The sequence below is a fragment of the Pseudomonas sp. H3_E04 genome, assembly GCF_054668915.1.
This window is the reverse complement of the sequence record NZ_CP162797.1, coordinates 3,024,823-3,395,000: the sequence shown is the minus strand read 5'-3', so window position 1 is coordinate 3,395,000 and position 370,178 is coordinate 3,024,823. Positions and strand designations below refer to the sequence as shown.

The 370,178-nt window shown below is 59.6% G+C and carries 327 protein-coding genes, 3 tRNA genes, 2 rRNA genes, 1 other RNA gene, 5 pseudogenes and 1 riboswitch (2 of these 339 only partly in view); of the genes and pseudogenes, 175 read left to right on the top strand and 163 right to left on the bottom strand.

The features are described 5' to 3' along the window. The 5 genes from AB4N53_RS15265 to AB4N53_RS15245 form a co-directional block, all read left to right on the top strand. Positions 1-1,373, top strand: a 23S ribosomal RNA gene (locus tag AB4N53_RS15265) (it extends 1,521 nt beyond the left edge of the window). Between the two features lie 155 nt (positions 1,374-1,528). Then, a 5S ribosomal RNA gene (rrf, locus tag AB4N53_RS15260) occupies positions 1,529-1,644 on the top strand. A 148-nt stretch (positions 1,645-1,792) separates the two neighbouring features. Continuing rightward, a complete protein-coding gene (locus tag AB4N53_RS15255; RefSeq protein WP_460121467.1) occupies positions 1,793-2,452 on the top strand; it encodes a paraquat-inducible protein A in 660 nt (219 codons plus the stop codon). Further along, positions 2,439-3,062 (top strand): paraquat-inducible protein A, encoded by a 624-nt coding sequence (locus AB4N53_RS15250; RefSeq protein ID WP_071173597.1) that lies wholly within the window; start codon positions 2,439-2,441, stop codon positions 3,060-3,062. The genes AB4N53_RS15255 and AB4N53_RS15250 overlap by 14 nt, the downstream gene beginning before the upstream one ends. Continuing rightward, positions 3,055-5,358 carry a PqiB family protein gene (locus AB4N53_RS15245; RefSeq protein ID WP_460121465.1) on the top strand — a complete coding sequence of 768 codons (2,304 nt, stop codon included), beginning with the start codon at positions 3,055-3,057 and terminating at the stop codon, positions 5,356-5,358. Before AB4N53_RS15250 ends, AB4N53_RS15245 begins: the two co-directional genes overlap by 8 nt. A 177-nt stretch (positions 5,359-5,535) precedes the next feature. On the opposite strand, the gene mksF is transcribed toward AB4N53_RS15245, so the two are convergent. From mksF to mksB, 3 genes are read right to left on the bottom strand one after another with little or no spacing between them, the layout of a single operon-like run. Further along, complete coding sequence (gene mksF, locus AB4N53_RS15240) at positions 5,536-8,376, bottom strand: Mks condensin complex protein MksF (protein ID WP_130910078.1); 2,841 nt, start codon at positions 8,374-8,376, stop codon at positions 5,536-5,538. Further along, positions 8,373-9,074, bottom strand: coding sequence for an Mks condensin complex protein MksE (gene mksE / locus AB4N53_RS15235; protein WP_016773189.1), 702 nt, complete (start codon positions 9,072-9,074; stop codon positions 8,373-8,375). The genes mksF and mksE overlap by 4 nt, the downstream gene beginning before the upstream one ends. Next, positions 9,064-10,344 carry an Mks condensin complex protein MksB gene (gene mksB / locus AB4N53_RS15230; protein WP_160768349.1) on the bottom strand — a complete coding sequence of 427 codons (1,281 nt, stop codon included), beginning with the start codon at positions 10,342-10,344 and terminating at the stop codon, positions 9,064-9,066. The genes mksE and mksB overlap by 11 nt, the downstream gene beginning before the upstream one ends. A gap of 232 nt (positions 10,345-10,576) precedes the next feature. Here mksB and AB4N53_RS15225 point away from each other — a divergent pair, with 232 nt between their 5' ends. Continuing rightward, positions 10,577-11,323, top strand: a complete 747-nt coding sequence (locus AB4N53_RS15225) for an energy transducer TonB (RefSeq protein WP_460125161.1) — start codon at positions 10,577-10,579, stop codon at positions 11,321-11,323. Continuing rightward, positions 11,316-11,768, top strand: a complete 453-nt coding sequence (gene rimI, locus AB4N53_RS15220) for a ribosomal protein S18-alanine N-acetyltransferase (RefSeq protein WP_076564123.1) — start codon at positions 11,316-11,318, stop codon at positions 11,766-11,768. Before AB4N53_RS15225 ends, rimI begins: the two co-directional genes overlap by 8 nt. 119 nt (positions 11,769-11,887) lie before the next feature. Here the strand turns inward: rimI and AB4N53_RS15215 are convergent, their stop codons facing one another. Then, on the bottom strand, positions 11,888-12,292 hold the full coding sequence (locus tag AB4N53_RS15215) for a serine kinase/phosphatase (protein WP_460121462.1): 405 nt from the start codon (positions 12,290-12,292) through the stop codon (positions 11,888-11,890). Positions 12,293-12,432: 140 nt separating this feature from the next. Here AB4N53_RS15215 and can point away from each other — a divergent pair, with 140 nt between their 5' ends. Then, entirely contained in the window at positions 12,433-13,077 is a 645-nt protein-coding gene (gene can, locus AB4N53_RS15210) for a carbonate dehydratase (protein WP_039761245.1), read from the top strand. Between the two features lie 8 nt (positions 13,078-13,085). Here can and AB4N53_RS15205 read toward each other — a convergent pair whose 3' ends face one another. Continuing rightward, complete coding sequence (locus AB4N53_RS15205) at positions 13,086-13,610, bottom strand: SET domain-containing protein (protein ID WP_460121460.1); 525 nt, start codon at positions 13,608-13,610, stop codon at positions 13,086-13,088. 170 nt (positions 13,611-13,780) lie between these two features. Further along, positions 13,781-14,953, bottom strand: coding sequence for a hypothetical protein (locus tag AB4N53_RS15200; RefSeq protein ID WP_460121458.1), 1,173 nt, complete (start codon positions 14,951-14,953; stop codon positions 13,781-13,783). A 217-nt stretch (positions 14,954-15,170) separates the two neighbouring features. Between AB4N53_RS15200 and AB4N53_RS15195 the strand changes: the two genes are divergently transcribed. Further along, entirely contained in the window at positions 15,171-15,461 is a 291-nt protein-coding gene (locus tag AB4N53_RS15195; RefSeq protein WP_076564119.1) for a nucleotidyltransferase family protein, read from the top strand. Next, a complete protein-coding gene (locus tag AB4N53_RS15190; protein ID WP_129997694.1) occupies positions 15,458-15,802 on the top strand; it encodes a HepT-like ribonuclease domain-containing protein in 345 nt (114 codons plus the stop codon). The genes AB4N53_RS15195 and AB4N53_RS15190 overlap by 4 nt, the downstream gene beginning before the upstream one ends. Positions 15,803-15,838: 36 nt before the next feature. On the opposite strand, the gene AB4N53_RS15185 is transcribed toward AB4N53_RS15190, so the two are convergent. Next, a complete protein-coding gene (locus tag AB4N53_RS15185) occupies positions 15,839-17,257 on the bottom strand; it encodes a short-chain fatty acid transporter (RefSeq protein WP_460121455.1) in 1,419 nt (472 codons plus the stop codon). A gap of 343 nt (positions 17,258-17,600) precedes the next feature. Here AB4N53_RS15185 and AB4N53_RS15180 point away from each other — a divergent pair, with 343 nt between their 5' ends. The 4 genes and pseudogenes from AB4N53_RS15180 (at position 17,601) to AB4N53_RS15165 (ending at position 21,124) form a co-directional block, all read left to right on the top strand. Then, positions 17,601-18,914, top strand: coding sequence for an MFS transporter (locus AB4N53_RS15180; protein WP_460121453.1), 1,314 nt, complete (start codon positions 17,601-17,603; stop codon positions 18,912-18,914). 114 nt (positions 18,915-19,028) lie between these two features. Continuing rightward, positions 19,029-19,757: pseudogene (locus AB4N53_RS15175) on the top strand (PAS domain-containing protein); the annotation flags it as partial. After that, a complete protein-coding gene (locus tag AB4N53_RS15170) occupies positions 19,737-20,345 on the top strand; it encodes a methyl-accepting chemotaxis protein (protein ID WP_370695150.1) in 609 nt (202 codons plus the stop codon). The pseudogene AB4N53_RS15175 and the gene AB4N53_RS15170, both read left to right, overlap by 21 nt. Before the next feature lie 179 nt (positions 20,346-20,524). Further along, entirely contained in the window at positions 20,525-21,124 is a 600-nt protein-coding gene (locus AB4N53_RS15165; protein ID WP_460121451.1) for a flavin reductase family protein, read from the top strand. A gap of 54 nt (positions 21,125-21,178) precedes the next feature. Here AB4N53_RS15165 and ggt read toward each other — a convergent pair whose 3' ends face one another. The 5 genes from ggt to AB4N53_RS15140 form a co-directional block, all read right to left on the bottom strand. Continuing rightward, a complete protein-coding gene (gene ggt / locus AB4N53_RS15160; protein WP_460138951.1) occupies positions 21,179-23,011 on the bottom strand; it encodes a gamma-glutamyltransferase in 1,833 nt (610 codons plus the stop codon). A 216-nt stretch (positions 23,012-23,227) separates the two neighbouring features. Continuing rightward, positions 23,228-23,494, bottom strand: a complete 267-nt coding sequence (locus AB4N53_RS15155; protein ID WP_460121449.1) for a bacteriocin immunity protein — start codon at positions 23,492-23,494, stop codon at positions 23,228-23,230. Next, on the bottom strand, positions 23,491-23,757 hold the full coding sequence (locus AB4N53_RS15150; protein WP_460121447.1) for a bacteriocin immunity protein: 267 nt from the start codon (positions 23,755-23,757) through the stop codon (positions 23,491-23,493). The genes AB4N53_RS15155 and AB4N53_RS15150 overlap by 4 nt, the downstream gene beginning before the upstream one ends. A gap of 97 nt (positions 23,758-23,854) precedes the next feature. Then, positions 23,855-24,130 carry a bacteriocin immunity protein gene (locus tag AB4N53_RS15145; RefSeq protein ID WP_460121445.1) on the bottom strand — a complete coding sequence of 92 codons (276 nt, stop codon included), beginning with the start codon at positions 24,128-24,130 and terminating at the stop codon, positions 23,855-23,857. Between the two features lie 6 nt (positions 24,131-24,136). Continuing rightward, entirely contained in the window at positions 24,137-25,384 is a 1,248-nt protein-coding gene (locus AB4N53_RS15140; protein WP_460121443.1) for an S-type pyocin domain-containing protein, read from the bottom strand. Positions 25,385-25,844: 460 nt separating this feature from the next. On the opposite strand from AB4N53_RS15140, the gene AB4N53_RS15135 reads away from it, so the two are divergent. Further along, positions 25,845-26,159 carry a type II toxin-antitoxin system RelE/ParE family toxin gene (locus tag AB4N53_RS15135; RefSeq protein ID WP_460121441.1) on the top strand — a complete coding sequence of 105 codons (315 nt, stop codon included), beginning with the start codon at positions 25,845-25,847 and terminating at the stop codon, positions 26,157-26,159. A gap of 4 nt (positions 26,160-26,163) precedes the next feature. Beyond that, a complete protein-coding gene (locus AB4N53_RS15130; protein ID WP_206421567.1) occupies positions 26,164-26,502 on the top strand; it encodes a helix-turn-helix domain-containing transcriptional regulator in 339 nt (112 codons plus the stop codon). 187 nt (positions 26,503-26,689) lie between these two features. On the opposite strand, the gene AB4N53_RS15125 is transcribed toward AB4N53_RS15130, so the two are convergent. Both AB4N53_RS15125 and AB4N53_RS15120 read right to left on the bottom strand, forming a co-directional pair. Then, positions 26,690-26,766 (bottom strand) — tRNA-Met (locus tag AB4N53_RS15125). 114 nt (positions 26,767-26,880) lie between these two features. Then, entirely contained in the window at positions 26,881-28,938 is a 2,058-nt protein-coding gene (locus AB4N53_RS15120) for a methyl-accepting chemotaxis protein (RefSeq protein WP_460121438.1), read from the bottom strand. Between the two features lie 439 nt (positions 28,939-29,377). Here AB4N53_RS15120 and AB4N53_RS15115 point away from each other — a divergent pair, with 439 nt between their 5' ends. Further along, a complete protein-coding gene (locus tag AB4N53_RS15115; RefSeq protein ID WP_039761258.1) occupies positions 29,378-30,595 on the top strand; it encodes an MFS transporter in 1,218 nt (405 codons plus the stop codon). Between the two features lie 171 nt (positions 30,596-30,766). On the opposite strand, the gene ychF is transcribed toward AB4N53_RS15115, so the two are convergent. The 8 genes from ychF to AB4N53_RS15075 all read right to left on the bottom strand — a co-directional run bounded on the left by ychF (position 30,767) and on the right by AB4N53_RS15075 (position 37,686). Then, positions 30,767-31,867 carry a redox-regulated ATPase YchF gene (gene ychF, locus AB4N53_RS15110; RefSeq protein ID WP_103306068.1) on the bottom strand — a complete coding sequence of 367 codons (1,101 nt, stop codon included), beginning with the start codon at positions 31,865-31,867 and terminating at the stop codon, positions 30,767-30,769. Between the two features lie 22 nt (positions 31,868-31,889). Next, positions 31,890-32,474 (bottom strand): aminoacyl-tRNA hydrolase, encoded by a 585-nt coding sequence (pth, locus tag AB4N53_RS15105; protein WP_016773203.1) that lies wholly within the window; start codon positions 32,472-32,474, stop codon positions 31,890-31,892. A gap of 171 nt (positions 32,475-32,645) precedes the next feature. Beyond that, complete coding sequence (locus AB4N53_RS15100) at positions 32,646-33,245, bottom strand: 50S ribosomal protein L25/general stress protein Ctc (RefSeq protein WP_310868415.1); 600 nt, start codon at positions 33,243-33,245, stop codon at positions 32,646-32,648. Between the two features lie 141 nt (positions 33,246-33,386). After that, complete coding sequence (locus tag AB4N53_RS15095) at positions 33,387-34,328, bottom strand: ribose-phosphate pyrophosphokinase (RefSeq protein WP_003171603.1); 942 nt, start codon at positions 34,326-34,328, stop codon at positions 33,387-33,389. Positions 34,329-34,373: 45 nt separating this feature from the next. Beyond that, positions 34,374-34,448 (bottom strand) — tRNA-Gln (locus AB4N53_RS15090). Between the two features lie 37 nt (positions 34,449-34,485). Then, positions 34,486-35,337, bottom strand: coding sequence for a 4-(cytidine 5'-diphospho)-2-C-methyl-D-erythritol kinase (ispE, locus tag AB4N53_RS15085; RefSeq protein WP_460121435.1), 852 nt, complete (start codon positions 35,335-35,337; stop codon positions 34,486-34,488). A 3-nt stretch (positions 35,338-35,340) separates the two neighbouring features. Next, positions 35,341-35,958: a lipoprotein insertase outer membrane protein LolB gene (gene lolB / locus AB4N53_RS15080; RefSeq protein ID WP_042609700.1), complete on the bottom strand. Its 618-nt coding sequence runs from the start codon at positions 35,956-35,958 to the stop codon at positions 35,341-35,343. Positions 35,959-35,961: 3 nt separating this feature from the next. Then, positions 35,962-37,686, bottom strand: a complete 1,725-nt coding sequence (locus AB4N53_RS15075) for a tetratricopeptide repeat protein (RefSeq protein ID WP_460121433.1) — start codon at positions 37,684-37,686, stop codon at positions 35,962-35,964. A 182-nt stretch (positions 37,687-37,868) separates the two neighbouring features. Here AB4N53_RS15075 and hemA point away from each other — a divergent pair, with 182 nt between their 5' ends. The 6 genes from hemA (at position 37,869) to AB4N53_RS15045 (ending at position 43,228) form a co-directional block, all read left to right on the top strand. Continuing rightward, complete coding sequence (gene hemA / locus AB4N53_RS15070) at positions 37,869-39,155, top strand: glutamyl-tRNA reductase (RefSeq protein ID WP_016773209.1); 1,287 nt, start codon at positions 37,869-37,871, stop codon at positions 39,153-39,155. Continuing rightward, positions 39,152-40,234: a peptide chain release factor 1 gene (prfA, locus tag AB4N53_RS15065; protein WP_460121431.1), complete on the top strand. Its 1,083-nt coding sequence runs from the start codon at positions 39,152-39,154 to the stop codon at positions 40,232-40,234. Before hemA ends, prfA begins: the two co-directional genes overlap by 4 nt. After that, entirely contained in the window at positions 40,235-41,065 is an 831-nt protein-coding gene (gene prmC / locus AB4N53_RS15060) for a peptide chain release factor N(5)-glutamine methyltransferase (RefSeq protein WP_460121429.1), read from the top strand. Continuing rightward, positions 41,059-41,814, top strand: a complete 756-nt coding sequence (locus tag AB4N53_RS15055; RefSeq protein WP_460121427.1) for a molybdopterin-synthase adenylyltransferase MoeB — start codon at positions 41,059-41,061, stop codon at positions 41,812-41,814. Before prmC ends, AB4N53_RS15055 begins: the two co-directional genes overlap by 7 nt. Beyond that, entirely contained in the window at positions 41,807-42,598 is a 792-nt protein-coding gene (gene murI / locus AB4N53_RS15050; RefSeq protein ID WP_460121425.1) for a glutamate racemase, read from the top strand. Before AB4N53_RS15055 ends, murI begins: the two co-directional genes overlap by 8 nt. Before the next feature lie 111 nt (positions 42,599-42,709). After that, positions 42,710-43,228 carry an acyloxyacyl hydrolase gene (locus AB4N53_RS15045; RefSeq protein WP_122507863.1) on the top strand — a complete coding sequence of 173 codons (519 nt, stop codon included), beginning with the start codon at positions 42,710-42,712 and terminating at the stop codon, positions 43,226-43,228. 135 nt (positions 43,229-43,363) lie between these two features. Here the strand turns inward: AB4N53_RS15045 and AB4N53_RS15040 are convergent, their stop codons facing one another. The 12 genes from AB4N53_RS15040 to AB4N53_RS14985 form a co-directional block, all read right to left on the bottom strand. After that, the gene (locus AB4N53_RS15040) at positions 43,364-43,669 is read right to left on the bottom strand and encodes a YkgJ family cysteine cluster protein (RefSeq protein WP_024014290.1); all 306 of its coding nucleotides are present in this window, start codon (positions 43,667-43,669) and stop codon (positions 43,364-43,366) included. 52 nt (positions 43,670-43,721) lie between these two features. Next, the gene (locus AB4N53_RS15035) at positions 43,722-44,213 is read right to left on the bottom strand and encodes a DUF2878 domain-containing protein (RefSeq protein WP_460121423.1); all 492 of its coding nucleotides are present in this window, start codon (positions 44,211-44,213) and stop codon (positions 43,722-43,724) included. Continuing rightward, positions 44,206-45,471 carry a class I SAM-dependent methyltransferase gene (locus tag AB4N53_RS15030; RefSeq protein WP_460121421.1) on the bottom strand — a complete coding sequence of 422 codons (1,266 nt, stop codon included), beginning with the start codon at positions 45,469-45,471 and terminating at the stop codon, positions 44,206-44,208. The genes AB4N53_RS15035 and AB4N53_RS15030 overlap by 8 nt, the downstream gene beginning before the upstream one ends. After that, entirely contained in the window at positions 45,458-46,273 is an 816-nt protein-coding gene (locus AB4N53_RS15025) for a DUF1365 domain-containing protein (protein WP_460121419.1), read from the bottom strand. The genes AB4N53_RS15030 and AB4N53_RS15025 overlap by 14 nt, the downstream gene beginning before the upstream one ends. Further along, positions 46,270-47,517, bottom strand: coding sequence for an NAD(P)/FAD-dependent oxidoreductase (locus AB4N53_RS15020; protein WP_460121417.1), 1,248 nt, complete (start codon positions 47,515-47,517; stop codon positions 46,270-46,272). Before AB4N53_RS15020 ends, AB4N53_RS15025 begins: the two co-directional genes overlap by 4 nt. Next, complete coding sequence (locus tag AB4N53_RS15015) at positions 47,514-48,296, bottom strand: SDR family NAD(P)-dependent oxidoreductase (RefSeq protein ID WP_460121415.1); 783 nt, start codon at positions 48,294-48,296, stop codon at positions 47,514-47,516. Before AB4N53_RS15015 ends, AB4N53_RS15020 begins: the two co-directional genes overlap by 4 nt. Continuing rightward, a complete protein-coding gene (locus tag AB4N53_RS15010) occupies positions 48,293-48,715 on the bottom strand; it encodes a nuclear transport factor 2 family protein (protein WP_460121413.1) in 423 nt (140 codons plus the stop codon). The genes AB4N53_RS15015 and AB4N53_RS15010 overlap by 4 nt, the downstream gene beginning before the upstream one ends. Continuing rightward, on the bottom strand, positions 48,708-50,153 hold the full coding sequence (gene phrB / locus AB4N53_RS15005) for a deoxyribodipyrimidine photo-lyase (protein ID WP_460121411.1): 1,446 nt from the start codon (positions 50,151-50,153) through the stop codon (positions 48,708-48,710). Before phrB ends, AB4N53_RS15010 begins: the two co-directional genes overlap by 8 nt. A 16-nt stretch (positions 50,154-50,169) precedes the next feature. Beyond that, the gene (locus tag AB4N53_RS15000) at positions 50,170-51,111 is read right to left on the bottom strand and encodes a MerR family transcriptional regulator (protein ID WP_460121409.1); all 942 of its coding nucleotides are present in this window, start codon (positions 51,109-51,111) and stop codon (positions 50,170-50,172) included. Continuing rightward, positions 51,111-52,073, bottom strand: coding sequence for a YbgA family protein (locus tag AB4N53_RS14995; protein ID WP_460121407.1), 963 nt, complete (start codon positions 52,071-52,073; stop codon positions 51,111-51,113). The genes AB4N53_RS15000 and AB4N53_RS14995 overlap by 1 nt, the downstream gene beginning before the upstream one ends. Before the next feature lie 214 nt (positions 52,074-52,287). Beyond that, positions 52,288-52,503: a TIGR02450 family Trp-rich protein gene (locus tag AB4N53_RS14990; RefSeq protein ID WP_016773224.1), complete on the bottom strand. Its 216-nt coding sequence runs from the start codon at positions 52,501-52,503 to the stop codon at positions 52,288-52,290. Beyond that, positions 52,500-53,486, bottom strand: coding sequence for an NAD(P)/FAD-dependent oxidoreductase (locus tag AB4N53_RS14985; protein ID WP_460121405.1), 987 nt, complete (start codon positions 53,484-53,486; stop codon positions 52,500-52,502). Before AB4N53_RS14985 ends, AB4N53_RS14990 begins: the two co-directional genes overlap by 4 nt. A gap of 197 nt (positions 53,487-53,683) precedes the next feature. Here AB4N53_RS14985 and AB4N53_RS14980 point away from each other — a divergent pair, with 197 nt between their 5' ends. Continuing rightward, positions 53,684-54,586 carry a TIGR01777 family oxidoreductase gene (locus AB4N53_RS14980; RefSeq protein WP_460121403.1) on the top strand — a complete coding sequence of 301 codons (903 nt, stop codon included), beginning with the start codon at positions 53,684-53,686 and terminating at the stop codon, positions 54,584-54,586. Between the two features lie 13 nt (positions 54,587-54,599). Further along, positions 54,600-55,625 carry a ferrochelatase gene (gene hemH / locus AB4N53_RS14975; RefSeq protein ID WP_460121401.1) on the top strand — a complete coding sequence of 342 codons (1,026 nt, stop codon included), beginning with the start codon at positions 54,600-54,602 and terminating at the stop codon, positions 55,623-55,625. Positions 55,626-55,736: 111 nt separating this feature from the next. Here hemH and AB4N53_RS14970 read toward each other — a convergent pair whose 3' ends face one another. Next, positions 55,737-57,011 (bottom strand): uracil-xanthine permease family protein, encoded by a 1,275-nt coding sequence (locus AB4N53_RS14970; protein ID WP_460121398.1) that lies wholly within the window; start codon positions 57,009-57,011, stop codon positions 55,737-55,739. A gap of 2 nt (positions 57,012-57,013) precedes the next feature. After that, positions 57,014-57,652: a uracil phosphoribosyltransferase gene (upp, locus tag AB4N53_RS14965; RefSeq protein ID WP_024014279.1), complete on the bottom strand. Its 639-nt coding sequence runs from the start codon at positions 57,650-57,652 to the stop codon at positions 57,014-57,016. Positions 57,653-57,816: 164 nt separating this feature from the next. On the opposite strand from upp, the gene AB4N53_RS14960 reads away from it, so the two are divergent. From AB4N53_RS14960 to AB4N53_RS14950, 3 genes are all read left to right on the top strand, one after another. Next, positions 57,817-58,374, top strand: coding sequence for a hypoxanthine-guanine phosphoribosyltransferase (locus AB4N53_RS14960; protein ID WP_016773231.1), 558 nt, complete (start codon positions 57,817-57,819; stop codon positions 58,372-58,374). 180 nt (positions 58,375-58,554) lie between these two features. After that, positions 58,555-59,034 (top strand): hypothetical protein, encoded by a 480-nt coding sequence (locus AB4N53_RS14955; protein WP_460121396.1) that lies wholly within the window; start codon positions 58,555-58,557, stop codon positions 59,032-59,034. Positions 59,035-59,097: 63 nt separating this feature from the next. Then, complete coding sequence (locus AB4N53_RS14950; RefSeq protein ID WP_460121393.1) at positions 59,098-59,385, top strand: PA4642 family protein; 288 nt, start codon at positions 59,098-59,100, stop codon at positions 59,383-59,385. Positions 59,386-59,627: 242 nt separating this feature from the next. Here the strand turns inward: AB4N53_RS14950 and mqo are convergent, their stop codons facing one another. Both mqo and AB4N53_RS14940 read right to left on the bottom strand, forming a co-directional pair. Next, entirely contained in the window at positions 59,628-61,136 is a 1,509-nt protein-coding gene (gene mqo, locus AB4N53_RS14945) for a malate dehydrogenase (quinone) (protein ID WP_460121391.1), read from the bottom strand. 704 nt (positions 61,137-61,840) lie between these two features. Beyond that, a complete protein-coding gene (locus AB4N53_RS14940) occupies positions 61,841-62,074 on the bottom strand; it encodes a hypothetical protein (RefSeq protein WP_039761314.1) in 234 nt (77 codons plus the stop codon). 205 nt (positions 62,075-62,279) lie between these two features. Between AB4N53_RS14940 and AB4N53_RS14935 the strand changes: the two genes are divergently transcribed. Continuing rightward, on the top strand, positions 62,280-62,864 hold the full coding sequence (locus AB4N53_RS14935; protein ID WP_039761315.1) for a YajG family lipoprotein: 585 nt from the start codon (positions 62,280-62,282) through the stop codon (positions 62,862-62,864). A gap of 190 nt (positions 62,865-63,054) precedes the next feature. Here the strand turns inward: AB4N53_RS14935 and AB4N53_RS14930 are convergent, their stop codons facing one another. Then, complete coding sequence (locus tag AB4N53_RS14930; protein ID WP_095181665.1) at positions 63,055-63,261, bottom strand: hypothetical protein; 207 nt, start codon at positions 63,259-63,261, stop codon at positions 63,055-63,057. Positions 63,262-63,454: 193 nt separating this feature from the next. On the opposite strand from AB4N53_RS14930, the gene AB4N53_RS14925 reads away from it, so the two are divergent. Next, positions 63,455-63,733, top strand: coding sequence for a hypothetical protein (locus AB4N53_RS14925; RefSeq protein ID WP_016770663.1), 279 nt, complete (start codon positions 63,455-63,457; stop codon positions 63,731-63,733). A 97-nt stretch (positions 63,734-63,830) separates the two neighbouring features. On the opposite strand, the gene AB4N53_RS14920 is transcribed toward AB4N53_RS14925, so the two are convergent. Continuing rightward, positions 63,831-64,994 carry a 1-acyl-sn-glycerol-3-phosphate acyltransferase gene (locus AB4N53_RS14920; protein ID WP_460121388.1) on the bottom strand — a complete coding sequence of 388 codons (1,164 nt, stop codon included), beginning with the start codon at positions 64,992-64,994 and terminating at the stop codon, positions 63,831-63,833. 142 nt (positions 64,995-65,136) lie between these two features. Here AB4N53_RS14920 and AB4N53_RS14915 point away from each other — a divergent pair, with 142 nt between their 5' ends. Genes AB4N53_RS14915 through AB4N53_RS14905 form a run of 3 tightly spaced genes read left to right on the top strand, consistent with a single transcriptional unit; the run spans position 65,137 to position 66,248 of the window. Continuing rightward, a complete protein-coding gene (locus AB4N53_RS14915) occupies positions 65,137-65,319 on the top strand; it encodes a CPXCG motif-containing cysteine-rich protein (protein WP_042609727.1) in 183 nt (60 codons plus the stop codon). 9 nt (positions 65,320-65,328) lie between these two features. Further along, positions 65,329-65,589 carry a putative signal transducing protein gene (locus tag AB4N53_RS14910; RefSeq protein WP_042609728.1) on the top strand — a complete coding sequence of 87 codons (261 nt, stop codon included), beginning with the start codon at positions 65,329-65,331 and terminating at the stop codon, positions 65,587-65,589. A 35-nt stretch (positions 65,590-65,624) separates the two neighbouring features. Then, positions 65,625-66,248 (top strand): SOS response-associated peptidase, encoded by a 624-nt coding sequence (locus AB4N53_RS14905; protein WP_460121385.1) that lies wholly within the window; start codon positions 65,625-65,627, stop codon positions 66,246-66,248. A gap of 99 nt (positions 66,249-66,347) precedes the next feature. Here the strand turns inward: AB4N53_RS14905 and AB4N53_RS14900 are convergent, their stop codons facing one another. Continuing rightward, positions 66,348-67,052, bottom strand: a complete 705-nt coding sequence (locus AB4N53_RS14900; protein WP_460145138.1) for a methyl-accepting chemotaxis protein — start codon at positions 67,050-67,052, stop codon at positions 66,348-66,350. Between the two features lie 198 nt (positions 67,053-67,250). After that, a pseudogene (locus AB4N53_RS14895) lies at positions 67,251-67,310 on the bottom strand (hypothetical protein); the annotation flags it as partial. A gap of 1,430 nt (positions 67,311-68,740) precedes the next feature. Here AB4N53_RS14895 and AB4N53_RS14890 point away from each other — a divergent pair. Beyond that, a complete protein-coding gene (locus AB4N53_RS14890; RefSeq protein ID WP_039761327.1) occupies positions 68,741-69,559 on the top strand; it encodes a M48 family metallopeptidase in 819 nt (272 codons plus the stop codon). A 117-nt stretch (positions 69,560-69,676) separates the two neighbouring features. Here AB4N53_RS14890 and AB4N53_RS14885 read toward each other — a convergent pair whose 3' ends face one another. The 3 genes from AB4N53_RS14885 to AB4N53_RS14875 form a co-directional block, all read right to left on the bottom strand. Next, on the bottom strand, positions 69,677-70,261 hold the full coding sequence (locus AB4N53_RS14885; protein ID WP_041479980.1) for a TMEM165/GDT1 family protein: 585 nt from the start codon (positions 70,259-70,261) through the stop codon (positions 69,677-69,679). 88 nt (positions 70,262-70,349) lie between these two features. Beyond that, positions 70,350-70,474: riboswitch (yybP-ykoY riboswitch) on the bottom strand. Between the two features lie 39 nt (positions 70,475-70,513). Next, complete coding sequence (locus AB4N53_RS14880; protein WP_460121381.1) at positions 70,514-71,512, bottom strand: methyltransferase; 999 nt, start codon at positions 71,510-71,512, stop codon at positions 70,514-70,516. Between the two features lie 31 nt (positions 71,513-71,543). Further along, positions 71,544-72,509 (bottom strand): 2-hydroxyacid dehydrogenase, encoded by a 966-nt coding sequence (locus AB4N53_RS14875; RefSeq protein ID WP_460121379.1) that lies wholly within the window; start codon positions 72,507-72,509, stop codon positions 71,544-71,546. A 179-nt stretch (positions 72,510-72,688) separates the two neighbouring features. Between AB4N53_RS14875 and AB4N53_RS14870 the strand changes: the two genes are divergently transcribed. The 7 genes from AB4N53_RS14870 to AB4N53_RS14840 all read left to right on the top strand — a co-directional run bounded on the left by AB4N53_RS14870 (position 72,689) and on the right by AB4N53_RS14840 (position 83,493). After that, positions 72,689-73,318, top strand: a complete 630-nt coding sequence (locus AB4N53_RS14870; protein WP_460121377.1) for a LysE family translocator — start codon at positions 72,689-72,691, stop codon at positions 73,316-73,318. 266 nt (positions 73,319-73,584) lie between these two features. After that, on the top strand, positions 73,585-75,267 hold the full coding sequence (locus AB4N53_RS14865; protein ID WP_460121375.1) for a fatty acid--CoA ligase: 1,683 nt from the start codon (positions 73,585-73,587) through the stop codon (positions 75,265-75,267). A 337-nt stretch (positions 75,268-75,604) separates the two neighbouring features. Further along, the gene (locus AB4N53_RS14860; protein WP_129997661.1) at positions 75,605-77,494 is read left to right on the top strand and encodes a DUF1302 domain-containing protein; all 1,890 of its coding nucleotides are present in this window, start codon (positions 75,605-75,607) and stop codon (positions 77,492-77,494) included. Between the two features lie 27 nt (positions 77,495-77,521). Beyond that, positions 77,522-78,886 (top strand): DUF1329 domain-containing protein, encoded by a 1,365-nt coding sequence (locus tag AB4N53_RS14855; protein WP_024014265.1) that lies wholly within the window; start codon positions 77,522-77,524, stop codon positions 78,884-78,886. A gap of 312 nt (positions 78,887-79,198) precedes the next feature. After that, complete coding sequence (locus AB4N53_RS14850; RefSeq protein WP_460121373.1) at positions 79,199-81,934, top strand: LuxR C-terminal-related transcriptional regulator; 2,736 nt, start codon at positions 79,199-79,201, stop codon at positions 81,932-81,934. 59 nt (positions 81,935-81,993) lie between these two features. Further along, the gene (locus tag AB4N53_RS14845) at positions 81,994-82,638 is read left to right on the top strand and encodes an MBL fold metallo-hydrolase (protein WP_041479973.1); all 645 of its coding nucleotides are present in this window, start codon (positions 81,994-81,996) and stop codon (positions 82,636-82,638) included. A gap of 120 nt (positions 82,639-82,758) precedes the next feature. Next, on the top strand, positions 82,759-83,493 hold the full coding sequence (locus tag AB4N53_RS14840) for an OmpA family protein (RefSeq protein ID WP_460121371.1): 735 nt from the start codon (positions 82,759-82,761) through the stop codon (positions 83,491-83,493). A gap of 227 nt (positions 83,494-83,720) precedes the next feature. On the opposite strand, the gene AB4N53_RS14835 is transcribed toward AB4N53_RS14840, so the two are convergent. Then, a complete protein-coding gene (locus AB4N53_RS14835; protein WP_042609742.1) occupies positions 83,721-84,155 on the bottom strand; it encodes a Z-ring associated ZapG family protein in 435 nt (144 codons plus the stop codon). Between the two features lie 144 nt (positions 84,156-84,299). Between AB4N53_RS14835 and AB4N53_RS14830 the strand changes: the two genes are divergently transcribed. From AB4N53_RS14830 to zapE, 3 genes are all read left to right on the top strand, one after another. Further along, positions 84,300-84,929: an alpha/beta hydrolase gene (locus AB4N53_RS14830; RefSeq protein WP_460121368.1), complete on the top strand. Its 630-nt coding sequence runs from the start codon at positions 84,300-84,302 to the stop codon at positions 84,927-84,929. Positions 84,930-84,953: 24 nt separating this feature from the next. Beyond that, positions 84,954-86,309: a tryptophan--tRNA ligase gene (locus AB4N53_RS14825; RefSeq protein WP_460121366.1), complete on the top strand. Its 1,356-nt coding sequence runs from the start codon at positions 84,954-84,956 to the stop codon at positions 86,307-86,309. Positions 86,310-86,399: 90 nt separating this feature from the next. Further along, the gene (zapE, locus tag AB4N53_RS14820) at positions 86,400-87,494 is read left to right on the top strand and encodes a cell division protein ZapE (RefSeq protein WP_460121364.1); all 1,095 of its coding nucleotides are present in this window, start codon (positions 86,400-86,402) and stop codon (positions 87,492-87,494) included. A 198-nt stretch (positions 87,495-87,692) separates the two neighbouring features. Here the strand turns inward: zapE and AB4N53_RS14815 are convergent, their stop codons facing one another. Then, complete coding sequence (locus tag AB4N53_RS14815; protein WP_165839204.1) at positions 87,693-88,589, bottom strand: GlxA family transcriptional regulator; 897 nt, start codon at positions 88,587-88,589, stop codon at positions 87,693-87,695. A 250-nt stretch (positions 88,590-88,839) separates the two neighbouring features. Between AB4N53_RS14815 and AB4N53_RS14810 the strand changes: the two genes are divergently transcribed. Beyond that, the gene (locus tag AB4N53_RS14810) at positions 88,840-89,976 is read left to right on the top strand and encodes an acyl-CoA dehydrogenase family protein (RefSeq protein WP_024014254.1); all 1,137 of its coding nucleotides are present in this window, start codon (positions 88,840-88,842) and stop codon (positions 89,974-89,976) included. A 156-nt stretch (positions 89,977-90,132) separates the two neighbouring features. On the opposite strand, the gene AB4N53_RS14805 is transcribed toward AB4N53_RS14810, so the two are convergent. Beyond that, positions 90,133-91,173 (bottom strand): NADP(H)-dependent aldo-keto reductase, encoded by a 1,041-nt coding sequence (locus AB4N53_RS14805; protein WP_056790225.1) that lies wholly within the window; start codon positions 91,171-91,173, stop codon positions 90,133-90,135. Between the two features lie 244 nt (positions 91,174-91,417). Here AB4N53_RS14805 and rplM point away from each other — a divergent pair, with 244 nt between their 5' ends. From rplM to AB4N53_RS14770, 7 genes are all read left to right on the top strand, one after another. Then, positions 91,418-91,846: a 50S ribosomal protein L13 gene (gene rplM / locus AB4N53_RS14800; RefSeq protein WP_003228062.1), complete on the top strand. Its 429-nt coding sequence runs from the start codon at positions 91,418-91,420 to the stop codon at positions 91,844-91,846. A gap of 14 nt (positions 91,847-91,860) precedes the next feature. Then, positions 91,861-92,253, top strand: coding sequence for a 30S ribosomal protein S9 (gene rpsI / locus AB4N53_RS14795; RefSeq protein WP_003228056.1), 393 nt, complete (start codon positions 91,861-91,863; stop codon positions 92,251-92,253). A gap of 273 nt (positions 92,254-92,526) precedes the next feature. Next, entirely contained in the window at positions 92,527-93,120 is a 594-nt protein-coding gene (gene petA / locus AB4N53_RS14790) for a ubiquinol-cytochrome c reductase iron-sulfur subunit (protein ID WP_007917031.1), read from the top strand. Then, complete coding sequence (locus AB4N53_RS14785; protein WP_460121360.1) at positions 93,120-94,331, top strand: cytochrome b; 1,212 nt, start codon at positions 93,120-93,122, stop codon at positions 94,329-94,331. The genes petA and AB4N53_RS14785 overlap by 1 nt, the downstream gene beginning before the upstream one ends. Then, positions 94,331-95,113: a cytochrome c1 gene (locus tag AB4N53_RS14780; RefSeq protein ID WP_460121358.1), complete on the top strand. Its 783-nt coding sequence runs from the start codon at positions 94,331-94,333 to the stop codon at positions 95,111-95,113. The genes AB4N53_RS14785 and AB4N53_RS14780 overlap by 1 nt, the downstream gene beginning before the upstream one ends. 146 nt (positions 95,114-95,259) lie before the next feature. Then, positions 95,260-95,877: a glutathione S-transferase N-terminal domain-containing protein gene (locus tag AB4N53_RS14775; RefSeq protein WP_007961620.1), complete on the top strand. Its 618-nt coding sequence runs from the start codon at positions 95,260-95,262 to the stop codon at positions 95,875-95,877. A 16-nt stretch (positions 95,878-95,893) separates the two neighbouring features. Beyond that, positions 95,894-96,307 carry a ClpXP protease specificity-enhancing factor gene (locus AB4N53_RS14770; RefSeq protein ID WP_016773263.1) on the top strand — a complete coding sequence of 138 codons (414 nt, stop codon included), beginning with the start codon at positions 95,894-95,896 and terminating at the stop codon, positions 96,305-96,307. 164 nt (positions 96,308-96,471) lie between these two features. Here the strand turns inward: AB4N53_RS14770 and AB4N53_RS14765 are convergent, their stop codons facing one another. From AB4N53_RS14765 to AB4N53_RS14750, 4 genes are all read right to left on the bottom strand, one after another. Continuing rightward, entirely contained in the window at positions 96,472-97,050 is a 579-nt protein-coding gene (locus AB4N53_RS14765) for a BON domain-containing protein (RefSeq protein WP_024014250.1), read from the bottom strand. Next, complete coding sequence (locus AB4N53_RS14760; RefSeq protein ID WP_008082788.1) at positions 97,047-97,640, bottom strand: phosphoheptose isomerase; 594 nt, start codon at positions 97,638-97,640, stop codon at positions 97,047-97,049. Before AB4N53_RS14760 ends, AB4N53_RS14765 begins: the two co-directional genes overlap by 4 nt. A 101-nt stretch (positions 97,641-97,741) precedes the next feature. Beyond that, entirely contained in the window at positions 97,742-98,104 is a 363-nt protein-coding gene (locus AB4N53_RS14755) for a YraN family protein (protein WP_460121356.1), read from the bottom strand. Then, positions 98,104-99,915 carry a penicillin-binding protein activator gene (locus AB4N53_RS14750; protein WP_122752292.1) on the bottom strand — a complete coding sequence of 604 codons (1,812 nt, stop codon included), beginning with the start codon at positions 99,913-99,915 and terminating at the stop codon, positions 98,104-98,106. Before AB4N53_RS14750 ends, AB4N53_RS14755 begins: the two co-directional genes overlap by 1 nt. 177 nt (positions 99,916-100,092) lie before the next feature. Here AB4N53_RS14750 and rsmI point away from each other — a divergent pair, with 177 nt between their 5' ends. The 18 genes from rsmI (at position 100,093) to lpxC (ending at position 119,680) form a co-directional block, all read left to right on the top strand. Next, positions 100,093-100,998, top strand: coding sequence for a 16S rRNA (cytidine(1402)-2'-O)-methyltransferase (gene rsmI / locus AB4N53_RS14745; protein ID WP_016773267.1), 906 nt, complete (start codon positions 100,093-100,095; stop codon positions 100,996-100,998). Between the two features lie 72 nt (positions 100,999-101,070). After that, positions 101,071-101,424, top strand: an RNA gene (gene rnpB / locus AB4N53_RS14740) — RNase P RNA component class A. Between the two features lie 402 nt (positions 101,425-101,826). Further along, positions 101,827-102,282 carry a division/cell wall cluster transcriptional repressor MraZ gene (gene mraZ / locus AB4N53_RS14735; RefSeq protein ID WP_007917012.1) on the top strand — a complete coding sequence of 152 codons (456 nt, stop codon included), beginning with the start codon at positions 101,827-101,829 and terminating at the stop codon, positions 102,280-102,282. Continuing rightward, positions 102,279-103,226, top strand: coding sequence for a 16S rRNA (cytosine(1402)-N(4))-methyltransferase RsmH (gene rsmH / locus AB4N53_RS14730; protein ID WP_460121354.1), 948 nt, complete (start codon positions 102,279-102,281; stop codon positions 103,224-103,226). The genes mraZ and rsmH overlap by 4 nt, the downstream gene beginning before the upstream one ends. Next, positions 103,223-103,516 carry a cell division protein FtsL gene (gene ftsL, locus AB4N53_RS14725; RefSeq protein WP_016773269.1) on the top strand — a complete coding sequence of 98 codons (294 nt, stop codon included), beginning with the start codon at positions 103,223-103,225 and terminating at the stop codon, positions 103,514-103,516. The genes rsmH and ftsL overlap by 4 nt, the downstream gene beginning before the upstream one ends. Then, entirely contained in the window at positions 103,516-105,255 is a 1,740-nt protein-coding gene (locus tag AB4N53_RS14720; RefSeq protein WP_178084479.1) for a peptidoglycan D,D-transpeptidase FtsI family protein, read from the top strand. Before ftsL ends, AB4N53_RS14720 begins: the two co-directional genes overlap by 1 nt. Continuing rightward, positions 105,255-106,718, top strand: coding sequence for a UDP-N-acetylmuramoyl-L-alanyl-D-glutamate--2,6-diaminopimelate ligase (locus AB4N53_RS14715; RefSeq protein WP_460121352.1), 1,464 nt, complete (start codon positions 105,255-105,257; stop codon positions 106,716-106,718). The genes AB4N53_RS14720 and AB4N53_RS14715 overlap by 1 nt, the downstream gene beginning before the upstream one ends. Next, positions 106,711-108,078: a UDP-N-acetylmuramoyl-tripeptide--D-alanyl-D-alanine ligase gene (locus tag AB4N53_RS14710; protein ID WP_460121350.1), complete on the top strand. Its 1,368-nt coding sequence runs from the start codon at positions 106,711-106,713 to the stop codon at positions 108,076-108,078. The genes AB4N53_RS14715 and AB4N53_RS14710 overlap by 8 nt, the downstream gene beginning before the upstream one ends. After that, positions 108,078-109,160, top strand: a complete 1,083-nt coding sequence (gene mraY / locus AB4N53_RS14705) for a phospho-N-acetylmuramoyl-pentapeptide-transferase (RefSeq protein WP_016773275.1) — start codon at positions 108,078-108,080, stop codon at positions 109,158-109,160. The genes AB4N53_RS14710 and mraY overlap by 1 nt, the downstream gene beginning before the upstream one ends. Positions 109,161-109,165: 5 nt before the next feature. After that, positions 109,166-110,512: a UDP-N-acetylmuramoyl-L-alanine--D-glutamate ligase gene (gene murD / locus AB4N53_RS14700; protein WP_460121348.1), complete on the top strand. Its 1,347-nt coding sequence runs from the start codon at positions 109,166-109,168 to the stop codon at positions 110,510-110,512. Further along, entirely contained in the window at positions 110,509-111,726 is a 1,218-nt protein-coding gene (gene ftsW / locus AB4N53_RS14695) for a putative lipid II flippase FtsW (protein WP_016773276.1), read from the top strand. Before murD ends, ftsW begins: the two co-directional genes overlap by 4 nt. Beyond that, entirely contained in the window at positions 111,716-112,786 is a 1,071-nt protein-coding gene (murG, locus tag AB4N53_RS14690; RefSeq protein WP_460121346.1) for an undecaprenyldiphospho-muramoylpentapeptide beta-N-acetylglucosaminyltransferase, read from the top strand. Before ftsW ends, murG begins: the two co-directional genes overlap by 11 nt. After that, the gene (gene murC, locus AB4N53_RS14685; protein ID WP_042608371.1) at positions 112,779-114,239 is read left to right on the top strand and encodes a UDP-N-acetylmuramate--L-alanine ligase; all 1,461 of its coding nucleotides are present in this window, start codon (positions 112,779-112,781) and stop codon (positions 114,237-114,239) included. Before murG ends, murC begins: the two co-directional genes overlap by 8 nt. Next, positions 114,236-115,210 carry a D-alanine--D-alanine ligase gene (locus AB4N53_RS14680; protein ID WP_016773280.1) on the top strand — a complete coding sequence of 325 codons (975 nt, stop codon included), beginning with the start codon at positions 114,236-114,238 and terminating at the stop codon, positions 115,208-115,210. Before murC ends, AB4N53_RS14680 begins: the two co-directional genes overlap by 4 nt. A gap of 4 nt (positions 115,211-115,214) precedes the next feature. Then, entirely contained in the window at positions 115,215-116,081 is an 867-nt protein-coding gene (locus AB4N53_RS14675) for a cell division protein FtsQ/DivIB (RefSeq protein WP_460121344.1), read from the top strand. 15 nt (positions 116,082-116,096) lie between these two features. After that, positions 116,097-117,356, top strand: a complete 1,260-nt coding sequence (ftsA, locus tag AB4N53_RS14670; RefSeq protein ID WP_016773282.1) for a cell division protein FtsA — start codon at positions 116,097-116,099, stop codon at positions 117,354-117,356. A gap of 103 nt (positions 117,357-117,459) precedes the next feature. Next, positions 117,460-118,656, top strand: a complete 1,197-nt coding sequence (gene ftsZ, locus AB4N53_RS14665) for a cell division protein FtsZ (RefSeq protein ID WP_016773283.1) — start codon at positions 117,460-117,462, stop codon at positions 118,654-118,656. Between the two features lie 112 nt (positions 118,657-118,768). Continuing rightward, the gene (gene lpxC / locus AB4N53_RS14660) at positions 118,769-119,680 is read left to right on the top strand and encodes a UDP-3-O-acyl-N-acetylglucosamine deacetylase (protein ID WP_007916984.1); all 912 of its coding nucleotides are present in this window, start codon (positions 118,769-118,771) and stop codon (positions 119,678-119,680) included. A 148-nt stretch (positions 119,681-119,828) separates the two neighbouring features. On the opposite strand, the gene AB4N53_RS14655 is transcribed toward lpxC, so the two are convergent. From AB4N53_RS14655 to AB4N53_RS14625, 7 genes are all read right to left on the bottom strand, one after another. Beyond that, on the bottom strand, positions 119,829-121,337 hold the full coding sequence (locus AB4N53_RS14655; RefSeq protein ID WP_460121341.1) for a sensor domain-containing diguanylate cyclase: 1,509 nt from the start codon (positions 121,335-121,337) through the stop codon (positions 119,829-119,831). Positions 121,338-121,518: 181 nt separating this feature from the next. Next, positions 121,519-122,835, bottom strand: coding sequence for an OprD family porin (locus AB4N53_RS14650; protein WP_460121339.1), 1,317 nt, complete (start codon positions 122,833-122,835; stop codon positions 121,519-121,521). Positions 122,836-123,029: 194 nt separating this feature from the next. Continuing rightward, entirely contained in the window at positions 123,030-123,251 is a 222-nt protein-coding gene (locus AB4N53_RS14645; RefSeq protein WP_122693152.1) for a hypothetical protein, read from the bottom strand. Positions 123,252-123,550: 299 nt separating this feature from the next. Further along, positions 123,551-124,915, bottom strand: a complete 1,365-nt coding sequence (locus tag AB4N53_RS14640; protein WP_460121335.1) for a heavy metal sensor histidine kinase — start codon at positions 124,913-124,915, stop codon at positions 123,551-123,553. Continuing rightward, positions 124,905-125,582: a heavy metal response regulator transcription factor gene (locus AB4N53_RS14635; protein ID WP_016773287.1), complete on the bottom strand. Its 678-nt coding sequence runs from the start codon at positions 125,580-125,582 to the stop codon at positions 124,905-124,907. Before AB4N53_RS14635 ends, AB4N53_RS14640 begins: the two co-directional genes overlap by 11 nt. Before the next feature lie 7 nt (positions 125,583-125,589). After that, positions 125,590-128,703 (bottom strand): multidrug efflux RND transporter permease subunit, encoded by a 3,114-nt coding sequence (locus AB4N53_RS14630; RefSeq protein ID WP_150741848.1) that lies wholly within the window; start codon positions 128,701-128,703, stop codon positions 125,590-125,592. After that, positions 128,700-129,860 carry an efflux RND transporter periplasmic adaptor subunit gene (locus AB4N53_RS14625; RefSeq protein ID WP_460094758.1) on the bottom strand — a complete coding sequence of 387 codons (1,161 nt, stop codon included), beginning with the start codon at positions 129,858-129,860 and terminating at the stop codon, positions 128,700-128,702. Before AB4N53_RS14625 ends, AB4N53_RS14630 begins: the two co-directional genes overlap by 4 nt. 407 nt (positions 129,861-130,267) lie before the next feature. Here AB4N53_RS14625 and AB4N53_RS14620 point away from each other — a divergent pair, with 407 nt between their 5' ends. Next, positions 130,268-130,507: a hypothetical protein gene (locus AB4N53_RS14620; RefSeq protein WP_039761398.1), complete on the top strand. Its 240-nt coding sequence runs from the start codon at positions 130,268-130,270 to the stop codon at positions 130,505-130,507. 135 nt (positions 130,508-130,642) lie between these two features. On the opposite strand, the gene AB4N53_RS14615 is transcribed toward AB4N53_RS14620, so the two are convergent. The 5 genes from AB4N53_RS14615 to norR form a co-directional block, all read right to left on the bottom strand. Continuing rightward, a complete protein-coding gene (locus tag AB4N53_RS14615; protein ID WP_460121332.1) occupies positions 130,643-131,392 on the bottom strand; it encodes a YkgJ family cysteine cluster protein in 750 nt (249 codons plus the stop codon). A gap of 83 nt (positions 131,393-131,475) precedes the next feature. Further along, positions 131,476-131,802 carry a hypothetical protein gene (locus AB4N53_RS14610; protein ID WP_460121330.1) on the bottom strand — a complete coding sequence of 109 codons (327 nt, stop codon included), beginning with the start codon at positions 131,800-131,802 and terminating at the stop codon, positions 131,476-131,478. 156 nt (positions 131,803-131,958) lie between these two features. Then, positions 131,959-132,441, bottom strand: coding sequence for a GNAT family N-acetyltransferase (locus tag AB4N53_RS14605; RefSeq protein WP_460121328.1), 483 nt, complete (start codon positions 132,439-132,441; stop codon positions 131,959-131,961). 3 nt (positions 132,442-132,444) lie between these two features. Further along, complete coding sequence (locus AB4N53_RS14600) at positions 132,445-133,347, bottom strand: chemotaxis protein CheV (RefSeq protein WP_016773296.1); 903 nt, start codon at positions 133,345-133,347, stop codon at positions 132,445-132,447. Between the two features lie 96 nt (positions 133,348-133,443). Beyond that, a complete protein-coding gene (gene norR / locus AB4N53_RS14595; protein ID WP_460121326.1) occupies positions 133,444-135,006 on the bottom strand; it encodes a nitric oxide reductase transcriptional regulator NorR in 1,563 nt (520 codons plus the stop codon). A gap of 165 nt (positions 135,007-135,171) precedes the next feature. Between norR and hmpA the strand changes: the two genes are divergently transcribed. From hmpA to cyoE, 7 genes are all read left to right on the top strand, one after another. Then, positions 135,172-136,353, top strand: coding sequence for an NO-inducible flavohemoprotein (gene hmpA / locus AB4N53_RS14590; RefSeq protein ID WP_460121324.1), 1,182 nt, complete (start codon positions 135,172-135,174; stop codon positions 136,351-136,353). A 222-nt stretch (positions 136,354-136,575) separates the two neighbouring features. Then, on the top strand, positions 136,576-137,085 hold the full coding sequence (locus AB4N53_RS14585; protein WP_460121322.1) for a disulfide bond formation protein B: 510 nt from the start codon (positions 136,576-136,578) through the stop codon (positions 137,083-137,085). An 827-nt stretch (positions 137,086-137,912) separates the two neighbouring features. Continuing rightward, positions 137,913-138,854 (top strand): ubiquinol oxidase subunit II, encoded by a 942-nt coding sequence (gene cyoA / locus AB4N53_RS14580; RefSeq protein ID WP_024014231.1) that lies wholly within the window; start codon positions 137,913-137,915, stop codon positions 138,852-138,854. A gap of 3 nt (positions 138,855-138,857) precedes the next feature. Further along, positions 138,858-140,888 carry a cytochrome o ubiquinol oxidase subunit I gene (gene cyoB / locus AB4N53_RS14575; protein WP_041479948.1) on the top strand — a complete coding sequence of 677 codons (2,031 nt, stop codon included), beginning with the start codon at positions 138,858-138,860 and terminating at the stop codon, positions 140,886-140,888. A 3-nt stretch (positions 140,889-140,891) separates the two neighbouring features. Then, positions 140,892-141,515: a cytochrome o ubiquinol oxidase subunit III gene (gene cyoC, locus AB4N53_RS14570; protein WP_101161990.1), complete on the top strand. Its 624-nt coding sequence runs from the start codon at positions 140,892-140,894 to the stop codon at positions 141,513-141,515. Next, complete coding sequence (gene cyoD / locus AB4N53_RS14565) at positions 141,515-141,850, top strand: cytochrome o ubiquinol oxidase subunit IV (protein ID WP_011335842.1); 336 nt, start codon at positions 141,515-141,517, stop codon at positions 141,848-141,850. The genes cyoC and cyoD overlap by 1 nt, the downstream gene beginning before the upstream one ends. A 10-nt stretch (positions 141,851-141,860) precedes the next feature. Next, entirely contained in the window at positions 141,861-142,748 is an 888-nt protein-coding gene (gene cyoE / locus AB4N53_RS14560; RefSeq protein WP_016773305.1) for a heme o synthase, read from the top strand. Between the two features lie 145 nt (positions 142,749-142,893). Here cyoE and AB4N53_RS14555 read toward each other — a convergent pair whose 3' ends face one another. Next, positions 142,894-144,078: an AAA family ATPase gene (locus AB4N53_RS14555; RefSeq protein WP_460121318.1), complete on the bottom strand. Its 1,185-nt coding sequence runs from the start codon at positions 144,076-144,078 to the stop codon at positions 142,894-142,896. Positions 144,079-144,420: 342 nt separating this feature from the next. On the opposite strand from AB4N53_RS14555, the gene AB4N53_RS14550 reads away from it, so the two are divergent. After that, complete coding sequence (locus tag AB4N53_RS14550) at positions 144,421-144,912, top strand: RidA family protein (protein WP_341638846.1); 492 nt, start codon at positions 144,421-144,423, stop codon at positions 144,910-144,912. 73 nt (positions 144,913-144,985) lie between these two features. Here AB4N53_RS14550 and AB4N53_RS14545 read toward each other — a convergent pair whose 3' ends face one another. Both AB4N53_RS14545 and AB4N53_RS14540 read right to left on the bottom strand, forming a co-directional pair. Then, positions 144,986-145,687 (bottom strand): hypothetical protein, encoded by a 702-nt coding sequence (locus AB4N53_RS14545; protein ID WP_460121316.1) that lies wholly within the window; start codon positions 145,685-145,687, stop codon positions 144,986-144,988. A gap of 134 nt (positions 145,688-145,821) precedes the next feature. Further along, the gene (locus AB4N53_RS14540) at positions 145,822-146,751 is read right to left on the bottom strand and encodes a LysR family transcriptional regulator (RefSeq protein WP_460121314.1); all 930 of its coding nucleotides are present in this window, start codon (positions 146,749-146,751) and stop codon (positions 145,822-145,824) included. Between the two features lie 102 nt (positions 146,752-146,853). On the opposite strand from AB4N53_RS14540, the gene AB4N53_RS14535 reads away from it, so the two are divergent. Continuing rightward, the gene (locus AB4N53_RS14535) at positions 146,854-148,035 is read left to right on the top strand and encodes an acetylornithine/succinylornithine family transaminase (RefSeq protein WP_460121312.1); all 1,182 of its coding nucleotides are present in this window, start codon (positions 146,854-146,856) and stop codon (positions 148,033-148,035) included. Here AB4N53_RS14535 and AB4N53_RS14530 read toward each other — a convergent pair. The 4 genes from AB4N53_RS14530 to AB4N53_RS14515 form a co-directional block, all read right to left on the bottom strand. Beyond that, entirely contained in the window at positions 148,018-148,179 is a 162-nt protein-coding gene (locus AB4N53_RS14530; RefSeq protein ID WP_460145136.1) for a type II toxin-antitoxin system Phd/YefM family antitoxin, read from the bottom strand. The two genes, AB4N53_RS14535 and AB4N53_RS14530, sit on opposite strands and share 18 nt — an antisense overlap. Before the next feature lie 217 nt (positions 148,180-148,396). Beyond that, a complete protein-coding gene (locus AB4N53_RS14525) occupies positions 148,397-150,316 on the bottom strand; it encodes an alkaline phosphatase D family protein (protein ID WP_460121308.1) in 1,920 nt (639 codons plus the stop codon). Between the two features lie 71 nt (positions 150,317-150,387). After that, positions 150,388-151,140: a hypothetical protein gene (locus AB4N53_RS14520; RefSeq protein ID WP_460121306.1), complete on the bottom strand. Its 753-nt coding sequence runs from the start codon at positions 151,138-151,140 to the stop codon at positions 150,388-150,390. Positions 151,141-151,232: 92 nt separating this feature from the next. Continuing rightward, positions 151,233-151,529: a hypothetical protein gene (locus AB4N53_RS14515; RefSeq protein WP_460121304.1), complete on the bottom strand. Its 297-nt coding sequence runs from the start codon at positions 151,527-151,529 to the stop codon at positions 151,233-151,235. A 237-nt stretch (positions 151,530-151,766) separates the two neighbouring features. Between AB4N53_RS14515 and AB4N53_RS14510 the strand changes: the two genes are divergently transcribed. Further along, entirely contained in the window at positions 151,767-152,135 is a 369-nt protein-coding gene (locus tag AB4N53_RS14510) for a PH domain-containing protein (protein WP_039761415.1), read from the top strand. Positions 152,136-152,153: 18 nt separating this feature from the next. Here the strand turns inward: AB4N53_RS14510 and AB4N53_RS14505 are convergent, their stop codons facing one another. Next, a complete protein-coding gene (locus AB4N53_RS14505) occupies positions 152,154-152,483 on the bottom strand; it encodes a hypothetical protein (protein WP_460121301.1) in 330 nt (109 codons plus the stop codon). Positions 152,484-152,703: 220 nt separating this feature from the next. Between AB4N53_RS14505 and AB4N53_RS14500 the strand changes: the two genes are divergently transcribed. From AB4N53_RS14500 to AB4N53_RS14490, 3 genes and pseudogenes are all read left to right on the top strand, one after another. Beyond that, the gene (locus tag AB4N53_RS14500) at positions 152,704-152,922 is read left to right on the top strand and encodes a DUF6429 family protein (protein ID WP_460121299.1); all 219 of its coding nucleotides are present in this window, start codon (positions 152,704-152,706) and stop codon (positions 152,920-152,922) included. A gap of 200 nt (positions 152,923-153,122) precedes the next feature. Continuing rightward, positions 153,123-153,242: pseudogene (locus AB4N53_RS14495) on the top strand (PAAR domain-containing protein); the annotation flags it as partial. Positions 153,243-153,309: 67 nt separating this feature from the next. Then, positions 153,310-153,666, top strand: a complete 357-nt coding sequence (locus AB4N53_RS14490) for a DUF7079 family protein (protein ID WP_460121297.1) — start codon at positions 153,310-153,312, stop codon at positions 153,664-153,666. A 437-nt stretch (positions 153,667-154,103) separates the two neighbouring features. Here the strand turns inward: AB4N53_RS14490 and AB4N53_RS14485 are convergent, their stop codons facing one another. Further along, entirely contained in the window at positions 154,104-154,658 is a 555-nt protein-coding gene (locus AB4N53_RS14485) for a winged helix-turn-helix domain-containing protein (protein WP_460121295.1), read from the bottom strand. Between the two features lie 900 nt (positions 154,659-155,558). Here AB4N53_RS14485 and AB4N53_RS14480 point away from each other — a divergent pair. Beyond that, positions 155,559-155,828, top strand: a complete 270-nt coding sequence (locus AB4N53_RS14480; RefSeq protein WP_253481967.1) for a type 1 glutamine amidotransferase family protein — start codon at positions 155,559-155,561, stop codon at positions 155,826-155,828. 90 nt (positions 155,829-155,918) lie between these two features. Here AB4N53_RS14480 and AB4N53_RS14475 read toward each other — a convergent pair whose 3' ends face one another. Both AB4N53_RS14475 and AB4N53_RS14470 read right to left on the bottom strand, forming a co-directional pair. Continuing rightward, positions 155,919-156,365, bottom strand: coding sequence for a hypothetical protein (locus AB4N53_RS14475; protein ID WP_456025985.1), 447 nt, complete (start codon positions 156,363-156,365; stop codon positions 155,919-155,921). A gap of 770 nt (positions 156,366-157,135) precedes the next feature. Continuing rightward, positions 157,136-157,375 carry a DUF2188 domain-containing protein gene (locus tag AB4N53_RS14470; RefSeq protein WP_253481974.1) on the bottom strand — a complete coding sequence of 80 codons (240 nt, stop codon included), beginning with the start codon at positions 157,373-157,375 and terminating at the stop codon, positions 157,136-157,138. 370 nt (positions 157,376-157,745) lie between these two features. Between AB4N53_RS14470 and AB4N53_RS14465 the strand changes: the two genes are divergently transcribed. Together AB4N53_RS14465 and AB4N53_RS14460 are read left to right on the top strand one after the other, a co-directional pair. Next, positions 157,746-158,930, top strand: a complete 1,185-nt coding sequence (locus AB4N53_RS14465; protein ID WP_460121292.1) for a hypothetical protein — start codon at positions 157,746-157,748, stop codon at positions 158,928-158,930. After that, positions 158,927-159,418, top strand: a complete 492-nt coding sequence (locus AB4N53_RS14460) for a hypothetical protein (protein ID WP_253481980.1) — start codon at positions 158,927-158,929, stop codon at positions 159,416-159,418. Before AB4N53_RS14465 ends, AB4N53_RS14460 begins: the two co-directional genes overlap by 4 nt. Positions 159,419-159,491: 73 nt before the next feature. Here AB4N53_RS14460 and AB4N53_RS14455 read toward each other — a convergent pair whose 3' ends face one another. The 14 genes and pseudogenes from AB4N53_RS14455 to AB4N53_RS14390 all read right to left on the bottom strand — a co-directional run bounded on the left by AB4N53_RS14455 (position 159,492) and on the right by AB4N53_RS14390 (position 170,945). Next, entirely contained in the window at positions 159,492-160,142 is a 651-nt protein-coding gene (locus tag AB4N53_RS14455; RefSeq protein ID WP_460121289.1) for an HNH endonuclease, read from the bottom strand. Beyond that, complete coding sequence (locus tag AB4N53_RS14450) at positions 160,126-161,508, bottom strand: AAA family ATPase (protein ID WP_460121287.1); 1,383 nt, start codon at positions 161,506-161,508, stop codon at positions 160,126-160,128. The genes AB4N53_RS14455 and AB4N53_RS14450 overlap by 17 nt, the downstream gene beginning before the upstream one ends. A 392-nt stretch (positions 161,509-161,900) precedes the next feature. Continuing rightward, positions 161,901-162,263, bottom strand: a pseudogene (locus tag AB4N53_RS14445) (histone-like nucleoid-structuring protein, MvaT/MvaU family). Between the two features lie 66 nt (positions 162,264-162,329). Further along, positions 162,330-162,518, bottom strand: coding sequence for a hypothetical protein (locus tag AB4N53_RS14440; protein WP_253481988.1), 189 nt, complete (start codon positions 162,516-162,518; stop codon positions 162,330-162,332). Positions 162,519-162,583: 65 nt separating this feature from the next. Continuing rightward, positions 162,584-163,564: a chromosome segregation protein SMC gene (locus AB4N53_RS14435; protein ID WP_460121285.1), complete on the bottom strand. Its 981-nt coding sequence runs from the start codon at positions 163,562-163,564 to the stop codon at positions 162,584-162,586. A 90-nt stretch (positions 163,565-163,654) separates the two neighbouring features. Beyond that, positions 163,655-166,567 (bottom strand): DUF927 domain-containing protein, encoded by a 2,913-nt coding sequence (locus AB4N53_RS14430; RefSeq protein WP_460121283.1) that lies wholly within the window; start codon positions 166,565-166,567, stop codon positions 163,655-163,657. Further along, positions 166,564-166,836, bottom strand: a complete 273-nt coding sequence (locus tag AB4N53_RS14425; RefSeq protein WP_253481995.1) for a DUF3077 domain-containing protein — start codon at positions 166,834-166,836, stop codon at positions 166,564-166,566. Before AB4N53_RS14425 ends, AB4N53_RS14430 begins: the two co-directional genes overlap by 4 nt. Beyond that, positions 166,833-167,117, bottom strand: coding sequence for a hypothetical protein (locus tag AB4N53_RS14420; RefSeq protein WP_253481997.1), 285 nt, complete (start codon positions 167,115-167,117; stop codon positions 166,833-166,835). The genes AB4N53_RS14425 and AB4N53_RS14420 overlap by 4 nt, the downstream gene beginning before the upstream one ends. After that, complete coding sequence (locus AB4N53_RS14415; protein WP_253481999.1) at positions 167,117-167,275, bottom strand: hypothetical protein; 159 nt, start codon at positions 167,273-167,275, stop codon at positions 167,117-167,119. Before AB4N53_RS14415 ends, AB4N53_RS14420 begins: the two co-directional genes overlap by 1 nt. 376 nt (positions 167,276-167,651) lie before the next feature. Continuing rightward, on the bottom strand, positions 167,652-167,957 hold the full coding sequence (locus AB4N53_RS14410; protein WP_460121280.1) for a hypothetical protein: 306 nt from the start codon (positions 167,955-167,957) through the stop codon (positions 167,652-167,654). After that, positions 167,954-168,235 (bottom strand): helix-turn-helix transcriptional regulator, encoded by a 282-nt coding sequence (locus tag AB4N53_RS14405; RefSeq protein WP_085641060.1) that lies wholly within the window; start codon positions 168,233-168,235, stop codon positions 167,954-167,956. The genes AB4N53_RS14410 and AB4N53_RS14405 overlap by 4 nt, the downstream gene beginning before the upstream one ends. A gap of 100 nt (positions 168,236-168,335) precedes the next feature. Beyond that, complete coding sequence (locus AB4N53_RS14400) at positions 168,336-169,175, bottom strand: hypothetical protein (RefSeq protein WP_460121278.1); 840 nt, start codon at positions 169,173-169,175, stop codon at positions 168,336-168,338. A gap of 279 nt (positions 169,176-169,454) precedes the next feature. After that, positions 169,455-170,696: a tyrosine-type recombinase/integrase gene (locus tag AB4N53_RS14395; RefSeq protein ID WP_460121276.1), complete on the bottom strand. Its 1,242-nt coding sequence runs from the start codon at positions 170,694-170,696 to the stop codon at positions 169,455-169,457. Between the two features lie 164 nt (positions 170,697-170,860). Further along, positions 170,861-170,945: transfer RNA gene (locus tag AB4N53_RS14390), tRNA-Leu, on the bottom strand. 108 nt (positions 170,946-171,053) lie between these two features. Here AB4N53_RS14390 and queA point away from each other — a divergent pair. The 6 genes from queA to AB4N53_RS14360 all read left to right on the top strand — a co-directional run bounded on the left by queA (position 171,054) and on the right by AB4N53_RS14360 (position 177,158). Beyond that, complete coding sequence (gene queA / locus AB4N53_RS14385; protein WP_460121274.1) at positions 171,054-172,118, top strand: tRNA preQ1(34) S-adenosylmethionine ribosyltransferase-isomerase QueA; 1,065 nt, start codon at positions 171,054-171,056, stop codon at positions 172,116-172,118. Between the two features lie 14 nt (positions 172,119-172,132). Further along, positions 172,133-173,248 carry a tRNA guanosine(34) transglycosylase Tgt gene (gene tgt, locus AB4N53_RS14380; RefSeq protein ID WP_460125464.1) on the top strand — a complete coding sequence of 372 codons (1,116 nt, stop codon included), beginning with the start codon at positions 172,133-172,135 and terminating at the stop codon, positions 173,246-173,248. A gap of 43 nt (positions 173,249-173,291) precedes the next feature. Then, a complete protein-coding gene (gene yajC, locus AB4N53_RS14375; RefSeq protein WP_016773317.1) occupies positions 173,292-173,630 on the top strand; it encodes a preprotein translocase subunit YajC in 339 nt (112 codons plus the stop codon). A 65-nt stretch (positions 173,631-173,695) separates the two neighbouring features. Next, on the top strand, positions 173,696-175,564 hold the full coding sequence (secD, locus tag AB4N53_RS14370) for a protein translocase subunit SecD (protein ID WP_039761424.1): 1,869 nt from the start codon (positions 173,696-173,698) through the stop codon (positions 175,562-175,564). Between the two features lie 9 nt (positions 175,565-175,573). Next, positions 175,574-176,488: a protein translocase subunit SecF gene (secF, locus tag AB4N53_RS14365; RefSeq protein ID WP_110603668.1), complete on the top strand. Its 915-nt coding sequence runs from the start codon at positions 175,574-175,576 to the stop codon at positions 176,486-176,488. A gap of 121 nt (positions 176,489-176,609) precedes the next feature. Then, complete coding sequence (locus tag AB4N53_RS14360; RefSeq protein ID WP_039761427.1) at positions 176,610-177,158, top strand: glycine zipper 2TM domain-containing protein; 549 nt, start codon at positions 176,610-176,612, stop codon at positions 177,156-177,158. 240 nt (positions 177,159-177,398) lie between these two features. Here AB4N53_RS14360 and suhB read toward each other — a convergent pair whose 3' ends face one another. After that, positions 177,399-178,217 (bottom strand): type III secretion system regulator SuhB, encoded by an 819-nt coding sequence (suhB, locus tag AB4N53_RS14355; protein WP_016773320.1) that lies wholly within the window; start codon positions 178,215-178,217, stop codon positions 177,399-177,401. A 145-nt stretch (positions 178,218-178,362) separates the two neighbouring features. On the opposite strand from suhB, the gene trmJ reads away from it, so the two are divergent. From trmJ to AB4N53_RS14250, 21 genes are all read left to right on the top strand, one after another. After that, positions 178,363-179,133, top strand: coding sequence for a tRNA (cytosine(32)/uridine(32)-2'-O)-methyltransferase TrmJ (trmJ, locus tag AB4N53_RS14350; protein ID WP_073473313.1), 771 nt, complete (start codon positions 178,363-178,365; stop codon positions 179,131-179,133). A gap of 3 nt (positions 179,134-179,136) precedes the next feature. Beyond that, positions 179,137-179,913, top strand: a complete 777-nt coding sequence (gene cysE / locus AB4N53_RS14345; RefSeq protein ID WP_024014221.1) for a serine O-acetyltransferase — start codon at positions 179,137-179,139, stop codon at positions 179,911-179,913. 240 nt (positions 179,914-180,153) lie between these two features. Next, positions 180,154-180,645, top strand: coding sequence for a Fe-S cluster assembly transcriptional regulator IscR (gene iscR, locus AB4N53_RS14340; protein WP_016773323.1), 492 nt, complete (start codon positions 180,154-180,156; stop codon positions 180,643-180,645). 50 nt (positions 180,646-180,695) lie between these two features. Next, entirely contained in the window at positions 180,696-181,910 is a 1,215-nt protein-coding gene (locus AB4N53_RS14335; protein ID WP_016773324.1) for an IscS subfamily cysteine desulfurase, read from the top strand. Positions 181,911-182,010: 100 nt separating this feature from the next. Then, positions 182,011-182,397: a Fe-S cluster assembly scaffold IscU gene (gene iscU / locus AB4N53_RS14330; RefSeq protein WP_003227907.1), complete on the top strand. Its 387-nt coding sequence runs from the start codon at positions 182,011-182,013 to the stop codon at positions 182,395-182,397. A gap of 34 nt (positions 182,398-182,431) precedes the next feature. Next, a complete protein-coding gene (gene iscA, locus AB4N53_RS14325; protein ID WP_003227904.1) occupies positions 182,432-182,755 on the top strand; it encodes an iron-sulfur cluster assembly protein IscA in 324 nt (107 codons plus the stop codon). Between the two features lie 8 nt (positions 182,756-182,763). Further along, positions 182,764-183,285 (top strand): co-chaperone HscB, encoded by a 522-nt coding sequence (gene hscB / locus AB4N53_RS14320; RefSeq protein ID WP_460121271.1) that lies wholly within the window; start codon positions 182,764-182,766, stop codon positions 183,283-183,285. 51 nt (positions 183,286-183,336) lie between these two features. Then, positions 183,337-185,202: a Fe-S protein assembly chaperone HscA gene (gene hscA / locus AB4N53_RS14315; protein ID WP_460121269.1), complete on the top strand. Its 1,866-nt coding sequence runs from the start codon at positions 183,337-183,339 to the stop codon at positions 185,200-185,202. Continuing rightward, positions 185,202-185,543: an ISC system 2Fe-2S type ferredoxin gene (fdx, locus tag AB4N53_RS14310; protein ID WP_016773327.1), complete on the top strand. Its 342-nt coding sequence runs from the start codon at positions 185,202-185,204 to the stop codon at positions 185,541-185,543. Before hscA ends, fdx begins: the two co-directional genes overlap by 1 nt. 14 nt (positions 185,544-185,557) lie before the next feature. Continuing rightward, complete coding sequence (gene iscX / locus AB4N53_RS14305) at positions 185,558-185,758, top strand: Fe-S cluster assembly protein IscX (RefSeq protein ID WP_016773328.1); 201 nt, start codon at positions 185,558-185,560, stop codon at positions 185,756-185,758. An 87-nt stretch (positions 185,759-185,845) separates the two neighbouring features. Continuing rightward, on the top strand, positions 185,846-186,271 hold the full coding sequence (gene ndk / locus AB4N53_RS14300; protein WP_024014216.1) for a nucleoside-diphosphate kinase: 426 nt from the start codon (positions 185,846-185,848) through the stop codon (positions 186,269-186,271). A gap of 28 nt (positions 186,272-186,299) precedes the next feature. Continuing rightward, a complete protein-coding gene (rlmN, locus tag AB4N53_RS14295; protein WP_024014215.1) occupies positions 186,300-187,448 on the top strand; it encodes a dual-specificity RNA methyltransferase RlmN in 1,149 nt (382 codons plus the stop codon). A gap of 12 nt (positions 187,449-187,460) precedes the next feature. Beyond that, on the top strand, positions 187,461-188,219 hold the full coding sequence (pilW, locus tag AB4N53_RS14290; protein WP_016773330.1) for a type IV pilus biogenesis/stability protein PilW: 759 nt from the start codon (positions 187,461-187,463) through the stop codon (positions 188,217-188,219). After that, positions 188,219-189,238 (top strand): RodZ domain-containing protein, encoded by a 1,020-nt coding sequence (locus tag AB4N53_RS14285; RefSeq protein ID WP_460121266.1) that lies wholly within the window; start codon positions 188,219-188,221, stop codon positions 189,236-189,238. Before pilW ends, AB4N53_RS14285 begins: the two co-directional genes overlap by 1 nt. Before the next feature lie 3 nt (positions 189,239-189,241). Next, complete coding sequence (gene ispG, locus AB4N53_RS14280; protein ID WP_016773332.1) at positions 189,242-190,351, top strand: flavodoxin-dependent (E)-4-hydroxy-3-methylbut-2-enyl-diphosphate synthase; 1,110 nt, start codon at positions 189,242-189,244, stop codon at positions 190,349-190,351. Positions 190,352-190,373: 22 nt separating this feature from the next. Beyond that, the gene (gene hisS / locus AB4N53_RS14275) at positions 190,374-191,663 is read left to right on the top strand and encodes a histidine--tRNA ligase (RefSeq protein ID WP_056790156.1); all 1,290 of its coding nucleotides are present in this window, start codon (positions 190,374-190,376) and stop codon (positions 191,661-191,663) included. A 41-nt stretch (positions 191,664-191,704) separates the two neighbouring features. Continuing rightward, entirely contained in the window at positions 191,705-192,346 is a 642-nt protein-coding gene (locus tag AB4N53_RS14270; protein ID WP_016773334.1) for a tetratricopeptide repeat protein, read from the top strand. Continuing rightward, positions 192,339-193,490 (top strand): outer membrane protein assembly factor BamB, encoded by a 1,152-nt coding sequence (gene bamB / locus AB4N53_RS14265; RefSeq protein ID WP_039761439.1) that lies wholly within the window; start codon positions 192,339-192,341, stop codon positions 193,488-193,490. Before AB4N53_RS14270 ends, bamB begins: the two co-directional genes overlap by 8 nt. A gap of 135 nt (positions 193,491-193,625) precedes the next feature. Then, complete coding sequence (gene der, locus AB4N53_RS14260; protein ID WP_024014210.1) at positions 193,626-195,098, top strand: ribosome biogenesis GTPase Der; 1,473 nt, start codon at positions 193,626-193,628, stop codon at positions 195,096-195,098. Positions 195,099-195,249: 151 nt separating this feature from the next. Then, on the top strand, positions 195,250-196,398 hold the full coding sequence (locus tag AB4N53_RS14255; RefSeq protein ID WP_460121263.1) for a pyridoxal phosphate-dependent aminotransferase: 1,149 nt from the start codon (positions 195,250-195,252) through the stop codon (positions 196,396-196,398). Beyond that, positions 196,386-197,177 carry an amidohydrolase gene (locus tag AB4N53_RS14250; protein ID WP_460121260.1) on the top strand — a complete coding sequence of 264 codons (792 nt, stop codon included), beginning with the start codon at positions 196,386-196,388 and terminating at the stop codon, positions 197,175-197,177. Before AB4N53_RS14255 ends, AB4N53_RS14250 begins: the two co-directional genes overlap by 13 nt. Before the next feature lie 144 nt (positions 197,178-197,321). Here the strand turns inward: AB4N53_RS14250 and leuA are convergent, their stop codons facing one another. The 3 genes from leuA to xseA all read right to left on the bottom strand — a co-directional run bounded on the left by leuA (position 197,322) and on the right by xseA (position 201,670). After that, a complete protein-coding gene (gene leuA, locus AB4N53_RS14245) occupies positions 197,322-199,001 on the bottom strand; it encodes a 2-isopropylmalate synthase (RefSeq protein ID WP_042608332.1) in 1,680 nt (559 codons plus the stop codon). Between the two features lie 464 nt (positions 199,002-199,465). Next, complete coding sequence (locus AB4N53_RS14240; protein ID WP_460121258.1) at positions 199,466-200,287, bottom strand: peptidoglycan DD-metalloendopeptidase family protein; 822 nt, start codon at positions 200,285-200,287, stop codon at positions 199,466-199,468. Positions 200,288-200,290: 3 nt separating this feature from the next. Then, positions 200,291-201,670: an exodeoxyribonuclease VII large subunit gene (xseA, locus tag AB4N53_RS14235; RefSeq protein ID WP_460121256.1), complete on the bottom strand. Its 1,380-nt coding sequence runs from the start codon at positions 201,668-201,670 to the stop codon at positions 200,291-200,293. A 172-nt stretch (positions 201,671-201,842) separates the two neighbouring features. On the opposite strand from xseA, the gene AB4N53_RS14230 reads away from it, so the two are divergent. From AB4N53_RS14230 to guaA, 4 genes are all read left to right on the top strand, one after another. Beyond that, positions 201,843-202,610, top strand: coding sequence for a sulfite exporter TauE/SafE family protein (locus tag AB4N53_RS14230; RefSeq protein ID WP_460121254.1), 768 nt, complete (start codon positions 201,843-201,845; stop codon positions 202,608-202,610). A 163-nt stretch (positions 202,611-202,773) separates the two neighbouring features. Then, positions 202,774-203,322: a hypothetical protein gene (locus tag AB4N53_RS14225; protein WP_016773342.1), complete on the top strand. Its 549-nt coding sequence runs from the start codon at positions 202,774-202,776 to the stop codon at positions 203,320-203,322. 196 nt (positions 203,323-203,518) lie between these two features. Next, complete coding sequence (guaB, locus tag AB4N53_RS14220) at positions 203,519-204,988, top strand: IMP dehydrogenase (RefSeq protein ID WP_016773343.1); 1,470 nt, start codon at positions 203,519-203,521, stop codon at positions 204,986-204,988. Between the two features lie 80 nt (positions 204,989-205,068). Then, on the top strand, positions 205,069-206,646 hold the full coding sequence (gene guaA, locus AB4N53_RS14215) for a glutamine-hydrolyzing GMP synthase (RefSeq protein WP_016773344.1): 1,578 nt from the start codon (positions 205,069-205,071) through the stop codon (positions 206,644-206,646). Between the two features lie 163 nt (positions 206,647-206,809). On the opposite strand, the gene AB4N53_RS14210 is transcribed toward guaA, so the two are convergent. Both AB4N53_RS14210 and treR read right to left on the bottom strand, forming a co-directional pair. Beyond that, positions 206,810-208,927: a TerD family protein gene (locus tag AB4N53_RS14210; protein ID WP_460121252.1), complete on the bottom strand. Its 2,118-nt coding sequence runs from the start codon at positions 208,925-208,927 to the stop codon at positions 206,810-206,812. Between the two features lie 174 nt (positions 208,928-209,101). Beyond that, positions 209,102-209,806 carry a trehalose operon repressor gene (treR, locus tag AB4N53_RS14205; protein WP_460121250.1) on the bottom strand — a complete coding sequence of 235 codons (705 nt, stop codon included), beginning with the start codon at positions 209,804-209,806 and terminating at the stop codon, positions 209,102-209,104. Between the two features lie 235 nt (positions 209,807-210,041). Here treR and treP point away from each other — a divergent pair, with 235 nt between their 5' ends. The 7 genes from treP to tadA all read left to right on the top strand — a co-directional run bounded on the left by treP (position 210,042) and on the right by tadA (position 219,442). Then, positions 210,042-211,484 carry a PTS system trehalose-specific EIIBC component gene (gene treP, locus AB4N53_RS14200; RefSeq protein WP_460121248.1) on the top strand — a complete coding sequence of 481 codons (1,443 nt, stop codon included), beginning with the start codon at positions 210,042-210,044 and terminating at the stop codon, positions 211,482-211,484. Positions 211,485-211,603: 119 nt separating this feature from the next. Beyond that, positions 211,604-213,250, top strand: a complete 1,647-nt coding sequence (gene treC, locus AB4N53_RS14195; RefSeq protein WP_460121245.1) for an alpha,alpha-phosphotrehalase — start codon at positions 211,604-211,606, stop codon at positions 213,248-213,250. 104 nt (positions 213,251-213,354) lie between these two features. Continuing rightward, on the top strand, positions 213,355-214,578 hold the full coding sequence (locus tag AB4N53_RS14190; RefSeq protein WP_460121243.1) for a carbohydrate porin: 1,224 nt from the start codon (positions 213,355-213,357) through the stop codon (positions 214,576-214,578). Between the two features lie 50 nt (positions 214,579-214,628). Then, positions 214,629-217,157 (top strand): phosphoenolpyruvate--protein phosphotransferase, encoded by a 2,529-nt coding sequence (gene ptsP / locus AB4N53_RS14185; RefSeq protein ID WP_460121241.1) that lies wholly within the window; start codon positions 214,629-214,631, stop codon positions 217,155-217,157. Positions 217,158-217,159: 2 nt separating this feature from the next. Next, positions 217,160-217,456 carry a PTS transporter subunit EIIB gene (locus tag AB4N53_RS14180; protein WP_434766624.1) on the top strand — a complete coding sequence of 99 codons (297 nt, stop codon included), beginning with the start codon at positions 217,160-217,162 and terminating at the stop codon, positions 217,454-217,456. A 112-nt stretch (positions 217,457-217,568) separates the two neighbouring features. Continuing rightward, on the top strand, positions 217,569-218,945 hold the full coding sequence (locus AB4N53_RS14175) for a multicopper oxidase family protein (protein WP_460121239.1): 1,377 nt from the start codon (positions 217,569-217,571) through the stop codon (positions 218,943-218,945). Then, positions 218,945-219,442: a tRNA adenosine(34) deaminase TadA gene (gene tadA, locus AB4N53_RS14170; protein ID WP_460121237.1), complete on the top strand. Its 498-nt coding sequence runs from the start codon at positions 218,945-218,947 to the stop codon at positions 219,440-219,442. Before AB4N53_RS14175 ends, tadA begins: the two co-directional genes overlap by 1 nt. 336 nt (positions 219,443-219,778) lie before the next feature. On the opposite strand, the gene cmoB is transcribed toward tadA, so the two are convergent. The 8 genes from cmoB to AB4N53_RS14130 all read right to left on the bottom strand — a co-directional run bounded on the left by cmoB (position 219,779) and on the right by AB4N53_RS14130 (position 229,938). Then, entirely contained in the window at positions 219,779-220,735 is a 957-nt protein-coding gene (gene cmoB, locus AB4N53_RS14165) for a tRNA 5-methoxyuridine(34)/uridine 5-oxyacetic acid(34) synthase CmoB (RefSeq protein ID WP_460121235.1), read from the bottom strand. Further along, the gene (cmoA, locus tag AB4N53_RS14160) at positions 220,732-221,475 is read right to left on the bottom strand and encodes a carboxy-S-adenosyl-L-methionine synthase CmoA (protein ID WP_460121233.1); all 744 of its coding nucleotides are present in this window, start codon (positions 221,473-221,475) and stop codon (positions 220,732-220,734) included. Before cmoA ends, cmoB begins: the two co-directional genes overlap by 4 nt. A gap of 203 nt (positions 221,476-221,678) precedes the next feature. Then, complete coding sequence (locus AB4N53_RS14155; RefSeq protein WP_426783916.1) at positions 221,679-222,071, bottom strand: protease inhibitor I42 family protein; 393 nt, start codon at positions 222,069-222,071, stop codon at positions 221,679-221,681. A gap of 215 nt (positions 222,072-222,286) precedes the next feature. Further along, on the bottom strand, positions 222,287-224,701 hold the full coding sequence (lon, locus tag AB4N53_RS14150; protein WP_460121231.1) for an endopeptidase La: 2,415 nt from the start codon (positions 224,699-224,701) through the stop codon (positions 222,287-222,289). 342 nt (positions 224,702-225,043) lie between these two features. After that, a complete protein-coding gene (locus AB4N53_RS14145) occupies positions 225,044-225,496 on the bottom strand; it encodes a hypothetical protein (protein WP_460121229.1) in 453 nt (150 codons plus the stop codon). A gap of 316 nt (positions 225,497-225,812) precedes the next feature. Continuing rightward, positions 225,813-228,221 carry a glucose/quinate/shikimate family membrane-bound PQQ-dependent dehydrogenase gene (locus AB4N53_RS14140; RefSeq protein WP_460121227.1) on the bottom strand — a complete coding sequence of 803 codons (2,409 nt, stop codon included), beginning with the start codon at positions 228,219-228,221 and terminating at the stop codon, positions 225,813-225,815. Positions 228,222-228,443: 222 nt separating this feature from the next. After that, positions 228,444-229,805 (bottom strand): carbohydrate porin, encoded by a 1,362-nt coding sequence (locus AB4N53_RS14135; protein ID WP_460121225.1) that lies wholly within the window; start codon positions 229,803-229,805, stop codon positions 228,444-228,446. After that, complete coding sequence (locus AB4N53_RS14130) at positions 229,798-229,938, bottom strand: hypothetical protein (RefSeq protein ID WP_160292038.1); 141 nt, start codon at positions 229,936-229,938, stop codon at positions 229,798-229,800. The genes AB4N53_RS14135 and AB4N53_RS14130 overlap by 8 nt, the downstream gene beginning before the upstream one ends. Positions 229,939-230,107: 169 nt before the next feature. Between AB4N53_RS14130 and AB4N53_RS14125 the strand changes: the two genes are divergently transcribed. Together AB4N53_RS14125 and AB4N53_RS14120 are read left to right on the top strand one after the other, a co-directional pair. Further along, the gene (locus AB4N53_RS14125; protein ID WP_073473244.1) at positions 230,108-230,338 is read left to right on the top strand and encodes a VF530 family protein; all 231 of its coding nucleotides are present in this window, start codon (positions 230,108-230,110) and stop codon (positions 230,336-230,338) included. A gap of 1 nt (position 230,339) precedes the next feature. Further along, entirely contained in the window at positions 230,340-230,978 is a 639-nt protein-coding gene (locus tag AB4N53_RS14120; protein WP_460121222.1) for a Pr6Pr family membrane protein, read from the top strand. Positions 230,979-231,099: 121 nt separating this feature from the next. On the opposite strand, the gene AB4N53_RS14115 is transcribed toward AB4N53_RS14120, so the two are convergent. Continuing rightward, entirely contained in the window at positions 231,100-231,888 is a 789-nt protein-coding gene (locus AB4N53_RS14115) for a siderophore-interacting protein (RefSeq protein ID WP_460121220.1), read from the bottom strand. Further along, on the bottom strand, positions 231,885-232,460 hold the full coding sequence (locus tag AB4N53_RS14110) for a PadR family transcriptional regulator (RefSeq protein WP_460121218.1): 576 nt from the start codon (positions 232,458-232,460) through the stop codon (positions 231,885-231,887). The genes AB4N53_RS14115 and AB4N53_RS14110 overlap by 4 nt, the downstream gene beginning before the upstream one ends. 498 nt (positions 232,461-232,958) lie before the next feature. On the opposite strand from AB4N53_RS14110, the gene AB4N53_RS14105 reads away from it, so the two are divergent. The 6 genes from AB4N53_RS14105 (at position 232,959) to AB4N53_RS14080 (ending at position 239,878) form a co-directional block, all read left to right on the top strand. Then, positions 232,959-233,450 (top strand): CS1 type fimbrial major subunit, encoded by a 492-nt coding sequence (locus AB4N53_RS14105; protein WP_460121216.1) that lies wholly within the window; start codon positions 232,959-232,961, stop codon positions 233,448-233,450. Positions 233,451-233,562: 112 nt separating this feature from the next. Then, positions 233,563-236,085, top strand: a complete 2,523-nt coding sequence (locus AB4N53_RS14100; protein ID WP_460121214.1) for a CS1-pili formation C-terminal domain-containing protein — start codon at positions 233,563-233,565, stop codon at positions 236,083-236,085. Positions 236,086-236,089: 4 nt separating this feature from the next. Beyond that, complete coding sequence (locus AB4N53_RS14095) at positions 236,090-237,301, top strand: hypothetical protein (protein WP_460121212.1); 1,212 nt, start codon at positions 236,090-236,092, stop codon at positions 237,299-237,301. Between the two features lie 44 nt (positions 237,302-237,345). After that, positions 237,346-238,089 (top strand): molecular chaperone, encoded by a 744-nt coding sequence (locus AB4N53_RS14090; RefSeq protein WP_460121210.1) that lies wholly within the window; start codon positions 237,346-237,348, stop codon positions 238,087-238,089. Positions 238,090-238,122: 33 nt separating this feature from the next. Further along, complete coding sequence (locus AB4N53_RS14085) at positions 238,123-238,626, top strand: CS1 type fimbrial major subunit (RefSeq protein WP_460121208.1); 504 nt, start codon at positions 238,123-238,125, stop codon at positions 238,624-238,626. Between the two features lie 19 nt (positions 238,627-238,645). After that, complete coding sequence (locus AB4N53_RS14080; RefSeq protein ID WP_460121206.1) at positions 238,646-239,878, top strand: hypothetical protein; 1,233 nt, start codon at positions 238,646-238,648, stop codon at positions 239,876-239,878. A 56-nt stretch (positions 239,879-239,934) separates the two neighbouring features. Here the strand turns inward: AB4N53_RS14080 and AB4N53_RS14075 are convergent, their stop codons facing one another. Next, positions 239,935-245,055: a dermonecrotic toxin domain-containing protein gene (locus AB4N53_RS14075; protein ID WP_460121204.1), complete on the bottom strand. Its 5,121-nt coding sequence runs from the start codon at positions 245,053-245,055 to the stop codon at positions 239,935-239,937. Between the two features lie 192 nt (positions 245,056-245,247). After that, positions 245,248-248,385, bottom strand: coding sequence for a biosynthetic peptidoglycan transglycosylase (locus tag AB4N53_RS14070; protein ID WP_460121202.1), 3,138 nt, complete (start codon positions 248,383-248,385; stop codon positions 245,248-245,250). Positions 248,386-248,614: 229 nt separating this feature from the next. Between AB4N53_RS14070 and AB4N53_RS14065 the strand changes: the two genes are divergently transcribed. The 3 genes from AB4N53_RS14065 to AB4N53_RS14055 all read left to right on the top strand — a co-directional run bounded on the left by AB4N53_RS14065 (position 248,615) and on the right by AB4N53_RS14055 (position 257,956). Continuing rightward, positions 248,615-251,188, top strand: a complete 2,574-nt coding sequence (locus tag AB4N53_RS14065) for a hypothetical protein (protein WP_460145048.1) — start codon at positions 248,615-248,617, stop codon at positions 251,186-251,188. Positions 251,189-252,599: 1,411 nt separating this feature from the next. Further along, positions 252,600-254,021 (top strand): amino acid permease, encoded by a 1,422-nt coding sequence (locus AB4N53_RS14060; RefSeq protein ID WP_460121198.1) that lies wholly within the window; start codon positions 252,600-252,602, stop codon positions 254,019-254,021. Positions 254,022-254,362: 341 nt separating this feature from the next. Then, a complete protein-coding gene (locus AB4N53_RS14055) occupies positions 254,363-257,956 on the top strand; it encodes a hypothetical protein (protein WP_460121196.1) in 3,594 nt (1,197 codons plus the stop codon). Between the two features lie 49 nt (positions 257,957-258,005). Here the strand turns inward: AB4N53_RS14055 and AB4N53_RS14050 are convergent, their stop codons facing one another. Both AB4N53_RS14050 and AB4N53_RS14045 read right to left on the bottom strand, forming a co-directional pair. Continuing rightward, on the bottom strand, positions 258,006-259,625 hold the full coding sequence (locus tag AB4N53_RS14050; protein ID WP_460121194.1) for an FMN-binding glutamate synthase family protein: 1,620 nt from the start codon (positions 259,623-259,625) through the stop codon (positions 258,006-258,008). Between the two features lie 158 nt (positions 259,626-259,783). Continuing rightward, on the bottom strand, positions 259,784-260,584 hold the full coding sequence (locus tag AB4N53_RS14045) for a helix-turn-helix transcriptional regulator (protein WP_130902356.1): 801 nt from the start codon (positions 260,582-260,584) through the stop codon (positions 259,784-259,786). Between the two features lie 125 nt (positions 260,585-260,709). Between AB4N53_RS14045 and AB4N53_RS14040 the strand changes: the two genes are divergently transcribed. The 5 genes from AB4N53_RS14040 (at position 260,710) to AB4N53_RS14020 (ending at position 264,716) form a co-directional block, all read left to right on the top strand. Beyond that, positions 260,710-261,531 carry a carbon-nitrogen hydrolase family protein gene (locus AB4N53_RS14040; protein ID WP_460121192.1) on the top strand — a complete coding sequence of 274 codons (822 nt, stop codon included), beginning with the start codon at positions 260,710-260,712 and terminating at the stop codon, positions 261,529-261,531. Positions 261,532-261,751: 220 nt separating this feature from the next. Beyond that, the gene (locus AB4N53_RS14035; protein WP_460121190.1) at positions 261,752-263,077 is read left to right on the top strand and encodes an APC family permease; all 1,326 of its coding nucleotides are present in this window, start codon (positions 261,752-261,754) and stop codon (positions 263,075-263,077) included. A 67-nt stretch (positions 263,078-263,144) separates the two neighbouring features. Beyond that, positions 263,145-263,555 carry an NUDIX hydrolase gene (locus AB4N53_RS14030; RefSeq protein ID WP_460121188.1) on the top strand — a complete coding sequence of 137 codons (411 nt, stop codon included), beginning with the start codon at positions 263,145-263,147 and terminating at the stop codon, positions 263,553-263,555. Between the two features lie 23 nt (positions 263,556-263,578). After that, on the top strand, positions 263,579-264,217 hold the full coding sequence (locus AB4N53_RS14025) for a LysE family translocator (RefSeq protein WP_460121186.1): 639 nt from the start codon (positions 263,579-263,581) through the stop codon (positions 264,215-264,217). Position 264,218: 1 nt separating this feature from the next. After that, positions 264,219-264,716: an N-acetyltransferase family protein gene (locus tag AB4N53_RS14020; protein WP_460121184.1), complete on the top strand. Its 498-nt coding sequence runs from the start codon at positions 264,219-264,221 to the stop codon at positions 264,714-264,716. A 128-nt stretch (positions 264,717-264,844) separates the two neighbouring features. Here AB4N53_RS14020 and metR read toward each other — a convergent pair whose 3' ends face one another. Together metR and AB4N53_RS14010 are read right to left on the bottom strand one after the other, a co-directional pair. Further along, positions 264,845-265,762, bottom strand: coding sequence for a transcriptional regulator MetR (metR, locus tag AB4N53_RS14015; RefSeq protein WP_460121182.1), 918 nt, complete (start codon positions 265,760-265,762; stop codon positions 264,845-264,847). Between the two features lie 152 nt (positions 265,763-265,914). Next, positions 265,915-271,461 carry a dermonecrotic toxin domain-containing protein gene (locus AB4N53_RS14010; protein WP_460121180.1) on the bottom strand — a complete coding sequence of 1,849 codons (5,547 nt, stop codon included), beginning with the start codon at positions 271,459-271,461 and terminating at the stop codon, positions 265,915-265,917. A gap of 214 nt (positions 271,462-271,675) precedes the next feature. Between AB4N53_RS14010 and AB4N53_RS14005 the strand changes: the two genes are divergently transcribed. The 3 genes from AB4N53_RS14005 to AB4N53_RS13995 all read left to right on the top strand — a co-directional run bounded on the left by AB4N53_RS14005 (position 271,676) and on the right by AB4N53_RS13995 (position 274,416). Continuing rightward, the gene (locus AB4N53_RS14005; protein ID WP_460121178.1) at positions 271,676-272,710 is read left to right on the top strand and encodes an alpha/beta fold hydrolase; all 1,035 of its coding nucleotides are present in this window, start codon (positions 271,676-271,678) and stop codon (positions 272,708-272,710) included. Between the two features lie 105 nt (positions 272,711-272,815). Further along, positions 272,816-273,511 (top strand): hypothetical protein, encoded by a 696-nt coding sequence (locus AB4N53_RS14000; protein ID WP_460121177.1) that lies wholly within the window; start codon positions 272,816-272,818, stop codon positions 273,509-273,511. After that, on the top strand, positions 273,508-274,416 hold the full coding sequence (locus AB4N53_RS13995) for a hypothetical protein (RefSeq protein ID WP_460121175.1): 909 nt from the start codon (positions 273,508-273,510) through the stop codon (positions 274,414-274,416). The genes AB4N53_RS14000 and AB4N53_RS13995 overlap by 4 nt, the downstream gene beginning before the upstream one ends. Before the next feature lie 18 nt (positions 274,417-274,434). On the opposite strand, the gene AB4N53_RS13990 is transcribed toward AB4N53_RS13995, so the two are convergent. The 11 genes from AB4N53_RS13990 to AB4N53_RS13940 form a co-directional block, all read right to left on the bottom strand. Then, the gene (locus tag AB4N53_RS13990) at positions 274,435-274,764 is read right to left on the bottom strand and encodes a GlpM family protein (RefSeq protein WP_172834034.1); all 330 of its coding nucleotides are present in this window, start codon (positions 274,762-274,764) and stop codon (positions 274,435-274,437) included. Positions 274,765-274,772: 8 nt separating this feature from the next. Beyond that, on the bottom strand, positions 274,773-276,050 hold the full coding sequence (gene aauR, locus AB4N53_RS13985) for a two-component response regulator AauR (protein ID WP_231507471.1): 1,278 nt from the start codon (positions 276,048-276,050) through the stop codon (positions 274,773-274,775). 44 nt (positions 276,051-276,094) lie between these two features. Next, positions 276,095-277,996: a two-component sensor histidine kinase AauS gene (gene aauS / locus AB4N53_RS13980; protein ID WP_056790048.1), complete on the bottom strand. Its 1,902-nt coding sequence runs from the start codon at positions 277,994-277,996 to the stop codon at positions 276,095-276,097. A gap of 159 nt (positions 277,997-278,155) precedes the next feature. Continuing rightward, complete coding sequence (locus AB4N53_RS13975) at positions 278,156-278,890, bottom strand: amino acid ABC transporter ATP-binding protein (protein WP_016773390.1); 735 nt, start codon at positions 278,888-278,890, stop codon at positions 278,156-278,158. Then, positions 278,887-279,558: an amino acid ABC transporter permease gene (locus AB4N53_RS13970; RefSeq protein WP_016773391.1), complete on the bottom strand. Its 672-nt coding sequence runs from the start codon at positions 279,556-279,558 to the stop codon at positions 278,887-278,889. Before AB4N53_RS13970 ends, AB4N53_RS13975 begins: the two co-directional genes overlap by 4 nt. Beyond that, on the bottom strand, positions 279,558-280,304 hold the full coding sequence (locus AB4N53_RS13965) for an amino acid ABC transporter permease (RefSeq protein ID WP_056790046.1): 747 nt from the start codon (positions 280,302-280,304) through the stop codon (positions 279,558-279,560). The genes AB4N53_RS13970 and AB4N53_RS13965 overlap by 1 nt, the downstream gene beginning before the upstream one ends. Before the next feature lie 200 nt (positions 280,305-280,504). Beyond that, on the bottom strand, positions 280,505-281,419 hold the full coding sequence (locus tag AB4N53_RS13960) for a glutamate/aspartate ABC transporter substrate-binding protein (RefSeq protein WP_460121171.1): 915 nt from the start codon (positions 281,417-281,419) through the stop codon (positions 280,505-280,507). Between the two features lie 357 nt (positions 281,420-281,776). Beyond that, the gene (gene glpD, locus AB4N53_RS13955; protein WP_073473179.1) at positions 281,777-283,312 is read right to left on the bottom strand and encodes a glycerol-3-phosphate dehydrogenase; all 1,536 of its coding nucleotides are present in this window, start codon (positions 283,310-283,312) and stop codon (positions 281,777-281,779) included. Positions 283,313-283,556: 244 nt separating this feature from the next. Continuing rightward, positions 283,557-284,312, bottom strand: a complete 756-nt coding sequence (locus tag AB4N53_RS13950; protein ID WP_007953179.1) for a DeoR/GlpR family transcriptional regulator — start codon at positions 284,310-284,312, stop codon at positions 283,557-283,559. Positions 284,313-284,407: 95 nt separating this feature from the next. Beyond that, a complete protein-coding gene (glpK, locus tag AB4N53_RS13945) occupies positions 284,408-285,910 on the bottom strand; it encodes a glycerol kinase GlpK (protein WP_024014162.1) in 1,503 nt (500 codons plus the stop codon). Positions 285,911-285,987: 77 nt separating this feature from the next. Then, complete coding sequence (locus AB4N53_RS13940) at positions 285,988-286,839, bottom strand: MIP/aquaporin family protein (RefSeq protein ID WP_460121168.1); 852 nt, start codon at positions 286,837-286,839, stop codon at positions 285,988-285,990. 350 nt (positions 286,840-287,189) lie between these two features. Between AB4N53_RS13940 and ybaK the strand changes: the two genes are divergently transcribed. Then, positions 287,190-287,660, top strand: a complete 471-nt coding sequence (ybaK, locus tag AB4N53_RS13935; protein ID WP_460121166.1) for a Cys-tRNA(Pro) deacylase — start codon at positions 287,190-287,192, stop codon at positions 287,658-287,660. Positions 287,661-287,759: 99 nt separating this feature from the next. Continuing rightward, complete coding sequence (locus AB4N53_RS13930; RefSeq protein ID WP_460121164.1) at positions 287,760-288,542, top strand: PhzF family phenazine biosynthesis protein; 783 nt, start codon at positions 287,760-287,762, stop codon at positions 288,540-288,542. A gap of 120 nt (positions 288,543-288,662) precedes the next feature. Here the strand turns inward: AB4N53_RS13930 and AB4N53_RS13925 are convergent, their stop codons facing one another. Further along, positions 288,663-289,772, bottom strand: a complete 1,110-nt coding sequence (locus tag AB4N53_RS13925; protein WP_460121162.1) for an ABC transporter ATP-binding protein — start codon at positions 289,770-289,772, stop codon at positions 288,663-288,665. After that, positions 289,769-290,689 (bottom strand): ornithine carbamoyltransferase, encoded by a 921-nt coding sequence (gene argF / locus AB4N53_RS13920; protein WP_460121160.1) that lies wholly within the window; start codon positions 290,687-290,689, stop codon positions 289,769-289,771. Before argF ends, AB4N53_RS13925 begins: the two co-directional genes overlap by 4 nt. 405 nt (positions 290,690-291,094) lie before the next feature. Between argF and AB4N53_RS13915 the strand changes: the two genes are divergently transcribed. The 3 genes from AB4N53_RS13915 to grxD all read left to right on the top strand — a co-directional run bounded on the left by AB4N53_RS13915 (position 291,095) and on the right by grxD (position 294,065). Next, entirely contained in the window at positions 291,095-291,385 is a 291-nt protein-coding gene (locus AB4N53_RS13915) for a hypothetical protein (protein ID WP_041479870.1), read from the top strand. A gap of 135 nt (positions 291,386-291,520) precedes the next feature. Next, positions 291,521-293,626, top strand: a complete 2,106-nt coding sequence (locus tag AB4N53_RS13910; protein WP_460121158.1) for a molybdopterin oxidoreductase family protein — start codon at positions 291,521-291,523, stop codon at positions 293,624-293,626. Positions 293,627-293,723: 97 nt separating this feature from the next. Then, entirely contained in the window at positions 293,724-294,065 is a 342-nt protein-coding gene (gene grxD / locus AB4N53_RS13905; RefSeq protein ID WP_016773402.1) for a Grx4 family monothiol glutaredoxin, read from the top strand. Positions 294,066-294,266: 201 nt separating this feature from the next. On the opposite strand, the gene bfr is transcribed toward grxD, so the two are convergent. Then, entirely contained in the window at positions 294,267-294,740 is a 474-nt protein-coding gene (gene bfr, locus AB4N53_RS13900) for a bacterioferritin (protein WP_042607368.1), read from the bottom strand. A gap of 200 nt (positions 294,741-294,940) precedes the next feature. After that, entirely contained in the window at positions 294,941-295,159 is a 219-nt protein-coding gene (locus tag AB4N53_RS13895) for a bacterioferritin-associated ferredoxin (protein ID WP_003227725.1), read from the bottom strand. 312 nt (positions 295,160-295,471) lie between these two features. Between AB4N53_RS13895 and AB4N53_RS13890 the strand changes: the two genes are divergently transcribed. Further along, a complete protein-coding gene (locus AB4N53_RS13890; RefSeq protein WP_003227723.1) occupies positions 295,472-296,074 on the top strand; it encodes a peroxiredoxin in 603 nt (200 codons plus the stop codon). Between the two features lie 74 nt (positions 296,075-296,148). Here AB4N53_RS13890 and rnt read toward each other — a convergent pair whose 3' ends face one another. Then, entirely contained in the window at positions 296,149-296,826 is a 678-nt protein-coding gene (gene rnt, locus AB4N53_RS13885; protein ID WP_252868210.1) for a ribonuclease T, read from the bottom strand. Next, entirely contained in the window at positions 296,823-297,869 is a 1,047-nt protein-coding gene (gene pyrC, locus AB4N53_RS13880) for a dihydroorotase (protein ID WP_016773405.1), read from the bottom strand. Before pyrC ends, rnt begins: the two co-directional genes overlap by 4 nt. Positions 297,870-298,029: 160 nt before the next feature. Here pyrC and AB4N53_RS13875 point away from each other — a divergent pair, with 160 nt between their 5' ends. Continuing rightward, a complete protein-coding gene (locus AB4N53_RS13875) occupies positions 298,030-298,944 on the top strand; it encodes a flagellar protein MotY (protein ID WP_460121155.1) in 915 nt (304 codons plus the stop codon). A 129-nt stretch (positions 298,945-299,073) separates the two neighbouring features. Beyond that, positions 299,074-300,291, top strand: a complete 1,218-nt coding sequence (locus AB4N53_RS13870; protein WP_007953201.1) for an argininosuccinate synthase — start codon at positions 299,074-299,076, stop codon at positions 300,289-300,291. Between the two features lie 118 nt (positions 300,292-300,409). On the opposite strand, the gene AB4N53_RS13865 is transcribed toward AB4N53_RS13870, so the two are convergent. Further along, complete coding sequence (locus tag AB4N53_RS13865) at positions 300,410-301,123, bottom strand: hypothetical protein (RefSeq protein ID WP_460121153.1); 714 nt, start codon at positions 301,121-301,123, stop codon at positions 300,410-300,412. 429 nt (positions 301,124-301,552) lie between these two features. Between AB4N53_RS13865 and AB4N53_RS13860 the strand changes: the two genes are divergently transcribed. Beyond that, positions 301,553-302,179 carry a response regulator transcription factor gene (locus tag AB4N53_RS13860; protein ID WP_129997567.1) on the top strand — a complete coding sequence of 209 codons (627 nt, stop codon included), beginning with the start codon at positions 301,553-301,555 and terminating at the stop codon, positions 302,177-302,179. A gap of 88 nt (positions 302,180-302,267) precedes the next feature. On the opposite strand, the gene AB4N53_RS13855 is transcribed toward AB4N53_RS13860, so the two are convergent. From AB4N53_RS13855 to metG, 8 genes are all read right to left on the bottom strand, one after another. Then, positions 302,268-302,447 carry a PA3496 family putative envelope integrity protein gene (locus AB4N53_RS13855; RefSeq protein ID WP_460121150.1) on the bottom strand — a complete coding sequence of 60 codons (180 nt, stop codon included), beginning with the start codon at positions 302,445-302,447 and terminating at the stop codon, positions 302,268-302,270. A 107-nt stretch (positions 302,448-302,554) separates the two neighbouring features. After that, positions 302,555-303,193, bottom strand: a complete 639-nt coding sequence (gene nth / locus AB4N53_RS13850; RefSeq protein WP_016773410.1) for an endonuclease III — start codon at positions 303,191-303,193, stop codon at positions 302,555-302,557. After that, entirely contained in the window at positions 303,190-303,762 is a 573-nt protein-coding gene (locus AB4N53_RS13845) for an Rnf-Nqr domain containing protein (RefSeq protein ID WP_460121148.1), read from the bottom strand. The genes nth and AB4N53_RS13845 overlap by 4 nt, the downstream gene beginning before the upstream one ends. After that, positions 303,759-304,367, bottom strand: a complete 609-nt coding sequence (locus AB4N53_RS13840) for an RnfABCDGE type electron transport complex subunit G (RefSeq protein WP_460121146.1) — start codon at positions 304,365-304,367, stop codon at positions 303,759-303,761. The genes AB4N53_RS13845 and AB4N53_RS13840 overlap by 4 nt, the downstream gene beginning before the upstream one ends. Next, entirely contained in the window at positions 304,364-305,347 is a 984-nt protein-coding gene (locus AB4N53_RS13835) for an RnfABCDGE type electron transport complex subunit D (RefSeq protein WP_460121144.1), read from the bottom strand. Before AB4N53_RS13835 ends, AB4N53_RS13840 begins: the two co-directional genes overlap by 4 nt. Continuing rightward, the gene (gene rsxB, locus AB4N53_RS13830) at positions 305,334-306,338 is read right to left on the bottom strand and encodes an electron transport complex subunit RsxB (protein WP_460121142.1); all 1,005 of its coding nucleotides are present in this window, start codon (positions 306,336-306,338) and stop codon (positions 305,334-305,336) included. The genes AB4N53_RS13835 and rsxB overlap by 14 nt, the downstream gene beginning before the upstream one ends. Further along, complete coding sequence (locus AB4N53_RS13825; RefSeq protein WP_460121140.1) at positions 306,335-306,904, bottom strand: Rnf-Nqr domain containing protein; 570 nt, start codon at positions 306,902-306,904, stop codon at positions 306,335-306,337. Before AB4N53_RS13825 ends, rsxB begins: the two co-directional genes overlap by 4 nt. A gap of 114 nt (positions 306,905-307,018) precedes the next feature. After that, positions 307,019-309,070, bottom strand: coding sequence for a methionine--tRNA ligase (gene metG, locus AB4N53_RS13820; protein ID WP_460121137.1), 2,052 nt, complete (start codon positions 309,068-309,070; stop codon positions 307,019-307,021). Between the two features lie 238 nt (positions 309,071-309,308). Here metG and apbC point away from each other — a divergent pair, with 238 nt between their 5' ends. After that, positions 309,309-310,403, top strand: coding sequence for an iron-sulfur cluster carrier protein ApbC (gene apbC / locus AB4N53_RS13815; RefSeq protein ID WP_460121135.1), 1,095 nt, complete (start codon positions 309,309-309,311; stop codon positions 310,401-310,403). A gap of 19 nt (positions 310,404-310,422) precedes the next feature. On the opposite strand, the pseudogene AB4N53_RS13810 reads toward apbC, so the two are convergent. Continuing rightward, a pseudogene (locus AB4N53_RS13810) lies at positions 310,423-310,530 on the bottom strand (metal ABC transporter ATP-binding protein); the annotation flags it as partial. 5 nt (positions 310,531-310,535) lie between these two features. Further along, complete coding sequence (locus AB4N53_RS13805; RefSeq protein ID WP_460121132.1) at positions 310,536-311,294, bottom strand: SDR family oxidoreductase; 759 nt, start codon at positions 311,292-311,294, stop codon at positions 310,536-310,538. A gap of 163 nt (positions 311,295-311,457) precedes the next feature. Here AB4N53_RS13805 and AB4N53_RS13800 point away from each other — a divergent pair, with 163 nt between their 5' ends. From AB4N53_RS13800 to groL, 4 genes are all read left to right on the top strand, one after another. Further along, the gene (locus AB4N53_RS13800) at positions 311,458-312,183 is read left to right on the top strand and encodes a HugZ family pyridoxamine 5'-phosphate oxidase (protein ID WP_460121130.1); all 726 of its coding nucleotides are present in this window, start codon (positions 311,458-311,460) and stop codon (positions 312,181-312,183) included. A gap of 71 nt (positions 312,184-312,254) precedes the next feature. After that, entirely contained in the window at positions 312,255-312,731 is a 477-nt protein-coding gene (locus AB4N53_RS13795; RefSeq protein ID WP_016773418.1) for an FxsA family protein, read from the top strand. Positions 312,732-312,989: 258 nt separating this feature from the next. Continuing rightward, the gene (locus AB4N53_RS13790) at positions 312,990-313,283 is read left to right on the top strand and encodes a co-chaperone GroES (RefSeq protein WP_007916610.1); all 294 of its coding nucleotides are present in this window, start codon (positions 312,990-312,992) and stop codon (positions 313,281-313,283) included. A 50-nt stretch (positions 313,284-313,333) separates the two neighbouring features. Continuing rightward, positions 313,334-314,980: a chaperonin GroEL gene (gene groL, locus AB4N53_RS13785; protein ID WP_064365078.1), complete on the top strand. Its 1,647-nt coding sequence runs from the start codon at positions 313,334-313,336 to the stop codon at positions 314,978-314,980. A 189-nt stretch (positions 314,981-315,169) separates the two neighbouring features. Here groL and AB4N53_RS13780 read toward each other — a convergent pair whose 3' ends face one another. Next, positions 315,170-315,913, bottom strand: a complete 744-nt coding sequence (locus AB4N53_RS13780) for a phosphatase PAP2 family protein (protein WP_460121127.1) — start codon at positions 315,911-315,913, stop codon at positions 315,170-315,172. Between the two features lie 207 nt (positions 315,914-316,120). On the opposite strand from AB4N53_RS13780, the gene colR reads away from it, so the two are divergent. From colR to AB4N53_RS13755, 5 genes are all read left to right on the top strand, one after another. Next, positions 316,121-316,804, top strand: a complete 684-nt coding sequence (colR, locus tag AB4N53_RS13775; protein ID WP_016773421.1) for a two-component system response regulator ColR — start codon at positions 316,121-316,123, stop codon at positions 316,802-316,804. After that, the gene (locus AB4N53_RS13770; protein WP_460121123.1) at positions 316,794-318,077 is read left to right on the top strand and encodes a sensor histidine kinase; all 1,284 of its coding nucleotides are present in this window, start codon (positions 316,794-316,796) and stop codon (positions 318,075-318,077) included. Before colR ends, AB4N53_RS13770 begins: the two co-directional genes overlap by 11 nt. 149 nt (positions 318,078-318,226) lie before the next feature. Continuing rightward, positions 318,227-318,895 carry a class I SAM-dependent methyltransferase gene (locus tag AB4N53_RS13765; RefSeq protein WP_460121121.1) on the top strand — a complete coding sequence of 223 codons (669 nt, stop codon included), beginning with the start codon at positions 318,227-318,229 and terminating at the stop codon, positions 318,893-318,895. Between the two features lie 3 nt (positions 318,896-318,898). Beyond that, positions 318,899-319,615: a lipopolysaccharide kinase InaA family protein gene (locus AB4N53_RS13760; RefSeq protein WP_460121119.1), complete on the top strand. Its 717-nt coding sequence runs from the start codon at positions 318,899-318,901 to the stop codon at positions 319,613-319,615. A gap of 2 nt (positions 319,616-319,617) precedes the next feature. Further along, a complete protein-coding gene (locus AB4N53_RS13755; RefSeq protein ID WP_016773424.1) occupies positions 319,618-319,845 on the top strand; it encodes a hypothetical protein in 228 nt (75 codons plus the stop codon). A gap of 260 nt (positions 319,846-320,105) precedes the next feature. Here AB4N53_RS13755 and AB4N53_RS13750 read toward each other — a convergent pair whose 3' ends face one another. The 9 genes from AB4N53_RS13750 to AB4N53_RS13710 all read right to left on the bottom strand — a co-directional run bounded on the left by AB4N53_RS13750 (position 320,106) and on the right by AB4N53_RS13710 (position 333,696). Continuing rightward, positions 320,106-323,132: a multidrug efflux RND transporter permease subunit gene (locus AB4N53_RS13750; RefSeq protein WP_460121117.1), complete on the bottom strand. Its 3,027-nt coding sequence runs from the start codon at positions 323,130-323,132 to the stop codon at positions 320,106-320,108. Positions 323,133-323,145: 13 nt separating this feature from the next. After that, positions 323,146-324,294, bottom strand: coding sequence for an efflux RND transporter periplasmic adaptor subunit (locus AB4N53_RS13745; protein WP_460121114.1), 1,149 nt, complete (start codon positions 324,292-324,294; stop codon positions 323,146-323,148). Positions 324,295-324,460: 166 nt separating this feature from the next. Further along, the gene (locus AB4N53_RS13740) at positions 324,461-325,561 is read right to left on the bottom strand and encodes a DUF1513 domain-containing protein (RefSeq protein WP_460121111.1); all 1,101 of its coding nucleotides are present in this window, start codon (positions 325,559-325,561) and stop codon (positions 324,461-324,463) included. 14 nt (positions 325,562-325,575) lie between these two features. Then, positions 325,576-326,640, bottom strand: a complete 1,065-nt coding sequence (locus AB4N53_RS13735) for an imelysin family protein (RefSeq protein WP_024014143.1) — start codon at positions 326,638-326,640, stop codon at positions 325,576-325,578. A gap of 27 nt (positions 326,641-326,667) precedes the next feature. Continuing rightward, positions 326,668-328,095: a di-heme oxidoreductase family protein gene (locus AB4N53_RS13730; protein ID WP_460125461.1), complete on the bottom strand. Its 1,428-nt coding sequence runs from the start codon at positions 328,093-328,095 to the stop codon at positions 326,668-326,670. Between the two features lie 277 nt (positions 328,096-328,372). Further along, entirely contained in the window at positions 328,373-329,725 is a 1,353-nt protein-coding gene (locus AB4N53_RS13725; RefSeq protein WP_217865393.1) for an imelysin family protein, read from the bottom strand. Between the two features lie 218 nt (positions 329,726-329,943). Continuing rightward, on the bottom strand, positions 329,944-331,995 hold the full coding sequence (locus tag AB4N53_RS13720) for a putative bifunctional diguanylate cyclase/phosphodiesterase (protein WP_016773430.1): 2,052 nt from the start codon (positions 331,993-331,995) through the stop codon (positions 329,944-329,946). 327 nt (positions 331,996-332,322) lie between these two features. Continuing rightward, on the bottom strand, positions 332,323-332,919 hold the full coding sequence (locus tag AB4N53_RS13715; RefSeq protein ID WP_016773431.1) for a superoxide dismutase: 597 nt from the start codon (positions 332,917-332,919) through the stop codon (positions 332,323-332,325). 174 nt (positions 332,920-333,093) lie between these two features. After that, positions 333,094-333,696, bottom strand: a complete 603-nt coding sequence (locus AB4N53_RS13710) for a LysE/ArgO family amino acid transporter (RefSeq protein WP_016773432.1) — start codon at positions 333,694-333,696, stop codon at positions 333,094-333,096. A 96-nt stretch (positions 333,697-333,792) separates the two neighbouring features. Here AB4N53_RS13710 and AB4N53_RS13705 point away from each other — a divergent pair, with 96 nt between their 5' ends. The 4 genes from AB4N53_RS13705 (at position 333,793) to AB4N53_RS13690 (ending at position 337,717) form a co-directional block, all read left to right on the top strand. Continuing rightward, positions 333,793-334,680 (top strand): LysR family transcriptional regulator ArgP, encoded by an 888-nt coding sequence (locus tag AB4N53_RS13705; protein ID WP_460121106.1) that lies wholly within the window; start codon positions 333,793-333,795, stop codon positions 334,678-334,680. Positions 334,681-334,772: 92 nt separating this feature from the next. Next, positions 334,773-335,765 (top strand): NAD-dependent epimerase/dehydratase family protein, encoded by a 993-nt coding sequence (locus AB4N53_RS13700; RefSeq protein WP_460121103.1) that lies wholly within the window; start codon positions 334,773-334,775, stop codon positions 335,763-335,765. A gap of 116 nt (positions 335,766-335,881) precedes the next feature. Beyond that, positions 335,882-336,739, top strand: coding sequence for an ATPase (locus tag AB4N53_RS13695; protein ID WP_460121100.1), 858 nt, complete (start codon positions 335,882-335,884; stop codon positions 336,737-336,739). A 129-nt stretch (positions 336,740-336,868) separates the two neighbouring features. Next, positions 336,869-337,717: a cache domain-containing protein gene (locus AB4N53_RS13690; RefSeq protein ID WP_460121097.1), complete on the top strand. Its 849-nt coding sequence runs from the start codon at positions 336,869-336,871 to the stop codon at positions 337,715-337,717. 37 nt (positions 337,718-337,754) lie between these two features. On the opposite strand, the gene AB4N53_RS13685 is transcribed toward AB4N53_RS13690, so the two are convergent. Then, positions 337,755-339,272, bottom strand: a complete 1,518-nt coding sequence (locus tag AB4N53_RS13685) for an MDR family MFS transporter (protein ID WP_460121094.1) — start codon at positions 339,270-339,272, stop codon at positions 337,755-337,757. 77 nt (positions 339,273-339,349) lie between these two features. Further along, positions 339,350-340,543, bottom strand: a complete 1,194-nt coding sequence (pobA, locus tag AB4N53_RS13680; RefSeq protein WP_460121092.1) for a 4-hydroxybenzoate 3-monooxygenase — start codon at positions 340,541-340,543, stop codon at positions 339,350-339,352. A 175-nt stretch (positions 340,544-340,718) separates the two neighbouring features. Between pobA and AB4N53_RS13675 the strand changes: the two genes are divergently transcribed. Beyond that, positions 340,719-341,609, top strand: a complete 891-nt coding sequence (locus AB4N53_RS13675; protein ID WP_460064975.1) for a helix-turn-helix domain-containing protein — start codon at positions 340,719-340,721, stop codon at positions 341,607-341,609. Positions 341,610-341,655: 46 nt separating this feature from the next. Here AB4N53_RS13675 and AB4N53_RS13670 read toward each other — a convergent pair whose 3' ends face one another. Next, positions 341,656-341,832 (bottom strand): hypothetical protein, encoded by a 177-nt coding sequence (locus AB4N53_RS13670; protein WP_016773438.1) that lies wholly within the window; start codon positions 341,830-341,832, stop codon positions 341,656-341,658. A gap of 218 nt (positions 341,833-342,050) precedes the next feature. After that, the gene (locus tag AB4N53_RS13665; protein ID WP_460121090.1) at positions 342,051-342,956 is read right to left on the bottom strand and encodes a LysR family transcriptional regulator; all 906 of its coding nucleotides are present in this window, start codon (positions 342,954-342,956) and stop codon (positions 342,051-342,053) included. A gap of 113 nt (positions 342,957-343,069) precedes the next feature. On the opposite strand from AB4N53_RS13665, the gene AB4N53_RS13660 reads away from it, so the two are divergent. Further along, a complete protein-coding gene (locus AB4N53_RS13660; RefSeq protein WP_460121088.1) occupies positions 343,070-343,948 on the top strand; it encodes an MBL fold metallo-hydrolase in 879 nt (292 codons plus the stop codon). 45 nt (positions 343,949-343,993) lie between these two features. Next, complete coding sequence (locus tag AB4N53_RS13655; protein ID WP_460121086.1) at positions 343,994-344,608, top strand: NAD(P)-dependent oxidoreductase; 615 nt, start codon at positions 343,994-343,996, stop codon at positions 344,606-344,608. A 123-nt stretch (positions 344,609-344,731) separates the two neighbouring features. Here the strand turns inward: AB4N53_RS13655 and AB4N53_RS13650 are convergent, their stop codons facing one another. Further along, positions 344,732-345,613 (bottom strand): LysR substrate-binding domain-containing protein, encoded by an 882-nt coding sequence (locus AB4N53_RS13650; protein ID WP_460121084.1) that lies wholly within the window; start codon positions 345,611-345,613, stop codon positions 344,732-344,734. A gap of 227 nt (positions 345,614-345,840) precedes the next feature. On the opposite strand from AB4N53_RS13650, the gene AB4N53_RS13645 reads away from it, so the two are divergent. Both AB4N53_RS13645 and AB4N53_RS13640 read left to right on the top strand, forming a co-directional pair. Continuing rightward, positions 345,841-347,478 (top strand): 5-guanidino-2-oxopentanoate decarboxylase, encoded by a 1,638-nt coding sequence (locus AB4N53_RS13645; RefSeq protein WP_460121082.1) that lies wholly within the window; start codon positions 345,841-345,843, stop codon positions 347,476-347,478. Next, positions 347,478-348,926 carry an aldehyde dehydrogenase family protein gene (locus tag AB4N53_RS13640; protein WP_460125457.1) on the top strand — a complete coding sequence of 483 codons (1,449 nt, stop codon included), beginning with the start codon at positions 347,478-347,480 and terminating at the stop codon, positions 348,924-348,926. The genes AB4N53_RS13645 and AB4N53_RS13640 overlap by 1 nt, the downstream gene beginning before the upstream one ends. 778 nt (positions 348,927-349,704) lie before the next feature. On the opposite strand, the gene AB4N53_RS13635 is transcribed toward AB4N53_RS13640, so the two are convergent. Beyond that, positions 349,705-350,634 (bottom strand): AraC family transcriptional regulator, encoded by a 930-nt coding sequence (locus AB4N53_RS13635; RefSeq protein ID WP_042607330.1) that lies wholly within the window; start codon positions 350,632-350,634, stop codon positions 349,705-349,707. 368 nt (positions 350,635-351,002) lie between these two features. Between AB4N53_RS13635 and AB4N53_RS13630 the strand changes: the two genes are divergently transcribed. Both AB4N53_RS13630 and AB4N53_RS13625 read left to right on the top strand, forming a co-directional pair. Further along, complete coding sequence (locus AB4N53_RS13630; RefSeq protein ID WP_434766541.1) at positions 351,003-351,356, top strand: putative quinol monooxygenase; 354 nt, start codon at positions 351,003-351,005, stop codon at positions 351,354-351,356. A gap of 43 nt (positions 351,357-351,399) precedes the next feature. Further along, positions 351,400-351,642, top strand: coding sequence for a hypothetical protein (locus AB4N53_RS13625; protein WP_039758265.1), 243 nt, complete (start codon positions 351,400-351,402; stop codon positions 351,640-351,642). Here the strand turns inward: AB4N53_RS13625 and AB4N53_RS13620 are convergent, their stop codons facing one another. From AB4N53_RS13620 to AB4N53_RS13585, 8 genes are all read right to left on the bottom strand, one after another. Next, a complete protein-coding gene (locus AB4N53_RS13620) occupies positions 351,643-352,272 on the bottom strand; it encodes a flavin reductase family protein (protein WP_460121079.1) in 630 nt (209 codons plus the stop codon). Between the two features lie 210 nt (positions 352,273-352,482). Then, positions 352,483-353,802: an MFS transporter gene (locus AB4N53_RS13615; protein ID WP_024014128.1), complete on the bottom strand. Its 1,320-nt coding sequence runs from the start codon at positions 353,800-353,802 to the stop codon at positions 352,483-352,485. Between the two features lie 320 nt (positions 353,803-354,122). Beyond that, on the bottom strand, positions 354,123-355,454 hold the full coding sequence (locus AB4N53_RS13610) for a sigma-54-dependent transcriptional regulator (protein WP_460121077.1): 1,332 nt from the start codon (positions 355,452-355,454) through the stop codon (positions 354,123-354,125). Beyond that, positions 355,454-357,214 carry an ATP-binding protein gene (locus tag AB4N53_RS13605; RefSeq protein ID WP_460121075.1) on the bottom strand — a complete coding sequence of 587 codons (1,761 nt, stop codon included), beginning with the start codon at positions 357,212-357,214 and terminating at the stop codon, positions 355,454-355,456. Before AB4N53_RS13605 ends, AB4N53_RS13610 begins: the two co-directional genes overlap by 1 nt. Positions 357,215-357,298: 84 nt before the next feature. Continuing rightward, the gene (locus AB4N53_RS13600) at positions 357,299-359,941 is read right to left on the bottom strand and encodes an RHS repeat domain-containing protein (protein WP_460121073.1); all 2,643 of its coding nucleotides are present in this window, start codon (positions 359,939-359,941) and stop codon (positions 357,299-357,301) included. After that, positions 359,934-362,717 carry an RHS repeat domain-containing protein gene (locus AB4N53_RS13595; protein WP_460121071.1) on the bottom strand — a complete coding sequence of 928 codons (2,784 nt, stop codon included), beginning with the start codon at positions 362,715-362,717 and terminating at the stop codon, positions 359,934-359,936. The genes AB4N53_RS13600 and AB4N53_RS13595 overlap by 8 nt, the downstream gene beginning before the upstream one ends. Next, positions 362,714-367,186, bottom strand: a complete 4,473-nt coding sequence (locus AB4N53_RS13590) for a SpvB/TcaC N-terminal domain-containing protein (RefSeq protein ID WP_460121069.1) — start codon at positions 367,184-367,186, stop codon at positions 362,714-362,716. The genes AB4N53_RS13595 and AB4N53_RS13590 overlap by 4 nt, the downstream gene beginning before the upstream one ends. A 197-nt stretch (positions 367,187-367,383) precedes the next feature. Beyond that, positions 367,384-368,907, bottom strand: a complete 1,524-nt coding sequence (locus AB4N53_RS13585) for a fumarate hydratase (RefSeq protein WP_016773454.1) — start codon at positions 368,905-368,907, stop codon at positions 367,384-367,386. Between the two features lie 437 nt (positions 368,908-369,344). Here AB4N53_RS13585 and AB4N53_RS13580 point away from each other — a divergent pair, with 437 nt between their 5' ends. Continuing rightward, positions 369,345-370,178, top strand: the 5' portion of a protein-coding gene (locus tag AB4N53_RS13580) for a GGDEF domain-containing protein (protein ID WP_460121067.1). It continues 273 nt past the right edge of the window; the window shows 834 of its 1,107 coding nt (coding positions 1-834); the start codon lies at positions 369,345-369,347; its stop codon lies off the right edge, out of view.

Genomic DNA, 370,178 nt, shown 5'->3' with positions numbered 1-370,178 from the left:
ACCCTTTGGGTGACGAAGTGGTTGATGCCATGCTTCCAAGAAAAGCTTCTAAGCTTCAGGTAACCAGGAACCGTACCCCAAACCGACACAGGTGGTTGGGTAGAGAATACCAAGGCGCTTGAGAGAACTCGGGTGAAGGAACTAGGCAAAATGGCACCGTAACTTCGGGAGAAGGTGCGCCGGTGAGGGTGAAGGACTTGCTCCGTAAGCTCATGCCGGTCGAAGATACCAGGCCGCTGCGACTGTTTATTAAAAACACAGCACTCTGCAAACACGAAAGTGGACGTATAGGGTGTGACGCCTGCCCGGTGCCGGAAGGTTAATTGATGGGGTTAGCTAACGCGAAGCTCTTGATCGAAGCCCCGGTAAACGGCGGCCGTAACTATAACGGTCCTAAGGTAGCGAAATTCCTTGTCGGGTAAGTTCCGACCTGCACGAATGGCGTAACGATGGCGGCGCTGTCTCCACCCGAGACTCAGTGAAATTGAAATCGCTGTGAAGATGCAGTGTATCCGCGGCTAGACGGAAAGACCCCGTGAACCTTTACTATAGCTTTGCACTGGACTTTGAATTTGCTTGTGTAGGATAGGTGGGAGGCTTTGAAGCGTGGACGCCAGTTCGCGTGGAGCCATCCTTGAAATACCACCCTGGCAACTTTGAGGTTCTAACTCAGGTCCGTTATCCGGATCGAGGACAGTGTATGGTGGGTAGTTTGACTGGGGCGGTCTCCTCCTAAAGAGTAACGGAGGAGTACGAAGGTGCGCTCAGACCGGTCGGAAATCGGTCGTAGAGTATAAAGGCAAAAGCGCGCTTGACTGCGAGACAGACACGTCGAGCAGGTACGAAAGTAGGTCTTAGTGATCCGGTGGTTCTGTATGGAAGGGCCATCGCTCAACGGATAAAAGGTACTCCGGGGATAACAGGCTGATACCGCCCAAGAGTTCATATCGACGGCGGTGTTTGGCACCTCGATGTCGGCTCATCACATCCTGGGGCTGAAGCCGGTCCCAAGGGTATGGCTGTTCGCCATTTAAAGTGGTACGCGAGCTGGGTTTAGAACGTCGTGAGACAGTTCGGTCCCTATCTGCCGTGGACGTTTGAGATTTGAGAGGGGCTGCTCCTAGTACGAGAGGACCGGAGTGGACGAACCTCTGGTGTTCCGGTTGTCACGCCAGTGGCATTGCCGGGTAGCTATGTTCGGGAAAGATAACCGCTGAAAGCATCTAAGCGGGAAACTTGCCTCAAGATGAGATCTCACTGGAACCTTGAGTTCCCTGAAGGGCCGTCGAAGACTACGACGTTGATAGGTTGGGTGTGTAAGCGCTGTGAGGCGTTGAGCTAACCAATACTAATTGCCCGTGAGGCTTGACCATATAACACCCAAGCAATTTGCGAACTCGAAAGAGACCAGATTGCGGTGTGTGAAGACGAAACGAACCGAAAGTTCGAAGCGCACAAACACCGAAAGCTGTCACATACCCAATTTGCTGAAGCGAGGCCATCTGGTCACGAGTCAGTACCCGAATTTCTTGACGACCATAGAGCGTTGGAACCACCTGATCCCATCCCGAACTCAGCAGTGAAACGATGCATCGCCGATGGTAGTGTGGGGTTTCCCCATGTGAGAGTAGGTCATCGTCAAGATTAAATTCCGAAACCCCAATTGCGAAAGCAGTTGGGGTTTTGTTTTGCCTGCGAGAAAGTTTTTCAGAGCTTCGGCGAACAAAATTGCACAGTTATTTTCGAAGCAGAACACTAGAATAGCCCCATCTTTTTCGGAGCCAGAGTCTGTATGTCAGAATCGGTTGACGCCCCCGGGCTGTCAGATTTACCGCTGGAAGACTTGATAGCCTGTCACGAGTGCGACCTGCTGATGCGCAAGCCGACACTTGCCCATGGTGAGAAGGCTCTCTGCCCGCGCTGCGGCTACGAGTTATATGCGCACCGCCATAACGTGGTGCAGCGCAGCCTCGCCCTGGTGATCGCGGCGTTATTACTTTACGTACCGGCAAACTTTTTACCCATCATGCAACTCAATATCCTCGGGCAATCGTCGCAGGATACGGTCTGGAGTGGCGTGGTCGGCCTGTTCAACACCGACATGCAAGGAGTGTCGATCGTCGTCTTCCTCTGCAGTATGGCGATACCGTTGCTCAAGTTGCTGTGCCAGCTGTTTGTGTTACTGACGATTCGTTTCGATGTCGGCCGAAGCTACGGTTTGCTGCTCTATCGCATTTATCACCATCTCAGAGACTGGGGCATGCTCGAGGTCTACCTCATGGGCGTCTTGGTCGCGATCGTGAAGCTGGCGGATATGGCAGCCATCACCGTCGGCCTCGGGCTGGCATGTTTCATTGGCTTGTTGTTGCTACAAGTCTGGCTGGAAGTGGTGATGTCACCGCATCAGATCTGGCAGGCATTATCAGGAGAGGATGCCCATGCGGGCGATTGATGCGGGGATTCTGGTATGTACCGAATGCCACGAACTGAACAAGCAGGAAGCTGACGTCGACGAGCAGAGCTGCACCCGCTGCGGCGCGCAGGTTCACGCTCGCCGCCCCAACAGCCTGACCCGCACCTGGGCGCTGTTGATCACGGCAGCCATTATCTATATTCCGGCGAATGTCTTGCCGATCATGACCGTCAGTTCTCTGGGCCAGGGAGAGCCGAGCACCATCATGTCCGGCGTGATTGAGCTGGTGCAGCACGGCATGATTCCGATCGCGAGCGTGGTGTTCATCGCCAGCATTCTGGTGCCCACGTTCAAGCTGGTGGGCATCGCGCTTTTGCTGTTTTCCGTGCAGCGTCGGCAGCCATTGTCGGCCCGTCAGCGTATCTGGATGTACCGTTTCATCGAGTTCATTGGCCGTTGGTCGATGCTCGATATTTTTGTGATCGCCATTCTCGTGGCGGTCGTCAACTTCGGCCGGATAGCCAGTGTCGAAGCCAATCTGGGCGCCGTCGCCTTCGCCTCTGTGGTGATTCTGACGATGCTCGCCGCAGTTACTTTCGATCCCCGACTGATTTGGGATAACACGGAGTCGGACGACGACCATGACTGATTTGCCTGTAGCGAAAACCCGACCGGCTTCGAACTGGTCTGCCATTTGGGTGCTGCCTCTGATCGCGCTGATCATCGGCGGCTGGCTCGGCTGGCGTGCTTATTCCGAGACCGGCATCGAGATTCAGGTGCGCTTCGAAAGTGGCGAAGGTATCCAGGCCAACAAGACTGAAGTTGTCTACAAAGGCATGCCGGTCGGTAAGGTCAAGACGCTCAAGCTCGACGATGAAGGCAACTCCAAAGGAGTGATCGCCACCATCGAGATGAACAAGGACGTCGAGCAATATCTGAAGACCAGCACACGGTTCTGGCTGGTCAAACCGAGCGTGACCCTTGCCGGTATTACGGGTCTGGAAACGCTGGTCTCGGGTAACTACGTCGCCATCAGTCCCGGTGAAGGCGAGCCTGTGCGCAAGTTCAAGGCATTGGCTGAGGAGCCGCCGCTGTCCGACGCCAAGCCCGGCCTGCACCTGACCATCAAGGCTGATCGCCTCGGTTCGTTGAATCGTGGCAGCCCGGTGTTCTACAAGCAGATCAAAGTCGGTCAGGTCAAAAGCTACGTGCTTTCCGAGGATCAGAGCACCGTTGAGCTGAAGGTGTTCATCGAGCCGACCTACGCCAAACTGGTGCGCAAACACACACGTTTCTGGAACGCCAGCGGCATCAGCATCGACGCCAACCTGTCCGGTGTGAAAGTCCGCAGCGAGTCCTTGGCCAGCATCGTCGCTGGGGGCATCGCCTTCGCCACGCCGGAGAATCGCAAGGACAGCCCCGCGACCGATCCGAGCCTGCCGTTCCGTCTCTATGAAGACTTCGACGCCGCCGCCGCCGGGATTCGCGTGAAGGTCAAACTCAGCGATTTCGAGGGGCTGCAGGCCGGTCGAACGCCGGTGATGTACAAAGGCATTCAGGTCGGCAACCTGAAAGCGTTGAAGGTCGATCCGGACCTGAACAGCGCCACCGCCGAACTGACCCTTGATCCATTGGCCGAAGACTATCTGGTTGAGGGCACGCAGTTCTGGGTGGTCAAACCGTCGATTTCTCTCGCCGGTATTACCGGCCTGGAAGCGCTGGTTAAAGGTAACTACATTGCCGTGCGTCCGGGCGACAAAGGCGCTGCGCCAAAGCGTGAATTCGAAGCACGACCAAAAGCACCGCCGCTTGACCTGCGATCGCCGGGCCTGCATCTGGTGCTGTTCACCGATTCGCTGGGCTCGATCGATGTCGGCAGCCCGATTCTGTACAAGCAGGTCAAGGTTGGCTCGGTGCAGAGCTACCAGTTCTCCCGAACCAAGAAACAACTGGTCATCGGCGTGCACATCGAGAAGGAATACGAAAACCTGGTCAACGCCTCGACGCGCTTCTGGAACGTCAGTGGGATTACCCTCACGGGTGGCTTGACCGGTGGAATTCAGGTGAAGAGTGAATCCCTGCAAACCCTGATGGCCGGCGGTATCGCATTCGAAACGCCGCAAGCCAATGCGCCCCTGAAGAAACGCATTCCACGCTTCCGTCTGTTTGCCGATCACGACGAGGCCAACAGGAAAGGCGCAGTAGTGACTATCAAGGTCGATCGCGCTGACGGTTTGAGCAGCGGCACGCCGGTGCGTTTCAAGGGCCTGGATGTCGGCAAGATCGAGAGCGTGGATCTCACCGACGACATGCAGTCGGTAATTCTCACCGCTCGCATCACCGAAGTGCCGGAAAAGATTGCGCGGGTCGGCAGTCAGTTCTGGGTGGTCAAGCCGGAGCTGGGCCTGATCAAGACGCAGAACCTGGAAACGCTGGTCACCGGCAAATACATCGAAGTCCAGCCGGCAGCGAAAAATCTCGGGCCGCAAAAAAACTTCGTTGCGTTGGCCGAAGCACCGGAAGTCACCAGGCAGGAAGCCGGTCTGAGTCTGGTGTTGAGCGCTGCACGTCGCGGCTCGCTGAAGCCCGGCGTACCTGTGACCTATCGTGAAATCACCGTCGGCAAGGTGACCGGTTATGAGTTGGGGCAGACCGCTGACCGTGTATTGGTGCACATCCTGATCGAGCCGAAGTACGCGCCATTGGTGCGCAGCGGCAGCCGCTTCTGGAACACCAGCGGCGTGGGCTTCGATTACGGGTTGTTCAAAGGCGTGACGGTGCGCACCGAATCGCTGGAGACGCTGATTCAGGGCGGAATTGCCTTCGCCACACCGGATGGCGAGCGCATGGGCAATCCGGCGCGGGCCGAGCAGACGTTCCCGCTGTTCGACAAGTTTGAGGATGAATGGCTGACCTGGGCGCCGAAGATTCAGCTTGGTAAATAGCAGCGTCTGTTGAGACGCCTTCGCGAGCAGGCTCGCTCCCGCAGGGGAACGCATTCCAATTGTGGGAGCGAGCCTGCTCGCGAAGGGGCCAGCCAACTCAACACAAAATCCAGGCCATAAAAAAGGGCCGCGATCCCATCAGATCGCGGCCCTTTTTTTGCCTTCAGCTAAAGCCGATCAAACCGCATCCAGCTCCGGCTCATCGGCCTGCACATTCAGTGTGGCCTTGACCACATCATGCCGGCGGATGTACTTCCAGTCCGCTTCGTCGATGTAGATACCGGCCGGGCCGCTGCCGCCTTCCAGGTCGATCGCGACACTGGCGCAGACCTGCGGCTTTACACTCGCCAGAATTGGCACGAAGCCCAGTTGCAGGCTGGTTTCCAGCAACGCCGCCTGGTTCTTCTCATCGATGTCCGCTGCCTCGTCGAGGTAGTACGGCAGGCGCACGCGACCGGCCAGATCGCGATCCATCAAGTGCAGCAACAAGTACATGTTGGTCAGCGCCTTGATGGTCATGGTCGTACCGTTGGACGCGGCGCCGTCGATGTCGGTGTGGATTACCGGTTGGCCGTTGACCTTGGTGATCTCGAAGGCCAGTTCGAACAAGTCCTTGAGGCCGAGCTGGTTGTGGTTCGCCGCCACCAGCCGCGCCAGGTATTCCTTGGCCTCTTCGTTCTTGTTGTCCTGCTCGGCGCTCTGGCTGAGGTCGAACACCGACAGGGTTTCGCCTTCCTCATATTGCCCGGCGCTGTGGATGATCTGGTCGATGTGCTTGAGCGCTTCCTTGTTCGGCGCGAGGACGATGCGGAAGCTCTGCAGGTTGGAAACCTGACGCTTGTTGATCTCGCGGTTGAACAGCGCCAGTTGATGCTCGAGGCTGTCGTAATCGCTGCGGATATTGCGCAGGGTGCGGGCGATGTCGGTGACCGCCGCGCGCCGCGCCTTGCCCAAGGTCAGCGCTTCATCAGTGCGGTGCGCGTAAGCGTTGATCAGCAGCGACAAACGCCGCTCCATGTCGTCTTCGCTGTCGAACTTGGCCACGCCTTTGAGACGCACCTGCGCATACAACGCCTCGATCTGCCCATCGGCACGCAGCAGGCCCTGCCAGCTGTCCTGATAGTCGTTGAGCAGCGGCAGCAGGTTGTCCATCGAATCATCGACCGGATCCATGAACGGCGTGCCGAACGGCAGATCCGCCGGCAGCAACTGACGACGACGCAGCGCATCGTCGAGCGTGCGTTGCTTGGCTTCCATATCAGCGATCTGCCGGCCAACCAGTTGCAGCTTGGCCGACAGTTGCTGGACGCGCTCGGTGAAGGCATCGCTGGAGCGCTTGAGTTCGTCCTGCGCGGCTTCCATCTGCGCCAGTTGCTCGAGCTTGTCGCTTTCTTCGGCGCTCAGCGTCTGGGTGCGACGGAAATCTTCCAGCGCCTTCTGTGCGTCCAGCACCTGCTGGTATAGCTCCTCGGTCTGGGTCTTGCTCGCAGCGCGGTCGGCAGCCACGGCTTGCTGGGTTTTCAGTTGCTTGAGCTCTTTTTCCAGACGCTCTTTCTGATCACGCAGCGCGGCGCGGTCGGCCAGTGCTTGCAGGGCCGGCGGCTCGATGTGCGAGATGTCGATAGACAGGCCCGGCACTTCGAAACGCTCGCCCTTGAAGCCATCAAGAATCAGCTCGACCGATTTGACCCACTCGCCGTTCTCGTCGAGGGTGATGCCGTGCTCGCCCAGCGGCAAGCTGAACAGCGCGCTGTTGAACAGGCGCATCAGGCGTTCGACGTCCTGTTGCGAGAACTCTTCGCGCAGACGGGCGTAGCTGTTGTTATCAGCGTGATCGAGTTGCTGCTTCACCGATTTCAGGCGTTTTTCCAGATCGCGAAGGCGCTCTTCCAGATCTTCGGCGCTGAACTGACGCGACTGCGCCAAGGCACCGGCCAATTCATCGTGGGCATCCTTGGCGGCGAGCAATTGTTGCTCAAGCACTTTGACGTCATCGACCAGAGCGAAGCGGTTCTTCAGCACCGACAACTCGCCGAGCCAGCGCTGAATGCCGGAAATCTCCCGCTCCAGACGCATCAGTTCCTGAGTGCCGCCGCGCTGATCGTTTTGCAGATCGTCCTGCTCGCGACGGTAGTGCTCGGCCTGGATGGTCAGCTCTTCCTTGCGCGCAGTGGCGTAGTCCGACCAAGTGCCGAGCAGGGAATCAAGCAGCGGCGACAGGCGATGCAGCTTGCCGCGCAGCACATCGCGCTGTTTCACGCCGTTGGCCAGCGCTTCAACCAATGGGCCGGCGGCGACCAGCGAGTTGTAGTCCTGCTCCATGCGCCGCACATCGCGGAAGGCTTCTTCGCACGCGGCGATGTAATCGACGCTGCCCGAACGCAGGCTGTGTTCGAAGGCATCGAGGAACAGCTGCTTGAGCTTGGCCGCGGTGATTTCGCGCATGTGCAGCAGGTTGATGAACAGCGCGCGGAAGGTTTTCAGGCTCTGCTCGCTGGTGGAGCGCAGCGGGATCAGCGTCAGGTCGAGCGGGATCGACGTGTGGCCACCAACCAGCAAGCGGCGCAGTTCATCGGGCTTGAGTTCGTAAGCCTTCAGGCCTTCTTTTTCGAGATTGCTGAACAGTTCTTTCTGGCGCAGGCAGGTGTCGTTTTTCTGGTAGTGGGCCAGGTCGAGCTTGCCGGCGTAGGCGAAGAACTGGTGACCGAAACCACCGCCCGGGCCGCGACCGACCACGCCGATCACGTGGGGGCCATGGGGCAGGTTGACTTCGACGAGGATGTAACTGGTGTCGGAGGCGAAGTAGAAGCGCCGCGATTGTTCGAGGCTGTACTTGCCGAAACTCATGTCCGACATACGCGCCAGAATCGGGAACTGCAAGGCGTTGATCGACGCCGATTTACCGAGGTTGTTCGCGCCGTAAACCGACAATGGTTCTTCCAGCGGGAACAGACCGAGGCTGTAGCCGGCGGTGTTCAAAAGAGCAAAGCGGCGGATGCCGTAGCGTTCCTGGCTCATGCATCGGACTCCTGTTCTTCGGCAATGGCGCGGGCCAGTGCGTCTTCTTCGCTTTCTTCTTCAAACTCGCTCAAATCCAATGGATCGTCGGTTTCGAGGAATTTCGCTTCGGCTTCTTCGTCGATCAGCACCGGCGCCGGCAGCGGCAATACGCTGTGCACGCTGGCTGCCAGGTCGCGGTCCTGCTGCACCGACAGGCACACGTCGAGGAAGCGGTGCATCGGCGGCAGGAAGCGGTAGACACCGTTTTCTTCGCCGGCGAAACCGAGCTGGGTCATGCGGCGCATGATTTTTTCTTCGAGTTCTTCGACGGTCTGCACTTCGGCCTGAATGAACAGGTCGCGGTACTTGTCCAGCAGCGACGGCAGTTCTTCACGGCCGAGGCTGCCGCCATCGAGCACGGCAATCGGGTCGCGGCCCTGATCGGCCAGGTGCTCGACGAGGATGAAGGTGAACAGCGCCAGACGCTGGGCGGTTTTGTTTACTGCTGCGGCGGCCATGTCCGGCACGAAATAGTAGAAACCACGGGTGTCGCAGACCAGTTCAAAGCCCAGCGCCTTGAACAGCGTGCGGTACTGGTCCTGGAAATTCGACAGTTGCGCGTACAGCTCGGGATCGCGGCGGCTGACGTGGTAACCCTTGAACAACTCGCGGAAGATCGGCGCCAGTTGCGACAGTTCGGAAAGATCAAGATGCATTTGGGATGCTCGCAGAATCCTCGGCGGCGGTATCGCTGGCCGAGAGCAGGGCGAAGGAGCGCAGGCTGACCTGGTGCTCGTGAGTGTGATATTCGCGGCGTTCCAGACGCTCGCGCTTGAAGCGTTTTTCCCGCGACAGGCGCGAGAACCAGTAAAGCAATTCGTCGGTCGCGCCGTCCGGCTCCTGCTCCAGCAGCCAGGTCATCAGATCCGGCATTGGCAGCGACTCTTCGCAGCGATCGACCATCTCGCGCACAGTGCGCGGCGCCCGTGGAGCATCGCCAGCTTTCTGGGTCTTGTGCGCCTTGGGGAAGCGCGCCGGCTTTGGCTCGAAACGCGCCAGCGCATAAACGTAGGCTTCGACCTGACTGGCGCTACCGAGAAAGGTGCTTTGCGGGCGGGTGAACAGTGGCATCGCCGCTTGCGGCACGGCGTCGATACCTTTGCGGCGAATTGCCGCCAGCGCCAGTGCGGCGCCACGGGTCACGGCGTTGTGCCGACGCGCTTCTTCACGCAACGGCAGCAGCAGTTCGCGGGCATGACGCAGGGTCAACTGCGCGCTGGTCTGCATTTCCAGAATGCGCGCGTGGGTGCGCAGGAGCATGTCGTCATCGACCAGATGGCCGAGGCGCTGCTGTTCGCTGAGCATCTTCAGCAGCACCGTTTCGACCTTGCGCACGCCTTGTTCGAAGGCGCCGTCGGCGTTGACCAGATCGATCATCGGCTCGACGTATTCGTCCCACGTCGCCAGGACTTCGGCGTAACGCTGACGCAACGGAATCTGCCGGTCGCTGGTCTTCGCCCGTTCGGCGACGGCGACCAGTGCCTGTTCGTCGTTGTCGAGTTTCTTCAGTACGTCGCGCACGCGCATGTCGAGCAACCGCAACTGGCGCGCCAGATCGTTGCCGTCACGCACATCGAAAGCGTCCTGGATATAACCGGCCAGACGTTCGAGGTGACGCAGGTAGGCTTCGATTTCCAGGCACAGACCGAGGCGGTGTTCGCGGCGCAGGTAGGCGAGGAAGTCGTGGATCTGCGCGTTGAGCTCGAAGCGGTTCGGGCTTTTCGCCACCGGAACCAGAATATCGAGGCGAATCCACACGTCGAGCAGGCTGGTGATGTCCTGCGGCGTGCTGTCGAGTTGTTGGGCGGCCAGTTGCGTGCGCAGTTCGTTGAGGCTCAGGGTGCCTTGGTCGAAGTGCTCGCACAGTGGCTCCAGAAGTGCCCAGTGTTCAGCGAGGGCGCGCAAGACGCGCTTGGGTTCGATCATCGGAATGGCCGGCTGGTTGGCGATTAAAAGCGGCGATTGTACTGCATCACAGGCGCGGCGATTCACTCTCGGGACGGGCTGTCGCATTCTTTGGCCAAAGGGCAGCGGCGCGGGGTATCGATCAACAGCGAGCGATCTTGTGCGAAGGGCGGTAGAATCAGCGCACTTTCCGTTATCCACAAGTGGCCGACCTTTGCTTATCGAGTCCCGCCGCCGCGCCTATTTGAACGCCATGCAGGTGGTCAACTGGCTGCCGCGCACCGAACTGCCTTTCGCCGCACCGTCGCGGCCCGAGCTGCTGGAGATGCCCGAGCCTGAGCTTGAGGCTCCGGTTACTCCGGCGCCTCAGGCCGAAGCACCGGTGCAGCCTGCCGCACGCCCGGCCGAGCGGCCGAAAATCGAAGTGCCGCGCCCCTCGCTGGCCAGCACCCGCAATGGCGCAAAACCGGTGGAAGAAGTCGACGAGACGCCGGTGGTGGTCAAGCCTGCGCCAGTGCCGCCGCCGCGTTTCGCCCTGCAACTGCTGCGCGCCGGGCGTTGCCTGCTGCTGGTCGAGTTACCCACAGGCGAAGCGTTTCAAAGTCGCGATCCGGCCTACCTGCTGCTCAAGGACATGCTGCGCGCCGCCGGTCTGCCGGATGCGCCGCAAATCGTCGGCGAACCGGTGCGCTGGCCGTGGCTCAATCGCGGCACGCTGGATCAAGGCCCGGAAGCGGCGCGCGACTTCGTGCAGGGTTTCCTCTCGGTACAGATGGAAGCGGCGCCCTGCGCCTGTCTGTGGCTGATCGGCCTGCCGGCGGTGAAGTTTGCCGGGGAAGCGGACGCCGAAGCATTCAATCGTGAACTGCAGATCGAAGGTCTGGGCCTGGCCTGGGCGATTCCCGGTCTGGAACTGTTAATGGAAGAGCCACAGCGCAAGGCCGCTGTGTGGCAAGCCATGCGTCGGCTGATGGCGCGCTGGAAACAATCCGATGAGTGAGGCTGTAACCTTTCGCCCGATGACCGAGGCGGATCTGGACGCTGTGTTGAAGATCGAATACGCCGCGTACAGCCATCCGTGGACCCGGGGGATTTTTCTCGATGGCCTGGGCAAATACCAGATCTGGCTGATGTTCGAAGGCCAGCAGCAGGTTGGCCACGGCGTGGTGCAGATCATTCTTGATGAGGCGCACCTGCTCAATATCACGGTCAAACCGGAAAATCAGGGGCGTGGGTTGGGGCTGACGTTGCTCGAGCATTTGATGTCGCGGGCGTATGCGGCTGAGGCTCGGGAATGTTTTCTCGAAGTGCGCGACAGCAATACTGCTGCGTTCAGGTTGTATGAGCGGTATGGCTTCAACGAGATTGGCCGGCGTCGCGATTATTATCCGGCGGTGGGCGGGCGTGAGGATGCTGTGGTGATGGCCTGTACCCTTGTTGACTGAGGCCCTGTAGGAGCTGCCGAAGGCTGCGATCTTTGATCTTGCTTTGGATTTTACAAAAACAAAATCAAAAGATCGCAGCCTTCGGCAGCTCCTGCAGGGAGCGAATTTCAGTCAGCTGATCACCGCTTGCCATCCAGCGGATCCAGATCCGCCAGTTCCGCTTCATCCAGCCCGTCACCGCCGCCGATGTCGTTTTCACCGACCTCGCTCAAATCCCAATCCGCCGGATTGCCCTCACCGAGTTCATCGGCATCGCGCGCGCCGTCCTCGCGAATCAACGTTTCCGGGCTCAGGTCATCGTCGGTTGGCTGATGATCATCCACCGAAGCCCCGGTCATCCCCGCTTCACGCACCCGCTCAGCCGGCATCAACTGGTCGCGTTCGCGCTCGGGCAGCTCATCGCCGATTTTCGCACTGGGCTCTTCGTCGTCAAAATCCAGCTCGTGCACCGAGCCCATGCGGTCTTCGTTATCGTCGATGGGCTCCGGTTGCACCGCATCATATGGGCGTCGTGAATCAGTCATGGCAATTCCTCATACTGTGGGCCTTACTGAGTGGACTCACCGGGCGCGCGAGAATTCCAACGGAAACACTTTGCACTGGTGGCGTGACTTCGACGGGTGGTCGTCTATCAAACCTGCGCATCTTTCTTGAGGCCTTATCCATGCACGATCTACAAGACCTGATTGATAACAACGAGCGTTGGGCTGACGCGATCACCAAGGAAGACCCGGACTTCTTCGCCAAACTGGCGCGCCAGCAGACTCCGGAATACCTGTGGATCGGCTGCTCTGACGCACGCGTGCCGGCCAACGAAATCGTGGGCATGCTGCCGGGCGATCTGTTCGTGCACCGCAACGTCGCCAACGTTGTCCTGCACACCGATCTCAACTGCCTGTCGGTGATCCAGTACGCGGTGGATGTGCTCAAGGTCAAACACATCCTCGTCACTGGCCACTACGGCTGCGGCGGCGTGCGTGCGTCGATGCAGGATCGTCAGTTCGGCCTGATCGACGGCTGGCTGCGGTCGATTCGCGATCTGTACTACGAGAAACGCGAAGAGCTGGCCAAGCTGGCGACCGAAGAAGAGCAGGTCGACCGCATGTGCGAACTCAACGTGATCCAGCAAGTGGCCAACGTCGCGCACACCAGCATCATCCAGAACGCCTGGCATCGCGGACAGCCGCTGTCGATCCACGGCTGCATCTACGGGATCAAGGATGGCCGCTGGAAAAGTCTCAATACCACCATCAGTGGTTTCGAACAATTGCCGCCGCAATATCGTCTGCGCCCGGTCGGGGCGCCGTAACCTCGGCTTCAACCTCGCCCCGTGTGACGCCAGCGCTGTAAAAAGCGCTGGCCTTCTGGCGTGGGTGGTTCGTTGTAACCGGTGATCCAGCCACGGCAGCGCGGCGAGCCGCAATCACAGGCGAACTGGCGCAGCAGTTTATCTTCGGTCGATGCGTAGTCGATGCTCAGGCGTTCGCCGCTGTGGATATCTTTCAAGGCCCACAGCCACAACTCACTCATGTCGAGAAATACATTCGGATCGCAGGCGTGTTCAAGGACACCGCAAAAGCGCGGATCGTAAACGTGGATGCCGGTTTGCAGCTGACGTGTCTGCCGACTGCGGTAGGGCAGCAATTGCCCTGACACCCGGCACATTCGGCTGATACGCAGAAATTCCCGGCGCGCGACCACTCCCGTGGCCACGCCTCGTTCGTCGTGGATGATCTGGAAGTCGTCGCAGGATGGAAAGCCCAGCCGCACGGGAAGTCCGGCGAACGGATAGATGCCTTCTGTATCGCGCGGCAGGTGCCGGCCCATGGCTTGATTGTTCATAACGATCCTTGTTGGTGGTATTGCCTCCGGGTTGTCCCCACGCCCGCCAGGCGAGGCATGATTGGATCCAAGCGTCGCGCAATTGAAACTACCGGTCTACTGTCAAACCTGACAGGCGCGATCACCGTTATCCCGCGTCAGCATTGGCTGACACGGGGCTCCGGTAGCGATTACAGAGCGGGTGCGGGCACGGCGGCCGCAGGTAGTGGTGCTTTCAGCTGCTGCAGTTGTGTCTTGACCGGTGGTGTGGCGCACTTGGCAGCCGCTTCTGCGGCGCTGAGATCGCGGATCGAGGTGTAGAACAACTCGCAGGTTTTGACCTTTTGCGTCACCTGCCATGTTTGCGTGCAACTGTTCAGCGTGGCCTGCGCATCGCTGTCCGGTTTGCTGCCCATGCCGGCCTGCCAGCAAGCCGCGCTCAAATCCTGGCCCATGACTTTCAGGCCCGCCGCGTCAGCCTTGGCCTGGGCATCGTCGCCGGTATAGCTCTTCGGATCGGCGGCGTACCAGATGTAACTCGGATGATTCGAGCCGAGCACCGGCACATTCACCCCTTCGCTCGGACTGATGCTCGCCAGCCCCAATACGCCAACCGTCGGCCCATATTGCTCCTTGATCCAATTGCGCACCGGCGCCCCGAACGCAACCATCGGCAATGTCGTGCCGCTGGCGGTCTGGCTGAACTGCTTGACCAGCGTGGTCTGGTAATCCTTGAAGTAGTCGTAGACGTCCTCCAGATCCCCGCCGGCGTTGGACGGCGCGGCGATCGGGGCGATGTCGATGATGGTCTGGTAAGCCGGCGTCTGCCCGGCAGGGATGCCGTTATCGGTCAGCAAAGTCGCCCAGCGATCGGTGGTGTTCGAACGCAGATAGTCCTGCGCCTGGGTTAGCGAGTAATCGGGTGGGAAGTGCAGCAACTCGACGCTCTTGCGATTTTCCAGGGCCATGCCCAGCGGCAGGAACAGATACCAGCTATAGGCCCATTTGCCATCGGCATTGAGCTTGCTGGCGCCGGCATAAGCCAGATCCCCGGCGTCGAGCAGCGCGGACAATGACTTGTCATAGCCATCCGGCACACCGGTGATCTCGGCGTAGAGCTGATCGTTGTCGGTCTTCACCAGCACCTTGGCATCGGCGTACCCGTCGCGCTGTACGCTCTGGCTCAAGTAATGAGCGACGGTCTGCTCCAGCGTCCAGTTGCGAAAGCAGATCACGCTGCAATTGTTGGGGTAGGCGAAGAGGCGGGTGACGCGCTCTGTGCTGCCCAGTTTCACGTCGACATCGGCGTGAGCGGCGGCGCTTAGCGTCAGTGCAACGAGGGTAAGTCCTGCGAGTTTGAACATGCTCAGATCCTTTTCAGCGTGGGTTCCCCTCGATTTGGGGGCGCTTCATAGTGGATCAGCGGTGTTTGACAGAAAAGCGGTTGAGTATGGATTCTTGCCTGAATGCGGTATTACCCAAGCAGCGCACATATTGTTACGGCTGTGCCAACAAGCACGCTGCCAGGTGCGCGTCCGCACTGCTAGACTGCAGCGACATCGAATTTTCCAAGGGTGAGTCATGAAGCCTTCTACTGCTCTCGACATGCAAAGGTCCGCCGTCCGCGAAGTGATCAGGCGCTTTCGTGTGGCCAACCCGCGTGTATTTGGTTCAGCATTGCTGGGGACGGATCTGGACGGTAGCGATCTCGATCTGCTGGTTGACCCGCTGCCCGGCACGACGCTTTTTGATCTGGGCGGACTTCAGGTTGAGCTTGAAGACCTGCTGGGTGTTGCGGTCGAGGTGCTGACCCCCGGCGACCTGCCAGTGAAATTTCGTCAGCAGGTGCTTGATCAGGCGCGACCCGTATGAACGAGAACCGGCGAGATGATTATCTTGAACATATTCGTCAGGCCGCGAGCGATGCGCTTATCTTCGTCGAGGGCCTGAACAAAGATGAATTCGCTGAAGATAAGAGAACGCAACAAGCGGTGATCATGAGCCTGATCATCATTGGAGAGGCAGCGACCAAGATCATGGATCGTTACCCTGAGTTCACTGTTGAAAACGCGCAGGTGCCGTGGCGCAGCATGCGTGGGATGCGTAATCGAATTGCTCACGGTTATTTCGATATCAATCTGGACGTTGTCTGGGAAACCGTTCAGGTTGCGTTGCCTGCACTGTTGAAGTCCCTTCCGACCGCTCAAGGTTGAATACGCCTGTCCGCAGACAGGCGAATTAAAGTCTACCTACGGCATCACCGGCGGCGTATACGCCAATGTCGTCCCCAGCGCCCACAACAACAGCAGCACCAGTGGCGTGTGCACTAGCAGTTGCACGAACGAGAAACCGATCAGGTCCCGCGCCTTCAACCCAAGCACTCCAAGCAGCGGCAGCATATAGAACGGGTTGATCAGGTTCGGCAGGGCTTCGGCGGCGTTGTAGATCTGCACTGCCCAGCCGAGGTGGTATTGCAGGTCGTTGGCCACTTGCATCACGTAGGGCGCTTCGATGATCCATTTGCCGCCGCCGGACGGGATGAAGAAACCAAGGATCGCCGAATACACACCCATGAGCAGCGCGTAGGTGTCGTGGGAGGCGATGCTGACGAAGAAGGTCGAGATGTGATGCGCGAGGGTTTGCGCATCGGCGCCTTTGACCGTGGTCATCAGCGCGGCGATCGAACCGTACAACGGAAACTGGATCAACACGCCAGTGGTGGTCGGCACCGCACGGGCCACCGCATCGAGGAAGCTGCGCGGTCGCCAGTGCAACAGCGCGCCGAGCATGATGAACAGGAAGTTGTAGGTGTTCAGCCCGGAAATCGCAGTGATCGCCGGTTTGGTCGAGAACTCGTGAAACAGCCATCCTGCTGCCAGCAGCACCAATACGATGATCAGCAACGGGCTGTGTTCCAGCCATTCGCCTGGACGCGTGCGCGGTTGCAGCGGCGGCAGATTGAACGCCGGGTCGATGCCGCAGGCCTTGGCGTCGCGTGCCGAATTCGGCCCGGGCGCGGTGGCGTAGGCGATGATGATCGAAATCACGATCAGCGCCAGCAGCATCACCCCGGACTGCCAGAGAAAAATGGTCTCGGTGAACGGGATCACGCCAGTGATCGACAGGATCGACGGCGGCAGGCTGCCGGGGTTGGCCTGCAACTGTGCGGCTGACGATGACAAGCCCAGCGCCCACACCGCGCCCAAACCTAGATACGCAGCGGCACCGGCGGCGCGGTAATCCATCTTCAGATCAGTGCGGCGGGCGAGGGCGCGTACCAGCAGCCCGCCGAATACCAGCGACAGGCCCCAGTTGAGCAGCGATGCAACCATCGAAATCAATGCCACCCAGGCCACGGCGGAGCGGCCGTTTTTCGGGATCCGTGCCAGTTTGTCGATCAGTTTGACCGCAGGCGGAGAACTGGCGACGACATAGCCGCCGATCACCACAAAGGCCATCTGCATGGTGAAAGGGATCAGGCTCCAGAAGCCGTCGCCGAACGCCATCGCTGCAGCGGTGGGTTTGGCGCCCACGGCCAGAGTGGCCAGCGCAACGATGATCACGGCCAGCGCGGCGAATACCCAGGAGTCGGGAAACCAGCGTTCGGCAAAACTGGAACAGCGCAGGGCAAAGCGCGCGGAGCGGCTATCTTCGATATCAACGGCCACGGGAAGTACCTCGGATTTTTTATGGTTATTTTGATCCGTGGGAGCAGTCGCCCGGCTCGACAGCCACAGAGATCCCCTGTGGGAGCGAGCCTGCTCGCGAAGACGTCGGCACATTCAGCATCAGGTTGTCTGAACTGACGCTTTCGCGAGCAGGCTCGCTCCCACATGGGCGGCTGGTCGGTGTTGGCGTGGTCCCTTGGACAGGCACTAACAGTAAATCAAGCGCCGCCCTTTTGTTGAGCAAGTTTTCGCAAACCGAGACTATGGTCTGACGGGTTGTCGATCCGCGCTTTTGCGTAGACCATGAGCGCCTTGGTTTTTGCCGATGCCTGAGTTCTTTGTCATGACTGCCAACTCCCCAGCCCGACCGGCGCCGTTCAGCCGTGCCGACTACAAGACCCTCGGCCTTGCGGCGCTCGGCGGGGCGCTGGAAATCTACGATTTCATTATCTTCGTATTCTTCGCGCTAACCCTGAGTCAGCTGTTCTTCCCCCCGGAAATGCCCGAGTGGCTGCGTTTGCTGCAGAGTTTCGGCATCTTCGTCACCGGTTATCTGGCGCGGCCGCTGGGCGGGATTCTGATGGCGCATTTCGCCGACCGTCTGGGCCGCAAAAAGGTGTTCAGCCTGAGCATCCTGATGATGGCGCTGCCGTGCCTGCTGATCGGGATCATGCCGACCTACGCACAGATCGGCTATTTCGCCCCGTTATTGTTGTTGGCGCTGCGCATCCTGCAAGGTGCGGCGGTAGGCGGCGAAGTGCCGAGTGCCTGGGTGTTCGTCGCCGAGCATGCGCCTGTCGGCCATCGTGGTTACGCCCTCGGATTCTTGCAGGCCGGCCTGACCTTCGGTTACTTGATCGGCGCACTCACGGCGACCTTCCTGGCGCAGGTTTTCACGCCTGCCGAAATTCTCGATTACGCCTGGCGCTATCCGTTTCTGCTCGGTGGCGTGTTCGGCGTGGTGGGCGTTTATCTGCGCCGCTGGCTCAGCGAAACCCCAGTGTTCATGGCCATGGAAGCGCAACGCGAAGCGCGAGTCGAACTGCCGTTGCGCACGGTATTGCGCGAACATCGTCTGGCCATGCTCCCGGCCATGTTGCTCACCTGCGTACTCACCTCGGCAGTGGTGGTGTTCGTCGTCATCACCCCGACCATGATGCAGAAAACCTTCGGCATGACCGCCAGTCACACCTTCGGCCTCAGTGCGCTGGGCATCGTCTTCCTCAATATCGGCTGCGTGATCGCCGGTCTGCTGGTCGATCGCATCGGCGCCTGGCGCACGGTCATGCTCTACAGCCTGTTGCTGCCGCTGGGCATTGGCTTGCTGTATGGCTGCCTGATCATGGGCGGGCATTGGATCGGCATTGCTTATGCGGTCGCCGGTCTTGCTTGTGGGGTAGTGGGCGCGGTGCCTTCGGTGATGGTCGGGTTGTTCCCGGCGCGGATTCGCGTGTCGGGCATTTCCTTCACCTACAACATTGCCTACGCGGCGTGGGCGAGTATCACACCGCTGTTGCTGATTGGTCTGATGCCGTGGAGCCCGTGGGTCTGCGTGATCTTCTGTGCAGTGATGGGCGCGGTGGGGATTGTGACGGCGGCGTATTTCGGTGCGCGCATGCCACGTACCGGACCGTGTCAGGCTGCCGGCGCGGCCTGAGCCGCAAGCGTCGGGTTATTTTCGACTGACGGGGCTGGAGCTGGCTTCAGAAAAGCTGCGCAAGGCCGATGGCTAGGTTGTATCCGCTAACTACCCTGCCATCGGTGCTTTCCCATGTTCAATAAACGCTTGAAGCAAGAGCTGGCCGCTCTCCGCGAAGAACTCTCCAGCCTTGTACAAGTGAAGGAAAGCCTGGAAAGCGAAATGCTCGCGCTGACCCTTGAGCCCGATGGGCGGATTCGTTCGGTCAACCAGAATTTTCTCGATGAAATGATCTACAAGAGCCAGGATCTGATTGGCCGGGCAATCGAAGACATCGTCCCGGCCCACGTCAAATCCGACGAATTCCATCAGCGCTTCAAGAACTCGATGAGCCGTGGCGAGCATTTTGCCGGTGCCGTGCGCCTGTCGCGCGGCAATGGCGACGAGGCGTGGCTGCGTTCCATCGTGCAACCGGTGCGCTCGTCCGATGGCCGAATCAGACACATTTCCTTCTACGCCAGCGACCTGACCCGCACCATCGAAGCCTCCCGCGAGCATGAGAACCTGATCGGTGCGCTGGTGCGCTCCACCGCCGTGATCGAGTTCGACCTCAACGGCAATGTGCTCAGCGCCAATGATCGCTTCCTCAACGGCATGGGTTACAGCCTGGCGCAGATCAAAGGCAAACATCACCGCACGTTCTGCGCCCCGGAAGAATACAACAGCGCCGAGTACCAGAACTTCTGGCGGCGCTTGAACAGCGGTGAGTTCGTCGCTGGCCGCTTCAAACGTATCGACAGCCATGGTCGTACGGTGTGGCTGGAAGCGTCCTACAACCCAGTGGTGGATGCCAACGACAGACTGTACAAAGTGGTGAAGTTCGCCACGGTGATCACCGATCAGGTCAACCGCGAGCAGGCGGTTGCCGATGCAGCGAGCATCGCTTACAGCACCTCACAACAAACCGACAGCACCGCGCAACGTGGCACCACGGTCGTCACCGAAGCGGTCAACGTGATGCGTGATTTGTCGCGGCACATGCAGGCCGCTGGCGAAGGTATCGAGGCGCTGAACGAGCAGTCGCTGGTGATCGGCACGATCGTCAAAACCATCAGCGGCATTGCCGAACAGACCAACCTGCTGGCGCTCAACGCCGCGATCGAAGCCGCCCGGGCCGGCGAGCAGGGCCGTGGTTTTGCCGTGGTCGCGGACGAGGTCCGGCAACTGGCCTCGCGCACCAGCCAGGCGACGGACGAAATCGTCGGCGTGGTACGGCAAAACCAGGAAATGGCCCGCAATGCCGTGGCGCTGATGACCGACGGCAAGCTTCAGGCTGAACAGGGCCTGGCGCTGGCGGCGGAGGCAGGCACGGTGATTGTCGAGATTCAGGACGGTGCGCAGAAAGTGGTGGATGCGGTGGGGCAGTTTGCCAATCAGCTCTCTCACTGACCTGCACGCCGACCCCTGTAGGAGCTGACGAGTGAAACGAGGCTGCGATCTTTTGTTGGGAATTCAAGCATCAGAGCCAGGATCAGAAGATCGCAGCGTTCCGCAGCTCCTACAGTTTTCACCAACAGATCTTTCGGGGCTGGCGCTACAATCGGCTCCTTTTCCCCGGAGCAGATCCCATGAGCGCCTCCCACCGCCGTCCGGTGCCCCTGAACAAAGCCTATCGCCTGCTCAATCACGGGCCGACCGTGCTGGTCAGCGCCGCTCACGACGGCCAGCGCAACATCATGGCCGCCGCCTGGGCCATGCCGCTGGATTTCGAACCGCCGAAAGTCGCCGTCGTCCTCGACAAATCCACCTGGACTCGCCAGTTGCTCGAAGTCTCCGGCACTTTTGTGCTGAATGTGCCTTGCGTCAATCAGGCCGATATCGTGCAAACCGTCGGCAATACGTCCGGCCTGGAAATCACCCGCAAGCAGGGGCACGACAAATTTCAGGCGTACGGCCTGCACACCTTTGCCGGCGAACAGGTTGAAGCGCCGCTGCTCGAGGGTTGTGTCGCCTGGCTCGAATGCCGCCTGCTGCCGGAGCCGCGCAATCACGAGCAATACGACCTGTTCCTTGCCGAAGTCATCGCCGCCCGGGCCGATGAGCGTGTGTTCAGCGATGGGCGCTGGCATTTCGAAGGGCAGGATGGATTGCGTACCTTGCACCATGTCGCGGGCGGGCATTTCCTGAAGATTGGTGACGGAGTGGACGGCAAGACGTTGGCGGTCTGATTAATTCCTGGGAGAAGGCCTGCTGCTCGACAGGCCTTTTTTCAATGCAGTGTTTCAGTCCCCCAACGCTTCTCCCTCACGCCGAGGATCGGCACCCCCCGTCAAGGTCGCTTTGCCCTGCGCATCATTCACCCGCACGATCGCTTGGGTGCCGCTGGTCATGTCGATTTCGCTGAGCGTGTGGCCCTTGTCCTTGAGTGCCTGAATCAGCGCTGGGCTGAACTGTCCCTGTTCCAGTTCGGTGGGGCCATTGCGGCTGCCGAAGTTGGGCAGGTTGATCGCACTTTGTGCATCGAGGTTCCAGTCGAGCAGGCCGATGGTGGTTTTCGCCACGTATTCGATGATCTGCGAGCCGCCGGGCGAGCCGACCGTGGCGACAAATTCACCGGTGTTGCGATCAAAGATCAGCGTCGGCGCCATCGACGAGCGTGGGCGTTTGCCCGGTTCGACGCGGTTGGCGACTTTCTGCCCGTTCTCTTCGGGGATGAACGAAAAGTCGGTCATCTGGTTGTTCAGCAAGAAGCCCTGAACCATCAGGTGCGAGCCGAACGCGGCTTCGATGGTGGTGGTCATCGATACGGCGCCGCCGAGATCATCCACCGCCACCACTTGCGAGGTGGAGATGCGCAACGGCGAGCGGTCCGGTGCGTAGGCAACCTGTACGCCCGGCGGTGTGCCCGGTTTGGCGCTGCCCATGCTGCGCTCGCCGATCAGGCTGGCGCGGCTGGCCAGGTAGGCAGGATCAAGCAACCCTTTGACCGGCACCGGGACGAAGTCGGTGTCGGCCACGTATTGCGCGCGATCGGCATAGGCCAGACGTTCAGCCTCGGCGATCAGATGCACCGCTTGCGGCGCCGGTTCGATGCCGGCCGGCCTATTGCTGTTCACTGGTTTGAGCGGGGTCAGCGACAGGCGTGGGTCGCGAGTCTCCAGCGCCTGCAATGTGCCGAGAATCTGTGCCACGGCGATCCCGCCTGACGACGGTGGCGGCATGCCGCAGACCTGCCAACGCTTGTAGTAGGTACACAGCGGCGCGCGCTCCTTGGCCTGATAACGCTGCAAATCGTGCAGCGACAGGCTGCCGGGGTTGGCGTGCTGTTGAACCCTGGAGACGATCTCTTCGGCGATCGAACCTTTGTACAGCGCATCGGCACCTTCGCTGGCGATGCGTTTGAACACGGCGGCCAACTTCGGGTTTTGCAGGCGCGTGCCGACGGCTTTGACGCTGCCATCGTCATTCAGGAAGTACGCAGCCATGTCTGGCGACTGACGTATCAGTGGATCGGCAGTCAGCAGCGAATGCAGGCGCGGGGAAATTGCAAAGCCTTGCCCGGCCAGTTTGATCGCTGGCTCAAACAGCTTCGCCCAAGGCAAGCGACCGTGTTGTCGATGCGCCAGCTCCAGCGCGCGCAATACCCCGGGCGTACCGACCGAGCGGCCGCCGACCTGCGCTTGCGTAAAGGCCATCGGTTTACCATCAGCCTTCAGGAACAGCTTCTCGGTGGCCCCGGCCGGGGCCGTTTCGCGGCCATCATAGGTGCGCACCTGCTTGCCATCCCACAACACAATCATCGCCCCGCCACCGATCCCGGAAGACTGCGGCTCAACCAGCGTCAACACCGCCTGCATCGCAATCGCCGCATCAATCGCCGAACCACCCTGACGCAACATCTCCCGCCCGGCTTCGGCCGCGAGCGGATTGGCAGCAGCGGCCATGTGTTTGTTGGCGTGACGGGTTTGCAGATCAGTGCGGTAACCGGAAGCGGCTTCCGGTGCCAGCGGCAACGAAGAAGAGGGCGGGGCGTTGCATGCGGTGAGGGTCAGAGCGCTGACAAGCAGTGTCAGGGCTGGCAGGCGAAAGCGCTTCAAGGGCTGGGCTGGAAACACGCGGGCTCTCCGTCCGTGGGGTAGAAGTCTTGAGGGACTTTATCGGGCGGGCGGGCGGGGTGCAAACCGCGTGGGGATTACAGCCCTCCCGCTCAGCGGCCGCGCCAATCGATTGGCCGAAAACGATGCCCTTGTGGGAGCGAGCCTGCTCGCGAAAGCGGTAGCTCAGGCGGTGCGATCTTCTTGAGAGTGATGCAGGGTTAGTGAGTCAGAAACTTATTGCTTGAAGCCGGGTAGACCATGGGTACAGCGCCACTTTTTCACGACTTCGGTAATGCCCTCGGCTGTTTGTTGTTTCATATCCTCGGGCCAATAGATAAGGTCAGTGCCCGCTGGGTGCTCACACAGACGTACAAATTCAAATAACAGCGGATCGAGAATCTCGTCTGGGCTTGTGTTGGCTGCAAGAACAGATTGCACAAATTTCAAGAATTCTGCTTCGGTGTAGTCAGCTATGCTTTGCTTAGTGCGTTCACTTATCATTGCTTGAAGCCTGACAGCCCATGGTCACTACGCCATTTCTTCAATGAGTCAATGATCCCCTGTGCCGAGTCATCGGCGCCATCTTCAGGGTAAAAAATCAAATCGGATCCTTTTGGGTGTCCACAAATCAAATTGAAGTGAAGAACGAGCTTGCTTTCTTCTTTCTCGCTCCCCTCATTTCCGACAATGCGCTCAAGGAGGTTGATGAATTCTTGCTCGGTGTAATCTGACAAATCATCTTTAATAAGGAATTGCGTTGCCATTGCCTATCTCATGCACGAATCTTGGATATGTTGTGACGCAATAAATCGTAACAGCCAAAGTTAACTCAATGGCTCGAACTCTCAACGGCACGACTTATCAAGAGTCTTTGAACCCCGGCAATCCCTGTGCTGCTCGCCAGTCCCTGATACTTTGCATTACCCCCGCAGGCGAGTTATCAGCACCAGGCTCCGGGTAGTAGATCAAGTCCGATCCTGCTGGATGCTCGCTGATTGTCTCGAAGTGTGCCAACAGTAAATCAGCACGATCATCGTTTTCAGCCTCTTCATCCTCTTTCGCGAGCTCTTGTAGTAGCGCGACGAATTCGGCCTCTGTGTACTCAGAAATGCTGGCTTTTAATAAGGTGTCTTTCATATTTGCCTATTCACGCCGGTGTATATCTATATGGTTCCGAGGAGTATTTACTCGAAGGTTATCTAGGTCATATACGCCACCGCCGTTGGATATTTTTTCGAGATGGTGAATTTCATAAGACTTTCTACCGCCGACTCTATCGGCTTTACGCACTCGTGGCGCCTTACCCTTACGCATGCGACCAACATTCTGTTCAATCAACTCACCCCCCGATGCTGACTCTGCAACCGTTTTCCAAAAGGTTGCTCTGAATGAGTCGAAGTTTTTGAATTCTCGTCCTCGTAGAGAGTTGGCAACGTCTTTTGGAATCGGAACCCCCACGCCCGAATCAGCCCCCGCAAGCCATATCCCCGACACATCCTCCCCCACCCCCGTAACGATCCCCGGCGTCTGCCTCGCCGGCCTCGAATAAACCACATACAACGACTTCAGCCCGGTGTCCGCCGGGAACACCAGAATACAATCCTCGGCCGTTTCATCCTCGCCCGGCAGTCCCTCAATCTGGCTATCGGTGTTCTCCGGGATCGGGTGGACGAGGATCGGGTCGAGTGCCTCACCGTGGTCGGGATAAACCAGCGGAGGCATCGACCCCAACGGCCCGCGTTGCGGTGTCCAGAGAATGGTGATGCCGTTGAGCTTGGCCTCCATGGCGGTCTTGTCGGCGTTCCACTTGACGTTCACCGTGCGTACGGCGTCGTCGCCAGAGGCGCCGGAGTGGATGCCGTAGACCCGCAGATCGCCTTCGGCATCACGACGAAACTGGAAGCGCACGCGCGTGGTGGCGCGGCTCATGCGGCGTAGTTCTTCGTCGGTGTGAAGCGTGCCGTCGGCCATTTTGCTCGGCAGCATTCCCAGCACAAACACGCTGGCCGGCCCGCCGGCGCCACGGATGGCCCAGTTCAGGCGCTGTTGCAGAATCCCGCCGCCGGCCAGACGCCCCAAAGCCAGGTCGGCGCCTATTGCCGTCGCGACAGCGGTACTGGCGGATGGCATGAGCATGGCGCCGGCGACCATGATCTTGCCGAAGTTGCTGGCTGGCTCCTCGGCAGTGCCAGCGTCCGTGCGACACCAGTTGTCCGGCGTGCAGGACTTGGCAAATACCCTGTCTTCGCGTGGCTTGGGCGCAGGCCACTCATCCTTCTCGATGTACAACGGCTCCGGCGCTTTCGGTGGAAGCAAAGTAAACCAGGCCCTGCCACCGCTATACGGATTTAATAACCAGTCATCGTCGAGAAGGTATTTGTATTGAGGCATGCCAACTCCCTGCATGGCGCTGAATCGAGCCAGGGGAGCTTGTCGGTCGAAGGGCAATTCGGGGAGAAAGGGGCGAGTGCTTGAAGTGATGAAAAATACAGTTCTTACGTGAGCAAAGCCTGCTTCCTACAGGGCTATCTCAGTCCAGCGGTTTTGCGCCTGATTCAGGCAAAACCATTGTCGGTCGCGCCTGTAGTCTTTTCCGTTGAATCGCTGACTACGCCGGATTTCTCTTACAGATTATTCAGGTCGACAGCCTACGCGGCGTTGCCTGAGGATGGTTTCTGTACGGTTCCCAGGAGAGGCTTCAAAAGAAGGATGAGTCCGTTGGTTTTCTATTCTGATTTCAGTCGCACCCGGCATCACCCAGACTTGAGGTACGCGCCCGTTGACGCCCATCGACTCCGTCCGCTCGATCAACTTTATCAGCTGGTAGTTTGTCCCTTTAAAGGTACACTGCATGTATGAGGTGCAGCATGTTCACACCGACAATGGTGTCGATGTGTACCAGTGCTGGCTTGATTCGCTTCGAGATTCCAGAGCCAAAGCGCGTATCACCACAAGAGTGGATCGGGCCGCTCTGGGAGATTTCGGTGATCACGCACCGGTAGGCGATTCAGTCTATGAGTTGCGTATCGATTATGGCCCCGGGTACCGGGTGTATTACGTCATTTGCGGCACGTTTGTTTTACTTTTGCTGGGCGGTGGAACAAAACAAAGGCAGCAACACGACATCGATCAATCAAAAGAAATCTGGAAGGCGCTGAAGAGGTAGCTCAATGAAAAGCGTAAGCAATCACGAGGACAGTGTTCTCGAAATGCTGCGCACGGACGAGAATTTCGCTCTCGAATATCTCGTTGCAGCATTGGAAGAAATTGATGAAGAGGGCGGTGAGTCTGTGTTTCTCACCGCGGTGCGACGTGTGGTGGAAGCGAGAGGCGGTTTTGCCGCTGTCTCCAACGCAACCGGACTCAATAGAGGCAATCTTTACCGCCAATTTTCAGCAGATGGAAACCCAGGCCTTTCTACGCTACTGAAGGTACTGTCTGCTGTGGGGCTCGGTTTGTCGAAGGTGGTCGCTCACAGTCAGGATGATCAGGAACACACAGCAGCGTGATCCACCGTGGTAATAAGAAGCTCGGCTCGATGTCGGGCTTTCTGATTTTTTCCCTGCGGCATTTCTCTGATGGGGCACGTGGAATTGATCCGCTGACATTAAGCGGTAGGTTGCGAGTGAAGCAGAGCGCAACTTTTCCCAAGGCATAAAAAAACGGCCTACCTTTCGGTAAGCCGTTTTTAGTACTTGGTGGCTACACAGGGACTTGAACCCCGGACCCCAGCATTATGAATGCTATGCTCTAACCAACTGAGCTATGTAGCCAAGTGGCGCGCATTATTCCCCTGAAATGGCAAAGCGTCAAGCGTAAATCGAAAATATTTCTTCCTGTTTTCAACTGCTTATCCTCCAGCCCCGAAAATCGGGGGCGGGAGGGCGTCAGCGCAGTTGGAATCTGGCGGTATTGGCGCTCAGGGCTTCGCTACCCTGGCTCAAGGTGTCCGCCGCGAGGTTCACCGCGCGTGCGCCTTCAAGCAAACGCACCGCCGCTTGATCGACCTGCTGGATATTGCCGCTGACTTCGTCGGCGGTGCTGGCCTGTTCTTCCACAGCTGTGGCGATTTGCGCCAGGGTGTCGGTGACGCTCTGTACGGCGCTGGCGATTTCGCCCAGGCGTTCGCCGAGTCCGGTGACCGCCTCGGCATCCGATTGCGCCTGGCCGCAGGCGGCTTCCATCAGGCTCACCGCTTCGTTGACCGTGGCACGCAGGCTGTCGACGGTGCCGGCGATCTGCGCGGTGGACGATTGCGTGCGTTGCGAGAGGCTGCGCACCTCGTCGGCGACCACGGCAAAGCCGCGACCCTGTTCGCCGGCGCGGGCGGCTTCGATGGCGGCGTTGAGTGCGAGCAGGTTGGTCTGCTCGGCGACGCCGCGAATGGTGTCCACGACCAGTTGGATCTGCTGGCCTTGCTCGCTGACCCGGCCGAGCGCGGCGGCAGTGTCGTTCAGGCGCTGATTGAGCTGCTGAATGCTGGCCGTGGTGCGCTGGCTGTCGCGGCTGCTGTCGGCGGCGATGCGCCGGGTTTGCTGGGCGCTGCCGGAGGCCTGTTCGCAACTCTGCGCGACGCCTTGCGAGGTGGCGGCCAATTGCGTGGCGGCTGCGGCGATCTGGCTGATCTGCAACTGCTGCGCCTCGACTTCACTGAGGGCGCCGCTGGAGTGTTGGTTGAGGCTGCGCACCGCGTTGCTCAACTGCGAGGTCTCGTGGTCGACGCCGAGCATGCTGCTGCGCAATTGCACCACGGCGACGTTGAGCGCGGTGCTGATCGCTGCCAGCTCATCGCGCCCCACCACTGGCACTTGCAGGCTCAGGTTACCGTCGCGCAAGGCCTCAGCGAGCAAGGTGATGCCGCTGGCGCTACGGCGGATCGAGGCTTGCAGGCAGACGAACAGATACAGCGCGGCCAACAGCAGGCAACCGAAGATTGCGGCGACAAGGATGAACTGGCGGATCGCCGAGCTGTAATACGCATCGAGCCGCTGATCCAGCGCCACCAATGATTGCTGGCGCAGGGAAGCGAGGTCGGTGAGCAGCGCGTCGAGGCTGCGTTCGAAGTCTTCCGGCTTGAGGTTGATGCTGCCGCCGAACACACCGTCGTCGAGGACTTTCAGGCCGCTATCGAGGTGTTTCAGGCTGTCGTGATACTGGCCGGCCCAGGCTTGCAGCTCGGCTGGCAAACGCGCCTCCAGCAAGCCGGCGGTTTTCACCAGTTGCTCGCGAGCGTCGCCAATGCGGCTGCGCAGGTCGCGCAACTGCAAGCGGCTCTGCAGGGTGAACTGCCCGGAGACCACCGAAGCCTGGCCGACTGCGGCGAGACGGCCGACCCGCTCGATCAGGTCCGGCGCGTGTTGCGTGGAAATCTGCGTCAGCAAGTAGGTTTCCAGCCACGGCGCGAGGGTCAGGCGATTGTCCATGACGATCTGCTCGCGCAACGCTTGCAGCGCGCCTAGGGCATTGGTGAAACGGTCATAGCCGTCCGGCCACCAGCCGACGCTGCTGAGACTTTTCGAATCCAGACCATTGAGCGCGGTTTGCAGCGCCTGATAGCGCGCGAGGATTTCGTCCTCGGCGCCTTGCTGATTGAGGGCATTGCCCAGCTCCGTGGTGGCTTGCAGCACCGCCGGTTGCACACTGTCGAAGGCCGCCATTGCGGCGAGGGTGGCCGGTGTCGGCTGGCGATTGGTCTCGGTGGCGCGCCAGCGGGCGGCGCGGTCGCGTTGCGCGGCGAGCAGGTTGTCCAGCGCATCCAGCGCGAGCAATTGACGAACCCCGGCACGTTCGCCGGAGATCAGGTTGAGCTTCTCGCGATAGTCATGGCCGATCATCAACAGGCTGCCGGCCAACGGCAGAATGAACAGCAGAAACAACAATTGGAATTTACCCGCGAAGCCAAACCGCCCCAGCAATTTGATCCCCGGTGAAAGGAAAGCCTGCATGCCTCATGACTCCTCTGGACACCACGCACCATTGGCGTGCATCGCAGTCGTGCGACCTTGATGTTGTGCCCTGCTAAAAGGCCTCGAAAGTTCACCCACGCCCGCTCTGTAGGCCGGCTCTGTAGCGAAACTTCCCATTGTCGAGCGCCTTTGTAAGGCGATCGCGTTCAAGGGCAGAATCAAGGCAAGATTCAGACCATGGCGTTGAGCTATCACCTTCGCCACCAACGATCCCCTGTAGGAGCTGCCGAAGGCTGCGATCTTTTGACTTTGATGCTTAAAAGCAAGATCGAAAGATCGCAGTCTTCGGCAGCTCCTACGCAGGGTGAAGAGTCGTGAATAACTTAGTTAGCTGGCTAAGGGGATAGCGCTGGCGCACCGAAAAATGGCACATTGGCGCACCTGCCTGCGGGCACCCATCTGCTGTCCGGAAATTTCCATGGCTATCAGCAACGTTCAGACCGCCGCTGCCTCGGCGACCGCTGCTCCGCAAAGCAGCCCCTTGGTGATGCGCATCATCGGCGCGGTGGCGCTGGCGCATTTGATCAACGACCTGATCCAGTCGGTGCTCCCGTCGATCTACCCGATGCTCAAAGCCAACTATGGCCTGACGTTCACTCAGGTCGGCCTCATCACCCTGACCTTTCAGTTGACCGCGTCGCTGTTGCAGCCGTGGGTCGGTTATCACACTGATCGTCACCCGAAACCGTGGCTGTTGCCGGCGGGCACCGTGTGTACCTTGATTGGCATTCTGATGATGTCGGTGGTCGGCAGCTTCCCATTGATTCTGCTGGCGGCGGCGCTGATTGGTATCGGCTCGTCGACCTTTCACCCGGAAGCCTCGCGTGTTGCGCGACTGGCCTCGGGTGGGCGCTTTGGTCTGGCACAATCGACCTTCCAGGTCGGCGGCAATGCCGGTTCCGCGTTCGGCCCGCTGCTGGCGGCGGCGATCATCATTCCCTTCGGCCAGGGCAATGTGGCGTGGTTCGGTCTGTTCGCAGTGTTTGCACTGTTCGTGCTGTACCGCATCAGCCGCTGGTACGCCAATCACCTCAACCTGTTCAAGCTCAAGGCCGGCCAGGCGGCGACGCACGGCTTGTCAAAGGGCAGGGTGACCAGTGCGCTGGTGGTGCTGGGGCTGCTGGTGTTCTCCAAATATTTCTACATGGCCAGTTTCACCAGCTACTTCACCTTCTACCTGATCGAGAAGTTCGACCTGTCGGTGGCCAGCTCGCAGCTGCACTTGTTCCTTTTCCTGGGCGCGGTGGCGGCGGGGACGTTCTTCGGCGGGCCGATTGGCGACAAGATCGGGCGCAAGGCTGTGATCTGGTTTTCGATCCTCGGCGTAGCGCCTTTCACCCTGATCCTGCCGCATGTCGATCTGTTCTGGACCAGCATTCTCAGCGTGGTGATCGGCTTCATTCTCGCTTCGGCATTCTCGGCGATCGTGGTGTACGCGCAGGAACTGGTGCCGGGCAATGTCGGGATGATTGCCGGGATTTTCTTTGGCCTGATGTTTGGTTTCGGCGGAATTGGCGCGGCGCTGCTCGGACATCTGGCGGATGTGCACGGGATTGAGTACGTGTATTTCCTTTGCTCGTTCTTGCCGTTGTTTGGTGTGTTGGCGATCTTTTTGCCGCGTACCAAAAAGGCCTGAACAGACGAATCGAACTGTGGGAGCGAGCCTGCTCGCGAATGGGTGTGTCAGTTGACGAATGCTCAGCTGACACGACGCCTTCGCGAGCAAGCCCGCTCCCACAGGTACAGTGTCAGATCGCAGACAAAAAAAAGCCGCGTATCAAACGCGGCTTTTTCTTGGGCGTAACGCTTACACGTTGAAACGGAAGTGCATCACGTCGCCGTCCTTGACGATGTAATCCTTGCCTTCCAGGCGCCACTTGCCGGCTTCTTTGGTGCCGGCTTCGCCCTTGTACTGGATGAAGTCGTTGTAGGCGATCACTTCGGCGCGGATGAAGCCTTTTTCGAAGTCGGTGTGGATCACGCCAGCGGCCTGTGGTGCGGTGGCACCGACCTTGACGGTCCAGGCGCGGACTTCTTCGACACCAGCGGTGAAGTAGGTCTGCAGATGGAGCATTTCGTAGCCGGCGCGGATCACACGGTTCAGGCCAGGCTCTTCCAGGCCCAGGGCCTCGAGGAACATGTCTTTTTCTTCGCCATCATCGAGCTCGGCGATTTCCGCTTCGATCTTGTTGCACACCGGAACCACCATGGCGCCTTCTTCTTCGGCAATGGCCTTGACCACGTCCAGGTGCGGGTTGTTCTCGAAACCGTCTTCGGCAACGTTGGCGATGTACATGACCGGTTTGGTGGTCAGCAGGTGGAAGCCCTTGATCACGGCTTTCTCGTCCGCGCTCATGTTCTTCATCAGGCTGCGCGCCGGCTTGGCTTCGGTGAAGTGCGCGATCAGTTGCTCGAGCAGAGCCTTCTGAACGACGGCGTCCTTGTCACCGCCCTTGGCGTTGCGCGCGACTTTCTGCAGTTGCTTCTCGCAGCTGTCGAGGTCGGCGAAGATCAGCTCCAGGTCGATGATTTCGATGTCGCGTTTCGGGTCGACGCTGTTCGACACGTGGATCACGTTGTCGTCTTCGAAGCAGCGCACCACGTGAGCGATAGCGTCGGTTTCGCGGATGTTGGCGAGGAACTTGTTGCCCAGGCCTTCACCTTTCGAGGCGCCAGCGACGAGGCCGGCGATGTCGACGAATTCCATGGTGGTCGGCAGGATGCGCTTCGGATTGACGATAGCCGCCAGAGCTTCCAGACGCGGATCCGGCATCGGCACGATGCCGCTGTTCGGCTCAATGGTGCAGAAGGGGAAGTTCTCGGCCGCGATACCGGATTTGGTCAGGGCGTTGAACAGGGTGGACTTGCCGACGTTAGGCAGGCCGACGATGCCGCAATTGAATCCCATGGTGTTTCCCCTCGGGTAAAAGTCAGGCCTTCTGGCTGTGCAGGTTTTTCATCGCGCGGTTCCATTCCCCGGCGAGGATATCCGGCAGCACGCCGAGGGCAAAGTCGATGCTGGCATCGAGTTTTTCCTGTTCGGCGCGTGGCGCACGACCCAGGACGAAATTTGAAACCATACTGGCAACGCCCGGGTGGCCGATGCCAAGCCGCAGGCGGTAGAACGTATTCTGATTGCCCAGTTGCGCAATGATGTCGCGCAACCCGTTGTGACCGCCATGGCCGCCGCCCTGCTTGAGCTTGGCAACGCCCGGAGGCAGATCGAGTTCGTCATGCGCCACGAGGATTTCTTCAGGCTTGATGCGGAAGAAACCGGCGAGTGCCGCCACGGCCTGGCCGCTGCGGTTCATGTAGGTGGTGGGAATCAGCAGACGAACATCCTGACCCTGATGCGAATAGCGCCCGGTCAGGCCGAAATATTTGCGATCGGCCACGAGATTCACATTCTGTGCGTGGGCGATGCGCTCAACAAAAAGGGCCCCTGCGTTATGCCGGGTCTGTTCGTATTCAGCGCCTGGATTTCCCAGGCCAACGATCAGTTTGATGGCAGTCACGATAGGGGCCCTTCCTTGGAGTGGTGGATAACATCGCCGCGATCGGGGAAAGCGGCGAAAGTGGACGAAAAATGCTCATTTACCATGGATGTAAACTCCGCGTTCTCGCCCGCTTTCTCGCTACGTTCCAGTCCGCGATGTTACTTGCTCACTCCGGCATGGCAGAGTGAATTACTCTGCTGCGCCTTCTTCAGCTTCTGGAGCAACGCGTGGAGCGTGTACGTTTGCAACAGCTTTGTCGTCACCGTGAGCCAGTGCAACGAACTCAACGCCTTTAGGGGCTTTGAGGTCGGACAGGTGAACGATTGCGCCGATTTCCAGAGCCGACAGGTCGACTTCGATGAACTCAGGCAGATCTTTCGGCAGGCAAGTTACTTCGATTTCGTTCAGGACGTGCGAGATCTCGCCGCCTTTCTTGATCGGAGCTTCTTCACCAACAAAGTGCACAGGCACGATAGCGGTCAGTTTCTGGCCGGCTACGACGCGTACGAAGTCAGCGTGCATAACGTGACCCTTGGACGGGTGACGTTGCAGAGCTTTGATGATGACGTTCTGCTTTTTGCCGCCAACGTTCAGTTCGATAACGTGGCTGTAGGCAGCATCGTTTTCGAGCAGTTTGGCAACTTCTTTGGCCAGCATGCTGATGGATTCAGGGGCTTTTTCGCCACCGTAAACAACAGCTGGAACCAGAGCGGCGAGACGACGCAGGCGGCGGCTCGCACCTTTCCCCAGGTCGGAACGCACTTCAGCATTCAGAGTAAAATCGTTCATTTTGTATCTCCAAAATAGCCATGACCGAGTGGCGTTTGCGACCAGCGCCGAACACGGTATGGGCAAAAAAAGCCCCGCCCCGACAGGAATGCCGGGGCGGGGCGCTTTTCGTCAACGAGACATTTCGCGAAGGGCAGGCCCTTAACGGAACATCGCGCTGATCGATTCTTCATTGCTGATGCGGCGAACCGCTTCGGCAACAACCGGTGCGATATCCAGTTGACGGATACGTGCACAGGCTTGTGCTGCAGCGGACAGCGGGATGGTGTTAGTGACCACCAGCTCGTCCAGCACGGAATTTTCGATATTCTCGATGGCCCGGCCCGACAGCACAGGGTGTGTGCAGTAGGCAAAGACCTTGGCTGCGCCATGCTCTTTCAGGGCCTTGGCCGCATGGCACAGGGTGCCGGCGGTATCGACCATGTCATCGACGAGAATACAGGTACGCCCTTCGACATCACCGATGATATGCATCACTTCAGAGTGATTGGCTTTCTCACGGCGTTTGTCGATGATCCCGAGATCGACGCCCAGCGACTTGGCAACAGCCCGTGCACGCACGACGCCACCAATGTCCGGGGACACGATCATCAGGTTTTCGAAGCGCTGATCTTCAATGTCATCCACCAGAACCGGGGAGCCGTAGATGTTATCTACCGGAATATCGAAGAAGCCCTGAATCTGGTCAGCATGCAGATCAACCGTGAGAACACGGTCGATGCCGACTACGGTAAGCATGTCAGCGACGACTTTCGCGCTGATAGCCACACGTGCGGAGCGCGGACGGCGATCCTGACGGGCATAACCAAAATAAGGAATAACAGCAGTGATACGAGTAGCTGAGGAGCGGCGGAAGGCATCAGCCATCACTACCAGTTCCATCAGGTTATCGTTGGTCGGAGCGCAAGTCGGCTGAATAATGAAGACGTCTTTACCGCGAACGTTTTCATTGATCTCGGCTGTGATTTCGCCGTCGGAAAACTTGCCGACAGAGATGTCACCGAGAGGGATATGCAGCTGACGTACGACACGCCGAGCCAGATCGGGGTTGGCATTCCCCGTAAAGACCATCATCTTGGACACGCGCAGTACCTAGAGGCTGAGGGTAACCTGGATGAGTAGAGAAAATGGCAGGGGCGGCTGGATTCGAACCAACGCATGGCAGGATCAAAACCTGCTGCCTTACCGCTTGGCGACGCCCCTGTATCTGTTGCTTTCAAGTGCCGGGCACTTGATTCCTTTAGAGCAGACTCTGCAGCTTGCGATGCAACATCGAAACGTTGCTTCCTTTCGCTACAAACCCTGTAAGGGTCTCTGTCAGAAGGGCCGAGACTTTATCAGCTTCAGCTTTGCTTGGGAAGCCCCCAAACACACAACTTCCAGTTCCGGTGAGCTTTGCTTCGGTAAATTTACCTAACAAATCCAATGCGTTACGTACCTCTGGATAACGCCTTGCTACCACCGGCAAGCAGTCATTTCGACTGTTTCCCTCGGGAACGGGGCGCACTTTAATGGGCGGTGTGTTACGTGTCAACAAAGGATCGGAAAAAATTTCTGCCGTACTAACAGCGACTTGCGGCACGAGCACCAGATACCACGGTTCTTCGGGTTCGACCGGGGTCAGTTTCTCGCCGACGCCCTCGGCAAACGCCGCATGGCCACGGACGAACACCGATACGTCGGCGCCGAGTGACAAGCCCAGTTCCGCCAGACGATCTTCATCCCAGCCCAGTTGCCACAAATGGTTGAGACCGAGCAGGGTCGTGGCCGCATTCGAACTGCCGCCACCGATGCCGCCGCCCATGGGCAGCACTTTGTCGATCCAGATGTCGATACCGAGCGAGCAGCCGGATTGTTGCTGCAACATTTTCGCTGCGCGCACGATCAGGTTGCTGTCGTGAGGCACGCCGGCGAATTCGGTGTGCAACTGAATGGCGCCGTCATCGCGCACGGCGAAAGTGATCTCATCGCCGTAATCAAGGAACTGAAACAACGTCTGCAATTCGTGATAACCGTCTTCACGGCGACCAAGAATGTGCAGCATCAAATTGAGTTTGGCCGGCGAGGGCAGGGTCAGGCGTGCAGCGGTCATGCTTTATTGCCCCAACTTGCGCGGTTGCCAGGTTTTGATCACCAGTGTCACGTCAAGGTCGGTGCCGTGCAGCTTGATGCGCTCGGGCAGCCAGTACCCGTTCTGTTCAGTGTAGGCGGTGTATTCGACTTTCCAGCCGTCTTGCTCAAGGCTGGCCAGACGGCTGTCGGCGTCGAGGTTCAAGCGACTTTTGCTTTCCGGAGCCGGCAGGCCGCGAACCCACCAGGCCAGATTGGATACCGGCAATTTCCAGCCGAGCTGTTCTTCGAGCAGCGCTTCGGGAGATTGCGATTCGTAGCGGCCCTGGTTGGCGACTTCCAGCGACACCTTGCCCGGGCGCCCGGTCAAGCGTGCCGCGCCACGACCCAGCGGGCCGGACAGGCGGATGTCGTAGTAGTCCTGGCGCTGCAGCCAGAACAGCGTGCCGCTGCCTGAATCTTTCGGTGCGCGGATGCCGATCTTGCCGTCGATCTGCCAGCCGTCGAGGCCCGTCAGTTGCTGTTTGTTAGCTGCCCATTGAGCCGGGCTGCCGTGGCCCTCGACCGATTCGCGAGTGCCGAAACCCGAGCAACCGGCGAGCAGGGCGATGAAGCTGAAAACAATAACGTGGCGCAAAAACATGGGTTAAAGAGTCTCGGATCCGGTCAGGCGCTTGATGGTGCTGCGCAGAATGGTGCTGTCGGGCTGATCCTTGAGGAACTTGCCCCACACTTGTTTGGCTTCGCGTTGATTGCCCTTGGCCCAGAGGACTTCGCCAAGGTGCGCGGCGACTTCGTGGTCAGGGAAACGCTCGAGCGCCTGGCGCAGGTACTTCTCCGCGTCGTCCAGATTGCCCAGGCGATAGTTCACCCAGCCTAGGCTGTCGAGAACTGCCGGGTCTTCCGGATTGATCTGGTGAGCCTGCTCGATCAGGGTTTTCGCTTCGGCGTAACGGGTAGTGCGGTCGGACAGGGTGTAGCCCAGCGCATTCAGCGCCATGGCATTGTCCGGATCGCGCTTGATGATCAGACGCAGGTCTTTTTCCATCTGCGCCAGGTCATTGCGCTTCTCCGCGAGCATGGCGCGGGTGTAAAGCAGATTGAGATCGTCCGGATATTTCTGCAACGCTTGTTGCAGAACTTTCCAGGCCTTGTCGTCCTGTTTGTTGGCCGACAGGCTTTCCGATTCGATCAGGTACAGCTGAATCGCGTAATCGGGCTGCTCGTCGCGCTCGGCCGCCAGTTTGCTCTGCGCTTCGGCGGTCTTGCCATTGCTCATCAGGATATCGGCCTGACGCAGCTGTGCCGGCAGATAGTCATTGCCCGGGCCGACCTGTGCGTACTCGATGAGCGCGCCTTGCGGGTCGTTGCGTTCTTCGGCAATCCGGCCGAGGTTCAGGTGCGCCGAATCGACATGGCTTTCGCGGGCGATCAGGTCTTCCAGATAACCCTTGGCTTCATCCCACGCCTTGGCTTCCAGGCACACCAGCGCCAATGAGTAACGAAGTTCGTCATCTTCGGGGTATTGCTGAACCAGTGTGGAGAACTCGGCCTTGGCGTCGTCCATGCGGTCCTGCTCGACCAGCATGCGCGCGTAAGTCAGGCGCAGACGTTTGTCTTCCGGGTACTTCTTGATGTTTTTCTGCAGCAGCGGCAGTGCTTCGTCGCCACGGTTGAGCAACTGAAGCAGGCGCGCGCGCAGCAGGATCGGAGCGATTTCGCCATCTTCCGGCGGATTGTCTTCAAGCAGAGTCAGCGCACCTTGATTGTCGCCGTCCTGCTGCAACAGCAGGGCCTTGCCGAAAATCAGCTGATTGTTGTTCGGGTGGCGCTCAAGCAAACGGTCGAAACTTTTCATCAGACCGTTGCGGGTTTCCTGATCGGTGTCGGCGGCCGACAGCGCGAGGAAATCGAAATGGGTATCGCCCTTGCCCTGCAGGACCTTCTCCATGTAGACCATGGAGTCGTCGTAGCGCCCGGCGCGGGCCAGTTGCACGGCGGCGGCGCGTTGCGCTTCGAGATCGTCCGGAGCATTGCGGGCCCAGATCAGCGCGGTGTCGAGGGCCGGTTGATCGGCGCCCAGATACTCGGCGATGCGAAAAGCACGCTCGGAGACGCCCGGATCCTGGGTGTTGATCGCCTGGGTCACGTAGTTATCCAGGGCAATGTCGAAGCGATTGCGCTGGCCGGCGAGTTCGGCGCTCAGCAGGCTGAACACGGTTTCCTCGCTGAAGGAGCTGTAAACCTTGGGCTTTTCAGGCGCGGGCGTGGTGTCTTCGGCCGGCGGGGTGCCGTCCGGCGCAACGGGCGCCATGGTCTGGCAGCCGCTGAGGAAGACAAAAGCGAGAAGCAACGCGGAAGATCTATTCATATAGGAAGAGGACGACTAACCTGCGGTCGGATCATCATGACACAAGCCTTCGGCCAAACATAACCGAGACTCAATTGTGGCCATTATAGGGGCTGACAATTGGGACAATAGTCAGCGGTAGTTGTTCTGAATCTTTCGAAGTAGGACAATTGCCGGCTTCACGTCACCACCAGCGACCTTGAATGGCCTTCCTTGCACTCGGTATTAACCACAAGACTGCTTCAGTAGACGTCCGCGAGCGCGTGGCCTTTACCCCTGAGCAACTGGTGGAGGCCTTGCAGCAGCTCTGCCGACTGACCGACAGCCGCGAAGCCGCGATCCTCTCCACCTGCAATCGCAGTGAGCTTTATATAGAACAGGATCAGCTGTCGGCCGATGTCGTGCTGCGCTGGCTGGCCGATTATCACCATCTGAGCCTGGACGAGCTGCGGGCCAGTGCCTATGTGCATGAAGACGATGCGGCCGTTCGTCACATGATGCGCGTCGCCTCCGGGCTCGACTCGCTGGTGCTGGGCGAACCACAGATCCTGGGTCAGATGAAATCGGCCTACGCCGTGGCCCGCGAGGCCGGCACCATCGGCCCGTTGCTGGGGCGGCTGTTTCAGGCGACGTTCAATGCCGCCAAGCAAGTGCGTACCGATACCGCGATCGGCGAGAACCCGGTGTCGGTGGCGTTTGCCGCAGTGAGCCTGGCGAAACAGATTTTCAGTGATCTGCAACGCAGCCAGGCGCTGCTGATCGGCGCGGGTGAGACCATCACTCTGGTCGCGCGCCATTTGCATGAGCTTGGGGTCAAGCGCATCGTCGTTGCCAACCGTACGCTGGAGCGCGCCAGTCAACTGGCCGAACAGTTCGGCGCCCACGCGGTGCTGCTCTCGGACATTCCGGCGGAGCTGGTGCGCAGCGACATCGTCATCAGTTCGACCGCCAGCCAGTTGCCGATTCTTGGCAAGGGCGCGGTGGAAAGTGCACTGAAGCTGCGCAAGCACAAGCCGATCTTCATGGTCGACATTGCCGTACCGCGAGATATCGAGCCAGAAGTCGGCGAGTTGGACGACGTTTATCTTTATAGCGTCGACGATCTCCACGAGGTGGTCGCCGAGAACCTCAAGAGCCGTCAGGGCGCTGCACAAGCGGCGGAGGAGATGGTCTCGGTCGGCGCCGACGATTTCATGGTGCGCCTGCGCGAACTGGCGGCGGTCGATGTGCTCAAGGCCTATCGTCAACAGAGCGAACGCCTGCGTGACGAAGAATTGCAAAAGGCCCTGCGCCTGCTGGCCAATGGCGGCAACGCCGAAGACGTGCTCGGGCAACTGGCCCGTGGCCTGACCAACAAACTCTTGCATGCGCCCAGCGTGCAGTTGAAAAAGCTGTCTGCCGAAGGCCGCCTCGATGCGCTGGCCATGGCCCAGGAACTCTTTGCCCTTGAGGGCTCACCGGATAGTTTTTCGGATAAAAAACCGCAATGAAAGCGTCACTGCTCAACAAGCTGGACATTCTCCAGGACCGTTTCGAGGAACTGACCGCGCTGCTCGGCGACGGTGAAGTCATTGCCGATCAGGCCAAATTCCGCGCCTATTCCAAGGAGTACGCCGAACTCGAGCCGGTAGTGGCCGCCTATAAAAAGCTGCTCGGCGTACAAAGCGATCTTGAAGGCGCGCAGGCGCTGCTCAAGGACAACGACCCGGACATGCGCGAAATGGCCGTGGAAGAGGTTCGCGAAGCCAGGGAGTTGCTGGTCACCCTCGAATCCGATCTGCAACGCATGTTGCTGCCCAAGGATCCGAATGACGGGCGCAACGTCTTCCTCGAAATTCGCGCCGGCACCGGTGGCGACGAGGCGGCGATCTTCTCCGGTGATCTGTTCCGCATGTACTCGCGTTACGCCGAGCGTCGTGGCTGGCGTGTCGAGATCCTCTCGGAGAACGAAGGCGAACACGGTGGCTATAAAGAAGTCATCGCCCGGATCGAAGGCGACAACGTCTACGGCAAGCTGAAATTCGAGTCCGGGGCGCACCGCGTACAGCGTGTACCCGCCACCGAATCCCAGGGCCGGATCCACACGTCGGCCTGCACCGTGGCGGTGTTGCCCGAGCCGGACGAGCGCGAAGCCATCGAGATCAACCCGGCGGATCTGCGCGTCGATACTTACCGTTCCTCCGGCGCTGGTGGCCAGCACGTCAACACCACCGACTCGGCGATCCGCATTACCCACATCCCGACTGGCACTGTCGTCGAATGCCAGGAAGAACGTTCCCAGCACAAGAACCGCGCCCGGGCGATGGCGTGGCTGTCGGCCAAACTCAACGATCAGCAAAACGCAGCGGCAGCCAACGCGATTGCCAGTGAGCGCAAGTTGCTGGTCGGCTCCGGTGATCGTTCCGAGCGCATCCGCACCTACAACTACGCCCAGGGCCGGGTCACCGACCATCGCGTCAACCTCACCCTTTATTCGCTGGATGAGATTCTCGCCGGTGGCGTCGAAGCCGTGATCGAGCCGTTGCTGGCCGAATATCAGGCAGACCAACTCGCAGCGATAGGTGAATAAATGACCATCATCGCCAGCCTGTTGCGCGCCGCCGAGCTGCCGGACTCGCCGACAGCGCGTCTGGACGCGGAACTGCTTCTCGCCGCCGCACTGGGCAAGTCGCGCAGCTTCCTGCACACATGGCCCGAGCGCATCGTGCCGAGCGAGGCTGCGCTGACCTTTGCCGAATATCTGCAACGGCGACGCAGCGGTGAGCCGGTGGCCTACATTCTCGGCCAGCAGGGCTTCTGGAAACTCGATCTGGAAGTTGCGCCGCACACGCTGATCCCGCGTCCCGATACAGAACTTCTGGTAGAGGCCGCCCTTGAGCTGCTACCGGCAACCCCGGCCAAGGTCCTCGATCTGGGCACCGGCAGTGGCGCGATTGCTTTGGCTTTGGCCAGCGAGCGCCCGGCGTGGAAAGTCACCGCCGTCGATCGCGTGCTCGAAGCCGTGGCCCTGGCCGAACGCAATCGCCAGCGTCTGCACCTGAACAACGCTACGGTGCTGAGCAGCCATTGGTTCAGCGCCCTTGAAGGCCAGCGCTTCCATCTGATCATCAGCAACCCGCCGTACATTGCCGCCGCCGATCCGCATCTGGTCGAGGGCGATGTACGCTTCGAACCGGCCAGTGCGCTGGTCGCTGGGGAAGATGGTCTGGACGATTTGCGCCTGATTGTTGCGCAGGCTCCGGAGCATTTGGAGGCTGGTGGCTGGCTGATGCTCGAACACGGCTATGATCAGGCCGAAGCCGTGCGTGATCTGCTGCTCACTCGCGGCTTTGAGGAAGTCCACAGCCGCACCGACCTGGGCGGCCATCAACGCATCAGTCTGGGGCGCCTGCCGTGCTGAATGATCAGGAATTGCTGCGCTACAGCCGGCAGATTCTGCTGCAACACATCGACATCGACGGGCAACTGAAGCTCAAGGCCAGCCGCGTGCTGATCGTCGGCCTCGGCGGCCTCGGCGCGCCGGTGGCGTTATATCTGGCGGCGGCGGGCGTCGGCGAATTGCATCTGGCGGATTTCGACACGGTCGACCTGACCAACCTGCAACGGCAGATCATTCACGACACCGACAGCGTCGGCATGTCCAAGGTCGACTCGGCGCTCAAGCGTCTTGGCGCGATCAATCCCGAGATTCAACTGATCGCCCATCGCCAGGCGCTGGACGAAGATTCTCTCGCCGCAGCGGTGGAGGGTGTGGATCTGGTGCTTGACTGTTCCGATAATTTTTCTACCCGTGAGGCGGTCAACGCTGCGTGCGTCGCTGCGCGCAAGCCATTGGTCAGCGGCGCGGCGATTCGTCTGGAAGGCCAGTTGTCGGTGTTTGATTCGCGGCGCGCCGAGAGCCCTTGCTATCACTGCCTGTACGGTCACGGCAGCGAAGCCGAACTGACCTGCAGCGAGGCCGGCGTGGTCGGGCCACTGGTCGGTCTGGTTGGCAGTTTGCAGGCGCTGGAAGCGTTGAAGGTGCTTGTCGGCTTTGGTGAACCATTGGTGGGGCGACTGTTGTTGATCGACGCCTTGGGCTCGCGATTCCGTGAGCTTCGCGTCAAGCGCGATCCGGGCTGCAGCGTCTGTGGCGCCCGCCATGCGTGAAGCGCCGATCGGCGTGTTCGATTCCGGGGTCGGCGGCTTGTCGGTCCTCGGCGAAATCCAGCGCTTGCTGCCCAACGAATCGCTGCTTTATGTCGCCGATTGCGGGAACATTCCTTACGGCGAAAAAACCCCGGAATTCATCCGTCAGCGTTGCAGCGTGATAGCCGGTTTTTTCCGCGAGCAGGGCGCCAAGGCTTTGGTGCTGGCCTGCAACACTGCGACCGTGGCAGGTGTGGCCGATCTGCGTCGTGATTTCCCGCACTGGCCGATTGTCGGCATGGAGCCGGCGGTCAAACCGGCCGCAGCGGCCACACGAAGCGGCGTGGTTGGCGTTCTGGCCACGACCGGCACTTTGCAGAGCGCGAAGTTCGCCGCGTTGCTCGATCGTTTCGCGGCCGATGTAAAAGTCATCACTCAGCCCTGTCCGGGGCTGGTCGAGTTGATCGAAAAGGGTGATCTGCGCAGCGCACAGTTGCGTACTTTATTGCAGGGTTACGTCACGCCTCTAGTGGCCCATGGCTGCGATACGATCATCCTCGGATGCACCCATTACCCTTTTCTCAAACCACTGCTAAGGTCGATGATCGCCGACGATATCAGCCTGATCGATACCGGAGCTGCCGTGGCCCGGCAGCTGCAAAGGCTGCTTGCCGAGCGCGATATTCTGTCAAACGGACCAAGCGCGCCGGTGAAGTTCTGGACCAGCGCCGATCCACAATCCCTCAGAAAAATCCTACCGTTGCTGGGCCAAACTGCGTCGAATGTGCAAAACTTCGACTTGTAAAAAAAATGTGAAATAACTGAAAAAACGCTGAACTTCTGACCAAGCGCGGATTTCTATAGCGACAGCAGCAACTAAAAACCAAACGATCGTTCCGGAAAAGGAAGTTTCAAAGTGAAGCGACTATTCTGCTTGGCCGCGATTGCGGCCGCACTGATGGGGCAAAGCATTTCTGCACAAGCCGCTGGCGTTGAATTCGCCGTCGGCGGTACCAGCGATTCGACAATGACGTATCGCCTGGGCATGAATTTCGACTGGGACAAGAGCTGGCTGCAGAGCGACGTCGGTCGCCTGACCGGCTACTGGAGCGGCGCCTACACGTACTGGGAAGGTGACAAGACTTCCAGCAACAACAGCCTGTCGTTCTCGCCTGTATTCGTTTACGAGTTTGCCGGTCAGTCGGTCAAGCCATACGTAGAAGCGGGTATCGGCGCGGCGTTCTTCTCCAACACCGAATATGAAAGCAACAAGCTGGGCGGTTCCTTCCAGTTCGAAGACCGCATCGGTGTCGGCCTGCGCTTCAATGGTGGCCACGAAGTCGGCATCCGCGCCACGCACTACTCCAACGCCGGCCTGTCCAGCGACAACGATGGTGTAGAAAGCTACGCGCTGCATTACACAATGCCGCTGTAACACGCCGCTACGCGCAACCAACGTGGGAGCGAGCCTGCTCGCGAAAGCTGAGTGTCAGTCAATTCAAATGGTGGCTGACACACCGCCTTCGCGAGCAGGCTCGCTCCCACAGTTGTTTCTGCGTTGTCAAAGAAATCAGCGGTAGGCTGTCGCAATACCCCGGCGCTCTTCGATGCACTCCGGCGCGCCCATTTCAAATTCGCGGCAAATCAGCGGGCGTCGTTCATAGATCGTGCACATCATGCTGTCGCGATCCAGCGCCGCGCACCAGCCGTCGTCCAGACGCAGCATCACTTCACCGCCCCATTCATCGGTATCGATAAAGCGATCAGGCACGCCAGTGTCGGTGATCAGCATCACTTCGAGCTGGCAGCAGCACGCCGCGCAGGTCGAGCAGGTGACCGCCGGTTCGGCGATTTGTGTGTGAGGAATGGTTTTCATGGCGGCAGTGTAAGGCAGTGATCGCTGTGGGTGTGAAAGCGCTGACGGACGCTCACGGCGCCAGACGCCGCGCCATCAAGTGCAACAGCGGGAACAGCCCTGCCCAGAGCAGCCCGATGACGATCAGCGTCGAAAATTCGCCGTAAGGGAATTGCACGCCGGCCAGGCGTCCGCCACCGTAGTACGACAGTGCGCCACCCACCGCGCCCAGTCCGCTGGCCAGCCACCATGGCCGCGCGCTCCACGCCAGGCAATGGCGCAACGTGGTGGCGAGCAGCGCCCACAGCAGCATTAGCCACAACGGAATGAGCGGCGAGGCGTCTTCAAAGCGGAACACGCCGAGGTAACGCAAGACGCTGTCCACCGCCGTGCCGACAATCACCACGCACAGAATCAAACGACCTTCTGCCGCCCAACTGCTGATCCAGCGCAGATGAATCACCAGTGCCGCCAGCGTCAGCAACAGCCACAAACTGTTGCCGCCGAGCACGCAGGCCAGCCAGCCGAGCTGAAACAGCATGGCATTGGCGATTCGCTCACGCATCGAAGCGACCGAGCAGCGGCGCGGTCATCGCCGCCGGTTTGGCCAGCAGCAATTGCGCGGTGCCGATGGTGCGTTCGAGGAATCCGCCCTCGCAGTAGCACAGATAAAACTCCCACAATCGCAGGAAATAATCGTCGTAGCCCAGTTCGCTCAGGCGACCATGGGCGAGGCGAAAATTCTCGTGCCACAGGCGCAATGTCCTGGCGTAATGCAGGCCGAAATCTTCCATGTGCAGCAGGTTCATGTCGGTCTCGCGGCTGACCACATCAAGCATCTTGTGCACCGAGGGCAGGGCGCCGCCGGGGAAGATGTAGCGCTGGATAAAGTCGACGCTGCGCTTGGCCTGTTCGTAGCGTTGCTCGCGAATGGTGATTGCCTGGAGCAGCATCAGGCCGTTGCTCTTGAGCAACTGCGCGCATTGTTTGAAGTAGGTCGGCAGGAACCGATGGCCGACCGCTTCGATCATCTCGATCGACACCAGTTTGTCGTACTCGCCGCTGAGGTCGCGGTAATCCTTGAGCAGCAAGGTGACGCGGTCCTGCAAGCCCAATTGTTCGATGCGTTTGGCAGTGAACGCGAACTGCTCTTTCGACAGCGTCGTGGTGGTCACGCGGCAACCGTAATGCTGCGCTGCGTACAGGGCCATGCTGCCCCAACCGGTGCCGATTTCCAGCAGGTGGTCGCTGGGCTTGAGCGCAAGTTTCTGGCAGATGCGTTCGAGTTTGTTCAGTTGCGCCTGTTCCAGGGTGTCGCTCGGCGAAAGGAACTGGGCGGCGGAATACATCATGGTCGGGTCGAGAAACTGTTCGAACAGTTCATTGCCGAGGTCGTAGTGCGCGGCGATGTTTTTCTGCGAGCCCTTGCGCGTGTTGCGATTGAGCCAGTGCAAGCCTTGCACCAGGGGCCGGCCAAGACGCGCCAGGCCGCCCTCCATGGCATCGAGTACATCGAGATTGCTGACGAACACGCGCACTACAGCCGTCAGGTCCGGCGAACTCCAATAGCCGTGGATGAATGCTTCGCCAGCGCCGATCGAACCGCTGCTGGCGACCATGCCCCACAGGGCCGGGTCGAGTACATGGACTTCGCCGAGCAGAGCACTGCCCGGGGTGCCGAAGAGCATTTGTTCGCCATCCTCGACGACCATCAATTGTCCGTGTTTGAGTTGCGCCAACTGGCGTAACACGCCACGGCGCAGCAGCGAGCCGGTCAAACCGTTGGTGCTGAAGCGACCGAGCGGCAGGCTAGAGGATTTCATGGTGCGGCTCCTTCGGAGGCACAGTGGCGGTTTTAAAGCTGCCGTCGGCAGCCTGATGGGCGAAAATCGGCGCGCGCTTGAGCAGCAGTCGCAGCGCTTGCCAGTAGATCGCCAAAGCGGTTTTTGCGGTCATCCACGGAAAGCGCCGCAGGTAGCGGTGCAGGCTGCGACGATCGAGCGGTTCGCGGCGCAGATTGAGCGTGGCGTCGAACAATTTCTCGCTGCCCTGCCAATCGGCCATGTGCACGCCAAGGCTTTGCGCAGCGGGGCTGAAGCTCATGCGGTATTCGAGGTCGCGGGGCAGGAACGGCGAGACGTGAAAGGCCTTGGCCACGGCAAAGTGCTGATGAAAATCCACCAGGCTGGTTGGCGTCTGCGCCGGCAGCACATAGTGATAACGCTCGCGCCACGGCGTGTTGGTCACTTCACAAACAATCGCCGCCAGTTGCCCGTCGGCTTCATGGCAATAAAAGAAACTCACCGGATTGAACGACAGGCCCCAACTGCGCGGCTGGGTCAGCAGGCATACCGCGCCTTGTGGCTCATGACCGATGGCTGCACCGACCTGCTGGCGCACCGCGTCGATCAGGCGCATGCCCTTGCCGGTGAAGGCTTTCAGGTAATCGGTTTCGCGAAACGAGAACGGCGCAAAGCGGCTGCGGCCCGCCATTGGCGACAGGGCCAGCACTTCGTCCTGTTCGCTCAGGTCGAGATAGAGCAAACCGATGCGATAGCGGAATTCGTGGCGGCGCGGCGCAAAACGTCGGTGGCCGATGACGCCGCTGTACAGAGCGCTGTTCACAGGGTTTCACCGAACGCGGCGGCCACGCGCAAGCCGCTGACGACGCCATCTTCGTGAAAGCCGTTGGCCCAGTAGGCGCCGCAATAATGCGTGTGCTGCTCGCCATCGAGTTCGCCCCAACGGTTTTGCGCGGCTGCTGCTGCGAGGGTGTATTGCGGGTGGGCGTAGGTGTAGCGGGCCAGCACTTTATCGGGGCTGATGCCGGCAGTCTGGTTGAGGCTGACGCAAAACGTGGTGTCGCTTTCGATGCCCTGCAGAATGTTCATGTTGTAGGTGACCGCCGCGCGCGTGTGGCCGGCACCGCCGAGGCGATAATTCCAGCTGGCCCAGGCCAGTTTGCGCGTTGGCAGCAGGCGCGTGTCGGTGTGCAGTACTACATCGTTGTCGGCGTAGAGCAGAGCGCCGAGAATCGAGCGCTCGGTGTCGCTCGGGTTGGCCAGCAGCTGCAGAGCCTGATCGCTGTGACAGGCGAACACCACTTTGTCGAAATGTTCGAGGCCGGCCGGGCTGTGGATAACCACGCCATGCTGATTGCGCTCGACGCGGCTGACCGGGCAGCTCAGACGAATCCTGTCGCTGAATGAAGCGGTCAGCGGCGCGACGTAGGCACTGGAACCGCCCTCGATGACCTGCCACTGCGGCCGATCACTGACCGACAGCAGGCCATGATTCTTGAAGAAGCGCAGAAAGAACTGCAGCGGGAAATTGAGCATTTCTGCCATCGGCATCGACCAGATCGCCGCGCCCATCGGCACGATGTAATGCAAGATGAAACGCTCGCCGTAGCCGCCGGCCTTGAGGTAATCGTCGAGGGTGGTATCGGCGGCGATGCGCAGTTCCATCAGGTCGCGCTGGGCTTCTTTGTTGAAGCGCAGAATGTCGCGCAGCATGCCCCAGAACCCCGGCGACAACAGATTGCTGCGCTGGGCGAACAGGCTGTTGAGGTTGTTGCCGTTGTACTCGACGCCAGTGTCCGGGTCGGTTACCGAAAAGCTCATTTCAGTCGGCTTGAACGCCACGCCAAGCTGGTTGAGCAAGCGAATGAAGTTCGGGTAGGTCCAGTCGTTGAACACGATGAAACCGGTATCGATGGCGAACGATTGCCCAGCCACGCTGACCGGCACGGTGTGAGTATGGCCGCCGACCCAATCACTGGCTTCGAAGACAGTGATGTCGTGGCGACGGTTCAGCAGGTAAGCGCAGGTGAGCCCGGCGATACCGCTGCCAATCACGGCGATTTTCATATCGGGTCCCGCTGTGGTGGGTTCTTGCGCACCATGCGTTTGCCGATCGCCAGTTGCGCGCGGGCCGGCAGTTTCGATAGCGGCCACAGCGCGGCCATGAACAGCCCCGGGAAGGCAATTTCCAGCGGACGGTCCTTGAGTTTGGCGAAGATGTGCCGCGCCGCTTTATCCGCAGGCCAGCTCAGCGGCATCGGGAAATCGTTCCTCTCGGTCAGCGGCGTTTCGACAAAACCCGGGCTGATGATGGTGACTTCAATGCCTTCATCCGCCAGATCGATGCGCAGCGATTCGAACAGGTAACGCAGTCCGGCCTTCGATGCGCCATAGGCTTCGGCGCGAGGCAGCGGCAGGTAAGTCACTGAGCTGGCCATGCCGACCAGATGCGGCGCCGTGCCTTTGCGCAGCAGCGGCAGTGCGGCTTCGATGCAATAGCTGCTGGCGAGCAGATTGGTGCGCACCACGTGCTCGATGATCGACGAATCGAACTGGCGCGCGTCGACATATTCACAGGTGCCGGCGTTGAGAATCACGCTGTCCAGCGAACCCCAGGCCTCGGCGATCTGCTCACCGATTTCGCGCACGGTCTGACTGTTGGTCAGATCGCCGGGCACCACCAGCACCTGGCCCGGATAACGCTGGGACAAGACTTTCAGCGGCGCCACCGAGCGCGAGCTGACCGCCAGATGCGCGCCGCTTTTCAGAATGTCCTCACACAATGCTGCGCCGATGCCACTGCTGGCCCCGGTCAGCCAGTACCGCCGTGGAGGTGTACGACTCATCCCATTCTCCTTTTCAGCCAGGCAATCACCCGGCCCAATATTGGCAAGTGTTCATACAGCAGCGCCCCGGCATCGAAATAATCCCGATGGCGATAAACCTTGTCGCGCCAGAGCAGGTGCGAACAGCCACCGACCCTGATTTCCCGGCCATTGGCCAGGCGCGGATGGCGATAACTCATGACCCAGCGCAGGTAACCTTCACCTTCGCGGATCTGGTCGAAACCATGAAAGTCGAAGCGCAGATCGCTGACGTTGGCGTACAGCTCACTGAAGTAATCCTGCAGTTGTGCCAGGCCCTGAACTTCGTGCAGCGGATCGGTGAAATGAATATCGTCGCTGTACAGCTCGTCGAGGCGATGCAGGTTGTCTTTGTTCAACCCGGAAAATTCGCGGGCGAAGCTGCGCAGGAACTCACTCATCGCTGCCGCCCACTGGCTGGCGCGACGGCAGGTTCTTGAACGCCGTCAGCGCGCGCTCGCGTGAGGTGCTGAGGTTGACGATCGGCGCCGGATAATCCGCCACGCCGAACAGCCCTCCGGCGGCCGCCGGATTGTGCACTTCCTTCTTGTTGAGCCCGGCCAGTTCCGGCAACCAGTGCTTGATGAACACACCTTCGGCGTCGAATTTTTCCGACTGGCTCAGCGGGTTGAAAATGCGGAAGTAGGGCGCAGAGTCGGTGCCGGTCGATGAGCTCCACTGCCAGCCACCGTTGTTGGCCGCCAGATCGCCGTCGATCAGGTGGCGCATGAAAAAGCGTTCGCCCTCGCGCCAGTCGATCAGCAGGTTTTTGGTCAGGAACATCGCCACGACCATGCGCAGGCGATTGTGCATCCAGCCGGTTTCGAGCAATTGACGCATCGCCGCGTCGATGATCGGCAGTCCGGTGCGTGCCTCCTGCCAGGCCTTGAGTTCTTCCGGCGCATCGCGCCAGGCCAGCGCCTCGGTTTCCGGGCGAAAGGCGCGATGCCGGGAGACGCGTGGATAGCCGACCAGAATGTGTTTGTAGAACTCGCGCCACAGCAGCTCGTTGATCCAGGTGACCGCGCCGACCTTGCCGCTTTCGAATTCGCCCTGATTGCTTTGCAGCGCGGCGTGCAGGCACTGGCGTGGCGAGATCACCCCGGCGGCGAGGTACGCCGACAATTGGCTGGTGCCCGGTTTGGCCGGGAAGTCGCGTTCGCTGCGGTAGTAGTCAATCTGCGCATCGGTGAAGGTGTCGAGGCGGCGCCGCGCCTCTTGCTCGCCGGCCGGCCACAAGGCGCGCAGGGATTCGCTCGGTGTGGCGAAGCCCTTGACTGCTTCGGGAATGGCATCGCTTTCGATATCCAGCGTAGCCTGCTTGCCCGGTGTTTTGACCAGTGCTGGCATCGAGCGATGCAGGCGGTCGTAGCAGACCTTGCGGAACTGACTGAATACCTGGAAGTAGGTACCGTTCTTGGTCAAGACCGTGCCGGGTTTGAACAGCAACTGATCCAGATAGCTGTGAAACTCGATACCTTCGTCCCGCAACGTTTGAGCGACGGCTTCATCGCGGCGGCTTTCGTGAACGCCGTATTCCTCGTTGACGTGCACCGCCTCGATCTTCAAGTGCCGGCAGAGCTTGAGCAGTTCTGCCTGCGCCTGATCCCAGTGCGGCGCGCTGCGAATCAACAACGGGATGTTCAGCGCGCCGAGGCTTTTGCTCAGTTCGCGCAGGTTGCGCAGCCAGAAATCCACCTTGCACGGCGCATCGTCGTGCTCCAGCCACTGCTGCGGACTCAACAGATACACGGCCACGGTCGGGCCGCGCGCTGCGGCGGCCGCGAGGGCAGTGTTGTCATGTTGGCGCAAGTCGCTGCGCAGCCAGATCAGTTGCATGTGATTAAACCCATCATCAAATCAATCCGCGCTCGAGCAGCGCCTGGTGTGCGGCAAGCGGATCTTCAGCCAGTAACAGATCGGCAGTCTGGGCGGTGCGTGCGGACAGCTCGGTGTGGTGGATGTGCACCGTGGGGCCGGCAATCAAGGTCGGGCAATTGACGTTCGCTAACAGCTTGGGCAACTGCGCCAGTTGCATGGCTTTGCTCGAATACAGCAGCACGCCACGGGCTTGCAGATGCTCGACGGTCAGCGCCAGTTCACCGGCCGGCAGTGGCCAGTCGAACACTTGCACCGGGCAATCGGCACTGCTGATCAGCCATGCGCAAAGCCACAGATGTGGCTCCAGCGGCAGGTCGGAATGATTGATCAACAGCAGCGGCGCCGAATGCAGCTGACGGTTGTTATGGTAGATGCGTGCACCGAATTTGCTGCGCAACCAGGAGAAGAAAAACGTCCGCTCCATCTGCGCGCCAAACTGGCCCTGCCAGCGCTGTTCGAGTTCGGCCAACAGCGGCATCAGCAGTTGCTCGCACAGAGTCCGTGGCGGATACAGTGCGATGGCCTGATTGACGCTGTCATCCAGAGTGCGCTCATTGAGCGCGGTGACCGCCGAAAGCAAGGTCTGACGCAGACGCTGCCAATCGTTCTCCACGGTTTCCGTGAAGGCCTGCGGCGCGTCAAGCAGTGGCTTGACCTGACTGACCGCAACGCCGCGATTGAGCCATGTGAGGATGGCCATGATCCGCTGCACATGTTCGGCGCTATACAGTCGATGGCCCTTCGGTGTGCGCTGCGGCACCACCAATCCGTAGCGACGTTCCCACGCACGCAGGGTGATGGCGTTGACGCCGGTCTGCCGCGCGACTTCGCGAATCGGCAACCAGCCCTCGTCGAGGGCTTTCTTGAAGTCGGCGCCGAGGTCTTCCTGGGCGCTGCTATCGGTTTTATCGTTCATTAGATCGCGTTTCGCAGACTGAGGTTTTCCGGATGCGGCTGCAGATAAACCTGCTGCGCGATGTACGGATCCGGATGGAGTCGAAAGTGATGTTTGAGCAGCGTCAACGGCACCACCAGCGGCACGATGCCCTGGCGATACTGGCCGATGACCTGCTGCATTTCCTGTTTGTCTTCGGCACTCAGCGATTGTTTCAAATATCCGCTGAGGTGCAGCAGCACGTTGCAATGGGTGCCGCGGGTGGCGCATTTCTTCAGCGCGGCCATCAGTTCGCTGAAATAGCGCGGGCCGAGTTCGGCGGGATCGCTGTCGGCCATGTTGCCAAGCATCTTGCCGAGGTTTTTGTATTGCAGCGGGTTGTGCGCCATCAGCAGGTACTTGTAGCGCGAATGGAATTCGGTGAGGGCGCGGCGGCTCAGGCCCTCGGCGAGCACTTGCTGCCAGGCGCTGTAGGCCAGGACGCGGGTGATGAAGTTCTCCCGCAGCACCGGATCGTTGAGGCGCCCGGCCTCTTCCACCGGCAAATCCGGATGTTGTGCACAGAATGCCTGCGCATAGATGCCGCGTCCGCCACCGTTCACCGGGGCGCCGTTGGCGTGATAGACCTTGACCCGTTCCAATCCGCAGGAGGGCGACTGCTGCATGAAAATGTAACCGGAAAGATCCTGCAGCTCAGCGGCCATTTTCTCGCCGTACTCGGCCAGCGGCTTGGTGACGTTGATGGTCCGGTCGACGGTGCCGACTGCCTCGGGTTGCTCCGGGTCGCCGACCAGACGGATCGGTTCGCGGGGAATGCCCATGCCGATGGCGACTTCCGGACACAACGGGACGAAATCGAAATATTCGGCGAGGGTACGGCTGCACAGCCGCGATTCCTTGTGCCCACCGTTGTAGCGCACTTCTTCGCCCAACAGGCAGGCGCTGATGGCGATCTTCGGCTTGGACAGGGAAGCAGTAGACATGAGCACCTCGAATCTATACCTGTACAGAGAGTTATCTCTGTACAACTTTTCCTCAGCATAGATCGATGGATGTACAAGTCAAATGATTTGTATAAGATTTTTGTGCGGCGCTGAATCTGTGGGAGCGAGCCTGCTTGTGAAGACGATGGGGCAGTCGACGAATTCGAATCTGATACAGCGCTTTCGCGAGTGGGCTCGCTACCACAAGGGAAATCTATTTCCAGCCAAGTAACCAGAGCTTGCTGTCTTTGAGCACCTGCCAATCCAGTCGCTCGCTACGCTGGGTCAGCACCGCCTGCAATTCAACTTCCAGCACCGTACCTTCCTCGTCGCGGATCAGTTCGGTGACCAGAAAATGTTTTTCGCGATTTTGCGGGTGGGCTGCTGTCCACTTCGACAGCAGCAATTTGCGCGGATTGATGCGATTCATTGCAGGTGTTCGTGCAAGCGACGTGCAGCCTCCTGACCACTGAGCCAGGCGCCTTCGACGCGACCCGACAGGCACCAGTCGCCACAGGCGTACAGGCCCAGATCGACGTCCGCCAGTGTGGTCCATTCATGGCCTGTGGCGGGGCGGGCGTAGAGCCAGCGGTGGGCGAGGCTGAAGGTTGGCGCAGGCATGGCGCTGTGCAGCAGTTCGGCAAAGGCACCGTGCAGATGCTCGATCACCGCCTCCTTGGACAGGTCGATGTGTTGCCGGCTCCAGGCGCTGGTTGCATGCAGCACCCATGTGTCGAGAGTGCTGTCGCGCCCGGGTTTGCTGCGGTTGCGCGCCAGCCAGTCGAGCGGGCTGTCCTGCACGAAGCAGCCTTCGATCGGCGTATCCAGCGGGGTTTCGAAGGCGAGAGCGACGGCCCAGGTCGGCTCCATTTTCACCCCGGCAGCGACGCCGGCAAGTTTCGGCGCGGCGGCGAGCAACGCGGTGGCTTGCGGTGCTGGTGTGGCGATCACCACGTGGCTGAAAGGGCCGTGGGTGCCGCCGTCGGCGTCCTGCAGATGCCAGTGTTCTTCCCCGCGATAGACCTCGGTGATGCGGCAGGCGAACTGCACATCCAGACCATCGAGCAGGCCACGGGTGATGGCGCTCATACGCGGCGTGCCGACCCAGCGGGTCTGCTCGTCCGGCGACATGTTCAATTGGCCGCCCTGGAAGGTGTACAGCTGCGGCGTCCACTCGGCGGCCCAGCCCTGGCTTTGCCAGCGCTGCACCTCGGTGACGAAGCGTCGATCGCGCGCAGTGAAGTATTGAGCGCCCAGATCCAGCGAGCCGGCGTCGCTGCGCTTGCTCGACATGCGTCCGCCGCTGCCGCGGCTTTTATCGAACAGTTGAACGGTATGCCCGGTCTCTGTCAGAGCCTGGGCGGCGGAGAGCCCGGCGATGCCGGTGCCGATGATTGCGATAGGTACAGTCATAGGGGCCTCGTTTACCTTTCTGTACAGACTACGCCGTCGATGAAACCTGTACAATTCTGTTTTTTGGTATAACTTCTAGCGTTCTCGTTCTGACAGCTTGGCCTATTGTTAAACAATAGAGCCTGCCCGATAGAAAAGATCCCTGCCTATAAAAATAGACTAGTGATCCGGGTTAAACGCCACGCGAGGAAGATGTCATGCACATATTGCTGACCGGCGGTACTGGTTTGATCGGACGTCAGCTCTGCCGGCACTGGCTGGAGCAGGGCCATCGCCTGACGGTGTGGAGTCGCCGCGCGGAAAAAGTCGCGCAGATCTGCGGCGCGCAAGTGCGCGGGATAACCCGTCTGGAGGACCTCGGCGAAGAGCCTCTGGATGCGATCGTCAATCTTGCTGGCGCGCCGATTGCCGACCGCCCCTGGACCCATCGACGCAAGGCATTGCTGTGGAGCAGTCGCATCACCCTTACGGAAACGCTGCTGGCGTGGCTGGAAACTCGTGCGCAGAAACCAGAACTGCTGATTTCCGGCTCGGCGATCGGCTGGTACGGCGACGGTGGCGAGCGCGAGCTGACAGAGCAATCGCCGCCCGGCATCGACGACTTCGCCAGTCAGTTGTGCATCGCTTGGGAAGAAACCGCATTGCGCGCGGAAAACCTCGGCATCCGTGTGGTGCTGGTGCGAACCGGTCTGGTGCTGTCGGCCGAGGGCGGCTTTTTGTCGCGGCTGTTGCTGCCGTTCAAGCTCGGGCTGGGCGGGCCTTTGGGCAACGGTCGGCAGTGGATGCCGTGGATTCACATCGACGATCAAATCGCCCTGATTGATTTTCTTCTGCACCGTAATCAGGCCAGCGGTCCTTATAATGCCTGCGCGCCAAAACCTGTGCGCAACCGCGAATTTGCCAAGACCCTGGGCAGTGTATTGCACCGCCCGGCGTTCATGCCGATGCCGACCCTGGCGCTGAAAGTCATGCTCGGCGAGTTGTCACTGTTATTGCTCGGCGGCCAGCGCGCGACGCCGGCACGCTTGCTGGATGCGGGGTTCAGCTTCCGCTTTACGGATTTACGCGCGGCTCTGGATGACCTCTCCAGCCGCCTCTGAAATAGGACGTTGCATGACCGATCACGCTTTGCTTCTGGTCAACCTGGGCTCTCCGGCCTCCACCTCGGTGGCCGACGTGCGCGGCTACCTCAATCAGTTTCTGATGGACCCGTATGTGATCGACCTGCCATGGCCGCTGCGGCGGTTGCTGGTGTCACTGATTCTGATCAAGCGCCCTGAGCAGTCGGCGCACGCTTACGCCTCGATCTGGTGGGAGGAAGGCTCGCCGCTGGTGGTGCTCAGCCGCCGCTTGCAAGAGCAGATGACCCGCACGTGGAAACACGGCCCGGTGGATCTGGCGATGCGTTATGGCGAGCCGTCGATCGAAACCTGTCTGCTGCGGCTGGTGAAGGCCGGGCACAAGAAAATCACGTTGGCGCCGCTGTATCCGCAGTTTGCCGACAGCACCACGACCACGGTGATCGAAGAAGCCCGGCGCGTGCTGCGCGAGAAGAAGCTCGACGTGCAGTTGTCGATCCTGCAGCCGTTCTACGATCAGCCGGAATATATCGAAGCATTGGCCGCCAGCGCGCGCCCGTACCTGCAGCAGGATTACGATCATTTGCTGCTGAGTTTTCACGGCTTGCCTGAGCGGCATCTGAGCAAACTCGACCCGACGGGCAACCACTGCCTCAAGGGCGCCGATTGCTGCCAGACCGCCTCGCCGGCGGTATTGGCGACCTGTTATCGCGCGCAGTGTTTCCGCACCGCCGCTGCCTTCGCCAAAACCATGGGCCTGGCGGACGGCAAATGGTCGGTGTCGTTTCAGTCACGCCTGGGCCGGGCGAAATGGATCGAGCCGTACACCGAAGCGCGGCTGGATGAACTGGCCAAAAGCGGAGTGAAAAAGATTCTGGTGATGTGCCCGGCGTTCGTCGCTGACTGCATCGAGACGCTGGAAGAGATTGGCGATCGTGGCAAGGAACAGTTCCGCGAAGCGGGGGGCGAGGAGTTGGTGCTGGTGCCGTGCCTCAATGACGACCCGCAATGGGCCAAGGCGCTGGCCACGCTCTGCGAGCGCGCACCGCTGGCGCTCTGAAAGTCAAAAGCTTCGCGAGCAAGCCCGCTCCCACAGGTTGAAATGCATTCCAACCTGTGGGAGCGAGCCTGCTCGCGAATGCGGTGTATCAGGCGATGAAGCTCTAAAGACTTAAATCAGCGGCTCATCCGCCTTCTTGTTCTTCCAGCCATCATTGCCCGGCAGGATCAGGTTCAGCACAATCGCCACCACCGCGCACAGCGCGATGCCTTTGAGGCCGAAGTCATCAGGACCGGTGCCGGTGCCGACCAGCACGCCGCCGATACCGAATACCAGCGTCACCGAAACAATCACCAGATTGCGCGCTTCGCCCAGGTCGATCTTGTGGCGGATCAGGGTGTTCATGCCCACCGCCGCAATCGAACCGAACAACAGGCACAGAATCCCGCCCATCACCGGCACCGGAATGCTTTGCAGCAGCGCGCCGAACTTGCCGATGAAGGCCAGGGTGATGGCGAAGATCGCCGCCCAGGTCATGATTTTCGGGTTGTAGTTCTTGGTCAGCATCACCGCGCCGGTCACTTCGGCGTACGTGGTGTTGGGCGGGCCACCGAACAGGCCGGCGGCGGTGGTGGCGATGCCGTCACCGAGCAGGGTGCGATGCAGGCCCGGCTTCTTCAGATAGTCGCGACCGGTCACGCTACCCACGGCAATCACGCCGCCGATGTGCTCGATCGCCGGGGCCAGCGCCACTGGAACGATGAACAGAATCGCCTGCCAGTTGAACTCGGGCGCAGTGAAGTGCGGCAGGGCGAACCAAGGCGCTGCAGCAATCTTCGCCGTATCGACCACGCCGAAATAGAACGACATGGCAAAACCCACCAGCACGCCGGAAATGATCGGCACCAGACGGAAGATGCCCTTGCCGAACACCGCCACGATCAACGTGGTCAGCAGCGCCGGCATGGAAATCATCATCGCCGTCTGATAGTGGATCAGTTCGGTGCCGTCACCGGCCTTGCCCATCGCCATGTTCGCGGCAATCGGCGCCATGGCCAGGCCAATGGAAATGATCACCGGACCGATCACCACCGGTGGCAGCAAGCGGTCAATGAAGCCGGTGCCTTTGATCTTCACGGCCAGGCCGAGGAAGGTGTAGACGAAACCGGCCGCCATCACTCCGCCCATGGTCGCGGCGAGGCCGAACTGGCCCTTGGCGAGAATGATCGGCGTGATGAAGGCGAAGCTCGACGCCAGAAACACCGGCACCTGACGCCCGGTGACGATCTGGAACAGGATTGTCCCCAGACCTGCGGTAAACAGTGCCACGTTCGGGTCCAGGCCCGTGATCAGTGGCATCAGCACCAGGGCGCCGAAAGCCACGAACAGCATCTGCGCGCCGGACAGCACCGTGCGCCAGAGCGGATCGTTGAACTCTTGCTGCATGGTTACGCGTCCTTCTGCTTGGTGCCGAAGATCTTGTCACCGGCGTCGCCAAGCCCAGGAATGATGTAGCCGTGCTCGTTCAAGCGCTCATCGATGGACGCGGTATAGATGGTCACGTCCGGGTGCGCCTGTTCTACCGCAGCAATGCCTTCCGGCGCGGCGACCAGGACCATGGCGCGGATGTCGCGGCAACCGGCCTTTTTCAGCAGGTCGATGGTGGCAACCATGGAGCTGCCGGTGGCGAGCATCGGGTCGATGATCATCGCCAGACGCTCGTCGATTTCCGGTACCAGTTTTTCCAGATAGGTGTGCGCTTGCAAGGTTTCTTCATTGCGGGCCACGCCCACAGCGGAGACCTTGGCGCCCGGGATCAGGCTGAGCACGCCTTCGAGCATGCCGATGCCGGCACGCAGGATCGGCACAACGGTAATCTTCTTGCCGGCGATCTTCTCCACCGACACGGTGCCGCACCAGCCGGCAATGTCGTAGGATTCGAGTGGCAGATCTTTTGTAGCTTCATAGGTCAACAGGGCGCCGACTTCCTGAGCGAGCTCGCGGAAATTCTTGGTGCTGATGTCAGCGCGGCGCATCAGGCCGAGTTTATGACGGATCAGCGGATGGCGGATCTCGAGGATGGGCATGGGAAAGGCTCCGGCGGCGGGCAAAAAAACCGGCCTAGATTAATCTATCCGAGGGTGATGTCCTATAGGACATTCTGTACGTTAGTCCATAAGAGCTTGATTCGACCTCGCGGGATGCGTACCTTTGCCCGCTTTTCCAATTCCGCCAACCCCTGGAGAGCGCCATGTCCGCTGATCTCGAGCATATCCGTCAAATCATGCGAGAGGCTGACTGCCTGTACACCGAGTCTGAAGTCGAGGCGGCCATCGCCCGCGTCGGTGCACAAATCAACGAACAACTGGCTGACAGCAACCCGGTGGTGTTCTGCGTGATGAACGGCGGCCTGATCTTCTCCGGCAAACTGCTCACGCATCTGCAATTCCCGCTGGAAGCGTCCTACCTGCACGCGACCCGTTATCGCAACGAAACCAGCGGTGGCGACCTGTTCTGGAAAGCCAAGCCGGAAGTCTCGTTCATTGACCGCGACGTGCTGATTATCGACGACATCCTCGACGAAGGTCACACCCTGGGCGCGATCATCGACTTCTGCAAACACGCTGGCGCACGCAAAGTGCACACCGCCGTGCTGATCGACAAGGACCACGACCGCAAGGCGCGTCCTGACCTGAAAGCCGATTTCGTCGGCCTGCCATGCATCGACCGCTACATCTTCGGTTATGGCATGGACTACAAGGGCTACTGGCGCAACGCCAACGGGATTTATGCCGTTAAAGGCATGTAAGAACCTGCATTGCCCCCTGCGGAAGCGAGCCTGCTCGCGAAGGCGTCGTGTCAGTCAGCATCATTGAAAACTGACACACCGCTTTCGCGAGCAGGCTCGCTCCCACAGTTGTTTTTGTGTGTGCTGATCCTTGCGCGACAGCCATGCTAGAGTGCTCGGCCCCGCCCCCCGGAGCCTGTCATGCGCCTCTTGATCTGCAGTCTCGCTGCCCTGTTGCTGTCCCTCAGCCTGCCACTGTCCGCCGCGCCGATGCACAGCCAGTTTCTGCCGCCGGACGATCTGACCCTGCGCGACGCTGAACCCGAGCAGCAGCAACTGCTGCAGGTCAGCGAGTATTCGGTAGTGGTCGGTGCGCAGCGCCAGTCCAATCAGCAGCCGATTCCGGTCACCTCATCCTTGTTGATTCGCCTCAAAGGCAAATCGCTGAACAAGGGCGCGACCATCAGCCAGGTGCTGGTGAGTTTCGACGGCGAAAGCAAAAGCCTGAAAAAACCGGCCTACGATGACAAAAGCAAAACTCTGACGCTGTTCTATCCGCTCGCTCAATACCGCGTGGTGATGGATCTGCTGCGCAACGACACGGTGTATGTGCAGTTCCTCAGTTATGCCAACGGCCATATCTGGGCCGATTTGCACACCGGGGCGATTCGTCCGCGTTGAGCCGGGCGGTCGGGCAGGGGTAAACTGCCCGCCCCGTGTCATGTCTGCGAGCTGGAGTCGGCAATGCGTAAAGATAAGAAACAAGTGATTGGTGACGAGATCGGCGATGAGCAGATCAAGCTGTTCCTCGATTTTGAGCCGGTCGACGCCACTTCGCCGTCGCTGCACAAACTGATCAAGGCGTATCGCGGTTTGCGTATCGATGACTTCGAGCGTTTTCTGGGCTTCTTTGTCGCCGCCGGTTTCGACGTGGATGGCAAGGACGAGCAGGGCAAGACCTTTGTTGAGCTGATCGCCGATCAGCGTAATGCCCCGGACTACATCGAACTGATCGAAAAGTCCCGTACCTGACATTTGGCAAAAACACATTCTTGCCAGATGGGTGGTGTTGGCTCTGGCCCTTTCGCGAGCAAGCCCGCTCCCACATTGATCTCTGTTGCCACACATCTTGTGTGCACAGGAGATTCACTGTGGGAGCGGGCTTGCTCGCGAAAGCGATGTCACTCACACCATAGATTTTGTGGCTGACTGTTTATCCGCATAAAAAAACGCCCCGCACTCTCTGAGTCCGGGGCGTTTTTTATGCCGCAAGATCAAGCGTAGCTTGGGGTCTCGCTGCTTTCTTCAACCAGTTCCAGGGCGATGTTGTTCTGCGTGTTGATCTTGCGATACAGCGCAGCATCGGTTTCCAGAACCTTCTCGCGTGCCGGGAAGATTTCCGCCAGTTTGCTTGCCCACTCGCCCGACGCCTTGGCCGGGAAGCATTTTTCGATCAGCTCGAGCATGATCGAAACGGTCACCGACGCGCCTGGCGAAGCGCCGAGCAGGGCAGCGAGGGAGCCGTCCTTCGCCGCGACCAGTTCGGTACCGAACTGCAGGATGCCGCCCTTTTTCGGGTCCTTCTTGATGATCTGCACCCGTTGGCCGGCCACTTCCAGGCGCCAGTCTTCGGCTTTCGCCTGCGGGTAGAAACGGCGCAGGGATTCCAGACGCTGTTCCATCGACTGCATCACTTCGCTGACCAGGTATTTGGTCAGGTCCATGTTGTTTTTCGCCACCGCCAGCATCGGCCCGATGTTGCCGGCGCGCACCGACATCGGCAGGTCCATGAAGGAGCCATGCTTGAGGAACTTGGTGGTGAAACCGGCGTATGGCCCGAACAGCAGGGATTTCTTGCCGTCGACGACGCGAGTGTCGAGGTGCGGCACCGACATCGGTGGCGAACCCACGGCAGCCTGGCTGTAGACCTTGGCTTGGTGATGTTTGACCACTTCCGGGTTATCGCAACGCAGCCACTGACCACTGATCGGGAAGCCGCCGAAGCCTTTGCTTTCTTCGATGCCCGAAGCCTGCAGCAATGGCAGGGCCGCGCCACCGGCACCGAGGAAGACAAACTTTGCGTCGACTTCGCGGGTGTTGCCGTTGTTGACGTCCTTGATGCTGACGGTCCAGCCGGCGCCGTTACGCTTGAGGCCGGTCACGCGCTTGCAGTATTTGACCTGAGTGTCCGGGGCACTGCTCAGGTGCTTGAGCAACTGATTGGTGAGGGCGCCGAAGTTGACGTCGGTGCCGTTCATCACGCGGGTGGCGGCGAGGACTTCGTCGGGCGAGCGGCCCGGCATCATCAGCGGCATCCACTCGGCCATCTTGCCCTTGTCTTCGGTGTATTCCATGTCGGCAAACGCGTGGTGCTTGCTCAACACGTTGAAGCGTTCCTTGAGGAACGACACGCCGCTTTCGCCCTGTACGAAACTCAGGTGCGGCACCGGGCTGATGAAGGATTTGCACGAGCCGAACGTGCCTTTTTTGGTCAGGTACGACCAGAACTGCTTCGACACCTCGAACTGGGTGTTGATGTGCACGGCTTTCTTGATGTCGACGCTGCCGTCGGCAGCCTGCGGGGTGTAGTTCAGCTCGCACAGGCCGGCGTGACCGGTACCGGCGTTGTTCCACGGATTGGAACTCTCGGCGGCGCCGGAATCCATCAGCTCGACGACTTCCAGCTTGATCGCGGGGTCGAGCTCTTTGAGCAGCACGGCCAGGGTGGCACTCATGATGCCGGCCCCTACCAGAACTACGTCGACTGCTTCGTTATGCGCCATTTAACGCGTCTCCCAAATCTGCAGCACCAAATTGTCGGCATGGCTGCCAGGCGTTCCAGGGCAGGTCAGTGGGCCCGGGCTATCCGTGGTCAGGTGGGCCATGTCCGAATCTTCGCAATTTTTCGCAACTTCGACGGATGCGTGCGGCCTGGTTTCAAGCGTTCCATGAACGCATTTTCACGCAGGGCTGGCAATTCGACTTATGGTCGAGTCATCCGTTTTCGTGCAACCAAATCCGTAGCGGACAGGCTTCAGGCTCCGATGTTCGAGGTATACCCGGTCCTGTGTCGTTGGGCTGTTTCAGACGCTAATGGTGCATGTTCAGACGCAAAACTATTCATTTGCTCGCCACACTCTTGTGAAGTTGTGAAAACCCGTTTTTTTCACGCTCTTTTGAAGACGTGAACCTCAAAAAAGGGCTGCCTTGGCCTGGCACCTGCCCGCAAGGGCAAAACAACGCGGTGGCCGAGCGAATGACAGCTCTGCAGATTCGCGAAAAGCGGGGTTTTGCCGGAAGAACAGGCAAGCGCGCCAACTTCACTCGATCTGTGTGGGCGGCTCTCTGTGGGCGATTTTGATGTCGATGCATGCGCATTGACGCTGTTGCGGGGCCCGATCAGGAGACGTCCTTATAATCGGGGGGAGATTGTAGCGAAGAAATGCGCGCAGTTGCTCGTGTTTAATGACTTTTATTAGGCATCCGGTCAGATGCTCAACTGCACTTGGCCCCGTGCGCGCATTTGTCGCGGTACGACCCGGGCGCTGGCGGGCAGCGGCTGGTTCAGCCAGGTCAGGCGGATTTCTTCGATTTCCACCCAGCCGTCACCCATCGGTTGCAGACTGCACTGCTTGAAAGCCTGGCAATGGCCATTGCGGTCGAGCAGGGCGAAGCTGCGATGCAGCGGGCGTGGGGCGAACAGCGAGATCAGATAGCGCATGGCAGAGTTCCTTGAAGGGGGACTGCTTTGAAGCTTGTCGGCGAGCCATGACGCCAGGGTGTATGGACGGTGAAGAATGTGTGACAGGAACCGCTTTCGGCGGGGTTTGTCAGACATTTCAGTATTCACTGTGCGGCGCTGGTTACGCGCAGTGGCCCACCGCTATACTGCCGGCCTGTTTGTGCCTGATTCTGGAGAGAAGAGCATGTTGCAACGCCTGTTGTTCGGTTTGATCACTGTCGCCGGTTTGACCCTCGCCGGCTGCGCCCACAGCCCGCAACAACTGAATCCGGAGCCGAAGCTGACCACGCAACTGCCAGCGGTCGGTCGCGGGCAGCCGGTCATAGTCCGTGTGGTCGACGGTCGTCCGTCGCCAACCCTCGGCACCCGTGGCGGTCTGTACCCGGAAACCAGCGCCATCACCGTGCAGCGCGAGCAGATCCTGCCCAAGCTTCAGGCCCAGGCCGAAGCCGCCGTGCGTCTGCTCGGCTTCACCCCGACCACCAGCGCCCCCAACGCGCCGCAGTTGACCGTGACCCTGGCCGAGCTGAAGTATCAGTCGCCGAAAGAAGGCATGTACGTGACCGAAGCGACCATCGGCGCGACCTTCCGCTCCGACGTGCAGAACGCCAACCGCCGCTACAGCGGCCGTTACGGTGCTTCGCTGGACCAGCGCTTCGGCATGGCGCCGAATCAGGAAACCAATACCAAACTGGTCAGCGACGTATTGAGTGATGCACTGACGCGTCTGTTCAAGGACCCGACTGTGGGTCAGGTACTCGCTGAGTAAGCTTGCAGCGAATGTGAAAAAGCCCGGGGCCAGTGATGGTTCCGGGCTTTTTTGTGGCCGCATGTTTTGAATACCACATAAACCTCTGGGAGCGAGCCTGCTCGCGAAAGCGGTGGCTCAGTCGAACCAATGTTGACTGACCCAATGCATTCGCGAGCAGGCTCGCTTCCACAGGGGGATCTGCGGTGTTTCAGGCAGCCTGGGAATAGAAATCGAGCACGCTCACGCCAGTCAGCAAATCGGTCTCGGGCAAGTCCGCATGCTGATGCCCGCCCAGCGCGCAATACACCAGCCAGTGCCGGTCCTGCACGTTGAAGGCGAGGCTGCCGATCAGGCTTTGCTGATCGTCGTAAGGGGTGATGAGGTACAGGCGATCCTGGTTTTCCGCGTGCAGCATGTCGCATTCCATTCGGGTTTCGAGGCGCGCAGGGTGAAGCATCCACGTGACGATGCCATGACACAGGGCAGCCATCGGTCGATTGTCAGGTTATTTGTCGCAAAGGCTGGGGCAGGGCGTCAGGGTTTGGGTAGAATCCGCGCCGCGGTCGTCGGTCTGGCGTCTGCCACACCGGTTAAGTTCGAGGTCTGTGATGTCGCTGCACTTGATGACGCTGTTTACCGCCCATCCCGCCAAATTGATCAACCTGCTGGCCTTGCTGCTGGCCTTTCCGGGCAGTTGGCTGCTGCACGCGACCCGCCGTCGTGAGCAACGCGCGCAGGCCAGTCTGGCGGCACAGCGCCAGGCGCAGCCGAATGCCGAGCCGATGCTCGATTGGGCGACATTGCGCATGAACCGCTTTTTCTATCGCTTCGGTTTCGCCTGCCTGGGGCTTGCTTTGATCGTCTCCTGGATCAGCACCCGCTTTTAAAAGCAAAAGATCGCAGCCTTCGGCAGCTCCTACAGGATGTACATCATTCCCATGTAGGAGCTGCCGAAGGCTGCGATCTTTTGAACTTGCTGTTGCTTTACAGCGGCAACCCAGCCTTGACCCGGTACTGATTGCGCACCGGCGTCGCATATTGCAGCACCAGATACGGACGATGCTCGGCAGGGCAGCCATCCAGTCGGCTCTGCCACTCATCCTGCGCCTTGGCCAGTTCGTCAGCCGGGAACACTTCGGCCGCCTTTGGCACATTCAGTTGCGGATCGGCATCCGCCCATTGCGCGTACGCCAGGTAATGCACCGGGAACAACCGGTAGCCGCCGAGAATCTGCTTGTCCATCTCGATCGCCAATTGCTTGGTGTCCTCGAACACTTCGGTGATCGGCGCGGCAAAGTTCACGTGCACCCGACCCTTGTAGCCGGTGATGCCCTTGGCAATGCTCACGTCATCCTCGCCCGGCGCCTTGGCGTAGGTGCCGGTGGTGGCGCGGATATACAGCTCGCGGGCCTTGGCCTGGTCGCAGGGGTCGTACTCGTAGCTGATCGACACCGGGGTGACGTTCAGCGAGCGGATCACTTCGCCGAACGGCTCGTCCTTGCGGCTCATGTGGAACATCTTGAGGATCGCCGACTCGGTACGGTCGTCGCCGTCCTTCGCCCGACCTTCAGCCTGAGCAATCCAGATCGACGCGCAATCGTTGCGGATCGAGTGGTTGATGTACGCCGATAGCAGTTGATACGCAGCCATTTTCTCGCGACGGCCGGTGATCGAACGGTGGACGATGAAGCTCTTGTTCAAGCGCATCAGGTCACTGACAAACGGCTTTTGCAGCAGATTGTCGCCAATCGCGATGCGCGGCGTCGGCAGGCCGGCGTGGTACACGGCGTAGTTGACGAAGGCCGGGTCCATGACGATATCGCGGTGGTTGGCAATGAACAGGTAGGCGCTGCCGGACTTGAACTGCTCGACACCGGTATAGGTCACGCCATCGGTGGCGCGCTCGATGGTGTGGTCGACGTAGAACTCGACTTTGTCCTGTAAGGTAGCCACGGAATTCACGTCGGCAAACTCACGACGCAGCCGATGGGCTATAAGAGGTTTGAGCATCCAGCCGAAGGCACCGGCAAAACGCGGGAAGCGGAAGTGGGTGAGGATATCTAGAAACGCCTTGTCGCCGAGCAGCCTTGCCAGTACCGCAGGTACTTCGCTGTCGTCGTAAGGTCGGATGGCATCGAATTCGCCCATCATGCTCTCTTGTTGGAAACGGCTAGGGTAAGTAAAGGGTTTGATCGAAAACCCGCGGGGCACGGTCTGAAAAAGTAGCCAGACAAAAATAGCCCTGCAAATAGACCGGCGATTATACGCACAAGTCACTTGGGAGACCGCGATGCTGGAAGCCGCTGAGTATGAATGTCCGTATTGTGGGGAAGTGGTTGAGACATCCGTGGACCTGTCCGGCGGCGATCAGACCTATATAGAGGACTGCCAGGTGTGCTGTCGGCCGATCACCTTCGTCCTGCAAGTGCACGGTGAAGACTGGTTTCTCGAAGTCTTCAGCGAAAACGAGTGAGGGCCGCGTATGCAGCGTATCTACGAGCCGGCAAACCTGATGGAAGGCGAAATGCTCAAGGGCATGCTCGCCAATGAAGGGATCGAGGCGCACTTGATCGGCCGTGACCTGGTGGGCGGCACGGGTGAACTGCCGATCTTCGGCCTGCTCGGGTTGTCGGTGGATAACGATCAGGCCGAATACGCCCGCGAGCTGATCACCGCGTACAATGCCGCGCTGCCGCTGCCCGGCGACGAACCGGAGAGCTTCCCCGGGACGCTGGTCTGTTAGGCTGGCCTTCGTTTTATTCAGAGTCGTGTTGCCCCATGTGTGGACGTTATGCCCTGTTTCGCTGGAACCGCGACTTCGCGGCCCTGCCAGGTTTTCCCGCCGATCAGCAGGCGCAGTGGAACATCTCCCCGAATGATTCGGTGTTGATGCTGCGTGCCGAAGAAGAAGGCCAGCGCACGTTGGCCCGTGCGCGCTGGGGCCTGACGCCGCCGTGGCTGACCGATCTGTCGAAAACCCCGGCACACGCCCGCGCTGAAACCGTCGCAGAACAGCCGATGTTTCGCGAGGCCTTGCGTCTGCGCCGCTGCCTGCTGCCCGCCAACGGTTTCTACGAATGGCGTGGCACCCAGCGCAAGCGGCCGTACTGGTTGACGCCGGGGGAGGGCTCTTCGTTGTTTTTCGCGGCGATCTGGGAAGCGTATCCGGTGCAGGAGCAGGTCTGGCTGAGCGCGGCGGTGATCACTCAGTCGGCGGCGAGCCAGCGGCGGCCGTTGATTCTTGATGAGGCGGGGCAAGCGGCATGGCTCGATCCCGAAACGCCGCTGCATGTGCTGCAGGGTTTGCTCGCCAGTGAGCCGGCGGCGCTGCGCGAGCGGGTGTTGGCGAATCTGGTGAATGATCCGAAGTTGAATGGGCCGGAGTGTTTGACCCCGGCTTGATGAGTGATCTATGCCGGCGTATTCGCGAGCAGGCTCGCTCCCACAGGGGAATGCAATCCAACTGTGGGAGCGAGCCTGCTCGCGAAGAGGATCTAAAGATCAGACCTTGAACTGATTGATCAACCGCCGCTGCTGCTCGGCCAGTCTGGTCAACCCGGCACTCGCCGAACTCGACTCATCCGCACCGCCCGCCACTTCATTCGCCACCTGACCGATGTTGATCACATTGCGGTTGATGTCATCGGCCACTGCACTTTGCTCTTCCGCCGCGCTGGCAATCTGCGTGTTCATGTCGTTGATCACCGACACCGCCTGCGTAATCGTCTCCAGCGCTTCGGCCGCTTTCGCCGCGTGTTGCACGCTTTCGTCGGTGCGGCTCTGGCTGTCTTCCATCACACGCACTACGTCGCGGGTGCCCTGTTGCAACTGCTGGATCATGCTCTGGATTTCTTCGGTGGCCTTCTGGGTTTTCTGCGCCAGATTGCGCACCTCATCCGCGACCACGGCAAAACCGCGACCCTGCTCGCCGGCCCGTGCGGCTTCGATCGCCGCGTTCAAGGCCAGCAGGTTGGTCTGTTCGGCGATGCCGCGAATGGCGGTGAGGATGGCGTTGATGTTTTCGCTGTCCTTGGCCAGCGTCTGCACCACGTCGACAGCCTTGCCTATTTCCACCGCCAGAGCACCAATCGAATTCGAGGTGTCGCGGACAATCTGCATGCCCTGGCTGGCGGCCTGATCGGCGTGGCTTGCCGCTTGTGCGGCCTGGGTGGCGTTGCGCGCTACGTCCTGGGCGGTCGCGGTCATTTCCTGAACTGCGGTCGCCACTTGATCGATCTCGGCCATCTGTTTCTGCACGCCGATGTTGGTGCGAATGGCAATGTCGGCGGTGTGTTCCGAGGAATCGCTGACGCTCTGCACTGAAGTCACCACCTGGGTGATCATCGCCTGCAACTTGGCGAGGAAAGTGTTGAAGCCCTTGGCAATCGAGCCCAGTTCATCGCTGCGATCACTGCTCAAACGCCGGGTCAGGTCACCTTCGCCCTGAGCGATGTCATCGAGCATGGCGACCATTTGCTTGAGTGGCCGCGCAATGCCGTGCCCTACCAGCCAGATCACCAGCAGGCCGATGCCGGCAATGATCAGGCCGACCATGGCCATGCCGAAGGTGTCGGATTTGCGCTGGGCATCAAGGTCGGCCTGCAGGTTTTGCAGATCGGCCATGACCGCGTTGAGTGGCAATTGCAGCATCAGCGTCCAGCGCGCGTCGGTCTGGCCGATGCCGAACGGCAGGTACAGCTCGATGCGGCCCTTGGCCTGATTCACCGAGTAAGTGACCTCGTCGCGTTTCAGATTGGCGAGATTGCTGGTTTGTTCGGCGTCGAGAATGTCGCTGACTTTCTCACCGAATTTGCTCGAATCCTTGGTGTAGGCAACGATCCGCCCGTTGCCGCCGACCAGAGCCATTTCCCCGGCGCCGCCGTAAAGCTTCTGGTTGGCGGCGAGGAGCATGTCCTGAATGAAATTGACCGAGAGGTCCGCGCCGACGATGCCCTGGAACGCGCCGTTGACCATGATCGGTTCAATGAACGAGGCGAGCATGACGATCTTGTCGCCTACCTTGTACGGTGCCGGGTCGATCACGCAGGGTTTCTTCGTCTCTTTCGAGCACAGGTAGTACTCGCTGGCGCGGACCCCGGTGGACAGGGTTTTCTGGTCGTCGACATCGGCCAGTTTGTCCACACCCAGACTGCCGTCGGTATTGCGGAACCACCACGGCAGGAAACGTCCGCTGGCCGGATCGATGCCGACCACGGCGCTGCCGATGTAGGCCGCGTCATTGTGGTCCAGTGCGTTTTTTTCCCAGCCGATGTAGGTGCCGAGAATCTTCGGGTTCTTTTCGACGTTTTCCTTGATCAGGCTGATCAGTTGCTCGCGGCTGACGCTCAGGCGCGGCTGGCCGTCGGCGCCGGTTGTGCCGAGCAGGGCGTTGACGCGCACCAGACCGCCGGCAATCAACAGCGGGGCTTCGAGTTCGCGCTGGATCTGGCTGACCTGGGTCTGCGCCAGCGAAGTCAGGCGCTGCTCGATGACTTGCTCGAACTGCGCCTGGGTGCGCTGTTGCACCATTTCTTGAGTGCGAGCCCCGGAGAACAGCGCGTACAGCACCAGCGCCGCGACCACGCTGAGAACGATGGCGCCGGCCAGAGCGGCGACGGAAAACTGGATCGACTTGAACTTCATGGGAGCTCCGCACGCAAGAGGACAATCTGCGAGGGATTTATCGGCGGGGTGGGCGCGGCCATGAGAGACGCTGGTCGGAATCGCCGCGCGATGTCGCTGATGGATCGGTGCACGGCGGATTCAATGCGCGTTGAGGAATTTCCAGCCAGTCTTGCGGCCTTAGGTGGATGTACGCGCAATGCGTGCGTTGTATCTGGCGCCAATACAATTAGCCGCCTAGGATACGCCTCAGGTTTTCAGGGAGCTTTTGAATGAACAAGACATTGGTTACAAGTGCACTGAGCGCGGCGCTGTTGCTCGCCGGTTGTCAGTCGGTCAACACCACCAGCGGCGGTGCCGTGGGCGTGGAGCGCAAGCAGTACATGTTCAGCATGCTGTCCTCGCAAGAGGTCGACCAGATGTACGCGCAGTCGTATCAGAAGACCGTCGGCGAGGCGTCGAGCAAGGGTGTGCTGGACAAGACCAGCCCGGAAGCCAAGCGCGTGCAGACCATCGCCAACCGCCTGATCGCCCAGGCGCCGACCTTCCGCCCCGACGCTGCGCAGTGGCAATGGGAAGTCAATCTGATCAAGAGCGATGAGCTCAACGCCAACTGTGGTCCCGGCGGCAAGATCATTTTCTACACCGGGCTGATCGACAGTTTGAAACTCACCGACGATGAAATCGCTGCGGTCATGGGCCATGAAATCGCCCACGCCCTGCGCGAGCACGGTCGTGAAGCGATGTCCAAGGCTTACGGTATGGAGATGGCGAAGCAGGGCGCCGGTGCCTTGTTCGGTCTGGGGCAGGACAGCCTGGCGCTGGCCGACACCGTGGCCAACTACGGCATGACCTTGCCCAACAGCCGCGCCAACGAAAACGAAGCCGACCTGATCGGCCTGGAACTGGCCGCCCGCGCCGGCTACAACCCGAACGCGGCAATCACCCTGTGGGACAAGATGAGCAAGGCTTCCGAAGGCGCGCCACCGGAATTCATGAGCACTCACCCGGCATCGAGCAGCCGGATCGCCGCGCTACAGGCAGCGATTCCGAAGGTGATGCCGTTGTACGAAAAAGCGCCAAAATCCTGAATAAGGCAGCTGTAAGCTTCAAATGACAAGCTGCAAGTCAAAGCAGATTCGCTTGGCTTGCAGCTTTTTACTTTCAGCTTGCAGCTTGCAGCTAGAAGCTAGAGGCTTGCAGCTGCCTCAAACCCATCCGCTGCTCTGCATCGCTTTATACACCGCAACAATCGCCAGAATCATGAACGCCGAAGCCGCGAGGCGGCGGATCAGGGTCAGCGGCAGTTTCTCTGCGGCAAAATTGCCCGCCAATACCACCGGCACGTTGGCAATCAGCATGCCCACGGTGGTGCCGATAATCACCAGCCACAGTTCCGGATATTGCGCGGCGAGCATCACCGTAGCGATCTGGGTCTTGTCGCCGATTTCCGCAAGGAAGAACGCGATCAGCGTGGTCAGGAACGGCCCGAACTTGCGCGCCGTGCTGGCCTCGTCGTCATCCATCTTGTCCGGGACCAGGGTCCACAGTGCCGTGGCGGCGAAGCTGGCGGCGAGGATCCAGTGCAGGACGGCGTCGGAGAAGAAACTGCCGACCCAGGCACCTACCGCACCGGCTGCTGCGTGGTTGGCCAAAGTCGCGGCGACAATCCCGGCAATGATCGGCCAGGGTTTGCGAAAGCGAGCGGCGAGAATCAGCGCGAGCAGTTGCGTCTTGTCGCCGATTTCGGCCAAGGCAACGATAGCGGTGGGAACGAGTAGCGAGTCCAGCATCAGGGATTTCCTAAGGGGCGGGTCGACACGGCTATGACACGTACAGCCTTCCCGCCCCGGGTAAGGTGTGCGTGTCATAGGTCTTGTCAAACCCTGCGATCCGTCTGGTGCGGACGCTTGGGTCGCATACGCCATGATCTGAGGATCAAGTATGTTGACGTATGCCGGACGAGCATGGCGCTCGTGGGAGACTACTCCCCTAGGACGGAGCGGATTCTGCCTAGGCAAATCCGATTGGGCAAGAACAAATTTTCAGCCGCGCTTGGCCCGGTAGATCCGGAAACCATTGCCTTCAGCCTTGATCGCGCAAATGCCAAGGTGCTCCTCGATCAACGGCTGATACTTGAGGAAGCTGTTGGCCACCAGGCGCAGTTCGCCACCGTTTTTCAGATGTTTGGCTGCTTTTCGCAGCAGGTTCTCCGTTGCGAAATAATCCGTATGCACGCCGACATGGAACGGCGGATTGCTCAGAATCGCGCTCAAACCCATTGGCGCGGCATCGATGCCATCACCGGTCAGCACTTCGGCTTCCAGGCCATTGGCGGCCAGGGTCAGACGGCTACTGGCGGCGGCGAACGCGTCGACATCCAGCAAGGTCACCTGATTGTGCGGATAGCGACGTTTCACCGCAGCCCCGAGCACGCCGGCGCCGCAACCGAAATCGAGCAGATGGCCGCTCGGCAGTTTGTCCAGATGCTCCAGCAGCAGAGCGCTGCCGCGATCCAGTCGACCGTGGCTGAACACGCCCGGCAGGCTGATGACTTTCAACGGCCCTTCGGCCAGCGGCAGTTCGTAGGTCTGCGCCAGGCTTTCCAGCGGTTTCGCTTCAGGCGCATTGGCCACGGTGACTTGCCAGAGCTGGCAGTGGCGGGCGCTGTCGAGTTTGCGCGGCTTGCCAAACGGATTGAGCTGCTTGGACGCGCCTTCGATGCCGCTGCGCTTTTCGCCGACCAGAAATACTTCACGCCCGGCCAGGCGCGACGCCACGGCGTTGAGGATGTAGTCGGTCAGGTCCTTGGACTTGGGCAAAAACACCACAGCGCTGTCGAATTCGCGCTCCGGGACATTTACGCCGAAGTGACTGCGGCTTTCGAACCGCGCGTCCAGCGCGGCCTGATCGCCAGCGTGCCAGCACCAGCCGAATGCATTGGGCAGGCGCCCGAGCAAATCATCGGCGGGCAGGCCGGCCAACAGCAGCGAACCCTGGAATAACTCGGCCTGACGAAGCAGTACTTCACTGCGCGGATCCATAACTGCTCCTTGAAAAAAGTGCCGCAGTTTATCAACTGACGACCCGCAGCGCCTCACCGCTGAAGAACGCCTGGGCGTTTTCGCTCAGTTGCCCGACGATGCGCTGGCGGGCCTCGCGGCTGCCCCAGGCGTTGTGCGGGGTGACGATCAGGCGCGGGATATCGGCGGCGAGCAGCGGATTGCCCTGGGTTGGTGGCTCGACACTCAACACGTCGGTCGCCGCGCCGCCGAGGTGACCACTGCGCAAAGCGTCAGCTAGCGCTTGCTCATCGATCAAGCCGCCACGAGCGGTATTGACCACAAATGCGCCGGGCTTCATCGAGGCCAGTTCGTGGGCGCCGATGAAATGCCGGGTGTGCTCGTTGAGCGGGCAGTGCAGGGTGAGTGCGTCGATCTGCGGCAGCAGTTCATTCAGCGGCAAACGATCCGGCCGCGCCGGGCGCCCGGGAATCTGCCCGAGCAATACGCGCATGCCGAACGCTTCGGCCAGTCGCGCCACGGCACCACCGAGTTCGCCATGGCCGAGCAGGCCGAGGGTTTTGCCTTGCAGTTCGACGATCGGGTAGTCGAGCAGGCAGAACTGTTTCGCCTGCTGCCAGCGGCCTTCGCCCACAGCTTGCTGATAGTCGGCCAGGCGCGTAGCGAGGTTGAGCAACAGCATGATCGTGTGCTGCGCCACCGACGGCGTGCCATATGCCTGGCAATTACACACCGTAATGCCGTGGGCGCGCGCGGCAGCGAGGTCGACATTGTTGGTGCCGGTGGCGCTGATCAGGATCAGTTTCAGCTGCGGGTTGGCAGCCATGGCAGCCGCGTCGATGACCACCTTGTTGGTGATCGCCACACTGGCGCCTTGCAGGCGTTCGCTGACCTGTTCCGACAGAGTCTGGGCGAACAGTTGCAAGTCGCTGAAGCATTCACGCAACGGACCGAGGTCCAGATCGCCGAGATCCAGCGAAGGGTGATCAAGGAATACCGCGCGGCGCGTGTTCGTCATCAACTGTACCTTTTGTGCTGTGAGCGGAGGGCGTACTCTGCCGAGCCTACCAGATGAAACAATTGGTTACTCAGCCCTGAAGTAGTGCCATCTCGTGTGGGAGCGAGCAAGCCCGCTCCCACAAAAGTTGCGTCTACAGCATGGCAACGATGTGATCGATCAATCCAAGAGGAGCCCCCATGTACTGGACCGAGTTCTTGACCGTTGCCCTGATCCATTTGCTGGCCGTCGCCAGCCCCGGCCCGGACTTTGCCGTGGTCGTGCGCGAGAGCGTGACCCATGGGCGCCGCGCCGGCACCTGGACCGCGCTGGGCGTGGGCTCGGCGATTTTCCTGCACGTCGGCTATTCATTGCTCGGCATCGGTCTGATCGTCTCGCAGTCAATTGTGCTGTTCAACGCGCTGAAGTGGGCGGCGGCGGCTTACTTGCTATACATCGGCTTCAAGGCCTTGCGCGCGCAACCGGCGAAAACCGTCGCCGATGATCTGCACAAGGAAGCAGGCGTACGCACCGCGCGGGGGGCATTCACCTCGGGCTTCGTCACCAACGGCCTGAACCCGAAAGCCACGCTGTTCTTCCTCTCCCTGTTCACTGTGGTGATCAACCCGCACACGCCGCTGTCTGTGCAGGCCGGTTACGGGGTGTACCTGGCGGTGGCGACGGCGATCTGGTTCTGCCTGGTGGCGATGCTGTTCAGCCAACACCGCGTGCGCGCCGGCTTCGCCCGCATGGGCCACTGGTTCGACCGCACCATGGGCGCGGTGCTGATTGCACTCGGGGTGAAAATCGCGTTCACCGAAATGCACTGACCGGGCCGCATTGTTCTCTTGTAGGAGCTGACGAGTGCAACGAGGCTGCGATCTTTTGATTTTGTTTCAGGATCAAGATCAAAAGATCGCAGCCTTCGGCAGCTCCTACAGGGGCCATATCCAATTTCCTGATACCTGGGGTGCTGGCGCAAAGCTAGCATTTGTACGGCTCTGCAAATCATTCCTTTGGCTGATTTGACTGTCATGCAGGCGCACTAGAGTACGAATCTCTCCGCCAACACCGTGCAGTCAGAAAAGGGATTCTTATGTTGCAGACTCGGGTCATTCCGCCGGCCGATGGGGCCTACCAGTATCCATTGCTGATCAAACGGCTGCTGATGTCCGGCGCCCGTTACGAGAAAACCCGCGAAATCATCTACCGCGACCAGTTGCGCTATAGCTATCCGACCCTGATCGAGCGGGTTGCGCGGCTGGCCAATGTGCTGACGGCTGCCGGGGTGAAGGCCGGTGACACCGTGGCGGTGATGGACTGGGACAGCCACCGTTATCTGGAATGCATGTTCGCCATTCCGATGATCGGCGCGGTGATTCACACCATCAACGTGCGCCTGTCGCCCGAGCAGATCCTCTACACCATGAACCACGCCGAGGACCGCTTCGTGCTGGTCAACAGCGAGTTCGTCGGGCTGTATAAGGCCATCGCGCCGCAACTGACCACGGTGGAGAAAACCCTGCTGCTGACCGATCTCCCGGAGAAAACCGCAGAGCTGCCCAACCTCGTCGGCGAATACGAGCAACTGTTGGCCGCTGCGAGTGCGCAGTACGATTTCCAGGACTTCGACGAAAACTCGGTCGCCACCACGTTCTACACCACCGGCACCACGGGCAATCCGAAAGGCGTGTATTTCACCCACCGGCAACTGGTGCTGCACACCATCGGCGTGGCGACGATCATGGGTTCGATCGACAGCGTACGGCTGCTCGGTACCAGCGATGTGTACATGCCGATCACGCCGATGTTCCATGTCCACGCCTGGGGTTTGCCTTACGTGGCGACCATGCTCGGGCTCAAGCAGGTTTATCCGGGGCGCTACGATCCGGAGTATCTGGTGGAGTTGTGGCGCAAGGAGAAGGTCACCTTTTCCCATTGCGTGCCGACCATCCTGCAGATGCTGCTCAACGCCAAGGCCGCGCAGGGTGCGGATTTTGGCGGCTGGAAAATCGTCATCGGCGGCAGCGCACTCAATCGCAGCCTCTATGAAAACGCCAAGGCCCGAGGCATTCAACTGACGGCCGCGTACGGCATGTCGGAAACCGGGCCGCTGGTGTCCTGCGCGCACCTCAACGACGAGCTGATGGCCGGCAGCGAAGACGAGCGCACTACTTACCGGATCAAGGCCGGCGTGCCGGGGCCACTGGTCGAAGCGGCGATTGTCGACGGCGAGGGCAATTTCCTTCCGGCCGACGGCGAAACCCAGGGCGAACTGGTGCTGCGCGCGCCGTGGCTGACCGAAGGTTATTTCAACGAACCGCAAAAGGGTGCCGAGCTCTGGGCCGGTGGCTGGTTGCACACCGGTGACGTCGCCACGCTCGACAGCATGGGCGTGATCGATATTCGTGACCGCATCAAGGACGTGATCAAGACTGGCGGCGAGTGGATCTCCTCCCTCGACCTCGAAGACCTCATCAGCCGGCATGCGGCGGTACGCGAAGTAGCAGTGGTGGGCATCGCCGATCCGCAGTGGGGCGAGCGCCCGTTTGCCTTGCTGGTGGTCCGCGAAGGGCAGGTGATCGGTGCACGGGAACTGAAGGAACACCTCAAGCCATTCGTCGAGCTGGGACACCTGAGCAAGTGGGCGATCCCCAGTCAGATCGCCCTTGTTACCGAAATTCCCAAGACCAGTGTCGGCAAGCTCGACAAGAAGCGCATCCGCCTCGACATCACCGAATGGCAGGCCAACAACAGCACCTTCCTTTCGACACTGTGAGTGTCTGCTGGCGCGCCGAAAGCGGCGCGCCAGACCCACCAAGCAAGCGCTTGGCTTGTGAAATCGAAAAAATCAGCCATCCTTGCCGTGCCGACTTGTGTCGGACTGGCGAAAGGACTGTTCCAGAGTGGTTGGCGGCTGCAAATCACACTTTAGAGGGATCAAGCACTACCACCCGCTGGCTATAGTCCGCTCAAGGACTTTTTAGAAACGGAGCACACGCACTGATCGGGGCGAGCAACTCTGGAGCGATTTCGGGCAACCCTGGCGCCCGGTCCTCCACAGCGTTTTTAAAAGTACTCACTGCCATAACAATAATGCACATGGAGTAGCGTCGATGACCTCAGTAAACCAGTTCTGGCGCCGGGCGAAACTGCCTCTGGCGGTCAGTCTTGCCTCCTCGCTCGCCGGGCCTGCATTCGGCGTCAGTTTCAACGTCGGTGAAATCGAAGGCCAGTTCGACTCGTCCCTGTCGATCGGCGCCAGTTGGTCTACTCAGAGCCCGAACAAGAACCTTATCGGCGTCAACAACGGCGGCCGTGGCCTGTCGCAGACTTCCGATGACGGGCACGCCAACTTCAAGAGCGGCGAAACCTTCTCGAAGATCTTCAAGGGTATTCATGACCTTGAATTGAAATACGGCGACACCGGCGTGTTCGTCCGTGGCAAGTACTGGTACGACTTTGAACTGAAGGACGAGAGCCGCCAGTTCAAGGACATCAGCGACAGCAACCGCAAAGAGGGCGCCAAGTCCTCCGGCGGGCAGATCCTCGACGCCTTCGTCTACCACAACTACGCGATTGCCGATCAGCCGGGTTCCGTGCGTTTGGGCAAGCAGGTAGTGAGCTGGGGTGAAAGCACCTTCATCGGCGGCGGTATCAACTCGATCAACCCGATCGACGTCTCCGCGTTCCGTCGTCCGGGCGCCGAAATCAAGGAAGGCCTGATTCCGGTCAACATGTTCTACGTGTCCCAGAGCCTCACCGATAACCTTTCGGCAGAAGCGTTCTACCAACTGGAATGGGACCAGACCGTTGTCGATAACTGCGGCACCTTCTTCTCTCAGCCGGACATCGTTGCCGATGGTTGCGACAACAATCTGCGCGTGCTGAACAAGCGTTCGCAGATTCCGGCGATCGCTTTGGGGCCGTTGGCCGCCAACGGTGTGAACGTCGACGAAGAAGGCGTGCTGGTACGCCGTGGCCCGGATCGCGATGCCCGTGACAGCGGTCAGTGGGGCGCGTCCCTCAAATACATGTTCGAGCCACTCGACACCGAGTTCGGCGCCTACTTCATGAACTACCACAGCCGTGCGCCGATCTTCAGCGCCACCGGTGCACCGCAATCGGTGTACAACACCGCCGCCGGTCTGCCGGGGCCGTTTGCCGCGCTCGCACCATTGCTGGTCGCGGGTAACTCGAACTACTTCATCGAATACCCGGAAGACATTCGTCTCTACGGTCTGAGCTTCTCCACCACCCTGCCAACCGGTACGGCGTGGAGCGGTGAGATCAGCTACCGTCCGAACGCGCCGGTACAACTGAACTCCACCGACATCCTGTTTGCCGGCGTACGCCCATTGGGCGGCGCGCTGACCAACGCTTCGCTGCTCACTGGCGTGCCAGGCCAGGATCTGCATGGTTACGAGCGCAAGGAAATCACCCAACTGCAAACGACCTTCACGCACTTCTTCGATCAGGTCATGGGCGCCAGCCGTCTGACCCTCGTCGGCGAAGTCGGTGCAACCTACGTCGGTGGCCTGGAAAGCCGTTCCGACAAACGTTATGGCCGCGATCCGGTCTACGGTCCGGGTGAGTTGCCAGCCACCGGTGGGATCAATACCTGCGCCAACATCCTCAACAACAGCACCATCAACGGCGCCGGCCCGGGTTCGCCACAGAACAACCGCAGCCGCAATTGCGACAACGACGGTTTCACCACCTCGATGTCCTGGGGCTACCGTGGTCGGGCAATCTGGGAATACAACGATGTGTTCGCCGGTGTGAACCTCAAGCCGAACGTAGCCTGGTCCCACGACGTCAGCGGTTACTCGCCAGGCCCTGGCGGCAACTTCGAGGAAGGTCGCAAAGCGGTCAGCCTGGGCGTCGATGCCGAATACCAGAACACCTACACCGCGAGCCTGGCTTACACCAATTTCTTCGACGGCAAGTACACCACCGTGGATGACCGCGACTTCGTGGCACTCAGCTTCGGCGTGAACTTCTAAGCACTGCATTTCAGGACGAACGAATTTATGAAAATAACAAAGAGTCTGTTCCACGCCGGTGTTCTGGGCCTGTCGCTGCTGGCGACCAGTGTCATGGCGGCGGTGCCTGCTGCCGAAGCGGATAAACTGGGCAAGAGCCTGACGCCGATGGGCGCGGAAATGGCCGGTAATGCCGACGGTTCGATCCCGGCCTGGAAACCACTTCCGAAAAACGCCGGCAGTGTCGACAGCAAGGGCTTCCTGTCCAACCCTTACGCCAGTGAGCAGCCGCTGTTCACCATCACCGCCAAGGATGTAGACAAGTACAAGGACAAGCTTGCCCCGGGCCAGTACGCGATGTTCAAGCGCTACCCGGAAACCTTCAAGATGCCGGTCTACCCGTCCCATCGCGGCGCCACCGTGCCGGATGACGTGTTCGCCGCCATCAAGAAGAACGCCACCAGCACCAACCTGGTGTCCGGCGGCAACGGTCTGGAAAACTTCGATACCGCCGTGCCGTTCCCGATCCCGAAAACCGGTGTGGAAGTGATCTGGAACCACATCACCCGCTATCGCGGCGGCAGCGTGACCCGTCTGGTGACCCAGGCCACGCCGCAACCTAACGGCTCGTACAGCCTGGTGTACTTCCAGGATCAGTTCGTGTTCCGCGACAAGATGAAGGACTACGATCCGGCGAACCCGGGCAACATCCTGTTCTACTTCAAGCAGAAAGTGACCGCGCCGGCGCGTCTGGCCGGTGGCGTACTGCTGGTGCACGAGACGCTCGATCAGGTCAAGGAGCCGCGTTCGGCGTGGGTCTACAACGCCGGTCAGCGTCGTGTGCGTCGTGCACCGCAAGTGTCGTATGACGGCCCGGGTACTGCCGCCGACGGCCTGCGTACTTCCGACAACCTCGACATGTACAACGGTGCGCCGGATCGTTACGACTGGAAGCTCGAAGGCAAGAAAGAGATGTACATCGCCTCCGACAGCTACAAGCTCGACGATCCGAAACTGAAGTACTCGGACATCATCAAGGCCGGTCACATCAACCAGGACCTGGCGCGCTACGAGCTGCGCCGCGTCTGGCACGTGGTCGCGACCCTGAAGGAAGGCCAGCGGCACATCTACGCCAAACGTGACTTCTATATCGACGAGGACACTTGGCAGGCAGCGGTCATCGACCACTACGACGGTCGTGGCCAACTGTGGCGCGTAGCCGAGGCGCACGCCGAGAACTACTACGACAAACAAGTGCCGTGGTACGCCCTCGAAACGCTTTATGACCTGCAGTCTGGCCGCTATCTGGCACTGGGCATGAAGAACGAAGAGAAGCAGGCGTATGACTTCGGCTTCACCGCCACCACCAGCGATTTCACCCCGGCCGCTCTGCGTCAGGACGGTGTTCGCTAACCCTGCGTAACCCGAGGCGCATCCTCGTGAAAACGCCCCGACCGGTTCGGGGCGTTTTTTTGCGTGCGGTTTACGCCGCACCGCTCATGTAGGAGCTGCCGAAGGCTGCGATCTTTTGATCTCGCTTTTGCTGTTGCAAAGGCAAAGTCAAAGTCAAAAGATCGCAGCCTTCGGCAGCTCCTACAGGGGGGCGCGCCGGTGGATGTATGCTTTTTGTAGCCATTTGTAGCAGCGACCTTCATTACCTCCTCGTTTAAGGCTAGGCTGCGGACATCTGCAACGCCGCCAATCGCCTTCGAACAAGAGCCGGCCATGACTGATCTGTCCCCACTTCCGGGTCCCGCAAGCATCACCGTCGCAGCACTGGACGGGCGTTTTTTTCGCCCGCCGCTGCCTGATGGCTATGTCTTGCGGCCGCGCCTATGCCAGCGTCTGCAGGCCGGGCTCGGAGGTCGGTTGCTGCTGGTCAGCGCCCCGGCCGGATTCGGCAAGAGCTCGCTGGCGGTGGAGTTCTGTCAGAGCCTGCCGGCGCACTGGCAAAGCCTCTGGCTGGGCTTGAGTCCGCGTGACAGCGATCCCGGACGTTTTCTTGAGCGCTTGCTTGAAGGGCTACAGGACTATTTTCCTGCGTTGGGCGCTGGCGCCCTCGGCCTGTTGAAAATGCGCCAGCGCCATCAACCATTCGCGTTCGAAGAGTGGCTCGACGGCCTGCTCGATGAGCTGGCGCTGCATCTCGATCCTGCCGCGCCGTTGCTGCTGGTCCTCGACGACTACCACCTTGCCCAAGGGCCGGTGCTGGATCGTTGCCTGCAATTTTTCCTCAATCATCTGCCCGATGGCTTGCTGGTGATGGTCACCAGCCGCCAGCGCCCGGACTGGCATCTGGCGCGTCTGCGTCTGTCGCGGCAGTTGCTCGAGCTGCACGAACAGGACTTGCGCCTGACCCACGACGAAGCCCTGACTCTGCTCGATCGCCACAGCAGCTCACTGCGCGGCGAGGCGCTGGAGAGCCTGATCCAGCGCAGTGAAGGCTGGGTCGCCGGCCTGCGCTTCTGGCTGCTGGCGGTGGCCGAGGCGGGCAACGATGCCGCGCTGCCGCAGGCGCTGAACGGCGGAGAAGGGCTGATCCGCGATTATCTGCTCGAAGAAGTCATCGATTGCCTGCCGTCCGAAGTGCAATCGTTTCTCTACGAAACCGCTCCGCAGGAACGCTTTTGCAGCGAACTGTGCGACGCCGTCCGCGAAGCCCACGACAGCGCCGAGATCCTGCGCTTTCTGCTCGCCCACCAAGTGTTTCTGGTGCCGCTGGACGAGCACGGCCACTGGTATCGCTATCACCATTTGTTTTCTGACTTGTTGCGCAGCCGGCCCATCGCCCAGGCGATGGTGCCCAACGCCACCCTGCATTTGCGCGCCTGCCGCTGGTTCAACGCGCAAGGCCTGCTCGACGAAGCAGTGGAACAGGCCTTGCGTGCCGGGCATCTCGATGTTGCGGCAAATCTGGTACAGAACCTCTCCGAAGAACAACTCCTCGCCGAGCAGAACGTCGGCATGTTGCTGCGCTGGAAGATGGACTTGCCCGACAGCCTGCTGATCAGCACGCCACGACTGATCGTGCTCTACAGCTGGGCCTTGGGGCTGGCCTGTCAGCTCGATGCCGCTGAAGAGCTGGCCAGCCATTTGAGCCGCTTCCTGCCGGCGCCCTCGGCCACGGCGCAGAAATCCATGCTGGCGCAATGGCTGGCGCTGAGCGGGATCATCGCTCGCGGACGCGGCCATCGCGAACTGACCCTGCGTTATTGCAGCGAAGCGCTGGAGAGCCTGCCGGCCAAGCGTTACGGCCAGCGGCTGATGTGCCTGTCGACCTTGTCCAATCTGGCGATCGCCGACGGCGATCTGTGGCGCGCCCGTGGCCTGAACCGTGAATCCCTCGAGCTGGCGCAACGGGTCGGCAATCCATTATTCGAAGCATTGGCTCACTACGACAGAGCTCGAGTCTTGCAATCGCGGGGCGAGATTCTGCGCGCGCTGGATGAAGTGCATCAGGGCCTGGAACGCTTGCGCGGTCTGTCGCCGCAACGCCTGTACGCCGTGCGCGCGCGGCTGACGCTTTACGAAGGTTTCCTGCTGGCGATGCGTTTGCAGCCGCAGGCCGCACGCGTGCGTCTGCTGGCCGGCATTGGCGAGGCACGGGCCTGTCGCGACATCAGCGTGCTGATCGGTCACTGCGTGATCGCTCGCCTGGACGGCGCCTGTGGCGAGTTCGCCAAGGCCTTCGCCGAACTCGCCGAAGCTGAACGCTTGATGCACATCTGGGACGTGCCGCCGATCTACTATCTGGCGATGATCACCTTGGTCAAATGCGAACTGTGGTTGGCCCAGGGCCGCATCGATCTCGCCGAGGCCTGGCTCGCACGATTGGGCCAGACCTACACCGGCGAACACGCTGCCGCACCGCCAGAGTTTCATCCACAGCTGCCACTGCACGTGGAGCTGCAACAGGCGCTGCTCGATGTGATTCAGGGGCAGCCGATGCTCGCCGAAGGGCGGTTGAACGTGTTGCATGAGAATGGTCAGCGGACTGGGCGGCAGTTGCTCAGCGTAATGGCGTTGACGCAGAAGGTGGCGCTGTTGCTGTCGAGTGGACGCGAGCCCGAGGCGCGCAAGGTGTTGAGTCAGGCCCTGGAAGCAGCGGCCGGCGGCGTCTTCCAGCCCTTCGATGCGCTGGTGAAAAGTCATGCCGACTGGATGCGCGGGCAATTGCAGGCGCTTTCCTGCAACGCCGTCAGCCAGCAATTGCTCACACAGTTCCCAACAGCCGCGCCGCGACCGAGCGTAGAAAACTCAACTACCGAACAACTCAGCAGCCGGGAATTGGCCGTGCTGCGTCTGATCGCTCAGGGCTGTTCCAATCAGGAAATCAGCGAGCAGTTGTTCATTTCCCTGCACACCGTGAAAACCCACGCCAGCCATATCAACAGCAAGCTCGGGGTTGAGCGGCGTACGCAGGCGGTGGCGCGGGCGAAGGCGTTGGGGTTATTGCTCTAGCGACGGTAAAATTCGCCATCGGCCGTTGCCAACGGCGTTGACCCTGTCCAGGATTTTCCATGACCACGCCCAGCCCTGCGCTCATCCGCGAAACCTTCCCCGTCGGCCCGCTCCAGTGCAACTGCACCATCATCGGCGACCCGCTTACAAAAAAAGCCATCGTCGTCGACCCGGGCGGCAACCCTGACCTGATCATGGCGCGCCTCGATGCCCATGGCCTGAAAGTCGTCAGCATCATCCATACCCACGCGCATCTCGATCACTTTCTCGCTTCCGGGCAGATGAAGGAGAAAACCGGTGCGACCCTGCATCTGCACAAGGAAGACCAGTTCCTTTGGGACAATCTGGAGATGCAATGCCAGATGTTCGGCGTGCCTTACACCCCGGTGCCATCGCCGGATCGCTGGTTGAGTGACGATGAAGAACTGGCTTGCGGCTGTGGCGTGGCATTACACACGCCAGGACATACACCCGGTTCCATGAGCTTTTGGTTTTCCGAGGCTAAGCTGTTGATAGCCGGCGACACGCTGTTTCGTCGCGGGGTAGGGCGCACGGATTTGTGGGGTGGCGATCAGGCGACCATCGTGCGTTCGATCAAGCAGCGGCTGTATACGCTGGACGAGGACGCAACGGTTGTCACCGGGCACGGCCCGGATACTCGTCTGGGTGATGAGATGCGCGAGAACCCGTTTGTGCGTGCCTGAATTTTTTGTCACGGGTGTGCGGCGGAATTTTTGCGCATTGTCATGATCCAACGCCCGCGCAGGTCCATTGGTTGATCAGTGGCCGCTGCACCACAGAATGCAAAAAACCAGGAGCTCTCCATGTTCACCACGCGTCGTTTGATTATTGTCGCTACTGCCGTGGCCGTGCTGTCCGGCTGCGCCTCGCCTAATCCGTATGACAATCAGGGTCAGGCCGACGGTGGCTCGCAAGGCATGAGCAAAACCGCCAAATACGGTGGCCTCGGTGCGCTGGCCGGCGCTCTCGCCGGTGCTGCCATCGGCCACGACAACCGTGGCAAGGGCGCCTTGATCGGCGCTGCTGTCGTCGGTGCCTCCGCTGCCGGCTACGGCTACTACGCCGACCAGCAGGAAAAGAAACTGCGCGCAAGCATGGCCAACACTGGCGTTGAAGTGCAGCGTCAGGGCGATCAGATCAAGCTGATCATGCCGGGCAACATCACCTTCGCCACCGATTCGGCGAACATTGCCCCGAGCTTCTACCAGCCGTTGAACAACCTGGCCAACTCGCTGAAAGAGTTCAACCAGAACCAGATCGAAATCGTCGGCTACACCGACAGCACCGGCAGCCGCCAGCACAACATGGACCTGTCCCAGCGTCGTGCGCAGAGCGTAGCGACCTACCTGACCTCGCAAGGCGTCAGCGGTGCCAACCTGTCGGCCCGTGGCGCCGGCCCGGATAACCCGATCGCCAGCAACGGCGACGTCAATGGCCGTGCGCAGAACCGCCGCGTCGAGGTCAACCTGAAGGCTATTCCGGGTCAGGAGTATGGCGGTCAGCAGCAACAGCCGGGTACGGTGCAGCAGTATCCGTAAGCGATTGCCTGGATGAAGAAATGCCCGGTCTTATGATCGGGCATTTTTTTGTGTCGCCTGTAGCGGCCCTTTCGCGAGCAGGCTCGCTCCCACATTTGAAATGCATTCCCCCTGTGGGAGCGAGCCTGCTCGCGAAGAGGCCGGCGAGGGCAGCGAAGATTGCAGATACAAAAAAGCCCCCGGACAACAGCATTGTCCGGGGGCTTTTTGTTGGGCGCGAAACCCGATTACTTCTTCAGACCATAATGCTCATCGAGCATGCCCGGCGAGTTTGGATTCTTCGGTGCATAGTCACGCGGTGGTTCCTGATCGCGCGGCGGCGTCAGGCGTTCGCGGGGTGCCTGCGCTGCGTCGGCGTGCAGGGCGGCGATCAGGCGCTGGCGGGTCTGCTCGTCCAGGGCCAGACGATTGGCGCCCTCGGCGAGGTGGTCCTGCACTTCCTGATAGCTCTGGGTCAGCTTCTTGACCAGCATCGCGGTGCTGTTGAAGTGGGTGACCACTTCGTTCTGATAACTGTCGAATCGCTCCTGGATATCATCCAGTTGACGCTGCGTGCGGCTCGGTGCGGCGTTCGGCGCAACGCGCGCGATCAGGAATCCAATGGCGACACCCACAACCAGGGCAAGAGTCGGTAACAACCAAACTAAGAGCGAGTGTTCCACGAGTCCTTCCTCTATAAACGGCTTTGCTTTACGTTAACGGCTCGAACCTGCGCTGTATACCGCGATTCACTCGCAATAGATTGGCACAGACAATTTGCTAGACGAGTCGACCCGATTCGAGGTCACGGAGTTCCTCCCTTGCTGATGCGTGAAACCCCTGTAGTGATTGACGGCCCGGTGGGTCAATTGGAAAGCCTTTACCTGGATAACGAGCAGCCGCGCGGCATCGCGCTGATCTGCCATCCGAACCCGGTGCAGGGCGGCACCATGCTCAACAAGGTCGTCTCGACCCTGCAGCGCACCGCGCGCGACGCAGGCCTGATCACCTTGCGTTTCAACTATCGCGGCGTCGGCGCCAGCCAGGGCACGCACGACATGGGCACCGGTGAAGTCGACGACGCCCAGGCCGCCGCCACATGGCTGCGCGAAAAACACCCGAATCTGCCGCTGACCCTGTTCGGTTTCTCCTTCGGCGGATTTGTTGCAGCAAGTCTCGGCGGCCGTCTCGAAGCCCAGGGCGTGCAGCTTGAGCACCTGTTCATGGTTGCACCGGCGGTGATGCGTCTGGGTGAGCAGGATCAGCTGCCGCAACACGGCGGGTTGACCGTGATCCAGCCGGAAACCGATGAAGTCATTGATCCGCAACTGGTCTACCAGTGGTCGGAACAACTCCAGCGCCCCCATGAGCTGCTGAAAGTGGCAGAATGCGGACACTTTTTTCACGGCAAGCTGACCGATCTCAAGGATCTGCTGCTGCCGCGTCTCTCGAATTGATTGCAGTCTGACAAGCGATTACCCATGACCAACCGTACCCGCATTCTCACCGGCATCACTACCACCGGCACGCCGCACCTGGGCAACTACGCTGGCGCCATTCGCCCGGCAATCCTCGCCAGCCGCGACAGCCAGGCCGATTCGTTCTATTTCCTGGCCGACTACCACGCCCTGATCAAATGCGATGACCCGCTGCGCATCCAGCGCTCGCGTCTGGAAATCGCCGCGACCTGGCTGGCCGGTGGTCTGGACGTTGATCGCGTGACCTTCTACCGCCAGTCCGACATTCCGGAAATCCCCGAGTTGACCTGGCTGCTGACCTGCGTCGCCGCCAAGGGCCTGCTCAACCGTGCGCACGCTTACAAAGCGTCGGTGGACAAGAACGTTGAGACCGGCGAAGACCCGGACGCCGGCATCACCATGGGCCTCTACAGCTACCCGGTGCTGATGGCGGCGGACATTCTGATGTTCAACGCGCACAAGGTACCGGTCGGTCGCGATCAGATTCAGCACGTGGAAATGGCGCGTGATATCGGCCAGCGCTTCAACCATCTGTTCGGCCAGGGCAAAGAATTCTTCACCATGCCCGAGGCGCTGATCGAAGAAAGCGTGGCAACGCTGCCGGGCCTCGACGGGCGCAAGATGTCGAAGAGCTACGACAACACCATTCCGCTGTTCTCCAGCGCCAAAGAGATGAAGGACGCGATCTCGCGGATCGTCACCGACTCCAAGGCCCCGGGCGAAGCGAAAGATCCAGACAACTCGCACCTGTTCACCCTGTTCCAGGCCTTCGCCACCCCGGCGCAGGCTGACGAATTCCGCCGCGAGCTGCTCGGTGGTCTGGGCTGGGGCGAGGCGAAGAATCGCCTGTTCCAGTTGCTCGACAACGAGCTGGGCGAGGCGCGCGAGAAATATCACCAGTTGATCGAGCGTCCGGCGGACCTGGAAGACATTCTGCAGATCGGCGCGAAGAAGGCCCGCGCAGTGGCGACGCCGTTCCTCAACGAACTGCGCGAAGCCGTTGGCCTGCGTTCTTTCGTCAATCAGGTTCAAGTCGCCGCGACCACCAAGAAGAAAGCCGCGAAAGCCGCGCGTTTTGTCAGCTTCCGCGAAGACGACGGCAGCTTCCGTTTCCGTCTGCTGGCGGCTGATGGCGAGCAACTGTTGCTGTCGCGCAACTTCGCCGACGGCAAAACCGCCGGCCAGGTGAGCAAACAGTTGCAATCCGGCGAGCCGCTGGACGTGCGTACTGAAGAATTGAGCTTCAGCGTCTGGCTGGCCGGTGAGTGCGTGGGCGACAGCCCGGCGTTTGCCAACATCGGTGCGCGGGACGCCGCCATCGAGGCGTTGCGCGTCGCACTGACTCCAGCTCAAGACTGATCGGCGGCACGACCCGACCAAGGGCCGATTGCCATTCCCACAGGCCGTCGCTACAGTGACGGCCCGTTTTTGTTGCCTTGCTAACGAATTATGACGCCCCTAGAACGATATCAAGCTGATCTGAAACGCCCGGACTTCTTCCATGACGCCGCGCAGGAAACTGCTGTGCGTCACTTGCAGCGTCTGTACGACGACTTGATCGCCGCTGACCAGAACAAGCCGGGTTTCCTCGGCAAGCTGTTTGGCAAAAAAGATCAGGCACCGGTCAAGGGCCTGTATTTCTGGGGCGGCGTTGGTCGCGGCAAGACTTACCTGGTCGACACCTTCTTCGAAGCGCTGCCGTTCAAGGAAAAGACCCGCACGCATTTCCACCGTTTCATGAAGCGTGTGCACGAGGAAATGAAAACCCTCGGCGGCGAGAAGAACCCGCTGACCATCATTGCCAAGCGCTTCGCAGCCGAGTCGCGAGTGATTTGCTTCGATGAGTTCTTCGTCTCCGACATCACCGACGCGATGATCCTCGGCACGCTGATGGAAGAGCTGTTCAAGAACGGCGTGACCCTGGTCGCGACGTCGAACATCGTTCCGGACGGCCTGTACAAGGATGGCCTGCAACGTGCGCGTTTCCTGCCGGCCATCGCCCTGATCAAGCAGAACACCGAGATCGTCAACGTCGACAGCGGCGTCGATTATCGTCTGCGTCACCTCGAACAGGCCGAGCTGTTCCACTATCCGCTCGACGAAGCGGCCCACGAAAGCCTGCGCAAGAGCTTCAAGGCGCTGACACCGGAGTGCACGGCGGCGGTGGAAAACGATGTGCTGATCATCGAGAACCGCGAAATCCGTGCCCTGCGTACTTGCGACGATGTGGCCTGGTTCGACTTCCGCGAACTGTGCGACGGCCCGCGCAGCCAGAACGACTACATCGAATTGGGCAAGATTTTCCACGCCGTGCTGCTCAGCGGCGTCGAGCAGATGAGCGTCACCACCGACGACATCGCCCGGCGCTTCATCAACATGGTCGACGAATTCTACGACCGCAACGTCAAACTGATCATTTCTGCCGAAGTCGAGCTGAAGGATCTGTACACCGGCGGCCGCTTGAATTTCGAATTCCAGCGCACGCTGAGCCGTCTGCTGGAAATGCAATCGCACGAATTCCTGTCGCGGGCGCACAAGCCTTAAGCGGATTTCGGCAAATAAAAAGGGCCTGCAATTGCAGGCCCTTTTTTTATACGCTGAAGATCTCTCGGATTCACCACATTCCCCCTGTGGGAGCGGGCTTGCTCGCGAAAGCGGTGCGTCATTCAGCATAACGTCGACTGATGCACCGCATTCGCGAGCAAGCCCGCTCCCACAAGGGATCTCCGCGTGCTTTGAGAACTATGCAGCCTGCTGAAACTGTTGCCGATACTGGTTCGGCGACAGTTCGGTGTGCTGGCGAAACAACCGCGCGAAGAAGCTCGCATCGTCGTAACCGACCTCATAACTGATGGTCTTGATGCTCTTGCGCGTGCCCGAAAGCAAACCCTTGGCCGTCTCGATGCGTAGGCGCTGCAAGTAGTGCAGTGGTTTGTCGCCGGTAGCGGTCTGGAAGCGACGCATGAAGTTGCGGATGCTCATGCCGTGCTCGCGGGCGACGTCTTCGAAGCGGAACTTGTCGGCGAAATGTTCTTCGAGCCAGTGCTGAATCTGCAGGATGATGACGTCCTGGTGCAGCTTTTGCCCGCCGAAACCGATACGCCCCGGCGAATAGCTGCGCTGCACTTCGTAGAGGATGTCGCGGGCCACGGCTTGCGCCACATTCGAGCCGCAGAAGCGCTCGATCAGATAGATGTACAAGTCGCAGGCCGAGGTCGTGCCACCGGCGCAGTAGAGATTGTCGGCATCGGTCAGGTGCTTGTCCTGATTGAGGTAGACCTTGGGAAAGCGCTCGGCGAAGGCATTGAAGAAGCGCCAGTAGGTGGTCGCTTCCTTGCCGTTGAGCAGGCCGGCTTCGGCCAGCCAGAACACTCCAGTGGCTTCGCCGCATAACACCGCGCCGCGAGCATGCTGTTCGCGCAGCCACGGCAGGATTTGCGGGTAACGGCTGCACAGCGTGTCGAAATCGTCCCAGAACGCCGGGAGGATGATCACATCGGCGTTTTCCAGGCCGCCGTCGACCGGCATGACCACGTCGCTGAAGCTTTTTACCGGTTTGCCATCGGGGCTGACCAGACGCGTTTCGAACGCCGGCGTCAGGCCATGGCCCAGCTGTTTGCCGTAACGCAGGCTGGCCACATGGAAAAAATCCTTGGCCTGCATGAGGGTGTAAGCGAAAACCCGGTCGATGGCCAGGATGCTGACGCGCCGCAAGGGCGGGGAGACGTGCTTAGACATAATTCAACTTTTGTTTTGTTTTTATAAGGGAAAGTGGTCACCAGACGGCTGGATCGTCTTATTTTTTGTCGGATGTGTCCAGTGTCCCGTAGCAGGAGTCGGGCTTAGTCTCTGAGAGCCGAATACCTCCAACAACAAAGAAAGGTGCCGCATGATCCCCAGAACCCTGTTCAGCTCCGAACACGAATTGTTCCGCGACAGCGTGCGAACGTTCCTCGAAAAAGAGGCCGTGCCGTATCACGCGCAGTGGGAGAAGCAGGGGCACATCGATCGCGCGCTGTGGAACAAGGCGGGGGAGGCGGGGATGCTGTGCTCGCACCTGCCGGAAGAGTATGGCGGGCTGGGCGCGGATTTCCTCTACAGCACGGTGGTGATTGAAGAGGTCGGGCGTCTGGGCCTTACCGGCATCGGCTTTTCGCTGCACTCGGACATCGTCGCGCCGTACATCCTGCATTACGGCAGCGAGGCGCTGAAGCACAAATACCTGCCGAAACTGGTCTCGGGCGAAATGGTCACGGCAATTGCCATGACCGAGCCTGGCGCCGGTTCCGACCTGCAAGGGGTGAAAACCACGGCGGTGCTCGACGGTGACGAATATGTGATCAATGGCTCGAAAACCTTCATCACCAATGGCTTTCTGGCTGATCTGGTGATCGTGGTGGCCAAGACCGACCCGAAGGCCGGGGCCAAGGGCACCAGCCTGTTTCTGGTGGAAGCGAATACGCCGGGCTTCGAGAAAGGCAAGCGCCTGGAGAAGGTCGGCATGAAAGCTCAGGACACTTCGGAATTGTTCTTTCAGGACGTGCGCGTGCCGAAGGAAAACCTTCTCGGACAGGCGGGTGCCGGGTTTGCCTATCTGATGCAGGAGTTACCGCAGGAACGTCTGACCGTGGCCATTGGCGGGCTGGCTTCGGCCGAGGCGGCGCTGCAATGGACGCTGGATTACACCCGCGATCGCAAGGCGTTCGGCAAGGCGATTGCCGACTTCCAGAACACCCGCTTCAAACTGGCTGAAATGGCTACCGAGATCCAGATCGGTCGGGTCTTCGTTGACCGCTGCCTGGAGCTGCACCTGCAAGGCAAACTCGATGTGCCGACGGCGGCGATGGCCAAGTATTGGGGGACCGACCTGCAATGCAAAGTGCTCGACGAATGCGTGCAACTGCATGGCGGCTACGGCTTCATGTGGGAATATCCGGTGGCCCGTGCGTGGGCGGATGCGCGGGTGCAGCGGATCTATGCCGGCACCAATGAAATCATGAAGGAGATTATTGCGCGGTCGCTTTGATGATCGTTCCCACGCTCTGCGTGGGAATGCCGCCGGGGACGCTCCGCGTTCCGCTGTTGAGGTAATCTGACAGGCCTCTTCGCGAGCAGGCTCGCTCCCCCAGGGGATCACCGTACCTGTGGGAGCGAGCCTGCTCGCGAAGCTTCTAGCGGTCAATCAAGGCGCCGGATTCGGATGATCCTTGTGAATCGCCTCGATCCCGGCCAGCACTTCATCGGACAGTTTCAGATCAAAACTGGCAATGTTGCTGTCCAGTTGCTCAAGCGTCGTCGCGCCGATGATGTTGCTGGTGACGAACGGTTGCTGGGTCACGAAGGCCAGGGCCATTTGTGCCGGATCCAGACCGTGTTCACGGGCCAGTGCAACGTAACGGCTGCACGCAGCTTCCGATTGCGGGTTGAAGTAGCGGCTGAAGCGGCTGTAGAGGCTCAGGCGACCTTTCGCTGGACGGGCGCCGCCCTCGTACTTGCCGGAGAGGAAGCCGAACGCCAGCGGCGAATAGGCGAGCAAGCCGCACTGTTCGCGGATGGCGATCTCGGCCAAGCCGACTTCGAAGCTGCGGTTGAGCAGGTTGTACGGGTTCTGGATCGACACCGCACGCGGCCAGCCACGGGCTTCGGCCAGAGCGAGAAAGCGCATGGTGCCCCACGGCGTCTCATTGGACAGGCCGATGTGGCGGATCTTGCCGGCCTTTACCTGTTCGTCGAGAGCTTCGAGGGTGTCTTCGAGCGGCGTCAGATTCGCTTCGATCTTGTGCTTGTAGCCCAGTTGTCCGAAAAAGTTGGTGCTGCGCTCCGGCCAGTGCAGCTGGTACAGGTCGATGTAATCGGTCTGCAGACGCTTGAGGCTGCCGTCCAGCGCTTCGGTGATGTGCTGGCGGTTATGGCGCAGGTTTTTATCGCGGATGTAGTCGATGGTGTTGCCGGGGCCGGCGATTTTGCTGGCGAGGATCCAGTCGGCGCGATCGCCGCGGCTCTTGAAGTAATTGCCGATGTAGCGCTCGGTGGTGGCGTAGGTTTCGGCTTTTGGTGGCACCGGATACATTTCGGCGGTGTCGAGGAAATTGATCCCCGCCTCTTTGGCCCGCTCGATCTGGGCGAAGGCTTCAGCTTCAGTGTTTTGCTCGCCCCAGGTCATGGTGCCGAGGCAGATTGCACTCACGTTCAGGTCGGTACGGCCTAGCTGGCGATAGTCCATCGGGTGCTCCTTGGGCAAAACAATCATAAAAGCAGGTTGAAAAATTTTTCGCAATCTGCATAATTGCCGACCTCTTTCTGCAGTGGAAGTGATGCGCCGCCGCCGAAGAATCTTGCCGTTGAACGGACGCGCCGACCCGAGCCCCCGAAAGCGTCTGTATCCGGCTGCCTTTGACTTGTCAAAGTACGCACTATTCAGTAAGATCCGCCGTCTTATTTACAGGCGGCCCCTGAGGCTATAAAGAATGAAAACTTTTACTGCTAAACCGGAAACAGTAAAGCGCGACTGGTTTGTCGTCGACGCTGCTGGTCAGACCCTGGGTCGTCTGGCCACCGAAATCGCGAGCCGTCTGCGTGGCAAGCACAAGCCTGAGTACACTCCTCACGTTGACACCGGCGACTACATCGTCGTCATCAACGCCGAGCAGATCCGTGTTACCGGCGCTAAAACCACTGACAAAATGTACTACTCCCACTCCGGTTTCCCGGGCGGCATCAAGTCGATCAACTTTGAAAAGCTGATCGCCAAAGCCCCTGAGCGCGTGATCGAGACCGCGGTTAAAGGCATGCTGCCTAAAAACCCACTGGGTCGCGACATGTACCGTAAGCTGAAAGTCTATGCGGGCGCTGCACACCCTCATACTGCTCAGCAGCCCCAAGAACTGAAGATTTAACGGAATAGTTCATTATGTCGGCGACTCAAAATTACGGCACTGGCCGTCGCAAGACCGCAACCGCACGCGTTTTCCTGCGTCCGGGTACTGGTAACATCTCCATCAACAACCGTTCGCTGGATAACTTCTTCGGCCGCGAAACTGCCCGCATGGTAGTTCGTCAGCCGCTGGAGCTGACCGAGACTGTCGAGAAGTTCGACATCTACGTCACCGTGATCGGCGGTGGTGTAAGTGGTCAGGCTGGCGCAATCCGCCACGGCATCACTCGCGCTCTGATGGACTACGACGAAACCCTGCGTAGCGCTCTGCGCAAAGCTGGCTTCGTTACCCGCGACGCCCGTGAAGTTGAACGTAAGAAAGTTGGTCTGCGTAAAGCGCGTAAGCGTCCGCAGTACTCGAAGCGTTAATTCCGCTTCCGCGTTCAAAAAGAACGCCCGCCTCCTCACGGAAGCGGGCGTTTTTTTATGCCTGCGATTTATCAAAGAATTGCGTTGTGACAACTTGCCACAGCCGTAGACCCCCTATACTCCAAGGGCTTGAGGGGTTGAGCCCCGGGTAATTAACCTTGTCAGAATTGGGGGTTTTCATTACCATTCGGGCAAAATTTTTATAAGTAACATTTGATTTATTTAGTAGACGCCTGATTTAACAGGCCAAAAAAGCTGATGGGAGAGGACTGAATGAGCAATGACGGCGTGAATGCAGGCCGGCGTCGCTTCTTGGTGGCAGCCACATCCGTGGTGGGTGCTGCAGGAGCGGTGGGGGCTGCGGTCCCGTTCGTGGGGTCATGGTTTCCCAGTGCCAAGGCGAAAGCTGCCGGTGCACCGGTGAAAGTGAATGTCAGCAAAATCGAGCCAGGCCAGCAAATGATTGCTGAATGGCGCGGCCAGCCGGTGTTCATTGTCCGCCGTACCGAGGAAATCCTGGGGAATCTCAAGAAGATCGAGGGTCAGCTCTCCGATCCGACCTCCAAAAACTCCACGCAACCCACTTATGTCGACCCGGAAGTGCGCTCGATCAAGCCGGAAATTCTGCTGCTGATCGGGATCTGTACGCACCTGGGTTGCTCACCGACCTTCCGTCCCGAAGTGGCACCCGCGGATCTGGGCAAAGACTGGGTAGGCGGCTATTTCTGCCCGTGCCACGGTTCCCACTACGATCTGGCTGGCCGTGTCTACAAGTCGCAACCTGCGCCTTTGAACCTGCCAGTTCCCCCGCATTCCTATGAGACCGATGACCTGATTGTCATTGGCGTCGATACGGAGAAAGCGTGATGAGCAAGTTCATGGATTGGGTTGATGCGCGCTTTCCCGCGACCAAAATGTGGGAAGACCATCTCAGCAAATATTACGCACCAAAAAACTTCAACTTCTTCTATTTCTTCGGCTCTCTGGCGCTGCTGGTGCTGGTCAACCAGATCGTCACCGGCGTCTGGCTGACGATGAGCTACACGCCGTCGGCAGAAGAAGCCTTTGCTTCCGTCGAATACATCATGCGCGACGTCGAATACGGTTCGATCCTGCGTCTGCTGCACTCGACCGGTGCTTCGGCGTTTTTCATCGTCGTTTATCTGCACATGTTCCGCGGCCTGCTTTATGGGTCGTACCAGAAACCGCGCGAGCTGGTCTGGGTGTTCGGCATGCTGATCTATTTGGCGCTGATGGCCGAAGCGTTCATGGGTTACCTGCTGCCGTGGGGGCAGATGTCGTACTGGGGGGCTCAGGTGATCATCTCGCTGTTCGGTGCTATTCCGCTGATCGGCGATGACCTGACCCAGTGGATTCGTGGTGACTACCTTATCTCCGGAATCACCCTCAACCGCTTCTTCGCCTTGCACGTGGTCGCACTGCCGATCGTGATTCTCGGTCTGGTCGTGCTGCACATTCTGGCGCTGCACGAAGTGGGTTCGAACAACCCTGACGGCGTCGATATCAAGAAGCACAAAGATGAAAACGGCATCCCGCTGGACGGCATCGCGTTCCACCCTTACTACACGGTGAAGGACATTGTCGGTGTTGTAGTGTTCCTGTTCATCTTCTGCTTCATTGTGTTCTTCTTCCCGGAAATGGGCGGTTACTTCCTCGAAAAACCTAACTTCGAGCCGGCTAACCCGTTCAAGACACCTGAGCATATTGCTCCGGTCTGGTACTTCACTCCGTTCTACGCAATCCTGCGTGCGGTCCCGGACAAGCTCATGGGCGTCATCGCCATGGGCGCGGCGATTGCGGTGCTGTTCGTGCTGCCATGGCTGGATCGCAGTCCGGTGAAATCGATGCGCTACAAGGGCTGGTTGAGCAAAATCTGGCTGGTGGTGTTCTGCATTTCCTTCGTGATTCTCGGCATCCTCGGCGTTCTGGCGCCGACGCCGGGGCGCACGTTGTTGTCGCAGGTCTGCACCTTCCTGTATTTCGCCTACTTCATTCTGATGCCGTTCTACACCCGGCTCGAGAAGACCAAACCGGTTCCGGAAAGGGTGACTGGCTGATGAAAAAGTTATTTCTTGCTCTGATTTTTGCTGCGCTGCCTTCCCTGTCTTTTGCGGCCGGGGGTCATGGTCCGGAACTGGAAAGTGTCGATATCGACGTCTCCGACAAAGCCGCCCTGCAGGATGGTGCACGGACCTTTGCCAACTATTGCATGGGTTGCCACAGTGCCAAGTTCCAGCGTTACGAGCGCGTCGCCGATGACCTCGGCATCCCGCACGAACTGATGCTGGAGAAGCTGGTATTCACCGGTGCCAAGATTGGCGACCACATGAACATCGGCATGCAGCCGGCCGACGCCAAGACCTGGTTCGGCGCAGCGCCGCCGGATCTCACGCTGGTAGCGCGGGTACGCGGCACCGACTGGCTCTACGGTTACCTGAAGTCGTTCTACGAAGATCCGACGCGTCCATGGGGCGTGAACAACAAGGTCTTCCCGAACGTCGGCATGCCTAACGTGCTGGTCGGCCTGCAAGGTCGTCAGGTCGTGGGCTGCAAACAGGTGCAGATCGTCGAGGACGGGAAGAAGCAATACGATCCGCTGACCGGCACGCCGCTGACCCATGAAGCGTGTGATCAGTTGACCATCGTGCCGAAGTCCGGTGCTCTGAACGAAGAGCAGTTCGATGAGAAGGTCAAGAATCTGGTAACCTTCCTGGCTTACTCGGCTAACCCGGTTAAGCTGCAACATCAGCGCATCGGTACTTATGTCTTGCTGTACCTGGCGTTCTTCTTTGTGTTCGCCTACCTGCTCAAGCGTGAATACTGGAAAGACGTGCACTGATACGCTTCAAGCATTGCTGTTAATCGCGCGCGCCCAAGGGCGCCTCCGCTAAAGCAGGATCTGCTCAGTCAGACCCTGCGGGAGGTGCCCTCTGGGCGCGCGCGTTTTTCCGGTTCCGACAAATTCAACAAGCGAGGAGGATCGCCATGGGCGTGACCAATCGGTTGGCCTGTTACTCCGACCCCGCCGACCACTATTCCCACCGAGTGCGCATCGTGCTTGCAGAGAAGGGTGTCAGCGCCGAAATCATTTACGTGGAGGCCGGCCGTCAGCCGCCTAAACTGATTGAGGTGAACCCTTACGGCAGTCTGCCGACGCTGGTCGATCGTGACCTGGCGTTGTGGGAGTCGACCGTGGTGATGGAGTATCTGGATGAGCGTTACCCGCACCCGCCGCTGATGCCGGTTTATCCGGTGGCGCGGGCCAATAGCCGTCTGCTGATCCACAGGATTCAGCGTGACTGGTGCGGGCTGGTGGATCTGATTCTGGATCCCAAGAGCAAAGAGGCCGCACGGGTCGTGGCGCGCAAGGAATTGCGCGAAAGCCTGACCGGCGTTTCGCCGCTGTTCGCCGATAAGCCGTTCTTCCTCAGTGAGGAACAAAGTCTGGTGGATTGCTGCCTATTACCCATACTCTGGCGTTTGCCGATTCTGGGTATTGAACTGCCGCGGCCGGCCAAGCCGCTGCTTGATTATATGGAGCGTCAGTTTGCGCGTGAGGCTTTCCAGGCGAGTCTGTCTGGTGTCGAACGCGATATGCGCTAAGGCTTAAGGAGCCGCTATGAACTCCAGTCGACCTTATCTGGTCCGCGCGCTCTACGAGTGGATTGTGGATAACGATTGCACCCCGCACATGCTGGTCAACTCCGAGTACCCGGCGGTGCAGGTGCCACAGGGCTTTGCCAGTGACGGCCAGATCGTCCTGAACATCTCGCCGAGTGCTGTGCGTCATCTGCACATGGACAACGACGTGGTGACGTTCGAAGGCCGCTTCGGCGGTGTTCCGCACAGTCTCTACGTGCCGATCAGCGCGATCCTGGGCATCTATGCTCGGGAGAACGGCCAAGGCATGGTGTTTGACCTCGAGTTGCCGATGGATGACGAGGAAGACATCGATCCGGATGACGACTCGCCGCCACCGGGCAGCGAGCCACCACGCCCGAGTGGCCGGCCGAGTTTGAAGGTTGTGAAATAAAAAAAGGCGATCCGGATGGATCGCCTTTTTTGTGCCTGCGTTGGTCGTGTAGGAGCTGCCGAAGGCTGCGATCTTTTGATGTTTAGAAGCAAGATCTAGAGATCGCAGCCTCGTTGCACTCGTCAGCTCCTACACGGCTCCTGCACAGCTCATGCGTAATCAGGTCAGTCGATGTATTCGAACAGCTTCACGATCTTCTGCACACCGGACACACCCTGAACCAGATTGGTTGCCTGAGTGGCTTCCTGTTTGGTCAGCAGGCCCAGCAGATAGACGATGCCGTTCTCGGTCACGACCTTGATACGCGAGCCGGGGATGCTGGCGTCGGTGAGCATCTGGGTCTTGATCTTGGTGGTCAGCCATGCGTCGTTCTGGCGAGCAAGCAGGGAGGACGGTTGCAGCACTTGCAGTTCGTTGTGCACTTTCTTCACCCGCTGCACGTTGGCGGCGGCCTGTTCGGCCTTGGCCTTGAGGTCTTCGCGTGGTGTCTGGCCGGCGAGCAGGACGACACCGTTGAAGCTGGTGATGACGATGTGGGAATCGTTATCCAGGGCCGGATCGGCCTTGGCGATGTTCACGCCTGCTTTGGTTTCGATCAGCGAGTCGTCGATCTTGCTGCCGAAGGTGCGCGTGCCACGGTCGTCTTCGATCGGCGCTTCACGGCTGGCATTCACCACCGAGGTGCAGCCGCTGATGCCGAGGCACAGGGTCAAGGCCAGAAGGCCAAGGCGATTAGGGGTCATTCTTCACTCCCGAACAGTTGGCTGTCGATCAGATCGCAAAGGCAATGGATCGCCAGCAAGTGGACTTCCTGAATACGTGCCGTAACGTTGGCCGGGACGCGAATCTCGACGTCCTCGGGCAGCAGCAGCGACGCCATGCCGCCGCCATCGCGTCCGGTCAAAGCTACGACAATCATTTCGCGATCATGTGCGGCCTGGATCGCTTGAATAATGTTGGCCGAGTTGCCGCTGGTCGAAATCGCCAGCAACACATCGCCCGGCTGGCCGAGCGCGCGGATCTGCTTGGAGAACACTTCGTTGTAGCTGTAGTCGTTGGCGATCGAAGTGATCGTCGAAGTGTCGGTGGTCAGCGCAATCGCCGGCAGGCTCGGACGCTCGCGCTCGAAGCGGTTGAGCAGTTCCGAGGAAAAATGCTGGGCGTCGCCGGCCGAGCCACCGTTGCCGCACGAGAGCATTTTGCCTTCGTTGAGCAGGGCGTTGACCATGATCTGGCTGGCTTGCTCGATGTGCGGTGCAAGTACGTCCATCGCCTGTTGCTTGGTGTCGATACTGGCCTGGAAAAGCTGGCGAATTCGGGATTGCATGTCCATCTGTGTGACCTTAAGTGGCGCGGCTGTTCGGCACGTGAATGTGCAGCCGGCAAAGCAAAGAGCAAAATGTGTCGGACGAAAACAGGGCAGGGTGCAGGCGATCAACTGTCGAAAGCATTCTGCAACCAGTTCAGCTGATTCGGGTGGCTGTCGATCGCCACCACATCGAAGCGGCAGGGGGAATTGGCCCAACGCGACTCGCGCTGAAGAAAATACTGTGCTGCAAAGATCAGTTTCTGCTGCTTGCGCTCGTCGATACTGGCGAGCGCGCCACCCCATTGAGTGTTTTTTCTGTAGCGAACTTCGACGAATACTACTGTATCGCCATCAAGCATGACCAGATCAAGCTCGCCGCGTTTGCATAACCAGTTCTGCGCCAGCAGGCGCAGACCTTGTTGTTGCAGATGTTCGAGCGCCTGGCGCTCGGCATCCTTGCCGCTTTGCGAGCGTGACCTGTAGGGCATCAGCGCGGCGTGTCCGGCAGACGCTGCACCTGACCGCTGACGAACTGCGCCCAGGGCAGCTGACGCACAACGCGCTGGGTCTGGGTCATGCCGAGGCTGCCCGATTGACCTTCGATGCGGCTGTCCGGCAGAGCCTTGAGTTGACCCAGGCGCGGTGCCAGGCGATAGGCATCGGCGCCCATGGCGTACAGGCGGCCGAGGCTGCCATTGGCTTGCGGCCATTGCGCAGCCACTTGCTGGCGCAGCGGATCGCTGGTTTCCAGCAGCCATGGGGTTTCGCAGAAGCGAATGCCGTTCATGTCGTTGTACTGATTGACGTCGCCGCTGGCGCTGTACACGTGGGAAGTCGCGTAGACCGGCACGTCACCGGCGTACTGGAAATTCAGGGTCGGCTTGATCTGCTGAGCCTGTTGCGGCGTAGCGGCAAGGAAAATGAATTCGATGTCCTGACGACGCGAAGGCTGGGCGGCGACATTAGTGCCGGCCACATTCTGCAGGCTCTTGGCGCGGGCTTCGCTCTGACGCAGCTGGAACATGTCGGCGATCTGCTGGGCCAGTTGCACCGGCTGATCGACACGTTCGGTGGCGACGATGCTGCCGCCATTGGCTTGCCAGTCCTGGCTGAAGGCGCGCAGGACGCGATCGCCCCATTCACCCTTCGGCACCATGATCGCGGCGCGATGCAGGCCGTCGGCACGTGCGCGACGGGAAACTTCGCGAGCTTCGTCTTCAGCAGCGAGGCCGAACTGGAACAGCTGTGCCGGGCCTTGTTCGCCTTCGCTGTAGTTCAGCGCCAGGGTGGTGATCGGCAGTTGCGGGCGAGTGCTCAGTTGCTTGACCAGTGGTTTTTCCAGTGGGCCGACTACCAGTTGCACACCGTCAGCCTGAGCCTTGCGATAGAACTCGTCCATCGAGGTCAGCTTGGAGCTGTCGTAGAACTCGATGGCAGGTGGGTTCTGCCCGGCCTGTTGCGCTTGATAGTGCGCCGCCATGAAGCCTTCACGCAGCGCTTTGCCGACCGACGCCAACTGGCCGTCCTGTGGCAGCAGCAGGGCGATTTTGCTCAGGGGCTGGCTGGCCAGTTCCTTGAGCTTGGTCAGTGGCAGCGGCAGGTTGACAGCCGCCGGGTGCTTTGGATTCTGCGCGCGCCAGTTGTCGATCGCGGCTTGCTGCTGCTCCAGCGTGCCGGCGGTTTTCACCGCTTGCGCCAATGCCATCCAGCCGCCGAGATCGTCGGTGGTGTTCGGTTGCAGTTGATCGGTTGGCAGCGAAGCGATCAGGGTCCAGATCGCTTCGTGGTTCTTGCTCGCCGCTTCGCCTTCGAGCATCGGTGCGATGAACACACGCTCGCGGGCAGCGGCCAATGTCTGGCCGTCGGCTTCGAGAGCACGGGCGTGGACGGTGCCGGTGCGTACTTGCTGCTCTTGCGGCATTTCACCGAGCTTCTGGAAGCTTGGGTGGCTCAGGGCGGTCAGCGCAGCTTTCGGCTGATTGCGCGTCATGGCCAGTTCGGCGGACAGCGTGTTGGCGAAAATCTGCTGGCCGGGTTTAAGTTGCTCCACCGGCACTTGTTGCAGGATTTGCGCGGACTGGCCGGCATTGCCTTGACGGTAAGCCTGGTCCGCCGCGCTCAGGCGCAGTAGGGCGGCTTGTTCCGGAGTTTTAGCCTGGGCGGCCTGTTCGAGCAGTTGCTCGATGCTGGCGTCCGGAGTCCGTGGAAGTTCGCCAAGGCTGGAGGAAGGGGAGCTGGCACACGCGGCCAACAAGGCAGCGAGGCAGAAGGCAGTGAACAGCCGCAGGCAAGCGATCATGTAAGTGTTCCTGATACTCGATCAAATTAGCGTGGAATTGTACCCAAGCACTGGCCGGGGCGCGATGTTACTGGTGTGAATCGGTCAATTTAGCTGGAGCAAATGTTGCGGCGGCGCACAACCTGGCTAAAAACCGCACGCGGCTGGAGCGCATCGCAAGCCTCGTGACGCGCTACAATGGCCGCTTTTACCGATCACGAGGTGTGCGCTTTGACTGCTCCAGGTCCTTTGAATTCCGCTGCGGGCTCGCTTTATGTGGTGGCGACGCCCATCGGCAACCTGGACGACATCAGCGCCCGGGCCCTGAAGATCCTGCGTGAAGTGGCGTTGATTGCGGCGGAAGACACGCGGCACTCCGCGCGGTTGATGCAGCACTTCGGCATCGGCACGCCATTGGCGGCCTGTCACGAACACAACGAACGAGATGAGGGTAGCCGCTTTATTACCCGGTTGCTGGCGGGCGACAACGTGGCGCTGATTTCCGATGCCGGCACGCCGCTGATCTCCGATCCGGGCTATCACCTGGTGCGTCAGGCCCGTGCGGCCGGCATCAACGTAGTGCCGGTGCCGGGTGCCTGCGCGTTGATCGCGGCGCTGTCGGCGGCGGGATTGCCGTCCGACCGTTTTATCTTCGAAGGTTTCCTGCCAGCCAAGTCGGTCGGGCGCAAGGCACGTCTGGAGGCGGTTAAAGAAGAGCCGCGCACACTGATTTTCTATGAGGCGCCGCATCGCATTCTCGAATGCCTGCAGGATATGGAAGCGGTGTTTGGCGGCGAGCGTCAGGCTCTGCTGGCGCGGGAAATCACCAAAACCTTCGAAACCCTCAAAGGCCTGCCGCTCAGCGAGCTGCGTGCGTTCGTCGAGTCCGACAGCAATCAGCAGCGCGGCGAATGCGTGGTGCTGGTGGCCGGCTGGACCGCGCCGGAGTCGGAAGACGCGGTCAGCAGCGAAGCCATGCGTATCCTTGATCTCTTGCTTGAAGAGATGCCGCTCAAGCGCGCCGCTGCACTGGCAGCGCAAATCACCGGCGAGCGCAAAAACGTGCTGTATCAGGTAGCGCTGGATAAACAGAAAGGCGTGTAAGCCGTCGCCATGGCTCTCTGGAGGGTTTTAGCGCTTGTTCTTCCGGCGCTCTGCCGTTAACCTTCGCGGCGGAGAGTCGATCGGACAGTCGCTGCCCTCTATGAAAATTAGGGGGGGGAGGAAAGTCCGGGCTCCATAGGGCGAAGTGCCAGGTAATGCCTGGGAGGCGTGAGCCTACGGAAAGTGCCACAGAAAATAACCGCCTAAGCGCGCAAGCGCCGGTAAGGGTGAAAAGGTGCGGTAAGAGCGCACCGCACGTCTGGCAACAGTTCGTGGCTAGGTAAACCCCACTTGGAGCAAGACCAAATAGGGTCCCAAGGCGTGGCCCGCGCTGGGATCGGGTAGGTTGCTAAAGATGTCCAGTGATGGCCATCGTAGACGAATGACTGTTCAAGACAGAACCCGGCTTACAGATCGACTCTCCACCTTTTTCTTTCCCTGCTTGAAACATAGAAGACGCGGCTGTGTAATATCAGCCGGCCTGGTCTGAACTTCCGGCAGCGGCAAATGCGGTAATAGCCTTTTCCCACCCTGCTTCAATCAACAGCCGAAGCGTCTTTGTAATACCGAAAAAATCTTACTCTTAACAAACTACTTTAACTTTCGAGCGCAGCTTTCAGTGCTGCATCAAGTTATTGGTCGAAACTTCACGTCAGATTCTCGTTGAGCCTCCTTTTACGTCGCTAAATCTCCGTTCTGTAAGGCTTTTCCTTTAATCCGCGCCTTGACGGTGTGGTGGGCGCATTCCTATAGTGTGCGCAAGTGGAGGAAAGTGGCATGAAGTGGGTTTTTTGAGCTCAAAACGATAAAAATTGGAGAAACGCTGACGTGTTTCGCGGAGCTAACGCTATCAGTCTCGATGCAAAGGGCCGTCTCGCTATGCCGAGCCGGTACCGTGACGAGCTCGATTCGCGCAGTTCCGGCCAATTGATCGTGACCATTGATGCCGTTGATCCATGCCTGTGTGTCTATCCGCTCGATGAGTGGGAAATTATTGAAACCAAGTTGCGCGCACTCCCTTCGCTTCGCGAAGAGAACCGTCGCTTGCAGCGTTTATTGATCGGCAACGCCGTCGACCTCGAACTCGATGGCAGTGGTCGTTTCCTGGTTCCGCCGCGTTTGCGCGAATACGCCAAGCTCGATAAGCGCGCGATGCTGGTCGGCCAACTGAACAAGTTCCAATTGTGGGACGAGGATGCATGGAATGCGGTATCTGCCGCTGACCTTGCTGCTATTCAACAACCGGGCGCGATGCCTGATGAACTGCGTGATTTGATCCTGTGACTATTGATAGCGGCTTTAACCACATCACCGTACTGCTTGACGAAGCCGTCGAGGCTCTCGCCGTACGTCCTGATGGCTGCTATCTGGACGGCACGTTCGGGCGCGGCGGGCATAGCCGGTTGATCCTCAGCCAGCTCGGGCCGGACGGTCGACTCATCGGATTCGACAAGGATCCTCAAGCGATTGCCACCGGGCAAACGCTAGCGGCCGAAGACGGCCGCTTTGTCGTTGTGCAGCGTAGCTTTGCCGAGCTCGGTTCGGTGGTTGCCGAGCAAGGCCTGACCGGCAAGGTCAGCGGCATTCTGCTCGACCTCGGCGTGTCGTCGCCGCAGCTCGACGACGCAGAGCGCGGTTTCAGTTTCCTCAATGACGGCCCGCTGGACATGCGCATGGATCCGTCCCGTGGCATCAGCGCTGCCGAGTTCGTCAACACCGCGCCGGCTGAGGAAATCGCCCGGGTGTTCAAGGAATACGGCGAAGAACGTTTCTCCGGGCGCATGGCCCGTGCCGTCGCCGAGCGTCGTGACATCAAACCGTTCGAGCGCACCGCCGATCTGGCCGAAGTGCTGAAAGTCGCCAACCCGGCGTGGGAAAAGGGCAAGAACCCGGCTACCCGCGCGTTCCAGGGTTTGCGCATTCACGTCAACAACGAACTCGGCGATCTGGAAGCCGGCCTCGACGCCGCGCTGGAAGCGCTGGAAATCGGCGGCCGCTTGGTGGTGATCAGCTTTCACTCGCTGGAAGACCGCATCGTCAAACTGTTCATGCGCAAACTGGTGAAAGGCGAGGCCGACAATCTGCCGCGCAACCTGCCGGTTCGGCACGTCGCCTTCGAACCGAAAATCAAAATCCACGGCAAAGCGCAGACGGCCTCCGACGCCGAACTCAAAGCCAACCCACGTTCCCGTAGCGCTGTCATGCGTGTCGCGGAGAAGTTGCGGTGAGCAAGCTTTTCGCCAAACCACTGCCCGGCGGCAGCTTTCTGATGCTGCTGCTGTTTATCGGCGTGCTGTTTTCGGCCATTGCCGTGTCGTACAGCGCGCACTGGAACCGGCAGTTGCTCAACACCCTTTATAACGAACTCAGCGTGCGCGACAAGGCGCAGGCCGAGTGGGGCCGCCTGATTCTCGAGCAGAGCACCTGGACTGCGCACAGCCGCATCGAAGTGCTGGCCACCGAACAGTTGAAGATGCACATCCCAGGCGCGGCTGACGTGAAGATGGTGGCGCCATGATGAAACTCGAAGGCGCACTGTTCCCCTGGCGCTTCCGCCTGATGGTGGCGCTGCTCGGCCTGATGGTCGCGGCGATCTGCTGGCGCATCATCGACCTGCAAGTGGTCGACCGTGACTTCCTTAAAGGTCAGGGCGACGCCCGCAGCCTGCGCCACATTCCGATTCCGGCGCACCGTGGTTTGATTACCGACCGTAATGGCGAGCCTCTGGCCGTCAGTACGCCAGTGACCACGCTGTGGGCCAACGCCAAGGAAATGCAGTCGGCCAAAGAGAAGTGGCCGGCACTCGCCGCCGCGTTGGGCCAGGACCCGAAAGCCCTGAGCGAACGCCTCGAAGCCCAGGCCAACAAAGAATTCATTTATCTGGTGCGCGGGCTGACCCCCGAGCAGGGCCAGGCTGTGCTCGATCTGAAAGTGCCGGGCGTCTACGGCATCGAAGAATTCCGCCGCTTCTACCCGGCCGGTGAAGTCACCGCGCACATGGTCGGCTTTACCGACATCGACGATCACGGTCGCGAAGGTGTCGAGCTGGCCTATGACGAATGGCTGGCCGGGGTGCCGGGCAAACGACAAGTCATCAAGGATCGCCGTGGCCGGCTGATCAAGGATGTTCAGGTCACCAAGAACGCCAAGGCCGGCAAGCCCTTGGCGTTGTCGATTGACCTGCGTCTGCAATACCTGGCCAACCGCGAGCTGCGCAACGCGATCATCGAGAACGGCGCCAAGGCCGGCAGCCTGGTGATCATGGACGTGAAGACCGGCGAGATTCTGGCCATGGTCAACCAGCCGACCTACAACCCGAACAATCGTCGCAACCTGCAACCGGCGATGATGCGCAACCGCGCAATGATCGACGTGTTCGAGCCGGGTTCGACCATGAAAGCCATTTCCATGAGCGCGGCGATCGAAACCGGCCGCTGGAAACCGAGCGACACCGTCGAGGTGTATCCGGGCTCGTTGCAGATCGGCAAATACACCATCAAAGACGTGTCGAAGACCGAAGGGCCGGTGCTCGATCTGACCGGCATCCTGATCAATTCCAGTAACGTCGGCATGAGTAAAGTCGCCTTCGATATCGGCGGCGAAACCATTTTCCGTCTCGCGCAGAAAGTCGGCCTCGGTCAGGACACCGGCCTGGGTTTCCCCGGCGAACGTGTCGGCAATCTGCCCAACTACCGCGAATGGCGCAAGGCTGAAACTGCAACCTTGTCTTACGGCTACGGTATTTCCGTGACCGCGATCCAGTTGGTGCACGCGTTCTCGGCCTTGGCGAACAACGGTCGCCTCGCGCCGCTGACGCTGATCAAAACCGACAAGATGCCGCAGACCACCCAAGTGCTGCCGGAAGCCGTGGCGAAAACCATGCAGGGCATGTTGCAGCAAGTGATCGAAGCGCCGCGCGGCGTGTTCCGTGCGCAAGTGCCGGCCTACCACGTCGGCGGCAAGTCGGGAACCGCGCGCAAGACTTCGGTCGGCACCAAGGGCTACGCGGAAAATTCCTACCGCTCGCTGTTCGCCGGCTTCGGCCCGATGAGCGATCCGCGTTACGCCATTGTTGTGGTGATCGATGAGCCGACCAAGGCCGGTTACTTCGGTGGTCTGGTGTCGGCGCCGGTATTCAGCCGTGTGATGTCCGGCACCCTGCGCCTGATGAACGTCACCCCGGACAACCTGCCGACTACACAGCAGGCCAACGCCACCCCGGTCGTTCCGCTGAAAGCCAATGGAGGGCGCGGCTGATGTCATTGAGTCTGAACAAGATATTCCCCCACGCCGGCCACGATCTGTTGATCCGTGAACTGGCTCTGGACAGCCGCAACGTGCGCGCTGGCGATCTGTTTCTCGCCGTGCCCGGCGGCCGTTTCGATGGCCGTGCGCACATCGCCGATGCCTTGCAACGCGGCGCGGCTGCCGTGGCTTATGAAGTCGAAGGCGCCACCGTGCTGCCGATCACTGACGTGCCGCTGATTCCGGTCAAGGGGCTGGCGGCGCAGCTGTCGGACATTGCCGGGCGTTTTTACGGTGAGCCGAGTCACCACCTGAACCTGATCGGCGTCACCGGCACCAACGGCAAGACCAGCGTGACCCAACTGGTCGCGCAGGCGCTGGATCTGCTCGGCCAGCATTGCGGCATCGTTGGCACCCTCGGTTCCGGTTTCTACGGCGCGCTGGAAAGTGGCCTGCACACCACGCCGAATCCGATTGCCGTGCAAGCGACGCTGGGTGACCTGAAAAAGGCCGGCGCCAAAGCCGTGGCCATGGAAGTGTCGTCCCACGGTCTGGACCAGGGCCGGGTTACCGCGCTGGCTTTCGACGTAGCAGTGATGACCAACCTGTCCCGCGATCATCTGGATTATCACGGCACCATGCAGGCTTATGCCGAGGCCAAGGCCCGGCTGTTCGCCTGGAACGACCTGAAGTGCCGCGTCGTCAACCTTGACGACGATTTCGGCCGGCAATTGGCGGCGGAAAAACGCGGGTCGCGTTTGATCACCTACAGCCTGCTCGACAGCAGCGCCTACCTGTTTTGCCGCGAAGCGCAGTTCGACGACCACGGCGTACGCGCCACGCTGGTCACGCCGCAAGGCGAGCACCACCTGCGCAGCACATTGCTTGGCCGTTTCAACCTGAGCAACGTGCTGGCCGCAGTCGGCGCTTTGCTCGGTCTGGATTACGCGCTCGACGAAATTCTCAAAGTGCTGCCGAAGCTTGAAGGCCCGGCCGGGCGCATGCAGCGTCTGGGCGGCGGCACGCAGCCGCTGGTGGTGGTCGATTACGCACACACCCCGGATGCCCTGGAAAAAGTTCTCACCGCACTGCGCCCGCACGTCAAAGGCCAACTGCTGTGCCTGTTCGGCTGCGGCGGTGATCGCGATCGCGGCAAGCGTCCGTTGATGGCCGAAGTGGTCGAGCGCCTGGCTGACCAGGTGCTGGTCACCGACGACAACCCGCGCACCGAAGATCCTGCTGTGATTTTCGACGACATCCGCGCCGGTTTCACCGCTGTGGATAAAGTCACCTTCGTCGCCGGTCGCGGCCAGGCCATTGCGCAATTGATCGCCGGCGCAACCGCTGACGACGTGATTGTTCTGGCCGGCAAAGGCCACGAGGACTATCAGGAAATCAACGGCGTGCGCCATGCGTTTTCCGATCTGGTCGAGGCCGATCATGCCCTGACCGCGTGGGAGGTGGCCCATGCTTAAGGCCCTGACACTCAGCGAACTGATCAACGCGCTCGACGCCCGGCTGATCGGCGACGACGCCAGTTTCAATGGCGTGAGCATCGACAGCCGCGCGATCCAGCCAGGCCAGTTGTTTATCGCCCTGACCGGCCCGCGTTTCGACGGTCATGACTATCTGAACGACGTCGCCGGCAAAGGCGCGGTCGCGGCACTGGTCGAGCGTGAAGTCGCCGACAGCGCGCTGCCGCAACTGCTGGTCAAGGACACCCGTCAGGCGTTGGGCCAACTCGGCGCCTTGAATCGTGCTGCGTTCACCCAGCCAGTGGCAGCGGTGACCGGTTCCAGCGGCAAGACCACGGTCAAGGAAATGCTCGCGAGCATCCTGCGCACGCGCGGTCCGGTGCTGGCGACCCGTGGCAACCTGAACAACGACCTCGGCGTACCGCTGACCCTGATCGAGCTGGCGCCGGAACACACCTCGGCCGTAATCGAACTGGGCGCCTCGCGTCTCGGTGAAATCGCCTACACCGTCGGGCTGACCAAGCCGCACGTAGCGATCCTGAACAACGCCGGCACCGCTCACGTCGGTGAGTTCGGCGGCCCGGAAAAGATCGTCGAAGCCAAAGGCGAAATCATCGAAGGGCTGGCTGCTGATGGCATTGCCGTGCTCAACCTCGATGACAAGGCTTTCGGCATCTGGAAGACCCGCGCGGCTGGCCGCCAAGTGCTGACTTTCGCCCTGAGCAACAGCGAAGCGAATTTCCACGCCAGCGATCTGGCCACCGATGCCCGCGGTTGCCCGGCGTTCAATCTGCACACGCCTGAAGGTAGCGAGCGCGTGCAATTGAACCTGCTCGGCACCCATAACGTCGCCAATGCCCTGGCCGCCGCCGCGGCTGCTCACGCCTTGGGCGTGTCGCTGTTCGGCATCGCCACCGGCCTCGGCGCGGTGCAACCGGTCAAGGGGCGCACCGTCGCGCAACTGGCGAAAAACGGCATGCGCGTGATCGATGACACCTACAACGCAAACCCCACCTCGATGTGCGCGGCCGTTGATATACTCGCCGGCTTTTCCGGCCGCACCGTCCTGGTGCTCGGAGATATCGGCGAGTTGGGCGACTGGGCGGAGCAGGGGCACCGCGACGTGGGCGAGTACGCCCGAGGCAAAGTTTCCGCGCTTTACGCGGTCGGGCCGAACATGGTCCACGCGGTAAACGCTTTCGGTGAGCAGGCGCAGCACTTCGGCACACAGGCCGAGCTGATCCAGGCCCTCGCCGCCGAGCAGGACACAAACACCACCATTTTGATCAAGGGTTCGCGCAGCGCAGCGATGGAAAACATCGTTGCGGCTCTGTGCGGGTCCAGTCTGGAGAAACATTAATGCTGCTGCTGCTAGCGGAGTATCTGCAACAGTTCTACAAAGGCTTCGCGGTCTTCCAGTACCTGACCCTGCGCGGGATTCTCGGTGTGCTGACCGCGCTGGTTTTGTCGCTGTGCTATGGCCCGTGGATGATCCGTACTCTGCAGAACCGTCAGATCGGCCAGTCGGTGCGTAACGACGGCCCGCAATCGCACCTGTCCAAATCCGGTACGCCAACCATGGGTGGCGCGTTGATCCTTTCGTCGATCGGCGTCAGCACCTTGCTCTGGGCTGACCTTAGCAACCGCTACGTTTGGGTGGTGCTGCTGGTGACGCTGCTGTTCGGCGCTATCGGTTGGGTCGACGATTACCGCAAAGTCATCGAGAAGAACTCCCGTGGCCTGCCGAGCCGCTGGAAGTATTTCTGGCAGTCGGTGTTCGGCCTCGGCGCCGCGATCTTCCTTTATATGACTGCCGCGACGCCGGTGGAAACCACGCTGATCCTGCCGATGCTCAAGGACTACAGCATTCCGCTGGGCGCCGGGTTCATCGTGCTGACCTACTTCGTGATTGTCGGTTCGAGCAACGCGGTCAACCTGACTGACGGCCTCGACGGCCTGGCGATCATGCCAACCGTGATGGTCGGCGGTGGCCTGGGGATTTTCTGCTACCTGTCGGGTAACGTGAAATTCGCCGAATACCTGCTGATTCCTTACGTGCCGGGCGCGGGCGAGCTGATTGTGTTCTGCGGCGCGCTGATTGGTGCCGGCCTCGGTTTCCTCTGGTTCAACACCTATCCGGCGCAAGTGTTCATGGGCGACGTCGGTGCCCTGGCACTCGGCGCGGCACTGGGCACCATCGCCGTGATCGTCCGCCAGGAAATCGTCCTGTTCATCATGGGCGGCGTGTTCGTGATGGAAACCCTGTCAGTGGTCATTCAGGTTGCCTCCTTTAAGCTGACCGGTCGCCGTGTGTTCCGTATGGCGCCGATTCACCACCATTTTGAACTCAAGGGCTGGCCCGAGCCGCGCGTGATCGTCCGTTTCTGGATCATCACCGTGATTCTCGTCCTGGTCGGCCTTGCCACCCTGAAGCTGAGGTAGAACGAGTGTCTCTGATCGCTTCTGACCACTTCCGCATCGTTGTCGGCCTCGGCAAGAGCGGCATGTCCCTGGTTCGCTTCCTGGCGAACCGGGGCACGTCGTTTGCCGTCGCCGACACGCGGGACAATCCACCGGAACTGGCCACGCTCAAGCGTGACTATCCGCACGTGGAAGTGCGTTGTGGCGAGCTGGACGTCGAATTCCTCTGCCGTGCCGACGAGCTCTACGTGAGCCCCGGCCTGGCGCTGGCGACCCCGGCCCTGCAAGCCGCCGCAGCCCGTGGCGTGAAAATGTCCGGCGACATCGAGCTGTTCGCGCGTAACGCGCGGGCGCCGATCGTCGCGATTACCGGTTCCAACGCGAAAAGCACCGTCACCACGTTGGTCGGCGAGATGGCTGTTGCGGCCGGTAAGCGCGTCGCCGTCGGCGGCAACCTTGGCACCCCGGCGCTGGACCTGCTCAGCGATGACGTCGAGCTGTACGTCATGGAGTTGTCGAGTTTCCAGCTGGAAACCACCGACCAGCTCAACGCCGAAGTCGCCACCGTACTGAACATCAGCGAAGACCACATGGATCGCTACAGCGGTCTGCCGGCGTATCACCTGGCCAAGCACCGGATCTTCCGTGGCGCGAAGCAGTTTGTGGTCAACCGTCAGGACGCCCTGAGCCGTCCATTGATCGGCGAAGGCCAGCCATGCTGGACCTTTGGCCTGAGCAAACCGGACTTCAAGGCCTTCGGCATTCGCGAAGAAGACGGCGAGAAGTACCTGGCCTTCGAATTCCAGAACCTGATGCCGGTGCGTGAACTGAAGATTCGCGGCGCGCACAACCAGTCCAACGCGCTCGCCGCATTGGCACTGGGTCACGCGGTAGGCCTGCCGTTCGACGCCATGCTCGCGGCGTTGCGCACGTTTGCCGGCCTCGAGCATCGTTGCCAGTGGGTGCGCGATCTCGACGGCGTGGCCTATTACAACGATTCCAAAGCCACCAACGTTGGCGCCGCTCTGGCCGCCATCGAAGGTTTGGGCGCAGACATCGACGGCAAGGTCATTCTGATCGCCGGCGGTGACGGCAAAGGCGCCGAATTCAACGATCTGCGTGATCCAGCGGCGGCCAACTGCCGCGCTGTGGTGCTGATGGGCCGCGACTCCGACAAGATCGGCGCAGCCATTGGCGATGCCGTACCGCTGATTCGCGCGAGCTCGCTGATCGACGCTGTTGCGCAATGCCGCGCCGCTGCCCAACCGGGCGATGTGGTGCTGCTGTCGCCGGCCTGCGCCAGTTTCGACATGTTCAAGAATTACGAAGACCGTGGTCACCAGTTCGTCCGCGCTGTGGAGGAACTGGCATGAACCTGAGAAACATCATCAAGCCGTACCCGTCGCCGCTGATCACCGGGCGTGGCATCGACCTCGACTTCCCGATGCTCGCCGGTTGCCTGGCGTTGCTTGGTCTCGGCCTGATCATGATCGCCTCGGCGTCCACCGAAGTGGCGGCAGCGCAGTCGGGCAGTCCGCTGTATTACATGATTCGCCACCTTATATATGTGGTGCTGGGTCTGGGCGCGTGCATTGTCACCATGATGATCCCGATCGCCACTTGGCAGCGCCTCGGCTGGATGATGCTGATCGGTGCGTTCGGCCTGCTGGTGATGGTGATCATCCCCGGCATCGGCCGCGAGGTGAACGGTTCGATGCGCTGGATCGGTTTCAGCTTCTTTAACGTGCAGCCGTCGGAAATCGCCAAGGTATTCGTGGTGATCTACCTCGCCGGTTATCTGGTGCGCCGGCAGAAAGAAGTGCGCGAGAGCTGGATGGGCTTCTTCAAGCCGTTCATCGTCCTGTTGCCGATGGCCGGTCTGTTGCTGATGGAGCCGGACTTCGGTGCCACCGTAGTCATGATGGGCGCGGCGGCGGCGATGCTGTTCCTTGGCGGGGTCGGGCTGTTCCGTTTCTCGCTGATGGTGGTGCTGGCGGTTGGCGCGGTGGTTTTGCTGATTCAGATGCAGCCCTATCGAATGGCGCGTCTGACCAACTTCGCCGACCCGTGGGCCGACCAGTTCGGCGCCGGTTATCAGTTGTCGCAGGCCTTGATCGCCTTCGGTCGCGGCGAGTGGCTGGGCGTCGGCCTGGGCAACAGCGTGCAGAAACAGTTCTACCTGCCGGAAGCGCACACCGACTTCGTGTTCTCGGTACTCGCCGAAGAACTCGGCGCGGTCGGTTCGCTGTGCACCGTCGCGCTGTTCGTGTTCGTGTGTATTCGCGGCATGTACATCGGCCTGTGGGCGGAGAAGGCCAAGCAGTTTTTCGCCGCTTATGTGGCTTACGGCTTGTCGTTCCTGTGGATTGGTCAGTTCCTGATCAACATCGGTGTGAACGTCGGCCTGCTGCCAACCAAGGGGCTGACCTTGCCGTTCCTCAGTTACGGCGGCAGCTCGCTGGTGATCTGCTGCGCCTGTCTGGGCCTGTTGCTGCGCATCGAGTGGGAGAGTCGAACCCACCTGGGCAGCGAAGAGATGGAATTCCAGGAGAGCGACTTCGCCGAGGAGCCGACTCATGGGCGCTAACGTATTGATCATGGCCGGCGGTACCGGCGGCCACGTGTTCCCGGCGCTGGCCTGTGCCCGCGAATTTCAGGCGCGCGGTTACACCGTGCACTGGCTCGGCACGCCACGCGGGATTGAAAACGAACTGGTTCCGGCGGCAGGGCTTGAACTGCACCGGATCAACGCCAGCGGTCTGCGCGGCAAGGGCAAGCTGTCGCTGCTCAAGGCGCCGCTGATGCTGCTGAAATCGGTGTGGCAGGCGCGGGCGATCATGCGCCGTCTGAAGCCGGTGTGCGTGGTCGGCTTCGGCGGTTATGTGACCGGCCCCGGCGGCCTTGCCGCGAAACTGGCCGGCGTGCCAGTGATCGTTCACGAGCAGAATGCGGTCGCCGGCACCGCCAATCGGTTGCTGGTGCCGTTCGCCGCCCGAGTGTGTGAAGCGTTCCCCGACACCTTTACTCTGTCGGACAGCCGCCGTACCACCGGAAATCCGGTGCGCAGCGAGCTGTTCCTCGAAACATCGCGACCGGCGCTGACCGGGCGCAAAGCGCGTTTGCTGATCCTTGGCGGCAGCCTGGGCGCAGAACCGTTGAATAAATTGCTGCCTGAAGCCCTGGCCCAAGTCGCTGCCGATTTGCGCCCGGAAGTGTTTCATCAGGCCGGCAAAAATCACGATGAAGTGACTGCCGAGCGTTACCGCGCCGCTGGTGTGGAAGCGCAGGTGCAGCCATTCATCAAAGACATGGCCCAAGCCTATGGCTGGGCTGACCTGGTGGTGTGCCGCGCAGGCGCGCTGACCATCAGTGAGCTGGCGGCCGCCGGTCTGCCCTCGATGCTGGTGCCTTTGCCCCATGCGATCGACGATCACCAGACCCGCAACGCCGATTATTTGGCCCGCGAAGGCGCTGCCCTCCTGATGCCGCAAAGAACGACTGGTGCCGCGGATCTTGCCGCGCGCCTGACAGAGGTCTTGATGCAACCGCAACGACTCGAAGCAATGGCCCAAGCGGCCCGCCGACTGGCCAAACCCGATGCCACCCGTAGCGTGGTCGACACCTGCCTGGAGGTGGCCCATGGTTGAGAATCAGAAAGCCATGCCACAACCGGAAATGCGCCGCATCCGTCGCATCCACTTCGTCGGCATCGGCGGCGTGGGCATGTGCGGTATCGCTGAAGTGTTGTTGAACCTGGGCTATCAAGTCTCCGGTTCCGACCTGAAAGCGTCGCCGGTCACCGAGCGCCTGGAAACCTTCGGCGCGCAGATCTTCATCGGTCACCGTGCCGAGAACGCGGCTACCGCCGACGTGCTGGTGGTGTCGAGCGCAGTGAACACGTCCAACCCGGAAGTGGCGACTGCCCTTGAGCGTCGCATCCCAGTGGTGCCGCGCGCAGAAATGCTCGCCGAGCTGATGCGCTACCGCCACGGCATCGCCGTCGCCGGTACTCACGGCAAAACCACCACCACCAGCCTGATCGCTTCGGTGTTCGCGGCCGGTGGCCTGGACCCGACATTCGTGATCGGTGGGCGTCTGAATGCAGCGGGCACCAATGCCCAGCTCGGCACCAGCCGTTACCTGATCGCCGAAGCCGACGAAAGCGATGCGAGCTTCCTGCATCTGCAACCGCTGGTGGCCGTGGTCACCAACATCGACGCCGACCACATGGCGACCTACGACGGTGACTTCAACAAACTGAAGAAAACCTTCGTCGAATTCCTGCACAACCTGCCGTTCTACGGGCTGGCGGTGATGTGTCTCGACGATCCGGTGGTGCGTGAAATCCTGCCGCTGGTGAAACGTCCGACCGTGACCTACGGCTTCAGCGAAGATGCCGACGTGCGTGCAATCAATGTGCGCCAGCAGGGCATGCAGACCTTCTTCACCGTGCTGCGCCCGGATCGTGAGCCGCTGGACGTGTCGGTGAACATGCCCGGCAACCATAACGTGCTCAATTCGCTGGCGACCATCTGCATCGCCACCGATGAAGGCGTCAGCGATGAAGCCATCGTTCAGGGCCTGTCGGGCTTCCAGGGTGTCGGTCGACGCTTCCAGGTCTACGGCGAACTGCCGGTGGATGGCGGCAACGTAATGCTGGTCGACGACTACGGTCACCACCCGACCGAAGTCGCTGCGGTGATCAAAGCCGTGCGCGGTGGCTGGCCGGAGCGTCGCCTGGTGATGGTCTACCAGCCGCACCGCTACAGCCGCACCCGTGATCTGTACGACGACTTCGTCAATGTACTGGCCGATGCCAACGTGCTGCTGCTGATGGAAGTCTATCCGGCCGGCGAAGAGCCGATCCCGGGCGCCGACAGCCGCAAGCTGTGCAACAGCATCCGCCAGCGCGGTCAGCTCGACCCGATCTACATCGAGCGTGGCGTCGACCTGGCGCCGTTGGTCAAGCCGCTGCTGCGCGCCGGTGACATTCTGCTGTGCCAGGGCGCTGGTGATATCGGCGGTCTCGCGCCGAAGCTGTTGAAAAGTGAATTGTTCGCCGGCGCCGTGGCGGCGTCGGTCGAGGGGAAGTTGAAATGACTGCTGCCTACGCCAAGCTGTTCTCCACCATCGCGCCGAAAGACTTCGGCCGCGTCGCCGTGCTCTTCGGCGGCCTGAGTGCCGAGCGTGAGGTTTCGCTGAAATCCGGCAACGCCGTGCTCGAGGCGCTGCAAAGCGCTGGCGTCGACGCGTTCGGCATCGATGTCGGCGAAGACTTCCTGCAGCGTCTGCTCAGCGAAAAGATCGACCGCGCGTTCATCATTCTCCACGGTCGCGGCGGTGAAGACGGCAGCATGCAGGGCCTGCTCGAGTGTGCCGGCATCCCGTACACCGGCAGCGGCATTCTTGCTTCGGCACTGGCGATGGACAAGCTGCGCACCAAGCAGGTCTGGCACAGCCTCGGGATTCCGACGCCGCGTCACGCCGTGCTGTGCAGCGAAGCCGACTGTATTTCCGCAGCGACGGAACTGGGCCTGCCTTTGATCGTCAAACCGGCGCATGAAGGTTCAAGTATCGGGATGGCCAAAGTGAATTCTGCGTCCGAGTTGATCGACGCATGGAAAGCGGCCAGTACCTACGATTCGCAAGTGTTGGTCGAGCAATGGATTCAAGGTCCGGAGTTCACCATCGCCACCCTGCGTGACCAGGTGTTGCCTCCTATCGCCCTGGGTACACCGCACACATTTTACGACTACGACGCCAAGTACATCGCCAACGATACCCAGTACCGCATTCCGTGCGGGCTGGACGCGGCCAAGGAACAGGAACTCATGGAACTCACGGCCAAGGCCTGTGAGGCGCTGGGTATCGCCGGTTGGGGCCGGGCGGACGTGATGCAGGACGCCGACGGGCAGTTCTGGTTCCTCGAAGTCAATACCGCACCGGGCATGACCGATCACAGCCTGGTGCCGATGGCGGCGCGGGCTGCCGGTCTGGATTTCCAGCAACTGGTTCTGGCCATTCTGGCCGCCAGCGTTGAAGACGCAGGCGCAACAGAGGCGCGAGGTTAAGACCATGCAAGGCGCTCATCTCAGACATCAGCCACCCGCACCCGGCCGCAAGCCGGTGCCGCGGGGTGCCAGCCGAATGGTGGCGAAAGAGCCGATGTCCGCGCGCCTGCCGAAAGCCAATTTCAGCTTTCTGAAAAGCCTGTTCTGGCCGGTGCTGCTGGTGGCGCTGGGCTTTGGTACATACGAAGGCGCGCAGCGTTTGCTGCCGTATGCCGACCGGCCGATCAGCAAGATCGCGGTGCAGGGCGACTTGAGCTACATCAGCCAGCAGGCGGTGCAGCAGCGGATCGCGCCGTTCGTGGCGTCGAGCTTCTTCACCATCGACCTCGCCGGTATGCGTACCGAGCTTGAGCAGATGCCGTGGATCGCCCACGCCGAAGTGCGTCGGGTGTGGCCGGACCAGGTAGTGATCCGCCTCGAAGAGCAATTGCCGGTGGCGCGATGGGGCGACGAGTCGTTGCTCAACAACCAGGGCCAGGCGTTCACGCCCAAGGAACTGGCGAACTACGAACACCTGCCGCAGTTGTTCGGCCCACAACGGGCTCAGCAGCAGGTGATGCAGCAGTATCAGGTGCTGAGCCAGATGTTGCGCCCGCTGGGTTTTTCGATTGCACGCCTGGAATTGCGTGAACGCGGCAGCTGGTTCCTGACTACTGGTGCCGGCAGTTCCGGCCCCGGCATCGAGTTGCTGCTGGGACGCGGCAACCAGGTGGAAAAGATGCGCCGCTTCATCGCCATCTATGACAAGACGCTGAAAGAGCAGATTACGAACATTGCGCGCATCGATCTGCGCTACGCCAACGGCCTCGCTGTTGGCTGGCGGGAACCCGTAGCGCCGACGACAGCCCAACCCGCTGTCGCAAAGAATTAAGAAGAGGCAGGACCCATGGCAAACGTGCAAAGCGGCAAAATGATCGTCGGTCTGGATATCGGCACCTCCAAAGTGGTGGCGCTGGTAGGCGAGGTCGCGGACGACGGCCAGCTGGAAATCGTCGGGATCGGCACGCATCCGTCCCGCGGCCTGAAGAAGGGCGTGGTGGTCAACATCGAATCCACCGTGCAATCGATCCAGCGCGCGATCGAAGAAGCCCAGCTGATGGCCGGCTGCCGCATTCACTCGGCTTTTGTCGGCGTGGCCGGCAATCACATCCGCAGCCTGAACTCCCACGGCATCGTCGCGATCCGTGATCGCGAAGTCAGCTCGGCCGACCTTGAGCGTGTGCTCGATGCCGCCCAGGCTGTGGCGATCCCGGCTGACCAGCGCGTGCTGCACACCCTGCCGCAGGATTACGTGATCGATAACCAGGAAGGTGTGCGTGAGCCACTGGGCATGTCCGGCGTGCGTCTGGAAGCCAAGGTTCACGTGGTCACCTGCGCCGTCAACGCTGCACAGAACATTGAAAAATGCGTGCGCCGCTGCGGTCTGGAAATCGACGACATCATCCTCGAGCAACTGGCCTCGGCCTACTCGGTGCTGACCGACGACGAAAAAGAACTGGGCGTGTGCCTGGTCGACATCGGCGGCGGCACCACCGACATCGCGATCTTCACCGAAGGCGCGATCCGTCACACCGCGGTGATCCCGATTGCCGGTGATCAAGTGACCAACGACATCGCCATGGCGTTGCGCACTCCGACCCAGTACGCCGAAGAAATCAAGATCCGTTACGCCTGCGCCCTGGCCAAACTGGCCGGCGCCGGGGAAACCATCAAGGTGCCAAGCGTTGGCGACCGTCCACCGCGCGAACTGTCGCGTCAGGCCCTGGCCGAAGTGGTCGAGCCGCGTTACGACGAACTGTTCACCCTGATCCAGGCCGAGCTGCGTCGCAGTGGCTACGAAGACCTGATCCCGGCGGGCATCGTGCTCACCGGCGGTACTTCGAAAATGGAAGGCGCCACTGAACTGGCCGAAGAAATCTTCCACATGCCGGTGCGCCTTGGTGTGCCGCATGGCGTGAAAGGTCTGGATGACGTGGTGCGCAACCCGATTTATTCCACTGGCGTTGGTTTGTTGATGTACGGCCTGCAAAAGCAGTCCGACGGAGTTTCGTTCTCCGGCATCGGCAGCCGCGACAGCTACAGCAGCGAAGAGCCTCAGGCGCCGCTGCTGGACCGACTGAAAAAGTGGGTTCAGGGCAATTTTTAAAAGCAGCCTGGAGCGACAAGCTTCAAGCGGCAAGCAACTGCAGTAGATACACCGCTACAAACAGCAGTAGGCGAAAAAACTAGAGAATGTAAGGAGAGGGAAAATGTTCGAACTCGTAGACAACATCCCCGCAAGCCCGGTAATCAAAGTTATCGGTGTCGGCGGTGGCGGCGGCAACGCTGTCAATCACATGGTCAAGAGCAACATCGAAGGCGTTGAGTTCATCTGCGCCAACACCGATGCTCAAGCGCTGAAAAACATCGGCGCGCGGACCATCCTGCAACTGGGTACCGGCGTGACCAAAGGCCTGGGCGCCGGCGCTAACCCTGAGGTCGGCCGTCAAGCCGCTCTGGAAGACCGCGAGCGCATCGCTGAAGTGCTGGCCGGCACCAACATGGTGTTCATCACCACCGGCATGGGCGGCGGTACCGGTACCGGTGCAGCGCCGATCATCGCCGAAGTGGCCAAGGAAATGGGCATCCTGACCGTTGCGGTCGTGACCCGTCCGTTCCCGTTCGAAGGCCGCAAGCGTATGCAGATCGCCGACGAAGGCATTCGCATGCTCTCGGAAAGCGTCGACTCGCTGATCACCATTCCGAACGAAAAACTGCTGACCATCCTCGGCAAAGACGCAAGCCTCTTGTCGGCTTTCGCCAAGGCTGACGATGTCCTGGCCGGTGCCGTTCGCGGTATCTCCGACATCATCAAGCGTCCGGGCATGATCAACGTCGACTTCGCCGACGTACGCACCGTGATGAGCGAAATGGGCATGGCAATGATGGGCACTGGCTGCGCCAGCGGTCCGAACCGTGCACGTGAAGCCACCGAAGCGGCAATCCGCAACCCGCTGCTGGAAGACGTCAACCTGCAAGGCGCGCGCGGTATCCTGGTGAACATCACCGCCGGTCCTGACCTGTCCCTGGGTGAGTACTCCGACGTCGGTTCGATCATCGAAGCCTTCGCTTCCGAGCACGCGATGGTCAAGGTCGGTACCGTTATCGATCCGGACATGCGCGACGAGCTGCACGTAACCGTGGTTGCCACCGGTCTGGGCGCGAAAATCGAGAAGCCTGTAAAGGTTATCGACAACACCGTTCACACCTCGATGGCTTCGGCGCAGGTGCAACAACCAGCTCCGGCCCGTCAGGAGCAGCCAGCGGTGAACTACCGTGATCTGGACCGTCCGACCGTCATGCGCAACCAGGCTCAGGCCGGTGCTGCGGCTGCCGCGAAGATGAATCCGCAGGATGACCTGGACTACCTGGACATTCCGGCATTCCTGCGTCGTCAGGCCGATTGATGGAATGTATCAGGGCTATGAAGGTGATTGGTGTTCAGCAAAGGCATGGTCTGCTATCATCGCCAGCCTTTGTTGATACCAGTTCGCAATTTGCGCTGAAGCGGCCCAAGCCATGATTAAACAACGCACACTGAAAAATATTATCCGTGCCACAGGTGTAGGCCTGCACTCCGGTGAGAAGGTCTATCTGACCCTCAAGCCTGCGCCTGTCGACACTGGCATTGTGTTTTGTCGCGCTGACCTCGACCCTGTGGTGCAGATTCCTGCCCGCGCGGAAAACGTCGGTGAAACCACTATGTCGACGACGCTGATCAATGGCGACGTCAAAGTGGACACGGTAGAGCACTTGCTCTCGGCCATGGCTGGCCTGGGCATCGATAACGCCTACGTCGAGCTCTCCGCGTCCGAAGTCCCGATCATGGATGGCAGCGCTGGACCCTTCGTATTCCTGATTCAATCGGCTGGCCTGGAAGAGCAGGACGCCGCCAAGAAATTCATCCGCATCCTGCGTGAAGTGACAGTGGAAGACGGCGACAAGCGCGCCACTTTCGTCCCTTTCGAAGGCTTCAAGGTGAGCTTCGAGATCGATTTCGATCACCCGGTATTCCGGGACCGCACCCAGAGTGCAAGCGTGGATTTTTCCAGCACTTCGTTCGTAAAAGAAGTCAGCCGCGCCCGTACCTTTGGTTTCATGAGTGACATCGAGTACCTGCGCAAGCACAACCTCGCACTCGGCGGCAGCGTGGAAAACGCGATCGTGGTCGACGCTGATGGCGTGTTGAACGAAGACGGTCTTCGTTATGAAGACGAATTCGTCAAACACAAGATCCTCGATGCGATTGGCGACCTGTACCTGCTGGGCAACAGCCTGATTGGTGAGTTCAAAGGCTTCAAGTCCGGTCATGCACTGAACAACCAGCTGCTGCGCAAATTGATTGAGCAGACAGATGCGTGGGAAGTGGTGACGTTCGAAGACGCCAGCACCGCACCAATCTCTTACATGCGCCCGGTTGCGGCCGTGTAAGTAAAAAACCTCTCTAGTTTTTTGAAGGCCATCCTCGGATGGCCTTTTTTTATGCCCTTTCAAAAGCAAAGATCGCAGCCTTCGGCAGCTCCTACAGGGATACCGCATTCCAGATGTAGGAGCTGCCGAAGGCTGCGATCTTTTGACTTTAAAGTGACACTACAACGCGATTACGCCCGCCTTCCTTGGCCTGATACAGCGCTTTGTCCGCCGCGAACAGCAGCTGCTCCAGGGTCATCTCGCTCGCCGATGTCCACGTAGCAATGCCGATACTCACGGTCATCGCCCGCTCAGCGCCCTCGGCCCATGGCAAGTTTTCCACAGCCTGGCGAATCTGCTCGGCGATCTGCTGCGCTCCTGCGCTGTCGGTCTCGGCGAGAATCACCGAAAACTCTTCACCGCCATACCGCGCGACCAGATCCGCCGGACGCCGCACGTTCGCCGTGATCACCTTGGCCAGTTCACGCAAGACCTGATCCCCAGCCTGATGGCCGTGCCGGTCGTTGAACGCCTTGAAGTGGTCGGCATCAATCATCATCACCGACAGCGGCTGGCCCGAGCGCTGGGCGCGGAACCATTCGTGGCGCAAGGTCTGGTCGAGCATGCGCCGGTTGGCGACGCCGGTCAGATCATCGGTGGCAGCCAGTTGCGCCAGTTCGCGTTCGGCGCGATGGCGCAGACGCAGTTCCCGGGCGAGCAACCAGGTCAGCCATAACAGGCCAAGGCACAACACGCCAGTGGCGCTACTGATCAGGATCGCGGTGCGTCGCCAGGTGCCGAACACTTCATCGCTGGACAGCGCCACCATCACCGTCAGCGGCAGATTGCCCACACGGGAGTAGGTGTAGAGCCGGCGTTGGTCATCCATGCTCGAAGTGCTGGTGAAACTGCCGCTGCCATCGCGGTCATTGAGAATGCGCACGACGTTGGGCCGGTTGCCGAAGCTTTTGCCCACCGAGTCGCTTTGCAGGTACGGCTTCTGCGCGAGCAGCACGCCGTCGCTGTTGATGATGTTCAGCGTGCTGTCGGTGCCGATGTCGAGGCTTTTGAACAGGTCGTCGAAGTAGTCGAGTTTCAACGAAGCGACGGCGACGCCGAGAAATTCGCCGGTCTGCGAGGAGATGCGTCGGCTGAAGCTGATGCGCCACTGATCGGCCTCTTCGCAATCGCAGCGGGTCTTGAACGGTCGGCTGATAAACATGCCGATGTCGCGGTTGAATGCGTGGGCGAGAAAATAATCGCGGTCGGCGAAATTGCCCGGTTTCGGTTCGATGCGCGAGGAGTCGGCGATGACCTCGCCATGCTTGTCGAGCAGGAGGATGTCGCCCTTGTAGCGCGCGGTGGCAGAGCGATCGAACAGCGCCAGATGGCGGATCTGCGGCGAGGCGTTTTGCAGGTCGTCACGCTGAGCGGCGGCGATCAGGCCTTGCAGCGTCAGGTCGTACAGCTCGACAGTGCGCAGCACGTCGGCGTCGATCAATTGCGCAATGGTGGTGGCGCGGCGGGTGGCGGCTTCCTGGGCACTGGCGTACTCGCGGATCAGCAGGAAAGTGACGATGCACACCATCGCAATCACGGTCAGCAGGCTGCCGAGGATCAGCAGACGCTCGGGGCGACCGGTAAGGCCAGTGATGGAGGGCGTGCGGCTGGCGATCATGATGGGAGTTCGGGTTGGGGGATTCTAACAAGCGTAGTTGCACTATGAGCCTGCTCACACCTGTAGGAGCTGCCGAAGGCTGCGATCTTTTGATTTTCAAGAGCAAGATCAAAAGATCGCAGCCTTCGGCAGCTCCTACCAATAGGTTCGATGTTGACTGGGCTTCAGCTTGGTAGGGATCTTAGAAGACGTTGACCGGGTAGTCGATGATCACGCGGTATTCATCTGTATCCGAATCAATCGCGCCGTAGCCGTTGCCGCCACGGTTGGTCGCCCATTGCAGGCGCACCGCCAAGTCCTTGGCCTGGCCGCTTTGCACGACGTACTGCAAATCAATGTCGCGTTCCCAATGTTTGGCGTTGCGGCCATCGGCGCTGTACCAGCTCGAATAGCCTGCGCTGTCCGGGTCAGCTTTGGTCAGATCCACCGTGCCGCGTGAATAGGACAGCGCCGAGGTTAACCCTGGCATGCCGACACCGGTGAAGTCGTAAGCGTACTTGAGCTTCCAAGAGCGTTCGTTCGGGCCGTTGAAGTCCGAATACTGCTGCGAGTTGTCCAGATAAACGCTGTCGCCCTGGCTGATGTAGTCGAACGGCGTATTACCGTTGACCCGCTGATAGGCGGCAGTGACGCTGTGGTTGCCGATGCCTACGGTGAGATGCGCGCTCCAGGTGTTGTTGTCGATGTCGCCCAGCAGCGCCTCGCCGGTATCTTGCGTGTGATAGAAGTGCAGACCCGGGTTGAGGCTGACCAGATCGTTCAGTTGCCAGGTGTAGTCGAGGTCATAGTAGTACTGGTTCCAGATGTCTTTCAGCTCAGAGGCATAAAGGCTGCTGGTCAGGCCTTCAACACCGCTCCAGGCCACACCGGCCCAGTTCAAGTGTTGGCTGTCATCGCCATCGGCCAGCGTGCCGTAGGACGTGCCGATTCGGGTATGACCGCTCTGGTTATACGGCTTGGTGAAACTGGCCTGGCCACCTTCGATCAGCCAGCCGTCGAAGCTGCGGTTACTCAGGCTGATGCCACGAAAGGTCTGCGGCAGCATCCGTGTGTCGCCGCCGGCAATCACCGGGTTGGTGAGGAACAGGTCACCGGCCTTCAGTTCGGTATCGAATGCTCGCAGCTTCAGGGTCCCGCCGGCGGTTGAAAACGAGCCCGGCGCTTTGCCGTTGCCGTCGCTGATCGGCAGGATGCTCGAACCGTCGGTACCGCCTCCGCCATCGAGTTTCAGGCCGAGCATGGCGTGAGCATCGACGCCGAAGCCGACCGTGCCTTCGGTATAACCCGATTCGAAAACCCCGAGAAAACCTTGCCCCCATTCAATGTTGTCGTCCGCTTTCTGCAAGCGGTTGCGATTCATGTAGTAGTTGCGGGCATTGAGACTGAGGCTTGAGCCTTCGACGAAACCTTGTTCAGCGGGCTCATCGGCGTGAGCAGCGGGAGCAATCGTTGCGGCAAATGCAATGAACAGCGGGGTGAGGCGGACAGGGTAAAACACGTGCGGTGGGGCTCCTTGGGTCAGCGGGCCGCTCTGGTTCTTGAGCGGCTTGATGTTTCTTGTTTTTTCAGACGCGCCAGACGGCTTTCAGACCACAACGAAAAAAGGCCGCTGAATAACAGCGGCCTGGAGTGACGACGGTTGAACGGGAAGAGCCAAACAACCGCGTCGAGGGAAACCTTTCGCGGTGCGACTCAGCTGTCTTTCTCGAGCGCTTGAGCCTGGGAAGTGGCGGCCTGCGGGGATTGCGTCGCGTCTTGAGCCTTGGCCATCACTTCGGCCTGATGCTGATCGAATGCCTGCGCGCGAGCGACTTTTTGCGCTACGAATGTTTGCGATTCTTCAGCCATCGCCATCGGCGACAGGATCAATGAGGACAAAACGAATGCGCTGGCAATACCCATACTGTTGGACATCTTGAAAACCTTCTCGCTTGGCGAGTGCTGTTTGGTGCGGGCAAAGATAAGGTTGCCGGGGGTTGGGAAACAGCGCGATTTTCATAAATGACTGTTACAGCAAAAGCAAAGATCGGCACGGGTAACAACCCGGTCTGTGCGTGATGGTGGCCTGTGGCGAGGGGATTTATCCCCGTTGGGCTGCGAAGCGGCCCCAAGAATTCCAGCCTCAAAGATTCTTAGAGCTTGTGCACAGGATTTGCGACTGCTGCGCAGCCGAGCGGGGATAAATCCCCTCGCCACAGGGCTTGGCTGAGCATTCAGACCGGGAGATGGATGCCAAAGGTGTTCATGCCCCGATCACTGCGCACAAACACATCCCCGCCATGCATCAGCGCAATCGCCTTGACGATCGCCAGCCCCAGGCCGTGGTTATTGCCGCTGTTGCTGCGCGAAGCATCGACCCGATAAAACCGTTCGAACAACCTCGGCAGATGCTCGCTGGCAATCGGCGACCCGGGATTGGCTACGCCAATGCTCACCTGGTGTTCTTCAACCTCGATGCGCACCTCGATCACCTGGCCCGGTTCGGTATGCTGCACAGCGTTGCTCAGCAAGTTGATCAACGCCCGACGCAGATGCGCGACCTCGATCTGCACTTGCGCATCGCCGCTGACCTGCACTTCAACCTGCGCGTCTTCAAGGATGAAATCCAGATAGTCCAGTGTCGTCGCCACCTCATCAGCCATTGACGTCGAGGTCAGTTTGGTCGCCTTGTTGCCTTGATCGGCGCTGGCCAGAAACAGCATGTCGTTGATGATCGAGCGCAGTCGCTCAAGCTCTTCGAGATTGGATTGCAGCACTTCGAAATAGTGTTCGGCGGAGCGCCCGCGAGTCAGTGCGACCTGGGTCTGGCCGATCAAGTTGGTCAGCGGCGAACGCAGTTCATGGGCGACGTCGGCGTTGAACGATTCCAGCCGCGAATAGGCCAGTTCAACCCGTTCCAGAGTTGAGTTGAACGATTCGACAAACTGCTCCAGTTCCGGCGGCAGCGGCGACAGACGCAAGCGCCCGGCGCGCAGTGGTGGTGCCAGACGCTGGGCTTCCTGCGACAGCTTGATCAGCGGTTTCAGACCAATGCGCGCCACCCAATAGCCCAGCGCCGAGGCCAGCAGCACCCCGACAATCGCCAGACTGATCAGGGCGATGAGCAAGTGATGCTGGGTCTGATGCAGCGTCTCGGTGTCGATGCCGATCATGAAGCGCAGCGGCGGGCGCTGGTCCTTGGCCGGGAACTGACTGACCAGCACTTTCAGCGGGTAGGGCTGATCGGGCAGTTGCAGATCATGCATGCCCAACGGGCCATTGATGGCGGCACGAATCTGCGGGGTGAGATTGCCGTATTCGTAGCGCGGATCACCGCTGCTGATCCAGAAGCTGATGCGCTTGTCTTCCTCACCGAGCAGTTTGAGCTTGTTGTTGATCTTCACCCAATGCTCCGGCGTGCCGTAACGGCCGACGGTGGATTCGAGCACGCTGTAACGCGCGTCCAGCTCGGCTTCGGGCAACAATCCCAAGCCCTTGTCGACCTGTTGATACAGCGCGCCGCCAATCAACAGAAACACCACCAGCGCCACCAGCGTGAACATGCCGCTGAGGCGCAAGGCAATCGAGTTACTGGACACCACGGCTCTCCAGCACATAACCCATGCCGCGAATGGTGTGCAGCAGTTTTTCGTTGAACGGCCCGTCGAGCTTGGCGCGCAGGCGTTTGATCGCGACTTCGACGACGTTGGCGTCACTGTCGAAATTGATGTCCCAGACCATTTCCGCGATGGCGGTTTTCGAAAGGATTTCGCCCTGGCGACGGGCCAGCACGCTGAGCAGGGAAAACTCTTTCGCGGTCAGATCCAGGCGCGTGCCGGCGCGGGTGGCCTTGCGGCTGATCAAATCGATCCACAGGTCGGCGATGGTCACTTGCACCGGTTCGTGGCCGCCGCTGCGCCGGGTCAGCGCTTGCAGGCGGGCGACCAGTTCGAGAAAGGAAAACGGTTTGCCGAGGTAATCGTCGGCGCCGTCGCGCAGGCCTTTGATGCGGTCTTCGACGCGCTCGCGGGCGGTGAGCATGATCACCGGGGTCTGCTTGCGCGCACGCAATGCGCGCAGTACGCCGAAGCCATCGAGCCCCGGCAACATGACGTCGAGGACGATCACGGCGTAGTCGCATTCCAGTGCCAGATGCAGGCCTTCGACGCCGTCGCGGGCAAGGTCCACGGTGTAGCCCTGTTCGGTCAGGCCACGGTGCAGATAGTCCGCGGTTTTTTCTTCGTCTTCGATAATCAGAACGCGCATGACCGCCTCAGTCTGTGGTCGCCAGTGCCGTTGCGGGCGTTGCGGCTGGTGGGTGTGAGTGCCGGTGAAACAGCCGCTCGAGCCATAAGTATATGACCGGCGTGGTGAACAGCGTCAGCATCTGGCTGACCAGCAAACCACCGACCACGGCAATGCCCAACGGCTGGCGCAGTTCGGCGCCGGTGCCGTAACCGAGCATCAGCGGCAACGCACCGAGCAGGGCGGCGAGGGTGGTCATGATGATCGGCCGGAACCGGGTGATGCACGCTTCGAAAATCGCCTCCTGCGGCGGCAGGCCACGCTGGCGCTGCGCCTCGAGCGCGAAGTCGATCATCAGGATGCCGTTCTTCTTGACGATACCGATCAGCAGCACCAGACCGATCAACGCCATGATCGAAAAGTCCTGGCCGCAGATCCACAGCATGATCACCGCACCCAAACCTGCAGCCGGCAGCGTCGAGATGATCGTCAGAGGGTGCACGAAGCTTTCATAAAGCACGCCGAGAATGATGTACACCGCCACCAGCGCCGCCAGAATCAGCCATGGCTGACTGGCCAGCGAACTCTGGAACGCCTGCGCCGCGCCCTGGAAATTGCCGCTGATCGCGGTGGGCATGCCGATCTCGGCCTTGGCCTGATTGAGCTGAATCACCGCATCGCCCAATGCCACGCCGGGGGCGAGGTTGAATGACATGTTGGCGGCGGGGAACATGCCGTCATGGGCAATCGACAGCGGGCCGATGGTCGGCGCGTCGAATCGGGCCAGAGCCGAGAGCGGCACCATTTCCCCACTGAGTGGTGAGCGCAGGTAAAAATAGTTGAGGCTTTCGGCCTTGCCGCGTTGTTTGGTATCCAGTTCCAGAATCACGTTGTACTGATTGACCTGAGTCTGGAATTCATTGATCTGCCGTTGGCCGAACGCATCGTACAGCGCCTCGTCGACATCGCTGGCGGTCAGGCCGAAACGCGCGGCGGCGCTGCGATCGATGCTGATGTGGGTGATGCTGCCGCCCAGTTGCAGATCGTTGGAAATGTCGCGAAACGCCGGGTTGCTGCGCAGTTTCTCGGTCAGGCGCTGGGTCCAGGTGGCGAGGGTCGCGCCGTCGTTGCTCTTGAGTACGTATTGGTACTGCGCACGGCTAGGGCCGGAGCTGAGGTTGATGTCCTGCCCTGCGCGCAAATACAGAACGATGCCGGGGACTTTCATCAGTTGCGGGCGGATGCGATCGATGAACTGGCTGGCGCTGACATCGCGATCGCCACGTTTTTTCAGGGCGATCCAGAAGCGCCCGTTGGCGATGGTCTGGTTGCTGCCGGAAACCCCGACGGAGTGCGAGAACGCCTGCACCGCCGGATCGGCTGCAACGATTTCGGCCATCGCCAAGTGTTTTTTCACCATGTCGCCGTAGGAAATATCCGCAGCGGCTTCGGTGGTGCCGAGGACGAACCCGGTGTCCTGCACCGGAAAGAAACCCTTGGGAATAAAGATGTAACCGGCAACAGCCAGCGCCAAAGATAAGCCGAACACACCAATCATCAATTTCTGATGATCGAGGGCGCGGCGCAGGCCTTTTTCGTACCAGCCGAGCAAGCGCTCGCTGAAACCCGGTTTGGCGCTGGCGTGATGCACCGGTTTGCGCATGTACAGCGCAGCAAGGGTTGGCGCCAGCGTCAGCGACACCACCACGGAAATCATGATGGTCGATGTCGCGGTCAGGGCGAATTCCTTGAACAGCCGCCCGACTACACCGCCCATGAACAGCAGCGGAATGAATGCCGCCACCAGCGAGAAACTGATCGAAACGACGGTGAAGCCAATCTCGCCGGCTCCCTTGATCGCCGCCTCGCGCATATCGTCACCGGCCTCGAGATGGCGATGAATGTTTTCCACCACCACGATCGCATCGTCCACAACGAAGCCGACCGCGACGACGATCGCCACCAGCGTCAGGTTGTTCAGGCTGAAGCCGAGGACGTACATCAGGGCGAAACTGGCGATCAGCGAGACACCGAGCACCGCCGAGACAATCAGCGTCGCCGATAACTGGCGCAGGAACAGCGCCATGACCGCGACCACCAGCAGGATCGCGATCAGCAAAGTGATTTCCACTTCATGCAGCGAGGCGCGAATGGTCTGCGTGCGGTCGATCAGGGTTTTCACCTGCACCGAGGCCGGCAGCATCGCTTCGAGGCCGGGCAGGGCGGCCTGAATGCGATCAACGGTCTCGACAATGTTGGCGCCGGGCTGGCGGAAAATCACCAGATTCACACCAGGTCGATCTCCGGCCCAGGCCTGCACGTAGGCATCTTCCGCACCGTTGACGACTTTGGCGACATCGCGCAGGTGAACCGGGGCGCCATCCTTGTAGGAAACGATGAGCTCGCTGTAGTCCTCGGGGTGGAACAACTGGTCGTTGGTCGACAGCGTGGAAATGCTCGACTCGCCGTACAGCGCACCTTTGGCCAGGTTGAGGCTGGTCTGCTGAATCGCCAGCCGAATGTCGGCCAGCGTCAGGCCAATCGCCGCGAGTTTGTCCGCCGAGGCCTGTACTCGGATCGCCGGGCGTTGCTGACCGGTGATGTTGATCTGGCCGACGCCGTCGATCTGGCTGATCTGACGCGAGAGCAGAGTTTCCACCAGGTCGCTGAGTTCGGTGCCGGGCATTTGCGTCGAGCTGACGCTGAGGATCAGCACCGGGCTATCGGCCGGGTTGACCTTTTTCCATGTGGGCAGCGTCGGCATGTCTTTGGGCAACTTGCCGGCGGCGGTATTGATCGCCGCCTGCACTTCCTGGGCGGCGGTGTCGATGCTTTTGTCGAGAGTGAACTGCAAGGTCAGCAGGGTTGAGCCCAGCGCGCTGCTCGAGGTCATCTGGGTCATGCCGGGGATGGCGCTGAATTGCACCTCCAGCGGCGTCGCCACCGAGGAAGCCATGGTGTCGGGGCTGGCGCCGGGCAACTGTGCAGAGACCTGGATCGTAGGAAATTCCGCTTCCGGCAGTGGCGCAATCGGCAAACGCGGAAAGGCAATTACGCCGACCAGTACCAGAGCGAACGTCAGCAAAATCGTCGCTACCGGGTGATCGATGCACCAGGTCGAGATGCCCTTGTGCGAGTTCATGGCTTGGGCTCCGCCTGCACCACTTGCGGCGGCTCGCTCATGATTTGCACGATCGCCCCGGGCTTGAGCCGCGACTGGCCGTCGGTCACCAGTACGTCACCGGCGTTGACGCCTTTGATGATGTCCTGACCGCTGCCCTGATAAACCATTTGCACCGGCACTGCCTCGACCTTGTCGTCCTTCACGCGGTAAACGAAGTGTTGTTCGAGGCCTCGCTGTACGACGGTGGGCGGAACCACCAGCGCGTCTTTATCCACAGCGGTCTGAATTTTCACCGTCACCAGCAAACCCGGCCAGAGCTTCTGGCTGGCATTGGCGAATTCGGCCTTGGCGCGGATGGTGCCGGTGTTAGCGTTGATCTGATTGTCGATCAGGGTCAGCTGACCTTCGCCGAGCAGATTGCCGGTTTCGCCATCAGTATCGGCTCCGATGTACGCCTTGACCGGGGTGCGTTGCGGGTCGCTGATCAGGCTCTGCAGGGTCGGCAGCATCTGCTGCGGCAGGGAGAACTCGACGGCGATCGGGTCGATCTGCGTGACGGTGAACAGGCCTTGGATGTCGGTCATGCGCAGGAAGTTGCCTTCATCGACCGTACGAATACCGACGCGCCCGGTGACCGGCGAGCGAATCTGCGTGTAGGACAGCTGCACCTGCGCCGCATCGATCGAGGCCTGATTGCCTTGTGCCGTGGCTTTGAGCTGGTTGACCAGCGCTTGCTGCTGGTCGAAGGTCTGCTTCGACACGCCGTCGTCGACGCTGAGCAGTTTGTAGCGCTTGAGATTGACCAGCGCTACCTGCAACTGCGCCTGGCTCTCGCCCAACTGCGCCCGGGCCTGGTCGAGGCTGGCGCGGATCGAGCGGTCGTCAATGGTCGCGAGCAGGTCGCCTGCTTTGACCCGTTGGCCTTCCTTGACCAGAATTTTCGTCAGAATGCCGTCGATCTGCGGACGCACCACCACGCTGTGCAGCGACAGCACCGAGCCGATGCCGCTGGTGTAACGCGGCACGTCTTTGGCGCTGACCGTTACGACGCGTACCGGGATGGCGGTCGGTGTAGCCAGTTTGGCCGGCGCCGGTTTCAGCGCGAACCACAGGCCGGCGGCTGCCAGCAGAATCAGGAGAGTGGCCAGCAGGATTTTGTTTTTCTGGATGGACATGCGCGGCGCCGAAGTCTGGAGTTTGGGCAGATTGACCAGTTATAAACCGCTCAGGCGGTCGGCAGGGTGACGGCTGGCTGTCAGGATTGTCAGTTTCGTTTGTATAGATGGGGAGTAGCAGTGTGCGGCGATGCTCTTGTGTTGGATTCGCCCCTCACCCCAGCCCTCTCCCCAAGGAGAGGGAGCCGATTTGTGGGCTTTTCGAACCTGAGTTCGACTCGGTATCCCATGTCGGCGAACCTCGAGTAAACACCTCGGTCTGTCCCCTCCCCAGGGCGAGGGTTAGGGTGAGGGGAAAACCGTTCAGCGCACGGTGCAAATCTTCAGATGCCGAGCCAGAGCGCACAGGTATACTGCGCGCCTTTGCGGCTCACTGATCGGGCCGACTTTTTGTTCCCGGAGCTTTTATGACTTCCCCGACCCAACCGCCGGTTGACGACGCTGTGAGCGACGTCCCGGCTGAAGTGGCTGACACCAGCGAAACCAAGGCCGAGATCCCGGCGTTCAAGTTCCCGTTCAAACCGGGCGAACTGGCCTCGGCGAAAGGCTCGAATCAGCCGTGGTACAAGAATGGCGCGAAGAATGGCCACACCAAGACCCCGGGCATGGCGCCGCCGGGCACGCGTCGGTCGATGGGCAAGCGCTGACATCGGAAAGTGATGGTGCTTGTGCTGGCCTCTTCGCGAGCAGGCTCGCTCCCACAGGTTTTGTGTTTGGCGCAGATCCAATGTGGGAGCGAGCCTGCTCGCGAAAGCGACATCCGCTACAGCACAAATATCAGATCAAGCCGCGCGCAATGAAATGAACGCATAAGTCTGCGCTGGTTCGGTCACTACCTGCCCACCCGCCGCCAGTACCTGTCCGGCGACATCATCGCCAGACAAATGAAACAGCCATTCACTGGCTTGCGCCGCCAGCGGTTGCGCGCTCACTTGGTCGATCACCTTCGCAAATGCATCCATGTTCGGCAAATACGCGGTAAACCCGTCACCCTTGAGCGCTGTGGTGCGAATCCCTAGCATTGCGCAGATTGCGTCCTTGAGCTTGATGTCATCCCGGTCCGCCTGACGCGAACGCTGGATCAGCTCAACCAGTTCCCGATCAACCAACTCACCCCCCACAATCAGCTCCGGCCCCTGTTCCCAGGATTCCGGCGGGCAATCCTTGGCAGCCGGGTTGAGCGGGATGTGCGGATTGATTTCCGCCGGGTAAATCCGGCAGACCAGCGGACGGCGCTCGTAGATCCGGCAGCGCTTGTCGTCGTCAAGATTCCGGCAGGGGCCGACGTTGTAAGCGGCGAAGGTGATCGCCACATGAGCATTGGTCGTGCCACTGCGGACCACCGCAGAACGGCGCTCGGCATGTTCACGTTGCTGCGCCGGCAGGCCCAGACCATTGCCGAGAAACGCCTCGACCAGCACGATCACCTGACCGCCATCGGCCGCCCACATACGGGCTTCGGCCAGCGTCAACGGGACATGGTGGTCGGTGCAGCACTTGCCGCAACCTACGCAGGAAAACCTCGTATTCATTGAGCGATCTTTCTTCAATCAGGGCGTGAAACGACGGCGGAAAACCATCGCACAGTACCGGATCGAAGCAAGGACTGCGCCACTCAGTGGGTTTTCGTGGCCGGGCGAATCGAATCCCACTCGGTGACGAACGAGGTTTTCGACTGTTTGTTGTACAGACACAGCTCGCTGCCTTGCTGGCCCTTCATGTGTTTTTGCGGGTATTGGCCTTGTAGCAGAACGGCGGTGTAACCGACGCGGTCATCGAATTGCGCGGGGGTGCCGACCGGTTTAACGTTTTTCAGACCGCTGGCCTTGGTGCAACTGGCGAGCACGGTTTTGTCGTACGCGGCCCAGGCGTCGGGGCTGGAGGCGTGGGCCTGGGAAGCCAGGGCGGTGAGGCTGAGCAAGCTTGCGGTGAGGATTCTCACGGTGGGCGTCCTTGGTTCTGGGTGGCCAAGGTTGGAGTCTGTCTAAAGAGATTTGTTGCCTGGGACACCGCAAAAAGATCGCACCCTTCGGCAGCTCCTACATGGATATGCGGTTTCCTGTAGGAGCTGCCGGAGGCTGCGATCTTTTGACTTTGATCAGTCCGGCACCAATTCCCGGCGGACCACATACATCCCGACACTCTCATACAAACGCCGCGCCGGCCGGTTGTCCTCCAGAACCTTCAAATCGACAAACCCCTCGCGCCGCTGTTGAAAGGCGCTGAAGGCATGCAGCAACAACGCCCGCCCAAGCCCCCGGCCCCGCATTCGCCGGTGTACCACCAGGTTCTTGATATACGCACTGGTCCAGCACTGCGCCACGCCGACCACGCCCTCGGAATCGAAGGCTACGAAACACAACGAGGGATCGTATTCAGGATTGCTGGCAAACCGCTGCTGCCATTCCTCGAGCGGCGGTACTCGACCGCCACCTTCCAGCTGTCCGAGCTGCATCAACTGATGCACTGCCGGTGCCAGTTCCTCGCGGTAGACGGACAGCTCGATCCCGGCCGGCCATTGCGCCTCCGGCACCGCTTCACTCAAGTCGCGCCGCAGCAGAAAGCAAAACGCTTCGGCCAAGATTCAGTGCCCGTTGGCCGCAACGTGCTTGGCCGCTTCGATCAGACGTTGGGTCAGTTCCGGCGAGGAAAACTTGGTCAACACCGCATTGGCACCGGCCAGCCGCGCCTTCTCGCTGTTCATCGCACTGTCGAGCGAGGTGTGCAGCAAGACGTACAAATGAGCGAAGTCCGGGGTCTCGCGCAGGGTGCGGGTGAAGGCGTAGCCGTCCATCTCGGACATTTCGATGTCGGAGACGATCAGGTTGATCTGCTGCGCCGTGCCCTGCAGATCGAGCAGACAGTCGATGGCTTCCTTGGCACTGCGCGCGGTGTGGCATTGCAGGCCGAGGTTGCGCAGGGTGTGCACCGATTGCTGCAGCGCCACCTGGCTGTCATCGACCACCAGAATGCGCGCGTTGCCGAGTACTTCGGCGTCTTCCATGGTCAGGTCGGTCGGCGCCATCTCGATCTGCGCCGGGGCGATGCTGTGGATGACTTTTTCGATGTCCAGCACCTGCACCAGCGTGCCGTCCACCGAGGTCACGCCGGTGATGTAGGCGCGTGAGCCGCCGGAGCCGAACGGTGGCGGCTTGATGTCGGTGGTCAGGCAATGAACGATCTTGCTCACCGCTTGCACATGCAGACCCTGCTTGGAACGGCTGACATCGGTGACGATCAGGCAGCCACCGTTGGGATCTTCCAGCGGCCGTTCGCCGATCGCGCGGCTGAGATCGATCACCGACAGCGATGCACCGCGCAGCGAGGCGATGCCTTTGACGTGCGGGTGCGACTCCGGCAGCTTGGTCAGCGGCGGGCAGGGGATGATTTCACTGACTTTCAGCAGGTTGATCGCCATCAGCTTGCCGCTGCGCAAGGTAAACAGCAGAAGCGAAAGTGAATCTGCGCGGGCTTTGGTGGAGGACATAAGAACCTTCTGTGGATGGGCGAGAGTGGAAATCGCCAGAAACCTTTGATGCCGGGTTATCGGCTTGAATGGGATGGGCTTTAGGCTATTGGCACTTCAGCTTTTCATCCCCAGGCGCTTGGCCATCCGCCCAAGATTCGCCCGGTCCACCGCCAACTCCCGAGCCGCACTCGCCCAGTTATTCTGATGACGCTCCAGCACTGCGCTGATCAACCGCCGCTGAAACTCGTCGGTGGCATTGCGCAAGTCACCACCGATCATCGGCATCACATTCGCCAGGTCTGCATTGGCAGGCGCAGCCACGTTATCCACAACCTCACGGGGCAAATCCAGATCGGCCGCGCTCAAACTCAAAATCTTCGGCCGCACCTTGCAATTACCCAGCGCCTTGAGCGCACTGCGCCCGATCAAATGCTCCAGCTCCCGGACATTGCCCGGCCAGGTGTAAGCGAGCAGCGCCTCCTGCGCATCACTGTTCAAGCGCAGGCTGTTCAAGCCCATGCGCGAGCGGTTCTGCTCGAGAAAGAAGCCGCTGAGCAACAACACATCACGCCCACGATCGCGCAGCGCCGGCACCCGCAGCGGATACACGCTCAAACGGTGATAGAAGTCGGCACGATAGCGACCGCTGCGCACTTCCTCGGCCAGATCGCGATTGGTCGCCGCAATCAGACGCACATCGACCTGATGCTCCTGGTCCGAGCCCAGGCGCTGCAACTGACCGCTCTGCAATACGCGCAACAACTTGGCCTGGACCGTCAGCGACAGCTCGCCGACTTCATCAAGGAACAGCGTGCCGCCATTGGCCAATTCAAACTTGCCGCGACGGTCGCTGGTGGCGCCGGTGAAGGCGCCGCGCACGTGGCCGAACAGTTCGCTTTCCACCAGCGTGTCGGGGAGGGCAGCGCAGTTGAGGCTGATGATCGGTTTGTCGGCGCGCGCGGAGGCAGCGTGGATGGCTTGGGCCACCAGCTCTTTGCCGACGCCGGTTTCGCCGGTGATAAGAACAGTCAGATCACTGCCGCCGACCAGATTGATTTCTTCCACCAGACGTTTGTGCGCTTTGCTCTGGCCGATCATTTCGCGGTTCTGCTGACCGCTGGCCTGACGGTAAACCTCGGCGCGCTGATGCTCGTCTTCGGCACGAGTGGCCAGCCGTTCGATGCGTTCGGCGGCGTTGACCGTGGCCGAGGCGAGGCTGGCGAAGGCTTGCAGGGCATCAAGTTCGATCGGCTCGAAACGTTCGGGGTCGAGCGCATCGAGGGTGATCAGCCCCCAGAGTTTTTCATCGACAAATAAAGGACAGCCGAGGCAGTCGTGAACTTCAAGATGATCGTCGAGACCATCGACCAATCCGTCATAAGGATCGGGCAAGTCGCTGTCGGCGGCAAAGCGCGTCGGCCCGGCGCCGGCCAGCAGGATTTCGAAACGCGGATGCTCGCTGACCTTGAAGCGCCGGCCGAGGGTATCGGTACTCAAGCCATCCACCGCCAGCGGTACCAATGATTCGCCATCCAGCCGCAACAACGCCGCAGCATCGCAGGGCAACAAGGCGCGCATGGCTTCGAGCAGCCGCCGATAGCGCTCCCCTTCGGGCAGTTCGCGGGACAGGTCGGCGACCAGAGGCAACAGAGCGGTAAGCAAGGATTTGGCGGACATGATTTTTTGTAGTCAAAGAGACAAGGTGTAGTCGCGATGACTATACGTCCATTTGTGTCGAAATGACTATGCAGATTTCAAGCTATTGAATCTAAAGGATTAATTTGTTGGCACGAAAGCTGATATCCCTAATGCAATCTTTCAAGAAAGCGCAGGAGTCACCTTATGCTTAGCGTCCAGGATCGTGCCATCGTCAAATCCACCGTGCCTCTGCTGGAAAGCGGCGGCGAGGCGTTGATCACACATTTCTACCGCATGATGCTTTCCGAATACCCGCAGGTGCGGCCACTGTTCAACCAGGCGCATCAGGCCAGTGGCGATCAGCCCCGTGCCTTGGCCAACGGCGTGCTGATGTACGCGCGGCACATCGATCAGCTCGACCAGTTGGGCGATCTGGTGGCGAAGATCATCAACAAACACGTCGCCCTGCAGATTCTGCCGGAACACTACCCGATCGTCGGCAGCTGCCTGCTGCGCGCCATTTCCGAAGTGCTCGGCGAAGAGATCGCCACGCCTGAGGTGATGAGTGCGTGGGGCGCTGCGTACGGGCAACTGGCCGACATCCTGATCGGCGCGGAAACCGCGATCTATGACCAGAAGGAACAAGCCGCCGGCGGCTGGCGCGGTGCGCGGGAATTCATCGTTGCGGCGAAAGTGCAGGAGAGCGCCGAAATCACCTCGTTCTATTTCGAACCGGCAGACAAAGGGCCAATACTTGCGGCCGAACCGGGTCAGTACATCGGCATGAAGCTGATCCTCGACGGCGAAGAAATCCGCCGCAACTATTCGCTGTCGGCACTGGCCAATAACGGTCAGTACCGCATCAGCGTCAAGCGTGAACCGAATGGTCGCGCGTCCAACTATCTGCATGATCAACTGCACGTCGGCTCGAGCATTCAGCTGTTCCCGCCGTCGGGCGAATTCACCCTGGCGGCCAGCGACAAGCCGCTGGTGCTGATCAGTGGCGGCGTCGGCATCACCCCGACGCTGGCGATGCTGGAAGCCGCGCTGGCGACCGAACGTCCGGTGCACTTTATCCACTGCGCGCGCAATGGCAGCGTCCATGCGTTCCGTGACTGGGTCGATGGGCTGGCGGCGCGTCATCCGCAACTCAAGCGCTTCTATTGCTACGCCGAAGAAGACGGCGTGAGCCCAGCGGCGGACAGGGTCGGTATGCTCAGCGAAGAATTGCTCGGCGAGTGGCTGCCGGCGCAGCGTGACGTCGATGCGTATTTCCTCGGGCCGAAAGGGTTCATGGGCGCGATCAAGCGGCACCTGAAAGCGTTGGGCGTACCGGAGAAACAGAGCCGCTACGAATTCTTCGGGCCGGCTTCTGCTCTGGAATGATCTGAGACCGAGTCGCTTTCATCGCGGGCAAGCCCGCTCCCACAGGACTTGTGTCCGACGCAGATCCATTGTGGGAGCGAGCCTGCTCGCGAATCTTCTGCGCGCCGCAAAGCTTTGTTGGTTAATCATTCCTTAACCGCTCTATCGTTTATTGCCCCGGTGTAGACTTGCGACAATTTCAGTCGCCGGCCGGCTGGACCATGGACTTACAAGGGAAAGGCAATGAGCGAGGAAACGATGCGGTTGGGACGTGAGCGGCGCTATCTGGTGCTGCTGGGGATCATCTGCCTGGCGTTGATCGGCGGTGCGTTGTACATGCAGGTCGTATTGGGCGAGGCACCGTGCCCGCTGTGCATCCTGCAGCGCTATGCACTGTTGCTGATTGCACTGTTCGCCTTCATCGGTGCGGGCATGCGCAGCCGTCGCAGCATCACCGTGTTCGAGACACTGGTGGTGATCTGTGCGCTCGCCGGGGTCGCGGTGGCCGGGCACCACGTCTATACGCAGTTCTATCCGGCGGTGAGTTGTGGCGTCGATGTGCTGCAGCCGATTGTCGATGATCTGCCGCTGGCGAAGATTTTCCCGCTGGGCTTCCAGGTGGACGGTTTCTGCTCGACGCCGTATCCGCCGATCCTCGGTCTGTCGCTGGCGCAATGGGCGCTGGTGGCGTTCGTGCTGGTGGTCATTCTGGTGCCTCTGTTGACTTCGCGTAATCGAAAAGCGCTGCACTGAGTCAACTTCTCGGCAGACCTGCCGATAAACAAAACGCCCCGATTTTCGTTGCTGAAAATCGGGGCGTTTTGCATTTCAGGGCATTTGTGAAAACACCGTGACGAACGGCAATGAAGTGTGCGGCAAGTGTGCGACATGTTGTCACACGCGGGCTGTCGCAGAGGCTGGCGAAGCGGCGGATTGGTCGCCTGTTACATAAAAACATTGGCCAGTTTAAACGTTTTCGGGCTTCAGAACGGATGTGCCAGATCAGGCAGTTTTAACAGGTGTCGGCAATTGGCCGAAGCCCTTGGAACATCGGGCTTTGCGCCGAGCAGGCGGCTGTACAGGGCTTGCAGAGCTGTCTGATTTGAGGCGGTTACACCTGCAGATTTTGCCGGTTTTGTTGAGAAGCGCTTTCGATAACCTGCGCAACTTTTGCAAAAATGGCGATGGATTGTTGCTCTGAGTGATAAAAATTATTTCGGGATAAGACATGGTGTATAGGGCGCTACCTATCTACAATCGCCCGCACTGAATTCCCGGCGCTGTTCAGCCTTTATCAAGGAACTGATCAGGAGGTCGGGTGTCGAGCGAGCCGCGAGGCTTTCGAGACACCCTGGTGTCGGTGCCTTTCCAATTTTCCGCACCAAATGGAATTGGTCTGTAACAAGGCCTTTGACCACGAATTCGAATAAGAACTGAACGCTGTCCCAAGGTTTTGTCGAGCGTGTAACGCGCGACGGGCGGCCCTTATTCAATCCAAAGAAAATGCCAACCCTTGGCAGGGTGAAGTGTTGGCGATCAAAACCCAACTGCATTGCGCAAGCTGCTTTAGAGGTCGTGAGATGAGTAAAAACAGGTACCCCAGATTACTAGGCCTAGTGCCGCTGCTCGGCACGTTGTTGCTGGGAGGCTGCAACATGACCTTGCTCAATCCAACGGGCCAGGTCGGCCTGGAACAGCGCAACCTGATCATCACCGCCACGCTGCTGATGTTGTTGGTCGTCGTGCCGGTCATCGTCATGACCTTCCTGTTTGCCTGGAAGTACCGCGCTTCGAACAAGAACGCCGTCTACACGCCGAAGTGGTCGCACTCGACCAAGATCGAAGTGGCCGTATGGACCATCCCGGTGCTGATCATCATCGCCCTGGGCTACATCACTTACATCTCGACTCACGAGCTGGACCCGTATCGTCCGATCGAGTCTGACGTCAAGCCGGTGACCATCGAAGTCGTCGCGCTGGACTGGAAGTGGTTGTTCATCTACCCGGAACAAGGCATTGCCACGGTCAACAAGATCGTGTTCCCGGCGCACACGCCAATCAACTTCAAGATCACCTCCGATGCCGTGATGAACTCGTTCTTCATCCCGGGCCTGGGCGGTCAGATCTACGCGATGGCGGGCATGCAGACCAAGCTGCACCTGATCGCCGACCGCAACGCTGAAATGGACGGTATCTCCGCCAACTACAGCGGCGCCGGTTTCACCGGTATGAAATTCAAGGCTATCTCCACCACTCAGGAAGATTTCGACGCCTGGGTAAGTGAAGTCAAGAAGTCGCCTAAACAGCTTGATCAGGCTGAATACGCGGCCCTGGCCAAACCGAGCCAGAACAACCCAGTCGAACTCTACTCGTCGGTCACGCCGAACCAGTTCCAGATCATCGTCGACAAGTACGAAGGTATGAAGCCGGGCAAGCCGCTGAAGCACGAGAAGAAAGAGAAAGAAGTGGCGGCCACGGATATTGACGCGGGTTCGCATTCAGCTGCCGGGGCAGAGGAGTAAACGATGTTTGGTAAATTAAGTTGGGAAGCAGTCCCATTCCACGAGCCGATCGTGATGGTGACCATCGCCATGATCGCCCTCGGTGGTCTGGCGCTGTTCGCTGCGATCACTTACTTCAAGAAGTGGACGTACCTGTGGACCGAGTGGCTGACTTCGGTCGACCACAAGAAAATCGGCGTGATGTACATCATCGTCGCCATGGTCATGCTGCTGCGCGGCTTTGCCGACGCGATCATGATGCGTACCCAGCTGGCCATGGCCACCGAGGGTTCGCCTGGCTACCTGCCACCTGAACACTATGACCAGATCTTCACCGCTCACGGTGTGATCATGATCATCTTCATGGCGATGCCATTCTTCACCGGCCTGATGAACCTTGCAGTGCCGCTGCAGATCGGCGCGCGTGACGTTGCGTTCCCGTTCCTGAACTCCCTGAGCTTCTGGCTGCTGGTGTCCGGCGTTGTGCTGATCAACCTGTCGCTGGGTGTCGGCGAGTTCGCCAAGACCGGTTGGGTTGCGTATCCGCCGCTGTCGGGTCTGCAATACAGTCCTGGCGTGGGTATGGATTACTACATCTGGGCGCTGCAGCTATCTGGATTGGGTACGACGTTAACCGGGGTCAACTTCCTCGCGACCGTACTGAAAATGCGTACCCCTGGCATGAAACTGATGGACATGCCGATCTTCACCTGGACCTGCACCTGGGCAAACGTTCTGATCGTGGCTTCGTTCCCGATCCTGACCGCTACCCTGGCACTGCTGACCCTTGACCGTTACATGGATTTCCACATTTTCACCAATGAACTTGGTGGCAATCCGATGATGTACGTCAACCTGTTCTGGGCGTGGGGCCACCCTGAGGTTTACATCCTGATCCTGCCGGCATTCGGCATCTTCTCGGAAGTGATCTCGGCGTTCACCGGCAAGAAACTGTTCGGCCACCACTCGATGATCTACGCTTCGGGCGCGATCTCGGTACTGGGCTTCATGGTCTGGCTGCACCACTTCTTCACCATGGGTTCGGGTGCAAGCGTCAACGCCTTCTTCGGTCTGGCGACGATGCTGATTTCCATCCCGACGGGTGTGAAGCTGTTCAACTGGCTGTTCACCATTTACCAGGGCCGTCTGCGCTTCACCAGCCAGGTAATGTGGACTCTGGGCTTCATGGTGACCTTCGCCATCGGCGGCATGACCGGCGTACTGCTGGCCATCCCGGGTGCTGACTTCGTGCTGCACAACAGCCTGTTCGTGATCGCGCACTTCCACAACGTGATCATCGGCGGTGCGGTATTCGGTTACATCGCTGGCTTCGCGTTCTACTTCCCGAAAGCGTTCGGCTTCAAGCTGCACGAAGGCTGGGGTAAAGCAGCGTTCTGGTTCTGGATCTCGGGCTTCTTCGTCGCGTTCATGCCGCTCTATGCACTGGGCTTCATGGGCATGACCCGTCGTCTGAACGCCACCACCAACCCTGAGTGGGTACCGTACCTGTACGTTGCCATGTTCGGTGCGGTGATGATCGCTGTCGGTATCGCCTGCCAACTGATCCAGCTGTACGTCAGTGTGCGTGACCGCAACAAGCCAGAGAACGTTTGCGATCACGGTGACCCGTGGAATGCACACACCCTGGAATGGTCGACCTCGTCGCCACCACCGTTCTACAACTTCGCTGTGCTGCCTAAGGCTGACTGCATCGACCCGTTCACCGAAGCCAAGGAAAACGGTACTGCGTACCAGCGTCCGGCCAAGTACGAGCCGATCCACATGCCGAACAACACCGCCACTGGCGTGGTGATGGGCGCGCTGTTGACCGTCTTCGGTTTCGCGATGATCTGGCACATCTGGTGGCTGGCGATCGCGAGCCTGGTGGGCACCGTCGTTTACTTCGTGATCCACGCTGCACGTGACGACCAGGGCTATATGGTTCCGGTTGAAACGATCGAGCGTATCGAAGCCGAGCAGCACAAGCGTCTGGTCGCGGCAGGGAAAATCCCGGCCAATGCCACCCGTGTTGAAACCTCGTTGGAACAGGCTTAAACCATGTCGAACTTAGTGACCAATGTTGGACACGCCCATGGTGACCATGGGCACGATGACCATCACCACGACTCGGGCGAGATGACCGTATACGGTTTCTGGCTCTACCTGATGACCGACTGCATTCTGTTTGCGTCGATCTTCGCGGTGTACGCAGTACTGGTAAACAACGTTGCCGGTGGCCCGTCGGGCCACGACATCTTCGAACTGCCATACGTGCTGGGCGAAACCGCTCTGCTGCTGTTCAGTTCGATCACCTACGGCTTCGCCATGCTGGCGTTGTACAAGGGCAAGAAGCAGGCGGTCCTGGGCTGGTTGTTCATGACCTTCCTGCTCGGCGCGGGCTTCATCGCCATGGAGATCAACGAGTTCCACCTGCTGATCTCCGAGGGCTTCGGTCCTAGCCGTTCGGGCTTCCTGTCGGCGTTCTTCACCCTGGTCGGTACCCACGGTCTGCACGTTTCGGCCGGTCTGATCTGGATGGGCGTCATGATGTATCAGGTCAACAAGCATGGCCTGACGTCGACCAACAAGACTCGTCTGAGCTGCCTGAGCCTGTTCTGGCACTTCCTGGACGTGGTCTGGATCTGCGTCTTCACCGTTGTTTACCTGATGGGGACTCTGTAATGGCTAATGCACACTCCCATGACAGCCACGATGCTGGCCACGGCAGCGTCAAGTCGTACGCCATCGGCTTCATCCTGTCGGTAATCCTGACCGTCATTCCGTTCGGTCTGGTGATGTACCCGACCCTGCCGAAGTCGACGACGCTGGCAATCGTTCTGCTGTTCGCCGTGATTCAGGTGATCGTTCACCTGTATTACTTCCTGCACCTGGACCGTTCCATTGCACAGCGTAACAACGTGATCGCATTCGTCTTTACGGCGATCGTGATCGTGCTGCTGGTTGGCCTGTCGCTGTGGATCATGTTCAGCATCCACACGTACATGATGGCGAAGTGAGGTAGACCCGATGTCGCTCAAGCACTTTATCCAAATCACCAAACCGGGGATCATTTTCGGTAACGTGCTTTCTGTGGCAGGCGGGTTCTTCCTGGCCTCGAAAGGGCATGTCGATCTGGCGGTGTTTCTGGCCGCCATGATCGGTACTTCCCTGGTCGTGGCCTCCGGTTGCGTGTTCAACAACTGCATCGACCGCGACATCGACCTGAAGATGGAACGCACCAAGAACCGTGTGCTGGTCCAGGGTCTCATCTCCCTGAAACTGGCCTTGGTTTACGCGACCATTCTGGGTGTTCTCGGCGTTGCCTTGTTGTACAAAGTGGCCAACCCGTTGGCTGCCTTGTTCGCAGTAATCGGCTTCATCATCTACGTCGGCTTCTACAGCCTGTACCTCAAGCGCAAGTCGGTTCACGGCACGCTGGTGGGCAGTCTGTCGGGCGCCATGCCGCCAGTGATCGGTTACGTTGCCGTGACCAACAGCTTCGACATGGCCGCACTGACCCTGCTGGTGATGTTCAGCCTGTGGCAGATGCCGCATTCCTACGCCATCGCGATTTTCCGTTTCAATGATTACCTGGCCGCATCGATTCCGGTGCTGCCAGTGAAACGCGGCATTCAAGTGGCGAAGAAGCACATCCTGCTCTACATCCTGGCGTTCCTCGTGGCGACCTTGATGCTGACCTTCAGCGGCTACGCCGGCATGAGCTACCTCGCCGTCGCCGCCGCCATGGGCATGTACTGGCTGTACATGGCCTGGACCGGCTACAAGGCAGTCGATGACACCGTCTGGGCACGCAAGCTGTTCGTGTTCTCGATCTTCACCATCACTGCGTTGAGCGTCATGATGTCCCTGGACTTCAAGGTGCCGACAGAGCTGTTGCTGACGTACGCGCCGTAAGGTTTGCAAGCTTCAGGAAAAACCCCGCACATTGAGAGATGTGCGGGGTTTTTTGTTGGTTGGCCTGGAGTGTGCCGATTTGCCTGCTCCCCGGGCCCAACAGCTTGTGGCGGCGGCTTGATGGGTGTGTGAGCTAATGCGACGTCTAAGCAAGTGGTGAGGCAGTCACACGCCTCATGAATTCATCGAACAGCGGAACGGTAAATGCTATCAGTGCGTATTCCGGACTGTAGATCATGCCCTTTTTGATCAGGCTATCGCGTACGGGGCCCAGGCTCGTAGCGTTTCGCCCCAGCGCTTTAGCAACGTCAGCAGAGCGTTGCGGTCCTTCTCCCAGCTCGGCAAGGCAACGCATGTAGTCCCTTTCAGCCGGCGTGGTCCGATCAAAGCGGACCCTGAAAAAAGACTCGTCAAGTTTACGGATGCTTTCCTCTGTCGCTGCCTGCGCATCGGCCTCGGTTATGGTCTGTACTTTGGCAATGTTCCAAGCGGTATAGCCCCACTCCTGCAAAAAATAGGGATAGCCGTGGGTTTTTTCAAAAATCTCACGCAATGCATCGTCAGAGATACTGGCGCCTTCTTCTTCAACAGGATCACGTAAGGCTTTCCAGGCATCTATCTCTAAGAGAGCGCCCAGACGAGGAAATTCGAATAGTCGCTCCGCATAACTTTTGGCATCGCCTGCTTGCCCCGCCAGCTGCGGAAGACCCGCGCCAAAAAGAATCAGAGGGAGAGCTGCCTGATTGACTGCGTGGATGCCGCGAATAAGCGCGCCAAGCTCATCTTTTGAAAGATACTGTAATTCGTCAATCAGAATGGCGACTGGTATGCCTGCGTCCCTCGCGGCCTCCGCTGTTGCTATCAGAACGTCACGAAGATCATCTTCCAGATTGCCACTGTCGGCATAGCCAGCTTCGGAGTCTCCGCCCAGCGTAACTTCGGCCCCACCCGCCGCGATAGTGATATTGCCGATAAAGCTACGAAGTATGCGTATCCCTCTTTTGACCGTCTCGACCGTGTTCTGCACTCGGTCCAAACGCAACAGCACTCGGCGTAACACCGGAATCAGGAGCTGTTTCAACTCCGCACCGTCATGGGCCTCCTGCATTTCGGCGAGATAACCCAATGCCAAAGCTCGATCTTTGATCTGATTCAGAAGCACTGTTTTTCCGACACCGCGCAGGCCCAATATCATCAGGGATTTGGCGTGCTTGCCGCGCTTCGTGCGCGCCAATGCGGTGTCTGCCGTTTCCAGTACTTCTGATCGCCCTGCTAGTTCCGGCGGGGAAACTCCTGCTCCGGGATTGAAGGGGTTAGTATTCTTATCCACAGCTCGCTCTCATACGAAATTATTCATAGTTATAGTGAGATTTTTATATAACTGCAAATAAGTAGCTAAAGTTGCCCGGCAGAGGGCTGAATTGCTTGATTCGGTTCCCTCAAACTTTAGGTTCGCTGCCGGAACGAGACAATCGTAGCGAAGTGCCCGTCCTACTGATTTTTGGTGTGGTTGAAAGCTGAAGTACTGTGAAATCGGCCGCTGTAAAGGGTGGTTGCGCAGAGCAGGTAAAAGACCTAGATTTGGATCCAAATATGTCAGCGGTTTGTCCGCGATCCTGTTGCGGCCTTCAACTCGCTAGATAATTGGCTTAACTCAAAAAGGCTGGGCGCAATGACCGAACGGATGACCTGCGATGAGCGCTTTATCGCCCTGGCCGAAGAACTCAACTACGACATCTATGGCGAGAACACCGCCGGTGGCAATTACGCGCCGCTGATCCGTCATCACGACGAGCTCTACATCAGCGGCATGGTGCCGCGGGTCAATGGCAAGATCCTCTATCCCGGTCGCGTGGGGCTGGAATTGAACCTCAAGGATGCACAAGCAGCGGCGAGCATCAGCGCCATGCGTTGTCTGGCGCTGATCGTCGATGCGGTCGGTTCGCTGGACAAGATTCGCGCGTTGTTGCGGGTCACGGTGTATGTGAAGTCGACTGCTGACTTTGTCGACCTGAGCGAAGTGGCCAACGGCGCTTCGGACGTGTTCAGCCATGTGCTGGGCGATGCCGGACGGCATACGCGCACGACCATCGGCGTGTATCAGTTGCCGAAGAATGCGGCGGTTGAAGTGGACATGATTGCGGCTTTGCATCCTTCAGCTTGAGGTTATCCCCGCCTCAAACAAAAAGCCCCGCCTGATCGCTCAGTGCGGGGCTTTTTCACAAGCGCTTGGCAGCTTACTGCGCCGCGATGCTGTAACCATCAAACGCCGTCTGCTGCTGCAGCGCGGTGATGATGTTCTTGCGGTTCACCGCCTGTTCCGTACCGGCGTTATCGAAGAAGGTTTCGCTCTCCAGCTCGGCTTCATCGCCTTCACCCACAAAGGTGAAACCGAGGAATTCCAGCGCTTCACGGTCAACGCTCAGACGCGAACGCGGCGTGCGCATTGGCAGGGTTACGCTGGCGCCGTCCTTGCTGATGGTGAAGATTTCCACTTCTTTCTTTTTTGCGGCCTTGCTCTTGCCGCCGCTCGGGTTGCTGATCGCCTGATGGGTCTGATTCAGCACTTTAAGCGCCAGGCCATAAACGATTTCCTGAAACGCCGGATCGTCCTTGAAGCTGGACAGAATGCGCCCGATCGAGAACTTGCTGCTCAGGTCTTCCAGCGCGGCGATGTCCGCTGCCTCGGCGTCTTTCAGGCGCTTGAGTTCGCCCATCAGCTCGTACGCCTTGTCGTCATCAAAGCTGTCATGCGCCTGACGGATCGCCGCACGCAATTCGCGGATCTGGTCGCTTTCGCGGGTCGACTGGAACGCGTCGAGGATCATCTCGCTGATGATTTTGGCTTGGGGCAGGTGTTGTGAAAGATTGATGGAGTTTTCGTATTCCGCTTTGGACGACTGGGTGACTACGGATTCAGCGGTGTTGAAATCGGACATTGAAATTTCACTACTTTTTAACTTGAGTTGAGACGAGAAAGCACGAGGTCTTTTTCAGGCCGACTAATTTAGGGGAGCGGGGCGGCGTTGTCACGGAGCAACGGTCTGGTGGTCGGGATTTTTCCCGGCGTGCGTTATTTTCCGAGCATGGCGTCAGCGGGTTTCCCCCAAGTACGCATCGCAAACTCGACAAACCGTCTCAGCTTCGGCAATCGATAGCGATCCTGCGCATACAACAGATGCATCGGCCTGCTCGGCGGTTGGTAGTCCGTCATTACCCTGACCAGTTTGCCGTCGCGCAGATCCTGCTCCACCAGCGCGTCGGGCAGCATCATGATGCCCATGCCGTTGCGCGCCGCCTGGTGCAGACCGGCGGAGCTATTGATCAGCAGCGGGCCACTCACGTCGACGAGCACTTCGCCCTCAGGGCCGCTCAGACGCCAGCGTTTTTCCACCGATTGCCAGTCATCCCCAGCCGGGTAGGCGAACGACAGGCAGTCGTGTTGCTGCAAGTCCTGTGGCGTGTGCGGCATGCCGCGCCGCGCGATGTATTCGGGGGAGGCGCAGACCGTCAGGGTGTAGTCGATCAAAGGGCGGGCGATGAGGTTGGAAGACTCATCGAAACTGCCCAGCCGGAATGCGACGTCGAGGCCATTCTCCAGCAGGTCCGGGCGGCCGTTGGTCAGTACCACATCGAGTTTCACTTGCGGATACAGCAACGCGTATTCGCTGAGCGCCGGGGTCAGGCGTTCGACGCCGAAGGTCAGCGGCGCGGCAATACGCAGCAAGCCGCGTGGCTCGTCGAGGGCTTGTTCGGCAAGGCGTTCGGAGTCGGCGACCAGACCGAGCACGTCCAGGCAGCGCTGGTAATAGACGCTGCCGAACTCGGTGAGCCGCTGGCGGCGGGTGGTGCGCTGCAGCAATTGCACGCCGAGGCGTTGCTCCAGCGCACGCAGGTGATTGCCGACCATGGTCGTCGACATGTCGCACTGCAAAGCGGCTGCGGTCATGCTCCCGCCTTCGACCACTTTGACGTAAACGCCCATCGACTGAAACAAATCCATTATCAAGCTCGGCTTTTAAATGATTGAAGTTTTTCCGGGTTTATCCAGCTCAGGTGGCTAACCATACTGCAAAAACACCGACCTGCAATGGAGTTTCACGTCATGACCGCCGCCCTGATGAACACCTACCAACCCCTGGCCCTGAGTTTCACCAAGGGCCTGGGCACGCGCCTGTGGGATCAGGCGGGGCGCGAATATCTGGATGCCGTTGCCGGTGTGGCAGTGACCAACGTCGGCCACTCGCATCCGCGCATCGTCGCGGCGATCAGCGAGCAAGCGGGATTGCTGCTGCACACCTCCAACCTGTACAGCATCGACTGGCAGCAACAACTGGCCACACGCCTGACGGCGTTGTCGGGGATGCAGCGCGCGTTCTTCAACAACTCCGGCGCCGAAGCGAACGAGACGGCGCTGAAACTGGCGCGTCTGTACGGCTGGCGCAAAGGCATCGAGCAGCCGCTGGTGGTGGTCATGGCCAACGCGTTTCACGGCCGCACCCTCGGCACCCTGTCCGCCAGCGATGGCCCGGCAGTGCGCCTGGGCTTCAACGAACTGCCGGGAGATTTCGTCAAAGTGCCGTTCGGCGATCTCCCGGCGCTGGAGCAAATACAGCGCAAACACGGCGCGCGCATCGTGGCGATTCTGGTCGAACCGATCCAGGGCGAAAGCGGCGTACAAGTCGCACCGCCGGGTTATCTCAAGGCCCTGCGCGACCTGTGCAATCGCCACGCGTGGCTGCTGATGCTCGATGAAATCCAGACCGGCATCGGCCGCACCGGGCAGTGGTTCGCCTTTCAGCACGAAGGCATCGTGCCCGATGTCATGACCCTGGCCAAAGGCCTTGGCAATGGCGTGCCGATCGGCGCCTGCCTGGCCCGTGGCCGCGCGGCGGATCTGTTCACCCCGGGCAGCCATGGCAGCACCTTCGGCGGCAATCCGCTGGCCTGCCGGGTCGGCTGCACGGTGCTGGACATCATCGAAGAACAAGGCCTGCTGGCGAATGCGCGGGTGCAGGGCGCACGGTTACTGGAACGCTTGCGCGCCGAATTGGCAGACAACCCGAATGTGCTGGCAATCCGGGGGCAGGGCCTGATGATCGGTATCGAACTGAAACAACCGGTGCGCGACCTGACGCTGATCGCCGCGCGGGATCATGGCTTGTTGATCAACGTGACTCGTGGCAAGACCATCAGGTTGCTGCCGCCGCTGACGATTGATGAGCGCGAGGTGGGGATGATTGTCAGAGGGGTTGGGCGCGCGTTGTCGTCAGCCCCATCGTTGTAATCGCTGCTGCGGTGTGTCTGGTAAGTGCAGTGAGTTGGCCGTCCGCAAAAGTGACTCATAATCAGCCAGACCTATCATTACAACCGGTTCGGCACTGCGCTTGGTAATCAGCAACGGTTCGCGATCATCGGTCACTTGGTCCATCGATATGGCCAAGTGGGCTGTGGCTTTGCTGCAGGTGGTGGTTTGCATGATGTAGCCATGCGAGTGGTCGGTACACAGTGAGGTCGACTGTGATTGCGCCCAGTATCACTCAAGCACTTCGGAGACGTTTCCGAGAGGCTTGTAATCCTTATCAGCGGTAATTGTCAGCAGGTGGAGTGCCCATTGCAGGCACTCCACCAATGCTCAGAGTCTGGCCTCAATCCAGCTCATCCCTCAACTCCGGCGCCAGCATCCTCGTCTTCACGGCCCCATTCGAGTTGTGCTGAATAATCTCGCTCGGCTGCCCCTGTACATTGAAAAACACCTGTCCAATCCCTGCCGAATTCCACAACCGTTCCCCGGCCTCGGCATGTTCCGGCGTATACGGGACGATGCGCATCAGGCGGCGTTTGGTGAACCAGTTCAATGGCGAGCGCGGGGAGTAGAGCCAGCGGTTGAGGCGGTCGAACCATTCCAGCAGCGTTGGCGGGAATTCGTTCTTGATGCCGCTGCTGGTGATCTGCCAGATCCGTGGACCGGCCTTGCGGTGGCGGATCAGTACTTCGTAGACGAAGGAATAATGCACATCGCCGGACAGCACCACGTAGTTCCCCGGTGTACGCGAGTGTCGGAAAATGTTCAGGATCACCTGCGCCGCGCCGCGATGGGCCATCCAGTTTTCCGCGTCGACCAGCAGCGGATAGCCGCACCAGCTGAACACCTTCTGCACGGTTTCAATCAGCTTCACGCCGAAGATTGGCGCCGGCGAAACGATGATTGCCGATGGGTGATCGAGCAGTTCCTGTTGCAGTTCGCTCAAGGCTTCCCAATCGAGCAGGCCCGACGGCTGTTTGAGGGCCATCTCGCTGCGCCAGCGCCGAGTGCGCGTGTCGATTACCACCAGTGCCGGAGTGCTCGGCAGCACGAAATGCCACTGCTGAAAACGCAGCAACTGATCAATCAGATCGTCCTGCACCGGCATGTCCAGATAGCCGTCGTCACCACTGGCGCTCAGTTGTGCGGTCTGCTCCAGCATTCCTTTGAAAGCGTCCGGATTGTTGCCCCAGCCCTGACACAACAGATAAGCAATCAGAGCATTGCCAATGATGCGCTTGGAGAACGGATGGCCGTAGGCGGTTTCCTCCCACTGCGCAGAAAGATTCCAGTCATCAGTGATGTCGTGGTCATCGAAAATCATCAGGCTCGGCAGATGCGCCAGCGCCCGGGCGACGTTGCCCAGGCCCGCCTTGAAGGCATCAATGCGCGTCTGTTCAAGGTTGTAGCGCTTGCGGCGTTCCGGCGTCAGCGTCGGCGCGCTCGGATTGATCAGCGCCCACGGCGTCGGCGACCACACCAGCATGTACATCGCCATGACTTCGGCGAACGTCACCAGATGATTGTCAGCACTGCTACTGGTGAAAATCGGCTTACGCGCGCCACCGAAAAATCGCTCGCGCAAGGTCTCGTTGCTCTCCAGCGCCGGTAACAAATCCGCGCGGTGGTAGTAACTGGCCGGGTGTTCGTAGAGCTTGGCGCTGTCGCTGACCACGGCACCGTCAAGGTGCTCATCGAACAGACCCAGACGCTCGATCAAGGCATGAATCGCCCGCAGCATCGGGCCGGCGACGTCGTCGGCATAGACCTGATCACCGCTCATCATCAGCAGCGCTGGACGTTGTTGCGCATCGGTTTCGTCGGCCAGCAATTGATCGACGCAGAGCAAACCGTCGGTTGCCGGATGATGCGGCTTGCGGCAGGAGCCGTGGAGCAATTGGTCTATCCGCGAACGCACGACGAGGTTCGCGCAGGTGGCACCGGCGTAAAGCAGATGCGGCGCCCATTCAGCGATGCCGAGGCTGCCGTCGATCAGTAAGTCGTAGTCGATACGGGTGTCGCAGGGCAGGGCGCTTTCTAGTTGAACGTCGATCAGGTGCACGAAGGCATGACGGCCTACGGCAATCACCGTGCATTTCTGTGCATCGAGCGGAATATCTCCTACACCTTGCAGGCGCAAGGTCAGTGACAGTTCACGCGAGGCCACCAGCCACAGCACCACGCGCGTCGGCTCCAGCCGCCGCAGCAACGGGCCGGCCAGTACAGGAGGCAGCGAGTTAAGGTCATCGGGTGTTGAAAACATTGAAGGCAGAGTTCAAGGCGCACAGGCCGGCGATGATAGCGCAGCCGGCGCCTTGATCGCTTAAACGAGCCTTAAGAATCGACCTTCTTCAATTTCAGATCGATCAGTCGCCACGCGGCCTTGTCAGGATTGTTGCCGTCCACTTGCTGAACTGAACAATCGTAGGCATAGGGGACATCGTCGCCCAACATGTTGCGAGCGGTCAGGGTGCCGTTAATGCTGTAAGTCTGATCTTTGAACCGATGGCTGCTGGCGCTCTCGGCACCTGCGACGGAAGTCGCTGCTGCAAAACGCATGGCGCGCTTTATGAAGGGCTCGCACATCATGAACGCCATCAACGATCTGTCCGCATTCGCATTGCTGCCCGCCAGCCGGCGCGACACGACAAAGTCATTGCCCATGATGTCCTTGAAGTCCCTTTCGAGCAGCGAAGAGGGCAGGCGTTCGCTGTAGTTCGGCAACAGCGCGGACTCGGGCGGAGAGGGCTCGTTCTGAGGTGCGCTGGCGACATAGTCGACAAGGTTGTCGGAGGTATCCGGTGTGGAGGCGATCACTGGCATCAACCTGGACACGGTTTGTGTAACGGGCGCGGGGGAAGAAGAGGAGATTTCAGCCTCGTCGCTTTGCGTTGGTTCCACAGGGGAGCGCGGCGCCAGAGGGAATAAGGCGAGGGTGATCGACAGTACCACTAGGGCGACGATGAACCCGGCCAGAACACCAGCGAACGTGCCAAAGAACAGGTTCCAGCTGCCGCGGTTTTTCATCACCCAGCGCCACGTGAGGCCCCAGACGAGCAAAAACAACAGGAAATACAGAAACTCCATTTGATCCTTTTCCTTAAACCTTGAAATTCTTTAGATGACACACGAATCATTCCAACAAGGCTGCACGATAGCAAACCTGTTGGTCCGCCCTATCAGGCACTCAAAGGAATGAACCGAGTGAGCAGCATCAGCGTATCGAAACCAGCAAAAATGCCAAAAGCAGCGCCAATGATATGGCGTGTCAACTTGCTCGTGGGGCGTTTGCGTTGCATCACCCAAATCCAAACGCCGGCGAACGCGCCAAGGCTGCTGAGCACCATCAGCAGGGATCGCACAACGTGTGGCGACGATTGCATGCTTGTGTCGCCCACGAAACCCTCGTACACCGCTTTCACTACCAAGCCGACAACCCAACCAGCGAAACACCCGGCGAGGTTGGCTGTCACCAAGTTCCAATCACCTCGTTCGCCTACGACCCATACCCACGTTACGACCAGAGCTAGTACAAAAAGCCACCCATCCATTGCAATCCACTCCAGAAAAACGCTTTGATCGGGTAGGCGCCAGTGCCTCTCGAAAGATTTGGGCGCAAGATAACAAAATACTGGCATCGCGCCACTTTCGCATTAAGGGCGCGTCATTGAGCCAAAGCTTTACCGGGAGTTTTTTACTCAGAGGATGGACAGATGATCGACTTCAACAACAAAGGCTTCTTCAAACTCAAGCAGAACGATGAGTACGCCGAGCGCGTCACCGCGCTGCTACTGGAAGGCGAACAAGTCATCGATTCCTACAAAGCCATGCGTGACGGCGTGGTCTTCACCAACAAACGCATCATCGCCGTCAACGTCCAGGGCATCACCGGCAGCAAAAAGGATTTCACCTCACTGCCCTACAAAAACATCGTCGCCTACTCCGTGGAGACTTCGGGCACCTTCGATCTGGATTCGGAACTCGAGATCTACTTTTCGTCGCTAGGCAAAGTGAAATTCGAATTCACCGGCAAGACCTCGATGGTGGAGATTTCCAAATACATTTCCAGTTACCTGCTGTAATTACCCACCGCGCGGCACTCAAAGAATGTCGCGCAAATACCCCTTCAGCGCGAGGAGCGGCTGACCCAGTTGCTCCATCGATCGCGCCTGAGCCAACTCCGCCGACAACTTGCGCAACTCCCGCCCCAACGGCTTTTCGATCCCGCCCAAAGCATCCAGTGCCAGATTCAGGCATTCGTTCATCTTGAACTGAATGGACTCGACATCGCCGCGCTTCACCAGTAACTCGAAAACATCTTTCTGATAATCGCCCATGACCATGTCATCGCGCAGGATCGGGCTCAGCCCCTCTTCTTCGTAGGCGAGTTTGAGGGAGAAGAGGGCGACGGTTTCCAGTGAGGTTTCCATGGGGATGTCTGTCAATGAAGTGAAGGGCTTGAGCCCGATGTGCGAAGTACCAGCGGAAGTCTATTTTGCGGGCGCGATTATACGGGCGGTCATCGCATGCGAGGCAACCAGCAATCGGCCATCTAAACTTTCAAGCTCGCGCAGCATTGACATCCACTTTGATACGACGCTTTGATTACAAAAACTGAACATCAGCGGAGCGAACATCATGTAATACGACATGAAACTGATCGAAGACGCCGTCCTTGCTCTCCTGGCAGCCTATAGCTCCGATGACGGCAATGCGTGGAAGGGCTATGACTTCGAGATCATGAACCGCTTGCACGAACAGGGTTTGATCAGTAATCCGGTGAACCGGAACAAGTCGATATGGTTGACGAAGGAAGGGGTGGAGCGGGGGCGGGAGATTGCTGAGCGGATGTTTGCAGTCAAGGAGTAGGGAGGATCCGCGTCCCATTCTGAAACCTGAGTTGATGGCTAGGTAGAAAACGCCAGCGAAGAACCAACCGCGTTAACCGAAGCAACAGGTAGCGCGGTCTGGTGATCGAGCACTTTTTTGAATGATCGGTTGCGGCCGTCCAGGCTGAATTTCGTGATAGGTTTATCTCTCGAAAAGGATTTTTTTGACAGGAGTCATTCATGGCTAACCCAGCTGCCCGTAAAAGCGATCCCTCCAGCTGTCCTGTTCCAGGGCACGGAACGAACCCCATCGCGACCGGTTCGCCTGACGTTTTCTTCGATGGTTTGCCCGCAGCTCGCCTGCCGGTGGTATTGCAGGCGAAGCGGTAGCGAGTTCATTGGATGAAGAGTTAGAGGAGCTCACACATTGGGATATCTTCTGACCGAGCCACAACTGACAAAAGTTAGAGCCGCTCTTTCCGAGCCATTCAATGATTTTCCCGTGGAATATGATTATTTGGCGAATAAGGTGAGAGGTGTCGACCCTGAAATCCTTTACTCAATTCTTTATTCAGAGGTCGCGCCGGTGTGCTTTACCAATCTCGTTGCACCTGTGCCTCCGATATGGACGGGTTTCGACCCCGACATACTCAGAGAATCGATTGAGGAAAGGCTGGCAGCTAGAGAGCGAAACTGGTTTCGTCGCCAGTTCGATAAAGTGCTGGTTCGTTGGTTGAAGTACAACTACGCGTACATCTGGGAGGAAATCGAAAGTAGGCTTTGAGCTCGAACTAGCCGGGATCAGGCGATTATGACAGGGCGTTTGGCAAAACCTGCGGCACGTAACCGATCCGGCCAGTTCCCCAGCGTCAGGACATGGAGTCAGAGCAATTAATGCAGGTTCGATTGAGGTTTTTTGATGGCCTTGTTGCCCTAGACGGTTGGGCATTAGGCTAGCCGGTGGCGCGTTGGCCCCGGCGCCGCAAGAGTGAAAAGCTGGTTGCCCTGATTGTTTTGGAAAAAAGACAAAAACAACCCTCCACTTTCCTCCAGACGAAAAAAAAGGCCTTGCTTTCGCAAGACCTTTTTCTCTGTGTTGGTGCCCGAGGGAGACTCGCGCACTCCATATAACCCGTGTCTTGCAGAGCGATTATATGATTAGGGATACAGGTAGGGATACAAGCTCAGTAGTGCTGTATTCGATACCGCACCTTCGAAACGTTAGGGCAGAGACCAAAACGCATGCCTACCTTCTTTACGTTGGACGATTTTGCCTTCGGTATGCAGGTCCCCCAGCAAACGATACACGTATACCTTGCTGATGCTCATCCTCTCGTAAACGTCCTGGGTAGAAAGCTCGCCATCCACAAGCAAACTCAAGATTTTCTCTTTCCGAGAGTCCATTGATGCCTGTTCAACTGCACCACCAACCTTTTCCGTGATCCGTTGAACCTGTTCAGCCGATAGAGCTACCTCGTCACCGACAACCTTCGTCAAGCTGCCGATGACCTCCAGTTTCACGGCCTCCTTCAGGCGGAGGGACTCCAAGTACATCTCCTCATCTGCAAAATCGCTTGGTGCATAAAGGACTGTATGGTTCCAGTTCAGTAGTGCGAAGAACGTTCCCACGATCAGGATCGGAAAAATCATGACGAAGTAAACGAATACAGATTGAATTTCGGGGGGAAGGTTGATGAGCGATATTGTCGCGAAGCCTTCCGCTAGGGTGGAAAATATTGCTACGACAGTTAGCGGATTGCTGACCTTGGTGGCCATCTTTAGTCCTTTGTGATTGCCCTGGGGGAGCGAAGCTTAGCCGCGTTTCACAACTTTGACGACTACTCCTTGGTTGCGTGGGTGCCTGCGTGGGAATTCTCAAACAATGGAGGGGGCCCCTAGAGCTTTTCCAGTAGTACGGGGTCGGAAACCCGCGGGGCTTCGTTAGTGGGAGGACTGAAGAGTTACTGAAATTTCAGTCATTGAAATTGAAAGAAACACATCGAAAAACAGCCACCCTTACCATATCGGTAATGGTGACCTCAGGTAGGCCATTCCATAGGGCAAATGCACAGGTGAACCGGCAGTTCACCGGGTTCACCTGTTCACTAAGCTGGGAGTTCTCCCGCTAACGAGGTCCTGCGGGTTTCCGACCCCGTGTCCAAATAATAGACTCAGGGACCCCAGCCCCTGATTGGAGGCTGGTGCTTCCCTTCGCTGGGGGATGGATGCTTCCGGGGAGCGGGGTATCTCTCTCAAAACCAGTGTTACGCGGGTTACTGGTGTAACGGATTAATCTAACTCACTGTATTTATTGAATATTTTATAGGTAACACTGGTGCCCTTTGTCGGTGGAGAGATGTGTTACAGACCCGGCCCGTGTAACGCTTAGGGTGAGGTTATTATTTCCTGTCGGGTCATTAGGGCTTTTCGTGTTGACTAACAAATAGGAACATTGCCGCGTTTATTGTGCCGTTTTAGCGTTCAATTCTCCCCTTCATCGTCAAGCTTTATAAAGCGCAAGATCCTGATTTTAATGAGAATTGTTAATGTTTTGGTGTTTGTCTTCTGAGACAAATCCCTAGGAGGCTGGCTTTCGAAAAGTTGGATGATTCAATAATCCTGACTACGCTTTCGAACTGATATCAATTCGATATTTTTAAGCGAATGGAGGCGGCGATGGCATCGGTCTTGATCACGTACGATCTGATTTCCCCAGGAAAAAAATACACAGAGCTTCACGATGCAATAAAAGCATTGGGCTCGTGGTGGCATTGCGTCGAGTCAACCTGGATTATTAAGTCCGACCTTTCACTTGTGCAGATCCGCGACCAGTTGAAGAAACATGTCGATTCTAATGACAAGCTGCTGGTCTTAGGGCTCTCAGGTGCAGGAGCTTGGGTTGGCTTAGATAAAAATTGCTCTGATTGGCTTACCAATAATCTTTAGACGATTTTGCCCCCTTAGCTGGGGGCGTTATCGCATACATTCGAACGTATTTTATCTATATGGGGTGTAGCCTCGGGGTCTTGGATAAACTCATGCAGGTGGGACGCAACTGCTAGTGGACGACGAGTCGAACGCGAAAGGGAACTCCCATGCGCATTCATCCTTCAGGCGATCAAAAAGTTTTTGCTGATCGTTTAGTTCCCTGTGGTCGGCTAAATCTAAGTAATAATTTAATCCTACATGTTCATAATATATCAGCCATTCTCCTGTCAACGCTCCTCTATTCTTTCTCGCCTCAATCCCCCCATAGACGATGGCGTGTGATACACGGTTGGCCTTAGCCTCCCAGTACTTTTCCATGTTTGTATCATCCTCATCTGCCATCAAAACTTCACGTAACTTCAGCTTCAGCAATTCCTGTTTCACGGCGTATTCGCCGAACCATTTGTTCAGGACGTTCTGGGGCAGATGCCTTGCGTCATAGTAATGCTTGTGCCAGAACCGTCCTAAAATTGGGCCTCTGAACTTTTCTGCCATTTTTGTACCGGTAGGGCGACTTGTCGGTGTTTTTTCAAGCAGTGCGATCTCATCTAATACCGAGAATTTACTGATCCTTCTGAGTGAGGAATAGTATTGAAGTCGCAATGCTAGGCACTGACTTATGCGATGCGAGTAGGGCTGCGATAGGCATACGTTTTTTTTAAGTAGCAGTGATTCATATCGACACAGCAAGGGCATTAGGTTTTCCCCTATAGGTTCTTACGATATCTACAGCAAGTACGTGTTGAAGCAAAATCAGTTTTTACTATACTCGACCCATGGTATCGATAACTGTAACGAAACCCATGAGAATAGGTGTAGATTTGAAGCTTGCGTACGCCATTATTGGCAGGCCCAAAGCAAAGCACTTGCCGGAGGCGGTGAAGGTCCAGACTCAAACTCCTAGCCGTATGAGCTAGACGTCCAGCGCCGATGAGCTGTCGCCTGCCAATTACTGTGCCGGTGAGTTAGTCGTGGAACTGGAGACTGTCGGGGCTTTGGATATGGCGAGTATCGAGGGTCTGTAAGGCGTCTTCGCCGATGCCACCGGGCGCACGGGCAGGAATAAGCTCAGTGATGGGCTAAGGAATTGACAAAGAGAAATTGTACGCTTAGGTCGAAAAAAAACGCGGTGTGCGAGTGCATGGCAGCCAACATCGACGGCGATCCCGGTTGGGGCCTGGGTGATTCGCCTGTGGGGCAGCAGTGCGCTCACGACGGGAGCCGCTGCGCACTTGGGCAATATTGAATGCTGAAGGGGGCTGAGCTTAGCCTTTTGGCGGGCTGGGGTCGTTACCAGGGGCAATTGTGTCTTTGTCGCGGATCCGTCCATCAACCCCCTTCGTGGTCAGCTCTCCTCCCCCTTGATTCTTGAGCATCTCGCGAGCGGCTTTTTGAGCTTCTGCTTGGGTGTTATGGACGCTTGATGCGCGTTCTGAGTCATTGCGCTTGTTTTCCCAGGTTCCATCTGGTCGCTTGGATATCGTCCTGTCTCTGTCTTTACTCATGGTTGGCTCCCTCAGGGATTTGTGGTCACTACTTTATAGACCAAACCCACAAAGGGCGCGCGCAATGATTTCAAGGGCTATGAGGTCTCTCGCTTTCATCCATCCAATCTCCGTTAGGAAAGCTACCATTTAGCTGATGGGATCAGAATTATGATTGCCCCATGTCTCTCATGCTGCTACATAAGTGAAAGCGTGAATCTATGGAAGCAAACACACAGAGGTCCGGGCTCTTAGCTGGTGGGAGATAACAAGGTGGGCTAGGAGTGGTGCGTGACTTGATCACTACGACCTAATTGTAAAGGCTTTGAAGTAACATGATTGCGGACGAGTCAAAGAGTTTTCGCCATAAAATCAAGGAAGTGAATTGTAGATGTCAAAATTCAAGCGTGAACACAACTATGGATACCTAAATTTCTTTGAGATCGAACAAAGTGGCCTTTATCGAGTTCAAAGAAAAACCTCTGGTGACGAAATTGTATCTAAGAATCATGGGCTGGGAACTAGTCAAGTATTTCGCGAGCTTGTAAATTGGGTAAAAGGGAGAGGTTTTAAGGAGACAGCTCCTTGGCCGAGTAAAGGGAAAGCGGATAACGATCCAGTGATGTGCTATTGCCGGGAAATTAAAGAATTTCCTAATGGAGATTTTTTGGTTGTGCTGTGGAAGCATGATCCAACGGACACGCGAGGCTTTCGGGGTCTTGAGTTGGGAACAGATGGGAAACCTACCGGTAACTATATAGCTAGCGGGGCGTCGAGTACCGGAGAGAACTATGTGTGGGGGCACCCATGCTACTATTGGGTTATTCCTGAAAAGAATATGGTGGTGTCAATAAAGTTTGACGATTCAAAGTGTGACTCGGAGTTGATGCAGAAATGGGTGAATTATTGTGTAAGGTATCGGCTTAAGTTTCCAGGTTATAATTCGCGTCAGCCAGGTGATTCAGAAACTAGAATTTCATTTAGCACTCCGGAAAGTCCCGAGACCTATAACTTGCTTTACCGGTTTTCGACAAATATCAAAATATTTAAGACTAGTGAGGAGTATCTAGAAAGAATATGTGAGACAACGAAATACATGCTCCTTCGTAACGAAGTTACCGTGAGCGATGAGGCTAGGAATGCTGAGATGGAGGTTGTGGTTTCGGGTAAAGATGGTTTAGATAAAGCAAATATAGAAATATTCAACTATTTTCAGTCGTTTATGACTAGGTTCTTTCCCAAAGAAAGGGAAACAGATGATAGTGTTCGCAAAGTCGAAATAAAGCTGGAAGCTACTCCTACAATGGAGCAGATGAAAGAGTTAATAAGCTACTCGTCGGGGTTTAGTGAGAACGGTTGGGCGGATGTTATCTTTATTGATGAAAATGATAATGGTACGTCTATAAAGCAGCATAGGATAGTGGAGCGGATAGTGCTACCTCCTACAATTGATGCATATAGCTGTGATCAGCTTTATAGCATTGTCTCACAATCTCGGGATACGTATTTGCCTCTTGTTGACAGTGGAGGAGAAGTTAGGGTTAATCCTGAATCTGTCACTGGAACACGTTTATGAAAGCTATCATTGCCTGTTTTGTGGCGCCTTTGATAATGCTTTTCTTAAGAATTGATATTGATGCTGGGTCGATATCTAATATTCTTGGTTTATTAGTCGCAATTGCGGGTGCTATTTTTACTATTATGAGTATCTGGGTGGCATTTCTTTATCCCAATGTACTTAAGACTCTGAAAGGAGAAAACCTAGTAAATGTTGATTTCTCTGCAGGAGGTGAGGATACTGCACGACTTAAAGAAATTATAAGTGTAATTGTTCAGTCTGCGTCAACAATGATAGCTGCTGTTGTGTTGCTAATCCTCGTCTCAACTATAAATGAATTTGGTTTGGGCGTGAGATTGTGGGTGGCAGGTGTAATTCAGTTTGTGCTTCTATTTGTCAGTGGTCTGCAAATCTGCGCGTTGATTAGTACAATTAGAATAAATCTTAGTTTTATGGATTTACTAGAAAAGCACAGAAGCAAGAGGGCCAAAGACTGGGATACCTGATAAAACATCCTGATTCTGGTCTAGCGCAATTCTAATAAGTTTTTTTGCGCTAGCCAGGCAGGTTTTTTGCGGACTAAGCCGGGCGCGGGATTAAAGCTCTTATTTTGTCAAAAACTTCCCGTTGTTCAATGTCAGTTCCGCTTTGAAATTTTTGCATCATTTGGAAGTAATCAAAATCATCTATTACACCTTCCTCGTGACCATATTTGTGGGTTGCAATATTTAACTTACAAATTCCTATCGTGAAGTGTCCTTTAGGGGTCTTGTCTACGTAAAATATCCCTGTTCTGACTATATGCTCTGAATATTCATCAATGTGCGGGTGCACGATTTTAAATCTTCTAGTGGATCTTGGATACGTCTGAGCAGCTCCATTGCACGTATCCATTTCATCGTCATTTATCGCATTTCCGTTATTCTTCGCAGTATTGCAGTCCGCACAAATCACGCAAAGGTTTTTTGGTTCGAAAATAAAGCTCTGAAATAATGATTTGGGTAATATATGTTCAACGTGTGCATTGCCAGCGGCATGAAGGGAAATAGCTTTCATGCAATACGGACATAGACCTCTTTGAACATCTCGGTAGAAGCGGCGTATATTTGAACGTATCTCTTGGAGATCGTCGCATCCCCAGTCTCTATAATTAAAGCCCTGGTCCATTAAGTCTTTTATTGTTTTTTGCTCAATTTTGGAAAAACTGTAGCAGTCATTGATGTGTGGCATAGTAGTTGCACACCTCTGCTACTGAGTCAATAAGTTCAATGTTGGGGTCGCCAAGTTCGAGGTTAGATTTTATTTGATATAGCCGAGAAAGCATCTTTTCATCAATCAACATGATCGATTTTTGTGCTTTGACTTTCGTTAGAAGGGTAAAGGCAATTCTAGAGACATATTCATTCATCATGCCAGGAGAGTCGAAAAGCTCGGTAAGCTGGTAATCGGCAGAGCGCTGATGAAAGTCAGATGCATTGTGAAGAATGTTGTCATCCATTGTAGTGATGAAGCAGTTTTTATGTGAGAGTCTTGAAACAATTTGGGGGGAGTGTGTCGCAATGATAAAGTGGCAGTCATAATAACTTCTAAAAATATTAATGATCAGATCCATGAATTTGGCCTGCCAAGATGGATGCAGACTAATTTCCGGCTCATCAATCAATATCAAGGAGTTATGCTTAATATGCCCTGCAATTCCTAAGATCATGACTAGCAAACATTGTTCGCCGGAGCTGGCGCGACGCAGCGACATTTCATGTGTGCCCCTGCTACTAGTCGTTTTTGTTATTTTTAGATCGTAAAGCTTTACTAAGTTGGAAGAAAGTAATACTAGCAAAGATGATACGATCTCTTTGCTTACAAAACCTGTCCCGTGTTTGCTCGAATAGTCAAAGTCTAGTTTGAAAAACATACCTCTTTGGTGCTCAATATGATCCCATAGTACTGCTAAGGCATGCCTGATTTTAGCGCGCGACTCTTGGTTTTCTTCAACGTATTTTAGAAAGGTGGATTCATCCATCATTTCTTTCAGAACGTCTGGTTCATCGTTGTAAAAATCCGGAATCATACCCTCGAACGAGAATTGAATTCGACCGCCCTCAGGTGTCTTAATCTCTATTTTTTGACGCAGATTAAGTCTGAATACAAAGTTTAATGTAGGTTTAAGTGAAAGTAGGTCGAAAATCTCTATCAAATTTTCATGCTGTTCTGTTTCTAGATACTTAGTCATTAGCCCTTTGGCTGCTGATAAGATTAGTGCCATTTGATTGGACGTTACAGCGCTACTTGCGCGCATTCCAATATAGCTGTAAGCCGACGAAGCATTTAGGTCTCTGCGAGCTGCGGGAAATTTATCAAAGGGGCTTGTTGATACCGCGATTATTTTTGACGGTAGTGAGTTCAACTGTCCGACGTAATACTTTGACTCTTTGTCGAGTAACGGTTTGGAAAAATTTGAAACTAATTCGGCAAGCAGTCGACTTTTTCCAACACCGTTTTTTCCCAGGATCACTGTAAACCGGTTATCTGACGACGACCCTTTCCGGGCCAAAGGTATGAATTTACCCAAAAATGGAAAATCAGTGATCTGAACCATGATGCCAATCCATTGCGATCTGTCTGTACATGGTGGACCTCCCTAAATTTTAGGTGAGACAACCCCCCTTAAAATTGGATCGTAGCACATAGCCATGTTTTGTATAGTAGTACTATCGTGCGTACGGATCGAGTGCAGACCTTGGGCTAGGTTTTAGCTTTTTATAATCTGTCTCTCGTCGCTTGGCCCTATTTGTTGGAATGTAACAATTTAGTTTGTGTTTATAAGGGTTCTTGAAACGTGGGATAGGCGATTGAGTAATCATTTTGATGAATGTAAGTTTTGTTGTTTTTTTGTCTTGTGGTCATAGAGTTATTCTCAAACAGTTTTGATAGTAAAACAGATAAAGCTAATGTAAAAAAAGGGCCGTTAGGCCCTTTTTAGAAGGTTAATTACTTGCGCACCCAGCTTTCAATAGTTTCGGCTACGTGTTTGGTTTTCACTCTTTAAGTGTCTCGCGATTGCCACCTTTAGTTTCAACCATTTCGCCGGTGTGGATTCATGTAATTCTTCAGTTTGCGAGGTCTGCGAGTGCCATGCTTAAAGGTTGAAGCCTGACTGCGCTCGGTGCTCTGCGGATCTAGCAGATTGATGATGTGCTTTAGGCTGAATCCGTAGTGATCCAGTAGGTTACGGAGTTTGGTCTCGAACTCGATTTACTTTTTCAGCGCGCCGTCGCTCTTTAGTGTTTCCAGCGTCTGAAGCTGCTCGGCCAAATGTTTTTCCAGCTGACGATATTCGGCAAGTTTGGACATGGGATCTTCCTGATGAGCGATTTGAGGGTATTTATCTTAATCGTACGACAGCTTATGAGGTTATCGTTACGGTCGGCCTTTCAACTTGCTTTCCACGTAGCTCATTTCGTTTTTGATCAGATTAATGGTGAGTGCCTGGACCGTTGTGGCCTTTCCGGTTTTGATGTCGACAATTTTCAGCAGGGCGGCCAAATGCTCTTTGCGCGCTTTCAAGGTGTCTCTCCAGCTCGCGCTGCTTCGGATTTGAGTGATCATGATCTTCGTCCTGACGTTGTTCTAAACAGCCTACTTGCGCAGGCTGTTTCAGGTGGCTCAGCGCGTTACAGCGAGAGAATGTCTTGTACGCTGTACTGGCCGGATCGCTCCGACAGCTCTCGACTGCCCCATGTGTCGAAACCTTCACCTTCTTTAGGAAGTACTAGCCTTCTCAAGCTGAGTTGATCGCCACCGAGCATCCGTTGGACAGCCCACAGCTTGGCACCCATATTCATTAGTGCCTGGGCTTTTTCGTTCCATTGCTCTTCCAATACCTTCTCAGCCAGCAACATGGCTGTTCTCTGGATGGCAAGGTGTTCCTTTTGCGCCTCGGCAATGTGCTGTTCCACGATAACCAGTTCCTGTTCCAGCGCGGCGATGATCAAGTGTTGGCGCCGATTGTGCTCGGTTGCAGTCGCGAGGTTTTTCGCGGCTTTCTGCGCGTCTGTATTGGCGTTCTTTTCGCCCTCGGTATCGCCCCAGGCCACCGCCTGCGCATAGGCGGTGGCGGCATCGGTTTCGGCTTGCCGGGCCTTGGCCATGTCTTCTTCCGCTTGCTGCTGGATCTGTTCCAAGCGCGTGCTGAGGCTGTCGCGTTTTTCGTTGAGTTCTTGCTCGTCGGCTTTCCAGTTCGCCATCGATTCGGTGTAACCGGCCATCAAGGTTTCGTGGTTGAGCAGTTGCTCGCGTCGAGTGATCTGAGCATTGAGGAGCCAGGCATGGTGTTTACTGGAGTCGTACGGAAGTTTCAGCGTGTTGTACTCACTGCGGATTTCACGCAGGCGATCCACGTCTAATACTTCGTCGCCCTCCAGCAAGGCTTCCAAGGGCGCTATCTTGGCGTAGTGCTCTTCAGCCGCCCTCAGGTATTTATCACGACGGGTGGTCAGTTGGTCGATCTCATCGATCAACCGTTGCTTCTTCTCGCAGTTAGCGGCTGCGAGAGTGCTATCCGAATTCGGCAGTGAAAGTAAGATGGCCTCGCTGCAGCCCAGTTCGCTGGCTAGCAGTTCATGTTGTTCGGTAGAAGCTTGGAATTCGTTCATCTCTCTTGTTCCTTCAAATTGGGTTTGGGTTGAATGACGGCTGGCGAGGCCGGGAATTAGCCGGCGCTACCTCGATCAGCAGAGATGCCCTCAGGCAGCCCGAGCCTCGCTCTCATCCTTTCCCGGAATCGTCTTCACGATGTAGCAGCGCTGCGGCCCCAGACCGGGCAACCGGACCAAACTCGATGCCTTGCCGTCGCTAGCCGGTTCCAGCACTCCGCGCTGCAGCAGTTCCTTGTTCACGGCGTTGATGTTCATGCCCCGGAAGATCTCGGAGCGCCACGCCTCAGGCAGCACGTAATAGGTGTTGGTGGTGTGCATGGTGTCGCCCATGCCGTGCTCCAGCGTTTTGCGAAAGCCGAGGCGGTCGATGGTACGAGGGCCGTGTTCATCGATCTTGGCCGCCGCCGATTCCCACCGTGTGAAGCGGCTTTCACCAAATCGCTCGATGACTTGCCGCAGACGCGCCAAGATCGCATCGCCTTCGAAGTTGCCGGCACCGCCGCGCTCGTTGAGCCAAGCGTTCAAGCAAACGCGAGCAGCAGTGGTGGCGGTCCCGTCCGGCCAGCCGGTGATGCCCATAGCGCTGGCCAACTCGCCCGCAGCAGCCGCGAGACCAAAGCGCGCCGCGGCACGGTGTGCCTGTCCACTGGCAGAGGCGGGCAGCGCTTGGGCAACAAATCCTTCCAGCGTGCGGCGCAGGATTGCCGCCCAGCCGTGGCGCTTGCCGGGTTCGCACAGCGCGGTCAAGAACGCGGTGAGCGGCGTGCCGTAGTAGTTCGCCACGCGGGCTTTGAGCGCGTCGGACAGTGCTGCCGCGTCTTCGAAACCGTTGAGCGTGTCGAACATGCCGAGGCCTTTGCTGGCATCGGCCGGGACGGCGAGCATGCGCACCTCCATGCCCGCTTTTAGCTCCTTGTTGGCTTCTGCCATGTGCTGCGCCAAGGTCTTCTCGCCCGTGGACAAAAACAGCAAACGCCACTCCTGCACCTGTCGGCCTGCTTGGCCTCGATCATTGGCGCGAGCTTTACCGGTGCCATTGCCGAGCATGTAAACCGTCTCGCCGATGATGCGCGGATCGCACATGCCGATTTCATCGAGTACCAGGAGGCCGTCCGAATGTGCTGCTGCGATAGATTCCAGCGCGTTATCAGTCGAGCGCCACGAACGCACCAAGCGTGGTCCGCCGTAGACCGAGGCGGCGACTTGCAGGTGAGTGGTCTTGCCGCCGGAGCTGTCGCCGTAGAGGTGAAAGCCACCTGACTCATGGCCAAGCATGTGCAGCAGGGGACCGGCGAAGGCTACGCCGACGACAAACGCCAAGCGATGGTTGCCGATGCACAGCGCGCCGATCTGCTGTTGCCATTGCTCCAACGTGCCCGCTTCGCTGATCGGCGGAAGTTGCGCGCCGGCTTCGTAGAAGTGCAGGTGTTCCGCGTGCATGCCGACCTGCTGCTCGGGCAACAGAAAGGCGTTGTCATGCCAGCCCAAACGGGTGACCAGTCGCGCACGTTGAGCACTGTCGAAGCCGCCCAGGTAACTCTGCAGATCGTTGCGTGCGTTTCGTCCCGAGCGGCTGCCCGCCAGACGCAACCCCATGTCCACCAACGGGCCGAGCACGTCCTTACCGAAGTCGCCGGTCATGGTGCGCGCCGGAATGTTCCAGCGTTTCTTGGTCCCGTCGGGGTCGTCGAATTCGACCAACAAACCCCAGTTGTGGCCCTTCTCGTCACGGGTACGCGCAAGGATTGCCAGTGGCGAACACACCGGGCGTGCTTCGCCGTCGTCGCCGGCATAAAACACACCTTCGGGCGTCAGGCGAAAGCCTCCCGGCATCAGGTCGCTTTTCGATTTTGCCGGTCGCTTGGCCGCTGCTTTGGGTTTCGCTTCCGGTTCCGGCTTGGATTCCACCTGGGTAACTACTGGTTTTTCTTCGATTACTCCGAATAGCTCGCCGCTGCTTTCCAGTTCGGCGAAGTGGCCGGCGGTCCAGCCTTTGCTGAGTGCATCGGCGGCATCGTCGCCGTCATCCCATTGACCACCTTTGGCAAACGCGGCACGGTCGTTTTTCAGCGTCGGCTTGCGTTTGAACACCTCCAGTGCGATGACTCGGACCGAAGCGGCGCCGATTTCCCGCAGCTTCTCGGCGACAGTGTCCATGCAGGCTTTACCGCTGTCGTCGTTGTCCGGCCACAACAAAACGTCGCGTCCCTTGAGCGGCGTCAGTTGTGCTTTGTGCCAGGAGTTGGAGCCGTTCGGCCAGCAGGTGGCCACGTAGTCCGACAGCAACTCGGCGGCGGCATCCGCAGCTTTCTCGCCTTCGCACAGAACCACCGGTGCGTCAGCGCGCTGGGCCAGTTCATCAAGACGCAGCAGCGGACGCGGATCCGGCAGACCTTGCCAGCGCCATTGCTTGGTTTGGCTATCGGCACGCTGACACCACGTCAGGGGCGCAAAGACCTTCTTCGGCTTGCCGTCTTCATCCGGGCCGAGGTCGAAGCGATACAGCGCCATGAGGGGCTGACCCTGCGCGTCACGGTAGATCCAGACCTTGGACGGCACACCGTGATCACGGTGCTTGGCCGGGCACTTGTTCATGGCCTCGTTTGGGATCGGCTGGATGGCGTTCCATGTCGCGGCCTTAGGTTTGCTCGGGGCGGCTTTGATGTTGGCGGCGCCGGGCGCAACGTTCAGCCAGTCGGCCAGTTTGTGGCAGGCTTCAACGTCGGTGCCGCCGTCGAGATAGCGCACCAGATCGATCAGGTCGCCGCCTTTGTCGCCGGTGGCAAAATCTGCCCAGGTGCCCTTGTTCAAATTGACCTTGAGCGAACCGGCGCGCTTGTCGCTGCGGGTAGGATTCGGGGCTGTGTATTCCTTGCCGCCGTCCACACGCTTGCCGTTGGGCAGCCAATGCGACAGGACACGCTCAATCTCTTTCAGTGCGGCGGCTTTCACGTCGGCAAAGCTTGGGCGTTTCGCGGTGCTGTTCGGGCGCTGGCTCATGTGTCAGCCCTCGGCAGAAACAGCGCGTCGTTGATGTCATCGATCAACGCTTTGGCCATCTCGCCCAGGTACAGAGCGGGCCAACTGAAACGCTCGCCGCGGTCACTCATGGCAGCGTCGAAGTTGAGCTGGTTCGCGTGATGTTGCAGCAACGACACCATCTCCAGTGCATCCTCGACGGGCACACCGGCATTGACGCGAAACAGCTTCAGGTCAGTGGCGTTAACGCGGGAAAAGGTGGCGTGACCCAGCGTGGTGGAGGTGGTCATAGCGCACCGCCCTTCTGCACTGCAGGCGTAGAAGTGTTGTCACCGTGCATGGCCAGCGTTTTGATCAGGCCGAGGGTGCCGCGCACGTCCCAGAGGACGGCAGCAATGACGTGATTGGCAAGGCGCGAGGATTCGTTTTCGAAGTGATCCTCAAGCAACGTCAGCACCGAGTCAGCGCGGTCGATAGCGCAGGTGATGGCGTCGATAGGTACGCCGGCTTCGGCAGTTGGGTTCACGCAAAGCAGGTTTTCGGGCAGGGCAAAACTCAGTGAGTTGTTCATTAGGCACCGCCTGCGGTTTCGAGCGCGCGGGCTTTGGCCATGTGAGCGTTGTAGCGGGAGAGGCGTGTAGCGAGGCTGGAGTTGGCGTGTAAAGCGGCGAGAGCCATTGCACGATGTGCAGCGGCGCGAATTTTGGACGGATTGAGGGCGTGTTGCATTTGTGAAGGCTCCTTGTACTGAGGAACCGCCACCGTCTGCCGCCAAGCAGATTAGGGTGACGGATTGCGCAGGATTGGCGGACCGGCGTACAAGGAGACCGGCGCACCCGAGGGTGCTCCTACGCAACCCGCCATAACACGGGAATGCGGGCACAAAAAAAGCGCCTGCAATCGTAATGGGGGCGCTGTTGCGCCTTGTACTGTATGGACCGCCAAGCCCAATCGCTGAATTTGCAGCGACGCCCAGAGAGTAACGTCCGTTTTTCCAAAGTGCAACTGCGCTGATGGCTTGCGGTTTTTTCAGGTGCGGCATAAATTGTTCGTGCATGTAGATTTACCTCAACGCCTCCGGATCGCCCCCGGAGGCGTTTTCGTTTCAGGCATGGGCTTCCCAGCGCAGGGAGAGAAGGGGCAGAAATCCGCCGCTGAGCATGGAGCGGGCGTTTTCGTAAGCGTCGACCTGCTGGCCTTCGTCGACGACAACGGCCCCGATCTTTTCGCAGTGGAGGGAGAGCGCGCACCATGTGCCGTCGGCCCAGCTGAGCACGCTGACAACGCGACCTCGCCTGTCCTGCTGGCTGCGGTAGCGTTCAAGACGCTGCATGACGCGAGACGAGAAACCGATCCGACGCAACACGGAAAAGGGGTGCATCAAAGCGTTGTTTGCAGTCTTGTGGCTCATGCAGCCACCTGGTCACGTGCCTCGATGCGGCTGCGCGCCCACGCTTGAACTTCGGAAAGGACCCAGGCGACAGGGGCGCCGCGTGCGTTGCTGTTGCTCAGTTTTACGGGCTGGGGAAAGCCGCAGTCGGTGCGCTGCATCAGTTTGTAGATGGTCGAACGCTTCATCCCCACGATGCCTTCCACTTCCCGCATGCGGATTAGAGTTGAAGCGGCATCAAAAAGTGAGGCGGCGTTGGCGGGCGTCTTACGGGGGAAATCGGTGACAGAGGTGTTCATAGGTATTGCTCTCGATTGATTTGGACAACGAGAGCAATGGTCTAGAAATTGGTCGGCGGTGAGCAGTTCACTTCCATTTGAAATGACATTGAAATATCGGTCACACCACAAAGTTGCGCTTGAGGATTCCCTCCACGCTTTTGCGGGTTAGCGCTTTTTCGGTTTCCATTGTCACCCACTCAGCGCGCTGTTTGAGTGGTTTGGACACCTCCCGTTCCAGCCAGGCGTGAACCGCCGTGGTCACGTTTCGCCGTGACATTCCGCTAGACACGTAGTGTCGACCTTGCCTAATGATTGCTGTATCCCGTGCGCCGATTTCTTCGTTACGCTCCATTCCGCTGATGATGCCGCCCTTAGTGCGGATAGCGTTCTCGATTGCCCTGTAAGCGATTGGGGTCAGCTCGTCACTGATCAAGCAGGGTAGGGATGTTATGGGCTCCAAAAACAGCACGTATTGGTCCAATGCTTCAATACGTTCGTTAGGATCGACCTGTCTTTCCACAACCTGACAATAAAGATCCCACGGCCAATCCGTCGGAGGCTCGGCAACATGTGACCAAGCCTCTTGTTCGGTGGAGCGCATCCAGTCAGCTAAGGCGCTCAGCGCTTTTACTGCGCAGGCCATGACGTAGGCTGCATATGCCTCGCGTTCCGATGCCGAATGACACTTGCTGTATTGGCGAACCCAATGCGCGAGACGGTTTTTTTTGTCGGTTGAGGCGTACTGAAAAATAGCCTCCTCATGCATCGTTGTCTGGATGCACATGCTCCTCATGTCGCTGCTGATGTCGCCGGTCTGGATGCGAACGCAGCACTGATTGATCAGCTCGCACACGTCAGTGATCTGTTCATTGCAGAACTCGTAGAGTGGCTGCTCTGAGAGATATTGGATCAGGCCAGCGGTTAGCGCCGAGTGCAAGATCGGGTGGGTATCAATCATGCGAATGGCTCTCGACTTGCAACGCACTGTCCCGCGCCCTGCGAGTTTGAAGCATAGGCAGCGAGATTTGCGCTGTTGCCAAGTGTGAGGATTGTCGGCCCGCAGCGGGCAAGGGGTTTGTCGCGGCGTTACACAATCGGCGTGCGTTACATCGAATGTACGGAACTGCGTGCTGAAGTGTAACGGGATTGAAAGCCAATGAATCCGGGTGTTTGGCCGGCACAGTTACACGAGTAACACCCGTAACATGGATTTTGACGGTGGTACGGATAGATGCACTCATACCGCTTTCCCAAATTGTCCCTTGATCACCTTTTCGCATGCCAACGCATCAAGGTGATCTGCATACCACTGCATCATCTTCACTCTGTGCTCTAGGTATTGAGCCTTGTTGTATACCCCGGATATTCCCTCTTCTTTGTGAGCAAGCTGCGCTTCGACATGCTCTTTCGGCCAGCCGTGTTCCCTGAGCAAAGTGCTGGCGGTGTGACGAGTCCCATGACCAACCAAACGGCCTTTGTAGCCAATCGTCGCGAAGACTTTGTTGATGGTGTTTTCGCTAATCGTCGGATTCTTCGCGCCCACTCCGGGGAATAGCCAGCGACTGCGACCTGTTAGGCTGTGAAGTTCTTTGAGAGCGGAAAGCGCTTGCTTGGGGAGTGGACAAACAAAGTCCCTGCGCATCTTCATCTTGGCGGCAGGCGTCGTCCATATTGCTTTATCAAGGTCGAACTCTTTCCATTCAGCTAACCGAACCATGCCCGGTCTCGATGCGGTCCAGATACAGAGCCATGCTGCAGTTCGGGCCGTCAGCCTGCTGGGAGTGTTTTTGAGTGCATGGAGGAACTCTGCCAGCTCAGGCTCCAACAAATGAGGATGTTGCTGAGTCTTTGGGGCTCGAGCTGCAATATCTCGTAGGCGACTGCCCGGATCGTTTTCCGTGAGACCTAGGCCGATGGCACGCCCGAATATCTGATTGATCCAAGTGCGGCACTTTTCCGCCACGTTGTGTGCGTCTCGGGCTTCGAGAGATGCCTGAAGTTCTGCACAGTCGGTACGAGTGATTTCGTCAAGGGGCTTATCTCCCAGCGCTGGGAGTATGTCTTTGTCGAGGTAAGTGCGGATTTTGTTAAGAGTGGAGGGCGCGAGTCCCTTTTCTTCCTTGGCCTTGAGCCAAGCTTCAGCTGCGGCTCGGAAGGTCCGAGTCCTGGCAGCATCAATTGCCGCTTTGGCAGAGCGTTTTTGCTCGAGAGGATCGGCCCCGCTGCTCACTACCTTGCGCAGTTCAGCAGCTTTGTCCCGTGCCAATGCACCGCTTACTTCTGGATAACCCCCCAGCCCCATCCAAGCCCAATTGCCCGCCGGACGTTTGTAGCGGAGCTGCCAGGATTTACCACCGTCAGGTTTAACCCTGAAGTAGACGCCATTTCCGTCCAGCTCTCGGTATTCCTTTGATTCCGGCTCCAATCCCGCAAGTGTCGTGTCAGCGAGAGGGCGGCGCTTGATGTCTGCGCGCTTCATCCTTGTATCCCAAAGTTCGGTATTTTTCTCAGGATACAAGCAGGGATACAGGGATACAACGGATAAGGGGAGACAGGGGTAGACAGACAGGCACAAAAAAACCGGCCAAGTGGCCGGTTTCTCTGGGTCTGAGAGGCTGGTAGAGACTCTCAGATACTGCTATGTGGTGCCCCGAGGGAGACTCGAACTCCCACTCCTTTCGAAAACGGATTTTGAATCCGCCGCGTCTACCAATTCCGCCATCAGGGCTCAATGGCGGCGAAGTATAGAGAGGTGATTACCGTTGGTCAATCACGTTTCATGGTCAATTTTTGATATTTCCGCTAGACTTTCCGGCCCTGCTAGACGAACCCCATCATGCGCGTTGCTGACTTTACTTTCGAGCTTCCTGATTCGCTGATCGCCCGCCATCCGTTGGCCGAGCGTCGCGGTAGTCGCCTGCTGACCCTTGATGGGCCGAGCGGCGCCCTGGCACACCGTCAATTCACTGATTTGCTTGAGCATTTGCGCCCGGGCGATTTGATGGTGTTCAACAATACCCGGGTGATTCCGGCGCGGCTGTTCGGGCGGAAAGCGTCCGGCGGCAAGCTGGAAATTCTCATCGAGCGCGTGCTCGATGCGCACCGCGTGCTGGCCCATGTGCGCTCCAGCAAGTCGCCGAAACCGGGTTCGAAGATCCTTATCGACGGCGGTGGCGAAGCCGAGATGCTGGCGCGTCATGATGCGTTGTTCGAGCTGGGGTTTGCCGAGGAAGTCTTGCCGCTGCTCGACCGTGTCGGGCACATGCCGTTGCCTCCTTATATAGACCGTCCGGATGAAGGCTCGGATCGCGAGCGTTATCAGACCGTGTATGCCCAGCGTCTGGGCGCGGTGGCGGCGCCGACGGCGGGGCTGCATTTCGATGAGCCGCTGATGCAGGCGATTGCTGCGAAGGGCGTCGAGACTGCATTCGTGACGTTGCACGTCGGCGCGGGGACGTTCCAGCCGGTGCGTGTCGAGAAGATCGAAGATCACCATATGCACAGCGAGTGGCTGGAAGTCGGCCAGGATGTGGTCGATGCAGTCGCTGCGTGCCGTGCGCGTGGCGGTCGGGTGATTGCGGTCGGCACCACCAGCGTGCGTTCGCTGGAAAGTGCGGCGCGCGATGGTGTGCTCAAGCCGTTCAGTGGCGACACCGACATTTTTATCTATCCGGGCCGGCCGTTTCATGTGGTCGATGCCCTGGTGACCAATTTTCATTTGCCGGAATCCACGCTGTTGATGCTGGTTTCCGCGTTTGCCGGTTATCCCGAAACCATGGCCGCCTACAAGGCCGCCGTGGAAAACGGCTACCGCTTTTTCAGTTACGGGGATGCGATGTTCATCACCCGCAATCCCGCTCCAACTGCCCCTGAACAGACAGGCCCAGAGGAAACAGAATGAGTCGCGAATGTCGAATGTCCTTTGAGCTGCTGGCCACCGATGGCAAGGCTCGTCGTGGTCGCCTGACCTTCCCCCGTGGCACCGTCGAGACCCCGGCGTTCATGCCGGTCGGCACTTACGGCACGGTCAAGGGCATGCTGCCGCGTGACATCGTCGCCACCGGCGCGGAAATCATTCTGGGCAACACCTTTCACCTGTGGCTGCGTCCCGGCACTCAAGTGATCAAGGAGCACGGCGACCTGCACGATTTCATGCAGTGGAAAGGCCCGATCCTCACCGACTCCGGCGGCTTCCAGGTGTTCAGCCTCGGCGCGATGCGCAAGATCAAGGAGGAGGGTGTGACCTTTGCTTCTCCGGTCGACGGCGCCAAAGTGTTCATGGGCCCGGAAGAATCGATGCAGGTGCAGCGCGATCTCGGTTCCGACATTGTGATGATCTTCGACGAATGCACGCCGTACCCGGCTGACGAAGACGTCGCGCGGGTATCGATGGAGCTGTCGTTGCGTTGGGCCCAGCGTTCGAAGAATGCCCACGGTGACAACAGCGCAGCGCTGTTCGGCATCGTTCAGGGCGGGATGCATGAAAACCTGCGCATGCGCTCGCTCGAAGGCCTCGACAAGATCGGCTTCGACGGCCTCGCCATCGGCGGTCTGTCGGTGGGCGAACCGAAGCACGAAATGATCAAGGTGCTGGATTATCTGCCGGGCCAGATGCCCGCTGACAAACCTCGTTACCTTATGGGCGTTGGCAAACCGGAAGATCTGGTTGAGGGTGTGCGCCGCGGGGTGGACATGTTCGATTGCGTGATGCCAACCCGTAATGCCCGCAATGGGCATCTGTTCATCGATACCGGTGTGCTGAAGATCCGTAACGCGTTCCATCGCCATGATGAATCGCCGCTGGATCCGACCTGCGATTGCTACACCTGCCAGAACTTCTCGCGTGCTTATCTGCATCACCTGGACAAGTGCGGCGAAATGCTCGGCAGCATGCTCAATACCATCCATAACTTGCGCCATTATCAGGTGCTGATGGCTGGTTTGCGCGAGGCTATTCAACAGGGTACATTGGCCGCCTTTGTCGATGCCTTCTACGCCAAACGCGGACTTCCCGTCCCGCCTTTGGACTGAGTTTTCTGACCCCAAGATTCAACATTTGCAACTGGAGTGCTAAATGAGCTTTTTTATCTCTAACGCCATGGCTGACGCAGCTGCACCGGCTGCTGCAAGCCCAATGGGCGGCGGCTTCGAGTGGATTTTCCTGGTCGGCTTCCTGGTCATCTTCTATCTGATGATCTGGCGTCCACAGGCCAAGCGCGCCAAAGAGCAGAAGAACCTGCTGAGCAGCCTGCAGAAGGGCGACGAAGTCGTGACCACTGGCGGCATCGCCGGCAAGATCACCAAGGTTGCCGATGACTTCGTGGTTCTGGAAGTGTCCGACACCGTGGAAATGAAGTTCCAGAAAGGCGCCATCGCCGCCACGCTGCCAAAAGGCACGCTGAAAGCGATCTAAGAGCAACAACTTCTACTCAATCGACGGGGCGCGCAAGGCGCCCCGCGTTCATAACGGGCGGCGTGATGCTGAACAAATACCCTCTGTGGAAATACATTCTGATCCTGGCGGTGCTGGCGATCGGTCTGATTTATTCCGCTCCCAATCTTTATCCTGATGACCCGGCCATTCAGATCAGCGGCGCCAGCACGGCTCTGCAGGTCAATGACGCCGATCTGGCTCGTGTCAGCACAGCGCTGAAAGAGTCCGGCATCAACGTCAAGGCGGCCACGCTGACGGCAGGCGGCAAGGGCGGTCTGATCCGTCTGAGCAAGGCTGAAGACCAGTTGCCGGCCAAGGACGTTGTGCGCAAGGCATTGGGTGATGACTACGTCGTCGCGCTGAACCTGGCACAGACCACCCCGCAATGGCTGCGCAACCTCGGTGCGCACCCGATGAAGCTGGGTCTGGACTTGTCCGGTGGTGTGCACTTCCTGCTCGAAGTGGACATGGACAAAGCCCTCGATGCACGCCTGAAAGTCTACGAAGGCGACGTCAAGAGTCTGCTGCGCAAAGAGAAGCTGCGCTATCGCAGCCTGCCGCAACTGGGCGGTGCCATTCAGTTGGGCTTCAGCGATGAAGATTCCCGCGAACAGGCCCGTGCGCTGATCCGCAAGAATTTCAACGATTTCGACATTGTTCCGGCCGATCTCAACGGTCAACCGGTGCTGCGTCTGGCGATGACCCCGGCCAAGCTGGCGGAAATCCGTGAATACTCCATCAAGCAGAACCTGACCACGGTACGTAACCGCGTCAACGAGTTGGGTGTTGCCGAACCGATCGTGCAGCGTCAGGGCGCCAACCGCATCGTGGTTGAGCTGCCGGGCGTGCAGGACACTGCCGAAGCCAAGCGTATTCTCGGCAAGACGGCCAACCTCGAGTTCCGTCTGGCCGCCGAGCCGGGCGCTTCGAAAGCCACTTCCGAGTCGTTCGAATTCCGCGAAGGCAACCGTCCGCCAGCGCAGATCGAGCGTGGTCTGATCATTACCGGTGACCAGGTCACCGACGCCAAGGCCGGTTTCGGCGAGCACGGCACGCCTGAAGTGAACATCCGTCTGGATGGTCACGGTGGCGAGCTGATGAGCCGCGCGACCCGCTCCAATGTCGGTCGCAGCATGGCGGTGATCTTCATCGAACAGCGCCCGGTCACCACTTACACCAAGCAAGTGGTTGATGGCGTCGAGAAAGACGTGCCGGTTCAGACGTTCAAGGAAGAGAAGAAGATCATCAGCCTGGCGACCATTCAGTCGCCGCTGGGTGCGCAATTCCGCATCACTGGCCTGAACGGTCAGGGCGAGTCGTCCGAGCTGGCGCTGCTGCTGCGTGCCGGTGGTCTGGCTGCACCGATGTACTTCGCTGAAGAGCGCACAATCGGTCCGAGCCTGGGTGCTGACAACATCACCAAAGGTATCGACGCTTCCCTGTGGGGCATGCTGTTCGTATCGTTGTTCATCATCGCCATCTACCGCTTCTTCGGCGTCATCGCCACCGTCGCGCTGGCGGTGAACATGGTGCTGCTGCTGGCATTGATGTCGCTGTTGGGCGCCACGCTGACCCTGCCGGGTATCGCCGGTATCGTCTTGACCATGGGTATGGCGGTCGACGCCAACGTACTGATCTTCTCGCGGATTCGTGAAGAGATCGCCGCCGGCATGACTGTGCAGCGGGCAATCAACGAAGGCTTCGGCCGGGCATTCACCGCGATTCTCGACGCCAACCTGACCACTTTGCTGGTCGGCGGCATTCTCTTCGCCATGGGCACTGGCCCGGTGAAGGGTTTCGCAGTGACCATGTCCCTCGGGATCTTTACCTCGATGTTCACGGCCATCATGGTGACCCGCGCAATGGTCAACCTGATCTTTGGCGGACGTGACTTCAAGAAGTTGTGGATTTAAGGGGCTGCCATGTTACGTACAATCAACTTCATGGGCGTTCGCAACTTCGCGTTCGGCGTCACATTGCTGCTTACCGTCATTGCCTTGTTCAGCGTCGCCACCAAGGGCATGAACTGGGGCCTGGACTTCACCGGCGGAACGCTCATCGAGCTGACCTACGAGCGTCCGGCCGACGTCACCAAGGTGCGCGAGCAACTGGCGACTTCCGGTTATCACGAAGCCGTGGTGCAGAACTTCGGCGCCACTACTGACTTGCTGGTGCGCATGCCGGGTGAAGACCCGCAGCTGGGCCATCAGGTCGCAGACGCATTGCAGAAAGTCGGCGGCGACAACCCGGCGACGGTCAAGCGTGTCGAGTTCGTCGGCCCGCAGGTCGGTGAAGAGCTGCGCGACCAGGGCGGCCTCGGCATGTTGCTGGCGCTCGGCGGCATCCTGATCTACCTGGCGTTCCGCTTTCAGTGGAAGTTTGCGGTCGGCGCCATTGTGTCGCTGATCCACGACGTGATCGTGACCGTGGGTATCCTCTCGTACTTCCAGATCACCTTCGATCTGACAGTGCTGGCGGCGGTGCTGGCGATCATCGGTTACTCGCTCAACGACACCATCGTGGTGTTCGACCGGGTGCGTGAGAACTTCCGCGTGCTGCGCAAGGCGACGCTGATCGAGAACATCAACATCTCGACCACGCAGACCCTGCTGCGCACCATGGCGACGTCGATCTCCACTCTGCTGGCGATCGCGGCGCTGTTGTTCTTCGGCGGCGACAACCTGTTCGGCTTCTCTATCGCGCTGTTCATCGGTGTACTGGCGGGTACCTACTCGTCGATCTACATCGCCAACGTGGTGCTGATCTGGCTGAACCTGACCACCGAGGATCTGATTCCTCCGGCCAACACCGATAAGGAAGTCGACGACCGTCCATAACGGCCAGCGATGTCCCGGCTGTCAGCTGACAAAAGGCGCGAGTTGAACTCGCGCCTTTTTTTGTGCTCCAAGGCTGGGAGAAGCGCGGGCGCGTCCCGCATGTGATGGTCAGGAGGTTCATGTGAACAAGTCGTTGCTGGTTGGTGCGGTATTGGGTGCTGTCGGTGTCACAGCCGGGGGTGCTGTTGCCACCTACAGCCTGGTTAAAAGCGGCCCTGAGTATGCGCAAGTATTAGCCGTTGAGCCGGTCAAGACACAGATCAAGACTCCACGTGAAGTGTGCAAGGATGTAACGGTGACTCGGCAGGCACCGGTCAAGGATCAACACCAGATTCTCGGTACTGCGATCGGTGCCGTAGCCGGCGGTTTGCTGGGTAATCAGGTGGGTGGCGGTACCGGCAAGAAGATTGCCACGGTTGCCGGTGCAGTTGGCGGCGGTTATGCCGGTAACAAGGTGCAGGAAGGTATGCAGAACCGTGACACCTACACCACCACGCAAACCCGCTGCAACACGGTCAATGACATCAGCGACAAGGTCGTCGGCTACGACGTGCGTTACTCGCTCGATGGCAAGGAAGGCAAGGTGCGGATGGATCGCGATCCGGGCAACCAGATTCCGGTCGATAAGGAAGGCAAGCTGATCCTGTCGCAAAATGAGCCGGGTCAGTAAGGCTTTACGGTTTTGAAAAGAAGCACCCTGCGGGGTGCTTTTTTTGTACTCGCGATTCAGGGCTGTCCGTGACCCTCTGTGGGAGCGAGCCTGCTCGCGAATGCATTCCGAGAGCCGACATTGATGTTGGCTGATGCACCGCATTCGCGAGCAGGCTCGCTCCCACAGGAAATTGTGCTGTTTGGAATTGCAGGCATAAAAAAAGCACCCCGGAGGGTGCTTTTTGGTTTCGCGGAAAGCTTAGCGCTTCAGCGAAGCCGGCAGGTGCGGCTGGATCGCCGTCAGCACTGCCTTGAAGCATTTGGTGTTGCCGGCAACGATGTGGCCTTTTTCCAGGAAGTCGTGACCGCCGGTGAAGTCGCTCACCAGGCCGCCGGCTTCTTGAATCAGCAGGGCGCCTGCAGCCATGTCCCACTCCGACAGGCCCGACTCCCAGAACGCATCGAAACGACCGGCAGCCACGTAAGCCAGGTCCAGGCTCGCCGAACCGGCGCGGCGGATGCCGGCAGTCTGGCCAACCAGGGCGCGGAACATGCCCAGGTAGTTGTCGAGGTTGTCCATCTGGTCGTCACGGAACGGGAAGCCAGTGCCGAGCAAAGCGCCGTCGAGGCTGGTGCGGCCGCTGACGCGCAGGCGGCGACCGTTCAGTTGAGCGCCGCGACCACGGCTGGCGGTGAATTCTTCCTGGCGAACCGGGTCCAGAACCACTGCGTGTTCCAGGCGACCACGATATTTGCAGGCAATGCTCACTGCAAAGTGCGGAATGCCACGGAGGAAGTTGGTGGTGCCGTCCAGTGGATCGATGATCCACAGGTACTCTTCGCCTTCGATGCCGGTGCCAGCGTGCAGGCCGGTTTCTTCACCCTGGATCGAGTGATTCGGGTAAGCCTTGCGCAGGGCATCGATGATTTTCTGTTCAGCGGCGCGATCAACCTCGGATACGTAATCCTTGGCGTCTTTTTCGTCGACCTTGATGGTATCCAGGCGCTCGATGGAGCGGAAGATCAGTTCACTGGCGCTGCGGGCGGCGCGCAGCGCGATATTCAGCATGGGCTGCATGGATGTGTCACCTAAGGTTGTTAAAGAAAGCCGCGCATTCTATCAGAACTTTTCTTCAGGTGAAGGACGCTGTTCGCTTTCATAGCTTAACGGTAGGCTGTTCTGTAAGATTTGCCCCCCTTTCCTGTGTCCGAGAGCGCCTCCCTTGCTGCAGAACATTCGTGTCGTCCTGGTCAACACCAGCCACCCCGGCAACATCGGCGGGGCCGCGCGCGCCATGAAAAACATGGGTCTGTCGCGACTGGTGCTGGTCGAACCGCGGGTCTTCCCGCACCACGAGGCCGACGCCCGCGCCTCCGGTGCTGGTGACATCCTTGAAAACGCGCAAGTCGTCGCCACCTTGGAAGATGCTCTGGTCGGTTGCAATCTGGTGCTCGGCACCAGCGCCCGCGACCGGCGTATTCCCTGGCCGCTGCTCGATCCGCGCGAATGCGGCAACAAAGTGGTCGAGGAAGCCGGGCAGGGCGCGGAGATTGCTTTGGTGTTCGGTCGTGAAGACTCCGGCCTGACCAACGAAGAGCTGCAGCGATGTCACTTCCACGTGCACATCCCTTCCGATCCGACCTTCAGTTCGCTGAACCTCGGGGCGGCGGTGCAGGTGTTGAGTTATGAAGTGCGCATGGCCTGGCTGGCTGCACAGGGTCAGCCAAGCAAGGTCGAGAAAGAAGAAGTGGCCTCGGTGAAAAGCGCCGAGCTGGCGACCATGGATGAGCTGGAGCGATTCTATGAGCACCTGGAGCAGACGCTGGTTGCCATCGAATTCCTCGACCCGGAAAAGCCACGGCACTTGATGGCGCGCCTGCGCCGGTTGTACGGACGCAGCTCGGTCAGCCGGGCGGAAATGAATATTTTGCGTGGCATCCTCACGGAAACCCAGAAAGCGGCCCGTGGCGAGCTTCTAAAGCGGAAGGATTGAATGATGTTTGAGCGTTTGCGTGAAGATATCCAGAGCGTATTCCATCGAGACCCGGCGGCGCGTAACGCTTTTGAAGTCCTGACCTGCTACCCCGGCATGCATGCGATCTGGATTCATCGTCTGGCCGGCATGCTCTGGCGCAACGAACTGAAATGGCTGGCGCGGCTGGTGTCGAATTTCGGTCGCTGGCTGACCGGGATCGAAATTCATCCGGGTGCCAAGGTGGGTCGGCGTTTCTTCATCGATCACGGCATGGGCATCGTCATCGGTGAAACCGCCGAGATCGGCGACGACGTCACCATCTATCAAGGTGTGACCCTCGGCGGCACCAGCTGGAACAAAGGCAAGCGCCACCCGACGCTGGGTGATGGCGTCGTGGTCGGTGCTGGTGCCAAAGTTCTCGGCCCGTTCACGGTCGGTGCAGGCGCCAAAGTCGGCTCCAACGCTGTGGTCACCAAGGAAGTGCCGCCGGGCGCCACGGTGGTGGGGATTCCGGGGCGGATCATCGTCAAGACCGATGAAGAGCAGGACGCCAAGCGCAAAGCCATGGCGGAAAAGATCGGTTTCGACGCTTACGGCGTCAGCGAAGACATGCCCGACCCGGTGGCCCGCGCCATCGGCCAGTTACTCGACCATCTGCAAGCGGTGGACGGGCGTCTGGAAGGCATGTGCGGCGCGCTGAAGGATCTGGGCAGCAATTACTGTGCGAAAGATCTGCCTGAGCTGCGTGAAGAAGACTTCGCCTGCGTCAAGGGCAAGGACGAATCGAAAGCAGGCTGAACCGCGGCGCTGCTTTTCGCGAGCAGGCTCGCTCCCACAAGAGCAATGCATTCCAATGTGGGAGCGAGCCTGCTCGCGAAGAACGATCACGCGGTTGCGCTGGCTGTCCGCGCCCCGTCTTTGCTATAGTGCGCGCGCTCTTTTGCGGGTAAACCCGACTAAAGCACTAGGTCTTATAGTTGACTTAAATGCTCGGGAATTGCATACTCCCGCCCATTCCGAACTCCGTGGTAACTGTCCATGCGACTGACTACAAAAGGCCGATACGCCGTGACCGCCATGCTTGACCTGGCGTTGCACGCGCAGCACGGGCCGGTGTCTCTGGCCGATATCTCCGAGCGCCAAGGCATCTCCCTGTCCTACCTCGAACAGCTGTTCGCCAAGCTGCGCCGCAGCAACCTGGTTTCCAGCGTTCGCGGTCCGGGTGGTGGCTACCAGTTGTCCCGCGACATGCAGGGCATCCAGGTCGCCCAGGTGATCGATGCGGTCAACGAATCGGTCGATGCCACCAAGTGCCAGGGCCAGGGCGATTGCCATTCCGGCGATACCTGCCTGACCCATCATCTGTGGTGCGACTTGAGCCTGCAGATTCACGAATTTCTGAGCGGTATCAGCTTGGCCGACCTTGTGACTCGCCGTGAGGTACAAGAAGTGGCCCAGCGTCAGGACCAGCGCCGTTGCAGCAGCAAGGCGCCACGCCTGGACAAGATTGAAGCGTCCGCCGTCGAATGACAGCCGAAGAGCTACCCGCGGCACGCCAGCCCTGATTTAGGAGATAGTCCATGAAATTGCCGATTTACCTTGATTACTCTGCAACCACCCCGGTTGATCCGCGCGTTGCGCAGAAAATGAGTGAATGCCTTCTGGTCGACGGAAACTTCGGTAACCCGGCTTCCCGTTCCCACGTGTTCGGCTGGAAGGCTGAAGAGTCCGTCGAAAACGCTCGTCGTCAGGTGGCCGATCTGGTCAACGCTGATCCGCGCGAAATCGTCTGGACCTCCGGTGCCACCGAGTCCGACAACCTGGCGATCAAGGGCGCGGCACATTTCTACGCCTCCAAGGGCAAGCACCTGATCACCAGCAAGATCGAGCACAAGGCTGTCCTCGACACCATGCGCCAACTGGAGCGTGAAGGTTTCGAAGTGACCTACCTCGAGCCGACCGAAGACGGTTTGATCACCCCGGCCATGATCGACGCCGCACTGCGCGAAGACACCATTCTGGTGTCGGTGATGCACGTGAACAACGAAATCGGCACCATCAACGACATCGCTGCCATCGGCGAGATGCTGCGCGCCAAAGGCGTGCTGTTCCACGTCGACGCTGCTCAGTCCACTGGCAAGGTCGAGATCGACCTGCAGAAGCTGAAAGTCGACATGATGTCGTTCTCCGCCCACAAGACTTATGGCCCTAAAGGTATCGGCGCGCTGTACGTCAGCCGCAAGCCGCGTGTGCGCATCGAAGCGACCATGCACGGCGGCGGTCACGAGCGCGGCATGCGTTCCGGCACCCTGGCGACCCACCAGATCGTCGGCATGGGCGAAGCGTTCCGTGTGGCCAAGGAAGACATGGCTGCTGAAAACGTACGCATCAAAGCCTTGAGCGATCGTTTCTACAAGCAGGTCGAGCATCTGGAAGAGCTGTACGTCAACGGCAGCCTGACCGCCCGCGTTCCGCACAACCTGAACCTCAGCTTCAACTACGTTGAAGGCGAGTCGCTGATCATGGCGCTCAAGGATCTGGCGGTATCGTCCGGTTCGGCCTGTACCTCGGCGTCGCTCGAGCCTTCGTACGTACTGCGCGCCCTGGGCCGCAACGACGAACTGGCACACAGCTCGATCCGCTTTACCTTCGGCCGTTTCACCACCGAAGAAGAAATCGACTACGCCGCGCAGAAAGTCTGCGAGGCGGTTACCAAGCTGCGCGCTCTGTCGCCGCTGTGGGACATGTACAAAGACGGCGTCGATATCTCGAAAATCGAGTGGGCGGCACACTAACTATAGAAGCCGCCGGATACAGATCCTGTAGCGACGCGGCGTTAACGCAGCGCAGTTGCAGGGTCTCAAGAGCGGCCCTGATGAGTGAGGATTGAGAATCATGGCTTACAGCGAAAAGGTCATCGACCACTACGAAAACCCGCGCAACGTCGGCAAGATGAACGCGGAAGATCCTGATGTCGGCACCGGCATGGTCGGCGCTCCGGCGTGCGGCGACGTGATGCGTCTGCAGATCAAGGTCAACGATCAGGGCGTTATCGAAGACGCCAAGTTCAAGACCTACGGTTGCGGTTCGGCGATCGCCTCCAGCTCCCTCGCCACCGAGTGGATGAAGGGCAAGACCCTGGACGAAGCCGAAACCATCAAGAACACTCAGCTGGCCGAAGAACTGGCTTTGCCGCCAGTGAAAATTCACTGCTCCGTGCTCGCAGAAGACGCTATCAAAGCGGCTGTTCGCGATTACAAGCAGAAGAAAGGCTTGATCTGAATTTCAAGATTCGGCGACGAGTAAGGAGTCAACGATGGCTATCAGCATGACAGAAGCGGCTGCTCGACACGTGCGGCGCTCCCTCGACGGGCGCGGCAAAGGTGAAGGGATTCGTCTGGGTGTTCGCACCACGGGCTGTTCCGGCCTTGCCTACGTGCTGGAGTTTGTCGACGAGGTAGTGGCGGAAGATCAGGTGTTCGAGAGTCACGGCGAAAAAGTGATCATCGACCCGAAAAGCCTGGCCTACCTGGACGGCACCGAGCTCGACTTCGTCAAGGAAGGGTTGAACGAAGGCTTCAAGTTCAACAACCCCAACGTGCGCGGTGAATGTGGCTGCGGCGAAAGCTTCAACATCTGAGGCTGGTCGTGGGTATTCCTTGTCATTTCGCTTTGTTCGAGCTGCAACCGAGCTTCCGCCTGGATCTCGAGCAGTTGGCCACGCGCTATCGTGAGTTGGCGCGTGGCGTCCATCCTGACCGTTTTGCCGATGCATCCGAGCGCGAGCAGCGCTCTGCGCTCGAGCAATCGGCGCGGCTCAACGACGCCTACCAGACGCTCAAGAGTCCGGCCCAGCGTGCCCGCTACCTGCTGAAGATCAGCGGGCATGAGGTGCCGATGGAAGTCACCGTCCACGATCCCGAGTTTCTTCTGCAGCAGATGCAATGGCGCGAAGAACTCGAAGATCTGCAGGACAGTGCCGATATCGACGGCGTTGCGGTGTTCAAGCGTCGCCTGAAAGCCGCTCAGGAAGAACTCAATGAGAGCTTCGCAGCCTGTTGGGATGATGCAGCGCAACGTGAACAGGCCGAACGCCTGATGCGGCGCATGCAGTTCCTCGACAAGCTCACCTACGAAGTGCGCCAGCTGGAAGAGCGCCTCGACGATTAACCCAGTGCTGCGCTCAATTGCACGCTGACAGACAGACAAGACCTGATCACCATGGCTCTACTGCAGATCGCCGAACCCGGCCAAAGTCCTCAACCGCACCAGCGTCGTCTGGCGGTGGGCATCGACTTGGGTACTACCAATTCGCTGGTCGCTGCGCTGCGCAGTGGTCTATCCGAACCGCTGGCCGACGCTGACGGGCAGGTCATCCTGCCTTCCGCCGTGCGTTATCACGCCGACCGCGTCGAAGTCGGCGAGTCGGCCAAGCTCGCCGCATCCTCCGATCCTTTGAACACTGTGCTGTCGGTCAAGCGCTTGATGGGTCGTGGTCTTTCCGACGTCAAGCAATTGGGCGAGCAACTGCCATACCGCTTTGTCGGCGGCGAATCGCACATGCCGTTCATCGACACCGTGCAAGGACCGAAAAGCCCGGTTGAAGTCTCCGCCGATATTCTCAAGGTCCTGCGTCAGCGTGCTGAAGCGACCTTGGGCGGCGAACTGGTCGGCGCGGTAATCACCGTCCCTGCCTACTTCGACGATGCGCAGCGGCAAGCCACCAAAGATGCGGCCAAGCTCGCCGGTCTGAACGTGTTGCGTCTGCTCAACGAGCCGACCGCTGCTGCTGTGGCGTATGGTCTGGATCAACACGCTGAAGGCCTGGTTGCGATTTATGACCTTGGTGGCGGTACCTTCGATATTTCGATTCTGCGTCTGACTGGCGGCGTCTTTGAAGTTCTGGCCACTGGCGGCGACAGCGCGCTGGGCGGCGATGATTTCGATCACGCGATTGCCGGCTGGATCATCGAGAGCGCTGGCCTGTCCGCCGATCTCGATCCGGGCGCACAGCGCAATCTGCTGCAAACTGCCTGCGCGGCCAAAGAAGCTTTGACCGACGCTACCAGCGTTGAAGTGGCTTACGGCGACTGGAAAGCCCAGTTGACCCGTGAAGCCTTCGATGCGCTGATCGAGCCGATGGTCGCGCGCAGCCTGAAAGCCTGTCGCCGCGCCGTTCGCGATTCCGGTATTGAGCTGGAAGACGTGCACGCCGTGGTCATGGTCGGCGGTTCGACCCGCGTGCCACGTGTTCGTGAAGCCGTTGCCGAAGCGTTCGGTCGTCAGCCGTTGACGGAAATCGACCCGGATCAAGTGGTGGCCATCGGGGCCGCGATCCAGGCCGACACCTTGGCTGGCAACAAGCGCGATGGCGGCGAACTGCTGCTGCTCGACGTGATTCCGTTGTCCCTGGGGCTGGAAACCATGGGCGGTCTGATGGAGAAGGTGATTCCGCGCAACACCACGATCCCCGTCGCCCGCGCCCAGGATTTCACCACCTATAAAGACGGCCAGTCAGCCATGGCGATCCACGTTCTGCAGGGCGAGCGTGAGCTGATCAGCGACTGCCGCTCTCTGGCGCGTTTCGAATTGCGCGGCATTCCGGCGATGGTGGCCGGTGCGGCGAAAATTCGCGTGACCTTCCAGGTCGATGCCGACGGTCTGCTCAGCGTGTCTGCCCGTGAGTTGGGCTCGGGCGTTGAAGCGAGCATTCAGGTCAAGCCGTCCTACGGCCTGACCGACGGCGAAATCGCCAAGATGCTGAAAGATTCGTTCCAGCATGCCAATGACGACAAGGTCGCCCGCGTTCTGCGTGAGCAGCAAGTCGATGCCCAGCGCCTGCTCGAAGCGGTGCAGGGCGCGCTGGAGGCCGATGGCGAGCGTTTGCTCGACGCCGAAGAGCGCATGGTCATCGAACTGCAAATGCAGGAGCTGGCCGAACTGATGAAAGGTACCGATGGTTACGCCATCGAGCAGCAGACCAAGCGTCTGTCGCAAGTGACCGATGCTTTTGCTGCCCGCCGCATGGACCTGACGGTGAAAGCCGCTCTGTCGGGGCGCAACCTGAATGAAATCGAGGATATCTGATGCCGCAGGTCATTTTTCTGCCCCACGAGAAGTTCTGCCCGGAAGGCATGGTGGTCGAGGCTGCGCCCGGCACATCGATTCTCGAGTTGGCTCACGAACACCATATCGAGATGGAAAGCGCGTGCGGCGGCGTCTGCGCCTGCACTACTTGCCATTGCATCATCCGCGAGGGTTTTGACTCGCTGGAAGAGGCCGATGAGCTGGAAGAAGACTTCCTCGATCGTGCCTGGGGTCTGGAGGCGCAATCGCGTCTGGCCTGTCAGGCGATCGTCGGTGAGGAAGACCTCACCGTCGAGATTCCGAAATATTCGCTTAACCATGCGGCCGAAGCGCCGCACTGACTGGTAAGACTGTCATGAGCTACGGTTGGAATGATGTTCAACGCATTGCAGAAGAATTGGCCGAGGCCCACGAGGGACTCGATCCGTATTCTGTAGGTTTTGTCCGTTTGCAGCAGATGATTCTTGAACTGCCTGACTTCGATGCTACTTCTGGCCGGGTCGGCGAGAAGGTGCTCGAAGCGGTTCAGGAGCTCTGGGCCGCAGAATTGGACTGATCGTCTCGCAGGTTAGGCAATACCCAAGAACCCGCGTATAATTCGCGGGTTTAATTTTTCGCAAATTACCGTTTCTGGAGTTACACCATGGCTGTTCAACGTACTTTCTCCATCATCAAGCCTGACGCCGTTGCTAAAAACGTGATCGGCAAGATCACCACTCGCTTCGAAGACGCTGGCCTGCGCGTTGTAGCTTCGAAACTGAAGCAACTGTCCAAAGCCGAAGCCGAAGGCTTCTACGCTGAGCACAGCGAGCGCGGTTTCTTCGGTGACCTGGTTGCTTTCATGACTTCCGGTCCGGTTGTCGTTCAGGTTCTGGAAGGCGAAAACGCTATCGCTCGCAACCGTGAGCTGATGGGCGCTACCAACCCTAAAGAAGCTGCTGCCGGCACCATCCGTGCTGACTTCGCTGAATCGATCGACGCCAACGCCGTTCACGGTTCGGACTCCGAAGCTGCTGCCGCTCGCGAAATCGCTTACTTCTTCGCAGCTACTGAAGTAACCACTCGCTAAGCATTGCTTGCAGAGTGAAGGTGAATCCATGACTACATCGACTGTTAAAACAAACCTGCTGGGTCTGACCCAGCCGGAAATGGAAAAATTCTTCGACTCAATCGGGGAGAAGCGTTTCCGTGCCGGTCAGGTAATGAAATGGATTCACCACTTTGGCGTCGATGATTTCGACGCCATGACGAACGTCAGCAAAGCCTTGCGCGACAAGCTCAAGGCCATTGCTGAAGTGCGTGGTCCGGAAGTGGTCAGCGAGGACATCTCCAGCGACGGCACCCGTAAATGGGTGGTGCGCGTGGCGTCCGGCAGCTGCGTCGAGACCGTTTACATTCCCCAGGGCAAACGCGGCACTCTGTGCGTTTCGTCCCAGGCAGGCTGTGCCCTGGATTGCAGTTTCTGCTCCACCGGCAAGCAAGGCTTCAACAGCAACCTCACCGCCGCCGAAGTCATCGGTCAGGTGTGGATTGCCAACAAATCTTTCGGCAGCGTCCCGGCCACCGTCGACCGTGCGATCACCAACGTGGTGATGATGGGCATGGGCGAGCCGTTGCTGAACTTCGACAACGTCGTCGCCGCCATGCATCTGATGATGGATGACCTCGGCTATGGGATCTCCAAGCGCCGCGTGACCCTGTCCACCTCGGGTGTGGTGCCGATGATCGATGAGCTGGCCAAGCACATCGACGTGTCCCTGGCGTTGTCGCTGCATGCACCGAATGACGCATTGCGTAACCAATTGGTGCCGATCAACAAGAAATATCCGCTTAAGATGCTGCTCGAGTCGTGCCAGCGCTACATGTCCGCCCTTGGCGAGAAACGTGTGCTGACCATCGAGTACACCTTGCTCAAGGACGTCAACGACAAGCTTGAGCACGCCGTGGAAATGATCGAGCTGCTTAAAGACATCCCGTGCAAGATCAACCTGATCCCATTCAACCCGTTCCCGCACTCCGGGTACGAGCGGCCGAGCAACAACGCCATCCGCCGCTTCCAGGATCAGTTGCATCAGGCCGGTTTCAACGTCACTGTGCGCACCACTCGTGGTGAAGACATCGACGCCGCATGTGGTCAATTGGTAGGGCAGGTGCTGGATCGCACCCGTCGCAGCGAACGTTACATCGCCGTGCGCGAATTGAGCGCCGACAGCGATCTGGCACAGAACGCCGCGAACACTAACTAAGAGAGGATCTCTATGTCCCTGCGCTTTGCGCTGCTGTTGCTGTTGGCCAGCCTTTGCGCTGGTTGTGTCCTTTCGGGTGACTACAACCCGATGAAGACCAGCAAGGGCCGCGATGAAGCGCGGGCTGCCTACGTGCAGCTGGGCCTGGGCTACCTGCAGCAGGGCATGACCGAGCGCGCCAAGGTGCCGTTGAAGAAAGCGCTGGAGCTGGACGGTTCCGACCCTGACGCCAATGCGGCGCTCGGTCTGGTGTTTCAGGCTGAAATGGAGCCGGCACTGGCGGACGAGCACTTTCGCAAGGCCTTGTCCTCACGTCCCGCCGATGCACGCATCCTCAACAACTACGGCAGTTTTCTCTACGAAGAACAGCGCTACAAGGAAGCCTACGAGCGTTTTGAACAAGCGGCCGCCGATACCCTGTATCCTGAGCGTTCGCGAGTCTTCGAAAACCTCGGCATGACCGCCGCCAAGCTTGGCCAGCGTGATCTGGCCCAGCAACAGCTGGAAAAAGCCCTGCGCCTGAACCGCCAACAACCGCGCGCATTGCTGGAAATGGCTGAGTTGTCCTTCGAAGACAGGCATTATGTGCCCGCGCGTGACTATTACGACCGTTTCAGCCAGCTCACCGAACAAAATGCACGTAGTCTATTGCTCGGCGTTCGGCTGGCAAAAGTGTTTGAAGATCGCGACAAGGCAGCCAGTTACGGTCTGCAATTAAAACGACTCTATCCCGGTACGCCGGAATATCAGCAATACCTGTCGGAGCAATGATGAAAGCGGCGCATCCCGAAGTTGTAGCAGCGAATCGCGTAAACCCCGGTGAGACCCTGCGCCAGGCCCGCGAAAGCAATGGCTGGTCGCTGGCCGAAGTGGCCCTCAAGCTCAACCTCACCGTGACATCCCTGAGCAATCTTGAAGCCGGCGCTTTCGACAAGCTGCCGGGGCATACCTTCGCTCGCGGTTACATTCGCGCCTATGCCAAATTGCTCGGCATGGACCAGACCGTTCTGGTTCAGCAATTCGACCAGTCCACCGGCACCGACTCCCAGGGCAGCAACGTTCACGCCCTCGGTCGTATCGAAGAGCCGGTGCGGGTTTCCCACACCATTTTGCGTATCGTCAGCCTGTTGCTGCTGATCGCGGTCATCGGCGGCGGTTTCGTCTGGTGGCAGGATCAGACCTCCCAGCGCACCCGCGATCTGACCAGCCTGGCGCCGGAACACGTTGAAGTCGAAGGCGCTGACGGCACCACGCAGATCCACCCGATCGACGAGCCGGAAGACCAGGCTGTCGCCGAAAATCAGGCCGACAGTTCGACAACGCTGGCCTTGCCGCAGTCGGAAACCAGTGCTGAATCGACCGGCGCCGAATCTGCTGCGCCAGCGACCGAGCCAACTGCGCCGGCAGTTGCGCCAAGCGCTCCGGCACAGACGCCTGCGCCAGTGGTGGCAGCTCCGGCCACTCCAGCGCCGAATGTCCCAGCGACACCTGCCCCGACCGCGCCGGTTGCTCAAGCGCCAAGCGCTGAAGCAGCTGCGCCGGTTGCCGGCGAAGGCCAGGTGCAGTTGCAGTTCACCGGCGATTGCTGGGCACAGGTGACCGATGGCCGTGGCAAAGTGATTTTCAGTGGTCTGAAGCATAAAGGCGACAGCGTGAGTGTTTCCGGCAAGCCGCCGCTCGCCGTACGTCTGGGCGTCGCCCGCGCAGCACAGGTCAGCTACAACGGCCAACCGGTCGATATCGCTCCGTTCACCAGTGGCGAGACTGCTCGCCTGAAGTTGGGTCAATAAGTCATGCACGGCGAATCTCCAATCAAACGTCGCGAATCGCGCAAGATCTGGGTCGGCAACGTACCGGTGGGCGGCGACGCGCCGATCGCTGTGCAAAGCATGACCAACAGCGACACCAATGACGTCGCCGCGACTGTGGCGCAGATCAATCGTCTGGAAGCTGCCGGTGTCGACATCGTTCGCGTCTCGGTGCCGGACATGGACGCCGCCGAGGCGTTCGGCAAGATCAAGCAACTGGTCAAAGTGCCGTTGGTGGCCGATATCCACTTCGACTACAAGATCGCCTTGCGCGTGGCCGAACTGGGTGTGGACTGCCTGCGCATCAACCCGGGCAACATCGGTCGCGAAGACCGCGTGCGTGCCGTGGTCGATGCGGCGCGTGATCGCGGCATTCCGATCCGCATCGGCGTCAACGCCGGTTCCCTGGAAAAAGACCTGCAAAAGAAATACGGCGAGCCGACCCCGGCGGCGCTCGTCGAATCCGCGCTGCGCCACGTTGAACACCTCGAACGCCTGAATTTCCAGGACTTCAAGGTCAGCGTGAAAGCCTCCGACGTGTTCATGGCCGTCGAAGCCTACCGCTTGCTGGCAAAGGAAATTGTTCAGCCGCTGCACCTCGGCATTACCGAAGCCGGTGGTTTGCGTTCGGGCACGGTGAAATCCGCCGTCGGCCTAGGTATGCTGCTCGCCGAAGGGATTGGCGATACTATCCGCATCTCGCTGGCGGCCGACCCGGTCGAGGAAGTGAAGGTCGGTTACGACATTCTCAAGTCTTTGCATCTGCGTTCCCGTGGCATCAACTTCATCGCCTGCCCGAGCTGCTCGCGGCAGAACTTCGATGTGGTGAAAACCATGAACGAGCTGGAAGGGCGCCTTGAAGACCTGCTGGTGCCGCTGGATGTCGCGGTCATCGGTTGCGTGGTCAACGGCCCCGGCGAAGCCAAGGAAGCCCATATCGGCTTGACCGGCGGCACGCCCAACCTGATTTACATCGACGGCAAGCCGTCGCAGAAGCTGACGAATGACAATCTGGTGGACGAGCTGGAAAAGCTGATCCGCCAGAAAGCGGCCGAAAAGGTCGAAGCTGACGCTGCCGTTATCGCGCGCGGCTGATCGAACGAATTAAGGAAATTTTGTGAGCAAGTCTCTGCAAGCCATTCGTGGCATGAACGACATCCTGCCCGAACAGACCCCGCTGTGGCGTTATTTCGAAGGCACTGTGGCGCGTCTGCTGGATAACTACGGTTACAAGCAGATCCGCATGCCGATCGTCGAGTTCACCGAGCTGTTCAAGCGCTCGATCGGCGAAGTCACCGATATCGTCGAAAAAGAGATGTACACCTTCGAAGACCGCAACGGCGACTCGCTGACTTTGCGTCCGGAAGGTACCGCCGCGTGCGTACGCGCCGTGCTCGAACACGGCATCACCGGCGGTGGTCAGGTGCAGAAACTCTGGTACATCGGCCCGATGTTCCGCCACGAGCGTCCGCAGAAAGGCCGCTATCGCCAGTTCCACCAGATCGGTCTGGAAGTGTTCAACCTCGACGGTCCGGACATCGACGCCGAGCTGATCATCATGACCTGGCGCCTGTGGGGTGAGTTGGGCATTCGTGATGCGGTCAAGCTCGAACTCAACAGCCTCGGCACCAGCGAGTCCCGTGGTCGCTATCGTGAAGCGCTGGTCGAGTACCTCTCGGCGCACCACGACAAGCTCGACGAAGACAGCCAGCGTCGCCTGAAAACCAACCCGCTGCGCGTGCTCGACACGAAAAATGCCGACACCCAGGCGGTGCTGGTCGATGCGCCGAAAATGGCCGATTACCTCGACGACGAGTCCCGTGCTCACTTCGAAGGCCTGAAGGCGCGTCTGGATGCCGTCGGCATTCCTTATGTGCTCAACCCGAAACTGGTGCGTGGCCTCGATTACTACAGCAAAACCGTTTTCGAATGGGTCACCGACAAGCTCGGCGCCCAGGGCACCGTGTGCGCGGGCGGCCGTTACGACGGTCTGGTCGAGCAGATGGGCGGCAAGCCAACCCCGGGTGTCGGTTTCGCCATGGGCATCGAGCGTCTGGTATTGATGCTCGAAACCCTCGAGCAGATCCCGGAAGAGATTTCCCGTCAGGTCGACGTCTACCTCTGCGCCTTCGGTGAAGAAGCCGAGCTGGCTGGTCTGGCTCTGGCCGAACGGGTACGCGATGAACTTCCTAACCTGCGTCTGCAAGTCAATGCCGGCGCCGGCAGTTTCAAAAGCCAGTTCAAAAAGGCCGACAAGAGCGGTGCGCTGTACGCATTGATCCTCGGTGACGACGAAATGGCCCAGCAAGTGGTAGGTTTCAAACCCCTGCGTGGCCAGGGCGAACAACAAAGCATTGCCTGGGATGCGCTCGCCGCTCACCTGGCCACCTGCGTCGTGCAGGGTTGAAGCTGTCTTAACAGCCGATTTAGCGATTAAGGAGTATTGGGGTGTCGAGTACCGAAGACGAACAGTTGGCGGATTTGAAGGACTGGTGGACACGCAACGGCAAACCTCTGGTCACCGGCGGCCTGTTGGCGCTGGTCATCGTGTTCGGCTGGCAGGCTTATCACAAATACCAGAGCAACCAGTCGCAAGGCGCCTCGGTGCTCTATCAGCAATTGCTGGAAACCACGCTGACGCCTGACGGCAAGCCCGATGCCGCCCGCGTTGCGGATCTGGCCGGCAAGCTCAACAGCGAATACGGCGGTTCTGCCTACGCGCAGTACGGCAGCCTGTTCGTCGCCAAAGTAGCGGTCGACAGCGGCAAGCTGGACGACGCGGCAACCGAACTCAAAGCCATCGTCGACAAACCGGCCAACCCGGCGCTGGGCGAAATCGCCCGTCAGCGTCTGGCGCAGGTGCTGGGCGCGCAGGACAAGGCCGAAGACGCCTTGAAACTGCTCGACGGCGATGCCGACAAAGCGTTCCTGGCCACTCGCGAAGAACTCAAGGGCGACCTGCTGGTGCGCTTGGGCCGTACCGATGACGCGAACAAGGCGTATCAAAAAGCCAAGGCGGCACTGTCGGATGAAGCGGCGGTCGGTGGCCTTCAAATCAAGCTCGACGACCTGGCCAAAGGGGATGCGTGACGTGATCCGTTGGAAGCATGCAGCATTGCTGGCTCTGGCCCTTCTGGCCGCGGGTTGCAGCAGCAACAGCAAGAAAGAATTGCCTCCGGCTGAGCTGACCGACTTCAAAGAAGAAGTCGTTCTGCACAAGCAGTGGAGCCGCTCGATCGGTGACGGTCAGGGCGAAACCTACAACATGCTGGTGCCGGCGATCGACGGTGACACCATCTACGCCGCCGATGTGACCGGTGTGGTGATGGCGCTGGATCGCAGCAATGGCGACGTGAAGTGGGACCAGGATCTGGAACTGCCTGTCTCCGGCGCCGTTGGCGTGGGTTACGGTCTGGTACTGATCGGTACCCTGCGTGGCGAAGTCGTCGCTCTGGACACCAGCAACGGTGAAGAGAAGTGGCGTGCCCGCGTCAACAGTGAAGTCCTCGCGCCGCCGGCCAACAACGGCGACGTAGTGGTCGTGCAGACCCAGGACGATCGTCTGATCGGTCTGGATGCTGCCACCGGCAACCAGCGCTGGGTGTATGACAGCACCCCGGCGGTCCTGACCCTGCGTGGCACCAGTGCTCCGCTGGTCACCAACCGCTTGGCGGTGGCTGGCCTGTCGACCGGTAAAGTGGTCGCGCTGGACATCTCCAACGGCGTGCCGGTGTGGGAACAACGCATCGCCATTCCACAGGGGCGTTCGGAACTGGAGCGCGTGGTCGACATCGACGGCGGCCTGCTGCTGTCCGGCGGCACGCTGTACGTCGCCAGCTATCAGGGTCGCGTGGCGGCACTGGACCTGGAAAGCGGTCGTCAACTGTGGCAGCGCGATGCGTCGAGCTACGCCGGTATCGCTCAGGGTTTCGGCAGCGTCTACGTGAGCCTCTCCTCGGGCACCGTTGAAGGCGTCGACGAGCGTTCCACCACCGCACTGTGGAGCAACGACTCGCTGGCTCGCCGTCAACTGTCGGCACCGGAAGTGTTCTCCAGCTACGTAGCTGTGGGTGACCTGGAAGGTTATCTGCATCTGCTGAGTCAGGTCGACGGTCGTTTCGTCGGCCGTGAGCGCATCGACAGCGACGGCCTGCGTGCTCGTCCGCTGGTGGTGGGCGACACGATTTATGTGTATGGCAACAGCGGCAAACTGGAAGCCCTGACCATCAAGTAACAACTATGCTTGGGGTTCATCCCCAAGCGGCTCTGCATCAGCAGGGTTTGCAGCGCCCCCGGGTGTTGCCCCGAGCACCAGCCGCTGCCTCGCAGCGGCTTTTGTATTTTCTGAAATAACGAAGTGGAGAGCCGCATGGTTCCCGTAATCGCCCTGGTGGGCCGACCGAACGTCGGCAAGTCCACCTTGTTCAACCGCCTGACCAGGACTCGTGACGCCATCGTCGGCGACCTGTCCGGTCTGACCCGTGATCGCCAGTACGGTGAGGCCAAGTGGCAAGGGCGTTCCTACATTCTGATCGACACCGGCGGTATCTCCGGTGACGAACATGGTATGGACGAAAAAATGGCCGAGCAGTCGCTGCTGGCCATCGAAGAAGCCGATGTGGTGCTGTTTCTGGTAGATGCCAAGGCCGGTTTTACCGCTGCCGACCAGATGATCGCCGAGCATTTGCGCAAACGTAACAAGCGCTCCCACGTGGTGGCCAACAAGGTCGACAACATCGATCCGGAAATGGCCCGCGCCGAATTCGCCCCGCTGGGCATGGGCCACGCGATCCCGATCGCCGGCGCCCACGGCCGTGGCATCACGCAATTGCTGGAAGCCGCTCTGAGCGAATTCCCGCGCGATGATGACGAGCCGGCTGAAGGCGAAGAGGAAGAAGTCGTTGCCGAAGGCGAGGAAGCCAAGCGCATTCCTGGCCCGAGCGAGAAAGACGGGATCAAGATCGCCATCATCGGTCGTCCGAACGTCGGCAAGTCGACTCTGGTCAACCGCATGCTCGGTGAAGACCGGGTCATTGTGTATGACCAGCCGGGCACTACCCGTGACAGCATCTACATTCCGTTCGAGCGCAATGAAGAGAAGTACACGCTGATCGACACCGCCGGTGTGCGCAAGCGCGGCAAGATCCACGAAGAAGTCGAAAAGTTCTCCGTGGTCAAAACCCTGCAGGCGATCAAAGACGCCAACGTGGTGATCTTCGTCATGGACGCCCGCGAAGGTGTGGTCGACCACGACCTCAACCTGCTGGGCTTCGCGATCGAATCCGGTCGTGCGTTGGTCATCGCGATCAACAAGTGGGACGGCATGACGCCGAGCGAGCGCGACTTCGTCAAAGTCGAGCTGCAACGCCGGCTGTTCTTCGTCGACTACGCCGACATCCACTTTATCTCGGCACTGCACGGCACGGGCGTGGGCAACCTCTACGCTTCGGTGCAGAACTCGTTCAAGTCCGCTGTGACCCGCTGGCCGACCAACCGCCTCACCCAGATTCTCGAAGATGCGGTGGGCGAGCACGCGCCACCGATGGTCAACAATCGCCGGATCAAGCTGCGTTACGCTCACCTGGGTGGTGCGAACCCGCCGATCATCGTGATCCACGGTAACCAGATCGAGAAAGTGCCGAAGTCGTACGTGCGCTATCTGGAAAACACTTACCGTCGTGTGCTCAAGCTGGTCGGTACGCCGATCCGCATCGAGTTCAAGGGCGGCGAGAACCCGTACGAGGGCAACAAGAACACGCTGACCGACCGCCAGGTCAACAAGAAGCGTCGCTTGATGTCGCACAACAAGAAAGCCAGCAAAAAACGCCGCGACAAGAAATAGAAGCAGCTGCGAGTTGCAAGCTGCAAGCTGCAAGTAAAAGCGGTAAAGCAGAGAGGGCTTCGTATGAAGCCCTTTTTTGTGGGCGCGGGTTTTTGCTTGCAGCTTGCAGCTTGACGCTTGAAACTTGCGTTTCACCTGCAAGGGGCTTCCGATGATCACCAGCAAGCTGCCGAATGTCGGCATCACTATTTTCACGCAGATGTCTCAGCTCGCGGCGCAGACCGGCGCGATCAACCTGTCCCAGGGTTTCCCGGATTTCGACGGCCCGCAGTCGCTGCGTGATGCGGTCGGGCGGCATATCGCCAGTGGCCATAACCAGTATTCGCCGATGACCGGTTTGCCGGCGTTGCGTCAGCAGATCGCGGCCAAGATCGCGCGCAGCTATGGCGTGACTGTCGATGCCGATCATGAAGTGACGGTAACGCCCGGCGCGACCCAAGCGATCTTCTGTGCGATTCAGGCAGTTATCCACAGCGGCGACGAAGTCATCGTGTTCGATCCGTGCTACGACAGCTACGCCCCGGCGACGGAGTTGGCGGGCGGTCGTTGCGTGCATGTGCAGCTGAATCCGGACGACTTCTCCATCGACTTCGACCAGCTCGCAGCGGCGCTGAGCCCGCGGACGAAAATGATCGTCATCAACACCCCGCACAACCCCAGCGGCGCATTGATCAGCCGCGCCGAGCTCGATCAACTGGCGGCGTTGATCCGTGATCGCGACATCTATCTGATCAGCGACGAAGTCTACGAACACCTGGTTTTCGACGGTGTGCCGCATGTCAGCGTGCTCGCCCATGAAGAGCTGTATCAGCGCGCGTTCGTGGTCAGCTCGTTCGGCAAGACTTACCACGTCACTGGTTGGAAAACCGGCTACGTCGTCGCCCCGTCGGCGCTGACGGCCGAGCTGCGCAAGGTGCATCAGTACGTCAGTTTCTGTGGCGTCACACCGTTGCAATACGCACTGGCCGATTACATGGCCGAGCACCCGGAGCACGTTGAAGAATTGCCGGGCTTCTATCAGGCCAAGCGCGATCTGTTCTGCGATCTGCTCGCACCGTCGCGCTTCAGCTTCACCCGTGTCACCGGTACTTATTTCCAGCTGGTCGATTATTCGCAGATCCGTCCAGATCTGAATGATGTCGACATGGCCATGTGGATGACTCGCGAGCACGGTGTCGCGAGCATTCCGGTGTCGGTGTTCTACCAGAATCCACCGCAAGGCCAGCGCCTGATACGCCTGTGCTTTGCCAAACGCGAGGAGACGCTGCGTGAAGCAGCGGCGAAACTATGCGTGATCTGAGTGCATTGCCAGACCTGACTCTGGCGCTGATCCAGACCAGCCTGGCCTGGCACGACCGCCAGGCCAACCTCGAGCATTTCGAACCGCTGCTGGAGCAGGCCCGTGGCGCCGATCTGATTATCCTGCCGGAGATGTTCACCACCGGGTTTTCGATGGAATCGGATACCCTCGCTGAAGCGGAAAACGGCCCGACCAGCAAATGGCTGCGGGCGCAGGCGGCCAGGTTCGATGCGGTCATCACTGGCAGCGTAATTGTTCAGGCGGCTGACGGCAGCCATCGCAACCGCTTGCTCTGGGCCCGACCGGACGGCGAAGTGCTGCATTACGACAAGCGTCACCTGTTCCGCATGGCCGGCGAGCACAACCATTACACGCCCGGCGAGCGTCAGGTGCAGTTCGAGCTCAAAGGCTGGCGGATTCGTCCGCTGATCTGCTACGACCTGCGCTTCCCGGTGTGGAGCCGCGATGCGCAGGACACCGATCTGCTGCTGTACACCGCCAACTGGCCGGGCGCACGGCGCCTGCACTGGAACCGCCTGTTGCCGGCGCGAGCGATTGAAAATCTCTGCTATGTGGCGGCGGTCAATCGGGTGGGCAGCGATGGCAAAGGCTTTGCCTATACCGGTGACAGTCAGGTGCTGGATTTCCAGGGCGAGACGTTGCTGGCAGCGGGGGAGGCGGATGGCGTGTTCAAGGTGATTCTGGAAGCGGCGCCGTTGGCGGCGTATCGCGAGCGCTTTCCGGCGAACCTGGATGCCGACACGTTTGAGTTCACCTGAAAAGCAAAAGATCGCAGCCTTCGGCAGCTCCTACAGGATGTACGCCGTCCCAATGTAGGAGCTGCCGAAGGCTGCGATCCTTTGATCTAAAAAAAAAGGCCCCGGAGCTCACACTCCGGGGCCTTTCGCATTTCAGTGGTCGGATTACGCTGCTTTCGCCTCTGGCTGGCTCAGCGAGCGGTTCAGCGCGCTGAACAATGCCTTGAAGCTGGCGGTGGTGATGTTTTCATCAATACCCACGCCGTGCACTGCACGTTCACCGTTCACCCGCAGTTCGATATAGGCGGCCGCTTTGGCATTGGTGCCCGCGCCGATCGCGTGTTCGTTGTAGTCCATGATTTCCACCGGAATCGGCAGGCCGGCGACCAGTGCTTCCAGCGCGCCGTTGCCCTTGCCGCGCCAGTGCAGGTTGGTTTCGCCCTGACCTTTGCTGGCCACTTCGACTTCGACGGCGCTGTTGCCGTTCTCTTCCTGCAAACGATGGCTGACCAGCGCGTACGGGGTGTTGGCCTGCAGGTATTCGCTGATCAACAGCGAGTGAATCTGCTTGGCGGTCATCTCCAGGCCGAGGCGATCGGTTTCCCGCTGCACCACCTGGCTGAACTCGATCTGCATGCGCCGTGGCAGGCTGATGCCGTATTCCTGCTCCAGCAGGTAAGCGATGCCGCCCTTGCCCGACTGGCTGTTGACGCGGATTACCGCCTCGTAGCTGCGGCCGATGTCGGCCGGGTCGATCGGCAGGTACGGCACTTCCCACAGGGTGTCCGGTTTCTGCTGGGCGAAGCCCTTGCGGATTGCGTCCTGGTGCGAGCCGGAGAATGCGGTGTGGACCAGGTCGCCCACATACGGATGACGCGGGTGCACCTGGATCTGGTTGCATTCTTCGACGACCTTGCGCACGCCGTCGATGTCGGAGAAGTCCAGCTCAGGGTCGACGCCCTGGGTGTACATGTTCAGCGCGACGGTGACGAGGTCGACGTTACCGGTGCGTTCGCCGTTGCCGAACAGGCAGCCTTCGACACGGTCGGCGCCGGCCATCAGGCCCAGCTCGGTAGCAGCCACGCCAGTGCCACGGTCGTTGTGGGTGTGCAGGCTGATGATCACGCTGTCACGACGGTTGATATTGCGGCCGAACCATTCGATCTGGTCGGCGTAGACGTTCGGCGTCGCGCATTCAACCGTGGCCGGCAGGTTGAGGATCATCTTGTGCTCAGGCGTCGGGTTCCACACCTCGATCACGGCGTCGCAGACTTCCTTGGCAAATTCCAGCTCGGTTGCGCTGAAGGTTTCCGGCGAGTACTCGAAGGTCCACTCGGTGTCCGGCTGCATCGCCGCGTATTTGACGAACAGCTTGGCGGCGTTGACGGCGATGGCCTTGATGCCGTCCTTGTCCTGGTTGAACACGATGCGGCGGAAAGAAGGCGAGGTGGCGTTGTACAGGTGAACGATGGCTTTCTTCGCCCCGCGCAGGGATTCGAAAGTGCGCTCGATCAGGTCTTCACGGCCCTGGGTCAGTACCTGGATGGTGGTGTCGTCCGGGATGTGGCCTTCTTCGATCAGGGTACGCACGAAGTCGAAGTCGGTTTGCGAAGCGGCCGGGAACGACGCTTCGATTTCCTTCACGCCCACCTGCACCAGGGTTTTCCAGAAGCGCAGCTTCTTCGCCGCGTCCATTGGTTCGATCAGCGACTGGTTGCCGTCACGCAGGTCGGAGCTGCACCAGATCGGCGCGGCGTCGATGGTTTTCGACGGCCAGGTGCGATCCGGCAGGTTGATGACGGGAAACGCGCGGTATTTCGAAGACGGGTCTTTGAGCATGCTCATCGGGAAATTCCTTGTTGTCTGGGCCGAAAAGAGGCGGCCTGCCGGTTGAACGATTGTTCTTGGAAAAGCGTAGGACGAGGCGCAGCGATTCAGCCTGGCAGTCGTGCGCTGACGAGGCACAGGCTGCGGTGCTGGCGAAGCTGAATGAGGGTGTGAGAGGTTTTCATGGCTTCAACCCTAACCGCGAGGGGAAAGGATGGCAAGCAGTCGGAAAAAATTGAGAGGAATACCCGGAAAGCGGGATTTTGCAGGAATTTATTGCGCTTAAGGCGGTGGAAGTTATTGATGTTTGCGTGAGGCTAGATTGGGGCGCAATTGAGTTTTTGGAGATTCATTGAGTAAGGCGGTGTTTTATAGGCCGGCTTCGCGAGCAGGCTCGCTCCCACACTGGATCTTATTCACAGCAAAGATCCCCCTGTGGGAGCGAGCCTGCTCGCGAAGAGGCCGGTCGCCTCAACACATATTCAAGGTTGGAAGGCCCCAATGAAAATCGCCGGATCCACCCGCGCATCGTTCAGGCTGACGTTCCAGTGCATGTGCGGCCCGGTCGCTCGGCCAGTTGCGCCGACCTTGCCCACCACCGCGCCGCGCGCCAGTTGCTGGCCGTTCTTCACGTCGATCTTCGACATGTGGCAGAACATGCTGATAAAGCCCTGGCCATGGTCAACAAAAACCGTGTTGCCGTTGAAGAAATAATTGCCGATCAGAATCACCTTGCCCGCCGCCGGGGTCTTGATTGGCGTTCCGGCCGGTACCGCGAAATCGAGGCCGGCATGAGGATTGCGTTCTTCGCCATTGAAGAAACGACGCACACCGAACTTGCTCGACAGCGGCCCGTTGACCGGTTTGTCCAGCAGCAGATTGCTCGGCGTGTTCGGGCTGAAACTGCGGTAAGCCGCGATCTGCTCCGCCAGTTCGCCCTCGATGCGTTTGAGGTTGTCGGCGTTCGGATTGACCTGCTGTTTGTTCTTCAGGGTGATGTGCTGTTCCGGGTATTTCTTGCTGCCCACGGTAAACGGCAGGTTGCGCCCGCCACTGCTGATCTGCTGCGCGCCAGGCTTGACCGTCAGCGGCACGCCAACGATCGCCAGCCAGTTGTTCTGCTCTTTGACCACCAGCACCGGTTTGCCCTGATAAGTAGCTTTCGGCGCCTGCGCGGCAGCGCCCAGATCCACCACGGCGACGCCGCCCGGCACCGGTTTGTTCAGCAGCCGGGTGATGTAACTGTCGGCGTGGGCGTTGAAGGTCAGGCAGAGCAACAGCAGCGGAGCGAGAAAACGCGGCATGGATCAGTCCAGTAAAGAGAGGGTGACGGGCGTCAGGTGATTGTCCTCGACGCGCACTTGCAGTTCGCCTTCGCCAAGCTTGGCTTTCAGGCGCTGGCCGGTATGGGTCTGCGCGGCGTTGCGGATCGCGTGGCCACGCTCGTCGAGCAGGATGCTGTAACCACGACCGAGAGTCGCCAGAGGGCTGACCACGTGCAGGGTCTGCATCTGACTGTGCAATTGCTGCCGGCGCTGTTTAAGAGCATCGCGCATGGCCCGGGGCAGACGTTCGGCGAGGCTGTCGAGACGCTGGCGGAGCATTGCCAGTTGACGCCCCGGATGTTGCCCGGCGAGCCGGGTTTCCAGGCGAATCAGGCGTTCGCGGCGAGTATTCAGGCTACGCTCGAAGGCCCGGCGCATGCGCATGTCCAGATCATCCAGACGTTGCGCCTGCTGGCGCAGACGTTCGCCGGGATGGCGCAACCGTCGGGCCATGCCTTCGAGACGCAGGCGATCACGCATCAAGCGGTCACGCATGCGCATCACCAGACGCCGGTGCAGGCTCTCGACCTGACGGATCAGATGGCTGGAATCCGGGGCGAGCAGTTCGGCGGCGGCCGAGGGCGTCGGTGCGCGGACGTCGGCAACAAAGTCACTGATCGACACATCGGATTCATGGCCGACGGCGCTGACGATCGGCGTCACGCAGGCATCGACCGCGCGCGCCACGGCTTCTTCATTGAAGCACCAGAGGTCTTCCAGTGAGCCGCCGCCACGGGCGAGGATCAGCGCGTCGAAGCCACGGGCATCGGCCATTTTCAGCGCGCGGACGATTTGTGCTGTGGCCTCGCGGCCCTGTACGGCGGTCGGAATGAGGGTCAGTTGCACCTGCGGCGCACGGCGGCGAAACACGCTGATGATGTCGCGAATTACCGCGCCGGTCGGCGAGCTGATGATGCCGATGCGCTGCGGATGCGCGGGCAGCGGCACTTTGCGTTCGGCACTGAACAGGCCTTCGGCGCTGAGCTTCTCCTTCAGCGCATCGAAGGCCAGACGCAGCGCGCCGTCGCCGGCCGGCTCCACGGTGTCGAGGATCAGCTGATAGTCGCCACGGCCTTCGAACAGCGAAACCTTGCCGCGTACCTTGACCGCCAGACCGTCCTTCAACGCCTGACGCACGCGCGCGGCGTTCTGCCGGAACAGCGCGCAACGCACCTGCGCGCCGCTGTCCTTGAGGGTGAAGTAGACGTGGCCGGACGCCGGGCGCGCGAGGTTGGAGATTTCGCCCTCGACCCAGATGTTGCTGAACACGTCTTCAAGCAACACCCGCGCGCGGCCGTTGAGCTGGCTGACGGTCAGGACTTCTCGGTCCAGGCCAAGTCTTGCAAAGGGATCTTTAATCATGGGGCGCAGTTTAAAGGCATTCTTCTGCTCATTGCACGAACCCTGTAGGAGCTGTCGAGTGCAACGAGGCTGCGATCTTTTGATCTCGTTTTTTCAGGATCAAGATCAAAAGATCGCAGCCTTCGGCAGCTCCTACAGGCGAGTATTGATAACTTGATAAGGAAATTCGGTGATGAGCGTAATGGAACTGTTGGGGGCGTGGTCGTGGGGAGCTGGTGGTTGGGCAGTCATCGGGTTGGCCATTGGCCTGGCCTACATCGTCTTCGGTATCGCCGGTTTCGGCACGGCGCTGGTGGCGGGGCCGATTCTGATTGTGTTCATGCCACTGTCGAAAATCGTGCCGTTGCTGGTGCTGCTGGATTTCGTCGCGGCGTTCGGCAATCTGCTGCCCTCGCGGCGCGCCGTCGCCAAGCCGGAATTGCTCAGGCTGCTGCCGTGCATGGCGATCGGCTGCACGCTGGGGGTGATCTTCCTGCTGAACCTGAAATCCGATCTGTTGCTGCTGTTGATGGGGCTGTTTATCAGCGCCTATGCGGTTTACAGCCTGTGGGTGAAAGCGCGGCCGGCACAGTTGTCGGCCGCGTGGGCGGTGCCGATGGGCACAGTGGGCGGGTTGTTCGGCGCGTTGTTTGGCAGTGGTGGCTTTCTTTACGCGATCTATCTGAACAGCCGCCTGCCCAAGGACGCGGCGCGGGCCACGCAAAGTGCCTTGATCAGTTGCAGCACCGTGGTGCGCCTGAACCTGTTTGTCATCGCCGGTGTGTATGCCGAGCTACCCTTGTTGATGCTGGCGCTGTGTCTGTTGCCGGCGATGGCGCTGGGCTTGTGGATCGGGCGGCGGCTGACCATGCGATTGTCCCGCGAGGCGTTTGTGCGGCTGGTGACGTGGCTGGTGCTGGCCAGCGGAATAGCCTTGATCGTTCGCTATTTCAGCACTTGACCGGATTTCTTCAGGGATTAAGCTGCCGGCCGCAGTTCCTTGTGGGAGCGAGCCTGCTCGCGAATGCGGTGGGTCAGCAACAAAAATGCAGCCTGACACTGCGCTTTCGCGAGCAGGCTCGCTCCCACATTGGAAATCTTAAATATTGGCAGCAGGCTCCACCATGAACTCGCAAAGCATCATCGTCCCGAAAATCTCCACCCTGCCGGTGCACGAGCCCCGGGCGCGGGCGATCGTGCGCTGGCTGGTGCGCAAGAACATCATCGAAGAACAATTGACCACCTGCGGCCGCACCGGCAACCGTATGGCTCACGCCATCGCCGACGGTGCTCGTGCGGTGGTGCTGTACCCCGAAGCGCTGCCGTTCGGCGAGCCGATCAATGGCCTGGAGATCGTCACCAAGCGCTGCATCTATACGCCGGCCAAGGGCTTTCTCGAAGAGGCCGGTTGCGCCGAGTGTCGCCGCGAAGTGGGCGAGGCGCTGTTCGAAAGCCTTGAAGACTGGTTTCCAGGGCGCACCGACAATTTCACCTGCCCGGAATGCGGGCATGAAGACGACATCAACGGCTTCCTGTTCTTGCAGGAATGCGCGTTTTCCAATCTCGGCTTCATTTTCAATAATTGGCTGGAGGCGGGGTTCAAGCAGAGCTTTATCGACGAGTTCGCCGATTGGCTCGATCAACCTGTAAGTTGGGTAAAGGTCGAGCTCTGATCCCTGTAGGAGCTGCCGAAGGCTGCGATCTTTTGACTTTGCTTTTCAAAGGCAAGATCAAAAGATCGCAGCCTTCGGCAGCTCCTACAGAAAGCGGGCTTTTCCATCTATCAATTAGGCTGAGTTTTACATTGAACAGCAGGGGGTGTCTGACTATAATGGCGCGCTTCCATTTTCCCGCTCGGGAGCCCCCGCGATGCTGCGTATCAGCCAAGAAGCTCTGACATTCGACGATATTCTCCTAGTGCCCGGTTATTCCGAGGTGCTTCCCAACGAAGTCAGTCTGAAGACCCGTCTTACCCGTGGCATCGAACTGAATATTCCTCTGGTTTCTGCCGCCATGGACACCGTTACTGAAGCCCGTCTGGCAATCGCCATGGCTCAGGAAGGAGGCATCGGCATTATCCACAAGAACATGACCATCGAGCAGCAAGCTGCCGAAGTGCGCAAGGTCAAGAAGTTCGAAGCCGGTGTGGTCAAGGATCCCATCACCATCGAGGCCGATGCCACGGTGCGTGATCTGTTCGAACTGACCCGTCTGCACAACATTTCCGGCGTTCCGGTACTGCACGATGGCGACCTGGTCGGCATCGTCACCTCCCGCGACGTACGTTTCGAAAACCGTCTGGAAGCCACTGTCCGCGAAGTGATGACGCCTAAAGAGCGTCTGGTCACGGTCAAGGAAGGCGCCGACAAGAACGACGTCCGTGAACTGCTGCACAAGCACCGCATCGAGCGCGTGCTGATCGTCGACGACAAATTCGCCCTCAAAGGCATGATGACCGTCAACGACATCGAAAAAGCCAAAGCCTATCCGCTGGCCAGCAAGGACGATCAAGGTCGTCTGCGCGTTGGCGCTGCGGTCGGCACCGGTAAAGACACCGGCGATCGCGTGACCGCACTGGTCAACGCCGGCGTGGACGTGGTGGTGGTCGACACCGCACACGGTCACTCCAAAGGCGTGATCGACCGCGTACGCTGGGTCAAAGAGAACTTCCCTGAAGTGCAGGTGATCGGCGGCAACATCGCCACCGGCGCTGCCGCCAAGGCCCTGGCCGAAGCGGGCGCCGACGCAGTCAAGGTCGGTATCGGCCCAGGCTCGATCTGCACCACCCGTATCGTCGCCGGTGTCGGCGTGCCGCAAATCAGCGCCATCGCCAACGTTGCCGCCGCCCTTGAAGGCACCGGCGTGCCGTTGATCGCCGACGGCGGTATCCGTTTCTCCGGTGACCTGTCCAAGGCCATCGTGGCCGGTGCGTCCTGCGTGATGATGGGCTCGATGTTCGCCGGTACCGAAGAAGCGCCGGGCGAGATCGAACTGTTCCAGGGCCGTTCGTACAAGGCTTATCGCGGCATGGGTTCGCTGGGCGCCATGTCCCAGGCTCAAGGCTCGTCCGACCGTTACTTCCAGGACTCCTCGGCAGGCGCCGAGAAACTGGTTCCGGAAGGCATCGAAGGCCGTGTGCCGTACAAAGGCACCCTGAGCGCGATCATTCACCAGTTGATGGGCGGTCTGCGTTCTTCGATGGGTTACACCGGCAGCGCCAACATCGAAGAAATGCGTACCAAGCCCGAGTTCGTGCGGATCACCGGTGCCGGCATGGCCGAGTCCCACGTTCACGACGTGCAGATCACCAAGGAAGCGCCGAACTACCGCGTAGGTTGAGGCTTCCAGCAAAACGTTAAATCACCGGGGCTGTTCATTCAGCCCCGAGTTGTTTCTGATTCACTACATGAGAATGAGTCATGGCCCTCGACATTCACGCTCACCGCATCCTGATCCTCGACTTCGGTTCGCAATACACCCAGCTGATTGCCCGCCGCGTGCGCGAGATCGGCGTGTACTGCGAACTGCACCCGTTCGACATGGACGAAGATGCGATCCGCGAGTTCGCCCCTAAAGGCGTCATCCTCGCCGGCGGCCCCGAGTCCGTGCACGAAGCCAACAGCCCGCGCTGCCCGCAGGCAGTGTTCGACCTGGGCGTTCCGGTATTCGGCATCTGCTACGGCATGCAGACCATGGCCGAGCAACTGGGCGGCAAGGTGGAAGGTTCCGAACTGCGTGAGTTCGGTTACGCCCGCGTTGACGTGGTTGGCAAGAGCCGCCTGCTCGACGGCATCGAAGACCACATCGACGCCGACGGCCTGTTCGGCCTCGACGTGTGGATGAGCCACGGTGACAAAGTCACGAAGATGCCGGAAGACTTCCACATCCTCGCCAGCACCCCAAGCTGCCCGATCGCCGGTATGTTCAACGACGACCGCGCTTACTACGGCGTGCAGTTCCACCCGGAAGTGACCCACACCAAGCAGGGCGGTCGCATCCTGTCGCGCTTCGTGCTCGACATCTGCGGCTGTGAAGCCCTATGGACGCCGTCGAAGATCGCTGAAGACGCCATCGCCAACATCCGCGCTCAGGTCGGTACCGACAACGTGCTGCTGGGTCTGTCCGGCGGCGTTGACTCCTCGGTGGTTGCCGCACTGCTGCACAAGGCCATCGGCGATCAACTGACCTGCGTCTTCGTCGACAACGGCCTGCTGCGCCTGCACGAAGGCGAGCAAGTGATGGCCATGTTCGCCGAGAACATGGGCGTCAAGGTGATCCGCGCCAACGCTGAGGAGCAGTTCCTCAACAACCTGGCGGGCGAAGCCGACCCGGAGAAGAAGCGCAAGATCATCGGCCGCACCTTCATCGACGTGTTCGATGCCGAATCCTGCAAGCTGGACAACATCAAGTACCTCGCCCAAGGCACCATCTACCCGGACGTGATCGAGTCGGCTGGCGCGAAAAGCGGCAAGGCGCACGTGATCAAGTCGCACCACAACGTGGGCGGCCTGCCGGAAGAGATGAACCTGAAACTGGTCGAGCCACTGCGCGAACTGTTCAAGGACGAAGTCCGTCGTCTGGGCCTGGAACTGGGCCTGCCGTACGACATGGTCTACCGTCACCCGTTCCCGGGTCCGGGCCTGGGCGTGCGCATCCTCGGGGAAGTGAAAAAGGAATACGCCGACCTGCTGCGTCGCGCCGACCACATCTTCATCGAAGAACTGCGCAAGGCCGACTGGTACCACAAGGTCAGCCAGGCCTTCGTGGTGTTCCAGCCAGTGAAATCGGTTGGCGTGGTTGGCGACGGCCGTCGTTACGCATGGGTGGTTGCCCTGCGTGCCGTAGAAACCATCGACTTCATGACCGCACGTTGGGCACACCTGCCATACGAGCTGCTGGAAACCGTTTCCGGCCGCATCATCAACGAAATCGAAGGCATCTCGCGCGTTACGTATGACGTGTCGAGCAAGCCGCCGGCGACGATTGAGTGGGAGTGATGCAGCAAGCCGGCTCGTCCGGCGTCCGCTAGGCGCCAGGTTTACAGGCGCTTGCCATGCTCTTGAAAATGCCAGTCAGTTTTGCTGACTGGCATTTTTATTGATCGCCGAAAACTTTCAGGCACAGCTATGTGTTCAGTAGCCAGCAAATCTGCCGCAGATATCAAAGATATTCAGACCGAATCAGATCCGTATCGAACGGCGTCAGCCCTTGTTCAGGTGCGAACACCCTCTGCGCCTGCTCTGCAGAGGCCACTCGTTCGCCTCGTGCCCGCACATGTAAATCGAAAAGTGTGTGCAGATCCGGCCTTGGTGTATGCACCAAGGCGCGCAGCATCAACGAAACTCCGCTGAGGTTATTGTCGACGTTGTTCCAGCGGGGCGATGAAGTCAGCCCCAGATCGGCCCAGATCATGCGTCGCTCCTGTAGGTCCATCACGAAGGGCAGGCAGATACTCGTATCGGAGGCGATATCGATGCGGTCGACCACGGAGCGAGGCTCGAACACTTCCCCCGATGCAGTGTCGGCACGGGCCATCCAGCCCGCGAAGCATTCAGGAAGGTCACAATATGGCTGCTGGGTAAATGAGTTGAGGGACGTAACGACATAGCGGACGCCCTTTTTGACGAGAGCATCAAGGTCGAGGTCGATGAACTCGGAAGCGCCATTAGGCGCGTCGACGATGTCGCCGCTGTGGTAACCGCCATAACCTTTGAGGTTGTAATAGGCGACCGCTTCCTTGAAGAGGAAGTCGGTGTCGAAGAAGGCGGCCGACAAGTCGATGTCCGTGCGGTCACGACCATTCTTCCACCAGAGGAACAGGCGAATGAATCGCGTGTCGGGCATTGGCAAGCGACTGCCGCGTACAAGTGTTCGCAGTGACTTCGCTGCGGCGCGCTGTGCCAGTGGCACCCGGTAGTCGCGCAATGCCGGATCGATGAAACAACGTCCCAGTGGTGGCAGCAACGTGAAACGCGCGATCAGGGCGTTCTCGCAAATCTGTGCGGCACGTGCCAATACCTGCGGTGCGATCGACTCTCGACGATCAGCAGTGCCGAAGACTTTCGCCAGCGCTCCTTTAGGTGTGAACGCCCGCAAGGGCAGGGGGCGCGGGGCATTTACCTGGGCCAGCAATTGCAGCAGCACCGGTGAGGACACTTGCGCCGCGACAGCCGCAAAGGCGTCGAGCACCGCGTCCGGTTCTGTGGCACGCCGTAACATCACGTCCAGACGGCGCGCGAATTCTCCGGGACGATCCTGCAGCACCGACGTAAGCGCGGCGATCTGGTGCTGGGCAAGCATGGTTTCGACACGCGACCCGAACGAGGCCGGTGGATCGTTGCGTCGCGCTGCGGTGATGGCCGCGAATGCCCGCGGATACTTCTCAGCGTAATCGCCTGGATGCAGGACTTCGGCCAGACGTTTCCAGCGTTCCGCCTGGCGCATCACATCCTCGGTAGCGTTGGGCATGCGGTCGAGCAGGCGCAACAGCTTGCGACGCATCGAACGTTTCATTTTGCTAAAGCGCGTCAGAGCCGTTGCCAGCGATACGTCTCCGCCATGCAGTGCGATCGCCACGCGCAGCACGTCGGTTGCAGTTTCGACATTTTGCTCAAGGAATTCCTCGACCCGGGCATCGTCACCGATATGCAGGATCAGCGCGCCGCCAACCAACGCGCGAATCTCGCGGAACGGGATAGTCTCGGGCAGCAGACGGAACACGTCGTTTCTGTAAGTTCGGATAAACCAAGTGACATCCGCGGCTTCCTCTTCGGACAGCGAGGTGCGCGATGAGACCAGCGGCTCGAGCAATGCCTCGAACTCGCTGACACTTCCTGGTTCGATAACCCAATGGATGAAGTTGCCTTCAAGCATGGCTGGCCGAACCTGTTCGCTGGGTGGCAGGCGCCGAAGTGTGTGGTAGTGAATGACAGCGTTGAGATACAACTCCGCCTCTGTCGCTTCGAGGACTTGATTGGGGAAGTCAGGATAAAACGGTCGGTGATGTACGTGAGCACCGCTGCGACGCCGCAGGACGCGAATGACTTCACGCAGCCAATTTTTGAGTTCTACCGCAGAGAGCAAGCCGATCTGCTCGATCAGCGACTCGGAAAGTACACATCGGAACGCAGCGACTTCTTTGACAGCCGATGCGACCTGCGCGCGTGTGGCTCCGCCAGTACCCGCTGGGACATGGAGTTTTGTACGGCGCCGCAGGAACAGCTCCTGATTCATCATGATTTCTTCCTTGGTCGCCGTTTCCAGTGAGGTGAAGCTCACTGCGCAATCGATACGAAAACGCCTGCAATAAGCAGGCGCGGTGTGGAGAGCGGAACCCCTAGTTCAGAGGGGTAGAAGGAAGGTGTTCCATAGCCACGGCGGCATATTAGCGGAGGTCGGTCTGGTTTGTCAGCGAATCACATATTTTGAAACGGGCTCGCCTGTTAGCGAATGTCAGCGCCGCGCCACATCCGAAAAATAGAACTTGTCCAGCGTATGCCGTGACTCGGTGTATTCAAACTGGCGGCCGTCCTGCAGAAAGGTCTGGTTGCTGACCACGATGACATGGCTCTGGCCGTCGAGGTCCAGGTGTTGTTGGTCGTCTTTGCTGGACGGCACGGCTTCGATGGTGCGCTGGGCGTAGGCGATCTGCAGTTGCAGGGTCTGTTCGATGTGGGCGTAGATCGAATGTTCGGCGATGTCTGCAGACAGGTCGGGAATCACTGCGCTGACGAAGTGGTTGATGTCGAGGATGACGCGCTTGCCGTCGATGCGCCGTACCCGCTTGATGCGGGTGATCGGGCTGCCGGGCTCGGCGTTGATGTGTTCGAGCAGCGCACCTTCCAGCGGGACCTGGCACATCTCGACCACTTCGGTGCTGACGTCGTTGCCCAAGCGCGGGTGGGTCTCCTGAAAACTGACGATGCCGCCCAGCTGAAATTCGATCGGGTTGGTCGACAATACGAACGCGCCTTTGCCGTGAATCTTCTGGGCAAACCCGCGCTCCTGTAACTGATCGATAGCCTTGCGCACAGTGCCACGGCTGGCCTGATAGGTGTCCATCAGCTCGGTTTCGGAGGGCAGCCGGGCGCCGCGCTCCAGGCGCTGGGTGGTGATGCTGGCAAGCAAATCGCTGTAGATCTGGTTGTATTTGCTCATGGCTGGGTTCTGTGCCGACGGTGCTCAAAACCCTGAACCTTAAGGGTAGGGTAGGGCTTTGTCCATGCGGAGGACGGAAAACATCTTAGGTCCAAGTAGGAAAAATCCCTGCTGATCTGATGTTCATCCACGCACACAAACTCGTACAGACGAGTTGTTGCATTAACTCGTACAGACGAGTATTTTTCCTCTCGGCGTGCTGCCAATAACAACAATCCACGACGGAAGAACAAGCATGAGCCATGACTATCCGAACATCGCCAAGGAACTGCTGGAAAGCCTCGGTGGCCGCGACAACATCGAGCAGGCGGCGCATTGCGTGACGCGCTTGCGCCTGGCGTTGAAGAACCCGGCGCTGGTGAATGTGGCCGCACTCAATGGCGTCGATCTGGTCAAGGGCTCGTTCTTCACCGGCGGGTTGTATCAGGTGGTCATCGGCCCGGGCGATGTTGAAAAGGTCTACGCCGAACTGCGCCAACAGACTGGTCTCGCGGCGTCGACCATCGCCGACGTTAAACGGACAAGCGCCGAGAAGATAAACGCCATGCAGCGGCTGGTGCGGGTGTTTTCCGATGTGTTCATGCCGATCCTGCCGGCGCTGATCATTGCCGGCCTGTTGATGGGTATCAACAACCTGCTCGGCGCCAAGGGCATGTTCATCGAGGGCCAGACCCTGCTCGATGCCTATCCCAACCTCGACGGGTTGTGGAGCCTGATCAACCTGATGGCCAACACCTCGTTTGTGTTCCTGCCGGCGCTGGTCGGCTGGTCGGCGGCCAAGCGTTTCGGCGGCAGCGAAATCCTCGGCATCGTCCTCGGTCTGATGCTGGTGCACCCTGACCTGCTTAACGCCTGGAACTACGGCAAGGCCGTTGCCGGACTGGATGGGCAGCAGCTGCCGTATTTCGACATTCTCGGCCTGTTCCAGGTGGAAAAGGTCGGTTACCAAGGGCAGATCCTGCCGATCCTGCTGGCGGCGTACGTGATGAGCGTCATCGAAAAATGGCTGCGGGCGCGAGTGCCCAACGCCGTGCAATTACTTGTGGTGCCGATCACCACCATCGTTGTCACTGGCGTGCTGGCGCTGGCGATCATCGGCCCGGTGACCCGGCATATCGGCATCTACATCACCGAAGGGCTGGTGATGCTCTTCGATCTGGCGCCGCTGGTGGGCGGTCTGATTTTCGGCCTGTTGTATGCGCCGCTGGTGATCACCGGCATGCACCACATGTTCCTCGCCGTGGACCTGCAACTGATTTCCAGCCAGGGCGGCACATTCATCTGGCCGATGATTGTCATGTCCAATCTGGCGCAGGGCAGTGCGGCACTGGCGGTGTTCTGGATGACGCGCAATGCGCGGGACAAGAGCATGGCCTCGACCTCGGCGATTTCCGCCTACTTCGGAATCACTGAGCCGGCGATGTTCGGCGTCAACCTGCGCTACAAGTTTCCGTTTTACGCCGCGCTGGCCGGTTCGGCGCTGGGTTGCATGTTCCTCTCGCTGAACAAGATCCAGGCCTCGGCCATTGGCGTTGGCGGCCTTCCCGGTTTCATCTCGATCATTCCGCAGTTCATTCCGATGTTCGTCATCGGGATGCTGATTGCGATGCTCGTGCCGTTTGCCCTGACCTGCGTGCTGAGCATGAAGATCGTCCGTCCGGGTTACCGGGTTGCCTGAAATTCAACTGTAGGGAGCTGCCGGAGGCTGCGATCTTTTGATCTTGCCTTTCAAAATCAGAAGATCGCCGCCTTCGGCAGCTCCTACACGGCTCCTGATATTCAAGAGGAAAATTCGCCATGCAAGACTGGCAACGTTCGGTGATCTACCAGATCTACCCGAAGAGCTTTCACAGCCATGCGGGCAACGCCACTGGCGACCTGCTCGGCATCGTCGCCAAGCTCGATTACCTGCAATGGCTGGGGGTCGATTACCTGTGGATCACGCCGTTCCTGCGCTCGCCGCAGCGCGATAACGGCTACGACATCAGCGACTACTACGCGGTCGATCCGAGCTACGGCAGCATGGCCGATTGCGAACTGCTGATCGCCGAAGCGGGCAAACGCGGAATCAAGCTGATGCTCGACATCGTGGTCAACCACACCTCCATCGAGCATGTCTGGTTCCAGCAGGCGCGCAGCAGCCTCGACAACCCTTACCGCGACTTCTATATCTGGCGCGACCAGCCGAACAATTGGGAATCCAAGTTCGGTGGCTCGGCCTGGGAATACGAGGCGCAGACCGGCCAATACTATCTGCACCTGTTCGACCACACTCAGGCCGACCTCAACTGGGACAACCCCAAGGTCCGCGACGAAGTGTTCAAGATGATGCGTTTCTGGCGCGACAAGGGCGTCGGAGGCTTTCGTCTGGACGTGATCAATCTGATCTCCAAACCGGCGGACTTCCCCGAAGATGACAGCGACGGTCGGCGCTTCTACACCGATGGGCCTAACGTGCATGCGTACTTGCAGCAAATGCACCGCGAAGTCTTCGAGGGGCATGAGCTGATCAACGTCGGCGAGATGTCGTCGACCCGCCTCGAACACTGCATCCGCTACTCCAATCCGCAGTCAAAAGAATTGTCGATGACCTTCAACTTTCATCACTTGAAGGTCGATTACCCGAACCTGCAGAAATGGGTCCGCGCCGATTTCGACTTCCTCCAGCTCAAGCAGATTCTCTCCGACTGGCAGACCGGCATGCAGGCGGGCGGCGGCTGGAATGCGCTGTTCTGGTGTAACCACGATCAGCCACGCGTGGTCTCGCGGTTCGGCACTGACGGCGAACACCGCGAGCTGTCGGCGAAGATGCTCGGCACGGCGCTGCACTTTCTGCAGGGCACGCCGTTCGTTTATCAAGGTGAAGAACTGGGCATGACCAATCCCGGCTTCGAGAGCATCGAGCAGTACCGCGATGTCGAGACGCTGAATATTTTTCGCCTCAAGCGTGAAGCGGGGGCAAGCGACCTCGACAACATGGCGGCGATCATGCAGAAATCCCGCGACAACGGGCGCACGCCGATGCACTGGCATGCCGGGCACAATGCTGGTTTTACAAGTGGTGAATCCTGGATTGGCGTGCCGGCCAATGCTGCGCAGATCAACGTCGCCCATCAACTGCACGACCCGGAATCGGTGCTGCATCACTATCGCCGCCTGATCGCCTTGCGCCGCACTGAAGCGCTGATCTCCGACGGCGTCTATCGCCAGTTGTTGCCGGAGCACCCACAAGTCTGGGCGTACCTGCGCGAGGGGGCGGGTGAACGTTTACTGGTGGTGAACAACTTCTATGGCACCGAGTGTGATGTCGAGCTACCGGCGCTGATCGACGAATCCCAGGAACAGCGTTTGTTGATCAGCAACTACCCGGACTGTCCGCAACGCACACGGTTGCTGCACTTGCGACCTTACGAATCCTTTGTGCTGCACCTGACCGACCCCTGATTTTTAACTGAATAACAACCTTTGAAAAAACACGCAGAACGCTGCGCGGGGGATTTGTGCGCGCTGAATTCCTGCGACCACACAATAAAAACAATGGGTGGCATATGAAAACAACCATGAATTATAGCTTGGCAGTCGCCGGATTTTGTCTGGCAATGCCTACGTCTTCACAGGCGCTGGAGTTTGGCGGCTATCTGCGCAGCGGTGTCGGCACTTCGGTCAACAGCAGCAGCCAGTCGTGTTTCCAGTTGCCTGGCGCGCAGACCAAATATCGCCTTGGTAACGAATGCGAGCAGTACGGCGAGCTCGAGTTGCGCCAGGATCTGTACACCCTCGACGACGGTTCGGTGCTGAGCGTCGACGGCATGGCGTCGTTGTACAACCGCTACGATCGCAGCCTGACATTCAAGGAAGACAACGGCTCGATTCGCTTGCCGCAGGCGTACGCACAATGGTCGGCGATGCCTGCGCTCAATGGTGGCTCGCTGTGGGCGGGGCGGCGCTACTACAAACGCAACGACATCCACATTTCCGATTTCTACTACTGGAACCAGAGCGCCACCGGCGGCGGTATCGAAGACGTGTTGATCGGTGGCTTGAAATACAGCTACGCCTTTTCGCGCAAGGACAATCTTTACCAAAAGGATTACATCAATCGGCACGACTTCAACGTCGGCGGTTTCAACAGTAACCCGGGCGGTGAACTGGAGTTTGGCCTGAGCTACATCGACAAGCCCGACAGTCGCGACGCCCACCGTGGCTGGGCGATCACCACTCAGCACGTGCAGCAGGCCTTTTTCGGCGGCAAGAACAAACTGGCGCTGCAATACGGTGAAGGGCCGGGCACCGGTTTGGGCTATACCGGTAACGTCAGGCTCGATGACCGCAACAAGAGCTATCGCATCGTCGAGTTCTTCGACTGGCAAATGACGCCGCGTTTTGGCGGACAATTCCAGGCGGTGTATCAAAAGGATATTCGTCAGGGCGGCGCCGACCAGAACTGGTTGTCGCTCGGCGTACGCCCGGCCTATGCGCTGAGCGAGCAGTTCAAACTGGTGACCGAACTGGGTCACGACCAGGTCGAGGCGGCGGACGGCACGCGCAAGCTGAGCAAATTCACCTTCGCGCCGACGTGGTCACCCAAAGGCCCGGAATTCTGGGCGCGCCCTGAAGTGCGTCTGTATTACACCTATGCCAGCTGGAATCAGGCGGCCAAGCGTGCCGCCAACCTGTTGGCCAAAGGTTCGGCGCTGTCCGACACGGGGGCCTTCGGCAACGCACGGCACGGCGCCAATGTCGGGCTGCAGGTTGAATACTGGTGGAAATAAGCAAAGCGGCTGCGACCGCTCATTCAATCAATACAAGCTCAGGTGATGTCATGGCCACACCCCAACAATTGCAGCTGCTGGCTCCTTTATCCGGCGTGCTGATGGCGCTGGATCAGGTCCCCGACCCGGTATTTGCCGGGCGGATCATCGGCGACGGTTTGTGCATCGACCCGACTTCGTCAACCCTCTGCGCACCATTGGCCGGCGTGGTCAGTGATGTGCAGGCCAGCGGGCATGCGCTCACCATCACCAATGATGCGGGTGTTCAGGTGTTGATGCACATCGGCCTGGACACGGTGAATCTCGCCGGCGAAGGATTCACCCGCCGCGTTGAAGCCGGGCAGCGGGTCGAAGCGGGGCAGGCGCTGATCGACTTCGATGCTGACTACATTGCCCTGCATGCGCGCAGTTTGTTGACCTTGATGCTGGTGGTCAGCGGCGAGCCGTTCGATTCACTCGTAGGCTCAACCGGGTGGGTCGAGGTGGGCCAGCCAGTGCTGGACGTCGTGGTCGGCGCAGCCGTCGGCGAACATCCAGCGCCGCTGCCGGGCGATGCGATGTTCTCGCCGCCGATCAACCTGCCCAATCCCAATGGTCTGCACGCGCGGCCGGCGGCAGTATTCGCTCAAGCGGCGAAAGCATTTTCAGCGACCATCCATCTGCACAAACTGCAAGCGCAAGCCAATGGCAAATCCCTGGTGGCGATCATGGCTTTGCAGACGGTCCATGGCGACAGCGTGCGGGTCAGCGCCGAAGGTGAAGACGCCGAGGCGGCTGTCGAAGCGCTGACCCGCTTGCTGACTGAAGGCTGCGGCGAAGCTGTCACGGCGCCCGCGCCAGTCGAAGTCGTCGCCGCAGAAATGCCGAACATCCTGCGCGGTGTCTGTGCCTCGCCCGGTTCGGCACTGGGGCAAGTCATGCAGATCGTCGAAGCATCGCTCATGGTCAACGAGTTCGGCGCCGAGCCGCCAGTCGAACTGGAGGCGTTGAGCCAGGCACTGATCGAAGCCGACATGGCTTTGCAACATCTACGTGACACCGCCAGCGGCCAGGCGCAGGCGGAGATTTTCAAGGCGCATCAGGAACTGCTGGCCGACCCGAGCCTGCTGGATCAGGCCAGGGCGCTGATCGACGCGGGCAAAAGCGCGGCGTTTGCCTGGAAGACCAGCACCGACGCAACGGCGGCAATGTTTCGCTCGCTGGGCAACGCCTTGCTGGCCGAACGTGCGGCGGATCTGGATGATGTCGGCCAGCGCGTGCTGAAGCTGATCCTCGGTGTTCACGAGCAGACGCTGGAGTTGCCGGACGACACCATTCTGATCGCCGATCAGTTGACTCCTTCACAGACTGCCGGGCTCGATACGCGCAAGGTGCTCGGGTTTGCCACCGTTGGCGGCGGCGCCACCAGCCATGTCGCGATCCTCGCGCGAGCCTGCGGCTTGCCGGCGATTTGCGGTATGCCGCTGCAAATGCTCGGGCTCGGCAACGGCACGCGGGTGCTGCTTGATGCCGACAAAGGCGAATTGCAGTTGCACCCGGACGCCGAGTCCATCGATCAATTGCGCACGCGGCATGAGCGCCAGCGCCAGCGTCATCAGCAGGAACTGGCCCAGGCCAGCGAGGCGGCCTGCACCCGTGACGGTCAGCACATCGAAGTCACCGCCAACGTTGCCTCGCAGGGCGAAACCGCCCAGGCCATGGAGCTGGGCGCGAGTGGCGTTGGCCTGCTGCGTTCGGAGTTTCTCTACCTGGGGCGCCAGCAAGCGCCGAGCCACGATGAACAAGTGGCCACCTACAGCGCCATCGCCCGCACCATCGGGCGGGCACACAATCTGGTGGTGCGCACCCTCGATGTCGGCGGGGACAAGCCGCTGGCCTATGTACCGATGGACAGCGAAACCAATCCCTTCCTTGGTTTGCGCGGCATTCGCCTGTGCCTTGAGCGCCCGCAATTGTTGCGTGAGCAGTTCCGCGCAATCCTCGCCTGCTGTGAACTGACGCGTTTGCACATCATGTTGCCAATGGTCAGCAATCTGGCCGAGCTGCGTCTGGCGCGGCAGATTCTCGAACAGGAGGCGCGAGTGCTGGGCCTGGCGCAACTGCCGAAACTGGGAATCATGATCGAAGTGCCCGCCGCTGCGCTGATGGCCGATGTGCTGGCGCCTCACGTGGATTTTTTCTCCATCGGCACCAATGACCTTACCCAGTACACCTTGGCCATGGATCGTGATCACCCGCGTCTGGCCAGCCAGGCGGACAGCTTTCATCCTTCGGTACTGCGCCTGATTGCCATGACGGTGAAGGCTGCGCATAGCCACGGCAAATGGGTCGGCGTCTGTGGCGCCATGGCGTCTGAACGTCTCGCGGTGCCGTTGTTGCTGGGACTGGGCGTGGATGAGCTGTCGGTGAGCGTGCCGTTGATTCCGGCGATCAAGTCGGCGGTGCGCGAAGTGACTCTGGCGGACTGTCGGATCATCGCCGAACAAGTCTCGAACCTGGAAAGCGCCGGTGACGTGCGCGAAGCCTTGCAGCAGTTTCATGGGGCGAAAGTCGATGCCTCGCCGGTTATGGAGAATTGAACATGTTCGACAAATTGCAGCAGGCATTCTGGAAAGCACTGACGCCAGATCTGGTCCCGGATGAGGTGAAAGCCGCCGTCGATCCGGTGGCCGGATTGAGCGCAGAAGTTGTTGCCGCGCTGGGCGGTGTGGCTAACCTCAAGTCACAGCAGCCGGTGGCGTTGACCCGGGTGCGGGTGGCGCTGCATGACGAGGCGCGGATCGACCGTCAGGCGCTGAGTGTCGCCGGTGTGGCGGGCGTCATGTGCCTTGAAGGCGGCGTGCTGCACCTGATCACCGGGCTGCGCGCGCAGGGCTGACAAGACGTGCGGCCGCAGGTCGCCCTTACTGTTTCTCAACTGCGGGTGTATCGTATTCGCCTTTTTGCGGATCCCTCGGGGTCCGTCGCTGATACGTGAGGTAGTTGAGTTCATGTCCTTTACCCGTCGCCAAATCCTCGGTGGCCTGGCCGGTCTTGTTGTCGTTGGCGTAGGCGCGGGAGGCGCGTCGCGTTACTGGCTGGGGAAAATGGCCGACGCCGAGGCCGGCCACGACTATGAACTGATCGCCGCGCCGCTCGACGTGGAGCTGGTGCCGGGCCACAAGACCGAGGCCTGGGCGTTCGGTCCGTCGGCGCCGGGCACCGAGCTGCGCGTGCGTCAGGGCGAATGGTTGCGGGTGCGTTTCATCAACCATCTGCCGGTGGCGACCACCATTCACTGGCACGGCATCCGCCTGCCGCTGGAAATGGACGGCGTGCCCTACGTATCGCAGCTGCCGGTGCTGCCGGGCGAATACTTCGACTATAAATTCCGCGTGCCGGACGCCGGCAGCTACTGGTATCACCCGCATGTCAGCAGCAGTGAAGAACTGGGTCGCGGGCTGGTCGGGCCGCTGATCATCGAAGAGCGCGAGCCCACCGGTTTCAAGTACGAGAAAACCCTGAGCCTGAAGAACTGGCATGTCGACGAGCAAGGTCAGTTTGTTGAATTCAGCATCCCGCGCGAAGCAGCCCGTGCCGGCACGGCGGGGCGCCTGTCGACGATCAATGGTGTGCCGTTGCCGGTGATTGATCTGCCGGCCGGGCAGATCACCCGGGTGCGTTTGCTCAACCTCGACAACACCCTGACCTATCGCATCAATATTCCTGGCGTTGAAGCGAAAATCTACGCGCTGGATGGCAACCCGGTCGAGCCTCGGCCATTGGGCAAGGAATACTGGCTCGGCCCCGGCATGCGCATTTGCCTGGCGATCAAGGCACCGGCGGCGGGCGAAGAGTTGTCGCTGCGCAATGGCCCGGTGCGTCTGGGCACGCTGCGTTCAGTCGCCAACACCGATGCGCCGACGGATTGGCCGAAAGCGCTGCCGGCCAACCCGGTGGCCGAGCCGGATCTGGCCAATGCGGAGAAACTCAACTTCAATTTCGAATGGGTCGGCTCGGTTTCGGTGAATACCGAAAACGGCAAACCGCCGAGCCTGTGGCAGATCAACGGCAAGGCCTGGGACATCACCGACAAGACGTGTGCTGACCGACCGATCGCCAGTCTGAAACTGGGCCAGAGCTATATTTTCGAACTGAAGAACATGACCCAATACCAGCACCCGATCCACCTGCACGGCATGAGCTTCAAGGTGATCGCGTCGAACCGGCACAAAGTCGTTCCGTATTTCACCGACACCTATCTGCTGGGCAAGAACGAGCGTGCGCAAGTGGCGCTGGTGGCGGATAACCCGGGGGTGTGGATGTTCCATTGCCATGTCATCGACCACATGGAAACCGGCCTGATGGCCGCGATCGAGGTGAAGTGATGCGTCAGATCCGCCCGGCGGCGATCATGGACCGCAGCCGCGACCGCGACTTCATGCGCGAAGCCCTGACACTCGCAGCACAAGGCGCAGCCCTCGGCGAAGTGCCGGTAGGCGCGGTGCTGGTGCAGGACGGCGAGATCATCGGACGCGGCTTCAATTGCCCGATCAGCACCAGCGACCCGAGTGCCCATGCGGAGATGGTCGCGATCCGCGCGGCGGCGCAGGCAGTGGATAACTATCGCCTGCCGGGCAGCACGCTGTATGTAACGCTGGAACCGTGCAGCATGTGCGCGGGGCTGATCGTGCATTCGCGGGTGGCGCGGGTGGTGTATGGCGCGCTGGAGCCCAAAGCCGGGATTGTACAAAGTCAGGGGCAGTTTTTTACCCAGGGCTTTTTGAATCACCGGGTGTTGTATGAGGGTGGGGTGCTGGCTGAAGAGTGTGGGGCAGTGTTGACCGAATTTTTCCGCGCCAGACGCACAAAACCCGCTGAATAAACACGGATTCATTGTGGGAGCGGGCCTGCTCGCGAAGGCATTCTGTCAGTCACCGAATGTATTGCCTGACACACCCTCTTCGCGAGCAGGCTCGCTCCCACATGGGCACGGCTGCGCATGTGATCTGGGGTTACGACACCGCTCCCACAAAAGGCGTATTCCAACGCTAGACATGCGATTGAAAGGTGGGAGCGAGCCTGCTCGCGAAGGCGTCGGCACATTCAACATCAATGGTGTCTGTCACACCGCTTTCGCGAGCAAGCCCGCTCCCACAAAAGCGCGCATTTCAACGGTTGAAATGTGGGAGCGGGCATATCAGTTCTTTGTGAGATTGGGTTACTTCTTCGCGACAATCACCGCCCGCATCGGCGCCGGCAGCCCTTCGATCGTTTTGCTGTGATCCGCCGGATCAAGGAAATCGCTCAGCGACTGATACTTCATCCATTCGGTGCCGCGCTGTTCCTCAACCGTCGTGGTGCTGACATCCACGCAGCGAATATCGGTGAACCCGGCCCGTCGCAGCCACAATTCCAGCGCCGGTACTGACGGCAAGAACCACACGTTGCGCATCTGCGCGTAGCGATCTTCCGGCACCAGCACCTGATGCTTGTCGCCTTCGACCACCAGGGTTTCCAGCACCAGTTCGCCGCCCTTGACCAGGCAATCCTTCAGCGCCAGCAAATGCTCGATCGGCGAGCGGCGGTGGTAGAACACGCCCATGGAAAACACCGTGTCGAAGCCTTCCAGATTCGGCGGCAGGTCTTCGAACGGGAACGGCAGGTGCCAGGCATTCGGCTCTGACAGATAACGCTGCACCGCCTGGAACTGGCAGAAGAACAGCCAGTTCGGGTCGACGCCGATCACGCTGTCGGCACCGGCGCCGAGCATGCGCCACATGTAGTAGCCGTTGCCGCAGCCGACATCGAGAATGCGTTTGCCCTTCAGGTCCAGGTGTGGGGAGACGCGCGACCACTTCCAGTCCGAGCGCCATTCGGTGTCGACATGCACACCAAACAGATCGAAAGGCCCTTTGCGCCACGGCGACAGTCCCATCAGCGCGGTGCGCATCTGTGCGCGAGTGTCGTCGTCGCAATCGGTGTCGAGTGTCAGGCCATTGAGCAAATCGACTTCGCTCGGCTGAATCTTCGGCAACGCATCCAGCGCACTTTGCCAGCGCTCCAGATCGCCGTGGCCTTTCTCCATTTTCTTGTCGAGTTGCGCTTGCAGGGTGTTGGCCCATTCGGCCAGCGGTGTACCGGCCAGACGGCGGGCGAGGGGGGACAGATCAATCATGGCAAGGCAATCAACGAGGCAAAGTTAAGACACTGGAACCACGGCACGACTTTCGAGAAGCCGGCGGCCAGCAGGCGTTCGCGGTGTTCTTCGAGGCTGTCGGGCTTCATGACGTTTTCGATGGCGCTGCGCTTCTGGGCGATTTCCAGTTCGCTGTAGCCGTTGGCGCGTTTGAACGCCACGTGCAGATCGGTGAGCAGCGCATGCTCTTCGGCATCGTTGAAGCGCAGCTTCTCCGAGAGAATCAGCGCGCCGCCGGGCATCAACGATTGGCGAATGCGCGAGAGCAACGCGGTGCGCTGGTCCGGGGCGATGAATTGCAGGGTGAAGTTCAGCGCCACTACCGAGGCAGGTTGGAAATCGAGGGCGAGAATGTCGCCTTCGATGACTTCGACGGGCAGCAATTCCTGAAACATCGAATCCTGACCGTTGAGGTACTCGCGGCAACGCTCGACCATCGCCGCCGAGTTATCCACAGCGATGACCCGGCAACCGTCGGTGCGCACGTGGCGGCGCAGTGCTTGAGTCACGGCACCCAGTGACGAGCCGAGATCGTAAAGCACGCTGTTGGGCTGAGCGAATTGCGCGGCGAGCACGCCGAGGTTTTCGACGATGGTCGGATAACCCGGCACCGAGCGCTTGATCATGTCCGGGAACACCCGCACCACGTCTTCGTTGAAGGCGAAGTCAGGCACTTGGGCCAAAGGCTGGGCGAATAGGCGATCGGGTTCTTTGCTCACGGCGGTTTCCGGCGGTGTCGATGGAAAAGGCCGGCATTTTAGCCAAAGTGGCGCGGGGATGCTTGGGTTGTCTGATAAAGCACCGAACCGGGTGTAATTCTCGCCGTCCGGGATATGGCTTTTGCGAGCTCGCTCCCGCAGGGGATCATGGTGATCTGTGGGAGCGAGCCTGCTCGCGAAGAAGCCAGCGCGGTTTGCCGCAGTCAGTTCACGGAAATCGCGCAGTCAAAGGTTTCCACAGGCAGCACTTCCGGTGCCCACGGTTGTTGCGAGGTCAGGCGCAAACGCCCGGTGCCGGCTGCGAAGGCCTGGAAGCGCCAGGTCGAAACCCCCGCTGCGCCCACCACGCCTGCATCTTCCGGGTTGCTGTAAACCTCGGGGCTGAGCGCACGCAATACGCCGCCAGCGGAATCCTGAATCGCCCAGCGGTAGCCGGTGGTCGGGTTGCTTGGCAGGCTGATGATCAGGTTTTGCCCGGTGGTGAGCCGCACGGGGCATTCGCTTTGTTTTTCCACGGTCACGTTGTGTTTCGGTTGCGTGGCGCAAGCGGCCAGCAAGGAAAGGGCGAGGGGGAGAAACAGGCGAGTGGGGGACATGGGTCAGCAGCTCCGGCGGTTACGACGAACGGCGAGCATAACTGAAGATGAGACGAAGTGTGACGTTCGGGAAATTGGCATCGCCAGAGTTGCCGCCTTCGCGAGCAGGCTCGCTCCCACAGTGATAAGCGGTGTCGACAGTTTTTGTATTCACCGCATCACCCTGTGGGAGCGAGCCTGCTCGCGAAAGCGATATAGCAGGCACTACATGATTGTCAGAAGAGCACCTTCGCCACATCCGCAAACCGCTTGGCAAAGTGCACGGTAATCCCTTCCTTCAGGTAGTCCGGCAATTCCTCGAAGTTACCCCGGTTCGGCTCCGGCAGAATCAACTCGAAAATCTTCTGCCGGCGCGCTGCGATCACCTTCTCGCGCACGCCGCCGATCGGCAGTACATGCCCGGTCAGCGTCAACTCGCCCGTCATCGCCACGCCTTTTTTCGGCGGTTGATTGCGTGCGAGGGAGAGCAGAGCGCTGGCCATGGTCACGCCCGCGCTCGGGCCGTCCTTCGGGGTCGCGCCTTCCGGTACGTGCAGGTGGACGAAGGCTTCGTCGAAGAACTTCGCGTCACCGCCAAATTGCTTGAGGTGCGAGCTGACGTAGCTGTAGGCGATCTCTGCCGATTCCTTCATCACATCACCCAGTTGCCCGGTGAGTTTGAACCCACGGTTGAGTGTGTGAATCCGCGTGGCTTCGATCGGCAAGGTCGCGCCACCCATGCTGGTCCACGCCAAGCCGGTGATGACCCCGGTGCCGGACAGCACTTGTTCGTTGCGGAACACCGGATGGCCGAGCGAGGCTTCGAGGTCTTTCGGCCCGAGTTTGATCACCGCTTTCGGGTCGTCGATCAGCTTCATCACCGCTTTGCGCACCAATTTGCCCATTTGCTTTTCCAGCTGACGCACGCCGGCTTCACGGGCGTAACCGTCGATCAAGGCTTTGAGTGCGGTGTCGCTGATGCTCAGGCTGCCTTTGGACACGCCGGCCTTTTCCAGCAGTTTCGGCCACAGGTGACGCTTGGCGATGGCGACTTTTTCTTCAGTGATGTAGCCGGACAGGCGAATCACTTCCATACGGTCGAGTAGCGGGCCGGGGATCGAGTCGAGGGTGTTGGCGGTGCAGACGAACAGGACCTTCGACAGATCCATGCGCAGATCGAGGTAGTGGTCGAGGAATTCGACGTTCTGCTCAGGATCGAGGGTTTCCAGCAACGCCGAAGCCGGGTCGCCCTGGTAGCTCTGGCCCATTTTGTCGATCTCGTCGAGCATGATCACCGGGTTCATCACCTCGACGTCTTTCAACGCCTGCACCAGTTTGCCCGGCTGCGCGCCGATGTAAGTGCGGCGGTGGCCCTTGATTTCGGCTTCGTCGCGCATGCCGCCGAGGCTGAAGCGGTAGAACGGCCGCCCGAGGGATTCGGCGATGGATTTGCCGACGCTGGTTTTACCCACGCCCGGCGGGCCGACCAGCAGCACGATCGAACCGCTGATCTCGCCTTTGTAGGCACCCACTGCGAGGAATTCGAGGATGCGATCCTTGATGTCGTCCAGACCCGCGTGGTGCTTGTCGAGGACTTTGCGTGCGTGCTTGAGGTCGAGTTTGTCCTCGCCGTAAACGCCCCACGGCACCGAAGTTGCCCAGTCCAGATAATTGCGGGTGACCGCGTATTCCGGCGAGCCGGTTTCGAGGATCGACAGTTTGTGGGTTTCTTCTTCGAGGCGTTTCTGCACCTGCGCCGGCAGGGTTTTGCCTTCGAGGCGCTGCTGGAATTGCTCGAGGTCGGCGCTGCGGTCGTCCTTGGTCAGGCCAAGTTCCTGCTGGATCACCTTGAGCTGTTCCTTGAGGAAAAACTCGCGCTGATGCTCGCCGATCTTGCGGTTGACTTCGGCGGAAATCTCTTTCTGCAGGCGCGCGACTTCGACTTCCTTGCGCAGCATCGGCAGGACTTTTTCCATGCGCTTGAGCATTGGCACGCAGTCGAGCACTTCTTGCAGCTCGGGGCCGGTGGCCGAGGTCAGGGCGGCGGCGAAGTCGGTCAGCGGCGACGGATCGTTGGGGCTGAAGCGGTTGAGGTAGTTCTTCAGCTCTTCGCTGTACAGCGGATTGAGCGGCAGCAGTTCCTTGATCGCGTTGATCAGGGCCATGCCGTAAGCCTTGACCTCGTCGGTCGGCTCGGTCGGCTGGTGCGGGTATTCGACTTCGACCAGATACGGTGGGCGGTGGTGCTTGAGCCAGGTCTTGATGCGCACACGGCTCAGACCTTGGGCGACGAACTGCAGTTTGCCGTTCTCGCGGCTGGCGTGGTGAACCTTGACCAGCGTGCCGTATTCGGGGAGGGCGCCGGTGTCGAAGTGGCGCGGGTCTTCCTGGGGCGTGTCCATGAAGAACAGGGCCAGGGAATGGTGTTCGGATTTGCTGACCAGTTCGAGGGTCTCGGCCCACGGTTCTTCGTTGACGATGACCGGCAGGACCTGGGCCGGGAAGAACGGGCGGTTGTGGATCGGGATGATGTAGACCTTGTCCGGCAGGTTTTGCCCGGGCAGCGCCAGGCCGGTGCCGGAGGAGGTGTGTTCGATGTGGTCGGTTTCGTAATCGTCGTGGTTGTCCGGGCGATCTTGCTGGTCGGTCATGGGGCACCTGCGCAATGGGGTATGGGTCTTAGATGGGGCAGGGGTGAGGTGGTTTCAATGGGGCGGGGGTGTTTCTGCTTGTGTGTTCAGGGTTATGACAGGGTTTTTCTTAAGACTTGGCGGCCTTTGCACCGACCATGTCGTTGGGTTTTTTGGGGGGGCTATCTGTTGGAGCGGAGCTTGCGCTCATCCTGTTGAGTGGTGAAGTGCGGGTTTTGATTTGTTTCAGAACTTGAGCTCGGCTCGGTATTTCACGTCGGCGTGCGTCTTCCGTCAGTTACCTCCATATGACGCAAAGGCAGACGCACGATTATCCCGATGACTGAGATCCCGACCTGCTTGCTAGATAGGGTAAGTCAGCTCTTGAAGAAAAAAGTATCCGTTACCGGTGAGCTCACGCGTTTCATCACCGTGGACTGCCGTGGCGGAGATTTGCAAATTATCGAGGGAGTATAAGTACAGGCCGCTATTGAGTTTGCTTACGGCAACGCTGGAAGAGGATGTCACTTCATAGTCATAAGGCTGAATACCTCGTTCGGTCACGACATATTCAAAGTAGCCAGCGATTGAAGGGGCCAGCAGCTCGCGAAGCGAGAGGGAGAGGGAGCGTCTGTTCGAAGAACCGTGGTTATCTTCGAAAGAAAAATCGTAACCGCCCAGTGCGCTGGGAGACGCAGAAATGCTGGTCGACAGGAAGCTGGTCAGAGTGACCGACGTGCCGCCAATGGTGCCTTTTACATCAACGTTAAGCGTACCGTTTACCCAAATTGCTGGAGAAGCCTTTGCATTCGTCATGGGTGTTTCCTGTGCCTGATTAATTTGGAACAGGAAGACTGAGCCAGAAGTTAAAACCTGGAAACTGTCATCTCTGACAGGTTTTTATACTTGTTCGCGATGAGGCTTCTTGGTCGGAGTTATATAGGATGTGTAGGTCTGATCAAGGCAGGCTTGCTCGCGAAAGCGCAGTGTCAGTCACTCCAACTGCCGAATGCGCTGACCCCTTCGCGAGCAAGCTCGCTCCCACAGGTTTTCCATTGCTTGCCAAATTGCGTTCACAAAAAAGGCGATGTCCCTTGCAGAACATCGCCTTTTCTTTACCTGTCGCTAACGCTTACTCAGACAGTTTGTAAGCAATCACATAGTCACCTTGCTTGGTGCCCAGCGAGCCGTGACCGCCGGCGACGACGAGCACATATTGCTTGCCGTCCTTGCCGGTGTACGTCATCGGAGTGGTTTGCGCGCCGGCTGGCAGGCGGCCTTCCCACAGTTGCTTGCCGTTTTTCACGTCGTAGGCGCGCAGGTACTGGTCGAGGGTGCCGCTCAGGAAGGCCACGCCACCGGCGGTGGTGAAGGTGCCGCCCAGGCTCGGTACGCCCATGCTCAGCGGGATCGGAACCGGCGAGCTGTCGCGCACGGTGCCGTTTTTGTGCATCCAGATGGTTTTGCTGGTGGTCAGGTCGACCGCCGCCACATAACCCCACGCTGGCGCCTGGCAAGGCAGGCCCATCGGCGACAGCAGCGCTTCGAGGATCACCCCGTATGGCGCGCCCTTGTTAGGCTGCACGCCTTCGGTTTCGCTCTTGCGACCCGGGCCGCCGGCAACTTCTGCAGCCGGTACCAGTTTCGAACGGAACGCCATGTAGCTCGGGTTGACAAAGGCGATCTGGCGCACCGGGTCGACCGAGATGCCGCCCCAGTCGAACACGCCGAAGTTGCCTGGATACACGATCGATCCTTGCAGCGACGGCGGGGTGAACGGGCCGTCATAACGCAGGGATTTGAAGTCGATCCGGCAGAGCATCTGGTCGAATGGCGTCACACCCCACATGTCGCGCTCTTTGAGGGGCGGCGGCATGAAGTTGAGGTCGGATTTCGGTTGGGTCGGCGAAGTGTGGTCGCCTTCCACCGCGCCTTGTGGCACCGGGATTTCGTTGATCGGCACGATGGCTTTGCCGGTGCTGCGATCCAGCACGTAGATGCTGCCCTGCTTGGTCGACGCCAGTACCGCTGGCTTGACGCCGTCAGCGGTTTTGATGTCCATCACGGTCGGTTGACCGCCGACGTCCATATCCCACAGGTCATGGTGGGTGAACTGGAAGTTCCAGCGCACTTTACCGGTGGCGATGTCCAGCGCAGTCAGGCCAGCTGCGTGCAGTTCCGATTCAGGCGTACGCATGCCACCGAACTGGTCCGGGGTCTGGTTGCCCATCGGCAGGTAGAGCATGCCGAGTTTTTCATCGACGGCAAACATCGACCACATGTTGGGCGAGTTGCGCGTATAGGTCTTGCCTTCGGCAATCGGCGCGGTGTCGTCCGGGTTGCCGCTGTCCCAGTTCCACACCAGTTTGCCGGTGTGCACGTCGAACGCACGGATCACGCCGCTAGGCTCGTCGGTGGAAACGTTGTCGGTGACGTGGCCGCCAATCACCACCAGGTCCTTGGTGACCGCAGGTGGCGAAGTGGAGTAGTAGCCGCCGGCGTTGAAACCGCCGATGTTGGCGCTCAGGTCGACCTGGCCTTTGTCGCCAAAGTCTTCGCACATTTTGCCGGTGTCGGCGTTCAGGGCGATCAGACGAGTGTCGGCGGTTGGCAGGAAGATGCGGCGCGGGCAAGCGCTGGCCGGGGCCGGGCTGGCCGAACCGGTCGGGCTCTGCTCGGAGGCATAGACCGCGTCGTCGTGATAGCTCACGCCACGGCAGGTCATGTGCGCCCAGCCTTTGAAGTTGGCCGCGTTCTGCGTGCTCAGCTTCGGATCGAAGCGCCAGATTTCCTTGCCGCTGTCCGGATCCAGCGCAATCACCTGGCTGTGCGGTGTGCACACGTAGAGCATGCCGTTGACTTTCAGCGGGGTATTTTCAGCCGTGGTTTCGCCCGGATCGTTCGGCCCCGGGATGTCGCCGGTGCGGTATGTCCAGGCCGGGACCAGCTTGCTCACGTTGGCCGGGGTGATCTGCGCCAGTGGCGAGTAACGATCACCGTGGGCGCTGCGGCCGTAGGAGTTCCAGTCACCGTCGGGCATGGCCGGGGCGGTGTTGGTCATGCCGTCGACGCTGTCGCGGTCCAGTTGGCCTTTGATTTCCCCAGGGTTGGTGAACTGACTGGCTACAGCGGTCAGGCCGGCCAGCACCACCGCTACGGTCAGCGCGCCGGTGCCCATCGGGGCAGGTCCGTTGAGCAGCAGCGGGCGACGGAACCACGGCAGCAGCATCACCAGACCGAGGGCGAACAGCATCGCCAGACGCGGCACCAGTTGCCACCAGTCCAGACCGACTTCCCACAGCGCCCAGACGGTGCTGGCAAACAGCACGATGGCGTAAAGGCCCAGCGCCGCACGACGGCGCATCAGCAGCAGAACGCCGGTCAATGCGATGCCGATACCGGCCAGCAGATAGTAAAGCGAGCCGCCGAGCATGCTCAGCTTGACTCCCCCGGCCAGCATGGCCAGGCCCATCAGTAGAAGCAGAATGCCGAGCAGGCCCGGTAGCAGACGGCCCCGACTCGAAGCACTTTCGGTGCTCATAGTGTGATTCTCCGTGACGTTTATGTAGTCCCGCGCTGTAGTCACTTTAGATGACGATTTGGCGCAGGCATGGTTCAGATAAAAACTTGTTCGGCTAATGAATTCCATGGATCCCTGTGGGAGCTGGCTTGCCAGCGATGGCGATTGCACATCCAACACTGAAATCGCCAGACAGATTGCTATCGCTGGCAAGCCAGCTCCCACAGGGCCTTGTGGCGTTTTTTAGAACGACGACTGGATCTTGATTCCGCCGATCAGGGCGTCGTCGACGTCGTTCACGCCACCGGGGTGGCGGATGTATTGCAGGTTCGGGCGTACGGTCAGCCAATTGGTCACGTGCACGCCGTAATACAGCTCGGCGCTGTACTCGGTGTCCTGCGGTGGCAGGAACGCCGGATTGTCGTAGTCGTAGATGGCGTTGGCGCGGTTAGTCATTTCGGCGTTCTTGCGATAGGCCGGGTTGACGTGGACGCGGGCCAGGGCGAAACCGATGTCGTCCTTGGCGCGGGCGTCGAACGGGCCTTTGTAGGTCAGGCCGGCCTGCACGTAGTTGTCGATGGCGTTGGTTTTCTTGTCGTGCATCGTCGCGTTGGCGAACAGGCTCAACCCCCGGCTGTTATCGCTGGCGACACTGGTAACCTGCTGCTGCAGGCCCAGCCACACACCGTGCTTGCTCGACGCGCTGCGGTAGGCTTCGCCGCTTAGCGCTGCCGGTTGGTCATTGCGATCTTTATAAACGTCAGAGGCCTTGGCGTTGCTGTAGTAATAACCGGCGCGGTATTCGCCCGGCAGGCCGTTGAGCTTCGGCGTCCATACCAGCTCAACCGGCAGGATCGCGCCCTGGGTGCCGCTGCCGCTGAGCTTGAAGCCGTTTCCGCGATCGAGGTTCGACGGGTTCTGCTCGTAAGCACCGACCTGCGCGTACAGCTCCGGCGTCAGGTGATACTTGACCCGCAGCGCCCATTGGCTGACCGGCCAGTTGTACCAGATGCCCCCGACCCAGTTGCCAACCTGCGAGCCACAGAACGCCAGGTTCTGGAAGTCGCAGGGGAAGCTGTTGAAGTCTTCGCCTTCGCCGAACCGGCCGACCTTGATGTCGAGCTTCTGATCGAAAAACTTCTGCTGGTACCACATCTGCGTCAGGCGCGTAGTCTGGCCACGGCCCCAGACTTCCTGCGCCGAAGTGAAGCCGCCAACACGCGGGTCGTTGATGCGGTCATTGCTGATGTTGTTGCCGCTGCGTTTGGTGATGGTCAGTTGGAACTCGGCGTCGTTCCAGCCAAGGATCTTCTGCAGATCCAGATGGGTGCCGAGGCCGAACTGATCGCTGTAGCGCGCGGTGCGGTCGTGGTCATAGCCGCCGTGCAGGTTGCTGCCCATTTCGCCGGTGTAATCGAGTTTGAAGTCGTAGCCTTTTTCCGCGAGTTCTGCGCGCGTGCCGTTCCAGTCACCGAGCATGTACGGTGACTCACTGTCGAAGGCTGGAGCTGCCTGGACGCAGGTGGCAAGGCCAAGGGCGGTGCAGCCGCCGAAGGTGCGCAGCGCGAGGGTAGCGCTATCTCGGAAGGAGGAAAAATCAGCCATGAATAAAGTCTTTTTTTGATGTTTTACGGGTGCAGGCCGAGCGCTTCAGATTGTCGCAGGCAGTGAAGCGTTTCAGCGGAAGGGCGGCAGGATAATGATCTGTAACAAATTGAGAAAGGGCTTTTGCAGACATGCAGCGTTTCGGATTCGGTAACAGTGCGGCAAACGGGCGCATTGTCGGGCGGCTGTCAGCCTGCGATCTTCCCGGGTTGGCCTACATTTGCAGGAAGGCCTTCCACCCGCTCAGCCCCTCGGCTAAGGTGCGCGGCTTTACGCATTTCCACTTCGCCCAAAGGCCCGGCATGAACGAACAATCCCCCGATCCGCTGCATGGCGTGACCCTCGAACAGATCCTCAATGCATTGGTCGCCCACTACGAGTGGTCGGGGCTCGCCGAGCGCATCGACATCCGTTGCTTCAAGAGCGATCCGAGCATCAAGTCGAGCCTGACCTTTCTGCGTAAGACCCCGTGGGCGCGGGAGAAGGTCGAGCGCCTGTACGTCAAGCTGATGCGCACCAAGCGACCACTCTGAGATGGACAGCGCGAGGCGGCAACGCCTGATCACTTGCCTGGCCGTTCTGGGCTGGGCCGGTCTGACGATTCAGCTGTACCTGATTCTCTTCGCACGATTGAGCATCGGCGCCAGCCTGCTGGGCGGGCTGGTGGGTTTCTTCAGTTACTTCACGATATTGACCAACACGCTGGTGGCGACGGTGCTGACCTGCGCCGTGAGTGAGCGCGAATCCGCCGCGCGGCGCTGGTTACTGCAACCGTGGGTCAGCAGTGGCATAGCCGTGAGCATCGCCGTGGTCGGTCTGGCCTACAGCATTCTGCTGCGGCATTTGTGGCATCCCGAAGGCTGGCAGTTTGTTGCCGATGAGTTGCTCCACGACGTCATGCCGCTGCTGTTTCTCGGCTATTGGTGGTGCTGCGTACCCAAAGGCACGTTGCGCCTGTGGCACTTGCCGCTATGGCTGATCTATCCGCTGGTGTATTTCATTTACGCGATGCTGCGCGGGCACCTGCTGGGTGCGTATGCATATCCGTTCATAGATGTGGCGGTGTTGGGTTATCCACAGGTGCTGGCGAATGCCGGGGGGATATTGCTGGGGTTTGTGCTGGTGGGCCTGCTGATTATCGGCCTCGACCGCAGATTGTCCGCACGAAGTTGAGATCCAATGTGGGAGCGAGCCTGCTCGCGAATGCGAAGCGTCAGTCAGCAAATCTTTCGGCTGTGCTGGCGCCTTCGCGAGCAGGCTCGCTCCCACAAGGGTGATAGGGGGCAGGAAGAGATCACTCGTCTTGCTCAGAGCCTTCCGCGCGCCAGTAGCCGACCGCTTTGATGAACTGCTCATCCAGTCCATGCTCATCGATCAGCACCCGGCGAATCTGCCGTGAGACCTTGGTTTCCGTCGCCACCCACGCATACAGATTGCCCTTTGGCACCTGCAGTTGTTTGACCGTGGTCAGCAGGTTGTCCTTGCCACCTTCGCGCAGCACCCAGATCACATTGAACGGCGCGGCGCTTTCCAGCACTTGCTGCTCGGCGCCGTTTTCCACTTCGATCACCACCAGCGCCTTGCGATTCGCCGCCAGGCCTTCGAGGCGGCGGGCGATGGCGGGGAGGGCGGTTTCGTCGCCGATCAGCAGGTAGCTATCAAAGATGTCCGGCACGATCATCGACCCGCGCGGCCCGCCAATGTGCAGGAATTGCCCCGGCTGTGCCTGCTCCGCCCAAGTCGAGGCAGGGCCATCGCCATGCAGGACGAAATCGATGTCCAGCTCCATTTTCTCCAGGTCGTAGCGACGCGGTGTGTAGTCGCGCATTTGCGGCATCGGACCGTTGTCCTTGCCGGCGCCGAGCTGCATTGTCTCCAGCGCTGCGGCCTGTTCGGCGGTCTGCGGGAACAGCAGTTTGACGTGATCGTCCGTGCCCAAGCTGATGAACCCCGCCAGTTCCGGCCCGCCAAGAGTGATGCGGCGCATGCGCGGGGTCAGGTCGGTGACGCGCAGCACTTCAAGCTTGCGCCGTTTGATTTCGTGCATCACACGGTGAATGGTTTGAGTATCGACTGCTGTCATTCGGCTTTCTCCGGGGCAGGTTGTACGGCAGGGCCGTCAACGATGGCTTTGGCGGTGTCGTTGAGCAGGTCGCGCACGCGCAGGATTTCTTCGGCGCTCCAGCGGCCGTGGTGCAACTGCAGGGCATGGCGCAGGTTGTGCACCGCTTCATGGATTTCCGCCGGACGATCATGGCCGCGCAGCGAGCGCTTGCTGACATCGATGCGCATGCGCACGCCGTCGAGCGCCACGGCCTGTTCACTTAAAGACAGACGACCGGCGTCGGTCACGCTGTAACGTTTTTTGCCGGCCTTGGCATCGCCGACGATCAGGTCGCTCTCTTCCAGAAAGGTCAGCGTCGGGTAGATCACCCCGGGACTGGGGCTGTAGGCGCCGTCGAACATGCCTTCGATCTGGCGGATAAGGTCGTAGCCGTGGCATGGCTGTTCGGCGATCAATGCCAGCAACAGCAATTTCAGATCACCGGGGGCGAACACCCGAGGGCCGCGGCCGCCGCGTTCGCGACCGGGGCGCTTCTCGAAGCCGTCGCGGCCGTCGCCATGCTCGCGGTGGGGGGAATGATGGTCTCTCATTTCACTTCTCTCTCGTCGTATTTAGATACAACTTAAGATATATCTTAAGGTTCGCGCAAGATTTTTTTCCCTGCGTGCTGCCTCGGCGGACGAGTGGTCGATCGCTGGAAAAAAACAGTGGATCGGTTTTTTTGCTGCTCGGCGGCGCGGTAACCTGGGAGTTAAAGTTATCGCTCTAGTTGCTCTTGAGTATATATTCTAATGTCACCAAAGTTGCTGATCTAAAGCGGCAAAGTTGCTGTGTGGTGTTTTCAGGATAACTGTGTGTAGGGCGCAACTTACAGCGAATAACGCAAGTATCTGTTTTTTGTTCTTTTTTCTGGCGGGGTGCGTGGTTGTTTAACTACGCGCTTGTCGGAAGTTGCCTGCTTACATTCCAGAGACAACAGCCGATGATGCCCACCGTTGAAAGTTCAAGTTGCTCCGGTGCTCGATAAGCAAAGGGTTCATGAACTTTTAATGACAACCCCCTTATATAAAGCAAACAGGTACTGAACGATGTTCAAGAAATTCGCAATCGCTGCACCACTGGCTCTTCTGGCAATGACCTCCACCGGTGCCTTCGCTGCCGGCGAAGCGTCGCACTCCATCAGCCTCGTCGCTCACGTGCCAACCAACGGCTTCTACGTGGTGCCAACCGATCCGGATCTGGTCAACAAGGACCAGGACATGAGCTACCAGCCGACCACCGGCAAGATGGCCGAAGTCAATGGTTTCTTCGACGTGCGCAACAACAACGGTTCGGTACACGCCAGCCTCGAAAGCCAGCCGAAACTGGTTGCCGGCAACACTTCGATCGACCTGCAAGTGATGCTCAACAACAAGGAACTGACCCTGACCCCGCAAATGGTCGTTGGTGAATCAGAGTCCGACGTCAACTATCGCGCACCGCTGAAAATCTCCGCCAAGGGCAGCAACTTCCAGCCGGGTGATTACACCGGTTCCGTGGCCATGATCTTTGACGCCGTGCCACCGGTGGGCGGCAACTGATCAACTGATCAGCTCAATACGCTCGCTTTTCACGAGTGGCGTCAACCGCCGGGGCAGACAGTCATGTATGCCCCGACGGACTTTCATTGTCAGTCAATCAGAGTACAAGTTCATGTTCCCGATGACACCCATCGCGGCTGCGCTTGCGCTGTTGTTGTGTGCCAGCACAGCCATGGCCGCCAGCGCCGCCGGTACGACGCCACGCAGTCTGCTGGCCCAGGCCAAAGGCTTGCCCGCGGATTTCGAGGAGCATTTCTTTGATGTGCCGCTGGCGGTGCGGGTCGAGGTCGACCAACAGCCGCTTGGCGAAGCCATGGTGGTGCTGTCGCGCGATGATCGCATCACCCTTCTCGAATTCACCGACACCAGCGAAAACCGCTTCGGTCCTCAGGAGCGGGAGAAATGGGCGAGCTTTCTCAAGCCCGGCGTGCCCCTGGGCGCATGCACGGGATCTTGCCCGGATGGTTTTCTGGCGGTGCATTACAACCTGGAAAACTCATTGGTTTCGATCGCCACGCAAGATGCCGAACGCGATGTCGAGGCCAAACGTTATTACGAGCTACCGAGCGGTGGCAGTAGCGGCCTGATGGTGCGCAATCAGCTCAACCTCAACGGTGGTCAGGACCAGGACCTCGGCGGACGCTTCGGTCTGGAGGCCAGCGCCAGCCTCGGCAACTGGAGCCAGACGCTCAATCTGCAAATGGCCCGTCTCGGCGGCCCCGACGACAAGCTTTATCACGCGGTACATGAGCTGCACACCCAGCGCGAACTGCAAGGCAGTTTCTTTCGCCTGGGCTATTTCACCCCCAATTCCGAAGGACTGACGCGCCAGCCGCGTACGTTCGGCACCAGTCCCGATACGGCGGTCGGTATCATGTACGGCAGCTCCGACAGCCTGGCAATCAACAGTCCGATGCCCAGCGTTTACCCGATCTACGTCACCGCCAACCGGCAGGGTTCGGTGGAGATCTGGCGCGACGGTTTGCTGATCAATACGCAATCGATACCGGCCGGCCTGCAGACCCTCGATACCCGCCCGCTACCCGGCGGTATCTATGAGGTGGAAGTGCGCCTGATCGAAGACGGCCAGATCACTTCGACGACTCAGGAGTTGGTGTACAAGCCCAACAACTGGCGCAACCTCGACGAACGCTGGCGCTACAACGTGTTTGCCGGCGAAGAGAGCAAATTGCTCAGCAACTGGGACACACAGTCGAGCGGCAGTCCTACCGCTGGCGCGTCCGTCAATTACCTGCTGCACCCACGGGTGATTGTCGGCGCTTCGGCACGGCAGATCCGCGAAAAACTGCAATACGGCACGTCCATCGACTGGACGCTGGCCAATCACATCACGATGTACGCCAACGTCTACAAGACTGAGGATTACGGCACCGGTCTGGATCTGCAGAGCCTCTATAACTACGGCGCCGGCAGTATCGTTGTCAGCCACAACCGCAGCTGGCTCGACACGACGTATACCTATGACACGCTCCCCGATGGCACCCGTGTGCGGCCGCGCAATGTGTTCGTCGGCCAGACCAGCAACTCCTCGCTGGCACTCAACCATCGCCTGAGCAGCAAGAGTTCGGTGAATGCGCGCCTGTCGCACAGCGAGGGCAATGTCGAAGGCATGGGCGTGGATCTGGGCTGGACCCAGCGCACCGTGCTGCTGGGCAGCGATGCCAGCTGGCGCCTGTCGCTGTTCGATCGGCCGGGCACTTTCAGCAGCGGCGATGCGCGCAATCGCGGTGTTGACCTGAGCATCAATCTGGCCCTTGGCGCACCTGGCCAGCAGCTCACCGGCAGCATTGGCTCGCGCACCGCCCGTGATGGCAAACGCGACAACAATGCCTCGCTCGGCTGGCGCAGAGACTTCAAGGACCACGTGTTGCAAAGCGTCTCGGTGACGGCGCTCACCGACACTTACGGCCTGGGCATGTCCAGCCTGACCAATTTCCGCACCGATGCGCTCAGCGGCGACGCTTTTGTCCAGCGTTCCTCCTACAACGGCAACTTCACTGGCGGGCTCAACCTCGACAGCACGCTGGTGGTGGGCGGCGAGAAGATGCTCCTGACCAGCCAGAGCGAAGTGCGCGGTGCCGGGATGATTGTCGATGTCGAGTCCGACATCGAGGACATCGTCCTGCGCGCCGACGACTTCAGCGGCGGCGGTGCTGCGTTGAAGCCGGGGCGCAATTTCATTCCGATCACGGCGTATCAGAACAGCTCTGTGAGTTTCGATTTCGAAGGCAACGCCGTGCCGGCCGCCACCATTGAGCCGGCGCGCACCCGTTATCACTTGAACAAGGGCGGCGTCGAGTACCGTCAGATCCGCGTGATGAAAACCCTGACCGTGCTCGGCCGTCTGGTTGACGGTCGCGGCCAGCCGCTCAAGGGCCATCACGTGATCAACCACGCCAGCCGTGGCGTGACCGAAGTCGACGGGTTCTTCTCGATGGAAATGAACGCCGGCTCACCGACCCTGGAAGTACGTCAGGGCAATCAGTTGCTGTGTCAGTTCCGTCTCAACGAGGCCGACCATCGCAGCGAAAACAACGTCTTGATGATCGGTGATCTGCGTTGCACGCCGGACACCTTGGCCGATGTGTCCTTGACCGAACAGAAGGCGGGTTGAACGCATGAAGAAGATCACGATGGGCCTTGGTTTTACGCTGGCATTGGCCATGCCTGCCGCGCAGGCGATCAATCAGGAAATCCGTGCGTTGTTTCAACCCGATCCTGCACAGCCGAGCAAGAATCTGTTCGTCAATCAGACACCCAACAGTGGTTATTGCCTGAATTTTCCGGACAAATGTGATTCCGACAAAATGTTCAGCATCGAGTTGCCGGTTCGTTACGACTCCAATCGCCCGATCCTGGCCGGTGACAACGTTTCCTTGAAGGCCCCGGCGGACTGGCGACGGCTGACGGTGATCAACCAGGAAACCCAGGAGTCGGAAATCGTCGAAGTACGCATTACCGGCATCGGCTCCCGATTCGTCCTGAGTAATAAGGTCCAGGACCTCACGGGCGTCGAGGCGCCGACGGGCCACGACATTCTCTGGACCTCCGGCAGTGGCTGGCTATACGCCCCGGCACCTTGCGAAGGGAGCGGCGTGGCCAGTTACGGGCCCGAGTCTTATCGCTTTTTCTGGAAGACACCGTTGGAAGCGTTCTGCACCAAGACCGCAGCGTTTCGCATTCCTTCGATGTACTACGAGACGCTCGATTTTTCATATGAGCTGAAGACTCCCAATCCCCTGGGTATGTCGAGCGGTCTGTATACCGGTTCAATCTCCTACACCATGGGCCCCGGCGGTGATTTCGATCTGGGCGCGATGATGCAGCCCGATGACAGCGCGCTCACGCTCGACTTCGTCCTCGACGTCCAGCACACCCTCAAAGTCGACCTGCCACCGGGCGGCAACAACGTGACCCTCGAACCCGAAGGCGGCTGGGCGCGGTGGGTGGAAAGCGGGCGCAAGCCGACGCGGATCTTTCGCGATCAGTTGTTCTACATCTCGGCGTCGTCGCGCTTCAAGGTCATGTTGCTGTGCAATTCCTATGGCGGAAACGTCTGCAAACTGGGCAATCCGGAGGGCAACAGCACTGAAGTTCTGGTCTTCATGAGTTTGCCGCCCGGTATTACCGCCTCGGGCGCGCCAGTCAACCGCCTTTCATTGAGCTTCAACCAATGGGCCGGGCCTTTCCAGCCAGGCCTGTACATCGATCGCAAGCCCGGCACCTTGCATTTCGACATGACGCCTTTTGCGATCGACTTCCTGCTCAGACCCGGTGCCAGCGGCAGGTTGCGCGGCAACGTGACCATCATCTGGGATTCGGACGTATGAGCGCTGCAGTCAGGACATTTGCCAAATTCGTGGAGTTGAAAACGATGAACCGAGGATTGCTGCTGAGCCTGCTCAGCGTGTTCTGCCTGACGGCGCAGGCCGGGCCGCAGATCAATGTGGGCACGGTATACGACTACCTGGATGCCGATAAAAGTACCTACCTCAAACGGGTATTCAACAGCGGTGACGCCACGGCGTTCGTCAAGGTCAACGTGCTGGAGATCGTTTACGAGGCGGATGGAACGTCCAAGGAAATTGCCGTGGTCAATGCCGCCGACGGCGCCTCGCGCAATGGCCTGATGGCCAGCCCGGCGCGGCTGATCGTACCGGCGCAAGGCATGCAGGGCACGCGCCTGCTGTACATGGGCGAACGGGATCGCGAGCGCTATTTCCGCGTGCGGTTCGTGCCCGTCGTGCCGGAGCAGGAAGACGATTTCGTCGTCACCAATGAAGAACGCGATGACTACAAAAAATCGCTCTCGGCGGGAGTCAACGTGATGACCGGGTTCGGCACGATCTTCTTCGTGCGCCCAAAAAATGCACGTTTCGACACGGCGATTAATGAAACCGACACGCGCTATGAACTGCGCAACAACGGCAACACGGTGGTCATCGTCGACGAATTCAAGAGCTGTTCGCTGAGCAAGGAAAGCGACTGCGGTGCGACCACCAAACACCATCTGCTGGCCGGCAAGACGTTCGCCTTCGACAAGGAGAAAGGCCGCGAATACCGCTTTTTCCTGATTGAGGGCGCCGACAAAAAGGCCCTGAAAATCGCCAGCCACTGACACGTTTTACCACTGACGCATCGGGTACTCGACATGATCAAGCAATGCATCGCCCTCGTGCTGCTGGCGGTTGCCGGCACCGAGGCCTGGGGCGCGCGGGAGGAGCACACGTTCGAAGTGTCGCTGACCATCCCCAGCCGACCTTTTTACGTCATCCCGGCGGAGCCGGACTGGATTCACCGGCCCCAGCGCCTGAATTGGGATTACCCCACTGCAACGTTGGGCAAGGTGGAGAAAAACTTCGATGTGCACCATGACAGCAGTGCGATCGAGGCCCGTTTGCTGCTCGACCCTTATCTGGAAAACGGCCGGCCGGGAGAGATCATCGAATTGCGCGTGACCTTCAACGACGTCGAACTGAGTTCACATGCCATTGCGCGACAAGTGGTTTCCAGGGAAGAAGCCGCCACTGGCAAACGTGTTGCGCTGAAAATCGAACCGATCGAACCGGCCGGAGGCTATCGATCCGGTGACTACAGCGGCAATGTGCTGCTGATGTTCAGCGCCGCTACGCCTGGTGCAAACGCCGAATCGTGAGCCTCGGACGAGTATGAGCATGAACAAGACTATCCTGGCGATCGGGCTGCTACTGTGCTCGGGCGTTTCCGAGGTGCAGGCGCTCAATAAGGAAATTCGCGCATTATTCCAGCCTGACCCCTCCAGGCCGAACAAGAATGCGTTCATCAACCAGACGCCGAACAGTGGTTATTGCCAGTCATACCCCGCCGAATGTGCTGCAAACGGTATGTTCAGTATCCAGTTGCCTATCCGGTTTACTTCCAACACTTTCATCGGCGCCAATGACACGGTTGGAGTCAGGGCGCCGGCCAACGGGCGACGGCTGACAGTCACCAATCCGGATACTCAGCACACGGAAACCGTGGAAGTCCGTATAAGCGGCGTTGGTTCGCGCTATGTGCTGGACAGTCCGGCGACCCAGATAGCAGGCGGCAGCACCGCCCTTGAAGGCCATAGCAGATTGTGGCGCACAGGTAACTGGGTGCAGGGAATCCCCGTTCCTTGTATGTACAGCGGCGTCGGAGAATACGGCGCCGACTACTTCCGCTTTTTCTGGAAAACGGTCAAGGAAGGCTTCTGTGGCAAGAGAGTGGCGTTCCCTGCGCATATCAGGTGGATGCATTTCGATACCCTGGATATCGCTTACGAGCTGATCACACCCAATCCTTTGACAATGTCGACCGGCCGTTACGTCGGCTCACTGTCTTACAATCTGGGACCTGGCGCTGATTTCGACATGGGCATGTACATGATCCCTGACGTTACAGAGCTGACGCTGGATTTCGTCCTCGACGTGCAACACGCGTTGAAAGTCGATATTCCGCCCGGCGGTAACCATGTTTCGCTGGAACCTCAGGGCGGCTGGCACGGCTGGCTGGAGAGCGGGCGACGGCCGACGCGGCTGTACCGTGACCAGACCTTCAATATCTCCGCCTCGTCGAAATTCAGCATGAAAATCGAATGCGAACATGATCTCGGATTTGGTGATGGCTGCGGCATCATGAACCCCCAGACGGGCTTCGCCGGCGGGGTCAACGTCAGCGTCAGCCTGCCCAGCGGACTGACCGACAGCAGCGGGGGAGCAGTTCGAAAAATGCCTCTGCGCCGCACGCCGACCGCGCCGTTTAAGCCCGCAGCCTACGTGGAAGGCAAGTCCGGAACCTTGCACTTTGAAGTCGCCGAGCGATACACCAACTGGCTCATCGATAACGCTGGCGACAAACCCTACAAGGGCAACATCACGGTGATCTGGGATTCCGAAGCGGGCTGACCTGTGGAAATCGGCCAACCCGATCGCGGTGTTGGCCGAGTGTGGTCAGGGAATTCTCAGAGGCCGGCTCTGGTCATCGCCTCGCGGGTCAGGCGCCGGGACAGTTCCTGGCGCTTGTAGGCGATGTTGTCATACAGCGCTTTATAGCGTTCCTCGCTCAGGGGGGCGTCGTCGAACAGGTCGCTGTCGGCCGGAATATCCAGTTCCTGCGCGAGGGCCTCGATCCGCCGGGTCAGTTTATGCATGTCGGTTTGCGCGGTCGGCCTGGCCCATTCAGCTTTGGCCGCCTTCAGTTCATCGAGTTGCTCGCCCTTGCGATCGTAGGTCTGATTATTCGCTGTGTACTCCTCCGGGTACGTCTTGAGTAAATGATCCTCCCAGAAGTTATCCGAGCCCAGCGCGAGCATGCCGTTGACCAGACCATCGCCTGCTTCCCCTTCGCTAATCGTCTTGTAGGCGGCGTCGAGTTTCGCTTGCGTCACGCCCGAGCGGGGGCGGTACAGCATGCCTTCGGCCTGCCAGGGTAATTCGAGGGGTTCAGCCAGGCCGGTCTCGAAGGCCATGTGCACTTCGACTTCATCTGGCGCTGGGATGCTCGGGTCGCTTTTGTTGAGTGTCTCCTGGGTCTTGCACTCGAATGCGGCTTCCTCGGCGACGCGGTTCAGACGCGTCGCCCCGCGCGCCAGGCGCACCAGACTGCGCTCAAGGATCGCGGGTGAAGGCGACTCGGCATAGGCTTTGGACACCAGCACCTTGATGCCCAGCGAATTGAACAATTGTGCGCCGAGATCGCCGCAATCTTCGGGCGAGACAATCTGCCTGAACAGCGTTTCGCGCAACTTCGAATCGACCGCAACGGCATCGACCATTTCCCAGACTCGCCGGGTCAACCGTCGGCGGCCCTGCTCGTTGCGGTAATCGGCACTCTCGCGCTGCTTGCGGATCACGCTGAAAAAACCGGCGGAGTCGGGTTCATTCATCAGGTCATGCCACGACTCTTCGCGGTACTTGGAGAGCGAAGTGGATGGGCTCAAATCGCTGGACTCGGTGGGCAGCTGCGTCCAGTGGTCGAGCTCGTTTGCGGCGGCTGCCGAATAATCCTGCACCGGCCTGAACCCCGTGGACTGGCGATAACTGTCGTATCGCTGGCGATCGGCGATCGACAATCGCGACGTGTTGAGCCGGGCACGACTCAGGATATAGGCCTGGTCTGAACCGGCGGTGACCTCGGGCAAGCTATTGATCGGCGCGCCGCGCATATCCAGCATGAAACCGCGCGGCCTTGGTCTGGCTGCGGCGTCGACCGCGAACAGCCCTTCGGGCCAGGTCTCAATCTGCGTGTTGGCCAGGTGCAGTTCGGTCAAATCAGCCATTGCGCTGACATCGGGGGGCACGACCAGAGGATTGCCATTGAAGTTGAGGGTGCGCAGCTGTTTGAGACCGCCTAGTTGGCGACTGGATTCAGGCGTCAGGCTGATCCTGTTGTCGGCCAGATCCAGCTCCTCCAGTTGGCCCAGCAGCCCGGTGACCGAGGGCACTTGCGTCAATTCGCACTGGCGGGCGCTCAGTCGCCGCAGATTGGGCATATGGCTGAGCAGCGCGTTGGGGGCCGACGACAGTCGCGCGCGGTCAAGTCTCAGGGCAGTGATGCGATCGAAATATTTTTTCATCCCCGCACGTCTGCCCAGGTCGAGCCACCAGCGCTCGAGATCCAGACGCGAAATATCGGAAGACAGATCCAGCGTATAGCCTTGATCGGGATGCACGCTGCGCTCGCCGAAAAATTCCCCCTGACGATCGAAACATTCGATCAGCCGCCCCTCGATATGCCATCCGCCGTTACGCATGAAATCCGCCGACGCGCCGTAAACCGGTTCGCCATTGTCATCCACCCCGGCGGGATAGCTTTCACGCCAGCGCTGCAGTTCGCTGTGCAATTGCGTACGGTCGTTTTCAAGCTGCGCGATGGCATTGACCGGTTCACCCTTGCTTGCCAGCACCTCGATGAATGCGGTGACTTCCCGTGGGGTCATTTTCGGATACAGATCCTTGACTCTTTCCTCGGGTGTCGAGCGCCGGAACATACGCGGCCAACCACGCACCAGTGATTCGGTTTCGATCGTCACCGCCGGACTGATCGGTGGCTCGGCCAACGCCGTGCGGCGCACGGCGGGCGGCGCCGCGAGCTCCATCAGCCACAGTCTGAGCGGACGACCCTGGCCGCGCCTGTAGCCTATTTTGGTCAGAGTTTCATCCGGCATCGCGTGCAGAATCGATTCGTAGAAATCATCGGCGCCATGCAGCGTGTGGTTGTTGGCGTCGAGCACTTCGTAGCGCCCGCGTTCATCGCGGACCAGGCGTCTGACCGTGCTGGCGTCCTGTGGGCCGGCGCTGCAGCGCAGTGGCCCGTCATAGCTGCCATCACGCACTTCGATCAACAGGTCGGCGAAGGTATCGGAGTAGAGCCGCAGCGCCCCGAGTGACAGCTGCTCGGTTGCCTCGGTCAATGAGTGGTCGCGGTAGAAACCGTCATAAGCGCGGCTGGCCGAGGCTTCGAAATCCAGTTCCCGCGCTTGATGTTTCAGGCGCAGCGGCAAGCGGTTCTCATCGTTGATGCGCTGCAGCTCGCCAGGGCTGGCATCGGCCAGCAGCTTTTCCGCCAAGGGCAGCGGCAACTCGGGGAAGCGCTGCCTGACGATACGGACCTTGCGTTTGCGCGGTCGCTCGGCGGCTTGATAGAAACGCTTGGCAATATCGCTGCGGCTTTTGTCTACGGCCTCGGCGAGCAAGTCGCGCAGCGCCTGTGGCCGAGCGATGGCGGGCACGTCACGTTTGAGCAGCGTGCGCATTTCGGCGTCGGTGAGAAAGTCGTTGAGGCGTTCGGGCAAGCGGCCGGCATTGAGCTCGGCCTGAGTGATGGTCAGGGTGTCGGCATCGGCAGCAGAGGGGTCGCCGTATTGGCGCGAATGACCTTCGACGTGCTCGTAGATGACTTTGATTGCGCGCCGACCCGGCCAGCCCGGCAAGCCGGTGGTAATCGGTTCGAACCAGTCGGCCGGCGCTTTGAGTGGGCGTCCGGCGCGAATGTCGGCGCTGGCGGTGCGCGCGTCCGCTTGAGCGGTGAAGCGCTTGAACGTATCGGCCAGCAAGGGCGGCGGCGCGCTGCTGCTGTTGTGCATGGCGCGCAGTTCATCGTGGCCGGTGCCGCTGCTGGCGCGGATCTGTTCCAGCTCGATGGCGGAAAACCGCTCGACGCTGTGGCCCAGACGCGGCATCAGCGCGCTGTGGTGCCAGTCGAGAGGGTTCTCGGCCTCGTGCCGCCAGGCGCCCTGCGCGTTGTGGTCGAGGATCGGTTTATACGCGTTGGCGCGCTGCGGATGCCTGATGCGATGCACGTTCGCGCGCTGATGACTGAAGGCTTTTTCAACGCTGTAGAGTTTGCCCTCCAGCGGCAGAACGGTGTGATCGCCCACCTGATGCAGGCCATGCGCGTCGGGTTTCGATGAAGCGGCCAGTTGCAGGTCTTTTTGCTCGTAAGGGCCAAGATCTGGATGCCATAACGAGGCTTTGCCATCGGGCAGCTTCACCGGCTTCATACCCTCCACCAACGGCGACAGCTTGAGTTTGAAGGCACTGCCGATCTGCGCACCGGCACCGAATGCCGCCAGCTGGATGACGCTGGTGACTACGCCGATGATGTGCTCGGCCGCTTCGATTTGCTGGCCGTGGACCAGATCGACGACGCCTTCGACCACCTCGCGGGTCAATTGATACGCGGTGTAGGCCAGCATCAGCTCGCCGAGGCCGGGCACGAACGGTGTGGCAACCAGCAGCGCGACGTTGAAAATATCCGAGACGATCTTCTTGAAGTTGGCCCACCAGGCCCAGCGTGCCTGGCTGTCGGTGTCGGCGGTGGAAACGGCAATCTCCCGGGCGTCGTTGACGATCTTGTCGAGCTTGCGCTGATAGGCATATCCCCAGTAATCACCGTGCAGGCGGGTGTCCGCGAGCCGCAGATCGGGGCTGTCCACCGGGTCCTTGCGCCATTTCGGGCGTTGATCGGTCGGGTCATCGGACGCGTGATATCGAGTGATAAACAGACGCTCCTCCAGCTCGGCGAAGAAATGGCCGCGCTGTTGATGGTCGATGAATCGACTGAAGAACTGGCGGTACGTCTGGCGGGTCGCGGCGCATAAGCGGTCTTCACGCAGTTGCCGGGTCAGTTCGCTGCCAAATGCCTCAACCGAGTCGTATTGCTTGAGCGGGTGATCGGGATCGTGCGGCACGTAGGCGATTACCGATCGTGCCCCGGAAGCGTCACTGGCACCGTGTGGCAACAGCATGATGCCGGTCAGTCGCTGGTCGAGCAGCGACAGCTCGTACCAGCGAACTGGCCGCTCGGTGTTTTTCAGCGGGGATTTACCGGTGCTCAGGCGCAGCACCTTTCTGTGTGCATCGTCGTGGATATCGCCCTTGATCAACGCCAGATGCGCCGCGACGGCGAGGGCGTCTTTCTGGCTTTGCGTCACTTGGTAGCGCAGCAACCCTTCGACCAGCGGTTCGCCTGAAAGCAAAAAACTGTCGAGGTGCTTTTTGTACTGCGCGCCCAGGTCCAGCTCGCGACACAACGTCTGGAATTGTTGAATGGACATTTTGTTGCGGATCGGCACGACATCGAACAGACCACGCGCATCAGGCTGGCTGATGTACTCGGAGTCCGGTCCGGCAATTTCAGTGCTGGCGAAGTTATGCAACGCGGCGTCGAGCAGCGACACCGTACGCGTGACCACGCCAGCCGAGATATCAAGCGCATACCAGGGAGTGGCTGCCGGAATGTACAGGCGTAACCAGGTGGCTTTGACGTCGGGCTCGATCCCGTACAGGGCATTTATTTTTGCTTTGAGCAGCGGTTCGGCGAAGGCATACAGATCGAGTTTCGTCAACAGATGATCCACCGTGTTCTGCGACCCCCAGGCTTTGAGATTGGCGGCGGCAAGCCGTTGCTGATCCCTGGCTGGCGCCATCTGGTACCACGACTCGATGTTGAAGGGGGTGGCAGCCAGCGCCTCGGCGCGGCTGACGGTGGCGGTTTTGAAAGGAGTGCTGACGGCGGACTTGATGAATTCGTAGTGCCGACCTTGGTCCGTATTGTCATCAGGCAGGGAGGAGACGGGCATGGCAATCATCCTTGATTGTTTGAGGAATGATCAGCCTACCCACGACGGGGCAAAACAAAAGTTCAAAGAACGGGAGGCAAACGCCATTCCGCTGCCGTAACCGGACGAAAATTCGAATCGGAAAAATGCAGGAATACCACCAGTGAAGGTGAAAAAACTTCACCCTGAAGGCGACAAGCCCGACACGCCTTGTTACCTCAAGCTGCGCTGATCGTGGTCGACCAGCGCCACATCATTGTTTTGCGCGGAGTGACATTGCGAGTCGCTGCCCGGCTGCAGATACGGCGTGAGAATCGGCGCCATGCCCTTGAGCACCTGTGTGGGCAGGGCCGAAGTGAACTTGAAGTTCTCCGCCGAGCGCCCCGGGACGAACGCGGTAAGGGTGCCGAAATGGTGATCGCCGATGTAGAACACGAACGTCGCGGTGCGATTGATCGACTTCGAACTGATGATCCGCCCGCCCGAACCGATCGCGGCAATGCGGTTGTCGCCGGTACCGGTTTTGCCACCCATGGCCAGTGGCGTGCCATCGGGCAGTTTGAAACTGCCGGAAACACGTTTCGCCGTACCGGCGTCGACCACCTGCGACAGCGCTTCGCGCATGGCTCTGGCTACTTCCACCGGCATCACCCGCTTGCCGACGTGCGGGTCGTTGAGCAGTTTCGTTTCATAGGGTGTACCGGCGGCGAAATGCAGGCTGTCGATGCGCAGGGTCGGCATGCGCACGCCGTCATTGAGGATGGTGCCGATCAATTCGGCGAGTGCGGCGGGGCGGTCGCCGGAGCTGCCGATAGCCGTGGCCAGTGACGGCACCAGGTGATCGAACGGGTAGCCGACTTTCTGCCAACGCTGATGAATCTCGAGAAATGCTTCGATCTCCAGCATGGTCCGAATGCGACTGTCGCGCGCGCCTTTGTGCCGGCTCTTGAACAGCCAGCTGTAGACTTCCTGACGCTCGAAATGGCTGGCCTTGACGATCTCGCTGAAGGTCGCTTCCGGGTGATGCAGCAGATAACCCATCATCCACAGATCCAGCGGATGGACCTTGGCGATGAAGCCTTGGTCAGGCAAATCGTAACTGCCAGGGCCATAGGAATCGTAGAGGCGGATCAGACGGTCGTCGGTGAGTTTTTCGTTGAGCTTGGTGCCCTTGAGGTGCGAGCGTACGAAGCGGTTGAAGTCTTCCTGACTGGCCTCCGGCAGCAGATAGCGATGCACCGCCGCCATGCGGATCGGCGTCGGGCGCATGCTGTCGAGGAAGGTCTCGAGACGCGCCTGGGTATCCTTGTTCTTGTACTTCTTCCAGAACTTGAGCAGGAACGAGGTGCCTTCGCGGTCGGCAAAACTGGCCAGATATTCCTGACGGCGCGGGTCGCGATCATCCTTGAGCAATTCGGCGTTGGGGCCTGAGTAGGTGGTGTAGCGGACGATGTCGCGCATCAGCCGAATGAACGGCAGGTTGATCGACTCGCGCAGCGAATCGCGCAGGGTCGGCAGGCGACCGTTGTCCTCTTTGCGAAAGTTATGAAAGGCGTGCAGCCCACCGCCGGTAAAAAACGCCTCGCCCGGGCTCGCTGAATATTTGCGATCGAGCGCGGCGCCGAGCAGCTTCGACAGGTCGTGATCCTTGTTCTGGACCAGGTAGTCGATCACCCAGCGGCTGAGGCGGTCCTGATCGGGCACTTCGACTTTTTTCAGTTCCGCCACGCTCATCGCGCCGTACTTGTCGTGCAGCTCGGCAATGATCTGCAGGTAGGTGGTCAGCACACGCATTTTCGCCGTCGAGCCGAGTTCGAGCTTGCTGCCTTCGTTGATGTCGAACGGCTGATCGGTGCTGTCGGTCTGCACACGCACCCGCGAGCCGTCCGGGGTCAGCTCGAAGAGGGTGAAGCTGTAGCGTACTTGCGTGGTGCTGGTCGGCGTGAGCAGGCGTTCGCCGAGCAGGCCGATTTCGGCGGCGTAGGCCGGGTCGGCGAGTTTTTTCAGGTAGGCGGTGGTCTGGGTTTGCAGGTCGCCTTGCAGGGTGCTGGTGGCCGACAGATCGAGGCGATCGAGGTCGTACAGCGGCCGGTTGAGCATGCTCGCCAGACGACTGCGGGCGACGCTGATGCCTTTGTTGGTTTCGATCGGCTGCATCGTTGGCTGAGTCTGCCAGTCGCGGTATGACACGGTGCTCGCCAGCGCGGCGTCGGCCAGAGCGCTGTCGATCACGCCGTTCTGCTTGAGCAGGCGCAGGTGGCTGTCGGTGAGGTTGGCCAGTTCCTCGCGGCCCTTGGTCAGATAATGCGAAGGACGGCGCTGGGCGATCATCAGCGAGAGCATTTCGCGCAGGGCCAGACCTTTGGCGGCCATGGTCTGCGGGTCGGTCTTCGGGCTGTTCAGTTGCTCGTTGGCCTTGTTGAAATCACTGCCGTACCAGACGCGCAAGCCTTCGGCCATGCCGTGTACTTCACCATGGCCGGGTACCGCCGAGAGCGGCACGCTGTTGAGGTAGTCGCGCACGATGTTCTGCCGCGAACCGAGAGTCTCTGGGCCGTCCTGATAGGCGCGCACGCTGGCGGAAATCATCTGACGGATCTTCTCGGCGCCCGACACGGTCAGGCCGTCAGGCGAATGGCGATACTTTTCCAGTTGCGTCGCCAGTGTGCTGCCGCCGGCCGATTGCCCGGGCAGATGCAGCAACTTCGCCACTTGCGACCACGCAGCCATGCCGAAGCGCGGCCAGTCCACCGCCGGGTTGGCCAGTGGCTGTTTCGGGTCGAGAAGAAAGCGGTTTTCGATGAACAGCAGGCTGCTGACCACCACCGGCGGTATCGCCGCGAAGTCGGCATACAGTTGCTGTGGATAGTTGTAGCGATACAGCGGCGCGCCTCGGCAGTCGGTGATCGACAACCCGGCCTGAATCTTTTCCGAATACGGCACGAACAGGCCTTTGTCGGTGTAACCGAGCAGGGCAGGGGAGAACCGCGTCTGCTCGGTGATCACATAATTGCGCTTGAGCAGGCGCGGCAGAAATTCGTCCAGAGAGCTGTAACCCAGGCGCAGATCGAACGGGCCGTTGCCCGGGTAGTGGATCGCTTCGCTGGGGCCGGGTTCAAGCTTGTAGGTCAGCGAGGCGGCGTACTGGCTCAGCTCCCGCGCCTGAAAGCGCGAGGTGCGCATTTCCTTGGACGCGGCGAGTCCCACCACGACCGCGATGATCACCAGCAACAACCAGAAAGCCTTCCACCCGTGCCGGCTGCGGCGGGGTTTTTCAGGGACAGGCGCTTCATTCACACGTTCAGTCTGAACCACGGTTTTACTCGAATCGGTTTGCCACAAAGCGCCCATAGTCGACTGATCCATTCACGCAGATTGATCGGACTTGTCTGAAGCTTAGACGGTGGTGGGCGATGGTGAAGGGAATTGTGTGACGAACGCCGGTCCGAAAATGGGTCTGCGAATGCCGAGTCTCACCAGTCAGGCGTTTTTATTTGAAAAGAACCGAACCGAGGAAAGTATGAAAGTTTGTTGAGTACTGGTTTTGCGAGCTGTAAGTGGATGTTGATATTGTTTGGTAATGCATATAGCCGGTTACGCTTATTGGTTTTTGAATGCGTTGGTTTTGTTGTTTACTTTTGCCTCGTTATTAATCAAGGAAGTTTCAGTGATGCAGGCGAATCGGTTTATGTCCAATGCAGTTTTGTTATCCACTGACGATGCACAAGAAGTTGTTTCAGATAAACCCGAATCTGAACAAATCATCCCGCACGTCCTGGGTGATTTTGGTGGCGCCCTGTCCTGGCCGATACCTTTGAATACCACTCAACAATCTGCCGTGTTGAATGCAACGGCGATCTTTAAAGCGAGTAGAGGAGATAAATGGGCCGCCGGGCAACGAACGCTGGATTATCTACATACAGCCCACCCACTGACAGTAGAAACATTGGCCGACCCGGCTCAGGCCCTGGTTGCACTTGTTGCCAGTGCCGAAGGGCAGGCATTGGGACTGGCGGTGCAAACGCACTTGAAGGGTATTTCCACTGACGTCAGCATCAATGAATATGCGTTGGCGGCCTTACAGCTCGATCTTGATCCGCCCTCCACCGAACAGACTCAACGCAACAGTGTTGCAGGCTTCGATCTGGCCAGCCCTCAGCATTGGGGCCGACCGATTTCAAGCATTGCCGACCAGTTGCGTGAACACCTGATACAACAGCGTCGCTGCGCGGCCGAAGTAGCCGGCCTGGGTGCCTATGCACTACTGGCCAGGCACGCTGCCGTGTTCCTCATCAAAAATATCCCTGACGATGTCGGGTATGGTGGCCCGGCCTGGTTCAACCTTGCCGTTGCCGCATCGATCATCGAAGCGCAATCGCCCGGCAAGGTCGCCAACATGAGCTTTGCCCAAGTCATGCTCGGCGCTCAAAGTGCAGCACTGGTTTATCCAGACGTTACCCGGCACGCGCAGACCGTCACGCTGATCGATTGGGGCGTGGTCCACGGTCTGGTGCCAAGGCAAGCGGACGCAACCTACACCCAAGCGCAACTCGATGCATTGAAAGCCAGCTTTGATGCGCGGCTGGTCGACCGGCTGAACGTCTCCAGCCTGCTCAACAGTACCTTTCCAAGTCGCAAGGAAATCGCGCTGGCCGGGCTCGAAGAACAGTTTGGCAAGGACTACCCGATCGAGAAACGGGTGCTTGAGTGGGACAGTTCGGCAAAATTGCTGGTCTACGTTGCACCTGTCCCTGCGGAAATCGTGGGACCTGTCGGCATGTATTCGCTGTTGGATGTAGCGATGATGGATGGTTCCTGGCAGTGGAAAACCAGTGATTCGCAGCTGAAGTATCGTATTTACGAAATCAATGAGCTGGATCTGCGAGTACGCACCAAGTTCAATAATCAGTTCAAGGCCACGCTGGACAATCTCAAGGAGGGGGCGCGACTAAAGATTCAACATTTGATATCCGGGTTGCCGCTTGAAGACAGGGAAAACCTCGAATACGGCAAGATCACTTTTTATCAAAAAAAGACGTACCGACTGAGCACTACTTTCTGGGGCAGGAATCTTGAATCAACAAGTAGCAGGTTGAAGCTGAGAGTCGAACGGGGTGCCGATAAGAAAGTGATCGTTTATTCCCTTGATCTCGCCGCAGGTTCGATCAGCAGAAAGGATTCCGACCCCGCCACAGAAACCGAACGATACGACGTGCATGTTCCCAGCCTCATCTATGCCACAACCATTTTCCCTGTGGCGGACAAGAGCCTCGCCGCAAAGTTTGAGCTGCAATCTACTCAGGCGGGAACGGTAGCAGTGCCTGTCAGCTATTCCAGTGAAAGAACGCACGCCATTGCCGAGGTTTTCGTCAAACATCTGGACTACGACAGCGAGGACATTCTCAATGCTGCCAGAGGCCAGACGACGTATGACAGCGAACTCGCAGTGCTGAACTCTCGGGTGGACTTTCTGCTCAACCTGATCCCTTTCAAATCGGCTATCAGCAATTTCATCGATGGTAAATACATAGACGGTGCGATCGATCTGTTTCTCGATGTGCTGGGTTTTGTCACGGCCGGTGTGAGTGCTGCGGCGAAGTTGGCGCAAGTGGTGGCCAGGACAGCATCGGCCATCAGCAAGGCACTCAAGGCCGCAAAAATCATCGGTATGCTCGTATTAAGCGAGCTCAATCCGCTCAGCCCGATCGTGGCAGGCGCGCAACTATTGGGTAAAGGCATCCGATACCTGGGCGTGTCGGGTGTGCAGCATTTCAACAGACTGCTGGGTGCTGCGCCGGATTACAGCCTTTTGCTGGGTCTCAATAAAAAGTACGGTCCAGCCGCCATCGGCAGTTTCAAAGTCGGCGCAGACAGCCTTGAAGGCGTGGGTGTGCTCAAGGATGGCAAATGGTATCGATACAATAAGGAGACCCGTAGGCTGTATGGCCCAGCGAGTGAGTTCCGGCCATCCGGAACGGGGGCTTTTCCAACGCCGAATTGGGCCACCTTGCCGTCAAATCGTCGAGCATTGACGGACTTGAAGCCAATGCCCGAGGTATTTTTCGAAGTGCCGACGGCGAGCACTTTTATATCCGCAACATTGATGCAACCGGCAAAGAGTCGATCTTCGGGATCAGAAATGATTTCAAGCTGACCGGCGATATCACCGATGTGGTTATTGTCGACCGCGTGACCAATCGCGCCCAAGGCGGCAGGCTTCGGCAAGTGGCGCCGGACCAGTGGCAGCCCCTGTCGCTGCGCGGCGGCAACCTCTCTTCGCATGTGGCGGATTACCCCGTTGGCGCCGTTGTCGATGAAACGGCCAGCGCCGCAACCCGTCTCGTGCATACGTCGACCAATCCACTGAGTGCCGGCTCGGGGTTCACCCGTGCGCAACTGACCAATGGCTTGTGGGAACCCGTTATCGAATCCATAACCAGTCGACAAGTGGCGCACCTTTCCGGCGATTTAGGCGAGATATCGTATGTGCCTTATACGTTCCAGCGCACCAGCATTCATCAGGGACTGACGACGCCGGAACTTAGCCGGGTAGCGGTGACGATGAGCTTGACGGAGCCGACAAGAGCCAATTACACCGCCGAAATCCTTGCGCAGCTTAAACGAAAGGAGGGCGGCGGGGATTTCTTCTTCGTCATGGAGCGCATCAAGCCTGCGGATCCGCTCGCCGCTGAAATAAATGCACTGAGAATCCATGACCCCAAGGTCGAAGGACTGCCCAAGAACGCTAATGCAGTGAGCGCCTACTGGGCGCCTCAGGGCGGCTATGTCGATATACCGGCTCACCCCACAACGGACCAACCGGATCATCTGTTCACGCCAGACTTCTCGGGCTGTGCATTGGTGGCCGATCAATTGGACGCCAATCGCTTGCGAGTCAGACACGTCGAGGGATCAAAGGAACTTGCTCAGTACAACGGTCTGGCCAGCGAGGAACATGGCTGGGGAATGAGCACGGCCATGGAGTTTCATGACTATGGATTGCGCATTGACGACAAAGGCCAGGCAGACGCGATCCTCACGGGGTTCGCCTTCATGAGATATGACCGCACGGAGCGGGCATGGAAGCTTCATTTCCAGTCCATCCAAGGTGTCGCGAACGTTGCCCGGCATTCGTCGGTCACCTCCACCTGGTGGGGACGGCGGCCGGACACGCTCATGAGAGTCTGCTCCACTGCAAAAGTCTGCAAAGTCGTGACCAGACCCGTGCTCGTCATACCCGGAGCGTCGGCTGGCTGATGTGACGCTTCACCCTCCATGTGCAATACTCGCCGCGATGTTTTAGTGGCGACTTTTCCTACAGTTGCCAGTTGATCACCTCGGTCAATTGGCATATTCGCGAAAACTCCCCCTGAATCTTGTGATTTATAGAGTGAAAAGACCTGCGACAAGGTTTTTATACTGCACGCCCCGCTGATCTTTCAGGCCCGCCCTGCAAGACGCGTCTGCCCACGAAGCCGACGCGGTTTCCTGCCCAGCCAAGGCCTATCGGCCGACGCTTCGAAACCCGGTGGTCATATCCAATAACAAGACGAGGTTGTACCCCTATGCCAGTTGGCAATCCTCAGCCGTACGGCGACACCGCTTCGGGTGGTCCGCTCAAACGTGAACTCGGCGAACGGCATATCCGCCTGATGGCGCTCGGTGCCTGTATCGGCGTCGGTCTGTTTCTCGGTTCGGCCAAGGCGATCGAAATGGCCGGCCCGGCAATCATGCTGTCTTACATTCTTGGCGGTCTGGCGATCCTGGTGATCATGCGCGCGCTCGGTGAGATGGCCGTGCACAACCCGGTGGCCGGTTCGTTCAGCCGCTACGCGCAGGATTATCTCGGTCCGCTGGCCGGCTTCCTCACCGGCTGGAACTACTGGTTCCTGTGGCTGGTGACCTGCGTCGCGGAAATCACCGCCGTCGCCGTGTACATGGGCATCTGGTTTCCCGATGTGCCGCGCTGGATCTGGGCCCTGGCGGCGCTGATCAGCATGGGGTCGATCAACCTGATCGCGGTGAAAGCCTTCGGCGAATTCGAATTCTGGTTCGCCCTGATCAAGATCGTCACGATCATTGCGATGGTCATCGGCGGCGTCGGCATCATCGCCTTCGGTTTCGGCAATGACGGCGTGGCGCTGGGGATTTCCAATCTCTGGGCCCACGGCGGTTTCATGCCCAACGGCGTGACCGGTGTGCTGATGTCGCTGCAGATGGTCATGTTCGCCTACCTCGGTGTCGAGATGATCGGCCTGACCGCTGGTGAGGCGAAGAACCCGCAAAAGACCATTCCAGACGCGATCGGCTCGGTGTTCTGGCGGATCCTGCTGTTCTACGTCGGCGCGCTGTTCGTGATCCTGTCGATCTACCCGTGGAACGAAATAGGCACCCAGGGCAGCCCGTTCGTGATGACCTTCGAGCGTCTGGGCATCAAGACCGCCGCCGGCATCATCAACTTCGTGGTCATCACCGCAGCGCTGTCGTCATGCAACGGCGGCATCTTCAGCACCGGGCGCATGCTCTACAGCCTGGCGCAGAACGGCCAGGCTCCGGCCGGTTTCGCCAAGACGTCGAACAACGGCGTGCCGCGCCGGGCGCTGTTGCTGTCGATTGCGGTGTTGCTGCTGGGCGTAATGCTCAACTATCTGGTGCCGGAAAAAGTCTTCGTCTGGGTCACCTCGATCGCCACCTTCGGCGCGATCTGGACCTGGGTGATGATCCTGCTGGCGCAACTGAAATTCCGCAAAGGCCTGAGCGCCAGCGAACGTGCCGGCCTCAAGTACAAGATGTGGCTGTACCCGGTCAGCTCGTACTTCGCACTGGCGTTTCTGGTGTTGGTGGTCGGCCTGATGGCGTACTTCCCGGATACCCGCGTGGCGCTGTATGTCGGGCCAGCGTTTCTGGTGCTGCTGACGGTGTTGTTTTACGTGTTCAAGTTGCAGCCGACGCAAGTGTCGCAAGGCTCGGTACGCTCGGTTTCTTGAGCCGTAACTGCGCAAACAAAACGAAGCCTTGATCGAGAGATCGGGGCTTTTTGTTTTTACGTTTCCGGCAATTACGGTTGATTCCTTGAAAGCGGACGCGATGAACTATTGCCGAGAGGAAGAACAATGACTCTGTGTAGTTGTATCGCTGATAAATTCAGCTGCTGTTCGGCACATATATTATTTGGTGGCATTTGCCAGATGGGACTTTTGTGAATTTGTATGTTGATTAAGGTTTGCCGGGTTGGCGTTGTTTAATTGGTAATACATTCTCGCTTCATGTTCCAGGATCTTTTATTGCTTACTTTGGATTCCATTTTATTCCCGTCACGGAAGAACATATGTCCGAATCCAATGTAGACGTTAACGATGAAGTATCGACATCCGAAAATAATCAGATAGAACAAGTCGCAATCCTTCTGGAAGCCGAAAAAGTTACTCCCCACGCCTTTGGTGACTTTGCCGGAGCACTGTCCTGGCCAATTCCATTGACTACCGTGCAACAAAAACAAGCCTTGCACGCCACCAGTGTTTATCTGGACAGCCTCGACAGGCTTTCGATAACGGGCGCTGGAGTATTGGACTACCTGGACGCTGACCAGCCACTTTCAAATGATGCGCTGAGTGATCCGCCCTCCGCGTTGGCACACCTCATCAGCAGTGCGCGCGGGCAGGCGCTGGGGCGAGCCATTCAGACCCGCTTGAACGGCATCGCCACGGATGTCAGCGCGCGCGAATACGCAATGGCCGGCATCCATTTGAGCCTGCACGAGGGCGATATCGATCAGCCGTCGCGCGGCAAAGTCGCAGGCTTCGACCTGGCCGGGGAGAAACTTTGGGGCAAACCTGCCTCGGCGGTTTTTGACAATCTGGCTGAGCACCTGATAAAGCGACGACTGAGCAGCCGCAAACTCGCCGGATTGACAGCCGCCTTGTTGCTGGCGCGCAAGGCGCCCGAGTTTCTCATCGAAAAGTTGCCCGCCAACTTGAAATACGGCACTACGGCGTGGTTCAACCTGACCGTTGCGGCGCGGACAATCGAGGCTCACACGCCCGGAAAAGTCGCCTGCATGACCTTTGCTCAAGTCATGGCCAGCGCTGAAAGTGCTGCGCTGATCGACTCGCAAGTTGCTCCGCAAGTTCATGCTGACGCGCTCGCAGACTGGGGCGTGATCAACGGCTTCATGCGCAAGAACGACGACGAGCATTACCCGCGCGACGAGCTGGAGAACGCCAGGACCCAGTTCAACCAACAACTGACCGATCGCCTTAATGCTTCGATCCTGTTGAACAGTGAATTACCCAGTCGCAAGGCCATCGCGCTGGAGCGACTGAAGAAGCAGTTCAAGGGCGATGTACCCTTCGAAGAGCGGCTTCTGCAACAGCCTGCAGTGGTCACTGAGGGCGGGGTCGGCTTGTACCCGACCCTTAACGGCAAATATTCGTTGCTGGACATCGTCATGATGGGAGGGCCTCCCTACTATCAGTGGACGACTCGTGATCCGCGGTTGTTGCCGCTGCTTGGGCAGATCAATGCGCCGTTGGAACTTGGCGCGGCAAATGCCTTTAACGCGCAATTTGAAAACGCCGTCAGCAACCTCAAGCAAGGTTCTCGATTGCTGGTCAAGCATTTGATAGCCGAGTTGCCGCTGGAGGACAGAAAAAATCTCGAATATGGTCACGTCTCGTTTTACCAGTACAAGACCTATCGTTTGAGTCTGGGGTTTGTCGGCCGAAACCTCACCTCCACAAGCGGCATCCTGAGGGTGAAAGTTGACCTGGGCCGTGAATCGAAGCTGTACGAAATCGATCTGAAGAAAGGGGTTATCCACACCCGTGCTTACGATCCAGCGCAAGCGATCGAGCGCACCGATGCATTTGTTCCGAGCATCCAGTACACCATCGAGCCCTTCAGGCTGGCTGACCGGTCGACAGTCGAAAAGCTTAAGGCTCAAAGCGCAAACAGCTCAGCAGCACCCGCCAGTTATTCGAGCGAGCGAACCGAGCTGATCGCTGAGGCGTTTGTTCAACATCTGGATCTGGACAGCGAGGATATTTTGCACGCAGCCAAGGGCCAGACGACGCAAGATCGTGAAAACGCGGCCGTGCAGAAGGTTATCGATTTTGTCGTCGACATGATCCCGTTCAAATCGGCGATCACCCACTTCATCAACGGCAACTATCTCGACGGTGCAGTGGACCTGTTTTTCGATGTGTTGGGTTTCGTGACTGCCGGTGCAAGTGTGGCTGGAAAACTGGCCAGGATTGGTGTTTCCACAGCGTCAGCGCTCAGCAAGACCCTCAAGGCCGCGAGAATAATCGGCGCGGTGGTGATAACCGAACTCAATCCGTTGGTTGCCCTGCGCGACGTGGGCGTGGGGGCCATCCGGCTGCTTGGCCATGGCTTCAAATTTCTCGGTGAGCACGGCTTGCGGCAGATCATGGCGCTGCGCAAAGCGGCAGATTCCAGCGAGTTATTGCAACTATTGCGCAAAGAACACGGGCCGACGCTGCTGGGGACCTGGAAGATAAACGAGCACAGTGTCGAGGGCATCGGCGTACTGAAGAACGAACAGTGGTATCACTACAATCCGCTGAGCAATCGGCCTTATGGTGCACCGGGCGATTTCCGGCCCACGCCTGGCCGCTTCGCACTGGTCGGATTCGGCAATGACCACCTCAGGCGCTTCGCCATCAAGCCAGCGGAACTCAACGGACTGCAAGCCAATGCCCAGGGTATTTATCGCAGCGCTGACGGGCAGCGATTTTTTATCCGCAACATCGATGCAACCGGCAAGGAAGCGGTGTACGGCATCAGCAATGATTTCACGCTTAACGGCGATCTGACGGATGTTGTCATCGTCGACCCCGCGACCCGTCGTGCGCAAGGTTCCAGACTCTGGCAAGTTGCGCCGGATCAATGGCAGCCGGTTTCGCTGCGCGGGGGCGATCTTGCGACCGGGGCAGCCGATGTGCGGGCGGGTGTACTTATCGATGAAAGCACCAGTGTCACTCATCAGCTTGTGTATACCTCAGGCAACCCGCTGCGCTCCGACTCGGCGTTTACGCGTGAGCGGCTGCCCAACGGTTTATGGGAGCCTGCCATCGAAGCCGTTCCTGCCAGCCAGATTGCGCATCTGGGATACGAATGGGGCCAGCCATCGCTGGTGCATTATTCGCTGCAGCCCACCAGCATCCATCAAGCCCTGTCGACCTCACAGCTGAGCCGGGTTCCGGTGGCGACAGAGTTGTTGCAACCGGGCCGAGTCAACTACAGCGTCGAGATCGCCTCAGAACTGGTCAACAAGGAAGGCGGCGCAAGTTTTGTCTTTGTCATGGAGCGCGTTCAGCCTGCGAAATCGGCCGGAGCGCAATTCAATGCGCTGAAAATTCATGACACCAGAGTCGCCACGATTCCTGAAGGATCAGACGCAGTGTTGGGTTATTGGGCGGCTCAGGGAGGCTACGTGGATATCCCTTTACATCCTGGTCTTGGGCAGCCTGATCATTTGTTCACGCCCGGCTTCAGTGGCTGCTCGCTGGTGGTCGATCAGATGGACACCAGTCGCCTGCGGGTCAGGCATGTCGAAGGGGGGAAGGAGCTGGCGCAGTACAACGGCCTTGCCACGAATGAACATGGCCTGGGGCTCAGTACGTCCCTGGAGTATCCCGATTACGGTCTGCGGGTGGATGCCAACGGTCGGGCTGATTCGCGGCTATTGGGTTTCGCGTTTATGAAATATGACCGTTCGGCGCGTTCCTGGAAGCTGTATTTCCAGTCCAGCGAAGGTGCCGCCACGATCATCAAATACTCTTCGCAGAAACCTGGGTGGTTCACGTCGCCGGACACGCTGGTCAGCGTTTACCCCGACACTAGCGTGGTGAAAGCCGTAATCCGGCCGGTGCCGATCCTGGACGGTGCAGTGGCTGCGTGATTCAACGGGTGTACAGCGCCAATCCTGGGTCCGGATTGGCGCCTTGCATTCACGCCGCCGCTATTTCCAGCGGCTCAAAACTGTCCGCCCGCGCCATCTGCCACATCCGCGAATAGAACTCGCCATTCACTTCGCCAGTGAGCAATTCTCCAGGTTTCAGGAATACATGCAGCTGCGAGAACAACTTGATCTCGGTCGCCGACATACGTCGCACCAGATGCTTGGCCGACAGTTGCGACGGATGCTCAAGTCCGGCCGCAGCGAGCATCTCCGCCAGTGCTTTGAGCGTGCTGCGATGGAAGTTGTAAACGCGCTGGGCTTTGTCCGGCACCACCAGGGCGCGCTGGCGCAAGGCGTCCTGCGTGGCGACACCGGTCGGACATTTGTTGGTGTGGCAGGACTGCGACTGGATACAGCCAATGGCGAACATGAAACCGCGCGCAGAGTTGGCCCAGTCGGCGCCGATGGCCAGCACGCTGGCGATGTCGAAGGCGCTGACGATCTTGCCGCTGGCGCCGAGTTTGATCTTGTCACGCAGGTTGAGGCCGACCAGTGTGTTGTGCACGAACAGCAAGCCTTCGCGCATCGGCACGCCGATGTGGTCGGTGAACTCGACCGGCGCCGCGCCAGTACCACCTTCCTTGCCATCGACAACGATGAAGTCGGGAAGAATGCCGGTTTCCAGCATGGCCTTGGCGATGCCCATGAATTCCCACGGATGGCCAAGGCAGAATTTGAAGCCGACCGGTTTGCCACCGGACAGCTCACGCAATTGCTGGATGAACTGCATCATCTCGATCGGCGTGGAAAACGCACTGTGGCGCGACGGCGAAACGCAGTCCTCGCCCATCAGGATGCCGCGGGTTTCGGCAATCTCCTTGGTGACTTTGTGTTTGGGCAAAATCCCGCCGTGGCCGGGTTTGGCGCCCTGGCTCATCTTGATTTCGATCATGCGCACTTGCGGATTCTGCGCCTGCACGGCGAAGCGCTCCGGGTCGAAACGGCCGTCGCTGGTGCGGCAGCCGAAGTAGCCGCTGCCCAGCTCCCAGGTCAGGTCGCCGCCGTGTTCGCGGTGATACGGGCTGATGCTGCCTTCACCGGTGTCGTGGGCGAAGTTGCCGAGTTTCGCGCCCTGGTTCAGCGCGCGAATGGCGTTGGCGCTGAGTGAGCCGAAACTCATCGCCGAGATATTGAAGATCGACGCCGAGTACGGCTGCGAGCACTGCGGCCCGCCGACGGTGACGCGGAAACCGCTCGGGTCGCTCAACGGCGCCGGGCGCATCGAGTGGCCGATGAACTCGAAGCCCGACTGGTAAACGTCGATCAGCGTGCCGAACGGTTTGTCGGCGGTTTCGTTTTTCGCGCGCGAGTACACCAGCGAACGCTGGGCGCGGGAGAAGGGCAGGGCGTCGCTGTCGGACTCCAGCAGATACTGGCGAATCTCCGGGCGGATGCCTTCGACCAGATAACGGATGTTGCCCAGAATCGGATAATTGCGGCGCACTGCATGGCGCGTCTGCACCAGGTCGAAGAGACCGAGCAGGCTCAGCACGCCGGTAACGGCGGTGATCGGCCACAGCCAGTCGTGTTCGAGAAAGGGCAGGCTGGCGAGGGTGAAAATCACACAGACGGCAAAGAAGGCGTAGCGGCTCAGCAAAGACAGGCTCATACGGGTTCCCTGGTTCGGACTCAAATTTGTGCAACAGCACGCATCCCTGTGGGAGCGAGCCTGCTCGCGAAAGCGGTGTGGCAGGTGACATCAGTATTGAAAGTGAGGGCCTCTTCGCGAGCAGGCTCGCTCCCACAAAAAGCGTTACTCACACTGTTTCAGGCGTTCTGCGCCTGCAGAAAAATCGAAAACAGCTCGGACTGGGATTTGATCCCCAGCTTGCTGTACATGTGTTTCTTATGGACTTTCACGGTTTCTACGGAGATTTCCAGCTTACGGGCGATTTCCTTGCTGGAACATCCGCTGAGCATCAAACGCCCGACATCGAGTTCCCGCGCAGTCAGTTGTGCGCCTTTGAGCTGTTGCACTGACGCTTCCAGTTGCACCCGCCAGTCTGCCTGCGCGGGCGCGGCGGCGAGGGCCACGGTTTCGTTGATTTCGTACGGCAGGCGCTGGCGCAGCAGGCCCAGTACCCATGGCTGAATCAAAGACAGCAAAGCGATCTGTTCGCCAGTGAAACGTTTTTCACTGCCCAGCGACAGGCACAGCGTGCGCTCGCCTTCGAGCTGACAATTGAACTGGATTTCGTCAGCCACCACATTCAGACGAAAGTATCGCTGGTAATACTCGGTCAGCTCGAAATGCTCCGGCGCAACCTCCGACAGGCGATAGAGCCCGGTGCGCGACTGTTCGCGGCAGGCGATGTAAAACGGATCGAGCAGGTACAGACCGCGCAGATAATCCTGGAACAGCGGGTCCGGGCTGCCATCCTCGCCGGGGCATTCGGCGAACACTTGTGGATGCTGGTCAGCGCTGAACAGCAGCACTACCCAGCTATCGAACGCCACATACTGTTCGAGCAGACGCAGCAGTTGCGCCCAGAAATTCGGCTTGTCGAGCGCGTCGATCAATTGCCCGACGGCGCGGTGCCAAGTGATGTCATTCAACGAAAGTGTCATCGATCTACCCCTATCGGGTTACCCCGGCCGCGTAATTCCCTGGCCGGTTGCTTGCTGCGCATACTGGCCCACAGACAGGCACCGGGCAATCTTTCAAGGCCCGGCGCAGATAACAAGGGATACCCATGAAAGTAGAACTCGCCCAATTGGCGGGCCGTGACAACGACACGGCTTATAACCTCAAGCGCGCACTGACGGCGATCGCTGCCTGCGCGGCCGACACGCAAATGATCGTGTTCCCGGAAACCCACCTGATGGGCTTCCCCAACGCCGAAACCGTGGCCCAGGTCGCTGAACCGCTGGACGGCCCGACCGTCAGCGCCGTGCTCGCTGCAGCGCGTGCGAAGAATATCGCCGTGGTGATCGGCATGGCCGAAAACGACAACGGCCGCTTCTACAACACTACGTTGCTGATAACCCCCGAAGGCATCGCCCTGAAATACCGCAAGACACACTTGTGGGCTTCGGATCGCGGCGTGTTCGAAGCCGGCGACCGCTACGCCACCTGCGTATGGAACGGCGTACGCGTCGGCCTGTTGATCTGCTACGACATCGAGTTCCCGGAAACCGCCCGCGCCCTGGCGCAACTGGGCGTGGAATTGCTCATCGTCACCAACGGCAACATGGACCCGTACGGCCCGACCCACCGCACCGCGATCATGGCCCGCGCTCAGGAAAACCAGGCGTTTGCGCTGATGGTCAATCGCGTCGAGGCGGGGGATGACGGTCTGGTGTTTGCCGGCGGCAGTGCGCTGGTCGATCCGCTGGGTGCGCTGCTGTTCGAGGCCGGACGCGCAGAAGGGCAGTTCAGGGTCGAGCTGGATTTCGCTCAACTGGAGATTGCGCGCAAGGATTACCGGTATCTGGATGATCAGCGTTTGAAATTACCGGGAGAGATGGTTGAGCAGGCTTCTGGTCTGCGCGAGCTGCTGATTCCTGCAGGTTGATCCGAATGCTGTGCCGTTCGGGCTGACGCCTTCGCGGGCAAGCCCGCTCCCACAGTTCATAGGTGATGAACACAATTTTTGCACATGCCAAATCCCTGTGGGAGCGAGCCTGCTCGCGAAAAAGCCCACTCGGACAACATAAAAACAACATAGCCACATCCGAAATTTTCGCCGAACCCGGCTCTGCCATAAATCCAATAACATTCGGAGTAAGTCGCCCATGGCTCGTTTGCAACGCACCCTTTCGCTAGGGTCGGTGGTGCTGTTCGGCATCGCCTATATGACGCCGATCATTGTCCTCGGCACCTTCGGTATCCTCGCCCAGTCCACCGCTGGCATGGTCCCGGCCGCCTACCTGGCCGCGCTGGTGGCAATGTTCTTCACCGCCATGAGTTACGGACGCATGGCCGCCGCTTTCCCGGTCGCCGGCTCGGCGTACAGCTACGTGCGCAAGGCAATCAGCCCGAAACTCGGTTTCATTGCCGGTTGGGCGGTGTTGCTCGATTACCTGTTCCTGCCGATGGCCATCTGGCTGATCGGTGCGGCCTATCTGGCCTCGGCGTTTCCGTCGATCCCGCAGTGGATCTGGGTGCTGGCGTTCATCGGCATTACCAGTGCGATCAACATTGTCGGCCTGAAGCTGGCCAACGGCATCAACGCCTTGCTGATGCTGGTGCAGTTCCTCGTGCTGATTGCCTTCGTTGCGTTGTGCGTGCACTACATCGGCGGCGATGCGAGTACGCCGCTGTGGTCGATCAAACCGTTCTTCAACGGCGACATGCAGATGCCGCTGATCATGAGCGGCGCGGCGATTGCCTGTTACTCCTTCCTCGGGTTTGACGCGGTCAGCACCCTGACCGAAGAAACCCGCGATCCACGCCGCACCATTCCCCGGGCGATCATGCTGATCACGCTGATCGGCGGCCTGATCTTCGTCGGCGTCTCGTACTTCGTGCAGATCGCCCATCCATCATTCCAGTTCGACAGCGTCGACTCGGCTGCCTATGAAATCGCGCGCAATATCGGTGGCGACCTGTTCGTGTCGATTTTCCTGATCGGCCTGATCGTCGGCCAGTTCGCCTCGGGGCTGTCGGCCCAGGCCAGCGGTTCGCGACTGTTGTTCGCGATGGGCCGCGACGGCGTCTTGCCGAGGTCGTTTTTCGGCACCTTGCACGCGCGCTTCGGCACTCCGGTCAACAGCATTCTGCTGTGCGCGGCGGTGGCCTTGCTGGCGCTGAAACTCGACGTGACCACCTCGACTTCGTTCATCAACTTCGGCGCGTTCCTGGCGTTCAGCCTGGTCAACCTGTCGGTGATATTTCATTACTGGATCGGCGGCGAGAAAAAAGGCCCGCGCGAGCTGCTGCTGTTTCTGCTCTGCCCGTTGATCGGCCTGGTCGCCGACCTGTGGCTGATGGTCAGCCTGGATCATCTCGCGGTGTGGCTGGGGCTGAGCTGGTTGGCGATTGGCGTGGTTTACCTTGCCGTGTTGACGGGTGGTTTCCGCCGTCAGCCGCCGGAACTGGACTTCCAGGAAGCGACCTGAGTCTTGCGCTTGGCTTACCTCTGACGGGCATGGGATCCTTGGCGCTTTTGCGCCAGGGGATTGCTGTATGTCGACCATTCATATCGCCGCCGCGCTGCTGCTCAACGCTCAAGGCCAGACCCTTTTGGTGCGCAAGCGCGGCACCACGGCGTTCATGCAACCGGGTGGCAAGATCGAAGCCCACGAGTTGCCACTGCACGCATTGGCCCGTGAGCTGGAAGAAGAACTCGGGCTGGAAATCGACCCGGCGCAGGCGATTTTCCTCAACAGTTTTTCCGCCCCCGCCGCCAACGAGCCGGGCTTCATCGTCCACGCGGAAATCTTTCAACTGACCATCGACACCGACGTCTGCCCGGCGGCGGAGATCGAAGAGGTGATCTGGGTCGATCCGGCCACTGATCCGGCGCTCGAGCTGGCGCCATTGACACGCGAGCACATCCTGCCGTTTTATCGCCGTTCACTGACTGCACTCGCCTGATCATTCTCGCAAAGGACTTTGCCATGATCCCGCTGCACGACCTGCTGATCTTTGCCGCCGCCGCACTGTTGATGGTGCTGACGCCGGGGCCGAACATGATCTACCTGATCTCGCGTTCGATCTGTCAGGGACGCCGCGCGGGGGTGACGTCGCTGCTTGGCGTGGTCGGCGGGTTCTTCGTGCATATGTTCGCTGCGGCGGCGGGTTTGACGGCGGTGTTTCTCGCCGTGCCGATGGCTTATGAAGTGTTGAAATGGGCCGGTGCGCTGTACCTGCTGTGGCTGGCCTGGCAAGCGCTGAAACCCGGTGCACGCTCGCCGTTCGAAGCTCAGCAATTGCCGCCGGACTCGTCGCGCAAGCTGATCACCATGGGCTTTCTCACCAGCGCACTGAACCCGAAAATCGCCGTGTTCTATCTGTCGGTGTTTCCGCAATTCATCAGCCCGGAACATGGCTCGGTTTTCACCCAGAGCATCATTCTCGGCCTGACGCAGATCAGCGTCAGTTTCAGCGTCAATCTGTTGATCGCGCTGTTCGCTGCGGCCATCGCCTCGTGGTTCGTACGCAACCCGACCTGGCTGGCGATGCAGCGGTATTTCATGGGCCTGGTCCTCGGCGGCCTTGCCGTTCGGCTGATGCTCGAACAACGCCGGACCGCCTGACATGTTGATCGAACGGCTGGACACCAGCCATGCCCTGGCTTACCGCGAACTGATGCTTGAAGCCTATGACCGCCATCCGCAGGCGTTCACCTCCAGCGTGCGCGAACGCGCGGTGATGCCGTTGAGTTGGTGGGAAGGGCGCCTGACCAGCAAAATCGATATGGTGTTGGGAGCATTCGATGCCGGGGCATTGGCCGGGATTGTCGGCCTGGCTTTCGAACCGCGCGAAAAGGCGCGACACAAGGCCACGCTGTTCGGCATGTATGTCTCGGCGGATTTTCGTCGGCAGGGGCTGGGCTTTGATCTGGTGCAGGCGGCCTTGGTTGAAGCGCAAAAGCATCCGGCATTGAAACTGCTCCAGCTCACTGTCACCGCCGGCAACGACCCGGCTTTTCAGTTGTATCAGCGTTGCGGCTTCATTCAGTACGGCCTCGAACCGCTGGCGGTGCGCGTGGGCGAAGACTACTTCGACAAGATCCACATGTGGCGCGAACTCTGACCCACCACGCCAATCCCTGTGGGAGCGAGCCTGCTCGCGAAGGCGTCCGCCCAGCCGACATCATCGCTGAATCATCCACCGCTTTCGCGAGCAGGCTTGCTCCCACAGGTGAATCTCTTGATTTGGTTTCAGCGTACGGCGCTGACGCCATCGAGGGTCGAGAACGAGGTGTCCTTCGCAGTCAGGAGGAAATCGCGCATGTACGGTGCGTCGAGCATGTCGGTGCGAATTGCCGCATACAGCGTCGCGAACAAGCCTTTCTCCCCCAGCCGCTTACCCTTCACATAGCCGCGCGAGCTGTATTCATGCAGCGCCCAGTGCGGCATGCCGCAGACGCCACGGCCGCTGGCGACCAACTGCATCATCATCACCGTCAGCTCCGAGGTGCGCACCTGCGCAGGCTCAATGTCGGCCGGCTCGAGGAAGCGGGTGAAGATGTCCAGACGATCGCGCTCGACCGGGTAGGTGATCAGCGTCTCCGTCAACAAGTCTTCGGGAACGATGTACGGCTTGCTCGCCAGCGCATGCTGGTTGGCCACCGCGAGCATGGCTTCGTAAGTGAACAGCGGCACGTAAGTGATGCCGGCAATGTCCAGCGGATCGGAAGTCACCACCAGATCCAGATCACCACGGGCCAGTGCCGGCAGCGGAGCGAAAGCGAAACCCGAAGCCAGGTCCAGCTCGACTTCCGGCCAGGCATCACGGAACTGGTCGATGGTTGGCATCAGCCACTGAAAGCAGCTGTGGCATTCGATGGCCATGTGCAGGCGCCCGGCGGTGCCACCGGCCAGACGACTGATGTCGCGCTCGGCGGCCCGCAACAGCGGCAGGGTGGCGTCCGCCAACTGCAGCAGGCGCAAACCGGCACTGGTGAAGCGCACCGGTTTGGTCTTGCGCACGAACAACTGCATGCCCATGCGTTCTTCCAGCTCTTTGAATTGATGCGACAGAGCGGATTGCGTCAGATGCAGACGGTCAGCGGCATCGACCAGACTGTCGGCCTCGCGCAGGGCATGCAGGGTTTTCAAATGGCGGATTTCAAGCACCGGCGGGGCTCCATGAAAAAAACTTGTGATCACAGGCAATCCATTGAGTTTGTCTCATGATCGGCGGGTTGTCGACATCGTGCTTTCGCGCCAGCAGGATTCGTCTCTGCTCACTGCCATTGCTGACTGCGAGCAGGGACGAGCGTCTGTAGTCAAATCCGCTCGAAATGCCCAAGGACAATCGACTTTGGGCCAATTTTCGAATAGGGCAGCGTCGCATCATCGGCATGGGTCAGGAAGCGGTGCTGCGGCAGTTTCAAGTGCGCGGTTTCGAAGCGGTTGAACACCGGCGTTGCGTTGCGGTAGTGAAAGTGTGCGTACCACAACAACTGTTCGGGTTCGCGGGTAATGTTCCAGATCTCGTACTCCTGCATGTAGTCCGGGTGACCGGCACGTTTGCCGAGGAATTTGATCGGTTGCGTTCGGCGTATTTCCACGACGCCTTGGCCAATGAGGTCATCGAGCATGCCATCGGTGGGCTTCTGGCTGGTCAGTGAGCGCTCGGTGCGTATGGCGCGCCCGGCAACGATCAGCTCGGCGGCTTCAGCGCGCAATCGCTCGATGAGCGCATGCTGTGGGGATCGGGCGGCGATCCGTTCGGCTCGAATGTTCAGCTCGGCGGCCTGGGTGTCCATCATGTGCTGCAGATCGACCGGCAGCATGCCGCGGTCGGCATTGCTCTGCACACTGGCCCGATAGGCAGGAATTTTGTCCAGGCGCTGCCGGCCGTCATCGACCAGAGCGGCGAGGCTTACCGGCGGTGCCTGAGGTGCTTGAGCCTGAGGCGGACCGATCTGGCGCGAGCGGCCATCGGCGCCTTGTTCCCAGATTTGCACTTCGCCATCTCTGAGCCGGCGTTCATAAACGCGACGCTGCGAGCGGGTATCGAACCGTTCCGCGCCATACAGCAGATTGCCGTCCTCGGTAGTAAAGACGCGCTGGACGGGCTGTCCGGGAGTGCTTGGGCCGGGTGGATCGATTACGCCTCGGCGGGCACGGCCGGCCATCTGCTCCAGGCCGTCAAGCAACGGTTCGATGAAGCTCAGGTGAAAGTGCTCCGGATAGTCCGTCATCCAGATAGTCATCTGCCGCCGGAACCGGGTGTAGACATCCAGACATTGCTCAAGCATCCGGCTGCGATTTTGCGCAGTGGTCCGAAGGTTTGGCAGGTCGTACTGGGTGGTGACGGCCTGCCTCACCTGCTGCCAGATTTCCTCTGTGCGCTCGCGGAAATACATCCAGGACACGTCATTGTCATAGCTGTAATTCTTGACCAGTTCCAGGCGTATGTAGGTTTTGTGAAAAAGCAGGCGGGGATCGCTGTGTTGGCGATTGATCAGGTCGACGCTGTCGGCGCGGCCGACCTTGTCGGATCTCAAGGTGATGCGCTCGTACCATTGATTGAGCTGGTATCTCAAATCTTCCAGCTCCTCGAATTTTTTTACGTAGTCGATCTGCAAATCCCGAACCTGTGCAAACAGCGCCAATCGTCGCGACCGTGCGCTCGGCGGTAAAGCGTGGGCCGTGCTGCTTACCCGCCTGATGTCCTCCAGTACCAGGATTGTGGCTGCTGACACTTGGCCCGAGCGCATGGCATATCGCGAAGTCAGTCGTACGGCGAGGGAGCTTTGTATGCGGCTGACCGCCCCTTGTTTGTTGCCACTGGTGAGCGGCTTCAACTGCGCCAAAGCCTCGTAGCGTTGAACACACAGGCGGATATCTTCAAGGCATGCTGTTTCAGCTGCCGGTAAAAGGGCACGCTGGTTGGCGGGGCTGGCGTTCTGGAAAGCCAATATCGCCCTCTGGTGCGCCTGGACTCTGCTATCGATGACATGCGCCAGGCGTTCAGTCTCGAATTCCAGCTGCTGATGCCGGCGAAACGTGCGCTCCGCCCACCAGCGCGGCAAGCGCTGGCGAATCACCGGTGGCCAATAAGGGTCGAGCGCATCGGCCAGATGTCCGGCGACGTTACCGCCGCCACGCAAGCCGCCGTCACTGGCGGTTCCGTAGACGCCGTACCAGGTGTCCCACTGGCCGCTTTCATCCAGCGCGATCGGTTGTTTGTAGGACTTGCGTGAATTGCCGAACAGCCGCCAGTTGCGCGAGCCCATGCCCAGTTCCACCTGGTAGATATGGCCCTGACGTTCGATGAAATTGCCGTCGGCATGCCGGTAGATACCACGATAGAGACCATGACGGGCGGGTTCGATGCCGGCCAGGGACAGCGGTTGTTCGTAGTCGTAATTCTGGAATCGGGCGAGCACGTGCCTGGCCTGTCGCTGCGTTTTGCCGTGCAAGGCCGAGACGTTGCCCAGCAGCGTATGCAGCTGGCGCGCACGTGTCAGGGCGCGGGTGGTGCGTGCGAGGGTGGAGGCTGCCGCTTCGCCGGGGAGCAGATCCATGAACGCGTCGATCAATGACAGCAGCATTGATTCGATTTGCGCCAGACCGTCGGCCACCTCGCCGCGCAGAAACGCCGTCACGGCCTGACTGGCTGCGCTCCATGCGTCATACAGCGCCACGACGGTGCCGACGAAAGGCACCATGCCCAGGGCCATTTTTATGTAATTGAACGCGCGAGGTCCCTTGAGTGCGTAGCGCTCAAAGAACAGCACATCGTTGGAACGCGAACTGCCGCGATGAGCTTCGATCAAACGCCCCATGTGCGCATCGAGCAGGTGCGCCGCCAGCGAAGTGTCTGCCGGCCAGCGCCCGCCGACCTCGATAATGGCGTCGAAGTTTTTCTCCACCGCCTGGCCGATGCGGCTGATATGGGCGCGGACATTGCCGTGCAACGCCTTGTCCGCGAGGTATTTGCTCCAACGGTCAGTTGCGCACAATCTGAATAGCCCTTCGCGCGCCGCCTCGAGGCTGTGGTAGCGGCGGAAAAATTGCTGGTCCGGGCTGTCGGGCAGATACAGCAGGGTAGTGCCGCTGATCTGCTCTTCAATGAAGGTCACGCCAGACAGGGTCACGGGGCCTTCACGCGGGGTGTCTTTGCCGCCGGTTTTCAGCGATACCGGCCGCAGCGCGATGCGCTTGCCGTTGGCGCGCCAGGCGTCTGCGGTATTGGCGTCGATCGCGATGTTCACTATTTCAGCCTCATCACGATCGAGGTGTTTCTGTGCGCGCGCATTTTCACTCTGGATTTTCAGCAGCAGGCGCCAGGGTTCGATCAGGCTTTCGCGCCGATGCTGTCTGACATACAGCGCTTCGCCGGGCGCCCCATGGAAGGCCTCGCGGATCCTGCGTTCATAGGCGTGAGGCAGGTCCAGCTCCGGCAGTACCTTACGCAGATAGCTCAGCTTGATGCCGTTGAGCAGACGGTTGCGATCTTTTCGGTGTGCAGCATTGACGGTCAGGCGCATGAAAATCAGGCGCTGCGACAGTGAGTCATTGAGCACTGATTGAACGTTATCGATATTCAGTTGGGCGAGATCTTCGAGTGACATTCTGCTGCGCGTGGCACCGGGCACGATTACGGTTTTTCGCCGCGGGCCGGCGGGGCCGGCTTCCACCACCGTTTCGGTTGTGGTGGAGTCGGGCAATTCGACCTGCACGGAAAAATAGCCTTCAGTGGCGAAGTCCTTGCGCAGGCGCGCATGCAGATGTTTGCGGGTAAATTCGTCGCGCGGTTCAAGGGCCAGGGTCATCAGCGCGTGGCTGTTGCGCATTGCCTCGATGTACGCCTTGATATGGTGTTTGAGTGTGAGCCGCTCGGCCTTCTGCAAACGCACCAGCCAGCTCGGCAGATGAGCGGCCAGAACAGCGCTGTGCTCCTGCTCCTGTATCTGCGCGAACATCAGGTTTCTCGCCGCGCTGACCGGGACTTTTACCGCAGTTGTGCAGTCCTGGCGGAGAATTTCCAGTGCATCGGCGTGCTCGGGTTTATCGCGCAGCCTGGCGGCCCTCGTTTCGCAATCGGCGATCAGCGCGTTGAGACAATGCTGCAGCGGGTCCGAGGTGATTGCGTTGAGTTGCAGGGCCGATTCACTGTCCTGCTCGCCAGTTTTGCAAAACTGCAGCGCCAAAGCCCGGCGATCGCTGAAGCGCTGCAGGCCACCGCCGCTGCCGGGGCAGTACAGCAACAGACTCACGTTGGCCGCGCTGTCCGTCAGTGCCGCTTGCCGGGTGAATACCAGTGCGCCCTTGAGCGTTTCGCGCTGCACCGTAGTGATGGCGTCGCGGGTTTCGCTCAGCGACAGGGTCAGGCTCGCGGCAACCAGATCCGCATCACGTGCGCTGGCCACAGGATTGTCCAGCACGGCTTGGAGCAGATCCTGTTCGGCGCTGCCGATTTGCCCGAGTTGCGCTTGCAGCTTGGCTTCGGCGGACAAGCCTTCTTTGTGAGCCTTATAAATCGCAGCCAACGTCGTGTCAGAGACAGGAGAGATGTCGAGTAACGAGGTGCAGGCGTCGTCGCAGGCTTGCTCGGCAATTTCCAGTGTTTTCAGTGCGTCCTGGCACTGTCGCAAGCGGGCGCCGTCGCGGTCGTTGGCCAGCAGGTGTTCGAGTGCATCACGCTCGCGCCTGAGCGCGGCATGCCTCACGGCCAGCGGAATGCCAGCGGACAGACTGCCGAACAACGGCTGGTCTTCGCTCACGGGGGCATCTGCAGTGGGTAGCCTCGCGGGCGCCGGTGCGGCAACGATGATCGCTGTGCTGCGCTGATGGTCAATGAGATCGACATGAACCAGTGCCTGCGCACCGTGCTCGCGCAAGCCGGGTTTGCCCCGGTTGCTATGGCGCAGAGCGTTGATCTGCGCCTGTTGCCGGTCGCCGAACAGATCGCTGGCACCGGTGAGCATCGGGTCTGTCGCTGCGCTGTAATCGAAGCGCTGGATTTCGCGCGGCAGGCCAGTGGGAATCTGCACCTCGCCGGCCAGCCACGTTTGCAGGTCCGCTCGATTGTCGAATGTCTGAATGCAGACGGGGCGGCAGGGCAGGTACACCAGGGGCCGCGCCGTGGCTCGGTCGCCCACGCTGATCACCCAAGCCCCCGGGAGTTTGACCTTGCTGTGGTTGCTCAGCACCAGAGCCGGTTTTTCCAGGTGAACGGGCTGACCGTTGAAAGTCATTGGGCTGGAGCCTGAGTCAACGATGCGTTGCAGGAGCTCGAGCTGCTCGGCGTTGATGATTTTACTGGCGAAGGCGGCGTCAGCGCTGGCTTCGAAATGCGACCGGTACAGTTCGGTGGCGCGTGTACGTCGGGAAACCGGTGTGCCAGGCGCACGTGCTTCCAAGAACTCGGCCCAGCGTGTGGCGTGTGCGCTCTGCGGGTCGAGCGGCTTGAGCTGTTCCAGCAGTTGCGACGGTCTCAGACCGTACAACGGGTGACCAGGCAGCAGGCCGATGACATGGCAATGCTGGTCGAGCGAGGTTTCCAGCGCCGGATGCTGGACGACAAAAGCGCAAGCATCGGTCAGGCTGACGAAATGCTCCGGCTGCGTTTGGGTGGCAATGAAGCCAAATCCGCTGTTTTCGCCGCCCAGTTGCAGATGTCGTCGCAGCGCCGCGTTGATCGTATCGCGCAGTGCGGGGCTGCTTGCAAACAGTTCGCGCAAGCCCTCGCCGCTGTCTCGCGAGCGCTGATTGGCCCGTAACAACAGACTTTCGTCGATGGTTTCAGGCAGCACCGCAGACGTCGCGAATGAATCTGGGGGCAAGGGCGGCAAATCAAGGGTAAGGGGTTCGAGCATGGTGGATGACTCGCAAGGGGGAGCGGGGCATCCGCTCCTGTGCGGGTCATTCAAAAGAGTTTGCGCCGGAGCATGGCGGTACAGGGGTATTGTTTGCCGCAGCTGCATGACCGCTCGGCACTCTTCATCAAACTGTCATCGAAGTGTGGCAGCGCGCTCGTACGAACTTCATCAGACTCGCGCTCTACTGGGGTGCTGCGTTTTGGTGTTTTTCATGTTGAAGAAATTCCTTTCAGTCGCGGCCGCGTTGGCCGCGCTTTTGTTCGGGGCCGGCTCGTTTGCAGCCGGGCGCTGTGATGTCAACGTGCCGACCGAGCACGCCGAGCTCGCGCAGGTCAGTCTTGCCTATCAGAGTATCGGTCGTGCATCAGACCCGGCGCTGTTGCTGGTCATGGGCCTGGGGGGGCAGTTGATCCACTGGCCGGACGAAGTCGTGGTCGCGCTGTGTCAGCAGGGTTTCCGGGTGATCCGTTATGACAACCGCGACGTCGGCCTGTCGACCTGGCGGCAGGCGCCGATCGAGGCCAATCTGACCTTCGAAGTGCTGCGCTACAAACTCGGTTTGCCGGTCTCGGCCCCCTACAGCCTGACCGACATGGCTGACGATGCGCTGGGTTTGATGACGGCGCTGAAGGTCGAGCAATTCCACGTGCTCGGCGCGAGCATGGGCGGAATGATTGCCCAGCACATGGCGGCGATGGCGCCGCAGCGGGTGGAAAGCCTGACGCTGATCATGACCACTTCCGGCGCTGAGGGTCTGCCGGCACCGACTGCGGCGCTGGTGCAATTGCTCTCGCGCCGGGGCGCGCCGAACCGTGAAGTGGCGCTGGAGCAACAGGCCGATCTGCTCGCGGCACTGGGCAGCCCGGCGGTCACCGATGATCGACAGGCCTTGCTGCAACAGGCGGCAGTGTCCTACGACCGCGCGTTCAACCCCGAAGGCGTCAAGCGGCAGATTATGGCAATTCTTGCCGAACCCAGTCGCGTGGCTTTGCTCAATCAACTGCGCGTGCCGACCCTCGTGGTGCATGGCACTGCCGATCCGCTGCTGCCGGTGATGCACGGCGTACATCTGGCGGCGCACATCCGAGGCAGTCAGTTGAAACTGATTCCGGGCCTTGCGCATCGCTTTCAGGAGGCGTTCAAGGAGCCGTTGCTGGCGGCGGTGCTGCCGTATCTGCAGGCGCATCGCGAAGATACTTCGCATTGGGCGCAGGTCGATCCAGCGGCGCAAAATAATCTGCTGTAAGAGTGCCATCATCCTGTCGCCAAAAAAATATCAATGTGCCACTATTGTTTGCCGCGTTGTTGCCGATAAGGCGCAGGAACGTTTTCAAACATAGGGACTTGATCCATGATTTTTCGCGCTACACGTCAATGGGCCGCATTGGCTCTGCTCGCCGTACTGACTCTCACCGGCTGTGCCCATGTGCAACCGCCCGTGGCTCTGGACAAACAGTTCTGGGATGCCAAAGAGCCGACCATCGGCGTGGCCATTACCGTCGTACCATCGCCGGTGCTGGCGCTGACCGGCAATCAGGGCATCCTCGATTACGCCATCAATGCCGGCGTCAACAGCAAGCTCAGCGCCAACGTCGAGACCTGGCAGGTGCGCGACCTGGAAACCCTGCCCGACGCCATCGTTGCCAAACTGCAAGCCAAGGGCTACAAGGCCAAGCGCATTGATGAGAAGGTGGATCTGAAGACCTTCAAGGAAGTCGATTTCCGCGAGGGCTACATGACCAAGGACCTGTCGCCGATGAAGGTCGCCCACGGCATCGACCGTCTGTTGCTGGTGTCGATTTATGCCACCGGTGCTACACGCAGCTACTACAGCATCGTGCCCACCAGCGTGCCGATGGCGCAGGTCGGCGGCCAGGGCATGGTGATCGATCTGTCGGACAACAAACTCTTGTGGTACCAGCCATTCGCCGCTGTCCAGGCCGCGCAAGGTGAGTGGGACGAGCCGTCTTACACCAACCTGTCCAACGCGTTCTATCAAGCGATGGATAACAGCCGTCAGCAAATGATCGCCCCGTTCGCGCAATGAAACGTCTGGCCCTGACTTTCGCGGCGATCTCGCTGCTGGCACTGCCTGGCTGTGCGCAGAAACCGGCACCCGAGGCTGGTTTCAAGGATCAGGCCGCGATGAGCTATGTGCAGGCGCACGGGCTGAAGGTCGACGTGCAACTGGCGGCGGAGTTTGTCGGCGCCAGCACGGTGATCGACAGCAAGGCTGCGGTGAACGCGGCGAATTCCAGCTACACGCTGGTGTCGAGCTCCGGCGCGGGCGCCGGACTGGCGGGCATTCTGGTGGCCAGCCTGATCAACACGCAGATGGGCTCCGGTACGTTGCAGCGCGATGCCGAAAAAGCCGCGCTGAACGAATCGCGGCCGCTGGCCGACCTGCTCGCCGGCGTGCCCTTGCAGGAGCGCTTGCAGCAGCGTTTTCAGGCGGCGTCGCAGGTGTCCGGATTCAAGCAGGGGGCAGGTGCGGTGACGGCACGGTTGCTGATCGAACCGAAGCTGATGCTGACGCCCGATCGCGGCAGTTTCGTGCTGGTCAATCAGGTGCAGTTGCAGGATATCGCCGGCTCGCCGCTGTATCGCATGCGCATCGAAGTGGCCAGTCAGCCGATCCGTCGTTGCGGCAAGCAATGCATCGATGACGGCGCCCTTGACCTGGCCAAGGTCACCGCCGTGCTGGATGAATGCATTGATGAATCCATGCGCGTATTGAGCGCCGACCTGATGCAACCGACGCCACCGCCCGCCGCGCAGGAAACCCTGCGTTACGTGCTCGACGGCCAGCGCGTGGTCGAGCGCGGTTATCAACTGGCGCAGAACGGCAGCTACTGGCGCTACCGCAATCTCTATGGTGCGGTGAAGTCAGTGCCGGTGCCGTTCGAGGATGCCTTGTCGTCCGCGCAACTGGCCAGAGTCTACGGTCGCTAGAGGCTGATGCACGCGGGTTCAGGCATGCAGCCGGACCCACACGCTGACCAGCACCGTCGCCGCTATCAGCCACGCCACAGCCGCCACCGCCAGCGACGCTTCCAGGCGCATGCGGTCGACCATCACATACAACGTCGCCAGATACACAAAGTAGGGAATGATCGACCACATGCCGAAGACGATCGTGGTCTTCAGATCGTCGACCGAACGGCCCTTGCCGACGATGTAGTGCGCGATCAGGGCAAAGGTCGGGAACAGTGGCACCAGGCCGGCGATGTAATAGTTCCTGGTCTTGGACAGTGCCGCGAGGATCAGCACCACTGCGGCGCCGATGGCGGCTTTCAGAATCAGATCCATCAGTGGCTCAGCCCGTACTTTTTGACTTTGTCGAACAACGTGGTCTTGGCCATGCCCAATTCCTGGCTGGCCTGGGTCAGGTTGCCGCCGCTGCGTTGCAAGGCGTCGACCAGCAGGTTGCGCTCGAAGGCTTCCACCGCTTCGGCAAACGCCAGACCCTGGCCGGCGCTGGCCCCGGATTTTTTGAAGGCCGGCAGACCGAGGGCGAAGCGTTCGGCGACGTTGCGCAGTTCGCGCACGTTGCCCGGCCAATCGTGGCTCATCAGGTTCGACAGAGTCTGGTTGTCCAGCTCCGGCAGTGCGCGATCAAAGCGCAGCGCCGACTGCTGGGTGAAGTGTTCGAACAGTTGCAGGATGTCTTCGCGGCGTTCGCGCAGCGGTGGCAATTCCAGGGTCACGACGTTGAGGCGGTAGTACAAGTCGCTGCGAAACTCGCCGGCCTTGCTCGACTCATCAAGGTCGGATTTGGTCGCCGCGATCACCCGGCAATCCACGGCCACGCTCTGGTTCGAGCCGAGGCGTTCAAGGGTGCGTTCCTGCAATACGCGCAGCAACTTGATCTGCAACGGCAGCGGCATGCTTTCCACTTCGTCGAGAAACAGCGTGCCGCCGTCGGCGTGCTCGATCTTGCCGATGCGCCGTTTGCCGGCGCCGGTGAAGGCATTGGCTTCGTGGCCGAAGATTTCGCTTTCAAAGAGGTTCTCCGGCAGGCCGCCGCAGTTCAGCGCGACGAACTGTTTGCTGTGGCGCCGACTGAAATCGTGCAGGCAACGAGCAACCAGTTCCTTGCCGGTGCCGGTCTCGCCTTCGATCAAGACGTTGGCCGAAGTGTCGGCGACGTTGGCAATCAGTTCGCGCAGGTTCTGCATCGCCGGCGAGCGGCCGATGATCCGGCCTTCAAGGGAGTCGCGTTCAGCCAGTTGCCGACGCAGCGATGACACTTCACGGGCGAGGCTGCGTTGCTCCAGCGCCCGTCGCGCGACATCGACCAAGCGTTCCGGGGAGAACGGTTTCTCCATGAAATCGTAGGCGCCTTTCTGCATCGCGCCGACGGCCATGGAAATGTCGCCGTGGCCGGTGATCAGCACTACCGGCAGGCTGCGATCACGCTGCTTGAGGCGGGTGAGCAATTCCAGGCCATCGATGCCCGGCAGGCGGATGTCGCTGATGACGATGCCGGCAAAGTTGTCGCCGACCTGCGCCAGCGCTTCTTCGGCACTGCCGACGCCGATGCACGGAATGTCCTCGAGGGTCAGCGCCTGTTGGCAGCCGAGCAGCACATGGGGGTCGTCTTCGACAATCAGCACAATGAGTTCGGGGTTCATATTGGCTCGGCAGAAAGAGGGCTTACCAACGGTAAACTGAGGACGAAAGTGGTGCCACCGCCGGCCGGGTGTTCGACACCCAAGTGCCCGCCGGTGGCGGCGGCGAGGCTGGCGGACAGGGTCAGGCCCAGGCCCAGGCCTTGCTCGCCGGGTTTGGTGGTGAAGAACGGTTCGAACAGATGCTTGCGCGCTTCGGCGTCGATGCCGTGGCCATTGTCGCGCACCCGCAAGCGATACTTGCCGTTGAATTCTTCACCCTCCAGCCACAGCTGCGGCTGCGGTTGCGCGTGCATGGCGTCGAGGGCGTTGCCGATCAGGTTGACGAGAATCTGTTCGAGACGGGTCTGATCGATCAGCAACTGCACATCGGCAAACTGCCGGTGAATCTGCAGCGCGGTGTTTTCCACACGCGCGCCAAGCACTTGCAACGCGGCGTCGACGGCTTTGCCGAGACTGGCCTGACCCTTGTTATCGCCACGCCGGGCAAACGAACGCAGGCTGGCGGTGATCCGGCCCATGCGGTCGATCAAATCGTTGATGGTCTTGAGGTTGGTGCTGGCGACGTCGAGCTGGCCGCGCTCGAGAAAGCGCACGGTGTTGCCCGACAGCGTGCGCATGGCCGCCAGCGGCTGGTTCAATTCATGGGCGATGCTGGTCGACATCTGGCCGATGGCCGCGAGTTTGCCCGCCTGAACCAGCTCATCCTGGGCGCGGCGCAACGTCTCCTCGGCCTGACGGCGCTCGCGGATCTGACTCTTCAGGCGTTCGTTGCTGGCGCGCAGATCGGCGGTGCGTTCGGTAATCCGACGCTCCAGTTGGCTGTTGGCTTCCTGCAACGCTTCGCGGGCGGCGAGGCGGGTGGCGAGGACTTTGCGCCGCTCGTTCCAGGCAATCAGCAGGAAGGCGAACAGTGCAAACGCAACGGCCACCAGAATGCCTTGGTTGATCGCTTCGCGGCGCAGGTCCTGCAATGGCGTGAGCAGGGTGAAATTCCACGGCGTGTCGCTCAGCAGTCGGGTTTGCGCCAGATAACTGATGTCGTCTTCGTCGGGCTGCAATTCGCTGTTGGCCGGGAAGGTCAGTTTCTCCACGCCTTCGGCCAGTGTCTCGCGAGCCAGCGGTTGCAGTTCATTGAGCGGGAACCAGTAGTACTGCAGGCTGCGGGCAAGTTTTTCCTTGACCTCGTCGCTCAGCGGGATCACCGATTTCAGCCGCCTGGCCGGATCGCTGGAGAGAATGATGATGCCGTTCTCGTCGCTGACAAACGCTTCCAGACGCGCCCGCTGCCAGCGCTCTTCCATGGCTTCCAGACGCACTTTGACCACCGCGACACCGATGATCTTGCCGTGCTCTTCGAGGCCGTGGGCGAGGTAGTAACCGGGTTCGCCATTGGTGCTGCCGATGCCATAAAAGCGCCCGGGCTGGCCGCGCACGGCGTCTTTGAAATAGGCGCGGAAAGACAGGTCTTCACCCAGATAACTGTCGACATCACGCCAGTTGCTGGTGGCCATGACCCGCCCGGTGGTGTCCATCACGTAAATGGCGCGGCTGCGGCTGCGGCGGTTCAGGCCTTCGAGGTAATCGTTGACCGTCTGCCGGTGCTCCGGGGTCGGGTCGGCCAGCAACTGCGGCACACTCGTTTCGAGTTCCAGCAGGCTGGGCAGGTAGGTGTATTTGCTGATCTCGCTTTCGACCGCGCGGGCGTGCAGTTCCAGCTGACGCTGGCCGTTCTCGCCGAGGCTGCGGATGCCAAAGTGTTCACTGGTCCAGAAGCCGATGAAACCCAGTCCGACCATCAGGGCGATGATCAGTGGCGGCAGGAACAGATGACGGATCAGACGGGGCTTCACGGCAAGTGATGGCTCTGCAGCGCGATAAAGAGTGGGGTCGCATTTCATCACAGATGCCTTGGGTCAACCACAACACTTGTTTCAAGGGCGCTGACGGCCCTTTGTGGGAGCGAGCCTGCTCGCGAAAGCGCTGTGTCATTCACATCGTTGTCGACTGAAAGATTGCATTCGCGAGCAGGCTCGCTCCCACAGTTGGGGAGCGGTTTTTTAGTGCTGCAGGATTTTCTCGAGGAAGTGCTGCGCGCGTTCGGAGCGGGCGCTGATGTCGCCGAAGAATTCCTCTTTCGGGCAGTCCTCGATGATCTTGCCCTGATCCATGAAGATCACCCGGTCGGCCACTTTGCGGGCGAAGCCCATTTCGTGGGTCACGCACATCATGGTCATGCCTTCGTGGGCCAGTTGCACCATGACGTCGAGCACTTCGTTGACCATTTCCGGGTCGAGCGCCGAGGTCGGTTCGTCGAACAGCATGACGATCGGGTCCATCGCCAGCGCACGGGCAATCGCCACACGCTGTTGCTGACCACCGGACAGTTGCCCCGGATGCTTGTGGGCGTGCGCCGACAGGCCGACGCGCTCGAGCAGTTGCAGACCTTTCTTGGTCGCCTCTTCCTTGCTGCGGCCTAGCACCTTGATCTGCGCGATGGTCAGGTTTTCGGTGATGGTCAGGTGCGGAAACAGTTCGAAATGCTGGAACACCATGCCCACGCGCGAACGCAGTTTCGGCAGGTTGGTTTTCGGGTCGGCGATCGACGTACCGTCAACCACAACGTCGCCTTTCTGGAACGGTTCCAGGGCGTTGACGCACTTGATCAGCGTCGACTTGCCGGAACCCGACGGGCCGCAGACCACGATCACTTCGCCTTTCTTGACCTCGGTGCTGCAATCAGTCAGCACCTGGAAGTCCCCATACCACTTGTTGATGTTTTTGATAGAGATCATACGGCGAACCTTTTTTGCAGACGCTTGACCAACCGCGAGGCGGCGAAGCTGATGATGAAGTACACGAGACCGGCGAAAATCAGGAACTCATTGGAGCGGCCGATGATGTCGCCGCTGGCGCGCGAGGCGTTGAGGAAATCCACCAGGCCCACGGTGTAGACCAGCGAGGTGTCCTGGAACAGGATGATGCTCTGCTGCAGCAGCAGCGGGGTCATCTTGCGGAACGCCTGCGGCAGGATGATCAGGCGCATCATTTGCCCGTAGTTCATGCCCAGCGCTTGTGCGGCACCCATCTGGCCCTTGGAAATCGACTGCACACCGGCCCGGACGATTTCGCAGAAGTACGCCGCTTCGAACATCATGAAAGCCACGACGCACGAGGTGAACGCGCCGATCGGCGTGTCTTCACCGGTGATCCAGCGCAGCACGAACGGTACCGCCAGGTAGAACCAGGTGATCACCAGCAGCAGCGGAATCGAACGGAAATAGTTGACGTAGGCGCCGGCAATGCTCGACAGCAGCTTGTTGTGCGACAGACGGCACAGCGCGAGGATCGTGCCGAGAATCATCCCGCCGATCACGCCCATGGCCATCAGTTTGAGGGTCATCACCATGCCATTCCACAAGCCGGGAATGGCCGGGACGATACCACTGAAATCGAATTCCATTATTTACCCCCCACGGAGATCAGGCCGGGCACCGCGACTTTCTTCTCGACCAGGCGCATCAGCAGCATCAGGCTCATGTTGAGGGTGAAATAGATCAGCGTTGCCAGGGTGAACGCTTCGAACAGGTTGGCCGAGAACTCGGCGGTCTGTTTGGTCTGCGCCAGCAATTCCATCAAACCGATCAGGGACGCCACGGAGGAGTTCTTGAACACGTTCAAAAATTCCGAGGTGAGCGGCGGAATGATGATCCGGTAGGCCTGGGGCAGCAGCACGTTCCAGTAGATCTGCGGCAGTTTGAAACCCATCGCGCGGGCGGCGGATTCCTGGCCACGCGGCAGCGCCTGGATACCGGTGCGCACTTGCTCGCAGACACGGGCGGCGGTGAACAGACCGAGGCAGACGACAACGCTCAGGTAGGCCGAGGTGGTCGGGTTGAGGTCCTGCTTGTACCACTCCTGCAGATCCGGCGGCAGCAGATCGGGCACCAGGAAGTACCAGATGAACAGCTGCACCAGCAACGGCACGTTGCGGAACAGCTCGACGTAGCAGGTCGCAATGCCCGATACGATGCGGTTCGGCACGGTACGCATGATGCCCAGCAGCGAGCCGAGCAGCAGGGCGATGATCCACGCCACGACGGCGATGGCGATGGTCCAGCCCAGGCCGGAGATGAACCAGTCGAGATAGGTCTCGCTGCCCACACCGGTGGACTTGAAGAACACGCCCCAGTCCCAGTTGTAATTCATTAGGGTCTCCCCTCGATTCGATCGATGTACAAGTGCCCGCCTGGGGAACTCCGTTCCCTCCCCAGTCTTTTTTCAAAGACCGGGCACACGCGATCGGCTCGACAGCCACCGGTTCGAGTGTTTCCAGAAAAATGCCAGCAGGGAGTGACCATCCCCTGAAAAGGCAGGCGCCTCCTCAGGGGATAAGGTTAGTCAGAAAATCAGGACTTCTTGTCGTCAGCCGCTTTGTCGGTCGGATTGGCGATCAGATTCTTGAGCTCGTCGCTCATCGGGAAGTTCAGGTTCAGGCCTTTTGGCGGAATCGGCTGCATGAACCACTTCTCGTAGATCTTGTTGATCGCGCCCGAAGCGTAGGTGGCCTTGATCGCGTCATCCACAGCCTTTTTGAACGGCTCGTCGCCTTTGCGCATCATGCAGCCGTAGATTTCGTACGACTGTGGCGTGCCGGTCACTTCCCAATCGGCAGCTTTCTTGGCCTTGGCGGCTTCGCCGGCCAGCAGCGCGTCGTCCATCATGAAGGCAACGGCGCGGCCCGATTCCAGCATCTGGAAGGATTCGCCGTGGTCTTTGGCGGAGATGACGTTCATGCCCATCTGCTTGTCGGCATTCATCGCCTTGAGGATGCGCTCGGAGGTGGTACCGGCGGTGGTTACGACGTTCTTGCCTTTCAGATCGTCGAAATCCTTGTACTTGGAGTCTTTCTTGGACAGCAGACGGGTACCGATTTCGAAAATACCAACGGAGAAGTCGACCTGCTGCTGACGCTCGACGTTGTTGGTGGTTGAACCGCACTCGACGTCCACGGTGCCGTTCTGCACCAGCGGGATGCGGGTCTGCGAGGTTACGAGGTTGTATTTGACTTGCAGGTTCGGCAGGTCGAGGTCTTTCTTGATCGCTTCGACGATGGCCAGCTGGATATCGTGCGAGTAGCCGACCGGCTTGCCGGACGCATCAGCGATGTAGGAGAACGGAATGGAGGCGTCACGGTGGCCCAGGGTGATGACACCGGACTCTTTGATCTTCTTCAGGGTGCCGGTGAGCTCGGCGGCGAAAACTGGCGTGCTGATCAGAGCGGCAGCAATGGCTGCGCTCAGGATATGGGGAACGATGCGCATCAAATTTTCCTCGACATTGTTTTTTTTATGGAGCCAGTTTGTCGGCCCTTTTTGTGCTTCGAATGCCTGACGGCTCCTGAAGTGTCGGCACAGCAGGCATTCGTCGAGAGAGTGTAGAGCATGACTCGTGCCAGACCAGTGGCAGTAAGTTAACTGCTTGTTTTATAACGTTATTAAAGTTTTTTGGCGGTAATTCGTCGAGGATGTGATCCGGTTAACCGAATCGACCGTGGAGTCGCGTTCGGAAAACCGAATGAATTCCTTGCTGGTTCACTCTCACAATGGACAGGCTATTGCCGGAGGTACAAAAAAGCCCCTGAATCTCTCGATTCAGGGGCTTTCATTTGAACGGTGAGATCAAGCGGCCTCGATCTTCCGGTTTTGTTCAACCTTGCCCAAGTACGTCGCGAGCTTCTGTTGCTCCTCCGCCGTGGTGAACAAACCAAGCTTGGTGCGACGCCACAGGATGTCGTGCGCCGTAGTGGCCCACTCTTCGCTGCACAGGTAATCGACTTCGCGGGTGTAGAGCCCGCCGCCGATGTGCTCTCCCATGTCGGCCAGGGATTCCACACCTTCGAGCATGCGCCAGGTGCGGCTGCCGTAGGTGACGGCCCAGCGCCGGGCGATTTCAGTCGGCACGAAGTCGAATTTGTCGCGGATTCGCGCGCTTAGCGCCTCTGGCGTGGTCATGTCTTCACCGCCGGGCAGGGTGGCGGTCGCGGTCCAGCTCGGGCGCATCTGGGTGAAGAACGGCATCAGCTGCGCCATCGCTGACTCGGCGAGTTTGCGGTAAGTGGTCAGCTTGCCACCGAACACCGACAGCAACGGCGCTTCTTCAGCACTGCCCGACAGCGCCAGGGTGTAATCGCGGGTGACCGCAGACGGGTTGTCGGATTCGTCGTTGCAAAGCGGGCGAACGCCGGAGTAGCTGTGCAGGATGTCTTCGCGGCTGAGCTGCTTCTTGAAGTGGGCGTTGACCACTTTCAGCACGTAATCGGTTTCGCCTTCGGTGATCGCTACTTTCGCCGGGTCGCCGGTGTACTCGCGGTCGGTGGTGCCGATCAGGGTGAAGTGGTTCAGGTACGGAATGGTGAAGACGATGCGCTGATCTTCGTTTTGCAGAATGTGCGCGTGCTCGCCTTCGTACAGTTTCGGCACGATGATGTGGCTGCCCTGAATCAGGCGAATGCCGTAAGGCGATTCCATCTTCAGGTCGTCACGGATGAACTTGGCGACCCACGGGCCGGCGGCGTTGACCAGGGCTTTGGCGGTGATCGAAAACAGGCTGCCGTCGGCGCGCTCCAGGTGCAGATGCCACAAGCCTTTGGTGCGGCGGGCACTGACACAGCGGGTCTGGGTGTGCACATGCGCGCCTTTTTCGCGGGCGGCCATGGCGTTCAAGACCACGAGGCGCGCGTCATCGACCCAGCAGTCGGAGTATTCGAAGCCTTTCTTGATTTCGCTTTTCAGCGCGCTGTCGGCACCGAACTTCAGGCTTTTCGAACCCGGCAGTTTTTCGCGCTTGCCGAGGTTGTCGTAAAGGAACAGGCCGGCACGAATCATCCACGCCGGACGCAGGTGCGGGCGGTGTGGCAGGACGAAACGCATCGGTTTGACAATGTGCGGCGCCTTGGCCAGCAGCACTTCGCGCTCGGCCAGCGCTTCACGCACCAGACGGAATTCGTAATGTTCCAGGTAGCGCAGGCCACCGTGGATCAGCTTGCTGCTGGCCGACGAGGTGTGGCTGGCGAGGTCGTCTTTTTCGCAAAGGAACACCGAAAGACCGCGACCGGCGGCATCCGCTGCGATCCCGACGCCGTTGATCCCGCCGCCAATTACGGCAACGTCATAGATCTCGGAGAGAGGGGGAGTACGCAAGGTAGAGGTGGACATCGGCTGGCCTCGGTTCTTTTGATTTTATGTCTTGGAAATCGAACATTAATGTTCATTTGCGAAAATGGTAGCCCATAAACACGCGCGCAGCCAGTCGCGTTCGATTGAAAAAACTCATCGAAGGGCGATTAAAAGAAAATTTTCGAACATTAAAAACAAAAGATCGCAGCCTTTGGCAGCTCCCACAGGTTGAGTGAACCCATTGTAGGAGCTGCCGAAGGCTGCGATCTTTTGATCTTGCGGGTTAAACGACTTCCAGACGAATCTTGTGCTGACTCAACAACTGCGCCAACGCCGGTACCGGCTGCTGATCGGTGACCAGGCAATCAATCAGGCTGATCGGCCCCAGTCGAATCATCGCGTTACGCCCGAACTTGCTCGAGTCCGCCGCGAGAATCACCTGCCGTGCGTTGGCAATGATCGCCTGGCTCACTCGTACTTCCTGATAATCGAAGTCGAGCAGGCTGCCGTCCTCATCGATCCCGCTGATCCCGACCAAGGCGAAATCGACCTTGAACTGGTTGATGAAGTCCACACTCGCCTGACCGACCACACCGCCGTCGCGGCGCACGTTGCCGCCGGTCAGCAGCACATCGAAATCATCCTTGGCACTGAGCATCGAGGCGACGTGCAGGTTGTTGGTGATGATTTTCAGGTGACTGTGATTGAGCAGGGCGCGGGCGATCGATTCGGTGGTGGTACCGATATTGATGAACAGCGAGGCGTGATCGGGGATCTGTGCGGCAATGGCTTCACCGATGCGTTGCTTTTCGTCGCGCATTTGATCGGCGCGCATCGCATACGCGGTATTTTCGACACTGGAATCGTACGCGGCGCCTCCATGGTAGCGACGCAGCAGATTGGCTTCCGCGAGCTGATTGATGTCGCGGCGAATGGTTTGCGGGGTGACAACGAACAGCGTGGCCATTTCCTCGATGCTCACATAGCCGCGTTCGCGAACCAGCTCGAGGATTTGCTGCTGACGGGGAGGCAGATTCATGGGGCTTCCTTTGGGCTGCCGTGCAAAATTTGCCCATGATGCCGCAGGAATCTGCTCCCGACCAGTTTCCAGCTTTAGTCAGTCCTCAGCCTGGCTCATTCAGCGTCCTCACGCGCCCAGTCACGGGTGCGGCTGACGGCTTTTTTCCAGCCTTTGTACAGTTTCTCTTTCTCGGTTTCGTCAAGGCTCGGTTCGAATTCGCGCTCGATCACAGCTTTGCCGCGCAGTTCTTCCAGGCTGCCCCAGAAACCGCAGGCCAGACCGGCCAGATAAGCCGCGCCCAGTGCAGTGGTTTCGCGCATTTGCGGACGTTCGACCTGGGTGCCGAGAATGTCGGCCTGGAACTGCATCAGGAAGTTGTTCGCCACTGCGCCGCCGTCCACACGCAGAGCTTTGAGGCGTTCGCCGGAGTCCTGCTGCATGGCGTCAAGCACGTCGCGGGTCTGGTAGGCGATCGACTCCAGCGCGGCGCGGATGATGTGATCGACGCGCACGCCGCGCGTCAGGCCGAACAGCGCACCACGGGCGTACGGATCCCAGTACGGTGCGCCGAGACCGGTGAACGCCGGCACCAGGTACACGCCGTTGCTGTCCTTGACCTTGTTGGCAAAGTATTCGGTGTCATGGGCGTCGTTGACGATTTTCAGTTCATCGCGCAGCCATTGCACGGTCGAGCCGCCGTTGAACACTGCACCTTCGAGTGCATAGGCAACTTCGCCGCGTGGGCCGCAAGCGATGGTGGTAAGCATGCCGTGCTGGGATTTCACCGCTTTGTCGCCGGTGTTCATCAGCAGGAAGCAACCGGTGCCGTAAGTGTTTTTCGCCTGGCCCGGCTCGACGCACATCTGGCCGAACAGCGCCGCTTGCTGGTCACCGGCGATACCGCCGATGGCGATGCCGCTCTTGGTGCGACCGTAGATCTCCGAGGAGGCTTTGACTTCCGGGAGCATCTCGCGCGGGATATCGAGGATCTCCAGCATCTTCGAATCCCACTCCAGCGAATGGATATTGAAGAGCATGGTGCGCGAGGCGTTGGTGTAGTCGGTGACGTGCACCTTGCCGCCGGTGAATTTCCAGATCAGCCAGCTATCGACGGTGCCGAACAGCAGCTCGCCGTTGCGCGCACGCTCGCGGCTGCCTTCGACGTTGTCGAGGATCCACTTGAGTTTGGTGCCGGAGAAGTACGGGTCGGTGACCAGGCCGGTGGTGTCGCGGATGTAGTCTTCGTGGCCATCGCGCTTGAGCTGCTGGCAGATCTCGGTGCTGCGGCGGCACTGCCAGACGATCGCGTTATACACCGGGCGGCCAGTGGTCTTGTCCCAGACCACAGTAGTTTCACGTTGGTTGGTGATACCGATGGCGGCGACCTGGTCATGATGCAGGCCGGCCTGTGCCAGCGCTTCAACCATCACCGCGCTCTGGGTGGCGAAAATTTCCATCGGGTCATGCTCGACCCAACCGGCCTGCGGATAGTGCTGAACGAATTCGCGCTGCGCGGTGCAGACCACGTTCGCATCGCGGTCGAAGATGATCGCGCGAGAGCTGGTCGTACCCTGATCAAGGGCAATGATGTAGTTCTTGTTCTGAATGTCGGTCATGTCGATTGCCTTGGACGAAATAAGGGAGAGTGGGCCGTGGCGCAGGCTCGGATGGGCAGGAGCCGGCGCCGACTGTTTCAAGAAGTTCTTGGTTTGCCGTCAATGGCCGGTTCTGCATCCTTTGTAGCAGGTGTGGCGCCGGTCAGGTGACGGGCAATCAGCCCGCGATACCCGGCGGCGCCGAGGCAGGCACCGACAATCGGTGCAAAAATCGGAATCAGGAAATACGGAATATCACGACCACCGGTGAAGGAAATTTCACCCCAACCGGTAAAGAAAGTCATCAGTTTCGGACCGAAGTCACGCGCCGGGTTCATCGCGAATCCGGTCAGCGGCCCCATCGCACTGCCGATCACGGCAATCAGCAGACCGATCAGCAGCGGTGCCATCGGGCCGCGTGGCAGGCCGTTGTTGTCATCGGTCAGGGCCATGATCACGCCCATCAGGATTGCGGTGATGATCATCTCGACGAGGAATGCCTGGGCCGTCGACAGCACTGGGTTCGGGTAGGTGGAGAACACCGAGGCCAATTCCAGGCTGGCGGCCGAGCCACGAACCATCTGATGGGTTTGTTCGTAATCGAAGAACAGATTGCTGTAGAGCGTGTAGACCAGCAACGCGCCGCAGAAGGCGCCGGCAATTTGCGAAAGGATGTAGAACGGCAGTTTGCGCTTTTCGAAGTCAGCGAAGATTGCCAGAGCAATGCTCACGGCCGGGTTCAGGTGCGCGCCGGAAACCCCGGCGGTGAGGTAGATCGCCATGCTCACGCCGACGCCCCAGATGATGCTGATTTCCCACAGGCCGAAGCTGGCGCCCGCGACTTTGAGTGCGGCGACACAACCGGTGCCGAAGAAGATCAGAAGGGCAGTGCCCAGGAATTCGGCCATGCATTGGCCGGAAAGCGATGGTTGCGGTAGAGCAACTGTCATTGAAAACCTCGGTTCTTTTTCTTGTGTAGCGCCTTGCCAACGGAGCAGGGCGCGATCTTCACCGGGTCGGAATCCCCATTCGGTTCCCGGGTTACTGCTGGGTACTGCGCGGAGCATGATTCTTACATTATTCAGATTCGAAAAAATATAGACAAGAAACAAACCTGTCAAAGGTCGAAAGTGAACCGTCGGTCACAATAAAACTATTCGCCGTGTGAATGATCAGCGCGGTGATCAGCTTGAATGCAGCGCGAACCCACGGGATTCGCGGCTTGGAATAGAGCCTTTTGCCCAGCGATGACCTAGAATCGGCCGCAGGTTTTTCAAAGATTGCCGAACCCGGAGCTGCCATGACCCCAGCGTTGGACTTGTTGAAAAAAGTTCGTGCCGAACATCGCGTGCACAGTTACGAACATGATCCGAAGGCCGCGTCCTACGGGTTGGAGGCAGCGGAGAAGCTCGCGCTCGAACCGGCGCAGGTGTTCAAAACCTTGCTGGCCGCCAGTGAAAAAGGCGAACTGCTGGTGGCCGTCGTGCCGGTCGTCGGAACGCTCGATCTCAAGGGACTGGCACACGCCGCCGGAGTGAAGAAAGCCGAAATGGCTGACCCGGCTGCCGCGCAACGTTCTACCGGCTACCTGTTGGGCGGCATCAGCCCGCTCGGGCAGAAGAAACGCCTGCGCACCTTCATCGACAATTCCGCTCAGGGGTTCGCCACTATTTATGTGAGTGCCGGGCGGCGAGGACTTGAAGTGGAATTGGCGCCGGCGGTGCTGGCCGAGCACACTCAGGCGAAGTTTGCCGATATCGGCCGCGCGTAGTTTCACCATCGGCTGTATGAAGAAAAAAATGCACTTCTGTCACTGGTAGAGATCGGGGCCGCCACTGCATGCTCGGCCGACCAACTCAGGGAGAAAATCATGCAACTTGCGTTTCATCAGGTTGACGCGTTCAGTGATCGGCCATTCAGTGGCAACCCGGCGATGGTCTATCGGCTCGACAGTTGGCTGGCCGATGACTTGATGCAGAAAATCGCCGCCGAGCACAATCTGGCGGAAACCGCGTTTCTGGTGCGCGAAGGCCAGGCCTGGCATATCCGCTGGTTCACCCCGACCACTGAAGTGCCGCTGTGCGGGCATGCGACCCTGGCCAGCGCGTTCGTACTGTTCGAAATCTATAAGGAAAGTGCTGAGCGCATCGACTTCATCTGCAAATCCGGCCCGCTGAGTGTCAGCCGTGAAGGCGACCGCTTGTGGCTGGATTTTCCGACCATCGTGCCGTCGGAAATCGGCGTGACGCTGGATGTCGAGCGGGCGCTCGGCGTTGAAGCTGTCGACGTGCTCGGCTCCAACGAACTGTTCGTCGTGCTGGATTCGGAACAGGCGGTGCTCGACTGTAAACCGGACATGGCAGCGCTGGCGAAATTGCCGTGGCTGGGCGCCATTGTCACTGCGCGTGGCAACCGGCATGACTTCGTCTCGCGCTATTTCGCCCCGGCCATCGGCATCGATGAAGACCCGGTGACCGGTTCGACGCATTGCAGTCTGATTCCCTACTGGGCCAAACGTCTGGGCAAGTCGAACCTGAGCGCGTGCCAGCGCTCGGCGCGGGGCGGGGAGTTGTTCTGTCGGCTGGAAGGGGAGCGGGTGAAGATTGGCGGCCATGCGACGCTGGTGGCCAGCGGCACCCTGTTTTTAGGCTGACGCAAAACCAACTGTGGGAGCGAGCCTGCTCGCGAAAGCGGTCTTTCAGTCAACATCTTCGGCGACTGAAACACCGCATTCGCGAGCAGGCTCGCTCCCACAATTTTGATCCCGCGTCGATCAGAGGCTGGTGCTGAACCGGCGGACGCCGTTTTCCACCGCCGGTATCTGCGCCGCCGTGCTGCCCGAAGCCTGGAACAGCACCAGGTGATCCGCTGCTACGCGAATCCCGACTTGCGCCCCGATCAGATGATCGGCATGGCTGGGGAAGATCGATTCCAGCTGCGCGCCGGTCGGCAGTTGCAGGCGATACAAGGTCGCCGCACCGAGGAAGGTCTTGCCAACAATCTGCGCCTGTAATGCGCTGTCCGGCGCGTAAACAATGTCATCCGGACGCAGCAGCACATCCACCGCGCCGCCGATTGGCCAGGTGTAGGCGCGATTACCGCGCAGCTCACCCAGCTCGGTCTGCACCGATTCCGGACTGACGAGCTGGCCGCGAATGAAATAACCCTGACCGATGAAACTGGCGACATAAGGCGTCGCCGGTTCGTGATAGAGGTTGTAGGGCGTGTCCCACTGTTCCAGCCGACCTTCCTTGAAGACGCCGACATGATCGCTGACGGCGAAGGCTTCTTCCTGATCGTGGGTGACCAGAATCGCACTGGTGCCACGGGCCTTGAGGATGTCGCGTACCTCATGGCTGAGCTTGCGGCGCAACTCGCCATCGAGGTTGGAGAATGGCTCGTCGAGCAGCAGCAGCTGCGGTTCCGGCGCCAGGGCACGGGCGAGGGCGACCCGCTGTTGTTGGCCGCCGGACAGCTCGTGGGGGAAGCGCTTGCCGAGGTTTTTCAGGTTGACCAATTCCAGCAGTTCTTCGACCACGCGCACCTTGTTCGGGTGCTTGCGGATGCCGAAGGCGATGTTGTCGGCCACGCTCAGGTGCGGAAACAGCGCGTAGTCCTGAAACACCATGCCGATCCGGCGTTTCTCCGGCGCCAGGGTGAAACCGGCACTGGAAAGGGTTTCGCCACCGAGGGTGATTTCGCCTTCGTGCACCGGTTCGAAACCGGCGATGGCGCGCAGGGTGGTGGTCTTGCCGCAGCCCGACGAGCCGAGCAGGCAGCCGATGTCGCCGGCGTTGAGGTGCAGATTGAGGTTCTGCACCACGCGTTGGTCTTGATAGCCGCAAGCGAGGTTGCGCAGGTTCAGCAGTAATTCATGGCTCATGCGTGGTGATATGCCGGTTCGACGAGGAACTCGAGCAGGGCCTTCTGTGCGTGGAGACGGTTTTCTGCCTGATCCCAGGCGACGGAGCGCGGGTCATCGAGCAGGTCGAGACTGATTTCTTCGCCACGGTGCGCCGGCAGGCAGTGCATGAACAGCACGTCCTCGGCAGCGAGGTCGAGCAGGGCACGGTTGACCTGAAACGGCGCGAACAGCTTGAGGCGCTTGGCAGTTTCCTCTTCCTGGCCCATCGACGTCCAGACGTCGGTGCTGACCAGATGCGCGCCACGCACGGCGTCCTGCGGATCGCGGACAATCGTCACGCGACCGCCAGCCTGGGCGACGAATTCCGGGTTCGGCTCGTAGCCTTGCGGGCAGGCAACGCGCAATTGGAAGTCGAACTGGATCGCCGCTTCTATATAGCTGTTGCACATGTTGTTGCCGTCGCCGATCCAGGCCACGGTCTTGCCCTGGATCGAGCCACGGTGTTCGAGGAAGGTCTGCATGTCGGCGAGCAACTGGCACGGGTGCAGATCATCGGACAGGCCGTTGATCACCGGCACGCGCGAGTTGGCGGCGAATTCGGTGAGGGTGCTGTGGGCGAAAGTGCGGATCATCACCGCATCGAGCATGCTCGACATGACGATGGCGCAATCGCTGATCGGCTCGCCACGGCCCAGTTGGGTGTCGCGCGGGGACAGGAAAATTGCCTGGCCGCCGAGCTGGATCATGCCGGCCTCGAATGAGATCCGGGTACGGGTCGAGGATTTCTCGAAGATCATCCCCAGCACGCGGTTTTTCAGAGGCTCGAAGAGTACGCCGCGGTTACGCAGGTCCTTGAGCTCAACGCCTCGACGGATCACGCTGACCAGCTCTTCGGGCGTGCAATCCATCAGGGAGAGAAAGTGCCTTGCGCTCATCATTGACTACCTTTTTGCTACAGACCGCAGATGCTCAAAGCCTTGTTTAACGGAACAACGGGCGAGACCTGCGGCGTAAGCCGCACGGGGCGACGAAATAGGGGGAGGCGCGATATTGACACTAAATGTCGCGTTTTTCCAATAGGCTACGGTTTCAGCGGGATTCGGAGCGCGGACCGAGCATTTCGATCACGCATGTTGAAGCCGGATTCATTGCAGCAGCGAGCCTCTTTGTACACTGGCCCCGCCGCGCTTGGCAATGCGCCGCGACGGCAACGCAGCGGTCCTGGTCGGTTTACGAACGCTGCGCCGCTGATTCGCTTGGTCGGATGTTTAGACTGAAATATTTGCTAAAGCAAAGTGCTGGGTTATAAATAAGTTTCGAGCGACGCAGGAAGCCTCCGCATGGAATCGAAAGAACAACTGTTAATGGAACTGCTGGGCCACACGGCTCGCTCCCTGACCCATCTCACCGCGTCAGTTACGTCGATGTCTTTCGAGTTGCTGCGCAGTGATGACGAAGTGGTCAAATCCGCCGGTCGACACATGATCGATCGCATGGCCACCATCAGCGCCGGGCTCGATGAGCATTGGCGTCTGATCGGCGAACTTACCGGCGTGCACGTCGCCCACGAGCAGATCGAAACCATCCAGGAAATCCAGCTGGCTGCGCCGCCGCAGTTGCCGTCGAATTGATCGCGGCGGTTTATCGGCTGCTCTGATAACCGTCGATTCACAAGACGAACGTCGCTGGCGCCGCTTCTGTGCACGGGCCATAGTTTTGTTCCCGCGGGCGTGATTGCCTGCTCCCGAACAAGACAGAGACTGGCCATGACCAAGACTCTTCACCACCGTGCGTGCCACCTGTGCGAAGCCATTTGCGGCCTGACTATCGAAACCACTGAAACCGATGGCCAGGTTGCGATCACCTCGATCAAGGGTGATGCCCTCGATACCTTCAGTCGTGGTCATATCTGCCCGAAAGCCGTGGCCCTGCAAGATATTCAGAATGATCCTGACCGCCTGCGTCAGCCAATGCGCCGGGTCGGCAGCGAATGGCTGCCGATCGAATGGGGCGAGGCGTTTGCGCTGGTGGCCGAGAAACTGGCGGCGATTCAGGAACGTCACGGGCAGAACGCCGTTGCGGTGTATCAGGGCAATCCGAGCGTGCACAACTACGGCCTGATGACCCACAGCAATTACTTCCTTGGTTTGTTGAAAACCCGCAATCGCTACTCGGCAACATCGGTCGATCAACTGCCGCACCACCTCAGCAGTTATCTGATGTATGGCCACGGTTTGCTGTTGCCGATTCCGGACATCGATCACACCGATTTCATGCTGATCCTCGGCGGCAATCCGCTGGCGTCCAATGGCAGCATCATGACCGTGCCGGATGTCGAGAAGCGATTGAAGGCGATTCAGGCGCGCGGCGGCAAAGTGGTGGTGGTGGATCCGCGGCGCAGCGAAACCGCAGCGCTGGCTGATCAGCACGTGTTCGTCCGCCCGGGCGGCGATGCGGCGTTGTTGTTCGGCATGCTCAATACGCTGTTCAGCGAAGGCCTGACCCGCGACAGCCATTTGCCGGTCGATGGCCTCGACGAGGTGCGCAACGCTGTGGCTGCGTTTAGCGCCGAAGCCATGAGCCCGATTTGCGCGGTGCCGGCCGAACAGATTCGCCAACTGGCGCGCGACTTCGCTGCGGCACCGAGTGCGGTCTGCTACGGGCGCATGGGCGTTTCGACCCAGGCCTTCGGCACCCTCTGTCATTGGGTGGTGCAGTTGATCAATCTGGTCACCGGCAATCTCGACCGCGTTGGTGGTGCACTGTGCACCGAGCCAGCCGTGGACCTGGTGGCGTCAACCTCGGGCGGGCATTTCAACAAATGGCAGAGCCGGGTTTCCGGGCGTCCTGAATACGGTGGCGAGTTGCCGGTTTCAGCGCTCGCTGAAGAAATGCTCACGGAAGGCGAGGGGCAGATCCGCGCGCTGATCACCGTGGCCGGCAACCCGGTGTTGTCGACACCCAACGGCCGGCAGTTGGAGCAGGCGCTGGACGGCCTCGACTTCATGCTCAGCATCGACCTGTACATCAACGAAACCACGCGTTATGCCGACCTGATCCTGCCGTCGACCTCGGCGCTGGAGAACGATCACTACGACACCACTTTCAACCTGTTTGCGGTGCGTAACGTCACCCGCTTCAATCGCGCGATTCTCGCCAAACCCGAGGGGGCCTTGCATGACTGGGAAATCTTTGTCGGGCTGGCCAAGGCCTTTGCCGAGAAAACCGCCAAGGAACTGAAACCGACGATGCCGCCGGCGAAGATGATCGACATGGGCCTGCGCGTGGGCCGCTACGGCGATGCGTCCGAGCACAAACTGTCGCTGGCGACCCTGTTCGATCATCCGCACGGTATTGATCTGGGGGCGCTGAAGGCGAATCTGGCGTCACGCCTGAAAACGCCGAATCAGCGTATCCAGGCCGCACCGCCGGAAATTCTCGCCGACCTCGCACGCTTCGCCGCATTGCAGGCGCCGGCTGCCGATGAACTATTGATGATCGGCCGCCGCCATGTGCGCAGCAACAATTCATGGATGCACAACTTTCATCGACTGGTGAAGGGCAAGCCGCGGCATCAGTTGCTGATGCATCCGGATGACCTGGCCAGTCGTGGTCTGGCTGACGGGCAACGGGTTCGCGTGAGTTCGCGGGTCGGGCAGATAGAGGTGGAAGTGCTCGCCAGTCTCGACATGATGAAAGGCGTGGTCAGCCTGCCCCACGGTTGGGGCCATGCGCGCCCGGGCGTGCAGATGGCGATTGCCAGCGGCCAGCCGGGGTCGAGCGCCAACGACCTGACCGACGAGTGCCAGCTCGACGAATTATCGGGCAATGCGGCGTTGAACGGAGTGCCGGTGACGGTCGCGGCGGCTTGAGCAGGTCTGTCGGGGAGACCGAGCATGGCGCTCGGGATTCCGTTACAATGCGCCACCGTGCCGACCTCTGAGTCGGAAAGTTCAGCCGAGGTGCTCCATGGATATCATCGAAACGATTAAAGAGCAGATTGCCAACAACACCATTCTGCTTTACATGAAAGGCTCGCCGAATGCCCCGCAGTGCGGCTTCTCCGCAAAGGCTGCGCAGGCTGTGATGGCCTGTGGTGAAAAGTTCGCGTACGTGGACATCCTGCAGAACCCGGAAATCCGCGCCAACCTGCCAAAATACGCCAACTGGCCGACTTTCCCGCAACTGTGGGTTGGCGGTGAACTGGTCGGCGGCAGCGACATCATGACCGAGATGGCTGCAGACGGTTCGCTGCAAAGCACCATCAAGGCGGCTGTCGAAGCGGCAGCGGCGAACAAGTCCGAAGCCTGATTCTACGTTCATAGAGTTTCGCTCGGCGACGCGTCTCCTGTAGGAGCTGTCGAGTGAAACGAGGCTGCGATCTTCTGATCTTCAGCCAATAAAAAGCCCCGCATCTCGAAAGAGGGCGGGGCTTTTTGTTGGTTATACGAGTTGACTGAGTATCAAGGCTGAAATCGATAAAGATCGCAGCCTCGTTTCACTCGACAGCTCCTACTCTTCGCCCATCTGCGATTGCAGATAGTTTTCCAGGCCGATCTTGTCGATCAGGCCGAGCTGGGTTTCCAGCCAGTCGATGTGTTCTTCTTCCGACTCGAGAATGTCTTCGAGCAGTTCACGGCTACCGAAGTCGCCAACGGTCTCGCAATGAGCGATGGCGGCTTTCAGATCGGCATGGCCGGTCTTTTCGATGCGCAGGTCGCACTCGAGCATTTCGCGGGTGTGTTCGCCGATGTGCAGCTTGCCCAGATCCTGCACGTTCGGCAGGCCTTCAAGGAACAGGATGCGCTTGATCAGCTTGTCCGCGTGTTTCATCTCGTCGATGGATTCTTTGTATTCGTGCTTGCCGAGCTTGTTCAGACCCCAATCTTCGTACATGCGCGCATGCAGAAAGTACTGATTGATCGCGACCAGCTCATTGGCGAGGATCTTGTTGAGATGCTGGATGACTGTAATGTCGCCTTTCATGATCGGAGTCCTGCCCTGTATTAACCGTATATAAGGCGGAGTTTGAGCTTGGCAGTTATAAGTGTCAAACCTAAGTTATTGAATAATAAATGAAAATTAATCGGAATAAGAATGTTTGTGTTCCGCGTCTGGACGCTAAGCAATTGATTTTCAGGCATAAAAAAACCGGACATCTAGTCCGGTTCTTTGAAATGGGGGCATTAAGCGGCAGTAAATTCTACCGGGTAGGGGATCGCAGCCTGGGCGGTTTGCAGCTTGGTCAGGGTTTCGCGGACCACTTCCTTGGCAAGGCAGGCGCATTTGCCGCACTGGCTGGCGACGCCGGTGGCCTGGCGAACTTCTTTATAGCTGCAGCAACCTTCATAGATCGCTTCGCGGATCTGTCCGTCGGTGACGCCAGTGCAGAGGCAAACATACATAAGTAAGAACCGTCGCTGGTTGTGACTCAATTGCGATGGATCTTAATGTTAACGAGAATGATTGTCAAAGTGGTTTCTGAACGCTTCGCAGCCAATTTCCCAGCGACTGACGAACGGTATTTTCCAAACGCTTGTCTGACCCCATGAATACGCAGTGGACAAACGAACAGGGAAAATCCGTTACGGACAGGCCAAACACGCAGTGTATGATGGTCGTCCCTTGCGAAGAGGGTTCGTGTCACAGGGCTGTCGCCTGAGGGTGACAGGCTGGCCCGGACCCTGAACTTCAAGTTTTTACACCAGGAGATATCAATGAGCGTACTCGTAGGCAAACAAGCCCCAGACTTCACCGTCCCGGCCGTACTCGGCAATGGCGAGATCGTTGACAGCTTCACCCTGTCCTCGGCCATCAAAGGCAAATACGGCCTGGTGTTCTTCTACCCGCTGGACTTCACCTTCGTCTGCCCGTCCGAGCTGATCGCTCTGGACAACCGCATGGCTGACTTCAAGGCGCGCAACGTTGAAGTGATCGCTGTGTCGATCGACTCGCACTTCACCCACAACGCCTGGCGCAACACCCCGGTCAACAATGGCGGTATCGGCCAGGTGAAATACACCATGGCTGCCGACATGAAGCACGACATCGCCAAAGCGTACGACGTTGAATCCGAAGGCGGCGTGGCTTTCCGTGGCGCGTTCCTGATCGACGACAAAGGCGTGGTTCGCTCGCAGATCATCAACGACCTGCCGCTGGGCCGTAACATGGAAGAGCTGATCCGTCTGGTCGACGCGCTGCAATTCCACGAAGAGCACGGCGAAGTCTGCCCGGCCAACTGGAAGAAAGGCGACAAAGGCATGAACGCTTCGCCAGAAGGCGTTGCTGCATACCTGACCGAGAACGCTGCGGCCCTGTAAGGCGCAACGTCGAGGTACAAAAAAACCGGCCCACGTGGCCGGTTTTTTCATGCGCGGGATTTGCTCGACGAGGATCAGTCGTCGAAGTCTTCCCAGCCGCCCATCTGCTTCCAGCGATTGACGATGCCGCAGAACAGCTCAGCGGTCTTTTCGGTGTCGTAACGCGCCGAGTGCGCTTCACGACCGTCGAAATCGATGCCGGCCGCCTGACAGGCTTTCGCCAGCACGGTCTGACCGTACGCCAGACCCGCCAGGGTCGCGGTGTCGAAGCTGGAGAAAGGGTGGAACGGGTTGCGCTTCATGTCCAGGCGCGCAACGGCTGCGTTGAGAAAGCCCAGATCGAAACTACTGTTGTGCCCGACCAGAATTGCCCGCTTGCAGCCGTTGGCTTTCAGCGCCTTGCGGATGCCACGGAAGATGTCGGTCAGCGCGGTTTCTTCGCTGACGGCCATGCGCAGCGGGTGATCGAGCTTGATCCCGGTGAACTCCAGCGCTGCCGCTTCGACGTTGGCGCCTTCAAATGGCTCGACGCGGAAGAAGTAGGTGTGATCCGGGTAGACGAAACCCTTTTCATCCATGGCGATGGTGGTCGCGGCAATCTCCAGCAAGGCATCGGTGGCTGCGTTGAAGCCACCGGTTTCTACGTCGACGACAACCGGCAGGTAGCCGCGAAAACGCGCTGCCATGGGGTGACGGGAACCGCCGCCGCCACCTTGACCGTCCAGCTCATCGTCGAAATGCTCTTCACTCACGCGTGTTCCTCCAGCAGGCGCCAGCGCAGTTTTTCACCAGCGCGCAGCGGGATAACGGTCAGCTCGCCAAATGGCAGACTGGTCGGGGCGGTCCATTCTTCGCGAACCAGGGTGATGCGATCGGTGTTTGCCGGCAGGCCGTAGAAGCGCGGGCCGTTGAGGCTGGCGAAGGCTTCGAGTTTGTCCAGCGCGTTACGCTGCTCGAACGCTTCGGCATACATCTCGATGGCGGCGTAAGCGGTGTAGCAACCGGCGCAACCGCAGGCCGCTTCCTTGGCATGCTGGGCGTGGGGCGCCGAGTCGGTGCCGAGGAAGAACTTGGCGCTGCCGCTGGTGGCGGCGTCGAGCAAGGCTTCCTGATGCGTATTGCGCTTGAGGATCGGCAGGCAGTAGAAGTGCGGCCGAATCCCGCCCACCAGCATGTGGTTGCGGTTGTACAGCAGGTGATGCGCGGTGATGGTCGCGCCAACGTTGGCCGAGGCCTCGTTGACGAACTGCACGGCGTCGCCGGTGGTGATGTGTTCGAATACCACTTTCAGCGTCGGGAAACGCTCCACCACGCGGCGCATGTGCTCGTCGATGAAAATCTTTTCGCGGTCGAACACATCGACGTCGCCACGGGTGACCTCACCGTGGATCAACAGCGGCATGCCGACTTCGGCCATGGCTTCCAGCGCCGGGAAGATCTTGTCGATGCTGGTCACGCCGGAATCGGAGTTGGTGGTCGCGCCGGCCGGATACAGCTTGGCGGCGTAGACGAAACCGCTGGCCTTGGCCTGACGAATTTCTTCCGGTTGAGTGCGGTCGGTGAGGTACAGCACCATCAACGGTTCGAACTGACTGCCGGCCGGGCGGGCAGCGAGAATGCGCTGACGATAGCCGTCGGCTTCAGCGGCGTTGCGCACCGGCGGTACCAGGTTCGGCATGATGATCGCGCGCCCGAAGGTGCGGGCCACATCGGCAACGGTATTGGTCAACACGGCACCATCGCGAAGATGAATGTGCCAGTCGTCGGGACGCAGCAGGGTCAGGCGGTCGGACATGAGGGGATTCCAGGCGGGTCAAACTGAGGCGAATGCTACCGGAAAAGACTCTTGCAGGCACCCGCTATCAAGTTTTGCCCCAAGCGTCCGATATCCCGAAGGTATGCCGTAAACATTGTGTGAATCGGTGTTTGTGTTTCACAAGCCAATGGAGCCTCCCGTGCGCCAGCGTTATTTAGCCCTGCTCAGTGTGTTTGCCAGCCTTCCCGCGATGGCGCTGACTTACCAGACCCGTCTGGAGAACATTGAGTGGACGGTCGCCGGCGACCAGTTCGAGTGCCGCCTGACGCAACCGATCACCGATTTCGGCTCGGGCGAGTTCGTGCGCAAGGCCGGAGAGCAGGCGATCTTTCGCCTGAATGCCTACAACGCCATGCTCGGCGGCGGTTCGGCGACCTTGCTTGCCGCCGCTGCACCGTGGCAGCCGGGGCGCGGCGACATCAATCTGGGCTCTGTGCGTCTGGGCAGCGGCAATGTGTTGTTCAACAGCTCGCAATCCCAGGCTGGTGGATTGATCAGCGGCCTGCTGGATGGTCGCAGTCCGGTAGTACGCCGTGCTTCTGGCGATGGCCGAGTCTCGGAAGTGCGTCTGTTGCCGGTCAAGTTCAGCAAAGCGTTCAATGACTATCAAACCTGTGTGGCAAAATTGCTGCCGCAGAATTTCGACCAGATCAAGCAATCGCAGATCGGCTTTCCCGGTGAAGGCATTGATCTGGACCCGGCTGCCAAGGCCAAACTGCAGGTCATGCTCGACTATATGAAGGCCGATCCGACGGTGAACCACATCGAGCTCGATGGCCATTCCGACAACAGCGGCAATCGTCTGACCAACCGCGAACTGTCGCGGCGTCGGGCGCTGGCGGTAGTCGATTTCTTCAAGGCCAACGGCATCCAGGAATCGCAGATCACTGTGCGTTTCCACGGCGAGCAGTATCCGATCGTGCCTAACACCAGCAAGGCCAATCGTGCGAAGAATCGCCGGGTCAACGTGAAACTGTCACGTGTGGCACCGACCGCCGCCCCTGCGCCAGCACCGCAGGCGAGCACGCCAGCCGCCGCCGCAGCGACTTCCTGACCCGCCGGTCATCGTCGCGCTCTCGACAGGTTCTGTCGCTTTGTCGTCTTAAGCTGTCGCGCCTCTGTAAATTATCGCGTTGGAGCGGTAGACTCCCCGGCTTTCCGTAGAACCCCGTGGAGTGATGGCATGGCGGACGTAAACAAGGTCGTTCTGGCGTATTCCGGCGGCCTGGACACTTCGGTGATCCTCAAGTGGCTGCAGGATACTTATAACTGTGAAGTGGTGACCTTCACCGCCGATCTCGGTCAAGGCGAAGAGGTCGAGCCGGCCCGCGCCAAGGCTCAGGCCATGGGCGTCAAAGAAATCTACATCGACGACCTGCGCGAAGAGTTCGTGCGTGATTTCGTATTCCCGATGTTCCGCGCCAATACCGTTTACGAAGGCGAGTACCTGCTGGGTACTTCCATCGCCCGTCCGCTGATCGCCAAGCGCCTGATCGAAATCGCCAACGAAACCGGCGCCGACGCCATTTCCCATGGCGCCACCGGCAAGGGCAACGACCAGGTGCGTTTCGAACTGGGCGCCTACGCGCTCAAGCCGGGTGTGAAAGTGATCGCCCCTTGGCGCGAGTGGGACCTGTTGTCCCGCGAGAAGCTGATGGACTACGCCGAGAAGCACGCGATCCCGATCGAACGCCACGGCAAGAAAAAATCCCCGTACTCGATGGACGCCAACCTGCTGCACATCTCCTATGAAGGCGGCGTGCTGGAAGACACCTGGACCGAGCACGAAGAAGACATGTGGCGCTGGACCGTCTCCCCGGAGAAGGCCCCCGATACCCCGCAATACCTGGAACTGACTTACCGCAACGGCGACATCGTCGCGCTGGACGGCGTCGAAATGACTCCGGCCACCGTACTGGCGACGCTGAACAAGATCGGCGGCGAGCACGGCATCGGTCGTCTCGATATCGTCGAAAACCGTTATGTCGGCATGAAGTCCCGTGGCTGCTACGAAACCCCCGGCGGCACCATCATGCTGCGCGCTCACCGCGCCATCGAGTCGATCACTCTGGACCGCGAAGTCGCTCACCTCAAAGACGAGCTGATGCCCAAGTACGCCAGCCTGATCTACACCGGTTACTGGTGGAGCCCGGAGCGCCTGATGCTGCAACAGATGATCGACGCTTCGCAGGTCAACGTGAACGGCGTTGTGCGTCTCAAGCTGTACAAGGGCAATGTGATCGTGACCGGGCGCAAGTCCGACGATTCGTTGTTCGACGCCAATATCGCGACCTTCGAAGAAGACGGCGGCGCTTACAACCAGGCGGACGCAGCGGGCTTTATCAAGCTCAACGCGCTGCGCATGCGCATTGCTGCCAACAAGGGCCGCAAGTTGTTCTGAGCGGTTCGGAGCGACGCGCAATGAAAAAGGCGGCCTGTTCAGGGCCGCCTTTTTTTTCGGAATTTTTGTGTGGTTCATCAAACCGTTTCTCTTGTCTGCCTGTTTGCGGGTCGCCCCGTCAGCTTGTGCGCCCCAGTAAGGTGACTGTCTGAGTGCACAGGTTGTAAACGACACACAACGTTGTACCTGAGCTTTTCTTCGCCTGTTTGAGCTGTTGCAGCGCGGTATGTGCCGCAGAGTCCGAAACATGATTCGACAGGAAGACCAGAACACGCGGGTTTTTTTTCCCACCGCTGCGCAGAGTGTCGAGAATCGCATCGAATTCTCTGGACGCGTCAACATCTCTGGCGTCGATGATGTTCAGTTCGCTGATCAGTGGTGACAGCTTGATCGTCTGCACCACCGGGCTGGCCTGGCTCGCCAGGTCGGGCGGTGGGTCGGGCGCGTTGTGGATCCTGCATGGTCGCTGAAATCCGCCGCCCGCGATGTTGCTGGATACCACGCAGCTGGTTATCTCGAAAGCGCACGGTTCATCGGTTTTGCGCAACGGTACTTTTCGTTCGCTCTCGCGTTCCGGATGTTCAGTCGCCTTGAGGAAGTTTTTGTCTTTGCCAAAATCCGAGGGTGAGTAGAGGGAGCGGTGATTGAAGTTGAGCGTGATGAAAAAAAGAAATAACAAATAAAAGGGAAAGCTGATCAGAAACCACACATAGATTTCCCGATCTTTATTATCAAGAAACGGCAGCGAGACCGCCGCTGATGTTTCAGAAAGAATGGCAAATATGGCAATAACTGTCATTGGGTTGGTTATCTTGTTCTTTATCTTGAGCATGATTAAGTTCTATGTTGTTTGTTTGATGTTGACTGTTTCTATATATAGCAAAAGCGGTCATTAAAGTTTTCGACTGTTGTTTCAAGTTTTATAGGCTGGATGAGAATGTGTCGAATGCGTGGTGCTGCCGCTTCGTTACGTCATATGTCTAATCGGCAATCAGCACGAGCAATCCGGGGAAGTTCACGTTGCTGATGACTTCGGCGCGGAGCAGGGCACGTAAGCATTTAAGAGGGAAATCGATGCGGTCTTGAAGCAAGCAATGCTATTACGGTAGGTGTGGCGGGGTCTATTTGTGGGAATTATCCTCAATACCTGTAGGGAATGTCTCTCGATGCAAGGGCGTGTAAAAGTTGCTATGCGCTACAGCAAGTGACTGGGATATCGTGCGTGTTCTAAAAATTCGAACAGCGAAAACTGGACTTGCCCATGAATAAAGTGCTGATCGTGGATGACCACCCCGTCATTCGACTTGCGGTACGTATGCTGATGGAACGGCATGGCTACGAAGTCATTGCAGAAACGGATAATGGCGTTGATGCACTACAAATTGCTCGCGAACAAATGCCGGATCTTGTCATTCTGGATATCGGAATACCCAAACTCGACGGGCTGGAAGTTATTGCGCGCCTGACGTCAACCGCCATGCCGGTTAAAGTTCTGGTCCTGACGTCCCAGGCTCCTGGACATTTCTCGATGCGTTGCATGCAATCGGGCGCAGCGGGTTATGTGTGCAAGCAGCAGGATCTCACCGAGCTGCTGAGTGCGATCAAGGCAGTTTTGTCGGGCTACAGCTATTTCCCCAACCAGGCCCTGCATACAGTGCGGACCAGTCTGGGCAATGCGAGTGAGGCGGACATGGTTGATCGTCTGTCCGGGCGGGAAATGATGGTGTTGCAACAGTTGGCTCGCGGCAAGACCAACAAGGAAATCGCCGACGGCATGTTCTTGAGCAACAAGACCGTGAGCACTTACAAGACTCGCCTGTTGTTGAAACTCAATGCGCGCTCTCTGGTTGATTTGATCGAGCTGGCGCAGCGCAATGGTCTGGTTTGAGTGATTGGACAGCTGAGAACGTCATGGGCCGATCAAACTCAGTTGCCGCAGAAAATGAAAAGCCTCCGTATCGGGAGGCCTTCAGGTATCACAGGTCATAGTCATAATCGGCCAATTGCCGTTGCAGTCGGCGCTCCTCCAGCAGGTTGTCGATGGTACGACGCTTGCTGAGGTTGGTTTTGGCCACCTCAACCACCGGCTCGACCTCATCGGCTTCGGCAGCAATAAAATCTTCCTCTACATCCAGTTGCTCTTTGTCGGTACTCATGAAGTCAACTCCCGGCTAAGACTGCCTTTGGCGCTCCTTATATCGACATTAATGCGGCGGGTAAAAAAGATTTTTTCAATCGATGGATGCAAAAAACCGATGATGGCTCAATCGTCAGAAGTTTTATGTTTGTATTCGCACAGGTCTTCGATGCGGCAGCTGCCGCAGCGCGGTTTGCGGGCCAGGCAAACATAGCGGCCATGCAAAATCAGCCAGTGATGTGAGTCGAGCAGGAATTCTTTCGGTACAAACTTCATCAGTTTCATTTCAACTTCCACCACGTTTTTCCCCGGTGCGATGCCGGTGCGATTGCTGACGCGGAAAATGTGCGTGTCGACTGCCATGGTCAATTGACGGAAAGCGGTATTGAGCACCACGTTGGCGGTCTTGCGTCCGACGCCGGGCAGGGCTTCCAGCTCTTCCCGAGTCTGCGGAACTTCGCCGCCGTGGCGTTCAACCAGCAAACGGCAGGTTTCGATTACGTTTTTCGCCTTGCTGTTGTACAAACCGATGGTCTTGATGTACTCGGACAGCCCCTCGACACCCAGCGCATGAATGGCGGCGGGTGTATTGGCCACGGGGAAAAGTTTAGCGGTCGCCTTGTTGACTCCGACATCGGTGGACTGCGCCGAAAGAATCACTGCAATCAGCAACTCGAACGGCGAAGAGTAGGCCAGTTCGGTTTTCGGCTCGGGATTGTCTTCGTGCAGTCGGCGAAATATCTCAAGACGTTTTGCAGCATTCATGGGCGATGCGTTTCCTTGATGACAGAGTGGCGGCGTGTCCACGCCTGACCGGCGGCGAGAAGCAAACCCGATAAAACCAAAGCGCCGGGAACCAGCGTAAGCAGATGCAGGCCCTCGGGGAATAAAACCAGACCTTGCCAATGTGTCGACAACCCTCGGCCAAGGGTGCCATGGCCGATGATTTCGCGCAGCCCGCCGAGCACCAGCATGAGCGCGCCGAACATGGCGCAGCGTTTGAAACTGACAGCGACGGGCTCGCGGAAGACACCGTGGTATTCAAGCACCACGCAGTGCAAGGCGATCAGCCCTGTGTAGAGCTCAGACGTCTGCTGCCATGGCAAAAACCAGCGTTGCGCGACAATATCCGCGCAACTGGTCAGCGTCGCGGCAAGTATCAGGCTGGCGAGCAGCGCACGGGTGCCCGTCAGGCGCTCGCGCAGCGGCGACATGCAGACGGCAAAGACGCCGAGCACCGCGCCGAGCATCAAGGTTATCCCCAGTGCGGCGCTAAATGTTGGTGTGGCGCCCAGTAGGGGAACCAGCATCAATAAACTCATCGTGCGTTTCATGAGCCAGTCCCCAACAGCAGCAGCGCCCGATGCTCATCGAAGTAACGCAGTGCGTCATGAATCGCGTTGATGGCGGCACGGGAGGTTATGGTCGCGCCAGCGATTTGATCGAACTGTCCCTGATCCTTTTTCAGCGCCCAATCTGCGTCTGTCGGCTCAGTACGGGATTTGCCGATAAAGGCCTGAAGCCAGGCATTCGGCCATTCACCGATGTAACCACCCAATCCTGGCGTTTCGCGCTGCTCCAGGGTTTTCACGCCCAGAAGTTTGCCATTTGCATCAATGGCAATCAGCAGTTCCAGAGTACCTGCGTAACCTTCGCTGCGACTGCGCAACAGCACCGCGACTGTCTGTCCGTCGCGGGTCGCGCGATAGCCGCCTGACAGCGTGCTATGGCGCAGAGCAGGCTCGGCGAGCGTCAGCGGTTGCTCCAGCGGCTGATTGTCGTAGAGCGTGGCAGGCATGACATCGAGCAATTTGCGGCTGTCGAGCATGCGCTGCTCGCTGGCAATCCGCGGCGCATTGCTGCGCTGCAGCAGGTATGTCGCGCTCGCGCCAACGAGTGCCAGCAGCACCAGCGTCGCGACACTCGCTGAGCGGTTCACGCATTCACCTTCGACCGGCGGCTGGCGGCGAAGCGCTCCAGTGCCGGCACCATAAGATTCATCAGCAGTACCGCAAATGCAACGCCGTCCGGGTAGCCGCCCCATGTGCGGATCAAGTACGTGAGCAGACCGACGCCAACGCCGAACAACAGGCGGGCGAAGGCGCTTTTCGCGCCGGACACCGGTTCGGTGACGATAAAAAAAGCACCGAGCATGGTCGCGCCGCTGAGCAGGTGAAACAACGGCGAGCCATGGGAGTCCGAGCCCGAGCCGTTCCAGCCCAACAGACTGATGACGAACAGGCTGGCGAGCATGCCCACCGGCGCGTGCCAGGAGAAGATTCGCTGCTGCAACAGCAACAGACCGCCGAGCAGAAATGCCAGGTTCACCCATTCCACACCGCGCCCGCCGAAACGGCCGAAGGCCGGGTTGCTGGCGAACAACTCGTCCACAGTCAGGCTTTTATTGATGCGCAGACTGTCCAGCGCCGTGGCCTGCACCCAGGCGTCCGGCGCCTGAGCCGGATTGAAAACCTGTTGCAGCGCCGAAAGGAAATCAAGCCCGTGACCTGGCCAGTGGGTCATCGCTTGGGGGAACAGCAGCATACTCAGGACAAAGCCAAGCATCGCCGGATTGAAAGGGTTTTTGCCGACGCCGCCATACAGGTGCTTGCCGAACAACAAGCCCGAGGCAGTCGCGATCACCGTCAGCCACCAAGGGCAATAAGCCGGTAGCGCAACGGCCAGCAAAATCGCGCTGACCAGCGCACTGCCATCGCGCAAGGCCGGTTGCACGCCTTGCCGACGCAGACAGGCAACGCCAGCTTCGACGAGCAAAGCGCTGGCAACCGCCAGCAACAGGTTGATCAATACGCCCCAGCCAAAAAACCAGAACATTGCCAGCAGCCCCGGCAGTGCCGCGAGCAGCACGGTATTCATCGCCTGTTGCAGGCGATCGTCCGCTGCGTCAGGGGCCGACATGATCTTGCACCTGGCGCTCGGCGTCAGTCACGGCTTGCTCCAATGCTGCGATCTGCTCCGGTGCAGCCTCTGCCGCCTGAGCCTTTTTCAGCTCGGCGCGGCGCATGGCCAGTTGGATCTTCGCCCGTTTCAGCTCTGCGTCGTTGCTCGGGGCAGGGGTGAGGGGCATAACCGGTTGGCTGTTCTCCAGATTGGCCAACGCTTGCTCGGCGGCTTCGAATTGTTGCTGCAGGACGATCAATTGCGATTGCTGTTCGAACGTCGGCGGATGACCGAAGGCTTTCAGTGATTTGTGCAGTTGCGCACGACTCATCGCCACATCAACCTTGGCCTTCTTCAGCGCGGCATCGGCGTTCGCGGCTTTTTGCGCACGCACCCGCTCCAGCGCAGCCTGCACCGGGTCGGCGGTCGAGACCTGCGGCTGTGCCGCACGCGCAGCTCGCGCTTCACGTTCAGCCTGCTTTTGCTGTTCTTCACGCAGCAAGCGATGGTTGCGGCGCTCGAAACGCTGGCGCGCGTGGTCACGCTTTTCGGCACGAGCGCGCTGCTCTTCAGGATCGAACGCAAGGCCGCCAACCACAGCAACAGTGTTCGCCGGCAAAGGATGCATTTCAATGCAGTCGACCGGGCACGGCGCGACGCATAGATCACAACCGGTGCATTCGTCGATCAGCACGGTGTGCATGAGCTTTGCAGCGCCGACGATGGCATCGACCGGGCAGGCCTGGATGCACTTGGTGCAACCGATGCATTCGGCCTCGCGGATGAAGGCGACCTGCGGTGGTGCCGGGCCACGGCTGATGTCCAGTTCCAGCAGCGGTATTTTCAACAGCTCGGCCAGGGCCGCGATGGTTTCCTCGCCGCCCGGCGGGCATTGGTTGATCGGCTCGCCGTCAACAATGCCTTGCGCATACGGTTTGCATCCGGGATGGCCACACTTGCCGCATTGGGTCTGCGGCAGCAGGGCATCGATGCGTTGAAGCAGACTCATGTTTTGATCAATCCACTGAATCCGAGAAAAATCACTGCGATCAGTCCGGCGCTGATCAGATCGATCGGCAGGCCGCGAAAGGGCAGAGGAATATCGTTGTCGGCCGTGCGCTCGCGCAGATCGCAGAATACGCTCAGTATCAGCCAGAAACCCAACCCTGCGCCGAGGCTCAAGGCTGTTGCCTGCAACAGGCCTTGAGCGTTTTGCGCGTTGATCAACGCCAGTCCGAGTACGCCGGCATTGCCGAGCAACAGCGGCCACAATCCGTCGAACGGCCAGTCTGGCAACCGGCGCGCCAGCAGTTTCAGCAGCGGCGTGATCAGCAACACACTCAGCGGCAAAAACACAAACAGGCGCAGCGCTTCAAGCTGCAACGGCACCAGCAACCAATGCCAGATCGCCTGACCGATGACGCCAACAATCACCATCAGGCACAGCGTCGCCAACCCCAGCGCGTGCACCTGGCGTCGGCTGCCCGCCAGCAGCGGAGCGACACCGAGCGGCCAGTGCAACACGAAGTTGTTGAGCAGCGCAGCACTGATCAGCGTTAACACGAGTTCGGTCATGGTTCTGCCAGCGAAACGGGCGGGTGTCTCTCAAGGTTAGGCACTATCGGTCCAGATATGAAAAATCCCACCGGCATGCACAGCACGTCGGTGGGATCGTTTTACGGCAATGTCTTACTTGATGCGCTGACCCGGCTTGGCGCCGCTGTCCGGGCTCAGCAGGTAGATCTCTTCACCGCCGGGGCCTGCTGCCATCACCATGCCTTCGGAGATACCGAACTTCATTTTCCGAGGCTTGAGGTTGGCGATCATCATGGTCAGGCGACCGTCGAGCTTGGACGGGTCCGGATACGCGCTCTTGATCCCGGAGAACACGTTGCGTTGCTCGTCACCGATGTCGAGCGTCAGGCGCAACAGCTTGTCCGCGCCTTCGACGTGTTCGGCCTTGACGATCAAAGCGACGCGCAAATCGATGGCGGCAAAGGCGTCGAAATCGATTTCCGGTGACAGCGGATCCTTGGCCAGTTCGCCGTTGCCCGCAGGGGCGGCTGCGCCAGTGTCGGTCTGGCTGGCTGTCAGGTCTTCCTTGGAGGCGTCGGTCATGGCTTGCACTTTTACCGGGTCGATGCGGGTCATCAACGGTTTGAATTCGTTGAGCTGGTGGTTGGCCAGCAGCGTGGTGTGGTCATTCCAGGTCAGCGGCGCGACGTTGAGGAATGCCTCGGCATCGGCGGCCAGCAACGGCAGCACCGGTTTGAGGAAGATCACCAACTGGCGGAACAGGTTGATACCGGTGGCGCAGATCGCCTGGACTTCATCCTGCTTGCCTTCCTGCTTGTTCAGCGACCACGGGGCCTTGTCGGCGATCCACGCGTTGGCGCGGTCAGCCAGAGCCATGGTTTCACGCATGGCGCGGGCGAAGTCGCGGGCTTCATAAGCGTCGGCAATGCTTGGCGCAGCGGCGAGGAAGGCCTCGGTCAGCTCCGGCGCGGCATTGTTGTCGACCAGCAGACCGCCGTTGCCCTTGTGGATAAATCCGGCGCAACGACTTGCGATGTTGACCACTTTGCCGACCAGGTCGGAGTTGACCTTCTGCACGAAGTCTTCGAGGTTCAGGTCGAGGTCATCGACGCCACGGCCGAGCTTGGCCGCGTAGTAATAGCGCAGGTATTCCGGCGACAGGTGATCGAGATAAGTGCGGGCCTTGATGAAGGTGCCGCGCGACTTGGACATTTTCTGACCGTTAACCGTCAGGTAACCGTGCACGTTGATGGCGGTCGGCTTGCGGAAGCCCGCGCCTTCAAGCATCGCTGGCCAGAACAGCGCGTGAAAATTGACGATGTCCTTGCCGATGAAGTGATACAGCTCGGCAGTGGAGTCCTTGCCCCAGAACGCGTCGAAGTCCAGCTCCGGCGTGCGGTTGCAGAGGTTCTTGAAGCTGGCCATGTAGCCGATTGGCGCATCCAGCCACACGTAGAAGTATTTGCCCGGCTCGCCGGGAATCTCGAAGCCGAAGTACGGTGCATCGCGAGAGATGTCCCACTGTTGCAGGCCGGCGTCCAGCCATTCAGCGATCTTGTTGGCGACGGCGTCCTGCAGCGTGCCGCTGCGGGTCCAGGTCTGCAGCATCTGCTGGAAGTCTGGCAGTTTGAAGAAGAAGTGCTGGGAATCCTTGAGCACCGGAGTGGCGCCGGAGATCGCCGACTTCGGATCCTTCAGGTCAGTCGGTGCGTAGGTCGCGCCGCATTTTTCGCAGTTGTCGCCGTACTGGTCTTCGGTGCCGCATTTCGGGCAAGTGCCCTTGATGAAACGGTCGGCCAGGAACATTTTCTTTTCCGGGTCGAAATACTGGGTGATCGAGCGCTGGGCGATGTGCCCGGCGTCACGCAGCTTGAGATAGATCTGGCTCGACAGCTCACGGTTTTCTTCGGCGTGAGTGGAGTGGAAATTGTCGAAGTCGACGAGGAAATCGGCAAAGTCGGCGCTGTGTTCAGCCTGCACGTTGGCGATCAGTTGTTCCGGGGTGATGCCTTCCTTTTCCGCGCGCAGCATGATCGCCGAACCGTGGGCGTCGTCGGCGCAGACATAGATGCATTGGTTGCCGCGATGCTTCTGGAAGCGCACCCACATATCGGTCTGGATGTATTCCAGCATATGGCCAAGGTGGATCGAACCATTGGCGTAGGGCAGGGCGCTGGTGACGAGGATCTTGCGTGGCTCGGACATGTGGGGCTTCGCTACTTGATGAAACGGAGGTCGGCCACTATAAAGCGCTGGCGCATATTTTTCACCCTGCGCACCTCTTTCAGTGGATGAGTAACAGCAAAGATCAAATATCGTCCGAACGCGGCCCGAGCCTTCGGCAGCGCCTACACATAATCCCCTGTAGGAGCTGCCGAAGGCTGCGATCTTTTTCAGGTACGATACCCGCCATCTTTTCCCAGTCTTGTTATCGGAGTTGCCCATGAGCGCCGTCACTCGCGCAGCGGTGGAAGCCGTCCTCAGCCAATACACCGACCCTTACCTGAACCAGGACCCGGTCAGCGCCGGTTGCGTGAAAAACATCGAGATCATCGGTGACCGCGTCAATGTGCAGCTGGAAATCGGCTACGCCGCCGGCCTGTTCAAGAGCGGCTGGGCGCAACTGTTGCAACTGGCCATCGAAAACCTCGACGGCGTGGTGATTGCCCGCGTCGAGGTCACCAGCGTGATCGCCGCGCACAAGGCCCAGGCGCAGATTCCGGGGCTGGCCAACGTCAAGAACGTCGTCGCCGTCGCTTCCGGCAAGGGCGGCGTGGGCAAATCCACTACCGCTGCCAACCTCGCACTGGCGCTGGCCCGCGAAGGCGCCAGGGTCGGCATTCTCGACGCCGACATCTATGGCCCGAGCCAGGGCATCATGTTCGGCATCCCCGAGCGCACCCGCCCCGAGGTCAAGGATCAGAAATGGTTCGTCCCGCTCAAGGCCCACGGTGTGGAAGTCATGTCGATGGCGTTCCTGACCGACGACAACACGCCGATGGTCTGGCGCGGGCCGATGGTTTCCGGGGCGCTGCTGCAACTGGTCACGCAAACTGCCTGGGGCGATCTGGATTATCTGGTCATCGACATGCCGCCGGGCACCGGCGACATCCAGCTGACCCTGGCACAGAAGGTCCCGGTGGCAGGCGCAGTGATCGTCACTACGCCGCAGGATCTGGCATTGCTCGACGCACGCAAAGGCGTGGAAATGTTCCGCAAGGTCAACATTCCGGTGCTGGGCGTGGTGGAAAACATGGCCGTGCACATCTGCTCGAACTGCGGGCATGCCGAACATCTGTTCGGTGAAGGCGGCGGCGAAAAGCTGGCCACCCAGTACGGCGTCGAACTGCTGGCCTCGCTGCCGCTGTCGATGCTGATCCGCGAACAGGCCGATGGCGGCAAGCCAACCGTAATCGCCGAGCCGGACAGCCAGATCGCCATGGTCTATCAGGAACTGGCCCGCCACGTCGGCGCGCGGATCGTGTTGCAGGAAGCCGCCACGCCGGCGATGCCGAATATCACCATCAGCGACGATTGATCCATCAGCAGCGCTGAAAAACCTGTGGGAGCGAGCCTGCTCGCGAAAGCGGTGTGTCATTCAACTCATCAGTTGCCTGATACGACGCCTTCGCGAGCAGGCTCGCTCCCACATTGGCTTGTGTAATTGGGCTTAGATCCGCAACCCGCCATCCATCTCCAGAATCCGCCCGGTGTAGTAGTCGTTCTCGAAGATATACGCCGCCGAATGGGCAATCTCTTCCGGCTTGCCCATGCGCTTGAGCGGTATCCCCGAGGTCATCTTCTCCAGCGCTTCCGGCTTCATGCCCAAAGTCATTTCGGTTTCGATGAAGCCCGGGGCAATACCTGCGACGCGAATGCCGTAACGCGCCAGCTCCTTCGCCCAGGTCACGGTCGCGGCTGCGACGCCAGCCTTGGCTGCGGAATAGTTGGTCTGGCCGACGTTGCCCGCGCGGGAGATCGACGAAATGTTGATGATCGCGCCGCTGTTCTTCAGCTCGACCATCTTCGCTGCGACTTCACGGGTGCAAAGAAACACGCCGGTCAGATTGACGTCGATCACCGCCTGCCACTGGGCCAGGCTCATCTTGGTCGTTTCGCCGTCCTTGACCTTCAGCAGCAGACCATCGCGCAGGATCCCGGCGTTGTTGATCAGGCCGTGGATGGCACCGAAGTCTTCGGCCACTTGCGCGACCATGTGCTCGACCTGTTCTTCATTGGCGACGTTGCACAGGTAGCTGCGCGCTTCGACACCTTTGGCTTTGCAGGCGGCTACGGCGTCGTCGAGTTTTTCCTGATTCAGATCGACCAGGGCCAGCTTCGCGCCCTTGCCGGCGAAATACTCCGCCATGGAGCGGCCCAAACCCTGGCAACCGCCGGTGATAATGATTACTTTGTCGTTGAGTTGCATTCGCATGTCCCGCTGGCAGGTCTGAGTTGTTTTTGTTGTCGGCAACGCTCGATCGGCACTGGTCCGGCCTGGTAGCACACGAACATTTGCCCGATGCGCGCCGGTTACTTTTCGCTGCGCGCCTGTCCGTTTTCTAGACGGAACCCATTTAAGGAGTCATAAATTGAGCGCTGAAGTGGCGAAGAATGCCCGAGAATTGCTTCTCAAGGAATACCGTGGAGTACTGTCGACCCACTCCAAATCGATGCCGGGTTTTCCCTTTGGCTCGGTTGTGCCGTATTGCCTGGACGAGCAGGGCCGGCCGCTGATCCTGATCAGCCGTATCGCCCAGCACACCCATAACCTTCTGAAAGATCCGAAGTGTTCGATGCTGGTGGGCGAGCGCGAGGCCGACGATGTGCAGGCGGTCGGGCGGCTGACTTGTCTGGCCGAAGCGCAGAAGCTCGAAGACCCGGCAGCCATTGAGGCTGCCGCCGAGCGTTATTACCGCTACTTCCCCGACTCGCAGAATTATCACCAGGCCCACGATTTCGATTTCTGGGTGCTCAATCCGGTGCGTCATCGCTACATCGGCGGTTTTGGCGCGATTCACTGGATCGACCATCTGACCCTGGCCAACCCGTTCGCCGGCAAGGCGGAAGTCAGCATGGTCGAGCACATGAACAGCGACCACGCCAAGGCCATCGCCCATTACGTCGAACTCGCCGGGCTGCCGAACAGCGTGCCGGCGCAACTGGCCGGGATCGACAGCGAAGGCATGCACCTGCGCATCGGTCAGGCGGTCTATTGGCTTCCCTTTGCAGCGCCATGTAATACGCCGACACAAGTACGCGAGGCCTTGGTTTCTCTGGCTCACGCCCAGTCCTGGCCGAAAAAAGCGCAAAGTTAAGCTTGAATTCACGCAAGGGCGACGTCATCTAAGGCTTACTGCAAGGCATTTCTTGCGTTGAGGAAACTTTGATGCGCCCTTTTCTGTTGCTCTTTCTGCTGTTTCCAGTGCTGGAGCTGTTCGTATTCGTCAAAGTGGCAGGCTCTATCGGGTTTTTCCCGGCCCTGCTGCTGATCATTCTCGGCTCGATGTTCGGTGTGTTCGTGCTGCGCGTCGCCGGTCTGGCCACCGCGCTGCGTGCCCGGGAAAGCCTGAACCGCGGCGAACTGCCCGCGCAGACCATGCTCGAAGGCCTGATGCTGGCGCTGGCCGGTGGCCTGTTGATCATTCCCGGCTTCATCAGTGACGTGGTCGGTCTGGTGATGCTGTTGCCGGTCACCCGTCGCTTGCTGGCGAACAAGATGCGCCAGCGCGCCGAAGACCAGGCCATGCGCCAGCGTGCCTTCGCCGACGACCTGCAACCCCGTGGCGGCCCGGCCCCGCGCGAGCCGCTGGGTCGAGAGCCGAATGTGATCGAAGGCGAGTTCGAACACCGCGACAACAAGTGACACAGCATCGACACGGCACCTGCGGGTGCCGTGCTCGTTTATGGCTGTTATTTACTGTGTCTTGATGAAAAATTTTTTCCGCCAGCCCTTGTAATCGGCTTGTACGCCCCTATGTATCGGTCACCGAAAGGTTTCCGGTATTCAAACCGGACAGACTTGCGCGGTTCGCTCGACGGACCGCAACCGGCGCAGGCCGGATTCGTTAAACCCGCCGGGACTACACCGGCCGATGAAAACCACAATTAGGAGAGATCGACAATGAAGCTTCGTCCTCTGCATGACCGCGTCGTCATCCGTCGCAGCGAAGAAGAAAAGAAAACCGCTGGCGGTATCGTCCTGCCAGGTTCGGCTGCTGAAAAAGCCAACCACGGTGTGATTCTCGCTGTAGGCCCGGGCAAAGCTCTGGAAAACGGTGAAGTGCGTGCACTGTCCGTGAAGGAAGGCGACAAGGTTGTGTTCGGTCCTTACTCCGGCAGCAACACTGTGAAAGTCGATGGCGAAGACCTGCTGGTAATGAGCGAGAACGAAATTCTCGCGGTTATCGAAGGCTGATATCCCCGTTCATTTTCCCGTTACTACAAAGTATTTAAGGAATATCGATCATGGCTGCTAAAGAAGTTAAGTTCGGCGATGCCGCCCGCTCCAAGATGCTCAAAGGCGTCAACGTTCTGGCTGACGCGGTAAAAGCGACCCTGGGCCCGAAAGGCCGTAACGTGATCCTCGAGAAGAGCTTCGGCGCTCCGACCATCACCAAGGACGGCGTTTCCGTCGCCAAAGAAATCGAACTCGAAGATCGTTTCGAAAACATGGGCGCGCAGCTGGTCAAAGACGTTGCCTCCCGTGCCAACGATGACGCTGGTGACGGTACTACCACCGCTACCGTTCTGGCTCAGTCGATCGTCAACGAAGGCCTGAAAGCCGTCGCTGCCGGCATGAACCCGATGGACCTCAAGCGCGGCATCGACAAGGCGACCATCGCCATTGTCAAAGAGCTCAAAGCCCTGTCCAAGCCATGCGCTGACTTCAAAGCCATCGCTCAGGTCGGCACCATCTCGGCCAACTCCGACAACTCCATCGGCGACATCATTGCCGAAGCCATGGAAAAAGTCGGCAAAGAAGGCGTGATCACCGTTGAAGAAGGCTCGGGCCTGGAAAACGAACTGTCGGTTGTAGAAGGCATGCAGTTCGACCGTGGCTACCTGTCGCCATACTTCGTCAACAAGCCGGACACCATGGTTGCCGAGCTCGACGGCCCGCTGATCCTGCTGGTCGACAAGAAAATCTCGAACATCCGCGAAATGCTGCCAGTGCTGGAAGCCGTTGCCAAAGCCGGCCGCCCACTGCTGATCGTGGCCGAAGACGTTGAAGGCGAAGCCCTGGCGACTCTGGTTGTGAACAACATGCGTGGCATCGTCAAAGTCGCTGCCGTCAAGGCACCGGGCTTCGGCGACCGTCGCAAGGCCATGCTGCAGGACATCGCTGTTCTGACCGGCGGTACCGTTATCTCCGAAGAGATCGGTCTGAGCCTGGAAAGCACCACCCTGGAGCACCTCGGTAACGCCAAGCGCGTGACCCTGTCCAAGGAAAACACCATCATCGTTGACGGTGCTGGCGTGCAGGCAGACATCGAAGGCCGTATCGCTCAGATCCGTGCCCAGGTCGCCGAAACTTCCTCGGATTACGACCGTGAAAAACTGCAAGAGCGTCTGGCCAAGCTGTCCGGCGGCGTTGCGGTGATCAAGGTTGGCGCTGGTTCCGAAGTTGAAATGAAAGAGAAGAAAGCCCGCGTTGAAGACGCCCTGCACGCAACCCGCGCAGCCGTTGAAGAAGGCGTCGTACCTGGCGGTGGCGTGGCGCTGATCCGTGCTCTGGAAGCACTGACCGAGCTGACCGGCGACAACGCTGACCAGAACGTCGGTATCGCTGTGCTGCGTCGCGCTGTTGAAGCGCCGCTGCGTCAGATCGCTGCCAACTCCGGTGACGAGCCAAGCGTCGTCGTCAACGAAGTGAAGAACGGCAAAGGTAACTTCGGTTACAACGCTGCTTCCGGCGAATACGGCGACATGATCGAAATGGGCATCCTGGACCCAACCAAGGTAACCCGTTCGGCTCTGCAAGCTGCAGCCTCCATCGGTGGTCTGATCCTGACCACCGAAGCAGCTGTTGCCGACGCACCGAAGAAAGAAGGTGCAGCTGGCGGCGGTATGCCAGACATGGGCGGCATGGGTGGCATGGGCGGCATGATGTAAGCCAACCCTGGCCCTGTAACGCAAAACCCCGCTGGCGAAAGTCAGCGGGGTTTTTTATTGCCTGGATTCCGAAGCTCACTGATAGCCCCTGTGGGAGCGAGCCTGCTCGCGAAATCGGTCTGTCATCCGACATGCAAGCCAGTTGAGCCGACAATTCGCGAGCAGGCTCGCTCCCACAGGTTGTTTATTTCAGGCGTTGATCGGCTGTGTGTTCATCGCCGTCGAAGTCTTGCCTGCCGGGCGATAAAGCACCCAGTAATAAGCTCCCAGACAAATCAGCCAGCAGAAAATCGCCGTCCACACGTTGTGCGAAAAGAAGTGCGCGCCCTGCATCATGCGGCTGATGGAGAACACCGAACCCAGCGCAAAGGCGAACACAAACGCCTGCCGCGCCAGTCGTGGACGGCGGTCACGCAGCACGAAGAACAATGCAAACAGGGTAAAACCGGTCGCTGCATGGCCACCCGGCCAGCAACGTCCCGGCTTGTCCGTGGCGGGGCGATGTTCCATGAGTTTGCTGTAGGTCTCATGGCCGCCGAATTGCTCCAGGCTCCACGGGCATTGCACGGCGGTGACGGCTTTGACCGGAGTGACAAAGGAAGTCGCCAGCCCCAGCGACAGCACCAGACAGCCCAGCTCGCGCTTGAACGGTTTCAGTCGTTCAATGAAAAACGCACCGATGAAACCGAGAATGGCGAACACCGAAAAACCGATGACCACCTGTTTCGCCCGGTCATGCAGGATGTCTTCAAGGAAATAGCTGTGCCGCCCGATGAAATCGCCGGCGACCGGGTCGTAGAACATTTGCGCCAGAGCCATGTCCAGATCGGTCAGTTCCAGCAACAGCAGAATAATCGCCGCCACCGCTGGAATGCCCAGACACAGCCACCAGTTGAGCGGTCTTGAAGCGGGAAGGGCAGAGGTCGACACCATGGCAGATTCCTTGGTCGATGAACGGAGGAGAGAGCGTAATCGCGCGGAGTCTGCACGCGCTGGCGTCGGCGATTTGTTAACCGAAAGTGAAAAAAACGTCGCAGCGCGCAGCGCAGGTTTATCGCAAAACGCCCCTAGCCCTGAGCCACACTTGGCCGTAAGCTGCGCGGGCCAAGACGGCCGTTACCCCGTTCGGAGGAGGTGCCCATGCGAATTCTGCTGGTCGAAGACAACCGCGACATCCTGGCCAATCTGGCCGATTACCTGGGCATGAAAGGCTATACCGTCGATTGCGCCCAGGACGGACTGTCCGGTCTGCATCTGGCGGCGACCGAGCATTACGACCTGATCGTGCTCGACATCATGCTGCCCGGCATCGACGGCTACACCTTGTGCAAACGCCTGCGCGAAGACGCCCGGCGTGACACACCGGTGATCATGCTCACCGCCCGCGACCAACTCGACGACCGTCTGCAGGGCTTCAAGTCCGGCGCCGACGATTACCTGATCAAACCGTTTGCGCTGTCCGAGCTGGCCGCGCGCGTCGAAGCGGTCATGCGCCGTGCGCAGGGCGGCGGCCGCCGGGCGTTGCAGGTCGGAGACTTGAGCTACGACCTCGACACTCTGGAAGTGACCCGCGAAGGCAAGCTGCTCAAGCTCAACCCGGTCGGTCTCAAGCTGCTCGCGGTGTTGATGCAGAAGAGCCCGCACGTGCTGCGTCGGGAGATTCTCGAGGAAGCGCTGTGGGGCGATGACTGCCCCGACAGCGACAGCCTGCGCAGCCATGTTCACCAGTTGCGCCAAGTGATCGACAAGCCATTCGCCAAGCCACTGCTGCACACCGTGCACGGTGTCGGTTATCGCTTGGCCGAGGGGCGAGATGGAGTTTAAGCAGAGTCTTTCGCAGCGGATCATCATCGCCTTTGCGCTGATGAGCGCACTGGTCGCCGGCGCTTTCGCCATGGGTATCGTTGCGACGGTGCACCTGGTGGAAGAGAAGCTGATTTCCGCAGGGCTGGGTGGCGACCTGCAACGTTTGCTGCTGATGGACAACGTCTCCGACTGGAGCCATCGCCCCGAGCCGGATCAGTTGTTCTACTTCAGTGGCGGGCCGGGGGATTTCGACCTGCCCAAGGATCTGCGTCATCTCGATGCCGGTTTCCATGAAGTGTTTCGTGAGCAGCTGTCCTATCACGCCATGGTCGAAGTGGTGGATGGTCGACGTTATGTTTTGCTGCAGGACCAGAGCGATTTCGAAGAGCGCGAGCGCGTGCTGTTTGCCGTGGTGCTGGTGGGCTTCGTGCTCAGCCTGGCATTGGCGGTTTTTCTCGGCTGGGTGCTCGCGCGCAAGGTGATGGCGCCGGTGGTGCGGCTGGCGCGGCAGGTCCGTCATCGCGACCAGTTGCTCGGGCTGGCGCCACCCCTGGCGCCGGACTACGCGGCGGATGAAGTCGGTGAACTGGCGGTGGCGTTCGATGCCACGCTGGGACGCTTGCGTCAGGCGCTGAACCGCGAGCGTTTGTTCACCAGCGACGTCAGCCATGAATTGCGCACGCCGCTGATGGTCCTGGCCAGTTCCTGCGAATTGCTGCTGGAAAACCCCGGTATCGATCAGCGCGGTCGCGCCCAGGTCGAGCGTATTGCCCGGGCCAGCGAGGAGATGCGCGAGCTGGTGCAGACCTTCCTGATGCTGGCACGCGCACAGAACGAAGAGGCCGGCGCCGCGCCGCAGCAGAACCTCACGCAAGTAGCCGAAAGCCTGCTGTGCCTGTGGCGCGATCCGATCGAGCGCAAGGGCCTGACGCTGATGTTCGAGCCGGGCGATCCACCGGACACTCGTTACAACGCGACCTTGCTCAATGCGGTGATGGGCAACTTGCTGCGTAACGCACTGCATTACACCGAAGAGGGTTTCATTCGCCTTACCCTTACCGCCAGCGGCTTCATCGTCGAGGACTCGGGGGTGGGTATTCCCGAGGAAAAACGTGAGGCGATGTTTGAACCATTCGTGCGTGGCAGTGAAAAACGTGGCGAAGGCCTCGGCCTCGGCCTGTCACTGGTTCAGCGCATTTGCGAAAACCAGGGCTGGACGGTCAGCCTGAGCACGATGGAGCCCAATGGCTGCCGATTCGAGGTAGATCTTGGCGTGAATAGCGGCAAATAGTGGCTCGAGGCTACTCCCGCCCACCTGTCTAAATCCTGTATAACGTTGTAATACTTTACAGATTTACCTGACAGAATTTTCACAATTGGATGACCTGACGCTGACACGCCGCTGCTTAAGGTGGCGTCATCAGAACAGGAGTCCAGATGATGGCCGACCCGATCAAACTCGATTTTTCCGAAAAGTACGACGACCAACACGCACAACGTTACCTGCGCAAGCACAAGGAAAGCCTGGGCCGCCGCCTGTCGCACTGGCGCGACGAGCAATTGGGTCGCAAGGCCCTGGCGCTTGCGGGGGATCCCGGTCTGGTGCTGGATCTGCCCTGCGGTGCCGGACGCTTCTGGCCAATGCTCGCGGAAAAGCCCAACCGGGTGATCATCGGTGCGGACAATTCCGAGTCGATGATCAAGACCGCGCTGCAAGGGCAGCCAGCCGATGTGGTCAAGCGTGTACAACCGCTGCACACCTCGGCGTTCGATATTGCGCTGCCGGACAACGCGGTCGACAGCATCTTCTGCATGCGCCTTCTTCACCATATCGGTGAAGCCGAGCACCGCAAGGTGATCCTGCGCGAATTCGAGCGGGTAACCCGTGACAGCGTGATTGTTTCATTGTGGGTCGACGGCAACTTCAAGGCCTGGAAGCGCAAACGCGCCGAGCTCGACCGGCCGAATCGTGATTATCAGAATCGCTTTTTGATTCCGGCGGTGACGATCGAAAAAGAATTCGAACAAGCGGGTTTCCGCATTCAGGAACAACTGGACTTTATACCGCTCTATGCGATGTGGCGGGTTTACGTATTACGCAAGAGGTAGAGGATGGCAGTGCAAGCAGCAGTTGAAGCGAATGTCGCTCCACAGGATGGTTTCGATTATTACTGGGCCCAGCGTGGCGAATGGGTGGAAGAACCCAACGTACGTCGCGGTGGCGAAAGCGGGGTACAGCGCATCGTCGGCCGTGACGGCCAGTTGCTGTACGCCAAGCGCCAGACCGGGCACATCTATCGCAGCTGGTTGCACCCCTTCGGTCGCCCGACCGTATTGCGTGAACTCGATGCGCTGACCGGCGTGAGCAAACTTGGCGTGCGCGTTCCGCAGATCGTGTTCTGCGGTGCTCAGCCCGACCCGCAACACAAGTGGCGCGCACTGCTCGTCACCAAATCCCTCGACGGTTTCCAGGAATTGGAACACTGGCTGGCCGCCGCCGGTGGTCGCGATCAATGCGGCGACGTGGTTTACGAGCGCGTGCTCAAAGACCTCGCCGAAAACCTGGCGCGCATGCACAAGGGCCGCTGGCAGCACAGCTGCATCTACATCAAACACGTTTTCGTTCGCGTCACCGGTGAAGGCGAAGCGGCGAAAGTTGAAGTGGCGTTGATCGATCTGGAGAAGTGCCGCCAGCGTCTGACCCCCTATCGCGCCGCGCAGCATGACATGAAGCAACTGCGTCGCCATTCGTCGTTCCGCGATGCCGACTGGAAAAAACTCGTCTACTTTTATGAGACGGCGTTTGGCAGCGCTATCAAAGGTTTATAGCGATGAAACTAGAAATTGCACGAGGTTTGTTCCTGGTTGGGGCCTTGGCAGTTGCTTCACTGGCGGTGGCTGCCTGGGAGCAGCCGCGCATGCAGGTCATAGGGGCGTCCGGGAACGACGCTCATTGTTCGGTTCCACGGGTGGCGAAAGCCTCCGTGGCGACCCAGCCCGATCATGATTTGTTGTTGTTCATGTTCGGACTGTCCCAAGGGATGAGGCCAGCCAGTTGACACGATTCAAGCCCAAATAAAAGGCCTCGCAGTTGCGAGGCCTTTTATTTTGGAATACGGATTGTGTAGGAGCTGCCGAAGGCTGCGATCTTTTGATCTTGCTTGATCGTTCCCACGCTCTGCGTGGGAACGCCTCAAAGTACGCTGCGCGTTCCAATGGGACGCGCAGCGTCCCGAGCTGCATTCCCACGCAGAGCGTGGGAACGATCAACTGAACTGCCGCATTCGCGAGCAGGCTCGCTCCCACAGGGTGATGCCTGTTATTTGCGATCCGGTTTCGCCAGGAAGGTGTAGACACACGGCAGCACGAACAGCGTAAACAACGTGCCAATCGACATCCCCGTGGCAATCACCATGCCGATATCAAAGCGGCTCACCGCACCCGCACCGGTCGCCAGAATCAGCGGCACCATGCCGAACACCATTGCTGCCGTCGTCATTAGCACCGGGCGCAAGCGAATCGCCGCTGCTTCCTCGACGGCTTCACGGGCGCTCAGGCCCTTGTCCTTGCGCAACTGGTTGGCGAACTCGACGATCAGGATGCCGTGCTTGCTGATCAGGCCGATCAGCGTCACCAGCCCGACCTGGGTGTAGATGTTCATGCTCGACCAGCCGAGGAACAACGGAATCAGCGCACCGCAGATCGACAGCGGCACCGTCACCAGAATCACCAGCGGATCGCGGAAGCTCTCGAACTGCGCGGCCAGCACCAGAAAGATGATCGCCAGTGCCAGGGCAAACGTGACCCACAAGGCACTGCCTTCCTGCACGTACTGCCGTGAGGCGCCGCCGTAATCGAAGGCAAACCCGGCCGGTGCTTCTTCGCGGGCAATCTGCAGCACGGTGTCGATGGCTTCGCCCATGCTCACCAGCGGGAAACCGGAAATCTTCGCCGCGTTGAGTTGCTGGAACTGATTGAGCTGGCGCGGTCGGGCGCGGTCACTGACCTTGATCAAGGTCGACAGCGGCAGCAATTCGCCCTGAGTGTTTTTCACGTAGTAATTGTTCAGCCAGTCAGGATTGTCGCGGTAGGCCCGTTCGACCTGGGCGATGACCTTGTAGCTGCGGCCGTCGATGGTAAAGCGGTTGATCTCAGCCTCGCCCAGCAAGGTCGCCAGCGTGCCGCCGAGGTCGAGCATCGACACGCCCATCTGTGCGGCCTTGTCGCGGTCGATATCCACCACCACTTCCGGTTTGTCGAACGCCAGATCGAGGTCGACGAAGGCGAACTTGCCCGACTCCATGGCGCGTTTCTCGATGCGCTCGGCGACTTGCAGCAGCAACTCGTAGTCATTGGCGGTGTTGACTACGAATTCGAAGGGCAGGCCTTCACCGGTGCCGGGCAGGGAGGGCAGGTTGAAACCAAAGATCTGCAGGCCGGGAATACTCTCCAGCTTGCTCTGCACCTCGGGGAGGATTTCCATCTGCGTGCGGCTGCGCTCGTTCCATGGCTTGAGCAGGAAACCACCGATACCGGCCTGCACGCCGTTATAGCCATTGATCTGGAACGAAGAGTAGTACTCCGGGAACTCTTTGAAGATGGTGATGAAATCGTCGGTGTAGGTGCTCAGGTAGTCGAGGTTGGTCGGCTGCGGCGCGCTGGCCATCATGAAAATGATGCCCTGGTCTTCGTCCGGCGCCAGTTCCGACTTGGTGAATTTGAGGAAGACAGGAATCAGGCACAGCACGATCACCGCGAACACCAGTACCACCGGCCGGGTATTGAGCGTGCCGTGCAACATGCTTTGATAGCGGCGCTTGAGCCCGTCGAAAATCCGGTCGAGACGATGGGCCAGGCCGCTGGGATTCTCTTCGTGGCGCAGCAGAAACGCGCACATCATCGGCGACAGCGTCAGGGCCACGACGCCAGAAATCACCACTGCGCCGGCCAGGGTCAGCGCAAATTCCTTGAACAACGCCCCGGTCAGCCCGGTGAGGAAACCGATCGGCGCATACACCGCCGCCAGGGTGATGGTCATCGACACCACTGGCATGGCGATTTCCCGAGCGCCTTCCAGCGCTGCGTCGAACGGCGTCTTGCCTTCCTCGATGTGCCGGTGAATGTTTTCCACCACGACGATAGCATCGTCCACCACCAGACCGATGGCCAGCACCATCGCCAGCAGCGTCAGCAGGTTCATCGAGTAACCCATCATCTGCATGAAGAACATCACGCCGATCATCGACAGTGGAATGGTCACCACCGGGATCACTACCGAACGCAGCGCGCCGAGGAACAGGAATACCACGACGATGACGATCAGCACCGCTTCGAACAGGGTTTTCACCACCTCATCAATCGAGGCCTGAATGAACAGCGTCGCGTCGTAGGCGATCTCACTTTTCAGGTTCGGTGGCAGCTGCGCTTCCAGCTCGGGCATCAGCTTGCGCACTTCCTTGATCACGTCCAGCGGGTTGGCGCCGGGGGTGGCCTTGATGCCGATGTACACTGACGGCGTGCCGCCGAATGAGCTGATCGAATCGTAGTTTTCCGCGCCCATTTCCACCCGCGCGACATCACGCAGCAATACCCGGCTGTCGCCATCGACCTTCAGCAGAATCGCCGCGAAGGCTTCGGCGGACTTCAGTTCGGTGTTGGCGTTGATGCTGGTGACGGTGTACTCGCCTTTCACTTCGCCGGCGGCGGAGAGGAAGTTGTACTGGCGCACCGCCGCAGTCACGTCGGCGGCGCTGAGGCCGAAGCCGGCGAGTTTCACCGGGTCGAGCCACAGGCGCATGGCGAACACCTGGTTGCCGAGGATCTCCGCTTCGGCCATGCCCGGCAGCGTCGCCAGTTTCGGCTGGATGACCCGCGACAGGTAATCGGTGATCTGCGGGTTGCTCAGGTCCTTGCTGAAGAAGCTGATGTACATCAGCGCCGAAGCATCGGCGGATTCCTTGCTCAGCACCGGGTCTTCGGCGTCCTGCGGCAGCTTGTTCTTCACCTCATTGGCCTTGGCCAGGAGCTCGGTGAACAAGCGGTCGGTGTTGGCGCCGATGCGCGCGTAAATCGAGATCACCGAGAAGTTCTGCCGGCTGACCGAAGTCATGTAGTCGATGCCCTCGGCACTGGCCAGGCTTTGTTGCATCGGCTGGGTGATGTAGCCCTGAATGGTTTCGGCGTTGGCCCCGGGGTACGCCGTGGTCACCGTGATCAAGGCGTTTTCCATTTGCGGGTACTGGCGCAGCGGCAGCTTGCTCCAGGCCTGGAAGCCCAGCAGCACAATCAGCAGGCTGACCACGGTGGCGAGCACCGGGCGGCGGATGAACGGATCGGTAAAAGCCATGAGGATTCCTTGATCAGTCGGCGCGCGGCGGACTGTTCTGCTGGCCGAGGGTCTTGTCGTCGCTGATGGCGATGTGGGCACCGTTGTCCAGTTTGATCTGGCCCGCCGTCACCACCTGTTCGCCGCTCTGCACGCCCTTGTTGAGCATCACCAGGCCATCGCGGCGTTCCCCGGTCTCGACGAACCGGCGTTCGGCGATCAGCAGCGGTTGGCCGTTGTCATCCTTGGCGACGCTGCCGTCTTCAGCCTTCTTTTGCCCGACCACGTACACCGAGTTGCCGTACAGGGTGTAAGTGATCGCACTCTCCGGTACCACGATGTGTTTCTGCGGATCGGGCAGCAGCACCTCAAGGCTGGCGAACATCCCCGGTAACAGCTTGCCGTCGGGGTTGGCCAGCGTGGCGCGGACGAGGATGTTGCGCGTGGTGCTTTCAACGATCGGGTTGATCGCGCTGATCTTGCCGGCAAAGTTCTGTCCGGGATACGCGGCGACGGTGAACTGTACGGGCTGACCGATAGCGAGTTTCGGCACCGATTGCTCCGGCACGTAGAAGTCGGCGTAGAGGCTGCTCAAGTCCTGCAGCGTGGCGATTTTGGTACCGCTGGCGAGGTAGTCGCCGACGTCGACCTGACGGATGCCGATGGTGCCGCTGAACGGCGCAAGGATGCGCTTTTTCGCCAGCGACGCGTTGAGCTGATTGACCGTGGCCTTGTTCTTTTGCAGCACGGCGGAGAGGCGGTCGTATTCGCCTTTGGAGATCGCGCGGCTGTCGACCAGTTGCGCGCCACGGCCGAAATCAAGCTGCGCCAGGCCGAGATCGGCGCGAGCAGTTTCCAGCAGAGCGGATTCGACGGCGCTGTCGAGTTGCAGCAGCGGTTGTCCGGCCTTGACCTTTTGCCCGGATTCGAATTTGAGTTCAGTGACGGTGCCGGCGACTTCCAGACTCAGGTCAACGCCTTGCAGCGCCTTGAGCGTGCCGACGGTGGGCAGGCGCATCTGCCACGGCTGTTCGCCGGCAGTGGCCACGGCGACGCTGATCGGCGGCTTGGGTTTGGAAAAGCCCTGGATCATCGTGTAGATCGAAAAGGCTTTGTATCCGCCCAGCACCAGGACGAGCAGCAAAACAACACCCAACATGATCAGCATGCGGCGACGCAGCATAAGTCCAGTTCCTTGGATAAATCATGAGACAGGCGGGCACATTACTCCGAGAGTGGCAGGGAATCCAACTGCCAACACAGCAAAAGATCGCAGCCTTCGGCAGCTCCTACAGGGGATTGCATTCCAAAGTAGGAGCTGCCGAAGGCTGCGACTTTTTGAGGGTGTTTTACGCCATCAAGTGCAGATGGTTGTCCCAGAGGCCCGCCGGCAATTCCAGCGGCTTGGCCAGCAACTGTTCCTGACGGCAATCGTAGTAACGGCAACGGCCCTGACCCGAGGTCACGACAAAGCCATCCTTCACTGCTCCGACGCCGGCACAATCCGGCAGCGGCGCATCGAGGCGCAGTTCGCCGCTGTCCAGATCCCAGATAAAGAAACGGTTACCGCGCGGTGCCGTCAATGCGACCAGACGCAGATCGCTGTGCACCGCGACGCTGGCGGTGTAGTGCCCCATCGCCTGCAATTGATCCTCTGCCACCGGGAATGCCACGAACGCTTGTCCCGGCCGCTTGATCGCCAACAGCTCGGAGCGCTCGTGAGACGGGCCCATGAATTGCTGGCCGGCGACGATGGTGCCGTCACTGGCGATGCCCAGGTGGCGCACGCTGTTCATCTGCTGGGCGAGGGTTTCCTTGCTCAGCAATGTGCCGTCGCGCTGCATCAGCACCAGGCTCGGTTCCATGGCGTTAAGGTTCATGTCGACGCGGCTTTCCGCTTCGGTACGAATCCCGCCGTTGGCCACCACCAGCGTCTCGCCGTCGGGCATCCACGACACCTGATGCGGGCCGAGGCCGTGGGTAGAAATCTCGCCCGTGTGCACCAGCCGTTCGCCCTCGAACTTGTACACGCCGAGCAGGCCACGGCCGGGATCGCTCGTGTCGTTCTCGGTGGAGTACAGGTATTCGCCGTCCTTGTGCACCACGGCATGGCCGTAGAAGTGCCGGTTCGGCTGCGAGGTCACGGTCTGCAGCAGCTTGCCGTCGCGCAGGTCGATCAGGTAACTCTCGGTACCCGGACGCCGTGCAACGAACAGCGCCAGCGGCTGCGTGGGGTGGTTGATGATGTCGTGGCAGCGCTGGCCGACATGGGTGGCGAATACCCGCGTACCGTCGAGCCGATAGCCGACGGCGTAATGCTTGCCGTCAGTATCGTCGCGCGCCGACAGCAACAGCGGGCTCTGATCCTTGCGTTTGAACAGCGTCCAGCCGCCCAGCGACACTGCTCCCAGCAGTGCACTACCTAAAGTCAGAACCTGACGTCGCAGCATGGCACTCGCCCTCATCAGTCACCGTCGTTGGCATTGAAGCCCAGTTGGATGCCCAGCGCCTTGGCCAGCTCGCCTTCATGCAGGCGATGGACGACGTTGAGGCTGTCGTAGATATCGTTGAGTTGCTGGCGACCGGCGTCGTCTTCGAGCATTTCGCCCAGCGAGCGCTGGGTGCTGTCGAACAGCTTGAGCGAAGCGGCATAGGCGGCATCGATCTTGTCCGCCAACGGTTTCTGCTCCGCCGGCAGCAGACCGCGCAGGCCTTTGTTGTCGACGCCTTCCCAGACGGTTTTCGCCGCTGCGAGGCTGGCTTCCAGCGCTGTCAGCGACGACTGGCTGCGCCATGCGTCGGCTTGGAACGGCTGCGGCACGCCTTTGCTCTGACGGCCCATCGGCGTGCCGAGTTTTTTCTTCAGAGTATCCAGTGCCGTCACTTGGACGCGCAGCAGATCGGCGATCGCTTCGTGGGAGTCGGCATAGCGCTGGTTGGGGAACTTGCTCATCTGCGCGAGCATGCCGTCGGTGTTGTTCCAGCCCTGCAGGATTTCCTCGGCCAGTTGCTTCTGACGTTCGCCGATGGCAATCAGCAGCGGGCAGTATTTGGCTTTTTGCGCGTCGTTGGCGACGTCAGGCTTGGCATCGAAGAGGATGTATTCGTAAGCCGACAGGCCTTGCACCACGACGCTGGATTTGGCCAGGGCGGCGGCGTCGATCTGCGGCTGGGCGACGACCAGTTGCTCGACCTGACGGCCGACGAGGTTTTTCTTGTCCGGCCAGAATTGCACTTGCCACGAACGATTGCCCTCGGCCAGCGGACCGATCAGCAGCGGTTGCAGTTCGGCCCAGGCTTTCTGCGCGTGGAGGAAATCGGCACGGGCAGTTTCCAGGCTTTCCTTGCCCTGGCAATAGGCGAGGGCGCTGACCGCCAGTTGCCGGTCGGCTTCGACCCAGCGAGTGTAGGTCGGCAGGATCACCGATTTGGCGATCGCCGCCGAGGTGACCGCTTGCGGGTCCTGCGGCGAGCAGGCGCCGAGGGCGAGCGCGGCAAGGCTGGTGAACAGTAACTTGGGACGGAACATGTCGGGCTCCCGATGCTTTTTCAGTATTTAAAGTGAGTTCAGAAACGCCAGCAACGCAGCGCGCTGCTCGGCATTGAAAGACAAAACCTGTTGCTGCGCAGCCGTCGCTTCGCCGCCATGCCAGAGCACCGCTTCGAGCAGGTTGCGAGCGCGGCCGTCGTGCAAAAACTGCGTGTGACCGCTGACCGCTTGCGTCAGGCCGATCCCCCACAGCGGCGGCGTGCGCCAGTCGCGGCCGGAGGCCTTGAATTCCGTGCGGTTGTCCGCCAGGCCTTCGCCCATGTCATGCAGCAGCAAATCGCTGTACGGACGAATCACCTGATTGGCCAATTCCGGTTCGGCGGCGTCGGCGGCGGTGGTGTATTTCGGCGTGTGGCAAGACTGGCAACCGGCCTGGAAAAACAGACTCTTGCCGGCCAGCACCTGTGGATCGTTGACGCCACGGCGCGCCGGCACTGCCAGATTGCGGCTGTAGAACAGCACCAGACGCAGAATGTTGTCGCTGACTTCCGGCTCGCCGTCCGGGCCATTGCCGTTCGGCGCCTGTTTGCAGGCGGTTTGTGCCTCGGTGCAATCGTCGAATGGCCGCAGACTGGTGGTCAGGCCCATGTCACCCGAGAACGCGTGAACGTTCTGTTGATTGAGATTCGGCTGCCCGGCTTTCCAGCCGAACCGGCCGATAACGGTTTTCTGCAACTGGTCATCCCAGACCTGGTTGGGCCGGCCGTTGATGCCGTTGTTCTCTTTCGCCTGGGCGGCGGCGTTGGCGAGGATCGCTTCTTCGGGAATCGCTTCGAGCAGGCCCAGACCAATCATCGGCGGCGCCACCCGCGCGGAAAAACGCGTGTCCGGGTGCATCGGGCCGTAACCGAGTTGAGTGATCTGCAGGGTCGGTTTGCGCAACTCGACCTCGGTGCCGTCCTTGAACCGTACGGGCACTGGTGTGTAGTCGACGCGCACCTTGCCTTCCGGGGCGACGCCGGGCACGGCCATGTCCTGGAACTGCCCGCCATACACCGGCTCCGGCACCACGCCGAGCTGTTCGATGACTTTGGCGTAGGCCGGCGCATCGGGAATCGACAGGCGCACCAGCATCGACACTGCATTGCTTGCATCAGGTGCGGGCGGATGACCGCGACCGTCCTTGATGTGGCAGTTCTGGCAGGCGTTGGTATTGAACAACGGGCCGAGGCCATCGCGGGCCGTGGTGGTCGAGGGCGCGATCACCCACGGGCTGCGAAAGAAGCTGTTGCCGACACTGAAATCCACGCGCCGCGAGGGCGGCAGGTTGGCCGATGGCAGGGAGAAGGCGTTCTGATCGCTCTTGCGCACAGTCGCCGCACCGCCCGGACGCGCTTCACCCGGCTCGGCCTTGGTGAAACGCGGGGCGTCATCGCAGGCACTCAGGCCCAGGGCCAGCAACAGTGCGGACAAGCGAAGCGGCAACGACGGCATCAGACATCCTGCAAACGGGCGAAAACAAAGGCGCAAAGTCTAACAGGGCGGGGGAGTTTGAATAAGAGGAATTATCGTTTGCTTGATGTCGCGCAAGCCTTGAAGCGCATGCCAACCCTGTGGGAGCGAGCCTGCTCGCGAAAGCGGCGCCCGACGCGCTGAAAATGCTGCGCCGGATCAAGCCTTCGCGAGCAGGCTCGCTCCCACAGGGATAGTGATGTGCCGGGAATGAAAAAGGCGACCCGAAGGTCGCCTCTTTTTGACGCGGACGCTGTGATCAGAATTCGTGATCGGCGTTGTCCGGGTTCAGGTCGCTGATGCCCAGTTTGCCCGCAGCGGCTTCGATCGAACCGGTCTGCTTGACCAGCGCGGCGATAGCGTCGCGAACGACCTGATTGCCAGCGGTGTTGCCGGCAGCGATCAACTGGTCGTAGTGCTCACCCTTGTTGGCGTGATCGACCATGACCTGGATCTTCGCTTCGGTCGCGGCCAGATCGGCTTTGAGCGCGGTGTCGGCAGCCGGGTCGGCCTTGGCTACCAGCGACGACAGGCTGGCACCGGTCAGCTTGGTGCCGTCGACGCGGGTGTACTCGCCCAGGTAAACGTTACGCACGCCTTTGGCATCGTAGAAGTGCGAGTAGTGGGTGTTGTCGCTGAAGCAATCCTGCTCGTCTTCAGGGGAGTTGGCTTCCAGGGAAACCTTCATGCGTTCGCCCGCCAGTTCACCCAGGGACAGGCTGCCCATGCCGAAGAGCATTTTGCGCAGGCCGGTTTCGCCTGGCTCGGCTTCCAGCGTGGCGCGGTAGTTGTCGGCCACGTTCGGCTTCCAGTTGCCGACCATTTCTTCCAGATCGCTGACCAGCAGTTGGGTCACAGCTTTCAGGTAGGCACGACGACGCTCGTTGTGACCACCGGTGGCGCCGGCGCCTTCCAGGTAGTCCGAGGCCGGACGGTTGCCAGCGCCCGGGCCGGTGCCGTTCAGATCCTGGCCCCAGAGCAGGAATTCGATCGCGTGGTAGCCGGTGGCAACGTTCGCCTCGGAACCGCCCAGCTCGTTGAGGCTGGCGAGTTTTTCCGGGGTGATCTCTTTCACGTCGACCTTGTCTTCGCCGACCTGCACTTCGGTGTTGGCGATGATGTTGGCGGTGGCGCCCGGGTTACCCAGCGCGTGCTCGTAGGATTTGTCGACGTAGTCGATCAGGCCTTCGTCCAATGGCCAGGCGTTAACCTGACCTTCCCAGTCGTCGATGATGGTGTTGCCGAAGCGGAATACTTCGCTCTGCAGGTACGGCACGCGCGCGGCGACCCAGGCAGCCTTGGCGGCTTTGAGGGTGTCGGCGTTCGGCTTGGCGAGGAACGCGTCGACGGCGGTTTGCAGGGTTTTCGCGGTGGATTCGGCATCGCTGTAAACGGCGAAGACCATGTCGGCGTAGTGCGCGACCACAGCCTTGGCGGCGGCATCGTCAACTTTACCGGCGGCAGGAGCAGGTGCAGCGGCAGGGGCTGGAGCAGCACTGCTGGAAGCCGGAGTCATTTCGGAGGCTTTTTCTTTGTCCTTGCCTTCGCCGCAACCGGCGAGGGAAATAGCGATGGCCAGCAGACTGGCGGTAGCCAGAGGCATACGAATCATGGCGAACATCCTGCTTCGGTAGTTGAGTGGACTGGCGCCGGGGGCGCGCAAAACTGCGACATAATGCAAATCTTTCGCATTATGTGTAAAGGCGTGGGTGGAAATATTTCTTATTTGCGCAAGAAGATCAAAAGATCGCAGCCTCGTTTCACTGTAGGAGCTGACGAGTGCAACGAGGCTGCGATCTTTTGATCTTTGAGGCTGCGATCTTTTGATCGTTAAAGAATCGCCGCGTTGCTGCGTTGCGCCTGCTTGAGATAAATACCCAGCTCCCGCGCAGGCAGCGGTTTGCTGTAGTGGTAGCCCTGACCTTCGTGGCAACCCTCGGAAATGATGTAGGTTTCCTGCTCGGCGGTTTCCACGCCCTCGGCAATCACCTGCATGCCCAGGCTCTTGCCCAGTTGAATGATCGCGCGAACGATGGTCGCGTCATCGTCGTCATCGAGCAGGTCCTGGACGAAGCTCTTGTCGATCTTGATCTTGTCCAGCGGCAGGCTTTTCAGATAACTGAGCGATGAATAGCCGGTGCCGAAGTCGTCGATGGCGATCAGTGCACCGGAGCGGCGCAGGCTGAGCAGATGCTGGGCGGCGGTGGTGATGTCTTCCATCAGGCCGGTTTCGGTGACTTCCAGTTCCAGACTGCGCGGTGGCAAGCGGTACATCTGCAGCAGGTTGTTGACCACCCGTGGCAACTCGGCGTGGTGCAGTTGCACGGTGGACAGATTGACCGCCATGCGCAGATCGACGAAACCCTGATCGTGCCATTCGCGCAATTGCTTGCAGGCCTGATCGAGCACCCACTCGCCAATGGCGATGATCGTGCCGTTCTGTTCGGCCAGCGGAATGAACAGGTCCGGCGGCACCAGACCATGTTCCGGATGTTGCCAGCGAATCAGCGCTTCGACGCCGACCACGCGGTGATCGCGATAACTGATCTGCGGCTGGTAGACGAGGTAGAACTGGTCGCGGATCAGCGCGTCACGCAGGTCTTTTTCCAGCTCGCGACGACGGCGCATCTCACTGTCGACGCTGGCGATGTAGAACTGATAGCGATTGCGCGAGCGGGTCTTGGCCAGGGTCATGGTCTGCTCGGCTTTCTGCAACAGCTTCTCGGTGCTGTCGCCGTCCTCCGGAAACAGGGTGATACCGATGGTCGCGCGCAGGCGGATTTCCTGATCGTCGAGGGCGAAGGGCGCCTCGAGGTCATCGAGAATGCTCTGCGCCAGTTCCGCTGCTTCGTAAGGCTGTTCAATGTCGGCCTGCACCAGCGCGAACTGGTCGCCGCCGAGGCGGGCGAGGGCGCCGAGGCGACCGCTGTGCGCGCGCAAGCGATCGGCCAGGGCCAGCAGCAACTGGTCGCCGGTCTGGTAGCTGAATTGTTCGTTGATGCCTTTGAAATCATCCAGGCCGACGCACAACACGGCGACGCGGCGCTGCAACTTGCCGGCATCGACAAGAATCTTGTCCAGTTGCTGCTGCAATTGCTGGCGGTTCGGCAGACCGGTGAGGAAGTCGTACTGAGCCATGCGCAGCAGGCTGTTTTCCGCTTCGTGGCGCAGATGGGTATTGCGTTCGATGGACTCGAGCAGCTGGTTGGCAGTATTGATCCACAGGCCCAGTTCGTTTTTTTCGTGGCCCTTGATCTGCGGGATCTTGTGCTCGCTGGGACGATCCGGGTTGATCTCGGTGAGGTGCTCGATGATCCGCGACAGCGGTTTGGTCAGCAGCCAGTGATAGACCAGATACAGCACCAGCCCCAATGCCAGCGCACGAAGCACGCCGGAGATGAAAATGATCACCGAGCTGACAATGAAACCCTCGCCATAGGTGGCGGTGTCGAGGGTGATGCTCAGGTCGCCGTAGTACTCGCTGTAAGGGCCACGGCCGACCAGTTGCGTGGTGAAGGTGCGTTCCTGACCGAGAATCAGGTCGGTCAGCCAACGGCTGTTGGAGTGCTGCAACTCGCGGGATTTCTGCGCAAGCATGGCTTCGTTGGGGTGACCGATGGAGGCTTGGCGCACGGCGTCGTCCTGGAACAGCCCTTCAATCACCTGCATACCCATTTCCCGATCCAGGCTGTAGACGGCCTGGGTCGATGGATCGCGGAACATGTCGAGGATGCGCTCGGCGTCACCGGCCACCGCCTGACGAGTCTTGTAGGCATCGAAGACAATCTGCGCGCAGCTCAAGACTACGCCTACGATCAATGCCGACAGGAGCACGACCCGGAGCAACTTCACCGACAAGCTGTTCTTGAGTTCCAGCTTCAAAGAGGTATTCCTTGTTCCGTGCGGATAGCGTCAAGTTGCCATGAGTATTGGCAATCCCGGGTTGGCCGTCAAAGGGACAATCAGGCACGGGAAAATTCGCCGGTAACCTGGCCGCCATGTGGTCATTTGAGTAATAGCTCTGAATTACTGTGTCGGTTGCAGTTGCCCGCAACTTGAGCACCGGGTCAAAGATTTTTTCATGTCTCTGATGGTAGTCGGCTGCAGGCTGGCAGCAAACGGCGCGAAGCTGCTTTTGCCGTGCGACAAACGCCATGCGCGGACATAAAAAAACCCGGCCGAAGCCGGGTTTCTTGACTGGCGTGCAGCTTAAGCAGTGAAGGTCTTGCCTTCGAACTGCTCGGCCACGAACTTCCAGTTGACCAGGTTCCAGAACGCTTCAACGTACTTCGGACGCAGGTTGCGGTAGTCGATGTAGTAAGCGTGTTCCCAGACGTCGCAGGTCAGCAGCGGGGTGTCGCCGCTGGTCAGCGGGTTGCCGGCGCCGATGGTGCTGGCCAGGGCCAGGGAACCGTCAGCCTTTTTCACCAGCCAGCCCCAGCCGGAACCGAAGGTGCCGATCGAGGTTTTGCTGAATTCTTCCTTGAACTTGTCGAACGAACCGAACGCGGCGTTGATGGCATCTGCCAGTGCGCCGGTTGGCTGACCGCCGGCGTTTGGCGCCAGGCAGTTCCAGTAGAAGGTGTGGTTCCAGACCTGAGCGGCGTTGTTGAAGATGCCGCCCGAAGAAGTCTTGACGATTTCTTCCAGGGTCTTGCCTTCAAACTCGGTGCCTGGCACCAGGTTGTTCAGGTTCACGACGTAGGTGTTGTGGTGCTTGTCGTGGTGGAACTCCAGGGTTTCCTTGGAGATGTGCGGCTGCAGGGCATCGTGTGCGTAAGGCAGCGGCGGCAATTCGAAAGCCATGATGATTCTCCTAATCAGGTCTGTTGCGGTGAGCGCAAGGCCGATCACGGGCGGCCGGAAATGCACCGGCGAGTTTTTACTCTTTGCGGCGCAGGGTTCGGATCATAGCACCGGGGTCGCGCCTTAACCACGCAACAACTGTGTGGGATAGAGGTTCCAGAGCATTGCAATTAATCATCCAGCGATGATCAGTTGCGCGGCGACGGCGAACATCATCAGCGCCACCACCAGATCGAGAATGCGCCAAGTGCTCGGGCGGGCCAGCCACGGTGCCAGCCACGCGGCGCCGAGGGCGAGGGTGAAAAACCACAGCAGCGAGGCACTCGCCGCGCCGACCACATAAGCGCCCGGCACCGATTGCTGCGCGCCCAGCGAGCCGATCAGCAACACCGTATCGAGATAAACGTGGGGGTTGAGCAAGGTGACCGCCAGCGCGCTGAGCATCACCGCGCGCAGCGAGCGCACGGTTTGATTCTCGCCTTGCTCAAGGCTCTGCTTCGAGCAGGCCCGGCGCAGCGCCTGGCTGCCGTACCAGATCAGAAACGTTGCGCCGCCCCAACGGGCGATCGCCAGCAGGGTCGGGTTCTGCGCCAGGATCGTCGCCAGGCCGAACACCCCGGCTGCGACCAGAATCGCGTCACACACCACGCACAATGCCGCCACGGGCAGATGGTGTTCACGACGCAGGCTTTGCGCCAAGACAAAAGCGTTCTGCGTACCGATCGCCATGATCAGGCCGAACGCCACCAACAGGCCGTTTACGTAGCTTTGCCACATGGGGAATATCCTTGAAAGAAGATGCTTGCTGGCTATTCTCCGGTGTGGGGCTGTATAAGAAAAACCAATAGTGCTGATCGCCCATTAGGAAAACTGATGTTCGACTATAAATTGCTTTCCGCGCTGGCCGCCGTGGTTGAGCAGGGCGGGTTCGACCGCGCCGCGCAGGTGCTTGGTCTGTCGCAGTCGGCGATCTCCCAGCGCATCAAATTGCTCGAGGCACGCGTCGGCCAACCCGTGCTGGTACGCGAAACACCGCCAGCGCCAACCGAGATCGGCCGGCGCTTGCTCAACCATGTGCAACAAGTGCGTTTGCTCGAGCGTGACTTGCAATCAGTGGTGCCGGCGCTCGACGAAGAAGGTCTGCCCGATCGCCTGCGCATCGCCCTCAACGCCGACAGCCTCGCAACATGGTGGGCCGAGGCGGTCGGCGGCTTCTGCGCCGAGCAGCATTTGTTGCTCGACCTGATCGTCGAAGACCAGACCGTCGGCCTCAAGCGCATGCGTGCCGGTGAAGTGGCCGCCTGCCTGTGCGCCAGCGAGCGCCCGGTGGCCGGCGCACGCAGCGTATTGCTCGGCGCCATGCGCTATCGGGCGCTGGCCAGTCCAGCGTTCATCGCTCGGCATTTTCCCGATGGCGTGCGCGCCGAACAGCTGCCGCGCACCCCGGCGCTGGTGTTCGGTCCGGACGATTTTCTTCAGCATCGCTATCTGGCGCTGTTAGGCGTCGACGGCGCGTTCGAGCACCATTTATGCCCGTCCTCCGAAGGCTTCATTCGCCTTACCGAGGCTGGACTCGGCTGGGGCCTGGTGCCGGAACTGCAGGTGCGCGAGCAATTGCAACGCGGCGAGTTGTGCGAATTGCTGCCAGATAAACCGATCGACGTGCCGCTGTACTGGCATCATTGGCGCAATGGCGGCCAGTTGCTGAACCTGCTGACCGAACAACTGCTGCGCTCCTCAAAGCAATGGCTAGTGGCTTGAACGCAGCGACAAGCGTCAAGCAGCAAGAACACGCACCGTTTCAACTTGCATCTGGAAGCTCGAAGCTTGCAGCTGCTTCCCTGGAGTTTTTGATGAAAATTTTGGTTACCGGCGCCAGTGGCTTTATTGGCGGGCGCTTTGCGCGTTTCGCTCTGGAGCAGGGCCTTGAAGTGCGGGTCAACGGTCGCCGGGCTGAGAGTGTCGAGCATCTGGTGCGCCGGGGGGCGGAATTTGTGCCGGGGGATCTGACCGACGCCAATCTGGTACGCGACCTGTGCCGTGACGTCGAAGCCGTGGTGCATTGCGCCGGTGCTGTCGGCGTGTGGGGGCGTTATCAGGACTTTCATCAGGGCAACGTCGAAGTCACCGAAAACGTCGTCGAAGCGTGCCTCAAGCAGCGGGTGCGGCGGCTGGTGCATCTGTCGTCGCCGTCGATCTATTTCGATGGCCGCGACCATCTCGGCCTGACCGAAGAGCAAGTGCCCAAGCGCTTCAAGCATCCCTACGCCGCGACCAAGTATCTGGCTGAGCAAAAGGTCTTCGGTGCCCAGGAATTCGGTCTGGAAACCATCGCCCTGCGCCCGCGTTTCGTCACCGGTGCCGGCGACATGAGCATCTTCCCGCGCCTGTTGAAGATGCAGCGCAAGGGGCGTCTGGCGATCATCGGCAACGGCTTGAACAAGGTCGATTTCACCAGCGTGCAGAACCTCAACGAAGCCATGCTCAGCAGCCTGTTGGCCCAAGGTTCGGCGCTGGGCAAGGCCTACAACATCAGCAACGGCACGCCGGTGCCGCTGTGGGACGTGGTCAATTACGTGATGCGGCGGATGGACGTCGATCAGGTGCGCAAATACCGCTCGTACGGTCTGGCCTACAGCGTCGCGGCGCTCAACGAGGGCGCGTGCATGCTCTGGCCGGGACGCCCTGAGCCGACCCTGTCGCGCCTGGGCATGCAAGTCATGAAGAAAAATTTCACCCTCGACATCAGCCGCGCCCGGCATTATCTCGACTACGACCCGAAAGTCAGTCTGTGGGCTGCCCTCGATGAGTTCTGTGCGTGGTGGAAAGCTCAGGACATCCGTTGAAACGATTCGGCCGGGCGGCAATGAACCGCCTTGCGGCTTGAGGGTCAATGCCTGCGGCTGCGGCGGTTATACTTCGCAGCATTTAGCCATCACCGCGTTTGCCAAAGGTTGCCTCAATGTCCATGCGAAACGATGCCCACGACGACGATTTCGACAACGTGCCAAGCCTGCGCGCCGACCCGTTCGATGACGATGACATCGCGCCCGGCCCCCGTACTTCCGTGCATTCGCGCAGTGCGCCAGTGGTCAAGGTCAAGGCCGCCAGCACCGGGCCGCTGTGGGCGCTGGTCGGTGCGTTGTTTTTCGCCTTTATCGGCCTGGCCTGGTGGAGCTTCCAGCAGATCTCGCTGATGGAACAGCAACTGGTCGCCACCCAGGAAAGCTTTGCGCGCATCAGCGAAGAAGCGGCGGGGCGCCTGCAGGATATTTCCGGCAAGGTCGTTGCCAGCCAGAGCAACGTCAGCAGCGACAGCGAAGCGCTGAAGCTGCAGATCAAGCAACTCGAAGCCAAGCTGCTCGACCAGAGCAAGCAGCAGCAAGGCGTGGCCGGGCAGGCCAGCGACCTGGACAAGCGGCTGGCGCAGATGACCGCGCAGACCACCGAACAACAGAACGCCAATACCCAATTGCAGGCGCAGGTCAAAGCCCTGAGTGCTGAGCTGGCGACGATCAAAAGTACTCCGGCCGATACCAGCAAGGTCGATGCCCAGTTGAAAGCCTTCGATGCCCAGTTCAAAAGCCTCGGCGCCGATATCGCCGCGCTGAAGAAGCAGGGCAACCCGAGCGCAGTGATCGATCGTCTGGAGCAGGACATCGTGGTGCTGAAAAGTCAGCAGGACAACCGCCCGGCAGCGCCACAGGGTGGCGGCAATACTGCCGAGTTCGATGCGTTCCGCGCGCAGATGACCCGCAACCTCAATAGCTTGCAGGCGCAGATCCAGAACCTGCAGCAACAGATCAATTCCCGCCCGTAAGCGCTGATCGAGGCTGGCGAGCATTGCTTGTCAGCCTCACGGCGCAATGTTCAGAAACGCTCTGAATATCTCTACATGACCGCAAGCCGTCTACGCTCTTGAAACACCAAAAAGAACGAGGGATGCGCTATGGGGTTTTTGCATAAAGTGGCCTGGCTCGGCCTGTTTCTGTTGGCCGGTTTCGGCCAGGCCAGCGCCGCCACTGCCGCCAGGGATGACAGTCAGGCCGCCATCGCCCTGCTGGAAAAAGCCTTGGCCTATTACCACGACAATGGCGACAAGGCGTTTGCCGCATTCAGCCGCCAGGGTGAGTTCGTCGACAAGGATCGCTACGTGTTCGTCCTCGACACCAAAGGCGTGATGCTTGCCAGTGGCGGGCCGTCATCGGCGCTGATCGGCCGTGATGTCAGCGAAGTGCTTGGGCCGGATCTGCAGAAGGCGTTCAAGGATGCGCTGAAAGTGCCGGAAGGCAACGGTATCCAGCAGGCCGAATACCGCTGGCAGAACTGGGCCGACGGCAAGGTCGAGCGCAAGCATGTGTTCTATCAGCGCGTCGGGCAGCGCATTCTCGCGGTCGGTTATTACCTGCCACGGGCCTCGGCCGAGCAGGCCAAAGCGTTACTGGATAAAGCCGCGACGGATCTGGCCAAGGACGAGAAGGGCACGTTGGTGGCGATCAACTCGCTCAAGGGCGGATATCTGCAGGATGACCTGTATGTCTTCGTGGTCGATCTGAACAACCAGCGGTATGTCGCCCACGGCACCAATCTGCGTTTGATCAACACTGATTTCGGCAAGGTCAAGGACCCGGAAGGCAAACCTGTGGGCGAGCCGATTCTGGCGCTGATCGGCAAGCAGGATGAAGGCGAATATGAATACCGCTGGAAAAATCCGGTGACCGGCAAGATCGAGGACAAGCATGCGTACCTGAAAAAGGTCGGGCATTTCCTCGTCGCGGTGGGTTACTACAGCCCTTGAGCGAACACCGCTCCCACAGTGGTATTTGTTGCGGCAATTATTTCGCGCCGTGCTCCCGTCCGCGCAGCAGGTTGTTGGGCATGGCAATCGCCGCCGCCAGCCCCAGCAACGAGACTGCCGTGCTGACCCAGAGCAAGTGGCGGAAGGTCACCTGCAGCTCCGCGCGCAAGGCGTTCTGCGCTTCGCCGGGTGCTGCGTTCAGGCCATCGAGCAGGACGTTGCCCGAATGCCCCTCGCTGATCAGTGAACTGTTCGCCAGGTGGGCAAAACTGGAATCGTGCAGCAACGCCAGCAGCAGCGCCGACATCAACGCCACGCCCACCGCACCGCCCAGTGAGCGGAACAGATTGGTGGTGCTGGTGGCAACGCCGATGTCGCGTTGTTCCACCGAGTTTTGCGTGCCGACCAGCGAGGTCGGGAACTGCATGCCGCCAGCAATACCGCTGAGCAGCATGAACAAACCGCTGAGCAGCGTCGCTTGTGGTGGACTGAAGGCCATGCCGAGAATCGAAATCGGCATGAGGATCGCCCCGGTGAGAATCTGCGGTTTGTAGCGTCCGGTGATCGAGGTGCGGCGGCCCGCAAAATAGGCGCCGATCGGCAAGCCCATCGCCAATGGCAGCAAGTGCAGCGCGGCGCTGTCGGCACCCGCGCCAGTGACGCTCTGGAAGCGCAACGGCATCAGCACGATCAGTGAGATGGCCTGAAAACTGGTGAAGAAAATCGTGCACCAGCACAGCAGCGCACTGCGGTTGGCGAACAGGTGCATCGGCAGCAACGGCTCGCGTGCCCGACGCTCATGCCAGACGAACAGCGCCAGTACCACCACGGCGCAGGCGAACAGGCCGAGCACTTCGCTGCTGCGCGATGAATGACCCTGGCCGACTTCAGTGATGCCGAGCAGCAACGCCGTGAGGCCGATGATCATCAGCACCGTGCCAAGGTAATCGATCACCGGTTTGCGCTGCGGAATCGGCAGGCCGCGCAGGTTGCGTCGTGCCACCCACCACGCGCCAAGGCCCAGCGGCAGGTTGATCAGAAACACCCAGCGCCACGACAGGTATTCGGTCATGTAGCCACCGAGCACCGGGCCGGCGACGCTGGCCACCGCGTACATGCTGCTGAAATAACCCTGATAGCGCCCGCGTTCACGCGGCGGGACGATGTCGCCGATGATCGCCTGGCTCACCGAGATCATGCCGCCGGCGCCGATGCCCTGAAGGATCCGCGCCAGCACCAGCTGTTCCATGCTTTGCGCCATGCCGCAGAACAGCGAGGCGAGGGTGAACAGGCCCATGCCGAACAACATCAGTTTGCGTCGCCCGTACAGGTCGCCGAGCTTGCCGTAGATCGGCACCGCCACGGTCATCGCCACCATGTAACCGGAAATCACCCAGGCCAGCAGACTGACATCCTTGAATTGCGCGGAGATCGCCGGCATCGACACGGCGACGATGGTCTGGTCGAGCGCACCGAGGAAGATCGCCATCATCAAGGCGACCAGCACGCTGCGAATGGCCGGTTTGGGCGTTTCAGGCTGATTGAGAGTGGTCACGGAAAACCTGCGGGCAGTGATGGACCCGCGCGGCCATCGCGCGCGGGTAGATGCTCGCAGTGTAAGTCGGTAGGAAGCTATTCGATAGCCTCGTACGGAAGCCCGACGTAATTTTCTGCAATGGTTTTTTGCCCGGCTTGCGAGCTGACAAAATAGTCCAGTTCCGAAGCGCTGATGCGCTGGCTGAACTCATCGTGATCGTCAAAGCGATGCAGCATCGAAGTCATCCACCAGGAAAACCGCTCGGCTTTCCACACCCGGCGCAGGCAGATTTCCGAGTATTTTTCCAGCAGATCGATGCGATCTTCGCGATAGACCTTCAGCAGAATGTTGAACAGCGTGCTGACATCGCTGGCGGCCAGATTCAAGCCTTTGGCGCCAGTTGGCGGGACGATATGGGCGGCGTCGCCGACGAGAAACATGCGCCCGTACTGCATCGGCTCGACGACAAAGCTGCGCAGCGGCGCGATGCTTTTTTCGATCGATGGGCCGGTCACCAGTTTTTCCGCGAGGGCGTGCGGCAGGCGTTTTTTCAGCTCAGCCCAGAAACGCTGGTCGCTCCAGTCATCGACGTTTTCATCCGCCGGCACTTGCAGGTAATAGCGCGTGCGCGTGGCCGAACGCATGCTGCACAAAGCGAAGCCGCGTTCGTGGCGGGCGTAGACCAATTCATCGTGAACCGGTGGCGTGTCGGCGAGAATGCCCAGCCAGCCGAACGGATAGACCCGCTCGAAAATCTTCAGGCAGTCGGCAGGAATGGACTGACGGGCAACGCCATGGAAACCATCGCAACCGGCAATGTAATCGCAATCGACGCGCCAGCTTTCACCGTCCTTTTCGAAGGTGACAAAAGCTTCGTCGCTTTTCATGCCGTGGGGAACGACATTGCTCGCTTGATAAATTGTTGGCGCGCCGGCCTCCCGACGAGCGGCCATCAGGTCGCGGGTGACCTCGGTCTGGCCGTAGACCATCACGGTTTTGCCGCCGGTCAACGCGTGCAGATCGATGTGCACCTGACGCCCGTCCAGCGCCAGATCGAAGCCGCCATGAACCAGGCCTTCGGCATCCATTCGCTGACCGACGCCGGCCTGACGCAGCAGCTCTACCATGCCTTGTTCAAGCACGCCGGCGCGGATGCGCCCAAGAATGTAATCGGGAGTCTGGCGTTCGAGGATAAGCGTGTCGATGCCAGCGTTGTGCAGCAACTGGCCGAGGAGCAGTCCGGAAGGACCGGCGCCGATAATGGCGACTTGAGTTTTCAGGGTTTTCATTGTTTTTATGACTCGCAAGCTTCACGCAGCAACAGCCGGTGAATGATTTTATGGATCGAGTGCTTGCATTTTTCCCTTGCGGGTCTGTCAATTGAAGGTGAAAACTGAGCCGATACCTGTACATTCTGCCAATCGGTGCGATTATCGCCCATAAACCCGAGGCCTGGATTGAAGTATGAACAAGCCTGCCCTGCCTTCGATTCCGGTGTTCAAGCTCTACGGTGAAAGCCTGGACTGGCCGACCCCGGACTTGCTGCACTGTGAAACCATTTCCTCGCGCAGTCGCGAGCACCATTGGGAAATCAAACCTCACCGCCACGCAGATCTGTGCCAGCTGCTGTTCGTTTTCAAAGGTCAGGCAGAGCTTGAAATCGAAGGCCAGCGCACGCAGCTCGAGACGCCAGCGATACAGGTGCTGCCACCGTTGTCGGTGCACGGCTTTCGTTTTTCCGAAGATGTTGAAGGCTTCATCGTCACCTTGGCCACGCCGCTGATCAACCATTTGCAGGCGCAATTGGGCGATTCGGTACACGCGTTGGCCCGGGCGGAAAACTACCCGGCCGGCAAGGATGGCGATTATCTGAATAGCCTGTTTTCAGCGTTGCAGGCCGAGTACAACGGCCATCAACCGGCGCGGGAAATGCTCATGCATTCGCTGGTCAGTGTGATCATGGTCTGGGTCAGCCGCCAGGCGATCGTCCGCCACAAGGCCAGCCAACGACCGCAACGCCAGCGCGAATACCTCAACGGCTTCATTCAGTTGGTGGAAGAGACTTACCGCCAGCACGTCAAGGTCGAAGACCTCGCCCATCGCCTGGGCATTTCCGTGTCGCACCTTAACGGCACCTGCCGTGAACTGGCCGGGCAACCGGCGTTGCAGATCATGCACGAGCGGCAATTGCTGGAAGCCAAGCGGCTGCTGACCTACACCAGCATGACAATTTATGAGATGTCGGAGTTGTTGGGGTTTTCCGATCCGACCAACTTCACACGCCTGTTCCGCCGCCGCGTGGGAATTTCGCCAAAGGCATTCCGCGACCGCTTGAAGGCCGAGCAACAATCCTGAGAACATCGCCAGACCCCCGGGGGAGTTGCATTCCAGGTCAGGTCTATCAGCGCAATGCGTTCAGCGTGGCATTGTGCGGAATACACCGCTCATAGTTGCAGCTCGCATACTCGCGCGGCAGCTGGCGCAACTGCTCGACCCGCCAGGCAGCGGTGCCGTACAGCGCCAGCGTGGCGGCGCAGGTGATGAAGATGGCGGCGTATCTTTTTGTTTTGATGTTCATGGTGTTCGACCTCTGAACGTCTACCTTGCGGTATTACTTTGAGCATAGGTCAGCGGCGCGCACTTGCCAGCGAGTGCGCTTGAGGATTTAGCCGGCCATTCAGCGAATTGATGCCCATGTGGGAGCGAGCCTGCTCGCGAAGGCGGTGGTGCAAGCGACATCAATGTTGAATGTACTGGCCTCTTCGCGAGCAGGCTCGCTCCCACAAGGGATCGGGTTTACAGGCCGGCATCCCAGGCCGGGGCATCGGGAAAGCGCTGCACGAGAAAGTCGAGCATGCTGCGCAGTGCCGCCGGCATGTGTTTGCGTGAGGCGTACACCGCGTAGATATTCATACGTCGCGGTTCTGCATGTGGCAGCAAACGCAGCAGTTCGCCGTTGTGAATATGCACGCCGGCCTGGTAGGTCGGCAGCATCGCCACGCCCGCGCCGGCCAGGGTTGCGCGCAGGAGGGTGCTGGCCTCGTTGGCGCTGATATTGCCCTGTACCGGCACCGATACCGGTTCGCCATCCTCCTCGAAATGCCACAGGCTCTTGCCGAAATAGGAATGGGTCAGGCAGTTGTGTCGGCTCAAATCCTCAACCGTCTGCGGCGCCGGATGCTCAAGCAGATAAGCCGGCGCTGCGCAGACCACCGAGCGGCACACGGTCAGGCGCCGGGCGATCAGATTCGGATCAAGATCGTTGCTGGTGCGAATCGCCAGATCGATACGCTCATCGACCAGATTCACCGTGCGGTCGAGCATTTGCAGATCGATGCTCACGCCTGGGTAAAGCTTGACGTATGCCGCCATCGCATCGGCCAGTTGCGCCTGGCCAAACGAGGTGCTCACGCTGATTCGCAGCAGTCCGCGCGGCGCATCATGGGGTTCGCTGACGGCGGCCTGCATGTCCTGCGACAGATCGATCATTTGCCGACAACGCGGGAGGATTTCACTGCCTGCGGCGGTCAGGCTCAATTTGCGCGTGGTGCGGTGCATCAGCCGCGCGCCGACCCAGTCTTCCAACTCCGCCAAATAGCGCGACACCACCGGACGCGACAGGTCCAGGTGATCGGCCGCCGCCGACTGACTGCCCAAATCGACCACTGTGACAAATACCCGCATTGCTTGAAGCCGATCCATGATTTGCCCGCTTTCAGAAACAAACTATGTCCAAGCATCGCATTTTTTGTACTGAGTCTGGCAACTAAGCTCTGTTGCATCGCCAGACTGGCATTCGCAATCCGGAGCAACACATGATCGGCTTCACCCCCTTCAAACGCGTTCTGCTCGCCGCAGCATTTTTCGGCTTTGCCGCCCATGCATCCGCCGCCGAGCTGAGCCTTGATGTCTACAACCCGGGCACCCAGGCGATTTTCCCGGTCAGCTCGGTGCTGGTCAGCGGTGAGAAAGAAGCGATTCTGGTCGACGCGCAATTCGGCAAATCCCAGGCCGAGCAAGTGGTGGAAAAGATCCGCGCCAGCGGCAAGCAATTGACCACCATCTACATCAGCCACGGCGACCCGGATTACTACTTTGGCCTCGACACCCTGACCAAGGCATTCCCGCAAGCGAAAGTGCTGGCTTCGCAGCCGACCGTCGATCACATCAAGCACACCGTCGACGGCAAACTGGCCTACTGGGGGCCGAAAATGGGCGCCGACGTGCCGGCGAAAACCATCGTCCCGGACGTGCTCACGGGCGACAGCCTGACCCTCGAAGGCAAGAAACTGCAGGTGATCGGCCTTGACGGCAAACAGCCTGATCGCAGCTTCGTATGGATCCCGTCGCTGAAAGCGGTGGTCGGTGGGGTGGTGGTCGCCGAGAACATTCATGTGTGGATGGCCGACACCCAGACCGCGCAATCCCACGCCGACTGGCTGCACACCCTGCACACCATCGAAAGCCTGAAACCGCAAACCGTGGTGCCCGGCCATTACCTGGGCGACAGCAGCCGCTCGCTGGCCAGCGTGAAATTCACCGCTGATTACATCAAGGCCTTCGATGCTGAAACCGCCAAGGCAAAAGACTCTGCTGCACTGATCGCAGCGATGAAAAAGCGCTACCCGCAACTCGGCGAGGAAAGCTCGCTGGAGCTCAGCGCGAAAGTCGCCAAGGGCGAGATGCAGTGGTAAGCCGAACCTGAACACGCAGCATTTTCAAGCCAACTGGAGAATGTCATGAGCAAGATCGCAATCATTGGTGCCACCGGCCGTGCCGGTAGCCAACTGCTGGAAGAAGCCCTGCGTCGCGGCCACAGCGTCACCGCCATCGCCCGCGATACGGCAAAGGTCAGTGATCGCGCCGGTGTCGTCAGCAAGAGCCTCGATGTGCTGGATTCGGCGGCGCTGCAAGCGGCGGTGGCCGGTCACGACGTGGTGATCAGCGCAGCGCATTTCGCCACCGTCCCGGCCTCGGCGATTGTCGGGCCGGTGAAGCAGGCGGGGGTGAAACGTTTGCTGGTGGTCGGCGGCGCCGGTTCGCTGTTGCTGCCGGATGACACGCGGGTGATCGACAGTGCCGGTTTCCCGGCCGAATACAAAGCCGAGGCGAGCGCAGGCGCGGCCTTTCTGGAAGCGTTGCGTCACGAGCAGGAACTGGACTGGACTTTCCTGTCGCCATCGGCGGAGTTTGTTGAAGGTGAGCGCAGCGGTACATTCCGGGTTGGCAAGGATCATTTGTTGGTCAGTGCCGAAGGGCGTAGCTGGATCACCTTTGCCGATTATGCGATTGCACTGATCGACGAAGTGGAAACGCCGAAGCATTCGCGGCAGCGTTATACCGTCGGTTACTAAGACCGGGCGAAGTCTCAATGTGGGAGCGAGCCTGCTCGCGAAGGCGGCATGTCAGTCAACATTCATGCTAAGTGAACGATGGCATTCGCGAGCAGGCTCGCTCCCACAGGCCAGTGTAGATTTTCAGCGAGACCAGGCCTGTTCGACCAACCAGTCCATCAATTGCTGAAGAGCCGCGCAAGGTTCCGCGCCCTGCGGCACCACCACGTAATACGCCAGCCCCGTCTTCACCTTCAATTCAAACGGCATCACCAGCCGCCCGGCGTCCAGATCATCACCAATCAGCGACCAGTCCCCGATCGCCACCCCCGTGCCGTGCGAGGCCATCGACATCGCCTGATCCAGCGTTTCGAAATGCTGCCCGCTGCCAAGGTTGCCCAGTCGCAATCCTGCTGCATCGAGCCATACCGACCAGTCCTGAATGTCGTGGGTCGGGTGCAACAACAGATGATTCTGCAAATCCCTGGGTGAATTGAGCGCCGGGGAGCCTTTGAGCAATTGCGGCGAGCAGACCGGTGTCAGTTGCTCGTCGAACAGATGCAGCGCGCCTGGCGAATGGTCAGGCGGCGGGCCGTAGATTACGGCGGCATCGAAGGGCTCGCGCTGAAAATCCACACCGTGTTGCAGCGAGGCCGTCAGTTTCACCGGCACGTCCGGGCGTTCCTTCTGCCATTGCAGCAGACGCGGTAGCAGCCAGCGCATCACGCAGCTCGGCGCCTTGAGTTGCAAGGTTTGTCGCGTCCGGCCGATGTGCTCGGCCGCCTCGCTGATCAGCCCGAAGACCTTCTCCACCTGCGGTAGCCATTCACGTCCTTCGGCCGTCAGCGCCAGCCCTCGGGCCAAACGAATGAACAACGGATAACCGAGCTGTTCCTCCAGCCCGGCGATCTGCCGACTCACCGCGCCTTGAGTGATGTGCAACTGCTCGGCGGCGCGGGTGAAGTTGCAGCATTGCGCGGTGATCCAGAACGTGTGCAGCGCGGGCAGGGGTGGCAGGCGTTTCATGGCGATCCGAGGTATGACGTGAGGACATGGCTAGTATGACTTTTAATCGATTGTTGCTGCTAGGTGTGCGCCGTTCCAATGGGCACTCCACGGACCCTGTGGGAGCGAGCCTGCTCGCGAAGACGGTTTCATCATCAACACCAATGTTGACTGATCTGGCGCTTTCGCGAGCAGGCTCGCTCCCACAGGGGTTCGGTGTCTGTCTATGGGAATGAAGGGCAATCAACATGGCAACGTGCGGCGAAGTACTGGTCAGGCTGTTGGAAAATTACGGGGTCGAGCAAGTGTTCGGCATTCCCGGTGTGCACACCGTTGAGCTGTATCGAGGCCTTGCCCGTTCAAGCATCAACCACGTTACGCCTCGCCACGAACAGGGCGCCGGGTTCATGGCTGACGGTTACGCGCGCACCAGCGGCAAGCCCGGTGTGTGCTTCATCATCACCGGCCCGGGCATGACCAATATCACCACGGCCATGGGCCAGGCTTACGCCGATTCGATTCCGATGCTGGTGATCTCCAGCGTGCAGTCGCGCAGTCAGCTGGGTGGTGGGCGCGGCAAGTTGCATGAGCTGCCGAACCAGAGCGCACTGGTCGGCGGCGTCGCAGCGTTCTCGCACACGCTGATGTCCGCTGCCGAACTGCCGGTGGTGCTGGCTCGCGCTTTCGCGCTGTTCCAGGCCGGACGACCGCGTCCGGTGCACATCGAAATTCCGTTGGACGTATTGGTGGAAGAGGCCGATGAATTGCTCGCCAGCGTGCCGGTGACTATCGACCGCGCCGGCGCCGCTCCGGCTGCCGTGGACCGCATGAGCGAACTGCTCGCGGCTGCTCAACGACCTCTGATTCTTGCCGGCGGCGGTGCTATCGACGCGGCACCGGAGCTGGCGCGACTCGCCGAATTGCTCGACGCTCCTGTGGCGCTGACCATCAACGCCAAAGGCACGCTGCCGACCAGCCATCCGTTGTTGATCGGCTCGACACAAAGCCTGGTCGCCACTCGCGCACTGGTCGCTGAAGCCGATGTGGTGCTGGCGATCGGCACCGAGCTGGCCGAGACCGATTACGACGTCACGTTTGCCGGCGGCTTTGAGATTCCCGGCAAGCTGCTGCGCATCGACATCGATGCCGATCAGACCGTGCGCAACTACCCGCCGCACGTGGCACTGGTCGCTGATTCGCGCAACGCCGCGCAAGCATTGCTCAGCGCCTTGTCGCACCAACCGCTGGCCGAGCGCCGCAGTGATTGGGGCCAGGTTCGCGCCGCGCGTCTGCGTAATGAATTGGCCGCGAGCTGGGATGCGCCAACGCTGGCGCAGACGCGTTTCCTCGAAACCGTGTTGCACGAATTGCCCGAAGCGGTGTTCGTCGGCGATTCCACGCAACCGGTGTACACCGGCAACCTCACCTTCAACCCCGAGCGTCCACGTCGCTGGTTCAACGCATCCACCGGTTACGGCACCCTCGGCTACGCGTTGCCGGCGGCGATTGGTGCGTGGCTCGGCGGCCAACTTGATAACGGCGCGCGCCCGCCCGTGGTATGCCTGATCGGCGACGGCGGCTTGCAGTTCACGCTGCCGGAACTGGCCAGCGCCGTTGAAGCACGGGTGCCGGTGATCGTCCTGCTGTGGAATAACCAGGGTTACGAAGAGATCAAAAAGTACATGGTCAACTGCGCCATCGAACCGGTCGGCGTGGACATCTACACCCCGGATTTCGTTGCCGTAGCCAAGGGCCTCGGTTGCGCCGCGCAAGCCATCAGCAGCATCGACGAATTGCGCGCAGCGCTGCGTAAAGCGACGGACCGGCAAGGCCCGACGCTGATTGAAATCGACCAGAACCAGTGGATGCAGGCGGTGGCCCAATGATCAGCTTCCCAACCACACTCGACGGCCTCTACATCAATGGCCAATGGTCGTCGGGCCGCGAACATCTACGGGTGATCAACCCCGCTACCGAAGCGCTGCTGACCACCGTCAACGGCGGTGACGAGCAAGCCGTGGATCAAGCGATCAGCGCGGCGACCGAGGCGTTCAAACGCTGGTCGAAAACCACCGGCACCGAGCGCGCGGTGATCCTGCGCAATATCGCCAACGGCGTGCGTAACGGTCGCGAACACTTGATGAACCTGCAGTCGAGCAACAATGGCAAACCGCAGTTCGAAGCGGCCATCGATGTCGATGACGTGATCGCCACTTTCGACTATTACGCCGAACTCGCCGAAGGCCTCGATGCCGGTCAGGACAGCAACGTGCCGCTGCCCAGCGAGGATTTCAGCGCACGCTTGCGGCGTGAGCCATGCGGCGTGGTCGGGCTGATCGTGCCGTGGAATTTCCCCATGGTCACCACCGCGTGGAAACTGGCACCAGCACTCGCCGCCGGTTGCTGCGTGGTGCTGAAACCCTCCGAAGTGACGCCGTTGCCGGAGCTGGAACTGGCGGCGATCATCGCTGAATCCGGGTTGCCCGACGGCGTGTTCAATCTGGTCTGCGGCACCGGGCTGGCGGTAGGCGCGCCGTTGTCGGCCGATCCTCGCATCGCCAAGATCTCCTTCACTGGCAGCAATGCGGTTGGCGTGCAGGTGATGCAACGCGCTGCCGAAACGGTGAAGGGTGTGAGCCTTGAGCTGGGTGGCAAATCGTCGTTGCTGGTGCTGGCGGATGCCGATCTGCAACTGGCGGTGGAACTGGCCTGTGGCGGCGCGTTCTTCAACGCCGGGCAGATGTGCTCGGCCACCAGTCGGGTGCTGGTCGCCGAGCAATTGATGGATGAATTTCTTCAGCGTCTGCAAAAACGTGCGCAGGCGATTCGAGTCGCCGATCCGTTCGACCCGGAAGTGGAGATGGGCGCGCTGGTCAATCAGGCGCAGTACCAGCGGGTGCTTGGGCATATTGATCGCGGCCTGAGTGCGGGGGCGCGTTTGCTCTGTGGCGGCAATCGTCCGGCGGATTTGCCGCGCGGTTATTTCCTGCAACCGACGGTGTTCACTGATGTGCCGCTGGACAGCGGGTTATGGCGCGAAGAGATTTTCGGCCCGGTGGTGTGTGTGCGCGGTTTTGCCAGTGAGGCCGAAGCGATTGCCTTGGCCAACGACACGCAGTTCGGCCTGGTCGCGAGTGTAGTGACGCGCGATGCCACAGCGGCGGATCGCGTGGCCAATGCTTTGCAGGCGGGGCTGGTGTGGATCAATGCGCCGCAGGTGATCTTCCCGCAGGCGGCGTGGGGAGGGTACAAGCAGAGCAGTGTTGGACGCGAGCTGGGGCCTTGGGGGTTGGCGGCGTTTCAAGAGATCAAGCATGTGATCCGCGCGGTCTGATCATAGATATGTAGCGCCTGGACTGACCTCTTCGCGAGCAGGCTCGCTCCCACATTGGAATGCATTTCCCTGTGGGAGCGAGCCTGCTCGCGAAAGCGTCATAAGGCTCGCTTCAGATTCCGGATCAGACTGAAAGCCGCAACCGCGCCAAATCTCTCCCACACTGGAATGCAGTTCCCTGTGGGAGCGAGCCTGCTCGCGAAAGCGCCATAAGCCCCGCTTCAGATTCCGGATCAGACCGAAAGCCGCAACCGTGCCAAATCTCTCCCACACTGGAATGCATTTCCCTGTGGGAGCGAGCCTGCTCGCGAAAGCGTCATAAGGCTCGCTTCAGATTCCGGATTAGACTGAAAGCCGCAACCGCGCCAAATCTCTCCCACACTGGAATGCATTTCCTTGTGGGAGCGAGCCTGCACGCGAAAGCGTCATAAGCCTCGCTTCAGATTCCGGATCAGACCGAAAGCCGCAACCGCGCCAAATCTCTCCCACACTGGAATGCATTTCCCACTGGGAGCGAGCCTGCTCGCGAAAGCGTCATAAGCCTCGCTTCAGATTCCGGATCAGACCGAAAGCCTCAACCGCGCCAAATCTCTCCCGCACTGGAATGCATTTCCCTGTGGGAGCGAGCCTGCTCGCGAAAGCGTCATAAGGCTCGCTTCAGATTCCGGATTAGACTGAAAGCCGCAACCGCGCCAGATCTCTCCCACATTGGAATGCATTTCCCAGTGGGAGCGAGCCTGCTCGCGAAAGCGTCATAAGCCTCGCTTCAGATTCCGGATCAGACCGAAAGCCGCAATCGCGCCAGATCCCGCAACGGCGGTGCGCCAAACAGTCGGCTGTACTCACGGCTGAATTGCGACGGACTTTCATAGCCCACCCGATACCCCGCCGCCGAGGCTTCCAGGCCTTCGGTCAGCATCAGCCGCCGCGCCTCTTGCAGGCGCAATTGCTTCTGGTACTGCAACGGACTCATCGCCGTCATCGCCTTGAAACGGTGATGCAGGGTCGACACGCTGAGGTTCACTTCCCGCGCCAGATCATCGATGCGCAGCGGTTGCTCGAAGTTGCCGTTGAGCCATTTGATCGCCTGGCTGATGCGATGGCTCTGGCTGTTGGCAATCGCAATTTCATACAGACGATGGCCCTGCGGGCTGCGCAGCAGGCGATAGAGAATCTCCCGGCGAATCAGCGGCGCGAGCATGGCGATGTCTTTCGGTGCGTCCAGCAGCCGCGCCAGACGCAGCACGGCGTCAAGCATGGCGCTGTCGATTTTTTCCACGTACAGACCGCGTCCGGTCGGGCGCGTCGGTACGCCCATCGGGCCGGCGTCGGCGATCAGCGCGGTGATTTCGGTCGGGTCGATGTCCAGGCGCACGGCGAGGATCGGTTCCTCTGGCGAGACGTTGACCACGCGGCCGCTGAGCGGCATCGAAACCGACACCACCAGATAATTCAGCGGGTCGTAATTGAAGAACTCGTCGGCCAGGCGCACCTCTTTTCGCCCCTGCGCCATGATGCACAGCGCCGGCTGCGCGAGCACCGGGGCGAAATCATGGGATTTGGTGTGGCGCGACATCACCAGCGAACCGATGGCGGTCTGGTAGCTGCCATCGTCGCTGGTGTTGCGGCGGATGATCGCCGCCAGCTCCGCACGCTGCTTTTCCATGTCGGCGCTGGGTTCGGCTTGAAAACGATCGAATGACGTCATGCACGGCATCCTCGGCAAGTGAGGGGGAATGCAGCAGAGCATATGTTTGTGCAAGCAACGGCGGTAGACACATTCTGCCTAATGCTTGCCTGATTCTGCACCGCGCCGTTTCCGGCCGTCGCCGAGACGCCCGGTCGTAGGAGCTGCCGAAGGCTGCGATCTTTTGATTTTTGTTTTTCAGATCAAAAGATCGCAGCCTTCGGCAGCTCCTACAGGGCAGCGTTGGCGGCCGGGGTTTTGGCAAGTCTCGCAGGATTGTGCAACGCGAAGGCAGGAATCGACTAACGGCGCGGCCGCCCCGGCCCTTAATCTTTGCTCCAGTCGCAGCCTGTCCCCCGGCTGCCACGCGATTTCATGGAGGGTTGATCATGTCCAAGCAGATGCCTGTCAGTCATATGGCCTTCGTTCGTGCCCAGGCCGGGCGCTCGGCGGAACTCGGTGTGCGCCTGAGCGCTTTGATCGAGGTCTCGCGCGCGGCGCCCGGTTGCCTGAGTTTCTCGTTGCAACAATCGCAATGCGACACCGACCTGTGGCTGGTCAGCGGCTACTGGAGCAGCCAGCAGATGATGACTGCATACTTCAATAGTCCGTCGATGGAAGTCTTCGCCGAGCTGGTCCAGGATCTGGTGGTCAACAGCCTCGACTTCCACACCTTCAGGGACGTTTCCGCCGCGCAGGCCCTCGGTCAATGTTCGGCGCCGATACACAAACTTGCCGGTTGAGGGTTTAATGTCCGGCTTATTTGATTGAGCCAGGATCCGCGACATGGCACGTAAAGAGTTTGAACGCTTCGAAGCAGTCTCCGCAGTCGTCCCCGTTGAGCTGGGCGGTAACAAGGGTTATTACGCGGCCATCGCGGTCAAGGCCCTGGTCGATGGCGGCGCACCACGCTTTCACAAATTGCTCGATGAGCAGGTGTTTCCCGGCGCCATCGCTGCCGATGAAGCGGCAATCAATGAGCTGGACAAGCTCAAGGGCGTCACTGATGACGCCGAGCTGATCTGGTAATTATTTCTGCGCCCCGGGGCGCCACATCTTGAACAGAGCCTCAGGCCCCAGCTGGAAATAATCAGCAGGACCGCCGCCGCGCAAAATCGGTTGTGCGGCGGCGGTGTCGTAGATGCCGTCCTTGAGTAGCCATTTGGCGATGTGCACGGCGACCACCTCGCCGAGGATCAGCCAGCTCGGCACCGTTTCGCCATCGGCGCGTTGCAGCTGGATGATCTGCGTGACTTTGCACTCGAAGGACACCGGGCTTTCGGCGACCCGTGGTACCGAAATCACCTTTGACGGCACGGTCGTCAGCCCCGCCAGTTCAAACTCGTTGACCTCAGGCGCGACCATCGCGCAGCTCTGGTTCATCTGCTCGGCCAACGGGCGGGTGGCGAGGTTCCAGACGAACTCCCCCGTCTGCTCGATGTTGTTCAGACTGTCTTTGCGCCCGACGCTGGAAAAACCAATGATCGGCGGCACGTAATTGAAGGCGTTGAAGAAACTGTAGGGCGCGAGATTGAGTCGGCCTTCGGCATCCTGCGAGGAAATCCAGCCGATGGGCCGCGGGCCGACGATGGCGTTGAACGGATCGTGAGGCAGGCCGTGGCCATTGGCGGGTTCGTAGAAGTGGATGTCATCGGACATGGAGAGCGGATTCCTGAGCTGCATTCGGATGCCGCCATAGTGCAAGGAGCCACCGCATATTGCCACCCGGACGCGAGACCCTGTAGGAGCTGCCGAAGGCTGCGATCTTTTGATTTGTCTTTTTCAAGATCAAAAGATCGCAGCCTTCGGCGGCTCCTACGGGTTCGGCGCAGGACACGGATTTTGTGTCCTGCCAGCGATGCAGTCCGATCAGTCAGTGACGATCCGCGAGTGCTTCTGGGTGTCTTTCATGGTGATGTACACCAGCAGCGACACGGCGATGCACGCGGTGACGTACCAGTAGTAACCGGTTTCCATGCCGATGCTCTTGAACCACAGCGCGATGTATTCGGCGGTACCGCCGAAGATCGATACGGTCAGTGCGTACGGCAGGCCGACGCCCAGGGCGCGGATTTCGGTCGGGAACAATTCGGCTTTGACCACCGCGTTGATCGAGGTGTAGCCGCTGACGATGATCAGCGCCGCCATGATCAGGAAGAAGGCGCCCCACCAGGTCTGGATGGTGTGCAGGGTCATCAGGATCGGTACGGTGAAGATCGTACCGAGCACGCCGAACGCGATCAGGATCGGACGCCGGCCGATCTTGTCCGACAGGCCGCCGATGATCGGTTGCAGGCACATGAACAGGAACAGCGTGGCGGCGGAAATGGTGGTCGAGTCGGAGATGCTCATGCCGACCGTGTTCACCAGGTATTTCTGCATGTAGGTGGTGTAGGTGTAGAACGCCAGGGTGCCGCCCATGGTCAGGCCGACCACGGTCAACAGCTCTTTCGGATGACGCATCAAGGTGCGCATCGCGCTTTCCTTGGATTTTTCTTTCTTGGTGAACGACTCGGTTTCTTCCATGCCGCGACGCAGGTACAGCGCCACCACTGCACACAGCGCACCGATGGCGAACGGAATACGCCAGCCCCACGCGTACAGCTGTTCGGTGGTCAGCATGTTCTGCAGCACGATCAATACGCCGAGGGCGATGAGCTGGCCGGAGATCAGGGTCACGTACTGGAAACTCGAGAAGAAGCCGCGACGTTCCTTGGTCGCCATCTCGGACAGGTACGTCGCCGAGGTGCCGTACTCGCCGCCGACCGAAAGGCCCTGCAGCAAACGGGCGAATACCAGCAGGATCGGCGCGCCGATGCCGATGGTTTCATAGTTCGGGCTCAGGGCGATCAGCAGCGAGCCGAAGCACATCAGGTACACCGAGGCCATCAACGCTTTCTTGCGCCCGACCTTGTCGGCGTACATGCCCATCAGCCAGCCACCGATCGGACGCATCAGGAAGCCCACGGCGAAGATCGCAGCGGTGTTCATCAGTTGCGCGGTGGTGGAGCCGGCGGGGAAAAAGGTTTTGGCGAAGTACAGGGAGAAGGCGGCATACACATACCAGTCGTACCACTCGACCATGTTGCCGACAGAGCCGCTGAAGATCGATTTGATCCGGCTGGCGGTAGTTCTTGGTTTGGCCGGCACGGCAGCCGACCCAAGGGGCAGGGCGTTGGAGTTATCCATTGAAGGATCCTTCGTTTAATTGTTGTTGTGGAGCGCGTCGGAACGCAGCCTGCCAGGGCTATAGCAGGAGGTGTGCCAACGGGGAGGGAGCCGGTTTAGAGGGGCCGGTGAGATCGAATGAGCGGAAATCCGCTTATGGCTGGGTCGTGGTGAGCGGGAAATTGCTCATTAGGTTGATCGGCCATTGTTGCCTGCGCTGGCTCCTTCGCGGACAAGCCCGCTCCCACAGGGTTTTGTGCTGAACCCTGAATTTGTGACCTCCACCGACCATTGTGGGAGCGGGCTTGCCCGCGAAGAGGCCCGATCAAACACTGCCAAAGTCAGCTGCCTTGAACAAACATCTCCCGACTCAACCCATGCCGCTGCATCTTTTCGTTGAACGTGCGGCGTGGCAGTTGCAGTTCTTCGAGCACGGCTTTGACATCACCTTTGTGCCGGGTCAATGCCGCGCGCAGGCATTGCGCTTCGAAGGCTTCCTGCTGGGCCGCCAGCGACTGACCCGGATCAATCGCCGCCACTGGCTCATCCAGGCCCAACACCTGACGCTCGGCGACGTTGGCCAGTTCGCGTACGTTGCCTGGCCAGTCATGACTGAGCAGGTGACTCAGCTGCGCGCCGGTCAACGGCGCAAAGGTCCGGCCCAGACGCTGGGCGGCGTTCTGGGCAAAGGTTTCGAACAGCAATGGAATGTCTTCGCGGCGATCACGCAGCGGCGGCAAACGCAGTTCGGCGACGTTCAGGCGATAAGCGAGATCCTCACGAAAACGCCCGGCACGGGCTTCGTCGAGCAGGTCCGGTTTGGTCGCCGCGACAATCCGCAAATCGACGCGAATGCTCTGGTTCGATCCCAGCCGTTCAAGTTTTTGCTCCTGCAAGACCCGCAGCAGTTTCACCTGCTGGGCCAGCGGCATGCTTTCGATCTCGTCGAGAAACAAAGTGCCGCCATCGGCATATTCCAGTTTGCCGATGCGCTTGCCGGAGGCACCGGTAAACGCGCCGCTCTCATGGCCGAACAGCTCGGCCTCGAACAGTTGCTCCGGGATCGCCGCGCAGTTCAGCGCCACGAACGGTTTGCCGGCGCGCGGGCCGAAATCATGCAGGCAGCGCGCGACCAGTTCCTTGCCGCTGCCGGTTTCGCCACGGATCAGCACGTTGACCGGCAACGTCGCCAGATCCAGCACTTGCCGACGCAACGTTTGCAAGCCACGGGATACGCCCAGCAACGTCGCATCCAGCTTCGCGCGGTTGTCGGCGAGTTCGTGCAGGGCGCGGTTTTCCAGGACCAGGCGGCGTTTGTCCAGCGCCCGGCGCAGGCTGCCGAGCAGGGTCTCCGGGCTGAACGGTTTTTCCAGAAAATCGTAGGCGCCGTCGCGCATCGCCTCGACCGCCATCGGCACGTCGCCATGGCCAGTGAGCAGAATCACCGGCAGATCGGCATCGCGCTGTTGCACTTGCGCGAGCAATTGCAAACCGTCCATGCCGGGCATGCGCACGTCGCTGAGGATCACCCCGGTAAAGTGTTCCGGGAGCGCGGCGAGGCATTCTTCTGCGCGACTGAACAGTTGCACCTGAAACCCAGACAGGCTCAGCCACTGTTCAACGGCGTTGCGAATGCTGCTTTCGTCGTCGACCACCATTACCGAATTGAGCATCAGATGTGTGCCTCCAGATCGATTGGCAGGGTCAGGCTGAACACCGCGCCGTGGTCGCCATTCTCGACGCTCAGGCGGCCGCCGGATTCATGCACGATGGCGAAGGATACCGCCAGCCCCAGGCCCAGGCCGTCACCTACCGGTTTGGTGGTGAAGAACGGATCGAACACCTGGCCCAGTTGCTCCTCGGCAATGCCGCCGCCGTTGTCGCTGACGCTGAGCCGCCACAATTGCTCATCCGCCTCGAGACGGATTTCCAGGCGCTTGCAGGCTTTGCCCTGCATCGCGTCCAGCGCATTGCGCAGCAGATTGATCAACACCTGTTCCAGACGAATCGCATCACCCCGCACCCACGCCGGACGCGCCAGATGCAACACAAGGCTGACTTGCTCGTCACGCAGGCGCGCATCGAGCAGTTGCAGCGATTGATCGATCACCGTTGCCAGGTCGAGACGTTCGCGCAAGCCGCTCGGGCTTTTACGCGCGAAGGTCTTGAGGTGGCCGGTGAGGGCGGCCATGCGCGTGAGCATGTCGTCCACCGGTTTCAGCGCCTTGTACGCGTCATCGACGCGGCCATGTTCGAGCAGCAGGCGCAAGGTTGCCAGTTGCATACGCTGGGCGGTCAGCGGTTGATTGATTTCGTGGGCCAGCGCGGCAGACATCTGCCCCAGCGCGGCGAGTTTGGCCGATTGCACCAGACTTTCCTGAGCGGTGCGCAAGTCGCGAGTGCGCTCCTCCACTAAGCGTTCCAGCTCTTCGCGGTTGCGCTGACGGACCTTGGCCAGCCGCCAGCGCTGATTGAGGAACAGCAACAGGAACACCAGCGCCAGCCACACCCCGGCGGCGGCCAGCGCGGCGTTGCGCAAATCTTCGAAGGCGACTTGCGGGCGGCGCAGCAGGTGCAGCGTCCAGCCCTCGGTCGTCAGTGGTAGCGATTCCCAAAGATAGTCGGCAGTGCCGTCCGGGCCTTCGACCCGGCGCAGATCACTGTTTTCATCGAAGCGACGCAACGGCAAATGGGTCAGCGGTACCAACGATTGCTTGTCGTACTGGCGCGTGGATTTGATCTCGGCCAGGTCGCTGGCGCTCAACGGCCGCAAGGCGCGATAACGCCAGCCCGGCTGATTGGCAATGAAGATGATCCCGCGCGCATCGCTGACCAGCAGCGTATCGCTGCCCTGGCTCCATTCGCGTTCCAGCTCCGGGAATTCCAGTTTGACCACCATTGCGCCGAGGAACTCTTCGTTGTCCCCGAGCACTGCGCTGGAAAGGAAGTAACCGGGAATGCCACTGGTCACGCCTACCGCGTAAAAACGCCCGGTGCCTTGGGTGCGGGTCTGGCTGAAGTAAGGACGAAAACCGTAGTTGTGCCCGACGTAACTGCTGGGCAAGCGCCAGTTGCTGGCGGCCACGGCCAGACCGGTGCGATCGAGCAGTTCAAGGGTCGAGGACTGCGCCGCACCGTTGATCTTTTCCAGCTTCAGATTCAGTGCCGCTTGCTGCGCAGCATCGACCGGGCCGGCCAGGGCAGAACGCAATTGCGGATCCAGCGCCAGCACGGCGGGCAGCGCGCGGTAGCGGTCGATCAGCGTGTGCAAGGAGTTGGCGTAAAGCCCCAGTTGCTGATTGGCGCGGGCGGCGTCTTCTTCCAGCGCCTGACGCTCGGCATGGTGCATGGCGAACGTCGCGGCCACGCCCGTGCCGGCGATGATCAGCAGGGAATACAACGACAGACGCAGGGTACGGGAAGTCGGCAACATGCTCGGTGCTGGGTCGGCAGAACGGGCGGGCACGATAGCATGGGCCGAGGTGGCCCGGCGTGCTGTTCACGCCGGCCGTGTCTGCTAAACAGCTGTCTCCTGTACCTGACGTCGATGCACAAGATTCAACCTCGGCTTCGGCACCGGTCTGCCGCGAGGTTCGGCAGCGAGCGAGCGCTCCAGTTGCTGCAGGCGTTCAGTCACGCCTTGCGCCTCGCTCGGCGCTTCGATAATTGCCTGTGCGGTTTGCATGACCTTGTCGATAGCCTCGAACGGGTCTACACCATTCCTGGACAGCTTCATGACCTGGCGCTGTTGTTCTGCATCCAGTGCGTCCAGTTGGGCATAGAACATCTTCTGGATGTGCTCGGAGTAGCTGTTGAGGTTATCCGTGAAGGTCTTGATGCTGTCGATAAGCGCAGCGCCTCCATCGAGAAGAGCCCCCGCGCCGTCGACGGCTTTTGCAGCGCCGTCGCCCAGCGTTTTCAGCCCGTCCTTGAGCTCTTGGGTGTGCAGCGTCTGCGCTGCTTTCAAGCCTTTCTTGAAAAAGTGGTAACGCAATACCGGAAACACTATTGCCCCCGCGATTGCCCCTGCGCCGGAACCGATGGCGTTGCCGATTCCGGGTACCACGGTGCCGATGACACTGCCGATGGCGATGCCTTTGCCGATACCGTAAAACACCGATTTGATGCCGGCTCGGGAGGTGATGAATTTGCCGAACGTCATGCTTTTGCGCACCGCCTCGATGTTCTGGCCTTCAGGAATCAGGCCATCGAACTCGGTGGTCAGGTTGTGCAATTGCTCCGCCGCAGTTTGTGCTTGATCAAAGATACCCACCGCTTTTCTGATCAGGTCAAACACGACTTTGAAGGCACCGGTCTGGTCGACATGGACGATCGGGTTGTTACCGACAAAACCATACAGATTCAAACCGTCCACATCCCCCGCCGGATCCGCACTGACCCAGCGCTGTAACCACGGTGCGTAATAACGGGCGCCGTAGTAATACAAACCGCTGACATCCATCTCCTTGCCGGAGTAGCGGATGAAGCGATACACGGTTTCCGATTCCGGCTTCATCCATGCGGTTTCGCCGAACGGGTAATAGCCTTCTGCGCTGGTGACGTCAGCCTTTTCATCAAGCTCCATCACGCAAGAGCCGAGATGGTCCTGGAGGGTGTAGCGCAGTTGGTTGTTGGCGACAGGTGAAGTCGTTACCCAATGCAGGCAGCGTGCGTTGCCGAGGCTGATGACGTGCAGTTCTTCGCCGTTGTCTCTGGTGCGGATTTCCAGGCCGGGCAGATAACGCACCTGATGGAAGTGATTGGCACCGGGAGCGAAGGTTTCGTGACGCTTGAACACCCGCACGCCTTGGCTGTATCGGTAGTGTTCAGCGTCGTTGGCGCTGTCCTTGCGCAGGACCAGATCGATATGTTCCAGCTCGTCGCGGCCGTTCCAGTGCAATGACGGACCGTGGTGCAGCCTGCGTTGATTGCCGTGCGGGTCGAACCAGGTGCCGAAGTCCGGCGGCTCGTCGCCTGTTTGCCAGCGCACACCGCGATTGCTTTTGGCGTCGATGGACAGCGTTCGGGTGCGACTATTGCCGTCGCGCTGATGACGCAGTTCGGTCAGGTTGCCACCGTCGTCGTAGGTATACGCCTGGGTGTAATTGAGGCGGTTTCGTTCGTCTGGTGGCTGCGGCAGGCCGGGGATGTCCGGGGGCAGGGCATCGTCATGGCCGGTGGCGCGGATCAACCGGTACAAGGAGTCGTAGCTGAATTCACGGTGCCCGTCGACCCGCTGATTGGCGAACCAGACGGGTTCGAAGGCGTGGTCTTCGATGCGGGTGATATTGCCGACGCGGTCGTAGAAATATTCCAGATCCTGCAGTCCGGGTCGGCCGGGCTTATGACTGGTTCGGCTGCGCAAGCGTCCATTGCCTGGATCGTAAGTCCATTCGTTGAGCACACCGTTGCCGTCCTGTTGCTTGATGATCTGACCATTGGCGTCGTAGTGTACGGCCAGCAACACGTGGTGCCGTTCTGTGCCGCCGATCAGCAGATCCACTGCCTGAAGCTGTCCTGCGACGCCGTAGCGCGATTGCCGACAATGCCCGCCGGCGTCGGTCTGCTCGAGCATGGCGCCGAGCGGGCTGAATACCTGATGACTGGCAAAAGACGCGCCGTCGTGAAAGCGGCGGGTCTCTTCCAGTGCCTGGCCGGTAAGGGTGTAACTGACCACTTCGAACGAACCTGAGGCATCTGTCTGCTGGATCAACTGGCCACGGCAGTTGTAACCTGCATCGGCAGAACCGTCGGCGTAAATGAAGGTATCGACCTGGGTCTTGTCGTTACCGGACATCTCAAGCTTCACCACGCGCAGCTGCTTGTCGAACCACGCCTGCCAGTGCTGGTCGCGGCCGTCCCATCGCTGCACTGGCTCGCCGGCCGGTCCTTGCAGCACCAGACGCTGGCCGCTGTCGACACTGTCGGTATACAGCGCATCGCCGTTCAGCGCGTAAACGGTGCTGACGTTGGCAACGCTCAAACGCGGATCCTGCTGCGTCGCCAGACGCCCGGCCAGATCGTATTGATGGCGAGTCACGAGCGCTTTGGGAGGGGCACCAACCACGTTGCGCAGATAAGCCACCTGCCGGACAGGCAAGCCTCGGCCGTCCGTGGCGGCCAAGGACGGCGTGTGCGCATGCATGGATTCATCACCCATTCTTGAACCTGCCAAGCAATGGGCTACCGCTTTTTTTCGACGCCAGATGCCGTTGCGTTGCCAGGTATTGGTTGTCCGTCGTACCCATCGCTTTGTAATACGCCAGGCCGGCCTGAGCACGCGCGATGTGCGCAAGCACGGTTCGGTTTTTCTGTTGCAGGCCTGAGCGCGTGATGGTGGACAGCGTTTCGCTGGACGTATTGCCATTGACATTCGGCAGCACATTGGCGGGCGAAACACTGTCGACGCCCAGTGCATCGAAGGCATTCTCCGCCCACGCCGACCGTTGTTCGATGGCGGCTTTCCAGTCGCCGAGCATTTTTTCGATCTTTTCAATCTTCACCGGGTCGAGCCGGTTCTTGATGTCTTGCGCTTCCTGCGCCCGACTTCCCATATTGAGCGCGCCGGGAATGATGCCGATTACCGATCCGAACACCCTGTTCATTATGAATAACGGGTTGAAAACCGCGTCGAGTGCCGGATGGAGCACCTCGCCCTTGAAGTCTTTCCACGAGTTGATCTCCTTGACCGGCGCCTGGATTCCCAGCCTTTCATCAATCGCGCTCACGGACATCTGCGAGGTCTGCGGTATCAATGGCCCGACGCGCAGGCCGACGTGGTTTGCCAGCGGTTCGACAATCGCTCCGGCGACATCCCCACCGATATTGCCGCCGATCAAGCCTGAGGGTTTCAACACGTTCGCTGACACCTCCAGGACGGGAAGCATGGTGTCCAGTTGCACACCACCCAGGGAGCCACCCTCATAGCCGAGAACGCCTCGGACGACTTCTCCGGCCAGATTCATCGCCATGTTCATCGCAACATCCTGATGGATGATGTTGTGCAATTGTCCCAGTACTTCTTCAGCGTGCCCCTCCACCGCGGATGCAAACGCCGAATAGAGCATGATCACACCCTCTGCCCGCTTGTTGCCGTCCGGATCGACGAAGCGGATCGGGTTGTTTCCCACGAATGCGTACAAATTCAGGCCGTCCGCCTGCTCGGCGTCCGTACTGACCCAACGTTGCAGCCACGGCGCGTAATAACGGGCGCCGTAATAATACAAACCGCTGACATCCATTTCCTTGCCGGAATAACGGATGAAGCGGTACTCGGTTTCCGATTCCGGCCTCATCCATGCGGTTTCGCCGAACGGGTAATAGCCTTCTTCGCTGGTGACGGTCAGGTCTTCATCCAGCTCCATGACACTCGAACCCAGATGGTCTTGCAGGCTGTAGCGCAGTTGGTCGTTAGTAGTGGGGGGCGTTGTTACCCAATGCAGGCAACGTGCATCACCCGCGCTGACGATGTGCAGTTCTTCGCCATTGTCTTTGCTGCGAATTTCAAGGCCCGGCAGGTAGCGGACCTGATGGAAATGCCGCGTGTTGTCAGTAAGCCATTCGTGACGTTTGAACACTCGCCGGCCCTGGCTGTAACGATAATGTTCGGCGTCGTCGTCCCTGTCCTTGCGCATGACCAGGCTGACGCTTTGCAACTCGTCCCGGGCGTTCCATTGCAACGATGGCCCTTGCTTCAGATCCCGCTGATTGCCGTGAAGGTCAAACAAGGCGTCGAAGTCCGGATCCGCATCACCCGGTTTCCAGCGCGCAGCGCGATTGCTGTGGGAATCGACGAACATTTGCCGCGTATATGTGTTGCCCTCACGTACATGGATCAACTTGAGCAGGTTACCGCCGTCGTCGTAGATGAAGGTCTGGATGTAATTGAGGCGGTTTCTCGGGTCGCTCGCAGCCGGCAATCCAGGAATCTGCGCAGGCGGAGCGTCGTCGTAACCGGTGGCGCGAATCAGACGGTACAGCGAGTCGTAGCTGAATTCGCGATGGCCATCGACCCGCTGGTTGGCGAACCAGGATGGCTTGAAGGCGTGATCCTCGATGCGGATGACATTGCCGACACGGTCGTAGAAATATTCCAGGTCCTGCAGGCGGGACTTTGCCGGGGTCTGACTGATCCGGGTATGCAGGCGGCCATCGCCCGGGTCGTAGGTCCAATGGCTGAGCACACCGTTACCGGCCACTTGCTCGATGACCTGGTCACTGGCGTTGTAGTGTGCGTCCAGCAGCACCGGTTTGCGCACTTTGCCATCGATCCACAGATCCACCTGTCGCAGCTGTCCGGCGAGGCCATAGCGCAATTGTCTGCGATGTCCGCCGGCGTCGACCTGCTCCAGCAGAGCGCCCAGCGGGCTGAATACCTGCTGGCTGGTAAATGCTGCGCCGTCATGAAAGGTACGGGTTTCGATCAATGACTGGCCGGCGAGGGCATGGCTGGATATCCCCAGTGACCCTGAACTGTCACTTTGTTCGATCAACTGGCCGCGCAGGTTGTGGCTGGCGCTGACGGTACCATCGGCATAAGTGAAAGTGTCGACCTGATGCTCACCGTTTCCCGTGACCTGCAGTTGGACCACGCGCAGTTGATTGTCGAAGGTCGATTGCCAGTGATGGCCGCGTGCGTCCCAACGCTGGCGCGGTTCACCGGCCAGCCCCGGCAATATCAGGCGCCATCCGCCATCGACGCTGTCAGTGAATAGCGCATCTCCGTTCAGTGCGCTGACGGTGGTGGCGTTGGCAACCGGCAAGCGCGGATCGTGCTGTGCCACCAGACGCCCGGCCACATCGTGCTGTTGAGCGGTCACGATAGCGTGCGCTGTGTCATCTGCGGCAGAGCGCAAATAAGCGACCTGACGGATCGGCAGGCCTCGGCCGTCAATCACCGCCAGGGCTGGGGTGCGCCAATGCAAGGAGGCGGTCATGCGCCCGACTCACTCGAAGCCACCACCTCTTCGGCCGTGTCGTTGAAGTCCTCGCTGATGGTGAACCAGGGATGACACGTCGTGCAGGCAAAGTCCGCTTTGGCGTTGATCAGCTTGATCAGACGCCCCGGCGCGTCATAAAAAAGCTGGTCGAACAGTCCGAGCTTGCGCACTGATTGATTGACGTACCGGTGCGTATTGGCGAAAAACGGTCGGTACTGGCGTATCGGCAGACCCTTATTGTTGTATTCGACACGTTCGCTGATACGCCAGCGCCTCTGCGCCATCTGCTCGCCCTCTTCGATAAGCAACTCACCGTTTTCGTCTACGGTGTAGGCCAGCCCCGGGTCAACCTCTTGCAGGGTTTGCAGGATACGACCGAAGCCGTCGACGCAGGTTTTGACAATCTGGATCTGCAGGTCGGGGTCGTCGGGGTAGCGGTCAGCACTGAGCACCACGGTGTGTATGGGTTCGCGATATGCAGCTTCGATAGCCTTGAGCAACAGCTGATCGTCGGGTGTCAGGTCTTTGTCTCTGGCCAGGCGCCGCCGTGCGCTGGCGCGTATGTGTCCACCGGGCAACAGGTCGCCTTGCCTGATCGATTGGCTTTGAAGGGTGGAGGCGGGGATCCGGCCCATCCAGCTGAACAGGTTCTTGTGCAGAGTACTCGCTGCTCTTTGTACGGTTGGATAGGGATTCGCGATGGCGTATTCCGCACTGGTGTCCGGTAATGTCCAGCAGGTCAACTCATGGAATCCGGCGTCTTCACCGTTTTCCGTACCGTGGAAACTGGTGACCAGCGGCTGACCTGACGGTTCGTAGATGACTTCTTCGATATTTTCATTGGCGTCGATGAGTCGCTTGGGTTTGAGTGCGTGGTAATCGAACTCCGCCACGCGAGTAGTACAACCGTCGGGCAACTCCATGCGAACGATCGCCAGGTAGTGTTGATCGTACTCGGCTTTGGTCACGCCATGGCTTTGCGTTTCGTTGAACTCAAGGACTTTGTAGAACGCCTGAAGGTTGCCATACCGGGCAAAGTTGAACCGCGCTGACCAGAGGTTTTTTTCTGCGCTTGGCACTGCCTCGAACATCGGCTGCATGTCTCTGTAGCCAATCTCCACCAGGGCTGCAGCGATATTGAACTCCGGCACAATGCTGTAAGCGTCCAGCGCGGTCTTGTCCAATAGCGCAAGCTCGAGGGAATGTTTCAAAGCTTCGAAACCGGCAACGCCGTCGCCCAGTTCCTGACCTTCCGTGTCCACATAGCGCTGCACGGATTGCGACGTCAGGACCCGTTCGTCATTCCATTGCGGTGAATCCTGATGCGCTCGCAGCGTTTCCAAGGACACCTGAGCGGGGGTCAGCCCTATGGGCAAGGTACCTTTGCGCAATTTCAGCGCATTGCTCCGTTCCTGGTAAGGCAGACCCAATCGCCACTGCTGCGGCCCGGTCAGGTGGATCAGGCGCGCACGGGTTTCACTGAGGTAAAACCATTGCTGCGCGTCGTCATGGGCGTCGCTCCACCATTGATTCAAGTGGTCCTCGGTGAAGGGCGGCGGACTGTCAGCCGTCAGCCGTCGCGCGTAGCTCACCGACAGTGCGTGGGCCACGGCACCATAAGCGTCCCAGCGCAAAGTCACGTCATGGCGGCACAGCGGGTCGTTGATAAATCCGTCGTATTGGTAGCTGATGTGTTCCACCTGCAGCGGCAGCAGAACGGCTGCTGCGTACTGCCCCCGAGGCTGCACTTCGCGCACCAGATAGCGTGTTTCCTGTACCGAGTACAGCTGAGGAATGCCGGGTGCCCGGGTGTCGGCCAGGTAGGCAGAGGTTTCCGTGCGAGCCACCGAGCCGACCAGTGCCTGCGCGATCCGATAGCGACTGTCGGGATCCTCCGGGGTGATGGGTTCATCGACTTCACCTTTGGGGTGGTAACGACTGAACAGGGTTTCGCCCAACGGACAAGCATCCACGTCCGCGCTGAAATAATCATCGCGCGGGCGATTCATGTCTTGCCCGTTATGAAACCAGATACGGGTCTGCGCCGGCTCGCTGAAGCCAGGCTCTGAAGGCCCCGTGGGCCTTTCGCAATCGAGTTGCTGCAAGTAGCCGAAGCCGCGAAATTCGCGTTCCCTGCCGTCGTAAAATCCCTCTCGCCATTCAAATAACTGGGTCAACCGGACATCGGTGATCTCATCGTGCTGCTCCTGCTTTTTCACCACGGCCAGCGGAAACGGCAAATGACACACCGGGGCGCGCCCCAGCGTCAGAAGACGGGCCTTTTCATCCAGCCATTCCTGTGCCGAGCTGCGATAAGTCACGCTGGAGCAGCAGCCCATATTGTTATTGCTGCTGGCCAGCAGATAAGGCTTGTTCGCAACGAAATCGTAGCGCCAGTGCCTTGGCTTCATATGCGGTACCGTCAGAACCAGGCTGGCACAACCGAGCCCTTGCAGGTCGGCGAAACTGACCTGGCACAAGGGGTCATAACGCACCCCTTCCGGCCACGCTACGCTGACAGGAGTTTGCTCCAGACCGTTGCCGCCACGGTTCAGATAGATCTCGAATGCCGTGGATTTCAGATAGATCAGCGCCGGCGCGCCGGAACCGTCGAGATCGGCGAAACGCACTCGCGAGGCGTCGAATTCTTCGTAGGTGAACGGCAGGTCGCTGATCTTGCGCCCTTTGCCGAATTTGCCATGCCCAAGATTAGGCCAGCAGCGCATCTCGTCGTGGCGGATGCGGCACAGTTCGGGCATGTCGCTGCCGAGCAGGTTACCCAGTAACACCAGTTCAGTGGGCGAATCGCTGAAGACCGGCAGACGGTCGTCATCATATTCGTGGGGGATTTCCTGTGCCGCCGCGAAGCCTTTTTCCCGCAGGCTGGCATAAAGACGCACCCGATGGGGACTGATAGTGGCCGCTGACATCAAGCCGTCGCCGCAAAAATCTCCCATGGTCAAGGCCAGATCCCGATGTTCCCTGGGGAATTTATCGAAAGCGGTAAACAACTCGAATTGGCGCTGTGCATTCAACGCATGAAATCCACAATAACCCAATCGGGCAATGATCAGATCCAGGCGTCCGTCACCGGTCAGGTCGAGCAGTTGCGCCACGGCCCGGTTACGATCTGCAAGCGCAATCTTCTCCAGCAAGGTCCATGGGCCGTAACCGATCCGGTCGGTGCCGGGTTCTGCGCGTAACGGTTCACGGTAATACCAGGCGTTGTCGTAGCGGCAGAGGAAGCCCGGAACGCCCTCGCCATACAGATCGACGCATTGGTAGAACCCACTGTCTTCGATGCCGGGTTGGTTCTGGTTTTCCAGCAGACGCGCAGGTGTTTTATTGATTTCGAAGGGCAAGTATTCGAACTCCACCGGCGGTGAATGCTCGACATTGCCTTCTGCGTCAAAGGACTGATAGTGCGCAGCGCTGATCTGACTGTATGCCCACTGAGCTTTGTTCTGAACCGGCCGGTATTCCAGCAGCAGGCGCCGTGCAAGTCTTGCCTCTGCGGCGATGCCCTCGGGAAAGTGCTGAAACATCAGCACCTGCTGGCAAAGCCTGCGTGTGCCCAGTTCAAAACCCTGACCATAAGTGGAAAACCGGTCCTGTCGCAGCTGCCAGGGGGTCGCTTCATCGTAGGTCGGGATCTGGGTCAGGGAGTTGCTGCGTTCGCCGTAATCGAACAGCAGTTGAAAATGCCATGGCAGATCCGTCGGCCGGTCGAAGTCCCAGCTATAGAGGCGGTCACTCGCCGTGGCGTTGCCGTGACATACCCGTCGCAGATAACGCTGGGCTCGGTAGTCGTGAGTCGGGTCGTGTTCTTCGGGCTGATCGTCGGGCTTGTACTCGTAGCAGATGTGTTCGCCCTGTGCGTTCATGCTTTCGCACAGCAGCCAGTTGCTGATATGCAATGGGGCGTCGGGGTCGGCGCGGCGTGAAGCGGCGGTTTTGCCGTAGACATGCAATGTGCCATCGGCGCCGTGCACCAGCCAGAAAGGCGCACCACCGTCAGCCGGATGCCAGCATTCGCGCAGGGAAAAATCGCTTTCGATCCGCGCCCGGTAAGACACCACCGTGTGCTCCGGAATGGGCCGGTCGCGGTATGTGGTTTCGCTGCGTGACTTGAGGTTGCCATCGTCATCCAGCTCGGGCATCCACACTTCGCCGTCGTGGCCGATGATTTCGTCGCGCTCGGTGTAGCGCGGTACGCCCTTGTTGGTACGTCGGCTGATCTGGCTCAGTCCAGCCAGATTCCAGCCAAGGCCAAACGTACTGTTACCGCTCTGGCTGCTGAATGACAGGAGCATGTGCGGGTCATAGCCACGGCCAGCGGTCGGGATCGGCAGTTCAACCCCGGCTGTGCCCGTAGGGCCCACCGCGCTCCAGCTCTTGCCGACAGTCGCGATCGATGAGCTCTTGGCGATGGACGGGGCGGTGATGCTCAGGTCTTGATCGGGCATGTCGATTCCATTCGCGCAGAGGGGCTTTCATGGAATGACGCTAACAAAAACGCTCGGAAGATGGACCTGTCAGATCTGACAGGTGCGCAAGATCATTTTCTGTGCATGGGGCGTTTGTTTATCGCTAACGGTATTAACCAACAAAAACGGCCGGGCATCTTTGCAGATGCACCGGCCGTTTCGATGTGGCGAAAAACTTACTGCACTTCGACCGCCAGGCTCTCGCTGATCTTCTGTTGCCAGATCGCCGGCCCGGTGATGTGTACGGATTCGCCTTTGCTGTCCACCGCCACCGTTACCGGCATGTCCTTGACTTCGAACTCGTAGATCGCCTCCATGCCAAGTTCGGCAAATGCCAGCACCTTGGACTTCTTGATCGCTTGCGCAACCAGATAGGCGGCGCCGCCCACGGCCATCAGGTACACGGCCTTGTTGTCCTTGATCGCATCGATAGCGGTAGGGCCGCGCTCGGATTTGCCGATCATCCCCAACAGACCGGTCTGCTCGAGGATCTGACGAGTGAATTTGTCCATCCGCGTTGCGGTGGTCGGGCCAGCCGGGCCAACCACTTCGTCACCGACCGGATCAACCGGGCCGACGTAATAGATGAAGCGACCCTTGAGGTCGACCGGCAGGGTTTCGCCCTTGTTGAGCATTTCGACCATGCGCTTGTGCGCAGCGTCGCGACCGGTGAGCATTTTGCCGTTGAGCAATACGGTTTCGCCCGGCTTCCAGCTCTGCACGTCTTCCGGGGTCAGGGTGTCGAGGTTGACACGGCGGGCCGACGGGCCGGCTTCCCAGACGATTTCCGGGTAGGCGTCCAGCGGCGGCGCTTCCAGCGAGGCCGGGCCGGAACCGTCGAGCACGAAGTGCGCGTGACGGGTGGCGGCGCAGTTGGGGATCATGCACACCGGCAGGGAAGCGGCGTGGGTCGGGTAATCCATGATCTTCACGTCGAGCACGGTGGTCAGGCCACCAAGGCCCTGGGCGCCGATGCCCAACTGGTTGACCTTCTCGAACAGTTCCAGACGCATTTCTTCGATGCGGTTCTGCGGGCCACGGGCCTTCAACTCGTGAATGTCGATGGATTCCATCAACACTTCCTTGGCCATGACCGCGGCTTTTTCAGCGGTGCCGCCGATGCCGATACCGAGCATGCCCGGTGGGCACCAGCCAGCGCCCATGGTCGGCACGGTCTTGAGTACCCAGTCAACGATCGAGTCGGACGGGTTGAGCATGGCCATTTTCGACTTGTTCTCGGAACCGCCGCCCTTGGCTGCCACGTCCACTTCCACGGTGTTGCCCGGGACGATGGAATAGTGGATCACGGCCGGGGTGTTGTCCTTGGTGTTCTTGCGCGCACCCGCCGGGTCGGCGAGGATCGAGGCACGCAGGACGTTTTCCGGCAGGTTGTAGGCGCGACGCACGCCTTCGTTGATCATGTCGTCCAGGCCCATGGTGGCGCCATCCCAGCGTACGTCCATGCCGACACGGACGAACACGGTGACGATACCGGTGTCCTGGCAGATCGGGCGATGGCCGGTGGCGCACATGCGCGAGTTGATCAGGATCTGCGCCATCGAATCACGGGCCGCTGGCGATTCTTCGCGCAGGTAGGCTTCGTGCATCGCCTGGATGAAATCCACGGGGTGGTAATAGGAAATGAACTGCAGGGCGTCGGCAACGCTCTGAATCAGGTCATCTTGCTTGATCACGGTCATGAGTCGCGCTCCTCAAAAAAAACGGTGGGGAAGCTACAGGCTTCTAGCTTCGAGCGGCAAGTTAAAGCAGTACGCGAACAGCTTGAGCTTGCCGCTTGAAGCTTGCGGCTCGTAGCTGTCCCTCTGTGGCGCGACGCTAAAAAGGCGCGGCAGTATACCGCGCCCCGATCGGCCGTACACGCGCCGGCAGTCATTCATTGCGCCAGCTGCAAGCTTCAAGCATTGAGCGGCAAGTCAAGGCAATACGCGGACAGCTTGAGCTTGCCGCTTGAAGCTCGCGACTTGTAGCTGCCCGTCTGGGCCAGGTGGGCCACACTTTTGACGCCATTTTCCCGGCCCGAAAATCGGTGGTCATTTAGCGACCGGCCCTCTAAAGTGGCATCCGGTCTGTAGAGTAGGACACTCGGTCAGCCTCCTATCGCACGGTGAGTCAACGATTGACCCATAACGCCATTCAACGCCTTTTGCTCAAACGCTTCGCCCTCGCTGCGGCCACCTACGGATTGGCTTTGCTGCTGCTGTGGCTGGCGTTTTTCACCGGGCATTATCAGCAATCGCTAAGTGGTGTGGCCATCGGCAGCGCCCTGGTGGTCATCAGCCAGGCGACCCTCTTCGGGCTGTTCTGGAGCGGGCGCAACCAGCGCTTCGCCGACCCCAGCCTGACCGAAGCGCAAGTGCTGATGGGGCTGGGCTGGCAAACGTGGCTGATCGCTCATGTCGACGAGGCACGTGGTGCGTTTCTGGTGTTCTACGTGCTGATCCTGCTGTTCGGCCTGTTCCATCTCACCCGGCGGGTGTTTATCCGCTGCGCGCTGCTGGTGTTCTTCAGTTTTTCCGCGATTACCCTGTGGGACGCCTACCACTTGCGCCTCGCCGAGCCTGCGCTCGCGGCGTTGCAGGTGTGCATTCTGGCGATGGTGCTGGCGTGGCTGGTGCTCTATGCGCGCTTTGTCCAGGTTTCCCGGCAACGCCAGCGGCAGCGTCGGTTTGCCTTGCAGGCGCATCAGGACACTCTGCGCGGGATGATGCGCCAGCTCGAAGATCTGGTTGCCACCGATGAGCTGACCGGGCTGTTCAATCGCCGCCACTTCCTGCGCATTGCCTCGCGCGAGCTCAACGCGCTGGACAGCGACGTGATGCACGGCCTGGCGCTGATCGATCTGGACCACTTCAAACGCATCAACGACCTGCACGGCCACGCCGCTGGCGATCAGGTGCTGCAGGCATTTGCCGGTGTGGCACAAGCCTGCCTGCGCGACGGCGATGTGCTG

Coding starts and splice junctions, on each gene's coding strand:
- AB4N53_RS15075 (WP_460121433.1), bottom strand. CDS start 37,686: ATGAATAGATCTTCCGCGTTGCTTCTCGCTTTTGTCTTCCTCAGCGGC.
- AB4N53_RS15135 (WP_460121441.1), top strand. CDS start 25,845: ATGTATGAGGTGCAGCATGTTCACACCGACAATGGTGTCGATGTGTAC.
- hmpA (WP_460121324.1), top strand. CDS start 135,172: ATGCTTAGCGTCCAGGATCGTGCCATCGTCAAATCCACCGTGCCTCTG.
- AB4N53_RS14530 (WP_460145136.1), bottom strand. CDS start 148,179: ATGGACCAAGTGACCGATGATCGCGAACCGTTGCTGATTACCAAGCGC.
- cyoD (WP_011335842.1), top strand. CDS start 141,515: ATGGCTAATGCACACTCCCATGACAGCCACGATGCTGGCCACGGCAGC.
- AB4N53_RS13805 (WP_460121132.1), bottom strand. CDS start 311,294: ATGCAACTCAACGACAAAGTAATCATTATCACCGGCGGTTGCCAGGGT.
- AB4N53_RS14035 (WP_460121190.1), top strand. CDS start 261,752: ATGGCTCGTTTGCAACGCACCCTTTCGCTAGGGTCGGTGGTGCTGTTC.
- AB4N53_RS14095 (WP_460121212.1), top strand. CDS start 236,090: ATGAAGAAGATCACGATGGGCCTTGGTTTTACGCTGGCATTGGCCATG.
- AB4N53_RS14630 (WP_150741848.1), bottom strand. CDS start 128,703: ATGAACTCGCACAAGGGCATCTCGACCTGGTGCATCGATCACCCGGTA.
- AB4N53_RS14045 (WP_130902356.1), bottom strand. CDS start 260,584: ATGACACTTTCGTTGAATGACATCACTTGGCACCGCGCCGTCGGGCAA.
- AB4N53_RS14830 (WP_460121368.1), top strand. CDS start 84,300: ATGCGTGAAACCCCTGTAGTGATTGACGGCCCGGTGGGTCAATTGGAA.
- AB4N53_RS13760 (WP_460121119.1), top strand. CDS start 318,899: ATGGCAGTGCAAGCAGCAGTTGAAGCGAATGTCGCTCCACAGGATGGT.
- secF (WP_110603668.1), top strand. CDS start 175,574: ATGTTACGTACAATCAACTTCATGGGCGTTCGCAACTTCGCGTTCGGC.
- iscR (WP_016773323.1), top strand. CDS start 180,154: ATGCGACTGACTACAAAAGGCCGATACGCCGTGACCGCCATGCTTGAC.
- AB4N53_RS14755 (WP_460121356.1), bottom strand. CDS start 98,104: ATGCCCTACAGGTCACGCTCGCAAAGCGGCAAGGATGCCGAGCGCCAG.
- AB4N53_RS14915 (WP_042609727.1), top strand. CDS start 65,137: ATGCTGGAAGCCGCTGAGTATGAATGTCCGTATTGTGGGGAAGTGGTT.
- AB4N53_RS15200 (WP_460121458.1), bottom strand. CDS start 14,953: ATGTTCAAACTCGCAGGACTTACCCTCGTTGCACTGACGCTAAGCGCC.
- AB4N53_RS14425 (WP_253481995.1), bottom strand. CDS start 166,836: ATGACCACCTCCACCACGCTGGGTCACGCCACCTTTTCCCGCGTTAAC.
- mksF (WP_130910078.1), bottom strand. CDS start 8,376: ATGAGCCAGGAACGCTACGGCATCCGCCGCTTTGCTCTTTTGAACACC.
- AB4N53_RS14905 (WP_460121385.1), top strand. CDS start 65,625: ATGTGTGGACGTTATGCCCTGTTTCGCTGGAACCGCGACTTCGCGGCC.
- prmC (WP_460121429.1), top strand. CDS start 40,235: ATGACCATCATCGCCAGCCTGTTGCGCGCCGCCGAGCTGCCGGACTCG.
- AB4N53_RS15130 (WP_206421567.1), top strand. CDS start 26,164: ATGAAAAGCGTAAGCAATCACGAGGACAGTGTTCTCGAAATGCTGCGC.
- AB4N53_RS14055 (WP_460121196.1), top strand. CDS start 254,363: ATGTCCGAATCCAATGTAGACGTTAACGATGAAGTATCGACATCCGAA.
- AB4N53_RS14065 (WP_460145048.1), top strand. CDS start 248,615: ATGCATATAGCCGGTTACGCTTATTGGTTTTTGAATGCGTTGGTTTTG.
- AB4N53_RS14000 (WP_460121177.1), top strand. CDS start 272,816: ATGATTTTTCGCGCTACACGTCAATGGGCCGCATTGGCTCTGCTCGCC.
- AB4N53_RS14855 (WP_024014265.1), top strand. CDS start 77,522: ATGAAAATAACAAAGAGTCTGTTCCACGCCGGTGTTCTGGGCCTGTCG.
- AB4N53_RS14115 (WP_460121220.1), bottom strand. CDS start 231,888: ATGACAGCAGTCGATACTCAAACCATTCACCGTGTGATGCACGAAATC.
- AB4N53_RS13630 (WP_434766541.1), top strand. CDS start 351,003: ATGTCCAAGCAGATGCCTGTCAGTCATATGGCCTTCGTTCGTGCCCAG.
- lon (WP_460121231.1), bottom strand. CDS start 224,701: ATGACCGACCAGCAAGATCGCCCGGACAACCACGACGATTACGAAACC.
- AB4N53_RS14850 (WP_460121373.1), top strand. CDS start 79,199: ATGACTGATCTGTCCCCACTTCCGGGTCCCGCAAGCATCACCGTCGCA.
- AB4N53_RS14875 (WP_460121379.1), bottom strand. CDS start 72,509: ATGACGAACACGCGCCGCGCGGTATTCCTTGATCACCCTTCGCTGGAT.
- AB4N53_RS13740 (WP_460121111.1), bottom strand. CDS start 325,561: ATGCTGCGACGTCAGGTTCTGACTTTAGGTAGTGCACTGCTGGGAGCA.
- glpD (WP_073473179.1), bottom strand. CDS start 283,312: ATGTCCACCTCTACCTTGCGTACTCCCCCTCTCTCCGAGATCTATGAC.
- AB4N53_RS14100 (WP_460121214.1), top strand. CDS start 233,563: ATGTTCCCGATGACACCCATCGCGGCTGCGCTTGCGCTGTTGTTGTGT.
- upp (WP_024014279.1), bottom strand. CDS start 57,652: ATGCCCATCCTCGAGATCCGCCATCCGCTGATCCGTCATAAACTCGGC.
- AB4N53_RS13600 (WP_460121073.1), bottom strand. CDS start 359,941: ATGGGTGATGAATCCATGCATGCGCACACGCCGTCCTTGGCCGCCACG.
- phrB (WP_460121411.1), bottom strand. CDS start 50,153: ATGCAACTGATCTGGCTGCGCAGCGACTTGCGCCAACATGACAACACT.
- AB4N53_RS14025 (WP_460121186.1), top strand. CDS start 263,579: ATGATCCCGCTGCACGACCTGCTGATCTTTGCCGCCGCCGCACTGTTG.
- AB4N53_RS14955 (WP_460121396.1), top strand. CDS start 58,555: ATGCGCCTCTTGATCTGCAGTCTCGCTGCCCTGTTGCTGTCCCTCAGC.
- AB4N53_RS13790 (WP_007916610.1), top strand. CDS start 312,990: ATGAAGCTTCGTCCTCTGCATGACCGCGTCGTCATCCGTCGCAGCGAA.
- hscA (WP_460121269.1), top strand. CDS start 183,337: ATGGCTCTACTGCAGATCGCCGAACCCGGCCAAAGTCCTCAACCGCAC.
- AB4N53_RS13715 (WP_016773431.1), bottom strand. CDS start 332,919: ATGGCTTTCGAATTGCCGCCGCTGCCTTACGCACACGATGCCCTGCAG.
- AB4N53_RS13995 (WP_460121175.1), top strand. CDS start 273,508: ATGAAACGTCTGGCCCTGACTTTCGCGGCGATCTCGCTGCTGGCACTG.
- AB4N53_RS14870 (WP_460121377.1), top strand. CDS start 72,689: ATGTACTGGACCGAGTTCTTGACCGTTGCCCTGATCCATTTGCTGGCC.
- AB4N53_RS13650 (WP_460121084.1), bottom strand. CDS start 345,613: ATGAAACGCCTGCCACCCCTGCCCGCGCTGCACACGTTCTGGATCACC.
- AB4N53_RS14890 (WP_039761327.1), top strand. CDS start 68,741: ATGAACAAGACATTGGTTACAAGTGCACTGAGCGCGGCGCTGTTGCTC.
- AB4N53_RS14070 (WP_460121202.1), bottom strand. CDS start 248,385: ATGGGCGCTTTGTGGCAAACCGATTCGAGTAAAACCGTGGTTCAGACT.
- leuA (WP_042608332.1), bottom strand. CDS start 199,001: ATGAGCATGCTCAAAGACCCGTCTTCGAAATACCGCGCGTTTCCCGTC.
- AB4N53_RS14810 (WP_024014254.1), top strand. CDS start 88,840: ATGATCCCCAGAACCCTGTTCAGCTCCGAACACGAATTGTTCCGCGAC.
- can (WP_039761245.1), top strand. CDS start 12,433: ATGCACGATCTACAAGACCTGATTGATAACAACGAGCGTTGGGCTGAC.
- AB4N53_RS13960 (WP_460121171.1), bottom strand. CDS start 281,419: ATGCGCATCGTTCCCCATATCCTGAGCGCAGCCATTGCTGCCGCTCTG.
- AB4N53_RS14505 (WP_460121301.1), bottom strand. CDS start 152,483: ATGGAAACCTCACTGGAAACCGTCGCCCTCTTCTCCCTCAAACTCGCC.
- AB4N53_RS13890 (WP_003227723.1), top strand. CDS start 295,472: ATGAGCGTACTCGTAGGCAAACAAGCCCCAGACTTCACCGTCCCGGCC.
- AB4N53_RS14155 (WP_426783916.1), bottom strand. CDS start 222,071: ATGTCCCCCACTCGCCTGTTTCTCCCCCTCGCCCTTTCCTTGCTGGCC.
- AB4N53_RS14090 (WP_460121210.1), top strand. CDS start 237,346: ATGAACCGAGGATTGCTGCTGAGCCTGCTCAGCGTGTTCTGCCTGACG.
- groL (WP_064365078.1), top strand. CDS start 313,334: ATGGCTGCTAAAGAAGTTAAGTTCGGCGATGCCGCCCGCTCCAAGATG.
- ftsA (WP_016773282.1), top strand. CDS start 116,097: ATGGCAAACGTGCAAAGCGGCAAAATGATCGTCGGTCTGGATATCGGC.
- AB4N53_RS14510 (WP_039761415.1), top strand. CDS start 151,767: ATGATCGACTTCAACAACAAAGGCTTCTTCAAACTCAAGCAGAACGAT.
- AB4N53_RS15040 (WP_024014290.1), bottom strand. CDS start 43,669: ATGAAAACCATTCCTCACACACAAATCGCCGAACCGGCGGTCACCTGC.
- AB4N53_RS14190 (WP_460121243.1), top strand. CDS start 213,355: ATGAAAACAACCATGAATTATAGCTTGGCAGTCGCCGGATTTTGTCTG.
- AB4N53_RS15140 (WP_460121443.1), bottom strand. CDS start 25,384: ATGCCTCAATACAAATACCTTCTCGACGATGACTGGTTATTAAATCCG.
- AB4N53_RS13835 (WP_460121144.1), bottom strand. CDS start 305,347: ATGTCGGCCCCTGACGCAGCGGACGATCGCCTGCAACAGGCGATGAAT.
- cyoB (WP_041479948.1), top strand. CDS start 138,858: ATGTTTGGTAAATTAAGTTGGGAAGCAGTCCCATTCCACGAGCCGATC.
- iscA (WP_003227904.1), top strand. CDS start 182,432: ATGGCTATCAGCATGACAGAAGCGGCTGCTCGACACGTGCGGCGCTCC.
- mqo (WP_460121391.1), bottom strand. CDS start 61,136: ATGGCGCATAACGAAGCAGTCGACGTAGTTCTGGTAGGGGCCGGCATC.
- AB4N53_RS14010 (WP_460121180.1), bottom strand. CDS start 271,461: ATGCTCGAACCCCTTACCCTTGATTTGCCGCCCTTGCCCCCAGATTCA.
- AB4N53_RS13645 (WP_460121082.1), top strand. CDS start 345,841: ATGGCAACGTGCGGCGAAGTACTGGTCAGGCTGTTGGAAAATTACGGG.
- AB4N53_RS14435 (WP_460121285.1), bottom strand. CDS start 163,564: ATGAACGAATTCCAAGCTTCTACCGAACAACATGAACTGCTAGCCAGC.
- AB4N53_RS14450 (WP_460121287.1), bottom strand. CDS start 161,508: ATGGTTCAGATCACTGATTTTCCATTTTTGGGTAAATTCATACCTTTG.
- AB4N53_RS14940 (WP_039761314.1), bottom strand. CDS start 62,074: ATGCGCTATCTGATCTCGCTGTTCGCCCCACGCCCGCTGCATCGCAGC.
- tgt (WP_460125464.1), top strand. CDS start 172,133: ATGTCCTTTGAGCTGCTGGCCACCGATGGCAAGGCTCGTCGTGGTCGC.
- lpxC (WP_007916984.1), top strand. CDS start 118,769: ATGATTAAACAACGCACACTGAAAAATATTATCCGTGCCACAGGTGTA.
- rsxB (WP_460121142.1), bottom strand. CDS start 306,338: ATGAGTCTGCTTCAACGCATCGATGCCCTGCTGCCGCAGACCCAATGC.
- AB4N53_RS13620 (WP_460121079.1), bottom strand. CDS start 352,272: ATGTCCGATGACATCCACTTCTACGAACCCGCCAATGGCCACGGCCTG.
- AB4N53_RS14625 (WP_460094758.1), bottom strand. CDS start 129,860: ATGTCCATCCAGAAAAACAAAATCCTGCTGGCCACTCTCCTGATTCTG.
- AB4N53_RS14020 (WP_460121184.1), top strand. CDS start 264,219: ATGTTGATCGAACGGCTGGACACCAGCCATGCCCTGGCTTACCGCGAA.
- AB4N53_RS14060 (WP_460121198.1), top strand. CDS start 252,600: ATGCCAGTTGGCAATCCTCAGCCGTACGGCGACACCGCTTCGGGTGGT.
- mksE (WP_016773189.1), bottom strand. CDS start 9,074: ATGCATCTTGATCTTTCCGAACTGTCGCAACTGGCGCCGATCTTCCGC.
- AB4N53_RS14465 (WP_460121292.1), top strand. CDS start 157,746: ATGTCAAAATTCAAGCGTGAACACAACTATGGATACCTAAATTTCTTT.
- guaB (WP_016773343.1), top strand. CDS start 203,519: ATGCTGCGTATCAGCCAAGAAGCTCTGACATTCGACGATATTCTCCTA.
- mksB (WP_160768349.1), bottom strand. CDS start 10,344: ATGATCGAACCCAAGCGCGTCTTGCGCGCCCTCGCTGAACACTGGGCA.
- bamB (WP_039761439.1), top strand. CDS start 192,339: ATGCGTGACGTGATCCGTTGGAAGCATGCAGCATTGCTGGCTCTGGCC.
- AB4N53_RS14765 (WP_024014250.1), bottom strand. CDS start 97,050: ATGACCCCTAATCGCCTTGGCCTTCTGGCCTTGACCCTGTGCCTCGGC.
- treC (WP_460121245.1), top strand. CDS start 211,604: ATGCAAGACTGGCAACGTTCGGTGATCTACCAGATCTACCCGAAGAGC.
- AB4N53_RS13700 (WP_460121103.1), top strand. CDS start 334,773: ATGAAAATTTTGGTTACCGGCGCCAGTGGCTTTATTGGCGGGCGCTTT.
- treP (WP_460121248.1), top strand. CDS start 210,042: ATGAGCCATGACTATCCGAACATCGCCAAGGAACTGCTGGAAAGCCTC.
- AB4N53_RS15255 (WP_460121467.1), top strand. CDS start 1,793: ATGTCAGAATCGGTTGACGCCCCCGGGCTGTCAGATTTACCGCTGGAA.
- AB4N53_RS14145 (WP_460121229.1), bottom strand. CDS start 225,496: ATGACGAATGCAAAGGCTTCTCCAGCAATTTGGGTAAACGGTACGCTT.
- AB4N53_RS14925 (WP_016770663.1), top strand. CDS start 63,455: ATGTCGCTGCACTTGATGACGCTGTTTACCGCCCATCCCGCCAAATTG.
- AB4N53_RS14540 (WP_460121314.1), bottom strand. CDS start 146,751: ATGGATTTGTTTCAGTCGATGGGCGTTTACGTCAAAGTGGTCGAAGGC.
- iscX (WP_016773328.1), top strand. CDS start 185,558: ATGAGCTACGGTTGGAATGATGTTCAACGCATTGCAGAAGAATTGGCC.
- AB4N53_RS14545 (WP_460121316.1), bottom strand. CDS start 145,687: ATGTCCGATTTCAACACCGCTGAATCCGTAGTCACCCAGTCGTCCAAA.
- AB4N53_RS13940 (WP_460121168.1), bottom strand. CDS start 286,839: ATGACAGTTGCTCTACCGCAACCATCGCTTTCCGGCCAATGCATGGCC.
- AB4N53_RS13770 (WP_460121123.1), top strand. CDS start 316,794: ATGGAGTTTAAGCAGAGTCTTTCGCAGCGGATCATCATCGCCTTTGCG.
- AB4N53_RS15145 (WP_460121445.1), bottom strand. CDS start 24,130: ATGAAAGACACCTTATTAAAAGCCAGCATTTCTGAGTACACAGAGGCC.
- AB4N53_RS14460 (WP_253481980.1), top strand. CDS start 158,927: ATGAAAGCTATCATTGCCTGTTTTGTGGCGCCTTTGATAATGCTTTTC.
- AB4N53_RS14585 (WP_460121322.1), top strand. CDS start 136,576: ATGAGCGAGGAAACGATGCGGTTGGGACGTGAGCGGCGCTATCTGGTG.
- tadA (WP_460121237.1), top strand. CDS start 218,945: ATGCGTCAGATCCGCCCGGCGGCGATCATGGACCGCAGCCGCGACCGC.
- xseA (WP_460121256.1), bottom strand. CDS start 201,670: ATGATTAAAGATCCCTTTGCAAGACTTGGCCTGGACCGAGAAGTCCTG.
- AB4N53_RS14635 (WP_016773287.1), bottom strand. CDS start 125,582: ATGCGCGTTCTGATTATCGAAGACGAAGAAAAAACCGCGGACTATCTG.
- aauS (WP_056790048.1), bottom strand. CDS start 277,996: ATGAAATGCGACCCCACTCTTTATCGCGCTGCAGAGCCATCACTTGCC.
- AB4N53_RS15195 (WP_076564119.1), top strand. CDS start 15,171: ATGAAGCCTTCTACTGCTCTCGACATGCAAAGGTCCGCCGTCCGCGAA.
- AB4N53_RS13695 (WP_460121100.1), top strand. CDS start 335,882: ATGTCCATGCGAAACGATGCCCACGACGACGATTTCGACAACGTGCCA.
- AB4N53_RS15205 (WP_460121460.1), bottom strand. CDS start 13,610: ATGAACAATCAAGCCATGGGCCGGCACCTGCCGCGCGATACAGAAGGC.
- AB4N53_RS14470 (WP_253481974.1), bottom strand. CDS start 157,375: ATGAGTAAAGACAGAGACAGGACGATATCCAAGCGACCAGATGGAACC.
- AB4N53_RS14675 (WP_460121344.1), top strand. CDS start 115,215: ATGCAAGGCGCTCATCTCAGACATCAGCCACCCGCACCCGGCCGCAAG.
- AB4N53_RS15155 (WP_460121449.1), bottom strand. CDS start 23,494: ATGATAAGTGAACGCACTAAGCAAAGCATAGCTGACTACACCGAAGCA.
- murC (WP_042608371.1), top strand. CDS start 112,779: ATGGTTGAGAATCAGAAAGCCATGCCACAACCGGAAATGCGCCGCATC.
- lolB (WP_042609700.1), bottom strand. CDS start 35,958: ATGTTTTTGCGCCACGTTATTGTTTTCAGCTTCATCGCCCTGCTCGCC.
- guaA (WP_016773344.1), top strand. CDS start 205,069: ATGGCCCTCGACATTCACGCTCACCGCATCCTGATCCTCGACTTCGGT.
- AB4N53_RS14480 (WP_253481967.1), top strand. CDS start 155,559: ATGGCATCGGTCTTGATCACGTACGATCTGATTTCCCCAGGAAAAAAA.
- AB4N53_RS14910 (WP_042609728.1), top strand. CDS start 65,329: ATGCAGCGTATCTACGAGCCGGCAAACCTGATGGAAGGCGAAATGCTC.
- AB4N53_RS15245 (WP_460121465.1), top strand. CDS start 3,055: ATGACTGATTTGCCTGTAGCGAAAACCCGACCGGCTTCGAACTGGTCT.
- AB4N53_RS13925 (WP_460121162.1), bottom strand. CDS start 289,772: ATGAGCCATGAATTACTGCTGAACCTGCGCAACCTCGCTTGCGGCTAT.
- AB4N53_RS14750 (WP_122752292.1), bottom strand. CDS start 99,915: ATGATCGCTTGCCTGCGGCTGTTCACTGCCTTCTGCCTCGCTGCCTTG.
- AB4N53_RS13690 (WP_460121097.1), top strand. CDS start 336,869: ATGGGGTTTTTGCATAAAGTGGCCTGGCTCGGCCTGTTTCTGTTGGCC.
- AB4N53_RS14110 (WP_460121218.1), bottom strand. CDS start 232,460: ATGAGAGACCATCATTCCCCCCACCGCGAGCATGGCGACGGCCGCGAC.
- argF (WP_460121160.1), bottom strand. CDS start 290,689: ATGAGCGCAAGGCACTTTCTCTCCCTGATGGATTGCACGCCCGAAGAG.
- AB4N53_RS15225 (WP_460125161.1), top strand. CDS start 10,577: ATGCAGGTGGTCAACTGGCTGCCGCGCACCGAACTGCCTTTCGCCGCA.
- AB4N53_RS14930 (WP_095181665.1), bottom strand. CDS start 63,261: ATGCTGCACGCGGAAAACCAGGATCGCCTGTACCTCATCACCCCTTAC.
- AB4N53_RS15035 (WP_460121423.1), bottom strand. CDS start 44,213: ATGCGTGAGCGAATCGCCAATGCCATGCTGTTTCAGCTCGGCTGGCTG.
- AB4N53_RS13595 (WP_460121071.1), bottom strand. CDS start 362,717: ATGACCGCCTCCTTGCATTGGCGCACCCCAGCCCTGGCGGTGATTGAC.
- cmoB (WP_460121235.1), bottom strand. CDS start 220,735: ATGATTGATCTGTCCCCCCTCGCCCGCCGTCTGGCCGGTACACCGCTG.
- AB4N53_RS14805 (WP_056790225.1), bottom strand. CDS start 91,173: ATGGACTATCGCCAGCTAGGCCGTACCGACCTGAACGTGAGTGCAATC.
- petA (WP_007917031.1), top strand. CDS start 92,527: ATGAGCAATGACGGCGTGAATGCAGGCCGGCGTCGCTTCTTGGTGGCA.
- ychF (WP_103306068.1), bottom strand. CDS start 31,867: ATGGGATTCAATTGCGGCATCGTCGGCCTGCCTAACGTCGGCAAGTCC.
- AB4N53_RS14985 (WP_460121405.1), bottom strand. CDS start 53,486: ATGACTGTACCTATCGCAATCATCGGCACCGGCATCGCCGGGCTCTCC.
- AB4N53_RS13635 (WP_042607330.1), bottom strand. CDS start 350,634: ATGACGTCATTCGATCGTTTTCAAGCCGAACCCAGCGCCGACATGGAA.
- rpsI (WP_003228056.1), top strand. CDS start 91,861: ATGTCGGCGACTCAAAATTACGGCACTGGCCGTCGCAAGACCGCAACC.
- cyoE (WP_016773305.1), top strand. CDS start 141,861: ATGTCGCTCAAGCACTTTATCCAAATCACCAAACCGGGGATCATTTTC.
- AB4N53_RS13675 (WP_460064975.1), top strand. CDS start 340,719: ATGAACAAGCCTGCCCTGCCTTCGATTCCGGTGTTCAAGCTCTACGGT.
- AB4N53_RS14825 (WP_460121366.1), top strand. CDS start 84,954: ATGACCAACCGTACCCGCATTCTCACCGGCATCACTACCACCGGCACG.
- rlmN (WP_024014215.1), top strand. CDS start 186,300: ATGACTACATCGACTGTTAAAACAAACCTGCTGGGTCTGACCCAGCCG.
- AB4N53_RS13750 (WP_460121117.1), bottom strand. CDS start 323,132: ATGGCTTTTACCGATCCGTTCATCCGCCGCCCGGTGCTCGCCACCGTG.
- rimI (WP_076564123.1), top strand. CDS start 11,316: ATGAGTGAGGCTGTAACCTTTCGCCCGATGACCGAGGCGGATCTGGAC.
- AB4N53_RS15010 (WP_460121413.1), bottom strand. CDS start 48,715: ATGAGTGAGTTCCTGCGCAGCTTCGCCCGCGAATTTTCCGGGTTGAAC.
- mraY (WP_016773275.1), top strand. CDS start 108,078: ATGCTGCTGCTGCTAGCGGAGTATCTGCAACAGTTCTACAAAGGCTTC.
- AB4N53_RS15030 (WP_460121421.1), bottom strand. CDS start 45,471: ATGAAATCCTCTAGCCTGCCGCTCGGTCGCTTCAGCACCAACGGTTTG.
- AB4N53_RS14005 (WP_460121178.1), top strand. CDS start 271,676: ATGTTGAAGAAATTCCTTTCAGTCGCGGCCGCGTTGGCCGCGCTTTTG.
- AB4N53_RS15180 (WP_460121453.1), top strand. CDS start 17,601: ATGACTGCCAACTCCCCAGCCCGACCGGCGCCGTTCAGCCGTGCCGAC.
- AB4N53_RS15000 (WP_460121409.1), bottom strand. CDS start 51,111: ATGAACGATAAAACCGATAGCAGCGCCCAGGAAGACCTCGGCGCCGAC.
- AB4N53_RS14645 (WP_122693152.1), bottom strand. CDS start 123,251: ATGTCCAACAGTATGGGTATTGCCAGCGCATTCGTTTTGTCCTCATTG.
- AB4N53_RS14655 (WP_460121341.1), bottom strand. CDS start 121,337: ATGATCGCCAGCCGCACGCCCTCCATCACTGGCCTTACCGGTCGCCCC.
- AB4N53_RS13615 (WP_024014128.1), bottom strand. CDS start 353,802: ATGGATAACTCCAACGCCCTGCCCCTTGGGTCGGCTGCCGTGCCGGCC.
- metG (WP_460121137.1), bottom strand. CDS start 309,070: ATGTCCGAGCCACGCAAGATCCTCGTCACCAGCGCCCTGCCCTACGCC.
- AB4N53_RS15020 (WP_460121417.1), bottom strand. CDS start 47,517: ATGAAAATCGCCGTGATTGGCAGCGGTATCGCCGGGCTCACCTGCGCT.
- AB4N53_RS13705 (WP_460121106.1), top strand. CDS start 333,793: ATGTTCGACTATAAATTGCTTTCCGCGCTGGCCGCCGTGGTTGAGCAG.
- ftsW (WP_016773276.1), top strand. CDS start 110,509: ATGAACCTGAGAAACATCATCAAGCCGTACCCGTCGCCGCTGATCACC.
- AB4N53_RS14135 (WP_460121225.1), bottom strand. CDS start 229,805: ATGGCTGATTTTTCCTCCTTCCGAGATAGCGCTACCCTCGCGCTGCGC.
- AB4N53_RS13845 (WP_460121148.1), bottom strand. CDS start 303,762: ATGAAACGCACGATGAGTTTATTGATGCTGGTTCCCCTACTGGGCGCC.
- ybaK (WP_460121166.1), top strand. CDS start 287,190: ATGACCCCAGCGTTGGACTTGTTGAAAAAAGTTCGTGCCGAACATCGC.
- AB4N53_RS14845 (WP_041479973.1), top strand. CDS start 81,994: ATGACCACGCCCAGCCCTGCGCTCATCCGCGAAACCTTCCCCGTCGGC.
- AB4N53_RS14255 (WP_460121263.1), top strand. CDS start 195,250: ATGATCACCAGCAAGCTGCCGAATGTCGGCATCACTATTTTCACGCAG.
- AB4N53_RS13655 (WP_460121086.1), top strand. CDS start 343,994: ATGAGCAAGATCGCAATCATTGGTGCCACCGGCCGTGCCGGTAGCCAA.
- AB4N53_RS13795 (WP_016773418.1), top strand. CDS start 312,255: ATGCGCCCTTTTCTGTTGCTCTTTCTGCTGTTTCCAGTGCTGGAGCTG.
- AB4N53_RS14395 (WP_460121276.1), bottom strand. CDS start 170,696: ATGAAGCGCGCAGACATCAAGCGCCGCCCTCTCGCTGACACGACACTT.
- AB4N53_RS14050 (WP_460121194.1), bottom strand. CDS start 259,625: ATGAGCCTGTCTTTGCTGAGCCGCTACGCCTTCTTTGCCGTCTGTGTG.
- AB4N53_RS14900 (WP_460145138.1), bottom strand. CDS start 67,052: ATGACCGCGACCGCCCAGGACGTAGCGCGCAACGCCACCCAGGCCGCA.
- secD (WP_039761424.1), top strand. CDS start 173,696: ATGCTGAACAAATACCCTCTGTGGAAATACATTCTGATCCTGGCGGTG.
- AB4N53_RS13590 (WP_460121069.1), bottom strand. CDS start 367,186: ATGCCCGATCAAGACCTGAGCATCACCGCCCCGTCCATCGCCAAGAGC.
- hemA (WP_016773209.1), top strand. CDS start 37,869: ATGGCCTTCCTTGCACTCGGTATTAACCACAAGACTGCTTCAGTAGAC.
- grxD (WP_016773402.1), top strand. CDS start 293,724: ATGGATATCATCGAAACGATTAAAGAGCAGATTGCCAACAACACCATT.
- AB4N53_RS13585 (WP_016773454.1), bottom strand. CDS start 368,907: ATGACCGTGATCAAGCAAGATGACCTGATTCAGAGCGTTGCCGACGCC.
- AB4N53_RS13975 (WP_016773390.1), bottom strand. CDS start 278,890: ATGATCTCTATCAAAAACATCAACAAGTGGTATGGGGACTTCCAGGTG.
- nth (WP_016773410.1), bottom strand. CDS start 303,193: ATGAATGCTGCAAAACGTCTTGAGATATTTCGCCGACTGCACGAAGAC.
- AB4N53_RS13965 (WP_056790046.1), bottom strand. CDS start 280,304: ATGAATTACAACTGGGACTGGGGCGTGTTCTTCAAGTCCACCGGTGTG.
- hemH (WP_460121401.1), top strand. CDS start 54,600: ATGACCGATCACGCTTTGCTTCTGGTCAACCTGGGCTCTCCGGCCTCC.
- AB4N53_RS14980 (WP_460121403.1), top strand. CDS start 53,684: ATGCACATATTGCTGACCGGCGGTACTGGTTTGATCGGACGTCAGCTC.
- AB4N53_RS14770 (WP_016773263.1), top strand. CDS start 95,894: ATGAACTCCAGTCGACCTTATCTGGTCCGCGCGCTCTACGAGTGGATT.
- AB4N53_RS14080 (WP_460121206.1), top strand. CDS start 238,646: ATGAACAAGACTATCCTGGCGATCGGGCTGCTACTGTGCTCGGGCGTT.
- apbC (WP_460121135.1), top strand. CDS start 309,309: ATGAGCGCCGTCACTCGCGCAGCGGTGGAAGCCGTCCTCAGCCAATAC.
- AB4N53_RS14105 (WP_460121216.1), top strand. CDS start 232,959: ATGTTCAAGAAATTCGCAATCGCTGCACCACTGGCTCTTCTGGCAATG.
- AB4N53_RS14250 (WP_460121260.1), top strand. CDS start 196,386: ATGCGTGATCTGAGTGCATTGCCAGACCTGACTCTGGCGCTGATCCAG.
- bfr (WP_042607368.1), bottom strand. CDS start 294,740: ATGAAAGGCGACATTACAGTCATCCAGCATCTCAACAAGATCCTCGCC.
- AB4N53_RS15120 (WP_460121438.1), bottom strand. CDS start 28,938: ATGCAGGCTTTCCTTTCACCGGGGATCAAATTGCTGGGGCGGTTTGGC.
- AB4N53_RS14550 (WP_341638846.1), top strand. CDS start 144,421: ATGACCGAACGGATGACCTGCGATGAGCGCTTTATCGCCCTGGCCGAA.
- AB4N53_RS14085 (WP_460121208.1), top strand. CDS start 238,123: ATGATCAAGCAATGCATCGCCCTCGTGCTGCTGGCGGTTGCCGGCACC.
- AB4N53_RS14180 (WP_434766624.1), top strand. CDS start 217,160: ATGTTCGACAAATTGCAGCAGGCATTCTGGAAAGCACTGACGCCAGAT.
- AB4N53_RS15250 (WP_071173597.1), top strand. CDS start 2,439: ATGCGGGCGATTGATGCGGGGATTCTGGTATGTACCGAATGCCACGAA.
- AB4N53_RS14950 (WP_460121393.1), top strand. CDS start 59,098: ATGCGTAAAGATAAGAAACAAGTGATTGGTGACGAGATCGGCGATGAG.
- AB4N53_RS14620 (WP_039761398.1), top strand. CDS start 130,268: ATGACTTCCCCGACCCAACCGCCGGTTGACGACGCTGTGAGCGACGTC.
- AB4N53_RS13765 (WP_460121121.1), top strand. CDS start 318,227: ATGGCCGACCCGATCAAACTCGATTTTTCCGAAAAGTACGACGACCAA.
- AB4N53_RS14990 (WP_016773224.1), bottom strand. CDS start 52,503: ATGAATCGCATCAATCCGCGCAAATTGCTGCTGTCGAAGTGGACAGCA.
- ftsZ (WP_016773283.1), top strand. CDS start 117,460: ATGTTCGAACTCGTAGACAACATCCCCGCAAGCCCGGTAATCAAAGTT.
- colR (WP_016773421.1), top strand. CDS start 316,121: ATGCGAATTCTGCTGGTCGAAGACAACCGCGACATCCTGGCCAATCTG.
- AB4N53_RS14960 (WP_016773231.1), top strand. CDS start 57,817: ATGTCCGCTGATCTCGAGCATATCCGTCAAATCATGCGAGAGGCTGAC.
- AB4N53_RS13870 (WP_007953201.1), top strand. CDS start 299,074: ATGGCGGACGTAAACAAGGTCGTTCTGGCGTATTCCGGCGGCCTGGAC.
- AB4N53_RS13665 (WP_460121090.1), bottom strand. CDS start 342,956: ATGGATCGGCTTCAAGCAATGCGGGTATTTGTCACAGTGGTCGATTTG.
- AB4N53_RS13910 (WP_460121158.1), top strand. CDS start 291,521: ATGACCAAGACTCTTCACCACCGTGCGTGCCACCTGTGCGAAGCCATT.
- AB4N53_RS14920 (WP_460121388.1), bottom strand. CDS start 64,994: ATGGGCGAATTCGATGCCATCCGACCTTACGACGACAGCGAAGTACCT.
- AB4N53_RS14440 (WP_253481988.1), bottom strand. CDS start 162,518: ATGATCACTCAAATCCGAAGCAGCGCGAGCTGGAGAGACACCTTGAAA.
- AB4N53_RS14130 (WP_160292038.1), bottom strand. CDS start 229,938: ATGTCTGCAAAAGCCCTTTCTCAATTTGTTACAGATCATTATCCTGCC.
- AB4N53_RS14075 (WP_460121204.1), bottom strand. CDS start 245,055: ATGCCCGTCTCCTCCCTGCCTGATGACAATACGGACCAAGGTCGGCAC.
- glpK (WP_024014162.1), bottom strand. CDS start 285,910: ATGACCGACATTCAGAACAAGAACTACATCATTGCCCTTGATCAGGGT.
- AB4N53_RS14865 (WP_460121375.1), top strand. CDS start 73,585: ATGTTGCAGACTCGGGTCATTCCGCCGGCCGATGGGGCCTACCAGTAT.
- AB4N53_RS13605 (WP_460121075.1), bottom strand. CDS start 357,214: ATGTTGCCGACTTCCCGTACCCTGCGTCTGTCGTTGTATTCCCTGCTG.
- AB4N53_RS15115 (WP_039761258.1), top strand. CDS start 29,378: ATGGCTATCAGCAACGTTCAGACCGCCGCTGCCTCGGCGACCGCTGCT.
- AB4N53_RS14335 (WP_016773324.1), top strand. CDS start 180,696: ATGAAATTGCCGATTTACCTTGATTACTCTGCAACCACCCCGGTTGAT.
- ptsP (WP_460121241.1), top strand. CDS start 214,629: ATGGCCACACCCCAACAATTGCAGCTGCTGGCTCCTTTATCCGGCGTG.
- AB4N53_RS14520 (WP_460121306.1), bottom strand. CDS start 151,140: ATGGAGTTTCTGTATTTCCTGTTGTTTTTGCTCGTCTGGGGCCTCACG.
- AB4N53_RS14400 (WP_460121278.1), bottom strand. CDS start 169,175: ATGATTGATACCCACCCGATCTTGCACTCGGCGCTAACCGCTGGCCTG.
- AB4N53_RS15165 (WP_460121451.1), top strand. CDS start 20,525: ATGAGCGCCTCCCACCGCCGTCCGGTGCCCCTGAACAAAGCCTATCGC.
- zapE (WP_460121364.1), top strand. CDS start 86,400: ATGACGCCCCTAGAACGATATCAAGCTGATCTGAAACGCCCGGACTTC.
- norR (WP_460121326.1), bottom strand. CDS start 135,006: ATGTCCGCCAAATCCTTGCTTACCGCTCTGTTGCCTCTGGTCGCCGAC.
- ispE (WP_460121435.1), bottom strand. CDS start 35,337: ATGACCGCTGCACGCCTGACCCTGCCCTCGCCGGCCAAACTCAATTTG.
- yajC (WP_016773317.1), top strand. CDS start 173,292: ATGAGCTTTTTTATCTCTAACGCCATGGCTGACGCAGCTGCACCGGCT.
- AB4N53_RS14240 (WP_460121258.1), bottom strand. CDS start 200,287: ATGCCGCGTTTTCTCGCTCCGCTGCTGTTGCTCTGCCTGACCTTCAAC.
- AB4N53_RS14885 (WP_041479980.1), bottom strand. CDS start 70,261: ATGCTGGACTCGCTACTCGTTCCCACCGCTATCGTTGCCTTGGCCGAA.
- prfA (WP_460121431.1), top strand. CDS start 39,152: ATGAAAGCGTCACTGCTCAACAAGCTGGACATTCTCCAGGACCGTTTC.
- ispG (WP_016773332.1), top strand. CDS start 189,242: ATGCACGGCGAATCTCCAATCAAACGTCGCGAATCGCGCAAGATCTGG.
- AB4N53_RS14225 (WP_016773342.1), top strand. CDS start 202,774: ATGAACTCGCAAAGCATCATCGTCCCGAAAATCTCCACCCTGCCGGTG.
- AB4N53_RS14405 (WP_085641060.1), bottom strand. CDS start 168,235: ATGAACACCTCTGTCACCGATTTCCCCCGTAAGACGCCCGCCAACGCC.
- AB4N53_RS14970 (WP_460121398.1), bottom strand. CDS start 57,011: ATGCAGCAAGAGTTCAACGATCCGCTCTGGCGCACGGTGCTGTCCGGC.
- AB4N53_RS14995 (WP_460121407.1), bottom strand. CDS start 52,073: ATGTCTACTGCTTCCCTGTCCAAGCCGAAGATCGCCATCAGCGCCTGC.
- rplM (WP_003228062.1), top strand. CDS start 91,418: ATGAAAACTTTTACTGCTAAACCGGAAACAGTAAAGCGCGACTGGTTT.
- AB4N53_RS15190 (WP_129997694.1), top strand. CDS start 15,458: ATGAACGAGAACCGGCGAGATGATTATCTTGAACATATTCGTCAGGCC.
- queA (WP_460121274.1), top strand. CDS start 171,054: ATGCGCGTTGCTGACTTTACTTTCGAGCTTCCTGATTCGCTGATCGCC.
- rsmI (WP_016773267.1), top strand. CDS start 100,093: ATGGCCGCTTTTACCGATCACGAGGTGTGCGCTTTGACTGCTCCAGGT.
- AB4N53_RS13625 (WP_039758265.1), top strand. CDS start 351,400: ATGGCACGTAAAGAGTTTGAACGCTTCGAAGCAGTCTCCGCAGTCGTC.
- AB4N53_RS13660 (WP_460121088.1), top strand. CDS start 343,070: ATGATCGGCTTCACCCCCTTCAAACGCGTTCTGCTCGCCGCAGCATTT.
- AB4N53_RS14120 (WP_460121222.1), top strand. CDS start 230,340: ATGGACAGCGCGAGGCGGCAACGCCTGATCACTTGCCTGGCCGTTCTG.
- AB4N53_RS13930 (WP_460121164.1), top strand. CDS start 287,760: ATGCAACTTGCGTTTCATCAGGTTGACGCGTTCAGTGATCGGCCATTC.
- AB4N53_RS14715 (WP_460121352.1), top strand. CDS start 105,255: ATGTCATTGAGTCTGAACAAGATATTCCCCCACGCCGGCCACGATCTG.
- AB4N53_RS15100 (WP_310868415.1), bottom strand. CDS start 33,245: ATGAACGATTTTACTCTGAATGCTGAAGTGCGTTCCGACCTGGGGAAA.
- AB4N53_RS14430 (WP_460121283.1), bottom strand. CDS start 166,567: ATGAGCCAGCGCCCGAACAGCACCGCGAAACGCCCAAGCTTTGCCGAC.
- AB4N53_RS14415 (WP_253481999.1), bottom strand. CDS start 167,275: ATGCAACACGCCCTCAATCCGTCCAAAATTCGCGCCGCTGCACATCGT.
- AB4N53_RS13855 (WP_460121150.1), bottom strand. CDS start 302,447: ATGAGTACCGACAAAGAGCAACTGGATGTAGAGGAAGATTTTATTGCT.
- treR (WP_460121250.1), bottom strand. CDS start 209,806: ATGAGCAAATACAACCAGATCTACAGCGATTTGCTTGCCAGCATCACC.
- AB4N53_RS14710 (WP_460121350.1), top strand. CDS start 106,711: ATGCTTAAGGCCCTGACACTCAGCGAACTGATCAACGCGCTCGACGCC.
- AB4N53_RS13755 (WP_016773424.1), top strand. CDS start 319,618: ATGAAACTAGAAATTGCACGAGGTTTGTTCCTGGTTGGGGCCTTGGCA.
- pilW (WP_016773330.1), top strand. CDS start 187,461: ATGTCCCTGCGCTTTGCGCTGCTGTTGCTGTTGGCCAGCCTTTGCGCT.
- AB4N53_RS14475 (WP_456025985.1), bottom strand. CDS start 156,365: ATGGCAGAAAAGTTCAGAGGCCCAATTTTAGGACGGTTCTGGCACAAG.
- AB4N53_RS13865 (WP_460121153.1), bottom strand. CDS start 301,123: ATGCTCAAGATAAAGAACAAGATAACCAACCCAATGACAGTTATTGCC.
- AB4N53_RS15215 (WP_460121462.1), bottom strand. CDS start 12,292: ATGACTGATTCACGACGCCCATATGATGCGGTGCAACCGGAGCCCATC.
- pobA (WP_460121092.1), bottom strand. CDS start 340,543: ATGAAAACCCTGAAAACTCAAGTCGCCATTATCGGCGCCGGTCCTTCC.
- AB4N53_RS14175 (WP_460121239.1), top strand. CDS start 217,569: ATGTCCTTTACCCGTCGCCAAATCCTCGGTGGCCTGGCCGGTCTTGTT.
- AB4N53_RS13970 (WP_016773391.1), bottom strand. CDS start 279,558: ATGGAATTCGATTTCAGTGGTATCGTCCCGGCCATTCCCGGCTTGTGG.
- AB4N53_RS13730 (WP_460125461.1), bottom strand. CDS start 328,095: ATGCCGTCGTTGCCGCTTCGCTTGTCCGCACTGTTGCTGGCCCTGGGC.
- AB4N53_RS14840 (WP_460121371.1), top strand. CDS start 82,759: ATGTTCACCACGCGTCGTTTGATTATTGTCGCTACTGCCGTGGCCGTG.
- suhB (WP_016773320.1), bottom strand. CDS start 178,217: ATGCAGCCCATGCTGAATATCGCGCTGCGCGCCGCCCGCAGCGCCAGT.
- AB4N53_RS13710 (WP_016773432.1), bottom strand. CDS start 333,696: ATGTGGCAAAGCTACGTAAACGGCCTGTTGGTGGCGTTCGGCCTGATC.
- AB4N53_RS13950 (WP_007953179.1), bottom strand. CDS start 284,312: ATGAATCTGCCTCCCCGTCAGCAGCAAATCCTCGAGCTGGTTCGCGAA.
- AB4N53_RS14935 (WP_039761315.1), top strand. CDS start 62,280: ATGTTGCAACGCCTGTTGTTCGGTTTGATCACTGTCGCCGGTTTGACC.
- AB4N53_RS14285 (WP_460121266.1), top strand. CDS start 188,219: ATGAAAGCGGCGCATCCCGAAGTTGTAGCAGCGAATCGCGTAAACCCC.
- AB4N53_RS13895 (WP_003227725.1), bottom strand. CDS start 295,159: ATGTATGTTTGCCTCTGCACTGGCGTCACCGACGGACAGATCCGCGAA.
- AB4N53_RS14860 (WP_129997661.1), top strand. CDS start 75,605: ATGACCTCAGTAAACCAGTTCTGGCGCCGGGCGAAACTGCCTCTGGCG.
- fdx (WP_016773327.1), top strand. CDS start 185,202: ATGCCGCAGGTCATTTTTCTGCCCCACGAGAAGTTCTGCCCGGAAGGC.
- cyoC (WP_101161990.1), top strand. CDS start 140,892: ATGTCGAACTTAGTGACCAATGTTGGACACGCCCATGGTGACCATGGG.
- AB4N53_RS14535 (WP_460121312.1), top strand. CDS start 146,854: ATGACCGCCGCCCTGATGAACACCTACCAACCCCTGGCCCTGAGTTTC.
- AB4N53_RS13860 (WP_129997567.1), top strand. CDS start 301,553: ATGAATAAAGTGCTGATCGTGGATGACCACCCCGTCATTCGACTTGCG.
- AB4N53_RS14600 (WP_016773296.1), bottom strand. CDS start 133,347: ATGTCCTCCACCAAAGCCCGCGCAGATTCACTTTCGCTTCTGCTGTTT.
- AB4N53_RS14775 (WP_007961620.1), top strand. CDS start 95,260: ATGGGCGTGACCAATCGGTTGGCCTGTTACTCCGACCCCGCCGACCAC.
- AB4N53_RS14760 (WP_008082788.1), bottom strand. CDS start 97,640: ATGGACATGCAATCCCGAATTCGCCAGCTTTTCCAGGCCAGTATCGAC.
- AB4N53_RS15150 (WP_460121447.1), bottom strand. CDS start 23,757: ATGGCAACGCAATTCCTTATTAAAGATGATTTGTCAGATTACACCGAG.
- AB4N53_RS14125 (WP_073473244.1), top strand. CDS start 230,108: ATGAACGAACAATCCCCCGATCCGCTGCATGGCGTGACCCTCGAACAG.
- AB4N53_RS14040 (WP_460121192.1), top strand. CDS start 260,710: ATGAAAGTAGAACTCGCCCAATTGGCGGGCCGTGACAACGACACGGCT.
- pyrC (WP_016773405.1), bottom strand. CDS start 297,869: ATGTCCGACCGCCTGACCCTGCTGCGTCCCGACGACTGGCACATTCAT.
- AB4N53_RS14420 (WP_253481997.1), bottom strand. CDS start 167,117: ATGAACAACTCACTGAGTTTTGCCCTGCCCGAAAACCTGCTTTGCGTG.
- murI (WP_460121425.1), top strand. CDS start 41,807: ATGCGTGAAGCGCCGATCGGCGTGTTCGATTCCGGGGTCGGCGGCTTG.
- cysE (WP_024014221.1), top strand. CDS start 179,137: ATGTTTGAGCGTTTGCGTGAAGATATCCAGAGCGTATTCCATCGAGAC.
- AB4N53_RS14615 (WP_460121332.1), bottom strand. CDS start 131,392: ATGAATACGAGGTTTTCCTGCGTAGGTTGCGGCAAGTGCTGCACCGAC.
- AB4N53_RS13780 (WP_460121127.1), bottom strand. CDS start 315,913: ATGGTGTCGACCTCTGCCCTTCCCGCTTCAAGACCGCTCAACTGGTGG.
- AB4N53_RS13670 (WP_016773438.1), bottom strand. CDS start 341,832: ATGAACATCAAAACAAAAAGATACGCCGCCATCTTCATCACCTGCGCC.
- AB4N53_RS14410 (WP_460121280.1), bottom strand. CDS start 167,957: ATGAGCCACAAGACTGCAAACAACGCTTTGATGCACCCCTTTTCCGTG.
- ndk (WP_024014216.1), top strand. CDS start 185,846: ATGGCTGTTCAACGTACTTTCTCCATCATCAAGCCTGACGCCGTTGCT.
- AB4N53_RS14880 (WP_460121381.1), bottom strand. CDS start 71,512: ATGGATCCGCGCAGTGAAGTACTGCTTCGTCAGGCCGAGTTATTCCAG.
- AB4N53_RS13825 (WP_460121140.1), bottom strand. CDS start 306,904: ATGACCGAACTCGTGTTAACGCTGATCAGTGCTGCGCTGCTCAACAAC.
- AB4N53_RS14525 (WP_460121308.1), bottom strand. CDS start 150,316: ATGTTTTCAACACCCGATGACCTTAACTCGCTGCCTCCTGTACTGGCC.
- AB4N53_RS14785 (WP_460121360.1), top strand. CDS start 93,120: ATGAGCAAGTTCATGGATTGGGTTGATGCGCGCTTTCCCGCGACCAAA.
- AB4N53_RS13915 (WP_041479870.1), top strand. CDS start 291,095: ATGGAATCGAAAGAACAACTGTTAATGGAACTGCTGGGCCACACGGCT.
- AB4N53_RS14500 (WP_460121299.1), top strand. CDS start 152,704: ATGAAACTGATCGAAGACGCCGTCCTTGCTCTCCTGGCAGCCTATAGC.
- AB4N53_RS13745 (WP_460121114.1), bottom strand. CDS start 324,294: ATGCTGCGTCGCCGCATGCTGATCATGTTGGGTGTTGTTTTGCTGCTC.
- cyoA (WP_024014231.1), top strand. CDS start 137,913: ATGAGTAAAAACAGGTACCCCAGATTACTAGGCCTAGTGCCGCTGCTC.
- AB4N53_RS14485 (WP_460121295.1), bottom strand. CDS start 154,658: ATGGCCACCAAGGTCAGCAATCCGCTAACTGTCGTAGCAATATTTTCC.
- AB4N53_RS13725 (WP_217865393.1), bottom strand. CDS start 329,725: ATGATTCGTATGCCTCTGGCTACCGCCAGTCTGCTGGCCATCGCTATT.
- AB4N53_RS14780 (WP_460121358.1), top strand. CDS start 94,331: ATGAAAAAGTTATTTCTTGCTCTGATTTTTGCTGCGCTGCCTTCCCTG.
- AB4N53_RS14680 (WP_016773280.1), top strand. CDS start 114,236: ATGACTGCTGCCTACGCCAAGCTGTTCTCCACCATCGCGCCGAAAGAC.
- AB4N53_RS14030 (WP_460121188.1), top strand. CDS start 263,145: ATGTCGACCATTCATATCGCCGCCGCGCTGCTGCTCAACGCTCAAGGC.
- AB4N53_RS15015 (WP_460121415.1), bottom strand. CDS start 48,296: ATGAGTCGTACACCTCCACGGCGGTACTGGCTGACCGGGGCCAGCAGT.
- AB4N53_RS14230 (WP_460121254.1), top strand. CDS start 201,843: ATGAGCGTAATGGAACTGTTGGGGGCGTGGTCGTGGGGAGCTGGTGGT.
- AB4N53_RS14455 (WP_460121289.1), bottom strand. CDS start 160,142: ATGCCACACATCAATGACTGCTACAGTTTTTCCAAAATTGAGCAAAAA.
- AB4N53_RS13735 (WP_024014143.1), bottom strand. CDS start 326,640: ATGTTCCGTCCCAAGTTACTGTTCACCAGCCTTGCCGCGCTCGCCCTC.
- murG (WP_460121346.1), top strand. CDS start 111,716: ATGGGCGCTAACGTATTGATCATGGCCGGCGGTACCGGCGGCCACGTG.
- AB4N53_RS13610 (WP_460121077.1), bottom strand. CDS start 355,454: ATGCTCAATTCGGTAATGGTGGTCGACGACGAAAGCAGCATTCGCAAC.
- AB4N53_RS14140 (WP_460121227.1), bottom strand. CDS start 228,221: ATGAGCACCGAAAGTGCTTCGAGTCGGGGCCGTCTGCTACCGGGCCTG.
- iscU (WP_003227907.1), top strand. CDS start 182,011: ATGGCTTACAGCGAAAAGGTCATCGACCACTACGAAAACCCGCGCAAC.
- der (WP_024014210.1), top strand. CDS start 193,626: ATGGTTCCCGTAATCGCCCTGGTGGGCCGACCGAACGTCGGCAAGTCC.
- AB4N53_RS14720 (WP_178084479.1), top strand. CDS start 103,516: ATGAAACTCGAAGGCGCACTGTTCCCCTGGCGCTTCCGCCTGATGGTG.